At 71.0% G+C, this 455,107-nt stretch carries 426 protein-coding genes, 1 tRNA gene, 16 pseudogenes and 1 riboswitch (2 of these 444 running past the window's edge); of the genes and pseudogenes, 239 read left to right on the top strand and 204 right to left on the bottom strand.

Annotation, left to right across the window (positions count from 1 at the left end):
* The 6 genes from ACPPVO_RS45035 to ACPPVO_RS45010 form a co-directional block, all read right to left on the bottom strand.
* Positions 1–212, bottom strand: the beginning of a protein-coding gene (locus tag ACPPVO_RS45035) for a thiamine pyrophosphate-binding protein (protein ID WP_426504753.1). It extends 1,387 nt beyond the left edge of the window; the window shows 212 of its 1,599 coding nt (coding positions 1–212); the start codon lies at positions 210–212; its stop codon lies beyond the left edge, outside the window.
* A 1-nt stretch (position 213) separates the two neighbouring features.
* Complete coding sequence (locus ACPPVO_RS45030; RefSeq protein ID WP_426504752.1) at positions 214–975, bottom strand: cyclase family protein; 762 nt, start codon at positions 973–975, stop codon at positions 214–216.
* Between the two features lie 58 nt (positions 976–1,033).
* The gene (locus tag ACPPVO_RS45025; protein WP_426504751.1) at positions 1,034–2,059 is read right to left on the bottom strand and encodes an arabinan endo-1,5-alpha-L-arabinosidase; all 1,026 of its coding nucleotides are present in this window, start codon (positions 2,057–2,059) and stop codon (positions 1,034–1,036) included.
* Between the two features lie 74 nt (positions 2,060–2,133).
* Positions 2,134–3,018 (bottom strand): AIM24 family protein, encoded by an 885-nt coding sequence (locus ACPPVO_RS45020; protein WP_426504749.1) that lies wholly within the window; start codon positions 3,016–3,018, stop codon positions 2,134–2,136.
* 7 nt (positions 3,019–3,025) lie between these two features.
* A complete protein-coding gene (locus tag ACPPVO_RS45015) occupies positions 3,026–3,823 on the bottom strand; it encodes an AIM24 family protein (protein ID WP_360380850.1) in 798 nt (265 codons plus the stop codon).
* Positions 3,824–3,859: 36 nt separating this feature from the next.
* Positions 3,860–4,558: a hypothetical protein gene (locus tag ACPPVO_RS45010; protein ID WP_426504747.1), complete on the bottom strand. Its 699-nt coding sequence runs from the start codon at positions 4,556–4,558 to the stop codon at positions 3,860–3,862.
* A 156-nt stretch (positions 4,559–4,714) separates the two neighbouring features.
* Between ACPPVO_RS45010 and ACPPVO_RS45005 the strand changes: the two genes are divergently transcribed.
* Positions 4,715–6,277: a hypothetical protein gene (locus ACPPVO_RS45005; protein WP_426504745.1), complete on the top strand. Its 1,563-nt coding sequence runs from the start codon at positions 4,715–4,717 to the stop codon at positions 6,275–6,277.
* A gap of 47 nt (positions 6,278–6,324) precedes the next feature.
* Positions 6,325–6,489, top strand: a complete 165-nt coding sequence (locus ACPPVO_RS45000) for an RICIN domain-containing protein (protein ID WP_426504744.1) — start codon at positions 6,325–6,327, stop codon at positions 6,487–6,489.
* 35 nt (positions 6,490–6,524) lie between these two features.
* Here the strand turns inward: ACPPVO_RS45000 and ACPPVO_RS44995 are convergent, their stop codons facing one another.
* Complete coding sequence (locus ACPPVO_RS44995) at positions 6,525–7,190, bottom strand: M50 family metallopeptidase (RefSeq protein WP_426504743.1); 666 nt, start codon at positions 7,188–7,190, stop codon at positions 6,525–6,527.
* Between the two features lie 54 nt (positions 7,191–7,244).
* Positions 7,245–8,306, bottom strand: coding sequence for a glycosyltransferase (locus tag ACPPVO_RS44990; protein ID WP_426504741.1), 1,062 nt, complete (start codon positions 8,304–8,306; stop codon positions 7,245–7,247).
* A gap of 383 nt (positions 8,307–8,689) precedes the next feature.
* On the opposite strand from ACPPVO_RS44990, the gene ACPPVO_RS44985 reads away from it, so the two are divergent.
* Positions 8,690–12,346, top strand: a complete 3,657-nt coding sequence (locus ACPPVO_RS44985; protein WP_426504739.1) for an AAA domain-containing protein — start codon at positions 8,690–8,692, stop codon at positions 12,344–12,346.
* Complete coding sequence (locus ACPPVO_RS44980; protein ID WP_426504737.1) at positions 12,343–14,142, top strand: hypothetical protein; 1,800 nt, start codon at positions 12,343–12,345, stop codon at positions 14,140–14,142. Before ACPPVO_RS44985 ends, ACPPVO_RS44980 begins: the two co-directional genes overlap by 4 nt.
* Before the next feature lie 12 nt (positions 14,143–14,154).
* Here ACPPVO_RS44980 and ACPPVO_RS44975 read toward each other — a convergent pair whose 3' ends face one another.
* Complete coding sequence (locus ACPPVO_RS44975) at positions 14,155–15,504, bottom strand: class I adenylate-forming enzyme family protein (RefSeq protein WP_426504736.1); 1,350 nt, start codon at positions 15,502–15,504, stop codon at positions 14,155–14,157.
* Positions 15,494–17,023, bottom strand: coding sequence for an NAD(P)-binding domain-containing protein (locus ACPPVO_RS44970; protein WP_426504734.1), 1,530 nt, complete (start codon positions 17,021–17,023; stop codon positions 15,494–15,496). The genes ACPPVO_RS44975 and ACPPVO_RS44970 overlap by 11 nt, the downstream gene beginning before the upstream one ends.
* A gap of 63 nt (positions 17,024–17,086) precedes the next feature.
* Between ACPPVO_RS44970 and ACPPVO_RS44965 the strand changes: the two genes are divergently transcribed.
* Genes ACPPVO_RS44965 through ACPPVO_RS44930 form a run of 8 tightly spaced genes read left to right on the top strand, consistent with a single transcriptional unit; the run spans position 17,087 to position 26,474 of the window.
* Positions 17,087–18,565, top strand: coding sequence for an HAL/PAL/TAL family ammonia-lyase (locus ACPPVO_RS44965; protein WP_426504732.1), 1,479 nt, complete (start codon positions 17,087–17,089; stop codon positions 18,563–18,565).
* A 5-nt stretch (positions 18,566–18,570) separates the two neighbouring features.
* On the top strand, positions 18,571–20,106 hold the full coding sequence (locus ACPPVO_RS44960; RefSeq protein WP_426504730.1) for an NAD(P)-binding domain-containing protein: 1,536 nt from the start codon (positions 18,571–18,573) through the stop codon (positions 20,104–20,106).
* Entirely contained in the window at positions 20,096–21,121 is a 1,026-nt protein-coding gene (locus ACPPVO_RS44955) for an alpha-hydroxy acid oxidase (protein ID WP_426504728.1), read from the top strand. Before ACPPVO_RS44960 ends, ACPPVO_RS44955 begins: the two co-directional genes overlap by 11 nt.
* A complete protein-coding gene (locus ACPPVO_RS44950) occupies positions 21,118–22,446 on the top strand; it encodes a cytochrome P450 (RefSeq protein WP_426504726.1) in 1,329 nt (442 codons plus the stop codon). Before ACPPVO_RS44955 ends, ACPPVO_RS44950 begins: the two co-directional genes overlap by 4 nt.
* The gene (locus ACPPVO_RS44945) at positions 22,443–23,714 is read left to right on the top strand and encodes a cation:proton antiporter (RefSeq protein WP_426504724.1); all 1,272 of its coding nucleotides are present in this window, start codon (positions 22,443–22,445) and stop codon (positions 23,712–23,714) included. The genes ACPPVO_RS44950 and ACPPVO_RS44945 overlap by 4 nt, the downstream gene beginning before the upstream one ends.
* 17 nt (positions 23,715–23,731) lie before the next feature.
* Complete coding sequence (locus ACPPVO_RS44940; protein WP_426504722.1) at positions 23,732–24,403, top strand: response regulator transcription factor; 672 nt, start codon at positions 23,732–23,734, stop codon at positions 24,401–24,403.
* The gene (locus tag ACPPVO_RS44935) at positions 24,400–25,758 is read left to right on the top strand and encodes a sensor histidine kinase (RefSeq protein ID WP_426504720.1); all 1,359 of its coding nucleotides are present in this window, start codon (positions 24,400–24,402) and stop codon (positions 25,756–25,758) included. The genes ACPPVO_RS44940 and ACPPVO_RS44935 overlap by 4 nt, the downstream gene beginning before the upstream one ends.
* Before the next feature lie 32 nt (positions 25,759–25,790).
* Positions 25,791–26,474: a GOLPH3/VPS74 family protein gene (locus tag ACPPVO_RS44930; protein ID WP_426504719.1), complete on the top strand. Its 684-nt coding sequence runs from the start codon at positions 25,791–25,793 to the stop codon at positions 26,472–26,474.
* Positions 26,475–26,507: 33 nt separating this feature from the next.
* Here the strand turns inward: ACPPVO_RS44930 and ACPPVO_RS44925 are convergent, their stop codons facing one another.
* Both ACPPVO_RS44925 and ACPPVO_RS44920 read right to left on the bottom strand, forming a co-directional pair.
* Positions 26,508–26,858 carry a hypothetical protein gene (locus ACPPVO_RS44925; protein ID WP_426504717.1) on the bottom strand — a complete coding sequence of 117 codons (351 nt, stop codon included), beginning with the start codon at positions 26,856–26,858 and terminating at the stop codon, positions 26,508–26,510.
* Positions 26,859–26,937: 79 nt separating this feature from the next.
* Entirely contained in the window at positions 26,938–28,641 is a 1,704-nt protein-coding gene (locus ACPPVO_RS44920) for a S8 family serine peptidase (protein WP_426504715.1), read from the bottom strand.
* Positions 28,642–28,779: 138 nt separating this feature from the next.
* On the opposite strand from ACPPVO_RS44920, the gene ACPPVO_RS44915 reads away from it, so the two are divergent.
* Positions 28,780–29,850 (top strand): DUF3616 domain-containing protein, encoded by a 1,071-nt coding sequence (locus ACPPVO_RS44915; protein ID WP_426504713.1) that lies wholly within the window; start codon positions 28,780–28,782, stop codon positions 29,848–29,850.
* A 12-nt stretch (positions 29,851–29,862) separates the two neighbouring features.
* On the opposite strand, the gene ACPPVO_RS44910 is transcribed toward ACPPVO_RS44915, so the two are convergent.
* Positions 29,863–32,457, bottom strand: a complete 2,595-nt coding sequence (locus tag ACPPVO_RS44910) for a transglycosylase domain-containing protein (RefSeq protein WP_426504712.1) — start codon at positions 32,455–32,457, stop codon at positions 29,863–29,865.
* A gap of 127 nt (positions 32,458–32,584) precedes the next feature.
* Between ACPPVO_RS44910 and ACPPVO_RS44905 the strand changes: the two genes are divergently transcribed.
* Genes ACPPVO_RS44905 through ACPPVO_RS44895 form a run of 3 tightly spaced genes read left to right on the top strand, consistent with a single transcriptional unit; the run spans position 32,585 to position 33,685 of the window.
* On the top strand, positions 32,585–32,902 hold the full coding sequence (locus ACPPVO_RS44905; protein WP_360380909.1) for an ArsR/SmtB family transcription factor: 318 nt from the start codon (positions 32,585–32,587) through the stop codon (positions 32,900–32,902).
* Positions 32,899–33,336 carry an SRPBCC family protein gene (locus ACPPVO_RS44900; RefSeq protein WP_426504708.1) on the top strand — a complete coding sequence of 146 codons (438 nt, stop codon included), beginning with the start codon at positions 32,899–32,901 and terminating at the stop codon, positions 33,334–33,336. Before ACPPVO_RS44905 ends, ACPPVO_RS44900 begins: the two co-directional genes overlap by 4 nt.
* Before the next feature lie 22 nt (positions 33,337–33,358).
* On the top strand, positions 33,359–33,685 hold the full coding sequence (locus ACPPVO_RS44895; RefSeq protein ID WP_426504706.1) for a YciI family protein: 327 nt from the start codon (positions 33,359–33,361) through the stop codon (positions 33,683–33,685).
* 4 nt (positions 33,686–33,689) lie between these two features.
* Here the strand turns inward: ACPPVO_RS44895 and ACPPVO_RS44890 are convergent, their stop codons facing one another.
* The 4 genes from ACPPVO_RS44890 to ACPPVO_RS44875 all read right to left on the bottom strand — a co-directional run bounded on the left by ACPPVO_RS44890 (position 33,690) and on the right by ACPPVO_RS44875 (position 37,889).
* Positions 33,690–35,444 (bottom strand): hypothetical protein, encoded by a 1,755-nt coding sequence (locus ACPPVO_RS44890; protein ID WP_426504704.1) that lies wholly within the window; start codon positions 35,442–35,444, stop codon positions 33,690–33,692.
* Positions 35,445–35,550: 106 nt separating this feature from the next.
* Positions 35,551–36,144, bottom strand: coding sequence for a S26 family signal peptidase (locus ACPPVO_RS44885; protein WP_426504702.1), 594 nt, complete (start codon positions 36,142–36,144; stop codon positions 35,551–35,553).
* Positions 36,137–36,679: a TlpA family protein disulfide reductase gene (locus ACPPVO_RS44880; protein ID WP_426504700.1), complete on the bottom strand. Its 543-nt coding sequence runs from the start codon at positions 36,677–36,679 to the stop codon at positions 36,137–36,139. The genes ACPPVO_RS44885 and ACPPVO_RS44880 overlap by 8 nt, the downstream gene beginning before the upstream one ends.
* Positions 36,680–36,719: 40 nt before the next feature.
* Positions 36,720–37,889, bottom strand: a complete 1,170-nt coding sequence (locus ACPPVO_RS44875; protein ID WP_426504698.1) for a hypothetical protein — start codon at positions 37,887–37,889, stop codon at positions 36,720–36,722.
* A 16-nt stretch (positions 37,890–37,905) separates the two neighbouring features.
* Between ACPPVO_RS44875 and ACPPVO_RS44870 the strand changes: the two genes are divergently transcribed.
* Entirely contained in the window at positions 37,906–38,925 is a 1,020-nt protein-coding gene (locus ACPPVO_RS44870) for a hypothetical protein (RefSeq protein ID WP_426504697.1), read from the top strand.
* On the opposite strand, the gene ACPPVO_RS44865 is transcribed toward ACPPVO_RS44870, so the two are convergent.
* Complete coding sequence (locus ACPPVO_RS44865) at positions 38,864–39,925, bottom strand: hypothetical protein (protein ID WP_426504695.1); 1,062 nt, start codon at positions 39,923–39,925, stop codon at positions 38,864–38,866. The genes ACPPVO_RS44870 and ACPPVO_RS44865 overlap by 62 nt on opposite strands.
* Before the next feature lie 42 nt (positions 39,926–39,967).
* Between ACPPVO_RS44865 and ACPPVO_RS44860 the strand changes: the two genes are divergently transcribed.
* Both ACPPVO_RS44860 and ACPPVO_RS44855 read left to right on the top strand, forming a co-directional pair.
* Positions 39,968–40,489 (top strand): hypothetical protein, encoded by a 522-nt coding sequence (locus ACPPVO_RS44860; protein WP_426504693.1) that lies wholly within the window; start codon positions 39,968–39,970, stop codon positions 40,487–40,489.
* Positions 40,490–40,570: 81 nt separating this feature from the next.
* Entirely contained in the window at positions 40,571–41,683 is a 1,113-nt protein-coding gene (locus ACPPVO_RS44855) for a UDP-galactopyranose mutase (protein ID WP_426504691.1), read from the top strand.
* Here ACPPVO_RS44855 and ACPPVO_RS44850 read toward each other — a convergent pair.
* The gene (locus ACPPVO_RS44850) at positions 41,646–42,302 is read right to left on the bottom strand and encodes a hypothetical protein (RefSeq protein WP_426504689.1); all 657 of its coding nucleotides are present in this window, start codon (positions 42,300–42,302) and stop codon (positions 41,646–41,648) included. The genes ACPPVO_RS44855 and ACPPVO_RS44850 overlap by 38 nt on opposite strands.
* On the bottom strand, positions 42,299–44,083 hold the full coding sequence (locus tag ACPPVO_RS44845) for a carbamoyltransferase family protein (protein WP_426504688.1): 1,785 nt from the start codon (positions 44,081–44,083) through the stop codon (positions 42,299–42,301). Before ACPPVO_RS44845 ends, ACPPVO_RS44850 begins: the two co-directional genes overlap by 4 nt.
* Before the next feature lie 145 nt (positions 44,084–44,228).
* Between ACPPVO_RS44845 and ACPPVO_RS44840 the strand changes: the two genes are divergently transcribed.
* Entirely contained in the window at positions 44,229–45,167 is a 939-nt protein-coding gene (locus ACPPVO_RS44840; protein WP_426504687.1) for a glycosyltransferase family 2 protein, read from the top strand.
* Positions 45,164–46,354, top strand: a complete 1,191-nt coding sequence (locus tag ACPPVO_RS44835) for an ATP-grasp domain-containing protein (RefSeq protein ID WP_426504685.1) — start codon at positions 45,164–45,166, stop codon at positions 46,352–46,354. The genes ACPPVO_RS44840 and ACPPVO_RS44835 overlap by 4 nt, the downstream gene beginning before the upstream one ends.
* Before the next feature lie 158 nt (positions 46,355–46,512).
* Here the strand turns inward: ACPPVO_RS44835 and ACPPVO_RS44830 are convergent, their stop codons facing one another.
* Positions 46,513–47,916, bottom strand: coding sequence for a M1 family metallopeptidase (locus ACPPVO_RS44830; protein WP_426504683.1), 1,404 nt, complete (start codon positions 47,914–47,916; stop codon positions 46,513–46,515).
* A gap of 73 nt (positions 47,917–47,989) precedes the next feature.
* Between ACPPVO_RS44830 and ACPPVO_RS44825 the strand changes: the two genes are divergently transcribed.
* Genes ACPPVO_RS44825 through ACPPVO_RS44810 form a run of 4 tightly spaced genes read left to right on the top strand, consistent with a single transcriptional unit; the run spans position 47,990 to position 52,851 of the window.
* Positions 47,990–49,723 (top strand): FAD-dependent oxidoreductase, encoded by a 1,734-nt coding sequence (locus tag ACPPVO_RS44825; RefSeq protein ID WP_426504682.1) that lies wholly within the window; start codon positions 47,990–47,992, stop codon positions 49,721–49,723.
* Entirely contained in the window at positions 49,720–50,538 is an 819-nt protein-coding gene (locus ACPPVO_RS44820; protein WP_426504680.1) for a fatty acid desaturase, read from the top strand. The genes ACPPVO_RS44825 and ACPPVO_RS44820 overlap by 4 nt, the downstream gene beginning before the upstream one ends.
* Positions 50,539–50,556: 18 nt before the next feature.
* Positions 50,557–51,198 carry a TetR family transcriptional regulator gene (locus ACPPVO_RS44815; protein ID WP_426504678.1) on the top strand — a complete coding sequence of 214 codons (642 nt, stop codon included), beginning with the start codon at positions 50,557–50,559 and terminating at the stop codon, positions 51,196–51,198.
* 60 nt (positions 51,199–51,258) lie between these two features.
* Positions 51,259–52,851 (top strand): alkaline phosphatase D family protein, encoded by a 1,593-nt coding sequence (locus ACPPVO_RS44810; RefSeq protein WP_426504677.1) that lies wholly within the window; start codon positions 51,259–51,261, stop codon positions 52,849–52,851.
* A 47-nt stretch (positions 52,852–52,898) separates the two neighbouring features.
* Here ACPPVO_RS44810 and ACPPVO_RS44805 read toward each other — a convergent pair whose 3' ends face one another.
* The gene (locus ACPPVO_RS44805) at positions 52,899–55,901 is read right to left on the bottom strand and encodes a TIM-barrel domain-containing protein (RefSeq protein ID WP_426504675.1); all 3,003 of its coding nucleotides are present in this window, start codon (positions 55,899–55,901) and stop codon (positions 52,899–52,901) included.
* Positions 55,902–56,097: 196 nt separating this feature from the next.
* Between ACPPVO_RS44805 and ACPPVO_RS44800 the strand changes: the two genes are divergently transcribed.
* Both ACPPVO_RS44800 and rph read left to right on the top strand, forming a co-directional pair.
* On the top strand, positions 56,098–57,093 hold the full coding sequence (locus tag ACPPVO_RS44800) for a LacI family DNA-binding transcriptional regulator (RefSeq protein ID WP_426504673.1): 996 nt from the start codon (positions 56,098–56,100) through the stop codon (positions 57,091–57,093).
* Between the two features lie 161 nt (positions 57,094–57,254).
* Positions 57,255–59,840 carry a rifamycin-inactivating phosphotransferase gene (gene rph, locus ACPPVO_RS44795; protein WP_426504671.1) on the top strand — a complete coding sequence of 862 codons (2,586 nt, stop codon included), beginning with the start codon at positions 57,255–57,257 and terminating at the stop codon, positions 59,838–59,840.
* Between the two features lie 15 nt (positions 59,841–59,855).
* On the opposite strand, the gene ACPPVO_RS44790 is transcribed toward rph, so the two are convergent.
* Both ACPPVO_RS44790 and ACPPVO_RS44785 read right to left on the bottom strand, forming a co-directional pair.
* Positions 59,856–60,650 carry a hypothetical protein gene (locus tag ACPPVO_RS44790; RefSeq protein WP_426504670.1) on the bottom strand — a complete coding sequence of 265 codons (795 nt, stop codon included), beginning with the start codon at positions 60,648–60,650 and terminating at the stop codon, positions 59,856–59,858.
* A gap of 249 nt (positions 60,651–60,899) precedes the next feature.
* Positions 60,900–61,088 carry a hypothetical protein gene (locus tag ACPPVO_RS44785; RefSeq protein WP_426504668.1) on the bottom strand — a complete coding sequence of 63 codons (189 nt, stop codon included), beginning with the start codon at positions 61,086–61,088 and terminating at the stop codon, positions 60,900–60,902.
* A 126-nt stretch (positions 61,089–61,214) separates the two neighbouring features.
* Here ACPPVO_RS44785 and ACPPVO_RS44780 point away from each other — a divergent pair, with 126 nt between their 5' ends.
* Entirely contained in the window at positions 61,215–61,523 is a 309-nt protein-coding gene (locus tag ACPPVO_RS44780) for a hypothetical protein (protein WP_426504666.1), read from the top strand.
* Between the two features lie 4 nt (positions 61,524–61,527).
* Here ACPPVO_RS44780 and ACPPVO_RS44775 read toward each other — a convergent pair whose 3' ends face one another.
* Both ACPPVO_RS44775 and ACPPVO_RS44770 read right to left on the bottom strand, forming a co-directional pair.
* Positions 61,528–63,387 (bottom strand): hypothetical protein, encoded by a 1,860-nt coding sequence (locus tag ACPPVO_RS44775; RefSeq protein WP_426504664.1) that lies wholly within the window; start codon positions 63,385–63,387, stop codon positions 61,528–61,530.
* A gap of 320 nt (positions 63,388–63,707) precedes the next feature.
* Positions 63,708–64,331 (bottom strand): TetR/AcrR family transcriptional regulator, encoded by a 624-nt coding sequence (locus ACPPVO_RS44770; protein ID WP_426504662.1) that lies wholly within the window; start codon positions 64,329–64,331, stop codon positions 63,708–63,710.
* Positions 64,332–64,465: 134 nt separating this feature from the next.
* Between ACPPVO_RS44770 and ACPPVO_RS44765 the strand changes: the two genes are divergently transcribed.
* The 3 genes from ACPPVO_RS44765 to ACPPVO_RS44755 all read left to right on the top strand — a co-directional run bounded on the left by ACPPVO_RS44765 (position 64,466) and on the right by ACPPVO_RS44755 (position 68,860).
* Positions 64,466–67,633, top strand: a complete 3,168-nt coding sequence (locus tag ACPPVO_RS44765) for a glycoside hydrolase family 3 N-terminal domain-containing protein (protein ID WP_426504660.1) — start codon at positions 64,466–64,468, stop codon at positions 67,631–67,633.
* A 101-nt stretch (positions 67,634–67,734) separates the two neighbouring features.
* A complete protein-coding gene (locus ACPPVO_RS44760) occupies positions 67,735–68,547 on the top strand; it encodes an MHYT domain-containing protein (protein WP_426504658.1) in 813 nt (270 codons plus the stop codon).
* Between the two features lie 73 nt (positions 68,548–68,620).
* The gene (locus ACPPVO_RS44755; RefSeq protein WP_426504656.1) at positions 68,621–68,860 is read left to right on the top strand and encodes a DUF6289 family protein; all 240 of its coding nucleotides are present in this window, start codon (positions 68,621–68,623) and stop codon (positions 68,858–68,860) included.
* 25 nt (positions 68,861–68,885) lie between these two features.
* Here ACPPVO_RS44755 and ACPPVO_RS44750 read toward each other — a convergent pair whose 3' ends face one another.
* Both ACPPVO_RS44750 and ACPPVO_RS44745 read right to left on the bottom strand, forming a co-directional pair.
* Positions 68,886–69,458: a hypothetical protein gene (locus ACPPVO_RS44750; RefSeq protein ID WP_426504655.1), complete on the bottom strand. Its 573-nt coding sequence runs from the start codon at positions 69,456–69,458 to the stop codon at positions 68,886–68,888.
* 70 nt (positions 69,459–69,528) lie between these two features.
* On the bottom strand, positions 69,529–70,515 hold the full coding sequence (locus ACPPVO_RS44745; RefSeq protein ID WP_426514813.1) for a LacI family DNA-binding transcriptional regulator: 987 nt from the start codon (positions 70,513–70,515) through the stop codon (positions 69,529–69,531).
* Between the two features lie 287 nt (positions 70,516–70,802).
* Between ACPPVO_RS44745 and ACPPVO_RS44740 the strand changes: the two genes are divergently transcribed.
* The 3 genes from ACPPVO_RS44740 to ACPPVO_RS44730 all read left to right on the top strand — a co-directional run bounded on the left by ACPPVO_RS44740 (position 70,803) and on the right by ACPPVO_RS44730 (position 78,897).
* Positions 70,803–76,325 (top strand): GH92 family glycosyl hydrolase, encoded by a 5,523-nt coding sequence (locus ACPPVO_RS44740; RefSeq protein ID WP_426504653.1) that lies wholly within the window; start codon positions 70,803–70,805, stop codon positions 76,323–76,325.
* Between the two features lie 110 nt (positions 76,326–76,435).
* Positions 76,436–77,326 (top strand): ABC transporter ATP-binding protein, encoded by an 891-nt coding sequence (locus ACPPVO_RS44735; RefSeq protein WP_426504651.1) that lies wholly within the window; start codon positions 76,436–76,438, stop codon positions 77,324–77,326.
* The gene (locus tag ACPPVO_RS44730) at positions 77,323–78,897 is read left to right on the top strand and encodes a hypothetical protein (RefSeq protein WP_426504650.1); all 1,575 of its coding nucleotides are present in this window, start codon (positions 77,323–77,325) and stop codon (positions 78,895–78,897) included. Before ACPPVO_RS44735 ends, ACPPVO_RS44730 begins: the two co-directional genes overlap by 4 nt.
* A gap of 16 nt (positions 78,898–78,913) precedes the next feature.
* Here ACPPVO_RS44730 and ACPPVO_RS44725 read toward each other — a convergent pair whose 3' ends face one another.
* The 3 genes from ACPPVO_RS44725 to ACPPVO_RS44715 form a co-directional block, all read right to left on the bottom strand.
* The gene (locus ACPPVO_RS44725; RefSeq protein ID WP_426504648.1) at positions 78,914–80,392 is read right to left on the bottom strand and encodes a cation:proton antiporter; all 1,479 of its coding nucleotides are present in this window, start codon (positions 80,390–80,392) and stop codon (positions 78,914–78,916) included.
* Between the two features lie 154 nt (positions 80,393–80,546).
* On the bottom strand, positions 80,547–82,115 hold the full coding sequence (locus ACPPVO_RS44720; RefSeq protein ID WP_426504646.1) for an ABC transporter permease: 1,569 nt from the start codon (positions 82,113–82,115) through the stop codon (positions 80,547–80,549).
* Entirely contained in the window at positions 82,112–82,771 is a 660-nt protein-coding gene (locus ACPPVO_RS44715) for a hypothetical protein (protein ID WP_426504644.1), read from the bottom strand. Before ACPPVO_RS44715 ends, ACPPVO_RS44720 begins: the two co-directional genes overlap by 4 nt.
* Before the next feature lies 1 nt (position 82,772).
* Here ACPPVO_RS44715 and ACPPVO_RS44710 point away from each other — a divergent pair, with 1 nt between their 5' ends.
* On the top strand, positions 82,773–82,937 hold the full coding sequence (locus ACPPVO_RS44710; protein ID WP_426504642.1) for a hypothetical protein: 165 nt from the start codon (positions 82,773–82,775) through the stop codon (positions 82,935–82,937).
* 160 nt (positions 82,938–83,097) lie between these two features.
* On the opposite strand, the gene ACPPVO_RS44705 is transcribed toward ACPPVO_RS44710, so the two are convergent.
* Entirely contained in the window at positions 83,098–83,370 is a 273-nt protein-coding gene (locus tag ACPPVO_RS44705) for a hypothetical protein (protein ID WP_426504640.1), read from the bottom strand.
* Positions 83,371–83,426: 56 nt separating this feature from the next.
* On the opposite strand from ACPPVO_RS44705, the gene ACPPVO_RS44700 reads away from it, so the two are divergent.
* Both ACPPVO_RS44700 and ACPPVO_RS44695 read left to right on the top strand, forming a co-directional pair.
* Positions 83,427–83,777 (top strand): DUF952 domain-containing protein, encoded by a 351-nt coding sequence (locus ACPPVO_RS44700; RefSeq protein ID WP_426504639.1) that lies wholly within the window; start codon positions 83,427–83,429, stop codon positions 83,775–83,777.
* Between the two features lie 307 nt (positions 83,778–84,084).
* On the top strand, positions 84,085–85,113 hold the full coding sequence (locus ACPPVO_RS44695; RefSeq protein ID WP_426504637.1) for a glycosyl hydrolase 53 family protein: 1,029 nt from the start codon (positions 84,085–84,087) through the stop codon (positions 85,111–85,113).
* A 21-nt stretch (positions 85,114–85,134) separates the two neighbouring features.
* Here the strand turns inward: ACPPVO_RS44695 and ACPPVO_RS44690 are convergent, their stop codons facing one another.
* Entirely contained in the window at positions 85,135–87,372 is a 2,238-nt protein-coding gene (locus ACPPVO_RS44690; RefSeq protein WP_426504635.1) for a hypothetical protein, read from the bottom strand.
* Between the two features lie 157 nt (positions 87,373–87,529).
* Positions 87,530–88,888 (bottom strand): cytochrome P450, encoded by a 1,359-nt coding sequence (locus tag ACPPVO_RS44685; protein ID WP_426504633.1) that lies wholly within the window; start codon positions 88,886–88,888, stop codon positions 87,530–87,532.
* Positions 88,889–89,227: 339 nt separating this feature from the next.
* Positions 89,228–89,375: riboswitch (cyclic di-AMP (ydaO/yuaA leader) on the top strand.
* Between the two features lie 3 nt (positions 89,376–89,378).
* Between ACPPVO_RS44685 and ACPPVO_RS44680 the strand changes: the two genes are divergently transcribed.
* Complete coding sequence (locus ACPPVO_RS44680) at positions 89,379–90,107, top strand: C39 family peptidase (RefSeq protein ID WP_426504632.1); 729 nt, start codon at positions 89,379–89,381, stop codon at positions 90,105–90,107.
* Positions 90,108–90,248: 141 nt separating this feature from the next.
* Here the strand turns inward: ACPPVO_RS44680 and ACPPVO_RS44675 are convergent, their stop codons facing one another.
* Both ACPPVO_RS44675 and ACPPVO_RS44670 read right to left on the bottom strand, forming a co-directional pair.
* Positions 90,249–92,078, bottom strand: coding sequence for a CASTOR/POLLUX-related putative ion channel (locus ACPPVO_RS44675; protein WP_426504630.1), 1,830 nt, complete (start codon positions 92,076–92,078; stop codon positions 90,249–90,251).
* Between the two features lie 294 nt (positions 92,079–92,372).
* A complete protein-coding gene (locus tag ACPPVO_RS44670; protein ID WP_426504628.1) occupies positions 92,373–94,286 on the bottom strand; it encodes a hypothetical protein in 1,914 nt (637 codons plus the stop codon).
* A gap of 366 nt (positions 94,287–94,652) precedes the next feature.
* Between ACPPVO_RS44670 and ACPPVO_RS44665 the strand changes: the two genes are divergently transcribed.
* Positions 94,653–96,173: an ArnT family glycosyltransferase gene (locus tag ACPPVO_RS44665; protein ID WP_426504626.1), complete on the top strand. Its 1,521-nt coding sequence runs from the start codon at positions 94,653–94,655 to the stop codon at positions 96,171–96,173.
* Positions 96,174–96,323: 150 nt separating this feature from the next.
* On the opposite strand, the gene ACPPVO_RS44660 is transcribed toward ACPPVO_RS44665, so the two are convergent.
* A complete protein-coding gene (locus ACPPVO_RS44660; RefSeq protein ID WP_426504624.1) occupies positions 96,324–96,764 on the bottom strand; it encodes a hypothetical protein in 441 nt (146 codons plus the stop codon).
* Between the two features lie 225 nt (positions 96,765–96,989).
* On the opposite strand from ACPPVO_RS44660, the gene ACPPVO_RS44655 reads away from it, so the two are divergent.
* The gene (locus tag ACPPVO_RS44655) at positions 96,990–97,340 is read left to right on the top strand and encodes an LppU/SCO3897 family protein (RefSeq protein ID WP_426504622.1); all 351 of its coding nucleotides are present in this window, start codon (positions 96,990–96,992) and stop codon (positions 97,338–97,340) included.
* A gap of 24 nt (positions 97,341–97,364) precedes the next feature.
* Here ACPPVO_RS44655 and ACPPVO_RS44650 read toward each other — a convergent pair whose 3' ends face one another.
* The 4 genes and pseudogenes from ACPPVO_RS44650 to ACPPVO_RS44635 form a co-directional block, all read right to left on the bottom strand.
* On the bottom strand, positions 97,365–97,967 hold the full coding sequence (locus ACPPVO_RS44650) for an alpha/beta fold hydrolase (RefSeq protein WP_426504620.1): 603 nt from the start codon (positions 97,965–97,967) through the stop codon (positions 97,365–97,367).
* Positions 97,964–98,794 carry an alpha/beta fold hydrolase gene (locus ACPPVO_RS44645; RefSeq protein WP_426514812.1) on the bottom strand — a complete coding sequence of 277 codons (831 nt, stop codon included), beginning with the start codon at positions 98,792–98,794 and terminating at the stop codon, positions 97,964–97,966. The genes ACPPVO_RS44650 and ACPPVO_RS44645 overlap by 4 nt, the downstream gene beginning before the upstream one ends.
* Before the next feature lie 183 nt (positions 98,795–98,977).
* Positions 98,978–99,616: pseudogene (locus ACPPVO_RS44640) on the bottom strand (alpha/beta fold hydrolase); the annotation flags it as partial.
* A gap of 120 nt (positions 99,617–99,736) precedes the next feature.
* Entirely contained in the window at positions 99,737–100,429 is a 693-nt protein-coding gene (locus tag ACPPVO_RS44635) for an MBL fold metallo-hydrolase (RefSeq protein ID WP_426504619.1), read from the bottom strand.
* On the opposite strand from ACPPVO_RS44635, the gene ACPPVO_RS44630 reads away from it, so the two are divergent.
* On the top strand, positions 100,416–100,760 hold the full coding sequence (locus ACPPVO_RS44630) for a helix-turn-helix domain-containing protein (protein WP_426504617.1): 345 nt from the start codon (positions 100,416–100,418) through the stop codon (positions 100,758–100,760). The two genes, ACPPVO_RS44635 and ACPPVO_RS44630, sit on opposite strands and share 14 nt — an antisense overlap.
* 85 nt (positions 100,761–100,845) lie before the next feature.
* On the opposite strand, the gene ACPPVO_RS44625 is transcribed toward ACPPVO_RS44630, so the two are convergent.
* On the bottom strand, positions 100,846–102,261 hold the full coding sequence (locus tag ACPPVO_RS44625; protein WP_426504615.1) for a DHA2 family efflux MFS transporter permease subunit: 1,416 nt from the start codon (positions 102,259–102,261) through the stop codon (positions 100,846–100,848).
* Positions 102,262–102,369: 108 nt separating this feature from the next.
* On the opposite strand from ACPPVO_RS44625, the gene ACPPVO_RS44620 reads away from it, so the two are divergent.
* On the top strand, positions 102,370–102,834 hold the full coding sequence (locus ACPPVO_RS44620) for a MarR family winged helix-turn-helix transcriptional regulator (protein ID WP_426504613.1): 465 nt from the start codon (positions 102,370–102,372) through the stop codon (positions 102,832–102,834).
* Between the two features lie 112 nt (positions 102,835–102,946).
* Here ACPPVO_RS44620 and ACPPVO_RS44615 read toward each other — a convergent pair whose 3' ends face one another.
* The gene (locus ACPPVO_RS44615) at positions 102,947–103,447 is read right to left on the bottom strand and encodes an RICIN domain-containing protein (RefSeq protein WP_426504611.1); all 501 of its coding nucleotides are present in this window, start codon (positions 103,445–103,447) and stop codon (positions 102,947–102,949) included.
* A 134-nt stretch (positions 103,448–103,581) separates the two neighbouring features.
* On the opposite strand from ACPPVO_RS44615, the gene ACPPVO_RS44610 reads away from it, so the two are divergent.
* On the top strand, positions 103,582–106,290 hold the full coding sequence (locus ACPPVO_RS44610; protein WP_426504610.1) for an ATP-binding protein: 2,709 nt from the start codon (positions 103,582–103,584) through the stop codon (positions 106,288–106,290).
* A 5-nt stretch (positions 106,291–106,295) separates the two neighbouring features.
* Here ACPPVO_RS44610 and ACPPVO_RS44605 read toward each other — a convergent pair whose 3' ends face one another.
* Entirely contained in the window at positions 106,296–106,748 is a 453-nt protein-coding gene (locus ACPPVO_RS44605) for an RICIN domain-containing protein (protein ID WP_426504608.1), read from the bottom strand.
* 304 nt (positions 106,749–107,052) lie between these two features.
* On the opposite strand from ACPPVO_RS44605, the gene ACPPVO_RS44600 reads away from it, so the two are divergent.
* Positions 107,053–107,979, top strand: a complete 927-nt coding sequence (locus tag ACPPVO_RS44600) for a glycoside hydrolase family 71/99-like protein (RefSeq protein WP_426504606.1) — start codon at positions 107,053–107,055, stop codon at positions 107,977–107,979.
* Entirely contained in the window at positions 107,904–108,407 is a 504-nt protein-coding gene (locus ACPPVO_RS44595; RefSeq protein WP_426504604.1) for a hypothetical protein, read from the top strand. Before ACPPVO_RS44600 ends, ACPPVO_RS44595 begins: the two co-directional genes overlap by 76 nt.
* Positions 108,408–108,619: 212 nt before the next feature.
* On the opposite strand, the gene ACPPVO_RS44590 is transcribed toward ACPPVO_RS44595, so the two are convergent.
* Positions 108,620–109,192: a TetR/AcrR family transcriptional regulator gene (locus ACPPVO_RS44590; RefSeq protein WP_426504602.1), complete on the bottom strand. Its 573-nt coding sequence runs from the start codon at positions 109,190–109,192 to the stop codon at positions 108,620–108,622.
* 109 nt (positions 109,193–109,301) lie between these two features.
* Here ACPPVO_RS44590 and ACPPVO_RS44585 point away from each other — a divergent pair, with 109 nt between their 5' ends.
* Positions 109,302–110,825, top strand: coding sequence for an MFS transporter (locus tag ACPPVO_RS44585; RefSeq protein ID WP_426504601.1), 1,524 nt, complete (start codon positions 109,302–109,304; stop codon positions 110,823–110,825).
* Positions 110,826–110,889: 64 nt separating this feature from the next.
* Here ACPPVO_RS44585 and ACPPVO_RS44580 read toward each other — a convergent pair whose 3' ends face one another.
* From ACPPVO_RS44580 to ACPPVO_RS44540, 9 genes are read right to left on the bottom strand one after another with little or no spacing between them, the layout of a single operon-like run.
* Positions 110,890–112,125: an ABC transporter substrate-binding protein gene (locus ACPPVO_RS44580; RefSeq protein ID WP_426504599.1), complete on the bottom strand. Its 1,236-nt coding sequence runs from the start codon at positions 112,123–112,125 to the stop codon at positions 110,890–110,892.
* Positions 112,016–113,164, bottom strand: a complete 1,149-nt coding sequence (locus ACPPVO_RS44575) for a branched-chain amino acid ABC transporter permease (protein ID WP_426504597.1) — start codon at positions 113,162–113,164, stop codon at positions 112,016–112,018. The genes ACPPVO_RS44580 and ACPPVO_RS44575 overlap by 110 nt, the downstream gene beginning before the upstream one ends.
* A complete protein-coding gene (locus tag ACPPVO_RS44570; RefSeq protein ID WP_426504596.1) occupies positions 113,157–114,047 on the bottom strand; it encodes a branched-chain amino acid ABC transporter permease in 891 nt (296 codons plus the stop codon). Before ACPPVO_RS44570 ends, ACPPVO_RS44575 begins: the two co-directional genes overlap by 8 nt.
* Positions 114,044–115,597: an ATP-binding cassette domain-containing protein gene (locus tag ACPPVO_RS44565; protein WP_426504595.1), complete on the bottom strand. Its 1,554-nt coding sequence runs from the start codon at positions 115,595–115,597 to the stop codon at positions 114,044–114,046. Before ACPPVO_RS44565 ends, ACPPVO_RS44570 begins: the two co-directional genes overlap by 4 nt.
* Before the next feature lie 9 nt (positions 115,598–115,606).
* On the bottom strand, positions 115,607–116,056 hold the full coding sequence (locus tag ACPPVO_RS44560; protein ID WP_426504593.1) for a DUF3237 domain-containing protein: 450 nt from the start codon (positions 116,054–116,056) through the stop codon (positions 115,607–115,609).
* A gap of 13 nt (positions 116,057–116,069) precedes the next feature.
* Positions 116,070–116,951 carry an amidohydrolase family protein gene (locus ACPPVO_RS44555; RefSeq protein ID WP_426504591.1) on the bottom strand — a complete coding sequence of 294 codons (882 nt, stop codon included), beginning with the start codon at positions 116,949–116,951 and terminating at the stop codon, positions 116,070–116,072.
* Between the two features lie 10 nt (positions 116,952–116,961).
* On the bottom strand, positions 116,962–117,909 hold the full coding sequence (locus tag ACPPVO_RS44550; protein WP_426504589.1) for a 3-hydroxyacyl-CoA dehydrogenase NAD-binding domain-containing protein: 948 nt from the start codon (positions 117,907–117,909) through the stop codon (positions 116,962–116,964).
* Positions 117,906–119,879 (bottom strand): acetoacetate--CoA ligase, encoded by a 1,974-nt coding sequence (locus tag ACPPVO_RS44545; RefSeq protein ID WP_426504587.1) that lies wholly within the window; start codon positions 119,877–119,879, stop codon positions 117,906–117,908. The genes ACPPVO_RS44550 and ACPPVO_RS44545 overlap by 4 nt, the downstream gene beginning before the upstream one ends.
* Positions 119,876–120,664, bottom strand: a complete 789-nt coding sequence (locus ACPPVO_RS44540) for a crotonase/enoyl-CoA hydratase family protein (RefSeq protein WP_426504585.1) — start codon at positions 120,662–120,664, stop codon at positions 119,876–119,878. The genes ACPPVO_RS44545 and ACPPVO_RS44540 overlap by 4 nt, the downstream gene beginning before the upstream one ends.
* A gap of 75 nt (positions 120,665–120,739) precedes the next feature.
* On the opposite strand from ACPPVO_RS44540, the gene ACPPVO_RS44535 reads away from it, so the two are divergent.
* Complete coding sequence (locus ACPPVO_RS44535; protein WP_426504584.1) at positions 120,740–121,618, top strand: PaaX family transcriptional regulator; 879 nt, start codon at positions 120,740–120,742, stop codon at positions 121,616–121,618.
* A gap of 67 nt (positions 121,619–121,685) precedes the next feature.
* Here the strand turns inward: ACPPVO_RS44535 and ACPPVO_RS44530 are convergent, their stop codons facing one another.
* From ACPPVO_RS44530 to ACPPVO_RS44515, 4 genes are all read right to left on the bottom strand, one after another.
* On the bottom strand, positions 121,686–122,576 hold the full coding sequence (locus ACPPVO_RS44530; RefSeq protein WP_426504583.1) for a carbohydrate ABC transporter permease: 891 nt from the start codon (positions 122,574–122,576) through the stop codon (positions 121,686–121,688).
* Between the two features lies 1 nt (position 122,577).
* Positions 122,578–123,525: a carbohydrate ABC transporter permease gene (locus tag ACPPVO_RS44525; RefSeq protein WP_426504582.1), complete on the bottom strand. Its 948-nt coding sequence runs from the start codon at positions 123,523–123,525 to the stop codon at positions 122,578–122,580.
* A 64-nt stretch (positions 123,526–123,589) separates the two neighbouring features.
* Complete coding sequence (locus ACPPVO_RS44520; RefSeq protein WP_426504581.1) at positions 123,590–124,891, bottom strand: extracellular solute-binding protein; 1,302 nt, start codon at positions 124,889–124,891, stop codon at positions 123,590–123,592.
* A gap of 89 nt (positions 124,892–124,980) precedes the next feature.
* Positions 124,981–126,018 (bottom strand): LacI family DNA-binding transcriptional regulator, encoded by a 1,038-nt coding sequence (locus ACPPVO_RS44515; protein ID WP_426504580.1) that lies wholly within the window; start codon positions 126,016–126,018, stop codon positions 124,981–124,983.
* Positions 126,019–126,283: 265 nt separating this feature from the next.
* Here ACPPVO_RS44515 and ACPPVO_RS44510 point away from each other — a divergent pair, with 265 nt between their 5' ends.
* The 11 genes from ACPPVO_RS44510 to ACPPVO_RS44460 all read left to right on the top strand — a co-directional run bounded on the left by ACPPVO_RS44510 (position 126,284) and on the right by ACPPVO_RS44460 (position 139,939).
* Positions 126,284–127,582 (top strand): extracellular solute-binding protein, encoded by a 1,299-nt coding sequence (locus ACPPVO_RS44510; protein WP_426504579.1) that lies wholly within the window; start codon positions 126,284–126,286, stop codon positions 127,580–127,582.
* A 44-nt stretch (positions 127,583–127,626) separates the two neighbouring features.
* Positions 127,627–128,505, top strand: a complete 879-nt coding sequence (locus ACPPVO_RS44505; RefSeq protein WP_426504578.1) for a carbohydrate ABC transporter permease — start codon at positions 127,627–127,629, stop codon at positions 128,503–128,505.
* Positions 128,505–129,317, top strand: a complete 813-nt coding sequence (locus ACPPVO_RS44500; RefSeq protein WP_426504577.1) for a carbohydrate ABC transporter permease — start codon at positions 128,505–128,507, stop codon at positions 129,315–129,317. Before ACPPVO_RS44505 ends, ACPPVO_RS44500 begins: the two co-directional genes overlap by 1 nt.
* Positions 129,318–129,357: 40 nt before the next feature.
* Positions 129,358–130,482: a glycoside hydrolase family 172 protein gene (locus tag ACPPVO_RS44495; protein WP_426504576.1), complete on the top strand. Its 1,125-nt coding sequence runs from the start codon at positions 129,358–129,360 to the stop codon at positions 130,480–130,482.
* Positions 130,483–130,531: 49 nt separating this feature from the next.
* Complete coding sequence (locus ACPPVO_RS44490; protein ID WP_426504575.1) at positions 130,532–131,554, top strand: LacI family DNA-binding transcriptional regulator; 1,023 nt, start codon at positions 130,532–130,534, stop codon at positions 131,552–131,554.
* Between the two features lie 38 nt (positions 131,555–131,592).
* The gene (locus tag ACPPVO_RS44485; RefSeq protein ID WP_426504574.1) at positions 131,593–132,549 is read left to right on the top strand and encodes a glycosyl hydrolase family 32; all 957 of its coding nucleotides are present in this window, start codon (positions 131,593–131,595) and stop codon (positions 132,547–132,549) included.
* The gene (locus ACPPVO_RS44480; protein ID WP_426504573.1) at positions 132,546–133,451 is read left to right on the top strand and encodes a carbohydrate kinase family protein; all 906 of its coding nucleotides are present in this window, start codon (positions 132,546–132,548) and stop codon (positions 133,449–133,451) included. Before ACPPVO_RS44485 ends, ACPPVO_RS44480 begins: the two co-directional genes overlap by 4 nt.
* 147 nt (positions 133,452–133,598) lie before the next feature.
* Positions 133,599–134,633, top strand: coding sequence for a LacI family DNA-binding transcriptional regulator (locus tag ACPPVO_RS44475; protein ID WP_426504572.1), 1,035 nt, complete (start codon positions 133,599–133,601; stop codon positions 134,631–134,633).
* A gap of 427 nt (positions 134,634–135,060) precedes the next feature.
* On the top strand, positions 135,061–135,258 hold the full coding sequence (locus tag ACPPVO_RS44470) for a hypothetical protein (protein WP_426504571.1): 198 nt from the start codon (positions 135,061–135,063) through the stop codon (positions 135,256–135,258).
* 61 nt (positions 135,259–135,319) lie between these two features.
* The gene (locus ACPPVO_RS44465) at positions 135,320–136,516 is read left to right on the top strand and encodes a NosD domain-containing protein (protein WP_426504570.1); all 1,197 of its coding nucleotides are present in this window, start codon (positions 135,320–135,322) and stop codon (positions 136,514–136,516) included.
* A 180-nt stretch (positions 136,517–136,696) separates the two neighbouring features.
* Entirely contained in the window at positions 136,697–139,939 is a 3,243-nt protein-coding gene (locus tag ACPPVO_RS44460) for a GH32 C-terminal domain-containing protein (RefSeq protein WP_426504569.1), read from the top strand.
* Between the two features lie 197 nt (positions 139,940–140,136).
* Here the strand turns inward: ACPPVO_RS44460 and ACPPVO_RS44455 are convergent, their stop codons facing one another.
* Positions 140,137–140,457 carry a hypothetical protein gene (locus ACPPVO_RS44455; RefSeq protein ID WP_426504568.1) on the bottom strand — a complete coding sequence of 107 codons (321 nt, stop codon included), beginning with the start codon at positions 140,455–140,457 and terminating at the stop codon, positions 140,137–140,139.
* Between the two features lie 380 nt (positions 140,458–140,837).
* Between ACPPVO_RS44455 and ACPPVO_RS44450 the strand changes: the two genes are divergently transcribed.
* Together ACPPVO_RS44450 and ACPPVO_RS44445 are read left to right on the top strand one after the other, a co-directional pair.
* On the top strand, positions 140,838–141,035 hold the full coding sequence (locus ACPPVO_RS44450; protein WP_426504567.1) for a hypothetical protein: 198 nt from the start codon (positions 140,838–140,840) through the stop codon (positions 141,033–141,035).
* A gap of 16 nt (positions 141,036–141,051) precedes the next feature.
* Positions 141,052–142,455 (top strand): lysyl oxidase family protein, encoded by a 1,404-nt coding sequence (locus tag ACPPVO_RS44445; RefSeq protein ID WP_426504566.1) that lies wholly within the window; start codon positions 141,052–141,054, stop codon positions 142,453–142,455.
* 65 nt (positions 142,456–142,520) lie between these two features.
* Here the strand turns inward: ACPPVO_RS44445 and ACPPVO_RS44440 are convergent, their stop codons facing one another.
* The gene (locus tag ACPPVO_RS44440) at positions 142,521–143,876 is read right to left on the bottom strand and encodes an MFS transporter (RefSeq protein WP_426504565.1); all 1,356 of its coding nucleotides are present in this window, start codon (positions 143,874–143,876) and stop codon (positions 142,521–142,523) included.
* Between the two features lie 126 nt (positions 143,877–144,002).
* Here ACPPVO_RS44440 and ACPPVO_RS44435 point away from each other — a divergent pair, with 126 nt between their 5' ends.
* Positions 144,003–144,803 (top strand): MFS transporter, encoded by an 801-nt coding sequence (locus ACPPVO_RS44435; RefSeq protein ID WP_426504564.1) that lies wholly within the window; start codon positions 144,003–144,005, stop codon positions 144,801–144,803.
* A 129-nt stretch (positions 144,804–144,932) separates the two neighbouring features.
* Here ACPPVO_RS44435 and ACPPVO_RS44430 read toward each other — a convergent pair whose 3' ends face one another.
* Both ACPPVO_RS44430 and ACPPVO_RS44425 read right to left on the bottom strand, forming a co-directional pair.
* Entirely contained in the window at positions 144,933–146,309 is a 1,377-nt protein-coding gene (locus ACPPVO_RS44430) for a hypothetical protein (RefSeq protein WP_426504563.1), read from the bottom strand.
* A complete protein-coding gene (locus ACPPVO_RS44425) occupies positions 146,240–147,706 on the bottom strand; it encodes a protein kinase domain-containing protein (RefSeq protein WP_426504562.1) in 1,467 nt (488 codons plus the stop codon). Before ACPPVO_RS44425 ends, ACPPVO_RS44430 begins: the two co-directional genes overlap by 70 nt.
* 214 nt (positions 147,707–147,920) lie before the next feature.
* Here ACPPVO_RS44425 and ACPPVO_RS44420 point away from each other — a divergent pair, with 214 nt between their 5' ends.
* On the top strand, positions 147,921–149,801 hold the full coding sequence (locus ACPPVO_RS44420) for an Hsp70 family protein (protein ID WP_426504561.1): 1,881 nt from the start codon (positions 147,921–147,923) through the stop codon (positions 149,799–149,801).
* Between the two features lie 60 nt (positions 149,802–149,861).
* Here ACPPVO_RS44420 and ACPPVO_RS44415 read toward each other — a convergent pair whose 3' ends face one another.
* The 3 genes from ACPPVO_RS44415 to ACPPVO_RS44405 form a co-directional block, all read right to left on the bottom strand.
* On the bottom strand, positions 149,862–150,674 hold the full coding sequence (locus ACPPVO_RS44415; RefSeq protein ID WP_426504560.1) for a heavy metal-binding domain-containing protein: 813 nt from the start codon (positions 150,672–150,674) through the stop codon (positions 149,862–149,864).
* Complete coding sequence (locus ACPPVO_RS44410) at positions 150,671–151,504, bottom strand: hypothetical protein (RefSeq protein ID WP_426504559.1); 834 nt, start codon at positions 151,502–151,504, stop codon at positions 150,671–150,673. The genes ACPPVO_RS44415 and ACPPVO_RS44410 overlap by 4 nt, the downstream gene beginning before the upstream one ends.
* A 148-nt stretch (positions 151,505–151,652) precedes the next feature.
* Entirely contained in the window at positions 151,653–152,366 is a 714-nt protein-coding gene (locus tag ACPPVO_RS44405; protein WP_426504558.1) for an alpha/beta fold hydrolase, read from the bottom strand.
* 121 nt (positions 152,367–152,487) lie between these two features.
* On the opposite strand from ACPPVO_RS44405, the gene ACPPVO_RS44400 reads away from it, so the two are divergent.
* Both ACPPVO_RS44400 and ACPPVO_RS44395 read left to right on the top strand, forming a co-directional pair.
* The gene (locus ACPPVO_RS44400) at positions 152,488–152,877 is read left to right on the top strand and encodes a winged helix-turn-helix transcriptional regulator (RefSeq protein WP_426504557.1); all 390 of its coding nucleotides are present in this window, start codon (positions 152,488–152,490) and stop codon (positions 152,875–152,877) included.
* Between the two features lie 145 nt (positions 152,878–153,022).
* Positions 153,023–153,169 (top strand): hypothetical protein, encoded by a 147-nt coding sequence (locus ACPPVO_RS44395; RefSeq protein WP_426504556.1) that lies wholly within the window; start codon positions 153,023–153,025, stop codon positions 153,167–153,169.
* Between the two features lie 124 nt (positions 153,170–153,293).
* Here ACPPVO_RS44395 and ACPPVO_RS44390 read toward each other — a convergent pair whose 3' ends face one another.
* A complete protein-coding gene (locus ACPPVO_RS44390) occupies positions 153,294–153,428 on the bottom strand; it encodes a hypothetical protein (RefSeq protein WP_426504555.1) in 135 nt (44 codons plus the stop codon).
* 211 nt (positions 153,429–153,639) lie between these two features.
* Between ACPPVO_RS44390 and ACPPVO_RS44385 the strand changes: the two genes are divergently transcribed.
* From ACPPVO_RS44385 to ACPPVO_RS44360, 6 genes are all read left to right on the top strand, one after another.
* On the top strand, positions 153,640–154,374 hold the full coding sequence (locus tag ACPPVO_RS44385; protein ID WP_426504554.1) for an alpha/beta fold hydrolase: 735 nt from the start codon (positions 153,640–153,642) through the stop codon (positions 154,372–154,374).
* 66 nt (positions 154,375–154,440) lie between these two features.
* The gene (locus tag ACPPVO_RS44380) at positions 154,441–154,701 is read left to right on the top strand and encodes a hypothetical protein (RefSeq protein WP_426504553.1); all 261 of its coding nucleotides are present in this window, start codon (positions 154,441–154,443) and stop codon (positions 154,699–154,701) included.
* 24 nt (positions 154,702–154,725) lie between these two features.
* Positions 154,726–154,893, top strand: a complete 168-nt coding sequence (locus ACPPVO_RS44375; RefSeq protein WP_426504552.1) for an alpha/beta fold hydrolase — start codon at positions 154,726–154,728, stop codon at positions 154,891–154,893.
* Positions 154,894–154,910: 17 nt separating this feature from the next.
* Positions 154,911–155,384 (top strand): cupin domain-containing protein, encoded by a 474-nt coding sequence (locus ACPPVO_RS44370; protein WP_426504551.1) that lies wholly within the window; start codon positions 154,911–154,913, stop codon positions 155,382–155,384.
* A gap of 10 nt (positions 155,385–155,394) precedes the next feature.
* The gene (locus ACPPVO_RS44365; protein ID WP_426504550.1) at positions 155,395–156,192 is read left to right on the top strand and encodes an alpha/beta hydrolase; all 798 of its coding nucleotides are present in this window, start codon (positions 155,395–155,397) and stop codon (positions 156,190–156,192) included.
* A gap of 181 nt (positions 156,193–156,373) precedes the next feature.
* Positions 156,374–157,162: an SDR family NAD(P)-dependent oxidoreductase gene (locus ACPPVO_RS44360; protein ID WP_426504549.1), complete on the top strand. Its 789-nt coding sequence runs from the start codon at positions 156,374–156,376 to the stop codon at positions 157,160–157,162.
* A gap of 11 nt (positions 157,163–157,173) precedes the next feature.
* On the opposite strand, the gene ACPPVO_RS44355 is transcribed toward ACPPVO_RS44360, so the two are convergent.
* The gene (locus ACPPVO_RS44355; RefSeq protein WP_426504548.1) at positions 157,174–159,969 is read right to left on the bottom strand and encodes an AfsR/SARP family transcriptional regulator; all 2,796 of its coding nucleotides are present in this window, start codon (positions 159,967–159,969) and stop codon (positions 157,174–157,176) included.
* A gap of 235 nt (positions 159,970–160,204) precedes the next feature.
* On the opposite strand from ACPPVO_RS44355, the gene ACPPVO_RS44350 reads away from it, so the two are divergent.
* On the top strand, positions 160,205–160,363 hold the full coding sequence (locus tag ACPPVO_RS44350; protein WP_426504547.1) for a hypothetical protein: 159 nt from the start codon (positions 160,205–160,207) through the stop codon (positions 160,361–160,363).
* A gap of 43 nt (positions 160,364–160,406) precedes the next feature.
* Here ACPPVO_RS44350 and ACPPVO_RS44345 read toward each other — a convergent pair whose 3' ends face one another.
* From ACPPVO_RS44345 to ACPPVO_RS44335, 3 genes are all read right to left on the bottom strand, one after another.
* A complete protein-coding gene (locus tag ACPPVO_RS44345) occupies positions 160,407–160,727 on the bottom strand; it encodes a hypothetical protein (RefSeq protein WP_426504546.1) in 321 nt (106 codons plus the stop codon).
* A gap of 326 nt (positions 160,728–161,053) precedes the next feature.
* Positions 161,054–161,464 (bottom strand): DUF7144 family membrane protein, encoded by a 411-nt coding sequence (locus ACPPVO_RS44340; protein ID WP_426504545.1) that lies wholly within the window; start codon positions 161,462–161,464, stop codon positions 161,054–161,056.
* 216 nt (positions 161,465–161,680) lie between these two features.
* On the bottom strand, positions 161,681–163,075 hold the full coding sequence (locus ACPPVO_RS44335) for an MFS transporter (protein ID WP_426504544.1): 1,395 nt from the start codon (positions 163,073–163,075) through the stop codon (positions 161,681–161,683).
* A 78-nt stretch (positions 163,076–163,153) separates the two neighbouring features.
* Here ACPPVO_RS44335 and ACPPVO_RS44330 point away from each other — a divergent pair.
* The 9 genes and pseudogenes from ACPPVO_RS44330 to ACPPVO_RS44290 all read left to right on the top strand — a co-directional run.
* Positions 163,154–163,297: pseudogene (locus ACPPVO_RS44330) on the top strand (hypothetical protein); the annotation flags it as partial.
* Positions 163,298–163,424: 127 nt separating this feature from the next.
* A pseudogene (locus tag ACPPVO_RS44325) lies at positions 163,425–163,667 on the top strand (enolase C-terminal domain-like protein); the annotation flags it as partial.
* Positions 163,668–163,720: 53 nt separating this feature from the next.
* Positions 163,721–163,933 (top strand): hypothetical protein, encoded by a 213-nt coding sequence (locus ACPPVO_RS44320; protein WP_426514946.1) that lies wholly within the window; start codon positions 163,721–163,723, stop codon positions 163,931–163,933.
* Positions 163,934–164,211: 278 nt separating this feature from the next.
* Positions 164,212–165,240, top strand: a complete 1,029-nt coding sequence (locus ACPPVO_RS44315; RefSeq protein ID WP_426504543.1) for a LacI family DNA-binding transcriptional regulator — start codon at positions 164,212–164,214, stop codon at positions 165,238–165,240.
* 13 nt (positions 165,241–165,253) lie between these two features.
* Positions 165,254–166,540, top strand: coding sequence for an ABC transporter substrate-binding protein (locus ACPPVO_RS44310; RefSeq protein ID WP_426504542.1), 1,287 nt, complete (start codon positions 165,254–165,256; stop codon positions 166,538–166,540).
* A gap of 92 nt (positions 166,541–166,632) precedes the next feature.
* Complete coding sequence (locus tag ACPPVO_RS44305; protein ID WP_426504541.1) at positions 166,633–167,475, top strand: carbohydrate ABC transporter permease; 843 nt, start codon at positions 166,633–166,635, stop codon at positions 167,473–167,475.
* A 2-nt stretch (positions 167,476–167,477) separates the two neighbouring features.
* Positions 167,478–168,308, top strand: a complete 831-nt coding sequence (locus ACPPVO_RS44300; RefSeq protein ID WP_426504540.1) for a carbohydrate ABC transporter permease — start codon at positions 167,478–167,480, stop codon at positions 168,306–168,308.
* 1 nt (position 168,309) lies between these two features.
* Positions 168,310–169,449: a glycoside hydrolase family 130 protein gene (locus ACPPVO_RS44295; protein ID WP_426504539.1), complete on the top strand. Its 1,140-nt coding sequence runs from the start codon at positions 168,310–168,312 to the stop codon at positions 169,447–169,449.
* Positions 169,376–171,379 carry a hypothetical protein gene (locus tag ACPPVO_RS44290; protein ID WP_426504538.1) on the top strand — a complete coding sequence of 668 codons (2,004 nt, stop codon included), beginning with the start codon at positions 169,376–169,378 and terminating at the stop codon, positions 171,377–171,379. Before ACPPVO_RS44295 ends, ACPPVO_RS44290 begins: the two co-directional genes overlap by 74 nt.
* 179 nt (positions 171,380–171,558) lie before the next feature.
* Here ACPPVO_RS44290 and ACPPVO_RS44285 read toward each other — a convergent pair whose 3' ends face one another.
* The 3 genes and pseudogenes from ACPPVO_RS44285 to ACPPVO_RS44275 form a co-directional block, all read right to left on the bottom strand.
* Positions 171,559–172,371 carry a Cof-type HAD-IIB family hydrolase gene (locus ACPPVO_RS44285; RefSeq protein WP_426504537.1) on the bottom strand — a complete coding sequence of 271 codons (813 nt, stop codon included), beginning with the start codon at positions 172,369–172,371 and terminating at the stop codon, positions 171,559–171,561.
* A pseudogene (locus ACPPVO_RS44280) lies at positions 172,368–174,765 on the bottom strand (phosphoketolase family protein). The gene ACPPVO_RS44285 and the pseudogene ACPPVO_RS44280 overlap by 4 nt, the downstream one beginning before the upstream one ends.
* A gap of 324 nt (positions 174,766–175,089) precedes the next feature.
* A complete protein-coding gene (locus ACPPVO_RS44275; protein WP_426504536.1) occupies positions 175,090–175,353 on the bottom strand; it encodes an alpha/beta-hydrolase family protein in 264 nt (87 codons plus the stop codon).
* Positions 175,354–175,572: 219 nt separating this feature from the next.
* On the opposite strand from ACPPVO_RS44275, the gene ACPPVO_RS44270 reads away from it, so the two are divergent.
* From ACPPVO_RS44270 to ACPPVO_RS44260, 3 genes are all read left to right on the top strand, one after another.
* Entirely contained in the window at positions 175,573–176,079 is a 507-nt protein-coding gene (locus ACPPVO_RS44270; protein ID WP_426504535.1) for an HdeD family acid-resistance protein, read from the top strand.
* 282 nt (positions 176,080–176,361) lie between these two features.
* Positions 176,362–177,474, top strand: coding sequence for a diacylglycerol/lipid kinase family protein (locus ACPPVO_RS44265; RefSeq protein WP_426504534.1), 1,113 nt, complete (start codon positions 176,362–176,364; stop codon positions 177,472–177,474).
* Positions 177,475–177,509: 35 nt separating this feature from the next.
* Positions 177,510–178,277, top strand: a complete 768-nt coding sequence (locus ACPPVO_RS44260) for a metallophosphoesterase family protein (RefSeq protein WP_426504533.1) — start codon at positions 177,510–177,512, stop codon at positions 178,275–178,277.
* A gap of 158 nt (positions 178,278–178,435) precedes the next feature.
* On the opposite strand, the gene ACPPVO_RS44255 is transcribed toward ACPPVO_RS44260, so the two are convergent.
* Both ACPPVO_RS44255 and ACPPVO_RS44250 read right to left on the bottom strand, forming a co-directional pair.
* The gene (locus ACPPVO_RS44255; RefSeq protein WP_426504532.1) at positions 178,436–181,183 is read right to left on the bottom strand and encodes a cation-translocating P-type ATPase; all 2,748 of its coding nucleotides are present in this window, start codon (positions 181,181–181,183) and stop codon (positions 178,436–178,438) included.
* A 692-nt stretch (positions 181,184–181,875) separates the two neighbouring features.
* Positions 181,876–182,025, bottom strand: coding sequence for a hypothetical protein (locus tag ACPPVO_RS44250; RefSeq protein ID WP_426504531.1), 150 nt, complete (start codon positions 182,023–182,025; stop codon positions 181,876–181,878).
* Between the two features lie 78 nt (positions 182,026–182,103).
* Between ACPPVO_RS44250 and ACPPVO_RS44245 the strand changes: the two genes are divergently transcribed.
* Positions 182,104–182,586, top strand: a complete 483-nt coding sequence (locus tag ACPPVO_RS44245; protein WP_426504530.1) for a hypothetical protein — start codon at positions 182,104–182,106, stop codon at positions 182,584–182,586.
* A 56-nt stretch (positions 182,587–182,642) separates the two neighbouring features.
* Here ACPPVO_RS44245 and ACPPVO_RS44240 read toward each other — a convergent pair whose 3' ends face one another.
* Complete coding sequence (locus ACPPVO_RS44240; protein WP_426504529.1) at positions 182,643–182,846, bottom strand: cold-shock protein; 204 nt, start codon at positions 182,844–182,846, stop codon at positions 182,643–182,645.
* Between the two features lie 155 nt (positions 182,847–183,001).
* Here ACPPVO_RS44240 and ACPPVO_RS44235 point away from each other — a divergent pair, with 155 nt between their 5' ends.
* The gene (locus tag ACPPVO_RS44235; RefSeq protein ID WP_426514811.1) at positions 183,002–183,685 is read left to right on the top strand and encodes a class I SAM-dependent methyltransferase; all 684 of its coding nucleotides are present in this window, start codon (positions 183,002–183,004) and stop codon (positions 183,683–183,685) included.
* A gap of 148 nt (positions 183,686–183,833) precedes the next feature.
* Here the strand turns inward: ACPPVO_RS44235 and ACPPVO_RS44230 are convergent, their stop codons facing one another.
* Positions 183,834–184,058: a hypothetical protein gene (locus ACPPVO_RS44230; RefSeq protein ID WP_426504528.1), complete on the bottom strand. Its 225-nt coding sequence runs from the start codon at positions 184,056–184,058 to the stop codon at positions 183,834–183,836.
* Positions 184,059–184,272: 214 nt separating this feature from the next.
* On the opposite strand from ACPPVO_RS44230, the gene ACPPVO_RS44225 reads away from it, so the two are divergent.
* The gene (locus ACPPVO_RS44225) at positions 184,273–184,908 is read left to right on the top strand and encodes a superoxide dismutase family protein (protein ID WP_426504527.1); all 636 of its coding nucleotides are present in this window, start codon (positions 184,273–184,275) and stop codon (positions 184,906–184,908) included.
* A 54-nt stretch (positions 184,909–184,962) separates the two neighbouring features.
* Entirely contained in the window at positions 184,963–185,820 is an 858-nt protein-coding gene (locus ACPPVO_RS44220; protein ID WP_426504526.1) for a metallophosphoesterase, read from the top strand.
* A 102-nt stretch (positions 185,821–185,922) separates the two neighbouring features.
* Here the strand turns inward: ACPPVO_RS44220 and ACPPVO_RS44215 are convergent, their stop codons facing one another.
* Positions 185,923–189,084, bottom strand: a complete 3,162-nt coding sequence (locus ACPPVO_RS44215) for a PQQ-dependent sugar dehydrogenase (protein ID WP_426504525.1) — start codon at positions 189,082–189,084, stop codon at positions 185,923–185,925.
* 346 nt (positions 189,085–189,430) lie between these two features.
* Positions 189,431–189,592, bottom strand: a complete 162-nt coding sequence (locus ACPPVO_RS44210) for a hypothetical protein (RefSeq protein ID WP_426504524.1) — start codon at positions 189,590–189,592, stop codon at positions 189,431–189,433.
* Positions 189,593–190,074: 482 nt separating this feature from the next.
* Between ACPPVO_RS44210 and ACPPVO_RS44205 the strand changes: the two genes are divergently transcribed.
* The gene (locus ACPPVO_RS44205) at positions 190,075–191,655 is read left to right on the top strand and encodes an Hsp70 family protein (protein ID WP_426504523.1); all 1,581 of its coding nucleotides are present in this window, start codon (positions 190,075–190,077) and stop codon (positions 191,653–191,655) included.
* A 163-nt stretch (positions 191,656–191,818) separates the two neighbouring features.
* On the opposite strand, the gene ACPPVO_RS44200 is transcribed toward ACPPVO_RS44205, so the two are convergent.
* The 4 genes from ACPPVO_RS44200 to ACPPVO_RS44185 form a co-directional block, all read right to left on the bottom strand.
* The gene (locus ACPPVO_RS44200; protein ID WP_426504522.1) at positions 191,819–192,910 is read right to left on the bottom strand and encodes an IS630 family transposase; all 1,092 of its coding nucleotides are present in this window, start codon (positions 192,908–192,910) and stop codon (positions 191,819–191,821) included.
* A gap of 54 nt (positions 192,911–192,964) precedes the next feature.
* Entirely contained in the window at positions 192,965–193,546 is a 582-nt protein-coding gene (locus ACPPVO_RS44195) for a TetR/AcrR family transcriptional regulator (RefSeq protein ID WP_426504521.1), read from the bottom strand.
* 23 nt (positions 193,547–193,569) lie between these two features.
* On the bottom strand, positions 193,570–193,758 hold the full coding sequence (locus ACPPVO_RS44190) for a hypothetical protein (RefSeq protein ID WP_426504520.1): 189 nt from the start codon (positions 193,756–193,758) through the stop codon (positions 193,570–193,572).
* 94 nt (positions 193,759–193,852) lie between these two features.
* Positions 193,853–194,578, bottom strand: a complete 726-nt coding sequence (locus ACPPVO_RS44185) for an SDR family NAD(P)-dependent oxidoreductase (protein ID WP_426504519.1) — start codon at positions 194,576–194,578, stop codon at positions 193,853–193,855.
* 339 nt (positions 194,579–194,917) lie between these two features.
* Between ACPPVO_RS44185 and ACPPVO_RS44180 the strand changes: the two genes are divergently transcribed.
* Together ACPPVO_RS44180 and ACPPVO_RS44175 are read left to right on the top strand one after the other, a co-directional pair.
* Positions 194,918–195,046 carry a hypothetical protein gene (locus ACPPVO_RS44180; protein ID WP_426504518.1) on the top strand — a complete coding sequence of 43 codons (129 nt, stop codon included), beginning with the start codon at positions 194,918–194,920 and terminating at the stop codon, positions 195,044–195,046.
* 176 nt (positions 195,047–195,222) lie between these two features.
* A complete protein-coding gene (locus ACPPVO_RS44175; protein ID WP_426504517.1) occupies positions 195,223–196,680 on the top strand; it encodes an arabinofuranosidase catalytic domain-containing protein in 1,458 nt (485 codons plus the stop codon).
* 219 nt (positions 196,681–196,899) lie between these two features.
* Here the strand turns inward: ACPPVO_RS44175 and ACPPVO_RS44170 are convergent, their stop codons facing one another.
* On the bottom strand, positions 196,900–198,186 hold the full coding sequence (locus ACPPVO_RS44170) for a cellulose binding domain-containing protein (protein WP_426504516.1): 1,287 nt from the start codon (positions 198,184–198,186) through the stop codon (positions 196,900–196,902).
* 264 nt (positions 198,187–198,450) lie between these two features.
* Between ACPPVO_RS44170 and ACPPVO_RS44165 the strand changes: the two genes are divergently transcribed.
* Positions 198,451–201,786, top strand: a complete 3,336-nt coding sequence (locus ACPPVO_RS44165) for a cellulose binding domain-containing protein (protein ID WP_426504515.1) — start codon at positions 198,451–198,453, stop codon at positions 201,784–201,786.
* A 31-nt stretch (positions 201,787–201,817) separates the two neighbouring features.
* On the opposite strand, the gene ACPPVO_RS44160 is transcribed toward ACPPVO_RS44165, so the two are convergent.
* A complete protein-coding gene (locus ACPPVO_RS44160; protein WP_426504514.1) occupies positions 201,818–202,054 on the bottom strand; it encodes a hypothetical protein in 237 nt (78 codons plus the stop codon).
* A 114-nt stretch (positions 202,055–202,168) separates the two neighbouring features.
* On the opposite strand from ACPPVO_RS44160, the gene ACPPVO_RS44155 reads away from it, so the two are divergent.
* The 3 genes from ACPPVO_RS44155 to ACPPVO_RS44145 are packed head-to-tail and all read left to right on the top strand — an operon-like array spanning position 202,169 to position 204,746.
* Positions 202,169–202,483: a bifunctional 3-phenylpropionate/cinnamic acid dioxygenase ferredoxin subunit gene (locus tag ACPPVO_RS44155; RefSeq protein WP_426504513.1), complete on the top strand. Its 315-nt coding sequence runs from the start codon at positions 202,169–202,171 to the stop codon at positions 202,481–202,483.
* Entirely contained in the window at positions 202,480–203,613 is a 1,134-nt protein-coding gene (locus tag ACPPVO_RS44150) for an NAD(P)/FAD-dependent oxidoreductase (protein ID WP_426504512.1), read from the top strand. Before ACPPVO_RS44155 ends, ACPPVO_RS44150 begins: the two co-directional genes overlap by 4 nt.
* On the top strand, positions 203,610–204,746 hold the full coding sequence (locus ACPPVO_RS44145; RefSeq protein ID WP_426504511.1) for an aromatic ring-hydroxylating oxygenase subunit alpha: 1,137 nt from the start codon (positions 203,610–203,612) through the stop codon (positions 204,744–204,746). The genes ACPPVO_RS44150 and ACPPVO_RS44145 overlap by 4 nt, the downstream gene beginning before the upstream one ends.
* Here the strand turns inward: ACPPVO_RS44145 and ACPPVO_RS44140 are convergent.
* Positions 204,718–205,491, bottom strand: coding sequence for an IclR family transcriptional regulator (locus ACPPVO_RS44140; protein ID WP_426504510.1), 774 nt, complete (start codon positions 205,489–205,491; stop codon positions 204,718–204,720). The genes ACPPVO_RS44145 and ACPPVO_RS44140 overlap by 29 nt on opposite strands.
* A 21-nt stretch (positions 205,492–205,512) precedes the next feature.
* Between ACPPVO_RS44140 and betA the strand changes: the two genes are divergently transcribed.
* From betA to ACPPVO_RS44065, 15 genes are all read left to right on the top strand, one after another.
* Positions 205,513–207,186: a choline dehydrogenase gene (gene betA, locus ACPPVO_RS44135; protein ID WP_426504509.1), complete on the top strand. Its 1,674-nt coding sequence runs from the start codon at positions 205,513–205,515 to the stop codon at positions 207,184–207,186.
* Between the two features lie 137 nt (positions 207,187–207,323).
* The gene (locus ACPPVO_RS44130; RefSeq protein WP_426504508.1) at positions 207,324–209,609 is read left to right on the top strand and encodes a sensor histidine kinase; all 2,286 of its coding nucleotides are present in this window, start codon (positions 207,324–207,326) and stop codon (positions 209,607–209,609) included.
* Positions 209,606–210,031, top strand: a complete 426-nt coding sequence (locus ACPPVO_RS44125; RefSeq protein WP_426504507.1) for a roadblock/LC7 domain-containing protein — start codon at positions 209,606–209,608, stop codon at positions 210,029–210,031. The genes ACPPVO_RS44130 and ACPPVO_RS44125 overlap by 4 nt, the downstream gene beginning before the upstream one ends.
* Positions 210,028–210,483, top strand: coding sequence for a DUF742 domain-containing protein (locus ACPPVO_RS44120; RefSeq protein ID WP_426504506.1), 456 nt, complete (start codon positions 210,028–210,030; stop codon positions 210,481–210,483). The genes ACPPVO_RS44125 and ACPPVO_RS44120 overlap by 4 nt, the downstream gene beginning before the upstream one ends.
* Positions 210,467–211,054 carry a GTP-binding protein gene (locus ACPPVO_RS44115; protein WP_426504505.1) on the top strand — a complete coding sequence of 196 codons (588 nt, stop codon included), beginning with the start codon at positions 210,467–210,469 and terminating at the stop codon, positions 211,052–211,054. Before ACPPVO_RS44120 ends, ACPPVO_RS44115 begins: the two co-directional genes overlap by 17 nt.
* 179 nt (positions 211,055–211,233) lie before the next feature.
* Positions 211,234–212,706, top strand: coding sequence for an aldehyde dehydrogenase family protein (locus ACPPVO_RS44110; protein WP_426504504.1), 1,473 nt, complete (start codon positions 211,234–211,236; stop codon positions 212,704–212,706).
* Between the two features lie 18 nt (positions 212,707–212,724).
* On the top strand, positions 212,725–213,798 hold the full coding sequence (locus ACPPVO_RS44105; protein WP_426504503.1) for a quaternary amine ABC transporter ATP-binding protein: 1,074 nt from the start codon (positions 212,725–212,727) through the stop codon (positions 213,796–213,798).
* Positions 213,795–215,792: an ABC transporter permease gene (locus ACPPVO_RS44100; protein WP_426504502.1), complete on the top strand. Its 1,998-nt coding sequence runs from the start codon at positions 213,795–213,797 to the stop codon at positions 215,790–215,792. The genes ACPPVO_RS44105 and ACPPVO_RS44100 overlap by 4 nt, the downstream gene beginning before the upstream one ends.
* A 28-nt stretch (positions 215,793–215,820) precedes the next feature.
* Positions 215,821–216,804: an ABC transporter substrate-binding protein gene (locus ACPPVO_RS44095; RefSeq protein ID WP_426514810.1), complete on the top strand. Its 984-nt coding sequence runs from the start codon at positions 215,821–215,823 to the stop codon at positions 216,802–216,804.
* A 155-nt stretch (positions 216,805–216,959) separates the two neighbouring features.
* Complete coding sequence (locus ACPPVO_RS44090) at positions 216,960–219,359, top strand: GcvT family protein (RefSeq protein ID WP_426504501.1); 2,400 nt, start codon at positions 216,960–216,962, stop codon at positions 219,357–219,359.
* Position 219,360: 1 nt separating this feature from the next.
* The gene (locus ACPPVO_RS44085) at positions 219,361–220,575 is read left to right on the top strand and encodes a sarcosine oxidase subunit beta family protein (RefSeq protein WP_426504500.1); all 1,215 of its coding nucleotides are present in this window, start codon (positions 219,361–219,363) and stop codon (positions 220,573–220,575) included.
* On the top strand, positions 220,575–220,826 hold the full coding sequence (locus ACPPVO_RS44080; protein ID WP_426504499.1) for a sarcosine oxidase subunit delta: 252 nt from the start codon (positions 220,575–220,577) through the stop codon (positions 220,824–220,826). Before ACPPVO_RS44085 ends, ACPPVO_RS44080 begins: the two co-directional genes overlap by 1 nt.
* The gene (locus tag ACPPVO_RS44075; protein WP_426504498.1) at positions 220,823–223,453 is read left to right on the top strand and encodes a 2Fe-2S iron-sulfur cluster-binding protein; all 2,631 of its coding nucleotides are present in this window, start codon (positions 220,823–220,825) and stop codon (positions 223,451–223,453) included. Before ACPPVO_RS44080 ends, ACPPVO_RS44075 begins: the two co-directional genes overlap by 4 nt.
* Positions 223,443–223,874: a sarcosine oxidase subunit gamma gene (locus tag ACPPVO_RS44070; RefSeq protein WP_426504497.1), complete on the top strand. Its 432-nt coding sequence runs from the start codon at positions 223,443–223,445 to the stop codon at positions 223,872–223,874. The genes ACPPVO_RS44075 and ACPPVO_RS44070 overlap by 11 nt, the downstream gene beginning before the upstream one ends.
* Before the next feature lie 146 nt (positions 223,875–224,020).
* Positions 224,021–224,242: a hypothetical protein gene (locus tag ACPPVO_RS44065; protein WP_426504496.1), complete on the top strand. Its 222-nt coding sequence runs from the start codon at positions 224,021–224,023 to the stop codon at positions 224,240–224,242.
* On the opposite strand, the gene ACPPVO_RS44060 is transcribed toward ACPPVO_RS44065, so the two are convergent.
* Positions 224,227–224,880 carry a response regulator gene (locus tag ACPPVO_RS44060; RefSeq protein WP_426504495.1) on the bottom strand — a complete coding sequence of 218 codons (654 nt, stop codon included), beginning with the start codon at positions 224,878–224,880 and terminating at the stop codon, positions 224,227–224,229. The two genes, ACPPVO_RS44065 and ACPPVO_RS44060, sit on opposite strands and share 16 nt — an antisense overlap.
* Positions 224,877–225,989 carry a sensor histidine kinase gene (locus tag ACPPVO_RS44055; protein ID WP_426504494.1) on the bottom strand — a complete coding sequence of 371 codons (1,113 nt, stop codon included), beginning with the start codon at positions 225,987–225,989 and terminating at the stop codon, positions 224,877–224,879. The genes ACPPVO_RS44060 and ACPPVO_RS44055 overlap by 4 nt, the downstream gene beginning before the upstream one ends.
* Positions 225,990–226,150: 161 nt before the next feature.
* Here ACPPVO_RS44055 and ACPPVO_RS44050 point away from each other — a divergent pair, with 161 nt between their 5' ends.
* The gene (locus ACPPVO_RS44050) at positions 226,151–226,834 is read left to right on the top strand and encodes a hypothetical protein (protein ID WP_426504493.1); all 684 of its coding nucleotides are present in this window, start codon (positions 226,151–226,153) and stop codon (positions 226,832–226,834) included.
* 572 nt (positions 226,835–227,406) lie between these two features.
* On the opposite strand, the gene ACPPVO_RS44045 is transcribed toward ACPPVO_RS44050, so the two are convergent.
* The gene (locus ACPPVO_RS44045) at positions 227,407–229,362 is read right to left on the bottom strand and encodes a heavy metal translocating P-type ATPase (RefSeq protein ID WP_426504492.1); all 1,956 of its coding nucleotides are present in this window, start codon (positions 229,360–229,362) and stop codon (positions 227,407–227,409) included.
* Positions 229,363–229,380: 18 nt separating this feature from the next.
* Between ACPPVO_RS44045 and ACPPVO_RS44040 the strand changes: the two genes are divergently transcribed.
* On the top strand, positions 229,381–229,674 hold the full coding sequence (locus ACPPVO_RS44040; RefSeq protein WP_426504491.1) for a hypothetical protein: 294 nt from the start codon (positions 229,381–229,383) through the stop codon (positions 229,672–229,674).
* Between the two features lie 14 nt (positions 229,675–229,688).
* On the opposite strand, the gene ACPPVO_RS44035 is transcribed toward ACPPVO_RS44040, so the two are convergent.
* The 4 genes from ACPPVO_RS44035 to ACPPVO_RS44020 form a co-directional block, all read right to left on the bottom strand.
* Entirely contained in the window at positions 229,689–231,980 is a 2,292-nt protein-coding gene (locus ACPPVO_RS44035; protein ID WP_426504490.1) for a heavy metal translocating P-type ATPase, read from the bottom strand.
* A 7-nt stretch (positions 231,981–231,987) separates the two neighbouring features.
* The gene (locus tag ACPPVO_RS44030; protein ID WP_426504489.1) at positions 231,988–232,965 is read right to left on the bottom strand and encodes a hypothetical protein; all 978 of its coding nucleotides are present in this window, start codon (positions 232,963–232,965) and stop codon (positions 231,988–231,990) included.
* 2 nt (positions 232,966–232,967) lie between these two features.
* On the bottom strand, positions 232,968–233,174 hold the full coding sequence (locus ACPPVO_RS44025; RefSeq protein ID WP_426504488.1) for a heavy-metal-associated domain-containing protein: 207 nt from the start codon (positions 233,172–233,174) through the stop codon (positions 232,968–232,970).
* A 130-nt stretch (positions 233,175–233,304) separates the two neighbouring features.
* The gene (locus ACPPVO_RS44020; protein WP_426504487.1) at positions 233,305–234,738 is read right to left on the bottom strand and encodes an MFS transporter; all 1,434 of its coding nucleotides are present in this window, start codon (positions 234,736–234,738) and stop codon (positions 233,305–233,307) included.
* A gap of 621 nt (positions 234,739–235,359) precedes the next feature.
* On the opposite strand from ACPPVO_RS44020, the gene ACPPVO_RS44015 reads away from it, so the two are divergent.
* Positions 235,360–235,650, top strand: coding sequence for a metal-sensitive transcriptional regulator (locus tag ACPPVO_RS44015; protein ID WP_426504486.1), 291 nt, complete (start codon positions 235,360–235,362; stop codon positions 235,648–235,650).
* A gap of 157 nt (positions 235,651–235,807) precedes the next feature.
* Here the strand turns inward: ACPPVO_RS44015 and ACPPVO_RS44010 are convergent, their stop codons facing one another.
* Positions 235,808–236,308 (bottom strand): hypothetical protein, encoded by a 501-nt coding sequence (locus tag ACPPVO_RS44010; RefSeq protein ID WP_426514945.1) that lies wholly within the window; start codon positions 236,306–236,308, stop codon positions 235,808–235,810.
* Between the two features lie 6 nt (positions 236,309–236,314).
* Between ACPPVO_RS44010 and ACPPVO_RS44005 the strand changes: the two genes are divergently transcribed.
* Together ACPPVO_RS44005 and ACPPVO_RS44000 are read left to right on the top strand one after the other, a co-directional pair.
* Entirely contained in the window at positions 236,315–236,740 is a 426-nt protein-coding gene (locus ACPPVO_RS44005; protein WP_426514944.1) for a coiled-coil domain-containing protein, read from the top strand.
* A gap of 126 nt (positions 236,741–236,866) precedes the next feature.
* On the top strand, positions 236,867–236,980 hold the full coding sequence (locus ACPPVO_RS44000; protein ID WP_426514809.1) for a hypothetical protein: 114 nt from the start codon (positions 236,867–236,869) through the stop codon (positions 236,978–236,980).
* A 513-nt stretch (positions 236,981–237,493) separates the two neighbouring features.
* Here ACPPVO_RS44000 and ACPPVO_RS43995 read toward each other — a convergent pair.
* A pseudogene (locus ACPPVO_RS43995) lies at positions 237,494–237,676 on the bottom strand (alpha/beta fold hydrolase); the annotation flags it as partial.
* 16 nt (positions 237,677–237,692) lie between these two features.
* On the opposite strand from ACPPVO_RS43995, the gene ACPPVO_RS43990 reads away from it, so the two are divergent.
* Positions 237,693–238,313: a permease gene (locus ACPPVO_RS43990; protein ID WP_426504485.1), complete on the top strand. Its 621-nt coding sequence runs from the start codon at positions 237,693–237,695 to the stop codon at positions 238,311–238,313.
* A 54-nt stretch (positions 238,314–238,367) separates the two neighbouring features.
* Here ACPPVO_RS43990 and ACPPVO_RS43985 read toward each other — a convergent pair whose 3' ends face one another.
* From ACPPVO_RS43985 to ACPPVO_RS43965, 5 genes are all read right to left on the bottom strand, one after another.
* Positions 238,368–239,144 (bottom strand): sulfite exporter TauE/SafE family protein, encoded by a 777-nt coding sequence (locus tag ACPPVO_RS43985; RefSeq protein WP_426504484.1) that lies wholly within the window; start codon positions 239,142–239,144, stop codon positions 238,368–238,370.
* 66 nt (positions 239,145–239,210) lie between these two features.
* Entirely contained in the window at positions 239,211–239,798 is a 588-nt protein-coding gene (locus tag ACPPVO_RS43980) for a rhodanese-like domain-containing protein (protein ID WP_426504483.1), read from the bottom strand.
* 19 nt (positions 239,799–239,817) lie between these two features.
* Positions 239,818–241,212: an MBL fold metallo-hydrolase gene (locus tag ACPPVO_RS43975; protein WP_426504482.1), complete on the bottom strand. Its 1,395-nt coding sequence runs from the start codon at positions 241,210–241,212 to the stop codon at positions 239,818–239,820.
* A gap of 32 nt (positions 241,213–241,244) precedes the next feature.
* Positions 241,245–241,526 (bottom strand): rhodanese-like domain-containing protein, encoded by a 282-nt coding sequence (locus tag ACPPVO_RS43970; protein ID WP_426504481.1) that lies wholly within the window; start codon positions 241,524–241,526, stop codon positions 241,245–241,247.
* A 104-nt stretch (positions 241,527–241,630) separates the two neighbouring features.
* Positions 241,631–241,900, bottom strand: a complete 270-nt coding sequence (locus ACPPVO_RS43965) for a metal-sensitive transcriptional regulator (protein WP_426504480.1) — start codon at positions 241,898–241,900, stop codon at positions 241,631–241,633.
* 1,200 nt (positions 241,901–243,100) lie between these two features.
* Here ACPPVO_RS43965 and ACPPVO_RS43960 point away from each other — a divergent pair.
* The 3 genes from ACPPVO_RS43960 (at position 243,101) to ACPPVO_RS43950 (ending at position 246,552) form a co-directional block, all read left to right on the top strand.
* Positions 243,101–244,846, top strand: a complete 1,746-nt coding sequence (locus tag ACPPVO_RS43960) for an RICIN domain-containing protein (RefSeq protein ID WP_426504479.1) — start codon at positions 243,101–243,103, stop codon at positions 244,844–244,846.
* 12 nt (positions 244,847–244,858) lie between these two features.
* Complete coding sequence (locus tag ACPPVO_RS43955) at positions 244,859–245,986, top strand: NucA/NucB deoxyribonuclease domain-containing protein (protein ID WP_426504478.1); 1,128 nt, start codon at positions 244,859–244,861, stop codon at positions 245,984–245,986.
* A 71-nt stretch (positions 245,987–246,057) separates the two neighbouring features.
* Positions 246,058–246,552: a hypothetical protein gene (locus ACPPVO_RS43950; RefSeq protein ID WP_426504477.1), complete on the top strand. Its 495-nt coding sequence runs from the start codon at positions 246,058–246,060 to the stop codon at positions 246,550–246,552.
* Here the strand turns inward: ACPPVO_RS43950 and ACPPVO_RS43945 are convergent.
* A complete protein-coding gene (locus tag ACPPVO_RS43945) occupies positions 246,514–246,987 on the bottom strand; it encodes a hypothetical protein (RefSeq protein WP_426504476.1) in 474 nt (157 codons plus the stop codon). The two genes, ACPPVO_RS43950 and ACPPVO_RS43945, sit on opposite strands and share 39 nt — an antisense overlap.
* Before the next feature lie 579 nt (positions 246,988–247,566).
* On the opposite strand from ACPPVO_RS43945, the gene ACPPVO_RS43940 reads away from it, so the two are divergent.
* Together ACPPVO_RS43940 and ACPPVO_RS43935 are read left to right on the top strand one after the other, a co-directional pair.
* Positions 247,567–247,998, top strand: coding sequence for a DUF1003 domain-containing protein (locus tag ACPPVO_RS43940; protein ID WP_426504475.1), 432 nt, complete (start codon positions 247,567–247,569; stop codon positions 247,996–247,998).
* 128 nt (positions 247,999–248,126) lie between these two features.
* Positions 248,127–248,288 carry a hypothetical protein gene (locus ACPPVO_RS43935; protein ID WP_426504474.1) on the top strand — a complete coding sequence of 54 codons (162 nt, stop codon included), beginning with the start codon at positions 248,127–248,129 and terminating at the stop codon, positions 248,286–248,288.
* A 61-nt stretch (positions 248,289–248,349) separates the two neighbouring features.
* On the opposite strand, the gene glnII is transcribed toward ACPPVO_RS43935, so the two are convergent.
* A complete protein-coding gene (gene glnII, locus ACPPVO_RS43930) occupies positions 248,350–249,351 on the bottom strand; it encodes a glutamine synthetase (protein WP_426504473.1) in 1,002 nt (333 codons plus the stop codon).
* A 70-nt stretch (positions 249,352–249,421) separates the two neighbouring features.
* Positions 249,422–249,736, bottom strand: a pseudogene (locus tag ACPPVO_RS43925) (DDE-type integrase/transposase/recombinase); the annotation flags it as partial.
* Between the two features lie 120 nt (positions 249,737–249,856).
* Here ACPPVO_RS43925 and ACPPVO_RS43920 point away from each other — a divergent pair.
* A complete protein-coding gene (locus tag ACPPVO_RS43920) occupies positions 249,857–251,035 on the top strand; it encodes a HEAT repeat domain-containing protein (protein WP_426504472.1) in 1,179 nt (392 codons plus the stop codon).
* A 559-nt stretch (positions 251,036–251,594) separates the two neighbouring features.
* Here ACPPVO_RS43920 and ACPPVO_RS43915 read toward each other — a convergent pair.
* Positions 251,595–252,116 (bottom strand): RICIN domain-containing protein, encoded by a 522-nt coding sequence (locus tag ACPPVO_RS43915; protein ID WP_426502423.1) that lies wholly within the window; start codon positions 252,114–252,116, stop codon positions 251,595–251,597.
* Positions 252,117–252,408: 292 nt separating this feature from the next.
* Here ACPPVO_RS43915 and ACPPVO_RS43910 point away from each other — a divergent pair, with 292 nt between their 5' ends.
* Entirely contained in the window at positions 252,409–252,771 is a 363-nt protein-coding gene (locus tag ACPPVO_RS43910) for a hypothetical protein (RefSeq protein ID WP_426504471.1), read from the top strand.
* 285 nt (positions 252,772–253,056) lie between these two features.
* Here ACPPVO_RS43910 and ACPPVO_RS43905 read toward each other — a convergent pair whose 3' ends face one another.
* The 3 genes and pseudogenes from ACPPVO_RS43905 to ACPPVO_RS43895 all read right to left on the bottom strand — a co-directional run bounded on the left by ACPPVO_RS43905 (position 253,057) and on the right by ACPPVO_RS43895 (position 256,827).
* Positions 253,057–253,887 carry a class I SAM-dependent methyltransferase gene (locus ACPPVO_RS43905; protein WP_426504470.1) on the bottom strand — a complete coding sequence of 277 codons (831 nt, stop codon included), beginning with the start codon at positions 253,885–253,887 and terminating at the stop codon, positions 253,057–253,059.
* 220 nt (positions 253,888–254,107) lie between these two features.
* Positions 254,108–254,641, bottom strand: a pseudogene (locus tag ACPPVO_RS43900) (IS6 family transposase); the annotation flags it as partial.
* A 17-nt stretch (positions 254,642–254,658) separates the two neighbouring features.
* On the bottom strand, positions 254,659–256,827 hold the full coding sequence (locus ACPPVO_RS43895) for an MMPL family transporter (RefSeq protein WP_426504469.1): 2,169 nt from the start codon (positions 256,825–256,827) through the stop codon (positions 254,659–254,661).
* Positions 256,828–256,933: 106 nt separating this feature from the next.
* On the opposite strand from ACPPVO_RS43895, the gene ACPPVO_RS43890 reads away from it, so the two are divergent.
* A complete protein-coding gene (locus tag ACPPVO_RS43890; protein ID WP_426504468.1) occupies positions 256,934–257,596 on the top strand; it encodes a hypothetical protein in 663 nt (220 codons plus the stop codon).
* Here the strand turns inward: ACPPVO_RS43890 and ACPPVO_RS43885 are convergent.
* The gene (locus ACPPVO_RS43885; RefSeq protein ID WP_426504467.1) at positions 257,556–258,173 is read right to left on the bottom strand and encodes a TetR/AcrR family transcriptional regulator; all 618 of its coding nucleotides are present in this window, start codon (positions 258,171–258,173) and stop codon (positions 257,556–257,558) included. The genes ACPPVO_RS43890 and ACPPVO_RS43885 overlap by 41 nt on opposite strands.
* Positions 258,174–258,237: 64 nt before the next feature.
* Here ACPPVO_RS43885 and ACPPVO_RS43880 point away from each other — a divergent pair.
* Positions 258,238–258,474, top strand: a pseudogene (locus tag ACPPVO_RS43880) (nitroreductase/quinone reductase family protein); the annotation flags it as partial.
* A 417-nt stretch (positions 258,475–258,891) separates the two neighbouring features.
* Here ACPPVO_RS43880 and ACPPVO_RS43875 read toward each other — a convergent pair.
* The 3 genes from ACPPVO_RS43875 to ACPPVO_RS43865 all read right to left on the bottom strand — a co-directional run bounded on the left by ACPPVO_RS43875 (position 258,892) and on the right by ACPPVO_RS43865 (position 261,038).
* Positions 258,892–259,275 (bottom strand): hypothetical protein, encoded by a 384-nt coding sequence (locus tag ACPPVO_RS43875; protein ID WP_426514943.1) that lies wholly within the window; start codon positions 259,273–259,275, stop codon positions 258,892–258,894.
* Positions 259,276–259,287: 12 nt separating this feature from the next.
* A complete protein-coding gene (locus ACPPVO_RS43870; RefSeq protein ID WP_426514942.1) occupies positions 259,288–259,536 on the bottom strand; it encodes a hypothetical protein in 249 nt (82 codons plus the stop codon).
* Positions 259,537–260,186: 650 nt separating this feature from the next.
* Complete coding sequence (locus ACPPVO_RS43865; RefSeq protein ID WP_426504466.1) at positions 260,187–261,038, bottom strand: LysR family transcriptional regulator; 852 nt, start codon at positions 261,036–261,038, stop codon at positions 260,187–260,189.
* Between the two features lie 98 nt (positions 261,039–261,136).
* Between ACPPVO_RS43865 and ACPPVO_RS43860 the strand changes: the two genes are divergently transcribed.
* The 9 genes from ACPPVO_RS43860 (at position 261,137) to ACPPVO_RS43820 (ending at position 268,678) form a co-directional block, all read left to right on the top strand.
* Positions 261,137–262,042, top strand: a complete 906-nt coding sequence (locus tag ACPPVO_RS43860) for a zinc-binding dehydrogenase (RefSeq protein WP_426504465.1) — start codon at positions 261,137–261,139, stop codon at positions 262,040–262,042.
* A 305-nt stretch (positions 262,043–262,347) separates the two neighbouring features.
* Positions 262,348–262,632: a hypothetical protein gene (locus tag ACPPVO_RS43855; protein ID WP_426504464.1), complete on the top strand. Its 285-nt coding sequence runs from the start codon at positions 262,348–262,350 to the stop codon at positions 262,630–262,632.
* A gap of 305 nt (positions 262,633–262,937) precedes the next feature.
* Positions 262,938–264,044, top strand: coding sequence for a DHA2 family efflux MFS transporter permease subunit (locus ACPPVO_RS43850; RefSeq protein ID WP_426504463.1), 1,107 nt, complete (start codon positions 262,938–262,940; stop codon positions 264,042–264,044).
* Positions 264,045–264,094: 50 nt separating this feature from the next.
* Complete coding sequence (locus ACPPVO_RS43845; RefSeq protein WP_426504462.1) at positions 264,095–264,304, top strand: hypothetical protein; 210 nt, start codon at positions 264,095–264,097, stop codon at positions 264,302–264,304.
* A gap of 57 nt (positions 264,305–264,361) precedes the next feature.
* Positions 264,362–265,114, top strand: a complete 753-nt coding sequence (locus ACPPVO_RS43840; protein ID WP_426504461.1) for an SDR family oxidoreductase — start codon at positions 264,362–264,364, stop codon at positions 265,112–265,114.
* A 151-nt stretch (positions 265,115–265,265) separates the two neighbouring features.
* Entirely contained in the window at positions 265,266–266,243 is a 978-nt protein-coding gene (locus ACPPVO_RS43835; protein WP_426504460.1) for a sigma-70 family RNA polymerase sigma factor, read from the top strand.
* Positions 266,244–266,253: 10 nt separating this feature from the next.
* Complete coding sequence (locus tag ACPPVO_RS43830) at positions 266,254–266,913, top strand: maleylpyruvate isomerase family mycothiol-dependent enzyme (protein ID WP_426514808.1); 660 nt, start codon at positions 266,254–266,256, stop codon at positions 266,911–266,913.
* 291 nt (positions 266,914–267,204) lie between these two features.
* Positions 267,205–267,864, top strand: a complete 660-nt coding sequence (locus ACPPVO_RS43825) for a DUF5134 domain-containing protein (protein ID WP_426504459.1) — start codon at positions 267,205–267,207, stop codon at positions 267,862–267,864.
* Between the two features lie 109 nt (positions 267,865–267,973).
* Complete coding sequence (locus tag ACPPVO_RS43820; RefSeq protein WP_426504458.1) at positions 267,974–268,678, top strand: DUF899 domain-containing protein; 705 nt, start codon at positions 267,974–267,976, stop codon at positions 268,676–268,678.
* Between the two features lie 619 nt (positions 268,679–269,297).
* Here the strand turns inward: ACPPVO_RS43820 and ACPPVO_RS43815 are convergent.
* Complete coding sequence (locus ACPPVO_RS43815; RefSeq protein ID WP_426504457.1) at positions 269,298–271,100, bottom strand: PHP domain-containing protein; 1,803 nt, start codon at positions 271,098–271,100, stop codon at positions 269,298–269,300.
* Between the two features lie 102 nt (positions 271,101–271,202).
* Here ACPPVO_RS43815 and ACPPVO_RS43810 point away from each other — a divergent pair, with 102 nt between their 5' ends.
* On the top strand, positions 271,203–271,346 hold the full coding sequence (locus tag ACPPVO_RS43810; protein WP_426504456.1) for a hypothetical protein: 144 nt from the start codon (positions 271,203–271,205) through the stop codon (positions 271,344–271,346).
* 50 nt (positions 271,347–271,396) lie between these two features.
* Here ACPPVO_RS43810 and ACPPVO_RS43805 read toward each other — a convergent pair whose 3' ends face one another.
* On the bottom strand, positions 271,397–271,648 hold the full coding sequence (locus tag ACPPVO_RS43805; protein WP_426504455.1) for a hypothetical protein: 252 nt from the start codon (positions 271,646–271,648) through the stop codon (positions 271,397–271,399).
* A 133-nt stretch (positions 271,649–271,781) separates the two neighbouring features.
* Between ACPPVO_RS43805 and ACPPVO_RS43800 the strand changes: the two genes are divergently transcribed.
* Positions 271,782–272,036 carry a hypothetical protein gene (locus ACPPVO_RS43800; protein WP_426504454.1) on the top strand — a complete coding sequence of 85 codons (255 nt, stop codon included), beginning with the start codon at positions 271,782–271,784 and terminating at the stop codon, positions 272,034–272,036.
* Positions 272,037–272,140: 104 nt separating this feature from the next.
* Here ACPPVO_RS43800 and ACPPVO_RS43795 read toward each other — a convergent pair whose 3' ends face one another.
* From ACPPVO_RS43795 to ACPPVO_RS43780, 4 genes are all read right to left on the bottom strand, one after another.
* Positions 272,141–272,335, bottom strand: coding sequence for a hypothetical protein (locus ACPPVO_RS43795; protein WP_426504453.1), 195 nt, complete (start codon positions 272,333–272,335; stop codon positions 272,141–272,143).
* A gap of 223 nt (positions 272,336–272,558) precedes the next feature.
* Complete coding sequence (locus ACPPVO_RS43790; protein WP_426504452.1) at positions 272,559–272,981, bottom strand: hypothetical protein; 423 nt, start codon at positions 272,979–272,981, stop codon at positions 272,559–272,561.
* Positions 272,982–273,237: 256 nt separating this feature from the next.
* Positions 273,238–273,930 carry a response regulator gene (locus tag ACPPVO_RS43785; RefSeq protein ID WP_426504451.1) on the bottom strand — a complete coding sequence of 231 codons (693 nt, stop codon included), beginning with the start codon at positions 273,928–273,930 and terminating at the stop codon, positions 273,238–273,240.
* Positions 273,931–274,020: 90 nt separating this feature from the next.
* On the bottom strand, positions 274,021–275,130 hold the full coding sequence (locus ACPPVO_RS43780; protein ID WP_426504450.1) for a sensor histidine kinase: 1,110 nt from the start codon (positions 275,128–275,130) through the stop codon (positions 274,021–274,023).
* A gap of 289 nt (positions 275,131–275,419) precedes the next feature.
* Between ACPPVO_RS43780 and ACPPVO_RS43775 the strand changes: the two genes are divergently transcribed.
* From ACPPVO_RS43775 to ACPPVO_RS43765, 3 genes are all read left to right on the top strand, one after another.
* Entirely contained in the window at positions 275,420–275,848 is a 429-nt protein-coding gene (locus ACPPVO_RS43775; RefSeq protein WP_426504449.1) for a DUF6220 domain-containing protein, read from the top strand.
* A 116-nt stretch (positions 275,849–275,964) separates the two neighbouring features.
* On the top strand, positions 275,965–277,830 hold the full coding sequence (locus tag ACPPVO_RS43770; protein ID WP_426504448.1) for a multicopper oxidase domain-containing protein: 1,866 nt from the start codon (positions 275,965–275,967) through the stop codon (positions 277,828–277,830).
* 1 nt (position 277,831) lies between these two features.
* Positions 277,832–280,021 carry an MMPL family transporter gene (locus ACPPVO_RS43765; RefSeq protein WP_426504447.1) on the top strand — a complete coding sequence of 730 codons (2,190 nt, stop codon included), beginning with the start codon at positions 277,832–277,834 and terminating at the stop codon, positions 280,019–280,021.
* Positions 280,022–280,102: 81 nt separating this feature from the next.
* On the opposite strand, the gene ACPPVO_RS43760 is transcribed toward ACPPVO_RS43765, so the two are convergent.
* The 5 genes from ACPPVO_RS43760 to ACPPVO_RS43740 all read right to left on the bottom strand — a co-directional run bounded on the left by ACPPVO_RS43760 (position 280,103) and on the right by ACPPVO_RS43740 (position 283,970).
* On the bottom strand, positions 280,103–280,495 hold the full coding sequence (locus ACPPVO_RS43760; protein WP_426504446.1) for a glutamate ligase domain-containing protein: 393 nt from the start codon (positions 280,493–280,495) through the stop codon (positions 280,103–280,105).
* 113 nt (positions 280,496–280,608) lie between these two features.
* Positions 280,609–282,117: a DUF4238 domain-containing protein gene (locus ACPPVO_RS43755; RefSeq protein WP_426504445.1), complete on the bottom strand. Its 1,509-nt coding sequence runs from the start codon at positions 282,115–282,117 to the stop codon at positions 280,609–280,611.
* Between the two features lie 52 nt (positions 282,118–282,169).
* The gene (locus ACPPVO_RS43750; protein ID WP_426504444.1) at positions 282,170–282,619 is read right to left on the bottom strand and encodes an NUDIX domain-containing protein; all 450 of its coding nucleotides are present in this window, start codon (positions 282,617–282,619) and stop codon (positions 282,170–282,172) included.
* On the bottom strand, positions 282,619–282,909 hold the full coding sequence (locus tag ACPPVO_RS43745) for a hypothetical protein (protein ID WP_426504443.1): 291 nt from the start codon (positions 282,907–282,909) through the stop codon (positions 282,619–282,621). Before ACPPVO_RS43745 ends, ACPPVO_RS43750 begins: the two co-directional genes overlap by 1 nt.
* 320 nt (positions 282,910–283,229) lie before the next feature.
* Positions 283,230–283,970: an SDR family NAD(P)-dependent oxidoreductase gene (locus ACPPVO_RS43740; RefSeq protein WP_426504442.1), complete on the bottom strand. Its 741-nt coding sequence runs from the start codon at positions 283,968–283,970 to the stop codon at positions 283,230–283,232.
* Positions 283,971–284,351: 381 nt separating this feature from the next.
* Here ACPPVO_RS43740 and ACPPVO_RS43735 point away from each other — a divergent pair, with 381 nt between their 5' ends.
* A complete protein-coding gene (locus ACPPVO_RS43735) occupies positions 284,352–284,717 on the top strand; it encodes a YciI family protein (protein ID WP_426504441.1) in 366 nt (121 codons plus the stop codon).
* 11 nt (positions 284,718–284,728) lie between these two features.
* Positions 284,729–285,973: an RNA polymerase sigma factor gene (locus tag ACPPVO_RS43730; protein ID WP_426504440.1), complete on the top strand. Its 1,245-nt coding sequence runs from the start codon at positions 284,729–284,731 to the stop codon at positions 285,971–285,973.
* Here the strand turns inward: ACPPVO_RS43730 and ACPPVO_RS43725 are convergent.
* A complete protein-coding gene (locus ACPPVO_RS43725; RefSeq protein ID WP_426504439.1) occupies positions 285,970–286,572 on the bottom strand; it encodes a dihydrofolate reductase family protein in 603 nt (200 codons plus the stop codon). The genes ACPPVO_RS43730 and ACPPVO_RS43725 overlap by 4 nt on opposite strands.
* A 152-nt stretch (positions 286,573–286,724) precedes the next feature.
* Between ACPPVO_RS43725 and ACPPVO_RS43720 the strand changes: the two genes are divergently transcribed.
* From ACPPVO_RS43720 to ACPPVO_RS43705, 4 genes and pseudogenes are all read left to right on the top strand, one after another.
* Positions 286,725–287,618, top strand: a complete 894-nt coding sequence (locus tag ACPPVO_RS43720) for an SDR family oxidoreductase (RefSeq protein ID WP_426504438.1) — start codon at positions 286,725–286,727, stop codon at positions 287,616–287,618.
* Positions 287,619–287,734: 116 nt separating this feature from the next.
* Positions 287,735–288,543: pseudogene (locus ACPPVO_RS43715) on the top strand (RNA polymerase sigma factor); the annotation flags it as partial.
* A gap of 200 nt (positions 288,544–288,743) precedes the next feature.
* On the top strand, positions 288,744–290,174 hold the full coding sequence (locus tag ACPPVO_RS43710) for an MFS transporter (RefSeq protein WP_426504437.1): 1,431 nt from the start codon (positions 288,744–288,746) through the stop codon (positions 290,172–290,174).
* A gap of 29 nt (positions 290,175–290,203) precedes the next feature.
* The gene (locus tag ACPPVO_RS43705) at positions 290,204–291,130 is read left to right on the top strand and encodes an alpha/beta fold hydrolase (RefSeq protein WP_426504436.1); all 927 of its coding nucleotides are present in this window, start codon (positions 290,204–290,206) and stop codon (positions 291,128–291,130) included.
* A gap of 622 nt (positions 291,131–291,752) precedes the next feature.
* Here the strand turns inward: ACPPVO_RS43705 and ACPPVO_RS43700 are convergent.
* Positions 291,753–292,154, bottom strand: a complete 402-nt coding sequence (locus ACPPVO_RS43700; protein ID WP_426504435.1) for a DUF4328 domain-containing protein — start codon at positions 292,152–292,154, stop codon at positions 291,753–291,755.
* 34 nt (positions 292,155–292,188) lie between these two features.
* Positions 292,189–293,307: an SPFH domain-containing protein gene (locus tag ACPPVO_RS43695; RefSeq protein WP_426504434.1), complete on the bottom strand. Its 1,119-nt coding sequence runs from the start codon at positions 293,305–293,307 to the stop codon at positions 292,189–292,191.
* Between the two features lie 460 nt (positions 293,308–293,767).
* On the opposite strand from ACPPVO_RS43695, the gene ACPPVO_RS43690 reads away from it, so the two are divergent.
* Positions 293,768–294,715 carry a hypothetical protein gene (locus ACPPVO_RS43690; RefSeq protein WP_426504433.1) on the top strand — a complete coding sequence of 316 codons (948 nt, stop codon included), beginning with the start codon at positions 293,768–293,770 and terminating at the stop codon, positions 294,713–294,715.
* Between the two features lie 151 nt (positions 294,716–294,866).
* On the opposite strand, the gene ACPPVO_RS43685 is transcribed toward ACPPVO_RS43690, so the two are convergent.
* Positions 294,867–295,172 carry a response regulator transcription factor gene (locus ACPPVO_RS43685; RefSeq protein ID WP_426504432.1) on the bottom strand — a complete coding sequence of 102 codons (306 nt, stop codon included), beginning with the start codon at positions 295,170–295,172 and terminating at the stop codon, positions 294,867–294,869.
* On the opposite strand from ACPPVO_RS43685, the pseudogene ACPPVO_RS43680 reads away from it, so the two are divergent.
* Together ACPPVO_RS43680 and ACPPVO_RS43675 are read left to right on the top strand one after the other, a co-directional pair.
* Positions 295,163–295,216, top strand: a pseudogene (locus ACPPVO_RS43680) (hypothetical protein); the annotation flags it as partial. The gene ACPPVO_RS43685 and the pseudogene ACPPVO_RS43680 overlap by 10 nt on opposite strands.
* Before the next feature lie 6 nt (positions 295,217–295,222).
* Positions 295,223–295,840, top strand: a complete 618-nt coding sequence (locus tag ACPPVO_RS43675) for an integrase core domain-containing protein (RefSeq protein WP_426504431.1) — start codon at positions 295,223–295,225, stop codon at positions 295,838–295,840.
* A 127-nt stretch (positions 295,841–295,967) separates the two neighbouring features.
* Here the strand turns inward: ACPPVO_RS43675 and ACPPVO_RS43670 are convergent, their stop codons facing one another.
* Both ACPPVO_RS43670 and ACPPVO_RS43665 read right to left on the bottom strand, forming a co-directional pair.
* Positions 295,968–296,870: a haloalkane dehalogenase gene (locus tag ACPPVO_RS43670; protein WP_426504430.1), complete on the bottom strand. Its 903-nt coding sequence runs from the start codon at positions 296,868–296,870 to the stop codon at positions 295,968–295,970.
* Positions 296,871–297,034: 164 nt separating this feature from the next.
* The gene (locus ACPPVO_RS43665) at positions 297,035–297,508 is read right to left on the bottom strand and encodes a redoxin domain-containing protein (RefSeq protein ID WP_426504429.1); all 474 of its coding nucleotides are present in this window, start codon (positions 297,506–297,508) and stop codon (positions 297,035–297,037) included.
* Between the two features lie 43 nt (positions 297,509–297,551).
* On the opposite strand from ACPPVO_RS43665, the gene ACPPVO_RS43660 reads away from it, so the two are divergent.
* The 4 genes from ACPPVO_RS43660 to ACPPVO_RS43645 all read left to right on the top strand — a co-directional run bounded on the left by ACPPVO_RS43660 (position 297,552) and on the right by ACPPVO_RS43645 (position 301,791).
* Entirely contained in the window at positions 297,552–298,169 is a 618-nt protein-coding gene (locus ACPPVO_RS43660; RefSeq protein WP_426504428.1) for a sigma-70 family RNA polymerase sigma factor, read from the top strand.
* Positions 298,166–298,384, top strand: coding sequence for a hypothetical protein (locus ACPPVO_RS43655; RefSeq protein WP_426504427.1), 219 nt, complete (start codon positions 298,166–298,168; stop codon positions 298,382–298,384). The genes ACPPVO_RS43660 and ACPPVO_RS43655 overlap by 4 nt, the downstream gene beginning before the upstream one ends.
* A 57-nt stretch (positions 298,385–298,441) precedes the next feature.
* Positions 298,442–299,572 carry a lactonase family protein gene (locus tag ACPPVO_RS43650; RefSeq protein WP_426504426.1) on the top strand — a complete coding sequence of 377 codons (1,131 nt, stop codon included), beginning with the start codon at positions 298,442–298,444 and terminating at the stop codon, positions 299,570–299,572.
* Between the two features lie 938 nt (positions 299,573–300,510).
* Positions 300,511–301,791, top strand: a complete 1,281-nt coding sequence (locus ACPPVO_RS43645) for an IS701 family transposase (protein WP_426514763.1) — start codon at positions 300,511–300,513, stop codon at positions 301,789–301,791.
* Positions 301,792–301,829: 38 nt separating this feature from the next.
* On the opposite strand, the gene ACPPVO_RS43640 is transcribed toward ACPPVO_RS43645, so the two are convergent.
* The gene (locus ACPPVO_RS43640) at positions 301,830–302,123 is read right to left on the bottom strand and encodes a hypothetical protein (RefSeq protein WP_426504425.1); all 294 of its coding nucleotides are present in this window, start codon (positions 302,121–302,123) and stop codon (positions 301,830–301,832) included.
* Between ACPPVO_RS43640 and ACPPVO_RS43635 the strand changes: the two genes are divergently transcribed.
* From ACPPVO_RS43635 to ACPPVO_RS43625, 3 genes are all read left to right on the top strand, one after another.
* The gene (locus ACPPVO_RS43635; protein ID WP_426504424.1) at positions 302,122–302,643 is read left to right on the top strand and encodes a DUF6221 family protein; all 522 of its coding nucleotides are present in this window, start codon (positions 302,122–302,124) and stop codon (positions 302,641–302,643) included. The two genes, ACPPVO_RS43640 and ACPPVO_RS43635, sit on opposite strands and share 2 nt — an antisense overlap.
* A 210-nt stretch (positions 302,644–302,853) precedes the next feature.
* Positions 302,854–303,168: a hypothetical protein gene (locus ACPPVO_RS43630; protein WP_426504423.1), complete on the top strand. Its 315-nt coding sequence runs from the start codon at positions 302,854–302,856 to the stop codon at positions 303,166–303,168.
* 40 nt (positions 303,169–303,208) lie between these two features.
* Positions 303,209–304,126: a hypothetical protein gene (locus ACPPVO_RS43625; protein ID WP_426504422.1), complete on the top strand. Its 918-nt coding sequence runs from the start codon at positions 303,209–303,211 to the stop codon at positions 304,124–304,126.
* A gap of 25 nt (positions 304,127–304,151) precedes the next feature.
* Here the strand turns inward: ACPPVO_RS43625 and ACPPVO_RS43620 are convergent, their stop codons facing one another.
* Together ACPPVO_RS43620 and ACPPVO_RS43615 are read right to left on the bottom strand one after the other, a co-directional pair.
* Positions 304,152–304,424, bottom strand: a complete 273-nt coding sequence (locus ACPPVO_RS43620) for a hypothetical protein (RefSeq protein ID WP_426504421.1) — start codon at positions 304,422–304,424, stop codon at positions 304,152–304,154.
* A gap of 24 nt (positions 304,425–304,448) precedes the next feature.
* The gene (locus tag ACPPVO_RS43615) at positions 304,449–304,589 is read right to left on the bottom strand and encodes a hypothetical protein (RefSeq protein WP_426504420.1); all 141 of its coding nucleotides are present in this window, start codon (positions 304,587–304,589) and stop codon (positions 304,449–304,451) included.
* A gap of 121 nt (positions 304,590–304,710) precedes the next feature.
* Between ACPPVO_RS43615 and ACPPVO_RS43610 the strand changes: the two genes are divergently transcribed.
* The 3 genes from ACPPVO_RS43610 (at position 304,711) to ACPPVO_RS43600 (ending at position 305,853) form a co-directional block, all read left to right on the top strand.
* A complete protein-coding gene (locus tag ACPPVO_RS43610) occupies positions 304,711–305,178 on the top strand; it encodes a hypothetical protein (protein WP_426504419.1) in 468 nt (155 codons plus the stop codon).
* A gap of 14 nt (positions 305,179–305,192) precedes the next feature.
* A complete protein-coding gene (locus tag ACPPVO_RS43605; RefSeq protein ID WP_426504418.1) occupies positions 305,193–305,390 on the top strand; it encodes a hypothetical protein in 198 nt (65 codons plus the stop codon).
* A 118-nt stretch (positions 305,391–305,508) separates the two neighbouring features.
* Positions 305,509–305,853 (top strand): transposase, encoded by a 345-nt coding sequence (locus tag ACPPVO_RS43600; RefSeq protein WP_426514807.1) that lies wholly within the window; start codon positions 305,509–305,511, stop codon positions 305,851–305,853.
* Positions 305,854–305,903: 50 nt separating this feature from the next.
* On the opposite strand, the gene ACPPVO_RS43595 is transcribed toward ACPPVO_RS43600, so the two are convergent.
* The 10 genes from ACPPVO_RS43595 to ACPPVO_RS43550 all read right to left on the bottom strand — a co-directional run bounded on the left by ACPPVO_RS43595 (position 305,904) and on the right by ACPPVO_RS43550 (position 309,517).
* A complete protein-coding gene (locus tag ACPPVO_RS43595; protein ID WP_426504417.1) occupies positions 305,904–306,101 on the bottom strand; it encodes a hypothetical protein in 198 nt (65 codons plus the stop codon).
* Between the two features lie 14 nt (positions 306,102–306,115).
* Positions 306,116–306,646: a dCTP deaminase gene (gene dcd, locus ACPPVO_RS43590; protein WP_426504416.1), complete on the bottom strand. Its 531-nt coding sequence runs from the start codon at positions 306,644–306,646 to the stop codon at positions 306,116–306,118.
* Positions 306,646–307,089, bottom strand: a complete 444-nt coding sequence (locus ACPPVO_RS43585) for a hypothetical protein (protein WP_426504415.1) — start codon at positions 307,087–307,089, stop codon at positions 306,646–306,648. The genes dcd and ACPPVO_RS43585 overlap by 1 nt, the downstream gene beginning before the upstream one ends.
* A gap of 92 nt (positions 307,090–307,181) precedes the next feature.
* Positions 307,182–307,445 carry a hypothetical protein gene (locus tag ACPPVO_RS43580; RefSeq protein ID WP_426504414.1) on the bottom strand — a complete coding sequence of 88 codons (264 nt, stop codon included), beginning with the start codon at positions 307,443–307,445 and terminating at the stop codon, positions 307,182–307,184.
* Complete coding sequence (locus tag ACPPVO_RS43575) at positions 307,381–307,707, bottom strand: hypothetical protein (protein WP_426504413.1); 327 nt, start codon at positions 307,705–307,707, stop codon at positions 307,381–307,383. The genes ACPPVO_RS43580 and ACPPVO_RS43575 overlap by 65 nt, the downstream gene beginning before the upstream one ends.
* A gap of 48 nt (positions 307,708–307,755) precedes the next feature.
* Complete coding sequence (locus ACPPVO_RS43570) at positions 307,756–308,502, bottom strand: SHOCT domain-containing protein (protein ID WP_426504412.1); 747 nt, start codon at positions 308,500–308,502, stop codon at positions 307,756–307,758.
* Between the two features lie 143 nt (positions 308,503–308,645).
* On the bottom strand, positions 308,646–308,948 hold the full coding sequence (locus ACPPVO_RS43565; protein WP_426504411.1) for a hypothetical protein: 303 nt from the start codon (positions 308,946–308,948) through the stop codon (positions 308,646–308,648).
* Positions 308,949–309,037: 89 nt separating this feature from the next.
* Entirely contained in the window at positions 309,038–309,241 is a 204-nt protein-coding gene (locus ACPPVO_RS43560; RefSeq protein WP_426504410.1) for a hypothetical protein, read from the bottom strand.
* On the bottom strand, positions 309,238–309,381 hold the full coding sequence (locus ACPPVO_RS43555) for a hypothetical protein (RefSeq protein ID WP_426504409.1): 144 nt from the start codon (positions 309,379–309,381) through the stop codon (positions 309,238–309,240). Before ACPPVO_RS43555 ends, ACPPVO_RS43560 begins: the two co-directional genes overlap by 4 nt.
* 4 nt (positions 309,382–309,385) lie before the next feature.
* Positions 309,386–309,517, bottom strand: a complete 132-nt coding sequence (locus ACPPVO_RS43550) for a hypothetical protein (RefSeq protein WP_426504408.1) — start codon at positions 309,515–309,517, stop codon at positions 309,386–309,388.
* A gap of 285 nt (positions 309,518–309,802) precedes the next feature.
* On the opposite strand from ACPPVO_RS43550, the gene ACPPVO_RS43545 reads away from it, so the two are divergent.
* Positions 309,803–310,027, top strand: a complete 225-nt coding sequence (locus tag ACPPVO_RS43545) for a hypothetical protein (RefSeq protein ID WP_426504407.1) — start codon at positions 309,803–309,805, stop codon at positions 310,025–310,027.
* A 365-nt stretch (positions 310,028–310,392) separates the two neighbouring features.
* Here ACPPVO_RS43545 and ACPPVO_RS43540 read toward each other — a convergent pair whose 3' ends face one another.
* Entirely contained in the window at positions 310,393–310,938 is a 546-nt protein-coding gene (locus tag ACPPVO_RS43540) for a hypothetical protein (protein ID WP_426504406.1), read from the bottom strand.
* Positions 310,939–311,057: 119 nt separating this feature from the next.
* The gene (locus ACPPVO_RS43535; RefSeq protein ID WP_426504405.1) at positions 311,058–311,588 is read right to left on the bottom strand and encodes a hypothetical protein; all 531 of its coding nucleotides are present in this window, start codon (positions 311,586–311,588) and stop codon (positions 311,058–311,060) included.
* Between the two features lie 116 nt (positions 311,589–311,704).
* Here ACPPVO_RS43535 and ACPPVO_RS43530 point away from each other — a divergent pair, with 116 nt between their 5' ends.
* Positions 311,705–312,082, top strand: coding sequence for a hypothetical protein (locus tag ACPPVO_RS43530; RefSeq protein WP_426504404.1), 378 nt, complete (start codon positions 311,705–311,707; stop codon positions 312,080–312,082).
* Positions 312,083–312,261: 179 nt separating this feature from the next.
* Here ACPPVO_RS43530 and ACPPVO_RS43525 read toward each other — a convergent pair whose 3' ends face one another.
* Positions 312,262–312,471 (bottom strand): hypothetical protein, encoded by a 210-nt coding sequence (locus tag ACPPVO_RS43525; RefSeq protein WP_426504403.1) that lies wholly within the window; start codon positions 312,469–312,471, stop codon positions 312,262–312,264.
* A complete protein-coding gene (locus ACPPVO_RS43520; protein ID WP_426504402.1) occupies positions 312,468–313,544 on the bottom strand; it encodes an FAD-dependent monooxygenase in 1,077 nt (358 codons plus the stop codon). The genes ACPPVO_RS43525 and ACPPVO_RS43520 overlap by 4 nt, the downstream gene beginning before the upstream one ends.
* Positions 313,545–314,040: 496 nt before the next feature.
* Between ACPPVO_RS43520 and ACPPVO_RS43515 the strand changes: the two genes are divergently transcribed.
* The 3 genes from ACPPVO_RS43515 (at position 314,041) to ACPPVO_RS43505 (ending at position 316,044) form a co-directional block, all read left to right on the top strand.
* The gene (locus ACPPVO_RS43515; RefSeq protein ID WP_426504401.1) at positions 314,041–314,250 is read left to right on the top strand and encodes a PCC domain-containing protein; all 210 of its coding nucleotides are present in this window, start codon (positions 314,041–314,043) and stop codon (positions 314,248–314,250) included.
* Positions 314,251–314,619: 369 nt separating this feature from the next.
* On the top strand, positions 314,620–315,231 hold the full coding sequence (locus tag ACPPVO_RS43510) for a hypothetical protein (protein ID WP_426504400.1): 612 nt from the start codon (positions 314,620–314,622) through the stop codon (positions 315,229–315,231).
* A gap of 441 nt (positions 315,232–315,672) precedes the next feature.
* Positions 315,673–316,044 (top strand): ArsR/SmtB family transcription factor, encoded by a 372-nt coding sequence (locus tag ACPPVO_RS43505; protein WP_426504399.1) that lies wholly within the window; start codon positions 315,673–315,675, stop codon positions 316,042–316,044.
* A gap of 450 nt (positions 316,045–316,494) precedes the next feature.
* On the opposite strand, the gene ACPPVO_RS43500 is transcribed toward ACPPVO_RS43505, so the two are convergent.
* Complete coding sequence (locus ACPPVO_RS43500) at positions 316,495–316,950, bottom strand: WD40 repeat domain-containing protein (protein WP_426504398.1); 456 nt, start codon at positions 316,948–316,950, stop codon at positions 316,495–316,497.
* 364 nt (positions 316,951–317,314) lie between these two features.
* Here ACPPVO_RS43500 and ACPPVO_RS43495 point away from each other — a divergent pair, with 364 nt between their 5' ends.
* The 3 genes from ACPPVO_RS43495 (at position 317,315) to ACPPVO_RS43485 (ending at position 322,537) form a co-directional block, all read left to right on the top strand.
* Complete coding sequence (locus ACPPVO_RS43495; RefSeq protein ID WP_426504397.1) at positions 317,315–317,599, top strand: HesB/IscA family protein; 285 nt, start codon at positions 317,315–317,317, stop codon at positions 317,597–317,599.
* A gap of 1,114 nt (positions 317,600–318,713) precedes the next feature.
* A complete protein-coding gene (locus ACPPVO_RS43490) occupies positions 318,714–321,581 on the top strand; it encodes a LuxR C-terminal-related transcriptional regulator (protein WP_426504396.1) in 2,868 nt (955 codons plus the stop codon).
* A gap of 149 nt (positions 321,582–321,730) precedes the next feature.
* A complete protein-coding gene (locus tag ACPPVO_RS43485; RefSeq protein ID WP_426504395.1) occupies positions 321,731–322,537 on the top strand; it encodes a hypothetical protein in 807 nt (268 codons plus the stop codon).
* A gap of 869 nt (positions 322,538–323,406) precedes the next feature.
* On the opposite strand, the gene ACPPVO_RS43480 is transcribed toward ACPPVO_RS43485, so the two are convergent.
* The 5 genes from ACPPVO_RS43480 to ACPPVO_RS43460 form a co-directional block, all read right to left on the bottom strand.
* Positions 323,407–324,120, bottom strand: a complete 714-nt coding sequence (locus ACPPVO_RS43480; RefSeq protein ID WP_426504394.1) for an SDR family NAD(P)-dependent oxidoreductase — start codon at positions 324,118–324,120, stop codon at positions 323,407–323,409.
* Positions 324,121–324,300: 180 nt separating this feature from the next.
* Entirely contained in the window at positions 324,301–325,200 is a 900-nt protein-coding gene (locus ACPPVO_RS43475; protein ID WP_426504393.1) for a LysR substrate-binding domain-containing protein, read from the bottom strand.
* A 150-nt stretch (positions 325,201–325,350) separates the two neighbouring features.
* The gene (locus ACPPVO_RS43470; RefSeq protein WP_426504392.1) at positions 325,351–326,253 is read right to left on the bottom strand and encodes a hypothetical protein; all 903 of its coding nucleotides are present in this window, start codon (positions 326,251–326,253) and stop codon (positions 325,351–325,353) included.
* A gap of 300 nt (positions 326,254–326,553) precedes the next feature.
* The gene (locus tag ACPPVO_RS43465) at positions 326,554–326,760 is read right to left on the bottom strand and encodes a hypothetical protein (RefSeq protein ID WP_426504391.1); all 207 of its coding nucleotides are present in this window, start codon (positions 326,758–326,760) and stop codon (positions 326,554–326,556) included.
* 262 nt (positions 326,761–327,022) lie between these two features.
* Positions 327,023–327,580 carry a hypothetical protein gene (locus tag ACPPVO_RS43460; protein WP_426504390.1) on the bottom strand — a complete coding sequence of 186 codons (558 nt, stop codon included), beginning with the start codon at positions 327,578–327,580 and terminating at the stop codon, positions 327,023–327,025.
* Positions 327,581–328,216: 636 nt separating this feature from the next.
* On the opposite strand from ACPPVO_RS43460, the gene ACPPVO_RS43455 reads away from it, so the two are divergent.
* The 4 genes from ACPPVO_RS43455 (at position 328,217) to ACPPVO_RS43440 (ending at position 336,901) form a co-directional block, all read left to right on the top strand.
* The gene (locus ACPPVO_RS43455) at positions 328,217–334,561 is read left to right on the top strand and encodes an RHS repeat-associated core domain-containing protein (RefSeq protein ID WP_426504389.1); all 6,345 of its coding nucleotides are present in this window, start codon (positions 328,217–328,219) and stop codon (positions 334,559–334,561) included.
* A gap of 47 nt (positions 334,562–334,608) precedes the next feature.
* The gene (locus tag ACPPVO_RS43450; protein ID WP_426504388.1) at positions 334,609–335,640 is read left to right on the top strand and encodes a hypothetical protein; all 1,032 of its coding nucleotides are present in this window, start codon (positions 334,609–334,611) and stop codon (positions 335,638–335,640) included.
* 205 nt (positions 335,641–335,845) lie between these two features.
* Positions 335,846–336,541, top strand: a complete 696-nt coding sequence (locus tag ACPPVO_RS43445) for an IS6 family transposase (RefSeq protein WP_426514806.1) — start codon at positions 335,846–335,848, stop codon at positions 336,539–336,541.
* 33 nt (positions 336,542–336,574) lie between these two features.
* The gene (locus tag ACPPVO_RS43440; RefSeq protein ID WP_426504387.1) at positions 336,575–336,901 is read left to right on the top strand and encodes a hypothetical protein; all 327 of its coding nucleotides are present in this window, start codon (positions 336,575–336,577) and stop codon (positions 336,899–336,901) included.
* Positions 336,902–336,922: 21 nt separating this feature from the next.
* Here the strand turns inward: ACPPVO_RS43440 and ACPPVO_RS43435 are convergent, their stop codons facing one another.
* A complete protein-coding gene (locus ACPPVO_RS43435) occupies positions 336,923–337,534 on the bottom strand; it encodes a hypothetical protein (protein ID WP_426504386.1) in 612 nt (203 codons plus the stop codon).
* Between the two features lie 257 nt (positions 337,535–337,791).
* On the opposite strand from ACPPVO_RS43435, the gene ACPPVO_RS43430 reads away from it, so the two are divergent.
* The 4 genes from ACPPVO_RS43430 (at position 337,792) to ACPPVO_RS43415 (ending at position 343,037) form a co-directional block, all read left to right on the top strand.
* The gene (locus ACPPVO_RS43430) at positions 337,792–338,553 is read left to right on the top strand and encodes an ABC transporter ATP-binding protein (RefSeq protein ID WP_426504385.1); all 762 of its coding nucleotides are present in this window, start codon (positions 337,792–337,794) and stop codon (positions 338,551–338,553) included.
* 17 nt (positions 338,554–338,570) lie between these two features.
* Positions 338,571–341,075 (top strand): ABC transporter permease, encoded by a 2,505-nt coding sequence (locus tag ACPPVO_RS43425; RefSeq protein WP_426504384.1) that lies wholly within the window; start codon positions 338,571–338,573, stop codon positions 341,073–341,075.
* A 94-nt stretch (positions 341,076–341,169) separates the two neighbouring features.
* Positions 341,170–342,345, top strand: coding sequence for a sensor histidine kinase (locus ACPPVO_RS43420; RefSeq protein WP_426504383.1), 1,176 nt, complete (start codon positions 341,170–341,172; stop codon positions 342,343–342,345).
* Positions 342,346–342,356: 11 nt separating this feature from the next.
* Positions 342,357–343,037, top strand: a complete 681-nt coding sequence (locus ACPPVO_RS43415; protein ID WP_426504382.1) for a response regulator — start codon at positions 342,357–342,359, stop codon at positions 343,035–343,037.
* A gap of 553 nt (positions 343,038–343,590) precedes the next feature.
* Here the strand turns inward: ACPPVO_RS43415 and ACPPVO_RS43410 are convergent.
* Positions 343,591–344,178, bottom strand: coding sequence for a hypothetical protein (locus ACPPVO_RS43410; RefSeq protein WP_426504381.1), 588 nt, complete (start codon positions 344,176–344,178; stop codon positions 343,591–343,593).
* A 231-nt stretch (positions 344,179–344,409) separates the two neighbouring features.
* Complete coding sequence (locus tag ACPPVO_RS43405) at positions 344,410–344,790, bottom strand: transposase (protein WP_426514805.1); 381 nt, start codon at positions 344,788–344,790, stop codon at positions 344,410–344,412.
* Here ACPPVO_RS43405 and ACPPVO_RS43400 point away from each other — a divergent pair.
* Positions 344,747–345,184: a hypothetical protein gene (locus tag ACPPVO_RS43400; RefSeq protein ID WP_426514941.1), complete on the top strand. Its 438-nt coding sequence runs from the start codon at positions 344,747–344,749 to the stop codon at positions 345,182–345,184. The genes ACPPVO_RS43405 and ACPPVO_RS43400 overlap by 44 nt on opposite strands.
* Positions 345,185–345,425: 241 nt before the next feature.
* On the opposite strand, the gene ACPPVO_RS43395 is transcribed toward ACPPVO_RS43400, so the two are convergent.
* Entirely contained in the window at positions 345,426–346,223 is a 798-nt protein-coding gene (locus ACPPVO_RS43395) for an alpha/beta hydrolase (protein ID WP_426504380.1), read from the bottom strand.
* Between the two features lie 300 nt (positions 346,224–346,523).
* Here ACPPVO_RS43395 and ACPPVO_RS43390 point away from each other — a divergent pair, with 300 nt between their 5' ends.
* The 9 genes and pseudogenes from ACPPVO_RS43390 to ACPPVO_RS43350 all read left to right on the top strand — a co-directional run bounded on the left by ACPPVO_RS43390 (position 346,524) and on the right by ACPPVO_RS43350 (position 355,608).
* Positions 346,524–349,691 (top strand): ATP-binding protein, encoded by a 3,168-nt coding sequence (locus ACPPVO_RS43390; RefSeq protein ID WP_426504379.1) that lies wholly within the window; start codon positions 346,524–346,526, stop codon positions 349,689–349,691.
* 157 nt (positions 349,692–349,848) lie between these two features.
* Entirely contained in the window at positions 349,849–350,568 is a 720-nt protein-coding gene (locus ACPPVO_RS43385; protein WP_426504378.1) for an alpha/beta fold hydrolase, read from the top strand.
* Positions 350,569–350,586: 18 nt separating this feature from the next.
* Positions 350,587–351,450, top strand: coding sequence for an alpha/beta fold hydrolase (locus ACPPVO_RS43380; protein WP_426504377.1), 864 nt, complete (start codon positions 350,587–350,589; stop codon positions 351,448–351,450).
* Positions 351,451–351,517: 67 nt separating this feature from the next.
* Positions 351,518–352,138, top strand: a complete 621-nt coding sequence (locus tag ACPPVO_RS43375) for a pyridoxamine 5'-phosphate oxidase family protein (RefSeq protein WP_426504376.1) — start codon at positions 351,518–351,520, stop codon at positions 352,136–352,138.
* The gene (locus ACPPVO_RS43370) at positions 352,135–352,377 is read left to right on the top strand and encodes a DUF2630 family protein (protein WP_426504375.1); all 243 of its coding nucleotides are present in this window, start codon (positions 352,135–352,137) and stop codon (positions 352,375–352,377) included. Before ACPPVO_RS43375 ends, ACPPVO_RS43370 begins: the two co-directional genes overlap by 4 nt.
* A 360-nt stretch (positions 352,378–352,737) precedes the next feature.
* Positions 352,738–353,438 (top strand): annotated as a pseudogene (locus tag ACPPVO_RS43365) (ISL3 family transposase); the annotation flags it as partial.
* A gap of 684 nt (positions 353,439–354,122) precedes the next feature.
* Positions 354,123–354,626 (top strand): hypothetical protein, encoded by a 504-nt coding sequence (locus ACPPVO_RS43360; RefSeq protein WP_426504374.1) that lies wholly within the window; start codon positions 354,123–354,125, stop codon positions 354,624–354,626.
* A gap of 314 nt (positions 354,627–354,940) precedes the next feature.
* Positions 354,941–355,318 (top strand): Wadjet anti-phage system protein JetD domain-containing protein, encoded by a 378-nt coding sequence (locus ACPPVO_RS43355; protein ID WP_426514804.1) that lies wholly within the window; start codon positions 354,941–354,943, stop codon positions 355,316–355,318.
* Between the two features lie 47 nt (positions 355,319–355,365).
* Positions 355,366–355,608 carry a hypothetical protein gene (locus ACPPVO_RS43350; protein ID WP_426504373.1) on the top strand — a complete coding sequence of 81 codons (243 nt, stop codon included), beginning with the start codon at positions 355,366–355,368 and terminating at the stop codon, positions 355,606–355,608.
* Between the two features lie 119 nt (positions 355,609–355,727).
* Here the strand turns inward: ACPPVO_RS43350 and ACPPVO_RS43345 are convergent, their stop codons facing one another.
* Positions 355,728–356,483, bottom strand: a complete 756-nt coding sequence (locus ACPPVO_RS43345) for an adenylate kinase (RefSeq protein ID WP_426504372.1) — start codon at positions 356,481–356,483, stop codon at positions 355,728–355,730.
* A 373-nt stretch (positions 356,484–356,856) separates the two neighbouring features.
* On the opposite strand from ACPPVO_RS43345, the gene ACPPVO_RS43340 reads away from it, so the two are divergent.
* On the top strand, positions 356,857–357,243 hold the full coding sequence (locus ACPPVO_RS43340) for a hypothetical protein (RefSeq protein ID WP_426504371.1): 387 nt from the start codon (positions 356,857–356,859) through the stop codon (positions 357,241–357,243).
* Here the strand turns inward: ACPPVO_RS43340 and ACPPVO_RS43335 are convergent.
* Positions 357,240–360,200: an AAA family ATPase gene (locus tag ACPPVO_RS43335; RefSeq protein WP_426504370.1), complete on the bottom strand. Its 2,961-nt coding sequence runs from the start codon at positions 360,198–360,200 to the stop codon at positions 357,240–357,242. The genes ACPPVO_RS43340 and ACPPVO_RS43335 overlap by 4 nt on opposite strands.
* Positions 360,201–360,532: 332 nt before the next feature.
* Here ACPPVO_RS43335 and ACPPVO_RS43330 point away from each other — a divergent pair, with 332 nt between their 5' ends.
* The 5 genes and pseudogenes from ACPPVO_RS43330 to ACPPVO_RS43310 all read left to right on the top strand — a co-directional run bounded on the left by ACPPVO_RS43330 (position 360,533) and on the right by ACPPVO_RS43310 (position 362,849).
* On the top strand, positions 360,533–361,561 hold the full coding sequence (locus ACPPVO_RS43330; protein WP_426504369.1) for a VOC family protein: 1,029 nt from the start codon (positions 360,533–360,535) through the stop codon (positions 361,559–361,561).
* Complete coding sequence (locus ACPPVO_RS43325) at positions 361,558–361,755, top strand: hypothetical protein (protein ID WP_426504368.1); 198 nt, start codon at positions 361,558–361,560, stop codon at positions 361,753–361,755. Before ACPPVO_RS43330 ends, ACPPVO_RS43325 begins: the two co-directional genes overlap by 4 nt.
* Before the next feature lie 26 nt (positions 361,756–361,781).
* Positions 361,782–362,069, top strand: a pseudogene (locus ACPPVO_RS43320) (fumarylacetoacetate hydrolase family protein); the annotation flags it as partial.
* Positions 362,057–362,248, top strand: a pseudogene (locus tag ACPPVO_RS43315) (FAD-dependent monooxygenase); the annotation flags it as partial. The pseudogenes ACPPVO_RS43320 and ACPPVO_RS43315, both read left to right, overlap by 13 nt.
* 76 nt (positions 362,249–362,324) lie before the next feature.
* Positions 362,325–362,849 (top strand): hypothetical protein, encoded by a 525-nt coding sequence (locus ACPPVO_RS43310; RefSeq protein WP_426514940.1) that lies wholly within the window; start codon positions 362,325–362,327, stop codon positions 362,847–362,849.
* Between the two features lie 149 nt (positions 362,850–362,998).
* Here the strand turns inward: ACPPVO_RS43310 and ACPPVO_RS43305 are convergent, their stop codons facing one another.
* Positions 362,999–363,430 (bottom strand): NAD(P)/FAD-dependent oxidoreductase, encoded by a 432-nt coding sequence (locus tag ACPPVO_RS43305; RefSeq protein ID WP_426514803.1) that lies wholly within the window; start codon positions 363,428–363,430, stop codon positions 362,999–363,001.
* Between the two features lie 254 nt (positions 363,431–363,684).
* Between ACPPVO_RS43305 and ACPPVO_RS43300 the strand changes: the two genes are divergently transcribed.
* The gene (locus ACPPVO_RS43300; protein ID WP_426503679.1) at positions 363,685–365,082 is read left to right on the top strand and encodes an IS1380 family transposase; all 1,398 of its coding nucleotides are present in this window, start codon (positions 363,685–363,687) and stop codon (positions 365,080–365,082) included.
* 146 nt (positions 365,083–365,228) lie between these two features.
* On the opposite strand, the gene ACPPVO_RS43295 is transcribed toward ACPPVO_RS43300, so the two are convergent.
* The 5 genes from ACPPVO_RS43295 to ACPPVO_RS43275 form a co-directional block, all read right to left on the bottom strand.
* Complete coding sequence (locus tag ACPPVO_RS43295) at positions 365,229–365,537, bottom strand: hypothetical protein (protein ID WP_426504367.1); 309 nt, start codon at positions 365,535–365,537, stop codon at positions 365,229–365,231.
* Positions 365,534–366,253: a hypothetical protein gene (locus ACPPVO_RS43290; protein ID WP_426504366.1), complete on the bottom strand. Its 720-nt coding sequence runs from the start codon at positions 366,251–366,253 to the stop codon at positions 365,534–365,536. The genes ACPPVO_RS43295 and ACPPVO_RS43290 overlap by 4 nt, the downstream gene beginning before the upstream one ends.
* A gap of 177 nt (positions 366,254–366,430) precedes the next feature.
* On the bottom strand, positions 366,431–367,654 hold the full coding sequence (locus tag ACPPVO_RS43285) for a cytochrome P450 (RefSeq protein ID WP_426504365.1): 1,224 nt from the start codon (positions 367,652–367,654) through the stop codon (positions 366,431–366,433).
* 21 nt (positions 367,655–367,675) lie between these two features.
* Positions 367,676–369,049 carry an NAD(P)/FAD-dependent oxidoreductase gene (locus tag ACPPVO_RS43280; RefSeq protein ID WP_426504364.1) on the bottom strand — a complete coding sequence of 458 codons (1,374 nt, stop codon included), beginning with the start codon at positions 369,047–369,049 and terminating at the stop codon, positions 367,676–367,678.
* A 23-nt stretch (positions 369,050–369,072) separates the two neighbouring features.
* Positions 369,073–369,291, bottom strand: coding sequence for a ferredoxin (locus ACPPVO_RS43275; RefSeq protein ID WP_426504363.1), 219 nt, complete (start codon positions 369,289–369,291; stop codon positions 369,073–369,075).
* Positions 369,292–369,722: 431 nt separating this feature from the next.
* Here ACPPVO_RS43275 and ACPPVO_RS43270 point away from each other — a divergent pair, with 431 nt between their 5' ends.
* Positions 369,723–370,157 carry a hypothetical protein gene (locus ACPPVO_RS43270; protein WP_426504362.1) on the top strand — a complete coding sequence of 145 codons (435 nt, stop codon included), beginning with the start codon at positions 369,723–369,725 and terminating at the stop codon, positions 370,155–370,157.
* A gap of 333 nt (positions 370,158–370,490) precedes the next feature.
* Positions 370,491–370,664, top strand: coding sequence for a DoxX family protein (locus ACPPVO_RS43265; protein ID WP_426504361.1), 174 nt, complete (start codon positions 370,491–370,493; stop codon positions 370,662–370,664).
* Here the strand turns inward: ACPPVO_RS43265 and ACPPVO_RS43260 are convergent.
* Positions 370,646–372,328 (bottom strand): GAF domain-containing protein, encoded by a 1,683-nt coding sequence (locus tag ACPPVO_RS43260; protein ID WP_426504360.1) that lies wholly within the window; start codon positions 372,326–372,328, stop codon positions 370,646–370,648. The two genes, ACPPVO_RS43265 and ACPPVO_RS43260, sit on opposite strands and share 19 nt — an antisense overlap.
* 520 nt (positions 372,329–372,848) lie before the next feature.
* Here ACPPVO_RS43260 and ACPPVO_RS43255 point away from each other — a divergent pair.
* Positions 372,849–373,028 (top strand): annotated as a pseudogene (locus tag ACPPVO_RS43255) (AI-2E family transporter); the annotation flags it as partial.
* Positions 372,973–373,569: an AI-2E family transporter gene (locus ACPPVO_RS43250; protein ID WP_426504359.1), complete on the top strand. Its 597-nt coding sequence runs from the start codon at positions 372,973–372,975 to the stop codon at positions 373,567–373,569. The pseudogene ACPPVO_RS43255 and the gene ACPPVO_RS43250, both read left to right, overlap by 56 nt.
* A 277-nt stretch (positions 373,570–373,846) precedes the next feature.
* Here ACPPVO_RS43250 and ACPPVO_RS43245 read toward each other — a convergent pair whose 3' ends face one another.
* Positions 373,847–375,400 (bottom strand): GAF domain-containing sensor histidine kinase, encoded by a 1,554-nt coding sequence (locus ACPPVO_RS43245; protein WP_426504358.1) that lies wholly within the window; start codon positions 375,398–375,400, stop codon positions 373,847–373,849.
* A 264-nt stretch (positions 375,401–375,664) separates the two neighbouring features.
* Here ACPPVO_RS43245 and ACPPVO_RS43240 point away from each other — a divergent pair, with 264 nt between their 5' ends.
* From ACPPVO_RS43240 to ACPPVO_RS43230, 3 genes are all read left to right on the top strand, one after another.
* Positions 375,665–375,928: a hypothetical protein gene (locus ACPPVO_RS43240; protein WP_426504357.1), complete on the top strand. Its 264-nt coding sequence runs from the start codon at positions 375,665–375,667 to the stop codon at positions 375,926–375,928.
* 67 nt (positions 375,929–375,995) lie between these two features.
* Complete coding sequence (locus tag ACPPVO_RS43235; protein WP_426504356.1) at positions 375,996–376,142, top strand: hypothetical protein; 147 nt, start codon at positions 375,996–375,998, stop codon at positions 376,140–376,142.
* A 38-nt stretch (positions 376,143–376,180) separates the two neighbouring features.
* Complete coding sequence (locus ACPPVO_RS43230) at positions 376,181–376,744, top strand: Uma2 family endonuclease (RefSeq protein ID WP_426504355.1); 564 nt, start codon at positions 376,181–376,183, stop codon at positions 376,742–376,744.
* A gap of 51 nt (positions 376,745–376,795) precedes the next feature.
* Here the strand turns inward: ACPPVO_RS43230 and ACPPVO_RS43225 are convergent, their stop codons facing one another.
* The 5 genes from ACPPVO_RS43225 to ACPPVO_RS43205 all read right to left on the bottom strand — a co-directional run bounded on the left by ACPPVO_RS43225 (position 376,796) and on the right by ACPPVO_RS43205 (position 381,276).
* The gene (locus tag ACPPVO_RS43225; RefSeq protein ID WP_426504354.1) at positions 376,796–378,103 is read right to left on the bottom strand and encodes a hypothetical protein; all 1,308 of its coding nucleotides are present in this window, start codon (positions 378,101–378,103) and stop codon (positions 376,796–376,798) included.
* The gene (locus ACPPVO_RS43220; protein WP_426504353.1) at positions 378,096–379,241 is read right to left on the bottom strand and encodes a hypothetical protein; all 1,146 of its coding nucleotides are present in this window, start codon (positions 379,239–379,241) and stop codon (positions 378,096–378,098) included. The genes ACPPVO_RS43225 and ACPPVO_RS43220 overlap by 8 nt, the downstream gene beginning before the upstream one ends.
* A 4-nt stretch (positions 379,242–379,245) precedes the next feature.
* Positions 379,246–379,557, bottom strand: coding sequence for a hypothetical protein (locus ACPPVO_RS43215; protein ID WP_426504352.1), 312 nt, complete (start codon positions 379,555–379,557; stop codon positions 379,246–379,248).
* Between the two features lie 315 nt (positions 379,558–379,872).
* Entirely contained in the window at positions 379,873–380,820 is a 948-nt protein-coding gene (locus ACPPVO_RS43210) for a tyrosine-type recombinase/integrase (protein WP_426504351.1), read from the bottom strand.
* A 6-nt stretch (positions 380,821–380,826) separates the two neighbouring features.
* Positions 380,827–381,276, bottom strand: coding sequence for a hypothetical protein (locus ACPPVO_RS43205; RefSeq protein ID WP_426504350.1), 450 nt, complete (start codon positions 381,274–381,276; stop codon positions 380,827–380,829).
* A gap of 367 nt (positions 381,277–381,643) precedes the next feature.
* On the opposite strand from ACPPVO_RS43205, the gene ACPPVO_RS43200 reads away from it, so the two are divergent.
* Positions 381,644–382,552: an IS5 family transposase gene (locus tag ACPPVO_RS43200; RefSeq protein ID WP_426504349.1), complete on the top strand. Its 909-nt coding sequence runs from the start codon at positions 381,644–381,646 to the stop codon at positions 382,550–382,552.
* A gap of 45 nt (positions 382,553–382,597) precedes the next feature.
* Here the strand turns inward: ACPPVO_RS43200 and ACPPVO_RS43195 are convergent, their stop codons facing one another.
* On the bottom strand, positions 382,598–383,920 hold the full coding sequence (locus tag ACPPVO_RS43195; RefSeq protein ID WP_426504348.1) for an IS110 family transposase: 1,323 nt from the start codon (positions 383,918–383,920) through the stop codon (positions 382,598–382,600).
* 523 nt (positions 383,921–384,443) lie between these two features.
* Between ACPPVO_RS43195 and ACPPVO_RS43190 the strand changes: the two genes are divergently transcribed.
* From ACPPVO_RS43190 to ACPPVO_RS43175, 4 genes are all read left to right on the top strand, one after another.
* Entirely contained in the window at positions 384,444–384,668 is a 225-nt protein-coding gene (locus ACPPVO_RS43190; protein ID WP_426504347.1) for a hypothetical protein, read from the top strand.
* A gap of 36 nt (positions 384,669–384,704) precedes the next feature.
* Positions 384,705–384,962: a hypothetical protein gene (locus ACPPVO_RS43185; protein WP_426504346.1), complete on the top strand. Its 258-nt coding sequence runs from the start codon at positions 384,705–384,707 to the stop codon at positions 384,960–384,962.
* A 156-nt stretch (positions 384,963–385,118) separates the two neighbouring features.
* Positions 385,119–385,706 (top strand): hypothetical protein, encoded by a 588-nt coding sequence (locus ACPPVO_RS43180; RefSeq protein WP_426504345.1) that lies wholly within the window; start codon positions 385,119–385,121, stop codon positions 385,704–385,706.
* Positions 385,707–386,052: 346 nt separating this feature from the next.
* On the top strand, positions 386,053–386,649 hold the full coding sequence (locus ACPPVO_RS43175) for a DUF4240 domain-containing protein (RefSeq protein WP_426504344.1): 597 nt from the start codon (positions 386,053–386,055) through the stop codon (positions 386,647–386,649).
* Positions 386,650–386,718: 69 nt separating this feature from the next.
* Here ACPPVO_RS43175 and ACPPVO_RS43170 read toward each other — a convergent pair whose 3' ends face one another.
* Positions 386,719–386,862 (bottom strand): hypothetical protein, encoded by a 144-nt coding sequence (locus tag ACPPVO_RS43170; RefSeq protein WP_426504343.1) that lies wholly within the window; start codon positions 386,860–386,862, stop codon positions 386,719–386,721.
* Positions 386,863–386,919: 57 nt separating this feature from the next.
* Positions 386,920–387,171 carry a hypothetical protein gene (locus ACPPVO_RS43165; RefSeq protein WP_426504342.1) on the bottom strand — a complete coding sequence of 84 codons (252 nt, stop codon included), beginning with the start codon at positions 387,169–387,171 and terminating at the stop codon, positions 386,920–386,922.
* Between the two features lie 275 nt (positions 387,172–387,446).
* Here ACPPVO_RS43165 and ACPPVO_RS43160 point away from each other — a divergent pair, with 275 nt between their 5' ends.
* A complete protein-coding gene (locus ACPPVO_RS43160; protein WP_426504341.1) occupies positions 387,447–387,845 on the top strand; it encodes a hypothetical protein in 399 nt (132 codons plus the stop codon).
* A gap of 329 nt (positions 387,846–388,174) precedes the next feature.
* On the opposite strand, the gene ACPPVO_RS43155 is transcribed toward ACPPVO_RS43160, so the two are convergent.
* Positions 388,175–388,927: a hypothetical protein gene (locus ACPPVO_RS43155; protein ID WP_426504340.1), complete on the bottom strand. Its 753-nt coding sequence runs from the start codon at positions 388,925–388,927 to the stop codon at positions 388,175–388,177.
* A 282-nt stretch (positions 388,928–389,209) separates the two neighbouring features.
* Here ACPPVO_RS43155 and ACPPVO_RS43150 point away from each other — a divergent pair, with 282 nt between their 5' ends.
* The 4 genes from ACPPVO_RS43150 to ACPPVO_RS43135 all read left to right on the top strand — a co-directional run bounded on the left by ACPPVO_RS43150 (position 389,210) and on the right by ACPPVO_RS43135 (position 393,143).
* On the top strand, positions 389,210–389,563 hold the full coding sequence (locus tag ACPPVO_RS43150; protein ID WP_426504339.1) for a hypothetical protein: 354 nt from the start codon (positions 389,210–389,212) through the stop codon (positions 389,561–389,563).
* A 480-nt stretch (positions 389,564–390,043) separates the two neighbouring features.
* Positions 390,044–391,642 carry a hypothetical protein gene (locus ACPPVO_RS43145; RefSeq protein WP_426504338.1) on the top strand — a complete coding sequence of 533 codons (1,599 nt, stop codon included), beginning with the start codon at positions 390,044–390,046 and terminating at the stop codon, positions 391,640–391,642.
* A 280-nt stretch (positions 391,643–391,922) separates the two neighbouring features.
* Positions 391,923–392,075, top strand: a complete 153-nt coding sequence (locus ACPPVO_RS43140) for a hypothetical protein (protein ID WP_426504337.1) — start codon at positions 391,923–391,925, stop codon at positions 392,073–392,075.
* A 267-nt stretch (positions 392,076–392,342) separates the two neighbouring features.
* Positions 392,343–393,143, top strand: a complete 801-nt coding sequence (locus ACPPVO_RS43135; RefSeq protein WP_426504336.1) for a phosphotransferase enzyme family protein — start codon at positions 392,343–392,345, stop codon at positions 393,141–393,143.
* A gap of 182 nt (positions 393,144–393,325) precedes the next feature.
* Here the strand turns inward: ACPPVO_RS43135 and ACPPVO_RS43130 are convergent, their stop codons facing one another.
* Entirely contained in the window at positions 393,326–394,450 is a 1,125-nt protein-coding gene (locus ACPPVO_RS43130) for an IS630 family transposase (protein WP_426504335.1), read from the bottom strand.
* A gap of 616 nt (positions 394,451–395,066) precedes the next feature.
* Here ACPPVO_RS43130 and ACPPVO_RS43125 point away from each other — a divergent pair.
* The 3 genes from ACPPVO_RS43125 (at position 395,067) to ACPPVO_RS43115 (ending at position 397,085) form a co-directional block, all read left to right on the top strand.
* Positions 395,067–395,222 carry a hypothetical protein gene (locus ACPPVO_RS43125; protein ID WP_426504334.1) on the top strand — a complete coding sequence of 52 codons (156 nt, stop codon included), beginning with the start codon at positions 395,067–395,069 and terminating at the stop codon, positions 395,220–395,222.
* 905 nt (positions 395,223–396,127) lie between these two features.
* Complete coding sequence (locus ACPPVO_RS43120) at positions 396,128–396,409, top strand: GlsB/YeaQ/YmgE family stress response membrane protein (RefSeq protein WP_426504333.1); 282 nt, start codon at positions 396,128–396,130, stop codon at positions 396,407–396,409.
* Positions 396,410–396,674: 265 nt separating this feature from the next.
* Positions 396,675–397,085 (top strand): ATP-binding protein, encoded by a 411-nt coding sequence (locus ACPPVO_RS43115; RefSeq protein ID WP_426504332.1) that lies wholly within the window; start codon positions 396,675–396,677, stop codon positions 397,083–397,085.
* Positions 397,086–397,279: 194 nt separating this feature from the next.
* On the opposite strand, the gene ACPPVO_RS43110 is transcribed toward ACPPVO_RS43115, so the two are convergent.
* The 5 genes from ACPPVO_RS43110 to fxlM form a co-directional block, all read right to left on the bottom strand.
* Positions 397,280–398,065 carry a thiopeptide-type bacteriocin biosynthesis protein gene (locus ACPPVO_RS43110; protein WP_426504331.1) on the bottom strand — a complete coding sequence of 262 codons (786 nt, stop codon included), beginning with the start codon at positions 398,063–398,065 and terminating at the stop codon, positions 397,280–397,282.
* Between the two features lie 13 nt (positions 398,066–398,078).
* A complete protein-coding gene (locus ACPPVO_RS43105) occupies positions 398,079–399,155 on the bottom strand; it encodes a lanthionine synthetase C family protein (protein WP_426504330.1) in 1,077 nt (358 codons plus the stop codon).
* On the bottom strand, positions 399,152–401,893 hold the full coding sequence (locus tag ACPPVO_RS43100; protein ID WP_426504329.1) for a lantibiotic dehydratase: 2,742 nt from the start codon (positions 401,891–401,893) through the stop codon (positions 399,152–399,154). Before ACPPVO_RS43100 ends, ACPPVO_RS43105 begins: the two co-directional genes overlap by 4 nt.
* A gap of 73 nt (positions 401,894–401,966) precedes the next feature.
* On the bottom strand, positions 401,967–402,122 hold the full coding sequence (fxlA, locus tag ACPPVO_RS43095) for an FxLD family lanthipeptide (protein WP_426504328.1): 156 nt from the start codon (positions 402,120–402,122) through the stop codon (positions 401,967–401,969).
* A 13-nt stretch (positions 402,123–402,135) separates the two neighbouring features.
* A complete protein-coding gene (fxlM, locus tag ACPPVO_RS43090) occupies positions 402,136–403,377 on the bottom strand; it encodes a methyltransferase, FxLD system (RefSeq protein WP_426514802.1) in 1,242 nt (413 codons plus the stop codon).
* 439 nt (positions 403,378–403,816) lie between these two features.
* Here fxlM and ACPPVO_RS43085 point away from each other — a divergent pair, with 439 nt between their 5' ends.
* A complete protein-coding gene (locus ACPPVO_RS43085) occupies positions 403,817–404,680 on the top strand; it encodes an alpha/beta hydrolase (protein WP_426504327.1) in 864 nt (287 codons plus the stop codon).
* On the opposite strand, the gene ACPPVO_RS43080 is transcribed toward ACPPVO_RS43085, so the two are convergent.
* A complete protein-coding gene (locus ACPPVO_RS43080) occupies positions 404,609–405,967 on the bottom strand; it encodes a hypothetical protein (RefSeq protein WP_426504326.1) in 1,359 nt (452 codons plus the stop codon). The two genes, ACPPVO_RS43085 and ACPPVO_RS43080, sit on opposite strands and share 72 nt — an antisense overlap.
* Before the next feature lie 153 nt (positions 405,968–406,120).
* On the bottom strand, positions 406,121–406,756 hold the full coding sequence (locus tag ACPPVO_RS43075) for a creatininase family protein (RefSeq protein WP_426504325.1): 636 nt from the start codon (positions 406,754–406,756) through the stop codon (positions 406,121–406,123).
* A gap of 583 nt (positions 406,757–407,339) precedes the next feature.
* Here ACPPVO_RS43075 and ACPPVO_RS43070 point away from each other — a divergent pair.
* The 3 genes from ACPPVO_RS43070 (at position 407,340) to ACPPVO_RS43060 (ending at position 409,812) form a co-directional block, all read left to right on the top strand.
* Positions 407,340–407,768, top strand: coding sequence for an STAS domain-containing protein (locus tag ACPPVO_RS43070; protein ID WP_426514801.1), 429 nt, complete (start codon positions 407,340–407,342; stop codon positions 407,766–407,768).
* Positions 407,769–408,247: 479 nt separating this feature from the next.
* Positions 408,248–408,988, top strand: coding sequence for a GAF and ANTAR domain-containing protein (locus ACPPVO_RS43065; RefSeq protein ID WP_426504324.1), 741 nt, complete (start codon positions 408,248–408,250; stop codon positions 408,986–408,988).
* 95 nt (positions 408,989–409,083) lie between these two features.
* Positions 409,084–409,812 (top strand): GAF and ANTAR domain-containing protein, encoded by a 729-nt coding sequence (locus ACPPVO_RS43060; RefSeq protein WP_426504323.1) that lies wholly within the window; start codon positions 409,084–409,086, stop codon positions 409,810–409,812.
* Between the two features lie 559 nt (positions 409,813–410,371).
* On the opposite strand, the gene ACPPVO_RS43055 is transcribed toward ACPPVO_RS43060, so the two are convergent.
* The 4 genes from ACPPVO_RS43055 to ACPPVO_RS43040 all read right to left on the bottom strand — a co-directional run bounded on the left by ACPPVO_RS43055 (position 410,372) and on the right by ACPPVO_RS43040 (position 414,774).
* On the bottom strand, positions 410,372–410,866 hold the full coding sequence (locus ACPPVO_RS43055) for a DUF1003 domain-containing protein (RefSeq protein WP_426504322.1): 495 nt from the start codon (positions 410,864–410,866) through the stop codon (positions 410,372–410,374).
* Between the two features lie 13 nt (positions 410,867–410,879).
* On the bottom strand, positions 410,880–411,881 hold the full coding sequence (locus ACPPVO_RS43050) for an Acg family FMN-binding oxidoreductase (protein ID WP_426504321.1): 1,002 nt from the start codon (positions 411,879–411,881) through the stop codon (positions 410,880–410,882).
* 11 nt (positions 411,882–411,892) lie between these two features.
* Complete coding sequence (locus tag ACPPVO_RS43045; protein WP_426504320.1) at positions 411,893–414,253, bottom strand: phosphoketolase family protein; 2,361 nt, start codon at positions 414,251–414,253, stop codon at positions 411,893–411,895.
* Positions 414,254–414,336: 83 nt separating this feature from the next.
* Positions 414,337–414,774 (bottom strand): LapA family protein, encoded by a 438-nt coding sequence (locus tag ACPPVO_RS43040; protein ID WP_426514800.1) that lies wholly within the window; start codon positions 414,772–414,774, stop codon positions 414,337–414,339.
* 911 nt (positions 414,775–415,685) lie between these two features.
* Between ACPPVO_RS43040 and ACPPVO_RS43035 the strand changes: the two genes are divergently transcribed.
* The 7 genes from ACPPVO_RS43035 to ACPPVO_RS43005 all read left to right on the top strand — a co-directional run bounded on the left by ACPPVO_RS43035 (position 415,686) and on the right by ACPPVO_RS43005 (position 424,198).
* Positions 415,686–416,201: a hypothetical protein gene (locus ACPPVO_RS43035; RefSeq protein ID WP_426514799.1), complete on the top strand. Its 516-nt coding sequence runs from the start codon at positions 415,686–415,688 to the stop codon at positions 416,199–416,201.
* 110 nt (positions 416,202–416,311) lie between these two features.
* Positions 416,312–416,506 (top strand): universal stress protein, encoded by a 195-nt coding sequence (locus tag ACPPVO_RS43030; RefSeq protein WP_426504319.1) that lies wholly within the window; start codon positions 416,312–416,314, stop codon positions 416,504–416,506.
* Positions 416,507–416,543: 37 nt separating this feature from the next.
* A complete protein-coding gene (locus ACPPVO_RS43025; RefSeq protein WP_426504318.1) occupies positions 416,544–419,387 on the top strand; it encodes a cation-translocating P-type ATPase in 2,844 nt (947 codons plus the stop codon).
* Between the two features lie 186 nt (positions 419,388–419,573).
* Positions 419,574–420,518, top strand: a complete 945-nt coding sequence (locus tag ACPPVO_RS43020; protein WP_426504317.1) for a SigB/SigF/SigG family RNA polymerase sigma factor — start codon at positions 419,574–419,576, stop codon at positions 420,516–420,518.
* Between the two features lie 458 nt (positions 420,519–420,976).
* Positions 420,977–422,704, top strand: coding sequence for a molybdopterin-dependent oxidoreductase (locus tag ACPPVO_RS43015; RefSeq protein ID WP_426504316.1), 1,728 nt, complete (start codon positions 420,977–420,979; stop codon positions 422,702–422,704).
* Positions 422,705–422,730: 26 nt separating this feature from the next.
* The gene (locus tag ACPPVO_RS43010; protein WP_426504315.1) at positions 422,731–423,054 is read left to right on the top strand and encodes a cupin domain-containing protein; all 324 of its coding nucleotides are present in this window, start codon (positions 422,731–422,733) and stop codon (positions 423,052–423,054) included.
* A gap of 433 nt (positions 423,055–423,487) precedes the next feature.
* Positions 423,488–424,198, top strand: a complete 711-nt coding sequence (locus tag ACPPVO_RS43005; RefSeq protein ID WP_426504314.1) for a creatininase family protein — start codon at positions 423,488–423,490, stop codon at positions 424,196–424,198.
* Positions 424,199–424,224: 26 nt separating this feature from the next.
* Here the strand turns inward: ACPPVO_RS43005 and ACPPVO_RS43000 are convergent, their stop codons facing one another.
* Positions 424,225–424,812 carry a DUF6262 family protein gene (locus ACPPVO_RS43000; RefSeq protein WP_426504313.1) on the bottom strand — a complete coding sequence of 196 codons (588 nt, stop codon included), beginning with the start codon at positions 424,810–424,812 and terminating at the stop codon, positions 424,225–424,227.
* A gap of 77 nt (positions 424,813–424,889) precedes the next feature.
* On the opposite strand from ACPPVO_RS43000, the gene ACPPVO_RS42995 reads away from it, so the two are divergent.
* Positions 424,890–425,087, top strand: a complete 198-nt coding sequence (locus ACPPVO_RS42995; protein ID WP_426504312.1) for a hypothetical protein — start codon at positions 424,890–424,892, stop codon at positions 425,085–425,087.
* 41 nt (positions 425,088–425,128) lie between these two features.
* On the opposite strand, the pseudogene ACPPVO_RS42990 reads toward ACPPVO_RS42995, so the two are convergent.
* A pseudogene (locus tag ACPPVO_RS42990) lies at positions 425,129–425,398 on the bottom strand (ATP-binding protein); the annotation flags it as partial.
* Positions 425,399–425,560: 162 nt separating this feature from the next.
* Here ACPPVO_RS42990 and ACPPVO_RS42985 point away from each other — a divergent pair.
* From ACPPVO_RS42985 to ACPPVO_RS42960, 6 genes and pseudogenes are all read left to right on the top strand, one after another.
* Positions 425,561–426,766 carry a tyrosine-type recombinase/integrase gene (locus ACPPVO_RS42985; RefSeq protein ID WP_426504311.1) on the top strand — a complete coding sequence of 402 codons (1,206 nt, stop codon included), beginning with the start codon at positions 425,561–425,563 and terminating at the stop codon, positions 426,764–426,766.
* Positions 426,763–427,692 carry a tyrosine-type recombinase/integrase gene (locus ACPPVO_RS42980; protein ID WP_426504310.1) on the top strand — a complete coding sequence of 310 codons (930 nt, stop codon included), beginning with the start codon at positions 426,763–426,765 and terminating at the stop codon, positions 427,690–427,692. Before ACPPVO_RS42985 ends, ACPPVO_RS42980 begins: the two co-directional genes overlap by 4 nt.
* Positions 427,689–428,678, top strand: coding sequence for a tyrosine-type recombinase/integrase (locus ACPPVO_RS42975; RefSeq protein ID WP_426504309.1), 990 nt, complete (start codon positions 427,689–427,691; stop codon positions 428,676–428,678). Before ACPPVO_RS42980 ends, ACPPVO_RS42975 begins: the two co-directional genes overlap by 4 nt.
* A 71-nt stretch (positions 428,679–428,749) precedes the next feature.
* Positions 428,750–429,226, top strand: coding sequence for a DUF4279 domain-containing protein (locus ACPPVO_RS42970; protein ID WP_426504308.1), 477 nt, complete (start codon positions 428,750–428,752; stop codon positions 429,224–429,226).
* Between the two features lie 92 nt (positions 429,227–429,318).
* A pseudogene (locus ACPPVO_RS42965) lies at positions 429,319–429,582 on the top strand (ATP-binding protein); the annotation flags it as partial.
* A 618-nt stretch (positions 429,583–430,200) separates the two neighbouring features.
* A complete protein-coding gene (locus ACPPVO_RS42960; RefSeq protein WP_426504307.1) occupies positions 430,201–430,362 on the top strand; it encodes a hypothetical protein in 162 nt (53 codons plus the stop codon).
* A 439-nt stretch (positions 430,363–430,801) separates the two neighbouring features.
* Here the strand turns inward: ACPPVO_RS42960 and ACPPVO_RS42955 are convergent, their stop codons facing one another.
* Complete coding sequence (locus ACPPVO_RS42955; protein ID WP_426504306.1) at positions 430,802–431,314, bottom strand: hypothetical protein; 513 nt, start codon at positions 431,312–431,314, stop codon at positions 430,802–430,804.
* A 227-nt stretch (positions 431,315–431,541) separates the two neighbouring features.
* Between ACPPVO_RS42955 and ACPPVO_RS42950 the strand changes: the two genes are divergently transcribed.
* Positions 431,542–432,207, top strand: a complete 666-nt coding sequence (locus ACPPVO_RS42950; protein WP_426504305.1) for a zinc ribbon domain-containing protein — start codon at positions 431,542–431,544, stop codon at positions 432,205–432,207.
* Here ACPPVO_RS42950 and ACPPVO_RS42945 read toward each other — a convergent pair.
* Both ACPPVO_RS42945 and ACPPVO_RS42940 read right to left on the bottom strand, forming a co-directional pair.
* Positions 432,172–432,256 (bottom strand) — tRNA-Leu (locus ACPPVO_RS42945). The two genes, ACPPVO_RS42950 and ACPPVO_RS42945, sit on opposite strands and share 36 nt — an antisense overlap.
* A gap of 183 nt (positions 432,257–432,439) precedes the next feature.
* Positions 432,440–433,024, bottom strand: a complete 585-nt coding sequence (locus tag ACPPVO_RS42940) for a hemerythrin domain-containing protein (RefSeq protein ID WP_426504304.1) — start codon at positions 433,022–433,024, stop codon at positions 432,440–432,442.
* 91 nt (positions 433,025–433,115) lie between these two features.
* Between ACPPVO_RS42940 and ACPPVO_RS42935 the strand changes: the two genes are divergently transcribed.
* The 5 genes from ACPPVO_RS42935 (at position 433,116) to ACPPVO_RS42915 (ending at position 437,171) form a co-directional block, all read left to right on the top strand.
* Positions 433,116–433,961 carry an SGNH/GDSL hydrolase family protein gene (locus tag ACPPVO_RS42935; protein WP_426504303.1) on the top strand — a complete coding sequence of 282 codons (846 nt, stop codon included), beginning with the start codon at positions 433,116–433,118 and terminating at the stop codon, positions 433,959–433,961.
* Positions 433,962–434,046: 85 nt separating this feature from the next.
* Positions 434,047–435,348 carry a M20/M25/M40 family metallo-hydrolase gene (locus ACPPVO_RS42930; protein WP_426504302.1) on the top strand — a complete coding sequence of 434 codons (1,302 nt, stop codon included), beginning with the start codon at positions 434,047–434,049 and terminating at the stop codon, positions 435,346–435,348.
* 31 nt (positions 435,349–435,379) lie between these two features.
* The gene (locus ACPPVO_RS42925) at positions 435,380–436,069 is read left to right on the top strand and encodes a hypothetical protein (RefSeq protein WP_426504301.1); all 690 of its coding nucleotides are present in this window, start codon (positions 435,380–435,382) and stop codon (positions 436,067–436,069) included.
* Positions 436,070–436,794: 725 nt separating this feature from the next.
* Positions 436,795–436,944 (top strand): hypothetical protein, encoded by a 150-nt coding sequence (locus ACPPVO_RS42920; RefSeq protein WP_426504300.1) that lies wholly within the window; start codon positions 436,795–436,797, stop codon positions 436,942–436,944.
* A 20-nt stretch (positions 436,945–436,964) separates the two neighbouring features.
* A complete protein-coding gene (locus tag ACPPVO_RS42915; protein ID WP_426504299.1) occupies positions 436,965–437,171 on the top strand; it encodes a DUF2945 domain-containing protein in 207 nt (68 codons plus the stop codon).
* A 65-nt stretch (positions 437,172–437,236) separates the two neighbouring features.
* Here ACPPVO_RS42915 and ACPPVO_RS42910 read toward each other — a convergent pair whose 3' ends face one another.
* The 6 genes from ACPPVO_RS42910 to ACPPVO_RS42885 form a co-directional block, all read right to left on the bottom strand.
* Positions 437,237–438,376, bottom strand: a complete 1,140-nt coding sequence (locus ACPPVO_RS42910; protein ID WP_426504298.1) for a cellulose binding domain-containing protein — start codon at positions 438,374–438,376, stop codon at positions 437,237–437,239.
* Positions 438,377–438,543: 167 nt separating this feature from the next.
* Complete coding sequence (locus ACPPVO_RS42905; RefSeq protein ID WP_426504297.1) at positions 438,544–440,469, bottom strand: EAL domain-containing protein; 1,926 nt, start codon at positions 440,467–440,469, stop codon at positions 438,544–438,546.
* On the bottom strand, positions 440,466–441,038 hold the full coding sequence (locus tag ACPPVO_RS42900; protein WP_426504296.1) for a hypothetical protein: 573 nt from the start codon (positions 441,036–441,038) through the stop codon (positions 440,466–440,468). The genes ACPPVO_RS42905 and ACPPVO_RS42900 overlap by 4 nt, the downstream gene beginning before the upstream one ends.
* 102 nt (positions 441,039–441,140) lie before the next feature.
* Positions 441,141–441,332, bottom strand: coding sequence for a DUF5703 family protein (locus ACPPVO_RS42895; protein ID WP_426504295.1), 192 nt, complete (start codon positions 441,330–441,332; stop codon positions 441,141–441,143).
* Positions 441,333–441,344: 12 nt separating this feature from the next.
* A complete protein-coding gene (locus ACPPVO_RS42890; RefSeq protein WP_426504294.1) occupies positions 441,345–442,292 on the bottom strand; it encodes a YncE family protein in 948 nt (315 codons plus the stop codon).
* An 11-nt stretch (positions 442,293–442,303) separates the two neighbouring features.
* Positions 442,304–443,275, bottom strand: a complete 972-nt coding sequence (locus ACPPVO_RS42885) for an aldo/keto reductase (RefSeq protein ID WP_360382296.1) — start codon at positions 443,273–443,275, stop codon at positions 442,304–442,306.
* A gap of 116 nt (positions 443,276–443,391) precedes the next feature.
* Between ACPPVO_RS42885 and ACPPVO_RS42880 the strand changes: the two genes are divergently transcribed.
* The 4 genes from ACPPVO_RS42880 to ACPPVO_RS42865 all read left to right on the top strand — a co-directional run bounded on the left by ACPPVO_RS42880 (position 443,392) and on the right by ACPPVO_RS42865 (position 446,759).
* Positions 443,392–444,438 (top strand): LLM class F420-dependent oxidoreductase, encoded by a 1,047-nt coding sequence (locus tag ACPPVO_RS42880; RefSeq protein ID WP_426504293.1) that lies wholly within the window; start codon positions 443,392–443,394, stop codon positions 444,436–444,438.
* A gap of 82 nt (positions 444,439–444,520) precedes the next feature.
* Positions 444,521–445,225: an MSMEG_4193 family putative phosphomutase gene (locus tag ACPPVO_RS42875; RefSeq protein ID WP_426504292.1), complete on the top strand. Its 705-nt coding sequence runs from the start codon at positions 444,521–444,523 to the stop codon at positions 445,223–445,225.
* 160 nt (positions 445,226–445,385) lie between these two features.
* On the top strand, positions 445,386–445,949 hold the full coding sequence (locus ACPPVO_RS42870) for a DUF3090 domain-containing protein (RefSeq protein ID WP_426504291.1): 564 nt from the start codon (positions 445,386–445,388) through the stop codon (positions 445,947–445,949).
* Positions 445,950–446,027: 78 nt separating this feature from the next.
* Complete coding sequence (locus ACPPVO_RS42865; protein WP_426514798.1) at positions 446,028–446,759, top strand: SCO1664 family protein; 732 nt, start codon at positions 446,028–446,030, stop codon at positions 446,757–446,759.
* 297 nt (positions 446,760–447,056) lie between these two features.
* Here the strand turns inward: ACPPVO_RS42865 and ACPPVO_RS42860 are convergent, their stop codons facing one another.
* On the bottom strand, positions 447,057–447,419 hold the full coding sequence (locus ACPPVO_RS42860) for a VOC family protein (RefSeq protein ID WP_360382304.1): 363 nt from the start codon (positions 447,417–447,419) through the stop codon (positions 447,057–447,059).
* 122 nt (positions 447,420–447,541) lie between these two features.
* Complete coding sequence (locus ACPPVO_RS42855; protein ID WP_426504290.1) at positions 447,542–448,345, bottom strand: MerR family transcriptional regulator; 804 nt, start codon at positions 448,343–448,345, stop codon at positions 447,542–447,544.
* A gap of 98 nt (positions 448,346–448,443) precedes the next feature.
* Between ACPPVO_RS42855 and mshC the strand changes: the two genes are divergently transcribed.
* Positions 448,444–449,694 (top strand): cysteine--1-D-myo-inosityl 2-amino-2-deoxy-alpha-D-glucopyranoside ligase, encoded by a 1,251-nt coding sequence (gene mshC, locus ACPPVO_RS42850; protein WP_426504289.1) that lies wholly within the window; start codon positions 448,444–448,446, stop codon positions 449,692–449,694.
* Positions 449,695–449,707: 13 nt separating this feature from the next.
* Here the strand turns inward: mshC and ACPPVO_RS42845 are convergent, their stop codons facing one another.
* From ACPPVO_RS42845 to ACPPVO_RS42825, 5 genes are all read right to left on the bottom strand, one after another.
* Positions 449,708–450,832, bottom strand: coding sequence for a DUF6999 family protein (locus ACPPVO_RS42845; protein ID WP_426504288.1), 1,125 nt, complete (start codon positions 450,830–450,832; stop codon positions 449,708–449,710).
* Positions 450,829–452,523 carry a 3-oxoacyl-[acyl-carrier-protein] synthase III C-terminal domain-containing protein gene (locus ACPPVO_RS42840; protein ID WP_426504287.1) on the bottom strand — a complete coding sequence of 565 codons (1,695 nt, stop codon included), beginning with the start codon at positions 452,521–452,523 and terminating at the stop codon, positions 450,829–450,831. The genes ACPPVO_RS42845 and ACPPVO_RS42840 overlap by 4 nt, the downstream gene beginning before the upstream one ends.
* A gap of 138 nt (positions 452,524–452,661) precedes the next feature.
* Positions 452,662–453,984, bottom strand: a complete 1,323-nt coding sequence (locus tag ACPPVO_RS42835) for a radical SAM protein (protein WP_426504286.1) — start codon at positions 453,982–453,984, stop codon at positions 452,662–452,664.
* A 33-nt stretch (positions 453,985–454,017) separates the two neighbouring features.
* Positions 454,018–454,320: a hypothetical protein gene (locus ACPPVO_RS42830; protein ID WP_426504285.1), complete on the bottom strand. Its 303-nt coding sequence runs from the start codon at positions 454,318–454,320 to the stop codon at positions 454,018–454,020.
* Between the two features lie 130 nt (positions 454,321–454,450).
* Positions 454,451–455,107 carry the 3' portion of a LysR family transcriptional regulator gene (locus tag ACPPVO_RS42825; RefSeq protein WP_426504284.1) on the bottom strand. It continues 213 nt past the right edge of the window, so 657 of the gene's 870 nt are visible here — the last part of the coding sequence; its start codon lies off the right edge, out of view — the gene reads right to left on this strand; it ends in the stop codon at positions 454,451–454,453.

Raw genomic sequence — 455,107 nt, 5'->3', positions numbered from 1 at the left:
CCGGGGCCCTGGTGCAGGGTCAGCACGCCGAGCCGGCCGGAGGTGCGGGCGTACGCGTCGGCCATCACCGCGGCCCCGCCCTCGTGCCGGGCCGCCACGAACCTCGCGCCGGCCGCCACGAGGGCGTTGGTCAGGTGGAAGTTGCCGCTGCCGACCACCCCGAAGACGAACTGCGGGGCCAGGGCCCGGCCGATGGCCTCGGCGACGAGCACGTCAGCGCTCGACCAGGGCGAGCACGCGCGCCGGGCTGCCCGAGCCGCGCACGATCGGCAGCGGGCCGGCGACCACGACCGCGCCCCTCGCCGGCAGCCGGTCCAGGTTGCGCAGCTGGGTCAGCCCGTACTTGCCGGCGCCGAGCAGGAACGAGTGGCACGGGAACGGCGGGTCGAACGAGTGCGCGGCGCCCGCGTCGGTGCCGACGGTCTCCACGCCCATGCCGATGATCGGCGTCTGCTCGGCCAGCCACCGCGCGCAGGCCGGGGAGACGCCGGGGGTGTTGCCGGCGTTGAGGTACGCGGCGTCGTCGTCGCCGCGGGCGTCCCAGCCGGTGCGGTACAGCAGCCAGCCGCCGTCGGGCAGCGGCCCGTGCTCGGCCGTCCAGGCCTGGACGTCCTCGATCTCGAGCAGGTAGCCGGGGTCGGCGGCGGCCCGGTCGGCCTTGTCGATGACCACGGCCGGCGCGCACAGCTTCTGCGCCGGCACCTGGGCGACGTCCTCGCCGTCGCGGCCCGTCACCCAGTGGATCGGCGCGTCGAAGTGGGTGCCGGTGTGCTCGCCGGAGCGGAAGTTGTTCCAGTACCAGGCCGGCCCGCGCTCGTCGTACCGGCTGATCTCCTCGGACTCGAAGCGCCAGGTGTTGCCGAAGGGCTCGGGCAGCTGCAGGATCGGCGTGTCCCCGCTCAGCGGCGCGGTCAGATCGACGACCTCGATCGAACCGGACGAGACGGCCTGCACCAGATCGTTCAGGAGCGACATGCCGCGACCGTAGGTCCGGCCCGAGCCCTTCGCAAGAGCCCCGAGCCCTTCGCAAGAGTCAGTACACGAACGGCCACCCCGCGGAGTCGTAGCCGACGAGGTTGATGCCCAGGTAGGACGCGCCGCTGTTGGCGTAGTAGTGGTAGAACAGCACCTCGCCGTCGTTGTCGGCGAGCACCGCCTGGTGGCCCGGGCCGTGGATGCTGCCGTGGGTCGCCAGCACCTGGGTGCCGCCGCCGGAGGTCATCGCGGTGCCGTTGCGGTCGGTGTACGGCCCGGTGATGCTGGTGGATCGGCCGACCATGATCCGGTAGGTGCTCGACGCGCCGCGGCAGCACAGGTCGAACGACACCCACAGGTAGTAGTAGCTGCCGTGGCGGAAGATGTACGGCGCCTCGATCGCCGTCGACGAGCCGGTCCGCTGGGCGATCGGCCGTACCGTCGAGTCCGCCCGCAGCCCGGTCGACGGGTTGATCTTGACCAGCTTGATGCCGGTCCAGAACGAGCCGAGCGACAGCCACCAGCCGCCGGACGCGTCGATGACCAGGTTCGGGTCGATCGCGTTGTAGTTGCTCGACGTGGTCGTCTCGATGACCAGGCCCTTGTTGCTCCACGAGCCCGACGCGCCGGTGCTGCTGGTGGCCAGGAAGATCGCCGAGTGGTTCGAGCCGAAGGTGGAGGCGGCGTAGTACATGTAGTAGGTGCCGTTGTGGTACGAGATGTCGGGCGCCCACAGCTGGTTGCTGCCGCCGGTGTACGGCAGGGTCCACGACGCCCCGCTCGGGAACGCGGCCCCGGCGTTGCGCCAGGCGGTGCGGTCCGACGAGGTCTTGAGCTGGATGTTGGCTCCGGTGTACGCCACGATGTAGCCGCCCGCGGGCGTCTTCACCGCCGAGGGGTCGTGCGTGCCGGTGTTGCCGGTGACGGTGCCCGGGTTCGGGTACGACGCCGGGGGACTGGTGGGGGCGGCGGCGAGCGGGGTGGTGGTGGCGGCGTCGACGTCGGCGGCGCCGGCGGCGCTCGCGATCAGGGTGGCCGCGATGGCAGTCGCGAGCCACAGGCGCCGGGACTTCAGCAGGGACATGGCGGTATCTCCTCGAATGTTAGCGCTCACATATTCGAGCCCTGACATCGAAGGTTGTCAAGTTGTTCTGAAACTTACCAGCGCTGCACGGTGGCGGCGGAGTTGCGCGTGATGCTCTCCGAGCTGGTGTGGTGGAACACCGAGGACACCGCGACCCGGCCGGGGCCGATGAGCCGCAGCCAGATGTTGCGCTGGCTGAACGACGAGCGCCACGAGATGCGCTGGGTGCCGCGCGGGTACTCCAGGTGCAGGTGGGCCTGGACCGAGACGTCGCGGTACAGCAGCGCGCCCGGCTGCACCAGGATCGTCTCGCCCGGGGCCAGGTCGCGCAGGAACGTGTTGCCCGGCGAGTGCAGCAGGAGCAGCCCCGGGCCCTGCTGGGCGGAGAACAGGTCGCCGTACTGCCCCAGCGGGTAGTGGGTCTCGCGGTCGTCGCCGGTGCCGGTGTCGTACCAGACGCCGGTCGGCTGCCAGGTGTACGTGACGTTCCCGGTGGCGGTGAGGAACCGGTGCTCGCGGGTCCACACGTGCCGGCCCGGGGCCAGCGGCAGCGCGATGAGCTCGCCCGGGCGGTCGCCGGACAGCGCCACCCGGCCCGGCCCGCGGGCCTCGATCATGATCAGCGGCAGCCCGGCCAGCATCCGGTTCCAGCCGCCGGCGAGCGAGCTGTTGCCCAGCCGCACCCCGGGCTCGGTCCACAGCAGCGCGTGATGGGCGAAGTAGATCCACTCCTGGCCGGACAGGGTGAAGTCGGCGACCGGGACGTACCGGCCCTCGAGCTGCACCCGCGACTGCCCGAACTGGATGCGCGCCATGTCCTTGACCGGCGGCTGCTCGATCCAGCCCGAGCGGGACACGACCTGCCGCACGTCCAGCGCCGCCCCGCAGCTCGGGCAGGACGGGCCGCCGGGCGGGTGCGGCATGCGGCAGTACCGGCAGACGACGTACCCCTCGGTCATCGCGCCCTCATTCCGAGTGGTGGTGCACGTACATCGACTGGATCCCGACACGGCCGGGGCCGGTCATCTCGGCCAGGTACATCCCGCGGCGCATCAGCCCCGTCTTGACCGGCATCTGCACCGCCTGCATGCCGACGGCGGCGTCCTTGTAGAGGAACCCGCCCGGCTCGACCAGGATCTTCTCGCCCGGGCGCAGGTAGCGCTCGAACACGTTGCCGTAGCCGTGCAGCACCAGCAGCCCGGGGGCGGCGGTGGTGACGAAGCGGTCGAGGTACATCCCGTTGCCGCCGTGCAGCACGTTGGCCAGGCCCTGGATGCGGATGAAGTCGTAGCCGATCGTGTGCGTGGCGAGCAGGAACGCGTGGCCGCGCACGTCGAGCTCCATGCCCGGGTGCAGCGGCAGCACCACGAGCTCGCCGGGGGAGTCGCGGGAGAAGGCGACCCGGCCGGGACCGTGGGCGAGGGTCAGCACGAACGGCATGCCGCCGAACACGCGGCGCATCCCGCCGCCGGTCGGCATGGCGGTGACCGGGGTCTGCTCGTCCTTCCAGAGCAGGACGTGATGCTCGAAGTACACCGCGTCACCGGGGGCGAGCGCCATGTCGATGACGGGGACGAGCTCGCCCTCGACCTGGGCCACCGAGTTCGAGAACCGGAACTCGGTCATGTCCCGCAGCCGGGGCGCCTCGCGCCAGCCCGAGTCGCTCACCACGTTGGCGACGTCGAGCGGCGCACCGCACGTCAGGCAGGAGGTGGAGCCGGGCGCGTTCTGCACCCGGCACCACTGGCATTCGATCCGCTCCACGCGGGGGACGCTAGCGGCCGAAGCTGAGAAAACGCTTTATTCGGCGAGTTGCTCGTCGTGCTCGTCCTCGTGCGCGCCGCGCTGGGCCGGCAGCAGCTCGCCCGCGACGGCCGACCCGTCCTGGATCTCCTGCGGCGTGGCCACCTGCGGCTGCCCGACCCACAGGGCGCGCATCTGCTGCTGCATGAAGCCGGTGAGGCGGGAGCGGTACTCCTGGTCGAAGCGCTCCAGCGCCTCGATCTGCCCCTGCAGCGCCTGCCGCTTCGAGGTCAGGCCGCCGACGACGTCCTCGTAGATCTGCTCGGCGCGCTGCTTGATGTCGTACGCGTTGTCCTGCGCCTCGCGCACGATGTCCTCGGCCCGGGCCTGGGCGTCGGCCAGCACCTCGCCGGCGTTGCGCTCCGTGTCCGCCGCGTAGGCCTCGGCCTCGCGGGCGATCTTCTCGGCGGCGCTGCGGGCCCGGCCCAGGATCTTCTCGGCCTCCTCGCGCAGCGCGCCCGCCTGGGCCTGCGCGTCGGAGATGATCTGGTTGGCGTTGGCGTGCGCCTCGCCCCGGATCTGCTCGGCCTCGCTGATCGCGGTGTTGATGTGCTCCTCGGCGGTGCGCTGGGCCATGGTGAGCACGGCGAGCGCCTTGGCCTGGTCGCCGCCCATGCCCGGCACCTCGCCCGGCTGCTGCATGACGCCCGGGCCAGCCATGCGGTCGTCGTACTGTCGCATCCCGTTCTGCGTCATGGTCCCTCGTCCTCTCGCCGAATGCCTCGCGCACACTACCCGAGATGCGCAAGCCCGCGGTACCGCCGAATCGTCCTTTAGCAGGACCGAAGCTCGCCGCTTCCGGGGTTCTTCGTCGATGGCGATCTCTCGATGTGATCCGGATCATCGTTGCCCATGGTGCAGGTGATCCCGGTGGGGTTCCGCGGCGCGCGGACCGCCGCCGGTCCGCTCACGCTCGGTCAGCTCAACGTCGCGAAGTGGCTCGCCGACGCCCCGGACGCGCCCGCGGCCCGGCTCGAGCAGCGCCTGCCGGTCCCGCCGGGCACGACCCTGGCGGCGGTGGTCGCGGCCCTCGGCGCGCTGGTGAGCCGGCACGAGGGGCTGCGCAGCCGGTACACCCTCGGCGACCCCGGTTCGCAGCAGGTCCTGGACTCGGGCAGCGTCCCTTTGGCGGTGTATGCGGAGCTTCCGGCGGATCTCGGCCCCGTCTCGGCCTCCGAGCCGGTGCGGTTCGCGGTTGCATTGGCGCAAGGCGCGCTGACGGCCGTCTACTCGCACATCGCCGTCGACTTCCAGGCGCTCATGGTGCTCGAGGGGGAGTTCGACACCCTCATCCGCGGCCGGGAGCTCGCCGACGTCGTCCTGCAGCCGCTCGACCGCGCCGAGGCCGAGCGCGCCCCGGCCCGGCGCCGGCGGCAGGAGCAGGCGCTGCGGCACTGGTTCCGGCACGTGGAGGCCGCGCCCGCGCACCTCTACGCGCGCCCGCGGATCGACCCGGCCGCCGGCTCGGGCGCGTGCGGCATGTCGTCGGAGGCGGCGGCCCGGGCCCTGGACCGGATCGCCGCCCGCACCCGCACGAGCCGCCCGACGATCGTGCTGGCCGCGTGGTGCGCGCTGCTGGCGCGCCGGACCGGGTACGACATCTGCCGTTTCGTGATGCTCTCGGCCAACCGCTTCGAGTCCGGGCTGAGCGAGTTCGTCGGCACCCTGGCGCAGTCGACCTTCGTGGCCGTGGACACGGCCGGCGCCGCCTTCGACGAGCTGATCCGCCGCACGTTCGGCGCGGTCCTGCAGGCCGGCGTGAACGGGGCCTACCACGTGTACCGCCAGGACGAGGGAACCTTGTCCCGGATGACCGAACGCGGCCTGGCGCCGAGCTTCGAGCCCCTGTTCAACAGCGTCATCGTCGACACGCGCGGGTTCGACGCCCCGGTGGCGGACTCCGACCCGGCCCCGACCGACCTGCTGTGGGTCGACATGCCACCGACGAACATCCTGCTGCGCTTCGACCTCGGCCGCGCCGACGACGTGCTGGTGGCCCGCGTGTGGACGGGCGACACCGGGCGCGTTTCGCCGGCGGAGGCGCGGGAGCTGCTGCTGGCCCTGGAGCGGTTGCTGGTTGCGGCGGCCCTGAACGACCTGGAGCCCGGCGCCGTGATGGAAGCGCTGGCCGTGGGAGTGATCGAGCGGCCGGCGGGGTGGCACCTCGTCGACGGCTGCTGGGTGGACCTGGCCGAGGTGCAGCGCTTGCTGGACGACGCGCTGGGCGCGGGGGTGGCGCGGCTCGCGGACGGGCCGGAACTGACGGCCGCCTTGCTCGACGCGTCACTGAGCCCAGCGGAGGCACGGCGGCGCTGCCTGTCCCTCCTGCCCGGCCGCCACGCGGCGATGGTTCCGCGGGCCTTCGTCCTGGGAGGCGACCCAGCTGGAACGCGCTGGAACGCCGAAGGGGCATGACGAGCCGACCGAGCCCACCGGGCACGTCGAGTGGGCCCGCGCGCAGCATGATCTGGTTCATCGGCGACGGCGACTTCCCGGACGCCAAGACGCTCTTCAACGTCAACAGCGAGCTGTGCCTGGACGTCGCGTGGGGCTCGTCGGACGACGGGGCGCAGATCCAGCAGTTTCACTGCGCGAGCGACAACACGGCGCAGAACTTCCGGCAGTAGCGCAACGGCGGGGCCCGGCACGCACCGGGCCCCGCTCACGGCCCCGCGTGGTAGAGCCGCAGCAGGACCGCGCCCCCGAACAGCAGCGCGCACACGCTCACCAGCCAGAAGAAGCCGGAGAACAGCGAGGCCGGCAGGAACGTCATGCGGCGCAGCAGGAGGGCGTCGGAGCCGGGGTCGCCCTCGGCGCGGATGCGCTGCAGCACCAGGACGTGCCCGAAGCCGCCCAGGAGCAGGAACCAGATCCAGGTGTACGTGAAGAAGACCTGCCGCCCCGCCGAGCCCTTGCGTATCAGGAGCACGGCGAGCGCCCCGACCACGAGGACGGTGAACCGGGCGACGTACGTGCCCGACGCGAACAGCGCCGCCAGCAGGAACAGCACGCTCAGCCACAGCACCAGCCGCACCTGGTCGTGCGCGAGCAGCAGCGCCCCGCCGACCCCGAACGCGGACGGCCCGGTGTACCCCGCGATGCCCATCAGGAACCCGCCGAACGGCCCGAGCCCGCTGGCCTTGGTCTCGCCGCCGCGGCCCCGGTTCATGTTCAGGTAGTCGACGGTGCCGCCCATCATCGATGCCGCCAGCGCATGGCCGCCCTCGTGCGCGAGCGTGATCGCGTACCCCACGACCGGCCACAGGATCACCGAGACCGCGAGCGCGAGCAGGCCGGAGCCGACCACGACGAGCTGCGAGGCGTGCACGCCCCGGACGCTAGCCAAGCCGGGGCCGGAATCCCCTCGGATGATTCGACTGATTTACACGTATAGATCGATTGCGCGCAGTACCCGGGCGGCGCCGTCCTCCGGCGCCAGCCGCGCGGCGAGGGCCTCGGCCCGGTGGCGGTACACGGGATCGCCGGCCGCCGCGCTCAGCGCCGCGGCCAGCCGGTCCACGGTCAACCGGCGCCGCGGCACGGGCCCGGGCGTCACGCCGAGGGCGGTCAGGCGCTGCGCCCAGAACGGCTGATCGGCACGGAAGGGCACCGGCACCGCCGGCACACCGGCGCGCAGCCCGGCCGCCGTCGTCCCCGCGCCGCCGTGGTGCACGACCGCGGCCGTCTGCGGGAACAGCCACTCGTGCGGCACGTCCCCGATGGCGAGCACGTCGTCGCCGCCGGCCCCTTCGGGCACGAGCGCGCGCACCTTGGCCTTGCGCACGGCCCTGACGAGGAGGTCGGACCGGTCGCCGAGGCCGACGTACACCGGCGGCGGCCCGGCGGCGAGGAAGTCCAGCAGCGCGGGGTCGGGCGTGAACCCGGGATCGCTCGGCGGCCACCAGAACCCGACGGCGCGGTACCACGGCGGCCAGTCCCCGGGCGGCGGGACGACGATCGGACTGTAGCCGAAACAGATCGGCCGGCGCCGCGCCTCGAACGCGCGGGCGGTGACCGGCGGCAGCCCGAGCCCGGCGCGCAGCCGGTCGACGGCGGCGCGGTACGGCCGCCCCCTGACCGCCGACGAGGGCGTCACCGGCCGCCGGTACACGCCGAGGCTCGGCCGGCCCAGCCCCTCGGCGATGTGCACGCCGAACGAGGTCAACGACGTCAGGAGCAGCAGATCGGCCGCCCGCGCGGCGTCGAGCATCGCGGCGGCGAGCCGGTCCCAGTCCGGCGCCGGACGCCCCGGGAACGGCGTCGCGGCGACCGCCTCGAGCGGCAGCCGGTGAAACCCGAGCCCGTGCCCGCGCAGGTACCCCTCGAACCGCCCGTCGGCGGCGACGCTGACCCGATGCCCGCCCTGCTGGAGCCGCACCCCGAGCCCGGCGTACGGCGCAAGGTCCCCCCAGCGGCTGACAGCCATGATCGCGACACGCACCATGGTGCGAGCATCACCGACACGCCTGTGATCAACCTGAGGAGCGCGTGCGCCCCGGCCCCGGGGCACCACCGACGTCTGCTCCCAGTTCTCGGCGACGAAGCTGACGGCCGCATTGCGGCGTCCCCCTCTTCGCCGACCGGCCATGATCGCGACTCCCGCCTGTGATCCACCTGAGGACGCCAGCGACTGCGGTTCCGGAGTGGTTCGTTCCTTCGGCCGGCCGCTCACTCCGCGGGTACCTGGCGCTGTACCCACGCGGCCACGGCATCCGAGCCGCCGGCCGCGCGTGACGCACCGTTGCCCGATGCATGCGGCCTTTGCTGCTGGGAGCATCGGATTGACCGACCCTATCTACAGGGGTGCACATGAGTCTTTCGCCTGGCATGACATTGCTCAACGGTCGCTACAAGCTGGTCGGTGATCAGATATTGCAGGCCGGCGGCGGCGAGCTCTGGGGGGTTCTGGATCAGGAAGAGATCTCAAAACCCTTGCTGCTGAAGGCGTGGCCGTTCACGGACGACCGGCCGGACGACGTGCAGCGGGCCTTGTGGGACACGGAACTGCGCACGTTGTACCGGGTGCGCAGCACGCCGGGCTCTGAGGAGTCGTTGCTGCAGTTGCGTGATGTCGGCATCGACCACGGCGCCCGTAGCTTCGTCATGGTCTTCCAGACGCTAGGACTGGAAAGCCTCGCGACCTTCCTGGGCGCGAAGCGCGCGGACTTCCCTTGGCTCAGCGGACGACCTGAGGACCGCGTGGCCATGTGGCAGATGCTCGGCCGCTTCACCGACGGGCTCGGGCTGCTGCACGACCAGCAGGTCGTGCACCGCAACGTTGTGCCGAACTCGGTGTTCCTGGACCCCGCGGAGGGGCCTGAATCGGCGCGGCTGGGCGGATTCGAATGGAGCATTCGGCTGGGCCGGCCGGCGGCCAGGTCTGCGCCGGTCGGCTGGGAGACCGTCCCGGAGGCGTTTGCCGGCCGAACCGCATTCGGTCCGGATGCCGACTGGTTCGCCTTCGGCATGCTCGCGGCCCGGTGCATCTTCAACATCGAGCACTTCAACACGGGCGCGGTCACCCCGAAGGAGCGCTACCGCAGCGTCCAGCAACTGCTGGCCAAGCCGCGCGGCCGAGCCAGTAGCCTCGAGGTCGACTTCATCGGCCGCCTGATCGCCGAGGATCCGGCCACTCGGCTGCGGCACCAGTCCGACATCTCGGCCACGATCCGAGAGATCATCGGCGCGCTGCAGGAGCCCGGGCACGGTGACGACCCTGCCCGGCGGCACGTCGTCATGATCGATCCTGGGAACTCCCGGCTGATCGCCGGGTGTGAGGATCGGGGCCTCGCCGAGATCCTGCCGCTGGAGGAGGGTGACACTTTCGATCCCAAGCGCGCCGACCACCGAAACGCGCTGCATCGATTCCTCCACAGCGACTTCGCCCAGGGCGCCACACTCACCCCGATTCCGAATCGGGGCCAGTACGTGCTCTCGGGCCAGCGGATCCATCTGAAGATCGGCCCGTCGGTGAGCGATGTCGACGGCAAAGCCACCTGGCAGAACGCGTTCTGCACCGGCATCGTCGAGCATTTCACCTCGGATGTGGGCAGCCAGGTCAACGTCCCCGCGGGCCGGCTCGAGTTCTTCAGTACGCGGGAGCGGCGCTCACTCGGCCAGCATCTCGCCGGTTCGGCCAGGTGGGAGGCGCTGCTGCCCCGGATCGACAAAGCGCGGGAGCGGCGCGAGGAGCACGAACGCTTCAGCGACTTCGTGCGCATCACGAACCAGGTCGACATCCTGATTCGCGACGCCGAGCTATTCCGCTGCGAGATCGTCGACGTCGAGGTGGAGGACGGCAGCTGCACGAGAGTCGAGGTGCGCGAGATCCCCCGCGAGCACCGTCCGTCGAGCATGTTCGCGATCAAGGGCGGCATGACCGAGTTCCTGCTGCGGGAGATGCACAGCGGCAAGCCCAAATGCGACGTGGTCCAGCTGTGCTCACCGGACTCTGAGAGCATCGAGGAGCGCCCGGTCGCGCCGGAGTGGCTGGTGCAGAGCGTCGACATACCCGGCGGCACCGTCATGCTGACGCCGCACCAGGATCTTCCGAAGCTGCCACAGATCGGCGACATCCATGTGTTGCGGACCAAGGGCTTGGCCGGCCAGGTCCGCCAGATCGAGCGGCGCAAGGAGGCGATCGCCAAGCTCGTCAAGCATACGTATCTGCTGGAGAGTCTCACGTCGCCGGGACGCGTGCTCATGGACAACGGTCCGGCCCCGCTGCCCGTGCCCCTGGACACGGGCACGGTCGATGAAAGCAAGCTCAAGCAGATCGAGACCATCCTCGGCGTCCGTCCCATTTACACGGTGCAGGGGCCGCCCGGCACCGGTAAGACGCACATGGTCGCGTGGCTGCTGCGGGAGATCATGCAGGAGGACCCAGTTGCGCAGGTGCTCATCACGGCCCAGGCGCACCAAGCCGTCGACGTGCTCAGGGCGAAGGTCGAGCAGGACGCATTCGAAGGCGTGCCGGAGGACCGCCGGCCGCTGACGATCCGGCTCCGCCGCGTCACGCAGGACCAGCCCGGCCTAGCTGTCGAGGAGCAGGGCTCCGAGCAGCAGGTGACCCGGGAACTGCTGGAACAGACCATTGCCAGGATTGAGGGCAGACCGAGCGCGGACGAGCTCGCCCTCGTGCAGGCCGAATGGCTGGCCGCCTGCCAGGAGATGCTGGCTGGGCTGGCCACTCGCGACGCCTCGACGGCGAAGGAGTTCCGCGAGCTGGTCAAGCGGAGCGCCAGCATTACGTTCAGCACTACGGGTGACGGCGATCTGGCGGCGCTCGCGGGCGAGGTCTCCTACGACTGGGCGGTCGTGGAGGAGGCCGGCAAGGTTCACGGATTCGAGCTGGCCCTGCCGCTGTTCCTCGGACACCGATGGCTGCTCATCGGGGACCCGAAGCAGCTGCCGCCATACCGGATCGAGGACTACGAGAAAGCGGTGGCCGCGCTCGACACGACCGTGGCCGCCCTCGATGCCCTGCCCGGGCCGACTCGGAACGTGGACCGCGAGGTCCTGCTCGGCTGGCGCGATCGCACGCCCGAACGTCGAACCAAGTTCCAGGAATACTGCACGCGGTGGCTGCGGACGTTCGAGAAGCTCCACAAGCTGTGTGCGGTGCACGAGCCGGCGGACGGCATGCTGACCGGTCAGCACCGGATGCATCCGGACATCGGCGCCCTGGTGTCCGAGGTGTACTACGAAGGAAAGCTGTCCCACCACACTCGAGATCCGCAGACCCAGCGACCCAAACCGGGGATACTGCATAACCTGTCGGCGCCGGAGGGCGTCGACGGGCGGGCCATCGTCTGGCTCGACCTTCCGATGGCATCAGCGACGGACCGGCGCGCGGAGGAGAACGACACGCCGAGGTACCGCAACCCGGCCGAGGCTTATGCGCTCGACCGGTTTCTGCGCACTCTGCGTTCGGACAACGAACCGCCGCTCGATCTCGCGATCCTCTCGCCGTATGCGCAACAGGTCGGGTATCTGCGGCAGGAACTGGACCGGCCCGAATTCCGGGCGATGCTCGGCGGGGCGGGCCTGAGGCTGGCGCCGAATCCGCAGCGCTCGCAGGCCGGCGACGGCGCCCGGACGCGGGACGGATTCTTCACGGTCGACTCGTTCCAGGGGAATCAGGCCGAGATCATCGCGATCAGCCTGGTTCGCAACAACACCATGCGCAGCGGCGAAGGCCTGGGGTTCCTCGTCGAGGACAGGCGCATGAACGTGCTGATCTCCCGCGCGGAGCGCCTGCTGGTGCTGGTCGGGTCCTGGGATTTCTTCCACGCGCAGGTCCAGCACGTGCAGGACCAGGAGCAATGGACGAAGATCCAGCACCTGGCGGCCATGGTCGAACGCCTCGAGACCTGGTTCGAGCAAGGGCGCGCGGTCCGCATCGCGGCCGATCTGGTCGGCTACGAGCCGCCCGCCCACTGGGCGCGACGTCAGACCACGAACGTGAGGACGGTGACGGCGTGAGCATGATTCGCACCCTGGTGCCCCTGAATATGTACCGCGTCACGTACGAGCTGGCGCACGGCCGCCCGTACAGCAAGTTCGAGGAGCTGCTGCTCAAGGCGATCAAGGAATCCACGGACACCGGCGGCCGGACATTCCGGCAGCTCGCCGAGACCTTCATGATCCACGTGCGGCTCCTGACCGAGGGCCTGGTCACCCTGATCCAGGAGGGTTGGGTCGCGATGGAGCAGCGCGGCTCGGAGCTCTACTACCTCGCGACCGAGCAGGGGCAGGCCACGGTCGAGGCGGGCCGCCGGCCGAGCAACCTGCGGGTCCGCATGACGCACACCAACGTTGTGCGCGAGCGATTGACCGGCCAGCTCGCGCGCGCCTCCGAGCTGTCACTGATCACGGCGAACGTGCTGCGCCGGGCCGCGAACCGCGCGGTCTACAAGGAGGCGCTGCGGCCGCGGATCATCCGTACGAAGATCAATGGCGGAGAGGCGGAGCGGCTGCTTCCCCGCTCCGCGGGTCGCCAGGAGTGGGTGCGATGGATCGACTCCGCGGTCCGGGTCAGTCAGGATCTGCACTATCTGGCGGTGCGGGTGGACCTCGACCAGGACAAGGTTTTCGGCTTGCCGTACCAGTGGCAGCACCTCGGCCCGATGATCGTGGAGGAGACCCGTGAGCGACGCCTGGAGTTCGAGGCCGAGGCGGCTTTTCAGGCCGCGCTGCAGCGGCTCATGCCGAGTTCGGGCGACTCGTCCTTCGACGCCGCACCGGCGGTAGAGCGCCGGGCGGAGCCGTACGCGACCGCGTCCGTGTCCTGCAACGACCTCACGCTGCGTGGGTTCGCGGGTCGCGAGTTGGCCGGCGAGCTCTTCGCGCGGGCCGTCGGCAGTCTGCTGATCGTAGCGGGCAACCTGGACCTGCCGGCAGCCACGGCGGTCAAGGAGGCGGCGATCGTGCTGCGCCGCCGTGGCGTGCACTGCGACGTGCTGTGGTCCTGTGCCGACGAGGCGGCCGTCGACCCGATCCAGCGCCAAATCACGGCGATCAGGGCCGATGATTCGGCTCCGGGCCGGGCGCAGTTCAATCGGGCACCCGCCGGAGACGTCGCAGACATGATCATCACGGAGACACCGGACGGCCCGGTCGCTGCGGTCGGAGCGGGCCTGTTCGGCGGTGTGGGGCAAGACGACGAGCTGCGGCCGACGCTGCGGCTGACCGATCCGGCGGTGGTCGCCGCGGTGGCCCGCCTTTGCGCCGGTTGGTGGGAGGATCTCCCGGCCGGCGAGGGTGCGTTGCCGGCGCATCGTTGGAAGCATCTGGCCGAGAAGTGGACTGGCGAGGCGGCCAATCGGCCGCCGGAAGAGCCGGGTTTCGCGCCCGGATGCCCTGGTGGCCCGGCCTCGGAGTGCGCCGGTCGCGCGACCGTCCTGGTCGGTCCCCAGCAGGCGGCGTTCGCGGCAAGCCTGGCCGCCGAGCCCGCTCAACGGTATCTGTGTACCGAGCCTGACCAGGACGTGGATCGGCTCGTCGCCGACGCGGGCCACCTGCCGGGCACGGTCGGCCGTCGCTACCGTGTCGTGGGTGGTGTGGACGGCTGGCGGGCGCTGCGTCGCGAGGGCACTTCGTGGTCGGTCGACGTCCTGCCCGGCCCCTCCCCGACACCATCGCAGCGGCTGCTCGCCGTCGGCGCACGTTGGCTGGTCGCCTGCGGTGGCCCGGGCCGGTCCAGCATTTCCTTCTGCGTCGAGGGACACGTCGGTCAACGTGCCTGGTTGCGTACAATGAGCGACTTCGACATAACCTGATGGCGCTGCCCTCTACAGCGCGAATTTGTCGGGCTTGCCGCTCGGGGCCAGCGGCACCTCCGAGATGATGCGCACACTCACGGGCACGGCGGCGGGACCGAGCGACGCGGCGACCGAAGCGCGCAGACGCTCGAGGTCCGGGGTGCGCCCGCTCGCCGGGACGATGAAGGCGTGCACCGCCTCGCCCGTCTCGAACGACGGGCGCGCCACCACGTACGCCTCCGCCACCGACGGGTCCGACGCCAGCACGCGCTCGATCGGCCCCGCGTACACCAGCTCCGCGTTCACGATCACCACGTCCCGCGCGCGGCCCGACAGGTGTAGGTAGCCGCGTTCGTCCAGCGACGCCAGGTCCCGGGTGCGCACCCAGCCGTCGCGGAACACGTCCGCGGTCTCCGCCGGATCGTCCCAGTAGAAGGACCCTTGTGCGGGTGTGCGCACGTACAACTCGCCGTCGAGGATCTTCAAGGAGTGGGCCGCCGGGGGGCGGCCGACCGAAGCCAGCACCGCAGGGTCCGCGAGCATCTCGGTCGGGGTGGCCATGGCGATCATGCCTGTCTCGGTCTGGCCGTACCCGTGGAAGACGACCGGCCCGAGGACCGACAGGGCCTCCGCCAGCCGGGCCGGCTCCAGCGGCGACCCCGAGACCATCAGCGCGCGCAGGGTGCCGAGGTCGTCGGGGCGGGCCCGCACCAGCTGGTGCAGCTTGCCGACGGTGATGACGCTCGCGGTGGCGCGGTGGCGGGCGAAGGCCGGCAGGCCCGGCGGGCGGGCCGCGACCAGGGTGCCGCCGGCGGCCAGGGTCAGGATGCCGTACTCCAGCATGACCTGGCTGGCCAGCGAGCCGAACACGAGGTAGCGCTGCAGCCGCGCGGCCAGCTCGGCGATCGCCGGCGGCCAGCGCGAGGGGTACGGCGCCCAGGCCGCGCTCATCGCCGCGTACGTCTGCGCGCAGCCCTTGGGCCGGCCCGTGCTGCCGCTGGTCCAGATCAGCCGGGCGACGTCGGCCGGGCGGCCCGCGGCGCGCAGCGGGCGTCCGTCGTCCGCGAAAGCCGACAGGGACCGGAGCCGGGCCTCGTCGACGATGAGCTCGCCGTCGGTGAACGGCCGGGCCGATACCGTGGCGCCGACGGTGAAGGCGGCCAGGGTGGCGGCGAACGCAAATGGTGAAACGCCGAGTGAGAGCACCACCGGGGTGCCCGGTCCCGCGCCGAGGGCCCGGAGCCCGGCCGCGATCCGCCGGACGAGCGCCGCCATCGCGGCCGCGGTCACGACCAGCGGGCCGTCCTCGAAGACGGGCCGGTCGTCGCCGGTGGCCAGCAGATCGAGGACGGGCTGGGGCCAGACGCCCTCATCCGGCATCGGCGAGGACTTCCTTGATGAACGACGACAGAGGCTGCTGGTGTACCTCGGGCAGGTCCCAGTCGTTCTCGAGGTTCTCGGCGAGGTGGTGTTCGGCGACGACGGCGGCGCCGCGGTACACCCGCACCACGGGGTGCAGGTAGCTGGCGTCGTGCGCGGCGGCCGCGTCGTTCTCGGCGATGCGCGGCACCGTGATGTCGAACGGGTCGACGGTGTCGTGGTCCGGGCCGTACTCGAGCGTCGTCACGAACGCGAGCGGCACCTCGCCGAGGCCGCCGTCGCGCAGGAAGGCGACGGGTACCTCCTCCAGGTACGTGCCGTCGGCGAGGACCACGTCGGCGAGGACGCCGAACTGCTGCCACAGCGCCGAGGTGCGGTTGACGCGCGCGATGATGGCGTCGGCGATGGCGTCGGGCGCGGCGTCGACCACTGTGGACGGCCACGGGGTGTCGTGGTGGCGCACGCCCAGGATGCGGTGCAGGGCGCGCACGCCGTACCGGAAGCCGTGGATGAACCCGTTCGTCGCCTTCTTGAAGTCGCGCTGCTGGGTGAGGGTGCCGGCGAAGTAGAGCCCCGGCACGTTCACCGACTCGAACGCGGAGGTCTGCGCCGGGAAGCGGTCGTCGATGACGAGCTCGGGCCGGGCCGATTCGTCGAAGATCGAGGCGTCGAAGCGGAACCCGGTGGCGAGGATGATCCGGTCGTACTCCAGCCGGCGCAGCTTCTCCACGGTGCGTGCGTAGCGGAAGTCGATGCTCAGCCCGCCGCCGGCGCGGCGCTCGATGCGCTCGACGGTGCCGTCCAGCACCGCGTTCTGGCTCTTGAGCTGGTACGTGTCGAGGAAGTTGTTGTTCACCGCCCGCAGGTGCCCGACGTAGTGGGTCTGCCAGGCGAGCTTCACCGGGTGCGGGCCGGCGACGTGGATGACGGCGGCCGTCTCGACCAGCGCGTCGGCGGTCTCGAAGGCCGAGTTGCCCTTGCCGATGACCAGGACCCGCTGGTTGGTGAAGTCGTCCGGGTTCACGCTGACGGTGTCGTAGCGCTCCGCCAGCTCCGCCCCCGGGATCGGCGGCACGTACAGCCGCGAGACGCCGGTGGCGACGACGACCCGGCGGGCGGTGAGGTCGCCGGCGACGAACACGCCATCGTGGAAGGCGATGCGTGAGACCCGGGTGTCGTAGCGCACCTTCAGGGCCAGGCGCCCGGCGAAGTCGGCCAGGTAGCGCACGAAGTCGTCGGCCGGTGGGAAGTACCGCCGGCTGTAGTTTCTGAACAACAACGACGGGTCGTCGCTCAGCAGTGAGTTCCAGTCGGCCCGGAGGTTGAACTCCGGGTCCTGCGAGCCGGTCCAGATCTTGTTGATCGAGATCAGCGTCCGGTGCCGCGGATAGGTGGCGAAGAACGTGCCCGGCGCCGGGCCGGCCTCGAGCACCAGGTAGTCGCGGCCGTCGCGCTCCAGCAGAGCGGCCAGCTGCAGCCCGGCCGGGCCGGCTCCGATGATGAGGTAGTCCAGCGTCATGCGGCGCACCGTAACGAGCCGATTTCAGAACGTTCTGAGATTCGGTCTCTAGCGTCGCCTCCCATGACGCCAGAGGTTGACCTCGCGGCGCCGCTGCGGATCGCGGACCTGCTCGCCGCCCGCGACCCGATCCGGGTCACGGCCGGGGCGGCGGTCCGCGACCGGGTCGGGGCGGCGCGCGCCTTCCTGTCCAAGGTGCTCGGCGACGACCGCGCGGTGTACGGCAGCACCACCGGCTTCGGCGCCCTCGTCGGCTACGCGGGCCGCGCCGACCTGCGCGACCAGGCCGACAACACCCTCGCCCACCTGGGCGCCGGGCACGGCCCCGACATCGACCCGCACGTCGCGCGGGCCACGCTGCTGGTGCGGGCGTGGTCCCTCGCCCGCGGCGCGTCCGGGGTCTCGCCGCACGTCATCGACGCCCTCGTGGCCATGCTCGGCACGACGTTCGTCCCGGCGATGCCCCGCTACGGCTCGGTCGGGGCCAGCGGCGACCTGATCCCGCTCGGAGCGGCCGCCCAGGCCCTGCGCGGCCGCGGCCACGCCTACGTTCTCGGCGAGCGGATGCCGGCGGCCGAGGCGCTGCGCAGCGCCGGCCTGGAGCCGCTGCCGCTCGACGGCCGCGACGCGCTCGCCCTCGTCAACGGCACCTCGCTCACCACGGCCGCCGCGGCCCTCGCGCTGGCGTGCACCCGGGCCGCGCACCGGGCCGTCCAGCGGCTCACCGGCCTGCTCGCCGACCTGCTCGGCAGCGACCCGCAGTTCCTCGACGAGCGGCTGCTGCGGGCCTTCGGCCACCCGGGCGCGATCGCCGTCGGCGCCGCGATGCGCGGGTTCACCGCGGGCCTGACCCCGTCGGGCCAGCGCCCGCTGCAGGAGCCTTACAGCCTGCGGTGCTCGCCGCAGCTGCTCGGCGCGGCCGAGGACGCGCTGCGCTACGCCGACGGGGTCGTCGCGGCCGACCTCGGCGGGGTCAGCGACAACCCGCTGTTCTTCCCCGGCGACGACGCCGTCGTGCACGGCGGGAACTTCTTCGGCCAGCCGGCCGCGTTCGCCGCCGACGTGCTGTCGATGGTCGTCGCCCAGGTCGGCAACCTCGCCGAGCGCCAGCTCGACCTGCTCGTCGACCCGCACCGCAACAACGGCCTGCCGCCGATGCTCGCGGCCGGGCCCGGGCAGCAGCACGGCCTGCAGGGCGTGCAGCTCGCCGCGACCGCGCTCATCGCCGAGATCCGCCGCGACGCCATGCCGGCCAGCATGCAGAGCCTGCCCACGAACCTGCACAACCAGGACGTCATCCCGCTGGGCAACCAGGCCGCGCTGCGCGCCCTGGACCAGGCGCGGCTGCTGCGCCTCATCGTCGGCTCGCTCGCGGTGGGGCTGCGGCAGGCCGTGTACGTGGGGGCCCGCCCCCCGACCGCGCCCGGCAGCCGCGAGGTGCTCGACGCCCTCACGGCCGCGGTGCCCCCGATCGACCCCGACCGGCCGTTGGAGGACGACGTGCGGCGCGCCGCCGACGCCGTCGAAGAGCTCGAAAGGTGACCGACGTGACGCTGGACTACCTGATCATCGGGGCCGGCCCGGCCGGGCTGCAGCTCGCCGCGCTGCTGCAGGCCGAGGGCCGCCGCGACTACCTCGTGCTGGAGGGGGCCGAGCGGCCGGGCGCGTTCTTCGCCCGCTTCCCGCGGCACCGGCAGCTGATCTCGATCAACAAGCCGCGCACCGGCACCGACGACCCGGAGCTGAACCTGCGCGTCGACTGGAACTCGCTGCTGAGCGACGATCCGGAGCTGCTCTTCACGCGCTACACGCCGCGGTACTTCCCCCAGGCCGACGACTACCTGCGCTACCTGGCCGACTTCGCCGAGCGCCTCCGGCTGAAGGTCCGGTACAACACCCGGGTCGAGCGCATCGCCTTCGCCGACGGCGTGTTCACAGTGGACGGTCACACCGCCCGCCGGGTCGTCGTCGCCACCGGCGTGTCCAGGGCCTACGAGCCGCCGATCCCGGGCTTCGAGCTCGCCGAGCACTACGCGGACATGTCCGTCGACCCGAACGACTACCTGGACCAGCGGGTGCTCGTCATCGGCAAGGGCAACTCCGGGTTCGAGACCGCCGACGCGCTCATGGAGACGACCACCGTCATCCACCTGGCCGGGCCGAGCTCGGTGCACATGGCCTGGCGCACCCACTACGTCGGGCACCTGCGCGCGGTGAACAACAACTTCCTGGACACGTACCAGCTGAAGTCCTCCAACGCGGTCCTCGACGGCCAGGTGCGCCGCATCGAGCGCGACGGCGACGGCTTCAAGGTCACGTTCAGCTTCTCCCGGGCCGACGAGGTGGAGAAGGAGCTGCGCTACGACCGGGTCCTCGCGTGCACGGGCTTCCGCTTCGACGCCTCCATCTTCGACGACTCGGCCCGCCCGGAGCTCGCCATCTTGGACCGGTTCCCGGCGCAGACCTCGGCGTTCGAGTCGGTGAACGTGCCCGGCCTGTACTTCGCCGGCACCCTCACCCAGCAGCGCGACTTCAAGAAGTCCACGAACGGCTTCATCCACGGCTTCCGCTACGGCGTGCGGGCCCTGCACCGCATCCTCGAGTCGCGCCACCACGACACCCCGTGGCCGGCGACGCCGCTGAAGGCCACCCCGGAGGCGATCACCGACGCGATCGTCGCGCGGATCAACCGCACCTCCGCGCTGTGGCAGCAGTTCGGGTTCCTGGCCGACGTCGTGACGGTCGAGGACGGGCTGGTGTCGTACCTCGAGGAGGTCCCCGTCGCCTACCTCCGCGACGGCGGCGTCGGGCCGGTGCCGCTGGCCTTCGTCACCACGCTGGAGTACGGCCCCGACCACGACAAGGTCGACCCGTTCGACATCACCGTCGGCCGCATCGCCCAGGACACCGTCGGGCGGGCGCACGACGCCGCCTACCTGCACCCGGTCGTGCGCGTGCACCGCGGCGGCGAGGTCGTCGCCGAGCACCACCTCGCCGAGAACCTCGAGAACCGGTGGGACCGGCCCGAGGTACACGTGCGGCCCCTCGCGGAGTTCGTCGCCCGGCAGCTCGATGCTCGCTGAGCTGCGGGCCCGGGCGCGGGACCGGCTCGAGCCCGCGCACTGGGACTTCTTCGAGGGCGGCGCCGGCGACGAGCGGACCCTGCGCGGCAACGAGGCCGCGTTCGAGCGCATCCGGCTCGTCCCGCGGGTGCTGCGCGCGACCGGGCCCCGGGACCTGCGCACCACGCTGCTCGGCACCGGGCTGGCCGCGCCCGTCCTCGTCGCCCCGACCGCGTTCCACCGCCTCGCCCACCCCGACGGCGAGCTCGCCACGGCCCGCGGGGCGGCCGAGGCCGGCACGGTGCTCGTCGTCAGCATGGCCGCCACCGCGCCCGTCGAGGCGATCGCGGCCGCCGGGGGGCCGTGGTGGTTCCAGTTGTACCTCCAGCCCGACCGCGAGTTCACCGCCGCGCTCGTGCGCCGGGTCGAGGCCGCCGGTTGCCGGGTCCTCGTGGTGAGCGCGGACTCGCCGGTGTTCGGCCGGCGCGACCGCGACCACCGGCACGGCTTTCACGACCTGCCGCCCGGCCTGGCCTGCGAGAACCTGCGCGACGCGACCGGCGCGGTGCGCAGCATCGCGATGGACGCCACGCTCGGCTGGGACGACATCGCCTGGCTGCGCGGCATCACCGGGCTGCCCATCGTGCTCAAGGGCGTGCTGCACCCGGCCGACGCCGGGCTCGCCGTCGAGCACGGCGTCGCCGGGCTGGTGGTGTCCAACCACGGCGGCCGCCAGCTCGACGGGGCGATCGCGAGCATCGAGGCGCTGCCCGCGGTCGTGAAGGCGGTCGGGGGCCGGCTGCCGGTGCTCGTGGACGGCGGGGTCCGGCGCGGGGCCGACGTGGTGGCCGCCCTCGCGCTCGGCGCCGACGCCGTGCTCGTCGGGCGGCCGGTGCTGTGGGGGCTCGCGGCCGGCGGGGCCCAGGGGGTACAGACGCTGCTGTCGCATCTGTTCGAGGACCTCGACCGGGTGCTCGCGCTCGTGGGCGCCCGGACGCCGGGCGAACTCACGCCCGATCTGGTGGCCGCCCGATGATCTGGGCGCTGCTCGGGCTCGCCGCCGGTCTGCTGTGGACGGTGCCGCGGTGGCTGCCCGCCGTCGTCGTCGGCGTGCGCGAGTGGATCTTCCGGCGGGTCAACGGCGAGGAGGGCATCCCGGTGCCGGGCCCGCTGGTCGGGGCCGAGCAGTTCGAGCGCGTCTACGCCGATGCGGCGGCCGACGGGCGCAGCCGCGGCGCCGGGCTCTCCGACGTGTTCTGGTACTGGCTCGCCCCCGGGCCGCAGATGCACCAGGAGCACCTCGAGCCGGGGGAGCGGTACCGCCAGGTCGCCCGGGCCACCCGCCAGGTCCTCGCCGTGCCGCACGCCCGCTCCGACGAGCTGGCCACGGCGGCCACACGGCGCCGGCTCGACGCGCTGCCGCCCGGCCGCACCGCCCACGTGCGGCTGCGCGACCTCATGATGCCGATCTGGGCCGAGGTGTACTACGAGCTGGTCTTCGCCGAGCCCTGCCCGCCCGCGGCCCGCGAGCTCATCGTGGCCAACGCCGACGACGTGGTGACCGCGCTCAAGGGCACCTCGCTGCGGCACATGGACCGCCGCGACCGGCTCACCCGCTACCTGCTCGCGCGCATCGAGGACGGCACCTGCCCGGTGGTGCTGCCGGCCGGGTTCAGCGCGCGGGAGACGGCCTGGTACGTGCAGGGCGCGTTCTTCAACACCGCCGTCGTGCAGATGTCCGAGGCGATGGCGCACGTGCTGCTCAGCATCGCCCAGCACCCGCACCGCCCCGACGTCGACGACGACGACGAGCTGGACCGGTCGATCGACGAGACGCTGCGCGTGCACCCGCTGTTCGGCGTCGCGCACCGCATCACCTCGGCCCCGATCGTCGTCGACGAGCGGGTGACCCTGCCGGCCGGCTCCGTGCTGCTGTTCAACTACCTCGCGTACCAGCGCACCGGCCCGGCCGCCGACGACGCCTTCGACCCCGACCGGTGGCTGCGCGTGCCGAGGCGGGACGCGCACTACATCCCGTACGGCGTCGTGGCCAACCGTGCCTGCCCGGCCCGCGGCGCCGCCCCGGTCATGCTGCGCGCGGCCACGCGGGAGGTGCTGCGACGGTACTCCCTGAGCTCGGGCGCCGCCCACACCCGCTCGCTGCCGAGCCGCGGCCCGGCCTACCTCACGCCCGCCGGGGCCCGTGCGCCCGGCCGGATCCGGCTCGCGGCGCACGCGTCGCGCGACCGCTGGGCCGGCGCCGGGCGCTCGCTCACCCAGCTGGTCTGTGGAACGTACATGGTTTTCGACGCCCGCCGGCAGCGGCTGTGCGCCAACTACTTCCAGGAGGTCCGGCCGTGAAGCCCACCGAGCTCGCCCCCGCGTTCTTCGTCGCCGTCGCCGTGATCCTGCTCTTCTGCAAGGGCGTGGCCTGGCTGCTGGGCAAGGCCGGGCAGCCGGCCGTGGTCAGCGAGATGCTGGCCGGGGTCCTGCTGGGCCCGTCGCTGCTGGGCCTGCTGCTGCCGGGCGTGGAGCACTGGCTCTTCCCGGCGCCGTTGCTGCCGGTGCTGTACGTCGTGGGCCAGATCGGCCTCGTGCTGTTCATGTTCCAGGCCGGGTACGCCTTCGCCGGCCACCGCACCACCCGCATCGCCGGGACGGCCGGCGCGGTCTCGGTCGCCGGCGTCGCCGTGCCGCTGGCGCTGGGCGTGCTGCTCGTCGTGTTCACCGACGGGCTCGCCCCGGTGCAGAAGGAGGGCACGCCGCTCGGCGTCACCGCGGCCTTCGTCGGCGTGGCCCTGGCGATCACCGCGTTCCCGATGCTGGCCCGGATCATCACCGAGCGCGGGATCGAGGGCACCCGGTACGGCTCCCTGTCGATGGCCAGCGGCGCCCTCGACGACATGGCCGCGTGGATCATGCTCGCGGTCGTGCTCGCCGTCGCCTCCGGCGAGGCCCTGCCGGCGATCGTCACCGCCGGGGGCGCGGTCGTCTTCGCCGTGGTGCTGTGGTTCGGCGGGCGGCGCGCGGCCGGCGCGCTCATGGCCAGCGACCGCGTCGGCGACCGGGGCCGGCTGCTCGGCACCGTGGCGCTGCTGTTCGCGGTGGCCTGGTACACCGACAAGATCGGGCTGTACGCGGTGTTCGGCGCCTTCGCGGCCGGCGTCGTGATGCCCCGCACGCCGAACACCGACAAGGTCGTCGACACGCTCACCCCGGTCGCCGCGATCGTCTTCCTGCCGCTGTTCTTCACCTTCTCCGGCCTGCGCACCGAGTTCGGCCTGCTCAGCAACCCGGCGGTGCTGCTGTTCGCGATCGCCTGCGTGGTGCTGTCCGTCGCCGGCAAGTTCGGCGCGTGCTGGGCCGCGGCCCGCCTGCGCGGCGAGCCCAACGCCGTGGCGCTGCGCGTCGGCGCGCTCATGAACGCCCGCGGCCTCATGCAGCTCATCGCGCTCAACGTGGGCCTGGAGGCCGGCATCGTCGGCCCGGCGCTGTTCACCGTGCTGGTGCTCGTCGCGCTCGTCACCACGATCATGACCACCCCGGTGCTGGCCTGGCTCGACCGCCGCGCCGCCGTTTCCGCAAGCCTTCCGGAAAGAGACGTCCATCACTTCCCGGTTGCCCGTTGAGGGTGCATTGTCATGGTGTGCGTGCTGCGGAGCCCCCGCGGCTCCTCGTCGTCGAGGACGACGAGGAGCTCAGTGAGATGGTGAGCGAGACGCTGGTCGACGAGGGCTACGTCGTCGACCGGGCGCATGACGGCCAGCGCGGGCTCCACTTAGGCCTGACCCGGCCCTACGACGTCATGGTCATCGACCGGCTGCTGCCCGCCCTCGACGGGCTCGACCTGGTCGCCCGGCTGCGGTCCCGCTCGGTGCCGGCCCGCGCGCTCATGCTCACCGCGCTCGGCACCGTCGGCGACCGCATCGCCGGGCTCGACGCCGGCGCCGACGACTACCTCGTCAAGCCGTTCGACCTCGACGAGCTCAGCGCCCGCATCCGCGCCCTGGTCCGGCGCACCCCGGCGCCGGCCGAGTCGCTGCGCCTGGGCGGCGGCCGGCTCGACCTCGTGGCCCGCGACGCCCTGCTGCCCGACGGCACGCGAGTCGCCCTGTCCACGCGCGAGTTCGAGCTGCTGCGGGTGCTGGCGGCGCGGCCGCGCGCCGTGCACTCCCGCTCGGAGCTGCGCCGGCGGGTCTTCGACGAGGCGGCGGCCGCGTCGATCGTGGACACCTACGTCTACTACCTGCGCCGCAAGCTGGGCCGCCCCGTCGTGCGCACCGTGCACGGCCTCGGCTACCGCCTCGGCGCACTGTGATCCCCGTCGAAGAGGTGCTCGTCCGCCGGGCCCGGCTGCGCCTCGGCCTCGGGGTGGGCCTGGCCATCACCGCGCTGCTGGCCCTGGCCGGCGGGATCTCCTACGCGGTGCTGGTCCGCGGCCAGGAGGCCCAGATCCGGCGCGAGCTCGCCTGGGGCGCCGCCAACGGCACCGTCCCCGGCCCGCCCGCGTGCAGCTGGGTCTTCTGGTACGAGCGCGGCGCCTTCCTCGGCGCCAACACCCCGCCCCCGCCCGGCCTGCCCGTGGTCGCCGACGCCGAGCTGGTCGCCGCCACCGGCCGGCCGCACGACTCCCGCCTGACCCGCGACGGCACCCGGTACTACGTGCACACCGAACGCCGCGGCGACCGCGTCGTGCAGGTGGTCTTCGACGCCCGCTTCCAGCTCTCCGACCGCCGCCACCTGCTGTTCGCGTTCGCCCTGGCCGCGCTGGCCGGCCTGCTGGCCGCGGTCCTCACCGGCGTGCTCGTGGGCCGGCACGCGGTGGCCCCGCTGGTGGACGCGCTGGCCCGGCAGCGCCGCTTCGTCGCCGACGCCAGCCACGAGCTGCGCACCCCGATCGCGCAGGTGCACACCCGCGCCCAGCTCCTGGCGCGCCGCGCCGCCGGTGCCTCGGCCGACGGCTTCTCGTGGGCCTCCGAGAAGGACCCGGACCCGGGGATCGACGAGCGCGACCTCGTCCGGCTGGTCGCCTCGACCCGCCGGCTCGGCGAGATCGTGGAGGAGCTGCTGCTCTCGGCCCGCCTCGCCGCCTCGCCCGACGACCTGCCCGCCGCCGTACCCGTCGACCTCGCCGTCCTGGCCGCCGACGCCGTCGCGGCCGAGTCGGACCTCGCCGCCGAGCGCGGCCGGACCATCACCGTCGCCACCCCCGGCGGCCCGGTGCTCGTCGCCGGCATCGAGTCGGCCCTGCGCCGGGTCCTGAGCGAGCTGCTCGCCAACGCCCTGGCCCACCTCCCGCCCGGCGGCCGCATCGCCGTGACCGTCCGGCGCACCGACCACGCCGAGGTGACCGTCCAGGACACCGGCGCCGGCTTCGACCCGGCCGACGCCGAGCGGATCTTCGACCGCTTCCACCGCGGCGCCGGGGCGGGGGAGCGCCGCCACGGCCTCGGCCTGGCCCTCCTGCGCGAGGTCGTGACCGGCCACGGCGGCGCCATCACCGCGCACGGCCACCCGGGCCGGGGCGCGAGGTTCACGGTACGTCTGCCGCTGCTCACGCTCGGTCGCCCGCCCCGCGCCCGGCGGGTGGCCCGGCCGCGCTGGCACCGCCGCGGCGATCCGGCCTCCGCGGGCCGCGCGCCGGGACCGGACCCGCGGCCCTGGGGGGCTTGACCCCTGGCCGGTACGCGCTAACGTCCCGGGTCATGGGTTCAGTTGCGTTGGCCGAGGAATTACTCCTGCTCGCCTACGATGACGAGTCGGGCCGGGCGACCGGCTCGCACATCGGCCTCGACCTCGGCATGGCCGCCGCCGTGCTGGTCGAGCTGGCACTGGCGGGCCGGATCGCGTACGTCGGCGGCACCCTGGCGGTGACCAACTCCGCCCCGACGGGCGAGCCGATCGCCGACGAGGTGCTGTCCCGCGTCGTCGCCGACACGCCGCACTCGCCGTCCTCCTGGCTCCAGCGCCTCCGCCACGGCCTGCGCGACCGCGTCCTGGCCGACCTGTGTGCCAAGAACATCATCTGCGACGTCGACGAGACGACCGCGGACGGTTACATCCACCTCCACCGGTACCCGACGATCGACCCCTCGGTCGAGGCCGACGTCCGCGACCGCCTGAGCCGCGCCCTGATCGGCGACGACCAGCCCGACGAGCGCACCGCCGCCCTGGCCACCCTGATCGGCGCCGTGCGCATGGAGCCGACCCTGGGCCTGACCGGCGCCGACGTGCGGGCCGCGCACGAGCAGCTGGAGAAGATCTCCGACCACGCCGGCTTCACCGGCACCGTGAGCATGGAGGAGTCCTCGATCCGCCCGTCGGTCGCCCTGGTCGTCGCGGTCCTGGTCAAGGCCATCCAGACGGCCCTGGGCACCGCCAAGGCCTGACTCCCGCGGCGGCCCACCCCGCAACCGCGTTCGTCAGTCGGGCACGGGCTCGGACGCGGTCTCGGGCTCGGACGCGGTCTTGGACGCGGTCTCGGGTTCGTCGAGCGCCGTGCCCATGACGAACGTGACGTCGGGCTCGGAGACCGGGTTGACCCAGCAGCGCATGCTCAGCAGCGGGGAGAAGTGCTCCACGTCCTCGCCGAAGGCCCGCTGGGCCTGGACGAAGTCGGGGTTGGCGATGCCGAGCGACAGGCCCGGCCACGTCTGCACGGTGGTCGAGTTGTCGGCGAGGTAGTGACCCCAGGACTTTCCGCAGCGGCAGTACCGCTTGTCGGGAAAGAGCCGGACGATGTCGCCGCAGTGGGCGCAGTACAACAGCTTCACGATCCAGGAGCGTGCCACGCCGGCCGCGGCCGCGCGAGTGAGCCGGGGCCGCCCCGGAAGGCGGCCCCGGCTCCTGGGCTCAGCGGTGCTCCCACCAGGCGTGCGCGGTGACCGCGGCGTAGGCGTCGACGATGCCGTGGCCGTAGAAACCGTTGAAGTGCGTGCCGCCCTCGCAGAGCGCGTCGAACTCGGGGGTGCGACCCACGTTGACGTACGACACCAGCGGCGGGTTCGGGCACGCGTGCTCCGAGGCCGTGGCGTAGAGCAGGTACTCGACCTTCCAGGGCTCCAGGCCGAAGCCGTTGCGCCCCTGCTTGCTGCCGTGCGCGCTGACGATCAGCGCCGCGACGCCGGTGGCGTGCGGCGAGGCCATCGAGGTGCCCTGCAGGTACGTGTAGTACCCGCACTGCCCGACCGCGTTGCACTGTTTGAAGACCGAGTCGGCGAACTCGGGCACGACATTGCCCGCCTCGTCGACCGAGCCCTCCTCCTGCAGCACCTTCTTCGGGTACGTGGACAGGATCTCGTTGCCCACGGTCCGATAGGTGTCGGTGCCCAAGCCGTCCCGGAAGTAGCCGCCGGGCGCCGAGACGCCGACGCGCTCCAGGCCGTAGTCCGAGTAGTCGGACTTGTTCAGCGACGGGCCGAGCGCGGACACGCCGATGACGAAGGGGCCCTCCGTCGGCAGGTCCCAGCACGTGCTGTTGTCGACCGGCCGGTCGTAGGCCGTGTCCACCGGGTAGTCCGGGCTGGAGATGTCCGTGCGCGGCTTGCCCTTGTCCTCATGGTTGTTGCCCAGCGCGCTGACGAGGGTCACGCCCTTGCTGTGCGCGTAGGTGAGGGCACGGAACATCGCCTTGATGATCGTGCGCTGCTCCGCCTGGTCGGCCGCGGAGTCGGCCGGGTTGGCGACGCAGTTGTACAGCCACGGGTCGACGTAGAAGGACATGTTCACCACGTCGATGCCGTTGTTCGCCGCGTGCACGAGCGCGTTGACGGTGGGCTCCAGGAAGAAGTACCCGGAGTCCTGGCCGCCCTTGAGCTCGACCAGCGACACGTTCGGCGCGACACCGGAGACGCCCAGGCCGTTGGCCGCCGCGCCGATCGTGCCGGCGACGTGCGTGCCGTGGCCGCCATCGTCGGTACCGACCGGGTCGAGGCAGCTCGCAACCTCACACGGACCGTCGATGTCCACCATGTCCGGCGCGAAGTTCTTCGACAGCGCCCAGTTGAAGTTCGGGGCGATGTCGGGGTTCGACGCGTCCACGCCGGTGTCGAGGATGCCGACGGTCACCCGCTTGTCGCCGGCGTTGACCTTGCGCGCCTTGTCCGACTTGACCGTCGTGAGGCCCCACAGCTTGTCGTCCAGCGGGTCCATGCCGGCCGTGGCCGGCTTGTTGCCGCCCTTCTTGGCGGCCGCGGCCGCCTGCTGCGCCTCGCGCTCGACATTGCCGGGCTGCTCCTTCTTCGGAGCCCGGCCGATCGAGGCCTTGTGCGTCGCACCGACGAGACCGGCCGTGTTCGCGGCCTTCTCGACGAAGCCCTTCTGCGGCGCGACCACCGTGTACATCCCCACGTCGGTGTTGCCCGCCACCACCTTGCCGCCGGCCTTGGCGATGGCGGTGGCGGCGTCGGCCGTGGACACGTTGTCCGCGGCCACGACCGTGTACTCGGTCGTCGCCCCGGCCTCGGCGTTGGCGGGGGCCGACACGAGCCCGGCCGCCGTCAGCGTCAGCGTCGCGGTCAGTACCGCGGCGCCCGTGAGCCTCTTCTGGTATCCCACATAACCTCCCTGGTCGAGGGAATGGGGACATGAGACAGGAGGCACCAGGCCGGCGGAACCCTCGACGGCGCGGAACGGAAACTCAAGGGTCGCCCCTAAGTGATCATCCCTATGTCGCGATGATGTCACGATGGGTGGGTGACAGTCGACCAAACCGTGCGGTTGTACCTGGGCGAACGCTCGCGCGCCGCGACCACCCACACGAACCTGTCGGCCGTGCGCGCCGACGGGCCGGTGCTCTGGGTGGCCGGCGACGAGACCGCGACCGTCGAGCGGCTCGTCGCCGACGATCCGGGCGATCCCCGGCGCTACGACGGCGAGACCAGCTTCCGCCTCGCCGACCTGGTGCCGCTGCCCGGCGTGGACGCCGACGAGGAGGCCGACATCGAGGGCCTGGCGCGCACCGGGCCGTTCCTGTGGGCGATCGGCTCGCACAGCCTGCGCCGCAAGCAGATCAAGTCCCACCACGACGGCCCGAAGCCGCTCAAGCGGCTGGCCCGGGTCGAGGGCCAGGCCAACCGCCAGGTGCTGATCCGGCTGCCGATCGCCGACGTCGCCGGTCTTCCTGCGCCGGTACCGTACGTCGAGACCGACGGCGGCCCGCAGCACGCGGCGATCCTCAGCGGCGAGGACAACCTCCGCAACCTGCTGAGCGACGACCCGCACCTCGCGCCGTTCCTGCCCATCCCCGGCAAGGACAACGGCCTGGACATCGAGGGCATCGCGGTGCACGGCGAGCGGGTCTACCTGGGCCTGCGCGGCCCCGTGCTGCGCGGCTGGGCGGTGGTGCTGGAGCTGCGGCCCTACGCCGACCCCGACGACCCGCGGCGCCTGCGCCTGCGCCCGTTCGAGGACGGCCGGCGGTACCGTAAGCACGTGCTCGCCCTCGGCGGCCTCGGCATCCGCGACATGTGCCCCGACGGCGGCGACCTGCTCCTGCTCACTGGCCCCTCGATGGACCTGGACGGCCCGGTGCGCCTGTACCGCTGGCACCACGCCGCCGTCGCCGCCGCCCCACAGGTGGTCCGCGGCGACGCCGTGCGCCTCGAGCTCGACCTGCCCTACGGCGAGGGCGACGACCACGCCGAGGGCATCACGCTGGTCGGGCCGCCCGAGCACCGCCGGCTGCTGGTCGTGTACGACAGCCCGGCCCCAGGCCGCCTGGCCGGCGACGGCGCCGTGCTCGCCGACCTCGTCAAGCTGCCCTGAGCGTGCTCCGGCTCAGCGGCGCCGGGTCGGGCCCGGGTTCGCCTGCGTCGGGTTCTGGCCCGGGCCGCCCGGGAAGCCCGGGAAGTTCGGGTCCCCGGGGATGGCCGGCGTCGGCGAGATACCGTCGCCCTCCTTGTCGCCGGTCATCGGCGCCTTCGGGAACTTGAGCTTCGGCATGTTCATCTTGGCCAGCGCCGCGCTCATGAAGTCGTTCCAGATCGGGCCGGGCAGCTTGCCGCCGATGATGTTGTTGCCCTTGTAGTCCTTGATCGGCTGCTCGTCCTTGACGTTGCCGACCCAGACCGCGGCGGCCAGGCCGGTCGCCTTCTTGCCCGGGTCGTACGGCGCGAAGCCGCCCATCCAGGCGTGCGCGTTCGAGGTGGTGTTGCCCAGCTGCCAGGTGCCGGTCTTGCCGGCGAGCGTGTAGGGGGACTTGAGGCCGTAGTGCACCGGCACGCCCGTGAGCACCTTGGCCATGTCGTCGGCCATCTGCTCGGTGAAGCCCGGGATGCGGGTGCCCTTGAGGATCTCGCCGTAGGTCTTCGTGCCGCCGGTCCACACCTCCTTGAGGAAGTGCGTCTTGAAGGCCGTGCCGCGGGCGGCGATGGTCGCCAGGCCGCCCGCATGGTCGAGGACGGTGATCGGGTACTGCCCGAAGCCCACCTCCTCCTGGAAGTACTTCGGGGCGACGTCCGAGCCCTTCAGCTTCGTGAGGTCCATGCGCTGCGGCTGGTTCTGGCCCTGCACCGTCGCCCACATGTCGCGGATGCCCGCCGCGCGCGCCGTGTCGATCACCCGGGCCGGCGTCAGCTTGAGCGTGATCGCGTAGAACGGCACGTTGAGCGACTGGACCGTGATCTCCTCGAGCGTGCACCAGTGCCCGGAGCCCGAGTGGCACTCCGGCTCGACGCCCTCGGTCGCGTTCTTGACCTGGTTCTTCTTCGCCGCGGTGCGGCCCGGGAAGTCCCGCGGCACGCCGTCCCACATCGAGTCGATGGAGTACCCGGCCATCAGCGCGGTCGCGAGCGTGTACACCTTGAAGGTCGAGCCCGGCGGGTGCCCGCCGCCGCAGCTCTCCTGGCCGGTGCCGAGCACCGGGTCGACGTAGTAGCTCGCGTAGTCGCAGCCGCTGCCGCTGTCGCCGCCGTAGTACGCCTTCACGCCGCCGTTGCCCGGCTCGACCGCGACCAGCGCGGCCTGCAGGTTCGGCGGCTGCTTGTCCATGTTGGACTCTTTGTTGCGGCTGGCCTCGCGCACCGCGATCGGCTGGATGTCCTTGTCGATCGTGGTGACGATCTTCAGGCCGCCGTTGCGGATCTTGTCGAAGTTCTTCTTGTCCTCGGGGTCGGTGTCCTCGTAGAGCAGCTGCCCGGTGCGCGGGTCCTTGAGCTGCGAGACCTCGCCGAGCACGTGGTGGATGATCAGGCCCTCGGGCCGGTTCAGGTTCTGCGCCTGCACCGCCCGGTCCCGCGCCTGCGCCGGGGTGATGACGTTGTCCGGGAACTTCATCCGGGTGTCGGCCTCGGCCTCCTTGACGAAGTCCAGCTGGACCATCTGGTCGCGGATGTACTTGAACCGCTTCTGCGACTCCACCTTGTCGATGTTGGGGTCGAACGGTGAGCCCCTGCCGCTGCCCTCGGGGTTCTTGACCAGCCCGGCCAGCAGCATGGCCTCGTTCGTCTTGAGGTCCTTGGCGGGCTTGGCGAAGTAGGCCTGGGCGGCGGCCTCGACGCCGTAGGCGCCGCGGCCGAAGTAGACGATGTTGAGGTACATCGTCATGATCTCGTCCTTGGAGTACTGCTGGTTGAGCTTCAGCGCGATGACCGCCTCGCGGACCTTACGGGCGTAGGTGACGCCCTCGAGGTCGGCCCAGCGCCGCGCGTACTGCTGGCTGATCGTCGAGGCACCCTGCCGGTCGCCGCCGCTGACGTTGTTCCACGCCGCCCGCACGACGCCCTTGTAGTCCACGCCGTCGTTCGTGTAGAAGCTGTTGTCCTCGGCCGCGACCACCGCGTGCTGCATGTCGACCGGGATGTCCTTGAACGCCAGCACCGTGCGGTTCTCGCCGATGATGCCCATCCGGGTCACGCCGTCGGAGTAGTAGATCGTCGTCGACTGGTCCAGGGAGATGTCGTCGGGCAGCGCGACCTGGTCGAAGTAGTACGTGCCGGCGACCATGCCGATGCCGGCGATCATGATGAACGCGGCGATCGAGGCGATGGTGATGTTGCGGCGGCGCCGGCGCTTGGCGCGCTTGCCGATCGAGCTCTTGCCCTCGCCGTCCCCGGTTTCGGGGACACCGCCGGACGAGCTGATGACGGACACGGAGGCGCTGCCGACCGTGGCGCGGCCGCCGAAGACGGGCGCGCCGCCGACGGAGGCGCGGCCGCTCGGGACCGACGCGCTGCCCACGGTGGCGCGGCCGCTCGGGACCGATGCGCTGCCGGTCACGGGAGAGCCGGCCCGCCCCACGGAGGCGCGCCCAGCGGGTGGACCGGCTGGTCGATAGCCCGGCCGGTCGTGGTCTGCGCCGGGCGTGGAGAGCGCGCCGGGAATGCGCGCCCGCCCGGAGATCGGTCCGCCCGTACTGTTGGCGTCCTTGTCCACGCGGCCGAGGGTACGGGCTTGCATCGATCCGGGCGACCCCCTTCACTCATCGGCACGCGTCAAATCAACGCACGGTTACTGAAGCGATCACTTGACCATTGGGCCCCGCCCGGCCTATGGTGGAGTCGTGATCGAGGACGGCGAACGGTCACTCGACCAGGTCTTCCACGCCCTGGCCGACCCCACCCGGCGGCGCATCGTCGCCGAGCTCGTGCGCGGCCCGGCGTCGGTCAGCCGTCTCGCCGGTCCGCTCGACATGACCCTGTCCGCGGTGCTGCAGCACCTGCAGGTGCTGATCGACAGCGGCCTGGTGACGTCGGCCAAGGCCGGCCGGGTCCGCACCTGTGCCGTCGACCCCGCCGCGCTGCGACGGGCCGAGGCCTGGCTGGGCGGGCAGCGCACCGCCTGGGAGCGCCGCCTCGACCGGCTGGAGGAGGAGCTGTGACGGACCGTACCGTGCTGCACGCCGCGCACACGCTGGAGCGCACCTACCCGCGCCCGCCGGCCCGGGTGTTCGCGGCGTGGTCCGACCCGGCCAGCAAGGCCCGCTGGTTCGGCGGCGACCGCCACGAGCTCGACTTCCGGGCCGGCGGCCACGAGACCGTGCACGGGCGCGACACCGAGGGCCGGGCGCTGCGGCACGAGGCCCGGTACGAGGAGATCGTCCCGAATGAGCGGATCGTGTACACCTCGACGCTGTCGTCCGACGGCGTCCCGGTCACCATCTCCGTGACCACGGTCCAGTTCCGGCCCGCCGGGGAGGGCACCGCGCTGGTGCTCACCGAGCAGGCCGCGTACCTCGACGACCGCGAGCAGCCGGCCTGGCGCGAGCGGGGCACCGGGGACTGGCTCGACGCCCTCGGGCGGGAACTGGCCTGACGCTCTCGAAAGGAGCCCCACCATGGCGAAGTTCATGACCATCGGCTACGGCGACCAGCAGGGCTACGACCGGACCGACCCGGCCGTGCGCGACCGCGCCCACGCGCACGACGCCCGGCTCCGCGCGTCCGGCGTCGAGGCGGCCATCGCCGGCTCGCCGGTCCAGGTCCGCAACCACGCCGAGTCCGGCCCCACCGTCCAGGACGGCCCGTTCATGACCGCGGCGCTGCCGGTCGCGGGCTTCGCGGTCATCGAGGCCGACACGCTCGACGAGGCCGTCGCGCTCGCCGCCGCGACGCCGTGCGCGGTCGCGTACGGCGTCGTCGAGGTCTGGCCCCTGCGGGACTGACGCGCTACTTGCGCGCGGACCGCCGGTCCCGGGGCCGGGGAATCGCCACCGCGAGCTCCTCGACCGGCACGTCCTCGGCCGGCTCCGCCTGCTCGTGCTCATCGAGCCGGCGGGCGGCGTACCAGAGGAAGCCCAGCACCGCCGCCCAGCTCAGCACGGCGAGCACGAGGTAGCTCCAGTGGTTGTGGTGGCGGATCCACACGCCCACGAACCACAGCAGGCTCGTCCAGGCCACGTTGGCCGCCACGAACAGGTTGGTGACCAGGCGGGGCAGCACCGTGAGCATCGCGCCGAGGACGATGAACAGCAGGGCCATCATGGCGTACGAGCCCTGGTAGATGGTCGGGTCGGTGCCCGGGTGGCCCGGCCCGAACAGCACCAGCGGCCAGATGACGAGGTTGATCCCGGCGACGATCGCCATGATCTTGAGGCGGGCGACGTCGAGGACCGCCGCCAGCCGGCGCCGCAGCGCGGGGACGGCCGGCACGACCAGCGCGAGCGTGAACAGCCCGAGGCCGAAGAGGACGAAGGACATCTCCTCCCCGCGCAGAATGCCCATCGGCCCGGGGCCGGCCAGGTAGGGGGCGGTGATCCGGCGGCCGAACAGCGTCTCGAAGTTCGTCAGCTTGTTGTGCACGATCTGCCAGAAGGTCAGGTCGCCGTAGTTCTCCAGGAACAGCTCGGTGAGCGTGCGCTGGTCCGTGCCGAACGCCGGCTGCCACTGGCCCGCGATGTGCCACTTGAGCAGCTGGTCGCCGGGCGGGTCGACGAGCTTCTGGTACGCCGTCCACGGCGCCTGCATCAGCAGCCCGGCGGCCGCGATGAGCCCGACGTGCGACCACGAGGGGCGGTACCGGCGCCACAGCAGGAGTATGCCCATCGGCAGCAGCGTGAACGCCACGCCCGCGTGCGCCACCATCGCGGCCCCGGCCGCGAAGCCCGCCAGCAGCCACATGGAGCGGGCCGGCCGGCCGAAGAACAGCAGCGCGAACGCGGTGAGCGTCAGGCTCGCGGCCAGCAGCTTGGGCCAGACGAAGACGCTGTTGTACACGAAGAAGCCGGTGAAGAGGAACATCGTGAGCACCACGACGAGCCGGTAGCCGTTCAGGCGCAGGCAGCGCAGCAGCGCCCACACCGAGGGCACCACCAGCACCTGCAGCAGGACGGTGAGCGTGTGGTAGCCGAGGTTGCGCAGCAGGTCGGTGCCGGTGATCGGGTTCTGCAGGAGGACCGCGCCGGACTGCAGCGGCGGCCGGGCGCTGCCCTGCCAGTCCCAGACGGGGGTGCGGGGCTTGCGGTCCAGGATGTGGTCGGCGAAGAACTGGGGCAGCACGTTGTCGCCGGTCAGGCCGGAGAGGTGGCACGCCTCGTTGAGCTCGTGCAGCTCGGGCCGCAGCGTGCAGCCGAAGGTCGCGGTGACGAGGAAGAGCGTCAGCAGGTACAACAGGATCAGCGGCGCCGCGACGTCGACGTCACGCAGCAGGAGCCGGTCCTCGGGCCGGGCCAGGAGCCGTGCGACGGCGGCGGCCGCGAGGGCCGCGGTGAGGTAGCTGTAGACCGTCCCGGCGGTGACGTCGGCGAGGTAGATCCAGACGGCCGCGTAGCTGAACACCGCCCCGACGACGCCGGCCACGGGCACCACCAGCCACCGGGCGATCAGCTCCCGCCGCACCAGCTCCAGCCCCAGCACGAGCCCGGGCGCGAGCAGCCAGGCGGCCTGCACCAGCAGCAGGACCGGCGACAGCAGTCCGTTGGGCATCGCGCGCACCTCCCCCGAACGCCCCCACGCGCGCGCGTGGCCGGCGCACGCACTGTACGGCACCGGGCCGGGTGAGCGGGACACCCGCTCCGCTCACCCGGGGTGCTCAGGTGGTGACCGCGAAGCGGCGCAGGGCCACGCCGACGACGTTCGCGGCCGGGAGGTAGCCGTAGGCCCGCGAGTCGTGGCTGACGGCCGGGTTGTCGCCGAGGACCACGACCATCCCGGGCGGCACCGTCGCGTGGCCCAGTGCGGCCAGCGACGGCACACGGTCCACCGGGGCCGGGTCGCCCGGGACCGCGGCCACGCGCTTGATGAGGAGGCGGTCGTCGGGCAGCACGGCGCGCACGGGCGCGTCGGAGAACGCCGCGACCGTCTCCATCTCGGGCGTGTCCGGGCTGCGGAAGATGACGATGCTGCCCGTGCGCAAGCGCTCCAGGCCCGCGCGGCGCACGAGGAGGCGGTCGCCGCCGCGGTACGACGGGAGCACGCCGAGCCCGGCCGGCGCGGCGACGAGCCCGAGCACCGCCCCGGTGCCGGTCAGCCGGTCGAGCAGCAGCTTGGTCAGCCACGCCATGGTCACCGGGGTGACGGCCTCGGCGACGGTGACGGCGAGCTGGGCCGCGGTGAGCCGGCGGGCCGAGCGCCACACCAGCCGGGCCAGGTGGGCCGCCGTGGCGCGCGCGGCGGGTTCAGCCACGGGCGGCGAGGGCCCGGCCGCGGGGCAGGTCCTGCAGGCTCATGCCGCTCGCGGTGACCGTGCCGCCGGCGCCGAGCACGGCCAGGGCCGGGAAGCCCGTCACCGTGAAGGCGGCGGCCATGGCCCCGCCCGGCTCCTCCACCACGACGCGGGCGACGGGCTCGAGCACCGCGAGGTCCGCGTCCTCGACGACGACCGCGATCACGCGGTCGCGCCCGCCCGCGAACCGGCGCGCGTGGTCGGCGAACCGCGGCAGCAGCGCCTTGCACGGCTGGCACGACGGGCTGAAGAACCCGACAAGCGTCTCGCCGGCGAGCGCGGTGTCCGCGACGGTGTCGCCGTCGCGGGTCGTCGCGGAGAAGGCCGGCACGGGACTGCCCGGGGCCACGACGGCGACCTCCGGCATGACCGACCGCGCCATCTCGGTGAAGCGCCCGGTGTGGTCGCGCAGGCGCCGGATGACGCCCACCATCAGCAGGAGGTTCAGCAGCGTCAGCACCGTCAGGACGACGACGGCCGCGGTGAGGTACAACATCTGGGTCCTCTTCCGTGCTCGGGGCTGTCAGGCCGCGCTATCACCGCCCTAAGCGCTCGCTAACCCGCAGTAGCGGCCCGCGTACCGCGAGCCCGGCGACCAGTGCCAGTACCGCCCCCGTGGCGCCGCCGGCCGCGACCAGCCACCAGCCGGCCAGCGCGGTGACGGCGAGCGCCGCCGCGCCGCTGAGGGTCGAGCGGGCGCGGGCGCGGTCGTCGCCGCTCTCCACCACGAACCCGGCCCAGGTGATCGCGGTGTAGACGGCGATCTCGGCGGCGACGGCCGCGGCCAGCAGCGGGCCGCTCGGGCCCCACGCGGCGAGCGCGGCGATCCCGGCGGCGGTGACGGCGACCGCGGCGGCGGACGCGGCCCGGGCCAGCCGGCGCACCGCCGGGGCGGCGCGATCCGGGTGGGCGCGCAGCCACGCCGAGAGCCGCGGCTGCCACAGGCGCAGGAGGTAGCCCCAGAGCATGCCGGCGGCGCCCGAGACGAGCATCGCCAGGTAGAACGCGCTGACCTGGGTGGCGGCGGCCCGCCCGGCCAGCTCGGCGTACAGGATCGGGACGCCGGCCAGGGCGACGGCCTCGCCGGTGGAGAGCAGGGCGACGGCCCGCAGTGCACCGGCGACCTCGGCCCGCGACAAGGCCGGGTGCGAAACACCGGTGCGCCTCAGCGCGGCGAGCAGCACGGCGCTGACCAGCCCGGCGGTCGCGGCGAGGGTCCCGAGGACGGTGGCGACGCCGGCCCCGCCGAGCAGGGCCAGGGCGACCGCGACCCCGTAGCCGGCGGCGATCGCGGTGAACGCGGCGGCGTCGGCGTGCGCCGCCCCGCGCAGGCGCAGCAGGCCGACGAGGACGGTGGCGGTACCCGTGCCGGTGTACAGCGCGGCCGCCGCCGCGTACGTGACCGCCCCGGGGGCGAGGAGCGCCAGGAGCGGCCCGCCCAGCAGCGCCGCCGCGAAGGGGGCCGCGGCGAACCACGCGAACAGCGGCTCCAGCCGGCGCCCGCCCGGGCCGCCGACGAGCACGAGCGCGGCCCGCTCGGTGCCCCCGGACAGCGCGAACAGCCAGCTCATCACGCCCGAGGCGGCGGCGTACCCGGCGAAGGCGACCGGGCCCCAGGCGGCCAGCAGGGCGATGCCGGCCGCGTACTGCGCGACCCTTGCCACACCCCGCCCGGCCACGAGGACCGCCACCGTCCGCGCTCGCATCCCTATATTTAAGAACATGGAACTCACTGTCGAGTTCGCCGACGCCGGCCGGCCCGAGCCGCCGCCGGGCTGGGAGGACTTCGCCGGCACGGGCGCGGTGCACCCGGTGTGGCGCTGGTCCGTCGTGCACGCGGCGGCCGGCCCGCGCCACGGCCGCGCGCTGGCGGCGGTGCTGCGCGACGGCGGGGAGGTGGCCGGCCTGGTTTACGCCCGGCTGGCCGGCCCGGCCCGCACGCTCGCCGACGTGTGCTGCCCGGGCTCGTCCTCGATGCCGGGCCTGGTGCTGCGCGGCGGCCTGCCGTCGGTGCTCGACCCGGCGGGCTCGGCGGGGGAGGACGGCGGCCGGCTGCTCGCCGCGGCGCTGGCCGCGTTCGAGGCGGCGCTGCGCCGGGAGCACCGGCGGGTGCGCGCGGTGGCGTACCGGTCCGTCTTCGCCGGCGAGCTGCCGATCGTGGCCGGCCGGCTGAGCCTGGTCGGCCGGGGGCTGCCGGTCACCGTGTTCACCAACCGGTTCGCCGACTACGACCGCTACCTGGCCGGGCTGAGCCAGTCGCGGCGGGCCAGCCAGCGCCGCCAGGTGAAGCTCGTCGCGCGCGAACCCGGGCTGGAGGCGTCGTTCGGCCCGCTGGCCGGGCCGGTCGACATCGCCCGGTTCAACGCCCTGGCCGATGCGACGAGCGGCCGCCACGAGGCCCGGCGGTGGCCCCCGCCGCGGCGGCTGTCGCACCCGCTGCGGGCCGCGCTGGCCGCGGTGCCGGGCGTGCTGGCCGCCCGCTACGAGCGCGCCGGGGAGCTCGTCGGGCTGGGGATCAACTTCGACCATCCATCGGTACCCCTGGCCGGCCCGTGGGGGGCCCTGGACCCGCACGCGGGCGGGCCGCACGGGCTCTGGTTCGACCAGCACGCGCGCATCCTGCGGTGGGCGATCGAGTCCGGGCGGGCCGGCGTGATCGGCGGCAAGGGGCTCGTGGAGCTCAAGTGCGAGCTCGGCTACGAGGTGGTGCCCCAGTGGCTCGTCCTGCGCCGGCTGCGCTGAGCCGCCGCAGCACCGTGAACTGCGGCACCGCCTCGAACCCGAGCTCGGCCTTCTGGGCCATCAGGCCCTTGCCGGCGATGTACCCGCCGCGGCCGGACTCGATCGCCCAGCGCAGCGAGCGCGCGAAGTGCTCGTACCAGATGCCCGACCGGCCCCCCTCGTGCGGGTCCAGCGCCGCCCACGGGCCGGCCAGCGGGGCCGCCGGGTGGTCGAAGGTGATGGTGGCCCCCACGAGCCGCCCGTCCGCGGCGGTGTAGCGCAGCAGCCGCGCCCCGGGCACGGCCGCCTGGGCGGCGTGGAACTCCAGCGACCACCGCCGCCGCGGCGGGAACCGGCGGCGGTGGTTGCGCCGGTCGGTCTGCTCGGCGAGCTCGTGGAACGCGGCGGCGTCGAAGCGCTCCGGCGGCGGTCCGAAGTGGACTGTCACGCCCGCGTCGCCGTCGGTCTGGCGCACCAGCCGGCCCTGGTCGCGCCGGCGCTTGTTCGGCAGCGTCGCGAGGTACTCCGCGTAGCTGCCGAACCGGTTGCGCAGCACGGCCACGTCGTCGCCGCGGCGCACCAGCGCGACGCCCCGGGCCAGCGCCGGCAGGGCCGCGGCGTAGACCTGCCGGTACGACACGGCCCGGACGCGCCGCCGCCGGCCCAGCGCCGCCTCGAACGCCGCCGCCACCGCGTCCAGCCGCGCGTGCGGGCCGGGCGCCAGGCCGGGGGGCAGGTCGCCGGGCAGCGCCACGCCGGGCAGGGACATCGAGCCGGGGCACTCCACGTCGGCCACCGTCCCGCCCGGCCCGATGAGCCGCGCGTGCACCAGCGCGACCACCTCGTCGCCGTCGCGCACCACGGCCGCGACCGCCGCCCCGTTGCGCGCGGCCGCCACGGCCCGCACCAGCGACCAGTCCCACACCGGGTGCAGGGGCGCGGCGCGGACCAGCTCGGCCCAGCCCGCCGGCGGGTCCGGGGCGGTGGGGTCGGCGAACTCCACGGCGAGCTCCGCGGTCATGGACAACAGTTTACGGCCATCGATACCCCGTATGCTGCTCCCGTGACCGTACTGCTGTTCGGGGCCAACCCCGGCCTCACCCTCCGCGACACGCTCGGCGACGGCGAGCGGACCGTCGCGTTCGCCTCCGCGTGGCGGGTCGACTGGTCGGTGCGGGGCGCCGGGACCGCGCTCGTGGTCTGGCACGACGGGCGGCCGCGGGTCCTCACCGAGGCGCCGGAGCTGGGCCGCTGGCTCGCCGAGGCGTTCGTGCGCCACTTCCCGGAGGTCGCCGGCCTGCCCTGGCCGGAGCCGGCGGTGACCGTCGCGCCGGTGCGCCTCGAGCTCGACCCCGCGACCGGGCTCCGCGCGGCCGCCGGCGACGTCGAGCTGGAGATCACCGGGGCCGGGCGGCCGCGCGCGATCGGGGTGCCGGCGTTCCCGGGCAACGGCCTGCGGCTGTCCAATGTGTACATCCCCTGCGAAACCGGCCGCCTGCGGCTCGGCGGCACCGAGGTCGCGGCGGCGTCGGCGAACGCGTTCCTGGCGGACGCCGAGGTCTGGTCCGAACCCGTCACCGACTGACGTCATTGTGTCACGGAACGCGACTTTCATCGATCAACGTGGTTGAATGCACGGCAACCACAAGGTCGTGGAGGTTGACCAATGTCGATCACAGCGGCGCATCCGGTGCGCATCGTCGGCGCCGGGCTGGCCGGGGCGACCGTCGCCCACGAGTTACGGCGGGCCGGGCGGCCCGTCGAGGTCATCGAGGCCGACGCCGACTGGGGCGGGCAGCTGCGCACCGCCGCCGCGGCCGGCATCCTCTACGAGCCGACCGGCGCGCACATCTTCCACACCGCCGACGAGGAGGTGTGGCGGCTGGTCAACGCGCTGGTGCCGATGCGGCCGTACCGCCACCGCGTGCGCACCGAGGTCTTCGGCCGCATCATGAGCTGGCCGCCGCAGCTGCCCGAGCTGCGCGAGCTGCCGCAGTGGCCGGCCATCGAGCGGGAGCTGGCCGCGCGCCCGGACGCGCCCGGCGGTGACAACCTCGAGGCGTGGTGCATCGAGCTCATGGGCGAGACGCTGTACCGCGAGTACATCGAGGGGTACACCCGCAAGCAGTGGGGCTGCGAGCCGAGCGAGCTCGCCGCGGTCTGGGCGCCGCGCCGCATCGAGCTGCGCGAGGACGGCCGGCTGGACCTGTTCCGCGACCCGCACCAGGGCTGGCCCGAGGGCGGCTACCGGCGCCTCGTCGACGGGCTGCTGCGCGGCGTGCCGGTGACCCTGGGCACCCCGGTCACCGTCGCCGACTGGGACGAGCTGTGCGCGGGCGCCTCGGCCGTCGTGCTCACCTGCGCCCTGGACGAGTTCTTCGCCGACGCGCTGGGCCCGCTGGCCTGGCGCGGCGTCCGCTTCGTGCACCGCTGGTTCCCCGACGCCGAGCACGTGCTGCCGGCCGGGGTGCTCAACACGCCGGGGCTGCAGCACCCGCACACCCGCGCGATCGAGACGAAGTGGATGAGCGGCCAGAGCGGGCCCGGGACGATGGTCAGCTACGAGTACCCCAACGCGCCCGAGCGCCACTACCCGGTCGACGACGTGCAGGGGACCAACCGCGACCTGCACCGCAAGTACGAGAAGCTGCTCGCGCAGCTGCCCGGGCCGCCGCGGGTCCTGGCGGGACGGCTGGCCACCTACACGTACATCGACATGGACCAGGCGATGCGCCAGGGCATCAACGTGGCACGGCGTCTGCTGAGCGCGGTCGGCTGACCGTCCGGGCGCGCAGCCACGGCAGGGCGAGGACGAGGCCGGCCAGCACCAGGTGTACCGCGCAGAAGCCGATCGCCACCGCGGGGGAGGCCGGCGAGGCGGTGAAGACGGTGATGTGCGACGCCCACGTGAAGCGCTCCGGGCGGCCCTCCGGCCAGCCGTACAGGTAGTAGAACGTGATGTCGTTGAGCCCGGAGACGAGCACCAGGGTGGCGGCGAAGCCCAGGCGCAGGACCCGGCCCGTCGGCGCGCCCCCGAGCCGGTAGCCCAGCAGTACCGCCAGGATCGTGAACGCGTTGACGAAGATCGCCATCTGGTAGAAGGACGGGAACGCCGCGGCCTGGTCGCTCGCGTCGGCCAGGTCCAGCACCCGCAGCACGTAGAGCGTGTCGAGCACGCCCATGTACCCGAGCACGACCAGGGCCAGCAGGGCCAGGCCGGGCCCCGGCCGCTGCGGGAACCCGCCGATGGCGAGCACCGCGCACACGACGGGGGCGATGCGCAGCAGGAACTCCGCCGGGTTGTCGATGGTCCGGTCGGGCGGCAGCACCACCATGAGGAGCAGGGTCAGCGTGCCGCCGGCCACGCCCGCCAGCAGCCAGCCCCAGCGTCGGATCACTGCTTCTCCGTCCAGAAGGGGCCGAGCGCGAGGGCGTCCATGCCGGTCTTGAGGTAGCAGCGGACGGCGTCGGCCGGGGTGCAGACGATCGGCTCCTCATTGTCGTTGAACGACGTGTTGACCACCATCGGTACCCCGGTCAGCGCGTGGAACTCGCTGATCATCTCGTGGTACAGCGCGTTGTCCTCCCGCGCGACGGTCTGCACCCGCGCGGTGCCGTCCTCGTGGGTGATCGCCGGCACCACCGTGCGCTGGTGCTCGAGCACGTCGAAGACCAGCAGCATCACCGGGCTCGGGTAGCCGCTGGCGAAGTACTCGCCCGCGTGCTCGGCCAGGCACGACGGCGCGAACGGCCGGAACGGCTCGCGGTGCTTCACCTTCTCGTTGAGCCGGTCCTTGGTGTCGAAGCCGCGCGGGTCGGCGACGATCGAGCGGTTGCCCAGCGCCCGCGGCCCCGCCTCGATGCGGCCCTGGAACCAGCCGACGATCCGTCCGTCCGCGACCGCCTCGGCGGTGCTGCGGGCTATGCGCTCGGGCCGGGTGTAGGCCAGGCCGGCCTCGGTGAGCGCCTTCTCCATGTCGGCCTCGGGGAACTCGGGCCCGAGGAAGATGTAGTTGCCGCGGTGCCGGGGCGCGCCCCGCTCGCTGCTCACGATCATCGCGGCGCCCAGCGCGGAGCCGTCGTCGGCCGAGGCGGGCTGGGCGAAGAACTCCTCGAACGGCGTCTCCAGCAGGATCTTGCCGTTCATGACGCTGTTGAGCGCGACCCCGCCGGCCGTGCACAGCCGCGTGCGGCCGGTGTGCGCCTGCAGCCAGCGGGCCACGTGGAGCCCGGCCTCCTCGAGCGTGTTCTGTAAGGCGTAGGCCACGTCGGCGTAGTGCTGGGGCACCGCGTCGCGGGTCTTCGGGCGCGGCTCGCCGAAGCGGTCGACGAACTTCTGCGAGACCCGGTGCTTGCCTGTCGCGTGGTGGCGGAACCAGCTCAGGTCCAGCGCGTACCGGCCCTCGTCCTCCAGCCGGACGAGCTCGCGGAATGGCTCGACGAAGGCCGGCCCGCCGTACGCGGCCAGCCCCATGATCTTGCCCTCGTCCTTGGCCGGGTGGAAGCCGAGCCAGCCGGTGACGCACGCGTACATCGCGCCGAGCGAGTGCGGGAACTTCACGCGGCGCACGTCGGCGATCCGGTCGCCGTCGGCCACGGCCAGCAGCGTGGAGGTGCCGTCGCTGCCGATGCCGTCCCAGGTGATCACGGCCGCGTCGGTCCACGGCGACAGGTGTAGCGCGCTGGCCGCGTGCGCGTGGTGGTGGTCGACGAGGTGCACCTTGAAGTGCGTCTTTCCGGTGTACCCGACCGCCTCGCGCAGGATCCGCCCGAGCGTGAGCGACCGGCGCAGGTGCAGCAGCAGCGCCCCGCCGACGTGGTAGTCGTCCGAGTGCGTCTGGGCCCCGCCGCGAGTCAGCGTCGCGCGCAGGCTCTGGGCCCGGTCCGCGTAGTCGCCGCCGTCGTTGCGGAACACCGCGAGGGTCGCGGGCAGGTGCCGCAGGAAGTGGGTGCCGGCGTGCAGGACCTCGCGCGGGGCCTGCCAGAAGTACGCCACGTGGTCGACGTCGCCGAGCGTGATGCCGGCGTGGGCCAGGCACCATTTCGCGGCCTGTGCCGGAAACGCCCCGTCATGTTTGATCCGCGTGAATCGCTCCTCCTCGCTGAACGCGACGATCTGTCCGTCGAGCAGCAGGGCGGCGGCCGAGTCGTGGTGTTGGCTCAAACCCAGTACATACATGTCATTGATCATAGTCGCTGTGAACGACCGTTTGGGTCGGAAGCCTGACGGTGGTATTGATATTGACAACAGTCACCACTGTTATGTCCGAACGCCCCCCGTGACGATGGAAGGCCTACAGGTGCGTCCATTTACGCTGACGGTTGTGGTCCCGTGCCTCGACGAGGCGGAGAACATCGGCCCGGTCTACGAAGAAATCGTGGCTGAGCTGGCCGGATACGACGATCTGGAGATCCTTTTCGTCGACGACGGCAGCACCGACGCCACGCTCGAGCACATCCGTTCCCTGGCCGCGCGCGACGACCGCGTGTCCTATTTGTCCTTCACTCGCAACTTTGGGGTGGAACCCGCATTTTCGGCCGGATATCGATATGCGCGCAACGACTGGATCCTGCACCTCGATGCCGACCTTCAATTTCCCCCGGCCGAGGGGCGGCGCCTCATCGAAACGGCGCGCACCGGTTACGACGCGGTGTTCGGGATTCGCGTCGACCGCAAGGACCGCTGGTCGCGCCGCGTCTCCTCGGCGGTGCACGACCTCATCGCCCGCAAGCTGCTCGGCATCGAGTTACCGCCCGGCTCGACCACGTTCCGCCTCGTGCGGGCCTCGCTGGCGCGCCGGATCGTCGACCTGCGCCTGGGCACCCCCTACTTCCTGGCCACCGTGCCGCGCCTGACCTCCGCGTGGACGACGGTGCCGACCGCGCACCGGCCGCGCTTGCGCGGCGAGCCCAAGGTCAGCTGGCGCGGCCTGGCCCGCCACTCGGTCGAGCTGTTCGTGTCGTACTCCGACCGGACCATCGCCGCCGCCGTCACCGCCTGCCTGCTGGCCGCCCTAGCCGCGTTCGGCGGCTTCGCGGCGGCCCTCGCCGGCGTCTCCGCCGGGCCCCTGCTGTACCTGGCCGCCGGCATCGCCCTGGTCGCGCTGGCCGTGATGGGCCGCTACCTGGTGCACATCGGCCGCGGCCAGCCCCGCCCGCCGCAGTTCCTGGTGCGCGAGGCGAACGTCCCCGTCGCCGCGGCCGACCTGCTCGAGCCCGGCCGCGGCCCGTCCCGCCCGGCCCGGCTGGCGGCCGCCTCGTGACGACCCTGCTCGTGCTGGGCGGCGCCGACGGCGCGCTCGGCGCCCTCCGCACGGCCCGGCGCCTCGGCGTGCACACCATCTGCGCCGACGCGCGCGCCGACGCCCCCGGCGCCGCCGAGGCCGACGAGCTGCTCAACGTCAGCACCCTCGCCGTGCCCGCGCTCGCCGCCGCCCTGCGCGGCCGCCCGGTCGACGGCGTCGTCTCGCCGGCCAGCGACGTGAACCTGCCCTCGCAGTACGCCCTCGCCACGAGGCTGGGCCTGCCGTGCGGGCTGTCGGCGGAGGCGGTGCGCGCCTCGGTCGACAAGGGCTACTTCCGCGCCGTCTGCGACGGCCTCGGCCTGCCCGGCCCGCGCTGGTGGCAGGGCCCCCGCCGGCAGGCGCGAGCGGGCGTGCGCGAGTCCGGCGTGCCCTACCCGCTGATGGTCAAGCCCACCGACTCCAGCGGCAGCCGCGGCATCGGCCGGGTCGACACCCCGGCCGGCCTCGGACCCGCGCTGGCCGTGGCCGCCGCCCACTCCCGCCGCGACGTCGTCATCGTGGAGGAGTACCTGAACGGCCGGCACTTCACCGCCGAGGCCGTGATCACCGGCGGCCGCGTCGCCGCCACCGGGGTCACCGAGCGGCGGCTCACCGACCCGCCGTACTTCGTCACCACCGAGCACTGGATGCCGGCCGGCGACCTCGCCGAACGCGCCCGCCCGGTGCTCGACGCGCTGTGCTCGGCGCTGGGGTACCGCTGGGGCGCCCTCAACGTCGACCTGCTCCTCACCCCCGACGACCGCCTCGTCGTGGGCGAGTGGGGCGCGCGCACCGGCGGCAACGGCGTCGCCGAGCTGCTCGGCCTGGCCTACGGCGTCGACGCCACGGAGGCGTACCTGCGCATGGCCCTGGGCGAGCGCATCGACGTCGAGCCCGGCCCGCCCGGCCACGCCGCGTTCCGGGTGCTCGGCGCGCCGGTCGAGGGCAAGCTCGTCGGCGTGGACGGCGTGGCCGCGGCGCGCGCGGTGCCGGGCATCGCCGACGTGGTCGTGGCGGCGTCGCTCGGCGACACCGTGGTCCCGTACACCCGCGCGGGCGCGAAGCTCGGCTACCTGCTGGCCGCGGGCCCCGACCGCCCGGCCGTGGCCGCGTCCCTGGCCGCCGCGGAGTCCGCCCTGCGCTTCGACATCGAGGCGGGCCCCTGAGCCGCGGCGCCGTGCCGGCCCGGGCGGCGGCCGCGGGCCTGACCATCCTCGTGAGCGCGGCGCGCTATCCGGCCGGGGAGCTCGAACGTGCCCGCCGCGGCCTGGAACGCGCCGGGTGTGGCCGCCCGGCCGACCCGTCCCAGGACCGCCGGCGGCCGTTACGCCGGGAGCGGGTCGGGGTTGGGCGGCTTCGCGGCGCCCGTGAGCCAGTCCAGCAGGAACGGGCGCAGGTCCTGGCCGGCCCGGCGGCTCGCGAGGGCGATGAACTGCTCGGTCGAGCCGTTGCCGTACCGGTGCCCGTCCGCCCAGGCGCGCAGGATCGCGAAGAACGTGGCGTCGCCGGTCCGCAGGCGCAGCGCGTGCAGGGTCATCGCGCCGCGGGAGTAGCTCGAGACGGTCATCGCCGCGCCGCCCTCCGGCCGGTACGGCGCCGGGGTCCAGAACGCCGAGGTCTCGGGCAGGCCGTAGTACCGGTTGAACAGCTCGCGGACCGTCGTGCCGCCGTCGTGTTCGGACCACAGCCACTCGGCGTAGGTGGCGAAGCCCTCGTTGAGCCAGAAGTCGTACCAGTAGTCGAGCGAGACGCTGTCGCCGAACCACTGGTGTGCCGTCTCGTGGGCCACGGTGCCGACGGCGTTGCGGGCGTCGGGGCCGTCGACGAACGTGCTCGGGTAGATCGGGCGGGTCTGCGTCTCCAGCGCGAACTGCAGGCCGTCGTCGCGCTCGACGATGGCGCCGGCGGTGTCGAACGGGTACGGGCCGAACAGTCCCTCGAAGTAGTCGATGATCTCGTCGGTGCGCGCGACCGCCGTGCCCGCGCTCGCCGGGAGGGCGGCGTCGACGGCGAGGATCGTGGTCCGGCCGCGGTGTACGTGCTCGTCGACGCGCCAGCGACCGATCGCGATCGTGGACGCGTACGTCACCATCGGCCGCGCGCTCGCCCAGCGCCACGTCGTCCAGCCGGCGTGCGTCGTGTGGCCCAGCGGGCGCCCGTTGCCGATCGCGGTCAGGCCGTCGGGCACGGCGACCTGCACCGAGTAGGTGGCCTTGTCGCCGGGGTGGTCGTTCGCCGGGTACCACGTCGTCGCCGACTCGGGCTCGCCGATCGCGATCGCGCCGTCGTCGGTCGCGACGAAGCCGTACTTCAGGTCCGGGAACTGCCCGGTCTCGTCGGGGATGACCCACTGCCGCGGCACGCCGTGGTAGTGCACGTCGACGGTGAAGGGCCGGTGCTCCGGCAGCCCGCGCGGCGGCGTGACCACGAGCTCCCAGCCGTCGCGGGTCCAGGTCGCGGGCCGGCCGTCGACCTGCACCGCGTCCACGGTCAGCCCGATGAGGTCGAGGTCGAAGCGGGAGAGGTTCTGGGTCGCGGTGGCGCGGATGGTCGCGTGGCCGGTCAGCTCGTCGGTGTCCGGCCGGTAGCGCACATCGAGGTCGTAGTGGGCGACGTCGTAGCCGCCGTTGCCGTACGCGGGGAAGTCGGGGTCGCCGGCCCCGGCCGTTCCGGGCGTGAAGACCGGGGTGAGCAGCGCCGCGCCGGCCAGCATCGTCAACCATCCCATGCCGGACAGACCATTGATCCGCGCGGATGGTTGCGGTCTTGCCCCGGCGCGCTCGCCGGCGTAGCTTGAACATATGTTCAGAACGGGCGTTCAGAACACCGTGTTTGACGTCGCCGTCGTGGGCGGCGGCCTCGCGGGGCTGGCCACGGCCCTGCGGCTGCAGGCGGAGGGCCGGTCCACCGTCGTGCTCGAGGCGCACGGCCACGCCGGCGGGTGCGCCGGGTACTACCGGCGGCGCGGGTTCTCCTTCGACGTCGGCGCGACCACCCTCGTCGACTTCGAGCCCGGCGGGGTCGGCGCCGAGCTGTTCGACGCGGCCGGCCTGGCCGCGCCGCCGACCGAGCCGCTGCCCGGCTACGTGGCCTGGCTGCCCGACCGCACCGTCGTGCTGCACCGCGACCAGCGGGCGTGGCACGCCGAGCGGCTGCGGATGCTCGGCGACAGCCCCGCGCACCGCGCGTTCTGGCATCGCCTGGACCGCCTCGCGGACGCGTTCTGGCGGGCCAGCCGCGCCGGGGTGCGGATGCCGATGCGCGGCCTGGCCGACGTCGTCCACAATGGACGGCGGGTGCGCGCCCGCGACCTCCCGCTGGCCCGGCACCTGGGCGACACGCTCGGCGGGACGCTGCGCCGGCACGGGCTGCGCGGCGACGACCCGCTCGTCGGGCTGCTGTCCATGCTCGTCGAGGACACCGTGCACAGCACCGTCGACCGGGCGCCGCTCATCAACGCCGCGCTCGGGATCACGATCCGGGGGGCCGGGCTCAGCCGCGCCACCGGGGGCATGCGCGGCTTCTGGCAGACGGTCGTCGGGCATTACAAGCTCCAGGGCGGCCGGCTGTACTGCGGGTGGCGCGCGACGGCCGTCGAGGGGCGCGACGGCGACTTCCGCGTCCGCGGCCCCCGCGGCACCGTGCGTGCCCGGCAGGTCGTCAGCGCGCTGCCGGTCGCCACCACCGCCGCGCTCGCCGGGGTGCCCGGGGTGCGCCCGGCGCTGGAGCCGTTCGTGCGCCGCGACGCCGCCGAGCAGGGCGGGGCCGTCGTCGTCTTCCTCGGCGTGCCCGAGGACGAGGTCGCCGGGCCGGCCTTCACCCATCACCAGCTGCTGCGCTCGTACGGCGAGCCGCTGGGCGACGGCAACAACATGTTCGTCTCCGTCTCGTCGCCGGGCGACACGGCCAGCGCGCCGGCCGGACACCGGGCGGTGATGCTGTCGACCCACACCGAGCTCGCCGGGTGGGAGGACCTCGACGACGCCGGGCACGCCGAGCGGCGCGAGAAGACGGCCGACGTCATGATCGAGGAGGCGCGCCGGGTGTACCCGCGGCTGGCCGAACGGCCCGTCGTCCGCGAGACGGGCACCCCGCGGGCCTACGCGCGGTACACCTTCCGCCCGCGCGGCGCGGTCGGCGGGGTCCGGCAGAGCCCGGCCAACGCCAACCAGCACGCCGTGCCGCACGACATCGGGGTGCCCGGCTTCTGGGTCGTCGGCGACTCGACATGGCCCGGCCTCGGCACCGTCGCCTGCGTGCTCGGCAGCCGCATCGTCGCCGGCCTGGCCCTGCGGCACGGGCGGAAGGCGGCGGGCCGCTCAGCCGCCGGCCGGGCGGCGCGGCCGGAGCAGAAGGCCGGACCGCCGCCGCGGCCGGAGCAGGCGGCGCGGCCGGAGCAGAAGGCCGGACCGCCGCCGCGGCCGGAGCAGGCGGCGCAGCCGGAGCGGCCGGCCGGGAAGCATTCCGCCGCCGGACCGGCGCCGCGGCCGGAGCAGGCGGCCGGACGCGTGGCGCGCCCGGGGAGGGTCGCATGAAGACCGTGAACGTCAACCGGCCGGCGCTCGCCGACCTCGGCCCCGACCTGCTCGCCACCGGCCCCGGGCGCCGGGCCCTGGCCCTGGCCCGCCCCGCGGCCGGGATCGCCCTCTACGCCGCCGTCGCCTGGGCCGCCCCGAGCCGGCCCGCGCTGTGGCTGCTCGCGCCGGTCGTCGTCTTCGGGATCTTCGTCGCGGTCGTCACCGTGACGCACGACGTCGTGCACCGGGCGATCGGGCTGGGCTCCCGCGGTACCGAATGGGCGCTCTTCCTCTGTGGACTGGCGCTCTTCGAGAGCGGGCACGCCTACCGGGCGACCCACCTGCAGCACCACCGGCGCTTCCCCGGCGACGACGACCCCGAGGGCCACCCGGCGCGGCTGAGCGCGCTCGGGGCGGTGCTCTACGGGCCGGTGTTCCTGTTCCGGCTGTGGTGGTGGGCGCTGCGCCGGACCCGGTCCGAGCGCGGGTGGCTGCTCGCCGAGGCCGCGGCGCTGCCGGTGGCGGCGACGGCCGGGGTCCTGCTGTGGCCGCACACGCCGGCCGTGCTGCTCTACGTGGTGCTCGCCGTCGCCGGCAGCTGGGTGTACCCGCTGCTCACCGTCCACCTGCCGCACGACCGGCACGGCGACTCGCCGCTCACCCAGACCGGCACCCTGCGCGGCCGGATCGTGCCCGCGGTGTTCCTCGAGCTGACCTACCACCTCGAGCACCACCTGTACCCGCAGGTGCCCAGCCACCACCTCGCCGAGCTCAGCCGCCGGCTCGACCCGTTCCTGGCCGCCAACGGGGTCCGCCCGCGCCGGGTACCGTGACGGTTACGCTCGACCCCGATGAACCGCAAAGCCGAGGCCCGCGACCGCATCCTGCGCGCCGCCGTCGACACGCTCGCCACCCAGGGGTTCGCGGCCGCGACGGCGCGCGCGATCGCGGTCACCGGCGGCTTCGCGCCCGGCGTCATCTACTACCACTTCGAGGACCTCGAGGACGTGTTCCTCGCGGCGATGCGCTACACGAGCGACCGGCGCATGGAGCGGTACGTCGAGCGCACCGCCCCGGCCGCCGACCCGCCCGCGATGCTGCAGGCGCTGCGGGAGCTCTACGCCGAGGACGTGGCGACCGGGCACATCGCCGCCGTGCAGGAGCTGACCGTCGGCGCGAGGTCCTCCGAGCGCCTCGCCGCGGGCGTGCGGGCGGAGATCGAGCGGTGGGAGGAGTACGCGGAGACCCTGCTGCGCCGCCTCACCGCCGGCACGCCGCTGGCGGAGCTCATCCCGGCCCGCGCCGCCGCGACCGCCGTGATGGCGTTCTACCTGGGCCTGGAGATGCTGACCCACCTGGACGGCGACCGCGCGCGGGGGGAGGCCCTGTTCGCCGCGGCCGAACCCCTGGCCGCACTGCTGGGAGCGTTGCTGCCGGGCCCGGGCGCGCCGGGGCTTCCGGGTTCCGGCCCGGGCCCGGGCGAGCCGGCATAGAACATCCCGCGTTCGGACGCCGGCCAGCGTGTGTTCGGCTGCGACCGGCAGGGTGATCCCATGCTGACCCGACGGCAAGTCCTCACCGGAGCGGTGGTGACGACCGGCGCCGTGCTGCTGCCGGCCACGGCGGCCTCCGCGCACAACGATCACGATCACAACCACGGCAACCCGGCCACGCCGTTCGCGCTCGGCGTGGCCAGCGGCGACCCGTTACCCGACAGCGTCATCCTGTGGACCCGGCTGCTGCGCGCGAACCTGCCGGACCGCCCGGTCGAGGTCGAGTGGCAGGTCGCCCTCGACGAGCGGTTCCGCAAGGTGGTCCGCGCCGGCTCGGTCGGCGCGCGGCCCGAGCTGGCGCACTCGGTGCACGTCGACGTCCGCGGCCTGCAGCCCGGCCGCGAGTACTTCTACCGCTTCCGCGCCCTCGGCGTGCTCAGCCCGACCGGCCGCACCAAGACCGCGCCGGCGCCGTGGCAGGACGGCGACCGGCTGCGCTTCGCCATCGTCAACTGCCAGGACTTCCAGAACGGCTACTGGCCGGCCTACACCGGCGTGGCCGCCGAGGATCTCGACGTCGTGCTGCACCTCGGCGACTACATCTACGAGTACGACCCGCACAGCCGCTTCGCCGACCGCAACCACACGACCCCGGCGACGCCCGGCCTCGACCAGCTTGTCACGCTGGCCGACTACCGGGCGCGGCACGCGCAGTACAAGGGCGATCCGGCGCTGCAGGCCGCGCACGCCGCGTTCCCGTGGATCGTCACCTGGGACGACCACGAGACCGAGAACAACTACGCGTCGCTTGTCGACGAGGTCGACGACACCGGCGCGCAGCACCAGTCGCCGGCCGACTTCGCCCGCCAGCGCGCCGCCGCCTACCAGGCGTACTACGAGCACATGCCGATCCGCGCGAACCTGAAGCCGGGCCGCCCTGACCTGCGCATCTTCCGGCGCTTCGACTTCGGCCGGCTGGCCCGCCTCAACGTGCTCGACACCCGCCAGTACCGCACCGACCAGCCCGGCGGCTTCCCCGGCGACTTCGGCCTGCCGCAGGCCGGCACCGCCAACACCACCGGCACCCTGACCGGGGCGGACCAGGAGCGCTGGCTCGCCGAGGGCCTCGACCGCTCGCCGGCCCGCTGGAACGTCATCGCCCAGCAGGTGATGATGAGCCGCATCAAGCTGCCGAACCCGACCGGCGGCGTGCCGGCGATCCTGGCCAACCTCGACCAGTGGGACGGCTACGCGCCGCAGCGGACCCGCCTGCTGCAGCACCTGACCGACGCCAAGGTGCGCAACCCGGTCGTGCTGGCGGGCGACATCCACTCGACGTGGCTGAGCGAGCTGCGCGTCGACTTCGACCGGCCGGAGCAGGCCCCGGTGGCCGTCGAGTTCACCGCCACGTCGATCAGCTCCGACTTCCCGATCGCGTTCGACGGCCCGCTGAAGGCGCTCAACCCGACCCTGAACCCCCACGTCCGGTACTTCGACGGCTCCCGCCGCGGCTACCTGCGCTGCGTCGTCGACCGCCACGAGTGGCGCACGGACGCCCGGACGGTGGACACGATCGAGGTGCGCCAGGCCCCGGTGACCACGACCGCGTCCTACGTCGTCGAGGCCGGCGCCTCGACCCTGCACACCGCCTAGCGAAGTGCGGAGTGGTCGATGGCCGGCCACTCCGCATCCGCTCGGCCTCAGGTGACGGTCAGGCTGTCGATGTTCGCGCCGTTGGTGCCGGTGGTCGTCGCCCGGATCGCGAGCTGGCTCCCGGCCGGCAGGGACGTGGTGAACGACGTCGTGCCCCAGGTGTCCCAGGAGCCGGTCGGGTTGAACGGCAGGGCGCCGTTGACGGTGGCGCCGTTGACCGCGATCGCCAGCGGGCGGTTGGCGGTGGTGCCGTTGGCGTACCGGAACGTCAGCGTCCTGGTCCCCGCGGCCGGCACGCTGACCGTCCACTGCACGTAGGCGCCGCCGGCCGAGCCGTCGGCGAAGTCGACGAAGCCCGTTCCGGTGTAGTCCGGGTGGCGCGTGTCGATGGCGGCGCCGCTGAGCGCGGCCCGCTCGGCCGGGTACACGGTGCCGCCCGTGGCGGCCGGGAAGGCCGATCCGCTCGGCTCCACCGTGGCGGCCATGCCGCCGCCGGTCACGACGGCGATGGACGGGGTCACGACGGTCAGGACGTGCTTGGCGGCGTCCCATACGGTGCCGCCGCCGCTGGTGACGGCGGTCGCCTCGCTGTTGTAGGACGGCAGCGTGGCGCCGCCGTTGACCCGCATGCCGACCGGGGCGGTGAGCCCGTGGATGCGCACGACGTACCGGCGCGTGGCGGGGGCGCCGTCGTAGGTGCCCTGCGGGTGGCGGATCGTGGTCCGGGTCGCGGCGTCGGTGTACGCCAGCGTGGTGACGCTCTTGGCCCCGGTGACGCGGTAGGACTCGGTGACGCCGTCGTCCTCCACCACGTCGAAGGTGCCGTCGGCGCCGGCGTAGACCTCCATCTCCAGTTGGCGCTTGTTCAGGAAGGCCGTGCTCTGCGCGTACTGGTACTTCGGCAGGATCGCGCCGGCCTTGACGAACAGGATGATCTCGCCGGTGTAGGTGACGTACGGCAGGTCGGTGGCGTCCGTGCCGGCGTGCTTGATGTCGGCCCAGAGGTTGTACCAGGTGGCGCCGGCCGGCAGCCAGACGTTCTGGGTCGCCCCGCCGTCCGACGTGACCGGCGCGACGAGCACGGACGGGCCCCACATGTACTGCAGGTCGTGCGAGTACGCGTTGGGCCGGCTCTGGTAGTCGATGACCATCGCCCGGGCCATCGGCATGCCCGTGGCGGCGGCCTGGTGGGCGATGCTGTAGATGTACGGCAGGAGGGTGTACCGCAGCTCGCCGTACCTGCGGAAGTCGGCCTGGACGGCGGCGCTCTGGTCGAGCGGCCAGCGGGAGGCGGCCGGGCCCTGGTCGGTGGTGCTGGCCCCGCTGTGCGGCCGCCAGATCGGCGACAGGCTCGACCACGCGGCCGTCCAGTTGCGGTAGAACGGCTCCGGGATCAGGCCGCCGGCCCCGCCCTGGAAGCCGCCGCCGTCGATGTTGGAGTACGGGAAGCCGCCCAGCCCGCCGACGAGCATGCCCCTGATCTGCTGGCGCATCTCGTCGTAGGTGGACGCGATGTCGCCGGTCCAGTAGTGGCCGTAGCGCTGCTGCCCGGCCGACGCGCCGCGGCTCCAGGTCCACGGGCGCCGGGCCGTGCCGATGTGGCCGGCCGCCTGCGGGTCCCAGCCCTCCTCGCCGACGCCCTTGTGCAGGTAGAAGAAGTAGCCGTTGCGCAGCTCCGACCACTTCTTGCCGCCCGCGCTGTCGGCGTTGAACGGGATCGGGCCCAGCTCGTCGGGCTCGTCGATCCACAGCCCGTCGCCGGGGTAGTGCAGCGCCGGGTTCAGGGCCTTGGCCCAGAAGACGCTCCACACCCAGGCCCGCGTGGCCGGGTTGCTCCAGTCGGGTACCGAACCGTTGTCCGCCACCGCGGTCAGGTCGGCCGCCTTGAAGCTGTAGCCGGGCGGCGGGCCCCCGACCCAGCCGGCCATGAGGTTGGAGTTGTTGCGGTTGTAGTCCAGGGTCATCGTCACGCCGTTGTCCGCGGCCCACGCCTGGTACCCGGCCGGGTCGGGCCACCGCACGGAGCTGAACTCGAACCACGACCCGCCCCACGCGCCGGTGCCGGCCCGCCAGCGGTTGTCGTTGACGTGGTGGTCGAACGGGAAGCCGGCGTTGCGATGCTGGGTGATCTTCGTCCGCCACCAGTTCTGGTCGCTGACGTCGGGGAAGTTCTTGTCGGTCATGTGCAGGCCGAAGATGGCCAGCCGGGGCAGGCGCGGGCGGCCGGTCAGCTGGGTGTACCGGTCGAGGAGCTTCGCGAACTCCGGGCCGTTGATGAGGAAGTAGTCCATCTGCGGCCGGGCGCCGGCGGTGGCGTGGTCGTCCGCGGAGAACGCGTAGTCCTTGGCGGTGCCGCTGGCGAAGGAGTAGGTGACGTCGAACGTCGTGTTGAAGAAGACGCCGTAGCCCTTGGTGGACAGGTAGAGCGGCACGATCGCGGGCGCCTGGTCGCCGCGGACGGAGCCGTAGTTGTGCGCCACGACGTCGCCGGTCCGGTCGACCCGGGGCGAGCGCCCGTAGAACCCGTGCCCCGCCTTGACGAAGTGCTCGTCGGCGGGCGGCGGGACGAAGGCCTCGGTGACGACGCTGTTGTCGGTACCGCCCCAGGTGATGCCGCGGGTCGCGTCCTCCTTCGCCAGCAGCGCCCCGGTACCGCGGTGGTAGAACTCCAGCCGCAGCGGGTTCTTCTGCAGCACGATCCGGACGCCGTCGGCGGCGCCGGTGACGATCGTCAGCGCGGTGCCGGAGTCGGTGACGCTCAGGCTGCCGCCCATGCCCGCGTGGTTGGCGGGCACCACCATCTCGTACCGCGAGTCGGCGAAGAACGTCTCCCCGCCCCGGATCGCGCGGACCCGGACGATCTGGTTGCCGTACGCGGTGATCTTCAGCCGCTGGCCGGTGGCGCTGGTGACGGTGATGCTGCGGGCGTCGGTCGCGTGCGACGCGTAGTTGCCGAGCTGTTCTCCGGTGGCGGCCTCGGCCCGGCCCGGCGCGGCGACCGCGCCGATCGACAGTCCGGCGGCCAGTCCGAGCACGTTTCTTCGCTTCATCGCATCGACTCCTCGTAAGGTGCGGCGATTCGGTCTCCGGGCAGGGTTGGCGGACGCTGCGCGGCGGAAACGGTTCCCACACTGATCCCGCCGAGTCGGCTTGTCAACACCCATAATGCATCGACGCACATCGTGCTATCGTCGGCCTGCTGACAAGATCTGGAACCGTTTCCGGAGCCGGCGTCAGGAGGCGGGCATGGCCGCGACCATCAAGGACGTCGCTCGGCTGGCCGGCGTCTCGCAGTCGTCGGTGTCCCGCGCGCTCGCCGCCCCGGACCAGGTGCGCCCCAAGACGCGGGAGCGGGTCGAGCGGGCCGTCGCCCGGCTCGGGTACCACCCGAACCGGATCGCCCGCGGCCTCAGCACCGGACGCACCGGCGCCATCGGGCTCGTGGTGCCCGACATCGCCAACCCGTTCTTCCCGGGCATCGTCAAGGCCGCGCAGCGCCGGGCCCGGGACTTCGGGCTCGCGGTGCTGCTGGCCGACTCCGACGAGGACCCCGCCACCGAGACGGACCTCATCCGGACGCTGACCAAACAGGTCGACGGCTTCGTGCTGTGCGCGCCCCGCGCCGGCGACGACGAGCTGCGCTCCGTCTGCGGTGACGTCCCGGTCGTCCTGCTCAACCGCCGGGTCGGCCAGCTGCCGTCCATCATCTTCGACAACGCCGACGGCATCCGCCAGGCGCTGGCCCACCTCGCCGCGCTCGGCCACCGGCGCCTCGCCTACGTCGCCGGCCCCCGTGCCTCCTGGGTCAACCGGGAACGGGCCCGCGCCGTGCGGACCGTCGCGGCCGGCCTGGACCTCGAGGTGGTCGAGGCGGGCCACGTGTCGCCCGACTTCGAGGGCGGCGTGGCCGTCGCCGACCTGGTCCTGGCGGCCGGCGTCACCTCGGTGATCGCCTACAACGACATGATCGGGCTGGGCCTCATGAGCCGGTTCGGCGCCCGCGGGGTCAGGGTGCCCGACGACGTGAGCATCGTCGGCTTCGACGACATCCCGGCCTCGGCCCTCGTCAGCCCGGCGCTGACGACCGTGAGCCAGCCGAAGGACCAGTGCGGCCGGGCGGGCGTCGACCTGCTCGTCGACCTGCTCAACGAGCGCCCGCGGCCGGGCGGCGCCCGCGCCTCGCTGCCGACCCGGCTGATCGTGCGCGCGTCCACCGGCCCGGCGCCGCAACCGCGCCGATGACCGGGGCCGGCGCCCTCACCCGGTCGATGACAAAGCAGAGGCAGGGAGATCGCACTCCCTGCCACTTCTAACGTATAACGCACCGGGGGGCTTGCGGCAAGGCCCGGGTCGAGCCGCAGAATCGACGGCCGGACCGAAAACGGACTGGTCGGAGGTAGTGCGTGAGCGAGCGGTACGCGGTGGGGCTGCACGAGATCGACGAGGCGGGGGTCGCGCTCGCCGGGGGCAAGGGCGCGCACCTGGGCGGGCTGACACGGATCGAGGGCATCCACGTGCCGGCCGGCTTCTGCGTGACGACGGACGCCTTCCGGCGGGTCATGGCGCAGGCGCCGTCGATCGACGAGGCGTTCGACCGGCTGTCGCGCCTCGGCCCGGACGACCGCGAGGCGACCCGCGCGATCAGCGCGCAGCTCCGCCGGACCATCGAGGAGACCGCCGTCCCGGGCGAGATCGCGGCGGCGATCACCGGCGCCGTGGGGCGGCTCGGCGAGCGGGTCGCCTGCGCGGTCCGGTCCAGTGCGACGGCGGAGGACCTGCCGACCGCCTCCTTCGCCGGCCAGCAGGACACCTACCTGAACGTCGCGGGCCCGGAGTCGATCCTGCGGCACGTCAGCCGGTGCTGGGCCTCGCTGTTCACCGAGCGCGCGGTGACGTACCGCCGGCGCAACGGCATCGACCACCGCACGGTCCACATGGCCGTGGTCGTGCAGCGGATGGTCTTCCCGGAGGCGGCCGGCATCCTGTTCACGGCCGACCCGGTCACCGGCAACCGCCGGGTCACCACCGTGGAGGCCGGCTTCGGCCTCGGCGAGGCCCTGGTCTCCGGCCTGGTGAACCCGGACGTCTACCAGGTGCGCGACGGCGAGGTCGTGGCCCGGGCGGTCGGCACCAAGCGGCTCGCCATCCACGCCGACCCGGCGGGCGGGACGCGCGAGGAGGCGATCGACCCGGAGCGGCAGGACCGGCCGGCGCTGACGGACGCCCAGGTCCTGCGGCTGGCGCACCTCGGCCGCCGGATCGAGGCGCACTTCGGCCGCCCCCAGGACATCGAATGGTGCCTGGCCGGCGACGACTTCCAGATCGTGCAGAGCCGGCCGATCACCACGCTGTTCCCCGTCCCCGAGTCCGCCGACGGCGAGAACCACGTGTACCTCTCCGTCGGCCACCAGCAGATGATGACCGACGCCATGAAGCCCCTCGGCCTCTCCTTCTGGCAGATGACGACCCCCGCGCCCATGGCCGAGGCCGGCGGCCGCCTGTTCGTCGACGTCACCCAGCGGCTGGCCGCGCCGGCCACCCGCGAGGCCCTCCTGGAGCTCATGGCGAGGTCCGACCCGCTGACCACGGACGCGGTGCGCAGCATCCTCGAGCGCGACGGCTACATCCGGCCCCTCCCGGACGCGGCGCCCCCCGCGCCGCTGCCGCGCGCCGCCCCGGACCCGATCGAGCCCGACCCGGCCGTCGTCACCGAGCTGATCCGGCTCGGCGAGGAGTCCGTCGCCGCCGCGGAGCGCGACATCCGCACGAAGTCCGGGCCGGCGCTGCTCGACTTCATCGAGGCGGACCTGCAGGAGCTGCGGCGGGTCCTGTTCGACCGGCGGAGCCATCAGGTGTTCATGTCGGCCATGGAGGCCGCGTGGTGGCTCAACGACAAGCTGCTGGAGTGGCTGGGCGAGAAGAACGTGGCGGACACGCTCACGCAGTCGGTTCCCAACAACGTCACGTCGGAGATGGGGCTGGCGCTGCTGGACGTCGCGGACGCGATCCGCCCCCACCCGGACGTGGTGGCGTTCCTGCACGACGTCGCGGACGAGGACTTTCTCGACGAGCTGCCGAAGCTCCCGGGCGGCCCGGAGGCGCGGGACGCCATCGAGGCGTGGCTGGAGCGGTACGGCATGCGCTGCACCGGCGAGATCGACATCACCCGGCCGCGCTGGAGGGAGCGCCCGTCCACGCTCGTGCCCGTGATCCTCGGCAACATCCGCAACTTCGAGCCGGGCGCCGGCGCGCGGCGCTTCGAGCAGGGGCGGCTGGAGGCGGAGGCGAAGGAGCGCGACGTGCTGGAGCGCCTGCGCGCGTTGCCCGACGGGGAGCGCCGGGCCGAGGAGACCAAGCGCATGATCGACCTGGCGCGGACGTTCATCGGCTACCGGGAGTACCCGAAGTACGGCATGATCAGCCGCTACTTCGTGTACAAGCGGGCCCTGCTCGAGGAGGCCGGGCGCCTAGCGTTGCGCGAGAGGGAGGACATCTTCTACCTCACGTTCCCGGAGCTGCGCGAGGTCGTGCGCACGAACCGGGTGGACGACGCGCTCATCGCCCGGCGCAGGGAGGCGTTCCGGTCTCACCAGGCGCTCACCCCGCCGCGGGTGCTCACCTCGGACGGCGAGGCCCTCATGGGGGAGTACCGGCGCGACGACGTGCCGGCGGGGGCCCTGGCCGGCCTGCCGGTCTCGGCCGGGTTCGTCGAGGGACGGGCCCGCGTCGTGCTGGACCTGGCGCAGGCCGCCCTCGAACCGGGCGACATCCTGGTCACGGCCTACACGGACCCCAGCTGGACGCCGCTGTTCGTGGCGATCGCGGGCCTGGTCACGGAGGTGGGGGGCCTCATGACCCACGGCGCGGTGATCGCCCGGGAGTACGGCCTGCCGGCCGTCGTCGGCGTGGTCGGCGCCACCCGGCTGATCGCCGACGGGCAGCGGATCAGGGTGCACGGAACCGACGGGTACGTCGAGATCCTGCCCTGATCCGCCGCCTCACGGTCAGGCCAGGGTGCACGCGGCGAGGGACTCGGCGAGGCCCTCCGGGCGGGCCGCGTTGCGCCCGATGGCGGTGGCGATGCGGTTGATTGTCGCGGCCCGCTTGTCCTTGAGCGGCCCGAGGATCGCGTTGTCGACGAAGTTCGGGCCGCCCTGGCCCCGGCTCGTGGCGAGCCGCTGGTCGGCCTCGGCGATCTGGGTGTCCAGGAGGGCCAGGTTGCGGTCGACCTCGGCCTGCGCCCGGGCCGGGATCGCGGGCAGCTTGTCGGCCACCGACGGGCAGACGATGGCGGAGCCGTTGCCGGTGTTCACCGGCGCGGTCGTGGTCTTCGCCGGGGCCGCGGTCGTCCGCGCCGGCGCCGGGGCCGCGGTCGTCCGCGTCGCGCCGGCGGCCGGCACCACGGCGGTCGCGGGCGGCCGGCCCTGCACCACGCGGCAGGCCGCCAGCGCGTCCAGGCCGGTCGGGCGGGCCGCGTGGCGCCCGATCGCGATGGCGATGCGGTCGATGGTCGCGGCCCGTTTGTCCTTGAGCGGGCCCAGGATAGCGTTGCCGACGAAGTTCGGGCCGCCCTGGCCCCGGCTGGTGGCGAGCCGCTGGTCGGCCTCGGCGATCTGGGTGTTGAGCAGGGCCAGGTTGCGGTCGACCTCGGCCTGGGCCTCCGCCGGTACCGCCGGCAGCTCGTCGGCCACCGACGGGCAGACGATGCTGCCCGGCGCGCCGCTGTCGTTTGTCTGCGCCGCGGCGACGCCGAGCCCGAGCCCGACGCTGAGCAGCGCGAGCACTCCGGTGCCGAGCAACAGCCATTTCCGCCGGGCTCTGGGATGAATGTCTACAGTGGACACGCGACGCCGACCCTTCGACGGTGGAGGGAACTCGTCGCGTGGTACGGCGACCCCGTACCGAGGGTTCAACCGATTCTGCGGGGCCCGGGTGCCCGTGCGGATCGGCCTGAAAATTTCAGGCGGTGCGCCGCAGGTGGACGATCGTCGTCGTGAGGGGGGCCGGGGGCGGGCCCGGCAGGCCGATGCCGGCCAGGGCCGCGCCGCTCAGCGGGCCCGGCGGCGGCTCGTAGGCCGGGCGCGGGCCCGGGTCGAGGCGGGCGACCGTGTAGCGGCCCGCGTCTGCGCGCGGACGGCGGGCCGGCCCGCGGTCGCGCCCGAGCCGCCCTCGATGACGTCGCGGTTGTGGTCCCACTTCACGCAGTCGATGTCGTGCTTCGACAGCACCTCCGTCATCTGCCCGAGCACGTGCACGAAGGCGCCGGGCCCGGCTCAGGTCCAGGATGTGCTGGTTGCGCTCCTCGGGCGGGACCCGGCCGCGAGGACCTGGAACGGCACGCCGGCACCGGCTTCGACGCGATCGTGGCCGCCCGCGACGCCGGCGACCGGGCCGCGACGGCCCTGCTCGACGCCGCGGCCCGCGCGCTCGGCCACACGGTGGCGACGTTCGCCGGCGCCCTGCAGACCACCCGGATCGTGCTGGCCGGCGAGAACGTCACGGCCATCGCCGAGTCCCCGGCGATGGCGGCGACGATCGCGGACCGCCTGCGCCCCGGCCCGGGAGAGGCCCAGAACTGCCACCTGGAGATCACCACCGCCCCGCTGACGTTCACCGACTGGGCCCGCGGCGCGGCGGTGGTCGGCATCCAGAACGTCCTCGGCGCGATCTGAGGCCTTACCAGGGGCCGGGCTCCGTGGTGGGGGGAGGGGCGTCGGGGAAGTACCGGCCGCGGTTGCGGCGGGCGGCGCGGACGAACCCGGCGATGCAGGCGATGGCGCCGCCGACCAGCAGGATGACGCCGACCGCGGTGCTGGCGATTGAGGTGCCGGTCAGGGCCGCCGTGGTGTCGGGGGCCTTCAGCCGCATCGCGTCGACGGCCGGGTCCGGCGGGTCGGCGTTGCCGGCCGGCGGGTCTTCGCTCGCCGGCGGGTCGGACGTCGTCGCGTTGTCGGCCGGCTGGGTCGTCCCGGTGGCGGCCGGCTCTGTCGTCCCGGTGGCGGCCGGCGCGGCGGCCTGGCCGGTCTGCGCCGGGTGGGTCGGCTGGGGCGGCCGGGTGGTCTGGACCACGGTCTGCGGCGGCCGGGTCGTCTGCACCACCGTCTGCGGCGGCCGGGTCGTCTCGACCACCGTCTGCGGGGGCGCCGAGGTCGTCGTGTGCGTCGGCTGTGTGCTGTGCGTCGGCTGTGTGCTGTGCTCCGGCGGCCGGGTGGCCGGCGTCGTGGCCGGGGTGGACGGCCGGGGCGGAAGGGCGAAGCGGGCGCTGACGACCACGCCCTTCTTGTCGGTGGTCACCGTGACCGGGTTCTTCGTGCGCAGCAGCCGCGGGCAGCCGAGCTCGTCGTAGGCGCCGCTGAAGCGCTCGGCCAGGAACGTGAACAGGCTGTTCGCCGCCTCCGGGTCCGGCGAGGGGGCGCGGACGGTCAGGCTGCGGTCGAGCTCGATGCGGTCGGCGCCGACCTGGAGCAGGCCGGTGCAGTAGGCCTTGGGCGTCTCGGCCGCGGCGTCGATGGCGGGCTGGCCGACGCCGGCGCGGTACAGGTCGGTCTTCGCGACGCTCGTCTTGTCGCCCAGCTTCGTCATCGGGTCCGAGGTCGGCACCAGCGCCACCGGGGCGGCCTGGTGCGCGGCGGCCTGCAGCTCGTTGAGGGCGAGCGACGTGGCCGGGGCGCCGCCGTCGGCGAGGTCCGGCGCGCGGAACGGCGTGCAGCCCAGCGCCGGGAAGACGTGCGCGTCGAGCAGGGCGTTGTCGCTGCCGTTGACCGCGACGCGGGCGCCGCGCCGGCCGAGCGTGGTGCGGTTCGCCTTCGTGTTCTGGGCGGTCGTGCCGTCGGCGAGCACCAGGTAGGTGGTGGTGACGTTGTCGCTCTGGTCCATGTCGACCAGGCCGAAGTCGCGCGTCGTCGGGCACGGGCGGCCGTCGGCGGCGGTGCCGAGGCCCGGCACGGTGAGCTTGCCGGCCGCGATCGCGGTGTTGGCCGCGCTGAACAGGGCGGGGGCGTTGCAGTACGCGAACTGGCCGAAGATCGACTTGTCCTGGCCGTTGACGCATTTGCCGGCCGCGAGGCTGCCGTGGTCGCCGGCGAGGCGCAGGTTGTCGCCGTTGAAGCCGAACCACAGCCCCACGACCGCGCCGGCGGGCAGCTTCGGCGGGGCGGGCGGCGCGGCCGGGCGCATGCCGGCGTCGACGACCAGCGGGTTGTACACCGACACGGCGCCGGTCGCCGGGTCCACGATCGTGGCCTGCACGAAGGCGGCCGAGCCGGCGTCGGCCTCGTGGCAGGGCGCCTCGAGGCGGTACGCCGTGGCCAGGCCCTTCGCGCTCAACGGGTCGGCGGGCACGGTGAGCGTGCACGTGACCTCGGGCGCGTCCTGGCCGGCGAGGGCGACCTGCGACGTGAGCACGATGCCGCCGAGCGCCGCGACCAGCACGGGCACGCCCAGCGTCAACAATGGCCGGCCCAGCCCCCGGCGACCGGTGGACTCGCGCTCCGAGCTGCGATGACCCAGCTTCCACGCCGGGCGTTTGTCGAACACGCCGCGCTCCTTGCCATGGCGGCACACGGCTCCCGGCGTGGCCGGGGGCTGTGCGGCAACCTGAAGGCTACGGCCCGACCGTACTGCCGCGGAAAAGGCCGGGAGGGGCGGCGAAGGAAGGCATAACGCTAATTTGAACCGGACCACAAGTAGCCCCGCGTGCCCATGACGTCACGACGGCACCACCGGCAGCGCCCTCCGGCGACTGGCGGCGAGCTGAGCGTCAGCGCGGGCGGAGCGTCGTCGCCTCCAGACCGCGATGACCGTGTCGGCCATGGCCTCGGCGCACTGGCCGCCGGGGCGTCGACGACCTCCGGCCGTCAGGACGCCGGCTGCTGGTCGCCCAGGTACTGCCGCAGGATCCCGACGAAGCGCCGGAAACTGCCGGCCATGTCCAACTGCCGGTCCAGCAGCCACTGGATCTGCAGCCCGTCCATCATCGCGATCACCATCGCCGCGATCGTCTCGGCGTCCGCGTCGGACCGGAAGGCGCCGGTCTCCTGGCCGTGGCGCACCGCGTGCGCGATGCGGTGGCGGATGTGCTCGTAGCGCTCGACGAAGAACCCGTGGGCCGGGTGCTCGGCGGCGACCGCCTCGCCGACCAGCACGGTGAACAGCTGGACGAGCTCCGGCGTGTCGGCGTTGTGCTCGACCAGGTCCTCCAGGGCGTGCAGGGCGGCGACTCCGCCTTCCCGCAGGGCCTCGCGCATGGCCTCCCGCGACTCGCGGTCGCGCTCCTCCAGCACCGCCATCAGGAGATGTTCCTTCGACGGGAAGTGGTGCAGCACCCCGGGTTGGGTCATCTGGGCGGCGACGGCGACGGCGGCCAGCGGCGCGCCCCGGTAGCCGTTCTGGACGAACAGCGGCACCGCGGCGCGCAGGATCTCGGCGCGGGTGCGCGCACCCCTCTGGGTGCCGGACGCCCGAGGGACTCGTGTCGGCATCCCGTGAGTGTAGTCACGACCTGCGTGTTTCCCGGCCGTTACCGACTTGTTACTACCGAGTGGTCGGTAGGTCTTCCCCGGAAATTGGCCGACCAATATGTTGTGGGCGACACCAAACACCCGGGAGGAACCCAATGAAGCGCCTCCGAAAACGAGCTTCAGCGGCGGCGGCCGGCCTGGCGCTCGCGCTCATCACTCCCTCGGCCGGCCCCGCTCAGGCCGCCACCACCGACCCCAACCCCAGCCAGCTCGAGCTGGCCAACGCCGCGCTGTCCAGGAAGGCCGCCACCGAGGGCATGGTGCTGCTGGACAACCGGGGCCGGGCCCTGCCCATGGCCCGCTCCGGCAACGTCGCGCTCTTCGGCGTCGGCGCGTACAAGACGGTGAAGGGCGGCACCGGCTCGGGTGACGTCAACAACCGCTACACCGTCAACGCCCGGCAGGGCCTGGAGAACGCCGGCTACCACGTGACGACCAGTGACGCGTACTGGTCGGCGATGACGAGCGCGTACGACACGAAGTACCCGCCGCCCGCGCCCGGCACCATCTTCGGCCCGGCGGTCGACTACGCCTCGGTCGAGCAGGTGCTCACCGCCGCGAGCGTCCAGCCCAAGGCGCCGACGGACACGGCACTGTTCGTCGTCGCGCGCAACTCCGGCGAGGGCAGCGACCGCTCGTCCGGCCCCGGCGACTACCAGCTCACCGACACCGAGAAGGCCGACCTGGCCCTGATCGGGCAGACGTACACCCACGTCACGGTGGTGCTCAACGTCGGCGGCGTGGTGGACACGTCCTTCTACCCGGCCGTCAACGCCGCCGCGAAGGACCCGCACGGCGGCTCCGCGCTCGACGCGCTGCTGCTCATGAGCCAGGCCGGCCAGGAGGCCGGCAACGCGCTCGTCGACGTGCTCAACGGCACCGTCGACCCGTCGGGCCGGCTCACCGACACCTGGGCCTCGAAGTACTCCTACTACCCGGCGTCGGCGACCTTCGCGAACAACGACGGCGACGCCACGAGCGAGCAGTACAGCGAGGGCATCTACGTCGGGTACCGGTACTTCGACTCGTTCTTCAGGTCGCTGAACCCCGCCGACCCGGCGAGCGTGGTCAACTACCCGTTCGGATTCGGCCTGTCGTACACGAGCTTCCGGATCGAGCCGCGGAAGGTCGAGGCGGACGCCGGGACCACCAAGGTCAAGGTGACGGTCACCAACACCGGCAACCGCAGCGGCCGGCAGGTCGTGCAGGTGTACTTCTCCGCGCCGCAGACCGGCCTCGACAAGCCGTACCAGGAGCTCGCCGGCTACGCCAAGACCGACGAGCTGCCGCCCGGCGCGTCGCAGGACCTGACCATCGCCTACGACACCACGCAGATGTCCTCCTACGACGAGGCCCGCGCGGCGTACGTCATGGACGCCGGCGACTACGTCGTGCGCGTCGGCTCGTCCTCCCGCGACACGCACGTCGCGGCGAAGCTCAGCCTGTCCGCGACAGTGGTGACCGAGCGGGTCGCGAACGAGGCCGCCGACCAGAAGCCGGCGACCGAGCTCACCAGCTCGCCGGCGAACTTCTTCGGGTACGCGGGCGAGCCGGCCGAGCTGGCCCGGGCGCCCCGGATCGGGCTCAAGGCGAGCTCGTTCCACCCGAGCGACAGCCGCTCGCCGTACGAGCAGTCGGTGCCCGTCCCGACCGACTCGCCGTACTACGCCATCGACGGCAGCCCCATCGGCGCCACCACCGCCTACGTCGACCCGCGGCAGAGCAACTGGGAGGGTACCGGCGCGCCGTACTCGCCGAAGACCGGCGAGCGGGTCCGGGCCGTGCGCCCGGCGACGAACGCGACGCTGTACGACGTGGCCAAGGGCCGCGTCAGCATGGAGCAGTTCGTCGCCGGCCTCGACGTCACGCAGCTGGCGAACATCGTGGAGGGCGCGAGCGCGGCGGGCACCACGCCGACGGCGGTCGGCGCGGCCGGGTACACCACGGCCAAGTACGAGAACCTCGGCATCCCGGGGATGACGGCCTCCGACGGGCCGGCCGGGCTGCGCATCACCCAGCAGATCCCGACCACGCCGGCGACGTACCAGTGGGCCACCGCGTGGCCGATCGGCACCATGCTCGCCCAGACCTGGGACCGGGACCTGGTGCAGCGGGTCGCCACGGCCGTGGGCCAGGAGATGGTGACCTACGGCGCCACGCTGTGGCTCGCGCCGGGCATGAACATCCACCGCGACCCGCTCAACGGCCGCAACTTCGAGTACTACTCCGAGGACCCGCTCATCGCCGGGCTCACCGCGGCCGCGACGACGAAGGGCGTGCAGAGCCACCCGGGCGTCGGGGTGACGCTGAAGCACTACGCCGAGAACAGCCAGGAGACCCTGCGCAACTCCTCCAACGCCGTCGTCGGTGAACGCGCGCTGCGCGAGATCGAGCTCAAGGGCTTCGAGTACGCCGTCCGGTCGGCGCAGCCGATGGCCGTCATGACGTCCTACAACAAGATCAACGGCACCTGGGCGTCGCGCAACTACGACCTGGTCACCGACATCCTGCACGGGGAGTGGGACTTCAAGGGCCTCGTCATGACCGACTGGGGCGGCAACCACGGCGCCACCGGCACGATGTACGCCGGCAACGACCTCATCATGCCCGGGAACAACCCGAACGAGGTCATCAACGCCAGCCGCAAGGTCACCCCGACCATCGACGTCGGCGGCCTGCCCGTCTACAACAAGACCATCCGGGTACGCAACGGCACGACCACCACCACGTACTCGTGGTCGCTGGGCAACCTGTCCCTGACCGCCACCGGCGGCCAGAGCGTCAGCACCACTGTCGACGAGCACACCGACCTGACCCGGGTGCCGCTGTCCGGCACCACCGCCCCGAACGCGGCGGGGCAGACGGTGTTCACGCCGAACGCGCCCTTCGCCTCCGTCCAGGACGCGTACGCGGCGGTGCAGGCGCTGCTCGACCCGGCGAGCACCGCGCTCACCGCCGACCAGAAGGCGGCCATCACGGTGACCGGCGTCGTGCATCAGAACCCGGCCGACGCCACCAGCCCGGTGACGGCCTACACCCTGGTGCTCAAGGGCAACTACCCGGCGAGCTACGACATGCGCCTGGGTGACCTGCAACGCAGCGCGACGCGCATCCTGAACGTCGCGATGCAGAGCCTGCCCTTCCAGCAGCTGGCCGGCCTGCAGCACGTCCGCGGCATCACCGTCGGGCCGTACACCAGCCAGTTCCGCCACCTGCCGTCCTACGTCACGGTCGACAAGGACCGCGTGCAGCGGCACGGCTGACGAACGCCGGGCCCCCGTACGGGTGAACGGCCCCTCACCAGGCCCGGCCGACGCACACCGTGTGCGTCGGCCGGGCCGCCGGTGGTCACTAGATGGCGCGTGTGACCACGGTGGACATGTTCTCGCACGGTGCGCTGAACCCCGCGTTCGCGTTCGGCCTGGCCTTCCTGGGCTGCGGCCTGGCGCTGAGCTGCGCCGCCCGGGGACGGACGGCCGGCTCGGCGCACCGCAAGCGCTGGCTGACGCTGGCCTCCGTGACCCTCGGGGGCGGCATCTGGCTCATGCACTTCATGGCGATGCTGGGCTTCGACGTTCCCGCTTCGCCGCTGCGGTACGACCTGGGCCTGACCGCGGTGAGCGCGGTGCTCGCCGGCGCGGTGGTGTTCGTCGGCCTGTTCGTCGCCGGCACCGGCCGCCCGAGCCCGGTGCGGATCGTCTTCGGCGGCGTGTTCACCGGCGTCGGCGTGTCGGCCATGCACTACACCGGCATGGCCGCGGTACGTGTGGCCGGCTCGCTCACGTACGAGGCCAACCTGGTGCTGGCCTCCGTCCTGGTCGCGATCGTCGCGGCGATCGTGGCCCTGTGGCTGTCCGTGGTCGTCCGCGGCCGCGGCCAGGTGCTCATCGCGGGCGGCGTGATGGCCCTCACGGTCTGCGCGATGCACTACACCGCGATGACCGCCGTCCGGGTGCACCTCGACGCCGGCTGGCACGGGCCGGTGCGGGGCGTCACGCCGATCAGCCTCGAGCTGCCGATCACGCTGCTGGCGTCGGCCGCCGTCGTCGTGCTGGCGTTCCTGGCGCTGCACACGGTGTCCACGGAGGACCGGGACGCCCCGGTGGCCCGCCCGGCGCCCCGGCCGCCGGGACCGCGGCGCGACCGGCCGCTGCCGAGGCACGCCGGCGTCGGCTGACGACGCCGATTGTCTCCCCGGCCGGCAGCGGCGACAATGGCCGATACATCGGCCGTTGTCGAAGGGATGCCCCATGGTTCGCCGTACCCTGCTCGCTGTGCTGGTCGCCGGCGCCGTCATCGCCGGCGCCGTGACCCCGGCGGGCGCGATCCCGCCACCGCCGCCCGGCGGAGACCTGCTCATCGTCTTCGCCTACTACGCCGACTCGGCCAAGACCCAGGTCATCGGGCAGTCGTGGACCGGCTGCGGTCAACCCGCCGGCAGCTGGGGCGTGACGTCGGGTATCCGGCAGGTGTTCTTCACGCCCTGCTGAGGCGGGGTCGGTCGCCGCGGGCCGGTCAGCCGTTCGACGTCAGGGCCAGCACGAAGATCAGGACGATCAGGACCAGCGGGATGGCCAGGCCGATGATCGCCATCGGGCGGGCCAGCAGCGGCGGGCCCGGGTCCATCGGCGGGCGGCTGCCGCCGGTGGGGGACGGCTGCGGCGCGGGCAGGCTCGCCACCTTGTCGCGCTTGACGAGGTTGATGAGGACCGTGATCGGCGTGATCACGAACGACGCGTAACCCCACCAGCCCTGCACGAGCGTCCGCGCCGTCATCTTGCGGAAGGTGGCCAGGCCGCAGTCGCGGCAGAACGGGCCGTCGAGGGACAGGAACCGCATGAGCAGGATCATGCCCTGGTGCCCGCGGAACTTGACGTGGGCGGCCGGGACGCTGCCGCAGAAGCGGCACTGCACCAGCGGGAGGCCCTGCGGCTGCGGCGCCGCAAAAGGCTGCTGGGACTGCGGAGGCGGGGCGTACTGCGGGGGCGGGGCGTACTGCGGGGGCGGGGCGTACTGCGGGGGCGGGGCGTACTGCGGCTGCGAGGGGTACTGCGGCTGCGAGGGGTACTGCTGCTGCGTCATCTTCACCTCATGGAGCTCCAGGGACGCGTCATCGTACTGCCGCCCGCCGATCCGCGTTGTCCCCTGACGAGACCGTTCAGAGGCGCAGTCCCCGCTCGACCAGCTCGGTCGGCAGCACCACCGTGCGCGGCCAGGACCGGTCCCCGTCGATGCGCCGGAAGAGCAGCTCGGTCGCGGTGCGGGCCAGCACGCGGGTGTCGTAGGCGATCACCGTCAGCGGGTACGGCACCAGCCGGGCCAGCTCGAAGTCGTCGAAGGCGAGCAGGGCGGCGTCGCTGCCCCGCCGGTGGAGCTCCTCGATCACGCCCAGGGTGATCCGGTTGTTGAGGCTGAAGAAGGCCGTCGGCGGGTCCGGCCGCTCGAGCAGGTCCGCGACGACCCGCCCGGCCGCCGCCGGGTCGCGGACGCCGTCGCGCACGAGCCGGTCGTCGTACGGGGCGCCGGCCTCCACCAGCGCGTCCTGCGCGCCGTCGAGGCGCTCGCGCATCGTGTAGACGCCGATCGAGTCGAGCAGGACGGCGATGCGGCGGTGGCCGGCCTCGATCAGGCGGCGTACCCCTTCGCGGGCGCCCCCGCGGTTGTCCAGCAGCACCGTGTCGGCGCGCAGGTTCCCGGCCGGCCGGTCCAGGAAGACCACCGACGTGCCCAGCTCGACCTCAGAACGAAGGAACGAGTGATCAGAGCCCGTCGGACTTCCGGCCGGCACGACCAGCAGCCCGTCGACCCGCCGGGCGCACAGGTCCCGCAGCAGCTGCTGCTCGCGGGCCGGGTCCTCCTCGGAGCTGGCGATGATGAGCATGGTGTCGCGCTGCCGGGCGATCTCGGCGGCCGCGCCCGCGATCGTCGCGTAGAACGGGTTCGCGATCTCCTCGATGAGCAGCCCGATGGTGGCCGTCGCCTGCCCGGAGCGCAGCGAGCTGGCCAGGTGGTTGCGCCGGAAGCCGAGCTCGGCCACGGCGGCGAGCACCCGCTCGGCGAGCTCGGGCTGGACGTAGGGCGCGTCGTTCACGACCCGCGACACGGTCTTCAGGCTCACCCCGGCCCGGGCGGCCACGTCCGCCATGGTGGGCCGCCTGCTGCGGCCCAGCTCACCTGTCACGCGACAGACGATAGCCGCCGCCGGCCGACTGCGTCTCGACCGATGAGGCCTGTGTCGCCTGAACAGCGGCACATCGTCCGTCATTGACAACGTTGCCAGAAATCCGTGATTACACACATGGATCTTGACAACGTTGTCAGGCCGGGCCAGGCTGACGCTCGCCACCGGGCGTGCCCCTGCGCCCGTGATCACCCCTGGAGTTCTGCATGAAAGTGCCCAGGACCAGCCGGCGGACAGCCGGGGCAGTTGCGTTGCTGCTGCCTCTCGGGCTGCTCGTCGCCGCCACCACCGCGAGCGCGGCCGCGCCCCCCGGCGACTTCGGCTCCTCCTTCGAGTCCACCGACCCCCAGCCGGCCGCGACCACCGTCGAGCTCGACCAGAGCGGCCGGCCGATCCAGGGCAACCTCTCCGGATCGAGCCCCAGCGGGCTGCCCGGCAGCCTGCTCGCCCAGGTCGCCGCGGTGACCGCCAGCGCCGAGAACCCGCCGAACGAGATCGCGGCCCGGCTCGCCGACGGCAACCCGTCGACGAAGTGGCTGGCCTTCAACCCGACCGGCTGGGCCGTGTACCAGCTCAAGGCCCCCGCCGCGGTCGTGCAGTACTCGCTGACGTCCGCCAACGACGCGCCGAGCCGTGACCCCCGGGACTTCACGGTGCAGGGCTCCACCGACGGCAGCCAGTGGGTCGACCTGGACCGGCGCACGGGCCAGACCTTCAGCGGCCGGTTCGCCACCAACACCTACAGCTTCACGAACACGACCGCCTACGGCTTCTACCGGCTGAACGTCACCGCCAACTCGGGTGACTCGCTGATCCAGCTGGCCGACTGGGACGTCAGCGACGGCACGAACACCCGCCCGCCGGCCACGCCGATGGTCAGCGTCGCCGGGGCCGGGCCCGTCAGCGGGTACAACATGAAGCCCAACGCCGGGTTCACGGGCCTGGCGTCGCTGCGGTACTCCGGCGGCGCCGAGGCCGACGGCCGCTCGTACGCGACGAACAAGCTGTTCGACGTGAACATCCCGGTCGGGCCGAAGACCCGGCTGGCCTACAAGATCTTCCCGGAGTACACCGGGCAGGACGCGCAGTACCCGTCCACCTACGCGGCCGTCGACCTGCACTTCACCGACGGCACGTACCTCAGCGCCCGCTCGCCCGTCGACCAGCACGGGTACGCGCTGACCGGGGCCGGCCAGGGCGCCTCCAAGGTGCTCTACGCCGACCAGTGGAACGCGGTGCAGTCCGACGTCGGCACCGTCGCGGCCGGCAAGACCATCGACCGGATCCTGCTGGCCTACGACGACCCGCAGGCCACCGCGGCGACCCGGTTCCAGGGCTGGATCGACGACGTCACCGTGACCGGCACGCCGGCGGCGATCGACGGCGCCAGCCTCACCAACTACGTCGACACCCGGCGGGGCACCAACGCCTCGGGCTCGTTCTCGCGCGGCAACAACCTGCCGATCTCCGCGGTACCGAACGGCTTCAACTTCTTCACGCCGGTCACGAACGCCACCTCGGACTCGTGGGAGTACGAGTACCAGCGGGCCAACAACGGCGCCAACCTGCCCACGCTGCAGGGCCTCGCGATCTCGCACGAGCCCAGCCCGTGGATGGGCGACCGCAACCAGATGTCGGTCATGCCGGTGGCGGCCGGCGGCAACCTCACCGGGGCGCCGAGCAGCCGGGCCCTGTCGTTCAGCCACGCCGACGAGATCGCGCGGCCGGACTTCTACCAGGTCAAGACCGGCAACGGCCTGACCGCGCAGCTGTCGCCGACCGACCACGGCGGCATCATGCAGTTCACCTTCCCCGCGGGGCAGGCCACCGGCAGCCTCGTGTTCTACAACGGCACGTTCACCATCGGCGCGGACGGCACCTTCACCGGCTGGGTCGACAACGGCAGCGGCCTGTCGGCCGGGCGCAGCCGGATGTTCGTGTCCGGCACCTTCGACCGGGCGCCGGCCGCGACCGCGGCGGCGTCGGCCACCTTCGACACCTCGGCCAACCCGCAGGTGACGCTGCGCATCGCGACGTCGTTCATCTCGCTCGACCAGGCCGGTAGGAACCTCGGCCTCGAGGTCGCCGGGCGCAGCTTCGAGCAGGTCCACGCGGCCGCGACCGCGGCGTGGAACGACCGGCTCGGCCGGGTCGAGGTCCGCGGCGCGAGCGAGACGCAGCTGGTGACGCTGTACTCCACCCTGTACCGGCTGAACCTGTACCCGAACTCGCAGTCGGAGAACACCGGCACCGCCGCCGCGCCGCACTGGCAGTACGCCAGCCCGGTCTCGGCGCCGACCGGCTCCTCGACCCCGACCAACACCGGCGCGAAGCTCGTCGACGGGCTGATCTACGTCAACAACGGCTTCTGGGACACCTACCGCACCGTGTGGCCGGCCTACACGCTGCTGTACCCGGACGTCGCGGCGAAGATCGCGGACGGGTTCGTCCAGCAGTACCGCGACGGCGGCTGGATCGCCCGCTGGTCCTCGCCCGGCTACGCCGACCTGATGACCGGCACGAGCGCGGACGTGGCGCTGGCCGAGGCGTACCTCAACGGGGTGGCGCTGCCCGACCCGATGAGCGCGTACCAGGCGGCGGTCCGGGACGCGACGGTCGTGTCCGCGCAGAGCGGCGTCGGCCGCAAGGGCATCGAGTCGTCGCAGTTCCTGGGCTACACGCCGACCTCCACCGGCGAGTCGGTGTCGTGGGCCCTGGAGGGCTACATCAACGACTACGGCATCGGCAACATGGCCGCCGCGCTGGCCAAGGACCCGGCCACGCCGAAGGCCGACCGGGACCGGCTGAAGGAGGAGTCGCAGTACTTCCTGCAGCGCGCCCGCAACTACGTCAACCTGTTCGACCCGAGCAGCAAGTTCTTCCAGGGCCGGGACGCGGCCGGCAACTTCCTGGGCGGCGACCCGCTGGACTGGGGCGGCGTCTACACCGAGACCGACGGCTGGAACTTCGCCTTCACCGCCCAGCAGGACGGGCAGGGACTGGCCAACTTGTACGGCGGGCAGGACGCCCTGCGCCAGAAGCTCGACGAGTTCTTCGCCACGCCCGAGAAGGCCGACCACCCGGGCGGCTACGGCGGCACGATCCACGAGATGCTCGAGGCACGCGCGGTCCGCCTGGGCCAGCTCGGCATGAGCAACCAGCCCTCGCACCACATCCCCTACATGTACGACTACGCCGGCGCGCCGGCCAAGACCCAGGCGATCGTGCGGGAGATCCTGCAGCGGCTCTACGTCGGCAGCGAGATCGGCCAGGGCTACCTGGGCGACGAGGACAACGGCGAGCTCTCGTCGTGGTACGTGCTGAGCTCGCTCGGCCTCTACCCGCTGCAGGCCGGCTCGTCCAACTGGGCGATCGGCTCGCCGCAGTTCACCAAGATGACCGTGCACCGCGAGAGCGGCGACATCGTCGTCAACGCGCCCAGCAACAGCACGAAGAACGTGTACGTGCAGGGCGTCAAGGTCAACGGCAAGAAGCTCAAGGACGTCTCCATCGACTCGTCCGTCCTTGCCCGCGGCGGCACCATCGACTTCGACATGGGGTCGAAGCCGTCGGCGTGGGGCACCGGCAAGAACGACGTACCGCCGTCGCTGACCAAGGGCGACGACGTACCCCAGCCGCTGCAGGACACCACCGGCCCGGGCCTCGGCACCGCGACCGCGACCGGCGGGCAGGACGCGTCGAAGCTGTTCGACGACACCTCGGCCACGCAGATGACGTTCGCCACCGGCACGCCGCAGATCGGCTGGGCCTACCGCAGCGGCAAGCAGAAGCCGACGTACTACACCATCACCTCGGGCGCCAACCCCGGCGACCCCGCCGACTGGAAGCTGCAGGGCTCCCGGGACGGGGTCAGCTGGACCACGGTCGACTCCCGCAAGGACGAGGTGTTCACCTATCGCAACCAGACCCGGCCGTTCCAGGTCGGCCACCCGGGGAAGTTCACCCAGTTCCGCCTGGTCGTCACGAAGACGGTCGGGGGAGCGCAGACCAACCTGGCCGAGATCGAGCTGCTGCGCGGCGGCGACGTCGAACTCGGCGGCGGCGACGTCACCGTGACCCCGGTGGGCTCCGTGCCCGCGACATCCGGGGCGGCGGTTTCGGTACCCCTGGCCACGGTCACGGGCGGCACCGCGACCGGCTACCAGGCGACCGTGGACTGGGGTGACGGCTCGCCGGTGACCACCGGCACCATCACCCTGAGCTCGCGGGCGGTGTACAACGTCGGCGGCTCGCACACCTACGCGCAGCCGGGCTACTACCAGGCCGCCGTCACGGTGACCGACGGCACCAGCCAGGACTCCGCGACGGTCGGCATCGACGTGGCCTACACGCCGGCGTCGGCCCTGCCGGCCGCCTTCGACACCGTCTGCATCGGCGACGAAGGCGTCCTCGCGGCCAACTGCGACGCCAAGAACTGGGCGTACTCCCGGGCCGCGCTCGCGGCCGGCGGCGTGACCCAGGGCCAGGCGCACGACGTGCCCGGCACCGCGCTGCACTTCACGCTGCCGGCCACCCCGGCCGGTCAGCCGGACAACGCCACCGGCAACGGCCGGACGATCGCGCTCAACCTGCCCGCCGACGCCAAGAGCATCTCGTTCGTCGGCGCCGGCACGCAGGGCAACCAGAGCACGACCGCCACGGCGACGTTCAGCGACGGCACCACGGCGAGCATCCCGATCCAGCTCAGCGACTGGACGCTGGGCGGCAACCCCAACGGCACGCCGTCCTACGGCAACGTCGTAGTCGCCAGGACCGCATACCGGTTGCTCGGCACGAGCCGGGACGGCGCCCAGCCGTTCCTGTTCGCCACCGCGCCGTACCAGATCCCGGCGGGCAAGACGCTCGTCTCGGTGACACTGCCCACGCAGACCGGCGACCCCGGCTCCGCGGGCCGGATCCACGTGTTCGCCATCGCCGACGACGGCACCCCGCCGCCGGCGCTGGCCACCACGGCCCCGGACAACCAGACGGCCAACGCCGGCCAGGCGTTCACCGCCGCGCTCGGCACGGTCACCGGCGGTGTCCCCGACGCCACCGGCTACCACGCCCGCGTCCAGTGGGGCGACGGCACGACCCCGCAGGACGCCACGATCGGGGCCGGCGGCGCGATCGGCGCGCAGCACACGTACGCGCTGAAGGGCACCTACACCGCCCACGTCACCGTGTGGGACAGCCGGTCCAGTGCCACGCTGACGTTCACCGTGACGGTGGCGGGCGGCGGCAAGCAGCCCACGATCACCGCCGCGCGGACGTCGTCGTCGGCGGTGGCCGTCGACGGCACCGGCTTCACCGCGGGGGAGCAGGTGAGCGTCAAGCTGGGCACGGACGACGTGACGGTCAAGGCCACGCCGGCCGGCACCGTGCACACGTCGCTCGCGGTACCGGAGCCGGGCTTCTACGCGGTGACCGCCGAGGGCGCGTCCTCGCAGGCCCCGGCCACGGCCACCATCGAGCTGGCCGCCCCGGCCACGGCGTCGGGGCCCCAGCCGCAGATCACCCTGTCGGCCACCGAGGGCCCGCGCGGCACGGCGCTGACCCTCGACGCCTCCGGCTTCGCGCGGAACGAAGCGGTCACGATCACCTTCGGCGACGGCCTCGCCGCGCTGACCGTCCACGCGAACGCCGACGGCATGGTCTCCGCCGCGTCGTTCAGCGTGCCGGGGAACGCAGTGGTCCCGAGCGCCACCAGCATCCAGCTGGCCGGCGCCGATTCGAAGATCCGGGTCGAGGTGCCCTTCACGGTCACCTACTGATCCGATTCGCCTGAAGCCGCCGGTGGGTTCGCCCGCCGGCGGCTTCTCGCATCCGGCCGTCGACCGGGGGTAGTACCGTGACGGGCCGGCGAGCCCATCGAGGTGACACCGTGTCCGCACCGGCCATCCGCACCACCGCGCTGACGAAGCGCTACGGCCGCCTGCTCGCGGTCGACCGCCTGGACCTGAGCGTCGCCGCGGGGGAGGCGTTCGGCTTCCTCGGCCCGAACGGGGCCGGCAAGTCCACCACGATCCGGCTGCTGCTCGGCCTGGCCCGGCCCAGCGCCGGCCGGGCCCGGGTGTTCGGCGTCGACGCGCTCGACGTCGCCGCCGCGCACCGGCTGCTCGCCCACGTACCCGCCGACGTGGTGCTGTGGCCGCGGCTGACCGGCGCCGAGATCCTCGACCTCCTGGGCGCGATCGGCGCCGGGGCCGACCACCGCTACCGCGACGAGCTCGTGGAGCGCTTCGAGCTCGACCCGTCCCGCCCGGCGCGGACGTACTCCACCGGCAACCGGCAGAAGGTGGCGCTCGTGGCGGCGTTCGCCTCGCGGGCGCCGCTGCTGGTCCTCGACGAGCCGACCAGCGGCCTGGATCCGTTGATGGAGCGGCAGTTCCGGCTGGCGGTGACCGAGGCGCGCGAGCGGGGACAGGCGGTGTTCCTGAGCTCGCACCGGCTGGGCGAGGTCGAGGCGGTCTGCGACCGCGTCGGCATCCTGCGCGCCGGGCGGCTGGTCGAGGTCGCGGAGATCGCGCGGCTGCGCCGGTTGCACCGCACCGAGATCGAGGCCACGTTCACCGGCGCGGTCCCCGACCTGGCCGGTGTCGCCGGCGTCGCCGCGGTCGAACGGGTCGGCCCGCACCGGGTGCGGTGCGCCCTGTCCGGGCCGCCCGGCCCGCTGCTGAGGGCGCTCGGCGCCGCGGACGCGGCGACGGTCGGGGTCCGCGAGCCTTCGCTGGAAGAGATTTTCCTGGCGTACTACGGGAAGCCCGGACAATGACCACGACGCCCGTGCGTGCCTTGCACCGCCTGGCGTGGCGCGACGTGCGCCGGGGCGGCCTCGCCGTCGCCGTGGTCGCGGGCGGGGTCACCGGCCTCGTGGCCGCCACGTACGAGCAGACCGTGCGCCGCATCGTCGACCCGGCCGCGCTCGCCGCGCTGGCCGCCAACCCGGCCGTCCGCACGCTCTTCGGCCCGCCGGTGCTTGACGATCCGGGCGGGTTCACCGTCTGGCGCACCGGCCCGCCCCTCGGCGTGCTGCTCGGGGTCTGGGCGATCCTGACCGTGACCCGCATCGGCCGCGGCGCGGAGGAGGCCGGCCGCTGGACGCTGCTCCTCGCCGGGCGCGTCCCGCTCGCGACCGTGGTGGCCGGCCAGCTGGCCGTCGTCGCCACCGTGGCCGTGCTCGCCGGCGCGGCCGCGGCCGGCGCGCTGGTCCTCGCCGGGACCGCCCTGTCCGGTGCGGTACTGCACGGCGCCGGGCTGGCGCTGACCGGGATCTGCTTCGCCGCGACCGCCACCGTGGCCGCCCAGGTGCTGCCGACCCGGTCCGCGGCCACCGGCGCCGCCGTGGCGCTGCTCGCCGCGGCCGTGCTGGCGCGCATGGCCGGCGACGGCGTCCCGGGACTGGCCGGGCTGCGCTGGATCACGCCGTTCGGCCTGGCCGCGCTCGCCCGGCCGTACCGCACCGGCACGGCGCTGCCGCTGCTCGTGCTCGCGGCGGCGGTGGCGGTCCTCGCGGTCGCCGGGCCGCTCCTCGCCGCCCGGCGCGACGCCGGCGGCTCGCTGCTGCGGCCGCGGGGGAGCCGTCCGCCGCGGCGCCGGACCGTGCGGTCGTTGCCCGGGTTCGCGGTACGGCGGCTGCTGCCTCCGCTCGCCGGCTGGGCCGCCGGGCTCGTCCCGTTCTCCCTCCTGGTCGGCCTGCTCGCCGGCTCGATGACCCGGTTCCTGGCCGGCAACACCGCCATCGCGGAGCTGGCCGGGCAGGCCGGCTTCGGCGGGCTGGCCCGGGTCACCGGCTACACCGCGGTGCTCTACGCGTTGCTGGCCAACCCGATCGGGGCCTTCTGCGTCGTCCGGCTGACCGCGGTCGCGGCCGACGAGACCGCCGGGCGCCTCACCCTGCTCCTCGCCGCGCCGGTGACCCGGGTCCGGTACGTCGCCGTCGAGACCGCGGCCACCGCCGCCGGCGCGACCGGGCTGGCGGCGGCGGCCGGAGTCGCGGCCGGGGCCGGGGCCGGCCTCCCGCCGGGGCAAGCGCTGGCCGGCGCGCTCAACGCGTTGCCCGTCGCGCTGCTGTCGCTCGGGGCGGCCGTGTTCGCCCTCGGCTGGGCGCCAGGCTGGGTTGCCGGGCTCGGGCTGCTGCCCACCGCGGGCGGGTTCCTGCTGCTGACCCTCGCCCGCAGCGCCGGCGCACCGCCGTGGGTCGTCGGCCTGTCGCCGTTCGCCCACCTGGCCCCGGTACCCGACACCGGCCCCGACATCCCGGCGACCGCGATCATGCTGACGGCGGCCGCCGCGCTGATCGCGGTGGGCGCGGCCGGCTACCGCCGCCGCGACCTGCGCCGGTGAGCCGCCGTGGCCGGCCTCAGGGCGGTGGCGGGCCGGACGCGTCGAAGACCGTTCGTGGCGCCAGCGGGGCGGCGGGGTCGACCATGACGAGGATCTGGTCGCCCGCGCGCAGCAGGGTGGCGCCGCTGACCGGGATGAGCTCGCCGTCGCGGGTGACGTTGCTGATCCAGGTGTCCTCGCCGAGGTCGAGGTGCTTGATCGCGGTACCGTCGGCGGGCGAGCCGGCCGCGACGACGTGCTGGCGCAGGCCGGTGGGCTCCTCGCGCAGTCGCAGGCTCAGCGTCCAGGGCTCGGGCTCGACGGTGCGCATCGGCACGCCGCACCACCGCGCGACCGCGGGGACGAGGCCGCCCTGCACGATGACGGAGAACGTGACGACGACAACGACGATCTGGTACAGCCGCTGGGCGCCCGGAACCTCGGCCGAGAGCAGGTAGGTCCCCAGCAGGATCGGCACGGCGCCCTTGAGGCCGCTCCACATGACGAACAGTTTCTCGCCGCCGGACAGCCGCATCGGCAGCAGCAGGCCGCCCACGAGCAGCGGGCGGATCACGAGGGTCAGCAGGGCGGCGATGCCGAGACCGACGAGCCAGGCGTTGCCCTCGGCGAGCGACGCGATCGACACGGTGAGGCCGAGGGCGGTGAAGGCCACGATCTCGGCCAGGCTGGCCAGCGCGGAGTGGAAGCGTTCGATCTCGGCCTTGTACGGGGCCCGGATGTCGCCCACGACGATGCCGGCGACGAAGACGGCGAGGAAGCCGGAGCCGTGCGCGACGGTGGCGACGCCGTAGATCACTCCGGCGGCGAGCAGCGTGCGCAGCGGGTAGAGCGATCCGCTGGGCAGGGCGAGGCGGCGCATCGCGACGGCCAGGGCCTTGCCGCCGAGGAGGCCGACGGCGCCGCCGATGCCCATCTGCAGAGCGAACTCGCCGGCGCCGTGTCCGAACGCCGACCAGCCGCCGTGCCCGGCGGCGCCCAGCACGGCGGCCATGGCGGCGATGCCGACCGGGTCGTTGGCGCCGGACTCGCCCTCCAGGATGGTGCCCGAGCGGCCGCTGATCTCGCGCCGGCCGAGGACCGAGAAGACCACGGCCGGGTCGGTCGGCGCGAGCGCCACCCCGAGCAGCAGGGCCGACTGCCCGTCGAGGCCGAACACGAGATGCGCGGCCAGCGCGACGCCGGCGGTGGTCAGCAGGGTGCCGGCCACGCCGGTCCACAGCACGGGGCCGGCGGCGCCGCGGAACCGGCGCCAGCCGATGTGCATCCCGCCGTCGAACAGCAGCAGGATCAGCATGACGGTGACGAGCCGCTGGACGTCGACGGTCGGGAAGTGGCCGAGCCGCGTGATCACGTCGGAGGCGACCGCGGCGGCGATCAGGAAGACGGCCGGCGCCGGTACGCGGATCCGTTCGCTGAGCCGGTTGGAGACCACGGCGAGCAGGCCGGCGACGCTGATCACGCCGACGATGACGCCGAAGCCGAGGACGTCGTTCACGTCACGAACCCGACGGGGCAGCGATGTGCTGGGTGGCGATCAGGCATCGGGGCTCCTCGGCGCAGGCGGCAGGGCAACGCCGACCAGACTTCCCGGCACACCGATGAGCCACGATACCCGGTCCGGGGCCGTGAGTGATCATCGTGGACGGGAGCTACGCCCGCGGGACGTCCCGGCGGCGGAGGGCCACGAACCCGAGCAGCAGGAGCGCGCCGCCCACGGCGCCGAGCGCGGCCAGGCGGCCCGGATCGGCCGCCCCGGCCGGAGGATTCCCGACGTGCGTTGCCGGGCTGAGGTCGAGCACCCACCGCGCGAGCCTCAGGCCGGGGCCGAGCAGCGCGATGAACGTCGCCGCGGCGTAGGCGGCCCAGGCGAGACCGAAGCCGCGCGGCCACAGGCCGAACAGGGCCAGCGCGACGCCGGCGAACACCAGCTCCGCCGGCAGGTAGGCCAGGCCGGCGGACATGATGGCCCCGAACTCGTCCGCGTCGCCGACCGACCAGGTCGTCGTCGCGGCCAGGACCAGCGACGAGACGACGACCACCAGGGCCAGCCCGGCCAGGACGGCGGCGCAGTGCGCGGCCAGCCAGCGGGTGCGGGAGAGCGTGCCGGCCACGCGGGTCTCGAGGCGGCCGCCGGCCTCCTCGGACCGCAGCGTGCCGATCGCCTGGACGGCACAGCCGGCCCCGATGACCGCCAGGTAGAGCTGGGCCGCGGCGACGAACCCGTCGAGGGGCCGGGCGCCGGCGATGCCCATGGTCTCGGCGAGCGCGGGGTTGCCGGCCATCGCGTCGAGGAACGGCCGGGCCAGCGCGCCCATCATCGCGTTCAGCAGGACCCCGCCGGCCAGCCAGCCCAGGACCGCCGGGCGGTGGATCCAGGCGGCGACGCCGAGCGCCGACCGTCGCAGCCGGGTCGCCCGAGCCGGTCCGGTACCGCCGCGCAGGAGCGAGCTGCCGACGTCGCGGCGGGCGGCGATCCAGGTTGCCGCGCCGCCCGCGACGACTCCGGCCGAGACCGGGAGGGCGAGTACCCACCACCGCTGGGCTCCGAACGGAGCGGCCTTCTCCGCCCACCCGAGCGGGGACAGCCACGCCAGCCGGGTGCCGGTGGCGTCGCCGACGCCGCGCAGCACGTACGCCACGGCCAGTCCGGTCAGGCTGCAGGTGTACACCCCGCGGGCGTGCGGCACCACCTGCGCGAGGAGCGCGGCGAGCCCGGCGAACACGAACGCCAGGGAGCCGAGTGCCGCGGCGTAGAGGGTCGCCCCGGCCACCGGTACCCCGGCCGGCGTCAGCCCGATCGCGAACAGCGCGGCCGTGGCGAGGATCGCGGCGGCGGCGACGATCAGGGCGGCGAGGGTGGGCTGGTGCCGGGCGATCCGGCCACCGACGACCGTCTCGAGGCGGCCCGACTCCTCCTCGCGCCGCGTCGCGGCGGTGACGAGGGCGATGCCGAGCAGCGGCAGCAGGAACGCGGCCACGAACCCGAACTCGTCCTGGATCACCTCGCCCAGGGTGTCGATGCCCTCGACGCGGCCGTTGATCGCGGCCAGGGCCCGGCCGGACGTGACCGCCTCGGCGTAGGTGTGCGCCTTGGCCGGCGTGTCGTAGAGCGCGGCGACCGCCGCGGCCGTGCCGACCAGGCCCGCGGCGAGAGCGAACACCCACACGACGATGCCGCGGCGGTGCGTGCGCCAGGCGATGGCGACCATGGCGCTCATCGGACGGCCTCCTCGTAGGAGCGCAGGAACAGCGCGTCGAGGCTGGGCGGGGTGACGGTCAGGGTCAGCAGCCGTGCCGCGTGCAGCCGGCCGATCGTCGCGTCGAGGTGGTCCGCGTCGATGGTGAACCGGACGTCGAAGGTCCCGTCCTGCCCGGCGCGGGTGCAGTCCGCGACCCCCTCGGCGCGGTCGAGGCCGTCGGGCGGCCGGGCGGTGACGGCGTGTACCGACGTCCGGGTGTGCCGGCGCAGCTCGGAGAGGCTTCCGGTGGTGACGGTGCGGCCGCGGCGGATGATGCTGACCCGGTCCGCGAGGGCCTCGACCTCGCCGAGGATGTGGCTGGACAGCAGGACCGTGGCCCCGTCGTCGCGCCGCTCCCGCACGCACTGCTGGAAGGCCTGTTCCATCAGCGGGTCGAGCCCGGACGTGGGCTCGTCGCCCTGGCGACCGCCATGGACGCGGCCGAGCGTTCGCGGGCCGCGATGCTCATCGCGCGGCGGCTCGGGCACCGGCGCAACGAGGCGGCCGCGGTGGCCAACCTCGCCGAGGAGCTCGCGTTCGCCGGGCTCGCCGACGACGCCCTGCGGTTGCTGCAGTCGTGGGAGATCGACGTCCGGCGGGACTCGAGCCACCGTCGCGGCCGGCCTGCAGGTCACGGTGAGCATCGGCGTCGCGTCCGGCCCGGACCTGCTCGCGCTCGCGGACCTGCGCCTGTACCAGGCCAAGAACGCCGGCCGCAACCGCGTGGTCGGGCCGGACCGCCGGCCGGTGCTCCAGGGTCTCAGCCCCCGGCCGCCCGGCGGCCGGCCGGAGCGCGAATGAGGCCGGCGGCGACCACGGCGTGGCCCCGGGCGTCGATGTGCAGCAGGTCGGCCCCGAGGACGCCGGTGCGCCGCGCAGGTGATCGGCGTACGGACGACCGCTACGGGGAGGAGGTGGATGCGTTCCCGACGACGGTGACCGGCGCGGCGGCGCGGCCGGCTCAGACGCTGCCGTAGGTGGCGTTCGGGCCCCAGTGCGGCATGGTCTTCGCGGTGTCGATCCGGTCGTGCTGGTCGTACTGACCGTCGTCGTTGTTATCCCGGTCCATCGAGTCGAGCCGGCCGTCGTTGTTGGTGTCGGTCTGGCGCAGCTCGGGGTGGCCGTCGTGGTCGGCGTCGAGGCGGACCTCGTCGATGCGGCCGTCCTCGTTGTGGACGTACTCCTTCTGGTCGATGGAACCGTCGTGGTTGGTGTCGTACCCCGTCATGTCCATCTTGCCGTCGTGCCGTATCGACGACGGGCGTGAACCGGCCCGTAGGCTGTCGAAACATGATCTACCACATCGCGTTTGCGTCCGATTGGGAGAAGGCCGGGGAGCGGGGCGAGTACCGGCTGTCGACGAAGGGGCGCACCCTCGAAGAGCAGGGGTTCATTCACGGCGGTACGGCCGCGCAGGTCGCCCCGGTGGCCAACATGATCTACGGGTCGGACGAGGGGCTGGTCGTGCTCGCCATCGACGAGGAGCGGCTGTCCGCGCCGCTGCTGTACGACGACGCGCCCGGCTGGGACGAGCCGTTCCCGCACATCTACGGGCCGCTGAACACGGACGCGGTCGTCGCGGTGCTTGCGCTGACGAGGGGCGCGGACGGGAAGTACGAGTTCACGCCGCCCGAGGGGTAGGCCGGCCCCGGCTCGGCGCCGAGCTCGCCGGTCGGGCGCCACGGGCTCGCCATCGCCCGGCGGCGCCGCATGCACCGCACGACGTCCGTGCTGCTGTGCGAGCTGGGGCGCGCGCATCGGCGCAAGGGCCACCCAGTCGTCGCCCCCGCGCCTCGCGCCGTCCGGGGCGGCGCGACCGGCGACCCGCGCCGCGCCGCGCCCGCGATCGCCTGGCCCAGGAGTGCCCACGGCCGCGTCGCCGCCGCGGCCGGGATGAAAGCTCATGAAAACATTGACGGCAATGGATTTAAGTCCTGAGGTGAGGAGCATGAGACCATCGCACCGGCTGCGCCGCCGCACCGTGCTGCTCGGCGCGGCCGCCGGGACGGGCGCGCTCGCCCTGGGCGTGTCGTCGGGGACCGGGCCGGCCGAGGCCGCCACGACGTTCGTCAAGGGCGCCGACATCAGCTGGATGGCGCAGATGGAGGCGCACGGGTACGTGTGGCGCGACAAGAACGGGGTCCAGACGGACCTGTTCACGATTCTCAAGCAGTACGGGATCGGCGCCGTGTCGTTGCGGACGTGGGTGAACCCGTCCAGCGACCCCGCCAACGGCCACTGCTCCCTCGACGAGACCGCCGCGCTGGCCGTGCGGTGCAGGAACGCGGGCCTGCAGGTGCTCCTGGGCTTCCACTTCGGCGACACCTGGAACTCCGTGGGCGTGCAGAACCCCCCGGCGGCGTGGGCCGCGATGAGCTACAGCGCCATGCTGCAGGCGATGTACGACTACGTGTACCACGCCATGAACGTCTTCAAGTACAACAATGTCACCCCGGCCTGGGTGAAGATCGGCAACGAGACGAACTCGGGCATCTGCAAGCCGACCGGCAGCATCAGCAAGCCGGCGCAGATGACCGGCCTGCTGATGGCCGCGCACGACATGGTCAAGCAGGTGTTCCCGGCGACGCCGACACTGGTGCACCTGGCCCAGCCGCAGAACCTGGCGAGCGTGCAGAACTTCCTCAACGCGTACAAGGCCAACGGCGGCCAGTGGGACATCACGGGCCTGTCGTCTTACGCCCAGGGCGGCAACGTCCCGGGGGTGCTGGCCAACATGCAGACCATCCAGTCGCAGTACGGCAAGCCGGTCATGCAGGTCGAGTACGGCGGCCCGCTGAACAAGCCGGCGCAGGTCCGCGACTCGCTGAAGGCCTTCATCACGGGCCTCAAAGGCTTCGGCGGCCTCGGTACCTTCTATTGGGAACCGGAAGGCTACGCGCCCTTCACCACCTACGGCAGCAGCGCCTGGGACCCCGCCACGAAGCGCCCGACCGCCGCGCTCGACGGCTTCTTGTAACGGACGCGACTTCCGCTCCGCTCAGCGGATCTTGACGCTGCTGCCCTTGGCCATCGACCCCGATGCCCGGTACAGCGGCGCGGCGACGAGCGGGTCGGAGCCGGTCGGGAACACCGTGAGGGCGAGAGTGTCGTCGGTGCTCGGGGCGAGCCGGTCGCCGTCGATCGCCTCGACCGTGAACGGGTGCACCGTCGTCGTCCCGTCGACGGTCACCGTCGCGGTGCCGGTGAACCTGGCCCGGGAGCTGCCGGGGCCGTCGACCACGAGCCAGGCGAAGCCGTCGGCGTTCAGGGTGAACGTGTGGCACCCCTGCGCATTCGGGGTGCCGCAGTGGGTACCGGTGCGGTATGTGAAGGCGAAGTCGTTGCGGGGGTCGAGCGTGCCCTGCTTGTGCTGGACCGTGAAGCCGTAGTCGGCGGCGTCGGTCTGGCCGGCACTGCCGAGGCCGGGCAGCACGTCGCCGCCGGCGAGGCTGGGCACGAGGTCCTTCTTGTTCTTGCCGGTGGCCGTCAGGCCCGACGCCGGGTCGTACAGGACGAGCATGGTCGTCGTCGTGGTGCTCCAGTTGCCGGCCGCATCGCGGGCACGCACGCCGACGGTGTGGACGCCGACACCGAGGCCGGCCCCGACCGAGGCGGACAGAAGGCCGCCGCCGTACGCCATCGGCGTGCCGTGGCCGGGTCCGGGGTCCGTGCCGATGAAGTACTCACCGCCGGCCACGCCGGACAGCGCGTCGTCGGCGGTCGCGGTGAGGATGGCGCTGCCGCCGACGACCTGCGGGTTCGCCGACCAAGCGGCGGCGCCGGTCGACGGCGCGGTCCGGTCGATGCTGATCGTCACGCCACCCGGGGCGCAGTTGCCGGACGGGTCACAGCTCGGCTGGCTGGTGTAGACGACCGCCGCGCCCTCGGTCGACGCCGTCGTCGGCGGCGGCAGCGTCGCGCTGCCGCTGTCGTCGGTCGCGGTCCAGGTGACTGTCACGTCGCCGGTGTACCAACCGCCGGGGCCCGGCTCCCGGTCGGGGGTTCCGGTGACGACGGGCGGCCGGTTGTCGCGGGCCGGGACGTCGAGCTCGGCGAGGTGGATCTGGCTGAGGCCGCCACCCCGGAAGGAGGTGTACAGCAGTACGCCGGCGTCCGCACTGAGCTGCAGGCGCTCGCCGTACTGGGTCGGGGCGACCAGTTGCGTGGTCTCGCCGGTGGACAGGTCGGCGATCCAGGCCGCGCCGCTGTGGCGGACGTCGGGCGTGCTGGTGAAGTAGGTGAGGTACCGGCCGTTCGCGCCGAACGACAGGCTGCCCGGGCCGAGCTGCAGCTGGGGGCCGTCGACGACCACGGTGCGTTCGCCGGTCGTCAGGTCCAGCACGTCGAGCTCGGTCGGGCTCGGGTAATAGGCGAGCTTGGTGTCGTCGGGGCTGAGCACCCCGGAGTCGCCCATCGGCTGGGACAGCAGGCGGTCGGTCCGGTCGGCGACGGTGTCGTAGCGGTACAGCCCGGTGCTCGAGTTGTAGATGACGTAGTGGCCGTCCTGGCTGACGGTCGGGAAGCTCACGGACGACGACGCCGGCGGCGACAGCTGCACGGTCCGGCCCGTCGCGCGGTTGAGGACGTACGCGGTCTGCGTCGGGTAGCTGCCCTGCGTGGGAAGGCTTACCAGGCCGCTGTACGCGATGATGTTGCCGTCGTCGCTGATGCCGACCCGCACGTAGGCGACGGCGCTGTACAGGCTGGGCAGGGTGACAAGCGTCGTCGTGCCGGTCTGCCGGTCGCGCAGGAAGAGGTCGCGGAAGCCGCAGCTGCAGGTGCTGACGACGACGGGCCGGCCGGGGACGAGGTTGGTCGAGGCGGAGTCGAACAGCACGAAGCGAGCGTCCGCCGACAGGCCGATCAGGAACCCGCCCTGGTTGGCCGGCGCGCCGTCGCTCGCGCGGCTCACGACGTCGACCGTGTGCTGCTGCCGGTCGGCGAGGTAGACCTGCGCGTAGAGGGTGTTCCCGTTGCCGGGGTCGCTCGGCAGCGGGAGGTCGGGCCGCAGGTTCGTCGCCCAGGAGGTGAACGCGACGTACCGCGCGTCGGGCGTCATGACGGCCTGGATGCTCTCCGCGTCGGCCGGGTCGCCGGCCGCCGTCGCGCTCACGGTCGTCGTGCCGGTGACGCTGACGCCGGTGCCGGTGCCGGCCCAGGCATACAGGGCGGGCACAGGTAACGTCTGCGCTGCGGCGATCGTGAGGGCCGCCGCCATCGTGGCCAGTCTTCGCATGACGCCTCCTGCCGACGCGTACGACCGATTCTCCGACGGCGCCCGGGTCCGCGGCTCGGTTGAACGGCTCGCGTGGCGCCCGACTCGGGCCACCCGTTCCGTGAAGGCGGAACCGCCCGGCAGCGCCGCGACGGTTCGGAACCGGCGTGCGGTTTGCCTAGTTCCGGAACAGGGCGATGGGCTGCCCGTCCTTGGGGAACGGCAGCGAGTGGTGGTCCAGCGGCGCGACGTAGCCGGGGTCGACGCTCCAGTGGTATCCGCGCAGCAGCCGGTGCATGATCGCCTTGACCTCCAGGCCGGCGAAGTACAGGCCGATGCACTTGTGCACGCCGCCGCCGAAGGGCTCCCACGCGAAGCGGTGCGCGCGGTCCTCGCGGCGCTCGGGCGCGAAGCGCTCCGGGTCGAACGCCGCCGGGTTGCTCCAGTAGTCGTCCATCAGGTGGGTGAACTGGAGGCCGAGCATGCAGAGTGTGCGCGCCGGGATGCGGACGCCCTGCACGACGGTGTCCTTGACGGTGTAGCGGACCAGGACCGGCACCGGTGCGCGCAGGCGCAGGGCCTCGCGCATGACCAGGTCGATCGAGACGAGCGACTCCAGCTCGGCCATCTCCGGCGCCGGTCCGAGGGCCAGCGCCTCGGCCCGGCAGCGCTCCTGCCACTCGGGGTGCTGCCCGAGGTACTGCAGCATCGTGGAGATGGTGATTGTCGACGTGTCGTGGGCCGCCATCATCAGGAAGATCATGTGGTTGACGACGTCGTCGTCGGAGAAGCGGTCGCCGTCCTCCGTCTCGATGTGACAGAGCACCGAGAAGATGTCGTCGGTCGCCTCGGCCCGCTTGACGGGCAGGTACCCCCGCAGGAACTGCTCGAGCACCTTCCGGCCGCGGTACGCCCGGCCCCAGCGCGTGAACGGCACGTCGGCCCGGACGATCCCGGCGGCGGCCTGCACGCAGGCGATGAACGCCCGGTTGACCCGCTCCATCTCGGCCGGGCCGGTGTCGCGGGCCCCGCCCATGAACAGATCGGCGGCGATGTCGAGGGTCAGTTGCTTGAGGCGGCGGTACGCCCGGAACTCCCGCCCGGCCTCCCAGTTCGCCATGCCACGCTCGATGGCGGGGTGCAGCCGGCGGGTGTAGCCGACCAGCCGCGGCCGGGTGAACGCCTCCTGCATGATCCGCCGATGCCCGCGGTGCTCGTCGAAGTCGATGAGCATCAGGCCACGGTGGAAGAACGGACCCACCAGCTGCGACCAGGCCGGCTCGTTGGCGAACGCCTTGTCCCGGTTCTGCAGCGCCTCGCCGCAGGCGTCGGGGCCGAGCAGCATCACCGTGTCCTGGCCGAGCAGGTACGACGGCGCGACCGGGCCGTAGTGCTCCCAGTGGCGCCGGTAGAGCCGGATCGGGTCGCGCTGGTAGTCGAAGATCTGGCCGAGCCAGGGCAGGCCGCGGTCCTCGCGGCGCAGCTGCGCCAGCGGACGGGGGCCGGCGGTGCGGGGTTCCGTAGGCCGGGCCGTCATGGCTCACCTCGCGATGGCATCCTCGTTCCACCCAGCCTGGTTCCGGGCGGCCATCGTGTCAACCACCATGTCCCGCCCGCGGGCCCCTCGACTACCGTCGATCCGTGGGCTCCGACGGCGGCCGTGCTGGAGATCGCGGGCCTGGACGTCGGGCTGTCCATGGTGTTCGCCGTCGACCCCGCGCGCAGCGCGGTAGTGGGCCGGCGGGAAGGTGACGAGCACGCGAGGGCCTGCATTTGTAGGAGGGGTGGGGTGGGGCGGACGGGGTGGGCCGGTGGATGTACCGCCCAGTAATGTCCACGTGTCTGAGCTGGTCGTTTGCCATCGCCAGATGGCGCCGGCCCGGACCCGTCGAGTCGCATTGTTGCGAACCGGGGACCCAAGCAGTCCCGGGGTGAATCCGTCGGCCTCCTCGCGTAGGTCGTGGTAGGGCGTGCTTCCCGCCCGAATCCGTCAGCTAACCCGGTAGACGGCATCGGAAGGAGCCTCGATGCACCAACGCTTCACCGCGCTGCTTCGCCGCCCGATCCCCGCACTGCTCGGGACCGCCTCGCTGATGGTGGTCTCCGTGGCGACCGCGGCGCTGCTCAACGGGGGCGCCGCGCCGGCCGATGCGCACCCCGTCGGGACCGCGGCGCTGAGCACCGCGACGCCCGCACAGCCGAAGGCGACCACGCCGCCGGCCCCCGACCTGCTGGACACCGCGCCGGCCGAGAACACGGTCAACTTCGACTTCCAGTTCCAGCCCAACTTCTACTACTGCGGGCCGGCCTCGACCCGCATCGCGCTGACGTCGGTGGGCGCCGACCTGTCGCAGAACGACGTCGCCGCTCGCCTCGGCACCACGGTGAACGGCACCAACTCGGTCGCCGACGTGACCAGGGCAATGAACGGCGTTCTGGGCAAGGAGGTGTACCAGGCCCGCTTCATCGCCGGCCAGCGCGCCTCGGCCGGCGAGGCGCGCGAGCTGCAGTACGACGCCGTCCGTGCGCTGAGCACCGGCCGGGCCCTGGTCGCCAACATCGTGGGCGGCGCCACCGACCAGGCCGGCACCTACCACGAGTTCCCCGGCGGACACTACATCTCCCTGGTCGGCTACCGCGACCACGGCCGCGCCGTGCTCATCGCCGACCCGTCGGGCATGTTCGGCCCGCGCACGTACTGGATGTCCACGGACACCCTGGCCAACTGGGCCGCGGCGCGCGGCTACGTGGCCTGAACCACCTCCGTGGGCGGCGGCAACGGGCCGGGGAGCATTGTTGCCGCCGCTCACGGTCAGGCCAGGTCGGCGGGGCAGGTTGCTGGTTCCCGCCCGGACCAGGGCGATGACCGGCCCGACGGTGTACAGGGTTCTCGGCGTTCAGTCCTTGGCCAGGACGATCACCCGGTCGTCCGGGGCGAACGTCACGCTCGCCGCCTTGTCCGGGTTGAGCACGATCCCGTACGCGGGCGCGGCCTGCGCGTTCGCGGCCAGCCGGTAGCCGACCGCCGACTCGCCGCGCAAGCGGGCCGCCTCCAGCACCGTCTGGAAGTTGAGCGGGTGGCCGGCGCGGACGTACAGCTCGGCGGGCTTCAGGTAGATCTCGCTGCCCCCGGCGTCGAACAGCCGGCCGAACACGTCGGCGAGGTGCGGGTTCTCCGAGACCTGGGTCGTCATCAGGCTCAGCAGCTTGTCGCTGACGATGAAGTCGTCGGCCTGGGTGACCTGGGCCAGCTGGCGGTTGCGGTCGTCGCCCATCTCGCTGACAATCGAGAACTTCCCGTCGAGCTTCTGCTCCATGTCGCGCAGGTGCAGCAGCGTCACGAGGGTCCGCGAGTCGGCGACCTGCCGGTCGACGTCGTCGTAGCACAGCGCGATGACGTGGTCGAAGTCGTCGATGCCGAGCGACTCGAGCACGGCCCGGTCGGCGCTGTCGTCCTCGGTGAGGCTCAGCGACAGGTTCCGCACCTCGGCCGCGAGCCGCTTCAGGCTCAGCGACACGTCGTGGTGGCGCGCCACGACGACGACCTCCGAGCCGGCCGTCAGGTACTGGTCGAGCTGCTGGACGACCCCGACGGCCCGCTGGTTCCAGCCGAGGATGAGGGCCCGCTTCGGCGCCGGCACGGGATCGGGGCCGGCCACGATCAGCTCATGGTGGATCGGCGCGGGCGGCGCCATCACGACGGTGTCGTCGTCGGCGGAGATGGCGAGCAGGTGGTCGCCGTCGGCGATGCGGTAGTCGCCCGGCGGGTTCAGCAGCACGGTCCCGTTGCCCTGGCGCACGCCGAAGATCGCCGAGGTGCGGTACGAGTGCAGCGCGGTGGAGTACGGCTGCCCGGCCAGGCTCGGCTCGTGCCGCACGTAGATCTCGTCGCCGCCGAAGTCCAGCAGGTCGGTGTAGACGACGGACAGCCCCGACTGCAGGCACGTCTGCACGATCAGGCGGGCGGCGACGCTGGTGGCGTCGATGAGGTACGCGGCCGGACCGCCGGCCAGGCGCGCGGCCGGCATGTTCGACTGCTCGGCGACGCTGCCGACGATCGTGCACCGGTTCTCGGCCTTCGTGACGGACAGCAGCATCTTGACGAGGTGCGCGTCGCGGTCGTGCCCCGAGCCGGTGAGGATGATGACGGACCGCGCCTCGGCGATGTTCACCAGCGCGATGTCGTCCGGGTCGAGCGGGTCGCCGGTGCGGCACACGACGCTCGTGCTGCGCAGGTCGCCGACCTTGGCCCGGATCTCGTCCTCCATCTCGACCTTGTCCTTGTCGGCGAGTACGGCCACACAGGCTCGTCGCTTGTTGCCGTTGGCCTCGACGAGCTCGCCGATGACCGTGAACACCTGGTCGGACCAGCCGAGGATCACCGTGTGACCGGTCTCGAGCACGATCGAGCGGCCCTTGCGCAGCTCCTGCAGCTTGGCGTCGAGGCCGGTGGTCAGCACGCCGATGAACGCCGTGACGATGAAGATGCCGCCGATGGTGATGAGGAACGCGACGGCCACGAACTCCCAGTGCCCGCCGGTGTCCCCGGCGACGTCGCCGGGGTCGAGCGCGTGCAGGACGGCCTGCCACACCGACGCGAAGAACCCGCGGGGCTCGCCGTCCGCCGGGTTGGGGTCGACCAGCCACACCAGGAGCCCGCCGGCGAGCACCACCGCCACGGAGGCCAGCCCCAGCCAAGCGACGAGGGCCGACGTCCCCTTCGACATCGTCCGGTCGAACCAGTATCTGAAACGGCGACGCAGCGTAGCGGCGGCCATGGGCACCTCGGCGGGCTGGAAATCGGGCAGATCGGCGCACAATATAGCCCTTGGTAACGGCCGCGCTGTCACCTGCTTGTCGCCTGTTGCCGCAACTTTCAAGGCGCCGCCGTCGGCATCGACCGATCTCCATGGCTGAGCCGGCCTTTCGTCCACGATGCGGCTGGACAACGGCCTGCGCTGAGCGCTCCCGCGCCGGGCCGCCGCCATGGGGCGACGGTCCGGCGCGGGTACGTCGGGCGGTTACGGCTTGATCAGGCTGATCCGGGTGCCCCAGTTCGCCAGGGCGGTGCGGGTGCCGTTGCAGCTGCCGAACGGCGTCGCCTCGTACTGGGCCAGGGTGCAGGTCTGGCCGATGTACTCGCTGGCGATCCAGATGTTGCTGCCGTCGACGGCGGTGGCACCGTAGTCACCCCACCGCGGCCGCGGCGGATCGCCCACCAGGGCCTTGTAGCCGGTGAAGCCGTCCTGCGGGCCGAGGCCGGCCTTGGCCAGGTAGATCGTGCCGGCGCCGGTGCGGCCGTCGAACGCGGCGTAGGCCGCCGACGGGAAGTAGCCGTCGCCGACGAGGGTGAAGGCCATGACGCCCCGGCCGGCGGCGTTGACGCCGATCGCCGGGTACGTCAGATTGTTGCCGGCCAGGCCGAGCTGCCCCTGTGCCGTCAGGTCGGCCCGCACGGAGTCGCCGCGCAGACCGGGCCGCACGATGTACCAGCCGATGCCGGCCTTCGTGGCCCCGCCGACGCTCACCGCCGTGTCCAGCGCCCCGTAAAGCCTGCCGCCGGTGTAGGTGACCTGCTGCATGCGGGTGTCGTTGCTGTCCAGCGCGGCCAGGACCTCGGGCTTGAACGGGTCCGGGGCGCCGAGCAGGAACGTGGCGCACGGGTCGTCGTTGAGGCACTCCAGCAGTGGCGCGGGACCGGGCTTCTGGTTCGCCGCCGGCGGCAGCGAGTACTGCCGCACCCCGACCCTGGTGTTGCTCAGGCCGAGCCGCGGCGACGCGCTGTCCAGGGACCTGGTGCCGGTCAGCGCCCACGTCACGATGCTGTCGGAGACGTAGTCGCCGGTGCCGGTGGCCTCCTCGGCGGCGTTGGAGGACAGGAAGTACTCCGTGCCGCCCGCCGCGCGTTCGTAGTCGGACGTGACCGGCGACTGCGCCGGCCAGACGGTGAAGCCGTTGCGGCCACGGTCGGCGCCGGTGGTGTCGAGCTGGGTGACGAGGACGTCGGCGTCGCCGCGGGCCAGGGCCCGCTTCGAGAAGGCGTAGATCTGCGCACTGTTGTACTCGGTGCCGAAGAACGCGTACTCGTTGGTGGTGATGTAGAAGCCGTTGGCGTCCACGCCGATGTGCGGGTAGTCGCCGATGCACGGGCAGTTCGGGTGGACCGGGGTGCCGCTGGTGCCGTCGTCGGTGACGTCGAGACGGTAGATGTTCCAGGTCCCGGTCGGATCGGCGGCCACCGCGATGTCGAGGTGGTTCGCACCGGTCAGATCGCCGTCCCGGGTCGACTCGAGGGTGAGCACGACCAGGAAGAACTGATGGGTGGCCGGGTCGAACAGGCACGTCGGGTCGGTCAGCTCCGGGCCGTAGATCCCGGTCGTGCGGTCCAGCACCGGCGGGTAGCCGTAGAAGGTGTTGAGGTCGACCACGCCGGTCTGGCCGGTGCCGTCGGCGTTGAACACCCGGAACGCATCGTTGACCGCCTCCACGACGTGGCCGTTGCCGACGCACAGCGCCTGGTCGGGCGGTTCGATGGTGAACTGGTTGCCGTTGTTGGCGGTGCGCTGGTCGCGCTGGTTGAGCCCGTCGAAGCTGTGCAGCAGCTGCGGGCCGTTGCGGATCACCCCGCCGGAGGTGGCCGGTCCGGCCGGCCCGGCGCTCCGGGCCCCGGCGAGGCTGCGGTGCGCGCCGGCCGGCCGGCGCGCGGTCGAGCGGGTCAGCTCGTTGGCCTCCGGGCCGGCGTCGCGGGGTAGTTCGGTGTTGATCGAGGCGGGTTCGCCGGTGCCGGTGCCGGTCACCTTGTACGAGCCGGTCCCGACCTTCTGCACGTGCCTGGTGCTGGGCGCCGGGGTCGCTGATGCGCTGCCCGGCAGGGTGAGCGAGCCGAGGACGGTGGCTAACGCCGCCGCCGCGACCACACCGCGTCGTGTGGACATGGGTCTCCGTTCGTCAGCGGAATGGAGGATGCCGACGACCCAACGCGCCGCAGCGTCCCGGTCGGGTATCAACGTTCCACGATGGGCCATCGCCCAGTCTTGACCCGAAACCATCGACGGGAAAGCCGGGCGGCGAAACTTGTCGCTTTGATTGGCGTAAATGCGATATGCGCAAATCAATAAACCGTACGGCGGTACGTAATGGTGTACAGCCGGCTGCGGCGCCGCATGGCGGTACGGCTCGCTCCGGGGCCGGCTCGTGCGCGAGGATGACCCGCCTCCTCCGATTGGTGTACCCCGGTCTGCGACCATGAAATCGGCCGTGCGGCGCATGCGTGACCCGGTGACCGCTGACAGCCTGGAGCGGTGGATGTCCTGAGAACCACCGAGGCGCCCCCGCCGGTCGGCGTCGCCGCGTTCGACCGGCGGGTGCTCGCGGTCGGCGGCGTCGTCTTCGCCGTGCTGATGGCCCTGTCGACCCGGTACGGGTTCCAGCGCGACGAGCTGTACTTCCTCGACTGCGCCCGGCACCTGCAGGCCGGCTACGTCGACCAGCCGATGCTGGCCCCGCTGCTGGCCCGGGTGTCGCTGGAGCTGTTCGGCGAATGGCTTCCCGGGCTGCGGCTGTGGCCGGCGCTGGCGGCGGGGGCGACCGTGGTGATCGGCGGGCTGACCGCCCGCGAGTTCGGTGGTGCGCGCCGCGTGCAACTGTTCGCGGCGGTCGCCACCGCCACCATGCCCGCGCTGTGGGCCGCCGCGCACGTTGCCAACACGACGCCGTACGCCGTGCTGGCACTGGCCGCGCTCGCGTTCGTCGTCGCGCGGATCGGGCGTACCGGCGAACCGCGGTGGTGGCTGCTCGCCGGCCTGGTCGCGGGTCTGGGGCTGGCGAACAATCACCAGGCCGCCTTCTTCGCGTTCGCCGTCGTCGCCGGCGCCCTGCTCAGCGGCGGGCGGCGGCTGCTGTTCAACGGCTGGTTCGCCGGCGGGGTCGCGATCGCCGCCGCGTTCGCCGGGCCCGAGATCTGGTGGCAGGCCCAGCACGGCTGGGCGACGATCGAGATGACCCGGAAGCTGAACCAGGAGAACGGCGGTCTGCCCAACGCCCCGGTGTGGGTCGTCGGCCAGCTGCTCATGGCGAGCCTGGCCCTCGTCTGGGTGTGGGCCGCCGGCCTGCGTCACCTGTGGCGCACCGGGCGCCCCCTGTGGCGGGCGCTGGTCTGGGCCTACGGGCTGCTGTTCGTGCTGTACGCCGTCACGACGGGCGTGAAGGTGTACTACCTCATGGGCGCCTACGTGTACCTGCTCGCGGCCGGCGCGGTGGCCGTCGACGGCTGGCTGTACGCACGGCGGCGGCGGATCCGGATTCTCGCCGTCGCGACCGCGCTCGGCACGGCCGTCTTCGCCGCGCTCCTGCTGCCCGTCCTGCCGCCCACCGGTATCGGCCCCCGGCACGCCATGGACGCGACCCTCACCGACACGATCGGCTGGCCCGAGCTCGTCGACACCGTCGGTACCGTCTGGACGTCCCTGCCGCCGCCGCAGCGGGCCGCCGCCGTCATCTTCACCGAGAACTACAGCGAGGCGGCCGCCGTCAACGAGCTCGGCCGCGGCCGGGGACTGCCGACCGCGGTGAGCGGGCACAACAGTCAATGGTGGTGGGGACCGGGCAACCCGGGCGCCACGACCGTCATCGCCGTGGCGCCCGGCACCGCCTCGGGGTACACCGGCTATCTGGGTCGCTTCTTCACCGACGTCCGTGAGGTGGCCACCGTCACCAACCCCTACGGCGTCCGCAACATCGAGTCCGGGGGCCACGTCTACCTGTGCACCGGCCTCCGCGAGCCGTGGTCCCAGCTGTGGCCCCGGCTGCGGCACTACGACTGAACGACGTCGGGGGAGGGCCCGCCCGCGCGGGCGGACCCTCCGCCGGCTCAGGTCTGCCGGATCGTCACGTTGTCGACGCCGTCCTCGATGCCGTCGATCGACGCCCCGCTGGCGGCGATCCGGTTGCGCTGCTCGAGCGTGGTGACCGCGTCAGTTCACGTTGTACGTCAGGTTGTAGGTGGCGTCGCCGTCGCTGAACCGCAGTGTCTGACCGTTGCCCAACGAGCAGGACACCTGGTTCGAGTCGATCACCACGTTGGCGGTCGGCCAGGTCCGGTCGAGGACCACCTGGAGCGTCACGGGTCCGGTGCCCCGCTGCAGCAGCTCGTTCGCGTTGCCGAACGCGCCGGAGGTCTGGCTGGTGCCTTGGTAGAACGGGACGGACTTGTTGTTGCCCGGGAAGTAATAGCCGTCCATGACGAACCAGATCCAGTCCTTGCCGCCGTCGTGCCACAGGTTGGCCGCGGTCAGCGAGACGAGTTCGATCAGGCAATACGACTCCGCGGTGTCGGCGCGGGCGGGGTCCACCCCGGCGCCGACGGTGAGCAGCGCGGCCGCGGCGGTCAGCAGTACCTTGCGCACCCTGTTCATATGCGTCTCCTTCAACGGAGCGGTCATGCGGTCGGCACCAGGGTGGGCTCACCCCACCGGCGCCACCAGGCCGTTTTACGCACCGGCGATCCCGAACGTGCCCGCGCTGTGACAGCCCGTGCAAGGAGATCAACGTTACGGAGAAGGATGCGGACAAACCCTCGACGAACCGGTGCTGACCCGGTACGCCTACCCGGTACTTATTCAACGGGAGGCAACAACACCATGACCACATCCCAGCAGCAGCCGGCCAAAAAGGGCATCAAGATCCCGCGACTGGTGATCTCGCTTGTCGTCCTGGTCGTGCTGGGCGGCGTCGGCTGGTACCTCAGCCGCGACGATGCCCTGAACGCCAAGGTCGGCGACTGCCTGCACAGGAAGGGCGGCAACGACCTCGCGATCGTCAAGTGCGACAGCGCCGACGCGAACTTCACCGTGCTCGGCCGCGTCGAGAGCAAGACCGAGAGCGAGGCCAGCGCGGAGGGCGTGTGCGACCAGTGGGCCGACGCGACGAACACGTACTGGGAGGGCAAGTCGGGCCAGAAGGGCACGCTGCTCTGCCTGAAGGACAAGTAGAACCCCCACGGGCGCCGCGGGCCGTCAGCCGGCCCCGACCCTGAAGGAACCCCGAGGCGCCGCTGGTACCCCGGTACCAGCGGCGCTGCCCAAGTGTCGCCTCCGGTGCCACGTCCGGCCGCTTTCCCGGCTCGTAGCGTCATTCTCGTAGGCCGCCAGCGAGTCCTCCTCCGACAGGGTGTTCGAGAACGCGTAGTGGAACTGCGCCGGGGTGAATCCGGCCGCCTGGTGCCGCTTGGCCGGATTGTTGAGGATCGGGAACAGCGACCTGATCTGCGACGGCGGGGTGACCCGGATGCCTTCCGGCGGGGCCGAGTCGATGACGACGCCGGCGGCGCCGTGGCCGCGGTCGAGCAGCAGCTGGGTGAGCGTGCCGCCGAACGAGTGGCCGATGATGATCGGCTTCTCGGGCTGGTCGGTGATGATCTTCTCCAGGTGCGCCACGGTCTCCGGGACGGTGACGGTGGCGATCGGGGTGGGGTCGGCCCGCAGCGCCCCGACCTCGACGTCGAAGCCGGGATAGGCGGGGGTGAGCACGGTGTGCCCCTTGGCCTCGTAGTACGGCACCCAGCGTTCCCAGCTGCGCGGGGTGACCCACAGGCCGTGGACCAGAATGATGGTGCTCATGCCTCGTGCTCCTTCAGGAACGCGAGCAGGTCCTGGCCGAGCTGCTCCTTGTGGGTGTCGGTGATGCCGTGCGGGGCGCCGGGGTACACGATCAGCTCGGCGTTCTTGATGAGTGCGGCCGAGGCCATGCCGCCGGCCTCGAACGGCACGACCTGGTCGTCGTCGCCGTGGATGACCAGGGTCGGCACATCGAAGCCGGCGAGGTCGCCGCGGAAGTCGGTGGCCGAGAACGCGGCGATGCATTCGTAGACGTTGCGGTGCCCGGACGCCATCGACTGCAGCCAGAACGCGTCGCGGATGCCCCGCGAGACGTTCGCGCCCGGCCGGTTGTGGCCGAAGAACGGCCCGTCGGCGAGGTCCTGGTACGTCTGGGACCGGTCCGCGAGCGAACCGGCGCGGATGGCGTCGAACACCGCGATCGGTACGCCGCCGGGGTTGTCGGCGGTCTGCAGCATCAACGGTGGTACCGCGGAGACGAGCACCGCCTGCGCGACCCGGGCGGCGCCGTGCCGGCCGATGTAGCGGGCCACCTCGCCGCCGCCGGTGGAGAACCCGACAAGGGTCGCCGCGCGCAGGTCGAGGGCGTCGACGACGGCGGCGAGGTCGTCGGCGTAGGTGTCCATCTCGTTGCCGTGCCAGGTCTGCGTCGACCGCCCGTGCCCGCGCCGGTCGTGCGCGATCACCCGGTAGCCGTTCGAGGCGAGGAACATTGCCTGCGCCTCCCAGCTGTCGGAGTTGAGCGGCCAGCCGTGTGACAGCACGACGGGGCGGCCACTGCCCCAGTCCTTGTAGAAGATGGAGGCGCCGTCGGTGGTGGTGACGTACATCGTCGCTCCTTTCAGCGGGCGGCGGTCTTGATGAGGTCGGTGGTGAGGCGGGGCTGGGAGAGCATCGCGACGTGGGACGCGTTGACCTCGGTGGTGTGCGCGCCGGCCCGCTGGGCCATGAACCGCTGCGCGGCGGGCGGGATGAGGTTGTCGTTGCGGGCCACCAGGTACCACGACGGAATGGTCTTCCAGGCCGGCGCGCCGGACGGCTCGAGCAGCGTGTGGACGTCGCCGGGGCGCTGGGTCGCGGCCATGACGTCGGTGGTGGCGCTGGGCAGGTCGCCGGCGAAGACGTCGCGGAAGGCGTCGGTCTTGACGTAACCGTCGACGCTGCCGGCTCCGTCCGGGGTGGGGTACGGCCGGAAGTCCAGCGCCGTCTCGCCGAGCTTGCTTCCGGGGTACTTCAGTTGCAGCCCCTGCAGCGTCTCGCCCCTGGTCCGGGGCGAACGCGGCCACGTAGACCAGGGCCTTGACGCCGGGGTTGCCGGTGGCGGCGTTGGTGATGACCATCCCGCCGTACGAGTGCGCGACAAGCACCAGCGGACCGGGGAGGGTGGCCAGGATGCTGGCCAGATAGGTGGAGTCGGCCGAGACGCCGCGCAGCGGGTTGGGCGGCGCGATGACCCTGTAGCCGTCGCACTGCAGGTTGCGGGCGACGTCGTTCCAGCCGGAGGCGTCGGCGAACGCGCCGTGCACGAGCACGACGGTCGGCTTGGCCGCGGCCGGCGGGCGGGTCTGGGCGGACGCCGCGGGCGCTCCGAGGAGGGCGCCGGTGGCGACCGCCGCGGATCCGGTGATCAGCGTTCGGCGGGTGGTCGGCATGGCTGTCGTTCCCTTCAACGTCGATCGGTGTGTGCCACCACGCTGCGGGAGCCGGGCCGCCGCGGGTATCCGCAGGTTGACGGTCGGACGGCGGTTGCGTACGGCGCCGGCGCGGGTCGATCAGCGGCCCGCGGGCGGCAGCGGCAGCCAGTGCAGGCGTTCGCCGAGCATGTCGGGAGCGGCCGCGAACGCCTGCTCGACCGCCTCGCGGCCCTGGGTGAAGTGCGACCAGCCCTCGCAGTGCACCGGGATGATGGTGCGCGGCTGGACCAGCGTGCACAGCTCGACGGCCTCGGCGGCGGTCAGGCTGTAGTGCAGCCGGCCGGTGAGCGGGAACCGGACCGCGCCCAGGTGCAGCAGCACCGTGTCGACCGTCATGCGGCGCGGTACCCGCCGCAGGCCGCGGAACAGGACGGTGTCGCCGGTGACCCAGAAGACCCCGTGCTCCTGGCCGGCCCAGCGCAGCGCGAACCCGGCCACCGGTCCGGCGACGGGGCGGCTCAGCGGCGGGCCGTGCCGGCACGGTGTGGCGGTGACGGTGATCGGCGGCCGGTCGGCCGCGGTGAGCTCGGTGTGTTCCACGGCCGCAGGCCGCGGGCCCGGCCGCCGAGCCGCCGGGCCCCGGCGTGGGTGGTGATGACGGCCGGGACGCCGGCCAGCAGGGCGCGGCCCCGCTCGTCGAGGTTGTCGGCGTGGTGCTCGTGCGTGAGCAGGACGGCGTCGACCGGTCCGATGTCGCGGGGGTCGAGGGCGGGGCCGGTGCGCTTGCGGGAGCTGGTGCCCCAGCCTCTTCTTCCGGATGACCGCCTTCATCCGCAGCCACCAGCGCGACCGCGACCTGAGCGCGGCACGCCTCGCCGCCGCGCACACCGTCTCGGTACGAGCCGTGTACGCCGCCTTAGCCGCGCACGGCGAGCAACTCGCCGAGTGGGTCATGCGGGGCCGCCTCGACGGCGCCCGCTCCGACCTCGCCCGGATGCCGGCCGGCGCCGGCTCCGTCAGCCGGACCGCCCACGCATCGGGCTTCAAGGACGCCAGGCACTTCGCCCGCCGCTTCCGCGACGCCTATGACGTGAGCCCGACCGAGTGGCAGCAGACCAACGCCGCGCGAGGCGACCACGAACCCCGGGCGGCGAAGGGCTAGGTTCCGCCGGCCGGTCGGGCGTCGAGCGGCCGGGACCCGGCGGCGCGGGAACGCCGCGCCGCCGGCCGGACCGGAAGGCCTCGGATCAGTGGGCCGGTCGGCGCCGGAGCACTCGCGTGAGTACCGCCGCCGGCAGCAACGCCAGCACGGTGGCCGCGAACAGGAACCACAGGCCCGCGTGGAAGGCGGTCACCGGCGCGTGGTGTGCGGACAGCCCCCGGCTGACCACGACGACGCAGAGCGCGGTGCCGATCGAACCGCCGACGCGCTGCACGGCGTTGAGCTGCGGTGTCGCGTCGGCCAGCTGGTCGGGTGAGATCGCGCCGTAGGCGGCGGCGGCCGCGGGCATGAGGCTGAAGCCCAGGCCGACTCCGAGCAGGACGGTCACGGCCTCGACCGCGACCAGGCTGGTGTGGGCGCCCATCAGCGCCAGCGGCACGATGCTGATCGCGGTGATCGACAGCCCGGCCATGCTGACGATGCCGCCGCCGAACCGGTCGGTCAGGCGGCCGGCCAACGGCATCGTGATGGCCGCGCCGACGCCCTGGCCGATCATGAGCAGGCCGGTTGCCACCGTGCTCTGGCCCCGCTGGATCTCGAAGTACAGCGGCATCAGCACCAGCACGCCGAACAGCGCGCCTCCGCCGAAGAAGCCGACCGCCAGCGCGGCGCTGAAGCCCCGGTTGCGCCACAGGTGCAGGTTGAGCAGCGGGGCCGGGATCCGCAGCGCCCGCACCGCGAACACGGTCAGTGCCAGTGCCCCGCCGGCCAGACCGCCGATCGCACCGGCCGAGTCCAGGCCGCCCCGCTGGCCGGCGACGATGACGCCGTAGGTGAACAGGGACAGACCGGCGCCGGACAGCACCACGCCGATCAGATCCAGCCGGCCGGTGCCGACCGGCGGCTGGCGCGGGATCCGGCGCAGCCCGGCGATCAGGCCGACCGCTCCGATCGGCAGGTTGATCGCGAACAGCCAGCGCCAGGACAGGTTGATGAGCAGCCCGCCCAGCACCGGCCCGATCACCGGGGCGAGCACCACGGCGATGCCGACCGTGCTCATCACCCGCCCCATCCGCGCCGGGCCGGCGGCGCGCGCGAGGATGATCTGCCCGGCCGGCACCAGCATGCCGCCCGCCACGCCCTGCAGGACCCGCAGCACGATCAGCTCGCTCATGTTGCCCGCGAGCACGCAGGCGCCGGAGATCAGGGTGAAGCTCGCCAGCGCCGCCAGCCACACCGGCCGGGCGCCGATCCGCCGGGTCAGCCAGCCGGTCACCGGCATGGCCGCGGCGAGCGCCAGCAGGTAGCCGCTGGCCACCCACTGCGTCGTGGCGAGCGGGGTATCCAGGCTGTGCGCCATCCGATCCAGCCCGACGTTGACCACCGAGGTGTCCAGAGTGGACATGAAGGCGCCGAACACGATCACAACGGCCAGCCGCCAGACGGCGGCCGGGATTGGGGGCGGTGTGGTGACGGCCGCAGGGGTCTCGACCTGTGACATCAGTCCTCCGGGTATCGAGCGCGAACCGCAGGCGTTCATTGCGGGCAGCGCCAATAGTAGGAGTCACCAATGATTAAATCAACCCGCGGTTTCGACTATCGTGGTGGGATGCCCATGGAGCCCAGGTCGATCGACGAGGTCCCGGCGCGGCTGCGGCAATGGCCGACGTGGCTGCTCGGCCGGGTGCACGGCGACGCCAAGCGGATGATCGCCCCCCGGCTCGCCGAGCGGGGGCTGAACCTGCACCAGTACGCCGCGCTGGCGTGCATCGCGGAGTTCGCGCCACTGTCGCAGCAGCAGGTCTGCGAACGGCTCGGCGTGGATCGCGCGGACATGGTGACGGTCGTCGACCATCTCCAGGCGCAGGAGCTGGTCTCGCGCACCCGCGACGCCACCGACCGGCGTCGTTACATCCTGGCCGTCACGCCGCGGGGCCGGGAGGAGCTGGCCGGGGCGGACGAGATCGTGGCCGAGGTGACGGCCGAGTTCTTCGCCCCGCTGACCGCGGACGAGGTGGCGACGCTGACCAGCCTGGCCCACCGGGTGCTGGCCGGCGGTCCCGGTCTCGAGTGAGCCGCCCGCGCCGTACGTCGCCGGTGCGGACCGGCCCACCCGGTGCCGGTTGCCTATCGCCTGACTTCCGTGAGCCGATCCACGCCGCGGGCCGGCTACGGCTGCGCCGCCGTCAGGAGGTCGTGCGCCAGAACCATCTCTGGCTGGCCAGCCCGTCGCTGCACGCGTTCAGCCCGACCAGCGTGCGCGCATCGTAGGAGCGCAGGTCCAGGCACATCCGGCCGTTGCTGCCCGCGCTGACAATCTTGTTGGCGCTGATGGTCCAGCGCTGGCTGGCCAGGGACGAGTTGCAGTAGTTCAGGATGACGTACGAGCCGGTGGCGTAGGAGCGCAGGTCCCAGCACTGGCTGTAGCCGCTGGAGGGTGAGCTGACCAGGCACATCGAGTTCGGCTGCGAGCAGTTCCACCACCATTCCTGGCTGAGGGCGGCTCGATTGCAGCCGAACAGGCCGACAGGAGTTCCGGGCGCGTTCGAGCCGATGTCGAGGCACTCCGCCCAGAGTGTCGCCACCGGGGTCATGTTGGTGTTGCCCGCGGCCGCCCGGGCCGGCGCGGCCGCGAACGTCAGTGACGCCGCCACCGCGATGAGCGCGACCCCGGCGCGGATGAGCATTCGTGACATTCGTCGAGGTCGAGTGGACATGCCCCGGGACTGTAGGACGGCGGACTTTCATGATCCTGTCACGCGTCTGTCAAGCCCGTACGCATCGACACAGTGCGTAACGCCGGCGTCTATGCTTGACCACCGTGCGGTTCAGGGTGCTCGGCCCGTGGGAGGCCGGCGACGTGCTCGTGCCGCCGGGGCGGCTGCGCATCCTGCTGGTCGCGCTGCTGCTCTCCGCCGGACGGCCGGTGACGATCGAGGCGCTCGCCGAGCGGCTGTGGCCCGAGGGCGAGCCTGACAGCGTGCGTGGCACCGTGCACACCTACGTCACCCGGCTGCGACGGCTTCTCGGCCGCGACCTGATCCAGACCGCCGCCGCGCGCGGCGGCTACCGGCTCGATGTCCCGCTCGACGACCTCGACCTGCACCGGTTCCGCGAGCTGCTGCGCCGGTCCCGCGACGGCGCCGGACATGACGAGGAGCTCCGGCTGCTGCGTGCGGCCCTGGCGCTGTGGCGGGGCCGGCCGTTCACCGGCGTCGAGTCGGTCTGGCTGGATCGCGAGATCATTCCCCGCCTCGACGAGGAGTGGTTCGCCGCCACCGAGCGCCGCATCGACCTCGAGCTCGACGCCGGACCCCCCGACCGGCTGGTCGCCGAGCTGCGCGGCCTCGCCGACGGCCACCCGACCCGCGAGTCGCTGTGGCACCGGCTCATCGTCGCCCTGCACCGGTCGGGCCGGCGGGCCGAGGCCCTGGACGCGTACACCCGGATTCGCACGACACTGCGGGAGGGGTTCGGCATCGATCCGTGCGCGGAGCTGCAGCACCTGCACCGCTCGATCTTGCAGGAGCCGGCCGCGACACCGGCGGCTAAGGGCCCGCGGCCCCGGCAGCTTCCGCACGGCATCGCCCGCTTCAGCGGGCGGAAAGCCGAGTTGGCCGAGCTGGACCGGTTGTGCGGGACCGACCAGAGCCCCACCGCCATCGTCGCTCTCGACGGCGCGCCCGGCACCGGCAAGACGACCCTGGCCGTGCACTGGGCGCACCGCATCGCCGGGCGGTACCCCGACGCGCAGCTCTACCTCAACCTCAACGGCTACGGCCCCGGCCAGCCGGTCACTCCGGCGGCCGCGCTGGCCACGCTGCTGCGAGGGCTGTGGGTGGCCGGCGACCTCATCCCGCCCGGGGTCGAGGAGCGGGCCGCCCTGCTGCGCACGACCCTGGCCGACCGGCGGGTCCTGCTCGTGCTGGACAACGCCCGCGACGCCGATCAGGTGCGCGCGCTGCTGCCCGGCTCCGGCGGCCTTGTGATAGTCACCAGCCGCAGCCAGCTGCGCGGGCTGTCCATCCGGGACGGGGCGCACCGCGTGACCCTGCACCGGCTCTCGGCCGGCGAGTCGGCCGGGCTGCTCTCGGCCGCGATCCCGGCCGACCGGCTGGCCGCCGAGCCCGGCGCCGCCGCCCGTCTCATCGAGCTGTGTGCCGGGCTGCCACTGGCACTGGCCATCGTCGCCGAACGCGCGCACCGGGCCGGCAGTCTCGCCGAGGTGGTACACGCCCTGCAGGACGAGAAGGCCCGGTTGGACAACTTCGGGGCCGGCGAGGGCGACCCGCACACCGACCTGCGGGCCGCGCTGTCGTGGTCGTACCAGGCGCTCGGCCCGGACGCGGCGGCGATGCTCGACCGGCTCGGCCGGCACCCGGCCGGCACCATCGGGCTGGAGTCCGCCGCGGCCCTGGCCGACCGGCCGCCGGCCGAGGCCAAGCGCGCCCTCGACCAGCTCGTGGCGGCGCACATGGTGCAGCAGCCGCGACCTGACCGCTACGAGCTGCACGACCTGATCCGCCTGTACGCCGCCGAACGGCCCGGCGACGAAGCGGCGACGACCCGGCTGCTGGAGTGGTACCTGCACACCGCGGTCAGCGCGGACACGACCCTGATGCCCAACCGCCTGCGCGACTTCCTCGTCCCCTACACGCCCCGTACGGCGCCGCGGACCTTCGCTGATCAGGCCGCGGCGATGGCGTGGTTCGAGGAGGAGTACGACGGACTGCGGGCCGTCGTGGCGTGGGCGGCGGCGCACGGCCGGCCCGGGTACGCCTGGCGCATCGCGATCGCGATGACGACGTTCCTCGACCGGCGGATTCCGTGGCGCGACGGCGTCGAGTTCCTCGAGGCGGCGGTGCGGGCCGCCGAGCTCGCGGAGGAGCGGGCCGGGGTGGGGTACACCCGGAACTCCCTCGGCTGCATTCTGCTGGACCGCCGGGACTTCGCACGGGCCGAGGACTGCTTCGCCCGGGCGCTGGTCCGCTTCCGCTCGATGGGCAACCGTTACGGCGAGGCGATGGCGCTGGGCAACCTGGGCCTGGCGCGCATCAGCGTCGGCGACCCGGCGTACGGGCGCGAGCTGTGCCGGGCCGCGCAGGAGATGTGCGAGCGGGACGGGTACCGCCGGGGGGTGGCACTGAACCTCGACAACCTCGGCATGGCCAACGTCGCCCTCGGCGAGCACGACCGGGCCGTCGAGTGCCACCGCCGGGCCGCCGAGCTGTTCCACGAGCTGGGCGAGACCGAGATCGGCGCCTGGAACGAGCAGAACCTCGGCCGGGCCTACGCCGCCGCCGGCCGCTACGCCGAGTCGGTCCGCTCGCTGCGGCTGGCCGCGGCCACGCTGCGCCGGCTCGGCCACCGCCGGCAGGAGGCCAACCTGCTCGTCGACCTGGGCGACACGCTGCTCGCCGCGGGCCATCCGAAGATGGCCCGCGGCTGCTGGCGAACCGCCCTGGAGGCGATGCGCGAGCTATCTGACCCGCGGGTGCCGGCGCTGGAGGCGGCGATCGCGGGGGTCTGAGCCCGTCACCACACCTTCCACTGCTGGTACGTCATCCCGTTGCACCCGATGTCCCGCACGCCGTACTCGCTGACGTCCAGGCAATGGTGGGTGTACTGGTTCAGCAGCTCGTACCAGCCGTTGCCCCAGCCGTTGACCTTCCATTTCTGGTAGGCCAGGTCGTTGCAGCCCCACCCGCGCACGCCGTACTCGCTGTCGTCGAGGCACATGGTGGTGTACTCGTTCATGAACCGGACGGTGCCGTCGGCGTAGTACCGCATGTGCCAGCGCTGGCGGGCGTCCATCGGGTTGCAGTCCCGTTCGACGTACACCACCCGAGCCGTGCCCGACGCCAGGCACCCGGTGTTCCAGCGGGTCTCCCACTGCTGCACCGTGTCGGCGTGCGCCGCCGGCGCGAACACCGTCACGCTCACCATGACCGCCGCGGCGACCATCGCCGCTATTCTTCCCAATCGCACGCTGTGCTTCCTCCCGTGTACCGGTGGATCGGATCACTGCTGGGAGGGACGTTGCCAAATCCGACTTTCAGGACGCTTTCACCGCCCTGACACGGTCACTCCGAATCCGCATCCCACCTCCCTCGAAGCTCAGATCCGATCAATAAGGCCGACCGGTAACCTTAGAAGGTCGTTATTTCTTGATTCGGTACCGAATCATCGGATGAAAAAAGTTGACAAGACGCATCGACGTCGGTGAGATTCGGGGGCAATCGACCCAGCAGGTGCGATCGGCGCGCTCCTGTACCGCGCCGAAAGGAACCTCATGAGTCTCACTCGACGTCAGGTGCTCGCGTCCGGGCTCGCCGCCACGGGCCTGGGCGCGGCCGGCTACCTCTCCATGGGCACCGCCGAAGCGGCGAGCGCCCCCGGTGACGTGGTCGGCAAGATCGCCGTCGGCTACCAGGGCTGGTTCGCCTGCCCGGGCGACGGTGCGCCGATCAACCAGTGGTGGCACTGGAGCCGCAACGGCGGCCAGGCCCCGTCGGCGGGCAACACGACAATCGTGTCGTGGCCGGACATGCGGGAGTTCACCAAGGGGTACCCGACGGCGTACGCCAACCTGGGCAACGGCCAGCCGGCCCGGCTGTTCTCCTCCTACGACCAGCAGACGGTCGACACGCATTTCAAGTGGATGCAGCAGTACGGCGTCGACACCGCCGCGCTGCAGCGGTTCAACCCGTTCGGGGGCGAGGGCCCGACCCGCGACGCGATGACCGTGAAGGTCCGCCAGGCGGCCGAGGCGACCGGGCGGAAGTTCTACATCATGTACGACGTCAGCGGCTGGACGAACATGCAGTCGGAGCTCAAGACCGACTGGTCGGCGAAGATGTCGGCCTACACGTCCTCGCCCGCCTACGCCCGCCAGAACGGCAAGCCGGTGGTGTGCATCTGGGGCTTCGGCTTCAGCGACGACGGCCGCCCGTTCACCCCGGGGCCGTGCCTCGACGTCATCAACTGGTTCAAGGCGCAGGGCTGCTACGTCATCGGCGGCGTGCCGACGTGGTGGCGCCCATGTTCGACGAGTTCAACGAGGGCAACCAGATCGCCAAGACGGCCGAGAACGCCTCGCTGCAGCCGGCCGACTTCGGCCACCCGGCCCTCGACGCCGACGGCGTGGCCTGCTCCTCGGACTACTACCTGCGCATCACCGCCGACGGCGGCCGCATGTTCAAGGGCCAGGCCCCGCTGACCGCGGTGCGTCCGACCCAGCCGGTGGTGGCGGCCCCGACCGGTGTGGTCTCGCTGCGCGCCCGGGCGAACAACCTCTTCGTCTCGGCCCGCGACGCCGGCGCCTCCTCCCTGCAGGCCAACGCGGCCACGGCCCAGTCGTGGGAGCAGTTCGACCGCATCGACCTCGGCGGCGGCAGCATCGCGCTGCGGGCCCGGATCAACGGCCGGTACGTGTGCGCGGAGAACGCGGGCGCGGCCGCGCTCGTCGCCAGCCGCACCGCGGTCGGACCGTGGGAGACGTTCAAGGTGATCCAGAACGCCAACGGCACCGTCAGCCTCCAGGCCGCCGCCAACGGCCGGTACGTGTGCGCGGAGAACGCGGGCGCCGCCCCGCTCATCGCCAACCGCACGGCGATCGGCCAGTGGGAGCAGTTCGACCTCCTGTGACCCGGCCGGATCGTGGCCTACGCCGTCGTCGGCTACGGCCTGCTGCGCGAGCTCGAACGGTCGGCGTGTAACCGACCCGAGCCCCCCGCGGATCTGCGCGACTGACGCGATGGCGGACCCCAGCCCGGCGGCGCACCGGCACAGCGTGCTCGGCGAGGTCGACGCGACCGCAGCGATCGTCGCCGCGCTGGAGCGGCGGGGGTGCGCCTTCTTCAGAGCTCGATGAGCGGACCGTCCTGCCGGCTGAGGGCGAGGAGCAGCTGCCGGGACTGTTCCATCTCCTCCGGGTCGGTGCCGCCCTCGGACAGTCCGGCGATTGACGCGCCGTCGGCCGCCCGGACGATCAGCAGGACGCGCTGCGGGTGCAGGCCGTCGGCTTCGAAGGCCTCGACCCACTGCTGGGTGTCTCGGCGCAGTACCTGGGCGACGCCGGGTGCGGTGGCGAGCGTGGCGACGAGGACGGCGTGCTCGGAGGCGGCGGAGCCGTCGAGCAGGTCGTCGAAGGTGGCGTTGACGTAGCCGCGCACCAGTCGGCCGGGTGCGTTGTCGCGGGGGTCGACGGCGGCGTGCACCGCGGCCCGGAACTGCTCGGCGAGGTCCTCGGCCAGGGCGAGCAGCAGCTGCTCGCGCGACTTGAAGTGGTGCAGGAGCCCGCCCTTGGAGACCCCGGCGGCCTGGGCGATCGCGTCGACGCTGGCCCCGGAGCCGCGCTTGCCGACGACTTCCGTGGCGGCGTCGAGGACGACCCTGCGCGTCCTGGCAGTGTCCCGCTCCCGACCCTGCACCCGTACCCCCCGATGGCATCGTCCGACGGCTGTTGCGCGTCCGAGCTCACAGTGTACGAACTGACCATATGGTTTGCACTGCCGACCATATGGTCGGTAACGTCGAGGCATGACGACGTGCATGCCCGCTCCGGTCGAGGTACCGGTGATCGCGGAGGCCGGGGCCCGGGAGTGGGCGGCCCTGGCCGCACTCGCCCTGGCGGTGACGCTGCTGGCGGTGGACGCGACCGTGCTGGCGTTGGCGCTGCCCGCGCTCACCGCCGAGCTGGCCCCCAGTTCGACGCAGGTGTTGTGGATCGGCGACGCCTACTCCTTCGCGCTGGCCGGCCTGCTCATCAGCATGGGCACGCTGGCCGACCGGATCGGGCGCAAGCGCCTGCTGCTCATCGGCACCGCCGTCTTCGGTGCCGCCTCGCTGCTGGCCGCTCTGGCGCCGACCGCGGGCTGGCTGATCGCCGCCCGGGCGCTGCTCGGGGTGGCCGGAGCCACCGTCATGCCGTCGACGCTGTCGATCGTGCGCAACATCTTCACCGATCCGAAGCAGCGCACCCGTGCGGTCGCGGTGTGGTCGGCCGGCGCCTCCGGCGGCGCGGCGCTGGGCCCGCTGGTCGGCGGCGTCCTGCTCGAGCACTTCTGGTGGGGGTCGGTCTTCGTCATCAACCTGCCGATCATGCTGCTGGTCCTCGCCGGCGTCGCGCTGGTGGTGCCCGAGTCCCGCAACCCGAACCCGGGACGGTTCGACCTGGCCAGCGCGGCGCTGTCGGTCGCCGCGATCGTGCCGCTGGTGTGGGCGGTCAAACAGGCGGCCAGTACCGGCATCGACGCCGCCGGCCTGCTCGCCGCCGCCGGCAGCATCGTCGCCGCGGTGGTCTTCGTGCGCCGGCAGCGCACCCTGCGGACGCCGCTGGTCGACGTCACGCTCTTCGCCAGCCGGGCCTTCACCGGTACGGTGCTCGCGTCGATGGTCGCCGTGTTCGCCTTCAGCGGCCTGCTGTTCTTCTTCTCGCAGTACCTGCAGCTCGTCCGCGGCTACTCGCCTTTGCAGGCCGGGTTCCGGGAACTTCCGGGCACCGTCGCGTCGATCGCGGTGGTCGTCGTGGCCGTGCGCGTCATCACCCGCCTCGGTGTCGGCAACGCCCTGGGTGCGTCGTTGCTGTTCACCGCGGCCGGTTTCGGCCTGCTCGCCGTGGCCGAAGGGTCTCGGGGGTACCTCGGCCTGGCGCTGGCCCTGGTGGTGATCGGCCTCGGCGTCGGTATCGCGTACACCGCCGCCACCGACGCCATCCTCGGCGCCGTGCCCGGCGAACGGGCCGGGGCCGCCTCGGCGATCTCCGAAATGTCCTACGAACTCGGTGTGGCGCTGGGTATCGCGCTGCTCGGCACCCTGCACACCGTCTTCTACCGCGACCGCCTGCCGGACCTGAGCGGCCTGCCGGACCCGGGCCGCCGGGCCGTCACCGAGTCACTGGCGGCCGGCACGCAGGCCCTGACCGGAGCCGGGCCGCAGGCCCAGATTCTCGCCGGCGCCCGGGACGCTTTCGCGCACAGCATGCAGCTCACGTCGATCATCGCCGCGGTGCTGCTGCTCGTCTCGGCCGTCATCGCCTGGAAGGTCGTACCGTCCAACCGGTGACGCCATCCCGGCCTGAGCGGCCGCGCTCCACCGTCCGTGCCGGCGGTGGAGCGCGGCTCAGCCGTTACGTGGCGTCGGCCCCTCGGTACGGGCCCTTCTCCAGGGTCAGGCCGCCCGGGGCGTCGCCGGCCTTCATGAGGTACGACTCGTACGTCGGCGGCGCGCCCGCGGTGCTGTAGTCCAGCACCGGGGCCAGCCCGCCGGTGTCGACCTTCGCCAGCGACTGCCGGGCCTTCACCAGCCCCGGCCGGGTCAGGTCGTGCGCCGCGCACGCGCGCTCCAGCAGCTGCCGCATGACGTCGGCGCGCGCCCATCCGTACGAGATCTGCAGTGTCGGGTTGGTGCCGGTGAACTTCTTGAGGTACTTGTCCAGGATCGCCTTCGAGGCCGCCTGGTCGAACGGCGAGACCGGCTGGGCGCCGAGGAAGTGGGCCTTCAGGTAGGCGCCGCCGGGCGTCTTCAACGTGCCGGGGGCGAACGTCTGCGTGTTGCCCAGCAACGGGACCTGCATGCCCTGGGCGGACGCCACGGCGGCCGCGGAGGCGAGCGGCCCGCTGCTGGTGGACATGACGATGGCCTTGACGCCCTGGGCCTTCATCGTGGTGATATGGGCGGTCATGTCGGTGTCGGTGGGCTTGATCTTCGCCTCGACCAGCTTGAGGTTGTGCGCGGCGGCGACCTTCTTGGAGCCGATGAGGCCGCTCTCGCCGAGCTCGCCCTCGAAGTAGATGTGGCCGATCGCGTCGCCGGCGGTGAGCTGCTTCTGGTCGAGCAGGTAGTCGAGCAGGTTCACCACCTCGAGGTCGGTGGTCGCGCCGACGACCGTCATGAGCGGGTTCTTCAGCAGGACCGGCGCCCAGCTGGCCGGCAGGGTGACGACGCCGTCCTTCTGGATGTCGGCCGAGAGCGCCGCGTTCATGGGCGAGCCGAGGATCTGTTCGAAGGCCAGGTTCTTGGTCTTCATGCTCGCGTAGAGCGTGACCGAGTTCTGCACGTTGTATCCGTGGTCGCGGACGTCGAGGTCGACCTGGTAGCGGCCGTCGCAGACTCCGCCCGCGGCGTTGCGCTCCTCCCAGTACAACTTCTCGGCATTGGTCAGTTCCGTGGCCAGCGGCGCGAACTGCCCGGTCAGGTCGGTGAGCACGCCGAGGCTGATCCGGTTGCCGGTGACGCCGATGTCGGTCTTGAGGTCACCGGTCGAGCCGGAGCTCGCCTGGTTGGCCTTCCCGCTGCACGCGCTCAGGGCCAGGCTGAGCGTCGCCGCCAGGGCGACCGCCAGCAGGCGGCTGGTGCTGTTCATGAGGACTCCTGGGGGGTGTCTGACGGAAGCGGAGGCGCTTGGTTCCGGTCGCGCGGACGAGCACCACCGCGATGACGGCGATGCCGAACGTGTACCGGGCGGCGTGGCCGGCGGTGATGCCACCGCTGCCCGGCTGGGCGAGGAAGGGCAGGTCGGACGCGTACTCCTGGAGCAGGACGGGCAGTGCGGTGACCACGGCGGCACCGAAGACCGCGCCACCGATGGAGCCGAGCCCGCCGATCACGACCATCACGAGGTACAGCACCGAGACGTCCAGGGCGAAGGACTGGGGCGCGATGCTGCCGATCGCGACGGCGTTGAGGACACCGGCGAGGCCGGCGTACATGGACGAGATCACGAACGCGAGGGCCTTGTAGGACTGGACGTGGATGCCGACCGCCGCGGCCGCCGGCTCGCTGTCGCGCACGAGCACGAGCGCCCGCCCGACCCGACCGGCGACGAGGTTGCGTGCGTACACCGCGGCCAGTACGAGAGTGACGCCGCCGACGTACCAGAGCTTCTCGTACTTGCCGAACGGCACGTCGGCGACGACGATGACGGTGTCGCCGACGAGATCGGGGGTGAGCCGTCCGTTGAACCCGCCCGTGAGCGGCTCCGCGACGTTGAGGACGTGCTCACCGAGGAACACCAGCGCGATGCTGGCGATACCGAGGTAGATGTGGCGCAGCCGGGCGGCGATCGGGGAGAACGCGAGCCCGGCCAGGCCGGCCAGCACCACCCCGGCCAGTGCGGCGACCGGTGCGGGCAGGCCGAGGCCGGCCAGGTCGCCGCCGGCGGGCGCGGCGAGGACGCAGTACGTGACCGCGCCGACGCCGAGGAAGAATCCGTGCGCGAGCGACAGCTGACCGGCCGTGCCGGTGAGCAGCGTCAGCCCGATGGCGCCGACGCCGGCCGCCGCCACCGTGACCCCCAGCTGCAGCCAGAACTCGTCCAGGTAGTACGGCCCGACGAGGACCGCGAGCCCGATGGCCGACCACGCGGCGACGGCGCGGCCGGCGTGCGCGCCCGGCCTAGACACGGGACGCCGCCCGGGTGCCGAAGAGCCCCGCCGGCCGGACCAGCAGGACCACGATCATCACCAGGTACGGCACCACCTGGTCGAAGCCCCGTCCGAGCACGGCCAGCTCGTCCTGGTAGCCGGCCGCGAGCGACTCCGTGACGCCGACGACGAGGCCGCCGACGAGCGCGCCGGTGGTCGAGTCGAGCCCGCCGAGGATGGCGGCGGGGAGCGCCCGCAACGCGATGACGCCGACGGCCGGCGTCAGCCCGGGGGTCGGGGACCCGGCCAGGAAGATCCCGGCGACGGCGGCCAGGGCTCCGGCGAGCAGCCAGCTCACCGTGACGACGCGCCGCAGCCGGACGCCGACCAGTGCCGCGGCTTCCTGGTCCTCGGCCGCCGCCCGCATCGCCGCGCCCCAGTCGGTCAGGCGGAACGCGAGCAGGAACAGCGTGATGATGACGGCGGCGACGCCGAGGGCGATGATGCGGTTGGCCGGTACCGCGACGTCGCCGATCCGAACGGCCGAGCCGCCCCACGGATGGCCGAGCACGATGATGTCCGGCCCCATCCGCCGGTTCAGCTCGGTGGCGAGGAGGATGTCCACCCCGATGGTCATGATGGCGAGCTCGACCGGTGCGGCGTCGCGCATCGGATGGGCGAGCAGCCGCTGTACCAGCAGGGCCCCGGCGGCCGCGGCGAGCACGCCGAGGCCGGCGGCGATCGGGAACCCGAGCGGCTCCCAGGTTCGCGCGGTCACGTAGGCGCCGAGGAGCAGCAGCGAACCGTGCGCGAAGTTCACCACCCCGGCGGCCTTGTACAGCAGCACCAGGCCCAGCGCGACGAGCGCGTAGATCGCGCCGGTGGACAGCCCGGTGACGAGCATCGACAGCAGCTGGGTCATGCCGGGACCCCCAGGTACGCGCGCAGCACGCCGGGGTCGTCCTGGATCTCCGCCGGGGTACCGTCGGCGATGCATCGGCCGAAGTCCAGGACGGTGATCCGGTCGGCCAGGCGCATCACCATCGGCATGTCGTGCTCGACGAGGACGACCGTGACGCCGGCCTCGTCGCGCACCCGGCGGATCAGCTCGGCGACGGTCCCGGTCTCGGTCGCGTTGAGCCCGGCGACCGGCTCGTCGATGAGCATCAGCCGCGGCTCGGCGCACATGGCCCGGGCCAGGTCGACCCGCTTCCGGTCGCCGTAGGACAGGTGCGCCACCGGTCGCGCGAGCAGGCCGGCAAGGCCGAAGCGCTCGGCCACGGCCTCGGCCCGCGCCCGCTCGCGCCGCTCCTCCCGGCGCGCGCCGGGCAGCCGCAACCCGGTGCGCACCGGACCGGCGGTCATGCGTTGATGGCAGCCGAGCAGCAGGCTCTGCAGGACAGTCTGCCGGCTGGACAGAGCCACGTTCTGGAACGACCGGGCGATGCCGAGGCGGGCGATGGCGTGCGGCGGCATGCTGGTCAGGTCGTGACCGTCGAACCGGATGTCGCCCGCCGCCGGCCGGTACAGCCCGGACAGCACGTTGAGCATCGTCGACTTGCCGGCGCCGTTGGGTCCGATGACGGCGTGGATGGTCCCCGCCGCAACGCTCATCCCGACCTCGGCCAGCGCGGCGACCGCGCCGAACCGGACCGTCACGTTCCGGACCACCAGCTGCGGTGCGGACGCCGGCGGCGGTGTCGCCGGCGGCGATGCCGGCGCGGGACCCGGGTCGGCCGCGGTGGTCGCCGCGGAGCCGCCGAGGTAGAGCCGGCGTACCTCGGGGTTCTCGCGGAGCCGTTCGCCCGGGCCGTCGAGCGACACCCGCCCGAGCTCCAGCACGTATGCGTGCTGCGCGATCGTCAGGGCGATGGCCGCGTTCTGCTCGACGAGCAGCACCGCGACCCCGCCGGCGTTGAGCTGTCGTACGGCGGCCATGACGCGCGCGGCGGCCTGCGGGGACAGCCCGAGCGTCGGCTCGTCGAGCAGGAGCAGCCGCGGTACCGCGGCCACGGCCCGTCCGATCGCGAGCATCTGCTGCTCGCCACCGGACAGCAGCAGGCCGCGCTGCCGGCGGCGGTCCGCGAGCTCGGGAAAGGTGTCGTACACGTGCTGGAGGACGCCCCGGTCCCGGCGGCCGCCCGCGGCGGCGGCGGCCAGGCGCAGGTTCTCCTCGACCGTCAGCGTGCCGAAGATCCGCCGGCCCTCCGGGACCTGGACGATGCCGAGCCGGAACGGGCCTTCGGGGCCGCGGCCGGGCAACGGCTTGCCGTCGAAGCGGATGTGCCCGCCGGTGATCCGGCCCTGGTGCCGTCGCAGGTTCTGGCTCACCGCGCGCAGCAGTGTGGTCTTGCCGGCGCCGTTGCTGCCGACGAGCGCGACGATGCCGCGCTCCGGCACGGTCAGGCTGACGCCCCGCAGGGCGGCGATGGTGCCCTGGTACGCGATGCTCAGGTCGCGGATGTCCAGCATGGCAGCCTTTCAGGTCAGCGTGTAGGCGTCGTAGACGACGGCGGAGGGTTCGCGCCGGGCGGTGGCGACGGCGATCGTGCGGGCGAGCCAGGCGTACACCGGGGCGGCCGTCTCGAAGCGCAGGGAGAGCCGGAAGTAGTAGGCGGCCGGGTCGACGGGTTCGCCGGCCGCGAGGCGCTGGAGGATCTCGGGCGGGCCGTGCCGGAAGCCGCGAGTCTGGATGTAGACGAGGGCGCCGTCGCCGGTGCGCAGCATGTACCGCGTGTCGATGACGGCGGTGCCGTCGGGCTGGACGAGCTGCCAGTCGGCGCCTCCGGGCAGGACGGTGCCGGCGAACGCCCGGCCGGTGAACGAGCCGCCGGCGATCGGGAACACCCGCCGCCGGCCCCCGGGCGTCGGGCCGACGTCGAGCCCGGGTGCGAGCTCGACGCGGACGGTGGCCAGCGGTTCGAGATGCACGTCGCCGCCCCTCTCAGGTGCCCAGGACGCGTAGCGCGTTGTGTTTCAGGATCAGGGGACGGACGTCGTCCTTGATGGGCAGCGCGGCGAACTCGGTCAGCCAGCGGTCCGGGCTGATCAGCGGGTAGTCGGTGCCGAAGAGCATCTTGTGCCGCAGGGGGCCGTTGGCGTACGTGACGAGCTGCGGCGGGAAGTACTTGGGGGCCCAGCCGGACAGGTCGATGTACACATTGGCCTTGTGCGTCGCCACCGCGAGGGCCTCGTCCTGCCAGGGGAAGGACGGATGCGCGAGCACGATGGTCAGCTCCGGGAAGTCGGCGGCGACGGCGTCGAGCAGCATCGGGTTGGAGTATCCGAGGCGAATCCCGGCCCCGCCGGGCATCCCGGCGCCGATCCCCGTCTGTCCACTGTGGAACAGTGCCGGTACGCCGAGCTCCGCGATCGTCTCGTACAGCGGGTACGCCATCCGGTCGTCGGGGGTGAACCCCTGCAGGCTCGGATGGAACTTGAACCCGCGGACCCCGTGCTCGGCCACCAGCCGGCGGGCCTGCTCCGGCGCGTCCGCGCCGCGGTGCGGGTCGATGCTGGCGAAGGGTATGAACACGTCCGGATGCCGCGCGGCGGCCGCGGCCACGTGCTCGTTGGGTATGGGCGGGTGCCCGGTCACCGACTCCGAGTCGACGGTGAACAGCACCGCGGCCAGCCGCCGCGAGCGGTACAGTGCGGCGATCTCGTCGATCGCCGGTGCCCGGCCGCCCTCCGTCTTGAAGTACTTCGCCGACGCCGCCATGTGGGCCGGTGGCAGGCTCTGGTGCCCGTCGTCGGCCCGCTCGGCGTGGACGTGGAAGTCGATGGCGTCCACAGTGGCGGGATCGGGGCCGCGGTACCCGTTCATGCGTGGCTCCTCACAGCGTTTCTTCGTGGGACTTCGCGATGAGGAGCCGGACGATCAGCCGGTCCCGGGCCGCCGCGAGATCCGCGTCGGTGCGGTCACCGAGCTCGGCCCGGACGCCGTCGACCAGGGTCGCGGCGAGTTCGGTGGTCAACGCCGGCGTGCCGAGGTCGTCCCACCACCGCACCATCGGCGGCCCGAGGTGTTCGAGGGTGTGGGCCAGTCCGCCGGCGCCGCCGGACAGGTGCTGGTTGACGAACGGCCCGAGCACCGACCAGCGCAGCCCGGGACCGTTCGCGATCGCGGCGTCGATGTCGGCGACGGTGGCGGTGCCCCGTTCGACGAGGGAGTACGCCTCGCGCCACAGCGCCGCCTGCAGACGGTTCGCGACGTGTCCGGCAACCTCGTGCCGCACGTGGATCGGGCGCTTCCCGAGCCACGTGTAGACCTCCAGTGCCCGTGCGACGGCCTCCGGTGCGGTCCGGCGCCCGCCGACCACCTCGACCAGCGGGATGACGTGGACCGGGTGGAACGGGTGGCCGACCAGGACGCGCTCCGGGTGGTGCGTGCATCCGGCCTGCACCGCCGACGGCGGCAGCCCGGACGAGCTGCTGGCGATGATCGCGGCGGCCGGCGCCGCGGCGTCGAGGACGGCGACCAGATCGCGCTTGACCGCCTCGTCCTCCGGGCCGTTCTCCTGCACCAGGTCGGCGTCGCGGACCGCCGTCACCGGGTCGTCCGTCACCCGCAGCAGCTCCAGGTCGGGTTCGTCGCCGGCCCCGAGCAGCCGCATGGTGGGCCAGTTCGCCCGGACCGCGGCACGGAGCCGTTCGGCGCTGCCCGGGGCCGGGTCGTACGCGGTGACCGCAACCCGCCTCGCCAGCAGGGTGGTGACCCAGCCGGTGCCGATGACGCCGGTGCCGATCACCGCCGCCCGGCGCAGCGCTCCGGGGTCCGTCACGGCGCGGCGCTCCCGCGCAGCGACCAGCCCGTGAACTGGTCCAGCGAGGCGGGGTCGAGCAGCGCGCCCCGGCTCGCCACGGCGTCGGGCGCCATGCCGAGCAGGATCCGTTTGACGGGTACCTCGAGCTTCTTCCCGGTCCGGCTGCGCGGTATCGACGTCACGGCGTGGATGGCGTCGGGCACGTGCCGCGGCGACAGGTTCGTGCGCAGTGCCCGGACCAGCCGGTCGCGCAGGGCGTCGCCGACGGTCACACCGTCGTCCGCCACGATGAACAGCAGCAGCTCGCCCGGGCCGCCGTCGGGATCCTCCAGGTGTACCACGAGGCTGTCCACCACCTCGGCGAACTCCTCGACCACGCGGTAGAACTCGGCGGTCCCCAGGCGCACGCCTCCGCGGTTGAGGGTCGCGTCGGAGCGGCCGGTGATCACACAGCTGCCCCGCTCCGTGTACCGGATCCAGTCGCCGTGGCACCACACGCCCGGGTACCGCTCGAAGTACGCGGCCCGGTACAGCGCGTCGCCGGGGTCGTTCCAGAAACCCACCGGCATCGACGGCATGGGCCGGGTGATGACGAGCTCGCCGAGCTCACCGACGATCGTGTTACCGGCCGCGTCGAAGGCCCGGGCGTCGACGCCGAGCAGGTTGCCGGTCATCTCGCCGGCCCACACGGGCTGCATCGGGCTCCCCGCGACGATCCCGGTGCAGAGATCGGTGCCGCCGCTGCCGACGTTGAGCAGCACATCGGGGCCGAGCCGCTCGGTCACCCAGACGAAGCCCTCCAGCGGCAGCGGCGAGCCGGCGACCCCGAGCTGGCGCAGCGCGGAGAGGTCGAACCGCCGCGCCGGCTCGATGCCGTGCTTGCGGCAGGCCATGAGGTAGCCCGGGCTCGCCCCGACCAGCGTCGCCCGGGTCTGCGCGGCGAGCCGCCACTGCTCCTCGAGGTCCGGGTAGAGCGGGTTGCCGTCGATGAGCACGGTGCCGGCGCCCACCAGCAGGCCGGAGACCAGGACGTTCCAGAGCATCCAGGCGGTGGTGGTGAACCACAGCAGACGGTCGCCGGGGCGCAGGTCCCAGCTCAGGCTGAGATTCTTGAGGTGCTCGACGAGGATGCCGCCGTGGCCGTGCACGATGGCCTTGGGCCGGCCGGTGGTGCCGGAGGAGAACAGGACGTACAGCGGGTGGTCGAACGGCACCGGCTCGAAGACGAGCGGTTCGGCGGTGCCGAGGAGCTCGGCCCAGCCGATAGTGCCGGGCAGCGACCCGTTGCCGTACGGGACGTCGACCACGTGGCGCAGGGTCGGCAGCGCGGCCCGGATCGCGGCGACGTCGTCGCGCCGGTCCACCTCGCGGTCGCCGTACCGGTAGGCGGCGACCGCGAGCAGCACGGTCGGCCGGAGTTGCGCGAAGCGGTCCACGACGCTGCGGACGCCGAACTCCGGGGCGCAGCCGGCCCATATCGCGCCGAGGCTCGCCGTGGCCAGCATCGCCACGACCGTCTCGGGAATGTTCGGCAGGTAGGCCACGACCCGGTCGCCGCGGCCGACGCCGAGCCGGCGCAGCCCGGCCCGGGCCCGGCCGACCTGCTCGGCCAGGTCGCCGAAGGTCAGCTCGATCGGGTCGCGGGTCTGCGAGTACGCCAGGATCGCCACCTGGCGGGCGTCGCGCGGCCGGCCCACCGCGTGCTCGGCGTAGTTCAGGGTGGCGCCGGGAAACCAGCGGGCGCCGGGCATCCGGTCGTCCTCCAGCACCGCACGGTACGGCGAATGGGTACGCACGTCGAAGAAGTCCCAGACGGAGCCCCAGAACCCGGACAGGTCCGTCACCGACCAGCGCCACAGCTCGCCGGCGTCGGCGAAGTCGAGGCCGCGCCGGTCGTGCAGCCAGTCCAGGTACCGTCCCAGCTCACTCGTCCGCCGGGCGTCGGGCGGGGCCGCGCGGAGGAGCCGGCCCTCGGCGACCGCGCTCATGCCGCGCCGCCGGCCTTGGGACCGCGGCCGCCGAGGAACGCCTGCATCCGGGTCTTGGCCTCGTCGCTTCCCTGCGCGATCGCGCTCATCAACGCCTCCAGCAGCAGTCCGGCGGCCGGTCCGGCCTCGGCGATGCGCGGCAGTGCCTGCAGCACCGCGAACGTCGTGAGCGGCGCCGCCCCGGCGATCCGCCCGGCCAGGTCGAGCGCGGTGGCGAGCCCCTTGTCGCCCGGTACGAGGTACTGCGTGAGCCCGGCGCGGTGACCCTCCTCCGCGTCGTACACGCGGCCGGTCAGCATGAGGTCCACCATGCGCGCGGTGCCGATGAGCCGCGGCAGGCGGACCGAACCCCCGCCGCCGACGAAGATGCCCCGCTGGCCCTCGGGCAGCGCATAGAAGGCCGACGACTCGGCGACCCGGATGTGGGTGGCGCAGGCCAGCTCGAGCCCGCCGCCGATCACCGCGCCGCGCAGCACCGAGATCACCGGCACCGGCCCGGACTCGATCGCGGCCATCACCCGGTGCCACATCCGCGAGTGCGCGATGCCGGCCACGATATCGGTCCCGGTGAGCTCGGCCAGGTCGAGGCCGGCGCTGAAATGCTCGCCGCTGCCGGTCAGCACGACGGCTCGCACGCCGGCGGGCGGGGCGGTGAAGAACCGCTCGAGCCCCAGCAGCGTGTCGTCGTCTATGGCGTTGCGCTTGTGCGGGCGGGAAAGCGTGAGGACGGCGGTGGCTCCGTCGCATTGCAGGGCGAGGCTCGGCGGTAGGTCCTGAGCGGACATGAGAAAAATGCTAGACACAAACGTCAACTCCAGTCAACAGACTGTCGAAGGTTGGAGATCGCGTAGCCTGTCGGCGTGACCGTCAACGAGCTTGCCGCCGTCACGACCGATCCGGCGGTGGCGCAGGTGACCGCCGCGGTCGTGCTGCGCCCGCAGTCGGTGCTGCTGACCTTCTTCGGCGACTACGCACTCGACGGCGACGTCCTCGTCGCGGCCGGCAGCGTCCTGGACGTCCTCGGTCGCGTGGGCATCGGCGAGCACGCGGCGCGGGCGACGCTGACGCGGATGGTGCGCCGCGATCTGCTGCGCCGCGAGGTTCGGGGCCGGCGCGCATACTTCGGCCCGACCGAACATGGGCGGCGCATCATGCTCGACGGGCGCAGCCGGGTGCAGGACGGCGACATCGTGACCCGGCACTGGGACGGCACCTGGACCGTCGTCGGGTTCTCGATGCCCGAATCCTGGCAGCGCGAACGGCACGACCTGCGCTCGCGTCTGCAGTGGGCGGGCTTCGGCATGGTCCAGGCCGGGCTCTGGGTGGCGCCGCGCCGGGTCGATCTTGCGGTGGTGCTGGAGGACTCGGAGCTGGGCGAGTACGTGCGCGCGTTCGAGGCGGCGCCGGTCGGGCCGACGGAACCGGCGCGGCTGATTGCCGAGGCCTACGACCTGCCGGCGCTCGCGGCCAGGTACACCGACTTCGCCGCGCGCTGGACGCCGTTCGACAGTGACGGCGCGCCGCCGGCGGACCCGGTCAGCCGGCGCGTCGTGCTGACGACGGACTGGCTGCAGACGGTGCGGGACGATCCGCGGCTGCCGCGGGAGTTCCTGCCGGGCGATTGGCCGGCGATCCACGCCGAGATGCTGTTCCGGCGGGTCAACAGCCGGCTGCGGCGGCCGTCCGAACGTGAGATGGGCCGGCGCCTCGACGTGATCCCGGGGCAGGACGCCGGTTGAGCAGGGCCGCACCGCATGGTCCCGGCAGTTCGCCGGGGGCGCTGCTGCCCGCTCTGCGGACGACGGCTCAACCCTTCACGCCGGTTGCGGCGATGCTGTTGATGAACGAGCGCTGGAAGGCGAGGAACAAGGCCAGGACCGGGACGGTGATCATGGTGGAGTAGGCCATGATCTCGCCCCAGGCGACCTTGAGCTGGAAGAAGTACTGGACGCCGACCATCACCGGTCGTAGGTCCTCGCTCTGGACGACCATGAGCGGCCAGAGGTAGGAGTTCCAGGCGGGCAGGAACGTCAGGATCGTGACGGTGGCGATGGCGGGCCCCGACAGCGGCAGCACGACCCGCCGGTAGATGGTGAAGAAGCCGGCGCCGTCGATCCGGGCCGCCTCGTCGAGCTGGATCGGGATGCTCGAGAAGTACTGGTGGAAGAGGTAGATCGAGAAGGCGTTGGCCACGAACGGCAGGATCTGTACCCGGTAGGTGTCCAGCCATCCTTCGGTGAGCGCGAGATGGAACCCGTTGAGCTCCAGCCACGGCAGCTTGTTGACCCACCACACCAGCGGCAGCGCGAGCGTCTCGAAGGGCACGATGAGGGTGGCGATGACGGCCGACAGGACGATGCGCCGGCCCCGCCATCGCATCCGGCACAGCGCGAACGCGGCGAGGCTGTTGACGAGCAGGCCGGCGGCGACCGTGATGGTCGACACGACGATCGAGTTCAGCAGGAACTGTGCCGCCGGCACCCGGTCGAAGACCCCGCGGTAGTTGTTCAGGGACACGTCGCCGACGGGAAGGAAGGCCCGGAACGAGTCGAGATCGGCGAAGATCTGCGCGTCCGGCTTCAGCGAGGACACGATCATGAAGATGATCGGGAGGGCGAAGACGACGAGCAACGCCACGCGGAGGGCGTGGGCGGCCAGCCGTCCGGGACGCCGCGGGGCGGGGTTGGCGAGGGTCATGTCAGGGCTTCTCCCGGGTGAGGAACCGTTGGACCGCGGAGACCGCGAGGACGAGCACGAAGAAGACCAGCGAGATCGCGGAGGCGTATCCGGTGGCGTGCTGTTCGTATCCGGTGCGGACGGCCATGAAGACGACCGTGGTGGTCGCGTCGAGCGGGCCGCCGCCGGTCATCACGCTGATCTGGGTGAAGAGGCTGAAGGTGGCGATCGTGATGGTCACGAGGATGAAGGTGCGGGTCCAGCGCAGCCCGGGCCAGGTGACGTAGCGGAATCGCTGCCATCCGGTCGCGCCGTCGATCGCCGCGGCCTCGTAGAGCTCGTCCGGGATCGTCTGCAGGCCGGCGAGCCAGATGACCATGTGGAATCCGACCGCCTGCCAGACCGACATGAAGATGATGGCCGGTAGCGCGGTTCTCGGGTTGTTGAGCCAGTCGGTGCCGTGCCAGTGTCCGAGGCTCGCGGCGGAGACGGCCTGGTTGACGAGGCCGTTGGGCTGGTACATGAAGCGCCACAGGAGCGACACGACGACCATCGACATGACCACGGGCAGGAAGTAGACGGTGCGGAAGAAGTTGCGGCCGCGGACCTTCACGTTGATCAGGAGCGCCAGCACGAGCGCGGCGCCGGCCTGAACCGGGACGACCACAACGCCGAAGTACACGGTGTTGCGCAGGGAGGCCCAGAAGACGGCATCGCCGAAGAGCCGGGTGAAGTTGTCCAGTCCGACGTAGCGGGCCGGGCGGGGCGAGATCAGCTGCGCGTTGGTGAACGCCAGCCCGAACGCCAGCGCCATCGGCACGGCGAAGAACACGATGAGCAGTACGACGGCCGGGCTGACCATGGCGGCGCCGGCCAGGCTCTCGAGTCGTCTGGCCGGCTGGCCCCCGGCGGACGGCCCGCTGCCGGCGGGGGTGGTCGTGCCGGCGGGTGCGGTGAGGGAAACGGTCATGGTGCCTCCACAGGGTCGCCGCCGGGCTGGGTCCGGGGACCGGCCCGGCGGCGCCGACGAGCGATCAGGAGCGGTAGTTGTCGTTCTGCTTGATGTTGCCGTCGATGTCGCTGACGGCCTTGTCGAGGGTCTTCTGCGGGTCGGCGCCGTTGAGGATGTCCTGCGCGGCCTTGGCGAACACCGACGAGATGAACGGGTAGGCGGGGGTCACCGGACGCACGAGCGCGTATCTGCTCGCCAGGTCCAGGAACACCCGGTACTTGCCGCCCGGGGCGAAGTTCGGCACCTGCGCGGCCGCGTCCTGGGTCGCGGGGATGAGGCCCAGGGTCTTGGCGAACTCGACGAAGTACTTCGTCTGGTGCGAGAACTGCAGGTAGGCCTGGGCGCCGTCCTTGGCTGTGCAGCTGGAGGAGATGGCCCACTGCCAGGACGCGCCGCCGATCTTCGGGCCGTTGCCGAAGTCCGGGGGCGGAAGGAACAGGGCGTCGTCGAACTTGGCCGTCACCTGGTCGGCCGCCCAGCTGCCGTTCCAGTTGATCGCGGTCTTGCCGTTGATGAAGTCCACCGCCGGGTCGTCGCCCGACTTCTTCGCCACCAGGCCGTCGGTGGCGAGGCCCTGGAACCACTTCGCCCACGCCAGAGCCTGGGCGCCGTCGAGCGCGCCGTGTGCGCTGGTGTACGTCGATCGGTTGATCAGGTCGCCGCCGAAGCTCTGCAGCAGCGGTGAGTAGCCGTACGGCCACCATTCGCCGGTCCCGCCGGTGCCGAGGTCGAGCGGGTACGCGTACTTGCCGGTTGCCTTGAGCTTGGCGAGGCCGGCGGCGAATTCGGCGGCGGTCCACGGCTGGTCCAGCGTCGGGATGCGGATGCCGTTGTCGACCAGGATGGACTTCCGCGTGATCATCGAGACGGCGACGTCGTAGAAGCCGAAGCCGTAGAGCTTGCCGTCGTACTTGCCCACCGTGCTCGGCAGCTGGCCGGCGAAGGCGCTCTCCGGCTGGTCGAGCGGTTCGAGGTACTTCGCCCAGGCCCAGTTCGGCACGTTCGGCCCGTCGACGTCGAGCACGCAGGGCAGCTTCCTGGCCGATGCCGCCGCCACGACCGCGTCGTTGTACGCGCCCTGCGGGAATGCCTGGTACTCGACCTTGTACTTGGTCTGGCCGGCGTTGAAGTCGGCGATCACCTGCTTGACCACGCCGAGCTCCTTGTCGTTGCCGGCGTTGTGGGTCCACAGGACCAGCGTCGTGGTCCCGCCGGACGTCGACGCGCCGGACTCTGACGAGCCTGAGCACGCCGTCAGCACGCCGGCGGCGACGGCGGCCGCTACACAGGCGGATACGAGACGCCGGGATCTGGGTGGATACACTGAGGTCCTCCAACTCATTGGACACCGGCTGCGGGCCGGTGGTTGAGCGGTCGCGGTGAACGACCTTCTGACGAAGCCACCGCCCCGGATTACGGCCGGGGCGGTGGCGCCACTGAGGACCGCCGCACGAGCGGTCCTTCGAGGGTTCGGTGCTGCACCGGCGGCTCGGTGCCCGCCGGTGTGTTGATCCGGTCGTACAGCCGGTCCGCGGCCCAGACGCCCATCTCGTAGTGGGGCAGGGCGATCGTGGTCAGGCCGGGGTGGAGCCCTTCCGAGATCAGCTGCAGGTCGTCGAAGCCGACCACGGACAGGTCGGCCGGGATGCGCAGGCCGAGCTCGGCCGCGGCCTGGTAGACGCCCATGGCGATGGCGTCGTTGAAGGCGAAGATGCCCGTGGGACGCTCGCGCACGCGCAGCAGCGCCAGAGCGGCCTCACGACCGGTCGGCGCCGACGGCACGACGTGGACGACCGGACAGGACGACGCTTCGATGCCCGCCTCGCCGAGCCGGTCGAGAAACCCCTGCAGTCGTCCGTGGCGCGCGGGGATGTCGTCGCTGTCATTGATGAAGGCGATCCGCCGGTGCCCGGCGGCCAGCAACTCGCCGGTCGCCGCCCGGCCGCCGGCGACCTCGTCCGGCACGACCCAGGACTGCTCCGGGTCGTCACACAGCGCGTCGAGCAGCACGAGCGGTACGCCGTGCAACGCGGCCGGCACGCGTACGCGGCGGTGGTACATCGCGGCGTAGAGTACGCCGTCGACCTGATGGCGCAGCAGCAGCCGGGCGGCGCGGTCCTCCAGTGCCGGGGCTCCGCCGGTGTCCATGACCATGAGCATTCCGCCGTGCCGCTCGACGGCCTCCTGCGCGCCGAGGATGATCTTGCCGGCGTGTGGTGTGGTGGCGATCTGGTCGCTGATCAGCCCGATGGTGCCGGAGCGTTGCGTGCGCAGCCCGCGGGCCAGCCTGTTCGGTGCATAGCCGAGCCGCTGCGCGGCCTCGTGGACCCGGGTTCTCGTCTCGGCGCTGATCCGCTTTTCGGCGAGGTTGTTGAGGGCATGGGACACCGTGGTGACGGAGACGCCCGCGGCCTCGGCCACGTCCCGGATGCCGATCCTGGTCCGCCGCATGCTCCCTGCCCAAACGTTTTGGCATCGATGGTGTGTCGACTTTCATCGCCGCCGCTGACGAAGTCAAGTGGTTGTTGCGTGGTTGTTACCGCGCTACGCAACGTGAGATCCCTGTAACACGATCGACCCTTGACCGTCACTCCGGGGCGGTCCTACGCTCACGTCCACGTCGTTGACAAAAGCTTTTGGCAAATCATTTTGGCAGTCATCTGCCTGCACCAACGCAACTCCGCACTAGCGATCCCCCAACGTGAACGGAGTGGAGATGGCACACGACATGAATCGTCGGCGGTTCCTCGGCCTGGGCGCCGGTGCCGGCGCGGCGCTGCTGGCCGCGGCCTGCGGCGCCGGTGGCTCCGGCGGAGGCGGCTCCGCAGACGCCAAGACGCTGAACCTGCTCTGCGAGGGCGGTGGCAAAGCCGAGTTACAGCCGATCGCCGAGGCCTACCAGAAGTCCGCCGGCGTCACGGTGAACCTCGTCGAGCTGCCCTACGACGGGCTGTTCAACCGGCTCACGAGCGAGCTGGCCGGCGGCCATCCGAGCTTCGACATCTGCGCCGTGGACGCGGTCTGGCTGCCGCTGTTCGCCACCAAACTGGCCGCGATCGACCAGCTGTTCACCGAGCAGGTGAAGGCCGACCTGTTCCCGGCGCTGGTCAAGGAGGCCGGCACCGGCGGGAAGTTCATCGGGATGCCGGTGTGGACCAACGCCGAGGTGCTGCTCTACCGCAAGGACCTGTTCGAGAACCCGGGCGAGCAGTCGGCGTTCCAGGCCAGGTTCGGCTACCCGCTGGCCGCGCCGAAGGACTGGAAGCAGTTCACCGACGTCGCGCAGTTCTTCACCCGGCCCGACCAGAAGCTGTACGGCACCGACGTCAAGGGCGCGGTGGAGACCGAGTGGCTCGCGCACGTCCTGCAGGCCGGCTCGCCGGGTGTGGTCCTCGACGACAGCGGCCGGGTCATCATCGACAACGCCCAGCACCTCGAGGCGCTCACGTTCTACGCCGACCTCGCCAACAAGTACAAGGTCAACCCGGCCGGGCCGCAGCAGACCGACTGGACCGCGGCGCAGAACCTGTTCAACGCCGGCGGCACCGCCATGACGCGGTTCTGGGCCCATGCCTACCGGCAGATCCCGAAGGACGCCGCGGTGGCGGGCAAGGTCGGCGTCGCCCCGATGATCGGCGGGTCGGCCGGCGTCGCGGCGATCCCCGGCCCGTGGTACCTCAGCGTCCCGCAGGCCGGCGCCAAGAAGGACGCCGCGGTCGCGTTCATCAAGGCCTGTTACGACACCAACGCGCTGAGCCTGCAGTCCTCGCTCGGCCTGGCCGCCCGCAAGTCGGCCTACCAGCAGTACGCGCAGCAGTCCGGCTACGAGTCGTTCGGCCCGCTGCTGACCACGCTGGACGCCGCCGCGACCCGCACCCGGCCGGCCACGCCGCACTGGCAGAAGATCGTCGACGGTGCGCTCATCCCGATGCTGCAGAAGTCGCTCACCCCCGGCGCGGACTACGCCGGACTGCTCAAAAGCGCGAGGACCCAGATTGAGGGCATCATCAAGTGAACCAGGCAACGTTGCCGGCAGCGGCGGGCGCACGGCGTGCGCGGATGTCCGACGCGCGTTACGCGCTGCTGCTCGTCGCGCCGGCAGCGGCCGTCCTGCTCGGGCTGGTCGGCTGGCCGCTGGTCCGGCTGCTCATCGACAGCTTCCACACGGGCTCCGGCCTCGGCGACGGGCGCCGGTTCGCCGGCTTCGACAACTACGTCACCGCGCTGACCGATCCGGCGATCCGCGCGGCGACCGGCCGCACCCTGGTCTACTCGGTCATCGTCGTCACCGCTGAGCTGTTCATCGGGCTGGGCATGGCACTGCTGCTGCGAGCGCTGGGCCCGAGGTCCAGGCCGCTGCAGACGCTGTTCCTCTATCCGCTGATGATCGCCCCCGTGGTGGCCGGGCTGCTCTGGCGATTCCTGATGATCGACAACTTCGGCATCTTCAACGAGCTGCTCTTCCGCGCCGGCATCATCGACTCGCCCAGCGCGGTGTCGTGGCTGAGCGATCCGGACATCGTGCTGTACTCGGTCGCGCTGCCGGACATCTGGCTGACGACGTCGTTCATGTCGCTGGTGCTCTACGCCGGGCTGCAGTCGATCCCGCCCGACCTGTACGAAGCGGCCCGGCTCGACGGCGCGAGCGGCCTGCGGATGCTCTGGAACATCACGCTGCCGCTGCTGCGCCCGGTGATCGCGGTCGCACTCATCATCCGCGGCGTCGACGCGGCCCGTGCCTTCGACGTCATCCTCGTGCAGACCGACGGCGGGCCGCAGTCGGCCTCGGAGACGCTGAGCCTGACCGTGTACAAGACGATGGTCACGTTCAACGACCCGGGCACCGCCGCCGCCGTCAGCACCCTGTTCATGCTCGTCATGATGGCCGTGGCGCTGATCGCGGTGTTCACCGTCTGGCGACCGGCCCGGGAGTCGTGATGAAACGCGCCCTGCTGTGGGCGACCGCCGTGCTGGTCGTCCTGATCTACGCCTTCCCGTTCCTGTATCTGGTGTTCACCTCGTTCAAGCCGCCGACGGACGCCATCGCGGTGCCACCGAGCGTGCTGCCGCACCGGTTCTCGCTCGACAACTACGTCGAGGCCCTGCATCGCGAGGGCGTCGCGGCATCGTTCGTCAACAGCGTCACGACGGCCGTCATCACCACCGTGCTGTCGATGGCGCTGGCGATTCCGGCCGCCTGGGGGATCACCCGGTACCGGACCCGCGCCGGGCGGGCGCTGCTGGTCGGCTCGTTGCTGGTGCGCATGGTCCCGGCCGTCGCCGTCGGGGTGCCGCTCGTCGGCATCATGGGCGGCCTGCGCCTCAACGACACCCCGGTCGGCCTCGCCCTGGCGCAGACCACCGTGGCCATGCCGCTGGCGATCTGGTTGCTGGCCAGCTTCTTCGAGGCGGTACCGCGGGAGATCGAGGAGGCCGCACTGGTCGACGGCTGCTCCCGGCCCCGTGCGCTGCGCAGCGTCATCTTGCCGGTCGTGTCCGGGGGAGCCGCGGTCGCCGCCATCTTCGCGTTTCTCGCCTCGTGGAACGAGTTCCTGTTCGCGCTGCTGCTCACCTCGCTGCGCGCCCAGACCACCCCGCTGGCCATCGCCAACCTGCAGACCCAGTTCGGCCTCGACTGGGGCCCGATGACCGCGCTGGCGACGTTGTACTCCCTGCCCGCCGTCGTGCTCACCCTGCTGCTGCAGCGGCGCATCGTCGCCGGGCTCAGCCTCGGCGCCGTCAAGGGCTGAACCCGGCCCGCATCACCACCGCACCTCGAAAGGGAAGAACATGACCTTCTGGCAGCCGACCAGCCCACTCGCCGGGTTGCCGCGCATCAAGGCCGGCCGCTCCCGCCGCGAGAGCAGCTGGGACCGCACCGGCGGCAACCGCGACTTCAAAACCGTCCCGGCGGGGGAGACCCACGTCCTGGCCGATATCGAGGGCGCCGGCGTCATCGAGCACATGTGGATCACGACCCGCTGCTACTCGCCGATGTACCTGCGCAAGCTGGTCCTGGAGATCTTCTGGGACGGCGAGGACCACCCCAGCGTGCGGACCCCGCTCGGCGACTTCTTCGGCGTCGGGCACGCCGTCTCGGCGCATTTCGTGTCCCTGCCGATCAGCATGGTGACCGGGCCCCGGCGCGGACCGAAGGGCCCGTTCGCCGCCGCCATGAACAGCTACTTCCCGATGCCGTTCGGCAGCCACGCCCGGGTGCAGATCCGCAACGAGTCCGACCTGCCGATCGAGAACCTCTTCTACTACGTCGACTACGAGCTCACGCAGGAGCCCACGCCGTCGGACGTGGGCCGCTTCCACGCCCAGTACCGGCAGGAGAAGCCCTGTCAGAAGGTCGTTCCCCCGGCCATCGGCGACGGCAAGCCCGCCCCGTGGGACCTGCCCGGTATCAACCTCACCGGCGACGACAACTACGTCATCCTCGACGCCGAGGGCACCGGGCACTACGTCGGATGCGTGCTGAACATCGACAATTTCGATGCGTCCAACCAGGTGTACTCCTGGCCGGGCGAAGGCGACGACATGATTTTCATCGACGGTGAACAGTGGCCGCCGTCGCTGCACGGTACCGGCACCGAGGACTACTTCGGCGCGGCCTGGGGCTTCCCCAGCGGGGCGTACGCCGGCCCGTACCACGGCATCACGCTGGCCAGCAGCATCCAGGAGCACTTCGGGCTGTGGAGCATGTACCGCTTCCACATCGAGGACCCCGTCCGGTTCAGCGAGTCCATCCGCGTCACCATCGAACACGGCCACGCCAACGACCAGGGCAACGACTACTCCAGCGTCGCGTACTGGTACCAGGCCCATCCGCACCGCCCGCAGCCGGACCTGCCCCCGGTCGCCGAACGCCTGCCGCGCCGCTGGCCCGAACACGGCCTCTGGGACGAGTGACCGGTTCGGGACGGTGGTCGGCTACGGCATCGAGTTGGGCGGTTGAGACATGGCGCGCAGGGTGACCATCAAGGACGTGGCGGCGGCCGCCGGCGTCTCCGTCACCACCGTGTCGCACGTCCTGAACCAGTTCTCCGGGGCGCGGGTGAGCGACGAGACGCGGGAGCGGGTCGAAGCGGCCGCACGCCGGCTCGGCTACGCCGCCAACGGGCTCGCCCGCGGCCTGCGGCTGCAACGTTCGCACACGCTCGCGCTGCTCAGCGACGAGATCGCCACGACGCCGCATGCCGGCCGCATCATCCTGGGCGCCCAGGAGACCGCCTCGGCGCGCGGCTGGCTGCTCATGCTGCTGACCACCGGCAACGACCCGAAGGTCGAGCAGCGCGAGCTGCGTGCCCTGGCCCGCCATCGCGTCGACGGCGTGCTGTACGCCACCATGTACCACCGGGTCGTGACCGTACCCGCGCAGCTCGGCAGCGTGCCGGTCGTGCTTCTCGACGCCACGAGCCACGACCCGGCGATCCCCTCGGTCGTACCGGACGAGTTCGGCGGCGCGCGGGCCGCGACCGGCCACCTGATCGCCCACGGCCACCGCTCGATCGGGTTCGTGACGAACGTCGACGACATTCCAGCCACCCACCTGCGGCTGGACGGCTACCGCACCGCGCTCGCCGAGAGTGGAGCCGACGTGCGGCCAGAGCTGGTGGTGGCCGAGGTCACCGACGCCCGCGGCGGCTACCGGGCCGCGACCGCACTGCTGCGCCGCCCGGACCCGCCGACGGCCCTGTTCTGCTTCAACGACCGGATGGCGATGGGCGCCTACCGGGCGGCCCACGAGCGGGGACTGCGCATCCCGGCCGACCTGTCCATCGTCGGCTTCGACAACCAGGAACTCATCGCCGACGGGCTGCACCCCGCGCTGACCACCGTGGCGTTGCCGCACTACGACATGGGCGCCTGGGCGGTACGAACCACGATCCGGCTCGTCGAGGGCGGCGGCGTCCCCGCGACGCCGCAGGCCGTCATGCCGTGTCCGCTGATCGAGCGCGGCTCCGTCACCGCCCCCGCATAGACCTGCTCCGTACCATTTTCCGTTTGTAAGGGACCTTCATGCTTCGACTTCCGGACGCCTGGGTGTGGGACTTCTGGCTCGCGCAGGACGGCGACACCTACCACCTGTTCTTCCTGCGCGCCTCTCGAGCCCTCGGCGAGCCGGACCGCCGGCACATGCGCGCCAGCGTCGGCCATGCCGTCTCCACCGACCTCACCACCTGGACCCAGGTCGCCGACGCGCTCGTCCCGGCCGACCGGCCGGCGTTCGACGACATCGCCACCTGGACCGGATCGGTGGTCCGCGGCCCGGACCGACGCTGGCACATGTACTACACCGGCGCCGGCAGTGCCGGCGACGGCCTCGTGCAGCGAATCGGCCATGCCGTCTCCGACGACCTGTACACGTGGCAGCGGGACCCGTCCGGGCCGCTGCTGGAGGCCGACCCGCGCTGGTACGAGACCCTCGGTACCAGCGCGTGGGGCGACCAGGCGTGGCGCGACCCGTGGGTCTTCGCCGACCCCGGCGGCGACGGCTGGCACATGCTCATCACCGCCCGGGCCACCGACGGACCCGTCGACGATCGCGGCGTCATCGGCCACGCCCAGTCCCCGGACCTCGTGACCTGGACCGTCCGGCCACCGCTGACGAAGCCGGGCGCCGGGTTCGGCCAGCTGGAGGTGCCGCAGGTCGAGCTGGTCGACGGCCGCAGCGTGCTGCTCTTCTCCTGCCTGCGGGCCGAGCTCGCCGCCAGCCGCCGGGCGACCGGCGCCCCCGGCGGGGTCTGGGCCGTCGCCGGCGACGGGCCGCTCGGCCCGTTCGACCCCGGCGCCGCCCATCCGGTGACGGACAGCACCCTCTACAGCGGACGGATCGTCCGCGACCCGCGGGGGCGGTGGGTAATGCTCGCGTTCCGCAACATGGCCGGCGACGGTGTATTCGTCGGCGAGCTCACCGACCCTATGCCGGTCGGGCTCACCGCGGACGGCCGGCTCGAGATCGTGACGACGGCATGAGGTTCGCCGTGCTCGGCGAGGCCGTCATCGACCTGGTCGAGCGCCCCGACGGGGCGTTCGCCGCCCACCCCGGCGGCAGTCCGCTCAATGTCGCCGTCGCGCTGAGCCGGTTGCGCCGGCCGGTCGAGCTGCTCGCCCGGTTCTCGACCGGCTTGTTCGGCCGGCGGCTGCGCGCGCACGCCGAAGGCAACGGCGTCGGCCTGCGCCACGCGGTCACGGCGCGCGAGCCGGCCACCCTGGCCGCGGTGGCCATCGATCCGAGCGGGTCGGCGGCCTACGACTTCTACGTCGACGGTACCGCCGACTGGCAATGGACGGCCGAGGACCTGGCCGCCCTGCCCGCCTTCGACGTGCTGCACACCGGTTCGCTGGCCTGTGCACGGCCGCCCGGCGGCGAACGCATCCTCACCCTCCTGCGCCGGCTCCGCGCCGAAGGCGGAACGCTGGTCAGCTACGACCCGAACGTCCGGCCGGGCCTGACCGATGATCTGTGCGCCCTCCGCCGCCGCGTCGAAGCCTTCGCCGCGGTCGCCGACGTGGTGAAGTCGAGCGACGAGGATCTGGCGCTGCTGTATCCGGGCCGTGCGGCCGAGGATGTGGTGGCCGAATGGCGCTCTCTCGGCGCCGGGCTCGTGGTGGTGACCCGCGGCGCCGACGGCGCGTTCGCCACGACCGCGGACGGCGTCTACGACAGCCCCGGAGAGCGGGTCCCGGTCGTCGACACCATCGGCGCCGGCGACGCGTTCATGGCCGCGCTGCTCGCCGCCCACGGCACGATGCCCATACCGGAGGCGCTGCGTCTGGCCGGCCGCGTCGCGGCGCTCACCTGCACCCGGCCGGGCGCCGACCCGCCAACCCTCGCCGAGGTGGAAGCCGCCTATCCCGCACCGTCACCCAGCTGAACCCTGCTGTCCGCCGCGATACCGCCGGAGCACCGGACTCCCTCGGGAGGGCCGGCGCGTTCGGCTACGGTATTGCTGGCAACAAGCCCGCGCCGGGACCCACCCGACGTCCGGCGGCAACAGCATGGGTGGACGATGAAGCGGACCGTGAGCATCCGGGATGTGGCGACCGAGGCGGGAGTCTCGATCACCACCGTCTCGCATGCGCTGAACAACACCTCCGGCGCGCGGATCAACGATGCGACCCGCGAACGGATCGTCGCCGCGGCCGCACGGCTCGGATACGCGCCCAACAAGCTCGCCCAGGGCCTGCGGTTGCAGCGCACACAGGTGCTCGCCCTCCTCAGCGACGAAATCGCCACCACGCCGCACGCCGGGCGCATCATTCTCGGCGCGCAGGAGGCGGCCTCGGCGCACGGCTGGGTGGTGCTGCTGCTCAACACCGGCGGTGACCCCGCGCTGGAGGACCGCGCCATCAACGCCATCTTCCAGTACCAGATCGACGGCGTGCTCTACGCCACCATGTACCACCGGCAGGTCACCGTGCCGGACCAGCTCTCCGGGCTGCCGGTGGTGCTGCTGGACGCCAGCTCCGCCGACCCCGCATACCCCTCGGTCGTGCCCGACGAGGTGGGCGGCGGCCGCGACGCCGTGCACGAACTCATCGCCGCCGGGCACCGGCGTATCGGCTTCGCCACCAACATCGACGACATTCCCGCGACCCACGGCCGGCACACCGGATACCGGCAGGCCCTCGCCGACGCCGGCATCACGGCACAGCCGGACCTGATCGTCGTCGAGGAGTCCGACACGCCCGGCGGCTACCGGGCCGCCCTCGAGCTGCTGCGCCGGCCCGACCGGCCAACCGGCATCTTCTGCTTCAACGACCGCATGGCGATGGGCGCCTACCGGGCCGCCCACGAACTCGGCCTGCGCATTCCGGACGACCTTTCCGTCGTCGGCTTCGACAACCAGGAACTCATCGCCGAAGGACTGTTCCCCGGCCTGACCACGGTCGCCCTCCCGCACTACGAGATGGGCGCCTGGGCCGTACAGACCATGATCCAGATGCTGAACGACCCCGGCCCGTCGAAGCCGCCGCGCGACCGGGCCGCCCAGGCCACAATGCCGTGCCCCGTCGTTCGCCGCGACTCCGTCGCCCCGCCCCCACCGGCTGGGTGACGATTTCCGCTTAGGGGCTGTATCGAAGTGGGGGTCGGAGCGAGGCGAGGCTCAGGCGGCGTCTGAGTCCGCCGCAGCCCGGCCATCCACTTCGATACAGCCCCTAGGTGCAGGCCGTTCGACAAAACGATTTGGCGGCATGCTAGCGCCCGGCGACGCCGGAGGTCAACGGGGTCGTGCGGTACGGCGTTCCAGCGGACGCAGGCGGGTCGGGCGGCGAGGAACCGCGACGAGGGCGTAACACAATCGACCCTTGACCGTCACTGTGGGGTAGTCATACGCTCACGGCAAAGCGTGACAAAACCTTTTGGCAAACGCATTGCAACGGCTCGTATGCAAGACGCCCCGGCCGCCGCGAACCCAACTGGATTCCGTCAGGGACTTCACGCTGCCCGCAACCCGCCGCTGCCCGAGCAAGGAGTGGCTCATGCCCGTGCCCACCAATCCGATCGGTCGCCGCCAGGTCCTCAAGGCGCTGGCCGCGATCCCCGTACTCGCCGGTCCGCTCAGCGTGCCCGGGCGGCCGGAGCGGCCCGCCTCGGCGGACGCGACGGACCCGGCGGTGGCCGACGCCGGCCACCGCCCGCCGCCCCGCCACCGTCAGGCGCTCATCGGCGTCCTGTAGCACAGCTCCCCAACACCAACCCCCGCAACGCTTCCACGAAAGGCGCTGGACCGTGTCCACTGTGTACGACGTAACCGCCTGGACCATCCCCGGCCACCCGAACGTGACCGCGTACACCGACATCGGCGCGGTGATGAACAGCATCATCGCCGACGTCAAGGCCAAGCAGCCGAGCCAGGCGTCCAAGCCCGGGGCGGTCATCTACATCCCGCCCGGCGACTACTCGCTCAAGACCCGCGTCGTCATCGACGTCAGCTACCTGCAGATCAAGGGATCCGGCCACGGCTTCGCCTCGCTGAGCATCCGGTACAACACGGCCGACACCTCCGGCTGGCACGAGATCTGGCCCGGCGCCAGCCACATCAAGCTGGAGAACACCGACGGCAACCACGAGGCATTCCTCGTCAGCCGCGCCGGCGCCCCGCGCCTGAGCTCGATCGAGTTCCGCGACTTCTGCATCGACGGGCTGGGCTTCACGCCCACCCAGAACTCGTACACCAACGGCAAGGTCGGCATCCGCATCGCCTCGGACAACGACTCGTTCAAGGTTGCCGGCATGGGCTTCGTCTACCTCGAGCACGCCCTCGTCAACAACGGCGCCGACGCGTTCGACGTGACCGACAACTTCATCGCCGAGTGCGGCAGCTGCGTCGAGCTCACCGGTGCCTCGCAGGCGGTCAAGGTGAGCAACAACCTGATCGGCGCGGGCTTCGTCGGCTTCTCCATCTTCGCCGAGAACGCCGAGGGCCTGCTGGTGCAGGGCAACAACATCTTCCCGCGCGGGCGCAGCGTGGTCCACCTCAAGACCAGCAACCGGTGTTCGATCACCGCCAACCGGTTCCAGGGCTTCTACCCCGGCATGATCGACTTCGAGGGCGTCAACAAGGAGAACCTCATCGCGAGCAACCACTTCCGGCGCGTGCCGGAGGGTTTCCCGCCGCTGCAGGGCTCCAACAACGGCAAGGACGACCTCTACGGCGTGATCCATCTGCTGGGCGACAACAACATGGTCTCGACCAACATCTTCACCTTCGACGTGCCGTCCGCGGCCATCACGCCGTCCGGTGCCACGCCGACGATCATCCTGGTCGCCGGCGGCGACGGGAATTTCATCAGCAACAACCACTTCGTGACGAACGTCGCGACGAAGCACGTGGTGCTCGACGGCAGCACCACGAACACGAAGGTGCTCGACAGCGGTACCGCCGACCAGGTTCAGGCGTTCACCACCAACTACGCGTTCCGGCCGACCCCCTGACCCGACCCCCGCTCGCGATCGAGGATCGCCGATCGACCCGACCGGGCCGATCGGCGATTTTCTTTCCGGGTCGCCAAACTTTTTGGCAGGAAATGGACGGGTTCAAGGCCTTGATTAAACGTTTTGGCAACGGCACGCTCACCTGACCGACACATTCCTTCTGGGAGAGGAGCAGGTCTGATGAGACGGTTCGCTGTCGCCGTCCTCGCGGTCCTCCTGCTATTCGCACCGGCCGTGGCGCCGTCGCCGGCCCGAGCAGCCGTACCGACCGACATCGTCAACGCCGACTTCGAGACCGGCGACCTGAGCGGCTGGGCCGTTACCGGTACCACCTTCGGCAACGCAGTGACGACGGAGACCGGCTGGGGCTGGGGCTGCTGCTTCGGCCAGCACGGCACCCACCACGTGTGGGGCTTCCGCTCCGGCGGGGACGCCGCCACCGGCACGCTGACCTCCAGCCAGTTCCAGCTGAGCGGTACGGGTCAGGTCAGCTTCCTCATCGGCGGCGGCAACGACGCCGACAACCTCTATGTGGCCCTGGTCCGGGCCGGCGACGGGGCGGTCCTGTTCCGCGCGACGGGCCGCAACGACGAGTCGTACCAGCGCGTCAACTGGGACGCCTCGGCCTACCTGGGTCAGACCCTGTACGTGCGCGCCGTCGACAGTGCCACCGGCGGCTGGGGCCACCTCAACCTCGACGACGTGCGGGTCTTCGACACGCAGGCCGTGGCCGGTCTGGTCAACCCGGACTTCGAGACGGGCGACCTGAGCGGCTGGACCGTCACCGGTACCACCTTCAGCAACGCGGTGACGACGGCGACCGGCTGGGGCTGGGGCTGCTGCTTCGGCCAGCACGGCACCCACCACGTGTGGGGCTTCGGCCCCGGTGGCGACGCGGCCACCGGCACGCTGACCTCCAGCCAGTTCCGGCTCAGCGGCACCGGTCAGGTCAGCTTCCTCATCGGCGGCGGCAACGACGCCGGCAACCTCTATGTCGCCCTGGTCCGGGCCGGCGACGGGGCGATCCTGTTCCGCGCCACCGGCCGCAACGACGAGTCGTACCAGCGCGTCAACTGGGACGCGTCGGCCTACCTCGGTCAGACCCTGTACGTGCGCGCCGTCGACAGTGCCACCGGCGGGTGGGGCCACCTCAACCTCGACGACGTCCGGCTCGACGAGCCCGCGCCGAGCGACCTCCTCGCCCACTGGTCCTTCGACGAAACCACCGGCTCCACCGCCCGCGACAGCGCCTCCGGCCGCGACGACCCGATCAACTACGTGTTCAACAACGCCGTCTACAAGCCGTCGACCCCGCCCATGCGCCGGCCCGGCGTCGCATCCAACGCCCTGCTGTTCGACGGATACTCGACCTGGATCTCCCGCTCCGGCTTCGCCACTCCCACCCAGGCGCTGACCCTCGAGGCGTGGGTCGCACCCCGCGCATTCGAGTGGGGCGACGAGCACAAGCTCTCGGCCGTCATCGACCAGCACGACGAGGGCGCACGGCAAGGCTTCATCCTCGGCATCGGGCGGCACGGTACCTGGTCGTTCCAGGCCGGCATCGCCGGCACCTGGCAGGCGCTCTGGGCCGACCCGGCCAAACCACTGGCTCGCAACCAGTGGCACCACATCGTGGCCACCTTCGACGCCGCGTCACAGAGCATGCGGGTGTACCTCAACGGCTCACTCGCCGGCAGCCTGAGCACACCCGCCGGCGGCATCACGCCCTATACGGGCAACCTGCAGATCGGCCGGCACAACCAGGGCGTCGTCATCAACGGCACCTTCACCGTCAACATGTTCGCCGGGCTCCTCGACGAGGTGGAACTGCGCAGCCGAGCCCTGACCGCCGCCGAGGTCAGCGCCGCCTACCGTGCCGTGGCCGCCGTACCCACACCGGACCTCGCGATGCAGCGCAGCCGCTACGCCGGCGACGCCTACCGCCCCCAGTACCACTTCATGGCCCCCGAGCACTGGATGAACGAACCCCACGCCCCCATGTACGCCAACGGCCAGTACCACCTCTTCTACCAGCACAACCAGCAGGGGCCCTACTGGCACAACATCGGCTGGGGCCACGGCATCAGCCCCGACCTGGTGCACTGGCGCGACGCCCCCGAAGCCCTCGTCCCGACCGCCGGCACGGCCGCGCCCGACGGCGTCTGGAGCGGCAGCGCCGCCGTCGACGCCTCCGGGCAACCGCTGCTGTTCATCACCGCCGGCGACGACTCCGTGTCGCCCAACCAGCGCACCGGCATCGCCCGTGATCCCGGCTGGCGTACCGACAACGACCTCAACACCTGGACCATCGACCAGGCACCAGTCACCGTGCAGTCGCCCGGTCTCGACGTCGGCCCCGGCCGCAAGGTCCGCTACGGCGAGTTCCGCGACCCGTACGTCTGGCGCGACGGCAACACCTGGTACCAGCTCGTCGGATCCGGCGTCCAGACCACGTCCGGGGCGGATGTCGGCGGCACCGCCCTGCTGTACACCTCGACCGACGCCACCAACTGGACCTACTCCGGCCCGCTCATGGTCGGCGACGCGCAGACGTACCCCAAGACCGGGCAGGTCTGGGAACTACCCGTCTTCCTGCCCCTCGGCGGCGGCAAGTACATCCTGCTCACCAACCCGATGTGGACGTACGGCACCGACAACAACGTCAAGTACGTCTGGTACTGGATCGGCTCCTGGAACCCGGCCAGCCGTACCTTCACGCCCGACACCACCGTCCCGCGGCTGTGGGACTACGGCGAGCACTTCACCGGCCCCAGCGGCTTCGTCGACCAGCAGGGCCGATCCGTCGTGTTCTCCATCGCGCAGGACAAGCGCACCGAACAAGCCCACTACGACTCCGGCTGGGCCCACAACGCCGGCCTGCCGATCGTGCTGTCCCAAGGCGCCGACGGCGACGTCGCCGTCAAACCCCTGCCCGAACTCACCACCCTGCACAGGACCACAACCCCGGACGTCTCCATCACCACCGACACGACCGTCCAAGCGGCGAACCAGCAGCTGTCCGCCGTCCGCGGCGACATGCTCCACATCACCCTGGAAATGACCGGCACCGGGCGCTACGGCATCAAACTGCGCCGCAGCCCCGACGGCGGTGAGGAGACCACGCTGTACTACGACGCCGGGACCGGAACCCTGTCCATCGACCGCACCAAGTCCGGCAGCAACTCCAGCCTCTACGCCAACCTCGGCGTCCAGGGCGGCCCGCTGAACCTGGCCGGACAGAACCTCAAGCTGGACATCTACCTCGACAAATCCATGATCGAAGCCTATGCCGACGACCGCCGCGCCATCACGAGCCGCGTCTATCCGGCCCGGACCGACTCCCTCGGCATCCAGGTGTGGACCGACGGCAACGCGACCGTGAAGAACCTCAACGTGTGGCAGATGAACCCCGCCTACAACTGACGGACACAACCGGCCGCCGCGGATTGCACGGCGCCCAGGCCGCCGCGGATTGCACGGCGCCCAGGCCGCCGCGGCGCGTCTCGTCGGACGCGTCGCGGCTTGGCATTGAGCACTTGAGCGCCGAAATGCGCACCTTGCTGCACTACCGCGGTGCACGGTCACACGCCACCGGGCCGCGCGCCTCGACCGTCGCGGGGTCAGTAGGACCGCCGTCCGCTCCCGCCGCACATGGCGCACTTGAGGCGGCCGGACCCGCCGCACAGGTGATGGTTTCGGGGCTGGCCGTTGACGTACTCGTAGCCGCTGCAGCAGTACGTGGTGCCGCTGCCGCCGCACGACCCGCACGGCCCGTCCTTCGGCGCCGTCGGCTGCCAGGTCCCTGCGGCGCCGGAGTTCGCGGTGCCCCCGGAGGTGCCGCCGTTGCGCCCGCGGATCACGGCGAACACGATGAGTACCACGATCGGACAGACGCAGAGCCCCACGCAACCGAGGACTTCGCCGAAGTCGTACGCAGACATGGTCCCTCCCGGGCCGGCGCCGCAACGGGCGCGTGCGCTGATGATCGCCGAGCGGCGGCCGGCGGGACATCAGCCGCGCGGCGGAGCCCGATTCGAGCGGCGCGGCTCGCCCGGCGTCCACCGGCCAGGGACCGGCCCGCCCGTCAGGTGCGGTAGTGCGCGACCCTCCTCCTGCATTACCCGGGAGCAGGCTCTGCGCGGTGCTGTTGAGTAGATCGGCTCACTTGCAACGAGTAGTCGTGGGGCCGCGACGGGGCGGGCGGCACTGCCATACTTCGTTCACTCGACCGTCTCTGCGCCGGATTCCCGGGGGGATCAGGATGACAGCTCGTCGAACCACTCCGCCTCGCGCCCAGCGTCTACCGGCGCTGTGTGTCGCGGTGGCGCTGCTGGCCGCCGCTACGATCATGCCGGCCCAGGCCGTCGCCACCGCGGGGGAGGCGTCCATCTGGCTGGACGGCCCGCAGCTCTCGCCCGCACCGGCCGGGCTGCAGCCGGTCCAGCCCGACAGTCACAAGCCGATGTGGCTGCCGGCCCAGCCGGACAGCCACAAGCCGATGTGGATCGCTTCTGCGTAACGCCCTGCCGGGCTGGGTGCTGGTGGTCTCGGTGCTGCTGTCGGCCGGGTGCACGCCGGGCCGTACCGCCTCGCCGGGCGGGCCGCGTCTCGCGCTGGTCGCCGCCTCGGCCGCCGTGACCCTGCAGCGCCAGGGCGCGTCCGGCGTCGACCTCGACCTTGACGTGCACCTGGTGGCCGATGGTGCGCCGCTGGTGATCCGCGCGGCCCGCCGCTCCTACGCCGAGCCGGTTGCCGCCTTCCGCCGGGACGGCGGCCGGGACCGGGCGCTGCCGGACGGGCTGGTGAGGAACTTCGCCGGGCTGCCCGGGTTCGTGCGGGTGACGATCGCCGACGGCGGCGGCGCCACCGTGCGCACGCTCGAGCCGACGTTCTGCCCGGGCCACCGCCCCGTGCGGCGGCGGCCGTCGGCGCCCGGCTCGTCGCCGTACCCGGTGCGGTGCTCCACCAACCCGTTCGCGCTCGGCGCGGTGTGGGGCATTCAGGCCGGCTGGTCGGCCTCCGTCCACGACCCGGTGGGCGCGCCGGTCGACCTGCCGCCGGGCGCGTACCGGGCCCGGATCGAGATCGCGCAGCGCTACCGCGACCTCTTCGGCATCCCGGCCGACAAGGCGAGCGCCGGTGTCGCGCTCACCGTCGCCGACGGGCCGGCAGCGGCGCCGGCCGACGGATCCGGGCCGGCCGCAGTGTCCCCGCTGCGGGCGAACCCGGCGCGGCCCTCCGGCCCGGCCGTGGTCCCCGCCGCGGACCGGCCCGACCTGCGTGCGCTGCCGGCCGGGGGCATGAGCGTCACGCACGACGCCGGCGGCGACCACCTGACGTTCTTCGCCACCGTGTGGAACGCCGGGCCGGCTCCGCTGGTCATCGACGGATTCCGGTGGGAGGAGGCCGGTGCCATGGACGCGTACCAGTTCTTCCTGGACGACCGCGGGCACACCACCGGATGGGCCCCGGCCGGGGTCCTGCAGTGGGATGAGCGCGACGGCCACCGGCACTGGCACCTCGCGGACTTCGCGGCCTATCGGCTGCTCGACGTGCAGTACCGTCCCGTCGCCGACAGCGGCAAGACCGGCTTCTGCCTGTCCTCGACCGACCCGATCGACCTGACCGTGCCGGGCGCGAACTGGCAGCCGGCCAGCACCGACCTGCGGGTCGGTTGTGGCGGGCGTACGGTCGCGTCGCTGCGGGAGGTCCTCGACGCGGGCTCGGGCGACACCTACCGTCAGGACCTGCCCGGCCAGTCCTTCGACATCACCGCCGTGCCCAACGGCGACTACTGGGTCGAAGTGGCCGCCAACCCGGCGCACCGCCTGGTCGAGACGGACCTGAGCAACAACGTGTCCCGGCGCCCGGTCGTCCTCGGCGGCAAACCGGGCGCCCGGACGGTGCTCGTGCCGCCCTACGAACTCGTGGACTCCTGACGGCGGCGTCTCGCCCAGCCGCTTCTGCGTCGTCGGCGTCCTGCCGCTCACGTCCGGCCGTTCGTTCAGTGGGTGTCGCCTTCTGCCGGCGTCCTCGGCAACCGGAAGGCGGCGGCGACACCCGCCATCGCAACCAGGGTCATGAGCGCGAAGAAGACGCTGAACGAGACGGTCGGCGATGCCCGCCAGCCGGCGAGGAGCGCGCCGGTCACCGCGACACCGGTGACGGCCGCGACCTGCCGGATCGTGTTGAACATGCCGGACGCCGCGCCCGCGGCGGTCGCGTCCACCGATGCCATGGCGGCGACCGACAACGGCGACCAGGCCACCGCATTCGCGATCCCCAGCGCGGCGGCTCCCGGCACGATCCACCACGGGTTGACGCCCAGCACGACCACGACCTCGATGAGCAGCAGGCTCGCGGTGAGCAGCGCCATCCCCAGGATCGCCGGCCGGCGTGGACCCGCGCGGTCGACCCACCGGCCGGCCGCCGGCGACAGCAGCGCCGCGATCACAGCGTCCGGCGTCATCACCAGCGCGGCCGCCAGCGGTCCCAGGCCCCGCACCTCCTGCAGGTACAGCATCGTCGGCAGTGCCATCGCGATGACCACCGTCCCCAGCGAGGCCACCGCGACGCTGGCCGCGCGGAATCCGGCCGATCGGAAGACCGTCGGCGGGGCCAGCGCCAGCGGCCCGATCCGCTGCTCCCGGACCACGAACCCGGCCAGCAGCACCGCAGCCAGCACGCAGGCGGCAACGATGACTGGCGCTGGAAGATCCCGCCATGCCAGCAGCGCCCAGACGAGCAGACCGAGACCCGCGGTGCTGAGCAGCGCCCCGGGCATGTCGAGGCTCGTGGCGTGACCCCGGCGGCCGGGAATCCAGCGCAACCCCGACAGCAACGCGGCACAGCACAGCGGGACGTTGACCAGGAAGACCCATCGCCAGTCGAGGGCCGCGGTCAGCAGGCCCCCGAGCAGCGGACCCAGCAGCGCCCCGGCCGATGCGACGGTGCCCCACAGGCCGAGGGCACGCCCGCGTTCGTCGGCGCCGAACAGCCGGCGGATCAGCGTGAGCGGCTGGGGCGCCATCGCGGCCGCCGCCAGCCCCTGGACGACACGGAACAGCACCAGCCAGCCGACCGACGGCGCCAGGCCGCACAGCGCCGAAGCCACCGCGAAACCCGTCATCCCGGCCAGGAACACACGCTTCGGGTCGTAGCGATCGCCCAGCCGCCCGGCGACGAGCAGCGGCACCGAGAACGCCAGCAGGTACCCGGCCGTCACCCAGAACAACCCTGAAGTACCGGCCTGCAGGTCTTCCTGAATGCGCGGGCTCGCGACCGCCACGATCGTCGTATCGAGCAGAATGACGAAAAACCCCGCCAGCAACGCGGCCAGGGCCGCCCACCTGTTCGTCACCGGCTCCCCGGTTGCACGGAGGCCGACTCCAGCGTCACTCACCCAGCAGTTCCTTCCGCCTTCGACCGTCCGCACTGCCGCCCCATCTGACCACGGGCGTCGCCGAGTTTTCTGTACGGTCGTCCAATGCGTGCGGTGACAAACGATCCGGATCAATCCGCGGCGCCGAACACGCCCGCGTTGTGGACCGCAAGCTTCCGGCTGTTCTTCGCCGCGCGGCTCGTCTCGTTGCTCGGCGATGCCATGCTCGTCGTCGCGATACCGGTTGTCGTTCTGCAGAGCGGATACGGCGTCAGCGTCGTCGGCTACGTGTTCGGCGGCTGGATGGCCGCGGTGGCCGTCTGCACGGTCTTCGGCGGCGCCCTGTCCGACCGGCTCGGCCCGCGAACGACAATGGTCGGCGCGGACGTGGCCCGCTTCGTCGTGCAGGCGGTCATGGCGGTACCGGTCATCGGGGGCACCGTCCCACTGTGGTCCCTCGTCCTCCTGCAGGTGCTCGGCGGGGCGGCGTCGGCGCTGTTCGCGCCCGGCTCGGGCAGCATCGTGCCGCGACTGACCACGCGCCTGCGGGAGGCGAACGCCTCCGTGAAGGTGGCGGAGGCACTCACGGCCGTCATCGGGCCCGGGATCGCCGGCGTGCTCATCTCGATGATCGGCGGTGGCTCCGTCATGTGGGTGACCGCCCTGCAGACCCACGTACCGCAGTCGGTGCAGGGCCGCGTGTTCGCGTACGACATCGCGGGGTCGCTGATCGTGCTGTCCGCGGGCCGTATCTTGGCCGGTCCGGCGGCGTGGTGGCTCGGCGACCGGGGGTTGATGGCGCTGGGGGGAGTGGTCGCCGTAGCGTGTTGCGCCGTGCTGCTGGCCATCCCGGCGGTGCGCCGGTTGCCGGCGATCAGCGCCACGACGCCGGCTACAGACGCTTGAGCGGCAGTGCGCGGTTCCGATCCGCCAGGTGCGTCGGCGGCCGGCCTGCCTGCCGGTTGCGCCGGGTCCAGACGAAGACGCCGAGCGCGGCCCGGCCCGGCGGTCGCTCACCGCCGGGCCGGGCTCACGTCAGCAGGGCGTGCTGCGAGGATTCGTCGGCGTGGCCGCGTCCTCGATGCTGACCTTGGCCGCGGCCGCGCCCTTCACCGGGACGTGTGCGGTCACCGCGATCGCCCAGTCCACCGTCACCTCCCGGTACTTGCCGGTCGGGAAGCCGGGGAAGCCGAACTGCACGGAGACCTGGGTGTTGCCCACCAGGCACGCCCGGCTCGCCGGGGCCGGCGAGTTGTAGAGCGTCTGGGCGGCGCCGGCGTTGAAGTGCGCCAGCACGGTGCCGTCCTCGAGCAGGACCGGCTGCATGGTCAGGCCGCCGGCCGGCTTCCAGGTGAGCGCGTTGTAGAACACGCCGTTCACGCCGACGAAGCCCGGAATCCCCGCCAGGAACGAACCGCCGCCGGTGGACACCGTCAGCACGTCGTCGGTGCCGAGGGCCTTGCTGTCGGTCACCCGCTGGCCCCAGGCGACGTACCGGGCCGGCAGGGTCGTCGGGTCGGCGACCAGTTCGGGCGGCGGGGGGAGGGTGCCGTCCTCATTGATCTTGGGCTTGGGGACGTTGGCGGCGACCTTCGACTCGATCAGCTCCGACATCATCCAGGGCTGGTCGGCCGAGGTGCGGGTGAACCGGGCGTAGATGTAGACGGTGGTGCCGTCGGCGAGCTTCAGCTGCGCGGTGGCGAGGAAGTACGCCGGGTACTTGGTCTGCCCGGGCGGTACGCCGATCTCGACCTGGCTGAGCTCGCCGCTCGCCGCGCCCGGGATGCCGAGCAGGGTCAACAGCGCCGGGCGCGCATCGGTGACGATGTGCGTGTCGGTGCCGCCGCGGGCCTCGCCCCAGGTGGAGGCGAGGATGACCCGGGCCGACTCCTGCGTGATCACCTCCTGCGACGCGGCGGCGGGCGTCGACGGCGTCACCGCGAGGACGATGCCGACCAGGACGGCGGTGGCCGCGCCGACCAGCGGCAGGGCCCCGCCGGCCGAGCCGCTCGACACCGAGGTGACGGTCGTCGTCGTGGTCGCGACGGTGGTCCCGGTGCTCGCCGCGGTGAGGCCGGCGGCGCCGGTGGCCACCGGTGCTGTCGCGACGCCCACCTCGGCGACGCCGAGCGCGGTGATCCCGGTGCCCGCGGTGGCGGCGCCCGCGCCGAGCGCGCCGGCCGCCGCGATCGCCCCGCCGGGGGCCAGGATCGCGCCGGTGGCCGCGCCGAGCGTCATCCAGTCCGTCCCGTAGGCGGCGGAGGCCGTCTCGCCCAGCTCGGCCAGGAACTCCTCGGCGCTCTGCGGGCGCCCTGCCGGGTCGAGCGACAGGGCCCGCTCGATCAGGGTCGCCAGCTGCGGGTGCAGCCCGTCCGGGGCGGCGGGCGGCGCGTCCGGGGCGACCACCGGCACCTGCCGGTCAGCAGCTCGACCAGAACGGCGCCGAGGGTGAACAGGTCCGAGCGGGCGTCGAGCGGCTCGCCACGGCGCTGCTCGGGGCTGAGGTAATCCGCCGCCCCCTCGGCCGCCAGCACCGTCTCGGCGCCGGGGCGGGCGTTGCCGAAGCTCGCCAGGACCGAGCGCCCGGACCGGTCGAGGTAGATGTTGTCGGGCCGCACGTCGCGGTGGACCAGCTCGAGGCGGTGCAGGGCGATCAGCCCGGCCGCCGCCCCGGCAACCACGGTGAGGGCCTGCTCCGGGGTGAGCCGGGGGCCCGTGTCGAGCACCTGGCGCAGCGGGGCGCCGTCGATGTCCTCCGTGACCACGACGGGCGGCACGGCAGCCCCGTGCAGCCGCAGGCAGTTGTCGTCGTCGAGGATGAGGCGCATGACCTCGGCGTCGCGGGCCAGCGCCGCCAGCACGGCCGGATCGCCGGCGAACTGCGGCCGGGGCGCCTTCAGCAGTACCCGTGTGACGCCGTCCGGCTCGAGCGCCCGGTAGACGGCGACGGTCTCGCTCTGCGTGAAGAGCGACTCGGCGGTACGCCCGCCGAGGTCCACGTGCGTCGGCGGGGTGAACGCCTCCGGTCCGGCGGCGGCCGGCCGCGGCCGGCGGCGGGTGAGCGGCAGCAGCAGCGCCAGCACCACGCCGACGAGGGGCCCGAGCCAGATGAGCCCGCTCGACGGGCTCAGCACGCCGGACTCGTGCAGCACCAGCCCCTCGCCGGCGCCGGCCAGCAGGCCCAGCGGCGCGGCCAGCAGCGCGCGCCGGGCCCAGCCGCCGACGGGGCGCCGGGCGATCAGCACGGTGAAGAAGCCGCCGGCCAGCGCCAGCAGCAGCCCGGCCACGCTGGCGACGGTGGTGAACGCGCTCCGGTCGCTGGTCAGGACCAGCGTGGTGTGGCAGCCGGGGCCGGTCACGGTGAGCTCGACGGTGCGGGTGAAGCTGCCGAACAGCGGCGGCTGGGACTGGTTGACGTACCGGCCCTTGGCCGCGCCCGGGGCGGCGGGCAGGCCGAGCCGCAGCCCGAACGCGGCGACCGTCGCCGTGGCCGGGGCCGACCCGGTCGTCGAGTCGACGACCAGGACCGGCCGGCCGCCCGGCACCGGCCAGCCGGCCTGTCCGTCCAGCCGGGTGCCGGCCAGCTCGTGGGCCGGCTGGGTGGGCAGCTGCTTGCGCAGCCGATCGGCGTCGGCCGCGGAGCCGGCCACGACGCCGGTGATGGCGCAGCCCGCCGCCGGCTGGGCGGGGGCGGCGGTGGCCGGCTCGGGCGGCGCGGCGAGCAGCGCCGCACCGGTGAGGATGGCGGACAAAGCGACGGCGAACAGCCCGGCCGTCGCGGCAGGCCTGGCTCGCTGGAGGAGACGCATCGGGGTCGAACCTTTCTTCCGGCTAACGCTGACGCAGCCGGCATCCGGAGCGCTTCGAGCCGTACCCGAAGCGGCGCATCGACGACGGCACGCTGCTGCTCGGCGAGCGTGAGGTCGGCGTCGTCGAGCTGTTCGCCGCCGTGCTGTCGAGGGTCGCCGCCGAGGCCGAGCGCGTCGCCGGGGGGACACCCGAACGGGGACCGTGACGTGCCCGGTGAGCTGGGGCCGGATCCGGCGGGAGCTCCTCGTCCGGGCGGCGGTCGAGGCGGGCCTGCCGCGCCCCGCCGTGGTCGACGAGCCGGTCGCGGCGCCGGCGTACTTCGTCACGGTGCTGGGCGCCGCGCTGCCCGTCGGCGCCCATCTCGTCGTGTACGACCTGGGCGCCGGCACGTTCGACGCGACGGTGGTCGCCCGCACCGCCGCCGGGTTCGCGGTGCTGGCCAGCACCGGCCTGGCCGACCGCGGCGGGCTCGACATCGACGCCGCCGTCGTGGAGCACCTGCGCGGTGTGTACGCCGACCAGGCCGGCGCCTGGCAGCAGCTGGCCGAGCCCGCCCACCGCGACGCCTGGCTGGACCTGTCGGAGCACGTGCGGGACGGCAAGGAGATGCTCTCCCGCAGCGCGTCGACGTTCGTGCGGCTGCCGCTGCTCGACGTGGACGCGCCGCTCGGCCGCGAGGAGCTCGACGGCCTGGCCGGCCCGGTGCTCGACGAGACCGTCGCCGCGGTGGCCACGGCGCTGCGCGACCTGCCCGGCCCACCCGCGGCGGTCTTCCTGGTCGGCGGGGCGAGCCGAATGCCGCTGGTCTCCACGGTCGTGCACCGCAGCACCGGCGTCGCCCCGGTCGTCATCGAGCAGCCGGAGCTGATCGTCGCCGAGGGCGCCCTGCACGCCGCCGACGAGCCGGCCCCGGCGGTGAGCCCGGCGGCGACGGGAAGTCCTGTCCCGGTGAGCCGGGCGGCGACACCGGCAACCGTGCCGGCGCCCCGGCCGCCGCGCACCCGTCGGGCGAAGCCCAGGGACTATCTGCGGCCGGTCCTGGTCCTACTGGCGATGGTGCTCGTGGTCGTCGTCATCCCGCTGATCGCCACCGCCTCCGGCGCCGAGGCGCTGGGCACCGGACTGCGCGCGCCCCTCGGGCCGGTCGGCTTCCTGGCCGGGCTCGCGTTCGTGGCGTTGCTGGCGGCCGGCGGCGCCGCGCTCGGCCCGGGGGCGGGCCCGTTCGCCCTGCCCGTCCGGGCCGCGCCGCCGCCGGCGGGGCGGCTGCTCGGCCTGGCCGCCGCCGCGAGCGCCGCGCTGCTCGCGGTCCTCACCGGCGCCGCCGTGGTCAACAGCGGGGCGGCCGGCGAGGCCGGGCACGGTGCCTTCCGCCATGTCCTGACCGGCGTCGACCGGTGGCTGCCGCTGGTCGCGGTCGCGGCCGGCCTCGCCGTCGTAGTCGCGGGCCTGCGCGGGCTCGCCACCCGGCGCCCCGTCGACGTGCTCGGATCGGGCGGCCCGGACGGGTACGCGACGGCGGTCGCCGCGGGCACCATCCTCGGCTGCGCCGCACTGACCCACTGGTACGCCCGGCCCGGCAGCGACCCGCCGGCCGGGCCGTCGGGCATCGAAGTCGAGGTGGCCCGCCCGGCCGACGACCCGATGCTGTACCTGGCCCACCGGGTCCTCGGAGCCGGCGGCTGGACGGCCGCGACGCTGTGGCTGGCGGTCGCGCTGGGCGTGGCGGTGCTGCTGACCGGCCTGGTGTTCGCCGGCGCGGGACTACGGGAGGCGGTGGCGATGTGCCCGCCGCGCGGGCGGCAGTACCTCTCCGGCGCGGCGTACGGCCTGTGCCTGACCGCCGGCGGGTACCTCGCCTACCACGCGGTTGCCGAGGTCCGGTACTGGGCGGGCTGGCGGGTCGCCGACGGGCGCTGGACGGCACCGCCGCCGCCCGCCGACATCGCCGTGGCGGTCGGCGACGGCGTCTGGCGGTTCGGCTGGTGGCCCGCGGTCGGGCTGATCGCGGTCGCGGCGGTGGCCGGGTTCGCCCGGTCGGCGGCCGGGCCGCGGCTGCGCCCGATCGGCCGGGCGCGCGGCGCCCGGAAGCGCTGACCGGAGACGCCGACCGGAAACGCCGGAGCGGGTTGGGTGGCCGCGTCGCCGGTCGGGGCTTCAGTCGAGGCCGAGGACGAGCTGAGGGACGGCGATGGTGTGCTCGTCGCGCAGCGGTCGCACGGCGGTGCCGATGGCGAAGAACTCGGTGGTGTGTGAGCCCCACGAGTGGTTGCGCTGGTTCAGGTCGACGCCGACGATGCCCTCTGCGTCGAGCTGCTCGGCCTCGTGCTGCATGCGGGCCATCGCCAGCTCGCGGGCCTCGTACAGCGCCTGCGTGTACTGCGGGAGCTCGGCGTTGCGCCCGACGGTTGCGAGCATGTTGGCGAAGGTGCGGTGCGCGACGTGGTAGACGCAGACGCCCATCACCATGCCGAGCGGGGCGTAGCCGGCCTGCAGCAGGGTCCAGAAGTCCTGCCCGGACAGCGCCGAGGTGAATGGGCGGCCGGTCTTGGGCTTCCAGTGCTTGCCGTGGTCGGCCTTCACGGCGGTGCCGACGGCGAGGAACTCGGCGGTGTCGCTGCCCCACTCCTTGAAGTCGACCTCCAGCCGCACCGCCACGATGCCGTCGGCGCCCAGCACCGCCGCCTCGGCCTGCATCCGGGTCATGGCCAGCTCGCGGGCGTGGTACATGGCCTGGCTCAACACGTCGAGCTCGGCGTTTTGCGCCCAGCGGCTGAACTGGAAGCCGCAGTGGTACACCGACGTGCCCAGCACCAGCCCGAGCGGCGTGAAGCCGGCCTGCTTCACGAGCAGGAACTCGTTGACGGTGAGGTCGGAGGTGAAGATCCGCCCGGACCGGTCGGGCTTGAGCTCGGCGAGCCGGTCGATCGCGTCCTGCGGAACGCCCACCTCGGCCGGGTCCAGGGTCATGGCTCGTTCCTCCAGTTCGTGGCGGGGCGTCGGCCGCGGTCCAGCCGCATGATCGACAGGGGGCGACCGGCCGGGGCGCCGATCGGGCGGTGTAGCTGGACGATCGCGGTGCCCGTCATGTCGGCCCGGGCGATGCGGTCCTCCGCCTCGATCTCCACGCCGTCGCGGTCCACGGCGCCGCGGCCCGTCTCGCAGGGCTGCTCGCAGACCTTGAGGCCGGTGTCGCCGAGGAGCACCGAGCGCGCGCCGGCCCGCGCCGCCCCGGCGGCCAGGGCGGCCCGCGCCGCGGCCCGGGCCGCCTTGACGAGCAGGGTCGAGGTGCTCAGCTCGACGTTGTCCATCGAGGAGCGCTGCAGACTGCCCGAGGTGTCGTGCACGGCCCGCACGGCGACGCCGAAGATCAGCGCTACGGGCATCCACCCGGCCCGCAACAGCTTCGCCAGCCCGGCCGCATCCACGCCGGCCGTGAACGGCCGCGCCCCCCGCCGCGGCGGCGAGCCGCCGGCGCGGACCGCGGTGCCTGCGATGACGTACTCCAGGCTGTCCTGCAGGAACGGGCGGACCGCCAGGGTGGCGCCGACGACGCCGTGGCCACCGGCGGCGACGCACGCGCGCCGCATCCGTTCCAGCGCCAGCTCGCGGACGTCGCGCTCGTACTGCTCGGCCACCTCGTCCACGACCGGGTTGCGCCGGGGGCCGTTCCAGCACATGTCGTAGCCCAGCGGCGGGCTGAACACGGCGGCGCCGGTCACCGGGGCGAGGGGCTCGAAGCCGACGGTGCGCAAGGCGGCGAAGCCCCCTACGTCCGCGCCGTCACCCGTGCGTGTCACCGGCCCATTGGAGCAGATTCCGGCGCGAACCACCCGTCCGGCATGTTCGCCGTCCCGAGGGAGCCGGTAGCGCCCCGCTGCTGCACCGGGCCGTGCCGGACCGCGCCGGGCCGTGACGGGCTGGCCGTGGCCGGGCTGGTTTCGCCGGTCAGTCGAGCTTGAGCAGCAGGTCGGTCAGCTCGGCCGGCATGGTGATCATGCAGTCGTGGCCGGTCGGCAGTTCCCACACCCGCTGGCCCGCGGGGACCGGACGGCGGGTGATCCCCTCCGGCTGGTGCGCGACGCAGTGGATGTGCGTGCGCGGGATCGCGCCGGCCGCCGGGTTGTCGAGCCGGACCGGTTGCTGCAGGCAGCGCACGGATTCGTCGGTGAGCAGGCCGCGCAGCCAGGCGACGTCCGCCGGGTCGGTCACGCCGAACAGCCCCAGCGGCGGTGCCTGTTCCGGCAGCGGCGGGATGCGCCAGGCCGGGCCGGACGCCGCGGCCTGGTCGATCAGGAACTGGGTCACGGGCATGACGTCGACGGCGCTCTCGCCGTCCCGTGGGACCATCGCGTCGAGGTAGACCAGGTGTGCGATCCGGTCCGGGACCCGGTTGGCCGCGCCGGAGATGACGAGCCCGGCGTAGCTGTGCCCGACGAGGACGACGTCGGTGAGGTCCTCCTGGAGGATCAGGCCGACGATGTCGTCGACGTGCGTGTCCAGCCCGACCTCGGGGCCGAGCAGGTGTGCCTTGTCGCCGTGCCCGGTCAGCGACGGCGTGAACACCCGGTGGCCGGCCGTGGCCAGCCGCGGGACGACCCGCTCCCAGCAGCGGCCGTCGTGCCAGGCGCCGTGGACCAGAAGGTATGTCGGTGTGGTCATGAGATGCGGTTCCCATCTGTGCCTCGGTACTCTTTTGTGACCGTGACAATGCTGGTGTGACCACCACGCCTTGCGCAATCAGGCACATTTCGGTGCCCCGGTTCTCTGGAGGTAACCACTGATGAGCACCACGGACGAGCCGGCCGTGTCGGCCGGGGGGTGCCGGCCCCGGGAGGTCCTCGACATCGTCGGGGACAAGTGGTCGCTGCTGGTCGTGCGGCACCTCCGGGACGGCCCGCGCCGCTTCACCGAGCTCAAGCGGGGCATCGACGGCATCAGCCAGCGCATGCTCACCGTCACGCTGCGCAGCCTGGAACGCGACGGCATCCTGACCCGGACCGTGCACAACGTCATGCCGCCCAACGTCAGCTACGAACTCACCCCGATGGGGGCGACCCTGCGCGAGGCCACCGCCCACCTGCTGCGGTGGAGCAGCGAGCACCTGGCCCTGATCGACGCCGCGCGCGCCGAGTACGACGCCCGCACCGCTCAGCCGGGGCAGCTGTCGTGACGGACGGACCGCGGCGCCGGTCCGGGCGCCGCAGTCCACGGCCGCGTCAGAGGCTGGACCACGCGGTTGCCGAGGTCCGGTACTGGGCGGGCTGGCGGGTCGCCGACGGGCGCTGGACGGCGCCGCCGCCCCCGCCGACATCGCCGTGGCGGTCGGCGACGGCGTCTGGCGGTTCGGTTGGCGGCCGGCGGTCGGGCTGATCGCGGTCGCGGCGGTGGCCGGGTTCGCCCGGTCGGCGGCCGGGCCGCGGCTGCGCCCGATCGGCCGGGCGCGCGGCGCCCGGAAGCGCTGACCGGAAGCGCTGACCGGAAGCGCTGACCGGAAGCGCTGACCGGAAGCGCTGACCGGAAGCGCTGACCGGAGACGCTGACCGGAACGCCGGAGCGGGTTGGGTGGCCGCGTCGCCGGTCGTTGCTTCAGTCGAGGCCGAGGACCAGCTGAGGGACGGCGATGGTGTGCTCGTCGCGCAGCGGTCGCACGGCGGCGCCGATGGCGAAGAATTCCACGGAAGCCATCGCCTCCTGCTGCGCCATCGCCTCCTGCTGCGCCATCGCCGGTCTGCGGCTCGCCGATGCGTGGCCGTTCACCGGGGCGCCGGACGTCTGGGTCCGCGTACCGCCGCGCGACTACTGGGCACCGAACGGCTGACCAGCGGGTTTCTCGCTTCGCCGCTGCTCGCGGCGTCGTCACTCTTTTGTCACTGATCTTGCATCGGTGCCGGCCTACGGTCGGTCGACGTCGATGTTGGAGGTGGGAGAAAAGATGACTGAGTCTGAGCGTACCGAGGACGGCCTGACGGTTGTCCTGGTACACGGCGCGTTCGCGGATGCGTCGAGTTGGTCGGCCGTCGTCGCGCAGTTGCAGGCGGCGGGCCTGGACGTGCGGGCGGTGGCGAACCCGCTGCGGGGGCCGGCCGCGGACGCCCGTTATGTGGCGGACCTGGCCGCTGAGTTGCCGGGCCGGGTGCTGCTGGTGGGGCACAGCTACGGCGGCGTGGTGATCTCCAGCGCCGCGGGTGAGCTCGCGAATGCGGCCGGCCTGGTGTTCGTCACCGCGTTCGCCCCGGAGCAGGGCGAAAGCCTCACCGGGATCGTCGAGCAGTTCCCGGACACGCTCATGGGGCCGGCGCTGCGGCAGACCGTGGTGCGGGCCGAGCACGGTGACAAGGTGGTCGAGCTGAGCATCGACCGGTCGCAGTTCCCGGCGGTGTTCGCCGCCGACGTGCCCGCGCCGGCCGCCGCGGTCATGGCGGCCAGCCAGCGGCCGATCGCGCTGGCCGGTTTCACCGAGGCGGCCGGGGAGCCGGCGTGGCGGGTGCTGCCGTCCTGGTACCTGGTGGCCGCCGACGACCAGGCCATCCACGTGGATGCGCAGCGGTTCATGGCGCAGCGCGCCGGATCGCACATCGCCGAGACGGCCGGTTCCCACGCCGTGATGGTGTCCCAGCCCATCGCCGTCGCAGACGTGATCCTCACGGCCGCGCGCACGCTGCGTTGAAGGGAATGACCATGAACACCGCCCGTACTTCCCGCCGGACCGTCGAACCCGAACGTCAAGGCGCTGGTGTACATCGCCGCGTTCGCGCCCGACGAGGGCGAGTCCGCTTTCGCGCTCAGCGCCGGGGGCGCGCTCGACGACGCCGTCGCAGGCGTCCCGGTCCCGATCCAGGCCGGCGGGACCGACGTGGAGCTCTCGATCCGGCCGGAGGAGTTCCGGCGGGTGTTCATCAGCGAGGTCGGATCGGCCACGGCGCTGGCGATGGCGGCAACGCAGCGCCCGATCACGCTGACCGCGCTCGGCTCCCCGTCCGGCCCGCCCGCATGACGGTCCATCCCGTCGTGGTACGCGGTGTCCGGTGCGGACCAGGCGATCCCGCCGGCCTCGCAGCGGACGATGGCCGGCCGGGCCGGCTCGCGCACCGTCGAGATCGCCGGCGCCTCGCACGCGTACTTCGTCACGCACCCGAATGTCGTCGTCGACCTCGTCCGGGCCGCGTCCCGCGCGACGACCAGTTGAATCAAGGAGCGCCCATCATGACCGATTCGCCGTTCCCACCTCCCGGCGTGGGGGAACCGTTCTGGTTTCTCGGCGGCCAGGCCCGCATCGTCGTGCCTGGCGCCGCCACCAACCGGGCGGTGAGCGTACTCGAGTTCGACGACCCGAAGGGTCAGGCTCCACCGTTGCACGTGCACGACGCGGAGGACGAGGTGTGGGTCGTGCTCGACGGCGAGATCAGCTTCTTCGTCGGCGACGCCCGCTACGACCTGCAGGGCGGACAGGTCGCGTACGGCCCGCGCGGCGTGCCGCACAGCTACCTGGTCCGCTCGCCGCGGTCCCGGATGGCGGTCGTGTACGCCCCGGCGGGCATCGACGAGTGGTTCCGCGCGAACGGCACGCCCGTCGCGCACGTGGACGACGCACCGGCGTCGTTCGACATCGGCGCGATCATCGCGTCCGCCGAAGCGTTCAGCCTGCGGGTCGTCGGCCCGCCACCCCAGCAGACCTGAGGAGTCCAGCATGAGTACCCCGACACCGGTCATCTTCATCCACGGGCTGTGGCTGCACGCCGCCTCCTGGGCGCCGTGGATCGACCTGTTCCGCAATGCGGGCTACGAACCGAGCGCGCCGGGCTGGCCCGGCGACGCGGACACGGTCGAGGCGACCCGCGCCAACCCGGACGGCGTCGCCGACCACGGCATCGACGACGTCGTCGAGCACTACGCGAGGATCATCGACGGGCTCGACACCAGGCCGATCCTGATTGGGCACTCCTTCGGCGGCATGATCGCCCAGAAGCTGCTCGGCCGGGACCAGGCGGCGGCCGCGATCGCGATCGACGCGGCGCAGATCAAGGGCGTGCTGCCGTTGCCGCTGTCGGCGTTGCGGGCCACGCTGCCGGTGTTCAAGAACCCGGGCAACCGGCACCGGGCCGTCTCGCTGACCGCGGAGCAGTTCCGGTTCGCGTTCGGCAACGCCGTCTCCGAGGCCGAGTCCGACGAGCTGTACGAGCGGTGGACGATCCCGGCACCGGGCAGGCCACTGTTCGAGGCGGCCGGCGCCAACTTCGACCCGCACTCACCGGCCAAGGTGGATACGGCCAACGAGTCCCGCGGCCCGCTGCTGCTGATCATGGGCGGCAAGGACCACACCGTGCCGGAAGCGGTCACCCGCGCCACCCTCAAGCAGTACCGGCACTCCAGCGCGGTCACCGACATCCTCGAGTTCCCGGACCGGGCGCACTCGCTGACCATCGACAGCGGCTGGCGCGACGTCGCCGACGCCAGCCTGGCCTGGCTGAAGGAGCACGGGGTATGAGGGCCCGCTCGGTGAAGCCCCGCCACCTCGGGATGCTGGCCGCGACCGCGGTGCTCTCGCTCCTCGCACACCCGGCCGAGCTCACCCATCGCCTGCTCACCTTCGCGGCCTGAGCACGACCGCCGGCCCCGGCGTACCGATTCCGCGCCGGGGCCGGGCCGACCCACGAGAGGATGTTGTCATGGACCTGCACCTGACCGGCAAGGCCGCGGTCGTCACCGGCGCCAGCAAGGGCATCGGGCTGGCCGTCTCGCGGGCCCTGGCCGGCGAGGGCGCCCGCGTCGCGGCGGGCGCCCGCCACATCACCGCCGAACTGGCCGAGCTCGCCGCGGGCGGCCGGGTGCATCCGGTGGAGGCGGACCTGGCCACGCCGGACGGCCCGGCCGAGCTGATCCGGGCCGCGGCGTCCGCGTTCGGCGGCCTGGACATCCTGGTCAACAACGTCGGCGCGGTCCAGCCGCGCACCGGCGGGTTCCTGTCGGTCACCGACGACGACTGGACCTCGGCCCTGACGATCAACTTCCTGGCCGCGGTCCGCACCACCCGCGCGGCCCTGCCGCTGCTGCTCGACCGGGGCGCCGGCACGATCGTGACCGTCGTCTCGGTGAACTCGTGGCTGCCCGACCCGCTGGTCATCGACTACAGCGCCGCCAAGGCGGCGCTGCTGAGCTTCTCCAAGGCGCTGTCCAAGGAGGTCGGCCCGCACGGTATCCGGGTGAACACCGTCAGCCCGGGCCCGGTCAGCACGCCGCTGTGGCTCGGGGACGGCGGCGTCGCGGCGACCGTGGCCCGAGCCACCGGCCTCGACCCGGGTGCGGTGGCGAAACAGGCCGCCGGCGACTCGGTCACCGGCCGGTTCACACGGCCGGACGAGGTCGCCGACCTGGTCCTGCTACTGGCCAGCGATCGAGCCGGAAACGTGACCGGCACCGACGTCATCATCGACGGCGGCCTGATCACCAGCCTGTGATCACACCACCGTCACGACGATGACTCGGCCGCGGCGAGTTTGGCCCGGAGGCCATCCAGGTCGGGGTGGCCGAGGTCGACGAGGATCGCCTCGGCCGCCGTCCAGTGCTCTCTGGCGGCGGTGCCGTCGGCGGCGGCCTGGCACGCGTCGCCGAGGTTGGTCAGCGTCTCGGCCTCGCCGTGCCGGTCACCGACCTCCTGGCACAGCTGCAGCGCCCGGGTGAAGAAGCCGATGGCGGTGCGGTGATCGCCGAGGCGGTGGTGGGCGTAGCCGATGCTGTGCAGCGTGGCCGCTTGACCGTGACGGTCACCCAGCCGCTCGAAGAGGACCAGCGCCGCCGTGCAGTTCGTCAACGCTTGGCCGTAGTCGCCGGCGTAGGCATAGCCGAGCCCGGCCTCGTTGAGCGCCTTCGCGTATCCGTTGTCGTTGCCGTCGGCCCGGTACAGGTCACCGGCAAGCTCACAATGGAGCACCATCTCCGTATACCGGCCCTCACGCATGTACGTGCGGGCGAGGCCACGCTGCACGTGGCCCTGCTCGGTGAAGTTGTCCGTGCCCACGAAGCCGGCGTGGGCGAGCGTGTACTGCACGCGCGCCTCGTCGAGCCGCCCCACCTGCCACAGCGCGTGTCCGAGGTCCCGGTGGGCGCGGGCCTGTGCGGCCCGATCCGCGCCGCGTTCGGTCACGGTCAGGGCATGGCGGCGGGCGGTAACCCAGTCGTGCCAGTGACCCTGGCGATGCAGGAACGTGTTGAGGCTCCACGCGAGGTACTCGGTCTCGACGTCCCGTCCGTCCCGCGCGGTCCGTTCGATCAGCGCGGTCAGGACTGCCCGCTCGGCGGTGAACCAGGCGAGCGCGGCGCGGTGGTCCTCGAACGGTTCGGCGATGACGTCGTCGGCGGCCGGCCCCAGGTCGAGCTGTTGAGGCACGCGCTGCGGCTGGAGCAGGCGATCCGCGCGGCCCGCCGTGCGCAGGTAGTACTCGACGCTCCGGCGCTGTGCGAGGTCCAGCTCGCTTGCCGTGTCGACCGTCCCGGCCAGCTCGGCGGCGTAGGCCCCCAGCAGCTCATGGAACCCGTACCGGCCGGGCGAGGGCTGCATGAGCATGTGCGCGGTGGTCAGTTCGGCCAGCAGCGGCCGCACCTGCCGGATCGGGGCGCCGAGCAGGCTCGCGGCGGCGGGGACGCCGACATCGGGGCCCGGGTGCGTGCCCAGCAGCCGGAACAGCCGGGCGGCGGCGGGGCTGAGCGTCCGGTACGACCAGGAGAACGTCGCCCGCACGTTGATGCCCGCGTCGGTGCCGCTGAACGCCTCGAGGCTGCCGTGCGCCTCACGCAGCTCGTTCGCGATGGCGCCGAGCGGGAACGCCGGCTTCGTGGCGGCGCGGGCCGCCACGATGGCCAGCGCCAGTGGCAGCCCGGCGCACAGGCTGACGATCTGATCCACCGCCGCCGGCTCGGCCGCGACCCGCCCGGCGCCGAGCCGGCGGCCGAGGAAATCACCGGCCTGCTCGGCAGACCACACGTCCAACGTCAGCGACTGGGCGCCTTCGACCGCGACCAGACCGGCCATCGTGTTGCGGCTGGTGACGATCGCCAGGCAGCCGCCGGCGCCCGGCAACAGCGGCCGCACCTGCTCGACGTCGCGGGCGTTGTCCAGCAGGACCAGCATACGGCGCCCGCTCAGCAGGCTGCGGTACAGCGCCGCCTGCGCGTCGAGCCCGGTCGGGACGCTCTGCGGCGCAACGCCGAGCGCGTCCAGGAAGCCGTGCAGCGCCTGCTCGGGGCGCATCACGTCCGCTTCGGGCGAGAAGCCACGCAGGTTGACGTACAGCTGCCCGTCGCTGAACTGGTCGACGACCTGATGCGCCCAATGGACGGCCAGGGTGGTCTTCCCGACCCCCGCCATGCCCCCGATCGCGCTGATCACCACCGTCGCCGCCGCCACGTCGCCGGCGTGCAGCGCCAGCGCGCGGGCCAGTTCGCTCCGCCGACCGACGAACGTGGGCGGGGCTGCTGGTAACTGTGCCGGCCGGGGTCGTTGCACCGGCTCCGCCGGCCCGGCCGCGGCCCCGGATCGGGCCGGGTACCGGCGCAGCACGGCCGCGTGCGCCGCCACCAGCTCGGCGCCGGGATCGATGCCGAGATCGTCGGCCAGCCGCTCGCGGACCCGCTGGTACACGGCGAGGGCCTGGGCCTGCTGACCGGCCGCGGCCAGGGCCAGCACCAGCCCGGCCTGCACCGGTTCGTCGAGCGGGGCGCGCACCGCCGCCTCCTGCAGCGCCGGTAGCAGGCGATCCACCTGTCCGGCCAACACCCCGGCCGCGGCCGCGTCCCGGGCCGCGGCCAGGAACTCGCGCTCCACGGCCGCGAAGACCGGATGCGCCCGGGCGTCGGCGTCGATGCCGGCCGCGCACACGCCGTGCCACAGCTCCAGCGCTTCGGCGAACAGCGCGGCCGCGCTCCCCGCATCGGTCTCGACCGCCTGGCGGGCCTGCCGGCTCAGCGCGCGGAACCGCAGCACGTCGACGGCGTCGACGCCGGCGTCGAGCCGGTACCCGCCCGCCGACCGCACCAGCCACTGCCCCGCCGACCGCACCGGCAGATCCGGCTCCAGCAGCCGCCGCAGCACACCGACATGGCGGTGCACCACGTTCACCGCGGTATTCGGCGGATCTGTCCCCCACAGCACATCCAAAACCTCGCCGAGGCCGACCGGTTCCCCCGCCCGCACCAGCAGCAGCGCAAGCAGCGCCCGCTGCTGCGGCGCCCCCAGGTCGACCTCCGCGGCGCCACGCCACGCACGCACGGGCCCCAGTACCGCGAACCGCAGGCCACCACCCGACAACAACCTCACCACCTTGCGCATCGACCGGGCCGGTGACGACGGGGGCCACCAGCGCCCATTGTCGGTCCGTCCCGTGGAATTCGAGGGTCCCGACGCGGGAATGGGGTCGCACTCACAGTGTCGCTGATCCAGCCTTGCCTCCCCCAAACCTCCATCAGCCACCCGGCGTCGCCGAGCCCGGGCATACCGTGCGCCGATGAGCTTCTTCGGTGGAAGCTTCGGCCCGGAACAGGAGTGGGACCGCACGGCGATCGAGCTCGAGGCCGACATCTGGGCCGCGAGGCCCCGCCCGGACGCCTGCACACAAGACGAACGACTCCTGGCTCACCACCTCGCGCATCGACCGGGCCGGTGACGACGGGCGCCACCAGCCGGCCGGCCATCGCCGCCGGGAGCGTTCAGTCCAGCGTCGTGAGGAAGGCAGCGACCGCGAATCCCAGCGCCGTCAGCAGTGCGATCCGGCGACCGCCGCGGCTGAAGGCCTCGGGCATCATCGGGTCGGCGAGCATGGTCAACACAGAGCCGCCGGCGAGCGCCTGCACGTAGCGTCCATCCACATTGGAAAGATGCGACGCGAGGGCGTAGCCGAGGGCGGCGGCCAGTGCGGAGCAGACGACGATGGCCGCCCAGAGTCCACAGATCCAGGCAGCGGAATGACTCCTGCGCAGGTCAGCGGTCGCCGAGAGACTCTCGGGCACGTTCGATACGAGCACGGCCACGAGGAAGCCAATGCTGACGCGGTCCCGCCGACGGCCACGCCGACACCGAGGACAATGGACTCCGGGATACCGTCGAGCAGTGCTCCGAGGGCGATCGACAGGCCCGCGCCGGCCCGGCCCCGGTCGCCGATCGACGTTCCAACACGCTGTCCAGACCGTAGAAAACCAGGGCGCCGATGCCGAAGCTGACCCAGATCAGCCAGTCGGCGACGCGGCCAGTGGGTATGTCGGTGTCCTTCGCGGGTGAGTACCACACCCATGACGCTGCGCCCGGTCCCGCGCCGTCTGACACCGCGTGAATCGATGCCCGGCACCGGGGCCGGCCATCACGCTTTGACCTTCCAGCCGTGCACGGCCAGTGCCCAGATCACGAGAACATCCAGCGCGATGATCAGCAGCGACCACACCGGGTAGTAGGGGAGGAACAGGAAGTTCGCGATGGCGCTCAGTCCGGCTAGAACGATGCCCAGGGCCAGGGCCCACAGCCGTCCGGAGAACACCGCGAAGCCGGCCAGGAGTACCACGAGGCCCACGATGAGGTGAATCCATCCCCAGCCGGTCACGTCGAACGCGTACAAGTAGTCCCCCGTGACCACCAAGAACTTGTTCTCGACGATCGCGGCCAGGCCCGCGGCCATGTGGAACAGGCCGGCGATGATCATCATTATCCCGGCGAAGACGGTGAAGCCGCGGGCCCACCCGCCCCCCGTCTCCTGCTGTGCTCTCTGCTCAGCCATGCTCGGCACCCCTTCACTCAGCGGGTGCCGTTCAACAGGTCACGCCGCGCGTAGCCCTGGTCAGCGTCCACAACGCCGGATGCGGGACGCCACCCGGGAAGGATGGCACCTGGCATACCCCCGCAGAGCGCGGACAACCCTTCTGGACCGGCCCTTCCCCAACGACCTCCAGCCCGGTTGGACGGGACCGCGCGGTACGCGGGCCGGAAGTCGTCGTCAGTCGGCGGCCGGGGCGCACTCCGTGGCGCCGGCTCGGTGGGCCGCCTCCTTGTCCGTCAGGTAGGTGTGCCGCGCCGACAGCATGATCAGCCCGTTGGCCAGCAGTGGAACGAGCATGATCAAGAAGGTGTCGCGCACGCCGGCCGTCCGGCTCGTCGCGCCCCGTCCGGCCAGCGCGTCCGCGACGAGGCCGAAGCACACGGGACCAAGCGCCTGCGCGGTGAGGCTCAGGACCGTCCGTGCGCTCTCCGCGCGGCCCCACAGCCAGGGCGTGACGATGTCGAGCCGGGCCGCGTCCAACGGCGGGTTCGCCGCACCCAGCATCGCCACGCCCGGGATGAGGAACGGCAGGGCGAACGCCACCGACGCGCTCGCCAGGCCCGGCGCGAACAGCAGCGCCGTCCCCATGTACGCCACGGCCGGAACCACGATCCTGGCGTTCGGGTGGCGGCCGTGCAGCAGCCGGTCGGCCAGCCGCCCGCCGAGCACCGTGCCGGCGAGTGCGCCCGCACCCACCGCCACGACGAAACCGGTCAACTCGCGCATGTTGACGCCGTACCAGCTCTGCAGAAAGACGACGCTGAAGGTGCGCAGGCCGGCGAAGAAGAAGTACCCGATCGACGATGCGAGGATGAGGATCCGGATCGTCGGGATGCGCAGGATGTAGGCGAATGCCCGGCCGAGCGACGGCCAGGCCTGCCGCAGGACGTCGGCGCCCCCGGTGCCATGTGGTGTTGCCAGGGGGTTGCCGCGCATCCGGACCGGGGCAGCCAGCGGGATCTCGTGCACGCCGGGAGGCAGCCGGCTCGCTCCGCCGCGGGCGGGTTCGGGCAGCCACCGGTGGACGGCGACGGCCAGCCCGAGACCGAGGAGGCCGAGCAGCCAGAATCCGTACCGCCAGGACACCGCGGCGCCGATGTTGCCACCGATGATCAGCCCGATGCCCGCGCCGATCATCTCGCCGGACAGGATCCAGCCGTACACCTTCGCCCGTTCGTCGGTCGGAATGAGATCACCGGTCAGGGAAGCGAGCAGTGGCCCGGTCGCCGCGATCGCACCGCCCAACGCGAGCCGGGAGAGCAGCAGCCACAGGTACGACTGGGCCGCCCCGCCGGCGAGCAGGGCGGTGCTCCAGAGGACGATCGTGTAGATCATCAGCCGTACCCGGATGACCTGGTCGGCGAGCACCCCCATCGGGATCGTGGCCAGCGCGCCGACCCCGGACGACATGGTCGCCAGCAGGCCGAGCTGCGTGTGGCTGATTCGGAAGGAGCCCTCGAGCTCCCGGGCCAGCGCGCCGAGCATGCCGAGATCCGCGGAGCCCATGGCGAACACGCCGGCGAACAACAGGATGACCCGGGTCCGCGCCGGCCCGCCGAAGAGTGCTTCCAATCGTCCGAACGGCATTGATCGAACGGCTACCCGCCCCGATGGGTATCTAACGGAGCGGGGACGGGCCGACAGCCGGGCGTGACGCTGGGGCGATGGGGTAGGTGGGCGCCGGGCGTGCCCGGCAGAGTGCCGCCGTTGACCGAACTCGGCGAGTACCTCATCGAGGCCGACCCACTGCGCATCGAGGATCACTGGCAGGTACTCACCAAGGGCGGCTTCTATCGCGGCGGCCCCGTCCTGTCCAGCGCTGTCGCCGGCATCGACCAGGCGCTGTGGGAGCATCGCCGGCAAGGCCTACAACCGGCCGGTGTACGCCCTGCTCGGCGGTCCCGTCCGCCCACGTGTCCGGATGTACGCCTGGATCGGCGGCGACCGCCCGGCCGACCTGGCCGACCAGGCCCGCGCCCAGGTCGGGGCCGGCTTCACCGCGGTCAAGATGAACGGGTCCGGGGCCCGCGGCCCCATCGAGACGCCGTCCAACACTCTGCAGGTGGCCGAGCGGGTCGCCGCCGTCCGCGAAGCGATCGGCCCGGATCACGACGTGGTCGTCGACCTGCACGGGCGGGCATCGACGGCGATGGCCCGCCGCTTGCTGCCGTTGCTGGAACCCTACTTTCCGCTCTTCGTCGAAGAGCCCGTGCGAGCGTGGGCATCCACTACAACCAGGACGGGGAGCTGCTCGACTACCTCGTCGACCCGGCACCGTTCAAGTTCGCGGGAGGCCACGCGCAGCGCACCCAGCGGCCGGGTCCCGGGATCGAAATCGACGAAGCGGCGGTCGAACGAATGGCCGCGCTGGGGCACCGTTGGCGCAACCCGCTGTGGCGCCGAGACGACGGCTCCTTCACGGAATGGTGAACCGTCCCGTGTGCCCGGCCACGCCCGTGATGCGTACTCCGCTGCTGATCTGAGGGCCGGCCAGACCTCGCGGCTACCCGGCCGCTAGTCGATCTCCGACTTCGTGACCGTCCAGCCACATGGGCGTTCCAAAGCGTTCCATGCGTAAATATGGACGCACTTTGACATTTTGTCATTTATGTGGATGTTTCGTCGAGTTCGCCGCTCGAAATGCGGGGCTCTTCAAACCGGTTTAGGGTCCGATCAAACCGGTTTAGTGAACTCGGGGCGGGAGCGAGATGGCCAAGTTCGGACGGCCCACGATCCGTGATGTCGCGGCCGCTGCCGGTGTCTCCAAGGGCACGGTGTCCTTCACGCTGAACGGGCGGCCGGGCGTTTCGCAGGAGACTCGGCTGCGCGTCCTCGAGGCGGCCGAGGCGCTCGGCTGGACGCCCAGCCACCAGGCTCGCGCGCTGTCGGCCTCGCGGGCGTTCGCGGTCGGGCTGGTGCTCGCCCGTGAGCCCGAACTGCTCGGCGCCGACCCGTTCTTCCCCGCCTTCATCGCCGGCGTCGAGCGGACACTCTCCGACGTGGGCCAGGCCCTCGTGCTCCAGGTGGTGCCGGACACCCAGGAGGAGGCCGGCTACCGGCGGCTGGCCGGCGACGGGCGGGTGGACGGGGTGTTCCTCCTCGACCTGCGCGTCGGGGAGCCCCGGATCGCGTTGCTGCGGGAGCTGGGGATGCCGGCCGTCACGATCGCGCGGCCGGACGTGCCCAGCGGCTACCCGGCGGTGCTGGTCGACGACCGGCCGGGCATCGCCGCCGCCGTGCGGCACCTGGTCGAGCTCGGGCATCGCCGTATTGCGCACATCGCCGGCCCGGCCCACTTCCTGCACGGCTCGACCCGCCGGGTGGCGTTCGAGCAGGCCCTCGCCGGCGCCGGCCTGACCGCCACCGCCGTGGTGGAGGCCGACTTCTCGGCGGCCGGCGGCGCCCGGGCGACCCGAGAACTGCTGGACCTGGCCGACCGGCCCACGGCCATCGTCTGCGCCAACGACCTGATGGCCATCGCCGGGCTGTCCGTCGCGCTGGAGTACGGCATTGCCGTGCCGTCCCAGCTGTCGTTCACCGGCTTCGACAACACCGAACTGTCCGGATACATCGCTCCGCCACTCACCACCGTCAGCACGGACCCGTACCTGTGGGGCCGGCTGGCGGCCGACACCCTGCTGAGTCTCATCGCCGGTGACCCGGTCGACGACGTGGCTGTTCCCCCGGCCGCGCTCATCGTCCGGGGCTCGACCGCGCCGGCACCTTCCGCACGTTGAACGGAGTCGCACAGTGAAACGCATTCTCCCCGCCGTCGTCGTACCACTCGCGCTCGTCCTCGCCGCCGGCTGCGACGGCCAGGGCGGCGGCGACACCTCCAAGGCCAACGCCGCCACCGGCGAGATCACCATCTGGCTCTCCAACAACCCGGAGGAGCTGGCCTGGGGCAAGGCCATGGTCGAGCAGTGGAACGGCGCCCACGCCGACCAGAAGATCACCGCGCAGGAGATTCCGGCCGGCAAGACCTCCGAAGAGGTCATCGGTGCCGCGATCACGGCCGGCAACGCGCCGTGCCTGATCTTCAACACTTCGCCCGCCGCGGTGCCGGGATTCCAGAAACAGGCCGGTCTGGTACCGCTGGACAGCTTCGACGGGGCCGCGAAGTACATCAGCGATCGCACCGGTGCCACGGCGGACCAGTACAAGTCGCCCGACGGCAAGTTCTATCAGCTGCCGTGGAAGTCCAACCCGGTCATGATCTTCTACAACAAGGACCTCTTCGCCAAGGCCGGCCTCGACCCGGAGAAGCCCGCGCTGTCCACCTACGACGACTTCCTCACGGCCGCCCGGAAGATCAAGTCCAGCGGCGTCGCCCCGGCCGCCATCTACCCCGCACCGTCCAGCGAGTTCTTCCAGCCGTGGTTCGACTTCTACCCGCTGTTCGCCGCCGAGACCGGTGGCAAGCAGCTTGTGCAGAACGGCAAGGCCCAGTTCAACAGCCCGGAGGGGCAGAAGGTCGCCTCGTTCTGGAAGACCCTCTACGACGAGGGCCTGGCGCCGAAGGAGACCTACAACGGGGACTCGTTCGCCGATCAGAAGGCGGCCATGGCGATCGTCGGCCCGTGGGCAATCTCGGTCTACGGCAACAAGGTGAAATGGGGCGCGGTGCCGGTGCCCACCTCCACCGGCAAGCCGGCCGACCAGATCAAGACCTTCAGCGACGCCAAGAACGTCGCGATGTACAGCGCGTGCAAGAACCGGGCCACCGCGTGGGAGGTCATGAAGTTCGCCACCAGCAAGGAGCAGGACGGCGCGCTGCTGAACAAGACCGGCCAGATGCCGCTGCGCACGGACCTGCAGGCCGCGTACCCGGACTACTTCACCAAGAACCCCACTTACACCCAGTTCGCCGCACAGGCCGGCCGCACCGTCGAGGTGCCGAACGTGCCGAACTCCGTCGCGATCTGGCAGACGTTCCGCGACGCCTACTCCCAGTCGGTGATCTTCGGCAAGCAGCCGGTGAACGACGCGCTCTCCGGCGCCGAGTCCAAGGTCAACCAGCTCGCCAGCGGATCATGACGACCGCCGCCCGCGCCGATGGTGTCGCGGGCGGCAAGGTTCGTGGCTCACGCAATCGGGTGGCGACCGTTCTCGGCCGTCACCCGGTGGGCATGATCCTGGCCGCACCGTACGCCGTCTACATCGCTGTCATCTTCGCCTACCCGCTCGGGTTCGCGATCTGGATGAGCTTCCACGACTACTTCTTCGCCGCCCCGGGCGCCGTCGTCGACACCCCGTTCGTCGGCCTCGCGAACTACAAGGCCGTGCTGAGCGATCCGGGGGTACACAAGGCATTCTGGAACATCCTGGTCTTCCTGGTCATCAACGTGCCGCTCACCACCGCGCTCGCGCTGGTGCTGGCCAACGCGCTGAACCGGGTCGTGCACGCCCGCACGTTCCTGCGGATCGCGTTCTACGTGCCGTACGTGACGGCGAGCGTCGCCGTCGTCGGCGTGTGGCTGTTCCTGTTCAACTCCGGCGGCCTGGTCAACAAGGTGCTCGGCCCGCTGGCCCCGGACCCGTCGTGGCTGGTCAACGAGCACCTGGCGATGCCGGTCATCGCCGTGTTCGTGACCTGGAAGCAGCTCGGGTTCTTCATCCTGCTCTACCTGGCCGCGCTGCAGAACGTGCCGAAGGAGCTCTACGAGGCGGCCTCGGTCGACGGCGCCTCGGCGTGGCAGCGGTTCTGGTCGGTGACCGTGCCGGCGGTCCGCCCGGCGACGGCCCTCGTGGTGATCCTGGCCCTCATCACCGGTGGCAACCTCTTCACCGAGCCGTACCTGCTCACCGGAGGCGGCGGCCCGGACGGCGCGTCGGCGTCGCCGGTCCTGGTGATGTACCAGCGCGGACTCCAGCAAGGTGAACCGGACTTCGCCGCCGCCCTGGGCGTGCTGCTGGTCATCGGCGTGCTGCTGGTCTCCTACATCAGCCGCCGATTCATCGAGAGGGGCTGACCATGACCCGGACAACTGCCTTGGTCCGCTACGGCATTCTGCTGCTCGGCGCGCTGGTGTTCCTGTTCCCGTTCTACTACATGCTTATCGGTTCGCTGCAGTCCGAGCCGGACACCTCGGTGGCCGGCGCGATCCCGTCCTCCGGGCTGACGCTGCACAACTACGCCGATATCAACTCCCGGGTCGACCTGCTGCGTTCGCTGCTCAACTCCGGCATCTTCACCGGCGGCGTGCTGCTCGGCACGGTCGTGTTCGGCGTGCTCGCCGGCTACGCGCTGGCCCGCCTGCAGTTCCGCGGCCGCGGGGCGCTGTTCGGCCTCGTGCTGCTGATCCAGGTGATCCCGTTCCAGCTGCTGCTGATCCCGCTCTACGTGCTGATCGTGCGGGGCTACGGGCTGGCCGACTCCTACCTGGGCATGATCCTGCCCTTCGCCATCAACACCACCGCGGTGTTCATCTTCCGCCAGTTCTTCCTCCAGCTGCCCGACGACCTGTTCGCGGCGGCCCGCCTCGACGGCGCCGGCGAGCTGCGGATCCTCTGGTCGGTCGCCCTGCCCCTGGTGCGGCCGGCCCTGCTGACCGCGGTCCTGCTGACGTTCATCGGGCCGTGGAACGAGTTCCTCTGGCCGTTCCTGATCACGAAGGACGCGAGCATGCAGCCGCTGGCGGTCTCGCTGGCCAACTACATCAGCAACGTGTCGGCGCGGGCGGCGAACCCGTACGGCGCGATCCTCGCCGGCGCCTGTGTGCTGGCCGCCCCGGCGGTCGGCCTGTTCATCGCCTTCCAGCGGCAGTTCGTGTCCACAGACATCGGTTCCGGGGTGAAAGGTTGACATGGTTCTGTACACAATGACCCGGCTCGGCTTGGTGATGGCGCCCGAGCCCGGTGATCCGCTCGAGGCCGAAGGCGTGCTGAACCCGGCCAGTGGGCGTACACCGGACGGGCGGCTGTATCTCCTGCCGCGTATGGTCGCGACCGGCAACGTGTCGCGGGTCGGCCTGGCCGAGGTCGAGCTCCGCGACGGTGTCCCGGTAGGGGTGCGCCGGCAGGGCGTCGTCCTGGCCCCGGACGAGGGCTGGGAGCGCGGCCTGAACAACGCCGGCATCGAGGATCCGCGCACGACCTGGGTGCCGAGCCTGGGCCGGCATCTGATGACGTACGTCGCCTACGGCCCGCTCGGCCCGCGCCTGGCTCTGGCGGTCTCGGCCGACCTGCGGACGTGGCAGCGGCTCGGGCCGGTCCAGTTCGCCTACCAGCCGGGCCTCGACACCGACCTGAACCTGTTCCCCAACAAGGACGCGGTCTTCTTTCCCGAGCCGGTGCCGGGACCGGACGGGCGGCCGAGCTACGCGATGCTGCACCGTCCGATGTGGGATCTCGGCTGGTTCCGCCCGGGTGAGGGAGTACACCTGCCGGCTGGAATTTCTGACGAGCGGCCCGGCATCTGGATCTCCTATGTCCCGGCCGATGAGGCCGAGGCCGACCTCGGCGCGCTGGCCCGCCCCCGGGGGCACCGCTGCGTGGCCCTGCCGCAGTTCGACTACGAGTCCCTCAAGATCGGCGCCGGCCCCCCACCGGTGCGGGTGCCGGAGGGCTGGCTGCTGATCCACCATGGGGTCACCGGATACATCCCGCCCGGCTTCGATCCCGCCGGGCAGCGGGCCACCTACGCCGCCGGGGCGATGCTGCTCGACCCGGAGGACCCCGGGCGCGTCCTCGACCGGACCCCCGAACCGATCTTCGTCCCGGAGACCGAGGACGAGCGGCACGGCACGGTATCCAACGTTGTCTTCCCCACCGCCATCGAGGAGGTCGACGGCGTCCGCTATGTCTTCTACGGCATGGCGGATGCCCGGATCGGCGTCGCTCGGCTGGACCGTGTCACCGAAGGAGTGAGCCATGAAGCGCCGTTCCGTCTTGCTCGGCAGCGGTCTAGCTCTGACCGCCCCGCTGCTGACCTCAGCGCCGGCTGAGGCCCGCCCGGCCCGGCTGACCAACCTCGCCCACCTGGACTTCCTGCGCGACGCCGTGACCGTGCATGCGCTGGACAGCCACACCACCTACCGGCTCGACCGTTCGCCGGACCTCGGCGTGCTCTGGACCTACGCCGAGCCGAACCCGGACGGGACGTACCGGCGTATCGGGGGCGGGGCCTACGATCCGGCCACCGACACCTACGGCCAGGGTGCCTTCAACTCCGACGACATCGCCCGGGCGACGGTCGTGTACCTGCGGCACTGGCGGCAGACCGGGGCCGCGAGCAGCAAGGCGGCGTCCTGCGCACTGCTGCGCGGCCTGGCCTACTTCCAGACGGCGACCGGGCCGAACGCCGGCAACGTGATCCTGTGGATGCAGCGCGACGGCACCCTCAACCCGAGCGCCGACCCGCCGGATGCTCCGGACCCGTCCGACAGCGGCCCGTCGTACTGGCTGGCCCGCACGGTGTGGGCCCTCGGCGAGGGCTACGCCGCCTGGCGCACCGCCGACAGGGAGTTCGCGCAGTTCCTGCGGCAGCGCCTCGACCTGGCCGTCGCCGCCCTGGACCGGCAGGTGCTGCGCCGGTACGGGTCCTGGCAGACCGTCGACGGGCGGCGCACGCCGGCCTGGCTCATCGTCGACGGCGCGGACGCCACCGCCGAAGCGGTCCTGGGCCTGGCCGCCTACGTCGAGGCCGGCGGGGGCGACCTGGCCCGCCGGGCGCTGCGGCAGTTCGCGGAGGGCATCGCGGCGCTGTCGGACGGCGGCTCCCGCAGCTGGCCGTTCGGTGCCGTCCGGCCGTGGGCGCTGTCGCTGTCGGACTGGCACGCCTGGGCCTCGCAGATGCCGGCCGCCCTGGCCCGGGCGAGCAAGGTCCTCGGCGACCCCCGCCTGGCCGGCCCGGCGGTGACCGACGCGGCCACCTTCACACCGTGGCTGCTCACCTCCGGCGGCCCGGACAACGGACGCCTGCCGGCCCGCATCGACCGCAGCCAGATCGCCTACGGCGTCGACTCGCGGCTGCAGTCACTGCTCGCCGTGGCCGCCACGACCGGGCGCGACGGATTCCAACGCCTCGCCGGGATCATGGCCGCCTGGTACTTCGGGGCCAACGCGGCCGGCGTCGCGGCGTACGACCCCGCGACGGGGCGGACCGTCGACGGCATCGGCGGGGACGGCACCGTGAACCGCAACGCGGGCGCGGAGTCGACCATCCACGGGCTGCTGAGCATGCTGGCCCTGGACGCCGACCCGCAGGTGGCCGCGCTGGCCCGGCGAGGCCGGATCGTGGAGCGGGTGGGTTCGACGACCGTGGAGGCCGAGCAGGGCACGCTGGCCGGCGGCGCCACCGTGGTCACGCCGCCGTCGGCGTGGACCGGTGAGTCGCAGTACAGCAACGGCAGTTACGTCCAGCTCCCCACCGGCTCGTCGGCGCGGTTCCGGCTACCGGCGGTGAACCAGCCGCAGCTGGTGCTGCCGATCGTCGACCTGCGGCCCGGCAGCCCCGCGGTCACCCGCTGGTCGAGCGCGAACCAGATGCTGGGGACGGTTCAGCACGGCCGGATCGGCCCGCAGGGCACGTCACCCGCGCCCGGCGCGCTGTTGCCGGTCACGCTGGACGGTGAGCTGCCGGTCGGGCACACCGACCTCGTCGCCACCGCATCCGGCGGCGACGCGGTGCTCGACGCGGTGGTGCTCGAACCGCTGGTGTCCCGGTACGTCATCGACGGCGCCGGCCACACGACCGTACTGCTGCGCAGCGCGGCCCGGACGGCGCAGACGGTGACCGTTGCGGTGGCCGGATCGGGCTCCGCCGTGGTCGAGACCTACGACGACACGGGCGTGCAATGCCGGCGCGGTACCGCATCGGGGAGCAGCGTGCGCGCGGTGGTGCTCCCGGGTGGCTTCACCGTCGTCGAGCGGTAGGCCGTGGATGAGCGCCGGTGCTCGCTACGCCCGGACGGCGGGTTGCCCAGCCGAGCACCGGCGCCACGGACTCGCCACCCGACCTCAGTCGTCCGCGGCGGAGAGGACGTACGAGAAGCGCCGATCGTCGGCGCCCACGCCTGGAAGTGCGTCAGGTCCGGTCCTCGCCTTCGCGCCGTTCATGCGGCGGCCGGCAGGACGTATCGCTCGACCGCTTTCGCGAAGCCTTCGTCCTGGTGGGAGGCCGTGATGTGGGTGGCGTGGCGGCGGACGTCGTCCGGTGCGTTACCCATGGCGATACTCATGCCGCTGTGCAGGAACATGGGTACGTCGTTGGCCTGGTCGCCGATGGTGGCGATCTGCTGTGCCGCGATGCCGGCGTAGCGGGAAAGGCGTTGAACGACGACGCCCTTGGTTGCTGACGGGTGGGTGACATCAAGGTAGTAGGGCTGTGAGCGGATTGCGTTGACGTGACTGCCGAACTGTGCATGGACGGCGGCCTCACACCGTTGGACGAGGGCGGCGTCGTCGCTGACCCCGACGATCTTGACTGCCCGGTCGAGGACGTGGGTGAAGTCGGACACCACTTGAGGCGCACAGCGCACCGTCCGGGCCTCGCGTTCGGCGTGGGGGGCGCGACTGTCGGTCAGGTACCAGGCTGTCGCGTCGAAGACCCAGGCGTCCAGGCCGTGGCGGCGGATGGTGTCGATGATCGCGGGGGCGTGTGCTGCCGGGATCCGGGCTTCGTCGGCGACGCGCATGTCAGGCATCACGATGGCGCCGCCGTTGAAGGCTGCCATCGGTACGGTCATGCCCAGCGGCTCGACGAGTTGCGTGAGGCCGCCGGGTGGGCGGCCGCTGGTCACCGCGAACAGCACCCCTCGGTGCTGCAGTGCGTGGACGGCTGCTACGGCGCGGTCGGTGAGGACCTTGTCCTTGGTGACGAGGGTGCCGTCGACGTCGGCCAGCAGCGCTGCGATCGCTGCGCTCATGACAGCTGGTCCGTCCAGGTCCAGTCCCGGATGCCCGGCTCGTCTTCGAGGTGTTCGTAGGCGTGCCGGGTGGCGCGGGCGATCCGGGCCTCGCAGTCGGCGATGAGTTCCGGGGCCCGGTCGCGCAGCCGCGGTACCCGGCGGACGGCCTCGGCGGCGAGGTCGAAGCGGCTCATCTGGTTCATCACGACCATCTGGAACGGTGTCGTCGTGGTGCCCTGCTCGCGGAAGCCGCGCACATGGATGCGGTCGACGTCCGGATGGCCGTGGACGAGTTCGTGGACCGCGCGCTGGTAGCCGTGGAACGCGAACACAACCGGTTTGTCGGCGGTGAACAGGTCGACGAACTCGGCTTCCGTCATGCCGTGCGGGTGGTGCCGAGCGGGGAAGAGCCGCATGAGGTCGACCACATTGACGACGCGTACCCGCAGGTCCGGTACAAGGCGACGCAGGTGCCACGCGGCCGCGACGGTCTCCAGCGTCGGGATGTCACCGGCGGCGGCGAGGACCACCTCAGGGTCGCGTCCGCTGTCGACGCTGGCCTTCTCCCAGATGGAGGCGCCGCGCCGGCAGTGCTCGATCGCTGTGGGCATGTCGAGGAACTGCAGCTGCGGCTGCTTGTCGATGACGATGAGATTGACGTAGTCGCGGCTGCGTAGGCAGTGGTCGGCGACCGACAGGAGGCAGTTGGCGTCGGGCGGCAGGTAGATCCGCGCCACCGAGCCGTGTTTGGACAGCACGACGTCGATCAGGCCGGGACCCTGGTGGCTGAATCCGTTGTGGTCGTTGCGCCAGCAGGTGGAGGTGAGCAGGATGTTGAGCGACGCGACCGGGGCGCGCCACGGCAGGTTCACCGCCTCCTGCAGCCACTTCGTGTGTTGCGCGGTCATCGACGCCGACACCATCGCGAATGCTTCGTACGTGGCGAAGATCCCGTGCCGGCCGGTGAGGGTGTAGCCCTCCATCCAGCCCTGGCACAGGTGCTCGCTGAGCACCTCCATGACGCGGCCGTCCGCGGACAGGTGCTCGTCGAGGTCCAGCGTGGGGCCGACGAAGCAGCGGTCCTCGGTCTCGAACACCGCACCGAGGCGGTTGGAGTTCGTCTCGTCGGGGCAGAACAGCCGGAAGTTGGCCGGGCCGGCGTTGCGGGCGTAGACGTCGCGCAACATCTCCCCGAGGCGGCGGGTCGACTCGCTGCTCGCGACCGCGGGGTGGGGCACGTCGACGGCGTAATCGCGGAAGTCCGGCAGGTCCAGGTCGACCAGGAGCCGGCCCCCGTTGGCGTGTGGGTTGGCGCTCATCCGTCGCTCGCCCTCGGGCGCGATGGCGGCCAGGTCCCGTTGGAGCGCGCCAGCGTCGTCGAACAGCTGTTCCGGCTCGTAGGAGCGCAGCCATGCCTCCAACGCCGCCAGGTGCTGGGCGTTGCCGCGGACGTCGGCCAGCGGCACCTGATGGGCGCGGAAGGTGCCCTCGGCCGGCCGGCCGGCCGTCGACGTCCTTCGGGCCGGTCCAGCCTTTCGGCGTGCGCAGGACGATGGCCGGCCAACGAGGCCGGGTCGGCGTGCCGACGGTCCGAGCCTCGAACTGGATCGTCCGGATGCGGTCATAGCAGCGTTCAAGGGTGTCCGCGAACACGCTGTGTACGAGCCGGGGGTCGTCGCCCTCCACGAAGTACGCCTCGTAACCGTTGCCGCGCAGGAACGCAGCGAGGTCCTCGTCGCTATCCCGGGCCATGATCGCCGGACCGCTGATCTTGTACCCGTTGAGGTGCAGAATCGGCAGGACGGCGCCGTCGCGGACGGGGTTGAGAAACGCCGTGCCCCGCCATGCGGCGGCCAGCGGACCGGTCTCCGCCTCGCCGTCGCCGACCACCGCGGCGACGATGAGGTCGGGGTTGTCGAACGCCGCACCGAAGGCGTGCGTGAGCACATAGCCGAGCTCGCCGCCCTCATGGATCGAGCCCGGTGTCTGCACACTGACGTGGCTCGGTACACCGCCCGGGGTGGAGAAGCGCCGGCACAGCCGGCGGAGCCCGGTCAGGTCGGCGGGTACCTGCGGGTACACCTCGGAGTAGGTGCCTTCCAGGTACGCCTGGGCGACGAGTGCGGGTCCGCCGTGGCCTGGTCCAGCGAGGTAGATGACGTCCGCGTCGTGCCGTCTGATCAGCCGGTTCAGGTGGGTGTAGACCAGGTTGAGCCCGGGCGAGGTGCCCCAGTGCCCGAGCAGCCGCGGTTTGACGTGCTCCGGCCGCAGCGGTTCGCGCAGCAGCGGGTTGTCCTGCAGGTAGATCTGCGCGACGGTCAGGTAGTTCGCGGCGCACCAGTACCGGTGCAACCGGTCGAAATCGTCGCTGGCGACGACGACGCTGGAGACGGTCGGCTCGAACCGGTACATGGACGTGCGCTCCTGTCAATGATTGCTGTCAGCGCTGGGTGCGTTCGGTGGTTGACGTGCCGCAGGTCGTCCCAGTGGGCGGTGAAGGCGTACAGGAGGACGGTGTCCGGGGTCAGCATGAGGACCGATCACAGCGGGGGCGCGCCGATCCGCAGCACCTGCACCGCTACGTGCACGGCCACGTTGGAGATCGCCGTCACGCGGGCCCAGGTCCAACGCTCGCCGCGGCGCTGCGCGACCGCTTCGCCTGCAGGGAGTGACGCTGTGCATCAGCCCTCGGTTCGGCGTCAGCCTCCGTGTCAGGGTCCGGGTCAGTTCGGCCGATCACTCCGCGGTCCACCCCGTTGGCGGCGCGATGGCTGCCCGCGCCGCCGCAGGTGCCGTGCCGTAGCTGTGGCCGTGCCCGTCCGACACTCCGGTCGAGAACGCCATGTCGGCTGTGACCTGCCAGAACGTTACGAACGGCAGCCACCGCATGCTGGGCAGTACGTCACTGCCGCGCCGCTCGGCAAGCCAGTCGGGGCGGCTGAGCATCAGCTTCGGTGTCCACCACACGATGGGGTCGGACGGGTGCTGCAGGTACACCACCTTCGGGGACTCCCACGTCGCCGGCGGGCGGGTGAGGTTGGATGACGGTGAGGGCGCCGCGCCGGCGCCTCACCCGGATCGGAGGAGCACGCCCGGGCCGCGTCGCGTGAGTGTGGTAGCCGAGGCCGGTCGTACCTGGGGGTGGCCATGACAACGGTTCCTGATCGTCACCATGGTGTACGCCGTGCGGCCGGCCGTCCAACGGTGTCGTCGCGCCATATGCTCGCCCTCGGATCGATCACCCTGGTGTTCGGCGTCGCGGTGCTGGCGTGGCCGGCCGCGACGTTACGGCTGCTCGGCGTGCTGCTCGGCGGTTGGCTGATCGCGACCGGAGTGTTGCGCATCATCCGGGCGTTCGGCGGCACGCAGGGCGCTCAGCAGCTGTTCGATCGGGTATTGTCCGGCGGGCTCGGCATCGTGCTCGTCGTCGGCGGCGTGGCGTGCATCAGTAGCGCTGCGACCGGCGTGGTGGCGCTGGCCGTGATCCTCGGCCTGGCATGGCTGCTCAGCGGGGTCGCCGAGCTCCTGTTCGGCCTGTTCTCCCGCGGCAGTGGACGCGTCTGGCTGATCGCCCTGGGGGTGGCGTCGATCGGTGTCGGTCTGCTGTTCGTCGCTTGGCCGGACATCTCGCCTCGCACCCTGGTGCTGTTGACCGGGATCACGGCATTGATCCTCGGTGCAGGCGAGGTCACCGTCGCGTGGCAGCAGCGCGACCGGCCGGCGTGAGCGGCGGTCTCGGCGGTGCCGGTCGGCAGGTACGACCCCTCGGTGAGCGCCGTTGCACGACGTGGCGTATCGGAGCACAGCGATCGCGCTCCACGGCGGCTGGCCCGTGTGGCGTTCGTGCTGGCCTTGGCAGCGATCGGGCTGCTGGTCGGTGTCGGGGGGCCTCGGGGTGTCGTCCTGGCCGCGGTCGCGGTGGCCGGTGTGGGTGCCGGTCTGGCCGGCGTGTGGGGAGTTCTTGCCCATCGTGGCGCGCGACGCATGGTGGCGGGCACGGTTGCGGTCGTGGCTGCGGGGATGGTCGTGCTGCTGTACGCCCGGGCCGGGCTGTTGCTGCTGGCGCTGGTGTGCGTCGGCCTGTGGGTGGCGGCGGTGGCGGTGGCCGGTGCGGCGCTGCGCCGTACGGAGCCTGCGGCGCCGGACGTCGCCGCCCCGCGCGCCGTGCACCCTTTCCTCGTGATGAACCCCCGCTCGGGAGGCGGGAAGGTGGTCGAGCACGACCTCGCCGGCAGGGCCCGTGCGCTCGGGGCGGAGGTCGTGCTGCTGGACGGCGGCCGTCACGTCGACGTGGCCGCGCTGGCCCGGCAGGCTGTGCGGTCGGGATCGGACCTGCTCGGCGTGGCTGGCGGCGACGGTACCCAGGCGGCAGTTGCCCGGGTCGCCGTGGAACAGGACGTGCCGTTCATGGTGGTCGCCGCCGGTACACGGAACCACTTCGCCATGGATCTCGGCCTTGACCGGTCCCACCCGGCGGAGGGCTTGGCGGCGCTCACAGGCGGTGTCGAGGTTCGTGTCGATGTCGGCTGGGCCGGCGAGCGGATGTTTGTCAACAACGCCTCGTTCGGTGCGTACGCCGCGGTCGTGCAGAGCCCCGGCTACCGCGACGACAAGACCGCGACGGCGTTGAATGTGCTGCCGGACCTCCTGACCGGTCAGCGCGGGCCGGGTCTGCGGCTGCGCTCCGCCGGCGCCGACGTGGCCGGTGCCCAGGCGATCCTGGTGAGCAACAATCCCTACGCAACCACGGACGTCGCCGGGCTCGGTCGGCGGGAGCGGCTCGACGGCGGCGTGCTCGGCGTGCTGGCGGTCACCGTCAGCAGCGCTGCGGACGCTGCCCGGCTCGTGCGGGGCAGCCGGTCCGGGCGGCTTACCCGGGCCACGGCCGACGAGGTGGTCATCGAGGCGGAGGAGGCGTCGATCCCGGCCGGGATCGACGGTGAATCGGTCCGGCTGCCCACGCCGGTACGCTGCCGCGTGCAGCCCGGTGCTCTGCGGGTTCGGGTGCCGCGGCTCGGGCCCGCCCGCCGGCCACGGCCACCTCTGGACTGGCGGCGCCTCTGGCGGCTCGCGTTCGCTTCGGACCGCAACCTGCGACCACGCTCGGCGGCCCGGGAATGACGGAACCGGCCAGCGGCGCCGCGCATCGTGAGTTGGTGATCGCGCACCTGTCGGACCTGCACTTCGGCCGGCACGATCCGCCGGCGGCCGCGACACTCGCCGACGACGTGGCGGCCGCCGGCCCGGATGTCGTCGTGGTGACCGGCGACAGCACGACGCGCGCCCGGAACGCCGAGTTCGCGCAGGCCCGGGCGTTCCTTGACGGTCTGGTCGCTCCGCTGCTCGTCGTGTGCGGCAACCATGACGTCCCGCTGTTCGGGGTTGGCCGTCTGGTGGCGCCGTACGACCGCTACCGGGCCTGGCTCGATGTGGACCTCGAGCCGCGGCTGGACCTGCCCGGTATCCGGGCCCTGGGCCTGCAGTCGATGCCCCGATGGCGCTGGAAGAACGGGCGGGTGTCGGCGCGCCAATCGGCGCTGGTCGGCACATACCTCGGTGCCGCGCCGACCGGTGCGGTCCGGCTGCTGGCGCTGCACCATCCGCCGTTCGTACGCGGCCCGGCCCGCATCGCCGGCCGGGGTGCGCTGCTACGGGCCGTCGCCGCGGCTGGTGTCGACCTGGTCCTCGCCGGGCACACGCACGTGCCGGCCAGCCGCCGACTCGACCTGGCACCCGGTCACAGGCTGGTCGAGGTGGTGGCCGGCACGGCGACGAGCCTGCGGCTACGCGGCGCGCCTCGCTCGTGGACCGTCATCCGGGTCGACGCCGGGCACATCCACGTCGAGGCCCGCGTCGAGGTCGACGGCTGCTGGCGCGGTGGCCCGGCGGTCAGCCATCCGCGAGCCGCGCCTGGTACTCATTGAGCATGCTCACCCCGTACCCGAGCAACTCGGCACGGTCCTGCTCAACGGCGAGCGGGCCGGTGTACCCGAGGGCTGTGGGCGTGGCAGGCGAAGCCTGGTGCCCGACCCGCCCCGCAGCGGTGCGATGAGCTCGGCGATCCGCTTTGCCGCATGATCGGTCATGGCGTGCGCTCCGCAGTCGGGGTGATCCCGGTCGGCGCCACCCGTCGCCGCAGCAGCAGCTTGCGCAGTTCGGTGACGACGATGACCGTCGCACCGGCGGCCAGGCACACGGACCACTGGGTCAGGCTGAGGCTGACGGTGTGCAGCATGCGTTGCAGCAGGCCGAGCTCGGTGGCGATGACGATCGCGATCACAGACATGCCGCTGGTGATGAGGAACCGGCGGTCGTCGAACGTCTCCAGGGTGAACATCGACCGGGTGTCACTGCGCACGGTGAACGACAGGAACAGGTTGAGGATCGAGAAGGTCGTCAGGCCCATGGTGCGGGCCACGTCCATGCCGTACGCGCGACCGGCCCAGGCGATCACGGCCAGCGTCACCGCACCCAGGACCAGGCCGACGGCGGCGAGCCAGAGCAGGGCACGGGTGGACAGCAGCGGTTCGTCGGCGCGGCGCGGCGGGCGTCGCATGATGTCGGCGTCCTGTTTGCCGGAGCCGAGGCCGACGGCCTGGAACACCTGCGTGGTGAAGTTGACCCAGAGCGTCTGCAGCGGCAGGAACGGCACCCCGGAGGCGATGTTGAGCAGGCTGGCGCCCAGGAACGTGGCGATGAACCCGACGAGGGCGCCCATCTGGAAGAACACGTACCGCTTCAGGTTGTCGTACAGGGCCCGGCCGATCTCCACGGCCTTGACGATGGTCGCGAAGTCGTCGTCGGTGAGGATCATCGCGGCGGCCTCCTTGGAGACCTCCGTGCCGGTGATACCCATCGCGATGCCGATGTCAGCGCGTTTCAGGGCTGGCGCGTCGTTGACGCCGTCGCCGGTCATCGCCACGATGTGGCCCTTGCGCTGTAGGATCTCCACGAGCCGGACCTTGTGCTCGGGGGTCACGCGGGCGATGACACCGACCTCGTCGATCTCGCGGCTGAGCTGGTCGTCGTCCATCGCGGCGAACTCGGCGCCGGTGATGGCCCGCCCGTCGATACCCAGCTGGGAGGCGATGGCCGCCGCGGTGACCGCGTGATCGCCGGTGATCATGCGGACCCGCATGCCGGCGGTCTTCGCGGTGGCGATCGCAGCCTTCGCCTGCGGCCGCGGCGGGTCGACGATCCCGACCATGGCGAGCAGGGTCAGCCCGTCGAGGGTCTCCAGCAGCGCGGCCTGCCGGTCGAACGTCGCCGGCGCGAAGTCCTTGCGAGCAGTGGCCATGACCCGCAGGCCCTGCGCGGCGAGCCGCTCGTTCTCCGCCAGGTACCGGCCGCGGAGCTCGTCGTCGAGTGGGGTGGGGTCCAGCCCTGGGTACAGAAACGTCGAGGCCCGGGCCAGCAACTGGTCCGGGGCGCCCTTGACATAAGCACGGACGACGTCGTTGCCGACCTCGTCGGTCATCCGGTGGAACGTCGCCATCAGCTTGTACGCGGCGTCGAACGGCACCTCGGCCAGCCGCGGGTACCGCTCCCGGGTCGAGACCACGTCGACGTGGCCCTTTTCGGCCAGGACGACTAGCGCGCCCTCGGTGGGGTCGCCGATCAGCTCCCCATCGCGGACGACCGCGTCGCCGGCGAGGGCCATCGGCAGCAGGAACGGCTCCAGCGGCACGTCGGGCTGGCCGGCGGAGTGCCGGATGTCACCATCGGTCCGGTAACCGCTGCCCGACACGATGTACCGGCGGCCGGGGATGGCCAGTTCGACCGCGGTCATCTGGTTCAGTGTCAGCGTGCCGGTCTTGTCGGAGTTGACGGCGGATGTCGACCCGAGCGTCTCGGTCGAGCGCAGCCGCTTGACGATGGCGTTGGACCGGGCGAGCAGTTGGGTGCCCATCGACAGGATCGTCGTGACGACCGCGGGTAGGCCGGTGGGGATGGCGGAGACCGCGAACGCGATCGCGGCCAGGAACACCACGTCGAACGCGTTACCACGGGCAAGGTTCAGCCCGATCGACAGCGCCAGCGCGACACCGGCGATGACGAGGATCTGGTTGGTCAGCCGGGACAGCTGCCGGGTCAGTGGCGTCTGCGCGTCCTGCTGGGTCTGGAGCATCCCGGAGATGTGGCCGACCTCGGTCGCCATGCCGGTGGCAGTGACGACAAGTTCGCCGGTGCCGCGGGTGACGTTCGTGTTCATGTACACCATGTCGATCCGGTCACCGAGTGCCGCGTTCCGGCCGGCGACGGTGTCCGCGTCCTTGGCGACCGGGACGCTCTCGCCGGTCAGCGCGGACTCGTCGATCTCGAGGCCGGTGGACCGGACGAGACGCCCGTCGGCGGGAACAAGATCACCAGCCTCGACCAGCACCACGTCGCCCGGCACCAGATCCTCGGCGGTAAGCTCGGCCAGGTGCCCGTCGCGGCGCACCCGCGCCTTGACGATCATCATCTGCTGCAGCGCGCTCACAGCGGCCGCAGCCTTGCCCTCCTGATGCAGCCCGAGCGCAGCGTTGAACAACGTCAGCAACAGCAGCAGCACACCGGTGCCGTACTGCTGCAGCGGGTACAGGCTGCCGAGCCCGGCGCACAGCAGCACGAGCTGCATCGGGTCCTTGTACTGGCGGATGAACGCCCGCCACCACGCCTCCTTGCGCGTCTCGACGAGGCGGTTCGGCCCGTACGCTTCGCGGCGCGCGGACACCTCGCCGGCCGACAGGCCCGCCTGGGGCTCGACGTGCTCCACGGCGAGCGTGTCCTTGACCGACAGTGCGTGAAACGGCGGGGCCTCCGGCTCCGCGGCCGACAGGGTGACCATGAGCGGTATCGCCTCCTGGATCGGACGGGGGGAGTCGGCTGGATACCCGATCGGCGGGCATTGACGCCAACAGCGCGGCTGTCCTTCGGCCGGGGCGGGATTGGCGGAACCGCAGCGCCGCGCTGCTGATCGGCACGCGGAGCAGATCCGGACGCAGCGGCAGCCTGCCACGCGGTACAACGCGGCCCGTCGCGGAGCAGATGGAACAGCACACAGGCCGAGGCGAGCACCCCACCATGAACTGCGCCAACGCGATGGCGGCGTTGCTCAGCGCCGCACCGACCCCCTGGAGGGCGGTGCGCCACTGGTCTACGGAGATTACCGGTGGTGGATCCTCGCCGGCCGTCCGGCCCGGGCGAGCCAGGCCCGCGTGCTCACGCCGAAATCACGTCTGGGCTGGCCTTGCCGGCGGTCGTGGTGTGCGGCGAACCCGTCGAGGTGCACGGTCCTGGAGGCCGCTGTCGGTGCACTGCGGCTACCGGACGGGCTCGGCAGGCACGGTCTCGCCGCTGGTGCGGCGTGGATGTCGGACCTCGCTCAAGGCTGGGGTGGTGCCGACAGATGACGGGTCAGGCGCTCGACACTGGTCAGATCGGCAGCCCGGACGTGCATCCGATACCCAGCCCTTCCGCCGACGAGGTGAGCAGCCTGCAGCGCGGCGACGCCGGCGATATCGATCGCGGAAACGCCTGTCAGGTCAACGACACCAGTGTCGGGTGGCAGTGCAGTGCCGTCGCCAGCGCCTGGTGGAGTATCCGCACGGCGGGACGGTCCAGCGTGCCGGACAGCTCGATGCATGCTCGTCCGCCCGGTCCGAGCCGCACGTCGTACGTCAGAGTCACAAGCCCCCCTCGACACCGCCCCTGGCACAGGCTCATGTGACCAATGCCCCGGTACCAGTGGCCGTATCGCTCAACGCTGTGAGCCGCGACACGCACGTGCATGTGGCGGTTCTTGCCGACGGCGCAGCCGGTTCGTTACCGCGGGAACACCGCGTGCGGCCGGTCGAGGACGGACACAAGCTCGACCGGCCAGCGGGACCGACGGCAGGCTCGGCCGCCCGTGCGAAGGTTGCCGGCCTCATCGCGGCGCGGCGGCCGATGAGCACGCTGAGCCCGTTCGCGGCCCAGTGCAGTCCGGCGGGGGCGAGCAGGCTACCGCTGCGCCGCCGCAGTCCGCACAGCGCACCCGGCGAGGGCGGTGAACAGCACCGCATCGTGTGCGGCGGCCCGAGGCGCCCGCACGCGGCGACCACCGGCAGAACCCCGATCGTCGCCGGCACCGCCCATTTCCGGCCTTCCGGAACCGCACGCCTCTCCGTGATGGTCATCGGGCCGCGCCGGGTGCCGGGCCGCGATCGCCTCGGACGCGGCCCAAGGAGCGTCGCGGTCCACGGCGACTGATGGCTCGATGCAACAGTGCCTGCGCGGCTCGGCAGACTCCGGCGCTTGGCGAGGGGTCAAACGGCTCGAACGTTCTCCGCTTGGGGGCCCTTCTGACCCTGTGTCACATCGAACTCGACCTTCTGGCCCTCGTTCAGCTCACGGTAGCCACCGCTCGCGATGGCCGAGTAGTGCACGAAGACGTCAGGGCCTCCGCTGTCCTGCTGGATGAAGCCGAAGCCCTTTTCCGAGTTGAACCATTTCACGGTACCGCTTGTCACGCGTTCCTCCTGGACAGTGGGTAGGCCCTACCCAACGTTGGTGCGGGTAAGGCCTACCCGATTGGCGACGACAGAAACCCGCTGGGTGAGTTGGCTGGTCAACAATGGGCAGATGACCGGGATTCGCCCCGTTCATCCGTCATGCTTGATCGATGATGAGTCGGGTTGGGCAGGCGCTGACCGAGCTTCGCCATGAGGTGACGACGCCAGGCGCCGGCCTGGACCGGCTTCGCCTCGTCGAGGTGCCACTGGTACCCGAGGTGTGGCTCTATCTGGCTGAGGACGCCATCGTGTGGTGGGCCAGGATGGAAGCGCAGGCCGGGGTGAAGCTGCCGCCGCCGTTCTGGTCTTCCGCGTGGGCCGGGGGCAAGGCGATCGCCCGATATGTCCTGGACCATCCGGCGGCCGTGGCGGGTCGGCGGGTCCTGGATCTGGCTGCCGGTTCGGGGTTGGTCGCCATCGCGGCAGGAAAGGCCGGCGCGGCCGCGGTGACGGCCAATGACGTAGACCCGTACGCGGTCGCCGCGATCACACTCAATGCGGACGTCAACGCCGTGCGCGTCGCCGAATGTTTCGCGGACCTGCTCGACGGGGACGGCGGTGACGCCGACACGGTCCTGGCTGGTGACATCTTCTACACCGGGCCCATGGCGCAGCGCGTGCTGGCCTTCCTGGAACGCGCTGCGGCGCGCGGCGCCCAGGTGCTCGTCGGTGATCCCGGCCGCGAACATCTGCCCTACGACCGCATGCAGACCGTCGCTACCTACCAGCTGCCGCTCGCGGACGCCTTCGCAGACGCCCAACTGACCCAGATCAACGTGCTGCAGCTGCGCCAATAGCCCCGCACTCGCCGCGTCGGGCAGCAGGTCCGCCGTCCACGCGAAGCGGGTGCGGCCGTCGTCGGCGGCGGTACGCGTCCAAACTACGTCGTTCGTCCGCACGGCTGCGAGCCGCTGTCTGCTGGCGGGGTGGCTCGACGACGTCCAGCTACAGGACTGCGCCGCGAGGTGCCAGTTCCAGGGTCGCCACGCCGCGTCCGTACAGGACCAGCAACCGGTCGCCGTGGCGGGCACGGATCATGCCAGAGTCAGCGGCGAGGGCAGCGATCGCGTGCTCAGCCACCGCGTCGACGTCGGAGGCGTTGGTGTCCTCGTATGCGACGTCCAGGCTGTCGCCGGTGATCAGCCGGACACGCAGCACAACCTTCGTCATAAGGTCAGCCTACGCGCACCGTACGCGACTGCCGGCGCACCAAGATCCCTTCGAGAACCTCTCCGCGACGCTCCAGGTGGTGACACCTCGGGTGATCGGCGAGGTGGCCCGGTATCTGGCCGTACCCGTAACGGCCAGGCTGGGGTACGTACCGGTCCTGGTCGTCAGCCCCCACGCCGATCCCGGTGCCCACCCAACAACGAGGGGAGTATCGATGAAACGTGGAGTTTCCGCAGCGCTGGTCCTGCTCGGCCCGGCGCTGTTCGCCGGCGGCTGCCAGGGCGCGGACGCATCGCCGAAGCGGCCGATGGGGACGGCGTCGGCGCTGCCCGGGCCGTCGAGCGCCGAGCCCAGCACGGTGACGGCGAAGGGAACGTTCCGCCCCGCAGCCACGCCACAGCCGGGAACCACCGCATTCCTGTACGACAGCTCCGCGGCGACCGCGTCCGCCGCCGCGGACCTCACCCTGCACAGCGCCGGCGAGCACACCAAGGTCACGCTCGCGGTGACCGGGTTCAAACCGAACCGCACCTACGGCGCGCATTTGCACGTCAACCCGTGCGGCAAGGACCCGAAGGCCGCCGGCGGCCACTTCCAGCACCACCCGGAACCGACGGCAACCTCCTCGCCGTCCAACAACCCGACGTATGCCAACCCGCAGAACGAGGTGTGGCTGGACTTCACCACCGACGCCGAGGGCAACGCCAAGGCCAGCGCCGACCAGGCGTGGGCGCTGACCCCGCAGCACCGGCCGTACTCGTTGGTGATCCACGCGGACAAGACCATGACCGAGCCCGGCCGGGCGGGCGTCGCCGGTGCCCGGGTGGCCTGCCTGACCATCACGTACTGAGGCACGTACCGGGCCACGGTGGACTGCGGGTGTCCGGTCTGCCATGGTGGGCTGATGCCACGCGTGGTGACCTTGCCGTCGACGGGCAGCCTGCTCGCGGTCACCGACCTGCACGGCAACGTCGCGGACTTCCATGCGATCGTGGCCCGGTTCAGGTCCATCATGGACGCTCAGGGTCCGCGGCCGCACCTGCTGTTCTGTGGCGACCTTGTGCACGGTCCGGCCATCGCCCCGCAGGCGTGGCCCGAGCATCTCGGCGACTTCTATCTCGACCAGACGCCGCGGCTGCTCGCCGAGGCTCAGCAGCTCCAGGCGGCCTATCCGCAACAGGTCCATTTCCTGCTGGGCAACCATGAGCACGCCCACCTGGGCGGCCCGCGACTGGCCAAGTTCCATGCCGACGAGGCGGCCCACCTGGAGCGGCAGTACGCCTCGGACGGTTTCACCCCGCTCCGGCGGTGGCTGGCGGGTTGGCCGCTCGCGGCCGTCGCGCCGGCCGCGGGCATCGCCTTTACCCACGCCGCGCCGCACGCGCAGATCTCCGGCCCTGGTGACCTTGATGACCTGGCGCTGACCGGGTACGAATCGGTGCCCCTGGCCGACATGGCATCGACCGGACCGCTCGGGGCGCTGCTGTGGGCTCGTACCACCCCCGCGGAGCGCGGTTTTGCGTTTCTCCGCGCCCTGCACCATGGGTGCAAGGTCGCCGTCTTCGGCCATGACATCGTGCGGGAGGGGCACCTGGTCGAGCATGAGCCGCTGTTGTGCATCTCCAGCAGCTTCGGCTGCTACGACGGCGACAAGGTGTACCTGGAGTGGGATCTGGCTCGGCCGGCGGGCAGCGCCGCTGAGGTTGCCCGCGACGGCCTGCGGCGGCTGCACCCCGACGCCCGGCCGGTGTACCGCATCTGAACCCAGCCGCGCTCGGCGCGATCGCGGCTGGGTCGGTTGACCCACCCGAGTGACGGGTGGGTCAACCGATTCACCCGGCGGTGCGGGCAGGACTGGCCGTTTCTACCACTGAAGGCTGTCGAACTCCTCCCAGGGACCGATCGCGGTGCGGTTGGCGATCAGCGGTGCCGTGCCGGCGTTCTCGGCGGTGACGTAGTGGCCGTTGGCGCCGGCCTTGAGCGAGATGCTGCCGTCGGTGTTGTGGATGATCTGGAACTTCTCCCACGGTCCGACGGCGCCGCGGTTGGCGATGAGTGGGCTGTTGCCGGCGTTCTCGGCGGTGACGTACTGGTTGTTGGCGTGGGCGCGCAGGGCCACGGTGCCGTCGCCGAGGTCGGCGACGTCGAACTGCTCCCACGTACCGACCGCGGACCGGTTGGCGATCAGTGGGCTCTTACCGCCGTTCTCCGCGGTGACGAACTCGTTGTTCGCGTGGGCGCGCAGGCTGATCACCTGGGTGACCAGGTCGAACTCCTCCCAGGAACCGATCGCGGTGCGGTTGGCGATCAGCGGTGCCGTGCCGCCGTTCTCGGCGGTGACGTAGTGGCCGTTGGCGCCGGCCTTGAGCGAGATGCTGCCGTCGGCGTTGTGGATGATCTGGAACTTCTCCCACGGTCCGACGGCGCCGCGGTTGGCGATGAGTGGGCTGTTGCCGGCGTTCTCGGCGGTGACGTACTGGTTGTTGGCGTGGGCGCGCAGGGCCACGGTGCCGTCGCCCTGGTCGGCGACGTCGAACTGCTCCCACGTACCGACGGCCGACCGGTTGGCGATGAGTGGGCTGGTGCCGCCGTTCTCCGCGGTGACGACTTGGCCGTTCGCGTGGGCGCGCAGGCTGATCACCGAGGTGCCGGGGCTGAGGAAGTCCATCCACTGGACGTTGAACAGGTAGCCGGGCGCGTTCGCCGGGTTGCGCGCGACGAAGTACAGCTTGCCGCTGCCCGCCGGAGGGTTGGACAGGGTGACAGGAACGTCGGTGTAGGTCTGCCAGCCGCCCGTGGCCGGAATGACGGCCGAGCCCAGCAGCGTGCCGGTCGGGGAGTTCCAGCGGACCTCCGCGATGCCGCCGGCGGTCGCCGACGACGCGTGCAGCCGGATCTGGCTGATTGTGGCCAGCGACGCGGGCGCGACGTTCCACCAGTCGCCGTCCTGAATGAAGCCGATGTCGTTGGTGGCGGGCTCGGCAATGACGCCAGGGGCGTCGTTGCCCTTGCCGGTCGCGGTGCGGCCGGTGGCGGTGAAGAACTCGGCGTTCTTGTGCTTCGGCTGCAGCAGCACCTGGCTGCGCGTGGTGAGCGGGGCCGCGCCGCCGGCGCCGCCCTTGTCCGTGTAGGAGGCCTCGAGGACGTAGAAGGTGTTGTCGCCTTCCGAGTGGCCGCCCGACAAGGTCGTGGTGACCGTGCCGCTGCAGCCCGTGTGCGCGTCGAGGGGGTGGCCGTGCGTGTCGTGGCCGAGGATCGCCTGCAGGTGGACGTCCGCGCAGTTGATGCTCGTGTCCTCCGGGTCGGTCACGGTCACGGAGTACTTGACCTGGTCGCCCCATTGGAAGAACGCGCCGTCGGCCGGTGCGGTGATGGTGACGGTCGGGGCGGTGTTGCCGACCGTGATCGCGACGCTCGCCGAGCTGGTGTGGTTGGCGGCGTCCCGGACCGTGAGCACCGCCGTGTAGTTGCCGTTGGCGGTGTAGGTGTGGCTGGGGTTCGGCGCGGTCGAGGTACCGCCGTCGCCGAACGTCCAGCTGTAGGCGGTCCCGGACGAGCCGGCGCTGGAGAAGGCGACGGTCAGCGGTGCGTGGCCGCTCGTGTGGTCGGCGGACGCCTGCGCGACGGGAGACGCGGCGCCGCCCACGTGGTCGATGCGGTAGATGCCGGAGTCGGTGTTGTCGCCGCCGAAGCCGGAGCCCCACTCGATCAGGTACAGCGCGCCGTCCGGGCCGAACTTGAAGTCCATCGGCTTGAGGAAGCTCATCGAGCTCAGCAGCGGGTCGATCGACGCCACGCCCTTGCCGTCGGCGGTGAGCCCGAAGGTGTACATCTTGCTCGCGCCCCAGTCGGCGAACAGCGCGCGGCCGTCGAAGTACTGCGGCCATTTGCGGTCGGAGTTGAGGTTCGGGTCGTAGCGGTAGACCGGGCCGGCCATCGGCGCGCCGCCGGACAGCTGCGGGAAGTGCGCCGGGTCGGCGGCGTAGTGGTAATAGACGGTGGCCGGGGTCGCGGGCGGGAGCTTCGTCAGGCCGGTGTTGTTCGGCGAGGAGTTCGTCGGGCCGCCGGCGCAGTTGAACGGGGCACCTGAGGTACCACTGGCAAAGTCATATGCGACATAGGGCTGGTTGGCGCCGATGCAGAACGGCCAGCCGCCATTGCGCGGAGTGCTCAGGATGTCCCACTCGACCGTGTTCTCGGGGCCGCGCGCCGGATCGGCGGCGTCGGCGTCGGGGCCGTAGTTGGCGACCATGGCGTAGCCGGTTTTCGGGTCGAGGCCCATCCGGAAGGGGTTGCGCTCACCCATCATGTAGATCTCGGGGCGCGTTTTCGCGGTGCCGGGCGGGAACAGATTGCCGACCGGAATCGTGTAGGTGCCGTTGGCCTCCGGGTGGATGCGCAACACCTTGCCCGACAGGCTGTTCGTGTTGCCGGCCGTGCGCTCGGCGTCGAAATTGGCTTGGCCGGGACGTTGGTCGATCGGGGCGTACCCGTCGGAGCCGAACGGACTCGTATTGTCCCCTGTGGACAACCAGAGGTTGCCGTTGTTCTTGTCGATGGCCAGGCCCGCGCCGTGGTGGCAGCAGTCGGTCCGCTGGACGGGCACGTCGAGGACGACCTTCTCGCTACCCAGGTCGACGGAGTCGCCGGTGACCGTGAAACGGCTGAGCCGGTCGACACTCGCGGCGTTGGGGGAGTAGTAGAGGTACAGCCAATGATTTGTGGCGAAGCCGGGGTCGAGCGCGATGCTCAGCAGGCCGCTCTCGTTGTCGGTGAACACGCCCAGATGCGCCGAAAGCACGGTGCCGCCGCCGGCGTGGATGACCCGCACGTCGCCGAGACGGTCGACGTAGAACACCCGGCCGTCCGGGGCAATGTCGAGCATCATCGGGTTGGAGGTGTTGGTGTCCAGCGGTACCTTCTGGAACTCGCTGTCCGGCGGCGCAGTCGCCGCAGTAGCCGACCGGGCGTAGACAATCACCGACAGGATGAGCGCGCTGATGACGATCAGCGCAGCACGACGCAACAACAGATGCTCCCGAACCCGCAGCCGAGGCCAGGCTCTTTGCGCGAGCTCTGACCATGGATGGGCGGGACGGGCGCCCGGGTCCACGATGAGCGGGCGGGTTTACGGCTGTACGCGCAACCGTCGTCATCTCACACACCGGTTCACTCGGGTGAGATGAACTTGTGGGCGATTGGCAACGACTGCCGCGCCGACCCGGTACGCGAGCAGCCAATTGCGCCCACCGATGGCCATCACGGTCGAGGTGCGTGGGAGAAGTACCCGCATGATCGTGGATCATCGATCGACGCGGCCGCCGGCGCAGGCCCTCCGACACGAAGGCCGGACGTCCGGTGGGCGTACTCGTTCAGCCGTGCACGTTCACGCCGCGGGCCCGCAGCCCGGCGATGACGGCGGTCCGCCGCTGGTCGCCCTGGGGCAGGGCGAAGTTGCAGATCTCGAGCTCCTCCAGGGCGGGCAACAAGGCGAGGACGTCGAGGTCGCGATGGTCGTCGATCGCGTTGACCACCAGGCGGGTCAGGGGCGGGGCTGCCGGTCGCGGTGATGGTCGCCGCCGCGCTGAACCTCATCACCGGGTCTGCGTGGGGCCCGCTGCGGCGACCGGGTCGGCAACGCCGGTTGGATCGGCGCCATCGACACCCTTCAGGAGCCCGGCCCCACCTCCACCAGTTCGCACCACGGCCCGGGCGGCGGGGCTGCCGGACGTCGGCATCGGTTCCAGATGAGGGATCACGGCCTCAGCTACGTCGCCGGGCAGGCCGACGACGCTCGAGTTCGCCGGCTCGCGGTCACGAGGCGAGCAGGTCGAACTGGAACCGGCGGCTTCATGATCCGGTACGCACTCATGCCGTTGCGACTCCAAAACGCCACGATCGAGTATCCGGCCACGGCTGCGACCCGCCCGGCGCATCCGCTGCACACCGTTCGGCCCCAGACGCACGAGCCGAGCGTGCGATATTGGTCGGGCCCCCGCTTCCGTACGGTGTGGCGATGGCAGGAGTGCAGTACCGCCTCGGCATCGACTTCGGCACCTCGAACACGGTCGCCGTGATGTACGAGGAGAGCGGCCGGACACGGCCGGTCCTCTTCGACGGCGTGCCGCTGCTGCCGTCCTCGGTCTGTGCCGCGCCCGAGGGGATGCTGGTCGGGCGGGAGGCGCTGCACGCCGCGCGCGTCCACCCGGCGCTGTTCGAGCCGCATCCGAAGCGCCGCATCGACGACGGCGACGTGCTGCTCGGCGACACCGAGTACCCGGTCGCCGCGCTGATTGCCGCCGTCCTGTCCCGCGTCGTCGCCGAGGCGCGGCAGGCCATGGGCGCCCCGCCGACCGCGGTCACGCTGACCCATCCCGCGGCGTGGGCGGCCCGGCGGCGCAACGTGCTGGTCAACGCGGCCGAACTGGCCGGGCTCGGCGTTCCGGACCTGGTGGCCGAGCCGGTCGCCGCGGCCTCGTACTTCACCGCAGTCCGCGACCTCGATGCGCCCATCGGGGCGCACGTGCTGGTGTACGACTTCGGCGCCGGCACGTTCGACGCCTCCGTCGTCCGGCGTACCGCGGAGGGCTGGGAGATCACGGCCTCGGAGGGCCTGCCGGACACGGGCGGCCTCGACATCGACGCGGCCGTCGTCGGCTACCTCGGCGCGACGTTCGGCCAGTCGCACCCGGACGAGATCCGGCGGCTCGAGCAGCCGGCGACCCCCGGAGACCTGCGGGCCCACCGGCTGCTGTGGGAGGACGTGCGCAGCGCGAAGGAGGTGCTGTCGCGGGCCTCGTCGACGTACCTCCACCTCCCCCTGCTGGAGCAGGACGCGCCGCTGGGCCGGGAACAACTCGAACGGCTCGCCCGGCCCGTGCTGGAGCGGACCGTGGCGCTGACCCGCAACTTGCTCGCGGGCGCCGTGCCGGACGGGTCGTCGGTGCACGCCGTGCTGCTCGTCGGCGGGTCGAGCCGGATACCGCTGGTCGCGACCCTGCTGCACCGCACGCTCAAAGTGGCGCCCACCGCGATCGAACAGCCCGAGGTGGTCGTGGCGGAGGGCAGTGTCCGCCCCACGCCGGCGGCGACGCCGGCGTCGTCGGTACTCCCACCACGGCCCGCCGCGGTACTTTCGCCTTCGACCGCGGTCCCCCCGCCGTCCGCCACTGTGCCCCCACCACCGGCTCAGGTCCCCCCGCCGTCTGCCACGGCGCTCCGGCCACCGGCCGCGATCGAACCGCCGGAGGTCGGACGGCCGCGGCCCGCCGAGCGGCCGAAGCCCGCGAGCCGCCCGGCCGCGACGGCCGGACGGCGGGTCGGCACCGTGGCGCTGCAACTCGGGGCGCTCGCCATCCTTGTGACTCCGCTGCTGATCCTCCTCAAATGGGAGGACGGCATCGTGCCGCTCTATCCCGGACTCTGGATCACCGGCGTGGCCGGCCTGCTAGCCATCATCGTCGGCGTGGTCGCACGCAGCGCCAAGCCCGGCGTCGAGACAGTGAGCGGGTGGTTTGTCACCGCCGGAACCTGGCTCGGCGTGATCGCCCTCGGGGCCGACGTCGTCGGCCTGTTCCTCCCGGGAACGGGCGGCTAGTAGTACACCAGCGGATCGTTGTATTTGGCGAGCCGTCGCCGGTAGTGGCTGAGGCGGGCATGGTGTCGCAGGTCAACCGGACCGCCATGCCGTGGCGGGGAAAAGACGATCACCCAGAAGCGTCACGGTGGATCAGATCAGAGCCCCCACCACCTACGGTCTCCTAGTGCCCTGCGCCCGAAATCCGTTGGCAAAATCGGGCGAGGGACTCGAGGATCTCTTCGGCGGTTTTCGTCCAGATGAACGGGCGTGGGTTGCGGTTCCAGTCTGCGATCCACGCCCGGATGTCGGCTTCCAGGGACTGCACGCTCTTGTGGGCGCCGCGGCGGATGCGCTGGTCGGTGAGGAACCCGAACCAGCGTTCGACCTGGTTGATCCAGGACGAGCCGGTGGGAGTGAAGTGCAGGTGGAAGCGGGGGTGGCGGGCCAGCCAGGCCCGTACCGCCGGGGTCTTGTGGGTGCCGTAGTTGTCGCAGATCAGGTGGACGTCCAGTTCGGCCGGCACTGTCTTGTCGATCGTGGCCAGGAATTTCTTGAACTCGATCGCGCGGTGCTGGCGGTGTAGTTCGCTGATCACGGTGCCGTCAGCGATGTTGAACGCGGCGAACAGGCTGGTGATGCCGTTGCGGACATAGTCGTGGGTGCGTCGTTCGGGCATGCCGGGCATCATCGGCAGGACCGGCTGGGACCGGTCCAGGGCCTGCACCTGGCTTTTCTCGTCCACGCACAGGACCACGGCCCGTTCCGGTGGGTTGTGGTACAGCCCAACGACGTCGACGACCTTCTCCACGAACAACGGATCGGTGGAGAGCTTGAACGTCTCCGCCCGGTGTGGTTTGAGCCCGAAGTCGCGCCAGATCCGCCCGATCGTGGACTTCGACAGCCCGGACTTCTCGGCCATGGACGTGCGTGACCAGTGGGTGGCGTTGCGCGGGGTCTGCTCCAGGGTCGCCACGACCACGTCCTCCACGCGGTCCAGGGTGATCGAGGGCGGCCGGCCGGGCCGCTCCTCGTCGAGCAACCCTTCGAGGCGGTCACGCAGGAACCGGGACCGCCACTTGCCGACCGTCATTCGGTTCACCGCGACCTGCTCAGCAACCTCTACATTGGACAGACCATCGGCACAGGCCAGAATGATCCGGCACCGCACCGCGAGGGCCTGCGCCGACTTGGCCCGCCGGGACCATCGCTCCAACGTCGTGCGTTCGACGTCACTGAGGACCAACTCGACGCGGGGCCGGCCACGACCCGACATGGCCACAGCCTACATTTAGATTAGGAACTTCCGGCGCAGGACACTAGCAGTTCGTCAGCTATGGGGTGCTGCCTGAAGCAGCATGTCGGCTGCGGTTCGGGCGGCCTGGGCCGCCTGCTGGTTGCCGTCCATCGCGGCGGCGATGTTCGAGCCGTCGTAGAGCAGCACCAGTTGCGTGGAGATCAAGCCCGGGTTGCTGTAGCCGGCGTCGCTGACGAGAGCTTCGAAAAGCCCGTGCAGCCACGTCCGGAAGTCTTTGGCCGCGAGGTCTTCGGCGCTGCCGGGCGGCGCTTCGGCTCCGGCGTTGATGAAGGCGCAGCCGCGGAAGCCCGGTTCGGTGAAGAGTTCGCCCAGGGCGTCGAAGACCGCGAGGACCTGCTCCCCGGGGGTTCCGGCCGCCTCGATCCGCTCGTCGATCCGGGCGGCCCACTTGGCATGCCGGTTCTGCAGGTACGTGCGGACGAGGTCGTCCTTGCCGCCGAAGTTGTAGTAGAGCGAACCCTTGGCGACGCCGGCCTCGTCGAGGACCCGGTCGATGCCGACGGTGTGGATGCCTTCGTTGTAGAAGAGCCGGTCGGCGGCTTCGAGCAGACGCTCGCGTGCGGAGCGTCTGCCTGGAGCCGGCGTGGAGGTCACGGCGTCAACTGTACGGCCCGTGTTCAGCCTTCGAGGAGGTCGAACTCGTTGCCGCCGGGATCGGCCAGGGTGACCCAGTGAACGCGGTTCTTGACCGTCTTACCCTCCGGCACCCGGTGGAAGGCAAGCCGGGGCCCGGGGGTGGCGATGTCCGCCGGTTCGATCGCCGCGTTGTCGCGGTCGGCTCCGCCGGCCACTGTGCGGTCCAGCACGGCGGCTCAGAACGTTGCCGCGGGTCGGGCGTCGAAGGCGTCGTAGCTGATGCCGTACACGGTGGCGGTCATGGGTTTTCTCCTTGTGAAGGTGTCAGACCGCGGTGCGGCCGCCGTCGACGGCGATGGTGGCGCCGGTGACGTAACCGGCTCGTGGCGTGGAAAGGAACGCGATGACCTCGGCAATCTCCTCGGGCTTGGCGCCGCGCCCGAGCAGCGTCGTGGCGGCCAGGCTGTCGATCGTCGCGGTGTTGGCTCCGTCGGAGTAGACCGGGCCGGGGGCAACGGCGTTGACGCGTACGCCGGAAGGGCTGAACTCGGCGGCCCACGCGCGGGTGAGCGCGGCGATCGAGGCCTTCGTGGCGCTGTAGGCGGCGCCGCCGGCGAGGCCGACGGAGCCGGCCATGCTGTCGAGGCTGACGATGCTCCCCTCGCCGCGGGCGGCCATTGCCGGGGCGACCGCGGCGGTCAACAGGTAGGTGGAGCGCACGTTGCCGTCGAAGAGCTTGTCGTAGGTGTCGACGTCGAGGTCGGCGGTGGGGCCGAACCAGGACGAGCCCGCGTTGTTGACCAAGATGTCGATCTCGCCGGCCTCCTGGGCCAGGCGGGTGATCTCGGCGGGTTCCCGGAGATCGGCGGCGAGGAACCGGGCACGGCCGCCGGCCGCTTCGACCTCCTTGACGGCCTGGGCGCCACGCTGGGCGTCGCGGCCGTGCACGATGACGGTGGCGCCCAGAGCGCCAAGAGCGACCGCGGTGGCCTTGCCGATGCCCGATGTGGCGCCGGTGACCAGGGCGGTCCGGCCGGTGAGCTCACTCATTTTCTTCCTCCGTTTGGACTGGTCTGTCTAAAACGATTGTTATACAGGTCTGTCTAAAAGAACAGAGTGTCAGCGATCACCGCGGCCGGCCGGAACATCGGGATCTCCCGGCCCGCATGCTCCTGGTACTCGGGGAAGTGCGGCCAGAACGACTCGGCGACGACCCACCAGCGGTCCTTCCCGGCCCGTGAATCTCACGGGCCCGGACGGCGTGATGCTAGGACGGGTCCATTGGGGCTCGGTGCGTAGTGGCTCATCGGGATAAGGCAACCATCGGGCGGCGCACGGCGAACCACCTGCAATGATGAGATCGACCGGCGCGAAGTGCCACGGCGCCGGATGCTGCTGGAAGGTGCGGCCGGCAACCCGTTCCTGGCGATCGAACTGCTGACCGGCGCCGGGCTCTGCCGAGGTGACGCGACGGTTCTGGCCTCGGCCCGCAAAACTGTTACGGATCCGCTGTGGTAGAGGTCGGCGCCTATTTTCACGGCCCTGACGACCGGCCGATCCGACCGTTGAAGTGCAGCTTGTGCGGTGTCCGACAAAGCTGGCATCCGCGACTCTTGAGCTCGGTGCGCTGTCGGTGGCAACGTTCGCGCGAGATTTGTTAGCGCTAACACGCTTCTGTCTTCGTGAGGAGCCTCATGCAGAAGAACAAGATCGGCGCGATCGCCGCGGCGACCCTCGTGCTCGGCGGGGCCGGGGTGGCGGCGGCGCACACGGCCTCCGCGGCGACGGCCGGGTGCCGTGCCACGTACACGATCACCAGTCAGTGGCCGGGCGGCTTCGGCGCGAACGTCGACATCACCAACCTCGGCGATCCCGTGAACGGCTGGCGGTTGACGTGGACGTTCCCGGGGAGCCAGACCGTCACACAGGCGTGGAACGCCACCGTCACCCAGTCCGGCGCCGCGGCCACCGCCACGAACGTGGCCTACAACGCGGCGATCGGGACGGGCGCCACGACGTCGTTCGGCTTCAACGGCGCGTGGTCGGGCAGCAATGCCGTACCGGCGTCGTTCGCCCTCAACGGCACCACCTGCACCGGTACGACGACGTCGCCGAGCGCGTCGACCTCGGCATCGGCATCAGTCTCGCCCAGCGTAAGCGTCTCCCCGTCCGGCTCGACGCCGGTACCGCCGGGCAACCGGGTCTGTGACCTCTACGCCGCCGGAGGCACGCCGTGCATCGGCGCGCACAGCACGACGCGGGCGCTGTACGCCGCGTACAACGGGCCGCTGTACCAGGTGCAGCGCAGCTCCGATCGGCAGTACCTCGACGTGCGGCTGCTGTCGGCGGGCGGCGTGGCCAACGCGGCGGCGCAGGACACGTTCTGCGCGAACACGTCCTGCACGATCACGAAGATCTACGACCAGAGCAGCAACCACAACGACCTGCCGATCTCGTGGGGCGGCTTCTGGAAGGGCCCCGGGCCCAACGGCGCCGACGTCGGCGCGGACGCGAAGGCCCTGCCGGTCACGCTGGGCGGGCACAAGGTGTACGGCGTGAAGGTGACTCAGGGCGTCGGCTACCGGATCGACCACGCGAAGAACGCGCCGACCGGGGCGCAGCCCGAGGGCATCTACATGGTGACGTCGTCGAACTACGTCAACCAGTGGTGCTGCTTCGACTACGGCAGCGGCGAGAACTCCCACACCGACACCGGCAACGCCACGATGAACGCCATCGAGTGGGGCACCGCCTGCTGGTTCGGCAACTGCGTCGGCAGCGGACCCTGGGTCGAGGCCGACCTCGAGAACGGCATGTACCACACCAACACCGGCTCCAACAAGGACCCGAACAACTCCGGCGTGCACTTCCCGTTCGTCTCGGCCTGGGAGAAGAACAACGGCACCAGCAACTTCACCCTCAAGTACGGCAACGCCACCACCGGCGGGCTGACGACCACGTTCTCCGGGCCGCTGCCCAACGGCTACTCACCGATGAAGACCGACAGCTCCCTGCTGCTGGGCACCGGCGGCGACAACAGCAACACCGGCGTCGGCGAGTTCTTCGAGGGCGCCATCACCGCCGGCTACCCGTCCGACGCCACCGAGAACGCGGTCCAGAGCGACGTCGCCTCCGCCGCCTACCATTCCTGATCCCCGCCGGACTCGGCGCCGTCGCCCAGCCTTGATGGTCCACCTGGGACACGTTGGCATCGGCCCAGGCTGACCATGGACGCAGCCCTTGATCGCTCATTCCTCGCGTCTCGGAGGAATGACCCGATCAAGGGCTGCGCATGGCCATCACGCACCGCGAGGTCGTGGTGGTGCTGCGGGTCGATGCTCTCCGGTCACTACGAGGGTGGCCCGACGTGACTACGGGCTCGTGCAGGACAGGGCCGGTGCCGACGGCGCACCGGAGCCGAGGAACCCGAACGTCGTCGACGCGGACGCGGCCAGCGAGGCGTTGTACGACACGTTGCGCACCGAAACGGTGGAGCCGCTGGTGCTCAGCGTGCCGTTCCAGAGCTGGTTCACGGCCTGGCCGCCGCTCAGCGTCCACCGGACGGTCCATCCGTTGACCGGCCGGTTGCCCGCCGTCACGGTGACCTCGCCCTGGAAGCCGCCCGACCACTGGCCGACGGTGCGGTAGGTCGCGACGCAGGCGGCGCCGGACGAGGGAGAAGACGCGGGCGGGCTCGACGGTGAGTTCGAGGTGCCCGACGACGACGGCGACGCGGAGCCCGTCGGACCGCCGGGCGGCACCAGCGGGCACTTGGCGCTGTACCGGGAGACACCGGTCGTGTCCGGGGTTGTCGGGCACATGAACTGCGTGTAGCGCGTGTCGCCGTCGAGGAACAGCTTCAGCCAAGGGATGAGCCGGCGGATCTCGACGTTGTTGGCCCTGGTGAAGAAGAGATGGTCGGCGCCGCTGAGCTGCACGTAAGCGCTCTGGGTGGAGGCGGGCAGGGTCGCGTACAGGTTGTCCAGATAGGACGGTGTGACGGTGGGATCGTTCTGGCCGCCCACGAACAGGGTCGGCACCAGGTCGGTGGACAGGCTCGAGAGCCCGGTGGGCGACCCGGGTGCCAGGCCGACGACGGCCCTCAGCGACGGACGTCGCATCGCCGCGAGGAGGGCGCCGGCGCCGCCGGCCGAGTGACCCATCACGGACAGCCGGTCGGGGTCGACCCGGTCGCGGACGGGACTTCGCTGGGTCAGGTAGTCCAGCGCGGCGAGCAGCTCCGTGGCGCGCGCGTCGGCGCCATCCGTCCGGGTGTTCGTCTCGATGCCGATCACTACGAACCCGAACGAGGCCAGCCGGGGCCCCATCCAGGCCTCCTCGTTGGCGAACAGGGCCGAGTAGCCGGGCACGATCGCCACGGCCCCCCACGTCCCGAGGCCGGTGTCCGTCGGGTAGTAGATGTATCCGCCGTTGAAGCCGTTGCCGGCCGGCACGGTGAGCTGGGCGGTGGCGAACGGCCCGTAGGTCGCGGCGACGCTGGCGACGCTCGGATCCGGGCCCCGCTGGTCCGGGTTGCCGGCCGCCGCCGCGGGGTGGGTCGCGATCGCGGCGGCCATCCCCAGAACGCCGAACGCGACCGCCAGTGCGGCCAACCTTCGCCGGGCCTGGGCCGCGCGCCCGGTGTCGCGTGGTCGCATCGAGTCACCTCCTTCGATGTGATCGGCGGCGCGTGGGCCGCCCATTAGTAGATGGATGTCGATGCAAGACATCTTACGTCAGGGTCGGCGCGGCGGTCCCTCGGCGATGAAAGATACACGCGCAGATCCGGACAAAACCCGCCGTATTCCGCAGGTGGTCGGCCGGTTCTGGACGCCCGTCGGCGCGGCGCACTACAAACATCTGACGTTATCGATTGGAACGCCGTGCCGCCGGTGAGGCGGCCGCGCGCTGGAGGAGGCATCGTGTCCCTTCGTTGGAAGCTGTCACGGCTGGGCGCGGCGGCGGCCGGCATCGCACTGGCCGCGGCGTCGGCGGTGGCGTTCGGCCCGAGCACGCCGGCGGGAGCGGCCACCGTGACGACCGCCTGGCACAACGGCGCGTTCTCGACGAACGTCAGCGGCATCGTCTCGCGCTCCAATGTGGTGCTGGGCCGGCCCAACACGTCGGCGACGCAGTTCCTGCCGCTGGGCAACGGCGCGCTGGGCGTGGCGGCCTGGGCCGCCGGCGGCTTCACGGCGCAGCTCAACCGAAACGACACCATGCCGAACCGGCTCTCACCCGGCCAGCTGAACATCCCCGGCCTGGCCACGATGACGTCGGCCTCGAACTTCGTGGGGTACCTCGACCTGTACAACGGCGTCCTGCACGAGTCCGGCGGGGGCATGACCATGCAGGCCTGGGTGCCGGCCGGCAAGGACGAACTGGTCGTCGACGTGACCGGAGCGAACCCGGGCACCCGGTTGACCGCCTCCGTCAACCTGTGGAGCGGCCGCTCGGCGACGGCCTCGGCCTCGGGCGCCGTCGCGGCCCTCGCCCAGACCTGGTCGGACAACTCACAGACCGGTCACTCCAACCAGACGTTCGGCACGATGGCGGCGATCACCGCGGGCGGGCAGAGCGTCACCGCCTCGGTCGTCAACTCCACTCAGGTGCAGGTCGCCTTCAACCCGAACAGCAACGGCTCGTACCGGATCGTCGTCGCCTCGCCCTCGTGGACCGGCGGCAACGCCGTCTCCACCGCCTCGGCGCTGATCGGCGCCGACACCACCGCGAGCACGACGAGCCTCCTCGCGACGCAGTCGGGCTGGTGGAACCAGTACTGGGCCAACACGGGCCTGATCGAGGCCAGCTCCTCGGACGGCACCGCCCAGTACATGGAGAACCTCAACACCCTGTACCTGTACTTCGAGGCCGGCATCATGCACACCGGCCAGTACCCGGGCAGCCAGGCCGGTCTCGCCGACCTGTACAACTTCAACCGGGACCACCAGGCGTGGTACCCGGCCGGGTACTGGCTGTGGAACCTGCGGGGCCAGATCAACGCGAACCTGGCCTCCGGCAACTTCGCGCTGAACGTGCCGATCTTCGACATGTACCTCAACGACCTGCCGGCGATCCAGGCCTGGACCAGCGCCAACATGAACGGTAAGGCCGGTGCCTGCGTGCCGGAGACGATGCGGTTCAACGGCAACGGCTACTACAACGGCGGCGGCGTCAACTCCAACGCCTCGTGCGCCGTGGCCTCCAGCCCGAGCTTCAACGCCGAGACCATCACCAGCGGTGCCGAGATCGCGCTGTGGATCTGGCAGCAGTACCAGGACACCGGCAGCCTCGCCTTCCTGCAGCGGTACTACCCGGTGCTGCAGCAGACCGCGACGTTCCTGCTGGCATGGCAGACGGTCGGCTCCGACGGATACCTGCACTCGGTGGACAACGCCCACGAGACGCAGTGGGCGGTGCAGGACCCGACCACCGACATCGCCGCCGACCAGGCGCTGTTCTCCGCCACCGCGAAGGCGGCCACGCTGCTCAACACCGACGCCTCGCTCGTGTCGCGGCTGCGGACGGCGCTCGGGCAGATCCGGCCCTACGCCCGCACCGACCAGGCCACGCACACCCAACTGCTCGGCCCGTCCGCCGACGCGTCCGGCACCGACGTCATCGCCAACTCCTACCAGCCGACCGCCGCCACGCACAACGTGGAGAACCTCGGGCTGGAGCCGGTGTGGCCGTTCGGCGTGATCGGCGACAACACCGTGGTCAACGGGGACAACCTCACCGCGCTGGCGCAACGTACGTACAGCCACCGGCAGTACGTCAACAACCCCGACTGGACCTACGACTCGGTGCAGGCGGCTCGGCTCGGCCTGGCCTCCGAGGTCGCCAGCACGCTGACGAACAGCACGAAGACCTATCAGGTGTACCCGTCCGGGCTCGCCGCCTGGAATCCTGGTTCCCTGGACGAGCCGTACATCGAGCACGTCTCCAACGTCGCCACCACCCTCGACGAGGCGCTGGCCACCGACTACGACGGCACCCTGCGCTTCGCCCCGGCCTGGCCCGCGGGCTGGGACGTCTCCGGCACCGTGTACATCCAGGGCGGCTCGAAGGTCGACGTGCAGGTCGAGGGCGGCACCCTGGCCACCGCGGCGATCGAGGCGGGTTCCACGCAGACGATGACGGTGCGCAATCCGTGGCCGGGGCAGCCGGCCGAGGTGGTCAACGGCGCCACCGGCGCAACGGTCGTCGCCGCGACCACCGCCGCGACGCTCACCGTCCCCGTGACCGCCGGCCAGACCTATCTGGTCCAGCGGCCCTCGGCACCGACCATGTCGCTGCCCTTCGCCCCGGTCAGCGGGGCGGCGGCCCGCACGAACAGGTCGCTGGGCAGCGTCACGATCGGCCTGAGCGGCAACAGCCTGCCGGCGGGCAACACCGTGACCGTGACCAACCCGGGCAGCCAGACCGGCACCGTGGGTACCGCGATCGGCGGCCTGCAGCTGCAGGCCACGGACTCGGCCGCCGGACAGACCCTCACCTACACGGCCGGCGGCCTGCCGGCCGGCCTGTCCATCAGCTCGTCGGGGCTCATCTCCGGCACCCCGTCGGCTGCCGGGTCGTTCACGGTCACCGTCACCGCCACGGACACCACCGGCGCGGCCGGGTCGACGACGTTCACCTGGACGATCGCCGGCAACGGCCCGGGCAACACGGTGACGGTCACCAATCCCGGCGACCAGGCCGGCACGGTCGGCACGCCGGTGAGCGGTGTGCAGGTGCACGCCGCCGACTCCGCGGCCGGGCAGATGCTGACCTACTCGGCCACCGGCCTGCCGACCGGTCTGTCGATCGCCCCCTCGACCGGCCTGGTCTCCGGCACGCCGACCACGGCCGGGTCGTTCACCGTCACCGTCACCGCCACGGACACCACCGGCTCCTCCGGCTCGGCCGCCTTCACGTGGACGATCACCGGGTCCACGCCGACCGGCACGTGTCACGTGACGTACGCGGTCAACGAATGGCCGGGCGGGTTCACCGCCAACCTGACGATCACCAACACCGGCACGAGCGGCGTCAACGGCTGGACCCTGAAGTTCTCGTTCCCCGGCGACCAGAAGGTGACCAACGGCTGGAGCGCCACGGTCACCCAGTCCGGCACCGCGGTGACCGCGACCAACGTCAGCTACAACGGCAGCATCCCGCCGGGTGCGAACACCACGTTCGGGTTCCAGGGCACGTGGACGTCCAACGACACCTCGCCCAGCGCGTTCACGCTCAACGGGACCGCCTGCAACTGAACCCCCGAGACGGGCCCGCGACCGACCCCGGTCACGGGCCCGTCCTCATGTCGCGGCGACCGCCGCCGCGGAATCGTGAACCGGGTCGTGTGGCCGCCGATCGCCGGGCCGTGCGTGGCGGGTACATCTCCGCCTCGACCCGCATGCCGTAGTCGAGCCGGGCCATCTCGCGCACGGCCCCGCCGTTGACCCTGGTGCGCACCCAGTGGTGCAGCGCCAGTTCGTCGGGGTGCAGGCCCTCGAACAGCGCCGCCGAGTCGGTGACCATGTCCGGAAGGCACCCGCCGGGTCAAGACGAACCTTGACACACCGCCGACACCGGTCCGATCCTGTTGCGTAACGCGCTACCCGTTTTATAGAGCGCAACGACTGGGGGGTTGCCGTGCTCGCTGCCTGTCCGCTTGGTGCCCTGGCGCCCGGAGCGGCGCTGCGCCTCGACCTTCCCGAGCTCAACGAGCCGATCGCCCTGTTCCGCACCGAGGACGGGGAGGTGTACGCGATCGACGACACCTGCACCCACCAGGAGGCCTCGCTCAGCGACGGCTGGCTGGAGGGCTGCGAGGTGGAGTGCCCGGTGCACAGCTCGCGGTTCGACCTGCGCACCGGCGCGGTCGACGCGCCACCGGCCAAGACCCCGGTGCGCACGCACAAGGTGGAGGTCCGCGACGGCACGATATTCGTGGATCCGGCGCCGTGACCGTCGGCAGTGTCGTGGTGGTGGGGGCCGGGCTCGCCGGGCTGTCCGCGGCCCGGGCACTGCGTCGCGAGGGCTTCGCCGGCCCGCTCACGGTCGTGGGCGCCGAGCCGCACCGGCCGTACGACCGGCCGCCGCTGTCCAAGGAGTACCTCACCGGCGCGATGGGCGAGTCCGACCTGGCCCTCGAGCGCGAGGACGACGACCTCGGCGCGACCTGGATCCTCGACGACCCGGCGGTGCGGCTGGAGCGCCGCCGGGTTGGGTTGCGCAGCGGGCGGACGCTGGCCGCGGACGGGTTCGTCCTGGCCACCGGCGCGTCGGCCCGGCCGTTACCGGGCGCGACGACGCTGCGCTCGCTGGACGACGCGCGGCGGCTGCGGCACCGGCTGCGGGCGGCGAACAGCGTCGTCGTCGTGGGCGCCGGGTTCATCGGCGCCGAGGTCGCCTCGGCCGCCCGGGCGCTCGGCCGGGACGTGACCGTGGTCGAGGCGGCCCCGGCCCCGCTGGCCGGGTCGCTCGGCGTCGCGATGGGCGCCGCCGTCGCCGGCCTGCACGAGGCCCACGGCGTGCGGCTGATCTGCGGCGTCGGCGTCGACCGCGTGCAGGACGGCGCCGCGCACCTGGCCGACGGGCGGGTCCTGGCCGCCGACGTGGTGGTCGCCGGGATCGGTGTGCGGCCGGAGACCGCCTGGCTGGCCGGGTCCGACCTCACCGATCGAGGCGACGGCATCGAATGCGGGCCGGACGGCAGCACCGGGGTGCCGGGCGTCGTCGCGGTCGGCGACTGCGCCGCCTGGTTCGAGCCGCGGCTCGGCCGGCACCTGCGGGTCGAGCACTGGACCGCGGCCGGCGAGCGGGCCGCGATCGCCGCCCGCACCCTGCTCGGGCGCGCGCCCAGAACCGCGCGGCAGCCGTACTTCTGGTCCGACCAGTACGGACGGCGCATCCAGTTCGCCGGGCACACCGTCGACGGCGACGAGGTGACCGTCGAGGAGGGCTCGCCGGGCGAGCACCGGTTCCTGGCGGTGTACCGGCGGGCCGGCGCCGAGGTCGCGGTGCTCGCCGTCGACATGGTCGGGGCGTTCTCCCGCCGGCGGCGACTGTTGGAAACGAAGGGGAGTTCGACATGACGTTGTCCCTGCCGCAGAGCCTCGTCGCGACCCTGCCCGGCGCGAGCTACACCGACCCCGAGCGGTTCCGCCTCGAGCAGGAGCGCATCTTCGAGACGATGTGGTACTGCGCGGCCCGGGCCGATGACCTCGAGGCGCCGGGCGCGTTTCGCACGGTGACCGTCGGGCGGGAGAGCGTGCTGGTCAGCCGCGCGCGCGACGGTTCGATCAAGGCGTTTCTCAACGTGTGCCGGCACCGGGGGGCCCGGCTGTGCACGGAGGAGTCCGGCAACACCGGGCGGGCGTTCCGCTGCGTCTACCACGCCTGGACCTACGACCTCGACGGCCGGCTGATCGCCGCGCCCAACCTGGTGAGGATGCCCGACGTCGATCGCCGCGAGTTCGGCCTCGTCGCCGTGCACGCGCGCGTCTGGCTCGGCTACGTCTGGGTCTGCCTCGCCGACGAACCGCCGCCGTTCGACGACGACGTCGTCGGCTCGGCGACGCAGCGGCTGGGCGACGCCGAGGCGATCGAGCACTACGGCATCGACCGGCTGCAGGTCGGCCACCGGGTGGTCTACGACGTGGCCGCCAACTGGAAGCTCATCGTCGAGAACTTCATGGAGTGCTACCACTGCGCGACGATCCACCCCGAACTGGTCGAGGTGCTGCCCGAGTTCGTCGGCGGCTACGCGGCCCAGTCGTACGTGGGACACGGCGCCGCGTTCGGTGAGCAGATCCAGGGCTTCACCGTCGACGGCTCGCCCGGCGTCGAGCGCATCCCGACCATCACCGAGGGCCAGGACCGCCGGTACTTCGCGATCACCGTGCGGCCCCAGGTCTTCATCAACCTGGTGCCGGACCACGTGATCCTGCACCGGATGTACCCGCTGGCGGTCGACCGGACCGTCGTCGAGTGCGACTGGCTGTTCGTGCCGTCGGTGGTGGCCGGCAACCAGGACGTCGGGCGGTCGGTCGAGCTGTTCCACCGGGTCAACGAGCAGGACTTCGCCGCCTGCGAGCGGTGCCAGCCGGCGATGTCGTCGCGCGCCTACGCCAAGGGCGGGGTGCTGGTGCCCAGCGAGCACCACATCGGCGAGTTCCACCGGTGGGTCGAGGCGAAGCTCAGCGGTAGTACCCCAGCCGATGGCTGATCTCGTCCGACCCGGCGACGAGCGTCGGTGCCAGCTGCTCCATCCGGTGCGGGGTGAACCGGAACGCCGGGCCGGAGATGCTGACCGCGGCGATCACCTCGCCGTGGTGCGAGCGGATCGGCGCGGCGATCGCGTTGAGCCCCTCCTCGTACTCCTCGACCGTGGTGGCGTAGCCCAGCGTGACGGCGGAGGTCAGCTGCCGGTCGAGCTCGGCCTCGCCGGTGACGGTGTTCGGGGTGAACCGGTCCCGGCCGGCCTTCGCGAACACGTCGGCCCGCCGTGCCGGGTCGAGGTGGGCGAGCAGCACCTTGCCGCTGGAGGTCGCGTGCAGCGGGGTGAGCGTGCCGACCCAGTTCTGCGCGGTGATCGCGAACGCGCCCGGCACCTGGTCGATGTTCACCGCGTACTGCGCCCGGGCCACCGCCAGGTTCACCGTCTCGCCGCTGTCGCGGGCCAGCCGCTCGCACACCGGCCGGGCGGTCCTGGTGAGGTCCATCCGGGCGGTGACGGCGCCGGCCAGCCGCACGATGCCGAAGCCCAGCCGGTAGCGGCCGCGGGCCTGATCCTGCTCGACCAGCCCGCGGTCCTCCAGGGCGCTCAGCAGCCGGAACGCGGTCGACTTGTGCACCGACAGCTCGGCGGCCACGTCGGTCACCCGGGCCTCGCCCGTCCGCGCGAGGATCTCCAGAACGGTGATGGCTCGATCGACCGACTGCACCCCTGAGTCCGCGGCGTTGTTGCTCACCACGCAACTATAGGAGGGGAGTTGCCAACCGTGCGGTACGACTTCGTCATCATCGGCGGCGGCTCGGCCGGCTCGGTCCTGGCCAACCGGCTCTCGGCCGACCCGTCGGTGCGGGTGCTGGTCCTGGAGGCCGGGCGGCCGGACCACCGTTTCGACGCGTTCATCCACATGCCCGCGGCGCTGACGTTCCCGATCGGCAGCCGGTTCTACGACTGGCGGTACGAGTCCGAGCCGGAGCCGCACCTGAACGGCCGGCGCATCTACCACGCCCGCGGCAAGGTGCTCGGCGGGTCGAGCAGCATCAACGGCATGATCTTCCAGCGCGGCAACCCGATGGACTACGAGCGCTGGGCGGCCGAGCCCGGGCTGTCCGCCTGGGACTACGCGCACTGCCTGCCGTACTTCAAGCGGATGGAGAACTGCCTGGCGGCCGCGCCGGACGACGAGTTCCGCGGTCACGGCGGCCCGCTCGTGCTGGAGCGCGGTCCGGCCACGAACCCGCTGTTCGCGGCATTTTTCGCGTCGGTACAGCAGGCCGGTTACCCCCTCACCGAGGACGTCAACGGCTACCGGCAGGAGGGGTTCGCACCCTTCGACCGCAACATCCACCGTGGCCGCCGGCTGTCGGCCGCCCGCGCCTACCTGCACCCGGTCCTGCGCCGGCCCAACCTGACCGTCCGCACGCGGGCCCTGGTCGGCCGGGTCCGCTTCGCCGGCGGCGGGTCGCCGCGCGCGACAGGCGTCGAGGTCTCCCTGCGGGGTGGGGCGGTGCAGTACATCGAGGCCGGCGAGGTCATCCTCTGCGGCGGCGCCATCAACACGCCGCAGCTGCTGCAGCTGTCCGGCGTCGGCCCGGCGGACGACCTGCGCGCGCTCGGCATCGAGCCGGTCGCCGACCTCCCGGGCGTCGGGGCGAACCTGCAGGACCACCTCGAGGTCTACATCCAGTACGCCGCCACGCAGCCCGTCTCGATGCAGCCGTACCTGTCGAAACTGCGCTGGCCCGACGTCGGCGCCCGCTGGCTCTTCGGCCGCACCGGTCCCGGCGCGACGAACCACTTCGAGGGCGGCGGCTTCGTGCGGGGCAACGACGACGTCGCCTACCCCAACCTGATGTTCCATTTCCTGCCCGTCGCGGTGCGCTACGACGGCTCGGCGCCGGCCGGCGGGCACGGTTATCAGGTGCATGTCGGGCCGATGTACTCCGACGCGCGCGGCTCGGTCCGGATCACGAGCACCGATCCGCGCCGGCATCCGCAGCTGCGGTTCAACTACCTCTCCACGGCGCAGGACCGTCGCGAGTGGGTCGAGGCGGTCCGGGTCGCGCGGCGCCTGCTCAACCAGCCCGCCATGGCGCCGTTCAACGGCGGCGAGCTGTCGCCGGGCCCGCAGGTGGAGTCCGACGAGGAGATTCTCGCCTGGGTCGCCCGCGACGCCGAGACCGCCCTGCACCCGTCCTGCACGGCACGGATGGGGCTCGGCCCGCAGGCCGTCGTCGACCCGCAGACCATGGCGGTGCACGGCGTTGCGGGCCTGCGCGTGGTCGACGCGTCGGTATTTCCATACGTCACAAACGGCAACATTTACGCCCCCGTGATCATGGTCGCGGAAAAGGCTTCCGATCAGATCATCGGAAACTCGGGATTGCCCGCGGAATCGGTCGAGTACTACCGTCACGGGGGTTCGCACACGTAGGCCGGGTTCGTCGGCCGGTTGGCCCTGCATGGGTCGGTAACGCTGATTCGGAAACGAACAACAAACGTTCCTGAAATGTTGATCACCAATGCTGTTGCGGCGCAACGACCGGTTGATGGGAGGTGCTCACCGCAACCATGGTGAGACATCGGCAGGCCACCGCGGCGGCCACGCGAACTCGCACGACCCGCACCGGCACGATCCGCGGGCGGCTGGCCCGAATCCTGGCGCTGCCCATGGTGGCGGTGCTGGTGCTGCTGGCCGTGGTCGTCTCCGCCGACTACGCCGACTACCGTGCCGCCCGGCAGATCACCGACCAGGTGCCCCTGGTCCTCGAGGTTCAGACGCTGGCGCAGCAGCTGCAGGAGGAGCGCGGCCTCACCACCGGCCTGCTCGGCGGCAACGTCAGCTTCAAGCCGGAGATGGCGCCGGTGCGCAAGAAGGTCGACGACAGTCGTGCCGTCCTGCAGCGCCTCGCGGCGGGCGCCGACGCCGGCGCGTTCCCGGGCGCCGCGGCGGTGCTCGCCGAGCTGGGCAAGCTCGACGCGTTGGCCGCGACCCGGTCCCAGGTGGACGCGGGCAACGCGCCGCGGGCCGGCACGTTCGACTTCTTCACGTCGCACATCACCGCGCTCAACGGCATCGACTTCGCGCTCGACCGCTCGACCGACCGGACGCTGCGCCGGGCGGTCGACGCGCTGAGCGCGTTGGCGGGGGCCAAGGAGTACCTGACCCAGGAGCGGGCGTTCCTCAACGGCGTCTTCTCGGCCGGCGGCTTCCGCAAGGGGGAGTACAACCAGTTCGCCGCCATGTACGCGGCCGCGCACGAGGCGGAGAACCAGTTCGCCCGGGTGGCCACCGCGGCGCAGCTGGCCCGCTCGGCCGGGGTGCGCGCGACCGGTGCCTACGGCGAGGCGCTGGAGTTCGAGAACCGCGCGCTCGCCTCGGCCGATGACCGGCCGCTGCTGATCAACCCCCAGTCCTGGTGGTCGGCGCTGACCACCGTGCTCGACGACATCCGGGCGCTCGAGGAGTCGATCGGCGCCGACATCCGCGAGCGCGCCGCGGCCGTGCGCGCCGGCGCGACCGAGCGCCTCGCGATCCTCGGCGGCCTGGTGCTGCTCTGCCTGGTCGGCGCGGTCGCGCTGGTCGCCGCCGCGGTCCGCTCGATCACCCGGCCGCTGGCGATGTTGGCCCGCGAGGCCGAGGCGGTCGCGACCCAGCGGCTGCCCGAGGCCGTCTTCCACGCCCAGCAGGGCCGCGATGAGCAGGCGCCCGACCCGCCGCCGGCGGTGGTGGTGCCGCGCCGGGCCAGCGCCGAGGTGCACTCGGTGGCGGCCGCACTCGACCGGGTGCAGACCACCGCCTGGACGCTGGCCACCGAGCAGGCGCTGCTGCGGCGCAACACCACCGAGTCGCTGGCCAACCTGGGCCGGCGCAACCAGAGCCTGGTGCGACGCCAGCTCGGCTTCATCAGCCGGCTGGAGAGCGAGGAGAACGACCCGGCGGGCCTGGCCAACCTGTTCGAGCTCGACCATCTGGCCACCCGCATGCGGCGCAACGCGGAGAGCCTGCTCGTGCTGGTCGGCGAGGACAGCCCGCGGCCGTGGTCCTCGGCGATGGCGATCTCCGACGTGATCCGCGCCGCGATCTCCGAGGTCGAGGACTACCGGCGGGTCACCCTGCGCCGCATCGACGAGGGCTACGTCGCCGGCGCCTTCGTCACCGGCGTCGCCCACATGGTCGCCGAGCTCGTGGAGAACGGGCTGACCTTCTCGCCACCCGACGTCGACGTGGAGATCCAGGGGCGCAACTTCGGCGACCGCTACCTCATCGCGATCATCGACCAGGGCGTCGGCATGCCGCCCGAGGAGCTCGAGACGGCCAACGGCCGCCTGCGAGGCTCCGACACGTTCCTCATGGCGCCGGCCCGGTTCCTCGGCCATTATGTGGTCGGCCAGCTGGCCGGGCAGCTCGGCGTCGACGTGGAGCTGAGCAACTCGCCCGTCACCGGCGTCACGGCCCGGGTGATGCTGCCGGCCCGGCTGCTGACCACCCCGCCGCCGATCGAGGGCCCGCGCGAGCCGCCGGGCCGGCTGCGGCCGCCGGCATCCGTCTCGGCCCAGCTGGTGCTGGGTACGCGGCCGGTGCCGGTCGTCGAGTACGTGAGCGTGCCCGGCGCCACGGTGTCCGGCACGGTGGTGGCCGAGGACGACCGCACGCGCAACGGCCTGCGCAAGCGTCCGGCCCGGCGGCCGGCCGGCGCCGCGGTCATCCCGGCGCCGGCGAGCGACCCGGATCCGGTCCGGTCGCCGGCGGTCGACGACTCGCCGGCGCACGTCCGCGACCGCTTGCTGTCCCTGCGGGACGGTTTCCAACGCAACGAGCGCGACCGTGGAGAGCGGGGAGAGGACGCACGATGAGCGTTGACGTACGAGCCGGTGCCAACCAGTTCAACTGGCTGCTGGCCAACTTCAAGCGCAATACCCACGGAGTGCGCGACGCCGTGGCGGTCTCCTCGGACGGGCTGCTGATCGCCACGTCCGATGGGCTGGACCGCAACGGCGCCGACCACCTGGCCGCGATCGTCTCGAGCCTGGCCAGCCTGGCCCGCAGCGCGGCCAGGCGGTACGAGCTGGACGGGCTGAAGCTGATGATGATCGAGATGCGCCGCGGGTTCCTGCTGGTGTCGGCGATCAGCGGCGGCAGCTGCCTCGGCGTGCTGGCCGAGGGCGACTGTGACCTCGGCGTCATCGGCTACGAGATCGCGGCGCTGGCCGATCGCTTCGGCACGCTGCTCACCCCGGCGCTCATCACCGAGTCGCGGCGGTACCTGCCGCAGTGAGCGACCCCGGCCGGCACCGGCTGCCTGACCCGCGGATGATCCCGCGCTGGCAGGCCGAGCCGCCGCGACCACCGGACCCGCAGGACCGGCCGCCGGGCGCGGCGGGGGGCGACGAGCCCGGGCCGCCGGCCGATGCGGCGCTGGTGCGGCCGTTCCTGATGACCGGCGGTCGCACCCGGCCGCTCACCGACGGGCTGCGTCCGGAGACGGTCGTCAGCGCGATACCGGCGGCGTTGCACGCGCCGCTGCGCTTCGAGTCGCGCCGGATCGTCGAGCTCTGCCAGCGCCCGCGGACCGTCGTGGACATCGCGGTCGGGCTCGGCCTGCCGCTCGGCGTCACCCGCGTCCTGGTGGCCGACCTCGTCAGCGACGGCCACGCGAGCGCCGACGGCCCGGCCGAGCTGCCCATCGACATCATCGAGAGGATCAGGGACCGTGTTCGGTCGCTCTAAGCCGGCGGCCGCGCCGCTCGCGGTCAAGATCGTGATCGGCGGCGGCTTCGGCGTCGGCAAGACCACGTTCGTCGGGGCGATCTCCGAGATCGAGCCGCTGGTGACCGAGGCCGCCATGACGGAGAGGTCGGTCGGGGTGGACGATCTGACCGGCATTGCCGGCAAGACGACCACCACGGTGGCGCTGGACTTCGGCCGGATCACGCTCGACGAGTCGCTGTGGCTGTACCTGTTCGGCACGCCGGGGCAGGACCGCTTCGCCTTCCTCTGGGACGACCTGGTCGACGGGGCGCTGGGCGCGATCGTGCTGGTCGACACCCGGCGGATCGAGGACTGTTTCCAGGCCGTCGACTACTTCGAGGAGCGGGGCACGCCGCTGCTCATCGCCGTCAACCAGTTCGAGCGCAGCGTGCGCTTCGACCTGGAGGAGGTGCGCGAGGCGCTCGGGGTCGGCCCGCAGGTCCCGATCGTCGAATGCGACGCCCGCTCCCGGGAGTCCGTCAAGGCCGTGCTGGTGGCGTTGATCGAGCGGGTGCTCATCACGCGGATCGCGCGCCTGGCGCCGGCCTGAGCAACGTCCGGGACACCGGTCCGTAACGACCCCGAAAAGGCGCTCGTCGATCACGTTGCGGTTCGGCACACAGGCTTGACGGGCCAATAGGCGAGGGACATCCTGTTTCTCACTAAGCCGCTGTTTTTCGTAATACGCAACACCGTGAACCGAACTTCTGAAGGACGGTGGTCCGGACGGTGGCCAGCCTCTACGTCGACGGTGTGTGGTGCGACCCGGCCGAGGGCGGTCAGCGGGAGATTCGTTGCCCGGCCGACGGCCGTGCGGTGGCGACCGTGGGCGAGGCGAGCGCCGCCGACACCGAGCGGGCCATCGGGGCCGCCCGCCGGGCCTTCGACGAGGGGTCCTGGCCGCGCACCCCGGCCGGCGAGCGGGGCGCGCTGCTGCTGCGTGTCGCCGACCTGCTCGCCCGCGACGCGAAGGACGTCGCGGTGGCCGAGGCGCTCGACACCGGCAAGCGGCTGGTCGAGGCGGAGTACGACGTGCAGGACGTCATCCGCACCTTCCGCTACTTCGGCGGGATCGCCGACACCGAGGCCGGGCGGGTCGTCGACACCGGCCGCGAGGACGCGATCAGCCGGATCGTCTACGAGCCGGTCGGCGTCTGCGGCCTCATCACCCCGTGGAACTACCCCCTGCTGCAGGCCGCCTGGAAGGTCGCCCCGGCCCTGGCCGCCGGCAACACGTTCGTGCTCAAGCCCAGCGAGCTGACCCCGTCGACGGCGATCCTGCTGATGCGGCTGCTGACCGAGGCGGGGCTGCCCGCCGGCGTGGGCAACCTGGTGCTGGGCGCGGGGCCGGCCGCCGGCGCGCCGCTGGCCGAGCACCCGGCGGTCGACCTGGTCTCGTTCACCGGCGGGCTGGTCACCGGCCGGCGGGTGATGGCCGCCGCGGCCGGCACCGTGAAGCGCGTCGCGCTCGAGCTGGGCGGCAAGAACCCCAACGTGGTGTTCGCCGACGCCGACGCCGAGGCCGCGATCGACTTCGCGCTGACCGCGGTCTTCCTGCACTCCGGGCAGGTGTGCTCGGCCGGCGCCCGGCTCATCGTCGAGGACGGCCTGCACGACGAGTTCGTCGACGAGGTGGTGCGCCGGGCCGAGCGCATCCGCCTCGGCGGGCCGTTCGACCCGCGGGCCGAGACCGGACCGCTCATCTCGGCCGCGCATCGCGAGCGGGTCGAGCGCTACGTCGCGGCCGGGCTCGCCGAGGGCGCCGTGCTGCGCTGCGGCGGCCGGCGGCCGGACGATCCCGGCCTGTCCGGCGGGTTCTACTACCGTCCGACGGTGCTCGACGAGTGCCGCTCCGGCATGTCCGTGCTGGCCGAGGAGGCGTTCGGGCCGGTGCTCACCGTCGAGCGGTTCAGCGGCGAGGACGAGGCGGTCCGGCTCGCCAACGACACCGTCTACGGGCTGGCCGGCGCCGTGTGGACCCAGGACGCCGGCCGGGCGCAGCGGGTCGCGCGGGCACTGCGGCACGGCACCATCTGGATCAACGACTACCACCCCTACGTGCCGCAGGCCGAGTGGGGTGGCTTCAAGCAGTCCGGCATCGGCCGGGAGCTGGGGCGGGCGGGACTCGACGAGTACCGCGAGATCAAGCACGTCTGGCACAACATCCGGCCGCGCCCGCAGTACTGGTTCGGCGCGTCGTGAACGACCGAGGAGGTTCCCATGACGCTGACGCAGTCCTCGACCCACCCCGCGCTCGCCGTCGACGGCCTGTGGAAGGTGTTCGGCCCGCGCGCCGACAAGGTCGTCGGCACCGAGCTGGCCGACCTGTCGCGGGCCGAGCTGCGCGACCGCACCGGTTGCCTGGTCGCGGTGCGGGACGTCTCGTTCGAGGTCGCGGCCAACGAGGTGTTCGTCGTCATGGGCCTGTCCGGCTCGGGCAAGTCGACGCTGGTGCGCTGCCTGACCCGGCTGATCGAGCCGACCGCGGGCGCGGTGCGCTACGACGGTGACGACATCATGCAGGCCGACGCCCGCCGCCTGCGCCGGCTGCGCCGGCACCGCTTCGGCATGGTGTTCCAGCACTTCGGCCTGCTGCCGCACCGACGGGTCCTGGACAACATCGCCTACGGGCTGGAGATCCGCGGGGTCCGCAAGGCCGAGCGCGAGCAGCGGGCGGGGGAGGTGCTCGACCTGGTCGGGCTCACCGGCTACGCCGACCACTTCCCCGACCAGCTCTCCGGCGGCATGCAGCAGCGCGTCGGGCTGGGCCGCGCGCTGGCCGTCGACCCGCAGATCCTGTTCTTCGACGAGCCGTTCTCCGCGCTCGACCCGCTGATCCGCCGCGATATGCAGAACGAGGTGGTGCGCCTGCACCACGAGGTCGGCAAGACGATGGTGTTCATCACCCACGACCTGCACGAGGCGCTGCGCCTGGGCGACCGGATCCTCATCATGCGCGACGGCGCGATCGTGCAGATCGGCCGGCCCGACGAGGTGGTCGGCGCGCCGGCCGACGACTACGTGCGGGACTTCGTGGCCGACGTGCCCAAGTCGCACGTGCTCACCATCCGGTGGGTGATGCGGCCGGTGACCCCCGACGACCCGCTCGACGGCCCCGAGGTCGGCCCCGACCTGATCGTCCGCGACGCCGCCCGGATCGTGCTGGCGGCCACGGCTCCGGTCCGGGTCGTCCACGATGGACAGTTGCTCGGCCTGGTCGACGACGACGCGATCCTGCGGGTCATCGTGGCCGAGGACGAGCGCCGGCCCGCGGAAGCGGCGGTCGCGCCGTGACCACCGTCGAGTCGGCCAGCCGGACGCAGGCCCGGGCCGCCGCCCGCCGCCCGCCGCCGCGGGCCTGGCTGATCGCGGGCATCCTGGCGGCGTGGGTGCTGCTGTGGGTCCCGCTGCGCGGCAGGCACACCCTCGCCCTGGACAACTCCCAGCTCACCGGCGCGCAGCAGCAGCTCAACGAGCTGCGCGACAAGGTCGTCGTCGCCCGGGGCAGCAACCCCTTCTTCACCGACTTCGTCAACGTCATCCGCACCGGCATCGACCGGCTCACGGAGCTCATCCAGTCGCTGATCAGCCAGCCCGCCTACGACCGGCCGGTGCCGGTGATCGGCTGGCTCGGCGTGGTGGCCCTCGCGGCGCTCGGCGCCTACGCGTTCGGCAACTGGCGGGCCGCGGGCGTGGCCGGGCTGGGCTTCACCTCGTTCGGCCTGCTCGGCTACTGGCAGCAGAGCATGGACACGCTGGCCCTGACCATCGCGGCGGTGCTGATCAGCCTGGCGATCGGCATCCCGGCCGGCGTCTGGATGGGGCTGTCCAGGCCGGTCGAGCGCGCCCTCACCCCGGTGCTGGACTTCATGCAGGCGGTGCCGACCTTCGTCTACCTGGCCCCGCTCACGCTGTTCTTCCTGATCGGCCCCGCCTCGGCGGTCATCGCCACGCTCATCTACGCGATGCCGCCGGTCATGCGGCTGACCGCGTTCGGCATCCGCGAGGTGCAGGAGTCCGCCCTGGAGGCCAGTCGCTCGCTCGGCGCCACCCGCTGGCAGCTGCTGCGCAAGGTGCAGCTGCCGCTGGCCAAGCGCACGATCGTCGTGGGGATCAACCAGACCACGATGTGCGCGCTGTCGATGGTCACCATCGCGGCGCTCATCGACGCGCCGGGGCTGGGCCGCGTGGTGCTGCGGGCCCTGCAGATCCTCGACGTCGGCACCGCGTTCCGGGCCGGCCTGGCCATTGTCATCATGGCCATCGTGCTCGACCGGGTCACGACCGCGGCGAGCGTGCGGGCCGACGTGACCGCCCGCGGGGGCGCGGCCGGCTCGCGGCAGCGCCGGTGGGTGCTCGGGGCGCTCGGCGCGCTGACGCTCGTCGCGCTGTACCTGGCGTACACCTTCGTCTGGGCGGCGATCTTCCCCGGCTCCGACACCGGCGGCCTGCTCGGCGCCCGGCTGGCCCGGGCGGTCGAGGGCATCTCCGACTGGGTGCAGGCCAACCTCGCCGGCATCACCGAGGCGACCCGCAACGGCTTCAGCTACGGCCTGCTCAACCCGCTGCAGGACCTGATCGCGGGCTCGCCGTGGTACCTGGTCTGCGCGGTCGTGCTGGCCCTGGCCGCGGTGCTGGGCGGCTGGCGGGTGCTGCCGGTCGTGACGGTCTGCCTCGGCCTGCTGCTGGCCAGCGGGCTCTGGCAGGACTCGATGGTGACGCTGACGGCCACGCTGATCGCCACCTGCGTCGTCATGCTCCTGGGCGTCGTGTTCGGGGTGTGGATGGGCCGCAGCGACCGCGCCGACCGGGTGCTCCGCCCGGTCCTCGACGCGGCCCAGGTCATGCCCGCGTTCGTCTACCTGGTCCCGTTTCTCGGCCTGTTCGGCCCCAGCCGGTTCACCGCCATCGTCGCCGCGGTCGTGTTCGGCATGCCGGTGGCCACGAAGATCGTCGCCGACGGCATCCGGGCCGTGCCGCCCACCGTGCTGGAGGCGGCGGCCGCGTCGGGGTCCACGTCCTGGCAGGTGATCACCAAGGTCCAGCTGCCGCTGGCCCGGCGGGCGCTGGCGTTGGCGACCAACCAGGGCCTCATCTACGTCCTGTCGATGACGGTCGTCGGTGGTCTGGTCGGCGGCGGCGCGCTGGGCTACCTGGTCGTCGCCGGGTTCTCGCAATACAGCCTGTACGGCAAGGGCCTGGCCGCCGGCGTGGCCATCGCCCTGCTGTGCATCCTGCTCGACCGGATCACCCAGGCCGCCGCCCGGCGGGCCGGGGCCCGGTCGTGAGCGGCGCACATCCAGCACTAGGGGAGGAATACGCTTCGTGATCACTACAGCGACGAGGGTGCGCGCCGTGGCGCTGCTGAGTGCGGGCCTGCTCGCACTCACCGGCTGCGGCTCGAAGATCAAGCCGAACGCCGAACCGGCGGCCTCGGCCAGCCACAAGCCCTGCGGCACCGTGAACCTGGCGGTGAACCCGTGGGTCGGCTACGAGGCCGACGCCGCGGTGATCAGCTACATCGCCAAGGAGAAGCTCGGCTGCACCGTGGTGTCGAAGAACATCACCGAGCAGGTGTCGTGGGAGGGCTTCGCCACCGGCGCCGTCGACGTGATCCTGGAGAACTGGGGCCACGACGACCTCAAGAAGACCTACATCGACCAGCAGAAGGTCGCCCAGGAGGCCGGCGAGACCGGGAACAAGGGCACCATCGGGTGGTACATCCCGCCGTGGCTGGCCAAGGAGCACCCGGACATCCTGGACTGGCACAACCTCAACAAGTACGCCGCGCAGTTCAAGACCTCCGAGTCCGGCAACCAGGGCGCCTTCCTCGACGGCGACCCGTCCTACGTCACCAACGACGTGGCGCTGGTGAAGAACCTGAACCTGAACTTCAAGGTGATCTTCACCGGCAGCGAGGACGCGCTGATCCAGGCGTTCAAGACCGCCGAGGCCCAGAAGAAGTGGGTCATCGGGTACTTCTACGAGCCGCAGTGGTTCCTGTCCGAGGTCAAGCTCGTGCACATCCCGCTGCCGCCCTACACGCCCGGCTGCGACGCCGACGCGCAGAAGGTCGCCTGCGACTACCAGCCGTACGACCTCGACAAGATCGTGAGCACGAAGTTTGCCGGCTCGGGCAGCCCGGCCATGACGCTGGTGAAGAACTTCAAGTGGACCAACGACCACCAGAACGACGTCGCGCGCGACATCGCCGAGAACAAGCTCTCCGACGAGGCGGCCGCCAAGAAGTGGGTCGACGCCCACCCGGACGTCTGGCAGTCGTGGCTGCAGGGCACGTGATCCGAGCGGTGATCTGATCCGTGAACGGGCCGGCCCACCTGTGGGGCCGGCCCGTTCCGCGCTACGGCGGGCTCTTGACACGCGCGATGCCGGGCGCGAATCTGTTGCGAAGGGCGCACCGTGTTGCTCAAGACGCACCGAATAGGGGGGTCGGCATGACCGGTCCGAAGGTCGTCGTGATCGGGGCCGGCGTCGTCGGCGCGGCCGTCGCGGACGAGCTGGCGTTGCGGGGCTGGGACGACATCACGGTCGTCGACCAGGGGCCGCTGCCGGCCACCGGTGGGTCGTCGTCGCACGCGCCGGGCCTGGTCTTCCAGACCAACGCCAACCGGACCATGACGCGCCTCGCGCAGTACACCATCGACAAGCTCGGACGGCTGGACTGCTTCCTGCCGGTCGGCAGCCTCGAGGTGGCCACCAGCGCCGCCCGGCTCGCCGAGCTGCACCGCCGACACGGCTGGCTGGCCGCGTGGGGCGGCCGGGGCAGCGTCCTCGACCCGGACGAGTGCGTGCGGCTGCACCCGCTGCTCGACCGGGGCGGCGTCCTCGGCGGCCTGCACGTCCCGGCCGACGGGCTCGCCCGGGCGGTCCGGGCGGTGCAGGTCCAGCTCGACCGGGCGGCCGGGCGCGGCGCGCGGCTGCTGGAGCGCCACGAGGTCCTCGACATCCGCACCAGCGGGGGCCGGGTCGCCGGCGTCGTCACGGACCGGGGCGAGCTGCCGGCGGACATCGTGGTCTGCGCGGCCGGCATCTGGGGACCGCGGATCGCCCGGATGGTGGGCCTGAGGCTGCCGCTCACCCCGCTGGCGCACCAGCTCGCCTGGACGGGCCCGGTGCCGGCGCTGCACGGCCTGACCGCCGAGGCGACCCACCCGATCCTGCGCCACCAGGACGCCGACCTGTACGTGCGGGACCGCGGCGACCGCCTGGGCGTGGGCTACTACGGCCACCGGCCGCTGCCGATCAGCGCCGACGACATCGTGCCGGTCTCGCAGGCGGAGATCATGCCCTCGATGCTGCCGTTCACCGCCGACGACTTCGAGCCCGCCTGGACGGCGACCCGCGAGCTGCTTCCGGCGGCGCGGGAGGCGAAGATCGACGACGCGTTCAACGGCCTCTTCTCGTTCACCACCGACAACCTGCCGCTGCTCGGCGAGTCGCCCGACGTTGCCGGGTTCTGGGTCGCCGAGGCGGTCTGGGTGACGCACTCGGCCGGGGTCGGGCGGGCGGTCGCGGAGTGGATCGTCGACGGCGTCAGCACGTTCGACCTCAGCGGCTGCGACCTCAACCGCTTCGAGGCGCACCAACTGGCCCCCGACTACGTGCTGGCCCGCGACTGCCAGAACTACGTCGAGGTCTACGACATCATCCACCCGCTGCAGCCGATGGAGGCGCCGCGGCCGCTGCGCACGACGCCGTTCTACCCGCGCCAGCAGGAGCTGGACGCCGCGTTCCTGGAGTACGCCGGGTGGGAGCGCCCGCAGTGGTACGGGGCCAACGCACCGCTGGTCGCGGGCCGGCGCCTGCCGGAGCCGGACGGCTGGGCGGCCCGGTTCTGGTCGCCGATCGTCGGCGCGGAGGCGCAGGCCACCCGCGAGGCCGTCGCGCTGTACGACATGAGCACCCTCAAGCGCGCCGAGGTCGCCGGGCCCGGGGCGGCCGACTTCCTGCACTGGATCTCCACCGGCGACATCCACAAGTCGGTGGGCTCGGTGACGTACTGCCTGCTGCTCAACGCCGACGGGGGCATCCGCAGCGACGTGACGATCGCCCGGCTCGGCGAGGAGCGCTTCCAGGTGGGCCTCAACGGCCAGCGCGACGTCGACTGGCTGCGCCGGCACGCGCCCGCCGGGGTCGCGATCACCGACCTGACGGCGGGGACCTGCTGCATCGGCCTGTGGGGCCCGCGCGCCCGCGACGTGCTGCAGCCGCTCACCGACGCCGACCTGTCCAACACCGGGCTGCGGTACTTCCGCGCCGTGCGGACCTACGTCGGGATGGTCCCGGTCACCGCCCTGCGCCTGTCCTACGTCGGCGAACTGGGCTGGGAGCTCTACACCACCGCGGATCTCGGCCTCAAGCTGTGGGACACGCTGTGGGCGGCGGGCCGCGAGCACGGCCTGCTCGCCGCCGGCCGGGGCGCGTTCACCAGCCTGCGCCTGGAGAAGGGGTACCGCTCGTTCGGCACCGACATGACCCACGAGCACGACCCCTTCGAGGCCGGCCTGGACTTCGCCGTCAAGCTGGGCAAGGGCGACTTCTTCGGCCGGGACGGCCTGCTGCGCCGGCCGCACGACCGGCGGCTGGCCTGCCTGACCCTCGACGGCGTGGTGCTGGGCGCGGAGCCGGTGTACAGCGGGGACACGGCCGTCGGATACGTCACCAGCGCGGCCTACGGCTACACGGTCGGCACCGGGATCGCCTACGCCTGGCTCCCCGCCGAGCTGGCCGAGCCCGGCCGGACCGTCCACATCGGATACTTCGACCGGCGGATCCCGGCCACCGTCGCCGCCGAGCCGCTGTTCGACCCGGCGATGACGAGGCTGAAGGGCTGACATGGAGGACCTTCCCGAGCACCCGGACTTCCTCTGGCGCAACCCGGAGCCCCGGCGGCACTACGACGTCGTGGTGGTCGGCGGCGGCGGGCACGGCCTGGCCACCGCCTACTACCTGGCCCGCAACCACGGCATCACGAACGTGGCGGTGCTGGAGCGCGGCTGGCTGGCCGGCGGGAACATGGCCCGCAACACGACCATCATCCGGTCGAACTACCTGTGGGAGCAGAGCGCGGGCATCTACGAGCACGCGCTGCGGCTGTGGGAGACGCTGGAGGAGGACCTCGGCTATCCGCTGCTGTTCAGCCAGCGCGGCGTGCTCAACCTCGCGCACAGCCTGCAGGACGTGCGCGAGGGCGTGCGCCGGGTGCACGCCAACCGGCTCAGCGGCGTCGACGCCGAATGGCTCGAGCCCGAGCAGGTCCGGGAGGTCTGCCCGATCATCTCGGTCTCGCCCGACGTGCGGTACCCCGTGCTCGGCGCCACGTACCAGCCGCGGGCGGGCATCGCCAAGCACGACTACGTCGCGTGGGGCTTCGCCCGGGCCGCGGACGCGCTCGGCGTCGACCTGATCCAGCACTGCGAGGTCACCGGCATCGACGTGGCCGGCGGCCGGGTCGTCGGGCTGCAGACGACCCGGGGACCGATCGGTGCCGGCCGGGTCGCGCTCTGCGCCGCCGGGCACACCTCGGTGCTGGCCGCGATGGTCGGGCTGGCCCTGCCGCTGTCCAGCCACCCACTGCAGGCCCTGGTCTCCGAGCTGCTGGAGCCGGTCCATCCCACCGTCGTGATGTCCAACGCGGTGCACGTCTACGTCAGCCAGGCGCACAAGGGGGAGCTGGTGATGGGGGCCGGGATCGACGCCTACAACGCCTACACGCAACGCGGGGCGCTGCACGTCATCGAGCGGCAGATGTCCGCCGCGCTGGAGCTGTTCCCGGTGTTCGCCCGCGCCCGCGTCCTGCGCACGTGGGGCGGCATCGTCGACGTGACCCCGGACGCCTCGGCGATCGTCGGGCCGACCCCGGTCGAGGGCCTGTTCGTCAACTGCGGCTGGGGCACCGGCGGGTTCAAGGCCACCCCCGGCGTGGGCTGGTGCTACGCCCACACGGTCGCCACCGGCGAGCCGCACGAGCTCAACGCGCCGTTCCGGCTCGACCGGTTCACCACCGGGTCGCTCATCGACGAGCACGGCGCGGCGGCGGTGGCGCACTGATGCTGCTCATCGACTGCCCCTGGTGCGGGCCGCGCAACGAGGACGAGTTCCACTACGGCGGCCAGGCGCACGTGGCCTACCCCGCCGAGCCGGCGGCGCTCACCGACGAGGAGTGGGGCCGGTACCTCTTCGTCCGCGACAACCCGAAGGGCCCCTTCGCCGAGCGGTGGTGCCACAGCTCGGGCTGCCGGCGCTGGTTCAACGCGGTGCGCGACACCCGCACCAACGAGGTGCTGCGGGTGTACCGGTGAACGTCGTGCGCTTTACGTTCAACGGGATCGAGTACACCGGCCGCCCCGGCGACACGCTGGCGGCAGCCCTGCTGGCCAACGGCGTGCGGCGGGTCGCTACCAGCGTCCGGCTGGGCCGGCCGCGCGGCATCATGTCCGCCGGCAGCGAGGAGCCGACGGGCATCGTGCAGGTCGAGACCCCGTTCCCCGACCCGCTGCGCCCGGCAACCATGGTCGAGCTCTTCGACGGGCTGGCCGCCGTCGGCCTGGCGGGCCGGGGCCGGCTCGCCGACCGCCCCGACCCGGCCCGCTATGACGCGGTGTTCGCGCACTGCGACGTGCTCGTCGTCGGCGCCGGGCCGGCCGGACTTGCGGCGGCCGAGTTCGCGGCGGCGGCCGGTGTGCGGGTGCTGCTGTGCGACGAGCACCCCCGTGACCCGGCGCTGGTGCCCGGCGCCACGGTGCTGGGCCGCACGACCGCGTTCGGCTACTACGACGACAACTACGTGGTCGCGGTCGAGCGGCGCACCGATCATCTCGGCTTCGCCGCGCCGCCGGACATGGCGCGCGAGCGGATCTGGCGCATCCGCGCCAAGCGGGTGATCCTGGCGACCGGCGCGCACGAGCGGTTGATCGCGTTCCCCGGCAACGACCGGCCCGGGGTGATGCTCGCCGGCGCGGCCCGCACCTACCTGCACCGCTTCGGCGTGCCGGCCGGTCGTCGCGCGGTCGTCTTCACCGCCAACCGGTCCGGCCACGAGGCCGCCGCGGACCTGGCCGCCGCCGGCGTGGAGATCGCCGCCGTCGCCGACGCCCGCGAAGGGCGGCTGGTGACCGGCACCGAGGGCGGCTCGGAGCTCGCCGCGGTCTTCGTCGACGGCCGGCGCGTCGAGGCCGACCTGCTGCTGGTCTCCGGCGGCTGGAGCCCGGTGCTGCACCTCTACAGCCAGGCCGGCGGCGGGCTGCGCTACGACGAGGACCTCGGGGCGTACCTGGCCGACGGCTGCCGGCAGGCGGTGGAGCCCGCCGGGGCCGCCGCCGGCCGGTACGAGCACGACGCGTGTGCCGCCGACGGCGCCGCCGCCGCCGCGCGGGCGCTGATCGCGCTCGGCGTGCCGGCGGAGTCCCCGCCGCCGGTGCCCGCCGGGCGGCCCGACCCGCCGGGCTCGTACCTGTGGCACGCCGGCGTCGCCGCCGCCCCGCACGAGGCGTTCGTCGACCTGCAGCGCGACGTCACCGTGGCCGACGTCCGCCGGGCGACCGGGGCCGGGCTGCGCTCGGTCGAGCACGTCAAGCGGTACACCACCGCCGGCACCGCGCACGACCAGGGCAAGACGTCCGGCCTGCTGACCAGCGCAACGATCGGCGACGCGCTCGGAGCGCGGATCGCGGAGCTGGGCGTGACGACGTTCCGCCCGCCGTACACCTCGGTCAGCTTCGCGGCCCTGGCCGGCCGCGACCGGGGCGAGCGGTTCGACCCGATCCGGATCACCGCGATCCACGACCGGCACGTGGCCGGCAGCGCGCGGTTCGAGAACGTCGGACAGTGGAAGCGACCCTGGTACTACCCGCGGGCCGGGGAGGACCTCGGCGCCGCGGTGCATCGCGAGTGCGTCGCGGCGCGGACCGGCGTGGCGATGATGGACGCCTCCACCCTCGGCAAGATCGACGTGCACGGCCCGGACGCCGCCGAGTTCCTCGACCGCATGTACACCAACGTGATGAGCAGCCTGGCCGTCGGCGCCGTGCGCTACGGCGTGATGTGCCGGCTGGACGGCATGGTGTTCGACGACGGCACCGTGGCCCGGCTGGCCGAGGACCGGTTCCTGGTCACCACAACGACCGGCAACGCCGCCGCCGTGCTCGACTGGTTCGAGGAGTGGCGGCAGACCGAGTGGCCCGGCCTCGAGGTCTGGTGCACGTCGGTCACCGAGCAATGGTCCACCGTCGCCGTGGTCGGCCCGCACTCCCGCGCGGTGCTGGGCACGGTCGGCGGCGACCTGGCCGACCTGCCGTTCATGCGCTGGCGCGACGCCCGCGTGGCCGGGCTGGCCGCCCGGGTGTTCCGGATCAGCTTCTCCGGCGAGCTGGCCTTCGAGGTCAACGTGCCCTGGTGGCAGGGGCCCGAGCTGTGGGAGGCGGTCCTGGCGGCGGGCCGGCCGTGGGGGATCACGCCGTACGGCACCGAGACGATGCACGTCCTGCGCGCGGAGAAGGGCTACCCGATCATCGGGCAGGACACCGACGGCACCGTCACGCCGCACGACCTCGGGCTGGGGTGGGCGGTGTCGAAGAAGAAGGCCGACTTCATCGGCAAGCGCTCCTTCGAGCGGCCCGACACCGCGCGGCCGGACCGTAAGCACCTCGTCGGCGTGCTGCCGGAGGATCCCGCGCTCCGCCTGCCCGAGGGCGCCCACCTGGTCGCCGACCGGGAGCTGCCCCCGCCCCCGGTACCGCTGCTGGGGCACGTGACGTCGAGCTACCACAGCGCGGCGCTGGGCCGCACGTTCGCGCTGGCGCTCGTGCGATCGGGTCGCGACCGGCTGGGTGAGCGGCTGTGGGTGCCCCTCGGCGACGGCGCGGTGGTGCCGGTCACCGTGACGGCGCCGGTGTTCTACGACCCGGAAGGGACCCGCCGTGACGGTTGAGCGCCTGCCCGCCGTGCCGAAGCTGAACGTTCGCAGCCGTACGGTCCCGGCGGGCTACCCTGCGACGCCCAACACGTTCGTGACCGAGGGCGAGCGCCGGGTGCTGTGGCTGGGCCCGGACGAGTGGCTGGTGCTGCATCCCCGCGGTACCGAGGACGGATCCACCCTCGACGTGAGCGACACGCGGGTCGGGTTCGCGGTGCGTGGCCCGCAGGCCCGCTCGGTCCTCGCCCACGGCTGCGCGCTGGACCTGCACCCCGCCGCGTTCCCGGTCGGCTCGTGCGCGCAGACCATGCTGGCGCGGGCCGCGGTGGTGCTCATGCTGGTCGCCGACGAGCCGGTGTTCTGGCTGCTGGTCCGCTCCTCCTTCGCCCGCTACGTCGCCGAGTGGCTCGACGACGCCGCGGTCGAGTACCGCTGAGCGAGCAGTTCGAGCAGGCGGGCCGCGAACGCCTTCGGCCGAGTGGCCGCCCTCGAACTCGGCGGCCTCGCGGCCGAGCAACCGGGCCAGGGACAGCGCCGGCGTCCGGCGTGGCCAAGAGTTAAGACATCGAGATCGGTAAGGCCGTGCTGGATGGCGAACTCAGCGGTGTCCGGCGCCGGGTCGTGGCCACGGTCACCGACGGCGGTCCCGGCCCGGCGTACCCGTTCGCCGGGCTGCTGCCGGTCGGCGGCGACGACGCGCCGGCCGGGTTCGGGCTGTGGATCGCGCACCAAACCTGCGATCGCGCGAGCCTGTACCGGTCGGCGGACGGCGTCACCGTCCGGCTCACTCAGCGCGCCCCGTGACGCAGGCCGGCCTCGTGCGCCACGACGATCGCCTGGGCCCGGTCCCGGACGTCGAGCTTTGCCAGGATGTGCCGGACGTGCGTCTTCACGGTGGCCATGCTGATGACCAGCTCCGCGGCGATCTCGGCGTTCGACAGGCCGGCACCGATGCGGGTCAGGACCTCCAGCTCCCGCTCGCTGAGGTCGGCGACACCGGCGGGCGGCGCCGGCGGCCGCGGCGGCCGCGCTGCGAAATGGTCCATGAGCCGGGCCAGCACACTCGGCGCCATGACCGGCTCGCCGTCGACCGCACGGCGGACCGCGTCGGCGAGGCCCTCCGACGTCACGTCCTTGAGCAGGAAACCGGCCGCCCCGGCCCGCAGGGCGCTGACGACGTGCTCGTCGGCGTTGAACGTGGTGAGCGCGATGACCGGGGTGCGGCCATCACAGCCGGCGACGATGCGCCGGGTCGCCTCGACGCCGTCCAGCACCGGCATGTGCAGGTCCATGAGCACGACGTCGGGCCGCTGCTCACCGACGGCCGCGATCGCGGCGGCGCCGTCGCCCGCCTCTGTCACCTCGAACCCGGCCAGTTCGAGAATCAGCCGCAGGCCCTGCCGTACCAGGGCCTGGTCGTCGACGACCAGAACGCGGATCATCGCGCCCCCGCGGCGGGCAGCTTCACCTGTACCTCGAACGAGCCGTCGCGGACCGCGGCGGTGAACGTGCCGCCGAGCAGCTCGGCCCGGTGCCGCATGCCGGCCAGGCCTCGCCCCGGCACCGGCTGCGCACGACCGTCCACCGGGTTGGCCGCGGTGACGGTGACGGTGTCCAGCGCCCAGTGCACGCCGACCGCGATGGCCCGGCCGGGCGCGTGCCGGCCGGCATTGGTCAGGCACTCACGGACGATGCGGTGCACCGCCAGCCAGACCGGTGTCTCGCCCGGCCACGGCACGCCGGTGAGCGCGAGGGAGTTGGCCACCCCGGCCGCGTCCGCCCGCCGCGCGAGATCGGCCAGCCCCTCGGCGGTCGCGTCGGTCGGGTCGGTCGGCGGCGCCACGACGTCGAGCGCCGAGCGGATCTGGCGCAGGGTCCGGTGCGAGGTCTCGCGGATCGCCTCGACGGGTGCGGCGGCCCGCTCCGGGGCCAGCCGCAGCGCCGCGGACGCCGCCTCGGCCTGCACGGCGATGAGGGTCAGCTCGTGGCCGAGGACGTCGTGCAGCTCCTGGGCGATCCGGGCCCGCTCCTCGCTGACCGCCGCCTCGCGCACCTTGCGCTTCTCGGCCTCCAGCTCGGCGGCCAGCTGCAGCAGCGCCCGGTGCTGCAGGCGCTGGTGGGCGACGAGCTGCCCGGCCGCCACCGGCGCCACGACGGACAGCACCGCGCCGATCACGGCCACTGGCAGCTCGGGGCCGAGCAGCGTGCCGACGGTCCCGGTGACGCAGCCCCACGCGGTGACCGCCCACACGGCGGCGCGCGGCGCGCCGTAGGCGCCAGCGGCGAAGAACTGCAGGACGACGGCGACGTATCCGAGCAGGGGGTAGCCGTCGAGCGGGATGAACCAGAACGCGCTCGACACGGCCGCGGACTCCAGCGGATACCGCCGGCGCCAGGCCAGCGGCAGCATCGACCCGAGCACGTAGAGCTCGCCGATGCCCCGATGGGCGATCGGGAACACGAGCGTCTGGGCGAGCGCAATCACGGTCAGCACCGCCGTCAGGACGGCGTCGGACCGTGCCACCCGCAGCCGGGCCACCCACGCGTTCACGACCGCGAGCGTAGGACATCGCCGTTGCGCGCCGCCTCATCCCACGGGCTGATCGGCGCTGCACCGAGAGGCTGAGCTGCGAAGCCGCCCGCGGGTCGATGCCGGCAGAGTGCCCGCCTCCGTACGTTGCTCACACCCAACCACCGTTGAAAGGAACATCGATGACTTCGCCTGTGACCTTGCCGGCCGCCACCGTCACCGCCGGCCCCGTCCGGACCAGCACCCGCTTCGGTCTGGCATTCACCGTCTGCCAGCTGCTCGCGATGATCGCGATGGCGGTCTTCGTCCTGCCGCACGGCGGCTCGCCGTCCGACCCCGCCCTGGAACGCGGGCAGAGCGTGCAGGAGGCGGCCGACCTGTACCGCATCGGCAACTTCGTCTTCATGGCCGCCGGGTCGCTCCTGCTGGGCTTCCTCGGCGCCGTCTGGGCGCGGCTACGCCGGGCCGACAGCAGCGGCGTCCTCGCCACCGTCGCGGTCGGGTCCGGCATCCTCCTCGCGCTGATCTGGCCGATGGCCGGCATGCTGCACGACGTCGCCCTGGAGACCGCGGCCGACGGCGCCGACCTGCGCATCCTCGCCGGCTGGGACGCCGTGGCGCCGTTCGGCCTGGCGTTCTCGGTGTTCGCCCGGGTGTTCTTCATCGGCGCAATCGCGCTGGGCCTGCGCGCCACCGGCAAGGCCCCGTGGCTGGTCCGCTCGGCCGGCGTCATCGCCCTGCTCAGCCTGGTCGGCAGCGCGACCCTCGTGTCGGGCGCGCTGTTCCCGCTGCTGGCGCTGAGCACGCTCGGCTACGAGCTGTGGGTCGGCGCGCTGGCCTGGCACTGGCTGCGGGACGGCCGGTGAGCGCCGGGGCCTGGGCCGGACCGACCTGACCGAGGTTCAGCGGAGGCCAAAACACCAGCGTCGCCGGCCACCACCAGGATGGTCATGTCGGGCGGCCGCCGTAGGAGGCGGCCAAAGCCTGCACGACCGCTGCCGCGTCGGCGACCTCGGCCGGGATAGCGCTCCGGGCGGTCCGCAAGCTGAGCAAGCGGCCGCATCCCGGGAGGGCGGCGGACGTTCGGACACCGTGCATGCTCTCGTGGACTAGACGCAGCTGGGTGCCATCGTGTCCTGCAAGCCCGCGGGCAAGAAAGTACATACTCTTGTACGACGCCGAGCCTCCAGGCAGCCCACCGTGGGTACGAGTGCCAGGATCTGCAGTCGGCACCCGCTTGGTTGACCTCATCTTCGGACACTGACGGAAGCCTACGTCGATGCCAAACAGGTGAGTGACGACCGATTCGATGATTTGACGGTGATCACTATCGATGGTCGACGGGACGTCCACGACGCCGGTGCGGCCGGGCAGTGACTGTCGTTGGACGAGGGCGGACGTCCGCGGCGGTGGAGAAGACCGCCGCGGACGTCGTCGGCTATGCCGGGTCGGGTGCGAGCCGGACCCGGCGCAGGAGTTGGGCGTTGACGGCGACCACGATGGTGGACGTGGACATGAGGATGGCGCCGATGGCGGGGCTGAGGGTGATGCCGGCCCAGGCCAGGACGCCGGCGGCGAGCGGGATGGCGATGACGTTGTAGCCGGCGGCCCAGGCCAGGTTCTGGATCATCTTGCGGTAGGAGGCCCGGGAGAGCCGGATGACACCGGTGACGCCGCGGGGGTCGGATGAGGCGAGGACGACGCCGGCGGACTCGATGGCGACGTCGGTGCCGGCGCCGATGGCGATGCCGACGTCGGCGCGGGCCAGGGCGGGTGCGTCGTTGACGCCGTCGCCGACCATCGCCACGGTCAGGCCGCGGGCCTGCAGCTGGGCGACGGCCTGGTCCTTGTCGGCCGGGAGGACCTCGGCGAACACCTCGTCGAGACCGAGGTCGGCGGCGACCGCCTCGGCGACCGGCCGGGCATCCCCGGTGATCATGACGATCTTCCGGATGCCCTGTGCGCGCAGCTCGGCGATGGCCTGCCGGGCCTCCGGGCGTACCTCGTCCTCCAGTGCGAGGGCGCCGAGCACTTCGGCGCCGCCGTCGGTGCGGCGCAGCAGGTGCAGCACCGCGGCGCCGCGCCGGGACCACTCGGCGGTCCGTTGCGTGAGGTCGGCGGGTTCGGCTGCGCCGAGTTCGCGCAGCAGCGCCGGGCCGCCGATGGCGTAGCGGGTGCCGTCGACGGAGGCCTGCACGCCGCGGCCGGTCAGCGACCGGAATTCGCTGGCCTTTGCGGCCCGGCCGGCCGCGGCGGCGACGATCGCCTTGGCCAAGGGGTGCTCGCTGTCGGCTTCGACCGCGCCGGCCAGCCGGAGCACCTCGTCGTCGCCGGTGTCGCCGGCGCCGGCCACGGCGGTGACGACGTGGGCGCCGCGGGTGAGGGTGCCGGTCTTGTCGAACAGCACCGCGTCGACGGCCCGCATCCGCTCCAGGGCCAGGCGGTCCTTGACGAGGATGCCGGCCCGGGCGGACACCGCGGTGGACAGGGCGATCACCAGGGGGATGGCCAGGCCGAGCGCGTGCGGGCAGGCGATCACCAGCACCGTGACGGTGCGGACCACGGACTGGTCCAGGTTTCCCAGCGCCCACCAGACCACGAACGTGACCGCGGCTGCGGCGGTCGCGACGTAGAACAGCACGGCCGCGAACCGGTCGGCGAGGACCTGCGCCCTTCCGCTGGACTCCTGGGCGTGGGCGACGAGCCGGCCGATCCCGGCCAGGGCGGTGTCCTCACCGACGGCGTCGACCCGCACCCGCAGCGCCGAGTCGGTGGCCACCGTGCCGGCCACCACCCGGTCGCCGACAGCGCGGCGGACGGGCCGCGACTCGCCGGTGATCATCGACTCGTCCAGTTCGGCCTCGCCGTCGACGACCCGGCCGTCGGCGGGCACCCGGGCCCCGGAACGCACCAGGACCACGTCGCCGACGCCCAGGTCCGTGACCCGCACCGCGGCGACGGACCCGTCCTCGCCGACCCGTTCGGCTTCGTCGGGCAGCAGCGCGGCCAGGGCGGCCAGGGCGCCCTGGGCCTGGCCGATCGCCTTCATCTCCTGCCAGTGTCCGAGCAGCATGATGGTGACCAGCGCGGCCAGTTCCCACCAGAAGTCCAGGTCGAACTGCCCGGTGCTGGTGGCCAGCGACGCGACGTAGGCGACGGTGATGGCCATGGAGATGAGCAGCATCATGCCGGGCGCCCGGTCGCGGACCTCCCGCACGCCACCGGCCAGGAACGGCCAGCCGCCGTAGAGGAACACCACCGACCCGAGGACTGGGCCGACCCACGTCACGCCGGGGAAGTCGAGCCGGTACCCGAACCAGTCCATGACCATCTCGCTGGTCGCGACCACCGGCATGGTCAGCGCGAGACTCAGCCAGAACTTGCGCCGGAACATCTCCGGATCGTGCCCAGCGTGCTTGTCGTGCCCGCCGTGGCCGTGGTGTCCGGAGTCGCCAGCGTGCGAACCGGCCGTCACTTCGTGTCGCGCGTGGGGATGCGCGAGCGGCTGTTGCCCGTCGGTGCCGACGTGCTGATGCGCATGGTGGTGCTGGGCGTTCACACCCGCCGCGCTCGATGCCTCGGACATGACACTCTCCCTTCAACACCGCGGCAATACCCCCAGGGGGTATTGGGCGGCAACGGCGAGCTTGGTAGTGCGGGTGATGTCGAGCCAGCCGTCCCGCCCGGTGCGGTGCCGGTGCGATGAGACAGACGTCCGGGTCAGGCAGCGGCCTGTCCGGCGCCGGCGTGGCCGACTGGGTGGGCGGGCTCAAACCGGCGCAGGCGCAGGCTGTTGGTCACGACGAACACCGATGACAGCGCCATCGCGGCCCCGGCGAGCATCGGGTTGAGCAGGCCGGCGGCGGCGAGGGGCAGTGCGGCGACGTTGTAGGCGAAGGCCCAGAACAGGTTGGTCTTGATTGTGCGCAGGGTGCGGCGGGACAGCCGGATCGCGTCGACGGCAGCGGTGAGGTCGCCGCGGACGAGGGTGAGGTCGGCGGCCTCGATGGCAACGTCGGTGCCGGTGCCCATGGCGAGGCCGAGGTCGGCCTGGGCGAGGGCGGCGGCGTCATTGACGCCGTCGCCGACCATGGCGACGACCTTGCCGTCGGCCTGCAGGCGTTTCACGACGTCGACCTTGTCGGCGGGCAGAACCTCGGCGATGACGTCGGCGATGCCGACCTGTTCGGCGACCGTGCTGGCAGCGGTGGTGTTGTCGCCGGTGAGCAGGATCGGGGTCAGCCCGAGCCGGCGCAGCGCGGCGACCGCCTCTCGGCTGGACGCTTTCACTGCGTCGCCGACGGTGAGCAGACCGCGGGCCTGCCCGTCCCAGCCGGCCAGGATCGCCGTGCGGCCCTGCTGCTCCGCTGCCGTCTTCGCGTCGCGCAACTCGGCGGGGATCGTCAGGCCCTCGGCGAGCAGGAGCTGGGCCCGGCCCACGATGACGGCGCGCCCGTTCACGGTGCCGCGCACGCCGAGCCCCTCGACATTGGCGAAGCCGTCGACGGCAGGGAGGGTCCCGTGCCGATCCGTCGCGGCGGTGGTGACGGCACGGGCGATCGGATGCTCGGAGGCGGCCTCGAGCGCCCCAGCCGTGCGCAGCACCTCGGCGGCGTCGGTGCCCGGGGCGGGGATGACGTCGTGCAGGGTCATCTGGCCGGTGGTGACGGTGCCGGTCTTGTCCAGCACCACGGTGTCGACACGCTTGGTGGATTCGAGGACTTCCGGGCCTTTGATGAGGATGCCGAGCTGGGCGCCGCGGCCGGTGCCGACGAGCAGCGCGGTCGGGGTAGCCAGGCCCAAGGCGCATGGGCAGGCGATGACGAGCACGGCGACGGCGGCGGTGAACGCGGCGGTGAGGCCGGTGCCGGTGCCGATCCAATAGCCGAGGGTCGCCACGGCGAGGGCGATGACGATCGGGACGAACACGCCGGAGATGCGGTCGGCGAGGCGCTGGACGGCGGCTTTGCCGGTCTGGGCCTGTTCGACGAGCTTCGCCATCTGGGCGAGCTGGGTGTCGGCGCCGATGCGGGTGGCGCGCACGATGAGCCGTCCGCCGGCGTTGACGGTGGCGCCGGTGACGGTGCTGCCGGGGGCGACCTCGACGGGGACGGATTCGCCGGTGAGCATGGCCTCGTCGACGGCGGAGGTGCCATCTTCGACGACGCCGTCGGTGGCGATCTTCTCGCCGGGCCGCACGACGAACCGGTCCCCCACGGTCAGCTGCTCGACCGGGATGCGGTGTTCGGCGCCGTCGCGCAAGACGGCGACGTCCTTGGCACCGAGTTCGAGCAGGGCCCGCAGGGCGGCCCCGGCGCGGCGCTTGGCGCGGGCCTCGAAGTAGCGGCCGGCGAGGAGGAACAGCGTGACGCCGGCCGCGGCCTCGAGGTAGATGTCGCCCGCGCCGTCGCCGCGTTCGATGGTGAGCTCGAACGGGTGGGTCATGCCGGGGGTGCCGGCGGTCCCGAGAAACAGCGCCCACACCGACCAACCGGACGCCGCCAGGGTGCCCAGCGACACGAGGGTGTCCATGGTGGCCGCGCCGTGGCGCAGGTTGGTCCAGGCGGCCTTGTGGAACGGCAGCCCGCCGTAGACGACGACCGGCGCGGCGAGGGTCAGCGACGCCCACTGCCAGAAGTCGAACTGCCAAGCCGGCACCATGGCGAGCAGGATCACCGGGACGGTTAGGACTAGCGACACCCACAATCGGGTCCGCAGCGGACGCAGCTCGTCGGCGGGCTCGGTCGTCGGCTTCGCGCCCGCGGCCGGCGGCGGGGCCGGCAGGGCGGCGGTGTAGCCCGTCTGCTCGACGGTGGTGATGAGCTGCGCCGGGGTGACGTCGCCGGTGACGGTGACGGTGGCCTTCTCCGTGGCGTAGTTGACGGTGGCGGTGACGCCGTCCATGCGGTTGAGCTTCTTCTCGATCCGCGCGGCGCAGGAGGCGCAGGTCATGCCACCGATGGCCAGTTCAAGCTGCGTCGGTACCGTGATCAGCGGCTGGATGGGTGCCATGACGTCCTCAGCTGTGCGTGTGGCCGGGCTCGCCGTGCCCGGTCGCGGTCGGGGCCGGGCTCGGCGCGGTGGTGGGTGCCGCCGCTGCGGCCGGTGTGCTGCCGGCGACGGCGGTGAACTCGGCGGTGCGGACAGTGCCGTTGTGCTGGAAGTCCAGGTATAGCCGGTAGGTCCCGGCGGCCGGAACTTCGGCGGAGAAGGTGATCGTCGGCCCGGCGGTGGTGTGGCCGTCGCCGGGGGCGCCGTCGGGGTGGACGTGCAGGTAGGCGAGGTCGCCGTCGCGCAGGGCGACGAGGTGGCCGTACGCGCCGAGATAGGGCTGCAGATCGGTCACCGGGGCGCCGTCGCGGCTGACGGTCAGGGTCAGCTTCGACGCGGTGCCGGGGATGAGGTCGCCGTCGATGGTGACGGTGTAGCCGTCCACGGTGCTGACGCGATGCGCGGCCGGCAGTGGCCGGGGCTGGTAGTCGCCGGGGGCGGGGATGTCCGCGCCGAGGGTGAGCCCGCGGTCGTGGTCGGCGGGCTGGAAGTCGGCGAAGACCCGGTACTGCCCGGCGTCGCTGACCGCCAGGGGGACGATCCAGGTGCCGTCGGCGTCACGGTTGGGGTGCACGTGCTGGAAGCCGGTGAGGTCGCGGCGCACGACGATGAGGTGGAGTTCCTTGTCGTGGCTGGTCGCGTACCGGGTGACGGGTCGCTGGTCGGGGCCGAGGATCCGGAACCGGAACGGGGCCGCCGCAGCGGTGCTGAGCGTGGTGGTGAGCGGCTGGAGCCGGTAGCCGTCCTCGGTGATCTGCAGGCCACCGGGCAGCGGTGCCGCGGTGCTGGCGGCGTGCTGGTCATGGCCGGCGGCCGGGTTGTGGCCGGTGTCGGTGTGGGCGGCCGGGGCCGGGGCGGGACCGGCCAGGTGACCGATCCCTGCCGCGGCGATGAACACGGCCGCCAGGCCGAGCGCGTAGGCGCTGAGCGTGAGCGGTGTGCGCATGACTACCTCGCTACTTCGTAGCCGGCTTCGTCGACGGCGGCGCGCACGGCGTCGGCGTCGAGGGGCTGTTCGCTGGTGACGGTGACGGCGCCGGTGGCCAGGTCGACCTGGACGTTGCTGACGCCGCCGAGCTTGCTGATCTCGCCGGTGACGGAGTCGACGCAGTGGCCGCAGGTCATGCCGGTCACGGTGTAAGTGGTCGTCGTCATGGTGGTGCTCCTGATCTGTCTGGACGGGCGACGCCAGTGCTGCGTTTCCGGCTACTCTTCGTTCACGTTACCCGTACCCCCCAGGGGTATCAACCGTGCGGACCGATCTCCTGCACTCGTGCGGGAAGAGTCACATCCGGACGGCGGGTTGCTGCTCGGGCTCGGCCGCGGCGGCCGGTGCTGAGCGGGCTGGGCGGAGGGTGAGGGCGGCGATGACCGCCCCGGCGAGGGCGATGATTGCGGCGCCGGTGAACGCGGCGGAGTAGCCGTCGGTGAGGGCGGGCAGGTTGCCGAGTTGGTCGGCGCCGCCGGTGGCGGCGACGGCGGTCATCGCGGCCAGGCCGAGCGCGGAGCCGACCTGGTAGCTGGTGTTGACGATGCCGGCGGCGAGGCCGCCCTCCTCCGGGCGGGCGGCGCCGATCGCGGTGCCCAGCGACGGGATGAAGGCCAGGGACATGCCGAGTGCCGCGACGAGGGAGGCGGGCAGCACGTCGGCGGCGAAGGTGCCGGTCGGGCGGACGAACGCCAGCCAGCCGAGGCCGGCGGCGAGCACGGTCAGGCCGGTGACGAGCGTGGTCTTGGGGCCGAACCGGCCGATCGCCCGCGGGGCGAGGAGGATCATGCCGAGCATGATGAGGACGGTCATCGGCAGCAGCGCGGCGCCGCTGGGGAAGGCGCTGTAGCCGAGGACCTGCTGCAGGTACAGGTTGAGGTAGAACCACATCGGGATCCACGCCGCACCGAGCAGCAGCTGCGCGACGTTCGCGGCGGCGAGGTTCGGCGCGCGGAGGATGGACAGCCGCATCAGCGGCTCGCGGCGGGCGGCCTGGATCGCCACGAACGCCGCCAGGGCGAGCACGGCGGCGCCGAGCACCAGCCACGTCTGCGCCGACGACCAGCCGGCCTGCGGGGCGCGGACGATCGCGTACACCGCGGCGGCCAGCCCGGCCGTGACGGTGAGCGCGCCGAGCAGGTCGAGGGAGCCGCGTCGGGCGCCGCCGGCCGGCATGACTGCCGGGGTGACGGCGAGGACGAGCACGGCGATCGGGATGTTGATGTAGAACACCCAGGGCCAGCTGATGTACTCGGTGATGACGCCGCCGAGGAACACCCCGGCCGTGCCACCGGCCGGTGCGGCCGCGCCGTACAGCGCCAGGGCCTTGGTCAGCTCCTTCGGTTCGCCGCCGAAGAGCATCATGAGCAGCGTCAGCGCCGACGGGGCGATGAGCGCCGCGCCGGCGCCCTGCACCGCACGGGCGGTCAGCTCGACCGCGACACCGTCGGCGAGACCGGCGCCGAGCGAACCAGCGAGCAGGACCGCCCAGCCGGCGGCGAAGACGCGCCGCGCGCCGAACAGGTCCGACAGCCGGCCACCGAGCAGCAGCAGACCGCCGAACGCGACGACGTAGGCGTTGAAGACCCACGAGAGGTTGCCCGGGGCGAAGCCGAGATCGTCGCGCATGCGCGGCAGGGCGACGCCGATGATCGAGGTGTCCATGATGACCATGAACTGAGCCAGGGCGATGAGCCCGAGGGCCCACCATCGCCGGGATGCGGTTGCCATCTCTATCACTCCTTAGTACCCCTGGGGGGTATCAGTGCGGAGTCATAATTACCCCCTGGGGGTATGTTCGTCAAGCCCGCCGTCGGCGCAGCCTCACCACAGCGGAACCTCTTCAGAAAGACCCGTGGGGGATTGCACGGCATGGCATCAACCGTGAGCGCCACTGTCCGCGTCGCCGGGCAGCGAGGTCTCTTCCGTTGTCGCGACCCACGCCACGACGCGAGCTCGGCCTCCGCCTGGCTGGTGTCGCGTGGCCAGGGCGGCGCTTCGGCGCGGCAAGCCGCGGCCATCACCGGCTTCGGCGCAAACCGCTGCTCGTGCTGGCCGCCGGCACCGGGCATGATGCCGCCGAGTCGCTCGCGCCTTACCGCCTCGCCACGCTGCCCGAGAGCAGGGCGCACCGGACCGTCACCGGGGCCACCCAAGGGTCGCTGGCCCGGAGATGAGCAGGACCCAGGTGGCACCACTCAGGCGATCGTCGACGTCATCGCCACAGTTCGGCAGCCCACGCGACTGGCCAGGTAGACGCGAGTCTCCGCAACGCACCCCGTGTCGCCTCGACCGCGAATGAGGCGGCACCAGAGCTGGACGATACCCCTAGGGGGTACGTACAGTGGTGGCATGAGCACGACGACACGGGGCTACACCGCGACCAAGGACCAGCTGCAGGGCCGCCTGAGGCGCATCGAAGGCCAGGTGCGTGGGGTCGAGAAGATGGTCGACGAGGACCGTTACTGCATCGACGTCCTCACCCAGATCAGCGCGATTCAGGCCGCCCTGGACAAGGTCGCGCTGGGCTTGCTCGACGACCACGCCCGGCATTGCATGCAGCACGGCGCCGAGGACGGCAAGGGCGAGGAGATGGCCACCGAGATGATGTCCGCTGTCGGACGGCTCCTGCGCCGCGGCTGACAGCAGCGGCGGCCTGGGATACACCCGTACCGCAGGCCGTCATCATTGACGCCGTGCGCCCGGCCGGGCGGGACGGTGTGCCCGGCCGGGCGGTACAGATCGGCGTGGTCGCCCGGCGGTCATCGATCGCCGGCCGGACGCCGGCGGGGGTTCGGCGTCAGGCCCACAGGACGAAGGTGATGACCTTCTGGCCGTTGCTCAGGTCGCGCTGGTAGGTCGCGGCGCCCTGACGGTCGGCGCCGCTGACGCGGGCGCCCCACGCGCCGGCATTGTCGGCGCTGTCGGTGCCGGCCAGGCTGGGGCCGGACGGCGCCAGGGTGGTGTTGGTGCTGTCGAGGTGGCTGTGGATGGTCTGCAGTTGCGCGTAGTCGTGGCTGTTGGGGTGTTCGTTGCTGGGCGGTCCGGCCGGGTTGCGGGTGTAGTCCATGCAGGTGCCGAGGTTCGGGTTGGTCTGGTTGGTGTCCTGGTGGTCCAGGCCGAAGGTGTGCCCGACCTCCTGGCACATCACGAGGTGCTTGTACGGCACGGTGTTGTACTGCGCCTGCGTGAAGTACGAGTCGTTGATCTTCACGTAGGCGCTGGTGATGTGCACGCCGCCGGTGACGGAGATCGAGGCGATGCCGAGCCAGCCGGTGCTGCCGTAGGCGGCGTTGCACACCTCGACGTGACTGCTGGCCGGGTCACCACCATGCAGGTCCTCCTCGGCGGCGGCACCCCGACCGACACCCTCGACCAGCTCACGGTCGTCAACGCCATCGCCCGAAACGAGCGGGCCCAGATCCAGAACGTGGCCACCGCCCGGGACAAGCTCGCCGGGGACAAGAAGACCCTGGACGACCTCATTGCCCAGCAGACCGCCCAGGACAAGGACCTCGCCGAGAAGAAGACCCAGATCGAGGGCAAGCTCGGCGAGCTGCAGAAGCTGCGCCAGCAGGTGTACGGCAGCAGCGGCGCCACCGGCGTCCTGAAACCCGTCGCCTGCCCGGTCGAGTATCTGGGCGGCGCCGGCGGCACGGCGGCGAAGAAGGCGTGCGAGCTCATCGGCAAGCCCTACATCTGGGGTGCCGCCGGTCCGAAAGGCTACGCCTGACGCTGGCCGGGTGGGCGGCCGCCGGGTTGACGCTGCGGTACTACACCAAGTGGCAGTGGGAGGACGCGAAACCGGTCGCGAAGGCCGACCTGCGCCCCGGCGACCTTCTACAGCGACCTGCACCACATGGGCATGTACGTCGGCGGCGGCTGGATGGTCCACGCTCCCACCACCGGCGACCAGGTCCGCATGGCCAAACTCGACGGCCGGCCCATTACGGGCTACCGCCGCCCGGCCTGATCGGCCGCCGCGCTCACGAGGGTGTAGTGGCGGCCAGGAGCAGGCCGGCGACGGCCGCCGGATCGTCGGGCATCGGCGCGTGCCCGCACCGGGCAGCAGCACATGCCGTGCGGTCGGCAAGGCGGCCCGGGCGCGTGCCGCCTGCCCGCCGATGAGCAGCCGGTCCCGTGCGCCCCGGACGACGGTGACGTCGACTGCAGCATCCAAGGCGGCGCCGAACCGGTACCGGCGCGTGTGGGGCAGCGTGCGGGGCAGCGCAGGCGGGTGCCGAAACGCGGCGACCGCGGCGCGGGCCTCGGCGACGGGAACACGGCCCGGACGGCCGTAAAACTGCGCCAGCAGCACCGCCCGGCCCGCTCGCGTGTCCAGCAGCGCCGGCAGGAGCGGACGCAGCAGCCACGCGGTAGCCCTGGAGGCGCGCAGCGATGCCATGACGTAGGCGATCTCGAGGCCGCTCCAGAATCCGATCGGCGCAAGGGCCACCGCACTGCCGGCCGCACCTCGCGCGGCGAGTTCCAGCGCGATCGCCCCGCCGGGGGAGTTGCCGGCCACCCGCGGGCGAGACAGCCGCAGTGCGTCGATGAGTTGCTCCACCGCCGCCGCATAGGCCGCCACCGTGTACGGCGTGCCGGCGGGCAGCCCTGGGGTGCGGCCATGGCCGGGCCGGTCGACGGCGATGACATCGTGGTGGGGCATCTTCCTGCGCCGGCGCATGGTCGTCGACGCCCTCGCTCAGGCGAACAACGGCGTGGCCGGGTCGATGGAGGGCTACGCCGCGATGGACATGTCCGTCGCCGGCCCCGGCTCGTTCCGGCGCCGGCTCACCTCCGCCCGGGGATTCACGGCCGTGTCGCACATCTTCGTCATGGAGTGGGCGGCGATCTGGCGCGACATCGCCGCCGGCCTGCTCATCACCGGCGCCCTCGCGGCGTGGGTGCCGGAGCAGTTCTGGAAGGCGTTCTTCCTTACTGACCATCCGGTCTGGTCGGCGCTGTGGGGACCCTTGGTCGGGCCGGTCGTCGCGGTGGTCAGCTTCGTGTGCTCGATCGGTAATGTGCCGCTGGCCGCGGTGCTGTGGAACGGCGGCATCCGCTTCGGCGGCGTGGTCTCGTTCCTCTTCGCCGACCTGATCATCCTGCCGATCCTCAACATCTACCTAGTACTACGGCTGGAGGGCGGCCGGCTTCATCGCGCTCACCTTCTACGCCACCATGGTCCTCGCCGGCTACGCAGTCGGCCACGGACAGCGGTTCCCCCTGTTGCTGGCTGGGGTGTGGTGTTGCCGCGCGCCTGCAGGCGGCATCTTTCTGAACGGACGGCCGTGGGGGTCTGAGGTGCTGGGTGTGGTGTGCGCCGCCGTTGCGGGGAGCGTCGGTGAAAGGGCTGGTCAGGCCGTGGCGGGGTTGACGATCACCCGGGTGGCGACGAACGCGGCGATGGCGAAGACGAGCCAGGCGAAGGCGCGTTGCAGCCGCTTGGTGGGCAGCCGGGTGGCGATCCGGCCGGCGGCCAAGGAGCCGGTGATGGCGGCGAGGGTGAACGCCGCGGCGATGCCGTAGTCGACGGTCGCGTCGCCGGCGTGCGCGGCGAACCCGGCGGCGGAGTTGACGACGATGATCACCAGCGAGGTGGCGACGGCGGCGGGCATGGTCAGGCCGAGCAGCAGGACGAGGGCGGGGATGATGAGAAAGCCGCCGCCGACGCCGAACAGGCCGGTGAGGAAGCCGACGCCGAGGCCTGCGGCGATGGATTTGGGCAGGCAGCCGCGCCAGTTGATACCTCCGCCGGGCAGGGCGCAGTCGCCGCCGGGGTCGTCGGTGCCGCCCAGCATCCGCAGCCCGGCGACGATCATCAGCACTGCGAACCCGATCAGGACGAGGCGGGGGTCGAGCAGGCGGTTGACGGCGGCGCCGGCAAAGGCCGCGGCGGCGCCGGTGCCGCCGACGATCCCGGCGATGCGCCATTGCACCAGCCGGGCCCGCAGCCGCGGGAGTAGGGCTGTGGCCGAGGAGATGCCGACCACGAGCAGGGAGGTGGGTACGGCGGCGGCGAGAGTGAGGCCGGCGCCGTAGACGAGGGCAGGGACGGCGAGGATGGAGCCGCCGCCGCCGAGCAGGCCAAGCAGGATCCCGATGAGCGCGCCGAGCCCGATCGCGGCGATCATGACCGGTCCCGGGCCGGCCGGCCCATGCGGGCGGGTCGGAGGCGGGTGCGCAGGCACTGCATGCAGCTACCGCCCCTCCGTGTTCAGGGCGGCGACGACCTGGTCGAGGTCGGTGCGCGGACCGCGGTTATACGGCAACTTCGCCAGCATCATGCCCATCGCGCAGGTGTTGGTCAGCGCGGCGAACGCCAGTCCGGCGCCGATCAGCGCGGCGACCCACTTCACCGGTTCGACCACTGTGCTGGCGAGCACGGCGGTCAGGACGATACTGCCGGCGACGAGGCGGACCTGCCGTTCCAGGCCCCAGCGTGGGGTGCCGGCGGTGACCGGTGATTGGGCGGCCTGCCAGGCGGTGATCCCGCCGGTGAGCACGCGCAGGTTCGGCAGCCCGGCCGTGGCGAGTGCGTGTTCGGCCTGGGTGGCGCGCTGCCCGGAGCGGCAGACGAGCACGACTTGCTCGTCGAGGTGGTTGAGTAGTTCGTCGCGGTGTTCGCGCAGCAGATCCAGGGGCACGTTGTAGGAGCCAGGGATGTGCGCGGTCTCGAACTCGGCCGGGGTGCGTACATCGATCAGCCGCGGTGCCTGGCCGGTGGCGAGCAGGTGGTGCAGGGCGGAGACGTCGAGAGTGGCTGGGGTGCCGGTGGGCGTGGTCATGTGGTGCGGGTGCTCCTGTTCAGTTTCCGGGGACGATGGGTAGCCCGGCGGCGGCCGCGTTCGGGTAGGCGTCGTCGATGTGCACGACTTGGCGGCCGGCGCGTTGCAGCAGGCTGGTGGCGGCCGCGGCTCGGTAGCCGGAGCCGCAGTGCACCCAGACGGTTCCGGCGGGCACGGCGGCGAGGCGATTCGCTAGGTCTGGCAGTGGGATGTGGGTCGCGCCGTCGATGTGGTCGGTGCGCCACTCGTTGCTCATCCGCACGTCGAGCAGCACGTCGACTGCGCGTAGCCCGTGCGGTGGGGTGCCGGTGCGGGCGGCGGCCAGGTCGGTGAAGGTGGCGGCGGTGAGCTGGGCGAGGCGGTTGTCGTCGCCGCCAGCCCACTGCTCGGGGCTGCCGGTGGCCGCGGCCGCGGGCCGGTCGATGCCGATGCGGGCCAGTTCGCGCTGGGCGTCGGCGACGTGCTGGGCGCTGTCGCCGAGCAGGGTGATCGGCGCACCCCAGGGGGCCATCCAGCCCAGCCAGGTAGACATCGGTCCGTCGAGGCCGAAGCTCAGCGTGCCGGTGAGGTGCCGGTGTGCGAACGCCTTGCGGTTGCGCAGGTCGACGACCCACTCCCCGGCGGCGATCCGGGCCGCGAGTTCGGCCGGATCGGCGGCGGCGACCGGGGTCAGATCGATCAGGTCGGCGCCGGCGGTATTGCGGGCGCCCATATGCGCGTAGAAGGCAGGGTAGGCGTCCAGGCCGGCGAGAGTCTGCTCGACGAAGTCGTCGGTCTCCAGGCGCAGCGCGGGGTTGGCGGTGCGTTCCCGGCCGATGGTCGACTCCGGGGCGTCCGACTGCGTCGCCGAGCAGAAACTGCCGAAGCCGTGGGTGGGCCACACCTGAGCGCCGTCGGGCAGCAGGTCCGCCAACCGTCGAGCCGAGGCGTGCTGATGTTCGGCGAGAATGTGGGCGTGCTGCTTGCCGAGCAGGTCGGTGCGGCCGGTGGTGCCGAACAGCAGCGACCCGCCGGTGAACACTCCGATCGGTCCGGTGTCGCCGTCGAGGACGTAGGACAGATGGTGGAATGTGTGCCCGGGTGTCGCCACGACCCGGAGGCGGATGACCGTCGACACCGTGATCTCGTCGCCCTCGGTGACCGGGTGCCGGTCGAAGCCGACCTCGTCGTCGGCGGCGACGAGATAGGCGGCGCCGGTCAGCTTTGCCAGCGCGAGGCCGCCGGAGACGTAGTCGTTGTGCAGATGGGTCTCGGCAACGTGGGTGATGCTCACCCCGAGCCGCCCGGCCAAGGCCAGGATCCGGTCGATGTCGCGCTGCGGGTCGACCACGATCGCGACCCGCCCGTCGTGGGCCAGGTAGCTGCGGTCACCCAACGATGAGGTCTGCACGACCTCCACACTCAGCTCGGTCACTACTCTGTCTCCTCGTGTCGGATTCGGTTGCTTCAGCGGCTGGGCTCGGCGTGCCGCCACGCCTCGGTGCCACCGGCCAGCGACTGCACCCGAGCACCGGCAGCGGCCAACAGGCGGGCCGCCAGGCTGCGGCCGCCCGAATGGCATACCGTCACCACATCCGTGCCGGCGACCGCGTCCAACTCGACGAGCGGCACGTTCACCGCGCCCGGCACATGGCCGTCGGTGTACTCGCTTGGGCTGCGCACATCGAGCACTGCGACCGTGCTGTCGGCGTGCCGGAACTGGTCAACCCAAATCTCGCTTCCAGTCACCCTTACACTCCTCATAGCGAATACCCTGGGGGGTATATGACGGACATGGTCCGGCCATGAAGCACCGAGACCCCACCCCCCGCCAGGAGGTGGTGGACTCGGGTTCAGGACAGTGACATGAACAGCTTCTCGAGCTCTTCCTCGCTCATCGGGGGCTCCTCGCCCCGTCCGCGCGCGGTCTGGCATTCCCGCATGCCCGTCGCGATGATCTTGAAGCCCGCCCGGTCGACGGCGCTGGACACCGCGGCCAGCTGGGTGAGCACCCGCTTGCAGTCCTCGCCGTTCTCGATCATCGCGATTACCGCGCCGAGTTGTCCCTGCGCGCGCTTCAAGCGAGTCAGCGCATCCTTAAGCAGGACCGGACTCATCTCCATGAGCACCACCTCCAATAAATACCCCAGGGGGTACATGGCATCGCCGCGGCTTCATCATGAACCGCGGAGCCGTCGTCACTATCCCCGGGGCAAGGATCTGCACTCGGGGACGATTTCCGTCAACGCGGCCGCTGATAACGCGCCGGCGGGAGCGAGCACCTCCCGGACTGTAGGGAAGCTCATCACCGCCTGCATCCAATATACCCCCGGGGGTATGCCGAAAGTCTAGGGTGACCCACATCGCACCTCCTGCAGGCCTGGAGAGGCGCGATCAGGCTCGGGGTCGGAATTGTCGTTGTCGACGATGCCAAGGCGCTGCGCCATGCGCGGTAAACAGGCCGGCCTCACCCTCGCCCAGCTGCATGACCTGCTCGCCGCACCTGACCACGACACCAGAACCCACGTGCTGGGTCGAGCAGGACGCCAGCCTCGCCGAACGCATCGCCGCCAGCGCCGATCGTTGAGCGGACCTTCGCGATGTTCCTTGCCTGGTCCGCGTCGGGGTCGATGAGGCTGGTGGCGTGCCCGTCGGGGTCCGGCCGGGCCGCGAGCGAGGCCTGCCACTGTGATCCGGGACGCAGCGCCGCGTCGGAGTAGCCGTTGCGTACCGACTGGGTCGCCGCCCAGCCCGTCGAGCAGCGCTGCCACGTCTACAGCTCAGGGACCTCCACCACGATGGAGCCGGTCTCGGTCTCGAATCGTATCAATTCGGTCAACTTGCCACCCCGGCGTCGGCGCGGGCGCGAACCGTGAACATACAAACGCCGGTGAGCGCGGCGCCATCGACGGACGGCCCATGTCGGTCGACATTGACGAGGGTCGGTCGGTGGATCCTTTACGCGATGTCCGGTAATGTGTCGCGGTGTCGACGTCGGCGAATGTATGCCACGGTGGCAAACGGGGGAGGAACAGTGCTGCGGCAATCACGGGTAATGCCGACGTTCGCGCGGGCCGTCTGGCGTGCCGCGCCGTTACCGAGTCGGGTAGTGCCACTCCACGTATAGTTTCGCGGCCCGGTGAGTCCGGGGCCGCGCTTCGCCGTCCGCTGCCCGGGGCCGGACGGAAACGCATCGCCGGAATTCGCGCCGGAAATTGCGGCGCGAATGGCGTCGTGCTGTCCGCGCGACGTTTCCGGCAATTCTCGAGAATGGGAGTCGGATGAATCGTCTGCGACGTCGATGTGCGATCGCATTGGCCGCCGTGCTGGCCGGTGCCGGCGCGGCGGTGGCGGGTGGTGGGCCGGCCGAAGCGGCGGTGCCGCCGGCCGATCCGGTGGCCATCGGGCAGTCCACGACCGGCGACCGGCAGGTGCTCGCGACCGACTCCGACGCGGTCGGCAGCACGGTCAAGGTCCGCACCCACACGGTCGGCCTGCCCGAGAACGTCAAGGCCCAGCGGTGGACGTTCGAGGTGGTCAGCCCGGGCGCGAACCCGATCTACCGGGTCCGGCAGGCCTCGTCGGGGCGGTGCCTGCAGGCCGCGGCCACGAGCAACGGCGCGGCCGTCATCATCGTGGACTGCGGTACCGCATCCCAGCAGTTCTGGACCCTCACGCGGGCCCAGACCTGGCCGAGCGTCGGCTTCGCCCTGCGCAACCAGCGCGACGGCCGCTGCCTGGACGTGCTGTCCAGCACCGACGGGCAGCCGGCGGTCATGTGGGCCTGCTCGTCGAGCTACACCACCCAGCTGTGGCGGCCGCGGATCGGCGGCGCCGACTGCCCGGAGCGGGACTTCGTCGGCCTCTGCGCGGGCGAGGACTCGCCCGTGTCGGGCGTCATGGTCAGCTTCCGGCAGCAGCCGGTGAGCTTCAACGGGCCGCCGGCGGACCCGCAGACCGGGGGGTACAACAGCTTCAGCAACCAGGTCAACTGGGACCCGCTCGACGGATCGGGCGGCAACGCCGGTTACGACTACGAGGAGATGGGCTGGCAGGCGGCGTACGCGTCGGCCACCGGCACGACCTCGCATACCGCGTACTGGCTGGAGGACGGCGAGGCCACCGAGGAGTACTGGTCGATCGACCAGCCGGGCTCGAAGGTCGCCGACGGCCTGCTGCACACGTGGATGAGCCTCGGCAACGGCGCGGGGCAGTGGGACATGCTGTACGACTTCAACCCGGTCGGCACCACCCACCTCGCGACCGGCGGTCGGACGAGGGCGCTGCAGACGGGCCTGATGTCGTACTACCCGCAGTACACGGCCCTCGCCACGCCGTTCGAGAACCGGGTGCAGGTGCAGGACAACGGGGCGTGGCGCCGGCCGCGGCTGGTGAACGTCTCCGGCTTCCCGGCGAACGTCTGCGGGCGGCCCGACCCGCGGTCGATCCTGTTCGGCGAGCCCAGCGCGCCGCCGTACTGCTACACGATGCAGGCCGCCGCGCGCGCCTCGAATCTGCCCAGCTCGCCGACCGAGCTGGACCGGCTCGTCCTGGGCAAGCCGGCCGCCGGATCGCTCGCCCTCGGCCTGGCCGCGCCGCAGCGGACCGCGAGCCGGGACGAGTACAACGGCGTCGACCAGCGGAAGCTGGCCGCCTGCCTGGCCGACGACGCGGGCCGGTGCCTGGAGACGGTGCCGGGCCTGGCCGCGTGCGTCGCCGCGCGCAAGGTCTGCAACGTCACCACCGGCGCCGCGGTGGCCTCGGTCGCACCGGCCCGGCCGGTCACCGCCGACGCCGCGCGGCACGACGCCGGGCGGCGGCTGCGCACCGCCGGCGACGCGCGCACCGCGACGGTGACGGTCGCGGAGTTCCGCAGCCGCGCGGGTGTCGCGCTCGCGGCGGCCGACGGCACGGCCCGGGTGCACGTCGTTACCGGCGGCGGCACCGTGCCCGGCCTCGGCCGCGACCGGGGCCGGATCTACCGCGGCTACACGATGGTGTACGCCGCGGCGACCGGTGACCTGCTCTACGGATGCCTCGGGCGGGACTGCGCCCGAGGCGGATTCTAGGGAGTGACGACCATGTGGAGAACTGTCGCCGCGGCCGCCCTGGGTCTGACGCTGGCCCTTACCCTGAGCCCGGTCGGTGCGCTCGCCGCGCCGGCCCGGCCGGGGAACACCACGCGGCTGCTGGACGAGGCCGCCGACCTCAAACAGGACTGCGAGGCGCATCCCGACCAGGCCGGCTCCCGGTACGGCTGGGCCCGCACCCGCTTCGAGCAGTGCCATCACTACCCGCTGCACGTCGTGCTGCGCCGGCAGAGCGGCGAGGAGCTCGGCTTCGTCGACTTCGACCTGTGGATCCTGGCGTTCGCCTACGACGGCAGCCGCCGCGTCGACTACGTGACGTCGGTCGAGAACATGCACCAGACCTCGTCGATGCGCGACGACCTGACGTTCCTGACCGTGATGTACGACGGGTGCGCCGGACGCGGCGACGTCACGTGCCCCGCGACCCTCCGGCAGGAGCGCACGGCGCTGGGCTGGTACCAGCAGCCGGCGATGGACGTCGTCTCGATCACGTCGCCGGACACCGCCGGGCTGCTGCCGTACTACACCGCCGAGTTCGTCGCCCAGGTGAGCTACCTCGTCGAGTACCGCGACGGCCTGACCGAACCCGCCCTGCGGATCGTCGCGAGCAACGCGGTCCGGTTCGACAGCGCCGGAGCGGCCCTCGGCGGCGGGAAGTACAAGGGCACCGTGTTCGTCGACAACGTGCCGGAGTTCGTCCTGCCGATGTCCGGCGTCGGCATCGACGCCGAGGCCAAGCACGTCAACGACGCGCTGCACCACCCCGAGCGGACGTTCCCGAGCTTCGTGGGCAAGAACCCGCCGTCGCAGCTGCACCGCCTGATGGACGCGAGCGAGATCGACGCCAACCACCGGGCGTCGGTGGGGATCTGCAAGGATGTGTGGGGCGACGACTACGCGGCTGGCGGGCTGGACTGCGACGAGTATCCGTTCAAATCCACGGAGGAGGGTTCGGCGTACTCCACCGCCGGCAAACCCCGCGGCGCGCAGGAGTGGCACGGGTCGGCCCGCCCGATCAACGCCCAGCAGAACCAGCTCGGCGGGTCCAAGCTGAACGCCTTCTACGGCGCCAACCGGCTCCTCGACGGCGATGGGTTCACCGTCACGACGGCTCCCTGACCGAACGCCGTGGTGCCCCGGTCCGTCCGGGGCACCACGGCGCAGCTGACTGAAAGGCGGTACGGCGGACGATGGACCTGCGGCTGACCCCGGACTACCGGTTGCTCACCCTGCGCGACGTCGAGGCGGACGCCGCCGAGGGGATGGACGCGGCCGTCGTCGCCGCGTCGGCCGGCGTCACCGGCTCAACCGGTTACGTCCTCGTCATCAGCGTCGCCCAGGACCTGATCCCGGTGGACGTCCGCCTCCGCGTGCTCGGCGCCGAAGCACCACCGGCCGCCCCGCGGCACGAACACGAGATCGACTTCCCCTCCGGGCGCGTCCGGCTCGGCGACATGGGCGTCAGCGGGATCACCGGCGAGCTGGCCGAGGGCCCCGGGGTGTACCGCATCCGCGTCACCGCCACCGGACGCGGCGAGGCCGCCGACGCCGCGCACCGGTTCCTACGCGACCATCCGGACCTGCCCACCGCCCAGTGGGGCGACGCGCTGGCCGCATACGCGGGGCTCGAGCACTACCTGCTCGAGCTATGGCGCCTCGGGGACTCGCCGGAGGACGACGAATAGCAGCCCGGCCGCCGCCGCGGCGAGCAGCACGACGCCGAGCGCGTCGACCGGGACGGGGATCATCGCCCACAGCTCGCCGAGCACCGACCGGCGCAGGCCGGCCGTCGGGGGCTGCGAGTCGTCCCAGAGGGCCTGGTACCCGGGCGGCGGCTCGGGCGCGGTCACGTACGCGGCGACGGCCCGCGCGACGAACGCGACCCACAGCAGCCGGCACCACCACGGCGCCCGGCGTAGCGCCACGGCGACGGCGATCAGCGCGGCGAACGCGACGAGGAAGGCCAGGCGGTGCAGCAGACGCGCGGCGTCCAGCGCGGCGAACAGCTCGCCGGTTGTCGTGGCGTCCTGGGCGGCGCTGCGATACGCGGCGACGAGGGCCAGATCCGCGATCCCCGCCACGAGCAGCGCGATCACCGCCCCGGCAGATATCGACCGCATTCGACCACTATAGGCGGTTCCGGTGGCGGGCGATGACCCGCAGGGCGAAGGCGACGACGGCGAGCAGGAGCAGCGCCAGGAATAGGGGCATCCAGAATCGGTACCGCACCTCGCCCGTCTCGATGGCGGTCCGTGCCGGGGCCCTGGGCCTGCGCGACGCTCCCCGGCCTCGCCGAGGCGACGATCCGGTCAGGGCGCTACGCGGGCAGAATCGTACACAATCACCTCGGCCTGTACTTCCTGACTCGACGCGTGAGCAACGGGCTGCGACGGCAGGTGACCCCCAGAAGCGAATGAGCACCATGCGCCACCAGCGATCGTCGCACCAGCCGCGCAAGTCGATGCGAGCCGCCTGCCGATTACCCCACCACCATGTGGACCCTCGCAACAATGCGCGGGCGAGATTCGGCCGCGGCGGTGATCGCCGATCGGAGTTCTGGCCCCTGGCGGTCGGCCCGGGCTCGGAAAGAACAAGAACACGGAATCGCACACCTGGTCCAAAATGAGCCGAGGGGGCACCGTCCTCAGGAATCGCTTGTAGGATGCGCGTCACTCGATAGCCGTCTTTCGGAGTGAGTTGTGGCCGACGCAATCTCCCGCCCCCGCCATCCGGTCAACGTCGCGCATGAGGCGAAGATGGCCGCGAGCCTCCAGCTGCGTGTCGCTGACGGGGTGACCGCCTTCGCGGGCTCCATGCCGTTTGTGTACGTCCACGCCGTGCTCTTTGCCGTCTGGATGCTGTGGCTGGAGCGCAGCCCCTGGCCGACGCTCACGCTGGTGGTGTCCCTCGAGGCGATCTTCCTCTCTACGTTCGTGATGATCGGCCAGAACCGCCAGGCGGTGTTCCAGCAGGCGAAGGCCGATCACGACTTCAACGAGCAGGAGCTGGAGCTCAAGACCAACACTGAGCTGACCCGCCAGATCCATGTGCTGACCACCGAGCTGCACCGCCGCCTGCTCGCCGAGGCGTCGCCGGAGGGCGGCGAGGCCACGACGGTTGCCCAGGCCTGATACAGGTGCGGGAGACGGGCTGGGCGGTGCTTGGTGACGAGCTCGTTGACGGCATCGTTGAGGTTGTGGACCAGATGCCAGTTCCGCCCATCCGGCCTGCTCGACTTGAGCGGCCATGCAAGTGTCGGGTGCCGGCCGGTCAGGGGCTGAGCGGGTCCGGGCTGGCCATCGCCAACGCCCCCGAGCCGGTGATCAGCGAGGTGGCTGAGCTGTTGCCGTGGCTGGCCGCGCTGCTCGACCAGGGCGACGCCGGCTGGTCGCTGTGGGCGGTGCCGGCGGAGCGAGGCTGACCGCCGCGACCGGTGGAAGGGGTGCACGCCACTCGCGCAGCACCCCTCCGTTGGCGGTACGTCAGCCGGCCAGCGCGCCGCAGCAGGTCTCGATGATGAGGCGGGTGGTCACGTACGGGTCGCAGTTCGCGTTCGGACGGCGGTCCTCGATGTACCCCTTGCCATCCACCTTGACCTGCCAGGGGATGCGGACCGAGGCGCCCCGGTCGGAGACACCGTAGCTGTAGACGTTCCACGGGGCGGTCTCGTGCATGCCGGTCAGGCGGTGCTCGATCTCAGCGCCGTAGCCGGCGATGTGCTCCGAGACGCGCTTGCCGAGCGCCTCGCAGGCGATGATGATCGCGTCGTAGTTGTCGCGCATCGCGTTGGTGGAGAAGTTGGTGTGCGCGCCGGCGCCGTTCCAGTCGCCCTTGACCGGCTTCGGGTCGAGGGTGGCGGCGACACCGAAGTCCTCGGCGATGCGGTACAGCAGCCAGCGGGCGATCCACAGCTCGTCGGCGACCCGCGGCACGCCGACCGGGCCGATCTGGAACTCCCACTGGCCGGGCATGACCTCGGCGTTGATGCCGGACAGGTGCAGGCCGGCGGCCAGGCACAGGTCCATGTGCTTCTCGACGATCTCGCGGCCGTGGACCTCGTCCGCGCCGACGCCGCAGTAGTACCCGCCCTGCGGAGCGGGGAAGCCAATGGGCGGGAAGCCGTACGGCCGGCCGTCCTTGAAGAACGTGTACTCCTGCTCGATGCCGAAGATCGCCTCCTGGTCGGCGTACATCGCCGCGATCTCGGCGCAGGCGGCCCGGGTGTTCGTCGGGTGCGGCGCCATGTCGATGGTGAGCACCTCGCACAGGACCAGCACGTCGTCCCCGCCACGGATGGGGTCCGGACAGGTGAACACCGCCTTCAGCACACAGTCGGACTTGTCGCCGGGCGCCTGGTTGGTGCTCGACCCGTCGAAGCTCCACAGCGGAAGCTCGGCGCCGTCGGCGACGATCTTCGTCTTGGAACGAAGCTTCGCGGTCGGATGGGTGCCGTCGATCCAGATGTACTCGGCCTTGAACGCCATGTCTGGTACCTCCCTCGGGGACTCGTGAACTGGGTGCGGCGACGCGGCTGCACACCGACGAAACCGCCGACACGCTCAGCCGGTCGGTGCGGAGTCCGCGCATCGCTCTGAGCCGGTGCATCAGGCGGCTTTCGGCGGCTTCGATCCGGTTGTTGGCATGGCGTTCGACTTGGTGCCACGCCGACGGGACCAACTCGTCGAGGACGGCCGGGTACACCGATGCTGCGTCAGTGATCACCTAGGTGGGCCTCACCTTCAACGTCGCCAACGTCCGGCGGAAGAACCGCCGTGCTGTGGCGGCGTCGCGGTGGGCCGAGACGAGCACGTCGATGACCTGGCCGTTCTGGTCCACGGCCCGGTACCGGCACCGCCGGACACCGCTCACTGTTCAAGCCTGCCTCGATCATGCCGAACGGCGTATGCAACAGAGCCGCTTGGTGTCCCTGGCTATCCTGCGCAAGCAGGGGCAGCCGTATCGCCGTCCGGCTGCGGGATGGGAAGAACGATGCGGTGGAAACACGACGAATGGGCGCAGCGCGGGAACGCCGAGCGCTTGATCGTCGGGGTCGAGGAGGTCCTGCGCTGGTGGGACCAGGACCCGGCGCGGACAGCCGGAAGGCTCAGCGGCCTGCTGCGCGTGGCCACCCCGCGTGCCGTCGTCGTCCTTGAGGGCGCGTACCGCGGCCATCGCCGCTCGCTCGCTGCGATCCTCGGAACCGACGTCGGCGCGCTGACCGAGGGCTACGGCCGGCATGCCGCCGCGGTCGCGGCGCTGCTGACCTTCGACCGGTCCGGATACCTGCGTGAGGCCGGTATCCGGTGGCTGGCCAGCAGCGACGAGCTGTTCACCCTGCCGTTCCTGCTGCTGCGCCTCAACGATCCGGTCGACCCCGTCCGTCAACAGGCCACCACCGCGGTGCAGGCCCGGCTCACGGTTGGCCACGCCGCCCTGCTCGTGCAGCTCCTCCCGCTGATCGAGGGCCTCGGCGCGCGGCGCCGCGCCGGCCCGATCGTGCGCACCATCGGCGAGTTGCTCATCGACGGTGATCCGGCCGGCCGAGCCGCCCTATGGGCCGGCGCCCGCGGCGATGACCCCTCGGTCGCCGCGAGCTGCCTGCGCATGCTCGCCACCATCGAGCCGGCCGCCTCCGTCGAGCAGGCCGTCGCCACCGGCGACCCGGCCCTGCGGCATTGGGCCACCGGGGTGGCCACCGCACGCAGCCTTGACCCGGCCGTCCAACGCCGGCTGCTGCCGCTGCTCGAATCCGACCCCAACCCCCGTATCCGGTGGAAGGCGCTGCGGGCCTGCACCCACCACCCCGACAGCGAACCGCACCTCCGCCGCGCCCTACTCGACCCCGACGCACGGGTGCGCTACCTGGCCCGCGCCAGCCTGCGCGCCCTCGGCCACACCGGCTCCGCCGCGCTCTACCGCACGACGCTCGCCAACGCCGTTGCCACCCGAGACGCAATCATCGGTGCACTCGCCGGCCTTGCCGACATGGGCACGCGCGACGATGCCACCCGGCTCCTCGCCTTCCTCGACCATCCGAACGTGCGAATCCGCGGCGAGGCATGGCGCGCCCTCGCCACCCTCGACCCGGACATGTTCACCGCACGTGCTGGCCAGCTCTGCGCCGACCCCAGCGGTAAGGTCCGCCGCCACCTTCTCACCGGACGGTGAGGCCGCAACGCCGGGCGTCAACGCCGACGGCTACCAGAGCGGCGGTTCCCACGAAAACCATAGGTCCACGTGGGTTCGGCGACCGGCCCCGGTCATCCCCGCGCCCGACCTGCTGGGCACCGGCGACTGGCGAACCTACAAGGAGATCTCGTTCAACGTCGGCAACTTGCCGGCGGGGACCAGATCCATCACCGCCGTGATGAAGGCGGACGACACCGCAGACGTGCTCGACCTCGACATCGACGTGGCGGCCTGCCCTACCGGTAGCGCCGCGCTTGGCCCGCTCCACCGCGGCGGGTTCGCCGTGTAGCTGGACATGACCCCTGGGGCACCCACTCCCGCCGGCCCTCAGACATGCCGGCGCGGCCGACCTGCAGCACCTCGCCGCCGTCCGCACACCCGGCGACCCGGATACCGTGCGGTCCCCGGCTCCGCCCGTTGCGCATCTGAGCCGTCGCCGGGGGGTGAGCTGCTGGTCTTCGGCCTGTTCGGCTGTCGTTGACGACGGTGACGGGATCGCGGAGGTCCCCGGTGGCCTCCGCGGTCCCGTCCGGTCTGATCAGGCCGGAGTGGCCTGGAAGTACTGGTTGTTGCCGCCGGTCCACCCGTAGGTGTCGAGTTTCGCGCCGTCGCCGCGTGCGTCCTGGTACACGTCCAGGTAGAGGCCGCTGGAGACGTTCTGGATGGTCCGGCCGATGTAGTCGGTCGTCAGGCCGGTGCGCCACAGCTCGTACTGGTTGCCGTCGCAGGGAACCTGGAGCACCTGGTGACCGGATACGCCGTCGCTCCACAGGCACTTGCCGCTGTTCAGATTCTGGATCAGGTAGTAGCCGCTGGCCTGCTGCCAGAAGACCCACTTCTGGTTGTTGCCGCCCGTCCAGTGGTAGAGGATCACTGGTGCCAGCGTGCTGGTCGAGGCGCTTTGCACGTCCGCGAAGATGTACGGGTTGGATGCGGGCGACAGCCATGCGGTGAAGTTGCCGGAGGCGTGTGCCGTCCCGGGGCTGATGGCGACCGCGCCGGCCACCGCCGCGACCGTGGCGGCGGCGCTGACGGCGAGCTTCTTGAGTTTCCGGTTCATCGGGTGCTCCGTGTCGTGTTGCTGTGATCGATGCGGGTGAGTGTTTCGCCAGGGAAGACCGTCGAGTACGGACGGTCGATACGTCAGGAATCCGTCGCTTCGGCGGGACACCTCCGGGTTGCGGCCCGCTCCTGGCCGCGTCGCACCCTGCAGCCGCTGTCCGGCTCGGTGCCGCAGTGGCGTCGGCACGACAAGAAGTCGGCAAGGTGGCGGTCCCACGATGGGCGCGCACGTGACGCCGGGCGATCCCGCTCGGCGCCGCCACGACATCGAGAACCGGGATTCATGGTGCTTGCACGGCCGACGAAGCGGCGCGCGCGGTGAGCGACGAACGCCGGCTGGTCACCGTCGTGGGGTCGCGGAGCCGGGTGAACCTGTCCCGGGCGCGAGCCTGAGCGACGCCGGCATCATCGACGGCAGCGAGCTGTATCTGCGGGACGCGGCCGCGGGCGAGCTGGACGACCCGGTCGTCACCGACGTCGGTGAGCTGGTCGAGACCGCGGTCGACGCGCGGGGGCGGTGGAGCCCGCTGGTCGCCGCCCGGTCGGCGCTCGCGCTCGGCGCGGCGGTCGTGGTCGTGGGTTCGCCGTGCTCGCCTGTGTGCCGGGCGTGCCGGCGTGGGTCGCAGCGGGCGCGGTGGCGGCCGGCGTGTTGATGTTCGTGCTGGCCCGGCGGGCGCGCGGGTGTCCAGGCGTATGGCCTCGAGCTCGCTGGCGGCGATCTCGTCGAGCGGGCGACCGGCCAAGCCTTGGCCATGCGGCGCCAGTAGGTGCCGTAGGCCCGGCGCGCTCCCGGCCCGGCGGCGGCGACGACCTGGGGCAGGTAGGCGTCGAAGGCCGGCCTTCGGGGCCGGGCGTCGCGTTGCAGGTCGGCGAGGGTCACTCCGAGCGCGGCGAGGGCGGCCCAGGCTGCGGCGAGCCGTGCTGCGGCCACCAGGCCGTTAGGTCGTCGCGACGGCCAGCCGTTCGATCGGAAAAACCGTGAGGTTACGGCGCAGCGGCTCGAGGTAGCGCTGCTGGTATTCGTCCGCGCCGAGGTCGGCGGACAGGCTCAGGCCGTACGCCGACAGCTCAGCCTTCAACCCGTCCGGCGGGAAGCCGGTCGTCCAGCCGCGTCGGCGCGCCTGTCGGGCGTCCACGAACGCCGCCGGGGTGAGGTAGGTGAAGGCGAGCGTGCTGCCCGGTGCGAGGGTGCCGGCGAACTGCAGGACCGCGTCGACCGCCGGGCGGCACAGGTACTGGCTGACCGCCTCCCACACCACGAGAGCCCGACGGTTACGGTCGAAACCGTTGCGGTACAAGAGGTTCCCGGCGGTACCGGCGGCGAGGTCGACGGGGAGGTACCGCACGTTGTCCGGCAGCGCGCCGAGGGTACGGGCCACGGCCGCCTTCTTTGCGTCTTGGACTGCGGGCAGGTCCAGCTCCCACACCTCGGCGTGGCGCACCGGCTCCATCCGGTACGGGCGGGTGTCGAGCCCGGCGCCGAGGATCACCACCTGCCGGGTACCGGACGCGAGCGCCTCCGAGCTGGCGTCGTCGATCGCTCGGGTACGACACACGACGCCGCCGAAGAAGCCGGGCGCGAGGCGTTCCATCATGGCCCGGAACGCCGCCCGTACCGCCGCCCGGTGCGCGATCAACGCGGGCGCTCCGGTCAGCAGGCGTCCCACGAGACGGTCGTCGAACAGTCGCATGTCGGCCGGGGTGGACCCTTCGATTGCCCGCATCGTCGCCGCCCCGAAGGCGGTCTGCGCCACCTGCCTGCGCGCCATGGCATTCTCCCTCGCGTCGCCCTGGACGGTAACGCGACATGTCGCGATAGTCAACGCGTCAGAGCAGGTGGAGGTCAGACACCAGACTTACTTCGAGCACTGAGAGGTAGGTGAAGGGTCTGAGCCAGGTAGAGATCGGCAACGCTGATGCGAGGGCGCCTAGGGGGCGCCGTTGCGTTAATTGATCGGGTGACGCGTTGAGCCCGGTTCCCTGGCTGGCTCAGATGGCGGTGGCGAGTTCGGTGAACGCCGCTGCGACGCGGAGCCCGCGCTGGGCGTCGCGGCCGAGTTCGTGGTGGCCGCGGCGGAGGTTCTGGATGAAGGCATGTCCGGCGATGATGGTCTGTGCGGTCCGGTCGGTGCGCAGCCCTCGCGTCGGTCTGAGTCGCTGTTTGAGTTGGCTGTGGTCGGCTTCGATCCGGTTGTTGGCATGGCGTTCGGCGTGGTGCCACGCCGGCGGGACGAGCTCGTCGAGGACGGTCGGGTACACCGGTGCCGCGTCGGTGACGACCTCGCTCGGCGTGACCTTCAGCGTGGCCGGCGCCCGGCGGAGGAACCGGCGGGCTGCGGCGGCGTCCCGGCGAGTGGAGACGAGCATGTCGATGACCTGGCCGTGCTGGTCCACGGCGCGGTACACGTACCGCCAGACACCACTGACCTTGACGTAGGTCTCGTCGACGAACCATCTGTCACCGGGTGCATGCGGGCAGAACCGGGCGGCGTCGGCGAGCAGCGGACACCCACTGTTCGACCAGTGCGTACCAACGCTCGTCATGCCTCACGCCGGTCGATGGTAGAGACCATCGGCGAGACTCCGCCGGCCTCGGGCGGCGTCGCCGGTGCGAGCCGCAGCAGGCGTGCGGCCCAGCCGGGCAGCCACCAGTTCCAGCGGCCGAACAGCGACACGGTGGCCGGGACCAGGAGGCTGCGCACCACCGTGGCGTCGAGCAGGATGCCGGCGCCGAGGCCGGTGGCCAGGATCTTGATGTCGGTGCTCGGGGCGGTGGCCAGGGACACAAACGCGAGGCAGAGGATCAGGGCGGCGCTGGTGACCAGGCGGCCGGTGCGGGTGAGGCCCTCCACGATCGCGGTGCGGGTGTCGGCCGAGGCGTCGTACTCCTCGCGCATGCGGGCGAGGATGAAGACCTCGTAGTCCATGGACAGGCCGTAGAGGAACGCGAAGCCCATGAGCGGCACCCAGAAGGTGATCGCGCCGGTGGCGGGCACGTTCCAGATGGTCTCGGAGCCGTGGCCGCGCTGCCACACGAGGACCAGGACGCCGTAGGTGGCGACGAGGGACAGCAGGTTGAGCACGACCGCCTTGAGCGCCAGGAGCACCGACCGGAACGCCCGGGTCAGCAGCACGAAGGTGACCAGGCCGATCAGCGCGAGCAGCCACGGGAACGGGTCGTACAAGGCGTGTTCGGCGTCGTACTGCAGCACTCCGAGGCCGCCGGCCTGCGCATCGGGCCGGGCGGCGAGCGCCGCTCGGATGCGCACGATGGTGTCCTTGCCGGCGCTGCTGCCGGCCTCGTCGCGGGGCAGCACGACGAGCAGCCGGGCCGGGCCGCGCCGCCCCGCCGGGTCGGCTCTGTCGGCCGGGGTGAGCATCGCGTAGACGCCCGGGTCGGTGTCCACGGTGGACGGTGGCGGCGCGTCGCCGGTGACGAGGACCTCGACGGGGGTGAGCACGCCGCTGGGGATGCCGGCACGGGCGAGGTCGCGCAGGCCGGCCGCCGGGGCGGGGCGGGCGGAGCGGGCCAGGGCGGTGCTGTCGGCGTCGCCGAGCTTGATGCCGGTCGCCGCCGCGGCGAGCGCGCCGAGGATCGCCAGGGCGGCCGCGGCGGCGAGCCACCGGGCGCGGACGACGCCGCCGGCCCAGGCGCGCCAGGCCCGGCCGGTCGGCGGCCGGCGGCGGGTGTGGGGCCATTCCAGGCGCGGCCCGGCGGTGGCCAGCAGCACCGGCAGCAGGGTGAGCGTCACGAGCACGCTGACCAGGGGCACGAGCATGCCGCCGGAGCCGACGCTGCGCAGGAACGGCACGGGGAGCACCACCAGGGCGATCAGCCCGACGGCCACGGTGACGCCGCTGAGCAGGACCGCCCGGCCGGCGCCGGCCATCGCCCGGTGCACCGCCTCGTCGCCGTCGTGGCCGGCCGCCCGCTCCTCGCGCCATCGGGTGACGAGCAGCAGCGAGTAGTCGATGGCCACGCCGAGCCCGATGAGCGCGACGAGGAACTGGGTGATGAAGCTGACGTCGGAGACGGTGGTCAGCAGCAGCACGACGAGGAAGGTGGTGAGGATCGACACGGCGGCCACGAGCAGCGGCGCCAGGGCCAGCAGCGAGCCGAAGACGAAGGCCAGCACCAGCAGCGCGCCGAGCGCACCGACGAGGGTCTCGGTGAGTACGCTCGCGCCCGAGCCGGAGTCGTCCACTGTGGAGAGCGCGTCGAGGCCGGTGACGTGCACGGTGGCGCCCGGCGGCAGGGCCTGCGCCATCGCGGCGGTGATCCGCGGGGCGTAGTCGGGCGCGGGCCCGCCGCGGGTCGGCGGCGTGAAGACGAGCCCGAAGACGGTGCGACCGTCCCGGCCGATGAGCCGGCGGTCGCCCGTGGACGGATACGACACGACGCGCAACGACGGGTCGACGGCCGCGGCGGCGAAGGCGCGCGCGACGGCGGGGTCGTCGGCCGGGTCACCGGTGCCGGTCGGGGCGGGCAGGACGACCACGGGCACCAGCGGGTACGTGGTCGCGCCGTTGCCGTAGGCGGCCAGGATCGCGTGGTTGGCCCGGTCGGCGGCGGTGCCGGGGAACGCGAAGTCGTGCGAGAGGCGGTCCGACAGTTGTGCGGCCGCGGCGCCGCCGGCGACCAGCAGCACCAGCCAGGCCAGCACGATCGCCGTCCGGTGCCGCAGCACGAACCGTGAGAAGCGCCTCATCGAACCTCCACCGCCGGAACTTGAACTTGGATGTTTGAGTAGCGAGACTACTCTAACCCGAACATCACTGTTTGAATTACTCGGTCACCCCGCAATGGAGGCAACGATGAATGGCCCATACCTGCGGCACGTCGCGCGGGCGACGGCGATCCCCGGCGCGCTGCTCTTCCTGCTCGCCGTCCTGGTCCATCCCAAGCGCGACGGCCCGCACATCGCCGAGGTCGGCCAGCTCTACGGCGTCACCCACGGCCTCGAGGCGGTCGGCCTGCTCCTGCAGGCGCTCGGCCTCGTCGCCCTCGCCTGGCTCGGCACCGACCGGCTGCGCCCCCGCGACCTGACCGCCGTCTTCGCCGCCCTGCTGGGCACGATCTGGTACTTCGGGCTGATCGTCGTGGACGGCACGCGGAACCCGGTCACCGCGAAATACGCCCCCGAACTCGTCCACACCTCGGGCGACCTCGACTCGGGCACGGCCATCATCGTGCTGCCGGCCCTGGTGCTCTTCCCGCTCGGCTACGTCCTGCTCGGCCTGCTGCAGGCCCGCCACGGCGCCCGGTCCACCGGCCTGCTGCTCGGCGCCGGCGCGGTCGTCTACACCGTCGGCGGGCTGGCGATCTTCGGCCTCGGCCCGGCCTCGCCGGCCATCGAGGTCCTCGAGATCGTCGGCGTGGTGCCGTACACCATCGGCTTCGTCTTGATGACCCGGTCCTGGAGCGCCGCCGCGGCGATCAGCGGCGTACGGCCGGCACCGGCGCGCCGGGAGCCGTGAGCGCGGCCAGCACGATGGCCGAGATGAACAGCGGGGCGTCGTGGGGCGCGAGCCGGCCCGCGGCGCTCTCCTCGGCGGCGGCGTGCATGAGGCCCACCGTGGCGGCGGTGAGCCATTTCGCGGTCACGTCGGTGCGGAACACCCCGGCCCGCCGGCCCCGCTCGATGATCGTCTGGAGGCGCCGGCGCACCCGGTCGTGGCTGTCGTGGAATCGCTCCGGCGGCAGCTCACGCCCGGCGGCCCGGTACACCGAACGGAAGCGGTGCACGATCTGCCACGACGCCTCGACCAGGCGGGTCAGCGCCGCGGCCGGTTCGCCGGCCGTGTCGACCGCGTCGAGCACCGCGTCGGCCTCGGCCATGGTCCGGATCAGCACCGCGTCGAGGAGCTCGGCCCGGCTTTTGAAGTGGCCATACAGCGTGACCCGGCCGACCCCGGCCGCCTGGGCGATGTCGGCGAGGCTCGCGTCGGGATGCTCGGTGAGGCACAGCACCGCGGCGTCGAGGATCGCCGCGACGTTGCGCCGCGCGTCGGCCCGCTGCTGCCTGACCGGCTCGGCACCCGTGGTCCCACCCACGCCCCGCCTCCGTCCCGAAACCACAACCCGAACAGTGTAGTTCACGAACGGAAAGGACCCGACCATGGACCGCCGCACCCTCACGCTCCGGCATCGCATCCGCAACCGGCTCGTCGTCCTGCTGCACCGCGCCGGCCTGCCGGTCGGCCCGATGCACCTGCTGACCGTCCCGGGCCGGCGCAGCGGGATACCCCGGACCACGCCCGTCGCCCCGATCGTCGTGGACGGGGTGCAATACCTCGTGCAGGCCTACCCGGATGCCGACTGGGTCAAGAACGCGCGGGCCGGCGGGCGGGGCCTGCTGCGCCGGGGCCGCCGGACGGTTGCGGTGCGGCTCGTCGAGGTGCCGCAGGCGCGGCGCGGCGCGGCGCGCTCCTGCGGCAGTTCCCGGTGCAGCACCGCCGCGGGGTCGCCGCGTTCGTGCGCAACGGCCTGGTCGACTCGCCCAGCCCCGACGGCTTCGCGGCGGCCGCGGCGCGCTGCCCGGTGTTCCGGGTCGAGCCGGATTAGGCGGTGCCCGGGACGCGAACGCGAGGCGGGCGGCGATCCGGTCCACGGCACACATGGCGCCGAAGGCGAGCAGGCGTGCGAGGTCGGCGCCGTTGGTGCGCGCCGTGCGCCATCCGGTGAAGTTGGCGTCGCGGTCTCGGACCAGAGACCGAGACGATGCCGCCCGTTCACCGGGGTCGACGATCAGGTTGCGGGCCTGCTGGGTGGTTCAGTCGCCGGTCGAGTTGGCGGTGACGCCGGGGATGTGCACCCGGCGGGTGACCACCTCCGTCACGATCGGGACGTAGCTGCGCCGCAGCGCGATGGTGTCCAGGTGGAAGGAGTCGGTGGCCAGCAGCCCGTGCGTTTGGGTGCGCAGAAGGCGTCGGCAGGTGGTGTCCACGCCGCGAGGTGCTGGACCTGTCCGCGCGCGGGCCAGGATCCTCCGGATTGTGCCGGCGCCGGCTCGGTACCCGAGACCGGCCAGCTCACCTTGGGTACGGTGGTGGCCCCAGTTCGGGTTCTCCCGCGCCAGCCGCAGGACCAGGTCGCGTATCGCGGCACTGATCGGCGGCCGGCCGGGTCGGTTCGGGTAGATCCAGTGGCGTTGCACCAGTCGGCGGTGTCAGGCCGGCAGCGTGGCGGGGGTGACCGGACGATGTCGGCGCAGCCGACCGGGCAGCAGCCGCGTCGACGCGGACGACACCGCCCGATCCGGCCAGGACGGTCGAGGGCGGCCGATCTGACGACGCAGGATCGCGACTTCGTGCCGCAGGACCAGGAGCTCCGCGGTCTTGGCAGCGTCGCTGCGCGACAGACACGCAAGCCAGCCGACCACCTGGGCCACAGTCAGGTACAGCAGCCGGAACGCCACGACCCAATCGTGCACCGCCCGACCAAACCGCAGCTCACAACCGGTGCGACGAGTTGTGGCACGGCACACGGCTCACCCCGGCCCGCGTCCGGCGCGGGTTCCGGAACATCCGCCCGAAGACGCACCGCCCCGCCAGGGCACCAAACCCACCACACCAGGCCCCGGACGCCCACCAGGGTCAAAGAACACCACCGTCGCCACCCGCCACGACGTCGGCAAGACCACCAAGCGCGACAAGACCCTCAAGGACCGACGGCAGCCTACAGGTTAAAGATCAAGCTAAGGCTGAGCGCGCTCATCGACTTCCCTGAGCTGGGCTGTCGAACTTGCGGCAACGTTCGTAGCGAGCTGATCGCGGCATGTCAGCGCGGCGAACGTCGTGCGTGGAGTGCTCCAAAGTGCCCTCATTGACCATTGCAGGGTGATCTGTACTCGTCAAGCGGCGAGTTACGAGGGTTGTGCTACACCACCTTGCGGCTCATTCGGTACTCCAGCGTCAGGAACGGCAGCCCGAAGACCGAGAAGGCGTGGTCGGCGCGCAGCCGCCCGGCCTGACCCTCGACCCCGAACCGCCTAACCCTGACCCTTCAACCTCTGTAGCAGCGCAGTGCGGATCAGCCATGCGGGGGAACCTCAGTGCCGTTCGCCGGTCAGTGCTCAGTCGCCGCGCAGGCGTCGAGGAGGCGGCGCAGGGGCGCCGTGGGCGGGCCGGGCGGTACGGCGAGGGAGGTGATCGCCCGGGGCGCGGTCAGTGGTCGGAGTGCGACCCGCCGGACCGGGACCGTCTCGGCGGCTGCGGCGTACAGGACGGTCCAGGTGGGTTCGCCGGTGCCGATCTCGGCGAGGGTGTCCTGCACGTTGGTGAAGGGCACCGACAGCGTGAGGCGGGCCCCGGCTTGCGTGATCAGGTCGTGGAACGGCGGGTTGTCCTGGCGGGGCACGAGCCGGAGCGGTAGGTCGGCCAGCTGCTGCAGGCTCAGCGCGGGGTGGGCGGCGAGCGGGTGCGCCGCCGGTAGTGCGACCATGAGCGGGTCGGTCCAGACCGGGATGAGTTCCAGCTGCGGTGCCGCGGTCAGGATGCGAACGAAGGCGGCGTCCAGGTCGCCGCGGCGGATGGCGGCGAGGCGGTCGGCGAGGCTCAGGGCGTGCAGCCGCACCGGTATCGGCAGTGCTTCGAGGACCTGGTTGAGGCGGTCGCCGAGTCCTTGGCTGGTGCCGATGCGCAGGGTGGCGTCGGCGCCGGCGGCGATCCCGCCGGCCACCCTGCCGACCCGGTCTGCGGCGGCGAGCGCGGCTCGTGCCTCGGGCAGCAGGCGCTCACCGGCCGGGGTCAGCCTGACGTGCCGGGTGGACCGTTCGAACAGCCGGACACCGAGTTCCCGTTCCAGTCGCTGGACCTGCTGGCTGACGGCGGGCTGGACGACGTGCAGCCGCTCGGCCGCCCTGCCGAAGCCCTGTTCCTCGGCTACCGTCACGAAGTACCGCAGTTGTCGTAGCTCCACGCTGTGCCTCGTCGTCCCGGATTCATCACCGGCCGTGATCTGTGTACGGTACAACTGCCCATTGGTCTACGGCTGTTCCCGGGGGTCGACTTGGACCTATGAGAGCTGTGTTCAACATGCCGCAAGGCCCGGTCGTCCGTGATGTGGCGGAGCCGGTGAGGGCGGACAATGAGGCCCTGGTCGCGGTCCGGGCGTTCTCGGTGAACCGGGGTGAGCTGGCCTTGCTGGCGTCCCGGACGGGGGACTGGCGTCCCGGACAGGACGTGGCGGGTGTCGTGGTGGAGGCGGCGGCGGACGGGTCCGGGCCGGTGCCTGGTACCCGAGTGGCCGCTCAGGTCGAGCAGGCCGGGTGGGCGGAGTTGGTGCCGGTGCCTGCCGATCGGTTGGCCGTGCTGCCCGACGCGGTGAGCGTGGAGCAGGGTGCGGCGTTGCCGCTGGCGGGACTGACCGCGCTGCGGGTGCTGCGGCTCGGCGGTGACCTGCTCGGCCGGCGGGTCCTGATCACCGGGGCGAACGGGGGGCTCGGCAGGTTCCAGACCGAACTGGCGTCCCTGGGCGGCGCGCGGGTGACCGCGGTCGCCGACCCCAGGCACGAGAAGGAGTTGACCGCGCTCGGCGCCGCCGCCGTTGTCGCCGCTACGGCCGATGCCGACAGCGGCCAGCATCTGATCTCCGAGTCCGTCGGCGGGGAGTCTCTCGCCGCCGCGCTGACCAAGGTCGTGCCCGGCGGGACCATCGTCGTCTGCGGTACGACCAGCGGCATCAAGACACCGATCGACGTCTACGATTTCATCGGCCACGAAGGCGCCTGCCTGGTCAGTTACCTCTCCTACGCCCACCCGCAGCCGCCAGCACCGGACCTGCAGGTGCTGGTGGACCTGGTCGCGACGGACCGGCTGCACCCCACCCTCGGACTCGTCGCCGACTGGTCCCAGCTCAGCGACGTGCTGGGCGCACTGAAGGAGCGCCGCCTGTCGGGTAAAGCCGTGCTAACCATCGGCTGAGTAGATCACGAATGCGGCGGCTGGCAGTACCTTCGGTGAGCTGCCAGCCGCCGCACCATCGCGGTCGTGCAGGTGGCTAAGCGTTGCGAAACACCCATTTGTGTAGTGCATCGTGTAGCCCGCGAGTGAACCGCGCCTTGACGCGTGCTGCGGGCGGCCGCCCTGGACGTGACGCTGTCCGGCGCTTTCTACGGTGGACGCTCGCCGCAGCGTTTGCATTCCATCTTCAGCGCGACCCGTCCACCGCGTCTTCGTGCTCGTAGGTGACCGAAGGGCCGTCGGGGGCCGCCCGGCGGTGACCCCATGTGGCGAACGCGACGATGACCGGCTGGCTGCCCAGCTGTCCGCCATGTGCGCCCGCGCCGCAAGACCGCGACCCGCGCCGTGGTGACCTGATCTGCACCTCCGCCGGACCATCCTGCTCAACCCACGACCTGACCCCCGCGCGCCACCACGACGTGATCGACGCCGCCGCCCGCGCCGAGGTCGAACTCCTCGCCGACAAGGGCTACCAAGGCGCCGGCGGCACGCTGCGCAGTCCGCACAAAGGTCGCAAGGTGACCAACAGCAACGCGCCGACAATTGCATGATCAACAGCATCCGTGGCCCCGGCGAGCGTGGCTTCGCCCGACGCTGGCCTCCACGGGTGAGGCCGGCCAGCCTGGTTCGACTCTGGGTGGCCGATGTGACCTCCTCGGCCGGTGTTCGGATTCTGTCGGCGAGGGTCGATGGCGGTCAGGTGAGCCGTGCGACAAGGAAGCGGGTGTGGCGATGAATTGTCGGCCGCGGTCAAGTCTTTATCAGGGTGACTGCTACACCGATTGACGAGAAATCCCGGGGAGCCGGAGCCTCGGGTCCGGACTCCCCACGAGTTGCTTCCCGGAAGGGCTGGACCTTGGCGCTAGCCGCGTTCGGCGCCTTCTTGACTTCCCTTGACGTCGTCGTCGTTGCGACCGCGCTGCCTACTCTGCGATCGGAGCTGGACGCGAGCCTCTCCGACCTGGAATGGACCCTCAACGCCTACAACCTGGTATTCGCCTGCTTGTTGCTCACGGGCGCGTCGCTGGGTGACCGTTTCGGGCGGCGCCGTGTCTACATCGTCGGTCTGCTCGTGTTTACGGCCGGCTCGGCGACCGCGGCGCTGTCATCGAACGCGGGCGAACTGATCGCCTCTCGAGCACTGCAAGGAATTGGCGCGGCAGTGCTGATGCCGCTCACGCTGACGTTGATCAGCAATGCCTTTCCGGTCGAGAAGCGGGGCGCCGCGATCGGGGTCTGGGGTGGCGTGTCGGGCCTCGGCGTTGCGGCCGGTCCGGTGCTCGGCGGCGCGATCGTCGACGGGATCTCGTGGCAGTGGATCTTTTGGATCAACGTGCCGGTCGGACTGGCCGTTGCTGCGCTGCCGACCCGGATGCTGCAGGAGAGCCACGGTCCGCGGCAGCAGTTGGATCTTCTAGGCCTCGTGCTGGCCGGTGCGGCCTTGTTCGGACTGACGTGGGCGCCGGTGCGGGCGCCAGTCGCCGGTTGGGGGAGCATTGAGGTGATCGGATCGCTGGGGGCCGGCGCGGTGTTGCTGGCGGCGTTCCTGGTGTGGGAATCGCGCAGTCGGACGCCGATGCTGCCGCTGGGATATTTCAGGCGGCGTGGCTTCACGGCCGCGAACGGGGTGACGTTCTTCCAGTTCATTTCGCTTCTGGGATCGTTGTTCATGATCAGCCAGCTGTTCCAGGTCGGACTCGGTTACTCGCCGCTTGAAGCCGGCTTGCGGATCCTGGTCTGGATGGCGATGCCGATGTTGGTGGCGCCAATCGCCGGTGGGCTTGCGGACCGGCTTGGCAACAGGCCGTTCATGCTGGCGGGTCTCCTGCTCCAGGGGGGTGGGGCTGCGTGGTTGGGCCTCGTGGTGGAGCCCGGGGTCGGCTATGCGAACTTGATCGGCCCTTTGATCGTCTCGGGTGTCGGCATCGCGATGTGTTTCCGACGGTGGCGAATGCCGTCGTGAGCTCCGTGCCTGCCGCTGACTCGGGCGTGGCCGCGGGTACCAACAGCGCCTTGCGCGAACTGGGCGGGGTTTTCGGGATAGCCATCCTGGCCGCCGTCTTTGCCGCCAAGGGTGGCTACGGCTCAGCGGCCGACTTCATCGACGGGTTCAAACCCGCGATCGCGGTAGCGGCCGCGGTACCACTGGTTGGAGCGGGGTTCGCCGTACTGGCGCCCTCGCGTGCACAGGAGCGACTCAACGAGCCTGAGCAGACCCACTGATTCCCTGTCGGCAGAGCCGGTTAGTTCGTTCATCCGAGACGTAGGGAAGGCATCTTCATGTCGACGCTTGATCTGACCGGAGCCACCGCGATCGTGACGGGGGCGGGCCGAGGGTTCGGCCGTGGCATTGCGGCAGCACTGCGGGCGACAGGCGCAACTGTCATCGGAGTTGCCCGGACTGCGGCGGGTTTGGAGGAGCTTCAGTCGCAGCTCGGAGGCGGTTTCGTCCCTGTCGAGGCGGATGCAGCGGACGCGGCCGTGGCGACGGAGCTCCTCGAGCGGTACCGACCTCGCACGCTGGTGCTCAACGCCGGTGCGGTTCCACCGATGGGACCGTTGCGGGAGCAGACGTGGCAGGGCTTCAGCCGCAACTGGGAGGTTGATACGCAGCAGGCCTTCCACTGGTCCCAGGCGGCGCTCCGCGTCCCGCTGCCAACCGACAGCACGGTCATCACAATGTCCAGCGGGGCCGCGTTGCGTGGTTCGCCGCTGAGCGGTGGGTATGCCGGAGCAAAGGCGGCGGTTCGCTTCATCACCGCGTACGCCGGGCAGGAGTCGCAGGAGGCCGGGCTCCGCATTCGTTTCGTCGCCGTACTGCCGCAGCTGACGCCGGAGACGATGCTCGGACAAGTTGGTGTGCAGGCATACGCGAAGCAGCAGGGCGTCGGCGTAGCTGACTTCGTCAAAGCTCTGCAGCCCGTGCTGACGCCTGAACAGGTAGGCGAGGCTGTTGTCCGGCTCAGCACCTCGGCTGCCGATCCGGAGCCTGCCTACCTGCTGACCGGCAACGGCTTGCAACCGCTGCCGTAGAAAGCAGGTGCCGTACAGGTAGCGCTGTGCCGTCAGGCTGCCGGTCGGGAGCGGCACAGCGTTCAGACCTACCTTCTGCCAAGGCGATGATTTTCCGCCTTTGACCTGGTCTGTATCAGCACGAAGATGAAAGCAGAGGTGCGCAGTGCAGATGGTGAAGGCCGAGGACGAGTTCGTGCGTCTGACCGACCCGTTTCGTCAGGAGCTGCTGGCGCATTGCTATCGGATGATGGGCTCATTCGAGGACGCCGAAGACCTGGTCCAGGAGACGTACGTGCGGGCTTGGCGTTCGTACGACGATTTTGAGAGGCGCTCGTCGCTGCGTGTATGGCTGTACCGGATCGCGACCAACGTCTGCCTGACCGCTCTGGAGCACCACAGCCGGCGCTTGCTGCCGTCGGGTCTGGGTGCACCGAGCGACGATCCGGACCACCCGTTGTCCGTGCTGGAGACAGGCGCCTGGCTGCAGCCGCTGCCCGGTTTGCCGGGCGACGCGGCCGATCCTGCTGCGATCGTCACCTCTCGGGACAGCGTCCGTCTGGCGCTCATCGCCGCCCTGCAGCACCTGCCGGCCAAGCAGCGGGCCGCGCTGATTCTGCGTGACGTCCTGGCCTGGCGGGCGATTGAGGTTGCGGAGTTGCTCGGTACGACGAGCGCTGCGGTGAACAGCTTGCTGCAGCGTGCACGAGCTCAGTTGCAGCGCGTTTCTCCGACGGAGGACGAACAGACCGACCTCTCGGAGCCGGGCCTGCGCGCCCTGCTCGATCAGTACATCGCCGCGTTCGAGAACGCGGACGTCAAAGCACTTGTGGGTGTACTCCGTGATGATGTCGCACTGGAGATGCCACCGAACGTCGAGTGGTTCTCCGGCCGCGTGGCAGTCGGCCGGTTCCTCGAGAGGAACGTCCTCGCCGGCCCTGGACTGACCCGCATGCTCCCGATCACGGCGAATGGTCAGCCGGCCGTTGCGGCGTACTGGCGTGAGAACGATGGGTCCTACCGGCCACACGCGCTGCAGGTGCTCACCATCACTCGGACAGGAGTTTCGCGCATCGTCTCGTTCAACGACCCGGGGCTGTTCCCCGCCTTCGGACTTGCCGGCGTCTTGGCGCCAGAGACACCGAGGTAACGCCGTGCCGATGTTCAGTGGTCAGGTTCGGCTACTCCAGCACGCGATCTGCTATGCCTCGGAGAGTGTCGACGCTGTGGTGCAGGGCACCGAATCTCTTCCGACTCCGTGCGAAGGCTGGGATTTGCAGGCCTTGCTGCTGCACCTCAACCGTTCGATCGATGAGCTGCACCAGAGCATCGCCCTTGAACCCGCGGATCGGGACGCTGAGGACGATGACTGCCGCTCTTCGACGACGCATCTGGCCGCGACATTCCGATCGCGTGCGGGGCTGCTGCTGCAGAGCTGTGTCAAGACTGAACGAGCCGGTCGCAGGATTGCGGTGGGCGATCTGTCGTTGACGAGCGGGTGGGTGGTCGTCGTAGGAGCGGCGGAGATCGCCGTGCACGGGTGGGACATCTCCGTGGCATGTGGCTTCCAGCGATCGATTCCGGCGCCGCTAGCTCTTGGCCTGCTGAGCCTGTTGCAGTTGGTAGTCGACGATGCGTGGCGACAGTCGCTGTTCGGCCCCGCGATCGCTGTTTCACCACTGGCGAGCCCGAGTGATCAGCTCGTGGCATTTCTGGGCCGCCGCCCGTTCTCCTCTTTCGCCGACGGCCGAGATGTGAGCAGCCGAGGCCAAGCGAAGAGTTTTTGTGCACCCATGGGTCTTCGTACCCGAAGGGCCTGACAGTTGACGACGGATCCGGACCGGGCGCGATCTGATCGCCCGCCGACTCTTTCGCTGACGATCAAGGCAACCTCGAATGGTGTCATCTCAGCCCGTTACGAATCATCTCCGCGGGGATAGAGCCCATCCCAGCAGCGGAAATTCATCGCTCCTGCAAACGGCCCGGTGACGCTCGTGCATCGTCACCGATAGGTTGCGGCTGCCCTCCGGGTCTAAATGGGGGTGGGCGGTTGACCGCCACCTTTCTGATCAACACCCGCCGACCCGTTTCAGTCACCATTCGGAGATCCCATGATCGACTCGGTCTACGTCAGCGGGACGCTGACGCTCATTTTCGGTGCCGCAGGCCTGTTGTTCCTGGTGGGGCGAGGCGCTGGCCCTCCGACGACTGTTTCTGACCGGGTGTCGGGCGGTATCCACGTCGCGGCCAGCGCGGCCATGATCCCGATGGCCTGGTCATGGGGATCGAAGCTGCCTGTGTGGCCTCAGGTGGTCGCCTTCACACTGGCCGCGGGTTGGTTCGTTGCTCGGGTCGTCCGTGGGCGGCTCGAGCGGACGCGGCCGGGTGGCGCATGGTGGCATGACCTGCACCATGCGGCCACGGCCGGCACTCTCGCCTGGTCGATCGCCGCAATGTCGGGGCTGCGCTCCATGGGCAGTGGCGGCGATCCGCATGCCCGGGACGACATGATGCCGACGTCTCATCACCACGAGATGCCGTCCTCCGTGCCTGCATCTGCGGCGCATCCGGGCAACGCGGTCGTGGTCGCCATGGTCGTACTCACGGCGTACTTCGTCGTCGCAGCGTGGCCGTGGTTGTCCACGGCGGTCCGAGCCGCTCGGAGATCGGGTGGCACGACCGAGCCGCAAGGCCGCCGACATGCTGTCGAGGCCGCAAGTCACGCCGTGATGAGCATCGGCATGGCCGCCATGTTCGTTGCCATGGCCTGACCGTGGTCCCGGATTCGTCCGCCAGCAGATCGGATCGTGCCGGCCGATGAGAATCGGCCTCCCGCGAGGTCTGTATGGACAAGCAGAAACCAACAACCAAGGAATGCCAATGAATCTGCCCCAGGTCGTATCCCCGGACGAGTGGCTGACGGCTCGCAAGGAGCTTCTCGAAGCCGAGAAGGAGGTCCTGCTCGCGAAGGACGCGGTGAGCGCGCGACGTCGGGAGCTGCCGATGGTCAAGATCGACAAGGACTACACTTTCGAAGGCCCGGACGGCAAGCTTCGTCTTCTCGACATGTTCGAGGGGCGTACCCAGCTGATCATCTATCACTTCATGTTCGGCCCGGACCAGGACGAAGGCCACAACAGCTGCTCGTTCATGGTGGACAACATCAGCCACCCGTCGCACCTGCACGCCAACAACACCACCATCGCGCTCATCTCCCGAGCGCCGATGGCGAAGCTCACGCCGTTCAAGGAACGGATGGGGTGGACCATCCCCTGGTACTCGTCCTTCGGCAGCGACTTCAACTACGACTTCCACGTCACGACCGATGAGTCGGTCGCCCCGGTCGAATACAACTACAAGGACAAGGCCACGCTCATCGCGAAGGGCACCCCTTATTACATCAGCGGAGAGTGGCACGGACTGAGCGTCTTCCTGCGTGACGGCGACGACGTCTATCACACCTACTCCGCCTACGAGCGCGGCGTCGAGCAGATGCTCAACACCTACAACTACCTCGACCTGACCCCACTCGGCCGGCAGGCTCACGTCACGCAGTTCGCGCTGCACGACACCTACGACGCATAACAAGGACCGGGGAGCGCCGGCAGCCGCTCGGCGCTCCCCGCTCGACAGCCGGGGGTCGACCCGGGTTACTTCAGGCGCCGGGGGATGGTCGGAGTCCCGGCCGGCAGGTCCTCGACCCTGAGCCCGCCGCCATATGCCGAAGGACAGCGCGCTTCATCGCATGGCCGGGCACTCCGTAGTCAAATGACGTGAGGGTGCCCGACGATCAGCGCCGTACGCAGGAATTCCCGGCCGGCCCGGTTCCCGGTCCGGACTGGTCGGCGCCGCCGATGCTCGGCAAGAGCTCGCTCACATCTGCGCGGTTGGTTGATGCTGGTCTGGACCCAGCGGACCTTGCATCGACGCGCATTTCTGCTATCGCCGCGGGCTGCTGGACGCCCAATCGGCTTGCCGCCCTGCGAGGAGGGGCATGCCCGCAAGATCCGTTTGTCCCACGAGGCGATGGCCCGACGCGACCAGATCCTAGATGCTGCCCTCGGGATCTTCGGACACTGTCATGGCCATCAATAGATACTGATGAATGTGATGGACCGCGCCACGCGTATCGCGGCCGGCGCTGTACTTGGACTTCACTGGCAAAGGACGTGTAGCACGATGGCGGAGCGTCTGCTCGACCAGTTCACGGCGCAGCGGAGGACGCAGGCGGCCGACCCAGCACGCCCCTGGCCGACCGCCGTCGTGCTCCCGGCGCACGATGCGGACGCTTCCCTGACCAGGACTGCCCGGTGCCCCGGGCAGCCCTTCCTTGTCGAACTGCGACATCGCCAGGTGCTCGCCGGCGCTGGGCACCACCGGGGTGCGGTCCATGAGGGTGCGGTCGGACAGCAGCACCCCGCAGGGGTGCATGGCCATCGAATGAGGGGGCGTCCAGGGCCTCGACGAGGTCCCACAGCCTGGTGCAGCGGGCGTAATGGGCGGCAACGGTGCGCGATTCGGGCAGTTCGGCGAGGGCGCTGCGGGCGTCCCGGGCGCGGATGCGGGGGAATGCCTTCGCCAGGCGGTCCGTTTCGGCCGGGTCGAGGCCGAGCGCGGCGGCGGTGTCGCGGATGGCGTGGCGGACGCGGTAGGTCTCGGGCATGGAGACGGTGGCCACCCGGTCGGGGCCGAAGCGGTCGAAGATGGCGCGGTAGACCTCCAGGCGGCGGGTGGACTCCACGTCGATGTCGATGTCGGGCAGGGTGGTGCGGCGCGGGGAGAGGAAGCGCTCCATGAGCAGGTCGTGCCGGACGGGGTTGGCGGTGGCGATGCCCAGGAGGTGGACGACCAGGGAGCCGGTGGCGGAACCGCGGGCGGCGACCCGGATGCCCAGGCGCCGGGTGTCGTCCACGATCTGGGCGACGGTCAGGAAGTAGGCGGGGTAGCCGAGGTGGTCGATGACCGCGAGCTCCTCTTCCAGGCGCTGCAGCATGGCCGGGTCGTGGTCGTAGCCGCGGGCGGTCATGGCCGCCCGGCAGCGAGTCGCCAGCAGACCGGCGGCGGTGGCCGGGCTCGCGCCGACCAGCTGGGGTTCGGGGAAGTGAACCCGGCCGAGGCCCAGGTCGCCCTCGGGGTCCAAGCGCAGCCGGTCGGCGCAGCGGGCGGTGGCGGCCAGCAGGTATGAGGCGTCCTGGCCGGCGGCGCTGGCGATGTGCTCGGCGATGGCGGCCATAGCGGAGGGTGGTTTGAGCCAGCGCTCGCCGCGGTCGGTGTGCTGGGGGTCGATGCGGGTCAGGCGGCGGGCTGAGTCCAGGACGTCGGCGACGGGGGCCTGGTCGGGATCGGCGTAGCGGACGGCGCCGGCCAGGACCGCCTCGATGCCCTCGGCGGCGGCCAGGTTGAGGGTGCGGGCGGCAAGCGGCAGTGAGCCGGGCCCGCTGCCCCGCGGGTCGTAGTAGGCCGCCTCGAGGCGCAGGCGGGGGCCGAAGATCTCACGCCACGGTGCCAGCAGGGCCACCGCCCGGTCGGGGTGGCCGGCGCCGAGTGCCCGGACGGGTTCGGAGGCACGGCCGAGGAGGGCGGTCAGGCCGCTGGCGTGGCGCTCGAGGTCGGCCCAGGCCAGCCGGGGCGGGCTGTCGGGGTGGGCGTGGGCGGCGCTGATCAGGTGGCACAGCGCGGCCCAGGCGGCGCGGTCTTCGGCGAGCAGGACCACGCGGGGGGCGCCGTCGGCGGCGATCGCCCGCTCGCGTGCCGTGTGCCAGGTTACTGGCTGGTGGTGTGGCCCGGCGCAGGGGGCGTGGGCGAGATCGGCGCCGAAGAGCGGGCGCACTCCGGCGGCGGCGCAGGCCTTGGCGAAGCGGACGCTGCCGGCCACGGTGTCCCGGTCGGTCAGCGCCAGCGCGGTGATACCGCGCTCGGCGGCACGCTCCGCCAGACGCGCAGGGAGAGCGGCGCCGTAGCGCAGCGAGTACCCCGAGACGACGTGCAGGTGCTCGAAAGCGGGCACCGCATCCTCCTAGCGAGAGCCCTGCTACCAGCCTCTCAGCCCGCAGCCGGGAAGAAACGGGGATCGGAACGGCCGTCACCGGGCGGCCGTTACGCCTCCCTGGTGACGCACGAGAAGGAGACCGTCGAGCCGATCGACCTGTGCCCGCCGATCGGGCAGCTCAACCCCGCGGCGGTCGGCTGGACCCGCCGGCCGCCGCACCGGGCGAACCTGCGCGGCTGGGGGAGGACCAAGCGCTGGGAGTAGGGGGATCGTCACGCCCACCCACATGTCGGCCTCGTGGCGTCGTCGCTGGACTACGCCGGCGTTGTCCACGACTGGGTGCCGTCGACGAACGCGCTGTCGTCAGTGCAACGGTGCCGGGTGACTCCGACCGCCAGACAGCAAAGGAGGCGGGTGACGTCGGGGAAGTAGGGGCTGAGGTTGCGCATCTGCCGGGATTGGAGCAGGACCCGGTCGTCGAGCACCCAGGCGAGAGCACGGAACCCGTCCCACGTCGGCTCGTACAGCAGGCCAGCGGGAAGGTTCCGGACGGCGACAGCGCGCATCGGCACTACCGGTGGCCGCATGGCGCACCCCGTGAGCAGCGGCGACACCCAAACGTACCGCCGCCCGGAGCATCTCCACCCGCCTCCCCGAACCTCGGAGGCGGCCGTCTGATTGCCATGGCAGCATCCGCTCGTGCTTGTAGCCCCCAACGCCAGGCACCGACAGATCCTCGAGCTCCTGTTTCAGCGCAAGACCACCATCACCCACTACTGCGGCAACGTGTCCAGCTACCCGGACTGGGTGATGAACGCGTCGCGGATGTTGCGGAACCAGATACTCCGCAGCGACAGCGACGGCCTCTTTCTGCTCGTGTCATTGGCCCCGAGCCGGAGCCTCCGCTGCCGAGAGGAGGAGAAGGCTGCCCGGCGGCAGGGAAATCAGCGGTGATTCTGACGGTCATCAGTGGGTCGTCAGAATCAAATCAGCGGCGGCAGGCCGCGCCGGCCGGTGACGAGCCACGCTGATTCACCGCGCCGTCAACGATCGGACCCCTACCGCCGGGCGGTGCACGCCGTTGCGTGCTCGGTGAGCCACGCCAGCGCCTGCGCCCACGACTGTGCATCTTCGTCGAGATCGCATCCGGTGCACCGCTTGGTGAGGTACCCGGCGAGGTTTGTCTCGATCCACGCCTCTGCTCCGCCGGTGGTCGCAAGGATGTCGGACACGATTTCCCGGTACTCGTCCATGCCGGCCATCGTGCAGTCGACTGCAGGCTTCTGCTGCGCCGGAACCCCGCGAAACATCCGTGCAGTGCGGCATAACCACTCCTGTAGCCCTCGCCTGCACGACCATAGCCACCGTGCACCGCGCCAGCCGCATCGACGAGCTCGGAACCGAGCGGTCAGCATTGACCAGCTACATCTCGGGCATCCGCTAACGAGCCGGCCCGCTGGCGCGTGGAGCGAGCCCTCAACGCCTGCTCCGGGTTCGATCCCGTTGCGGTGGAGGATTTCCCAAACCGTGGAGCGGCGACCTTGATGCCGAGGCTGGCCAGTTCGCCGTGGACTCGCCGGTAGCCCCAGCTCGGGTTCTCGCGGGCCAGGCGCAGGACGAGGCTCTGGATGCTGCGGATGGTGGCTGGCCGTCCTGGCTGTTTCGGCCGGGATTGTTGGCGTGGTGACGTCGGAGCAGGTCGCGGTGCCAGCGCAGGACGGTGTCGGGGGAGACGATCAGGTGCAACTGACGCAGCTTCGGCCCGGGTAGCCGGTGGAGGAGGGCGGCGAGGAACGCCCGGTCGGGCGGGGTGAGGCGGGGCTTGTCGATCTGGCGCTGCAGGATGGCGAGCTGGTGGCGCAGCGTCAGAATCTCGACGTTCTTGTCCGAATCGGTCATGGTATGAGCCGTATGAGGGTGAACACGCTCGTGAGCGCCAGGTAGGGCAGTCGCAGCAGCACGATGGACCGCCTTGGCCTACCCCGTCTCGCAGACTTCAGCCATGTCCGAGAACCGGCAGGTCACAACCCATGGATGGGGTTTTCGGCACCCACAGCGCCCAGCCCGCCGGGGCGGTCACCGGCTGCGCCACCGGGACCCGGCAGACCGCGGCCGTGCTGGCCCAGATGGCCGGCACGATGCAGCACATCGGTGGTCATGGAGCGCGCGGCGACGTCGGTCCAGGGGGGTCGACCAGGCGGTACCGGTAAGCCAGCGCGACGAGTTGTGCGCGGTCGCGGGCACCGAGTTTCGACATGGCGTGGCTGATGTGGGTTTTCGCGGTGGCCCGGCTGATGGACAGGGCCTCGGCGATTTCCTCGTTGCTCATTCCGTGTGCGGCCAGCCCCGCGACCTCTCGCTCCCGTTCGGTCAGCTGGGCCAGGGCCTTGGCGTTGACCTGGCGATTGGGGGAGCGGTCGACGAGCCGCGCAACCAGTCGGCGGGTCAGGCCGGGCGACAGCAGCGCTTCGCCGCCTGCCACGACCCGGATGCCGTGCAGCAGTTGGCCGGGATCCGTGTTCTTGATCAGGAAACCGCCGGCGCCTGCATCCAATGCTTCGATGACGTATTCGTCGTGGTCGAACGTGGTGAGGATCAGCACGTGGACATGTGCGAGGTCGGGGTCCCCGGCGATGCGGCGGGTGGCGTCCAGCCCGTCGACATTCGGCATGCGGATGTCCATGAGGACGACATCCGGTCGAGTTTGTCGTGCCAGGTCTACAGCTGTCGCGCCGTCGGCGGCCTCGCCCACCACGACCATGCCCGGCTCGTTGTCGATGAGGACCCGGAACCCGGCGCGGACCAGCGACTCGTCGTCGGCGATGAGGACCCGCAGCGGCTCGGTCACGCCTCACCGCCGGCTGGTGCCGGTAGTTGTCGGTCACTGACCATCCCAGCCGGGCGGGGGCGGCATGTCATCGGCGAGTGCACGTCGTCATCATGACTCGTCCGGGGTGGGTAACGCGCACCGCACCTGGAAGCCGCCCTGCGGGTGCGGACCGGCGCTGAACTGCCCGGACAGCGCCAGAACCCGCTCGCGCATGCCGATGATGCCGTGACCGTTGGTGGTGATATCGCCAGCACCGGCCGCACGCCCATCGTCACGAACCTGGATCACCACCTGCGCGGGTTCGTAGCGCAGGTCGAGCTGGACGGTGCTGGCGCGTCCGTGGCGCAGCACGTTGGTCAGCGCCTCCTGGATGATCCGATAGGCGGCAAGATCAATCGCTGCGGGCAATGACCGGGCGCTGCCGTGGACATTGAGCCTGGGATCGACCCCCGCCACCCGGACCGGGTCGAGCAGGGCGTTGAGCTGGTCGAGGCCGCCGCGCGGGGTTCGGGGTTCGTCCGGCTCGTCGTCGGAGCGTAGGACACCGAGCATGGTTTTGACGTCGGTCAGTCCCTGGTCGCTGATGCGTTTGATGGTGCTCAGCGCTTCAGCCGCTTGTGCGGGTCGGGTGGCCAGCAGGTGCATGCCGACGCCGGCCTGCACGCTGACGCTGGCCATGGTGTGGCCGAGTATGTCGTGGAGTTCGCGGGCGATGCGCAACCGCTCCTCGACCAGGTGGCGGCGGGCTTGCTCCTCGTGGGTCTGGGCCTCGCGGGCAAGTTGAGCGCGGGTGGCCACCAGCAACGCCCGGTAGTAGCCGACCGCGGTGCCGGCCGCGCCGGCAGTGGCGATCATCCACACGGCGATGCCTGAGAGTCCGGCCGGCACGCGGGCGCCGAAGGCCAGGTGGATCGCCACCAGCGCGCCCAGCGCGCTCAGCACGGAGCCGGCCAGTGCCCACCGCCACCCACGCAGAGCTGCGAGCGTGTAGCAGGCGATCACCGATGTCAGCGGGATCAGCACGCCGGGAAAGTGGGCGGCCGACCAGAGCAGCGCGACCGAGTTGAGGACCACCAGCACCGATACCGGGTAGCAGCGGCGCAGCGCCACTGTGAGCGCCACGACCCCGATCAGCACGACCGCGCCGGCCTCGAGCGGGTGCGGGTCGATGACCCACGGCGGTCCGACGCCGATCCAGCTGGCGAACAACAACAGCACCGCTACCCCGACGCCCACCCCGGCATCGGGGAGGGTCGGTGCCGCCCTGCGCACGGCACTCAGCCTCTGTGGTGTCTGCATCCCTCGACATCCTGCCCGCATCCGCCGGTTCTGCGCATCGGCCGTGAGGTGTACCCCAACTACCGCACGCGGCGCACCGCACTACCGCCCACGGATGACGGTACGGCTGCGGGGTGAGTCGTGAAACGCGACCGCCGGCCGACGCGCGTTGCGCGCAGTCGCCGCCACGATCAGCGAAACGAGCGCCCAACCTCAAGGAGTTCCTTCGATGCGTAAGGCTTTTGCCGGGCTGGCGGCACTGTTCCTCCTGGCCGTCGTCATCCAGTTCTTCCTCGCCGCCAGCGGCGCGTTCAACACCGCGCCCAGCGAGGAGTCGTTCCGAGCGCACAGGGCGTTGGGGTACGTGATCTTCCTCCTCGCGGTCGTGCTGGTCATCGTCGCGGCGGTGGCGCGGATGTCGGGTCGGCTCATCGGCATGGCTGGGATGGTCACCGGCCTGGTCGTCCTGCAGGTTCTGATCGCGGTGCTGGCCAGGGTGCTCGACACGGGCGACATGACGACGACGGTTGGGCAGCTCGTGTTCGGACTGCACGGGGTCAACGGCCTGGCCATCGTCGCGCTGAGCGTGAGGATCCTCCGGCAGGCGCAAGCTCTGGCGTCCGGACCTGGTGTGGGACCGGCTCCGACGGCGTCATGACAACGGAGCAGTGGATCATCTCGGATGACGCGGTCGCACTGCTGAGCGTCGCGGCCTGGTTCGCGGCCGGCGTCACGGCGGCCGTCGGGCGCGCCCAGGCGGCGCTCGGCCTGTTGGTGGCGGCGGCGCTGGTGAGCCTCGCCCGGATCGCCACGGTGGCGATGCTGGCCGGTCGAGGCTGGTGGTTTGTGCAGGACAAGGTCCTGTTGGGGCTGCCGATGCTCGCCGCCGGAGGGTTGGCCGCCGTGCTCATCGCCGGACCGACGCTGTGGCTGGCGAGGCGCACGCCGGGCAACGGGCCGCCGGCGCGTAGCGTCGTCGCGCTGTTGAGCGCCGCCTACGCGGCGACGGCCGGTTTCGTGGTGACCTTGCTGATCGGGTTCCCCCTCACGTGGGGCACCGCGCTGATCACGGTCTCGCTCGTGTGCGTCGGCGCGCTGCTCACCGCACGCGTGCTCGCCGCGAAGGCCGGGGTGGCCGCCGCCGCCGACGCCCCCGGCAACCGTCGGGTCTCGCGTCGCCGGTTCATCCGGGTTGCCGGCGTCGCGGTCGTCGTCGGTGCAGGCGCCGCCGGTGTCGGCCTGTCGCTCGTGCCGGTCGAGTCCGTCACCACCGGAGGCGGTCGCGCACGCTCGTCCGGCTCACGACCGCAGCGGTCGGTGGCCGACCTGCGCGGTGCCGGCGCACCGGCTGCCGGCGGCACGCGGCGGCAGTACGTCCTCACCGCCCGGACGGCCAGGGTGCGGCTGCCGTCGGGGCGGGAAGTCGACGCATGGGCCTACAACGGGCAGACACCCGGTCCGCCGATCACGGTCGCTGAGGGTGACCTGATCGAGGTGACGCTGCGCAACGCCGATATCCAGGACGGCGTGACCGTGCACTGGCACGGCTACGACGTCGCCTGCGGCGAGGACGGCGTGCCGGGCCTGACGCAGAACGTCGTCGCGCCGGGGGAGGAGTTCGTCTACCGATTCCCCGCCGACCAGGTGGGAACCTACTGGTACCACACCCACCAGGTGTCGGACCGCGGTGTGCGCAAGGGGCTGTACGGCACCCTCGTCGTGACGCCACGCGTCGAGCCGCCGGCGGACGCGGCAGCCGCGCAGGTAGACCTGACCCTGCCCGTGCACACCTTCGACGACACCGTCGTCATCGGGGGTTCCGACCAGCGCAACGAACACGACGTACCCGCCGGCGCTCCGGTGCGCCTGCGGTTGATCAACACCGACTCGCAGCCGCACCATTTCGCGCTGGCCGGCACGCCGTTTCGGGTGGCGGCCGTGGACGGACGGGATCTCCACCGGCCGGGCGACGTCAGCGACGTCTGGCTGCGGCTGGCCGCGGGCGGGCGGTACGACCTGGTGTTCACGATGCCCGACACGTCCGTGGTGCTGGTGTGCGACGACGATCGCGACGGCGGATTGCGGCTGCATGCCGAGAACGGCCCCGGCGGTGCCGGGCCGGACGTCGAGGACACCTCGGGCTGGCCGGAGCTCGACCTTCTCCACTACGGAAGCGCGGCCGCCGTGCCGTTCGACGTCGGCGCACCCGACCGGCACTTCACGATGGTCCTTGACCGTGGTGTCGCCATGGTCGATGGCGCTCCGGCGTACGCACAGACCGTCAACGGTCGAGGCCACCCGTCGATCCCGGACCAACTCGTCGCCGAGGGCGACATCGTGCGATTCACGGTGGTCAACCGAAGCCTGGAGACGCACCCCTGGCATCTTCACGGACATCCCGTGCTGATCCTCTCCAGAAACGGGACACCTTCCTCCGGAAGTCCATTGTGGATGGACACGTTCGACGTCCGTCCAGGGGAGGTATGGGAGGTCGCATTCAAGGCCGAGAACCCCGGCATCTGGATGAACCACTGCCACAACCTGCCGCACGCGGATCAGGGAATGATGCTGCGGCTCCGCTACGACGGTGTGACGACGCCGTTCGAACACTCGCCGGCCGCCCAGGCCCACCATGGCTGACATGCCCGAGGAGAAGACCATGACGAATGAGACCGCACCTGCGGACGGGACTCTGGCGCGACTGGCCCGTTTCTGCTACCGGCGCCGCCGCCTGGTCCTGCTGACGTGGATCGTCGGCGTGATCGCCATGGCGCTGGGCGGCTTCGGGTACGCCGCCGCCCCCGACAACGACGTCTCCGGCGGAAACTCCGATTCCGCCAACGCGCAAGCGCTGATCGAAAAGCATTTCCCCGAGCAGCAGGGGGACACGCTGACGCTCGCGATCAAGGCCGACAAGGGGATCGACGACCCCGCCGCCCGGCAAAAGATCGAGAAGGTCATCGCCGATCTCGAAGCGTCACCGATCACCGGACCGGTGACCTCGCCCTATCAAGACAACAGCCTGGTGACGCAGGATCGTCGTATCGCCCGTACCACCATCCCGCTGACCGACAAGGATGTGGACAAGAGCCAGGTCAAGCTTCTGGTCGACACCGTCAAGGGCGCCTCCGGCAACGGCGTGACGCTGGGCCTGGCCGGGGTACAGGCGGAGAAGGCCGAGACGCCCCCGGGCGGTTCGACCGAGAGCGTGGGCGTACTGGCAGCGGCGGTGATCCTGTTCATCGCCTTCGGGTCACTGGTGGCGATGGGTCTGCCGATCGTGACCGGACTGCTGGCGGTCCTCGGCGGCATCGCCCTGATGAAGCTCGCCGGGCACCTCGTCCCCTCGCCGGATTTCACGGTGCTCGTCACCGCGATGATCGGACTCGGTGTCGGCATCGACTATGCACTGTTCATCCTGACCCGCTACAAGGAGAGCCTGCAGGACGGTGACGAGCCCGAGACCGCCACGGTCAAGGCGATCACCAGCGCGGGTCGCGCCGTGCTGTTCGCCGGCACGACCGTCATTATCGCGCTGCTCGGCCTGATCGCCATGGGGCAGAAGCTGATGACGGGTGTTGCCGTCGGCGCGTCGGCGGGCGTACTGGTCACGATGGTCGCCGCGGTGACGCTGCTGCCAGCGTTCCTGGGCTTCACCGGCCGCAGGATCGACTCGCTGCGCCTGCCCCGCCGCACGTCCCGCCGGCGCGGGGCAGCCGGTGCCCCGCCCGGCCGGACCCTCGCCGAGCGCTGGGCCGGCCTGGTGCAGCGCAGGCCGCTGGTCGCCGCGGCGCTGTCCGGCGCGGGCCTGCTGGTACTGGCCGCGCCCGCGCTGTCGATGCGGCTGAGCCTGCCCGATGCCAGTGTCCAGCCCCACGACCGCAGTAGTTACACCTCGTACACGATCCTCTCCGAGGGCTTCGGTCCCGGCTACGACGCGCCGCTGGTCTTCGCCGCCGAAGTCGATGCGAAGAACCCCGATCTGACAGGCGCCGTGGACGCGGTCAAGCACACCGACGGCATCGCCTACGTCACGCAGCCTCGGGTCAGCAAGGACGGGCAGGCCGCCACCTTCATGGCCTTCCCCACGACCGGGTATCAGGCCGCGGCGACCGCAGACCTGGTGCACAAGCTGCGCGACGACGTGCTGCCCGACGCATCCCGCGGCGAGCGGATCTACCTCGGCGGCCCGAACGCCGGCGCGATCGACTTCTCCGAGGACACCGGCTCGCATCTGCCGCTGATGATCACGGTCGTGATCGTACTGTCGCTGGTGCTGTTGGTCGTGCTGGTCCGGTCGGTCACGATCGCGCTGCAGGCCGCCGTGATGAACCTGCTGTCGATCGGCGCTGCCTACGGCGTGCTGGTCGCGATCGTGCAGTGGGGATGGCTCGGCGCGGCCTTCGGTTTTCCCACCACCATGCCGATCACGACCTGGGTACCGATGATGATGTTCCCGCTCCTGTTCGGCCTGTCGATGGACTACGAGGTCTTCCTGATCTCCCGAATCCGTGAGGAGTACGAGCGCACCGGCGACACCCGCAGCGCCGTCGCTCGCGGGCTGGCCCGGACCGCCAAGGTCATTACGGCCGCGGCGGCCATCATGGTCGCCATCTTCACGACCGGCACGCTCGGCCCCGACGTCTCGGTCAAGCAGATCGGTCTGGGCATGGCCGTCGCCGTCCTCGTCGACGCCACCGTCATCCGGATGGTCCTCGTCCCTGCGGTGATGGAATTGTGCGGCAAGGCCAATTGGTGGATGCCCGGACGCCGGGCATCGAAGGCAGCCTCGGGCATACCGACCAGGATCGGCGAGGAGGCCGGGGTATGACCCTCGTCGGCGACGCCGAACAACGCGGACGCCCGTCGGGCGGCGGCCGGAAAGTCGTCGCGGTGTCAGAGCGGCGCCGAACTATGTGAGCGCGGCGGCCACCTCGTCGAGGTGGGCGCCGCAGGAGGCCTTGACCAGCACCACGTCGCCGGCGGCGAGGTGGTTGCGCAGCCAGTCGACGGCCGCGCCGTTGGAGGGCAGCGCCACCGCGCGCTCGCCGGCGCCGGCCGCGAGCGGTCCGGCGGCCGCCCCGATCGCGAGCACGACATCGGCCCGGGCGGCGGCGTAGCCGTCGGTGGCGCGGTGCTCGGCGTCGCTGGCGGCGCCGAGCTCGAGCATCTCGCCGAGGACGGCGATGCGGCGCTTGGCCTCCATGGCCGCCAGCGCGTCCAGGGCGGCGCGGGTCGAGTCCGGGTTGGCGTTGAACGAGTCGTTGAGCAGCGTCGCGCCGCCGGCGAGGCCGCGCAGCTCCATGCGCCACTTCGACAGCGCCGCCGTGGCCAGCGCCGCCGTGGTCGCTTCGAGACGTGGCTTCTCTGAACTTGACCATGGTGCCCGGCTGCTCAGGCACGCGGCGGGAATCGTCGCTACCGGAGTCCGATGTGGTTGTCAGCCGTTCCACCACCGGCTGACTGGCCAGTCCGGTGCATCAGGCCCGGCCCAGCGCGTCGGCGTGAAGGCCCGGATGATTGCCGGCCATCGGCCTCGAGTTCCTGGAACGCTGCGGGGTCCGGCGCTGGCGGCACTGAGACCGGCTGCGTGAAGTGTCGTGTGGGCCGCTCGAACGCCCATCGCGCGGATGCCCCGAGGATCTCCCGATTCAGTTCTGCAGTCTCCGCGTGCGCGAGCTCCCACGGCGGGGCGGGGCGGCGGTCATCCCGGAACATCGCAAGGACGGCGTTGGGTGCTAGCGGGAACACGATGACACCAACCGATGCGAACCCGCCACGTTCGCCGCGACGGTGGTCGGGCCCACCGATCAGCACGACCGGTTCATCGCACGTGATAAGGATCGGTGGCGCCGTGTAGATCTGCCAATGGCGGTTGAGAAACTGCTGGCCGACGTCGTAGGCGGACATCGCGGACCGGGCAGCCATGGCCGCCTGCTGTTCGGTCACCCGGGCTGTGCCCGCGTTGAGCTCGTCGATGAACTGCCGGGCGGCGGCGACCCCGGCGTCATCGGCGGGCCGGCCTCGCTTGCCGAGGATCTGTCGGAGGCCCTCGTCGGTGAGCTGGCCGAACTGGAGGCGGAACAGTTCGTTCGCCAGATGTGCCTGGGTCTGCCGGTACGCGTGCCCGCGGGTGGCCTGAAACCCGGGGAACCATGCGAACATGGCGGTCTGTTCGGGGTCGAGACGGGCCGACCGGGATTCGAGCATGTGGTCGATCGTCGTCTTCGCCGCGCCCTCGACGTCGCCGAGCATGACCTCCATCAGCAGCGGCGGCACCTCGTTGGGGTCGACGTCGGGGGATTCCAGGCGGTAGAAGTCGGTCTCCCTCGCGGCCTTGCCTGGCGACGTCGTGTAGCTGTGCTGGTCGTCGACCCTGGTCACGCGGATACTGCCGCGCTCGGCCCACCTGCTCAGATAGGAGTTGGGGACCAGGGGAGTGGAGTTCTGCGCGGCTCGCCGAGCCCGGTCGAGCAGCGCCTGGTACTCGGGCGGCAAGGGCTGCGGCGCCCGACGTCGAGACATGACGAAACGGTAGCAACCGGGATGGCCGAGCCGCTCCACACTTTTCGCCTGCCCGCCGGCCGTGCGACGCGACGGGAGATGCGGGACGTCAGCGGGGAGGTGCATGCCGCCGCCGAGGGGGAGCATCAGGTGGTTGCCGCCGATCACGACCCAGATGCCGAGTTCCCCGGCGACCTCGGCCACGGCGTGGATCTCGTCGCGGACCGGTGCCCAGTCGACGGTCCAGCCGTCGAAGTACGGATTGTCCTGGCCGGCGTGGCCGGTCAGGGCGCCCTCGCACAGGTGGGCGAGCCGGGCGCCGCCGTCAGCGGCCTGTCGTAGCGCGTGGCGTACCGCGCGCCCGTTGACGGCCGGGTCGGTGGTGATCTCGGTCTGCGGCGCGGCGACGCGGATCCGGTCCATCAGTCACTCTCTCCAACGTGCCCGCGGCCCCGCTCGTGCACCATGCTGCCGGTCACGCTGGTCGCCGGGAGCCGGCCAGTCGACGGCGGCGAAGCGGCGCCCGGTCCGGAACAAGGTCGACGCCGATCTGCGTATACCGCAGCAGCGGCTGGGGCAGGTCTTCGATCGGCGCCCATAGCTGCCGCACGCATTTGTGCGGCTCCCGCCGCGTCGGGAGGCCGTGCCGGGTGGGGTCGGCGGTGCAGTGGAAGGACATGCCGATCCGCGCGGTGCGGTCCGGCGGATGCCAGTGCGTCACGGCGACGAGATCCAACTCGTCCGGGTCCAGTCGCAGCCCGGTCTCCTCGAATGCCTCCCGCGCCATCCCGGCCTCCAGGGTTTCGCCGGGCATGAGCTTGCCGCTGGGCGTATCCCATTGTCCGGGCCGCGAACCCTCCCTGCCGCAACCCCACGAGCAGCTCGACCCCGTGCGCCCCGGCGCGGGTGTAGAGCAGCAGCACATCAACCGGCACCAAGAACCAGGCCGGACGCCACGACCCCGACCGCCGATCCGGGACGTTCCTCAGGCCGCAGGTCGTCATCAGCCGTCATGGGCCGGCCCTGTCGGTCGATGCGGGTGTTGAGCTTGGCCAGGGCGCGGGCCATCTGCGGGTCAGTCTGTTCGATCGGCCATGCGGCCACCTCGGCGCGGGGGAACCAGCCGTAGCCGGTGAACTCGACCGGGTCTGGGGCCAGACGAGCGTCGCGGCCCAGGTCGAGCAGGAACCACAGGGTTGTCGCGGCATTCTCCACGTGTCCGAGTTCTACAGCTAATGCTCGACAGAGGATGCGCTGTTCCACTTGCGTCTGTAAATGGCTTGGTAGTCGGCGGGTCAGCTCCCGGCGGATTCCGCCGATCCGCCCCCCCGTGAAGGTGGCGTTGACCCGCCAGTAGGCGACACGTCGTACCGACGCCAACAGCTGAGCATCACAACGCTGTGCTCGGGTGCGGCACCCAACCTCCCAACGCCGATACGAGACCGCGGCCGGTGCCGGCCGACTCGGCGGCGGTCCGGTCGTCCGGGGGCGGCGCTGGATGATCGCCGTCCACCCCCGGACGGTAGTGGGCCGGGTCAGGCGGCGAAGCCGCCGTCGACGGTCAGTGCGGTGCCGGTGACGTATCTCGCGCCGTCGCCGCACAGATACGAGACCATGGCGGCGACGTCGTCCGGCTCGCCGTAGCGGGCCAGCGCCGGCACCGACGAGAAGAACGACGAGGCCGGGCCGTCCGCCGGGTTCATGTCGGTGTCGATCAGGCCCGCGTGGACCAGCGTGGCGGTGATACCGCGCGACCCGAGGTCGCGGGCCAGGCCGCGGGTCAGGCCGACGAGGGCGGACTTCGCCATGGCGTACACCGTCATGCCTTCGGCCGGCACCCGGTCGGACAAGGCGCTGCCGATCGTGACGATGCGTCCGCCCTCCGTCATGTGTTCGGCCGCGGCCTGCGAGGCGAGGAACACGGCCCGGACGTTGACGGCGAGGATGCGGTCCACGTCGGCCGGAGGAACGGTGCCGAGCGGGCCGCCGAGGTAGATCCCGGCGTTGTTGACCAGGATGTCGAGCCGGCCGAACGTGTCGGCGACGGTCTCGACCGCGGCCACCGGGTCGGAGGGGCTCTCGTGGTCGGCCCGCAGGACCAGGACGTGACCGCCCTCGGCGCGGATCTTCTCGGCCACCGCCTCGGCCTTGTCGGCGTTCGCGGCGTAGGTGAGGGCGACGGCGGCGCCGTCGTTGGCGAGACGGCGGGCGACCGCGGCGCCGATGCCGCGGCTGCCGCCGGTGACGAGGGCCACCCGGCCGGCGAGGCGGCTCATCGCAGTACCTCCGGACGGTCGGGGCGGGCGGCGGACGTGTCGGCGACGGGGTCGATCATGCGTGATGAGTTCATCGGTGCTCCTTTCACGCAACCGTCGCGAGCACCGGGCCGCTTTGGACATCCGCGCCGGGGCCGATTCGGTTCGGGGGCCCGTCACAGCTGAAGGTCGGCGGCCACCTCGTAGTGGGTGACGTGTTCGTCCCATCGGGTGAGAACCCGCTGGGCGGCCTCCTCGTCCGGGATGACGTCTACCGTACTTATGGCACCATCGCGTCCCCGTCCAAGGGGTACCAGACGACAGGGGACTCCGCAGTGTCCAAACCGGGCGGCCGGCGGCGACAGGTAGGGGGCGGATGCGCCGCGACGAGAGGACGACGAGATGACGCAGTATGCGCTGCTGCTGTACCGGTCGGCAGACGACACCGAGGACCGGACTGCCGACCTGCCCCGGTGGCGGCACCTGACCGAGAAGCTCCGCGAGGCCGGTGTCCTGATGTCCAACGCGCGGCTCGCCGACGTCGACACGGCGACCACGGTCCGGGTCCGTGGCGCTCAGGTGGAGCTCACCGACGGACCGTTCGCGACGACCAAGGAGACCTTGGTAGGCGTCTACCTGCTGGACTGTGACAACCTCGACGACGCGGTGCGCAGGGCCGCGGCCCTGCCGATCGCGGAGTACGGGTCCGTCGAAGTCCGGCCGCTCGGTGGGCCGCCCCGCACCGGGGGCGAGTCCGCCGACGCGTGAGGGGCACCGAGATGACGTCCGACGCCGAAACCGTCGCGGCCCTCGAAGCGTCGTTCCGCCGCGATCGTCCGGCGGTCCTGGCCACGCTGATCCGGCTGGCCGGCTCCTTCGACGTGGCCGAGGAGGCCCTGCAGGACGCGGTTGCCGCCGCCATGGAGGCCTGGCCGAGCCACGGCGTGCCGGCCAACCCCGCCGGCTGGCTGACGGTGACCGCCCGCCGGCGGGCGATCGACCGCCTCCGCCGGGACCGGGCCCAGGCCGATCGGGCCGCCAATCTCGCGGTCCTCTCCCGCTTCGAGACGGCGGAGGACGATATGGGGCTCGACCCCGACACCATCGTCGACGACCAGTTGCGGCTGATCTTCACCTGTTGCCATCCGGCCCTGGACCTGCCCGCCCGGGTGGCGTTGACGCTGCGGACCGTCGGCGGCCTGCGGACCGGGGAGATAGCCCGCGCGTTCCTGGTCGCCGAGCCGACGTTGGGCAAGCGCATCGTCCGGGCGAAACGGAAGATCGCGGAGGCGAACATCCCGTATGTCGTGCCGCCCGCCGACGAGCTTCCACAGCGGCTGGCGGCCGTGCTCAGCGTCATCTACCTGATCTTCAACGAGGGCTATGCCGCCAGCGACGGCGACAGCCTGAGCCGGCCGGACCTGGCACTGGAGGCCATCCGCCTGGCCCGGCTGGTCTGTGCGCTGCTCGAGGACGAGCCGGAGGCGTGGGCGTTGCTGAGTCTGTTGCTGCTGACCGATGCCCGGCGCGCCGCCCGGACCGACGCCGACGGGGCGTTCGTGGCGTTGGAGGACCAGGACCGGTCCCGGTGGAACCACGGCCTGATCGCGGAGGGACTGGCGGCGCTGGACCGCGCGATCCGCCCGGGTCGGCGCGGACCGTACCTCGTGCAGGCCGCGATCGCGGCGCTGCAGAGTACGCCGGACGGGCCGGTACCCTGGCCGGAGGTCGTGGAGCTGTACGACGTCCTGTACGAGCTGAACCCGTCGCCGGTCGTCGCGTTGAACCGCTGCGCCGCCGTCGGGTTCGCCCACGGCCCACAGCAGGCGCTCGAGCTGATGCGCCCGCTGCTGCAGGAGCCCGCACTGGCCGACTATCAGCCCCTGCACGCGGTGCGGGCCGACCTTCTGTGGCGATCGGGTGACCGGCGCGGCGCCGAGGCCGCATTCGGCCGGGCGATCGAGCTCTCCGGCAACGCGGTGGAGCGGCGCGAGCTCCAGCGGCGGCTGGCGGCCCTGCGCTAGGGGCGGTCCTGCGGCCGGACGCCGACCGGCCGATCGGAGCCGGAGCGCGCGGTGTAGTCGAGCACGACGACGCCCGATGCTCGAGCCCGCACCGCCTGTAACGCGAACGCCTCGAGGGGCAGACCGGCGTCGGCTGGCGGGCCACCGGCGAGCACCGGGTGGACATTGAATCGGACCCGGTCGACCAGTCCGTGCGTGAGGAGGGTGCGGGTGAGCCGGCCGAGCCCGTACACGGCCAGCCCACCGGCCGACCGCTGCTTCAGCGCGGCCACCGCCCCGGCGGCGTCACCGCTGAGCAGGTGCGAGTTCGACCACTGGGTGCGGTCGAGGGTGGCCGAGACGACGTACTTGGGCAGGGCGTTGATCCGGTCGGCGAACGCGCCGGACGCGCCCGACCAGGCCCCGGCGAACGCGTCATACGTGCGGCGGCCGAACAGCACGCCGACGCAGTCGTCGAGGATCTGCGCGGCCTCGTCCTGCGCATCGGCGTCGAAGTACGGCCCGGCGAAGCGCATCGGCTCGTCGACCTGCCCGTCCAGCGAGGTCAGCACGGTGGCGACGAGGTACGGGCGCGCCGGCCCCGACGGACGTGCACTCATGGTTGGCTCCTGCTCGCTGCGATTGGATCGGACGGGGTGTACCTCTCTGACGCCGCTCGACCCGGAAATCGGACCGCAGCGGTGTGTCCAAAACCGTGGTGGGGCGGCGGTCAACAGTGCAGCAATGCACCTGACACTGCGAAGGAGTTGCCGTGCTACTGGTCACTGGAGCCAACGGCCGGCCGGGGTCGGCCGTCGTCCGGGAGTTCGTCCGGCGCGGCGAGCCGGTCCGCGCCATGGTCCGCGGGGCGGACAAGGCGTCGGCCATCGCTGCGCCCGGCGTCGAGATCGTCACGGGCGACATGCTGGAACCCGAGACCCTCGGCGCCGCGTTGGCCGGTGTGGACCGGGTGCTGATGATCTCGGGGGCCGGCCCGCTGCTGCTGGAGACCCAGTGCACCTTCATCGATGCGGCGAAGAACGCCGGGGTCCGGCACGTGGTCAAGTTCTCCGGCCAGGACTCGGTGGACGGGTTCGACCCGGAGCGGTTCCGCTCCACCCGCAGCCACGAGCAGGTCCAGCGATACCTGCTCGCTTCGGGTCTGGCCTGGACGATCCTGCGGCCGAGCCAGTTCATGCAGGTGTACCTGGAGGAGGCGGCCGACATCGCCGGCGCCGGCGAGCTGCGGCTGCCGCTGGGCGCGACGACCCTGGCGCCGGTCGACATCGCCGACATCGCCGCCGTCGCCTACCGGGTCCTCACCACGCCGGGCCACGAGGGCGCGACCTACCGGATGACCGGCCCGGAGGCGCTCACCATGGACGAGGTCGCGGACCGGATCGCCGCCGCCATCGGCCGGCCCGTGCGGTACGTGGACGTGCCGGTCGAGGACCGCTATCAGCAGTGGCTGGCCGCGGGCTACCCGCCCCCGCGAGCCGCCGCGTTCGCGCAGCTGTTCGCCGAGCGGCGCCGGCTCGGCCGCTCATCGGTCCACCTGGACACCCATCGCGCGTTCGGGGTACGGCCGACGACCTTCGCCGAGTTCGCCGTCTGCCACGCGGCCACGCTGCGCGGCGAGGCGGCCGCCGCCGCCACACCGGTCTGAGGCCGGCCAGGAGACGCTCAGGACTCGTCCGGTGGCAGCGCAGAGGATCTGCGGGGTGGCAACGCGCCGCTCGTGCGGCTCAACGGACTTGCACATCAGGCGCTGTTGCATTGAGCCTGGTGCAGGGGACCACCATGGAGCAGCGGATCACCCGCGCGAAGGCCAAGATCAAGGCGGCCCGCATCCCGTATCGGATGCCGTCCGCGGACGATCTGCCGGCTCGTGTCTCCGGCGTACTCGCCGTCCTGTTCCTCGTGTTCAACGAGGGCTACCCGGCCAGCGGCCCGACACCGACCCGGTGCGACACGACCTGACCACCGAGGCGATCCGGCTCACCCGCCTGATCCGCGCGCTCCTGCCGGACGACGGTGAGGTGGCCGGCCTGCTGGCGCTGATGCTGCTCATCGAGGCCCGCCGCCCCGCCCGGGTCTCGGCCAGCGGCGAACTGGTCGCCCTCGACGAGCAGGTCCGTGGGGTCTGGGACACGGACCTGATCTCCGAAGGTCACCGGCTGGTGCGCGAGCGCCTCGCCGCTGCCGCCGCCGGGGTGGCCCCGGGTCGCTACCAAGTCCTCGCCGCGATCAACGCCGTGCACACCTCCGCCCGCGACATGCGCGACACCGACTGGTCACAGGTCCTCGCCCTCTACGACCAACTCGTCCGCCTCGACCCCTCGCCGATCATCGCCCTCAACCGGGCCATCGCCGTGGCCGAGTTCGACGGGCCGGAGGTGGCGCTGGCCATCGTCGACCGCCTCGCCGAGGCGTTGGCCGGATATCACGCCTACCACCCCACTCGCGCCGACCTGCTGCGCCGGCTGGGCCGCAGTCAGCAGTCGCGCGCGGCCTACGACAAGACCGTCGACCTGGCGGGCAACACCGGCGAGACCGCCTACCTGACCCGCCGACGCGACCAACTGCGGTAGCGCCCACGGGTCCCGATCGAAACTCCGCGCAGCGGCGACCGGCCCCGGGGCGCCCCGCCGCTGCATCCCGCAACCGGCGAGGGGCGCGCCTGACGTTCTGGAAAAGATCTCGAAGGCGGTGTCGGATCGGGCCCGGGGTGTTCGTAGTGGGGGTGAGGCCGCCCAGGAGGGCGCCCGGGGGTAAGGGAAGGACGTTCCTCATGACCACCTTGACGGAGCCGAGCACAGTCACCACACGCCGCTCCAGTCGCCGGATGTGGGCGATCCTGGGGCTGGTGCTGCTTGCCGACGCCATCGACGTGATCGATGGCACCATCACGAACATCGCGGCCCCCACCATCGCCCGCGAGCTCAACGGCGGTGAGAGTCTGATCAAGTGGTTGGGACCGGCGTACATGCTGGCCATGGGTGTCCTGCTCCTGATCGGCGGACGGCTGGGTGACAAGTTCGGCCAACGCAGGCTCTTCCTGATCGGCATGGGCGGGTTCACGCTGGCCTCAGCGGCCGTCGGGTTCTCACCTGATCCGGCCCTGCTCATCGCCGCCCGGGTTGCTCAGGGAGCGTTCGGGGCTCTGCTCATCCCGCAAGGCATGGCGATCATGACGAAAGCGTTCAGCCGCGACATGCTCGCCAAGGCGTTCGGGCTGTTCGGCCCGGTTCTCGGTATCTCCAGTGTCGGCGGCCCGGTCCTGGCCGGATTCATCATCGACGCCGACCTGTTCGGCCTGTCGTGGCGCCCGATCTTTCTCGCGAACGTCGTCCTTGGCGCTGTCGGGCTGGTCATAGCCGTCAAGATCCTGCCGCGTGACGACGACGGCGACCGGTCCACCGTCGTCGACGGTTGGGGCTCCGGCCTGCTTGCGGTCACCATGCTCGGTCTGCTGTACGGCCTGATCGAGGGCTCGACCAACGGCTGGAGCGCCGTCGCTGTCGCCTCGATCGCCGTCGGCGTCCTGTTCTTCGCCGCCTTCGCCTACCGTCAGCGCACCGCAACCCACCCGCTCATCAAGCCCTCGCTGTTGAAGAACCGAGGCTTCACCTCCGCAATGATCGTGGGCCTGGCCGTCTTCGCCGCCGGCACCGGCCTGTTCTTCGTGCTGTCGCTGTTCCTGCAGGAGGGACTGCACGCCAGCCCGCGGGACGCCTCGCTCGGCCTGGTGCCGCTCACCCTGGGGCTCATCACCGCCAGTTTCGCCGCCATGGGCGGCCTGGTCGCCAAGCTCGGTCGCAGGCTCGTCTTCATCGGCCTGGTCGTCACCCTCGTCGGCTGTGGTTGGGTCCTGGCCCTCGTCGATCACTCCGGGACGAACGTCAGCCTCTGGGCGCTGGCCCCGGCGTTCGTCGTCATCGGCCTCGGTACCGGCCTCTGCTTCGCCACGATCCCCACCGTTGCCCTCGGCGACGCGCAGCCAGACGAAGCCGGCAGCGCTAGTGGCTCGCTCGGCTCGATCCAGCAACTCGCTTCAGCGATCGGCTCGGCCGCGGTCACGTCGGTCTTCTTCCAGGCCGCGACCTCCGGACTGGCCCATGCGATGAACGTTGCCCTCATCGTCGTTCTGGCCGTCACCGCCCTCAGCCTGCCGATCGTCGCCCTGATGCCCCGCAAGGCGCTGCAGGAACCCGGCCATTGAGTGATTCCGGTCGCGCGTTCGTTCGGCCGGTGGGTTTCGATCAGGCCGATGAGTTTCCGGGCGCTGGTAAGTACCAACTGATGAATCGGAAGGAGCTGAACATGCAGATCAAGGTCAACGGTGTCGAGTTGTGCGTGGAAGCCTTCGGGGACCCGGCGGATCCGCCGGTGCTGCTGGTCGGCATCACCGTGCTGAGCTGGCCGCAGGAGCTGTGCACGGCGCTGGCCGGGCGGTACGTGGTGCGCTACGACCTGCGCGACGCGGGCATGTCGACGTTTGTCGACCCGGACGCGCCCACCTACGACCTGCGCGATCTGGTGACCGACGCGTCCGAGCTGGTGGTGGCGCTGGGTCTGGGGCGTACGCACGTGGTCGGGATGGGGGTCGGCGGTTTGATCGCGCAGCTGCTCGCGCTCGACCATCCCGACCGGCTCGCGTCGCTGACGCTGGTCTCCACCCGTCCGGTCGCGCCCGGGCTGGTCGATCCTGACCTGCCCGACCACGCGCCGGAGGTGATGGCGCAGGTGTTCGGGCGTACTGGGCCGGACTGGACCGATCGCGACAGCGTGATCGGGTACATGACCGGTTCCGCGCGGCTAATGTCCGGGTCGCGGGGATTCGACGAGCAGGACGTACGGGCGGCGGTCGGGTCAGTCTTCGACCGAGCGCGACGCACGGCGAAAGCCCAGCGTGCGAGCCATCTTGGCAGCATGTTCGCGGCCATCGACTGCCGACCGCGGTGGCGCGAGCGGCTCGACGAGATCACCGCGCCGACCCTGGTGGTGCACGGGGACGAGGACCCGTTCTTCCCGCACGGCAACGGGGTCGCGCTGGCCGCGGAGATCCCGGGCGCCACGCTGCTCACTCTGCCCGGCATCGGTCAGGGCGTGCCGCGCGTGACGTGGCCGGCCGTCGTGGAAGCCCTGTTGCGCCACACCTCCCGACGGCCGCTGTGACCTTCGGCCTGGTCCTGGTGATCGGGTTCGGGTAGATGTGCTTCGAGATGCCGTGGGGCTCCGCCCTGCCGCGCATGGTGGGCCGCGGCGCGCTGCTCGCCGCGCACAGCCGCCTGGAAAGCACTCGTTCGGCCACCTCGATCGCTGGGCCCGGCATCGGCGGGTTGCTGGTCCGCTCAATCGGGGCCGGACCCGCGCTCGTCGTCGATGCGCTCAGCGGTGCTCGAGTGCGCCGGAGCCGGCTGACGTCCGCGGTCTGGTGCTCAGCGTGCGGGGCTGCCGTCGGGTTGTGGTGACACTTCCCGTTCCGCGGGGCGACGGAACGGCCCTGGCTAAGCAGGAACCCGCGCCCTGCGACGTACGCCCGCGACGGCCGACGCCGGCGAGCCAGCACACCGGGTCGAGCATGATCGTCAGCGACGGGGTACCCAGAACTCGGCCTCGGTGCCCCGCCCGGACGGCTGAAGATGTCGACCGCACACAACCCGCTGAGGCCGCAGCGAACCGCTGGAAGACCGGTCGGCGTTCACCTTGATCGGCAGATCGATCCTGCAGGCCCGTGAACGTTCGAGGGACCGCGCGCAACCACTCGCCAGGAGCCGCGCGCGGTCGGGTCGTACGCTCACGCCGCCGGCGTGGCGTCCTGCCAGGTCGTGACGCGACGGACGATGACGGCCACGAGGATCGCGGCGAGAATGCCCGCGCCGCCGGTGACTGCCGCCACCGATGTGGGGGTATGCACCTGCGTCACGCCGCCGGAGCTTGTAGCGGTCTCGGTGTAGGTGAAGAAGCTGACCAGCAGCGCGATCCACCAGGCGTTGACGAGGCGGTCCGAGGTCCAGGTGCGGTCGGGCGAACTGCGGACGTAGATCTCCCTGACGACCCGGTTCGGGATGACGATGTTGGCCACAGGGATGAGCCAGCCGCCGATCATCCAGCCCTTGCGCCAGTTGACGTTGTTGTCGGCGCGCCGGTCGAAGTTGTCGCGGGCCAGGTAGAGCCAGACGATGAAGACCACCAGCACCAGTAGTCGAGCTGCGCTGATGGTCGTGGATGGCTCAGCCCTGCGGGGGCAACGGCGGCGGGACGGAGGCGAACAAACCGCTGAGCTCGGGCACCTGCCCGGCCGCGGTCCACTGCGGCATGCCGTTCTTCCACACCTGCGTGGTGCGGGTGACGGCGCCGCTGTGCGCCTGCGCGGCGAGCGCGGCCAGGTCGAACGGGCCGGCCTGCTGGCCGTTGACGCCGGCGTACCACTGGTCCTGCCGGGGCAGCGGCGGCGGCCCTGCGGGCGGCGGGCTCATCGGCGGCGCCGCGGCGGGCGGCTGGTTTATCGCGTTGGCCATCCTCTGGCCGGCGGCCATGCCCAGGCCCAGGCCGAAGCCCTCTCCGGCGCCGCCGGAGTTGTTCGCGGCGTCCTGCATCGCGTTGGCGGCCTGGAACTTCGAGTACTGGTCGAGGTTGCCCAGCACGCCCATGGATGTGCGCTTGTCGAGGGCCTCCTCGACCTCCGGCGGCAGCGAGATGTTCTCGATGATGAACTTCGGGATGTGCACGCCGTAGCCGGTCAGCTCCTCGCTCAGCACCCCGGCGAGCTTCTGCCCGATGACCAGCTGCTGGGCGACGAGGTCGAGCACCGGCACCTGCGCAGCGGCCAGGGCCGGGCCCAGGTGGCCGACGATGAGCTGGCGCAGGAACTCCTGCACCTCCTCGGTACGGAACTGCGGGTCGGTGCCGACCAGCTCGCGCAGCAGCTTCTCCGGGTCCACGACCCGCATCGAGAACGCGCCGAACGCGCGCAGCCGCACCATGCCGAACTCGGCGTCGCGCATCATGACCGGGTTCTGCGTGCCCCACTTGAAGTCGGTGAACTGCCGCGTGTTGACGTAGTAGACCTCGGCCTTCCACGGCGAGTCGAAGCCGTACTTCCAGCCTTTCAGCGTGGACAGGATCGGCAGGTTCTGCGTCTGCAGCGTGTACGTCCCCGGGACGAACACGTCGGCGATCTGACCCTCGTTGACGAAGACCGCGACCTGCGACTCCCGCACGACGAGCTTGGCACCCATCTTGATCTCGTTCTGGTACCGGGGGAACCGCCACACGATCGTGTCCCGGCTGTCGTCGAGCCACTCGATGATATCGATGAACTCGCCCTTGACCTTGTCCCAGAGTCCCACGTCCCCCCCTTGTCTCCGATGATCTTTTGCGCGACGGCGACCTCAGCGGTCAGCGTCAGTTGCCCGCCCGTCGCGTCGGGAAGCCCAGTTGCGAATAGGCCGGCGGCGCGCTGACGCCCGGCATGGAGGATCGTCCATCGGGCCGGCCCGCCGGGATCGGGCGGGAATGCGCTCAAGGTAGAATCAGGCCCGGATCCCGGTCAACAGTGCCAGCACGTATTCCCCTGATACGTCGGGTGCCCGACGATGCTGCCTGCGGGGAAGGGCTGCGGTTGTCAACGGCCGCAGCGGCGAGCACCGTTCTCGGCGATGCGCAGGCCCAGCCGTGGAAGCCAACCGCTTTCTGGCGACCCGACTGTTGCACGGCGTATTCCGACGTGGACGTCACTGATCGCCATCACTCGCCCGGTCACGGCGCGCAGCGCCCCGCGTACTTGCGCGGTGATGGTCGAATTGGCCGGTGAACGACAGCATCGAGGAGCGACTGGCCGCCGCGACAGCGGCCCTGCACAAGTTTCGCTCGACCACCCGCCTCGCAGAGCAGCTCCGTGCCCGCATGGACGCGGCCGGCGACGAGCTCGCCCTCCTGCGCAACCGGCTCGACGACGAACAGGCGGACGTCGACGCGCTCGAGAGGCCGTCGCTGACCCGGCTGCTCTCGTCGGTCCGCGGCGGCCGGGCAGACGCCCTGGCTCGGGAGCGTGCCGAGATGGAGGCGGTCCGCTACCAGGTCGGCGAGGCCAAGGCGCGCTTCGACACGGTGCGCGCCGAGCATCTCGCCGCCCGCGACAAGCTGGCGAGGCTCGCGACCGCCCCCGCCGAGCACGCCGCGGCGCTGGAGGCCAAGGAGCGCTACCTCGCCGAGTCCGGCCACCCGCGCGGCGCCGCGCTCGTGGCCAACGCGGAGCTTCGCGGCCGGCTCGGCGGCGAGCTGCGCGAGGTGCGGCAGGCATTGAGCGCCGCCGGCAACGCCAACAACTACCTCGACGAGCTTCGCGACCGGATCACCAAGGCCCAGTTCGCCTCGCGCTGGGACGCACGGACTCCCGGCAGCGCCTACCACTCGATCTCGCAGACGGTCATCGATCAACTCGACAAGGTCGCCGAGGGCGGGGTGTACGCAGCCGAGTGGCTGGCGTTGCTCCGCGACGAGCTGGCCGACATCGACGAATCCATGCCGGAGCTGCCGGACGTGTCGGTACGGCTACCGCGCTTCCCCGAAATCCAATTCGGGCAGCGGCGACTTCACTACAGCGTCACCCAGGCGATCATGACCGCCGGCACCAACGCCCGCGAGGCGATGGCCATCATCGACAAGCTCCGCACCAGGCTCGAAGCCCGAGCCGAGCTGCTGGCCCGGCTCGCCGCCGCCGAACACGACCGTGAGACGCTACACGCAATGGGATAGCGCGGTGACCGCCGGCTACCGGTAGGCCCGGATGCGGTTGTCGACCACGAGTTCGGGAACCTGCGCCACGTCGACATTCACAACAGCCTCAACTGTGTGCCCGGCGGTGGCCCGCAGCGTTGGTTGACGACGCACAAACCCGGTGGATCCGTCAGCGGAGGCCGCTTTCGAAGCCAAGCACGACGAGTTGAATGCGGTCGCGGGCGCCGAGCTTGGTGATGAGTCGAGAGACGTGGGTCTTGACCGTGGCCTCACCGAGGAACAGCTCCGCGGCGATCTTCGCGTTGGACCGGCCCGCGGTCACCAGCCGCCAGACCTCAACCTCGCGCGGCGTCAGGGTGTCGGCGCCGGGTACCGCGGTGCCGGCCTGGGGCTGGCGTACGTAGGCCTCGATGGACCTACCCCAACCGCCGCGGCCGACCTCGCACGAACGGCGAACTCGCCGATCTGATCGCACGACTCGCGGCCGAGAACCCTTCCTGGGGCTACATCCGGATCCAGGGCGAGTTGCGTAAGCTCGGGCACCACGTCAGCCGCGCCACGATCCAGCGACTACTGCGCGGACGACGCATCCCACCCGCGCCGCAGCGCTCGCAGGCCACATGGCGGCAGTTCCTGCGCGCCCAAGCCGGGACGATGCTTGCCTGCGACTTCATGCACGTCGACTGCGCGGTCACCCTGAAGCGGGTGTACGTGTTCTTCGTGGTCGAGGTCGGCACCCGCTACGTGCACGTCCTCGGTACAACCAGCAATCCCGACGGGGCCTGGACCGCGCTGGCGGCCCGCAACTTCATGATGCACCTCGGTGAGCGTACCGAGCGGTTGAGGTTCCTCATCCGCGCTCGCGGCGGCCAGTTCACCAGCATGTTCGACGCGGTCTTCGCTGACGCCGGCATCGAAGTGATCCCAACGCCACCCCGCTGCCCGCGGGCGAACGCCTATGCCGAGCGATGGGTAAGAACACTACGAAGCGAGCTCACCGACCGGATACTCATATTCGGCCAACGCCACCTGCGCCACGTCCTGGCCGAGTACGTCAGGCACTACAACGAGAGCCGACCGCACCGGGCCCTGAACCTGACACCGCCACGCCCACCAGCCACCGTCATCGACCTGAACGAGTAGCGCCAGATACGCCGAAAGCCAATCCTGAACGGCCTGATCAACGAGTACGAGCGAGCCGCGTAGCGCCTGCACGAAGCAGCAGGGTCACCATAGTTGTCGGAGTTTTGATCCCCTACAGGGATGCCGGTTACCTGTCGTGCCGGCGGATGAAGTCGACGATCGCGCTGGCGAGGTGCTCACCGGCGTCCTCCTGGAGAAAATGTCCGGCGCCCCCGATCACCGGATGATCGATGCCGGCGGCGCCGGGCATCGCCTGACGCAGGACAGGGGCCATCGCCGCGGTGATCGGGTCGCCGTCGCTGAACGCCACCAGGAGCGGGATGTCCAGAGTGGACAGCCGTTCCCAGGCGGCGATGTTAGCGGCGCTGGCCGGGTCGTCCAACGTGGTAGGGACGAGGCCGGGCATCGCGCGGGCAGCGGCCTTGAAGCGCTCATCCGGGAACGGTGCCTCGTATGCGGCGAGTACTTCAGCGGGCAGGTCCGTCCGGCAGCCGGCGCGCACGAGCCGCGCAATGTCGAGGGTGGGCGCGGCACGCACTGTGTCGCGGAAGCGCAGCCACACCTCCGGCATCTGCTGCGCACCGGTCGGCAGGCCGGTGTTCGCTGCCACGACCCGCGCGAAACGCTGCGGATGTTCGGCCACCAGCCGCAGTCCGATGAGCCCGCCCCAGTCCTGCCCGACCAGCGTGACGCCGGTCAGGTCGAGCGCGTCGAACGCGAACCGGCGTACCCACTCCACGTGCCGGGCGTAGGTGTGATCCGCGATGTCGGCAGGCTTGTCCGAGCGGCCGAAGCCAATCAGGTCCGGGGCGAGCGCACGCAACCCGGCGGCGGCCAGCACCGGCATCACTTTCCGGTACAGAAACGACCAACTCGGCTCGCCATGCAGCAGCAGCACCGGCTCGCCGTCAGCCGGGCCGTCCTCGACGTACGCCATCCGCAGATCATCGCCGACGCTCACAAACCGCGGGTGATAGGGAAAGCCGGGCAGGTCGTCGAACCGTTCATCAGGGGTCCGCAGCACACGCATACAAGCAGCCTGGCACATCGCGGTATGCGGCTGAATGCCCTGTGCCGTTCGGTTTCCTACCGTTCGCCGGCGCGGTCAATGGGCGTCCACGGTGACCCTGTCGCGTGCCACAGGTGCCGGGTCGCTGATCAACAGAATAGGGGCAAGGACCGGACCTCCGCCGGTTATTGGTGCACCCTCAGATACCGGATCATGCCGACGACGTCGTCGGGGACAAGCCGGCCGATCGCGCCGCTGGAGTAGACGCTGACCAGGACCTTGCCGTTGGGGTCGAGTACGAAGCCGGTGGACTGCAGGTAGATCGGGTCGGGGTTGACGAAGGCGCCCGTTGCCTCGGCGACGGCGGCGGCGTCCGCCGCGTACCCGATGGGGAATTCGATGGTGTGCTGTTCGATGAAGTCCTTCGTGGTGGCCTCGTCGTCGACCCAGACCGCGGCGACCCTGGCGCCGACCGAGGCGAGTTTCGGCAGCGCGCGCTGGAAGGCTCGCAGCTGTGCGGTGCAGTACGGGCACCAGGCACCCCGGTTGAACAGCACAACGCCGAAGTCGCCGTCGAAGGCGCTGGGCAGGGTCAGTTCACCGTCGGTGGTGGTGAGTGTGAGAGCGGGGAATACGTCCCCGGGCGACAGCAGCGTCATGCCCCATTAGTGGCGGGCGGTCGCGCGGTCTTACGCTCACATGGTGGCTTTCGACGACGTATCCGCACAGTGGCTGGCGGAGCTCGGCGCTACCGGGGCGGTCCGCGAGGCCGGCGAGCGGCGGTTGCACGAGTTGTTGGTGCGGGCCGCGCGGAGCGAGGTGAGCCGCCGCTCGGGGCAGTTGCGGGTAAGCGGTGCAGAGCTCGACGACCTGGCCCATCAGGCGGCCGCCGACGCTATGGTTACGGTTCTGGCCAAGCTGGCCACGTTTCGTGGCGAGAGCAGGTTCACGACCTGGGCGTACAAGTTCGTGATGTTCGAGGTCTCGGCGAAGATCGGCCGGCATTTCTGGCAGCGGCCGAGCATACCGATGGATACCGAGGACTGGGAGCGACTGCCGGACGTGCTCGGCGTCGACCCCGCCGAGCGGTCGCAGTGGCGTGAGCTGCTCGAGGCGCTCCGACACGCCGTCAACCATGATCTGACCGACCGGCAGCGCAGGGTGTTCGTGGCGATCGTGCTCAACGGGGTACCGCTGGACGCGCTGGTGATCGCGTTGCGCACCAACCGCAACGCGATCTACAAGACGTTGTTCGACGCTCGGGGTAAGTTGCGTGCCGCGCTCGTCGCTAAGGGTTATCTGGAGGAGGGACGCGCATGAACGAGCTGGACGTCTTCCTGTGCACGGACCCCCGCGATGTCGGCTGCGATCAGGTGATGGAGGTCCTGCACGTGTACGCGGAGCTCGTCGCCGGTGACCCGACCACGGCCGAAGAACGCTATCCCGGGGTGGCCGCGCACCTGCGGGCATGTGACCCGTGCGGCACGGACCTCGACGGGCTGCTGGAGTTGTTACGAACCGCGGACACGCCGTAAGGCCGTCGGGTCGGCGGACACGAACCCTGTGTCATCACCGCCAACCTGAGGAGCACCATGAAGTCCATCGTCATCGCCGGCGCCGCCTTGGTCTCGACGTTCGCGTTCGCCGGGCCGGCCGCAGCGTCAGAGTCACCGTCCAGTTCAGGGTCCGATGCACCGTTTGGATCTCGGTCCGGGTTCTTCGTCCAGACCAACGCGCCCGACGGCAACGCGATCCTCGCGTACGACTCGGCGCTCCGGCCGACCGGTACCTATGCCACTGGCGGCGACGGCGGCGCGCTGAGCGGCGCGGTGGTTGACCGGCTCGCGTCGCAGGGCGCGCTCACCCTGGACCGCGCGCAGGGCCTGCTGTACGCCGTGAACGCGGGCAGCGACACGATCACCGTGTTCGGCGTGTCCGGCACCAGGCTCACCAGACTGCAGGTGATCGGCAGCGGCGGCGAGTTCCCGGTCAGCGTCGCGATCCACGGCGACCTCGTCTACGTGCTCAACGCCCGCGACGGCGGCTCCGTGCAGGGCTTCCAGCGCCTCGGTTCCCGGCTGATGCGTATACCGTCGTGGCACCGGGCTCTCGGCCTCGATCCCGCCGCCACGCCGGAGTTCACGCACACCCCGGGGCAGGTCGCGTTCAGCCCCGACGGCTCGCAACTGCTCGTGACCACGAAAGCCGGCACGAATGCCGTCGACGTGTTCGCGGTGAACCGCTTCGGCGGCCTGTCGAGCACTCCGGTGGTGAACGTCGAGGCCGGAGGGGTACCGTTCGCTGCCGCCTTCGACCGCGGCGGACGCCTCGCGGTCGCCGAGGCCGGCCCGAACGCCGTGGCGACGTTCGACCTGCACCACGACGGCACGATCAGCGCGCTAGACAACGCGGCGACCGGCCAGGCCGCCACCTGCTGGATCGTCTTCGCCAACGGCACCTTCTATCTCTCCAACGCCGGCAGCGGCACGGTCTCGGCCTACCGCACCGGCACGGACGGCACCCTTACCGCACTCGGCACAACCCCGACCGACCCCGGCACCGTCGACGCGACGGCCAGCTCCGACGGCCGGCACCTCTACGTCCAGACCGGCGCCAACGGCACCGTCGACGCCTACCAGATCAACGCCGACGGCTCGCTGACCGCCGCCGGATCGGTCACCGTGCCCCACTCCGCCGGCGGCGAAGGTATCGCCGCCAACTGACCGCCGGCGCCCGCCTACCAAACTGACGCGCCCAGCCTACGAACGTCAGGGGTACGAGTCCCTTCGGACCCACAGCTTTGCGAGGCGCCTGGCCTGCGGGAACGCGGGTCGGGCGCCTCTGGCTGTGTGTCCGAGGCGACCGCACATCGGACGTTGGCCTTACGAAGCCAGGGTCATTGCGTCGCCGCTGAGCGGCCGGGGTGTTCCGCAGCGGCAGCCACTTGACGTAGCAACGGAGGATGACGTTCTGAGCGACGAGAACCGGGCTGGCTGGCAGCGCCCCGAAGGCGGCGAACAGGTCGGTGGACAACTGGAGGATCCAGCGGCCAGACGGTGTTCGTACGCAGCCGAGGTACGGGGTGTTCGGCGCCGGGATCTGCGGCCGGGACTCGCAGGTGCTGTGCGCTGCTGACCTGTGCAAACACCTTGGGGGATGCTGCGAGCAGCAATGGCCACGGGCACCACAGCGGCGTCGGCCAGATCGCCCAATTTCCTTCAGCAGCCCCCAATTTCACCCTCGCACCACCCGTTCGGGTGAGGGTCTTATAGCCGTCTATCCGATCCGCCGGTGAAGTACAGATAGGGGGCCACCTCGGTGACGCCCGGCGCGCTCGTCACGATGCCCCACGACCAGCCGCACTCGAACAGCTGGTTCCGGCTGTCGAGCGGCGCCGCCTGTACGCCGTGGTCCAGCGTTGACCACGCAGCTGAAGTTCTCCATCGCGCCGTGGCCAACCACCAGTACTAGCGCTCGACGATCGCCTAGTACTCCAGCCCCGGTTCGAGACGTAGATGGCTGGCGATGAGCTGGACGGGTGCAGTGCTGATCGGCGCGTCAGCGGGCATGATGACGGCCGCCGCGTGATGATCACTGGTTTGTGAAGACAAATGAAGAACGCGCGACGGCCGCTGGGCACAGCGTAGACGTCGCTGGGTGGATCGAGGAGTTCGACTCGGGGTTCGCGTGTATCGCGGGCCGGTTCGGCCGGGTCGAACCACGCAGACAGGCCCGGACGTTTCTGCTCGGGTTGCTGTCCGATGTGGACTCCCGGGACTGCTGGTCTCTGGCTGAGCAGGCCGGAGACGTTTCACCGCAACGGATGCAGCGGCTGCTGGGTGAGGCAGTGTGGGATGCGGGGAAGGTCCGCGACGACGTGCGCGGGTATGTGGCGGCGACGTTGGGCGACCCGCGCGGCGTCCTGGTCCTGGACGACACCGGTGACCTGAAGAAGGGCGTTCACACGGTCGGGGTCCAGCGGCAGTACACCGGAACCGCCGGGCGGATCGAGAATGCGCAGGTCGCGGTATTCCTGGCCTACGCCACCCTGGCGGGGCGGGCGCTGATCGACCGGGAGCTCTACCTCCCGCGCAGCTGGACCGACGACCCCGCCCGGTGCGCCGCAGCCGGTGTCCCGGACGACGTCGGATTCGCCACCAAGACGGTCCTCGGCCGGCGGATGCTCGCCCGCGCATTCGACGCCGGGATCCCGGCCGCGTGGGTCACCGCGGACGAGGCATACGGCGGTGACCAGGCACTCCGCAAAGATCTGCAGCACCGCGGGATCGGGTACGTCCTGGCAGTGGCCAAGAGCCACCACATCGTGATCGCCACCGCCGGGGACGTCCGCGCCGACACCGTGATCGCGGATCTTCTCCCGTCCAGGGCCTGGCAGCGGCTCTCAGCAGGCGCCGGCGCGAAAGGCGAACGGGACTACGACTGGGCCTGGATCTCCATCATCGCCCCGGCCGCGGAACAGCCCGGGCAGCACGCCCTGCTGGTCCGCCGCCGAATCAGCGACGGGGAGCTGGCCTACTACCGTTGCTTCTCCCCGGAGCCGGTCGCCCTCGCTGCCCTGGTCCGGGTCGCCGGGATCCGGTGGATGGTCGAGGAATGCTTCCAGGCGGGGAAAGGCGAGACCGGCCTGGACCAGCACCAGGTCCGACGCTGGAAGTCCTGGCACCGCTACACGACCCTGGTCATGCTCGCCCACGCGATCCTGACCGCGATCGCCGTCACCGCGCACGCCGTCCACGACTCAGCCGACGACCTGATCCCGTTGACCGTCAACGAGATCCGGCACCTTTTCGCCAAACTTTTCCTCACGCCCGCCCGGACCGCCGCCTACTGGCTGACCTGGTCAGACTGGCGCCGCCGCCACCAAGCCCGCGCCAAACTCAGCCACTACCGACGCCGCCAAACCATCGATGTCCTTGCCTAAATAACGAACCCGGGCTGGAGTACTAGGGGCAGAAGAACTCAGAAACGTGCGGTGCCTGAAGCCGTAGAGGCACGGCCCGTCCGGGCGATGAGCCCGGGGTGCCGGTCGGACATCCCGTTGTGCACGCCGCGGCTCTCGTCGTAGCCGGGATCACCCGGTGTGATGAGCGCACCGCGCAGGGCCGCCCGAAGGGCATCGAGCCGGTCATCCGTGACGGCCGTTTCGCCACCGCCGAGCGTGCGAAGCCGCACTGTCATCGCTGGGACATCACCCGCAATCGAGACCTCAAACGACCGGGCCGGGTGACCGATCCTGGGCAGAATCGAGGACATGAGCAACGACCTGGTGGCGTTCATCGAGGCACGGCTCGCCGAGGACGAGTCGCTCGCCAGCACCATCTCGGGCGGCGGCTACACAGTGCAGGTGTGGCACGTCAAACCGGACCAGCCGGGCGGCTGGCGAGAGATCCGAGCGTTCGACCGCGCCTATGTCACGGACCCCGTACCGGCCTACGAGGGCGGTGAGCTGGTCGCGGTCGTGCCGGGCGCTCGCAACCAGCACCTGCACATCGCCAATCACGATCCGGCCCGGGTGCTGCGCGAGGTGGCGGCCAAGCGGCAGCGCCTGGAGCGGCACCGGCCGGGCTATGTCAGCGGCCGGGCCGAGTACGGCCAGCACCACGAGGTCTACCGGCGCGACGACGGCAAGACGATCGAGGTGCTGGTGCAGGACGAGGAGCCGCGCCCGCCGAACTGGTGCCGCACCTGCGCCGAGCCCGCTCCGTGCCGGGAGCTGCGCAACGACGCCTCTGTCTGGTCCGCCCATCCCGACTACCCCGAATGGGCCATCTGAGCCGGCCCCGTCGCGAGGCGGTGCGATCACCGCTGCGCTACGGCCCTGCCGGGTGCAGTCCACGGGCGCGCGAGCCGCTGGCCGGGGACCCTCGACCCCCGCTCAACGTAGAAGATCACCGTAGAACACTGGCTGAGGATGAAGTTGCGGCGAGTGCAATTCAACTCGGACAACCGGGCGGCGGTGCCTGCGAGCAAGGTGACCGGCAGGATGAGGCAGTCCGAGCGCGCCCGAATCTCCGTACATGCGTGCCCACGTGCAGGTCGTGGGCACGTTGAGCGCGTCTGGAACTCGAAGGCCCAGCGGTACGCCTGGCACGAGGTCTACCCGACGCACTGCAGCAAGGGCCACGAGCTCGGACCCGGCGTCCGGCACCTAACGTGGCGCGGCTGCCTCTGCACACCCGGCCAGCACGGGCACACCGTCGTGATCTGCCTGTTCAAACTCTCCGAAGACCCGCAGACTCGCCAGGCCAAGTACTGCAACGACGTCCAGTACCAGACACCCTGCAAGTTCGCCGCATAGACCGATCCCAGCGGTGCATGGACATACCACGATGACGGGCATGCCCGACGACGAACAGCCGCCCGCCGCTCCACTTCGCGCCGATGTCCGTGCCGATGACGGCGAAGCGTCCGTCGGTGAGCTCGAAGATGTCGGGGCAGTTGAACTCTTCCCGAGAGCTTCGCTGGTTGGGGGTCGTGCCGAGGCGGCCGAGCGTCCGCGGTACCGGCAGCTGACCAGCTGGGAACGAACCGGCGCCGTGGCGGCCGGTCTTGCGGTCGGCGCTGTCGGTTTCGTCGCCATGTTCGTCACCAAAAACGAGGCCGGCGTCGCCGTCGCCATCCTGCTCGCCGGCGTGCTCCTCGTCATCGGCATCCAGGGCACCCAGATCGGCAAGCTCGGCAAAGACGGCGCCGGCTTCATGGCCCGCGAGGAGGACCGGCGGGAGATCGCCCAGGCCGCGAGAGAGGTCGCTGTGGACGACCCGGCCAAGGCGGAGGCCATGCTGGAGGGCTATCAGGTCGCCGACCCGGCCTCGCGTAGCTCACCCGACGTGGCAGATGCGAGCGACTTCGTCCACGAGCGGAGGATCATACGGGCCCTTGAGTTGAACGCCGAAGAACTCGGTGTGACCTCGATAGACCGGGGTCGTCGCAAGAGGGGCAGCGTAGATGCACGGCTGGAATTCGGTGACGCTTTTCCGGTTGGGATTGTCATTGACAGGAGAACAAAATGGGAGAGGCCAACGCCGGAGTCATGGAACTTCGACGTCCTCACCCAACGGGCGGACCTTGCTGAGGTGCGAGCTGTAGTCTCCGTCAGCGATCGAGGAAGCGGACGACGTTGGGCATTCGACCACAAGGGCGTAATTATCCTGGTCGTGACGTGGACCGGAGCGGAGGGCGATACGGCCCTCATCGATGCCATCAAGAGCGCCCGCCGTCGTCTGCGGGACAAGGCCACCACTTCCGAGCCGTGATCGCGTACAGCCTGGATCAGCCTGCTCACCCGTCCCACGCTTCGCGGAATGTCACGGCGTCGGCAATCTCTTCGGCGGTCGGCAGCCGCCACTCGAAGACGATCACGCCGTCGGCGAAGTGGGCGGGGATGTACCGCGGGAGGCCGGGCCACGCGTCGGCGATCGCCCACGTCGAGTTCTCGCCGTCCGGCATGCAGTGGTGCGGGCCGACGAACGTCCTCGGCTGCTCGCCGGGCTGGCCGTCCCTCGGGCCGCCGGTGAACAGGATCTCCCGCATGTTGGGGTCGGCCATCTTCATGGCCTCTCGGTCATCCAGGTCGGATCAATCCGGCGCGGCGCCCGCAGCCGTGGTTTCGGGCCGGTGTTCCGGTTCCGGCGCAGCCACGGCCATGCCCGCGTTGCGCAGCCCTTCACCGATCCGCTCAGCGAGGGTCGCGTGATCCTCAACCACCTGCACCGGCATGCCGACCATTGTGCGCCGCAGCAGATGACAGCCGTCCAACATGGCGTGTAGCGCTCGTGTCACCGTCGTGCGAATAGACCTGACGGTCATGAGAATCGGACTGCTCACGATTGCGAGCGGAATGAGAACTGGACTGCTCACTGCCGCGGTGTTCACCGCCGTGGCGTTGAGCGCATGCAGCTCCGGCGGCAAGTCGCCGAGCCTGCCGAGCCTCGGCGGGGCCGGCCATTCGGCGTCACCGGGCTCCGGTGGCTGCGTGAGCGCCGGTGCCGGGCAGGGCAAGGGCAGCGGCAAGGGGTCCGGCGGTGACCTCGGTTACCAGCCGACCTGTGCCGGGGCGACCAGCGACGCGCGCAAGAACGCGTTGCACGCCGCGGCCGAGTGCATCCGCCAGCACGGCGTCCCGACCTACAAGGACCCGGTGCTGACCGCGGACGGCCACGTGTACACCGACTCACACAGTCTGGACGAAGCCGACGAGAACACCGTCCAGGCGGTGGAGCAGGCGTGCAATGACCTGATCCTCAACGCGCAGCTCGTGCCCGACGGGCAGGCGCCTGCGCCGCCGAAGCTGGTCCAGGCCGGGTGAAGGTGGCGCAGTGCATGCGCGCCAACGGCCTGCCCAACTACCACGATCCGACCGCCAACAGCCGCTTCACGCCCGGCCACGGGTTCGGCCTGCAGCCCGGGGATCTGCCCGGAGACAAGAACGATCCGACGGTGCAGCACGCGGCGCAGGCGTGCCGGTCGATCATCGACGAAGAGGCTCGTGCCTCCAGCCTGGGGAGTCTTGCGGAATGAATCGACGAACGCTCGTGGGGCCGGTCAGCGGCCGGCCTTATCCGCCATAGCCTTGCCAAAGCCCTGGAGGTCATGGGGAGTTGCCCCCTGATCTTGGACACTTGAACCTGGGATCGTGATGTTCCCGGGAGATCAGGAGTCCTGGAACACGATGGTGAACAAGCACTACCCGCCCGAGTTCAAGGCGGATGCGGTGGCGTTGTACCGGTCGAGGCCGGGCGCGACGATCGCGCAGATCGCCGATGACCTGGGCGTCAACCGCGAGACGCTGCGCAGCTGGGTCCGGCTGGACGACCAGCGGCGAGGCGAGGCCGGCCGTCCAGCGGCCACGGCGAAGCTTCAGCCTGCCGGCACGGTCGAGGAGGAGAACGCCGAGCTGCGTCGCCGGGTCCGTGAGTTGGAGGAGGAGCGCGACATCCTGCGCAAGGCCGCCCGGTATTTCGCCGGGGAGACGCGCTGGTGAACCGGTCGGAAGCCGGGCAACTCCCCATGACCTCCAGGGCTTTGGCAAGGCTATGGCGGATAAGTGCCGGCCGCTGACCGGCCCCACGAGCGTTCGTCGATTCGGATCTCGAACGGGCCCTTCGCCTCGGCGACGCAGTCGCCCGGCTCCCGCGTCGACGGGAACCACCGCATCGCCTTGGTGGTCATCGGATTGCCGCACACCGCGCCGCCGGCAGTGAGGTCGAAGCGGCGCTCGTTGACGGCCATCCGGTCGCGGAGGGTCATCGGGGCGCGGCCGCCATCCGTGACGGCGTCGGCCCGAGCTGCAGCTGATAGTGGGAGCCGAGCCCGGGTGAGCCGTATGGCCGGTCGGCGGGCTGATCGAGCCGGAAGAACGCAATCTGGCAGATCGGCATCTCCGGCCATAGCTGGATCGGCTTGCGGGATACGTTGTGGAGCTCCAGCGTGATCTCGCCAAGGAACCCCGGGTCGACGAAACCGGCCTGCTCGACGGTGAGGCCGTGCCGGGCGAGGCTCGACTTGCCCGCGACCCACCCGGCGAGGTCGGCGGGAAGCGTGACGAGTTCCAGCGTCGACGCGAGCCGGAAGTCGCCGGGCTCGATCGTCCACAGGTCGTAGGTCCGCCAGTTGACGCGCCGCCACGCGCGCCGCCGCCACGGCAGGTCGGGCCAGGCGATCTTCCCGAGGAGCAGGTCGACGGTCGCGGGCTGGATCTGCTGGTCGAGCGGGTGCGGCTCGATGAGCGGGTCCTCGGCGGCGAGAAGCTTGCGGATTGAGACGTCGGACAGCATCAGGCACCGCCGAGGAGGTGCCGGTACTGCTCCCAGCCGGCGAAGTTGCCGCGGCGGACGAGCCACGGCTGCAACGGTGTCGCCTGGTGTTCCATCGGCGACCAGTGCGGCGGGTCAGACTCGGCCAGCTTCGCGAACCGGGCGAGGTCGGCGTCGACGTCGGCGCGGCCGTGGGTCAGGTACGACACCTGCGCGCACCGGCCGGCGGACACCTGCCGCTGCTGGGCGGGCGTGAGCTGGACGCGTTCGGCGTCGGTGATGCACGGCAGGTGCCACGCGCCGAAGCCGACGTGCAGCGGGGTGCTCACGTCGTACGCGGCGCGCATCGCGTTCGCCGTCGCTTCCATGTGGTCCTCGGCCAGCGGCGAGCAGCGCTGCCGCCAGAAGCCGTCCCAGCTGGTGCCGGAGATAATCGCTGTGGGCCACGCGAACGGCTCCAGCACCCGGTTCGGCATCGTCTTGTGGAGGCCGATTCGAGGAGCGCCTCGGCATGCCGGACGGCGCTGTCTCGGGCGGCGAGCCAATGCTCAGTTGCCTAGTAGGCCGCCGTGCCGGTGAGGATCTCGCCGCCCTGCATGCCCGCCTGGGCGGCCCGCCAGCGGATCGGCACGAACGGGTCGGTCTTGACCTGCTCGAGCATCTTCCGGACGGGGACGGCGCGGCTGGAGGCGCTGTTGCGGGAGAAGACGCGGTGGGTGTTGACCTCGGCGAGGATGCATCGGGGGAAGGTGACCTCAAGCGTGGTCAGCCGGTCGCCGGCGGGCGAGACGGAGTCGGCGACGACGGTTGCGCGGATCATGCGCTCTGTCGTAGCGCGGGCCTACGACACTGGGCCGGTCACGCGGCGCGGCGATCCGGACGATCCGCTTGAACTTCTGCTGCACGTCGCGGCTGATCCGCTCGGCGAGGTGCTGCACTGCCTCGGGCGTGGGGTTGCCGTTCTCGTCGACGTCGACCTTGGTGACGATCACGTCGAACGGGTGGCCGCTGGTCGGAGGCGGCATCGCCGCGGTCGTGGCCGGCGCGGCGCTGGTCGTCCTCGCCCGCCGCCGGCGGATCATCCTGCGCAGCCGACCGCCGGGACGACTCGCGGCCGGGCGGCGCGTGCGTCAGCCGACCGCTTCGCTGAGCATGATGGTCTGCTTCTTGGCTTCGAACTCCTCCGCGCTCAGGATCCCCGATGCCTTCAGCCCGGCCAGTTGCTGGATCAGGGCGAGCCGGTCCCGGGACGGTTCTTGGCGGTCGTCGGCGAGCGGCCCGGCCTGGTCGCGCTTGAGCTGATCGAACTCGGCCCGAGTGAGCGCCCCGCTGCTGCGTAGCCGGTTCAGCTGCTTCATCCGTGCCCTGCGGTCGCTCACGCCGCTGGTCGGGCCGGCGTCGGCCTTCGGCGATGCCGTTTCCGTTCCCGGTGCCGTTGCCGTTGCCGGCCCGGCGCGCCACGCCCGCCGGAGCCGGAGCAACGTGGGGATCCAGATGGCGATGCCCATTGGAATGAAGATCCCGGCCATGAGGTAGATGGCGAGGTACGAATCCGCGCTAAGTGTGGGATTCGTCCATCCCTTGATCAGCAGGGCAATACCGCCTCCCGTGAATCCGACCGTCCAGACCACCCGTCCGGCGCCCGGCTTGGTGATATTCGCCTTGCTCACGAACGGGCCGATCAGCCACATGAAGAAGCCGACCATCAAGAGGACGCCCCAGACACCGGAGCCTTTCGGGCACTCGCGAGCGATCACGTGCGGGCCGCCCGACCCGCAGGTACCGGTATCGAGCAATTTGCTCACGCCGATTCCCAACAAGGCAACGCCGCTAAGCCCGATCACCAGGCTCAACGTCTCCCGCACAGAAATCTTCATGCCGCCCTCCAGGGCCGGACGAGGACGATCGTCAAGTTGCCGCACAGCGTCGCACCAACGCCGGCACGGTCCTGTCCGGAAACCGACGGCTCGAGCATGCGACTGCCGAGGATCCGTACGCCGCGCTGGTCGACTTCGGAGATTCAGCCCTGGCCTGCCGAGGAGGCATGCGCCACCTCCCGCGCGCCGCGGACGCCGAGCTGGGTCAGGCAGGCCCGGCCGTCCGCGCTGCTGTGGTCGCCGTGGTCGCGGCACACGGAGATGTGCGCGCCCTCGGCGGCAGGCCACGTCCACCCGCCACCGCTGGCGAGGTCAACGAACGCGGTCCGGGGGACCTCCGGATACGAGGCGATCCCGGCCAGGACGACGACGCCGGCGGCGCCCTCGTAGTCGCCGTCGCCGGCGACGTGCCGGTACGAGTCGGAGACCGGCACCTCCACGACCACGAACGCACCGACGAGCTCGTCGAGGTCGGCGTGGGTCCAGTCGCTGGTGGTCTCGGGCGGGTAGTGGTCGCTTATCGGGGATGTCCCTCTCAGTTGCGGACGACGGACAGGTGGCGGCGCTTCGGCGGGTCGACTTCGGGCGCTTCGGGTTTGCCGGCGATCGCGTTGGGGGTGTGGAGCAGGCAGCGGGGGCCGATGATGTACATCCGCACCCCGTCCCAGCTGTCGCAGCGGCGTTGCTCGGCGCCGTCCCAGTGCTGGCACGGGTCCGGCGACGGCCGGATCGCGGTCACGGGCGAGGCGGGCCGGCGCCGCGCATCGCCCACGACAGGCCCTCGCGGAGCGTGGCGGGCGGGTTGATGTGGCAGACGCGGTCGGCGGCGTAAACGAAGGGCCAGAGCGCGACGACGAACAGCATCCGGGCGGCGGTCATCAGGTCACACCGCCTCGGCGAGCCGGGCCGCTTCGACAGCGATGTACTGCTGGAAGTGGCTGTTGAACAGGGCGTGCGGCGACCGGCGGGTGCGGATGAGCGCGATCGCCTCGTCGGGGCCGTACCCGAGACGCATCAGCGTGAACGCGGCGACGAGCGACGACCGGTTGATCCCGGCCTGGCAGTTGTGGGTCGCGACCCCGTTGAGGAGTTACGAGTGGTCCTCGTCGACTTCCATGTTGAACACCGGGCCGCTGTACTGGCGCTGCTCGATGCTGTAGATCGGCAGCAGGTACTGGCCGTCGCGCCAGTAGGTTGTGGGCGCGCGACTCTAGGCCGAGCTCGGCGGTCGCGGCTCGCAGCCGGTTGACGTCGTCCTTCGGTCCCATCGCGAAGTTGATGCCGTTCTCGCGACAAGCGGGTGTGGGCGGGGCTGACCGCCGCACGCGACGAACGCGTCGACGCGTGGGCCCTCACCGCGGCGAAGAGCCTGCTGTGCGATCCGATCCAGCCCACCCGCGGCGACGACGGCCACGGCTTCTACGTCAACGGCCGACACCGCAGCCAGGCCATGCTCGACGCTGGGGTGCGCTGGACCCTGGTCGCCTACTGGGACTGGCCCGCCGAGACCGGGGACGACAGGTGAGCTCGGGCGGCGCCGAGGGCTGCCTCGACACGGACCGGGCGGCGGCGGGTCCGGCAGCTGGTCGCCTGCGTCGGTGAGGTGCGCCTTCGCGACGGCCTGATCATCGACTCGCTGGTCACATTCGACACCGCAGGCTTCCGCCCCGCGTCCTGACCTCGCCGGTGCGCAACGGGCGCCGCGATCCACGGTGGGACCGCGCCGGTCTCCGGACCGGCTATGCCGTCCCGCCGAGATGAATGCCGGATCGCAGGCACTCGGCCGTCAACACGTAGCTCGGCGCGTCCTCACGGCACCAAGCCAGCGCAGGTGCGGCCGGTCTCGGCTGGACTCTCCGACGCCGGCCGACGCGTACGCCTGATGGCGCCTCAGGCCGCCGGGGCGGTCTCGTAGGTCATGAAGGTCTGTGTGTCGGCTGCCTCGCAGCGGACCCGGCCGTCGGAGATGCGCCGCAGCCAGGTGTCGATCGCGCGGTCGAGCCGGTAGGTGTCGATGTTGTGGCGGCAGATGTCGAGGGAGATGACGCCCTGCTGTTCCTCGGCGTGGCGGTACATCGCCTCGATGAGCTTCACGAAGACGCCCTGTTCGTGGCCGGGCACCGCGACGAAGCCGCAGTACCAGATCCGGTTGTCGGCGTACTGAGCCGGCCAGCGGCGGGCGAAGTACTCGGGCGAGATGAGGGGCCAGGCACTGAGCTGGTTCGAGTACGTGGCGAGGCCGAGTAGGACGCCGTCGTCGGAGTACGCGAGCCACTTCTCGATGCGATGGTCGGTCATGACGTCGTTGAACTCGGCGCGGTACATGAGATGCCGCTGGACGGTGAGCGCATTGAGATGACGGAAGGCGGTCTCGTACAGCCGCCACGCCTGTTCTAGCTGCTCTCCGACGAGATCGTTACGAATGTCGATCTTCATCCAGGCCCCCGACTCACGTTCGGTGTGACTGCGTGCACTGAATGTACGAACGGATCGACAAGCTGGACAATCGCCAGAATCTTCACCATAAGGGAGGCCATGATCCCGCGCGCAGGACGTCAAGTCCTGAACTCCGGCTGGCGGCGCCGCCAGCGGTCAGCGGGAGGGCGGCCATCGACGGCCAGTGCACGGCGGCGGCGCCGGATCTGTTGTCGCCCGACGACCAGCAGGGCTCGACGGGTCGGTCGGGGGCTGTGTGGCCGGACCATGAGCCACAGCGTCGGCCCTGCGCCGGTCATGCCGGCGAAGGCCATGATCGCCACCGCGCCCGCGCCGAGCACGCCGGTCAGCGGCGCGGCGAACGCGCCCGCGCCCGCGCCGTGGTGCTCGCAACGTCGTCCGCCTGCCTCGCTCATCCCGCTGACTACCGTAGCGAAGGATGTAGATCTGATCGACGGAGACTCCAGGTTGGCCGTGAGGTTGTGGTTGTCGCGGCGGAGTCGGGCGTTGTCCTGGCGTAAGTGTGTGACCGTGGCGCTGTTGAGTTCGGACGGCCCCGCTGGTGCGGTGCGGCCGAGTGCAACTTCAGCGCAGATGGCCGGGAACCGGCGGCGCACGCTGGTGTTGGGCATGCCGAGGCGTTGTGCCACTGCGAGAACGCTGGGGCGGCGTCCTGTGGCGTCGGCCTCGCGGTGCAATGCTTCGAGGGCGGCGCGGACGTCGGCTTCGGTGACGGGCGGCTGCGTCCTGGTTCCTCGGCGGGTTCGTGGCGGGTCAGGAACGTGGTGATCTTGTCACGCCGGTCGATGAGCCGGTGGATGAGCATTGGCGGCAGGGATGGTCGCTGGTCGAGTTGGACGCTGATCTGGTCGGCTTCGGCGCGCAGTGCGGTGCGGTTGGCCGTGGTGAGGGCGGTGTTGCGGCAGTCGAGCGGCTGACATGCGGCTTGGGCGGGCCGGTTGGTGCCGCTGCTGTCGGGCCGGGGCTGACACATGGCTTTGGCAGGGTCGAATACGCACGTGCTGTAGGTGCCGGGGTAGACGTGTGGGTCGCGGCGTTGCATGAGCCGTTTCAGGCGGGCGGCATCGGTGATGACGATCCCGGTGAAGCCGGCGCTGGCAGCGGAATACGGGGGCGACGGTAAGCCGGTTGGGGCGGTGTGGGCTGCGGCGGTGAAGGTGGTGATGCGGCGGCGGGCTTCGTCGGTGGCGGGGCCGGTCAGGTCGGCGTGGTGGTGGCTGGTGGTCATCGTAAGGAGATGTTCGCCGCGGGCGAGGGCTTGTTCGGCTTCGACTTCGGCGCGGAACCCGGATTCGGAGGTGCCTAATGGCGACGTCGGATATTGGAACTGTCCGAATGGGTGCCGGATCTGCCAGCGATCAGCGGTTGGACTTCGTCAGGATCCGGCAACTGGTCATCGGGCTCGGCGGTGGCCGTGCCGAGCGAGCGCATCGCAGATCCGGACACCTGGGCGGCGCACAGGATCTCCTCTGGTGTGTATTTGTCGGCGACTGCACAGGTGCCACTGCTCATGGTCCGGCGGTACGGTTCGGCCGGCCGGTTGGCAGCAGCCTGGCTGCCGCGTTACGGGCGAGGATGCCGGCCCGGGTCTTCGGGATCAGCATCGCGGCCACGAGACCCGCGCCGCGCCCCCGGGCAGCGGTGCGGCGTCGGTGCTCGGCTTCGTACCGTCGGAATGCGGCGAGGTGGTCACCTTCGGCGAGCGTGGTGGCCAGGGTGCGGGCGCCGGCAATAGCCAGGCTCGAACCGTCGCCGAACAGCGACACCGAGGCCGCCGCGTCGCCCAACAGCACCACCCGGCCGGCCGACCAGGACGGCAGCGTCACTTTGCTGACCGCGTCGAAGTAGAGGTCGTCCACCTGTAGCGCACGTGTGAGCAGTTCGGGCACCTGCCAGCCGTGTTCCCCGGCATACGCCTCTGCGAGGATCCGGCGATGCTGGGCGAGGTCACGGTGGTCGAAATCGGCGACGGCCCGGTACCGGAAGATGAACGCGACGCCTACCTCGCCGCGGACTGGATGCATCGCGACGAGCCGGCCCGGAGTGTTGTGAAGCAGCACGTCATGTGGCTGCTCGGGCGGCTCACCGAGCGGTGTGGTGGCCACATAGATGCCGAGGTGGCGGACGAAGTCGCGGTCGGGACCGAAGGCGAGACGGCGTGTCGTCGAGTGCAGTCCGTCGGCCCCGACTACCAGGTCGAACCGACGGGCCGGGCCGCGTTCGAAGCAGACATCCACCCCGCCTCGGTCCTGGTCGAGGCGGGTGATGGTGTCGTCGTAGATGAAGTCCGCGTCGTCGCGGGCCACCGCACAGAGGATGCGGGCTAGGTCGGCGCGGGGTACCTCGATCTCGCGGGTGCCGGCCGCGCTGCGGCTGGTCGGCATCGAGATCCGACGGCTCAGCCGGCCGGCCGAGTCGACGAAACGGATGCCCGTGGCGTGGGTTGCCGTCGCACGCAGGTCGTCGACCACGCCCATCTGTTCGACCACTGGCAGGGCCAGGCCGCGGACGTCGACCGGGCTGCCGCTGGAGCGCTGGCCGTCCGCGCGCTCGACGACCGTCGGGCGGAACCCCGCACGGGCCAACCAGTACGCGAGGGTCGGGCCGGCTACGCCAGCACCACAGATGAGTACTGTCCGCATGATTGCGAGCGTAGATCCACGACGCCACCGACCGACGCGCCCTGAAACATACCGCCAGACGCCGAGGCCGGAGAGGCTCTCGGCATCACCGTCAACGTCGGCGATCGGAGGCCGTCGCCTGACCGACGCTATTCCTAGCCGGTACGCACGGTTCTCGGCACCCAAATGCGACCGGCGAACGGTGCGCGTGCGGCATCTTCTGCCGCTGTGCTCCGCACCGAGGCGTCGACTGCGGCGAGGCCGTTCATCGAGCCGGCGTGTCCGTCACGGACGTTCACCACCCGCACCATGCCGCCCGGACGGCAGCCCACCTTCGCGACGGCTCGAAATGCCGTGGACGACGCCCGGGCTGGCCGTTGACACCCGGCATCTGGCCTCTCGCAAATCTCGCCGCCAGTACCATTCGCCGGACCTGCCCGCATCGGCCTCGGGAGCAATCGTGTTCATCGTCCGTGTCGGCCACGGTGAGGAAGTGCTGGAAACGATCATGCGGCAGGTCGCGGCGCGGGATGTCACCGACGCGGCGGTCACGCTGATCGGCGCGGTACAGGAGTGCACAGTCGGCTGTCGCCTCCACGAGATGGCTCAGCGACCGGGGGCCGTGCAGCACGAAGTCATGGAGGTCAGCTGGCCAACGGCACCGAAATAGCGCTGGCCTTAGCCGTATTCCAAGGGTTTGGACATCCCGCGTTGCCGGCAGACGTCCGCCGGCTCCTCCGCACACTGCCACCCGGCTGCGTCCTCGACGGGGATCTCGTCATCTGGGACGCCGACCGCGGCCGGACCGGCTTCACCGCCCTGCAGGGCCGGATCACCGCCGGCCGTCGGCTGCCACGTGAGGCCCGGGAGCGGCCCGCGCACTACGTCGCCTTCGACCTGTTGCAGGACCCCAGCGGCGAGCTCATCGCCCTGCCGCTGGTCGAGCGCCCGTACCCGCCTCAAAACCCTCCTCGCCGACAGCCCGCCGCAGCTGCAGCTGTGCCCGCAGACCGCGGATCCGGGCGAGGCTCGCACGTGGATGGCCGACTGGCAGCACGCGGGCGTCGAGGGCGTTGTGGCGAAGGATCCGGCCGGCCGGTACGAGGCTGGCCGGCCAGGCTGGGTGAAGGTGAAAACCCGGTCAACAGTCGAAGCGATCGTCGGCGGCGTCACCGGCAGCCTCGCCCAGCCCGGCGCGCTGCTGCTCGGCCGGTACAACGAACGCGGCCTGTTCCGCTACCTGGGCATGACCCACCCCGTCGGCGCCGCCGGCGTCGACCTCGGGTTCGCGCTCGAGCGGTACACCGCCCAGCAGCGTGGGGGAGCGGTCCCGCATCCATGGCCGATCCCGCTCCCCGCCGCCTGGGCTGGGCAGTTCGACAACCCGCGGCCCGTCGTCTACGTCCCGGTCCGACCCACCGTGGTCGTGGAGGTCGAGGTGGACGTCGCCTACGACGAGCCCGTCGGCAGGTGGCGGCACCGGGCCAGGTTCGTGCGGGCCCGGGCCGACCTCAGCGTGTACGACGTGCGGCGGGCCGCCGGGTTCTGGGAGCTACTCGCAGCCGCGCCCGGATCGGTGAGCCGTGACTGCTCGACGAGGACCAGGTCGCCGACGTCGAGGCCGTGCCGGTGTAGCAGCTCCTGCAGCTGACTGGTGGTGCACCAGTGCTCGGCGCCCCACGGTTCCACAGCGCGATACCAGGCGCGTTCGCCGCTGCCGTGCCGTCGACCCGCAGGTCAAGGCAGGCTGATGAAGATCACGCTAACTACAGGTTTGTCATTCAGCAAGACGGGGCGTACGCCGGTCACATAGCCGACGATTCTGGCGGCGCTGCCGTTGCCGTGTGCCGCGGATTGCGGCGGTGACACTGCCGGCAACTGCGCCAACTCGCCCGTTAGCACCCCGGTCCGCGAAGTGACGTTGACACGCGCGTGTCAACGCGGTCCCAGCGTCCATGACGCCTTGAGGATGCGCAGCGGCTGCTCGTTACCTCGCAGCCCCGGCCCCCAGCATCCCTCGCACCCGGCCTCGCGGTCGCCATCGGGGTACTGGTCGCGGTTCCACCGGCCTATCGACGGCGTTGGTGGAACGATGGAAGGCGTGGGAACTGCGAAAACTGCTATGCCTGCTATCTCGCCGCTTGCTGGCGAGCCGATCAAGCGTGCCGATGCGGAGCGGCTCGCGGGAGTGCTGAAGGCATTCGCCGACCCGGCCCGGCTGCGACTGCTCAGTCTGATCCAGTCCGCGCCGGAGGGCGAGGCGTCCGTGAGTGACCTCACCGCGCCGCTTGGTCTCACCCAGCCGACCGTGAGTCATCACCTTCGGATCCTCACCGAGGCCGGCCTGCTCGAGCGCGAGAAGCGCGGCGTCTGGGCGTACTACCGCCTGGTGCCGTCCGCGATCGCGGCGATCGCCGACCTGTTGACGCCGCCCCGCAAGCGGGCGACGAAGAGGGCCCGCTGAGCGGCACTGCCGAAGGCTGGCGCCGGCGCCGGGGTCCCCAACCCGGTGAGTCGGCAGACCCGCCCAGGGCGGCGCACCTATCCACCGCACTCCGGGCATGTTCAAGAATCCCGCGGTAGCGGACGGGGCGGCGGCGCGGGCCACATTGGCCCGCTCGCGCGCGCCGCTGCCCCAAATCGAAGGCCGTCGGATGGAGCTGCGCAACTCGCCATACCAGTGCCTGGATCTGCTGGCCATCATCGACGACGTGGTCAGCGGCCTCACCACGACCGGGCGCGGGGAGGGCGAGGCATTCGCGTGCCGATCACCGCGGCGGGCGTCACTCCTTAAACGACTGCCCTTGCCGCAGGTCTCCGCCGGGGACCGCCGCCGCGACACTGGCAACGGCCGCCGCGAGACCCGCACCGCCAAGGCCGTCACCCTGCGCACTCCCGGCGGCATCGCCTTCCCTCATGCCCAGCAAGCGGAACCGGCATCGTCGACGTCGGCGGTGTCGATGATGGTGGCGGTCTGGGCGACGACACCGGGGGTAGCCCTGTGCCGGCGGAGGTCGGCCGCCGGGTCGGCATGCTGCAGCGCATCACCGCTTCCGCGGCCTGTTCGCCCGATCGTGACCGTCGGCAGCGCACCCGGTGGTCCAGGAGTCGTATTGCGCCATCCGGCGGAAGATGATCCGCGGGCCGGCTTGGACAGCCAAAGGCGCACGGTGCCGTCCTCACCGGCGGCGGCCAGCGTCGCGTCGGCGCCGAACGCCACCGTGTGCACCGCGGTGTCGTCGGCGTCGAGGGTGTGCGGGTGGGCGAGGGGCGCCAATTTGGTGACACGTTTGGTCATGCGCGGCGACGCGGTGGATGAAACATGGAGTGAACGCACGTCGGCAGCGAGCCCCGGTCGGCCTGACGCCACCGCGCACCCCGCGGTAGGCGCATACGACAGTGCATCCCCGACGCGGGCGGCATTTGTGGGGCGTATGTCCTGGCGGGTGGGCAGCCCGACCGCCGGGCGTAGGGCTAGATGCGCGGACCGTCACCGCCGAGCGGGCCTGCCGCGGCTCGACTTGACGGACCGGACCACGCGAGTAAGCGTGGAGGCAGGACGGCCGACCAACTGCATCGTGTCGGAAAGGAATCGGCCGCAGCGGGAACGTCCAGCCGCAACGTGGGCGTCGACGCGCGTCTGACGGCTGTAACTACGCCGACCGGGCGTCAGGCACGTCCGCGCACCGCGCGAGGCGCCCCACCCTGCACCGCAACGTTTCAGGAGGTTAACCATGGTCATTTTGACCGAACGTGCCGCAGCCGCCATCCACGACCTCACCGAGCAGCCGGACGCTCCCGACGGCGCCGGCTTGCGTATCGCCACGGACGTCACCCGCGGCTCGTTGAACCTGAGCCTGGCGGCGACACCGTCGGCCGGCGACGCCGTCGTTGAGGCGGCCGGCGCTCGGTTGTTCCTGGACCCGGACGCGGCGTTGGTACTCAACGACAAGGCGCTCGACGTCGGGACAGGCGCCGACGGTCAGATGACGTTCACGGTCGCCGAGCAGTCCGGCTAGCGCTACGTCAACCGGACCGTGGCTGATGCCACGGTCCGGTTGATACCGACCCGCGCCCGATTGATACCGGCCGGCCGCACGACGGTCTCGGGCGCAGCCGTCGAAGGGCGGATCTTGGATTTGCGTAGGGCTACGGCACCCCGCACAGGCCATGTCGTTCGTGATGGGCCACCGTCCGCCGGCGGGTCACGCCGCGACCCCTCGATCGTCTTCCGCCGGTCGGCCTGCGACGCCATCTCCTCCGCGACCACCGCCCGCACAGCCGGGTCCTTCAGGTCATGCCCCAGGCGGGCCATCGCCCGCTCAACCCCGGCCGCCATCAACGCAACCACCTGCTCTGGCGCCCGCACCTCCGCTCCGCCGGGCCGGCGGCGACCCATCTTCGCCGCGAACGTCGCGCACCGATCCCGCTCCGTGATTGACGCGGCGACTTCTCCCGGCCGGTGCTCGAGCGGCCACAGCCCGGCGCGGTGCAGTGGGTAATGTTGCCGCGCCATTCCACCGTCACGACCGGCATATCGCTCGCATTGTTGCGCCGCCGATGCTCGACCAACGGGCACACCCAGAAGCGTAACCGGGCGTTGCCGAGCGCCTCAGCCAGCTCTTCGAGGCTCATGCTCCACCGCCGAGGTCTAGCTGCCCGGCGTCCTCGGCCAGCCGCCGGCGCCGCTCCGCCATCCGCGGCCGGATCAGCTCGGTCGCCGACATCCAGCTACGGCTTGCCGGCCTGGCATGGTCGTATCGCCAGTCAACACGTAGCCGAGGTGAGCGTCATCGGGACCCTGTGGGGCGCGGTGGTCGCCGCATATCCGCCGTCACGGCTTTGTAAGGCAGCTACGCGCCCCTCCTGCTACAGAGAGTGCAACGCTTCTACAGGAGACATACCGCTCGCCCCGCGAACTCGACAGAGTTACGGGTGGGGTGCGGCAGGCGCGGGCAGATACAGAGTTAGCTGCTCAGAGTCGCTACGGTCGCAGAATATGGAGATCCTCACGTGGTGATCGCTACAGACGCTTCCCGGTCGACCTATCCGGGTCTTTCCGACAAACATCAGCAAGATAGGCATCCAGCGGAATTACGGCCTGTAGTCGACTTGGTGGGGCGTACGAACGAGATGGAGCTCATCGAGGCGTTGCTTACGGGGCGCAGCCGCCTCGGGCGTAGCCTGCTGCTCCGCGGCGACCCGGGAGTTGGCAAGACCGCGCTGCTGGACGCCGCAACGGCGCAGGCCGAGGCGGCCGGCATGCGGGTGCTGCGCGCCTCCGGTGTGGAGCCCGAGGCCGAGATCAGCTTCTCGGCACTGCACCAGCTGCTCTACCCGCTGCGCGTGCGGGCCGGTCGGCTCACCACCGGCCATCGTGCGGCCCTCGACCAGATCTTCGGCCTGGCGTCGGCAGCGTTGCTGGATCCATTGGCCATCTCGACGGCGGTGTTGGCCCTGTTGGGCGAGGTCGCCGCCGAACGTCCACTGCTAGTGATCGTCGACGACATGCCGTGGCTCGACCGCGCTAGCGCGGCGGTGCTTGGGTTCGTCGCCCGCCGCATCGGCGACGACCCGATCGTGTTCCTGGCCGCCGCACGCACCGGCGTGGACAGCGTCTTCGAGCAGGTCAGGCTGCCCGAACGGAAGTTTGGGCCGCTCAGCGAGCAGCTGGCGGCCACCCTGCTGGACATCCTGCACCCGAACCTGGCACCACCTGTGCGGCGGCGGCTGCTGGCCGAGGCCTCCGGAAACCCGCTCGCGCTGCGGGACCTGCCCTCGTCGCTGACCGAGCGGCAGCAATGCGGCATGGATCCGCTGCCGGCGTTCCTGCCGCTTTCCGGGCGGCTGGAGGCGACTTTCGCCGCCGGGGTCCGGTCGTTGCCCGCACCGACCCGGCAGATGCTATTGCTGGCCGCGCTGGACTCCGACGCCTGCCTAGCCACCATCCGGTCGGCCGCCGAGACGGCCACACAGCGCCGCGCGGACATCGACGACCTCGCCCCGGCGCAGCAGGCGAACCTGGTCCGCGTCGATGCGGTCGCCGGGCACGTGCCGTTTCGCCATCCGCTCATCCGTTCGGCGATCGTGCAGGCAGCATCGCCGGACGAGCGCCGGTCGGCGCACCAGGCCCTCGCCGCCGCCCTGGCCGGTGACCCGGAGCCCAGGGCGTGGCATCTGGCCGAAGCCGCGACCGGACCGGACGAGGCGGTAGCCCGGGCGCTGGACGAGGCGGCCCTGTCCGCTTGGCGGCGCGGCGGCCCGCCGGCCGCCGCGGCCCGGGCGTTGGACGAGGCGCCCGCCTGTAACCGGCGGCGTGGCGGCGCATCCGCCGCGGTGACCGCCCTGGTACGCGCCGGCCAACTCAGCCCGCACCCAACCGACCGGTCCCGCCGGCTCGTCGAGGCCGCCTACCTTGCCACCACCGCCGGCCAACTCGACCAGGTACCCCGGCTGTTGGCCGACGCCGGACAGGCATCGGACACGCCGACCGGGCTGGTCTTCGGCGCCACGGCCTACCTCCTCACGCATGGTGAGGGCGATATCGATGCCGCCCACCGGCTGCTGGCCAGGGCGCTCGACGACGTCGCCGCCACCGCCAAGACCACCAACAACTGGGACTACCACGGGATCCTGTACGCGCTGCTGGTTGTCGGCATCTATTCCGGCCGACCAGAGCCGTGGGAGCTTCTCAAGTCCGCGCTGGTCCGGTTCGACCAGGAGGCTGTGACCCCATTTCTGCTGTGCTATGACGCGTACGTCGACCCCACCCACACCTCCGACACGGTACGGGAAGGCCTCGCCCACGCCTTCGCGGCACTGCCCGCCGACGCGGCACCCTGGCAACTGCTGCCCCTGGCCTGGGCGGCCGTCGCGGTGGACGCGCTGTCCGACTACCGGTACCTGGTCCAGCGGGCGATCGAACGGGCACGCGACGGCGGTGCGATCGGCATGGTCATTGCCGGGTTGCTGATGCTTTGCATCGACTCCTGTCGACGCGGGCAGTGGGACGAGGCAGAGAACATGGCACGCGAGGGGCTGGACCTGACAGCGGTCTACGGCTACCAGCTTCTTGAGGGGCAGCTTCGGTGCTATCTGGCATACATCGCGGCCGCCCGCGGCAAGGTGGACGTCGCCCAGGCCCTGACCAACGAGATCACGACCTGGGCGGCGCCCCGCGGCATCGGGGTTACACAGGCGTACGCCCGGTCGGCTCGCACCACCATCGCCCTGGCCCGGGGCGACTACGAGGATGCCTACGTCCAGGCGGCACAACTCAACCCGCCAGGCGCCCCCAGCCTCGGCGTCCCGGGCCGGTGGTTGGTCCTCGACCTGGTCGAGGCGGCCGTCCGCACCGGACGCACCGACCAGGCCCGCGCCCACCTCGCCGCCGCCCAACAGGCCGGCATCCACCGCATCTCCACCCGCACGGCCTTCATCGTTGCCGGCGCCAGCGCCTTGGTCGCCGCCGACGACCAGGCCGGCCCACTGTTCGAGGCCGCGCTGTCGCTGCCCGAAGCCGCCCGGTGGCCGTGGGAACAGGCGCGCATCCAGCTCGCCTACGGACAATGGCTGCGCCGCGTCCGCGATACCACCCGGGCCCGTCTGTATCTACGCGCCGCCATCGAAACGTTCGAACGGCTCGGCGCCGAAACGATGGCGCAGCGGGCCCACAACGAGCTACGCGCTACCGGGATCGCCGCCACCACCCGGCCGGACCCACCGACCGTCGCGCTGACAACGCAGGAACGGCAGATCGCCGAGCTGGCGGCCACCGGCCTGACCAACAAGCAGATCGCCCAACAACTGTTTCTTTCCCACCGCACGATCGGCGCGCACCTGCACCGGCTGTACCCCAAGCTTGGCATCACCTCACGCGCGGCCCTCCGCGACGCGCTGGAGACGATCCCACCCGACGACAACGACGAGCACGCCTCACGGCCACCCTTCCGATCCGAAGATCAACGCGGCCCGCGATCACGTTTGGCAACGCACGGCTGAATCGCCATAGCTTCGTGCTCAACGTACTGAACATCGGCACTCTCGTGCCCTCGCCGATACGGACAGCACCCGCCCGGGACGTGCACGGGGAACGCCACAGCGACCGCGTTGTGTTCCGATTGCCGCGGGGACACCCGGAAGGATGACTGGTGGAGAGCCTGCGGATAGCGTCCACCGAGGTACTTGCGGCCGACCTGCAGTTGAATTGGGCCGCCGTACTCACGGCCACCGCGGGCGCCGTCGCGGCCGTGTACCTGCCGCACGTCCTCGCCGTCGGCGGCGCGGTCCTCGGCCATCTGCCCGGCTACCTGAACGACGAGGGTTACGCCAACGGCGCCCGCTTCGCGCTGCTGTCCTGGCTCCTGCCCGGCGCGTCGGCGGCACCGGTCGCCGTCGCGCTCCTCGCCGGGGTAGCCCTGCAGGCGGCCCGGACCGCTGATCCCGACCGGCCATGGCATGCGGCGGCCACGGTGACCGGCGGTGCGCTGCTCGTCGCTGCGCCCGCCTATCCGTGGTACGCGCTGCTGCTCATCGTGCTCGTTGCCCTCGGCGCCCGACGGCGTCGCTCGCGGTGGCCGCCGCCGGATACCTCGCCCAGTGGCGGCGTCGAGCTGGGCCTGGATGGCGTCGCGGTCGGCGGCGAGGCGCGGGTCCTGGGGGAGGCGTTCGTCGATCTCGGCGATGCGGCGCCGGTACGCGGCGATGGCCTGCCGGTCGAGCAGGTCGCCCGTGTCGGGCTGGATCACTGTGGCCAGGCCGGCGCTGGCGAGGTCCAGGGCGCTGATGTCGGTGCCCGGGTAGGACAGCAGGCCGCCCTGGGTGGCGACTCGATCGGAGACTCCACACAGCCCGGTTCCGCGTGCTGGTTGGCCGCCGCCGATACCGTTGTCGCGGACCGTCAGGACGAGTCGGTCATCGAAAACGCGGGTCCGTATCTCGATGTCGGTCGCGCCTGAGTGCTTCACCGCTTTGGTCAACGCTTCGGAAGGCGACCAAGTACGCTGCGGCCTCGATATCGGTCGGGAAGCGGCCTGGTCCAACGTGGACGGTGGCGGGCAACCGGGTCCGGCGGGCCAGCTCGTGCAGAGCTACGTCGGGCCGTCGTCGAGGTAGGCCGGACGTACGCCCTGCGCCAGGTCTCGAAGCTCAGCGATGGCGATCGTCAGCTTCTCGGCGGCGCCGTAGATGGCCCGGGCCGTCGCCGAGTCGCAGAGCGCGAACTGGGTGTGGCATAGCGCCAGCCCGACGCTGCTTCTCAGGGAAAGTGAACCAGTCTCAAGGCTGATGACGACAAGACTCCTGAATCATCGATCCTGTGACTTCCGGCTGCAGTCATAGTCGGCACGGGGGCAGAGCCCGGTCAGCGATTCATTTCCAATATCAACGTCGTTGAGAGCGGCCGTCACCGACGAATACCGGGGGATGCCGCCGGCGTGTCACCGACCCGGTGAACCGTGCCGGTGAGGGTGAGCAGGACCTCGCGGGCGAGGCCGGAGGCGAGGAGCACCGCCGGGCGAGCCGGGCGAGCCGGGCGAGTGAAGGCGGCAGAAAGACGATGCGCATGTCGGCGTCGCCGTGCGCGCGGTGGTGGTGCGTGGACCGGGCTGGGATCCAGGCGACCCAGTTGGCCGGAACGATCGAGGTGCCGCGCTCGCTGTACGGACAGGACGCCGGTGGCCGCGTGGGGCAGGGCCCGCGGGCGGGCAGGTGCAGGGCGAGGCGCCGGGCTCGCCGGGCCTGCCGGGCTATCCACCAAAGATCGCTAGGCCGCCGCGGCGGCCCGCTCCACCTGGGAAGCCAGCGGGCCGCCGCGATGGCGCCGGGGCTAGACGGCGACGCGTCCACCGTCGACAGGAAGGACCGCGCCGTGGACGAAGCTCGACCGGTCGGTGGCCAGGAAGGCGATCGCATCGGCGATCTCGTCGGCCGAGCCGGGGCGGCCGGCCGGTGCCGCAGCGGCCAGTTGCTCGAGGTCCTCACCCATCGGGGCGCTGCCTTCGGTACGGGTGGGGCCAGGACTTACCGCGTTGACACGGACCCCGTGCGGGCCGTACTCGGCGGCCCAAGCTTTGGTGAGCAGCACGAGGGCGGCCTTGCTGGACCCGTACAGGCTCATCCCGGCCATGCCGAATTCGGCCACCATGGTGGTCACGTTGATGATCACGCCGTAGCCGCGCTTGGCCATGTCCGGTGCGAGGTCGGCGACCAGGAAGTACGGTGTCTTGACGTTGACCGAGAACACCTGGTCGAAGTCCTGCTCGGTCGTCTCGTGGGTGGGACCGAACGGGTAGATGCCGGCGTTGTTGACCAGGATGTCCACCTGCCCGGCCAGTGACCTGGTCCGCGCGGCCAGCGACCGGGCGGACGCCTCGTCGCGCAGGTCGGCGCCCAGGAAATCGGCCTTGCCACCGGCCGTGCGGATCTGGTCGACCACCTGGTTTCCCCGGGCCTCGTCGCGGCCGGAGATCACCACCCGTGCGCCGAGTTTGGCTAGTGCCAGCGCGGTCGCCCGGCCGATGCCGCTGGTGCCACCGGTCACCAACGCCACCTTTCCCTGCAGTTCTGACATTGTTGTACCCACATCTCGTAGTCTGCGAAGCGGCAGCTTCGGGCCGGGGCTGTCCCGACCAGTGGATGTAAGCCGCCGGAGCGCTCCAGGTTTCCCACCCAGCTGGTCTCTCCGCTTATGGCCGCTATAAGCGGAGAGCGGCGCGCCAAATCAGCAAACGGCGCGGTCCTCCATCGCGGCGATGAGATGACCGAGGTCGCGCCGGCGCGAATGTGCCGGCCACACCGCCCAGGTACGGCGCACCAGCGGATGGCCCACCAGCGGCGACCAGGTGATGGAGTCCGGCAGCGGCTGGGACCAGTTCGGCGGCGCCAGCGCGAAGGCCCCGCCGGCGGTCACGGCGGCGAGCTTCACCTCGGCGATGAGCTCCTGCCCGGCCGGCGCGGCCGGACCCAGTTGCAGTCCGTGGCTTCGCAGGATCGCGGCGACTTCGTCGTACCACGCGGGGCTGCCGCTGCGCGGGAAGCCCAACCAGTCCAGGCCGACCAGCGCGTCCAGACGGACACCGTCGGGCCCGGCGAGCTTCGCGGCCTGCTCGGTGGCCAACAGCACGCCGAGTCGCTCCTCGACGACCAGGACCGCATCCAGCTCATGCCCGATCGGGTGCTCACGCACCAGCCCCACATCGAGGTCCCCGGCCCGCAGGGCAGCGAGTTGCGCCGCGGTTGACATGTGAAACGCCTGGACCCTGGCGGTGGGGTACGCCGCGGCGAGGTCGGCCAGCGGCCGGGTGAGCAGGTCGGTCGGCAACTCCAGCGGGATCCCGAGACGGAGCACGTTACCGCCCACCGGTGCGTGCCGCCCGACCGTGGCCAGCGCTTGATCGAAGCGCGCCAGCACCCCGCGCGCCTCGGCCAGCAATGTCATGCCCGCCTCGGTGGCCTGCACACCGGTACTGCCGCGGCTGAGCAGTTGCACACCCAGTTCGCGCTCCAGCCCGGTCATGGTCTGCGACAAAGCGGGCTGGCTGAGGTGCAATCGCCGTGCGGCGGCGGACAGGCTTCCTTCCTCGACGACCGCGACGAACGCGCGCATCTCCCGCAGTTCCACCCGCTCATCACATCACGGACGGTGAAGCTACAGGCCACACCGCCCGAGGTTGGCGATCGCGGGCGCCAGCGCCTCACCGTACGCCGCCTCGTCCTCAGGCAGCATGAAGGTGCTGATCTGCTTGGAACGCGACCTTGGCCGATGCCAACGCTAGCCACCCTGGTGTCGTGCCTCGTGTGCGACGAGAAGGATTTTGAGTAGTGCGCGTGCGGCGTTTGGCGTGATTGTGGGCGACTCGTTTGGGGGAGCGACGAGGAGACCCGATGGATGCGCTGCCGACCCACCTGCACGAGTGCCGGACTGCGGGTGGGGTTTGGTTGTGTCGTCGTCGGCGGGTGCCGTTTTGTGAGCGGGGGGCGGCCGACTCACGTGGACAACCTGGGCACAGCCAGGGTGCCAGACCTGGATTTCTGGAACACGGCGATGTCGTCGTGCTGGATAAGGCTGATCGGAACGTTCTTGCGGCGGCTGGCTCGGGCCACGTGCAGTTGAAAGAATGAGTGGGTGGGCGACGAGGCGGCCGTCGCGGACCGCGGCGTGCACCGCGCGGCGGCAGCCGACGAGCTGCAGGCCGGCGGCCTGCCCGGCCTGGATGGTCTGGCCGGGCAGGTCGACCAGGAAGTGGTCGCGCCGCCACGGCCGGGACACCACGGCGATGATCCCGCCAGGTTTGAGCAGCGGGACACAGCCAGCTAGGACCGCGGTGATGCCGTCCAGCAGGCCGGCGCGTCCACGGTGCGCCAGATTGGCCGGTTCGGCCGCCGACGGGCCAGCGGCCTGGATCTCGGCGGTGGCATGTGGCGGGTGCTGGCTGTAGGTGTTGTGGAATCGGGTCAGCGGCCCTCGGCGGTGTTCGACCCGCCCGTGCATGGTCTTGCCGTACGGCGGTGAGGTGAGCACCAGGCTGATCTGGCCGTGCAGCTCCAGCGGGATTCCGTGGGGGAGTGTGGTGGCGTCGCCGCGCACGACCCGGTCGTGCCCGGTGCCGCCCTGGCGGCGGGCGAGCTCGATGTTGGCGCGGGCCAGGGCGGCCCAGCCGGGTTCGTATTCCATGCCGAGGGCGTCGCGGCCGGCGTGGATGGCCTCGACCAGCGTGGTGCCGGTCCCGGCGAGGGGTCGAAGACGAGGTCGCCGGGCTGGGTGTAGTCGCGGATCAGGGCGGCGGCGAGGTCCGGTGCCATCCGGGCCGGATGCGCCCCGGACCCGGCGACGAACCGGCCGTGGCGCTGCCGAGCCAGGCTGCGCTGCCCGACGAGGATCACCGACAACAACGGCGCCCGTGGTGTGTCGCCGCGACCCTGCGACACGCCGGCACCGGTCACGGTCGGGCCGGCGACATGCGGATCGGTGTGCTCAGCCACGGCGGCCGAGTACGACGAATACAAACAGGTCCAGGTGGACCGTGAGGTGGGCGGCGGCACGCAGCATCCCGGGGTCGGCCGGCCGGGCCCGCCAGGTGATCTGCTGCCCGACGATCGGCGCGGTGATCGCGACGATGTGCTGCAGCCAGCCCAGACCGGCGTGCTGCGCCGCCGGGATCAACGCGCTGCTGTGCTGCACGAACGTCTGGTTCGGCCAGGGCGACGATGGTCCAGCCACCCGGTCCCATGAGCCGCCGGCAGACACCGAACATCGCGATCAGCCTGTCGTGGTGCATCCCGTCCGGCTGGTCGGCCGGGGGCCAGGGCAGCACGATCAACGCGACGGTGCCGGCGGCGGGCTCGAGGTCGGCGAGCCGGTCCGGGCCCTGACCGGCGGCATCGCCTGACGCCCACCACCACCTCCACCGTTGCTGCGGTCGCAGGCGCGGCGGGGCGACGACTCAACGCCGGGTCGTCGCCCCGCCGTGTGTGGTGTTTCCGGTCCCGGTAGCGCGCGCCTGTGCGCCCTGCGGGCGTTGCAGCCCCTGGGCGGCCGTCGCCAGCCGGAGCCGGGCCAGCGCCGGGTTCGCCGCCGCGGCCGCGTCGTGCACGACGAGGACCTCGCTGAGGCCACCCTGCACGGTCGCGGTCACCTGCAGGTCGACGCCGGGCAGTACCCCCGGATACGTGGCGGTGTCACCGTCGAGCCGGGGCCGGGGCAGCCGCATCGGCATCGACACGGCCAGCTTGTGCCCGGCACCGTCGTCGAGGACGGCGAGCGGCCCGGTGCCGCCGCCGGACAGGGTCAGGCCGGACACCGAAGCGACCGGCGCCACCGTACCGTCGGCGTTCGCCCGCAGCTTCGCATCGGGCGTCGCCCACCCCTGCCCCTTGCGCGCGCGTTGCGGCTGCAGCGTCGAGGAGAAGGCGTACGAGCCATCGGGATTGGCGACCGTCTCGCTGTACGCGGTCCGGGAGGACTCGACGGGCACGGCCGCGCCGGTCGACTTCGCCTGCACGGAGGCGGCGGCTTCGGACCCGGTGGCGGCGCGGCGGGTGCCGCGTGGGCGGGCGCGGCAAATGCCAGCGCAGCGATGGGTAACGCCAGCGCGACGGCGAGCGCCCCCGCGAGCCGCGGACGTCCGCGGCGGTGCCTGGTGTGCATCGTGCTGCCTCCTGGTGTGCGGTCGGCGAATCAGGGCCGGCCGCGACCCCAGACCGCCGCAATGCCAGGGCGACCACCGCGCAGCGTCGCGAGCCGGCCCCCGCTCCAGGTCGCGGAAACGGCGCAACGATAAACCGGCGGTCATGGATCTGGCTAGAAACAACCATCCAGTGGCACTGACCGCTTTATCGTCCCAAGTGGACAGTTTTCGCCGGGCCCGTGCATATATGCAGCCAGCGATCGATGTATTGCAGTGCGTGACTTTCATCACCCGCAATGGGACGGTGGGTCCGCCGTTGATCGGTTTACGGTCTCCCCGGGCATCGACTTCCGTCGCAGCCCGCCGTGATTGCAGGCATCGGCGTCTATCCGAGTGGCGGGGGTTGCGGTGGACGGTTCCGCGCGCACGTTGCAGTTGTCGATTGTGTCCGGGCGGCACCGCAGTTCGCTGCGGCGCGCGGTCACGCTCGCGTCGAGCATGATTCTGGGCGTGCAACTCGCCCTCGTCGCCAACGCGGTCGCCGCACCGCCGGACAAGGGCGGTACCTGGGTGCCGCCGAACACACCCCGGCAGACCACGGCGGGCGTGCCCCGCGATGCCCGCGCCGGCACCGCCGGCGGTGCCGCACCCGCGCCGATGGCGCAGTACCGGCCACCGCGGCTCGCCGACCCGGTGGCGGGCGCGCAGACGCTGTCGCTGGCCGCGGCGACCGGGGCCCTGACGCGCAGCGCCGACCAGCAGGAGCGGCAGCATCGCGGCGGCGTGGCCGCCGTCGACGGCGCACCCGTGTGGGTCGGCGGAAACTCCGACGCGCCGGGCCTGGTCCGGGTGGAGGTCGCCCAGCAGCAGCAGGCCGCGCAGGCCCGCGTCGACTCGGGCCTGCTGTTCTCGGTAGCCCGGGCCGACGGGGCCACGGGCGCGGCGCCGGTGCGGGTGCAGGTCGCGCCCGGGGCGTTCGAGGGCAAGTTCGGCGGCAACTACGCGCAGCGGCTGCGGCTGGTGCAGCTGCCGGCGTGCGCGCTTAGCACGCCGGAGCGGGCCGAGTGCGAGACCCGCACCCCGGTGACGACGAGCGTCGAGACGGGCTCGGGCCGGCTGACGGCGACGGTGACGATGCCCTCGGCCGTCACGCAGCAGGGCACCGGCCTGGCCGTACTCGCGGTCGACAGCGCACCGGACGGCTCGGCCGGCACCTACGCGGCGACCAACCTGCAGCAGTCCGACGCCTGGTCCACGGCCGCCACCGGCGGTTTCAACTACTCGTACCCGATCACGACACCGCCGGCGCTGGGCGGCAACGCGCCGACGATCTCGCTCGCCTACTCCTCGTCCTCCGTGGACGGGATGACCGCGTCGACGAACGCGCAGTCGGACTGGATCGGCTCCGGCTGGTCCTACAACCCCGGTTACATCGAGCGCTCCTACATCCCGTGCTCCGACGACGGCATCGCGATCTCGGGCGACAGCTGCTGGGGCTGGGGCGGGCAGGAGGTGTCGATCGACGTCGCCGGCATGTCCGGCGGGCTGGTCTACGACGACACCGCGCACACGTGGCACGTATCGGCCGACAACGGCGCGTCGATCGAGCTGAAGTCCGGCGGCAACAACGGCGCCTACAACGGCGAGTACTGGGTCGTGACGCTGCAGGACGGCACCCGGCTGTACTTCGGCGCCGGCCACCTCCCCGCGGCCGAGGGCGGCACCGGCGTCGACCCGGCCTCCAGCGGCGCCTGGACGCAGCCGGTCTACTGCCCGAAGTCCGGGGACCCGTGCTACAACTCCGGCACCGGGACGAACAGCTTCACGCCGAACATGGCCTACCGCTGGAACCTCGACTACGCCGTCGACCCGCACGGCAATACCACGACGTACACGTACCAGACGGAGAAGAACTACTACGCCCGCGGCAGCGCGCACACGAGCACCGAATACGTGCGCGGCGGCAACCTCAAGCAGATCAACTACGGCTGGCGCGCCTCGGACGTCGCCGCCCAGGCGAGCCCGGCCCCGGCCGCGCAGGTCGTGTTCTCCACCGCCCAGCGCTGCAAGGGCACGGTGAGCGTGTGCTCGACGTACACGAATCTGACGAAGACGACGGCGCCGGACTGGCCCGACACGCCCTTCGACCAGATCTGCCAATCGTCCGGTACGTGCACCAACGGCGGCATCTCGTTCTTCTCCACCGTCGAGCTGTCGCAGATCCAGACCCTGGTCAACAAGGGCGGCACCTACAAGGCGGTCGACACCTACGCCCTGGCGCACTCGTTCCCGGACCCCAACGACGGCTCCAGCCCGTCGCTCTGGCTGGACTCGATCACGCACACCGGCAACAACGCCACCACCCCCGTCTCCTTGCCGCCGGTCGTCTTCACCGGCACCCAGACGATGGCCAACCGGGTACCCGGGTCGGGGACCTGGCCGGCGTACAACCACCAGCGCATCGACAAGATCACTACCGAGACCGGTCAGCAGATCACCGTCACCTACGCCAACAGCACGGCCACCATCCAGTCGTGTGACCAGACGCCGGGGGCGTCGCGGCTGCCGTCGACCACGAACAACACGATGCTGTGCTACCAGCAGTACTGGCAGGGTCAGGGGCAGAGCTCGCCGGTGTCGGACTGGTTCCAGAAATGGGTGGTGACCAAGGTCGTGCTACACGACCCGGTCACCGCCGGCGCCCGGGACCAGGAGAACAACTTCACCTACGTCGGCGACGCGGCCTGGCACCGTGACGACTCGGTGAGCCGCAAGAACGCCCAGCGCAGCTGGAACCAGTTCCGCGGCTTCGGCCAGGTCATCAAGACGACCGGGGCCGCGCCCGACCCGGTCACCCAGACGTCGACGACCTACCTGCGCGGCATGAACGGCGACTACAACAGCCAGACCGGCGGCACGCAGAAGAGCGTCACGGTGACCGCCAGCACCGGCGACGCCGTCGTCGACGCGAACCAGTACGCCGACACGGTGCTGGAGACCGCCACGTACACGCAGGCCGGCGGCACGGTCACGGCCAAGACGATCAGCCTGCCGTGGTCGGCCCAGACCGCGTCGCACGCCGAGACCGCGCAGCCCGGCCTGCCGGCCAGGCTCGCCTACTTCACCAACGTCGGCACCAGCAAGAGCCTGACGCTGCTGAGCACGGGGGCCTGGCGTACCACGAAGAAGGTCGACACCTACTCGTCGAGCACCGGCCTGCTGCAGCAGAGCGACGACCAGGGCGACATCGCCCTGCTCGGCACCGCCGACTCGCAGGAGGTCTGCACCACCACCACCTACGCGACGCCGCCGACCGGCGTCAACGCCGGCCTGGTCAACCACGTCAAGCGGACGCTCACCGTGGCCGGGGACTGCGCGACGGCCCCGGGCGCCACGACCACCATTGCGGACAAGCTGCTGTACTACGACGGCAACACCGCACCGGGCGTCATCACCATTGACGGCGACGCGACCCGCACCGACGAGGTCGACTCCTACACCGGCTCGACGCCGGCCTACACCACGACGACCGCGGATGCGGCCTTCGACCCGTACGGCCGCCCGACCTCCAGCACGAACTCGCGCGGCCTGGTCACCACCACCGCCTACAACCCGGTGACCGGGCAGCTGCCGACGAGCATCACCAGCACCGTCGTCACCTTCAACCAGGTCAGCGTCACCACGGTGGACCAGGCCCGGCAGACGCCGACGAAGAACGTCGACGTGAACACCAACGCCACCTCCCAGACCTATGACGGCCTCGGCCGGCTCATCGGCGTCTGGCTCCCGGGCCGGGCCACCACCCAGACGGCCAGCATGGTGTACGTCTACAACGTCAACGGCAGCACGGCGCCGTCCTACGTCCAGACCAAAACGCTGCGCGACGACTCCACGTACGCCCAGACCTACACCATCTACGACGGCCTCGCCCGGGAGCGGCAGAGCCAGACCGTCTCGCTCGACGGCAGCAACGGCTCCCTGGTCACCGACACCTTCTACGACAGCCACGGCTGGACGGTGAAGAAGACCCGGCCGTTCTACGTGACCGCGTTCCCCAGTGCCACCCTGTACCCGGCCGCCGACGCGACCGTGCCGGGCGAGACCGTCACCACCTACGACGGGCAGGGCCGCACCACCGGGGTCACCCAGTACAGCCTCGGCCAGCCCCAGTGGACGACCACGACCGCCTTCCCGGGCGGCGAGCGCACCGACGTCACGCCGCCCGCCGGTGGCACCGCGACGAGCACGTTCACCGACGCCCGCGGGCAGGTCAGCGCGCTGTGGAACTACACCACCGCGACCCCGGACGGCAACGCCGCCCACGCCTCGATCCTCTCCTACGGCTACTTCCCGGACGGCAAGCAGTCCAAGGTGACCGGCCCGGGCGGGCGGGTCTGGACCTACACGTACGACCTGCACGGCAACCCGGTCACCGCCACCGATCCGGACAGCGGTACCGTCACGACCCAGTACAGCCCGGTCGGTGACCTGCTGAGCCGGACCGACGCCCGGCCCAAGACCGTCACCTGGACGTACGACGAGCTCGGGCGCAAGAAGACCGAGAAGGACGGCAGCACCCTGCTGGCGAAGTGGGACTACGACACCGCGCCGGGCGGCCTGGGCAAGCTCACCACGTCCACCATGTACACCGCGGGCGCGACCGGCCCGGCATACACCAAGACGATCACCGGCTACAGCAACCGCGGTGCCGTCACCGGGGCCTCGGTGACGATCCCGTCGACCGGGCCCGCCGACGAGGCCAAGCTCGCCGGCACCTACACCATGTCCACGTCGTACAAGCCGATCTCCGGCCTGCAGTCGGCGGTCACCTACAACGCCGACGGCGGGCTGCCGGCCGAGACGGTGACCACGCAGTACAACCAGAACGGCATCCCGACCGTGGTAGCCGGCGCCGCCGACTTCCTCACGTCCGACATCATCGACCCGTTCGGCAACCGGACCACGGCCACGTTCGGCGACATGCCCAACCAGGTGGTGCAGACCACGCACTACGACCAGGCGACCGGGCGGATCACCGAGCAGTTCATCGACAAGCAGTCGGCGTCGACCCACGTCGACGACGTCGTCAACCTGTTCAGCCCGGCCGGCGGCATCACCGCCGTCAAGGACGCGCAGGCCGGGGGCGCCGCGACCGACCTGCAGTGCTTCTCCTACGACCGGCTCGGCCGGCTGACCGAGGCCTGGAGCGACTCCGGCGGCACCCACACCGCGGCGTCCCCGTCGGTGCCGAACGTCGGCGGCTGTGACCACACCACCGGCAGTGCGGCGAACCTCGGCGGCCCGGCGAAGTACTGGCAGTCGTTCGGTTACAACGCGGCGAGCAACCGGGAGACCATGACCGACCACGCGCTGGACGGCAACACTGCCCACGACGTGACGCGCACCAGCACCTACACCGCCGACAAGGTCCAGTCGATCCTCAACGACGGACCGACGGACACCACCGACAGCTACGGCTACGACCCGGCCGGCAACACCACCACCCGCACCATCGGCGGCGGCGCCAACCAGACGATCACCTACACACCGCAGAACCGCACCGCGTCGGTCACCGACGCCGTCTCCGGCAACAAGGGCACCTACCGCTACGACGCCGAGGGCATCCTCCTGCTGCAGCGGGACAAGGCCGGCTCGTCGACCAAGGTGACCCTGTACCTCGGTGACGAGCAGCTCACCCTGGACGTCGGCACCAACACGGTCAGCGGCCTGCGCTACTACCACCTGGCCGACGGGACGGACATGGTGCGCTCCTCGACCGGCGCGCTGAAGTACGAGTTCGGCAACTCCCAGGGCACCCACACCCTGACGATCGATGTCAGCACCGCCCAGACCGAGACGCGGCGGTACTTCACCCCCTACGGCGGCACCCGCGGCACGGCCCCCGGCTCCTGGGCCGACAACCGGACCTTCGTCAACAAGCCCGCCGACCCGGCCACGAACCTCAACCTGCTCGGCGCCCGCAACTACGACCCGCTCACCGGCCGCTTCCTGCAGCGCGACCCGATCTTCGAGCGCCAGGACTTCAACCAGCTCGGCGGCTACGCCTACGCCAGCAACAACCCGGTCACCGGCAGCGATCCGGACGGCCTCAAAACGTGCGAAGGGCCGGGAGACTGCGACGAGACCGACACGTGCCACGGCAATCCGGCCTGCTACAAGGGCCCGGCGCCGACGGAGGACGATCCGCAGCTGACCCCCGAGGAGAAGCGGCTCCGCGACAAGGTTCGCCAGATCCGTAAGACGCACAACGACAAGACCGCCGGCTACTGCGGGCCGGGAGCGACGGAAAAGACGTGCGCAAGAGCGGAAACCGACCAGACGAAGGATGGTTTCGTCGGTCCGGATGAGGTCGCGGTGTGCAACTACCTGTGGTACCTCGCATGCAAGGGTGTCAACGACGCGCAGCAGGAAGCCAAGACCCTGGCCAAGAACCTCCGGGAGAAGCTGGGCTGGGACTACCGGCAGCAGAACGCATTCCAGCACGCCTACTGGAATGCCCTGATGAAGCTCGATGTGGGCCTGTCCGATGAGGACATCCTGCTCGTCGGCACCGCACACGAGATGGATCACACGGTCGATCTCAGCAAGCACACAGGGGCACCGTACGGCGGCCGCGAATCGCGGCTCGACACGCACAACAATCAGATCGGCATCAACGTCGCGAACCGGCACAACCCCGGCCGCGGCCCGACGATCTTCTCGTTCTGCCTGTGCCCGGATTCAGGCCGGAAAGCGAAGGCCAAGACCGAAACGCGGGACACGCTGATCAACATGGTGAGCAACAAGGCCGGCAACAACGGCGACTACCTGGACTTCGGCAGCGATATCCCGTAAGAGCCTGATGGATCCGCCGTCCACTGCCGAAGAGCGAGGCTAGTAACATGAACCGGTTGCGCGTCCGATGGGTCGTACTCTTTGTCGCGGGGCTGTGTCTCGTCCTGGCGGCCGGCGCCGGGGTGGTGATCTGGCAGATCGCCTCGTCGCAGGCCGAGCAGCTGGACGCACCCGGCGGCCTGTACGAGGACCCGGTGTGGGCGGCGGACGGCTTCGTCTACTTCCTCCGCCAGTCGCAGTACTCGGAGGGCGACACCAACGAGGTCTGGCGGACCCGCGCAGGCGGGCACGCCGAACGGGTCACGCTCGCCGGGGCCGCGTGCCCCGGCGAGCGACTGACCGCGCTGCACGCCCGCAATGACGGCCGCCTCGGCCTGCTGCGCGGCTGCGCCGACCGGGCCGCGCTCATCGCGCTGGACCCGGCCACCGGATCTAGCGAGGCGGTCATGGACCTGGCGGGCGTGCCCGCGGACCAGCTCAGCCTCGTGCACCAGGTGGTCTGGCCCGCGGCGGCGACATCGGCCCCGATCGTCGCCAGCAGCCGCTACCAGTGCGCGGGGCTCGGCGAGCTCACCACGTCCGGGGTGCGGATCGGCGCTCCGGTCGCCGTCGACGGCCGTTCGTGGGCGCTGGCCGGCAGCTACACCCGGCCCCCGCGCGACTGCACCGACCTCGGCGCGGCCGGCTTCCCCGTGCCCTACGCCGACGGCTTCCTGTTCATGGCCGCCCCGACCACGCTCGGACGGCCCGCCGGCGATCGCGACGGGGAAGCCTGGAACGTCTACCAGCGGGCCGGGGCCGACGGGGCCGTGGTGGGCCGGGGCGGGGGCTATCGCCGCCCGTGGGACATGGCCCGGACGCCGTCCTGCTCCGTCGTGATCTCCGCGGCCCGCGACGGCAAGGACGGCCTGTACCTGGACCGGCTGGGAGGACAGGCCCCGCAGCGGCTGGCGGCCGCTCAGTTCAGGGACGTCGCCGTCGCCCCGGACGGCAGCGCCGCCGTGGCCGTCGAGGAGCGTGACAACGCCGACGACCTGCGAATCGTCCAGCTTCCCAAGGCGCCGGCGACCGGCTGCTGACCGGAGCCTCGCACCCCGGCCGAGCGTGTCGTAGATGCGCACGATCTGTGCGGTGACGTTGCCGCCGGAGTCCGGCGACTGGGTCCGTACCGGCACCCCAGATGCGCCGTCGTGCACGGGTCGCACCGTCGGCACCGGGCTCTGTTGCATTCGCCGTTCGTGAAGATCAAGGCAGGCTTGAGTGGTGAAGTCTCGAAGCCGCCAGGTGTCGTGGCCGCCGCGGTCGGCGTTCGCCGGGTTCCGGTTCCCGCCGGACGTGATCGTGGTCGCTGTCCGCTTGTATCTGCGGTACAACCTGTCGTACCGCGACGTCGAGGAGTTGCTGCTCGAGCGGGGTGTCGAGACCGACCACGTCACCGTCTTCCGCTGGGTGCACCGCTTCGCGCCGCTGCTCGTCGACGCCGCCCGATTCTGCAGGCATGCACCTGGTTACAGGTGGCATGTGGACGAGACGTACGTGAAGGTCAGCGGTGTCTGGCGGTACGTGTACCGGGCCGTGGACCAGCATGGCCAGGTCATCGATGTGCTCGTGTCCGCCCGCCGCGACGCTGTGGCAGCGCGCCGGTTCTTCCGCCGGGCACTCACCACCTTGAAGGTGCGACCCACCGAGGTCGTCACCGACGCGGCGCCGGTGTACCCGGCAGTCCTCGATGAACTGATCCCGTCGGCGTGGCACCACGTTGAACGCCACGCAAACAACCGGATCGAGGCAGACCACAGCCAACTCAAGCACCGGCTCAGACCGATGCGCGGGCTACGGACTGGCCGGACAGCACAGACGATTACCGCCGGGCACGCGTTCATGCAGAATCTGCGCCGCGGCCACTACGAACTCGGCATCGACGCCCGACGCGGGCTTCGCGTTGCTGCGGCGTTCACCGAGCTCGCCACCGCCATCTGAAGGCCGACCGCGCTTGCCCAAACACGCCCTCCGATGGGCGAACGCAACAGCGCCGCCGTCGCCGTTCGCCAATTGGTGATGACGAGCGCGGAACACGTGGCCTCGATGTTTCTGGCGTTGTTCCGCACGATGCGAGGCAGGCCCGACTTTCGCGTCGAAGTGGTGAACTACAACAGCCAACCCGCCATGGCCATCCACCTCGGCGAGCTCGGGCAGTCCGCCTGTCTGCTCGAAATCTCCAACGGAAAGATCACTCACGGCTTCTCCATCCGCAACCCCGAAAAGCTGGCTGCCCTCGGTATCGCCCGCACCATCGCCCGCAGCGATACCGGATTGCCTCGGGAACCTTGGAGTCCATGAAGACCCGCCGAACCGAAGAAGCTACGTTACCGGCCGCTGCACACCGCCGGACGGTGGCTCCGCAGGAGCCACCGTCCTGGTCGCGGTCGACTCCCCGGCCGCTCGGATGCGGCCCCACGGTTTGAACACCGCCAGCACCAACGCCAGGATCAGGGCGATCGGCGAGACAATCGGCGGGTACAGCATGCCGTGCAGGGCCGCGTCCACCTGGTTGCCGGCGGCCAGCTCCCGGCCCACTCGGCTCAGCTCGTTCAAGCCCGGCCGCAGCGCGACCAGTACCAGCCCGGTGAGCATCAGATTCAGTACCAGCTTGGCGACGATCCACCAGTACCGCACGAGCCCGTACCGGCTGCCGAGCCCGAGCACGATACCGGTGGCCAGGCAAGTGAGGCCGGCCACGAACAGGGGCCATACGGCGATGAGCCCGAGCACCTGATAGCACAGCGCGACGGTCGCGGTGTCGTTGCGCACGAGCGAGGTGAAGACCAGCACACCCATGACGACGTCGATGCCGAGCCATGAACCGGCCGACGCGATGTGCAGGACGAGTACCGATTTGCGGGTGAGCGGCCGCAGTCTCGGGAATCGGCCGACCCGCGGGACAACGGACTCCACCGCACGTTCTGGCGTCATTGTCGGGTACCTTCCTCGATTCTGCGTCTGACCAGGCCAGTATCGCGGTGCGGCCGGGCAGACGTGTACGACTCAAGATGGCGATCGCGGTACTCCGCCGGTCACGCACCGCCGCCAGTTCGCGGTGCTCGGTACTCCCGCGGGAGTACCGCCGATTGTCTCCTCCGGCGCGACGCGGGCGGACGGGTGACGAGGTGTGCTGGTACCGGCGCCGGACGGACCGCGCCCCGTACCTCGTCGGGAGATCTTCGATGTCAATGACCAGACCCTCTGGCCGCGTGGCGACCGTGTCCGCCGACGTTGCCGCGCGGACCGAGGCGGCCAGCAAGGTGTACGGCCGGGGCAGCTCCGCGGTGACCGCCCTCGACGACGTCACCGTCGACTTTCCCGCGGGAGCCTTCACCGCGGTCATGGGGCCGTCCGGCTCCGGCAAGTCGACGCTGATGCACTGCCTGGCCGGGCTGGACCGGACCACGGCCGGGAAGGTGTACCTCGGCGACGTCGACCTCGGTACCCTCGACGAACGGCGCCTCACTGGGCTGCGCCGTACTCGGATCGGTTTCGTGTTCCAGTCTTTCAACCTGCTGCCGACACTCAGCGCGGCGGAGAACATCACACTGCCAGCCGACCTGGCGGGGATCCGGCTGGACGCCGCGCAGGTCGAACGGGTGATCGACGCGGTCGGACTGCGGGGCCGCACCGCGCACCGGCCGAGTCAGCTCTCCGGCGGGCAGCAGCAGCGCGTGGCCGTCGCGCGGGCGCTGGTGACCGACCCCGACCTGATCGTCGCCGACGAGCCCACCGGCAACCTGGACTCCCAGACGGGTGCCGACGTGCTCGGTCTGCTGCGGTCGGCGGTCACGGACTTCGGCCGTACCGTCGTCATGGTCACCCACGATCCCGGCGCGGCCGGGTACGCCGATCGGGTCGTCTTCCTCGCCGACGGCCGGATCGCGGACGTCATGACGGAGCCCACCGCGGACCGGGTGCTCGACGCGATGAAGGGCCTGGCCCGATGAGGGCCCCTATGATGCGGGTGACCCTGCGCGGTCTGTGGTTTCGCCGCCGTCGCCTCGTCGGTCTGCTCGTCGCCGTGTTCCTGGGCGTCGCGTTCCTGGCCGGCATTCTGGGCCTGTCCGCGACCATGACGGATGCGATCAACACGACATATCAGACGGCGAACCGGGGCGTCGACGCGATCGTACGCAGCGCAACCGAGGTCGCCAGCGGCGCGGACGAGATCCGGGGGCCGATTCCGGTGTCCGTCCTCGACACGGTCCGGTCCGCCCCGGGCGTTGCCGATGCCCAGGCCGAGGCCAAGGGAGCGGCGACGATCACCGGCGCGGACGGCAACCTGGTCGCCGGCCTCGGCCCCCGCGACGCCGGCACGTGGATCGCCGACGCCGCGTTGAATCCGTGGCGGATCGTGGCCGGGTCGGCTCCGCGCGGGCCGGCCGACATCGTCATCGACAAGGCATCGGCGACGGCGGGCCACCTGACGCCGGGCAGCACGACGACCGTGTACGCCCCCGATCCGGTGCGGGTGACCGTCACCGGCATCGCCACGTACGGCGGCCAGGACGCCAACGGCGGCAGCTCCTACGTGGCGTTCACCCTCGCCGGTGCGCAGCGCAACCTGCTCGACGACCCGGGCGCGGTGTCCGACATTGTGGTGCGTGCGGACACCGGCGTCGCCGAGGCGTCGCTCGTCGCGGCGATCCGGGCCGCGCTGCCGCACGGCGTCGAGGTGATCGGTGGCCGGCAGGCGACCCGCGACCAGGTCGCCGCGGTCGAAGACGGCTTCCTCCGGTTCTTCAAGGCGTTCCTCGACATCTTCGCCGGCATCGCCCTGCTGGTCGCGGCGCTCAGCATCCACAACACGTTCAGCATCGTCGCCGCAGGTCGGGCCCGTGAGCTGGCGTTGTTGCGGGTGCTCGGCGCGCGGCGGAGCCAGGCGCTGCGCGGGCTGGTTCTCGAGGCTGCCGTGCTCGGGCTGGTCGGCTCGGTCGCCGGCGTCACGGCCGGCTACGGCATGGCCGCCGGGCTCAAGGGCGCGTTCGCCGGCCTCGGGCTCCCGCTGCCGCTGCACGGTGTCGTGTTCACCCTCGCGGATGCGCTCATCGGCGTCGGGGTCGGCGTCGTGGTCACCATCGTCGCGACGCTCTCGACCGCGGTTCGGGTCTCCCGTACGCCGCCGCTGGCCGCGTTGACGGCCGTCGCGGTGGACACGTCCGCGGCCTCGCGTGCCCGGTCGGTCGCCGGGCTCGCCGTCACCGCCGTCGGTGCTGCCGGTACGGCCTTCGGCGCGGCCGGCTCCTCCGACGTCGTGACCGGCGTGGCCGCGGTCGCCACGCTCGCCGGCCTGATCATCCTGGGTCCGGCGACGTGCGCGTGGGCGGCGCGGGTGGCCGGCCGGTTCCTGCGCGGCGCGAACCTGGTCAACGCTCGCATCGCGCAGCGCAACGTGCTGCGGTCGCCGGCCCGGGTGGCGTCCGCCGGGGCGGCGCTGATGGTCGGTGTCGCGCTCGTGGCGATGTTCGCGGTCATCGGGGCGTCCATCTCTGCGTCGACGACCGGCACGCTGGGCGCCATGTTCACCGGGGACCTTGTCGTCTCGGGTGGCGGCAGCGAGTACGGCAACAGCGGTTTCAGCCCCCAGGTCGCCACGCGCGTCGCCGCGGTACCCGGGGTCGGTACGGCCGCTGGGGTCGGCACCGGCCAGGCGCGCATCGCCGGTGCCGCGCAGACGGTCACGGTCGCCGACCCGGTCGCGCTCGCCCGCGCGTTCACGGTCGCGGCCGGGGCCGGGCGGCTGGCTGTGTCGCGGACGGTCGCCGAGAAGCACGGCTGGCACACCGGTTCACGGGTGGACGTCACCTTCATCGACGGCCGTACCGAGACGTTGCCGATCGGCGCGCTGTACCGGCCGACCGCGCCGCTGGGCGACTACATCGTTCCGGCGGATGTCTGGTCCGCGCACAATCCCCGGCAACTCGTCTCCGCGGTCTACGTGGTGACCGCCCCCGGCGCCGATACCGGCGCGGTACGCGCGGCGGTGACGTCGATTGCGCGAGGGTACGGCGGCCTCGCCGTCGCCGGCCGCGAGAGGTTCGTCGCCGACACCGTCGCCGGGGCGAGCACGCTGCTCAACGTCGTGTACGTGATGCTCGCCCTCGCCGTCGTGATCGCGATCCTCGGCATCGCCAACACGCTGGCCTTGGCGGTGGCGGAGCGGTACCGCGAGATCGGGCTGCTGCGCGCGGTGGGCGCGGGCCGGACGCAGGTACGGCGGATCATCCGGTGGGAGGCGCTGCTCACCGCCGCCCTCGGTACCGTCTCAGGCGCCGTGCTCGGGGTCTTCTTCGGCTGGGCGCTTTCGTCGACGACTTCGAATTCCGGCGGCGGCGAGGTATTCGCCGTACCGTGGGTGCGGATCGTGCTGATCGTGCTGATCGGCGTGCTGGCCGGACTGGTCGCGGGATCCCGACCGGCGCGCCGGGCGGCCCGGCTCGACCCACTGGTCGCGATCGCGTCGCAGTGATCGCCGCCGGCGAGCGTGCAGCCGTGGGAGGAGCCGGGTGAACATAGCTCGACTGGCCGTCCGTGACGGGGTGCTGGCTGCGACCGTGACAGCAGTGACGGTCGCAGGCAGCATCGGCGCCAACGGGTGGCACGAGGGCCGCCCCGACCTGGCAGCCCGGTCGCTGGATGCCGGCGGCGTCGCCCTGCTGCTGCTCGCCGGGGGCGTGCTGGCCTGGTGGCGCCGCGCCCCGACGGTGACCATGTTGGTCACGTTCTTCGCGGTGACCGGCTACAACCTGGCCGGGTACCCTCCAGGCCCGGCGTACCTGCCGGCGATCGTCGGTACCTTCGCCGCCATCCTGTGGGGCCGTCGCTGGGTTGCGTACGCTGCCCTCGCGTGCGGGTACCTGCTGGCGGTTCGGCCACTCGTCGGCGACTCGGCCGCCGGTACGCAGTTCGGTCTCGCTGCCTGGCTGCTCGTGCTCGCCGGCGCGGCCGAGATAGTCCGGATCCGTACCCGGGCCCGGCGCGCCGAGACGGACCGGCGCGCCCAGGCGGCGCGGGCCGAGGCGGACGCGGCCCGCAGCCGGGCCAGCGAGCAACGGCTACGGGTGGCGCGGGAACTGCACGACACGCTCGGCCATCAGCTCGCACTGATCACCGTCCAGGCCAACGCCGGTCTCGGGATCGTCACGCGGGATCCGAGCCGAACGGCGGACGCGCTGCGCGCCATCAAGGATGCGGGCAACGCCGCGCTCGCCGACCTGCAGTTCGCGCTGGACACGCTGCGCGCCAGCGACGAAGGGACGGGGTATCCGGGCCCCGACGACGACGAAACACGGCACCCGGCGCCGCTGCTGTCGTCCCCGGTCGACCTCGCCCGGCTGCTGGACGGCGCGCACGCGGCCGGGATGTGCGCGACGCTGGACGCGGTTGGGCCGCGGCGGGTGATTCCCTTCGCCGTCGACCGTGCCGCGTACCGGATCGTCCAGGAGGCCGTGACCAACGCGATCCGGTACACCGGGGCGGGTGCGAACCTGTCGGTACGGATCGCGTACGAGGACAGCAGCCTGTCGGTAGTCGTGACCAACGACGGCGGCGGCCCGCGGCAACCCGCCGACGCGGCGGCGTTTGCGGCCGGCGCCCCGGCGGCGCGCCGGTCCGGCGGCATCGGGCTGGTGGGCATGCGGGAACGGGTGAGCGCGCTGGGCGGCCGGTTCGACGCCGGGCCGGATCCGCGGGGCGGCTTCACGGTGCAGGCGACGCTGCCGATCGGACCCAACTCATGAGGGAGGCCCCGGTGACTTCCGTGGTGCTCGTCGACGACCAGGCGCTCGTGCGGATCGGCATCGCGACGCTGCTCGGCTTGGAGGACGACATCGAGGTGGTCGGCCAGGCCGACGGCGGCGAGGAGGCGCTGGAGCTCATCACGCGGCTGCGGCCCGACGTCGTACTCATGGACATCCGCATGCCGGGTCTCGACGGCCTCGCCGCGCTCGCCAGGATCGTCGCCGACCCCGGTCTGTCCGGTGTGCACGTGGTCATGCTCACGACGTTCGCGATCGACGAGTACATCTTCGAGGCGGTCCGGGCCGGTGCCGCCGGGTATCTGGTCAAGAACAGCGAACCCGAGGAGCTGATCCGGGGCGTGCGCGCGGCGGCCAACGGCGATGCCCTCCTGTCGCCGGCGGTGACAAGGCGGTTGATGTCCGAGTACGCGACGCGGGCCAAGCTCGCCCCCGCGACACTGCGCCAGCTGGGCCAACTCTCCGCCCGGGAGCGCGAGGTGCTGGTGCTGGTCGCCGCGGGCCTGTCGAACACCGAGCTGGCCGAGCGGCTGTTCGTCAGCCCCTTGACCGCGAAGACTCACGTCTCCCGCATCATGACCAAGCTGGACGCGCGGGACCGTGCGCAGCTGGTCGTCGCCGCGTACGAGTCGGGGCTGGTGAGTCCCGGCTGGTCGGACAGCCCGCGACGCTGACCGGGCCGGACGCCCTCGACGAGCGCCGAAGGCTGCAGAGGTCGTCCACGGACACGCCGAGCCGCGCAGCAGCAGCCAGGCCGCCTCCAACGCCACGCTCATCCGCGATGACCACGACCAGGCCGGCGTAGGTCTGGATGTACAACCGGGTATCAGAGGTCCAGCGGCGCGCGTCGGTCCCTGCGCCCGTGCCCGGGTCCGCACAGGCGCAGGCCGCTGGCGGCCGACCTCCAGGGCGCAGTGCGCCAGGTGGAACAGCTCGCGGGCGTCCTCGTGCCCGGCTGAGCGGTGCGTTCGCCGGCCGGCTGCGGCCACCCCGCACGCACCCCGGCGAACCCGCCCCGGCGGCGAGCGACCGTTCCGGGGCGAATGTCGCGCGGCAGGCCTGGAACCGCCGTGCGCGGGCACAGTGTCGACACGGATGCCCGCCGCACACCATCTGGAGGATCAGATGCACCAGCTCGAACGCTGAGAGCGGCGACCGTCGACCAGTTCCCCCGCTGATAGACCAGGTGCCCGTCTGGGACGAGCACCCGGTCTTGCCGTGCGGATCTTATAGGTGACCCTCATAACAGACATCGACGTACCAGACCGGCGTCCAGTTGTACGAGGACCGGCTGTCATACGCGAAGCTCTGCACGAGGACGCTGAGGTTGGAATTAATCAGGTATGCGGGCGTCCCCTGCGTCTGGTTGTTCACCCACGAGCCCGTTCCGCCCCACGGCATGCCGTACCGGCCGCAGTTGTACCACTGCAACTCGTCACCCTGGAAGTTGGCAGAGCGATAGGCGCAGAACCAGCCGTTATAGGCGTACTGACCCTGGCCGAGGCAATGATCGCTGGGCGGGTTGGCTGCCATCGCCTTGACCGACAGGTCGCGCACGCTCAGCTCACCAGGCACCGTGGCGGTGTACACGCCACCGGGAAATTCGACCTTGTTTGCGGCCACCTGGCGGCCTCCATGAGCCGCAAGATAGTCGTTGATCTTTTGCTGCAAACCATCGGCCTGAACACGGCTCACGCCCGCGGACAGGGCCTGGCTCGTGTAGCGATTTGCTGGCGCGGCCATGGCGGGGGTGGGCACCGCAAGTGCGACGAGCAGGGCAGCCGCTGCCGCGAGAGGATATACAAGCGTTCTCATGCGGAAATGTTTCAACACGTACTCCAGGCACTCGTAACGGACAGGAACGTGTTGTGCTTGTTGACATCCCGCTGGCCAGCACTGGCAGGCTTTTAAGTCTGCCAATATGTGATGTCCGACGCATGGTAGCGCCAGTCACCGCTCCGCGCTGCCCGCCGAGGGGCGAATGTCGACGCCGCCTGAAAACTGGCTCTGGCACAAGTTCCCTGATGCTGTTGGTGATCTTGGATGTCAGTCGTCGGTCATAGCGTGGAACAGCTGTTGTAAACCGCTTCGTGGTCGTCGCCGTTGGTCGGTCCGGTGTTGAGCGAGTCGGACAATGTTGGTGCCGGCGGCGGTGAGGACGTGTCGGACGTGAGTCTTCGCGAGCCCACGGTATCGGCAGTGGCGTAAACCGTGTGCATGGACGGTTTCTGAGACGGTGGCCTCGCATCCGGCGCGCAGGCCGTAACGCCGTTTCCACTCGGGAGTCTGCTGTTGCGCTCGAGCGCGAGTCTGGAGTTCATGCAGCGGCTCGGGCAGCAGAAGCAGGTGCCGGCCTTTGCCATCAACGTTTCCCGTGCACTGCTTGCGGACGGTGCAGGCGCGGCAGTCCGCCCGCCGGAACAACACTGACAGTCGCGCCTTGCCATCCGCCACCGTCGGCTTCCAAGCCAAGGGCGACAGGCAACCCGGCGAATGGATCCCTCCCTACGCAGGTGCCCTGTGCCGGTATATCGAGGAGTGGGTTGCCGTCAAAACGCGGTGGGCGTTGAGCATCGACCCGGATGAGAAGACGGCGCTGGAGCAGTACGCCGAAGGCTGCACGGACACGCCCATCACCGTGACGCTGGCCAACCCCACCACGACCGACCAGCCCGCCGCAGCTGGGCAGCAGACCCCGTTCGACCGACCAGATTCAGATAACGGGTCGCCCGTGCCGTTGTACACGGAAGAAGTTGACGGGCTCGAGGTACGGAGAAGCCGCGGGTCACCGGACGTGCTCATCCTCGAGTACGGCCCGTGAGCAGGCTCAGCTCACCGTGAAGTCGCCCGCATCCCGCGTGTAGACGACCCGGTCCGGCTCGTTCATGGTGGCGTCGCGGACGAAGTCGATCGCCGCCGACCGACAAGGAACAGGTCGTAGCGGCGGTCCTTCGGCCTGAACAACACCTGTCCTTCGTGGACCTGCTCACGTTCGCCGTACGTCGCCAGGCAGGTCGAACTGCTCCGCGGTCAGCCCGGCCCCGGGGAGCCGCCGGCCACCGTCATGGCCTCAGAGCGTGACCGTCGAGCCACGCGAGCGTGTCGTCCGCGAGCTCGCGCCAGCCGTGGTCGAACGGTGCACTGTGACCGCGGTCCTCGTAGGTCCGGAGGTCGGCGGGCGAGCCTCCGCGGGCGTAGAGCCTGTGTGCCCCTCGCACCACGACGGCCGGCACGGTGTGGTCCTTCCCGTTGGCGATCAGCAGCAGCGGTCCCCGTTCGCTGCGCTGGGTGTCGACGGCGGTCGGCGAGCTCCTGCGCAGGTTGGCGGTGGACGCTTCGAACAGCGGGCGTCCTGGGGAGGGGATCGTGAGATCGCGGTGCAGCTCGGTGGACTCCTCTGGAGAGATCGCGTTGCCGAAGGAGTAGGCGAACTGACGCGCCGTCAGGGCCACAGCCTTGCTCCTGTTGGCAGGGTTCTTCAGCACCGGGAAGCTCGAGCGCAGCAGGCTGAACGGCACGGCGCGGATGCCCTTGATCGGCGCGGGCGAGATGCACACGGCCGCCGCGGCCAGGCCATGGTCCAGCAGCTTCTGCGCGATCAGGCCCCCGAACGAGTGGCCGACCACGATCGGCGCCTCGTCGAGGACCCCGACGACCTGGGTGTAGAAGGCAGTGACCTCCTGGACACCGAGCCCGGCGACCCGCTCGGGGTGGGACCTGGTGTCCGCGACGGTCTCTCCGTCACCTGGCCAGCCGGGCGCAAAGGTGCGGTAGCCGTGCCTTTCGAAGAGCTCCTGCCACGGGTTCCAGGACACGGAGTGTATCCACAAGCCGTGGATGAAGACGACGGAGGTAGTCATGGGCTCGACCTCGCTGGCTACGATCGGGGGGCGCGACTCGGAACCGAATGCGCTCAGACCAGGAACCTAGGAACCCGCACTGGACGACAAGTGGAGAGATCGTGGATGCCCCTCGCCGAGGATGGCCCTACGCTTGGCTTTCCGCGGGCCGTGCCGCTCGATGGATCGCGGTGACGACGTCCTGGTGCTTGAAGATCCTGGGGGTAGGCGGCCGTGAATACACGACAGCGGTTCGCGGCCGCGTCGGTCGAGCACCGGTCGCAGGACGCAGCCGCTATCCGCCTGCACATCCTGGGACCGATGCGGATCTGGCGCGACGGTGTCGAGCTGAGCGCCGGCCCGCGCCAACAGGCATATCTGCTCGCCCTGCTCCTCGCCCGGGAGGGGCGACCCATCAGCATTGACGAGCTGGTCGGCCTGATTTGGGGGGAGGATGCACCCGCCAGTGCCCTCAACGCCACCCACAAGTACGTCGGGGCCCTCCGGCGTCTGCTCGAGCCCGCCCTCCTCCATCGCAAGTCGGGTTCGTACATCCTGAGACGCGGAAGTGGGTATCTGTGTGCAGCTGGGCCTGGCGCACTGGACCTGGTCGACTTTCGGAGCCTGGTGGCATCGGCCCGGGTCCAGCTGGAGGAGCGCCGTGGCGACGTGGCCCTGGAGCTCTACCTCGAGGCTCTGGGGCTGTGGGAGGGCCCCGCTGGCGACGGCATGGTCCATGGTCCTGCGGCAACCGCGATCTTCGCGGTACTGAACGACGAGTTCTTCGAGGCGTGTGTTGCGGCAGCAGAGCTGGCGGTGACGCTGGGAGAGCCCGAACGAGTGCTGCCGCCGCTCCAGCTGGCGGCCGGGATGGCACCGTTTCACGAACCCGTTCAAGCGAGTCTCGTCACCGCCCTGGGTGCCGCTGGTCAGCAGGCGGCCGCTCTGGCGGTCTTCACCGAGGTGCGAACTCGGCTCGCGGAAGAGCTCGGCATCGACCCCGGCCACGCACTGGACTCAGCTCATCGGCGGGTCCTCAGGCAGAACCTGACGCGGGCGGACACGCGGGTTGCCTCCGACGACACCTCCGGTGACGGGCCCGGCCGAGCTGCCCCGCCCGCCGAAGCCTCAGCACCGACGCCCCGCAACATGGTGGGCCGTGTCGACGAGCTCGCCGTTCTGCGGGCGGCGTTCGCGGACGCAGCTGCCGGTGACACCGGGCTCGTCCTCGTCGAGGGTGAGCCCGGCGCGGGCAAGACACGGCTCCTGGAGGAGACCGCGACCGAGGCCGCCGAGCGCAACGCAATCGTGGTCTGGGGCTCCTGCCTGGAGGGCGACGGCGCTCCGTCGATGTGGCCGTGGATCCAGGTCGTGGACACAGTGCTCGGTCGTCTCACGCCCGCAGACCGGGACGATTGGCTCGCCGGTGAGCTCGGTCGTCTCATGACACCCCGCGACGACGCGGCCCCGGCGAAGACGGATCTGGAGAGCAGCGCACAGTTCCGGCTCTTCGAGCAGGTGCTGACTCTCCTCGATAACGCCTCCGCGCTGCGGCCTGTAGTGCTGGTCATCGATGACCTCCAGTGGGCCGAGCCGGTCTCGCTGCAGCTGCTGGGGCACCTGGCGTCACGGCAGCCCAGGCGCACTCTGGTCCTCGGCGCCCTCAGGGACCGCGCGCCCGTGCCGAGTGCCGAGCTGGCGAAAATGCTCGCCGCGATGAGCCGACTGCCCCACCACCGGCGCATCCTGCTCGGCCCGCTCGTCCTGAGCGAGGTCGTCGAGCTGGTACGCCGCGAGACCGGCCACCGGCCCTCCGACGCCGCTGCTCGCAGCGTGCTGAACCGGACCGCCGGCAACCCGCTCTTCATCCAAGAGCTGTCCCGCTTCCTGTCCGACGGCGGCGAGCTCACCGAAGCAGCGGCAGCCCAGCCAGGAGTCCCCGCGACTGTGCGAGACATCGTCCTCGACCTCGTGTCGAGCCTGGACGAGCACGCCAAGGAGCTGCTCCAGCTCGCTGCGCTCATCGGTCGGGACGTAGACCTCGGGCTGCTCGCCCGCGCCGCCGATCTCGACATCCACACGTGCCTGGGCCGGCTGGAAGCGGTGGAAGGACTCGGTCTGCTCGGGCCGGCACCGGGTGATCCCTTCTCGCTGCGCTTCGCCCACGACCTGGTCAGGGAGTCCGTCTCCGCCGCCATCGCGCCACAACGGGCCGCCGCCAACCATCTGCGTATCGCTGACACGCTGGACGGCGGCCTGGTGGACGACTCCGTCGTCGAGCGGCTCGCCTTCCACCTGTGGGCGGCAGGCCCGCTCGGGGAACCGGCGCGAACGGTGGCCGCACTGATGCGAGCGGGTCGGCGTGCAGCGGTCAAGACGGCCCTCGGGACTGCCGAACGGCAGCTCCGATCTGCCATCCAGGTTGCGCGGACGGCCGGCCTGGCAGAGCTGGAGCTCGCCGCGCTCTCGGAGCTCATCTCGGTCGTGCAGATGAGCTCGCCCACCAGCAGCGCCGTGATCGAGCTCCAAGAACGTGCCGAGGGCCTGGCCTTCAGCATGGGACGCCAGGAGGAGGCCACCGTTCTCCTGTACTCGCGGTGGATGGCGTTCGCCTTCGGGACCCAGTACGCGCGCGCGGGGAGCCTGGCCAGGCGGCTGCTCGACGAGGGCAGCACCTCCTCCATCCCCGTCGTCCGGGCACTCGGCCTGCAGGCGTGGGGGCTCCAGGAGGTGAGCGCCGGTCGCGTCGGAGAAGGCCTCCGCTACCTGACCGAAGCCAACCCCGGCCAGCTCATCGTTCCGGCCAAGCGCGCCGACGACCTCGTTTGGTACAACCAGCAGCTGTCCGCACTCGGGATGCTCGCCGAGACGACCGCAGCGTACGGCGACGTCGTGGGGGCCCGGGCCCTGCTCGACAAGCTGGAGTCCATGGCTGGTGAGGACCCCTACAAGATCACTATCTGGGCCGGGCACTCGGCAAGGACCGCATCGGTCGTCGGGGACCCGGACTGGGTCGTGGCCGTGACCCGCAAGGGCATCGCCGCGGATCCGGATCTCTCCTTCGGGTTCTTCGGCGTGTACCAGCGCCTGGCCCGCCTCTGGGCCTTGGGCATGACCGGTCACGACCCCGGTGGCGCCGCCACCGAGCTGGAGGAGCTCATTCGCCGCCACCTCATCGACCCCCCACGCATGAGCATCGCCACGTGGTACGGCCTCCTCGCAGAGCTGCGGTTGGCCGAGGGAGCGGTGGAGCAGGCTGCGGCCAGCCTGGGGCTGGCCGAGCAGGCCATCGATGCTGTCGGCCAGCGATACGCCGAGGGCCTGATCCTGCTCATCCGGGCACGACTTCTCCAGGCCCAGGGACAGCCGGGCGCGGTGGTCAAGGCCGCCGCCGAGGCAGCCAGAGACCTGGCGACCTCCCGTGAGGCGCACCTGTTCGCGCGTCGCGCCGAGGAGTTCATGGCCGATGTAGGTGCGGGTCCGGCGTGACTGGCATGGACGTGGTCCCTGTCGTCGCGACTTGATTTCTGCGACTGCACCGCGTGAACACATTGGTCACTTATTCTCCACAGCCCCTCCTTAGCGTCGGCGGCGATGAAACCCATCCCGTCCACGGCCGCTGACGGCGGCCACCCAAGGAGAAGCCATGTCTGACACACCCACCGTGGTCCTAGTCCACGGGGCCTTTGCCGACGCCTCCAGCTTCGGCCGCGTCATCCCGGACCTGCTCACGGAGAACATCCCGGTGCTGGCCCCGGCCGTACCGAACCGCGGCCTGGCCAGTGACGCCGCGTACATCGCCTCCGTCGTACGCCAGATCGACGGCCCCGTCCTCCTCGTCGGACACTCCTACGGCGGCGCGGTGATCACCGTGGCCGGTATCGAGGAGAACGTCGTCGGACTGGTCTACCTCGCCGGGTACGTCCTGGACGAGGGAGAGAGCCTCGGCGAGCTGCAGGCCCGCTTCCCCGCTTCGCCCCTGGCCGAGGCACTCGTCTACACCCCGTTCCCGGTCGAGGGGTCCGACGAGCCCGGCATCGACGTCTCCGTGGACGTCGCCCGCTTCCCCGAGATCTTCGCCGCCGACGTGGACCCCGCCCTGACCCGGGTCCTGGCCGTCTCACAACGACCTCTCGCCGGCGCCGCTTTCGCCGAGCCGGCCAGCGCAGCCGCGTGGAAGACCAAGCCCGCCTGGGGAGTCGTCGCCTCCGCCGATCTCGCCATCAACCCCGACGTCGAGCGGTTCGGCTACGAGCGCGCCCAGATGAAGGTCACCGAGGTCGACTCCTCCCACCTGGTCATGCACGCCCACCCGGGTGAGGTCGTCGGAGTCATTCGAGAAGCCCTCGCGTCCCCCGCAGTCTGACAGGTCCAAGGAGCAGACATGAAGATCTTCCCATCACGGCACCTGCGCAGGGTCGCGTTGCCGGCACTCGTCGGCATGCTGGTCATCACCAGCGTCCTCGCCACCCAGTTGATCAGCAGCGCGGACACTCGCGCGTCCGCCACGTCGGCATCGGCCTCGAGCAAGCCCAAGCCCACGATCGTTCTCGTCCACGGCGCCTGGGCGGACTCCTCGGGATGGTCCAAGGTCATCCGTGGACTGCAGGACCGGGGCTACCAGGTCCTCGCGCCCTCGACCCCCCTGCGCGGACTGCGCGAGGACTCGGAGTACCTCGCCGCGTTCCTGCGTGACCGGACCACCGGACCAGTGCTCCTGGTCGGTCATTCGTACGGCGGAGCGGTCATCACGAACGCCGCCAGGTCGAACGACGATGTGGAGGCGCTCGTATACGTCAACGCGTTCGTTCCCGACGAGGGGGACAGCATCCTCGGTCTGCTCGACTCTGAGCATCAGCTCGACCCCGCTGACCTCTTCGACTTCGTCCGCTACCCGGGCGCCGCGGAGGGCGACGTGGACCTCTACCTCAAGCAGGACGTCTTCCCGAGTGCGATCGCCAATGGAATCCCGGTGGGCGATGCGAAGGCGATGGCCGCGGCTCAGCGGCCCGTCACCCTCAGCGCGCTCACGGCCGCGTCCGGGGCCCCGGCGTGGAAGTCACTGCCGAGCTACTACCTGCTCGGGACCGAGGACCATATCGTCCCGGTCGCCTTGCAGCGCTCGATGGCCGAGCACGCGGGCGCAGCGATCACCGAGGTCAAGTCCGGGCACCTCCCCATGGTCACCAGTCCCAAAGCCGTCGAAGCCCTGATCGTCAAGGCCGACCGGTCAACCCCGACCGGATAGGCGAAGCACACCACGAGCCATCGGGCCGCCGGCGCTGATCGCGCCGGCGGCCTGAGGAGGGGCAACAATGAGCCGCAGCTATCACAAGATCGCCTTCACGGAGCCCGTGTTGGACGCCCAGGTCGAGTACGGAAGCCGTACTGCCATCGAGCGACTGAACCATGGACCTGGCCCGTTCCACGACCCGCTGGGCAGCGCCGAACGCGAATTCGTCGCCGAGCGGGACGGGTTCTACCTGGCGACGGTCTCCGAGAGCGGCTGGCCCTACGTCCAGTTCCGTGGGGGCCCACCCGGATTCGTGAGCTCCCCCGATGAGCACACCCTTGCTTGGGCCGACTACCGAGGCAATCGTCAGTACATCAGCACAGGCAACCTGGGGCACGACCCTCGGGTGTCCATGATCTTCATGGACTACGCCCGGCAACAGCGCCTGAAGGTCTATGGCGTCGCAAGGATCAGCGACGTGCGCCAGGCAGGACCGTACCCAGGTCCGCTGGCGGTCCCGGGCTACCGGGCGATCGTCGAGCGCGAGGTGCGCGTCGAGGTGACGGCGTTCGACTGGAACTGCCCTGCGCACATCACTCCGCGGTACTCGGCGGAGGAGCTCGGGCCTGTCCTGGAGCCGCTGCGGCGCCGCGTCGAGAACCTCGCGACGAAGAACCGTCTCAACCCGAGTGAGGACCAGTGAACGACGACACCATCCTGGGCAGGATCGCCGCCTTGGTCGAACGTGAGCACGAGCTCCGAGGTCACCGAGTCGCGTCTGTGCACGAACGACCCGAACACGACGAGCTGCAAGCTGTCGAGATCGAGCTCGACCAGTGCTGGGACTTGCTCCGCCAGCGTCGCGCGAAGCGCGAGTTCGGGGGCGACGCAGAAGAGGCCCTACCCCGGTCTGCGTCCGTGGTCGAGCGCTACTGGCAGTAGAACGTGACGGGAAGGTGCATGCGTCACGGGAGTCGATCAGGTCGCTGCCATGCTCTTTGGTCGCGGTGTTGACCACCGACCGGATCCGCCATCCCTCGACCGCCAGCGTGGTCACCAACGACGCCTGGACGTCGGCCTCGGTGTGCCACTCCCCCCGTCAACTCCGCTGGCTTCTCTTCGACGCGGTCACCCGGCGCCGCGGGCCGAGCCTGCCTCGCCCGCGGGTAGGAGGCGCTCCGCGCCGCGCACTACCCCGCGCAGCGCAAGCCGCTGGACCCGACCGCGTTCATCGACCAGCTCCGCGAGGAGATGCGGACCGAACTGGCCGCCATGGACACGGCGCTGCCCAGACTGGCCTGGCTCGAGCCCGACCGCGCTGTCCTCTTGTGCCGCGTCCTTGAGCCCGATCAGTGGTGCCGGCGCTGTGGCTGCGAAGGCGCACCGCGCGACACGGTGATCCGCCGTCTCGCGCACGAACCGCTCGGCTGGCGACCGATGATGCTGGAGGTCGTCGTTCGCCGCTACCGATGCAGCGACTGTGGTCACGTGTGGCGACAAGACACGTCGAAGGCGGCCGAACCGCGGGCGAAGTTGTCGCGTCACGGGCTGCGATGGGCGCTGGAAGCGATCGTGGTCCAACACCTGAGCGTCGCCCGGATCGCCGAAGGCCTCGACGACGCCTGGGACACCGCCAACAACGCAGTGTTGGCCGAAGGCCGACGCGTCCTGATCGATGACGAGCACCGCTTCGACGGCGTCAAGGTGGTCGAGGTCGACGAGCACGTGTGGCGCCACACCGGGCGCGGCGACAAGTACGTCACCGTGATCATATCGACCTGACCGGCATCCGTGACGGCACCGGACCCGCGCGGCTGCTGGACATGGTCGAGGGCCGCTCCAAGCAGGCTTTCAAGACCTGGCTCGCCGACCAGGACGACACCTGGCGTGAGGGTGTGGAGGTCGTCGCGATGGACGGGTTCACCGGCTTCAAGTCCGCAACTGCCGAAGAACTCCCCGACGCGGTCGCGAACGTAGGTGTCTTCCGACGGTCCCGTGCGGCTTGGTGCAGGTCGGCAGGGGAGACGCCGAGGCGGTCAAGCAGCAGCAGGGCGGCGTCGATGTCGGCACGTGCGGCAGTCATGTGCCGTCACCGCCCAGCACAGCGCGGTGCCGATCGGCGACCATCACGTCGATGGCGGCCGGCGGATGGATCACCAGGCGCCGCTCAGCCGGCTCCGCGGCGATAAGCAACCGATCGGCTGGCGAGATCGCGCAACGGCGCCGGACGACGGCTGGAATGTACAGGTGACCCTGCCGGGTGACCGTGAAGACGCCTCGAGGGTTGGCGTCGACGAGCAGCAGGCCACCGTGCTCTGGATGGTGTACCGAGTGCCGGGCTTCCAGCCATCACCCGGACGATGGCCTGATCGGCGAGCCTGCCGTTGCAGTCGATCGTCGGCAGCGCGTAGACCGTCTGACGGGTCCGCCGGTCGGCGAAGGTCGGTAGCGGCAGCGGTCCGCGAACGGCGCCTCTCGTCGCTACCGGACCGGTCGCCGCGCTGACCGAGGGCTACGGCCGGCATGCCGCCGCGGTCGCGGCGCTGCTGACCTTCGACCGGTCCGGATACCTGCGTGAGGCCGGTATCCGGTGGCTGGCCAGCAGCGACGAGCTGTTCGCCCTGCCGTTCCTGCTGCTGCGCCTCAACGATCCGGTCGACCCCGTCCGTCAACAGGCCACCACCGCGGTGCAGGCCCGGCTCACGGTTGGCCACGCCGCCCTGCTCGTGCAGCTCCTCCCGCTGATCGAGGGCCTCGGCGCGCGGCGCCGCGCCGGCCCGATCGTGCGCACCATCGGCGAGTTGCTCATCGACGGTGATCCGGCCGGCCGAGCGCCCTCGCCACCCTCGACCCGGACATGTTCACCGCACGTGCTGGCCAGCTCTGCGCCGACCCCAGCGGTAAGGTCCGCCGCCACCTTCTCACCGGACGGTGAGGCCGCAACGCCGGGCGTCAACGCCGACGGCTACCAGAGCGGCGGTTCCCACGAAAACCATAGGTCCACGTGGGTTCGGCGACCGGCCCCGGTCATCCCCGCGCCCGACCTGCTGGGCACCGGCGACTGGCGAACCTACAAGGAGATCTCGTTCAACGTCGGCAACTTGCCGGCGGGGACCAGATCCATCACCGCCGTGATGAACGCGGACGACACCGCAGACGTGCTCGACCTCGACTGGTTCAGGTTCGTCTGAGCAGTCGTTGCCGGCCCCGGTGAGCGTCAGGTCCGGATCACGACGTTCGCCGGGTGCGCTTGCCGAGAATGCCATCCGGCCTGGTGAGGAGCCTGCTCGCTGAGGATCCCGCGATCTTGGGTCTGACGGCCATGGCGGATGGGACAGCGGCGGTCGCTAGCGATGATCGTCGGTCGTGCTGCTGCGATTGGCGTATATCGGGGTGACGAACATGTTCGCGATGCTCCGGCTGCTGCCGACGAGCGACCGGGCCAAGGACATCGAGATCCTCGCCCTGCGACACCAGATCATGGTGCTGCAGCGCCAGCGTCGTCATCTTCGGCGGCGGCTACGCCCTGTCAACGCTGCAGCCGCTCCGCTGGCTCACCGAACAACTGATCTACTGGGGCGACATCGACACCCACGGCTTCGCCATCCTCAGCCGCCTCCGCCAACTGTTTCCCGCGACCCGGTCCATGCTCATGGACCGGGCCACCCTCCTGGCGCACCAAACCCAATGGGTACGCGAGCCGGCGCCCGCCTCCGCGCACCTTCCCGCACTCGACGACCCCGAAGCGGACCTGTACCGCGAACTCGTGGAGGACGTCCTCGGCCCCTCCATACGCCTGGAGCAGGAACGGATCCGCTTCTCCACCGTCCGCGCGGCGATGAACAACGGCCTTCCACCCGCGGCTGGCACGCCCACCGGCTGAGGTCTTTCGGCCCTGCCGATTTATACCCCCGTGGGTATGGTCGGTGCGTGGTTCCCGCCGGGTTGCCCGTGCTGCCGAGCCGAGTCGCTCCGGGCAAAGTCACCGAACCGGCCGGAACCCAGAACCGGCTGCTGTTCACAGTGGGCCTGCTGGCGGCACCTGCCCGCTATGTGGCTCCGCTCTCACCAAATGTGCCGTCGGCGGTGCGCTGGCTGAACACCTACGGCGTGAATTTCGGCATCCGTGACCGCGGCATGCGCAGCGCCGGAACGACGTCCGGTGGTCGATGATGAGATGTACGTTGCACGTGGGCCGGGACCGCTTCGGCAAGTCCTTGATGCCACACCGCAGTGCTGCGACTCAACTGTCAACGCTCCGAAAAAATTTCGACCCCGCGCGCTCCCGCAGGTCACGTCGAGACTCTGACCGCGTCGCGTGACGCCGCCACGCGCATCGAGGCACGGACCAGCCGCGGCGTCGTCCGGGGCCTGCTGGGCAGCGCTGCCATCCCGATGAGTCCGGCGGGGTCGAACTGCATCGCCTCGTCCTCGGTGTCCACCGGCTCCGCCAGGACGCGGTCGATGCTCGGCGTTGCCTCGACGACCTCGAGTGCATCGAGGACTGTTGTGGTGACCTCGTCGGGGGTGCGCATCCCGTCGACGCAGAGCAGGATGCCGTGCTGGGCGTATCGGTCCAGGACCGGGCTCGTCACCTGGTGGTAGAGCGCCAGCCGCCGGCGGATCACGGGTTCGGTGTCGTCCTGGCGGTGCTCGGTCACGGCTCGGGCGAGCAGCCGCCGTACCACCTCATCGTCGTCGGCCCGCAGGTGCAGCGCGACGTCGGGGGCCATCCCGAGCTCCGCCGCCATCCGGGACAACGTCTCCGCCTGCGCGGACGTCCTCGGGTAACCATCGAGGACGTAGCCGACACCGGCGGCCTTCGCCGCGATGAACTCCTCCCGGACCATCTCCAGCACGATCTCGTCCGGTACCAGGGACCCGCAGTCCAGGTAGCGCTTCACGGCGCGGCCGAGGTCGGTGCCTCGGGCGACGTGGCTGCGAAACAGGTCGCCGATGGCGATGTGTGGAATACCGAAGTGGGCAGCGATGCGGGAACCCTGGGTTCCCTTCCCGGCTCCGGGTGGGGCGATCAGCAGCAGCCGCATGGGGTCGTCTCCTCGCAGTCGTTCGTCGCGGACCGGTTCGGTGCGCGATCTGAATGCTGCTTGGCGCGACCGGGGCACGGCATGGGTCACATGACCACACCCCCGGGGGTCATCCGGGACGGACGTCTAGCGGATGATCCGGAGCTGCCGGCAATGCTGCTGCCGATGCAGTCACGTGACACATGCGCCGGGGCCGATGCCCGGTCACACCATGCACCTATGGCCACAGACCGGCGACGATTATCGAGGTCAACCGCCCCGACCGCGCGGCACGGCGCCGCCACGGCAAGACCGACACCGTCGACGCCGTGGCGGCCGCGGTGGCGGTGCTGTCCGGGCGGCCGACACCACAGCCAAGACCAGCGATGGCCCGGTGGATATGCTGCACATGTTCCGACTGGCCAGAGCCTCCGCGGTCAAGTCCCGCACCCAGGCGATCAACCAGCTCAAGGCCGTCATCGTCACCGCCGAGGCGGCGCTACACGAGACCCTGACCAGCCTGTCCAACACGGCGTTGATCCGCCACTGCGCCGCCCCGCCCACCACCACGCCAACCGATGTCGCCGCCGTCTACACGCTGCGCCACCTGGGTCAACGTATCCAGGCCCTCAACACAGAAGAGCGGGAGCTGCAGCGCCAGTTCACCGCCCTGCTACGCACACACGCACCGCGTCGGCCACGCTCCCGGGCCTGGACGAGCAATTCCGAAGCCCGGTCACTGGTCGTCGGCAGTTCGGGCAAACCATTCCGCGGTGTTTAGCGGTGCCTTGCCGAACTGGATCGTTGGCCGTCGTGATCCTCGGCGTGGGACCCGGGCTGTGGGGCCCGGCCGTTCTCGTCGGGTGTGATCGTCGCCAGCGCGTCGCGCAGGGCCGAGCGTGAGGTGATGCCCAACTTGGGAAACAGCCGGTGCAGGTGGGCGCCCACGGTGCGGTGGGACAGGAACAGCCGTTGGGCGATCTGCTTGTTGGTCAGGCCGGTGGCGGCCAGTTCAGCGATCTGCCGTTCCTGTGCGGTCAGGCTGACCGTCTGCGTGTCGGGCCGGGTCGTGTCGGCCAGCCCGGTGGCACGGAGCTCGTGTCGGGCCCGCCGCAACCATGGTTGGGCGCCGAGCCCGTCTAAGGTGTCGAGGGCGGCGCGCAGGTACAGGCGGGCGCGGGCGGTGTCGCGGTTGCGGCGCAGCCGTTCTCCATAGGCGAGTTGAATGCGGGCCTGCACGAACGGGCAGCGGGCGGCCGCGGGCAGGGCAAGGGCTGCATCGAACAGTGCACCGGCTTCGTCGTCGTCGGCGGCCAAGGCCGCGGCCCCGGCGGTGATCAGGGCGGTGTTGGGGGAGATGCGCGCGTTGCCGACCTGCTGGGCGGCGGCGACGTGAGCACGGGCCTCGTGGGCGCGCCCACTACGCACGGCCGCCTCGACCAGGTCAAGCACAGCCCATCGGCCGGGAACGCCGGGAGTCATGGCGCCGGGCGGGTCGATCTGGGCCGCCTGGATATACGCTTCCTCGTAGTCGCCCTGGGCCAAGGCGTTGATCGCGCGCAGGTGCCGGATGCACGCATTCGTTATCCCGATGCCGCGGGGTGCCGCCCAGGTGGAGATCTCATCGATCAGGGTCTGCGCGAGTTCCAAGTTGCCGCGGTGGGCCGCGATACGTGCCAGTTCGAACCGAAGCTGACCACAAAGAAGTCTGTAGCCGTGGGCCGCTGCCAGGTCCAGCCCCTCACGTGCCAGTTCCTCGGCCTCGTCCCAGTGTCCGCGGACGTAGGCGTCGACACAGAGCATCAGCAACCCGACAACGACCGTGATGATCACACCGTCGGCGCGTTCCCGGTCGATCATCTCGCGGAACAGGTGCCGGTAGTCGGACACGGCGTCAACGGCAGCGGCCGCGAAGGCCAAAGGGACAACCTGCCAGGGCGGCGCGTGGGCGGGCAGGCTCGCGAAGGCGCGCGCGAGGCCGTCCCGCACAGCGTCGGACGTGCGGGCGGGGTCGGTGAACGCGTCGAGGCACAGCCGAAACGGCGTCACCGCCTCCGGGTCGAACCTGTCCAGTGCGGACTTCAACAGCTCCCACGGCTCTGGCCGGGCGGCATAGATGCCCACAACCATCAGCGCGTACAGGATCGCGTTGGCTTCCTGGTCGGTAGCCTCCGCGGTATCGGTGACTTCGTCGAACGCCCGGACCAGCAGCCGGTGGGCGGAGTCGAGATCGCCCTCGCTATTGCTGAGGAGGTAGGCCGTTACGGCGAAGACCACCCCGCTTCGCGTGTCCGATGCCTGTCCGGCATCGGCCAACAACCGGGGCACCTGGTCCAGTTGACCGGTGATGTTGGCGAACACGGCGGCGTCGACCAGTCGGCGGGACCGGACAGCCGGGTGCGGGCTGAGTTCAGCGGCCCGCATCAGCGCTGCCACCACGGCGGACGTGCCCCTGCGCCGCCGCGCGGAGATGGCCCCCTCCTGACCCCCCCGGGCCTCGGCGTGCGGCGGGTTGCGACGCCACCAGGCGGACAGGGCCGCCTCCTCCAGCGCCCGGGCCACCGCCTCGTCCGGTCCGGTCGCGGCCCCGGCCAGGTGCCACGCGCGCAGCGTCGGCTCGTGAGCCAAAGCGTCCGCGAGGGCCTGGTGCGCGGCTCGGCGTTCGCCCGGCGAGGAGTTCTGCACGATCGCCGAGCGGATCAGCGGATGGCTAAACGATACGCCGCCCGTGACCGCGTCCACGCGCATCAGCTCCACCTCCTGAGCTGGGGCGAGATCGTCAATGTCCGCATGGCCCTGCGCCGCAGTCCGAAGGACGGCCAGGCTAGCGTCCGGCTCCAGCGCGGCAAGCAGCAGCAGCCGGCGGGTCGACGGGGGCAATGGCTGCATCTCGCTGGCAAGTCTCGCCTGCAGCCGCCTGTTCAGGGGCAGAAGCGTGGGTAGCGGCTCCTGCCCGCGGCGCTGCCGCTCGGTCAGCGCTGCGGGCAACTCCCGCAGTACCAACGGATTGCCGGCAGCCTCGGCCAGCACTCGCCGTCGTACCGCTGGGGCCAGCCCGGGCCATGCGGCATCCAGCAGCATCGTAGCCGGCTCCTCGGCCAGCGGCCGGAGTTCCCATTCCGGCAGCCGAACCTGAGCGACGAAGCCACCGGCACCGGCGCGCGCGGCGGCCAGGAAGGAGACCCGGTCGTCGCCAAAGCGGCGGGCGGCGAACCCCAGCACCGTCGCGCTGGCGCGGTCGATCCACTCCACGTCGTCGGCAATCATCAACACGGGACACTCGGCGGCGACCTCGCGAAGCAGCGCCAGTACGGCCGTGATGACCAGCGGGTCCGGCGACGATCCCGGCGCGAGGTCGAAGACCCGCTGGAGGGCGTCGCGATGGTGGCCGGCGAGCCGATCGGCGTGCTCGCGCAGCGGGTCGAGGAGCTGGTGCAGCGCCGAGAACTCGATCTCGGCCTCGAACTCCGCCCCGGAGACGCGCAGCACTCGCATCCCGACCGCCTCGGCCCGCACCGCCGCCGCGTCCAGCAGCGCGGTCTTGCCCACACCCGGATCGCCGCGTAGCAGCAGGCTCCGGCCGATTCGACTCTGGCCGCCAAGCAGCGAGTCGATCAGCTCCAGCTCGTCCGTGCGCCCGACCAGAGCGACAACAGACCGTGACTCCACCGGCTGCCCGGCCTGATCACGTCTGCGAAGACTCTGATGTTCTGGCCACGAAGAGTCTCCAACGGTCACCGTGCGAGGATCTCCAGGTTCTGCGGCCGCGGCCTCAGCGACACTATCTGCCCGCCTACGTACCAAAGCGTAGCCGGGTCTTTATCAAGCCGGCCAGGTCAGCGGTGCATCATGAAGCCCCCTTGCATCCTGCCTGGAAGGCCGTAAGCCGCCGCACACGGCCGTGATCTCCTGCCGGGGCATGCCGGTCGGTCGATGAGTTCGGCCGGGTCGACGTCTTCGCTGACGACGACGTAGGCGACGGGGACTGCGCCGGCATGGATCCGCATAGTTCGTTGCACAGCGAGACAGGGCCCTTGCCCGGGGAGCACCCCGGGCGGTCGGCGAACCCCGTGGTCAAGGTTGCTGGCCTGGCCTGGTTGGAGTTCGAGAAGCCGAACCTGGCACAGGCGGAGCGGTTCCTGCTCGACTTCGGGTTCACGGCTGCCGACCGCACGGCGGCGGCACTGCTGCTGCGCGGCCGGTGGGCCGGTACGCCGGGTCTGGTGGTGCGTCGCGGCACCGGCTCCCGCTTCATCGGGCCCAGGTTTGCCACCGACGCCCGGGCGGACCTCGACCGGCTGGCCCGCGTCACGGGCAGCACGGTCACCGCGCACGGGGGAGGGTATGCGGTCGAGTTGACCGACCCGAGCGGGTTCCCGGTCCGGGTGGTGCACGGCGTCGCTGAGCTGCCCGCCCTGCCGGAACGGGAACCGCTGGCGCTCAATTTCGGTCCCCGTCCGGTTCGCGCCAACAGCACCCAGCGCCCCGCCCGGCAGCCGGCCGCGATCGAGCGGCTGGGTCACGTGGTGCTCGCGACCACCCGGTTCCGGGCGGCGCTGGACTGGTACCTGGAGACGCTGGGGATGATCGTCAGCGACTTCCTGCACCTGGACGGGCAGCGCGAGCGGGGGCCGGTGATGGCATTCATCCGGTGCGACCAGGGCGGCGTCCCGTGCGACCACCACATCCTGGCGATGGCGTTGCAGCCATTCACCGGCTACCTGCACTCGGCCTACCAGTTGGCGGATCTGGACGAGGTGGCGGCCGGCGGGGAGTTCCTGCGCGATCGCGGGTACCGGCAGGCGTGGGGGATCGGCCGGCACATCCAGGGCAGCCAGATTTTCGATTACTGGCGTGACCCCGACCGGTTGATGTTCGAGCACTACACCGACGGGGACGTCTTCGACTGCACGCTGGAGCCGGGCTGGGCACCGCTGTCGGTCAGCGGACTGTCCCAGTGGGGGCCCAGGGCGACGGCGAAGTTCACCGGTACCAACAACCCGGCCGTGGTCCTCGACGCGGTGAAGGCGCTGACGGACAAGGGGAACGACGTGAACCTGGGTACGCTGCGCGGCCTGATCAAGGCGATGTCGTCATGAGCACGAATATCGGGCGTACCGCGGACGGCTGGTGGCTGCTGACGCCCGCCGGCCTGGTCCGGCTCGACCTGGCCGCCACCACCACGGGGCAGTTGCTGGCCGACCGGGCGGCCCTGGACGCGGCCATCGCCGCCGCCGATGCCGCGCCCCACCGGGCGGTACCGGCGGATCGCTGGATCTGCTCAGTCCCGTGACCGCGCCGGCGCGGGTCGTCGCGCAGATGGTGAACTACCGCTCGCACGCCAGGGACTCTGGCCTGGACCCCGATCGGGTACCGCCGACGTTCTTCCGCAAGTCCTCCCACTCCATCACCGGCCCGACTGGGGACATCCTCCGCCCGGACGGCGTCGGTTTCCTGGACTACGAGGTCGAGCTGGGCCTGGTCATCGGCCGCGACCTGCCGGTGGGCACCGTGGTCACCGAGGCGGACCTGCCGCGGTACGTGGCCGGCCTGGTGGTGACCAATGATGTCAGCACCTCGCCGGCCTCGACATCGTGCGCAGCACCACCTACACCTTCCGCGCCCGCCTGGCGACCCGACTCCAGGTCGGGCGGGTGTCCCTGCTCGGCGACGCAGCCCACCTCACCCCGCCCTTCATCGGCCAGGGCCTGGGCGCCGGGCTGCGCGACGCCGACAACCTCGCCTGGAAGATCGCGCACGTGCTCACTGGGCGGGCCGATCCGGATCTGCTGGCCACCTACCAGACCGAGCGCGGCCCACACGTCAAGGCCTTGATACGCAGGGCCGTCCTGGTCGGCTGCGATGACCGGAGGGCAGGACCGAGCCGCGGCTATCCGCAAACTCGCGCTCGGCGCCGTCATGCGCAGCACCCGGGTCCAGGAACTGGTCGGCTCCACTGTGACGCCACGGCTGCGCACTGGTGCCCTGCAACGCACTTCTGCTCTGTCGCGGGTACCCGGGCGGCTGCGCCCCGGCGGCCTGATCCCGAACCCGACGTGCGCCATGGGCAGCAGCCAGGCCAGGTTGGACGACGCCCTAGGTGGACAGACTGCGGTGGTCACCGGACGGTGCCCCGAGCCGCACCTGCTCGACGCGTGCCGCGCCCAGGGCATCCTCCCGATACGAGTCGTCGGCGACGCATCCGCCGACGCCGCCACGCCGACGGACACGGGCTGGCTCACCGTCCACCTCAACGGCCCCGGTGGCGGCCTGCGGGCCCTGGTCGACGATCCGACACTGACCGTCGTCGTGCGCCCCGACCGGGTCATCGCCGCTGTGACCACCCGGTCCGAGGTACTCCGCCTGCCCTGGACCGTCGGCGTATGACCCGTGAGCCGCCGGCGCAGGGTGGCGTTGATGTCGCGCGGCCGTCTGGACGATCTCGATCGACGCTCCGTGGAGATCCGGCCGAGATCACGGCCTGACCGGTCGCGGGCGGCTCTGACTGATCGATCGTTTCGTGCGTGGCGGGACGGTCAACGGGGCGGGTCTCCGGGAACGATGGCAAGGTACTGGTGGGCCAACTGGACGGCGGCCGCACCTTCGCCGACGGCCGCGGCGGCGCGTTTGGTGGCTCCGGGGCGGATGTCGCCGGCAGCGAAGACGCCCGGGATGCTGGTCTCCATAGGGAGCGGGCGGCGGGTCGGCGACTGGTCGGCTCGTGGTTGCAGGTCTGGTTTGAGGTCGGTGCCGGTGAGCAGGTAACCGGCCGCGTCGCGGGCGAGGGCGGTGGGTAGCCAGTCGGTGTCCGGCCGGGCGCCGATGAGGATGAACAGCGCCGCCGCGGCGATCTCTTCGGTACGCCGGGTTGCGGCGTTGCGTAGGGTGAGCTGCTGCAGTTGCCCGCCTCCGGCCGCCCGGACGACCTCGGAGTCGGTGCGCACGATGATGTTGGGCCGGGTGGCGATCTGTCGGATCAGGTACTTCTACATGGTGGCCTCCAGCGAGCCTCCGCGGGCCACGAGGGCGACCTGGTCGGCGAACTGGGCGAAGTGGACGGCGGCCTGGCCGGCGGAGTTGCCGGCGCCGACGACGGCTAGCCTGGCGCGTTCATTAAGGGATGGCCGCGAGGTGGTGCTGGGAACGCGAAAGTGCCCTCTGATCTGGGAAGATAGGACTTGTCTAGGGTCTTATCCATCCCGCTGCAGGGGGCACTCTCAAGGTGAAGGTTACCGGGTTACGTCCCAAGATCGTGGTCAGTGCCGACGGTCGGGGTGTCGTCGGGCATGCCGGTGCCCGGTTGCTGGCCGATCTGGCCGATGCGACCGGGTTGACCACCGGATTCAGTGATGCGCTTGCCTCGTTGCGGGTGCGGGAGTCCGGGCATGACCCGGGCCGGGTCGCGGTCGACCTCGCAGTGCTCCTCGCCGACGGCGGCGCGACGATCGCCGATCTTGCGGTGCTGCGCAACGAGCCGGCCCTGTTCGGGGCTGTGGCGTCGGATCCGACCGCGTGGCGGGTGCTGTCCGATGTGGACGAGGCGGCGTTGGCTCGGCTGCGCGAGGCCAGGGCCGGGGCGCGGGAACTGGCCTGGGCGCAGGCATCCGAGACCCGCACGGGGCTACCGGCCTCCACGGCCGCGGGACAGCCGGTGCCTGGTCTGATCCTCGACGTGGACGCCACGATCGTGATCTGCCACTCGGAGAAGGAATCCGCGACCCGGACGTGGAAGAAGACGTTCGGGTTCCATCCCTTGCTGTGCTTTCTGGACGGGACCCGGGAGGCGCTGTCGGGCCTGTTGCGGGAAGGCCGGGCCGGGTCGAACACCACCGCCGATCACATCGTCGTTCTGGACCGGGCCCTGCAGCAGATCCCGGACGCGCACCGGCACGGCACCCCGATCCTGATCCGGTCGGACTCAGCCGGCTGCACCCAGGGCTTCCTGACCCACATCCGCGCCCTGCGCCAGCACGGGATCGACACCCGGTTCTCCGTCGGCGTGGCGATCACCGAACCGATCCGGGCCGCGATCCGCCAGGCAACCGCCTGGGTCCCCGCGATCGACACCGACGGCGACCTGCGTGAAGGCGCCGAGATCTGCGAGCTCACCGGCCTGGTCCCCGCCGATGGCTACCCGGCCGGGACCCGGTTCATCGTGCGCCGGGAACGGCCGCACCCCGGCGCCCAGTTGTCGCTGTTCGACACCATCGAAGGCCTCCGCCACCAGGCCATGGCCACCGACACCCCCGCCGGCGACGGCAGCATCCAGTTCCTGGAAGCCCGCCACCGCGCCCACGCCCGCGTCGAGGACCGCATCCGCACCGGCAAGGACACCGGCTTCGGCCGGTTCCCATCCCGCGTCTTCGCAATCAACCAGGTCTGGCTCGAACTCGCCCTCACCGGCATCGACCTGCTCGCCTGGACCCAGCACCTCCTCCTGCACGGCGAACTCGCCACCGCGGAACCCAAGAAACTGCGCTACCGACTCCTGCACACCGCCGCCCGGCTCACCCGCACCGCCCGGCAGACCCGACTCCGGATCGCCGAAACCTGGCCCTGGGCAACAGATCTGGCCACCGCGTTCACCCGTCTCACCGCGCTACCCCGCCCGATCGGCTGACACCGGCACCACAACCCGCCCAACACCGCACGGAGGAACCCGGCCAACGCGCCGGGCCGCCACCATACCCATCCGCCCGACCGGCCCGCACAACGATCAACAAACGCTCTCAACCACCATGATCGACTGGTGGCGAAAGACCGAGGCTAGCGGTTGGCCCCTGACGGCTTCTGCCTCGCACAGGGCGGCGCGGTAGAAGACGCCGGCGCCGAGCAGGCCTTCGACGCCGGGGGCGTCCAGCCGGCGCTACCGCACGCCGATGCTGAGTACGACGGCGTACCTGGTGTCTCATTGCCGTGGGCCAGCCGGACGAGGTGCTGTGTGTCGTGGGTACGCAGTCCGGTGGCGCGGTCGAAGACCAGTTCGGCGCCGAAGAGCAGGGCTTGGCCGCGGGCCAGCGTGGTGAGGGTTCGGCCGCTGATGCCGAGGGGGAAGCCGAGGTAGTTGCGGATCATTGAGGTGGTGCCGGCCTGGCCGCCGACGGTGTGCGGCTCGATGAGCAGGGTGCGCAGGCCTTCGGAGGCGCTGGACAGGGCGGCGGACAGGCCGGCGGACAGGCCGGCGGACAGGCCGGCGGACAGGCCGGCGGGCCGGCTCCGATGATGGTCATGTCGTAGTGGCCGGCTTCGGGCCGGTGATGGAACCCGAGCGCTTCGGCGATCTGCGGGATGGACGGGTCGGTCTGGATGCGGCCGTCGAAGTACACGCAGACCGGCAGCCGGTGCGCCTCGGGGCCGGCGGACGCGAGCAGCCGCCGGCCTTGCGGCGAGTCGGGCGGGAACGATCGGAACGGCACGAGGTTGCGGTGCAGCAGGTCGCGAAGTTGGTGGGTCCGGGGTGTGCCGGGTTCGGCGACGATCTGCATCGCGGTGACGCCGGGCGGTTCGAACGTCTGGACCCAGTCGTCGAGCAGCAGGCCGATGCGGGGGTACAGCCAGTGCTCGGCGGGGTCCCACGGCGTGACGAGGATCATGTCGACCCGGTCGAGCGCCATTCCGCGGAAGATCGCCTGTTCCGCTGGGCGGTCGAACATCGGGGCCAATAGCGCCCGCCGGGCGAACGGGTGCAGCTCGTGCGCTCGGGCCAGGAACGCCTCACCGGTCATGTCCGGCGGCCGCAGCTGCGCGATGACGACCGCGACCTGCTCGCCGCGGTCGCGCAGCGCTGCCAAGCGTCGACAGGGCCGGGCCGGCGGCGAGTTCGGTGCGGATCCGGTAGTCGGCGCCGAACCGCCGATCCAACGCCTGCCGCAGCCGGTCGAGCGTCTGCTGGTCCTGGGCGACCAGGAGCATGACCGGCCGTCGTACCTCGTGCATCACGGTCGCCGCCTTCCGCTGGTCACAACGCTTCAGTCGCGGATCCCGTCGATGTCGAGCAGGAGGTGGCGAGGGCCGCGGAAGATCTGGTTGCGGCGGTACAGCGGCGGGTCGGCGACCAGCCGCGGGTTGTCGACGCGGCGGACGAACTCGCTGAGCGCGATCTGCACCTCCAGCCGGGCGAGCGGGGCGCCGAAGCAGTAGTGGATGCTCTGGCTGAAGCCGAGGTGTTGGTTGTCGGGGCGTTCGAGGTCCGGCTCGTCGGGGTTGTGGAACCGGTCCGGGTCGCGGTTCGCCGAGCCGTATACCAGGTAGATCGGCGCACCGGCGGGGATGGTGGTGCCGGCGATGTCGATGTCGCCGAGCGCGGCCCGGGTGTGCCAGATCTGGACCGAGGACTCCAGGCGCAGGAACTCCTCGACGCCGGGCACGACGAGCTCGGGTCGGCGGCGAAGCTGCTCGAGCACGTGGGGGTGCCGCAGCATGGTAAGCACACTGTGGGCGATCAGGTTGACCGAGGTCTCGTGCCCGGCGAACAGCATCAGCATCGCGTTGGTGGTGAGCAGCTCCTTGGACATGCGCCCGTCGGGGCCGTCGTCGTGGACCATCGCGGAGAACATGCCGGGACCGGGCTGCTCGGCGTACCGGTCGAGCAGGTCGGCCAGGAACTGCCGCAACGCGGCCACCTCGCCGGTGCTGCGCTGCGCCCGGTGCTGCTGCTGCGGGTCGCCGGCCTCCGGGCCGAAGTCGATGCCGTCCAGGGCGTTCTCGATCCAGCCGTGGAAGTCCGGGATGGCCTCCAGCGGCACGCCGAGCACCTCGCAGATCATGGTCGCGGGCAGCGGGAAGGCGAACTCGTCGACCAGGTCGACCCGGGTCTTGCCACGCATCGTGTCCAGCAGCTCGGCGGTGATGCGGCGGATCTCGGGCTCCCGGTCGGCGATCATGTGGGGGCACGCGGGTGGTCCGAAGTGCCGTGTCATCCGGCGTCGGTCGGCGTCGTGCTCGGGCGGGTCGACGGAGATGATCGAGCCCTCGAACGGGTTGACGAACCGATACCGCTCGGGCCGTTTCCGCGGGTCGGAGGTGACCAGCGGGTGGTGCAGCAGCTGCACGATCTCGCGGTAGGTGCTCACGACGTAACTGCCGTCCGGCTGCCGCGCCACCGGGGTCTTGCGCAGCTGCTCGTAGAACGGGTAGGGATTAGCGCGGTTGGCGTAGCGCAGCGCCTGCTGCCAGGGCGTTTCCTCGTCCATGGCTCTCTTCCTCCTGGCCGCTCAGTGCCGAGACCGGAACTCGGCCCGGCGCTCGGCCGGGTCGTGGCCGGTCAGCACGACGTCGGGGATCGCCGTCAACGCACCCGGCGGCGGAAACTCGGCCGCCCTGGGCCGCATGTCGTCGGGCCGGTCCCAGCCGGCCGGCGGCGGTGGGAACGGGCTCGACTGCTCGATCATTTGCCCGTAGTGCTCCAGCCACCGGCCGTGGTTGAACGTGACGGCCGCGACGATACGCCCGCGGCGGCCGTAGGCGGCGGCGAACCGGCGGTCCCGCACCGAACCCTGAGTGCAGACGACCTGGTCGCCGAACGACGGCACACCGACCGATTTGATGGTGACGCCGAACTGGCTCGACCAGAAGCTGGGCAGCAGCAGATGCGGACGGTAGTCCGGCTCCAGGTTCACCATGTTGTGCGCCGCCGCCTGGGCGCCGAGGACGGCGTTGTCCCAATGCTCCATGGCCAGGAACTGGTACTCGTACAGCACGTGCGGCGCCCGCGCCACGTCGCCGGCCACGTAGACGGTGTCGGTCACCACGCCGTTGATGTCGAACGCGCGACCGCCGGCGTCGCACGCGACCCCCCACACGCCCGCCGCCAGCCCCGAACCCTCCAGCCACTCCACGTTGCGCAGCGACCCCATCGCCGCCACCACCAGGTCCGCCTCCACGGTGCTGCCGTCCGACAGCCGGGCCCGCCGCACGTGCCCGTTCGCGTCGCCCTCCAGCGCCGCCACGCCCACCCCGCAGCGCAGATCCACGCCGTGCTCGCGCTGCAGCTGCGCGGCGACCGCGCCGATCACCCCGCCGAGCGCACCCACCAGCGGCGCCGCACCCCGCTCGGTCACCGTGACCGGGATGCCGAGTTCCCGGCAGACCGAGGCCATCTCCGAGCCGATGAACCCGGCGCCGATGATCAGGACCCGGGCCGGCCGGGCGGCCAGCGCCTGTTGCAGCCGGGTCGCATCATCCCGTGAGCGCAGCGTGTGCACCCCGGCAAGAGCGGCTTCGGCCGGGTCGGGCCATAGTCGCGCGCGGGTCCCGGTGGCGATCAGCAACCGGTCGTAGGGCACCTGCCCGCCGTCGGCCAGCCGCACCCTCCTGGCCGAGCGGTCCAAGCCGGTGGCGGCGACGCCGAGCCGCCAATCCGCATCCACGACCCGCATGCGGGGCAGCGCGGTGTGCTCCGCCGGCACCCAGCCCTTCAGCACCTGCTTGGACAGCGGCGGACGGTCGTAGGGCTCGTACGGCTCGTCGCCGATGATGGTCAACGATCCGTCGAAGCCCTCGGCGCGCAACGCCTCGGCGGCCCGAAGCCCGGCCAGGGACGCACCGACGATGACGATCCGGCCGTTGGCCCTGAAGTCGCGTACCACCGCTGCAACCGCTGCCGGCACCGTCACGAGGGCACACTCCGCTCCGCCTCGTCGAGGCGGTCGACCACGATCGCCTGGACCGGGCACGCCGCGGCCGCCCGCTGCACCCGCAGGCGCTGTGCGTCATCGGGGTTGGGCTCGTAGGTCAGCGTCTCCACGCCACTGAGGCGGAAGACCTCGTGGGCCAGGAACACGCACTGCGCGTATCCCTGGCACCGGTTCAGGTCCACGACGATCCGCATGGACAGACCCCTTCCGTCGTCGCCCGTTCCCGCGCATCGGCCATCAGCGCGGCCGTTGCCCGGCCCGGCTGTTCGACCTCCGTGCGTTCGGCGTTCCCGGCTGCAGCCTGTGCTGCGCCGGCCGGCCGGGTCACCGTTGCTCCGGCCGCCCGGCGCAGCCTCCGCTCAGCCGGGCTGCTCTTCCCCGGTCTGCGTGACTCAACCGCGCTGCGGGCGGCCGTCGTGATCGAGCCGGCGGGCGCCGTCACCCCTCGACGTCACCCACACCGGCATGTCATGCAGCGCAGGGGAGGGCGATTCACCCGCGGCCCCGCGAGATTCGGCCCGTTGTCCGGCGAATGCCTGGAGGCCCGGCGGCCGGCGACCTTGGACGGCGTGGTTGTCCAGCAGGATCGGCGCAGATCGCCGGTCATCTGAACCGAGGAGGAACAGTGAACTTCTCCGAGCGACTCGAAACGCTGCAGGAGCACGTCGTGGCGACCAAGACGGCCGTCGAGCATGCCGCGGAAGAGTCCCGTGACCAGATCAAGCAGCGGGTCGACGAGGCCCAGACCAACATCGAGAGGGTCGTGGAGCGGACCCAGCAGCAGGCTGACCAGAGCGCTGAGGACGCCCGCAGCAAGTGGGCACAGGTGAAGGCCGACGCCGCAGCGAAGCGCGAGGACGTCAAAGCCAAGATCAGTGAGCGGACCCGACGGATGGACGCCAGGATGGCCGCCGGCGATGCGGACTGGACCGAAGCCGACGCCGACGAAGCCCTCAGTTTCGCGGTGTGGGCGGTCGACAATGCGCAGCTGGCCATGCTGAACGCGATCGACGCCCGCACTCGCGCGGACGAGCTGGCCCAGGCGGCCGCCTCCTCCTGACGAAGGTTCATGAACTTGTCCGGATGGTGAGGGCCGGCTGCCGTGAGGGAGGACCACTACAGCCGGTTGTTGCGTCGACCGTCCCGCCCCATCCCCACCCGTGCGGTCCGAGCGGTATCAGGGCTGACACCGGCGGCGGACGGCCGAGATGTGACGGGGTGATGTACCCGGGTGACGCTGCTCGGCGTGAGTGCGCCTACCAGCCGTCGACGTCGGGCAGCGGCCGTGCGGCGATCCGCGTGGCCTCGGGTGCCGGTATGCCGAGCATCCACTTCGGGATCGCCTGGCGCCACTACCGGCTCGTCGGCCTGGCCGAACTGGCCGCCGCGGCCGGTGGTCCTGATCGGGCTGTTCTGGCGTCCCCTCGGCCTCCTGACCGCCGCCGGCATGCTCCTGCTCCTGCTCGGCGCCGTCCTGGCGCACCGCCGGGCACGGGACAGTGTCCGCGAATCGCTGCCCGCCGTCGTCGCGCTCGCCGTCACCGCCGCCTACCTGGTCGTCGCCTGACCGGGCGGGGTCGTGCCGGGAGCAGCGGACGGACCGGGCCCCTGCGGGAGCTCCGCCCACAGTCTGGTGCCGGCCCCCGGCGGACTGTCCAGGAAGAGCCGGCCGCCGAGCGCCTCCACCCGATCCTTGAGACCGGGCAGACCCGTGCCGTGGGCGAAGGTCGCACCGCCGACACCGTCGTCGCGGACCGAGACGCGCAGGACCTCGCCGACGGTCTCGACGGTGACCGCGGCGACGGAGGCGTGCGCGTGCTTCGCCACGTTCGTCAATGCCTCGGCGACGATGTAATAGGCGGTGACCTCCGCCGGCTCCGGGAGCCGGGCCGGCGTGCGCACGTCCAGCTCCACCGGCACGGACGAGCGGCGAGCGAGGGACCTGAGCGCGGGTCCGAGACCACCCTCGGCGAGGGTGGCCGGGTGGATGCCGCGGGCGATCTCGCGCAGGTCGTCCAGCGCGCCCGTCAGACCGGTGGCGATGTTCTCCAGCTCCGCACTGAACTCGGCCTGGGCCTGACGCAACTGCAGCGCCAGGGAGACCAGCCGCTGCTGGGCTCCGTCGTGCAGATCCCGCTCGATCCGCCGACGGGTCTCGTCGGCGACGGCGACCAGACGCGCGCGGGACTCCGCCAGTTGGCTGCGGGCCTCGGCGTTCGCGATCGCCTCAGCGACGAGGTCGGTGTATTCGAGCAGACGTTGCTCGGTGTCCGAGGCAAGCCGTTCGCCTCGCGACGCGACGCCGATCGCGCCCCAGACACGACCCTCGACCGTGATCGGCACGTCGACCGTGGAGCGGACCCGCTCCGCGCGGACGGCCTCGGGCAGGCTCTCCCACGCCGCATCCGTAGCGTCGAATCGCGCCGCGCGGCCGGTCTCCCGGACGGGCCCCTGTGCGAAGCGGCGGTCCAGCGTCGCGCGGACACCGGGTTGCACGTACACGAACCCGTGGCCCCCCATCACCGTTGCATCCCCGTCCGGCTCGAACCGCACGATGACGGTGACGTCGGAGTCGAAGAGCGCGCCAACCTCCTCGGCCACCGTGGCGAACACCAGATTCGGCCCTATCCCGCGGGCGACCAGTGTCGCCACCCGCCGCAGCGCCTCCTGCTCCTCGGCGACCCGGCAAAGCTTGTCCCGTGTCGCGGCATTCGCGACCGCGACCGCGGTCAGCTCGGCGAAAGCCGCCAGGCATTCCTGCACACTCGCAGGGATTGCCGCTGCGCGGGGTGACCACACCTCCAGCACTCCCCAGCGGCACCCGTCCACGGTGATCGGCACGCCGACCACCGACCGGGCCCCGCGTCCGGGCGTTATGGCGGGCGCGGCTGCGGAACGGTCGGCTGGCTCGTCGCCGGCCCGCGCCGGCCGGCCCGTCTCGTACACCCGTGTCGTCACGTCCCGGCCGTCCGGCGGGACCGTGCCGCCCCCAGCGGCGGTGCCGTGCTCGCGGTCCCACGAAGCAACCGGCACCGCGCCGCCTGGGTCGTACCGGGCCACCATCGTGGACCCGGCGGTCAGCAGCCGGCCCACCTCCTCGGCGACGGCCGCGAACACCGCCGCCGGCGACGATTCCTGCGCGACGAGCGTCGCGACCCGCCGCAGCGACCCCTGCTCGTCGGCGAGCCACCGCGGCGTGTCCGGGCTCGCCCCAGGCCCGGCCTCCGTCATGGCCGAACCAGTCCCTGGGAGCGCGACAGGGCACCGCGCACACTCCCGACCGCGAGACCCGCAAGAACGCTCATCGGCCCGACCCTTCGGTGCGATGTCCGAGTGGCCTTCCCGGGCGCCGGGCCGGCAAACCCACCTCGTCGACCGCGCCGGCCCCGCAGGCGGCACCGACGCGCGGAGGTCACCCGCACCACCGGCCTGATGCGCCGGACGGCGGGTACCTGCGCTGCCGGCACCGACGGGCGTGCTGCTGCGGCAACGGTCGGTCACCCGCGCCGTCTGCGGGCCTGTGCCCGGACCGGCTGCAACGAGGCCGATCCGGCCTTGCCGCACATCGGTTCCCCCTGCCCGAACAGGAAGGTGCACGGTGGCCGACAACGCTCAGGACGAGAGCGAGAAGCCGGAGCCCAGGCCACACTCCGGCGCCACGACAGTGTCAGGACGGACCCTCTTCTCCTGGGCCCTGGTAGGCGCCGCCGGCGTCGCGACGGTCGCTGTCGCGGGCCTGGCGGTGTATGCCATGCGGACCCTCCTGGTCCAGGCGCTCATCGCGGTGTTCCTCGCACTCACCCTCGACCCGCCGGTTCGGTGGATCATGCGTCTCGGGGCGCGCCGGATACCCGCCGTAGCCATGATCTTTCTCAGTGCGCTCCTGCTGCCCAGCCTGTTGCTGTGGTTGTTCCTTCCTCCGCTGGTACGCGAGGCGACCAGCCTCTTCTCAGACTTCCCCGGCTACCTCGACCATCTCCGCCGCAGGGTCGACCACCCTGACGCACCTCGAGCACCGGTACCACCTCCAGCAGCGCCTCAACCGGTGGATCGAGGGCCTACCCGGTCATGCGGGCGGCGAAGCCCTGGCCTTCAGCCGGCGGTTCCTGGGCGCGGTCACCTCCACAATGCTGGTGGTGGTCCTGACCGTGTACTTCATGCTCGACCTGCCGCGCCTACTTGATGCGGTGGTCACCCTGGCCCCCCGGCACCGTCGCGACCGGGTCGCGAACGCGCTCGTCGTCGTCAGCGACAAGGTCGGCTCATACATGCTCGGCAACATCGCCATCTCGGCGATCGCCGGGACGGCAGCGTTCATCGTCATGGCGATCCTCGGCATACCCTTCGCGCTGCCGCTCGCCGTCTTCGTCGCGTTGACCGACCTGATACCGATGATCGGCGCCACCATCGGCGCCACCATCGGCGCCACCATCGGCGCCACCGTATGCGTCGACCACGGCGAGCATGTCTAGTACCGCCAGCACAGATTTTCTGGATGGTTCACCGGTACCTCGCGAATGGCCGCACCTGCCTGGTGTGGGGCGGTCGTCGGTGTCACGTCCCGGCGACGGACACGGCCGCGTCGCGGCTGCGGACGCGCGGACGAAGGCACGTTGGCCGTCGCCACCCCTGCGCCTACCGCTGGCCACCAGTCCGAGTCAATTCGGCGCACAGCTTACGGGCGCTTGGCCTGCGGAAACGCGGGTCGGCCGCTTCTTGCTGTCGGTCCGTGTGGACGGTGGGTGCCACTCAGGCGTCATCACCGTGCGTGACACCTTGTCGGTCGGCTGCCGTCGAACCTGCGGCGTCTTCTGCTCGCGCAGCGCCGAACCGCCCGGAGTCGATGTCAGTCGGGAACCTGATGCACAGTGACGTTGCGCGATCTGCCGGATGTGAGATCTGCAGGCGTCCGCCGTGTGCCTCCACCCAGTCGGTGAGGCCTGCGAGGTCGGTGCCGAGGGTCGAGCTGGCTCCTCCGACATCATTGTCGCGGACCGAGACCACGAGGAGCTCGCGCTCGGTCGCGTGGTCGATGGTGACGTCGATATTGATCGACAAATCGTGTGTGTCCTTGGCCGCGTTCGCGAGCACCTTGCACACGGCGTCATACGCGGCCACCTCGACGCTGCAGGGCAGCCGACGCTCGGGACCCGGGCTGATCGTGACCGGGACGGCCGAGCGTCGCGCGAGCGCCTTGAGCGCTGGCATGAGCCCGGCCTGGCTGAGGATGGCCGGGTGGATGGCGCGTGTGATCTCTTGCAGGACCGTGAAGACGTCTGTCAGTCCTTCGATCGTGCGGCGGAGCCGCGCCTTGAGCTCGTCGAGTTCGTCCGGCACCAATGCCTCCGCCGCACGAAGCTCCAGGCCGAGTGATACCAGACGCTGCTGGACGACGTCGTGCACCTGATGTTCGAAGCGGCGGCGGCTCTCCTCGACGCCACGGACGATCCGGGCGCGTGCCGCGCCGCTCTCGATGTTCGCCATCGCGGTGGCCACGCCGTCGGCGAACTGCGCCAGCCGCTCCTCGGCGCCGGGTGGCGGCGGCTCCCAGCGGGACCACAGCACCACGAGCGAGCCCCACAGGCGGCCACCCACCGTGATCGGCGCGGCGACCGATGAGTTGAAGCCTTCGCTGCGCACCAGGTCGGCGAGGACACCGGGACGATCGTCATATCGGTCCACCCTGGCCGGGCGGGAGGTTCGCAGCACCAGTTCTGTGACGTCGCCTTCGACGTGGAATCGCCGGCCCAGCCAGGTTTCGGTGTCGGGTTTGCCGTATCCGGCGAGGACGGTGGCGGTGCCAGCGGTGTCATAGCGCATCAGCCTGGTGGCATCCGCGTCCAGCAGCGCGGCGGTCTCGGCAACGACCCCGGCGACCACATCCGCCGGCGGCGCACCTGACGCGACGAGCACCGCCACCCGCCGCAGACCCGCCTGTTCCGTCGTGAGGTCGGACAGTTCGCCGCGGCTCGTCCGCAGGGACTCGGCCATCGCCTTGTAGTCGGTCGCGACTGCCAACAGCGTCTCAACCTGGGGCACCACGCGTTCGCGGAGGCGCCGCAGGGTCGGCTCGGGCAGGTCGGCGGGGACAAGGAGCGTTCCGGGCTGCGAGCGGTACCGCAACGGGAACGCAACCCGGCGCTCGTCGCCTGGGACGCTGTCGAACTCGATCGCAGCGAACGGCAACCGCAACACCCGTGCCAGACGGCGCGAAACCTCCGGCAGCACCGATCGCACATCGTCCGCACCCAGCATGAGACGGCTCAGCTCGGCAAGGACGTCCGCCTCCTGGTGTGCCTCCATCAGCGGCCCCTTCGCTGACCAAACGTATCAGCGCTCACGCTATGCCGGTCGCCCGTGACCATCGGGTGAGGCACCGGGTGACCAACCGACCGGTCAACCGCCCGACCCATCGACGCTTCGGGGAAGGCTCGTCGTAACGACAAAAGCGGACAAACAAGAAAGAACAAGAGGAAAGGGAGGAAAGGAAGGAAGCACAACGCAAGGGTGACGCCGAGCTCGGCCAGGTATGCCCGGGCGGCCGCGAGGCGGTCCGAGTCAGCGGCCATGGCCGTCTGCGATCAGCCGGACGTGCAGGTCAGCGAGGAGCCGCGCCACAGTGTCCGCAGGATGGACGACGAGCGGACCGCGAACGAGGTCAGCGGCGAGGACGACGAGGTCGCCAGTCTCGAGGGCGCACATCTGCCGGACCGCGGCCGGCAGGGCAAGGTCGCCGCGGGCGCCGACCAGCGCGGCACCTGCGTCATCCGGCCAGATCAGGACAACGCGATCGGCGACATCGATGCGCAGCCGCTGGCTGTGACGCGGTGAAGGCTTCGACGCTCCGGCCCTGGATACGCTGTTCCTTGCCGCGCCGATTTCCTTCGACGGTCTCCTCGTGCAGTGCGCCGGCCGGGTCATCCGGTCCGCTCCGGGGAAGGACACCGCCGAAGTGCACGACTACCACGACCCGGCCGTGCCGATCCTCGCCGTGTCACTGCAGCGCCGGATGTCGGGCTACCGCGCGCTCGGCTTCCGCCCTTGAGCGGCTCGGCAACTGGGTCACCCCGTAGACTCTTCTGCATGAGCGCAGATGCTGTCGGCCGGCACATGCCGGCCATCGCCACGCTCGATGACCTCGCGGCGATGATGGCCGCGGACCCGCACGGGCACCGCTACGAGCTGAGCCCGGAGGGGGTTCTGTCGATCATGCCGCCGGCCGACGGTGAGCACGCACTCATTGCGACGCGGATCATGGCCTGGCTTCTTGCGGCCGGGTGGCCCGTCGACCAGATCGCGCAGGCGGTCGGCCTGGCCATCCCCGGCGCCGAGGGAGTCTCCGGTGGGCGCATTCCGGATCTTGTCGTCTGGGGGGAGCCACCGGCGAATCCCCGGCAGGTGTGGCTGCCGGTGGCGAACGTGCTGCTCGTGGTCGAGATCGTGTCGCGTGGCTCGGAAGCGGTCGACAAGGCGGCCAAGCCGCTGGAGTACGCCGGCGCGGGTATCCCGCAGTACTGGACGGTCGACCGGGATGCCGGCCAGACGGTCACGATGTACCGGCTGGTCGGCGATCGGTACGAGATGCGGGCGGCCACCCCGTTGGCGTGGGTGCTCAACACCTCGGTCACTGACCACCTGAGCACCTGACGCTGCCTGCAAGCATCACCCAACCTGGCGTGCTCCTGGTCGTGGTGCGAGTCAGCCTGCGGGGGAGGTGAGGGTGTGGCCGAGCGCCCGCAGCGCCTTTCGGAACTGCGACTCGTTTTCGACCGGCACCGCGAGGTGGCGATCGCCCACGAGGGTGCACAGGGCGCCCAGTTTCCGGTCGTGGGCGATGAGGGTGGCCAGCGGCGGGTCGGCGCATTCGATGAGGCGGACGACGCCTCGATCCCGGATGCTGACGGCGCGGGCGGTCACGTCCTCGACCAGCGTGATCAAGGCCGCCGGCAGGACGTGTGTGGCTCGGTCGGTGAGGAAGCCGGCAAACTGGTCGAGGGTGCGACCGGCTTCTATCGCCGCGAGCAGTGTGTCGGCGCGGACGGTCCAGACACGGTCGTTGGTGTGTTCGGCGTGGGCGTCAAGGATGAGCCGGTCGGCGGCGGTGGGGTCACCGACGGCGACGATGTCCAGGTTGGGCAGGACCTTGAGGGTCCGCTGCGGCGCCACGGTGTCGACCATCGGTTGGTAGTCGCTGGCGAGGCCGAGGGCATACCTGCCGAGGGGGTTGAGGCGGATGGCGAGCAGGCCGTCGTAGCGGCTGAGGCGGTCGAGGTCGTCGGCGCCCCAGTTGTGGTCGTAGTCGGTGCGCGCACCGTCCGGATCGGTGTACTCGACGTCGATGAGGCCGAGGGGCGCGGCGTACTCGAACAGCACAGCGAGGGTGTAGCGGCCTTCGAGGATCGGCCAGTCGGCGAATCCGCTGTAGCCGAGGCTGCCGTACTGGGGGTCGATGAGGTACAGCTTCCACAGGGCACGTTCGCTGCGGGCGACGATCGGGGAGGTCTCCCGGCGGCGGCGCATGGTGGTGAACAGTTCGTCGATGGTGACCCACTCGTCGGGTGGGCACGCGGCCAGGGCGGTGGCGACGGCCTTGCGGCGGGTTTTGACCGAGGTGAGGACGTTCGCAGCGCGCTGGCCTTTGATGTCCTCGACGCGGTTGAACTCGTCGAGCAGGGTGGTGGTGAGCCAGGACCGCCAGAGCTGCCGGATCGTGGTCGCGGCCGGCTTGGCCAGGGCGCCGCGTCCACGGTCGGTGAGCTGCAGCCGGCCGCCGGCGAGTTCGGCGAGTCCGCCGGCCTGGATGAGCAGCGGCCAGGCGAACGCCGCGATGGGCTCGTTCGGGTAGAAGTCTCCGCCGTCGAGGACCTCGGCGACCGCAGCGACGGTCGCTCCGGCCGGGCGGCGGGTGGTCTCGCTGCACCGCAGCCGCCCGGCTGCGACGAGCTGCAGCACGGCGTGGAGGTTGGCCTGGGCTTGTGCCGCGGTGGGCCGGATGGTGTCAGCCATCGAGTCCGGCCAGTTCCAGGCGTTCAAGCAGGCTGGGCTTACGGGCGTGGGTCGCCCGGAGTTCGGTCAGGCGCCGGTGGAACGGGGCGGGGTCGCCGTCGCGTTCGGCGACGTCGCGGAGGTCGACGAGCAGTTGCACGGCGGTGTCGTACTCGCGTGGCTTCTTTGTGGCGATGAGGGCGTCGACCTGCTGCCAGGCGCCTACCTGATCGGCGGCGAGCGCGTCGAGGCCGCGTTGCCGTTCGGCCGCCGCGGACCGTTCGCGCCGAACCCGGTCGCGTTCCTGGCGCTCGGCGAGCTGGCGTTCATGGTGGGCGCGCCGGTCGGCGGCGGCGTTGAGCAGCTGCCCGGCGGTGCGTGCGGCGGTCGGCGGGTGCGGCGGATGCTCGCTGCGGTACCGGTGCAGCAGTTGCCCGCGGAGGCGTGCGTCCGTGCCGGTGATGAGTGCGGCGAGGATTGCGTCTTTGTCTCCCGCGGGGAGTCCGGTGACCCATCGTCGCAGTTGCGCGTTGGTCGGCTGGCTGGCGCTGTTCGCGGCTGAGCCGTCGGCCGCGGCGGCGAGGAGGTCGGGGTCGATACAGAGGAACTCGGCGGCGGCGGTCAGCGCGGCGCTCAGCGTGCCAAGCCCGACCGGGACCGGCGGTTCCGGCTCGTCGTCGTCGAGTTCCAGCGATTGGACGCAGCGCAACCAGCCCAGGTAGAGCAGGCGGAAGTCACCGCCGGCGAGGTCGGCCCGGACGGGGATGATCGAGCCGAGCAGGCCATGCCCGTCGATGTCCCATTCGTCGGTACCGTCCTCGTCCTCCCGGTTGAGGCAGACGATGACGTGCTTGCCGCCGGTCCAGGCGGACGCGCTGTCTCCGGCGCAGTATTCGGCGGCGGTCGCCGGGTCGAGGACGGCCTTCGGCAGCCGCAGCATGAGCCGGCGGGTACCCCAGTTCGCCAGGTAGAGGTGGGCGTCGAAGTACCGCTCCATCATCGTGCGTGGGTCGCCCTTGAAGTCGCCCCACTCGTAGGTGTTGATGAAGCTCGTGGCGGTGATGTCCGCCCTGGTGGATAGCGACCGCAGCTCGCTTCGCTGCCGGGCCGTCAGGGCTTCGTCGATCGCGGTGAACTCGTAGTACTGGTACTCGCTCACGGCGCTACCGCCCGGCCCAGTACCGGTAGGCGTCGATCCACACCGCACCGTGCGGCGGCGGGCTGGGCAGCGGCAGGTCGAGCAGGTCGATGCGTTGCCGTTCGCGGCCCCGCGAGCAGATCGCCACGATCGTGTCGGCGGCCAGGTCAAGCTTGCGCACGGTCACCTCCACGCCGAGGACGGTGGTGGTGAACGGCACGGCCAGATGGTCCTCGAGCATGGTGAACAGGCCGGTGAGCTCTTCGTCCTCGCCGTACGCGTCGACGGTCGCCTCTTCGATCATCGCTTCGAGCGTCGCGTTGCGCTTCGATGCCATCGGCGGAGGATAACTGAACCGCCCAAGCGGATCGCTTCCGGTACACGGTGTTAGTTTCGCCAGCTCATCGGCTCGCCGCCGACCTACGCCGACCCTGGGAAACGACCTGCACCACGCGAACGACTCACACCCACCTGTGGGGTGCCAATACTCAGCCAACCCCGCGACCTGGGCACTGTCCGAAGCCTGCCCGGCGACGACGTTCTGAAGATGAACGAGTTCAAGTTACCATGCACGGTTCCCGAACGTGTTCAGATCGATCACGTCGTTTGATCGAGATGGGAAACGGAGTGCCAGATCACGGGCACGGCCGAGTTATTTCGGCACCCGCAAGGTCGCGGTGACGCTGGCGTCGCCGCCGACGTGGCCGGCGTATGCCTGCGCGACTGCGTAGCCGAATTGTCGTTCGACCCATGTCAGGGTTGTGTGCCGCAGCCAATGGGTGCTGATCTGTTGTGTGGTCACCCAGGGGAGTGCGCGTCCGACGCGGTCCCAGAGGTGGTCGTATCGGCGCCGGGTGATTGGCCGTCCGTCGCGGTAGCGGAGAACGGGCGTGCCTGGTGACGCCTGGCGTTCCTCGATGTGTCGCTGCAGGTGGCGCATCAGGGTAGGGGAGACCGGCTGCCAGCGGACTGTCTCCCCTTTCTCCTTCAACAGGATGAGGCACTGCTCCGGGTCGAGATCCGACGGCAGCATGGCAAGCGCGCCGCCTCGGCGGCACGCGGTCTCGGTGTGCAGGCGCATCAGCAGGGTGTCCAGGTCCGGATCATCTCCCGTGGTGCCCGCGACCTGGTTGATCTCTGCCAGCCGTGCGTCGGCGATCGCTCGCCGAGTGCTGGGCAGTCGGCGAGGTTTCTCCACTTTCTGGGCAGGGTCATCCGCGGCGGTCAGGTACCCGTCCGCGACGGCTCGCTTGTAGAGGCAGCGCAACGCGGCGATGGACAACTCCGCGGCGCTGCGCCCGCCGCGCGCGTTGCGCCGTGACACGACGTTCGCCTTGATCTGCTGAACAAGGCGTTCGATCTCGGATGGGGTCACCTCGTCCAGCCGCCGGTCTCCCCAGATCTCCACCAGCCGCTTCCAGTAGGAGCTGGATGCACGACGGCTGCCGTTCCCCACGGCGTCTGCTACCACCGGGACGTACTCGGCGAACGTGGGTATCTGCCGACGGTCGCGGGCGGCCTGGTGCAGGTCGGCGGGGGAGACGCCGAGACGATCCAGCAACAGCAGGGCAGCGTCGATGTCCGCACGCGCGGCGGTCATGTGGCCTCACCGCCCAGCACACTGCGGTAACGATCGGCGACCATGGCGTCGATGGCGGTCGGCGGATGAATCACCAGCCGCCGCTCGGCTGGCTCTGCAGCGACGAGCAGCCGGCGAGATCGCGCAGCGGCGCCGGACGACGGCCGGAATGTACAGGTGACCCTGCCGGGTGACCGCGAACACGCCCCGAGGGTTGGCGTCGACGAGCAGCAGCCCGCCGTGCTCCTGGATGGCGTACCGGGTGCCGGGCTCCCAGCCCATCACCCGGACGATGGCCTGATCGGCAAGCCTGCCGTTGCAATCGATCGCCGGCAGCGCGTAGACCGTCCGGCGGGTCCGCCGATCGGTGAAGGTCGCCAGCGGCAGCGGACCACGGAGGGCCCGTTTCGCCGTTCCCTGACGACTCGCCACGTTCTCGGCAGAGGTCGGTACGACTGCGGGCACAGTGCTGGTCATGGACGGCACCACCGTCCGCCTGAACCCAGCACAGATGCTTTGGGGGAGTGTTCGAACGCGCTCGAACACTGGTGCGTCATACAACGCAGGGATGCTATGAGTTGGTGTCGAAGGTCCGAGCGCGACCAAACCCCCACGCTCGTCGGCCCATCGACAACGATACGACTTACGTAGGTCGCCGGACGGCGCATCCAGACCACGCTGTTCGGAGGTTACCGTAGTCGGGCTGTCGCACGAAGCACCGGACAGGTAGTGCGGCTGCCCATGCCCCCGGTCGATCGGATCCATGCCCGGCCGTTCCTATAGAGCCTGTGTTTGAACCTGCTGCCGGGGATGTGGTAGCCGGGTTTCGGCGTGGCTGACGGGTATGGGTGCGGGCTCTTGGTATGGGAAGGGTTCCTACACCAACTGCCCCCAAGAGCCCGCGATGTCATTGAACCCTGTCCGTGGCCGGCTGGCGATGTCGCCACCGGATGTGTCGTGCGAGTGTGGTTGTTCCAGCCGTCCGCGCCGGTATCCGTCCGATACCAGCGACGCGCAGTGGGCGGTCCTGGAACCGCTGCTGCCGACGCCCGCCTGCCGGCGCCGTAGCGGCGGCCGGCCGGAACGCCATCATCGCCGCGCGATCATCGATGCGATCTTCTACCTGGTCGACAACGGCGTGAAATGGCGGGCCCTGCCCGCGGACTTCCCGCCCTGGCGGACCGTCTACGGCTTCCTCGCCCGCTGGTCGGACGACCTCACCACCATCGAGCTGGCCGACCAGCTACGCGCCGGGTTACGCGTGGCGCACGGCCGCAACCCCCACCCGACCGCCGGCTGTATCGACGCCCAGTCCGTCCACGAGACCGCCGAGGCCACCGTGCCCCGCGCCGGCAGCGGCTACGACCCGCACAAACGCGTTTACGGCCGGAAACGCCACATCAGCGTCGACACCCTCGGCCTGCTCGTCTGCGTCGTGGTCACCGCCGCGAACATCCAGGACCGCGACGCCGCACGCGCCCTCGTCGACGATGCCACCCTGCGCGGCATCGCCCATCTCTGGGCCGACTTCGGCTACCACGGCGACCTCATCGCCTGGGCCCTCACGCTCGGCATCACGATCACCATCGTCAACCGCGAACCCGGCAGGAAAGGCTTCCAAGTCCTGCCACGCCGATGGGTCGTGGAACGCACCTTCGACTGGATCACCCGACGACGCCGCTGCGCCCGCGACTACGAACGCACCACCGACCACCACGAACCATCGTCTACTGGGCCGCCATCATCCAAATGACCCGCCGCCGAGCCCGCATGCCCTAACACATCCCCGGCAGCAGGTTCAAACACAGGCTCTATAGCCACGCAACAACGATAGGCCACTCGTCGTCCCAGCCTCCGCTGGTATGAGGCCCGCTGCCGCCTCAGGCCGCACGACGATCGCCACGAGCGCTTGATCAGCTGCTCGTACATGGCGCCCCTCTAGGTCAAGGGGTTGGAGTGGGGAATGTTCTAGGCTGATCGGAGGCGGGTTCAGCGTGTGACTTGTCCGAAGAGCCGGCTGTCGGGATTGGGCCGGTCGCCTGGATTGCAGAGTCGTTCCCGGTTGTCCTGCTGGACCCGCCGCCTCGCTCGTCCGGGCCTGTTGGTTGTCGTGGAGCATGCGTTTGTAGACGACGTCGGACAGGTGGCGTTTGAGGGCGCGGATGGCTTCCATGGTGGTCTTGCCTTCGGCGAGGCGGCGCCGGTAGTAGGCCCGGCCGGGGGTGTCGTGGCGGAGCTGGACGATGGCCATGATGTGCAGGACCCGGTTGATGCGCCGGTTGCCAGCTCTGGACAGCCGGTGGCGTTTCTGGTCGCCGGAGGAGGCGTCGAGTGGGGCGGTGCCGTTCCATGACGCGAAGTGTCCTGGGGTGCGGAATCGGTCGATGTCGCCGATGTCGCCGAGGAGGCGGGCTGCGCCGGACGGGCCGATGTCGTTGAGTCCGGTCAGGGTGCTGCCGGCTGCGGCGACCAGGTCACGTAGTTGTTTGTCGGCAGCTCGGATCTTGTCGTCGATGGTGGTGAGTTCGTCGATGAGCTCGCGGGCCAGCCGGTGGCGGGTCTCGGCCACGATGCCGACCGGTTGCGGTGCGGTGCGCAGCAGGTAGCTGGCCTGGCCGCGGGTGAGGAACTTCTTCGCCCCGCCCGGCACGATCTCGAGTAGTAACTGGTGGATGCGGCTGACCGTCTCGGTGCGGGCGTGGCCGAGTTCGTCGCGGCGGTCGACCAGCAGCCGCAGCGCGACGGTGGCGTCGTCGAGCCGGACCTGGCGCAGGCCGGGGCTGCGCAGGCCGGCCACGGCCACGCTGTGCGCGTCGACCGGGTCGGTCTTGCGGCCCTGGCCGGTGTCGAACACCCGCACCCGCGATGACAGCTTCGGCGGCACGTCCAGCACCGTTTCACCGTCGGCGACGAGGCGTTGGGCGATGTGCCGGCCGATCCCGGCGCAGCCCTCGACGGCCCACGTCCGGTCAGGAAACCGGCGACCAGCTGCCAGCATCTGCGCGTAGCCGTCGGTGTCGGTGCCGTACCGGCCCTGCGCCAGGACGTTCTCGTGCTGATCGATGACTTCGATCGTGGCTGACCGCTTGTGGGGGTCCATCCCGATCACCACACGGCTCATCCGCTACCTCTCCTCGTTCGTACACCGTGGACTCCTCGTTCGTACACCGTGGACGATTGGCGAGGAGGGCAGCGCTACTTTGAGCTGGGCAGTCCCCTCTTGAGCCACTCCAGGCCACGGTGATCGGCGGGCGCAAGCCATGTGAGAGTCACACCCAGGTGCAGTGGACAGCCGCTTGTGAGAGCCACCCGCCGATCACCTCGACCCAGCCTGGCCGGGCACAGGTCGTAGATCAAATTAGATAAGTAGCCGCGATGCGGATCGGTGCCGGCCGTTCAGTCGCGCCCCGGAGATGTCGACCGGATGCCAAGCGATGCACGCTCATGGCCGATGAGCAGGCATCCGATTTTGCACTGAATCCTTAGCGGTGCGCCGCCGCTACCTGCCGCCGAGCAGTGGTCGATCGCCAGGTCGGGTTGCATGCAATGCGAGAAGTACTCACAATACTCGCGACACCGACTCTCGCGCACTGTCGGCGAATGATCTCGATGGGCCACTGGACTGCGTGTCGCACACTTCGGGCATGTCCGACCGGCAGTTCTCCGACGCGCAGATCGCGCTCTTAGATCATCTTTACCAGGAAAATGTGAAGATCGCGGCAGCTTTCTGGGACTGGCGCCACAAGCTGATGGCCTTCACGTTTACCATCGTCTCGGCGTTGGCCGCGGTCGGGACGTGGGCCACAACTCGACAAGTCAGCCCTTTCGCTGTTGCCGGAGCATTCTTGATCGCTTCGGTTCTACCATAATCCACTGCACTCCTGAACCGGCGAACTGGTGAGATCGTGGACAAGACGTACGCGGCAGGTGCGGCGCTGGAAGCGACAATCAAGGAGCAACTCGCGGGCGAACTGGGAGACGCGCAGCTTATGTTCACTCTCATGAAAGTCGACAGGGCATCGGTTGGGCCTGCAGGCAAGATGCCCGCCAGAGCACTCGCGAAGTTGCGAAACCCGAGGTTCGGATGGGTCTTGAGTGCGGCTTATGCCTTCCTATCGGCCGCCTTCTTGTTGACGGCTGTTGCCGTAGTGGTCCTAGACTGACGCCGCGCGGCTGCTGAAATGCGGACGCGCACCTGAGATTTCCCGAGTGCCGCTCGGTACACCGTCGGGCAATGATGCTCCCAAACCGCTGGAACCGCATTAGTGCAGAAATCGTAACTGGCGACGAGGACTTCCAAGTGTCGGAGGGGAACTAAGGTGACGCAGATCTACACGATTATTGCAGTGGCCGTGGGCGCCCTGCTGTCGTACCTGGCCAGCATTCACCAAGGACGACTCCTCTTCAGGAGAGACACGATGTACCGCTGGAGCCAGCGAACCTTTGATGCCTGCGTAGAATATATGCTGGCGGTTGAAGATATGGCGGGAGGGATTAGGGATCTCACCCTTGGCAACCTCGACCACGCCTCCCAACAGTCCGCAGAACGAAGAATGCACGAGGGCGATCATCTCCGCTCGAAGGCTACCGAAGTCGTTCGGCTGATCGGAAGTCCAGCGCTGGTTCAGGCGGCTTTTGTTCTGAACCGATCGCTTGAAAGGCTTCGCGACTTTGTCGGCGAACGGTGGGTGGACGACCAATGGGAGGCGGCGTATCTTCTCTTTGTGGACGCATTTGCAAATTTTCAAGTTGCTGTCCGCCAGGAGCTACGGGTTCCAGGAGTCGTTCCAGTGCCTCCTCGCCCTCCTCGATACCACTTCGAGCGGCGACCGGGAAACTCAGAGCCTCTCGATGCCGGGCATATTGAGACGTCACCAAGCGGCGGTCCAGACATTGTTTGCCAATAGTCGGGCGGCTCACTGAGCTCGGCCCGGTGCCCGTCATAGAGGTTGTCTGGGGTCCGGCACTGCTCCTCGGTTTCGTAACGATCTTGGCATCCGCTCATGCCGCCGTTGGTGCGCGGTGGCGGCTCGACCTAGTCACCAGCTGTGACCAGCCTCGGCGAGGCCGAGACGTTCTGTCGTGCCGAATACAGTGCACCCGATCTTGCCGATGGGCGGATTTTCCAGGCACGGTGGACGTGCGGCACCGGCCCGCGAACTGCGCGGACCTGGTGGCTGTGGATCGGGGGCACCAGCGATCCGATGATCGGGTAAGGGTTGTGGCCACGCGTTGCATCGGTAGGGTCTAGTGATGGCTCTGGGGCCGATGGACGCCGAACGGTTCTGGGAGCTGATCGAGTTGGCTCGGGCCGAAGCCGGCCCGATCGGGGACGACATCGACGACCGGCTCGCGGACTCGCTGATCGAGCTGCTGGCCCGTCTGCCGCTCGACGACATCGTTGCCTTTGAGCTGCGGTTCAGCGAGCTGCAGGGACGCTTCTTCGACCGCGAGGACGTCTACGCCGCCGCGTTCCTCGTGCAGCACGGCTGCGGCGACGACTCGTTCAGTGACTTCCGGGCGGCCATGGTCGGCCTGGGTCGGCACTGGTACAAGCGGGTGCTCGCCGATCCGGACCACCTCGCCCTGCACCCTGCGGTCCAGGGCATCGCCGCCGGTACGATCGACGAGAGTGCGCTCTTCATGGAGCGGTTCCAGTACGCGGCGACGCATGCATACAAACGCGTCACCGGTGACGACTCCGGGATGTACCACGCCCTGGCTTCCGCAGAACAGGACGAGCTGGAAGACGAGGCGGACGATGTGGACAACGAGCCACGCCTGCTGCCTCGCCTGGCCGAGCTTTTCCCGGCCGCGCAAGCGTCGTATGCCCGCTTCTACCTGGACTAGGGGCCAGACCGCAGCCGAGCGCGCGTGATTGGCTATCCGCTTCTGCCGCGACCCGCGCGGCGGTCATCGTCACTTGCTGCCGCCGTGCACGATCACCGCGGCCGCTACCAACGGGTACGCACCGTCGCCGAGCTGATCACCGTTGATCATCAGCGGCGCTCCCGGTGCCGATGCCGGCTGAAACGCTGGATGGACGCGCCGCGCGCCGAGCATTCGGCCATCGAACCCCGTCGCCGACAGGCCGCCTGGGACCGTCGCGGCCGCAACCCGTCACGTCTCCCGCCAGACGGTGCCAGCGGCCGCGAGGAGTCCCGCGCCCAGTACTGCCAGGACGAGTGCCCGCCGACCCGCTGGTCCGGCCGCGTCAGCGCGGTACCCAAACACGGCGAACACCGCCGCCGGTACAAACAGAACCGCGGGAAGAGTCAGCACCACCCAGTCCAGCGCCGATCGATCCGAGCTGCGCCACGCCGCGACGGCCGCCACCACCAACCCCACCACGTACACCGCGATGAACTGCATCGCCACCACGCAGGCCAACCGCCGCACCTGCGATCTCGGATCCACGCCCACCCCCGGGACTCGTCAATCGGACGGTCCGCACCCGCGGCGAACCACGGGTCATCGTTGTCGATGAGGTCGCCGCACGCCACCAGGCGTGCATCATCTGCACGGCCGACAGGACGAAGCGTCGATCGCTGTAATGCTGCCGCCGCCGGGCGACGCAGCGGAGGGCTTGGCGGCCTGGGAACTGCATGTTGGACAGTGGGTCACGCCGACTGCCGCGCTGCATCGTGGTGGAGGAGACGCTGTATGGGACCACACCCCAGCGCGTGCTCATCGACTGGCCATGGTGGGAGCCTGACCCCGAGTCAACCAACTCATGGGACGGGACCGTGGGCTTCCCTCGTGACCCTCATGCTTACGGCTGGCACAACACACCCTGGCGACTGGAGCCCGACGCCTCCGAGCTCCAAGCCGGTGACCCTTGTTTCGTGGGCATCCCACCGACGAAGGTTCGGGTTACCTCCATCGAGAGATTCGATCTTCCCGCCGACTTCGGATTCCTACCCCGGCCGGACTACGTCCTTGGGGTAGTTCCTATCGACGCAATCGAGGACCAAGAAGCGGGCTACGCCCTCTACCTCAACAGCCAAGAACCGATCCACATCGAAGTTCTTACGAACACCGACTAGCCAAGGCAAGCAGAACCGCTACCCTTCTACAGAAGATCGTCTAGCCGGACGTGTCACCCACGTCCCGAGACTGATCTGTCACCCATGTCCTGAGACCCGACACACGAGAGTTGCCACGAGAGTGGCCCATAACGGATCAAGTTGAGCTCGACACGCGTAAGCTCCCCCACGTGACCAGGCATGCAGCCTGAGCCTGGGGGCAGCACCGTCGGCTTCGGCAGAGCGGCACGTGCGGCTCATCCTGGCCGCAGTGTGATCGACTTGTCCCGACCGCTGGCTCTACTCGGGCACCGTTTCGCCTACTGAGGGCTCCCGGTGCGGCGGCAAGCTCAAGAATCGGCCGCGAGTTGCTCGACCTGCAAAACGAACGCCCACAACGCCCCCGCTCCAAGGCTCATTTGCTGCGCCGCCTTCGACAGGCGCTCGGCGTTTTCTACAGAGGGCTCGAACTCGAATGCATTTAGACACTGCGCCATTGTCGAGGCGCGCTCCGGATGCCGCATTACAATCAGTTCATCCATCAAGCGTCCTGCTTCCGCTGGGTGCAGCCGCAGTTCGAGGGCGAAATCCCATACCGAGGTCCAGCAACGTACGATGTAATTCCAATCGGCATTCACCTGCGTACTGGATACGTAGTACTTACCTGTTTCCACACCCATGGCGCCCCGGGCTGCCGCCCGGAACTTTCGATAATGACCCTCCGGATCTCCGACGATCGGTACTGGAAAGGCAAGGTCGTCCAGATTCACGTCAGGGGTGCTAAACGTGTTCCGTTGGAACCGCGAGAGCTCGGACAGCAAATGGGCGACGGCAGCGTCCATGCGCGTACGAACGTCGCGTGCCCTAACCATCGTAGTCACCGACTGAAATGCCATCACCGCGATGGGCGTGCCGAAGGCGGCGGTAGCACAGGCCGACATCAGGTTGAGTAGAAACGGTTGATTCGTCCACCAGCCGCGGCGGTCGCCTACCAAGCCAATCTGAACCAACGTCGCGGCAGCGAGCCAGAGGCCCATGGCGGCTACCCGCATCCACTTTGGATAGGAGCGCCACCACTTGGTGAGCGCATCGTAGTAACCCATGCGCCGATTGTGCGGGAGGCGTGCACGTGAAGGCAGTCGTCGTATCAGTCAGTGTTTTTGTACCCAAATGCGTCTTATGGCTAGGCTGCCCGGCTCGCCTTGCTACCGCACCCGCCTGGCTCACGATCATCGTCGCAGTGTGGATCATCGCCGCCTTCGGGATGCGGCTGTAGATCGGGCGCCAATACAACGACTGCACTTCGGCTCACAGTCGCACGGTTGATCCCTTCCGACTCGCTAGTGGGGCGGGGCGGGATTCTGTCGCCACGCCACCATCGCCTGGTGCCAGATGTCGCCGGCCAGCAGCTAAACCTCGCCTTGCCGTCGTGGGATGCGGGCGTTGTCCAGTCGTCAGCGGGCAGCTTCTCGATATTGCTGTCCAAACAGGGGTTGCCAATTCGGGTCGACGACTGCCCACTTGATGGTCAGTCCGGGGCGACCTGCGCGGACGAGACGCTCGAATCCTGTCTGTATGTCACTACTGACGACGAGTCGTCGAGCGGCCTTCGCCGCGCCGTGCTTTCTGATCATCGCCTGCCACACGGTCGGGTGATACGGCGGCGAAAGTCGGCGGGATGCATCGATCATCTTTCTTGCCAGGCAGCCTCGAACTCGTCCTCCAGTGACATATGGTGATTGTCGGGGCACAACTCTCGCGGAACAAATTGGCGGGCGCTCGACCGAGTCCGGCTACGCATCGCTTCCGCCGACCCTGGGTCTCGTTCGGCGCCTGGACCAATGACCTCTCTGACGCCAATTGGCCGTTGACGGTGAACGTGGTTGGCTTCGGGTTGCTGCCGGTGTAGCAGCCGCTGAAGCCGATCTGGACCGATTGAGGAGAGCTGGTGGCAGACCGGCCAGGGCCGGGAAGCGCTGGTCGAGCGGCTACTGCGGGCGTTCACCGACCCCAGCGCGGGCCGCACTCGGGACAAGACGCGACGGCGTGGTCTGGGCAAGCTGCTGGATTGGCTTCAGCGCCAGCCCGGGGATACCTGGCAGGACCGGTGGCTGACCAGCGGAGCCGACGCCGCGGGCTTCGACTGGGCCGATCTGCCGCTGCGCGAGCGTGTCCCGGTCCGGCGTCACCATCGCGACGAGCTGTCCTGCGGACTGGCGTTGCTGGTGGCCGGGCAGGTCATCCGGCCGGGCTATCCGTGGCTGCTGCGGCAACGCCACACCCTGATGCTCGCCGAGGCCCGGACGGCCATCGACCCCGAGGGCTTCGGCAACATCGAGCTGCACACCCAGGACGCAGCCGGATGGGCCAGGTCTGACGCCCTGAACAAGCTCACCCGGATCCTGATCCGCAAGGGCGGCCTCGTCGCCGACATCACCGTCGGCGACTGCATCGAGCTGACCAGAGCTTTGCAGGAGCACCACTTCCGGGGCAGCGCCGGCAGGCCGCTGTTTTACGCGGCGTTGAAGAAGGCCGGCGTGCTGCCTGCGGCGGCCCCTGAGCGGTTGCGGGTGCTGCGGCTGGACGGGCGCCGCAGCATCGAGCAGATCGTTGACGCCTACGCCATCCAGTGCCGGCCGGTCCGCGACCTGCTGGTCGAGTATCTCAGCGAACGGGCACCCGACCTCGACCACACCTCGCTGCGCTCGCTCGCCCGCAATCTGTGCCGCCTGTTCTGGGGCGACCTGGAACTGCACCACCCCGGCATCGACTCGCTGCGGCTGGAACCGACAGTCGCTCGCGACTGGAAGGAACGGCTGGCCTACATCCGCGACGCCAACGGCCAACCGGTACGTCCCCGCGTGAACTACCGCAGCGAACTGGTGTTCGTGCGGGCCTTCTACGGAGACATCGCGCGTTGGGCCGCGGACGACCCGGCCCAGTGGGCGCCATGGGTTGCGCCGTGTCCGATCAAAGCGTCCGAGGTGACCCGCAAGAAAACGCAGGCGCGGGTCAAAGCCCGGATGGACCAGCGGACCCGGGCTCAGCTGCCGCTGCTACCGGTGTTGCTGCGAGCCGTCGAGCAGCAGCGCAAGGACGCCGAAGAGCGCATCAACGCTGCCGAGGAAACGCCCGTCGGAGGCCGGTTCACGTTGGCCGGCCAGCAGTTCCAGCGTTGCCGAGTGGGCCAATCCGGCCGGGTCTTCGCCACCGATCTGGCCACCGGCAAGCGGCGGGATCTCACCCATGAGGATGAGGCGGCGTTCTGGTCGTGGGCGACAGTGGAAGTGTTGCGGCACAGCGGGATCCGCATCGAGGAGATGCTGGAACTCACCCACCACAGCTTCGTCGCCTACACGCTGCCCGCCACCGGCGAGGTCGTGCCGATGCTGCAGGTCGCCCCCTCGAAGACAGACGCAGAGCGGCTGCTGCTGGTCTCGCCCGAGCTCGCCGAGGTGCTCAGCGCAATCATCTTCCGGGTCCGCGCCGGTCAAGCGGCCCTGCCGCTGGTGTCCGCCTACGACGTGTTCGAGCAGACGTGGAGCCCGCCGATGCCGTTTCTTTTCCAGCGACGCCTCGGCACCGAAGACCGGCCACTCACCGCAGCTACATCAGGGAGTGCCTCGTCGCCATGTCACACACCGCCCAGATCATCGCCGCCGGCCAGCCCCTTCAGTGGCGCCCCCACGACTTTCGGAGGATCTTCGTCAACGACGCCATCCGCTCCGGACTGCCCCCGCACATCGCGGCCAATGTCTGCGGCCACACGACGGTCGACACCACGATGGGGTACGCCGCGATCTACCCCGAGGACGTGATCGCGCATCACCGGGCCTTCATCGCCCGCCGCCGCGCCGAGCGACCCAGCGAGGAATACCGTGAGCTCACCGCCGCGGAATGGGATCAGTTCCTCGCCCACTTCGAGTTGCGGAAGGTCGCTCTCGGAACCTGCGGTCGGGACCACGGAACGCCTTGCCAGCACGAAATGCGTGTGTCAGATGCCCGCTCCTTCGGGTTGACCGAGCTCAGCTGCCGCGGCTGGAGGAAATCCATGCCAATTTCGCCGACCGGCTCCAAGAGGCCAAACAGCAGGGCTGGATGGGCGAGGTCGCCGCGATCGAGACGACCATGGCGGCTGCAGCCCAAAAGCTCGAGGCCGTGCGCACTGCCCGCGAGACGCCCGTCCACCTCGGCATGCCCGACGTCCACCTCTCCGCTGGCCGATCGAACTCGCGCGAGAGGTGGCGATGAAAGACCCCAGCCGTCCAGGCGTCGATCCTCGCATCTCCCGGCAGTCATTCACTTTTCGCCGTCGTCTGAGGTGCTGCAGCCCGCCGGTGCGTGGCCGCAATCGCTGTAGGCACGGGCTGGTCATGCAGGTCTACGGCCACTCGAGCCGATACTCGCAAAAGACGTCGACCGGCAGGACTGACTCGGCTGCGGTACCGTCCTGGTTCGATGTGGAGCGAAGCATCCCCGCCGACGACGACTCAGGTCCGCGACGCCTTCGGTGTTGAGGTGGGCGAGTTGCGGCCGCATCCGGGCGGGTTCGAAGCGGATGCGTTCACCGACGGGCGCTGGTTCGTGAAACTCTGGCGCCAGCAGCCCGACAGCGACGCCGCGCTGGCGCTGACCGCTGAGCTGGCGGCTCGGGGCTTCCCCGTTCCTGCGGCGCAGCAAGCGCTCGACGGCTCGTACACCTCCGAGCACCATGGCCGGCGCTACGCGCTGTTCCCGTTCGTCGACGGCCGCCGGGCAACGTGGAACGACGCCGACGCGATCGCGCGGGCGATGCGCGCGGTGCACGAAATCGCCGACCTCGTCCTACCCCGCACCGATATGGACGAGTGGTGCATCGAGGTGCTGCGCGACCGGCACGACCACCCGTGGATCGTCGACCGCCGCGACGAAGTCATGGCCAACGTCGACCGGCTCGAAGCGGTGATCGAACGGGCCCGCGCGATCGACGTGCCCCACATCGTGTGCCACCACGACCTGTTCCCTCACAACGTCCTCGTCGACCGCGACGGTCGCGTCGCGACGCTGCTCGACTGGGGTCAGACGATGCTGGCGCCGCGCGAGCACGACCTGTTCGCCGCCTTGTGCGGACCCGACCCTGTGCGCTTCCTGCACGCCTACGGCGCGCAGCGACTCGACCTCACCCACCTCGAGTACGCCCGGCTCGCCCGCTCGCTGCATGACCTCGCAGCTCGCATCTACAACGAGGTCGACCTGGACGGCGTCAACACGTGGGGTTTCGACTTGTTGCGCCGAGTGGACGCCGACCTAGCGCTCGCCCGACCATTTTGCGACTGCTGAGGCCGCCCGATGCGCCGATCGACGAGGTTGCGGCGCGACCGACGCCGGAGCACGTCGATCCGCGCTGCAGCGTCGGGACAAACTCCATCGCCTCGGCCAGCCGACAACCAAGCTTGCTTGCGGGGAGGGGTGTGGTCGACGACGCATGCTAGTGCTCTGACCGGAAACGTTGGCCGGGTTGGTTAGGCCGCTGCTCTGGTGGTGGCCTGGCCCCAGCGGCGTTGACGTTCGGAGCGGATGCGGGCGCGTTCGCGGCGTTGGGCGGCGAGGACGTCTGGGTGGCGGGCGTTGGCGTTGCGCCAGCGCAGGTAGTTGTGCAACGCCTGGGTCGCGACCGGGTGGTTGGGGTAGTTGGACCCGGCCACGACGAACATGCGTAGCGGTCCGAAGTGCGCCTCGATCGGGTTCGCCCATGACGAGTAGGTCGGGGTGAAGCACAGTTCGACGCGGTTGCGGGCGGCCCAGGCCCGGATCTGTTTGCCTTTGTGGGCGGAGAGGTTGTCAAGGATGACGTAGATCGGTGCGCCGTCCGGCCGCGCCTTGCGGATCGACTGCAGCGCGGCGAGGGTGTTGGCGGCGGACTTGCGCCGGCGGACGACACCCCACATGGTGTCATCGCCGACGCTGTAGCAGGCGTGGAACTGCCGGACGCCGTGCAGCTTGTGGTAGTTGCCGGGCAGCCGGTCCGGGTGCCCGGCCGCGGTCCAGGTCGCGCCGGCATGCGGCCGAATCGTGAGCGGCCCGAACTCGTCGAACGCGAAGACCCGGTCCGGGAACGCCGTGGTCACTGCCTCGATCCGGGCGAGTTTGGCCTCGGCGTTCGGGGCGTTGGTCTCTTTCCAGGTCTTGGTCCGCTGGAAGGTGATGTCGTGCTGGTGCAGCAACCCGCGGAGCCGTTCCCGGCCCACGATCACGCGGCGCGGGCCGCGGTTGTGGGCCAGGTAGTCGGCGAGTTTGCGCAGGCTCCACCGGGTGAACGGCTGGCCGAGCGCCTGCGGTCGGGTGGTGGCCGTCGCGACGATGAACGCTTCGTCGTCTTCACTGATCCGGCGGGGACGGCCACCCGCCCACCGAGGGTCCAGGCAGGCCAGACCCATCTCGTTGAACCGGTGGATCACCTCACGGACCGCGTCGTCATCGCCCTGGACCAGCCGAGCGATCGCCGGGACCGTGTTCCCGCTGGCCGAGGCCATGATGATCATCGCTCGTCGCAGTCTGATCGGTGAGCCGGTCCCACGCCGCACGATCTGCTGTAATCGCCGACCCTCATCATCAGTGAGCCGCCGGGCCCGGACAGGTTCCGCCACCCCGACAGCCTGAACCCCACCCAATGCCAAACCGGGAACGTCGACCGGCGTGTCACCGGACCCGGCCAACGTTTCCGGTCAGAGCACTAGCCCCGGTCGAACTCGAGCGGACTTTGGAGATCAGCCAGACCGCACGGGAGTTCCTCACCTTGGCCAAGGTTGCATGCGTTGCGGGGCCAGCGGGGGTCGCCAGCGCGGGTCCGCTGCGACTGCCTGGCGAAAGCGCGCTACCCGGACGGCGGATGCGTGGGAGGCGGATGGCGCTGGCCCCTGGAACCATGTACCGCAGTGCTACCGATCCGTATCAAAGGTGCATTTCGCTCCGGACGGAAATGATGATCCTATTAACATCTATGCTGATAGATCTAACTCGGGACGCGTATCGTGATCGTTGAATATCAAAGAATTCCGGGTCTGAGGGCTCGAAAAACGAAACGCTCGCTGCATACCTCCAAAGCTCATAGTGCTCATAATGGATCTTCTCTGCCGCGGCATGTATTTGATCGCTGCCATGGGTTGTAGCTAGCCGGAAGATCTCGCGTGACGTATCTGTCGCAGCATCCGAGAAGGTGCTCCAAAGCCCCGTTAGCCCCCTTGTGTCGCCTACCTTGATCGTGTGAATTTGCTCCAAGACCTCACTCAGATACAGCCTGAAGTCGATGCAGCGACCGATGATGTCGAGGTACGTATCGCGCCGAGCGGAACGTCCCTCGCGATCGAGTTCAACTTGTCGATCCTCTACGCGGCGACGGTCCTCGAGCTTCGCATGTGATCGTTCACGCCACCATTGGACGAGCTGACCTACTCCAGCGCCGATGGCGGCGCCAGAGCCTCCCGCTAGGGCAATGACTACCGAGGTGTCAGGCATGCTAACAGGCTACGCATAGGCCGATTTCGGTGGAATCCGACTCTTAGCCGAATTTGCATCTGACCCGGAGCCTGTTGTCGCGCATCGACCCTGGACGGGGGATGATCCAGATAGCACTCACTCCCGAAGACTTTGGTATCCGGATGTTCGCATCAACGCGTCCGTGAGCGAGAGTATCCGTGGGCGCACCACCGTAGGGCCCGCGACCCTGTCCGGCCTTCCCGTTCCTCGCGGCGTCGTCGGAGGTCGTAGGCGGTTCCTGATCTGGCTCTGTCGTGCTAAAGCAACTGTTGGGTGCCTGGTGCTGGCCGATCGGAGGACCCCGTCCGCTCGTGCGGGATGCGTCAGCTTCGCCGAGTTCTGCGACGGCGAGTTCGCCATCCACGCGGTTATCGGCGACCAGTTCAAGCACCTGCGGCTGTGCTGCGGCAGCAAGGACACCGACGACAACGTGCACCAGGACGTCCCGTACAGCGAGGACGTCAACAACTACCTGTACCGCGTCGACGGCAGCTCGATCTACTGCGGTCTGGCCTCGGCCGGCAACCCGGACCCGGTGCGCTGCCAGAACAGCTTCGAGGTGACCCGGCGAACCAACGCGTCAGCGTCGATGGCCTCACCCGTCCCGCCGCCGCAATTCCCGCAGCGTTTTGGTCGCCGTTCCTCTCGGCCCTCCGCCCCCAACGGCCGCCCGGCTGCCGTGATTAATGCCCGGTGGTCGCGGCGCTGCGGGCGTGGCGTTTGTCGCAACGACGGTCCGGGCACCAGCGGTACATCAATGCCGCGGACTGGAACTTCAGGAGGCAGCAGTGACCGTCACCGGCATCATCACCGCACTCATCGTCGGCCTGATCATCGGCGCGCTCGGGCGCCTCGTTGTCCCCGGCCGACAGAACGTTCCGATCTGGCTGACCATGGTCATCGGCGTCGTCGCTGCTCTCATCGGCACCGTGATCGCCAATGCCATCGGCGTCTCCACTGACACCCCCGGCGTCGACTGGGGCGAGCTGCTCGTCCAGGTCCTCGTCGCCGCCGTTGGCGTGGCCATCACCGTCGCCGTGATGGGCCGCGGCCGCCGCAGCGCCCTGTAGGCAGCCGCGCTCGCACGCTCCCCGGTCCCCGGTCCCCGGTCCCCGGTCCCCGGTCCCCGGTCCCCGGTCTCAGGCCGGGGGCCGCTTCGTGTTTGCCGCCATCCCGATACCTCGGCGTCCGCTTCGCCACGCCCGCGCCGGGTACCACCAACCTGAGCGCACCACCGTCAGGATGCGCACCGTCCATGAACGACCCCGAGCCGGCCGAGCTGGCCAACCCGCCAAGCCGTGCTAAGTCTGCCGGTCCGACCGCTGTATCCCCGCGTTGGGCCCCGCCGACGGTGGAGACGTTACCGTCGTCGCCCGCACCTGGGCGTGGCTGCGCCGCTCACTGCGATCGCTGATCGGGCAGCGGCCTCGCCGCGACCTGCACGACGACACCGAACTGCTGCTGTGCGAGCTGGTCACCAACGCCGTGCTGCTGGGCAGCGTCATCACCGTGCTGCTGCGGGCTGTGGATAACGTCCTACGCCTCACGGTCTGCGACACGTCACCGCCGGCCCCGGTACGGGTCGGTCTCGACGGATGGGATGCGGCCGCCGAGCACGGCCGGGGAGTTGTGCTCATCGAGGCCGTCGCCGTCCGCTGGGGCGTTCACCGTCCTGAGGCCGCACCGGAAAGTGCGTGTGGCTGGAGCTGTCCACCACCGCCCCCGATCGCCGCCGAGCCGGCCTGACAGCCCGCTCGGTTCGCTGGCGACGCGTGGCGAATACGGGCCGCTCAATCGCCCCCTGACCGGCGCGGGCCGATGCACAGTGAGGCGCACGATCGCTCCTGGTGGCGTGTGGCGGTTGCCGGCGTGCCGTCGAATGCAGAACGAGCGTCCCAGTGGGTCCGTACAGTCTTGCGGTTGTTTTTGTAGCAGTTGCTCTATGGCGCTGATGCGCGGTATGAAGGCGGCGCTTCGCCGAAGACGGCGTCTCGCGCTGCTCGGGCCTGTGTCGCCTGGGCACGGGCGTCGAGTCCGAGCCGGTTCCAGTGGAAGATCACGTGCAGGGCGATGATCGCCCGGATTCCTCGGGTGAGGCGGCCGGTTTCGCGGAGGTCCCGCAGGGTTGTGCCGGCGTCGGTGAACGCGGTGTGCCAGGCGTTGCGGGTGCGTGGGGCGCCGAGCAGCAGGCTGCGGGTGTCGCTGGTGAACTGTGCCCAGATGGTGGGGTCGACGGTGGCGGGTTGGTCGCCGTATTCCGCCCGGTGTTCGAGGACCTTGGCCCAGACGTCGCCTTGTTCGTTGATGTCGAGTCCGGCGGCGCGCATGAGTTGGGTGCACAGGATGAGGGAGCGTTCGCGCCGGTCTATCGATGGTAGGGCGAGGTAGTCGAGGAGTTGACGGCTGTCGCGGTGGAACAGCAGATGTGCGGCGGCCATGGATTCGTCGCCGCCGAACGCGTGGGCTTCGGGTTCGTAGATGTCGCGGTTCCAGGCGACGTCATCGGTGAGCAGTCGTTCGGCGAGGTCCGGGCCGGTGCCGTGGCCGGCGGGCAGGTAGCGGACGCGCCACGCGTCTTTGCGGATATACGACCAGGTGGTGATCAGGCCGGCAGCCTCGGCGGCGGGCAGCACGCGGCCGAGGTGGGCGATCGCGTGCTGTTCGCGTTCCGCGGCAGTAGAACCGGGATAGCGGATGTTGAGCTGCCGCCATGCTGGGTCGTTCACGGGCATCCTTTCGTCAGGCGAGCAGCAGGCAGGTGTCCCACGCGGTGGTGTTCGTCTCGGCGGTGGCGAGGTCGGCGCCGGCGGTGCCGTCGAGGAGTCCGGGCGGTTCGTCGGGCGTGGCACGGGCGCGGCGGTGGAGACGCTCGACGGGAGCGATGGCGATCGGTGCGCCGGCGTCGGCGTTGATGCGTCGGGCAGTGGCGAGGAGTCCGGCGGTGCCGTGGCAGAGGCTGCGGTCGGTGATGCGGCGCAGCTGTGTCCGGTCGGCGATGCAGCTGGCGAAGACGGTTTCGGCGAGATGCTGGCGGGCTGCGTCGTCCAGCGCTTGGCCGGCGAGCTGTTGGGCGCGGGCGATGCCGGGGGTGCCATAGCACCAGGAGGGCCGCAGCGGAGTCTGCTGGCGGGTCGTGCCGTGGTGCAGTTCGTTGCGCGTGAGGGTTGGCGGCCACCAGGTGCCGGTGTTGGTGTCTTGTTGCCAGGCGTCGAGCCAACGGCAGATGCGGTGGAGTGCTTGGCGGTGGCCGTCGACGGTGATGTGGTCGCGGTATGCGACGGCGAGGAGGGCGAGGGGGCCGGTGATGCCGTGCGCCATGCCGAAGTTGGCATGGCCGCCGTCGGGGATCGGCAGGCTGCGTTCGGGTCCGTTCCAGCACCACCAGCCGGGCAGGTCGTAAACGGGGTCGGTCAGTCGGACCAGGTAGGCCAGTACGTCGCGGAGCAGGTCGTGGTCGCCGAGCCGGCGTAGGACAACGCCGAGGCCGGTCAGTCCGCTGATGAGGTCGTACTCGCCGTAGTGCGGCTGCGCGCGGTCGTCGATGCGGCGGTGCGCGGCGTCGAGGCGGCGGCGGGTTACGGCGGCGGTTCCGTCCGCTGCAACGGCTCGGGCGTGGACGAGCCCTGGGTGGTTGATGGCGGTGAGGACGAACGCGAGTGCTGGGGCGCCGTAGAAGAGGCTGGCTCCCTCGCCGATGGTGACGTCGTCGACGGTGGCGTCGCGCAGTGCCGCGGCCGCGGCCGGCCAGTTGCGGGTTTCGAGGTGCAGCAGGGCGATGCCGAGCGCGCCGCCTTCGAGGGATTGCCCGGTCGTCATCGTGGCCGTCGGACAGCGGCGTGGGCGATCGCGCGGGCCAGGCGGAGGCAGTGTCGTTCGGAGGTGAGGTCGACGCCGATCATGCGGGCGTGGTGCAGGTGCAGCAGGTCGGCCAGTACCTGGTCGGGGTCGAGTTGGTCGTGGTCGGTGCGGGCACGGTACGCGGCGAGGGCCTCGGCGAGCGGTTCGTTGTGGATGGGGATGCGGGCGCGGTCGAGCTGGGCGGGGTCCAGGCGCGGGCCGGTTTGGTGGGGCGTGTGCGTGGCGAGCCACGGCAGGCCGTCGCCGGTGAAGCCGTCGGCGATGGCGATCATGCCGGCGGCAGTGGCGGCCTGCCGGTCACCGGTGAGCCGGGTCAGGGCAGCGCGGGAGTCGGCGGCGAAGACCGCTTCGGCGGCGGCGAGGGTCGCGCCGGTACCGTGCCGGGTCTCGGGCCGATAGGTGTGCAGGCTGTACTCGGCGAGCAAACCCAACTCGCTGAGGTCGTCGGCCCAGCTCGCAAGGCGGCTGGCTGTCTCGGTGAAGCGGCTGGTGTCGGCGGTCGGGATGCGCAGCCGAAGCTGGGATCCGGGATCCGGGTAGCGCAGATACCACCAGCCGGCCGGCAGATGCTCGGCGACCCTGGCCGCGAGGTCGAGGACGATGTCATCGACGCGCCCGTGCAGGTGCGCCTCGAGCCACCGCGACCGGCCAGGGCGATGCTCGACAGCGCTCGTGGTCCGGGCCGGCCGGGATGGCGCCGTGGCCAGTGCAGGCCGGATCAAGGTGAGCGTGACTTCAGCCGGCCGGTTGCCGATCCAGCCGGCCGGGCCGGGTGCCTCGGTGATGAGGGTGCCGGCACGGCGGTCCAGGTGGCTGCGCAGGACGGCCAAGTGGGCGTTGTCCTCGAGGTCGAGGCGCAGCTGAACATCGTCTTCGCCCGCCAGGACGTGCTGCGGCAGATGGTGGCGCTGGCGGTACTGCTGCCAGGCGTCGCGCCACCGCGGCCACGCGGCGCCGCGGTCGGGCAGCGCGGTCCGGTCGACGACCCACCGCGCGGGGCTGAGGATGGTACGTCCGCGGCGTAGCCGGGGCAGGAACGGCAGGCTCCCGGCGTGGCCCCAGTCGAACCGGCTGCACGGCTTGGTCCACGCCGACCAGATCTCGGTCAGGAACCGCAGCAGCGGCTGCTGCAGATCGGCCAAGAGGACGCTGTTGAGCACCAGCGGCTCGACGGGCCGGCCGGTCGTCTGCGACACCAGCCAGAGCCGCTGACCGTCGCCGGCGACCGCCAGGTCGTCCACCGTCCACTGCGGCTGCGGGTGGAACTCGCCAAGCGGCAGAACCGGCAGGAGTTCGGGCGCCCGGGCGACGGCGACGAGATGGGCGTCCAGCGGCGGGCCGGACAGCTGCATGAGGGCCGCGCCGGGCAGCACGGTCGGCAGCTGCCGGTAGACGCGCTGGAACGACGCGAGCTCGGCGCGGGTGAGCAGGTGCAGGAACCGGGCGGCGCTGGCGCCGGCGTGGCGGGCACCGCTGGTCACCGTCAGTGTGAACGCCCCGCGGTCAAGATCGCGCACAGCGGCGGCGGCGAGCGTGAATCGCAGTTCGGTGTGCGGGGCTGCGGGCCGGTCGTCGTCGCCGCGGAGCTCGTCGATGAGCGCATCGTCAAGGATGATCTCGGCGGCGCCGTCGAACGCAGAACGCTGCGCGAGCTGGCCGAGGAGCCGGTCGCGTCCGGTGAACGTGGCCGGGAGGCGGCGGGTCGAGCCGCGGTAGCCGGCCGGGAACCCGAGCACGGCGAGGACATCGCGGACCGGAACGGCCGCGCCCGGCCCCCACCGCTCAATAAACGCACGGTGGTAGTCGGTCCACGCCGGCGTCGGCGCGGCGACCGACGCGAGCATTGACGCGGCCCGGCCGGCCTCATCTAGGACTGGCGGCGGCAGCGTCACCGTGGCGTCAACCCGCAGATCAACCGCGACGCGACTGCCGACATCCAGCCAACGGCCTGACCTCGCTGCGTGGGCGCCCGGATCGGTAACCGTCATCGGCGGACGCAGCGATGACAGCAGCACGCCCGCGCGCACCAGATCGGCGATCAGCTGCTCGGCCCGGCCCAGGTGGGCACCGCCAGCGATCTTCCCAGTGAGGTCCGCGAATCGTGTAGGTGCGTGGGCCGCCGAGATCGCGGCGTGGATCCGGCCGGTCAGCCGGATCGTCTTGTCGAAGCGGCGATCGTCGGCGGCGTGTGCGCACGGCAGGACCCAGGTTCCGCCGCGCCGGTATCCGAGCTGATTCGTCACAATGGCCGCAGTCCGGAGGACGGCGAGATCCTGTTCGGCACGCGCGGTGTGCTCGGCAATGCACTCACCGTCCGGCCGGGCGACCGCGCGGTGCGCGTCGCCGAGCTGGACGGCGGCCCGGTCACCGAACCGGATCGGTGCGATGCCGGCGAACGTGCCGAACGGGGTCGCCCGCGTGGTCCACCGCAGCAAATACCGGAACACGGACGCGGCCATCCGGCGAATCCTCGGCAGGGCCATCGGCTGGCCGGCGACGGCCCGCTCGACCCGTTCGGCCAACTGGGGTGCGGCAACCTTCACGGTGGCCGCGAACTCTGGCAGCTGCCATACCTCGACGAGCCAGGCCCGCAACTGCTCGGGTTCGCCGCCGACGAGGTCGGGCGGGTCCGGTACGACCAGGTCGCGCGGGTATGCGGCGAGGCGGATCAGGGCGGCTCCAGGCGCGGGCATCATGCGGTACCACCCGAATCGAGCGGGTCCGGCGCGTTGCGGCGCCGGGCCCGACTGTGACGATGTGTTGGGCAGGTCAGCTGTTGGCGTCAGCCTTGGTCGTGCAGGCGTTGGAGCCGGTGTTGCCGGAGCCGCAGCCGTCGCCGGTGCCGGTGGCGTAGCCGCTCGAAGTGCGACCGGCGTCGACGAGCGTGACGTCGAGGCGGAACTCCTGGTTCTCCGCGTCGTCCACGTGCGTGTCCTTCCTATGCGGGGATGGATGCGAAGGTGAGGACGATGCGGTTGTGCCGCTTGTCCAGCACCGTCCCGGCCGGCAGGTCACCGTCGGGAGTCGCGGCGGGCACGATGCGCAGCACCGGCGCCGGGCAGCCCGCGTCGACCCACGCGCGCATGTGCTCAACCATCCGCGCGGCGGTCGCTGCGGACGCTGGACCATGCGCGCAGACGCCCAGGTCGAACAGGCTGTCGGTCCAGCGCAGGGCGGACCGGTAACAGAACGCGTCGTCACGCAGGACCGCGGGCGTGCCGAAGCGCCAGGCGGGCGCGACGATCCCCGCGTCGACCGCCTCCTGCTGCGCGGTGAGCAGCACGAACACATCCACCGGATCGGCGAGATGAGCCGCCAGCCACGGGTCCAGGTCAGCCAGCACGGTCCGGCCGGGCAGGCTCACCCCGGCCCACGCCTGCTCCCGGGGCTGCGCCAGCAGCGGGCCGACAATGCTGGGATCGACCTGCTGGCCCTCGTCGAGGCGCAGGTGAACCCCGTCGGCGATGTCGACGTAACGCATCCCGAACGCCCCGGCACCACGCATAGACACGAACCCGCACAACCGCTGGCTTGAGCTGATCAGCCGGTCGCCGTTGCGTCGCAGCGCCCAGGAGCGGGTCATCCCGAACGTGCGCAGCGGCACGACCAGCACCCCGCCCTCGGCGAGCTGGGCGAACCAGGCCGGCGGGATGTCCCAGGCCCCGACCGTGACGATAATCAGGTCGAAGGCACCGTCCGGGCCGATCGGCTGTTCAGCGTCCACGCACAGCACCGTGACATCGGTGTAACCCGCCGCCGCCAGACAGGCCGACGCCCGGTCCGTGACGTCGGGATCGATGTCAACCGTCGTCACGGCACCTGACGGCCCGACCAGCTCACGCAGCAGCGCGGCGTTGTACCCGCCGGAACCCACCTCCAACACGCGCCGCCCGTGCAGGTCGCCGAGCGCGTCGGCCGCCTGACCGAGCATCTCCGCGATCAACCATGCCGCCGACACCGAGCTGACGGGCTCGTCGCCGTCATACTTCGTGACCACGGGGTCGTTGGCGTTGTACGCCTCCTCCAGCGGCACACCGGGCGTGAAGCGGTCGCGGGGAACCGCTCGCAGTGCCGCTTCGACCTCCGGTCGCATCGTGAGGCCCTTCGCCTCATGGTCAGCGAGCAGCGCATCCACCATCGCCGCGTGCAGGCCATCGCGGGTCACCGTGTCGACACCCATCGGGGGTCCAATCCCCTGTCCTTCAGAGCCGCCCGACCGGACGGACCGTCTGTCACTGACATCTGGCTCAACCTGACCGCGGACGGTGAGACACGCTCGCGAACGTTGCGTGCAGCTCGTGTGGCCGTGCATCCAAGCCGATCGCTAGCCCTTCCAGGATTTCCCAACGGGGCGGCGGCTGGGAATACCGACTTGGTGTCCGACTTGGCGTACCGACTTAGTGTCCGACGTGGTCCTGAACAGCGAAAACAGTCCCGGCAGCGAAAGGAGGATCGGAGGAAATCCTTCACCGGTGGTATCCGTGTACGGTCGGTGGTGTATGGCCTTCGCGGCGGCTTGCGGTCGGCAGGGGCCAGATGTCCGCGTTCGGTTGGCCGACTCCGAGCCATGGGGAGGCTGTGATCGACACCCATCGGCTTCGCTCTGGAGGTCACGTTCGATGGAAGTTGAGTTCCACAGTCTTGATGGGCTGCTGCTGAGGGGCAGTCTGCTCGAGGCGGCGCGTGAGCCTTTCGGGGTGGTTGTTCTTGTGCATGGCGGCGGAGCCAATCGCGACGAAGGCGGGTTCTTCGTTCGCCTGGCGCAAGGTCTCCGCGACGCGCGGCTCGCGTCCCTACGGTTCGACATTCGTGGCCACGGGGCGAGCGAGGGCCGCCAGGAGAACCTCACGATTGCGGCTGTCGCCAACGACATTCGGGCAGCGGTCGAGTACGCACAGCACACGACGGGTAATCTGCCGGTCAGCCTGATCGGAACCAGCTTCGGCGGCGGCATCTGCGCGTTTTTCGCCGCCCGTCACCCCGGCGCGCTACGACGGCTCGTGCTGTTGAACCCGCTGATGAACTACAAGAAGCGGTTCGTCGAAGACAAGCCGTACTGGACAGAGGAGCACATCAACCCCGAGGCGGGAAGGACGTTAGCCGCCGAGGGGACCCTCGTCCATTCGCCGACGTTCAACCTGGGCCGTCCGCTACTCAACGAGGTGTTCTACCTGCGTCCGGAGCAGGAACTCGGCGCCATCGACGTTCCAACGCTGTTCGTACACGGAACGAAAGACACGTTCGTGCCAATCGACAGTTCGCGACGCTACATTCGGTACATCGGCGCAGAGACTCGCCTCGTTGAGGTGAATGGCGCTCAGCACGGGTTCGCAGTCGACAATGACCCGTCCTATGCAGACCCGCAGTCGATCGCTTGGCAAACTTCGGTCATTAAGACGGCGGCCGAATGGCTAGCACAGTCCCCGCCGATCGATCTCAGCGCGCAAGCCGCCGACGAATACCTGCACCGCCGGACGCGCTGACCAAGGCTCCATCCGACTGGCCAAGCGGCGGAGTTCACGCAAGGTCCGAACCGAATCGGTGACGGAGGCAACCTGTAGTGCCACGGAGCCGTCGATCGCAGCGCCGTCGGGATCACCTGTCACGGCCAACGCTTCGGCCTTGAGCGCGAGAAAGTACCCGTAGTCGCGACGGGAAAAAACATCAGGGCTGAGCCAGCGCACATACAACTCGACAGCCTGATCAAGCTGACCGGCCTCGCGGTAGCACATCGCCGTCTGCACACCAAGCAATGCCTGATCGTAATGTTCGGCCAGTCCGTCGGCGCCGGATGAACGCGCTTGTTCGTGTTCGACCATGAGGTCACGTGCTTGCTTCAGCTTGTCATCAACCAGGTTCGTGCTGCCGGAGATCATCGCGTGGCCGCGTGCCTCCTGCTGCAGGGCCTCGGCTCTGACGCGCATTGGCAGTAGCAACTTCGGGCCGTTCTGCACCATCGTGACGAGCTCGAGCATGCGCCTGGCGTCCCGGTCGTCCCACGCCGACTGGCTCTTCTTCAGCGAGATGTAGCCGCGCATGGTTTCGTCGCCCACTGCCGACGACCAGTCCGCAGCCTGATCGCGCCAATAGTTGGCCAGCTCGGGCTGGCCGAGATCACGATAGAGCCAGCCTGCGAACTCGGCACTGCTTGCGCCGACGGCAAGCAACTTCGCGCGTACTGCCGGCTTGACCTGCCGGCCGAATTGCTCGACGACCCCGAGCATGCCCAGCACCGTAGGCAGGGTCCGGCTTGCGCCGCGCGTGCCATCGTCAGCGATGCAGTCATCAAGCCGTCTATGTAGATGGTCAACGATCTCATGATCCAGGTAGCGGTGCGCGTCCTGCACTGCGGCCACGACGTGCGCCAAGTCGGCCAGTGTCAGCACGGCCGTCACGTGCGCTGCCGCACCGGCCAGACTCGTATGAAGAAAAGTCCGCCGATCGATGCCCTCAGTCTCCAACTCCCCGTCCGACGGAGCACCGGTCCATCGGGAGATGTAGAGGCCGAGTTCGCCGTCGGTGGCGGTGCCGAGGGCGTGGCGGAGAGCGGCGCGGCGTTCTTCGCTGGGCCAGTGGTGTTCGCCGCGTTCGAGTTTGCCGATCCAGCGGGCCTCGACGTAGTGGGCGGTGAGGTCGCGGCCGGGGTGCAGGTGGTCGAGGGCGGTGTTGACGGCGTCGGCGAGCTCGGCCCGGGACATGCTCTGCCCGGTGCGCCAAGGCGACGGCGTGCGCTCGCGGAGTTCGCGCAGCTTGAGATTCGGCGTGGTCACGGTGTCAGGATGACGAGGCATCGACCTGGTCCCTCCTGGCGATCCGTCGCGGGCGGCACACCGCAGCCCCGCCTCGGGGTTTGAGTAGTTACGTCAGCCTATCGGTTGCCGGGGCTGCGTGTGCACCCCCCGCGACGACGCGCATCCGATCAGTTATCGGCCGGTGAGGACGGCGAGGTGCTGCTGGAACGACTGGGCGAGACTGGCAAGCAATTGCTGGCCCTTCTCGGCGGTACCGGCGGAGGGCTTGCCGATCACGCCGGACTCGGTGTACGTGCGCATGCCGCCGACGAGCAGCATGGGGCGCTCGTCGGCGACATGGTCTGTGTCGTGGTAGCCGGGTCGGACGAGGTGGGGTTGCACGTGCAGGAGGATGGAGACTTCCAGTTCGCCGGCGTGCATGTCGCGGTGTGCGTCGGTGTCGAGCTTCGCGGCGGCACGGGCGGTGTCCCAGTCGGTTCGGGTCGGGAACAGGCTCATGGACTGCGGCGAGGCCGCGTTGGCGGTCTGGACGACGTTGCTTTTACCGACCGCCGGGAGGTCTAAGACGGCTCTGACCTGCGTCTTCGCGTAGTGTACATGCCCGCGACGTTCGGGCAGTGGGTGATGCGCTTGTTGAGCGACGTCGGTGTGAGGCGTGCGCGTCGTTCGTTGGGGGCGAGCCGTTGACACCTTTGGCGATCCGATGCGGGCGATCGGCGGCACGATGAAGGTGCCCGCAAGTTCGCACGCGATCCGGTGCCGGTCCGGCACTTGACGATGCAGACCGGACAACACCTGCCCGAGCACTGGTCGAACAACTCGGCGAACGCACCCGGCCATCGTCGGCGGTCCGGCGGATCAGCCACCGCGGTCGCTCCGAGGCCGCCGGGCCGGGTGACGCAGATCCATGTAATCGGGCGGCCCGACGGCAAGGATCGTGAGGTTCCAATGCTGGCACCGGGACTCCCCGGGGCGACGTGAAGAGACGTGCGCCGCCGGGGGCGGGAGCGACAGTCGCGATTTGGGCTTGCGCTACCCGAACGCTTCGACCTAACCGACGTGCACGGTAGGGGCACCACGGACGAGTGACGAGCTGGCCGCCTTTCGCTCCGCTGAACATCCGGCAGGCCATCACCGCCTGGCCGCGGACCAGGCAGATCAGTCGCCGCGAACGCCGTCACAGGGTCGGAATGCCGCTGTCCATGGCGGCGTCGTGCGAGTAGCGTCTCGGTAGCTACATGGACCGACCTGCGCACTTCGTCGAGCCTGCAACATCCCCTGACTGTTCGGATTGTTGCGTCCCCGTTCCCGGGTCCAGACCCTGCCCGCCCATCAAGCATGCTCTGCAAGCGATTGGGCTGGAGGAACCATGTCCACCACATTGTCGGCGGTGACCCGGATGGCGGGGGTCCGGATCGACGCGAGCTGCCCGTCGCCGGGCACCGTCCGGGTCGCCGTGGTCGGAGAGATCGACCTGGCAACCGCGCCCGTGCTGCACGACGCGCTGTTGAACGCGTTGTCCGCGCAGGAGCCCGAACTCCTCGACGTTGACCTTGCCAGGGTCGCCTTCATGGACTGTATCGGCGTCACCGTGTTCATCGCCGTGCGCAGAACCGCCGCCGGATCCGGATGTCGGCTGCAGGTCACGAACCCGCAACCGACCGTCCGCCACGTCTTGGAACTGACCGGGCAGGTCGACGTCCTCACCGCCCGGATCGACCGGTCGCTGCCCGCTCCGACCACATCCGCACCGGCGTCCCGGACCGACCCGCCCCCACCTGCGGCGACGCAGCCGCACGCCTTCCTGGGCGCCGCCTGATCGAAGCCCCACCCGGTCGCCGGGCCCGGTCCATGCCGGTGAGCCTGGGGTGGATACCCGCACGGTCGGTGACCAGGCAGGTCGCGGTGGGGCCGCTCACCCTGCCTGTCCTCAACGGCGTAGCGTTTTACCGCGCCCAGCGGCGTTGATGCGCCGATCGGTCCGCCGACGTTCGCGCCGGCATTCCGCTCCCCGCCGGGACCCCGCGGGCGACGGCCAGCGACTCTCGGTGTCCCGGCAGGAGCGGCGTCCCGGCCAGTGGCCGCGCCGTGGCGCCGGCGGAGCCCGCGCCCGGTTGACGGCGGTTGCTTGTGGGGCGTGGGTATAGGGTGGAGCCGGCCAGCCGTTGAGGAGTCAGTCGCGTTCGATCCGGTCTCTTGTCTTGCGCTGCCCGCCCGTCGCGGCCGCACGAACCTTTGGGTATCGGAGGCGGCGCTCATGATCTCGTTGTTGGTGCTTGGACGTCCGGATCAGGCAATGTGGTGAGCGTCGACCGCAGGATGCGGCTGTGGAGCCTCGCCGCAGCATTTGCGGGAGGTGAGTCGGTCACGGTGGAGCATGTGTGCGTTGCGGCAGCCTCTGCCACCGGGACGGACGGTGCTGCCATCGCCGTCGCGCTGCGCGCCACCCCCCGTGAAACGATCTGCAGCAGCAATCGGGTCGCCTCGGAGGCGGAGGAGCTGAGCCTCACCCTCGGTGAGGGTCCATGTGTGGAGGCGCTTGCCGGCGGTCTGGCGCTGGTTGCCGATATCAGCACCACGCACTGCCTGGCGCGGTGGCCGGTCTTCGCGCCGGCGGTCGTGGCAGCGGGTGTACGGGCGATCTTCGCGCTGCCGCTACAGGTGGGCGCGATCCGGCTCGGTGTCCTGGACCTTTACCGCGCCGAACCAGGCGAGCTGGACCAGGAGCAGTTGCTTGACGCGCTGATGCTGGCGGACACGGCATGCGCGCTGCTCCTTGACGGCACGGGGCATGACGCGCCGCGATTGCCGGGTCGTGTCGTCGAACCGGCTGGCCTGCAATACCCCGAGGTGCACCAGGCGACCGGGATGATCAGTGTGCAGCTGGGACTGTCGGCGGCCCTTGCCCTGGTCCGGCTTCGTGCCTACGCATATGTCAACGACCGGCGGCTGCGCGACGTGGCCGGCGACGTGGTCGCCCGCAGGCTACGATTTGACCCCGAGGACACCGGTGGCGGCGGTCGATCCGATGGTGACTGAGGCAATGCCGACCAGGCTGCAGGGGCTGCGCGGTCGGTCCAACGCTGTTAGCGGCCAGCAGGCTGGCGGCATTATGCTTGTCGAGGGTGCTTGAGATGGCCGGGACCACGCTAGCCGATGTGCTCGTCGAGATGGCAGACACGCTCGTCGACGATTTCGATGTGATTGATTTCCTGCACGTGCTGACCGAGCGATGTGTGCAGCTGTTGGGCGTCTCGGCCGCCGGGATCCTGCTCACCGATCAGCGGGAAACGCTGCAGTTCGTGGCGGCCTCCTCGGAGCGGACCCGGCTGCTGGAGCTGTTCCAGTTGCAGACCGATCAGGGACCCTGCCTGGACTGCTTCAACACCGGGCAGCCGGTCTCGGTTGCCGACCTTCGTTCCGCAGGCCGCTGGCCCCGGTTCACGGCCGCTGCCGCCGAGGTCGGCTTCACCTCGGTCCACGCGCTGCCCATGCGCCTGCGCACTGAGGTTATCGGCGCGTTGAACCTCTTCGGCGTCGAACCAGGCGCGCTGGACGACGACCGGCTCCGCGCCGGCAAGGCGCTCGCCGACGTAGCCACTATCGGGTTGCTGCAGCAACGCGCCATCCGTAGTGGCAACATCCTCACCGAACAGCTGCAGACCGCGCTGAACAGCAGGGTCCTGATCGAGCAGGCCAAAGGTGTGCTGGCCGAACGCCTGCGTGTGGATCTGGACCAGGCATTCGCCCTGCTGCGTCACGCTGCCCGCAATCGCAACCGTCGTCTGTCCGAGCTCGCACAGGCCGTCGTCGACGGCACCGAGGCCATCCTGGGCACTCCTGGGGCGAAATCCAGGCACTGACCGGACGCTGGCTGCCGCATCCATGATTCGAGGCGGGCTCTGGGCGGGTTCCCGCCAGGGAGTTCATCTACCCCCTCGAAGCAAGCCTCAACCCTTTGGCTGTCAACGTCCTTGACAAGTGCAGCGCCTGCCGCCCGGCGGAGCAGATGTGGAGCCGACGGGTGTCGAGCGGGGTCCCCGGGACTGGCGGGTGTGGTGGAGTCGTCGATGTCGCCGGAGACCGTCACGCGTGACACCTTCGATCGGCCGCGGCGGGTGACGGTGGTGATCGCTACTTGGGCTCACCGGGTCAGCTGAGGTTCGGTTGGCTGTCGGTGATGGCGCGGGAATGTGCGGTGGTCGAGCCGGATGCCGGCGTAGCCGAGGGTGGCGGCCGCCCCGACGATGAGCAGGTCGGCGATCTGGAGTGGTGGGCCGCTGGGGCAGGATGTTGCCGCCGTCGCGGGCCAGCCGGGTCGTGGCCTCCCGTGACGACAGTCCGGGGTGCAGTGCTTTCGGCGGTGCGAGGTCGCTGGTCACGTTGTCTCCTCGTAGGTGCTGATCCGGGGAGGAGAGGGGGTCACAGTTTGTGGGCGAGCGTGGCGAGCATGTCTTCGACGACGGGTGCGGTGTCCTGGACGCAGTGGCAGTCGTCGCCGTGGGTGCTGCGGTGCCAGGCGATGAGGTACTGCAGGGCGAGCTGGTTGACCTGGTAGTCGTGTTCGGCCTTGACCCGGTCGGTGTCGGCCTGGCGGTTCTGGCTGAGCAGGATCAGCGGCGCGGCGTAGGCAGCCTGGGTGGAGAACAGCAGGTTGAGCAGGATGAACGGGTACGGATCCCAGCGCAGCGCGACGGCGACGATGTTCGTGGCGATCCAGGCGATGACGATGGCGGTCTGCACGATGATGAACCGCCAGGAGCCGAACACGCCGGTGACGGCGTCGGCGAGGCGCTGTCCGGCGGTGCGGTGGTCGTGGCGGTACCGGTTGGCCGGATGCAGGGAGCGGCGCCGCCCGCCGTGTTCGCCGTTCGCCGGGACGGCGGGGTGCGGTGGTGCAGAGGTTGTCGCAGGCATGGCGTCTGGTGGGCTACGACTGTTCGATGATCTGGTCGGCGGGTAGGCGTGGGGCGTGCGGCGGTCCGGCGTCGGCCGGGTCGATCGTGCCGAGGCGCAGCATCAGGTAGGGGTAGCCGGTGCTGGCGAGGATGGCCCGCATGGCCTGGCGGGTGCTGATGACCTCGATCGGGGCGCTGTGCGGCAAGACGGACACGCCGTGTTCGACGGCGGTGAGCCACCCTGCTGACAGGGCCTCCCCGGCGCGGAGCCAGTCGCGGGGCTCGTCGGTGTGGCCGTGGAGCAGGGCGAAGACGGCTGCCTTGTCGTGTGCGGCGCTGATCGGCAGGTCGCCGTGGTGGCCGAAGTCGCGGCCGGGCACGGTGGTGCGGGTGGCCCGGTCGGGGATGGCGGCGTCGGGGATGCCGGTGCCGGCGGCCCGGGTGCCGCCGGTCCAGTAGGCGAGCTCGTCCCGCCAGGCGAACTCCTGGGCCTCGGTGCGCTGGGCGTGGTCGGCTGCGCTGGCCAGTTGCAGGACCTGGTCCGGGCGCAGGGTGTGCAGCCAGGTGTTCTCGGCCTCGATGGCGGCGGTGATGGCCTGCAACTGCTGGGGTCCGACCGGCTCGCCGGTGACGGGACGCCGGTCGGTGTGGCGTAGAGGGATGGTCCGCAGGTGCAGGGCGGACGGCTGGTCGGCGGGTGCGCGGCCTTCGATGTGCAGCTGCGCGAGGTGGTTGGCGTCGGTCACGTCTGGCTGCCGGACCACGGTGGCGCGCCAGCCCTGCGCTGCCAGTGCCATGCGGGCGTGGTGCAGGGCTGCGCCGCAGCTCAGTGTCGCGAGCCGGGCGTCCGGGTCGGTCACGGTCAGGACGCGGTGGCGTTCGAGGTGCAGGTCGAGGACGTTGCCGATGAGCCGCCACCGCCAGGGTTGGGTGTTGTGGATCGATGGTGCGTATCTGGCAGTGGTGGCCGCCTCGAGCAGTGCGTGGGTAGCGGCCTGGGCGCCGGTCGGGTGGGTCAGGGCGTCGTTCGACATGACGGGGCTCCTCATGTGCTCGGCCAGGTCCAGTCGCGGATCTCCGGCAGGTCTTCCCCGGTGGTGCGGACGTAGGCGCGGTGCTCGGCGCGTTTGTCGACCATCTGCTGGCGCAGGACGGCGGCGCGGCGGGCGAGGCCGGGGGTGCGGTCGATGACGTCGATGACGAGGTGGAAGCGGTCCATGTCGTTGAGCACGAGCATGTCGAACGGTGTGGTGGTGGTGCCGTTCTCCTTGAAGCCGCGCACGTGGAGGTTGGGGTGTCCGGTGCGGCGGTAGGTGAGGCGGTGGATGAGCCACGGGTAGCCGTGGTAGGCGAAGATGACCGGCCGGTCGGTGGTGAAGATGGTGTCGAACTCGGCGTCGGGCAGCCCGTGCGGGTGTTCGGCGACGGGCTGCAGCCGCATCAGGTCGACGACGTTGACGACCCGGACCTTCAGGTCGGGCAGGTGCCGGCGCAGCAGGTCGGTGGCGGCGAGGATCTCGCACGTGGGCACGTCGCCGGCGGCGGCGAGTACTACGTCGGGGTCGCCGTCGTCGTTGCCGGCCCAGTCCCAGATGCCGAGGCCGCGGGCGCAGTGCAGGGCGGCGTCGTCCATGTCCAGCCAGGTCGGGGCGGGTTGCTTCCCGGCGACGATGACGTTGACGTAGTTGCGGCTGCGCAGGCAGTGATCGGCCACGGACAGCAGCGTGTTGGCGTCCGGCGGGAGGTACACCCGGACCACCTCGGCCTTCTTGTTCATGACGTGGTCGATGAAGCCGGGGTCCTGGTGCGAGGCGCCGTTGTGGTCTTGGCGCCACACGTGTGAGGTGAGTAGGTAGTTCAGCGACGGGACCGGTTTGCGCCAGTCCAGGTGCCGGATCGTCCGCAGCCACTTGGCGTGCTGGTTGACCATCGAGTCGACGATGTGCACGAACGCCTCGTAGCAGGAGAACAGTCCGTGCCGCCCGGTCAGCAGGTAGCCCTCCAGCCAGCCCTGGCAGGTGTGCTCGGACAGGATCTCCATCACCCGGCCGTGCGGACCCAGGTGTTGATCCGCGGGTGCGATCGTGGCCTGCCACGCCTTGTCGGTGACGTGCAGGACGGCGCCGAGCCGGTTGGATTCGGTCTCGTCCGGTCCGACGACACGGAAGTTGCGGTGCGCGTCGTTGGCGGTCATCACGTCGCGGAGCCAGCCGCCCAGCACCCGGGTCGCTTCGGCCGTTTCGCCGGCCTTGACGCCGTAGCCGCGGAAGTCGGGCAGTTCCAGCTCATGCGGGGACCGGCCGCCGTTGGTGTGCGGGTTCGCGGACATCCGTAGCTCGCCGCGGGGCAGCCAGTCCACAATGGACACGGCCGGAGCGCCGTTGCTGTCGAAGAGCTCCTCCGGCCGGTACGACCGCATCCACCGCTCCAGCAGAGCCAGGTGCCCGGCGTCGTCGCGGGCGGCGGACAGCGGCACCTGGTGGGCGCGCCAGGTGCCCTCGACCGGGAGGCCGTCGACTTCCTTCGGGCCGGTCCAGCCCTTCGGCGTCCGCAGCACGATCATCGGCCACCGCGGGCGGTCGGTGTTCCCGCCGAGCCGGGCGGCGTACTGGATGGCGGCGATCTCGTCGAAGACCACGTCCATGGTCGCGGCGAGCAGTTGGTGGACTTCGGTCGGATCGTCGCCCTGCACGAGGTACGGCTTGTGTCCGTAGCCGGTCAGCAGCGCCGAGAGTTCGTCGTCGCCGATGCGGGCCAGTACCGTCGGGTTGGCGATCTTGTACCCGTTGAGGTGCAGGATCGGCAGGACCGCACCGTCACCGACCGGGTCGAGGAACTTGTTCGAATGCCACGACGCCGCGAGGGGCCCGGTCTCGGCCTCGCCGTCGCCGATCACGCAGGCGACGACCAGGCCCGGGTTGTCCAGCGCGGCGCCGTAGGCGTGCGACAGGGAGTAGCCGAGCTCGCCGCCCTCGTGGATCGAGCCGGGGGTCTCCGGCGCGACGTGGCTGGGGATACCGCCGGGGAACGAGAACTGGGTGAACAGCCGCCCCATGCCGGTCTCGTCCGCGGAGATCCGCGGATACGTCTCGGAGTAGGTGCCCTCCAACCAGGCGTTCGCGACCAGCCCGGGACCGCCGTGCCCCGGACCGGTGACATAGATCAGGTCCTGGCCGCGGGCCGCGACGATCCGCGACAGGTGGGCGTAGAGCAGATTGAGGCCCGGAGTGGTGCCCCAATGCCCGAGCAGGCGCGGCTTGACCTGCTCCGGCAGGAGCGGTTCGCGCAGCAGGGGGTTGCCCATGAGATAGATCTGTCCGACGGAGAGGTAGTTCGCGGCCCGCCAGTAGGCGTCAATCCGATTCGCCTCTGCGGCGCCCAAGGGTTGTGCGTCAACCACATGCACAGATGATCCTCTCTCGATGTACGCGGATGTGCATCGCGGTTATGCCGCATTGCCGTGGCCGTCGTCGGGCCTGCGGCCACTGGTCATCGAAACCGGTTGACCGGTTCCTCGGACGACTCGTGGGTCGGCTGCCCGGACGGCTCCCCGGCTGGGGACTGCGGCGCGGGGCTGGGCCCGGGGACGGTGTGGCGCCGGCTGAGCAGCCGCAGCTGCACGATGCGCGCGGTGCCCGGCAACGCCACGAGCAGGATGCCGAAGACTGCCGCGAGCAACAGCGCCACCCCCATCGGCAGTTGTCCGTGCGCGCCGAAGAACGACACCTTGGCGGGTTGACCGTTCTGCAACAGGAAGATCAACAATAAGAGCAGGATCAGAGCGAAGAGCACGGCGGCCACCCACACCTCACCCACTCGCGAATGTGGGGTTCTCGTGCGGCGCGGCGTCGATGCGGTCAGGTCGGCGCGGCTGTCGTATCCGTTGGTCGGCTGAGGAATGTCCTGCGGGTGCTGCGGTGCGGTCATCACGACCGCCGCCTTCCAGATCAGTACTGCGGGTGCTCCAGCCGGCGGTGCCACCGGCCCGGTGTGCCTGCCGAGACACGGCCAGCCGGGACCTTGCCGGCGAGGCGAAGGCATCACGTGTCGACGTTGCCGTGGCGGGAACGGCGGCGTCTGGTGTGGGAACCGTCTTGCATCGGACCTCGACAGTGGGTGCGTCCGTCAGTGACGTTGCGGATCGGCCACCGGGGTCCTGAGCGACAATGCCGATCCTACGCTCTCGTCACCCGAACGGGCTCATTCGCCGGTCCCGGACGCGAGGTAGGACGCACCGACCCGCTAGGCCACCGATGAGCATGGATCAGTTGTCGTTGATGTCCGGGGGTTGCACCGGACAGTGCGGTGCGCCGTGGCGCATGAGACGGTTGGCCGGCTGCTCGCGACGCTTTGCGCAGCGATGAGGCGTAGGGTGATGGTGTCGCTCCGGTCCCCGGTGGCCGTCGAGCATTGCCGTCTCCCTTGCGGACTTCGACGTCCCGACCTGCTGCATCCTGTCTTTCAGTCGCGTGCTGGCCGGGCCTGCAGGTGATCAGCAGCGGTCGAGTCCGCCGGAACATGGCGGCCCGCATCGGCCACCCTCGCCGTCCTGGTATGCCATGGTCCCCGGTCCCGCTCGATGTGCCTCGGTCCGACCGAGGCGACCCCACATTCCGCCCGTGAGCACTCGTGCTGCGGGACACGATCCACAAGCAATGCGAAGGAACGTGAGCGCGATGGTTGACATCGCCAACGGACACAGCACCGCATCCCGCAACGCCATCGGCACCACCACCAATCCGCTCGTGCCGGAGCGGGAGGTCACCGGATACCGGCCCGCCGACCACGGCGGTGCAACCCGGACCGCCAACCCCGGCGCCCGTGATACGTCCGCATCGATGGCGGCGGCCCAGACAAGCACACGTTCGGCGACCGCCACCCGGTACATGTTGGCCGGAATCCGGCTGGCGCTCGGCTGGATCTTCCTGTGGGCGTTCCTGGACAAGACCTTCGGACTCGGCCACGAGACCGCAGCGGCGAAGTCGTGGCTCAATGGCGGCAGCCCCACCAAGGGCTTCCTCGGCTCCGCGGCGAAGGGCCCGTTCGCCGGGTTCTACCACTCCATCGCCGGGGCCGGTGTCACCGACGTGCTGTTCATGGCCGCGCTCTTCGGTGTCGGCGTCGCGCTGATCCTCGGCGTCGGCATGCGGCTCGCCGCCGGCGCCGGCGCGCTGCTCACCGTCATGATGTGGACTGCGGTGCTACCCCCGGCCAGCAACCCGTTCATGGACGACCATCTCGTCTACGCCGCTGTCCTGATCGTCCTGGCACTGCTCGGCGCGGGGAACACTCTCGGACTGGGCCGTATCTGGGCCTCCTTGCCGCTGGTGCGACGCGCCCCGTGGCTGCGGTAGCCGCACTGTCCCTCGGCTGGAGTTGCGTACGTCGGCCGATCTCGTCAGGTTCGACCGCTTCGGCGGCAGGACCCTGGCGGGGTCGGGGCAACAACCTCGGGAAGGTCGCTATGAACGATCACCGCGAAACGCAGGCCCAGGTCCTGCTGGAGGCGGCCGGCGGCGCGCGGACGCCGGTCCTCGGCGGCCGTGGGCACGGCACGTTCGCCGGGATCCTGCTCGGATCGATCAGCCAGCGCTGCGTCCAGCGCGCACCGTGGCCCGTCGTTGTCGTGCCGCAGAACCCCGCCCCGTCCGAGCAGTAGCCGCAGCCGTCGTCCGGCAGCCAGCGAGGAGCACCGCATGGTCGTATCCCCTCATGTCGTGGACGCCGCACCCCGGGTCGACGTCGATCAGCCCGGCCCGGAGGGTATGGCCGACAACGGTGAAACAGCCGATGAACGCCGGCCGCTCGTCGATCTGTTCCGGGACCTGCGCACGTCACGGTCCGGGCTGTCGGTACGGGAGGCCGCGCGGCGGCAGGTCGTCTACGGTCCGAACACGTTGTCCCGCCGCACCGCTCGGCGCTGGCCCCGGGAACTGCTCGGCCAGTTCACCCAGCCCCTCGCGATCCTGCTCGCGCTCGCGGCGGTCCTGGCCTGGTTCGGCAGTTCCCCGGCCCTCGCCGTCGCGGTCGTCGCCGTCATCCTGCTCAACGCCGGGTTCGCGTTCGTCCAGGAGATGCAGGCCGAACGCGCGGTCGAAGCCCTTGCCGCGTTCCTCCCGGCGACCACCCGGGTGCTCCGCGACGGCGTCCGGACCGAGATCGCCGCCCGGGATCTGGTTCCCGGCGACATCTTGATCATCGCCGAGGGTGACCGGGTCTGCGCCGACGCGAGGATCATCGACGGTTCGCTCGTGCTGGACCTGTCCGCCTTGACCGGCGAGTCGCTGCCGGCCACCAGATCGGCCGGGCCCGCCGATGCGGGCACCTCGCTGCTGGAGGCCACCGATCTGGTGTTCAGCGGGACTACCTGCACTGGTGGTGAGGCGAGCACCGTGGTCACCCGCACCGGCATGCACACCGAACTCGGTCGCATCGCCGCCCTGTCCCAGCGGACGTCCACCGAACGCAGCCCCCTTGAACGGCAGGTGCGACGCGCGACCTGGATCATCGCGCTCGTCGCGGTTGTCGTCGGAGTGCTGTTCCTGCCCGTCGGGTTGTTGGCCGGGCTGGGCTGGGCCGCGGCGATCAGCTTCTCCATCGGTCTGATCGTGGCCAACGTGCCAGAGGGTCTGCTGCCGACCATCACCCTGGCGCTCGCCGCCGGCGTGCGGGACCTCGCCCGCCGCGGTGCGGTGGTCAAGCGGCTCTCCGCGGTCGAGACGCTCGGCTCGACGACGGTGATCTGCACCGACAAGACCGGCACCCTCACCGAGAACCGGATGCAGGTCACCCAGCTGTGGCTGCCCGGCGCGGAGTACGACACCACGACCACCGCTGCGGTCGACGACAGCGGGGCCAGGACGCTCGCCGCCGCGGCGGCGGCGTGCACCACCGCGCAGGCGCCGACCGGGACGCAACCCGCCGGATCCGGTGACCCGACCGAACTCGCGTTGCTGCGTCTCGCCGCGGAACTGAACGTCGCCGTCACGCCATCCGGTCGTGACACCGCCCGCCGCGCCGTCTTCCACTTCGACGCCCACCTCAAACGCATGTCGACCGTGGACGAGGATGCCGGGACACTGGTCATCCGCACCAAAGGCGCCCTGGAGACCGTGCTGCCCTGCTGCGGCCAGGTGCTGGACCGGCAGGGGCGCCCCCAGCCGCTGGACGACGGCATCCGCCTGGAGCTGCAGCGCACCCTGGACCGGTACGCCGCCCGTGGTCTGCGGGTCCTCGCCGTCGCGACCCGCGCCTTGAACCACGACCAGCCCGTCCCTATCGATCGGCAGCAGGCCGAGTCCGGGCTCACCCTGCTCGGGCTGGTCGCGATGGTCGACCCGCCCCGTGCGGGGGTCGCCGCCGCGGTCGTCGCCGCGCACCGGGCCGGCATCCGCATCCACGTCATCACCGGCGACTACGGGCCCACCGCCGCGGAGATCGCCCGGCAGGTCGGCCTCGGCCACCAGGGCCGGCGGATCGTCGCCGGCGACGAACTCGACCGGCTCAGCGACACCGACCTCGACACGATCCTCGCCGGCACCGATGAGATCGTCTTCGCGCGCGTGTCCCCGGAGGCGAAGCTGCGCATCTGCGAGGCGCTGCGCGCCCAGGGCGAGACGGTGGCGATGACCGGCGACGGCGTCAACGACGCCCCGGCATTGCGCCACGCCGACATCGGCGTGGCCATGGGCCGCTCCGGCACCGACGTCGCCCGCGAAGCCGCCACCATGGTCCTCACCGACGACAACTTCGCCACCATCGTCACCGCTGTCGACGCCGGGCGCCGGGTCTTCGACAACGTCCGCAAGTTCGTGCTGTACATCTTCGCCCACGCCGTCCCCGAGGTCGTCCCGTTCCTGATCTTCGCCCTGTCCGGCGGTGCGATCCCGTTGCCCTTGACCGTGCTGCAGATCCTCGCCATCGACCTGGGCACCGAGACGCTGCCCGCCCTCGCCCTCGGCCGTGAACCCGCTGAACCTGGTCTGATGGACCGCCCACCGCGCCCCCGTGCCGCGGGCGTCATCGACCGGACCCTGTTGGTCCGCGCCTGGCTGCTGCTCGGCGGAGTGTCCGCTGTACTGGTCATGGGCGGCTACCTCTTCACGCTGTGGCGGGCCGGCTGGCACCCCGGCGACCCGACCGGCGCCGGGACGCCACTGCACCACGCCTACCTGCAGGCCACCACGATCACGTTCGCGGGAATCGTCGCCTGCCAGATCGGCACCGCGTTCGCCGCTCGTACCGACCGCGCCTCGCTGTTCACGATCGGCGTGTTCGCCAACCGGTTCCTGCTCTGGGGGATCGCGTTCGAGCTGCTCTTCACCGCCGCGGTCATCTACACCCCACCGCTGCAGGGCGTCTTCGGCACCGCCCCGCTCAGCCCCGCGCAACTGGCGATCATCGCCCCGTTCCCCATCATCGTGTGGGGCGTGGACGAACTGGTCCGCTGGGCCCGCCGGCGCCGTGGCCGGCCCTTTCGCGGGGACCGGGCTCAGCGAGATCATCCCGACCTGGCGGCCGGTCCGGAGAAAGTAATTTGATCGAGGACGGCGGATCGGTGTGATCCGGGTCGGTAGGGCATATGCTGATCGTGCTGCTCCGGTCCCTGGTGGCGGAGTCCTGTAGGTGCTACGGACTCGCCGGCCACCTGAGAGGTCAACATGACCGGAACTATGCCTTCGTTGATCGTCAACTGTCAGGCCGGTCGTGCCCCGGCGGGTGTCACGATGACCACTGCCACCACGTTGCGGCGCATGGATCCGGCGACGCCGTTAGGGGACCTTCCGCGACGCTGGACGCCGCGTCCGCGTGCGGCGGCGACCTTGTCCACATCGGACGTCCAGGTGCCGGTCACGAGCGGGGCATACCCCGATGTGTTGTTGGCCCGGCTGTACGAGATCCCACCGGGCGATGCGGGCAGGGTCGCGGTCCGTGCCGGGGCGATCGAATGGTATCTGCCGATGTCGGTGTACCTGGCCCGCAGGTTCGGTGGTCGTGGTGAGCCCGTCGCGGACCTGGCGCAGGTCGCCGCGATCGGGTTGATCAAGGCGGTGGACCGGTACGACCCGACCCGGGGGGTATCGTTCGCCAGCTACGCGATCCCGACCATTGTCGGGGAGATCAAGCGGTACTTTCGCGACGCGGCGTGGACGGTACGGGTGCCGCGCCGGTTACAGGAACTCGGCCCGCAACTCGTCGTGGCGGTCGAGGAGCTGGAGCAGGCACTGCACCGGTCGCCCACGACAGCGGAGCTGGCCGCCCGGTTGGGTGTCAGCCGTGAGGAGATACGAGAAGCCCGGCGGTGCGCGGACGCGTATCGGCCGCGGTCCTTCGGGCAGCCAGGGCCGGATGGCGAGGTTTCGGGGCTGATCGACAGGCTGGGTGGTCCGGACGTCGGGATCGAGGCGGTAGAGCGGCGTGAGACGTTGCGGCTGGGGCTTGCCGGGTTGTCGGTACGGCAGCGGCGAGTCATCGCACTGCGGTTCGTCGTCGACCTGACCCAGCAGCAGATCGCCACGCGGATCGGGGTGTCCCAGATGCAGGTCTCGCGGCTGCTGGTCCGTGCCCTGGCTCAGCTGCGCGACGGCATGCGCGACGACGTCGACAGCGCCCCGCGCCGGGCGGACGCCATGTGCCAGGTCATTGGTTCAGGTCCCGCGAGTGGTTGTTGAGCGCTCGGCCGGCCGTGCAGCTTCATCGAGTCGTTGCCGGGGGTGGGGGCAGGTGGTGCCCCGGGCGGGAGTCCGTCCGGGGCGCCGGCTGACCGTGCCCGCGAGCCACACCGTGTCGACCGTCTGGTGACGCGCCGAGCCCGGGCGGGCGTAGCGGCGTAGAGTCGGCCATGTCGCTCAAGACCCCGGTGGCGAACCCAGCATCCCGTTGGCGCACCCGGCACCCTACCGCTTGGCGGCAGACCATGAGCGAGTCAGCGACTGCCTCCGCAGTCCCGGAGCACAGCCACGACATCCGAACCGCAGGCGGCGGCCACGACAGCAACGCCGAGCGCCGGCCGGACGACCCGCCCGGTGAAGGCGGCAGCAGCGCGCCGAACGGCCCTTCGGCAGCCATCGCGGACCGCCCCGTGGACGCATCGCCGGCATCGGTGCACCCGCCCGCAGCGGGCGCGAGAGTGACGGACAGTTTCCGGACGCAGCTGACCCGCGGCGAGGAGGTCATCGACCCCGCCACCTGGTCCGGTTCGGTCCCGGTCGCGCACGGCATCGCGCCGCGGCTACGGATCGGGCGCAGCCGCTGGTTCAACCTGCTGTGGCTGCTGCCGATCGGGTTCGTCGTCCTCCTCGTGGCGGTCGCCGCCGCGAAGGGCCTGCGCGGAATGCCGGCGGTGCAGCAATTCATCACCCGGTACCCCGGCACGATCCGGCCGACCGGTCGGGCGCCGGTCACCGGTACCCCGCTGTGGGTCGGTGTGCAGCACTTCCTCAACCTGTTCCTGCTGCTGTTCATCATGCGGTCCGGGCTGCAGATCCTCTCCGATCACCCGCGCCTGTACTGGACCCGGCACAGCACCCCGGGCCGGGACTGGTTTCGCATCCAGCAGCCGGTCCCCGCCGACCCGCTGTGGACCGCGAAGCAGGACTCGATCAGCCTGCCCGGCCAGGTCGGGCTGCCGGGCCTGCGGCACTCGATCGGGCTGGCCCGCTGGTGGCATCTCGGTGTGAACACCCTGTGGCTGGCCAATGGGCTGCTGTTCTACATCCTGCTGTTCGCCACCGGGCAGTGGCAGCGGCTCGTGCCGACGAGTTGGGCTGCGTTCCCGCATGCCCTGTCGGTGCTGATCCAGTACCTGTCGTTGGACTGGCCGACGGAGAACGGCTGGACGGCCTACAACAGCCTGCAACAGTTCGCGTACGGCAGCACCGTGTTCGTCGCCGCGCCCCTCGCGGTGGTCACCGGGCTGGGCATGTCACCGGCCTTGTCGACCCGGTTCAAGCGGATCAGCACCGTCCTGAGCATCCAGACGGCCCGGTCGCTGCACTTCCTGGTGCTGATCTGGTTCCTGGTCTTCATCGTCATGCACATCGCGCTGGTCGCGACCACCGGCGCGCTGCGCAACCTCAACCACATCTACACCGGCCGTGACGGTACCGGCTGGGCCGGATTCTTGATCTTCGCCATCTCCATGGTGATCGTGATCGTGGGCTGGGTCGCCGCGACCCCGCTGACCCTGCGCCACCCTCGTCCGGTGCAGCAGGTCTGCGCCGCGCTCATCGGCCCGGTCCAGCGGCTGTTCGAACACGTCGACGCCACCCCGGGCCAGTACACCGAGAAGGACATCTCCCCGTACTTCTGGCACAACGGCAGGTACCCCGACTCCGTCGAGTACGCGACGCTGCGCGCCGGTGACTTCGCCGGCTACCGGCTGCGGATCAACGGCCTGGTCAAGTACCCCGTCGAGCTTGATCTGGCGCAGCTGCGAGCACTGGAACGCCATGAGCAGATCACCCAGCACTTCTGCATCCAGGGCTGGTCGGGCATCGCCAAGTGGGGCGGCGTGTCGATGCAGACCCTCATGGACCTGGTCGACCCGCTGCCGGAGGCCAAGTGGGTGGTCTTCTACTCCCTCGGCGACGGATCGGACGGCGGCGTCTACTACGACGTGCACCCGATCGAGCAGCTGCGCTACCACCTGACGATGCTGGCCTATGACATGAACGACGAGCCGCTCCCGTTCGGCCACGGCGCCCCGCTCCGGCTGCGCAACGAGGTCCAGCTCGGTTTCAAGCAGGTCAAGTGGGTCAAAGGTGTGGAGTTCGTCGCCCACTACGCCGAGATCGGCAGCGGCCACGGCGGCTACAACCAGGACCACGAATTCTTCGGCTACCGCCAGTCCATCTGACCTGAACGGACACCAGCATGCAGAAAATGTCTTTGACCTCCCTGGCATGTCAGCAGCTCGAACTCGCACACGCCGCCGCCAACGGTCGCAGCAGTACCACCGTCTACGGCGGCCACGAGCACCAACTCCGCCAGACCGTCATCGCGCTTGCCGCCGGCCAGACCCTCAACGAACACGAAAATCCCGGCGAGGCCACCGTCCACGTCCTGCACGGACGGGTCCGTCTCGCAACAGGTGACACCACGTGGGACGGCATCGCCGGAGACCTGCTGATCGTCCCCGACGCCCGGCACAGCCTCGAAGCCCTCGAAGACGCCACGGTGCTGCTCACCGTGGCCAAACACGCATGAACCGAACTGCACCACACACCCGCGGGAATCCGGCATGCCACGGCGAACAGGGGCCCCGAGCCTGCAGCGACTACATCGTCGCGCGTCGCGCGCCGAGCAGTCCGACCGACGTTCCCGTGGCCACGAACCTGGATCTGCGCCTTCGGCGGGTGCGTAGCCGACGGTGGTGAGCGCTGCACCGGCCGCCCGGCATCGGGCGGCCCGTCGCCGAGGGACGTATGGTGCTGTTCTGTCCCGGCGTCCGCCATTCCCGTGGCTCCGCGGCCGGCTGCCTGAGCGTTGCCGCACCGACCGGATCGGCAGGAATCAGCGGCTACACGTCCGGTCAGGCGACTGCCACGCCATCGCGGTCAGCGACACGTGGCCGGCGGCTGCCACAGGCGGGCCGTGCGGCTCGGGCCGCAACCAGCTTCGCTCGTGGCACGCTAGCCGGGTGACATTTCTGCTGCCGATTGCCACGTCGGCTGACGAGCGTGTCCGTGCTGCCCGGACCGCGGTGTTGCCGGTGGGCAGCTTCGAGCAGCACGGCGAGTTCCTGCCCCTGATCACGGACACGGTTGTCGCGTGTCTGGTTGCCGGGCGTGTCGCTGAGGACTATCCGTTGTTGTTGCTGCCGCCGATCACGATCTCGTGTTCGCACGAGCACGCCGGGTTCGCTGGGACGGTGAGTATCAGTGCCCGCACATTGCTCGCGGTGATCGAGGACGTTGACGAGTCCCTGCGAGCGTCGGGTGTGGAGAATTTGGTGATCGTCAACGGCCACGGCGGGAACTATTGTCTTCGCAACGCTGTTCAGCAGTCCACGACCGTCCGGCCGCGGATGGCGCTGTTCCCTGCCACGGAGGACTGGAACACCGCCCGGGTCGACGCGGGCTGTGAGACCACCTCCCACGAGGACATGCACGGCGGTGAGCTTGAGGTCTCCCTGCTGCTGCACGGGGCGCCGCACCTACTGCGGGAGGGATACCAGACCGCCGACCATGTCGCGAACGACCGGCCTGATCTGCTCACGGTGGGGATGCACGAGTACACGGCTTCCGGAATCATCGGGCGGCCGTCGTTGGGCAGCGCGGAGAAAGGCGCGGCAGTGTTGGACAGCCTGTCCCGGTCGTTCGCCCGCGTACATCACCTGCTGGATCCGTGAAAGCCGTCGTCGATGCGTCGCCCCCGTCACGGCGGCGTGGCTGCCTCAGCGATCCGGCTTTCGAGGTCGGCGAGACGCCGGTCCTGGAAGCGCAGGGTCGACCGGGCCGCGGCGAGTCGTTCCTCAAAGGTCCGATTGTCGGCGGTCAACTGCCGGACCCGCTGCTTGAGACTGGTGTTCTCGATGGTGATCCGCGCGATGCTCTCCTCGTCCCACTCGGCTTGCAGGTCGCGGATCTGGCCGAGGAGTTCACCAATGCGGGTCCGTTGACGGATGATCTCGGTGTGGGCGCTGGTGAGCGCGTCTTCGGCGTTGAGCGCTCGTTCCCGCCACACGGACTGCTGGGCGGCGTCGGGCGCACCGCGAAGCTGCGCGTGTTGCTGGTCAGCGTCGGCCAGCGCGTCAGCAACCGCGGCCCGAGCCCGCGGATTGTCGTAGATGAAGGTCCGCGAAACGTTGGCGCGTCGAGCGACCGCAGCGACAGTGACGCGGGCGTTCTCCCGCCGCAGGACGGCGAGGGTGTCCCGAACCCGCTGTACCGCGGCTTGGCCGCGCGCTCGCCGTGCGGCGACCGCCGCGACCGTGCGACTACCTGACGAGGCAGCGGCGCTCACTCGGCCTCCTGTCCATCGTCGGTGTCTTCGCCGGCAGCGGCCAGGTCGTTGGCGCGAAAGGCCATGGCCCACACACGGTGGAAGTAGTCCTGCGGCTTGCGGAGATCGAGTGTGAGGGCGTCCTGGAGCAGGCCGAGGCCCGCGAGGGCCTTCTCCAGGCCGTCGATGGCCCGGGCGGTGGGTTCGAAGTGCTGGTGCAGGTAGGTGGCGGTCGCGTCGTCGGCGGCGCCTTCGGCCAGCAGCCTCCATTGCTGTCGCCGATTTTTGAATTTTGACCCCTTTTGGGTTCGGGAATTTTGACCCCTCCCCGGGTTGGTCAGTTGTGGTTGGCGCGGTTGTCTTTGAGGAGTTCGCGGCGTTGGCGGGTGCGGTAGGAGTCGCCGGTGAGGGTGAGGACTTCGGCGTGGTGGACGAGGCGGTCGATCATGGCTGCGGCGACGACGTCGTCGGAGAAGGTCTCGCCCCAGCGTCCGAAGGGCAGGTTTGAGGTGACCATGACGGAGCCTTGTTCGTAGCGGGATGCGATGAGTTGGAAGAACAGGTTCGCGGCGTCGTGGTCGAAGGGGATGTAGCCGACTTCATCAACCTATGGCGATGTCGTCATAGGTTGATCTATGCCGAGACCGCGACTATGCCGAAGGATGTCCCTCGATTGGGTGAAAGAGGGCGTGATGGCATCGGCATAGTTCTATGACTGGGAACAGCCTTGATCGGAGGGGAGCACGCGCTCTCCGCGAGAGGGGTGACGATGGTGGGGACTCCGCGCAGGAAGGCCGGCGCTCTGGCCGGGCAGGTCGAGGGCTATCGGGAATGGCTGGCGCAGCGTGGCTATACGCCCCTGACGGTCAGGAACATGCTCAAGGATCTCGGTCTGGTCGGGCTGTGGCTGCGCCGGGAGGGGCTTGATGTCGGCGATCTGAGCGAGGATCGGCTGACTGCGTTCCTGGTGGACCAGCGGCAACGGGCCTGTCGTCGACGGCTGGCCGGGGCGAGGGGCTGGTTACCGCTGTTGACGTTTCTGCGCGAGGTGGGCGTAGTGCCCGAGGCGCAGGCCGCGGTGACGCCGCTGGATGTCTTGTTGGGTCGGTATCGCCGCTGGATGCGCCAAGAGCGCGGTCTCTCGGCGTCCACAATGGTGCGTTATGAGAACACGGCCCGCCGGTTCCTTACCGAGCAGGCGTTGACCGGAGGCCGGGTCACGCCGGAGCGGTTGACCGGCGCGGATCTGAACGTGTTTCTGCTGCGTGAGTGCGGGCGGGTCTCGTCGGGTTCCGCGAAGGGCCGGGTGGCCGAGCTTCGGTCCCTGATGCGGTTCCTTCACCTGAGGGGTGCCATCTCGATGCGGCTGGGGGCGGCGGTGCCTCCGGTCGGTGGCTGGCGGCTGGCCTCGCTGCCGCCGATGATGGCGGCGTCCGACGTTCAACTGTTGCTGGATCGTTGCCCACACGACAGCGCGGTCGAGGTACGCGACTACGCGATCCTGATGCTGGTCGCGCGGCTGGGGCTGCGCTCGATCGAAGTGGCCCGGTTGCTGCTCGACGATGTCGACTGGCGCAGTGGTGAGGTCGTCATCCGGAGCAAGGGGCGGCGTGAGGACCAGCTTCCGCTGCCGGTCGAGGTCGGCGAGGCCGTAGTCGCCTACCTGTCCGGCGCCCGACCCCGGCTCGACGATCGCCATCTGTTCCTGACCGGTCGAGCTCCCCGCGCACCGATCCGGGCGGATCTGGTCAGCGACGTCGTCAAGCGGGCCTGTCTTCGGGCAGGGCTGGCCCGGGTGGGGCCGCATCGGCTGCGGCATGCCCTGGCCGAGCAGATGCTGCGTCACGGCGCCGGGCTGACCGCGATCGGTCAGGTGCTGCGGCACCAGGACCTGGCCACGACCGCGCTCTATGCGAAAGTCGACCTCGCCGCGCTGCGGCAGGTCGCCCAACCTTGGCCCGGGGCCGCAGCATGACCGGGCTACGCGAGCGTCTCGAGGACTATCTGCGCCTTCGCCGTTCTCTGGGACACCAGATGGCCGAGGCGGCCTGGCTGCTGCCGGACTTCGTCGCGTTCATGGACGAGCGCGGTCAGTCGACGGTGACGATCCAGGCCGCGCTGGCCTGGGTTCGCCGGCGCGAGGACGAAGTGGTCACGACTGTCAGCCCGCGACGGGTCACCGCGGTCCGTGGCTTTGCCCGCTATCTGAGCGGCATCGACGCGGATACCGAGATCCCCCCGATGGGCCTGGTGCCCTACCGGCTGCGCTGGCGTCCGCCGTTCCTTTACTCCGACGCCGACATCGCCGCGCTGCTCGCGGCGGCCGAGGCGATCGGGCCGCCGTTTCGGGCGGCGACCTACCGCACCCTGCTCGGCCTGTTAGCCGCCTCCGGACTGCGCATCGGCGAGGCGCTCAGCCTGGACGGCGACGACATCGACTGGGCGCAAGGCGTGTTACTGGTCCGCGAATCCAAGTTCGGCAAGTCCCGGCTGGTCCCGCTGCACGACAGCGTCATGCGCGTGCTTCGTGAGTACGACGTGTTGCGCCGCGAGACGACTCCACGACCCATCGACCCCGCGTTCTTCATCTCCCGGACCAGCCGGCGGGTGATCTATGCCGTCGTCAGCTCCACGTTCCGGCAGCTGGTCGCCGCCGCCGGCATCGGGGCCGGCGCATCGCATCCGCCACGGCTGCACGACTTGAGGCACAGCTTTGCCGTCCGGACCCTGCTGCACTGGTATCGCACCGAGGACAACGTCCAGGCCAAGATCCCGTCGCTGTCGACCTATCTGGGACACCGCGAACCGGCCCACACCTACTGGTACTTGTCCGCGGCGCCCGAACTGCTCGCGCTGGCCGCGGCCCGCCGGGAAGGCATCGGGAAGGCGGCCCACTCATGACGTTGATCGCGGCCACACTCCAGGCGTTCTTCACCGACCGGCTCGCCCGGCAGCGCCAGGCCAGCCCGCGCACTATCGCCGCCTACCGCGACGCCCTGCGCCTGCTGCTCATCTTCGTCCAGCAGCGCACCCGCACCGCTCCCGCCGATCTGGACTGGACCGACCTGGACGCGGACACCGTGTCGGCGTTCCTGAACCATCTGGAGGACGAACGCGGCAACAGCACCAGAACCCGCAACGTTCGCCTGACCGCGATCCGGTCGCTGTTCTCCTACGCGGCGCTCCAACACCCTGAGCACGCTCTGCTCATCCAGCGTGTCCTGGACATCCCGCCCAAGCGGTTCGACAAGCGGATCATCACCTTCCTGACCGACGCCGAGGTCGACGCCCTGCTCGCGGCACCCGACCCGAAACGGTGGGAAGGACGGCGGGACAAGGCGATGCTGGCCCTGGCCATCCAAACCGGGCTGCGCGTCTCCGAACTCACCAGCCTCAACTGCGCCGACGTCAGCCTGGGCGCCGGCGCAGCCGTCCGCTGCGAAGGCAAAGGACGCAAACAGCGCATCGTCCCCATCGGCGGCCCGGTCCACGCCCTACTGCAATCCTGGCTGACCGAACGCGCCGGACGCCCCACCGACCCGTTGTTTCCCACCCGCACCGGCCGCCGCCTCAGCCGCGACGCCGTCGCGCAACGCCTGAACACCCACACCAAAACCGCCGCGACGAGTTGCCCATCGCTACGCGACAAGGACATCCATCCACACGTCCTGCGCCACAGCTGCGCGATGTCACTGCTGCAGGCCGGCGTCGACACCACCGTCATCGCACTCTGGCTCGGCCACGCCAACGTCCGCTCCACCGACGCCTACGTCCACGCCGACATGACCACCAAAGAGAAAGCCCTGGCCCTAACCACACCCATCACCGCACGGCCCGGCCGCTACCGACCCACCGACAAGACCCTCGCCTTCCTCGACCGCCTATAACCGCGACCGGGCACTCCAAGCCTGGTCGAAATGCCGCACCCGCGGACCAGAGCGACTCCTATCCTTCACCGGTGCAGGTCAACCAGTACGCCTACTTCGCGCTGTTCAGCCGCAGCATCCCGGCGAGCGAGATGGCAGCCGTCCTCGGGCTCGAACCCGACGAAACCACCGTCCGCGGCAGCCGCCGCACCAAGCCCAAGGCCATCCCGGTCCGTCACTGCTGGAAGATCGTATGCCGCGAACCAGGGCTACGCGTTGACGAGCAGATAGCCCGCATCATCGAACGACTCGCGCCACACACGGCGACGATCGCCGCACTGGCAAGCCGCTTGGACACCGAGGACGAGGGATCCGGCGCCGTCCTGGAAGTCGTGCGCTACTTCAACGACCAGGAGGCCGAGCAGCACGATCACAGCGATGCCGCCATTGAGACCCCGAACCTCTTCGGTTGGCATCTCGGCCGTGAGGTCCTCGGCTTCCTCCAGGCCACCGGAGCGGTCTTGGACGTCGACGAGTACGACATGACACCGGACTATGCCGAGGACTGAGCATCAAACCGCCATCGGGCCAACCAACTCATGGAAACCCGCGGCATAGTCGCGGTCTCGGCATAGATCAACCTATGGCGATGTCGTCATAGGTTGATGAGGTCGGATACATCCCGTTCGACACCGACGCTGCGAACCTGTTCTTCCAGCTGGTCGCATCCCGATATGAACAAGCCTCGATCCTGGTCACGTCGAACCTGCCGTTCGGCCGCTGGGGCGAGGTCTTCGGCGACGAAGTCGTCGCCGCCGCGATGATCGACCGGCTCGTCCACCACGCCGAAGTCCTCACCCTCGCCGGCGACTCGTTCCGCACCCGCGCCCGCTGCGAACTCCTCGCCAAGCACCGGGACAAATAGACCAAGCCGACCCGACGGGGGGTCAATCCCAAACCGTCCAGGAGGGGTCAGTTCTAATCCGCCGTTGACAACAGCTCCCTTGGAGTTGCATTCATTGAGGCAGCGGAATGTCGACGTCGCACGGCTGGATGCGTTTGGTCACAGGGCCCCTCGAAGCCGCCCTTGATTGAGGTGGGCAGCCCACTCGAGGCTGGGACGCCGGCGTTGTGTCGCAGCTCCCATCGAAGCCCCCTTCATTGAGGCGCGTCGGGGATACCGTGCTGCCAGCGCTCGGACCGGGTCGCAGCTCCTCTCGGAGCCTGCCCTTCATCGAGGCTGCCACCACATCCAGGCCACCCCGGTGGTAGCCCCCGTCGCAGCTCCTATCGGAGTTGCCCTTCATCGAGGCTGGTACGGCACCGTCTTCCCAGACTTCAACGTGTCCGGTCGCAGCCCCCGCCGGGGCTGCCCTTCATTGAGGCATGCAAATGGAGGTCGAGGACGACTCCATCTTCAGGTCGCATTTCCCTTGGAGTTGCCTTCATTGGGGCAGCGGAATGTCGACTCGTGCGGCTGGACGTGCTTGGGCTTGGTCGCAACTCCCGTCGGAGCTGCCTTCATTGAGGCTTGGACGTCGGCATGACGGTGAAGCAGGTTGCTTCGTCGCAGCTTCCGTCGGGGCTGCCCTTCATTGGAGGCGGCGACATCGCCGCCCTCGTCCGCATCAACGTCGAACGCGGGTCGCAGCTCCTGTCGGAGCTGCCCTTCATCGAGGCGCGTAGCCGCCCATCGGCTTCATGATCTCGGAGCCGTCGCAGCCTCCGGGTCTGGGCCGAAAAGATCCGCGAACCTGGCGGTGTCGAACAGCACGGAGTTGCCGGCCTGCGCGGCCTTGATGCCCAGGCCGATCGCGAGGCACGCTCGCCCGGTCCTCGGATCCGTCGCGAAGCATCGTTGCCTCAGCGGCGAAACCTCGCTGCTCAAGCACTCCCAAATCTCCATGCATATCTTCTGGTACTCCGACCAGGCTGGCTTGCCCGGAGTTGGCCGGCGATCCAAAGAGCGGCAGCGATAGGTGCGAGATGGTCCGCCTGGGATAGCCGGTACTCAACCGCTTTTCGGTTCCGTCGAGCATCGATTGGTCATGCTAGATCAGCTCGACGGGCGACCGGACCCATGGCTACTGGAGCAGCCTGGCGTCGCCGACCGCCCGCGTGTGTGGCTGCGGGCCGCCGTCATATCACGCCACCCTGCCTCCAATGAGCCCTACGATGGCGCCGAAGCCCATCTTGTACGTCGTGGAACATGCTTCAGCCGCAGCCGTCACCTGCTCGGAGTCGCCCCCGAGCGCTGCTAGCAGGACGCTCAAGATCAATGCTAGGACCGTCAATGCAGTCACCGTGGAGAAGATCAGTTTGAAGCGGGACGTCAGGTCGGACCTATTGTCGGTGGCCTGAGTGTCCGTTTGTTCCGACTTGTCCATCTCTGCCCGATCTCGACTAGCCTTGTGGTTCTTCACGCCCTTGTATACTGCCCGGATGGGACATTGGTCCGAGAGTCTTGTTGAGGAGACTGCTCGGCGGATGGGCGGTAACCCTGACCGCGAGCGCTGAGGGAAGTCCTCGCCCGTGTCGGCCACGAACTGGAGGTCCTGTCTGGCCGCACCTTCGATCCGGCGCACCGGGAAACGGTGGTCTTCGAGCCGAACGCCCTTGGACTCCGGATCCCGTCGCGGCGCCAGCCGGATGCCCACCCCCAGCGTCCCCGCGAACGACGTCGCCTCCACCGTCAGTCGCCCGGTCAGGTACAGCAGCCGAACTGCCCAGCCGATCGCGGTGACGACAGCGGCGGGCGTGCCGGTCGGCAGGGTGAACCCCTCAGGGAGGCCTGGCTGGTCGCCGCTGCGCCCAGGAACTGCTCACCCGCCGCCGCACTGCCAAAGGCACCGCCCACCGCCAACACCGCACCCGTCACCCATACGTGTTCCGCGGCGTCTGCCAACGCCGCATGCAGGGCCAGTATTCCAACGGCGTCGCCTACTACCGATGCCGCTACCCGCAGGAATACGCCCTGGCCAACAAGATCGACCACCCCCGCAACGTCTACCTCCGCGAGGACGTCCTCGTCGAACCCGTAGACGCCTGGCTGGCCCACCTCTTCGACCCAGCACAACGCGACCACACCATCGAGATGCTCACCCAAACAGCCACCGGGTCGACCGGACCCGACCCGACCCGCGAGGCCGCAAATCTGACCATCGCCGAATGCGACACCAAACTCCAGCGGTACCGAGCCGCCCTCGAGGCCGGCGCCGACCCCACCGTGGTCACCACCTGGATCGCCCAAGTCGAACAGGAGCGGACCAACGCCGAAGCCCTGATGGCCGCCGCGGAGCCGGCCACCGGGACGCGCCGACGTCGGATGAGTCACGACGAGATCTCCGACCTCGTCACCGGGCTGGCGGACGCGATCGCCATCCTCCGCCGCGCCGACCCAGCCGACAAAGCCGAGGTGTACCGACAGTTCGGGATGCGGCTCACCTATGACCCAGAAACGCAAACAGTGGGCGTCCAGACCAATGTCGGACGCCCACCGTGGGGCAATGATACGTGTCGAAGGGGGGACTTGAACCCCCACGCCCGATAAAGGGCACTAGCACCTCAAGCTAGCGCGTCTGCCATTCCGCCACTTCGACCGGCTGAACCATTGTACTCGGCGTCTCTCGACCCCGTGCCAACGGCCACGCGACACATTACACGGTCACCGGCGATCTTGACGAATCGGGGGGTCGACGCGCGGGGGCGGCCGGAGGGGGAGCCGGTCGCCCCGCGTCTTGTCCCGGGTTACCCCCAGGGTCGTGATCGATAAACCTCAGTTTTCAAAGATCTTCTTCCCAGGTGGTACGGCGGGTCAGGGCGTCGCGCACTTTGTCCATCACGCCCAGGGCCGGGTCCACGAGCTTGTTCAGCGGGGGTGTGGACGGCGTCCCTGGGTGGGGGCGGGTCGGGGCGGCCGAGCGGGCGATCTCGACGCGGTTGCCCAGGCGTACCAGCTCGTTCGGGGTGCACCGCGAGCGCAGGGCCGGGAACAGCTCGGCGGCGGTGCGGTGGTTGTGCGAGCGCACGTGTTCGGTGACGGTGCGCAGGGCGGCGCGGTCCGCGTTCGTGTGCAGGCGGCGGAGAGCCACCAGGAGCTCCGCGTCGGCGGCCAGTTCGCGGGTGGCGATGTCGGGGCCTTCCGGGAGTACCGCCGAAACCGCAGGCAGCAAATATTGCTCCTCAGCCGACAGGTGCCGGGCCAGGGTGGCCACGAGCACGTCGGACGCGGCCGGCTCCGTCGCGGCCCGCGTGCAGAGGCGGTCGAGTTGCTCGTGCTCCTCGTCCAACAGGTCGATCATGCTGCGGCCGGTGGCGTCGTGCTCGTCGGGCGCGCCCGGGAGGGGCGGCAGGGGGAGTCCGCTCACGGGCTGGCGGTTACCCGGGCGGCTGAGCCTTGAAACGGCAGGTTACCCGCCAGTACCATCGCATGCACACATTTCAATAGAAGGGGCCGCCATGTCACTGACCTGGCGGGGGTCCGCCACCCTCGCCGCCCTCACCGCCGCCGTGATCACCGCCGCGCAGCTGGGCACCGCCGCCCCGGCCGCCGCGGCCCCGGGCCCGCCGCCCGGCTCCATCGCCTCGATGGGCGACTCGATCAGCCGGGGCTTCAATGCCTGCGGGTGGTACGTCGACTGCCCGAGCCGATCCTTCAGTACCGGCACCGACTCCGCCGTCAACAGCCACTACCTGCGCATCAAGGCCGTCAACCCAGCGATCAACGGCCACAACCTCAACGACGCGAAGTCCGGTGCGAAGGTCGCCGACATGCCCGGGCAGGCCGCCACCGCGGTGAGTCAGGGCGCGGCGTACGTCACCATCCTGATCGGCGCCAACGACGCCTGTACCAGCTCGGAGTCGTCGATGACGAGTGTGACGGCGTTCCGCGCGTCCCTCGACTCGGCGCTGGGCACCCTCAAGAGCGGGCTGTCGAACGCGAAGGTCCTGCTCATCAGCATCCCCGACATCAAGCGCCTGTGGCAGGTCGGCAGCGCCAGCTCCTCGGCGCGTACCGTCTGGTCGCTCTTCGGCGTCTGCCAGTCGATGCTGGCCAACCCCGCCTCGACCTCGGCCGCCGACAGCGCCCGGCGGGACCGGGTGCGCCAGCGCGTGGTCGACTTCAACGCGCAGCTCGCCGCCGCCTGCGCAGCTTATGGCGCGAACTGCAAGTACGACGGCGGGGCCGTCTTCGGCTACCAGTTCACCCTTTCCCAGGTCTCGACCTGGGATTACTTCCATCCCAACACGTCGGGACAGGCGGTGCTCGCCTCGCTCAGCTACGCGGCCGGCTACGGCTGGTGAATCTCAGGGTGATCCGGCGGCGACACTGTGTAGTCGTCGCCGGACCACTCGAAGAAATGTCACAGCGGCCTGATAAGACTTCCTCATGGACGCCACCGACGAGGTCATCGAAATCTGCCGCGACCTGCTGCGCATCGACACCACCAACACCGGCGACCTCGCCACGAGCGTCGGGGAACGGGTCGCCGCCGAGTACGTTGCGGAGAAACTCGCCGAGGTCGGCCTCCAGTCCGAGATCTTCGAGAGCGAGCCGGGCCGGGCCAGCGTCGTGGCGCGTTTCGAGGGCGAGGACCCGTCGCGCGACGCCCTGCTGATCCACGGCCACCTCGACGTGGTGCCGGCCGACGCCTCGGAGTGGACGGTCGACCCGTTCGGCGGCGAGATCAAGGACGGCTACCTGTGGGGGCGGGGCGCCGTCGACATGAAGGACTTCGACGCGATGGTGCTGGCGTTGGTCCGGCAGATGAAGCGCGAAGGCCGCAAACCGCCCCGCGATGTCGTGCTGGCGTTCGTCGCCGACGAGGAGGCCGGGAGCACCTACGGCGCGCAGTACCTGGTCGACCACCACGCCGGGCATTTCGAGGGCGTCACCGAGGCGATCGGCGAGGTCGGCGGGTTCTCGGTCAGCGTCGGCGGGGACCAGCGGCTGTACCTCATCGAGACCGCCCAGAAGGGCATCGACTGGCTCCGCCTGCACGCCAAGGGCCGGCCCGGCCACGGCTCGATGATCAACGACGACAACGCGGTCACGGCCCTCGCCGAGGCCGTCGCCCGGGTCGGCACGCACCGCTTCCCGGTCGTGCTCACCCCGACCGTCCGCGCGTTCCTGGAGCAGGTCTCGCAGATCCTGGGCATCGAGCTCGACCTCGACGACCCCGAGCAGGCCGTCGGCAAGATCGGGCCGATCGCGATGATCATCGGCGCGACGCTGCGCAACACGGCGAACCCGACCCGCCTCGCCGCGGGGTACAAGGACAACGTCATCCCCGGCCGGGCCTCGGCCACGATCGACTGCCGCACGCTGCCCGGGCAGTCGGAGCTGTTCGAGGACGAGCTGCGGCGCATCGTCGGGCCCGACATCGAGCTGGAGTACATCCACCGCCAGCCGGCGCTGGAGACCACGTTCGACGGGCCGCTGGTCGCGGCGATGTCCTCGGCGCTGCGGGCGGAGGACCCGGGGGCGATCGCGGTGCCGTACATGCTCAGCGGGGGTACCGACGCCAAGCAGTTCGCCAAGCTGGGCATTCGCTGCTTCGGCTTCTCGCCGGTGCGCCTGCCCGCGGACCTGAACTTCGGCGCGTTGTTCCACGGCATTGACGAGCGCGTACCCGTCGAGGGACTACAGTTCGGCGTGCGAGTGCTCGACCGGTTCCTGCAGCAGTCCTAAACTTTCATCTTTTTCTCAGGGGGATCCCATCATGACCGACCGGCACGCGGAGCTTGACGCCGCGCTGGAGCGGGTGGTCGCGGCGGCGCGCGAGCATCTCGCCGCGGTCAAGGCCGCCAACGGGCGGGCCGACGACGACGAGGTGTGGCGCGCCTACGTGGAGCTCAACAACGCCTCGAACAGCTATGACGAGCTGCTGCTCGACGAGTTCGGCGAGGTCACCCCGTGGGACGTCGAGGCGATCGACCCGGAGGAGGCCGACCGGCAGTTCGGCGTCGGCATCGTGGACGGCGCCGAGGCCGAGGACCCGCACCCGCGGGTGATCTCGGTCCGCCAGCGCCGTGACTACCGCATCCCGAGCGTCGGCGCCCTGCTGGCCGTGGCCGAGGCGGCCCGCCGCGCCAACCCGGGCGACGGCGACGGCGCCGCGGTGGAGACCGTGGGCGAGGCCGTCCTGGAGCTCATGCAGGCCGGCGACGGCTCGCTGGGCGCGCTGGACATTCCGGAGCTCGAGTCCCTCGACGGGGTGGTCATCGTCGCCGAGGTCGAGACCCCGCTCGACCCGGAGACGTACGAGGACAACGACGGCGTCGGCCCGTTCGCCCTGGCCGCGGGCGACCGCGTGGTCGACCGGCTCGACGAGCACGCGTTCGCCGACCTCGAGGAGGACCTCACCGAGGAAGAGGACGAGGAGCCCTCGGAGAAGACCCCGGCCGAGTAGCGCATCGACGTCCGAAGGCCCCGCGGTGCCCCGTGCACCGCGGGGCCTTCGTGTCTCGCGGTGCAGTCGTGACGGGTCGTGTTTGCAATCGCGCGGAGAGTGATCGGACGGGTGCGGTTGCGGCACCTGACCCGCGTGTCCGAGGAGGCGGCGAGGGTGCCGTCGGGGCGCTGCGACCGCGGTTCGGAGAGCGGCTCCTCGTGCCGGGCGACGACGGATACGCCCCGGCCCGGCCGGTCTGGAACGCGGCCGACGCCAAGCGGCCGGCCGTGATCGCCCGGTGCCGGGACACGGAGGAGGTGGCGCTCGCCGTTCGGGTCGCCGGGGAGGCCGGGCTGCCGCTGTCCGTCCGGGGGCGGTGGGCACGACTGGGGCGGTGGGCACGACTGGGGCGGTGGGCACGACTGGGGCGGGCGTTGGTCGAGGGTGGGCTCGTCGTCGACCTCACCGGCCTGCGGGGCGTGAACGTCGACGTCGGGGCCGGGACGGCGACGGGTGCAGGGGGCCACGGGCCGGGGATGTGCTTGCCGCCGCGGCGCCGTTCGCGTTTGCGGCCGTGGCCGGTGTGGAGCATGCGGTCGGGATGGTCGGGTTCACCGCCGGCGGCGGGTACGGGCGGTGCGGGCTCGGCGCGGGCAGCCTGCCCGGCGCCGAGGTGGTGCTCGCGGACGGGAGCGTCGCGAACGCGGGCCCGGCGCGGAGCGTGATGCACGGTCGCGGCGGGGATGTTCGAGGCCGATCTGATCGGGATCGCGGCCGGCCCGGTGGAGGACGAGTGCACCCGCGTGTCCTTCGGCGTGAATCTCGACCGCTGGTACGACCCGGGCAACCGGTTCGCCTCCGCCATCCCGGGCCTGGTGGGTGTGCCGGTGTGAGCTGCGGGTACTCGAAGGTCATGACGCTACGAAAAGGCGAGCACGTGACCTGGCGCAGCCACGGGACGACAGTGCACGGCACCGTTGAGGAGAAGATCACCGAGCGGACCGAGGAGGCCGGTCGCACGGTCGCGGCCTCGGAGGAGGAGCCGCAGTACAAGGTGCGCAGTGACAAGACCGGACGCAGCGCCGTGCACAAGGAGGCGGCGGTCGGGCCTGACGACTGAGCGCCACCTGGCCCCGCGTCCGTCCGGAGACGTGCGCGAGGCCCGGTGGCGGACGCTCGTGAGCGTCAGCTGTAGTCGAGCGTGAAGTTGTTGCAGACGAAGTTCGACTGCCCGGCGGTACCGCTCAATTCAAATCCGAACTGGACCTGCCCGACGGTGACGTCGCCCCACCAGTTGTTGGTGCGCAGCCAGTTCATCACGGCCAGCACGTCGACCGAGCCGGAGTTCGTGTTCCCGGTCCGCACGAACGAGAACACGGCATTGGAGCCGTTCGATCCGCGGTACACATTCCAGGTGTGCCCGCCCACGCTCACGTTGCGGGCGTCGGGCACCGCGCCGTTGGAGTCGTAGGACCCCGCGATCGGGCCGACCGCGCCGTGCTGGTTGGCCCAGATCATGACCTCGTAGGCGTTGTTGTTCGCCCAGATGTCGTAGGCGCTCTCCCAGTCGCCGTCGGCCGGCACGGACACGTTGAACGTGCTCTTCACCGACGCCAGCGAGCTGAGGGTGCGGTTGAGGGTCTTGCCGGTGTGCGGGTACGACTTCACCCCGCTGGTGCGCGGGTGGTTGGCGACGACGCCCCAGTTCATGCCGGTGCGCGCCCAGATCGTCTGCGGCCCGGCCCCGCCGCCCCAGACGTCATTGATCACGGTGTACCCGTTGTTCGTCCACTGGTCCCAGGCGCCCGTCGCGACCCAGGCCGCGTCGGAGGGCACGCCGCCGGGAGTGCCCGAGGTCGGCGTCGGCGTCGGGGAGCCCGTGGTGCGCGACGGCGTCGGCGTCGGGGAGTTGGTGACGGTACCGGTGCAGGCCGTGCCGTTCAGCGTGAAGCTCGTCGGCACCGGGTTGCTGCCCGTCCACGAGCCGTTGAAGCCGAACGACGCGTTCGCGCCGGTGGCGATCGAGCCGTTGTACCCGGCGTTCTTCGCCGTCACCGTCGAGCCGCTCTGGGTGACGGTGGCGTTCCAGGCCTGGGTGACCGTCTGCCCGGCCGAGTACGACCAGACGACCGTCCAGTTCGAGATCGGGTCCCCGAGGTTCGTGACCGTGACGTTGGCCCCGAACCCGCCGGGCCACTGACTGCTGATCTGGTACCCGACCCGGCACCCGGCGGCGGCGGAGGCGGGCAGGGCGATGGCCACGGCACCGGCCGCGCCGACGGCGACCACGGCACCGAGGGAGAGCGCAAGAGTGCGACTTCGCATGGCGGTACGACTCCTAACTGACCGTTGTCGATGCGCTTCGACAGCCGCGAAGCTAGCCCCGGCACCGAAGCCGGTCAATGTGTGCCGTCACAGACCCGTCGAACCCGACGCAAACGCGTGAAAATTACCGGCCGGACCAAGGTCCCTGACCGCGGCCGTGACCTGAGCTAGTGGGCGGTGCGCTGGCTGTCCAGGTACGCCTCGAGGCGCTCCGGCACCGCTGACGCGCAGAACAACGCGCCCTGGGCCAGGCGGCAGCCCGCCGCCGTGATGGTGGTCAGCTCCGCGTCCTCCTCGACGCCGTCCACGGCGACGTCCACCCCCAGCTGCCGCGCCAGGTTCACCACCGCCGCGACCACCGCCGTCTCCGCCCCCGCGAACGTGCGCCGGTCGACGCGGACGAGATCGAGCGGCAGGCGCCGCAGCAGGCTCAGCGACGTCGCCTGGACGCCGAAGCCGTCCAGGGCCGTCCGCGCGCCCAGGGTGCGTACGGCGGTCAGGCGGTCCACGAGGTCCGGCGGCGGCGGCGGCACGGTGAACTGCACGATCAGGCGCGACGGCGGGAAGCCCGTCGCGGCCACCAGGTCCACGAAGCCGTCCGAGGCCAGCAGGGCGGGGGAGACGGTCACGGCCAGCCAGAGCGGCGGGGTTCCGCCCCAATGGGCGAGCTGGCGGCCGGCCGCGGCCAGCAGCCAGGCGCCCAGCTCGTGGTGCAGGCTCAGCTGGTCGGCCACGGGCAGGAACTCGGTGTCGGCCACGGCGCCCAGGCCCGCCCGGCGCCAGCGGGGGCGGGCCTCCACGCCGGCCACGCGGCCCGACGGGAGCTCGACGACGGGCTGGAAGAGCAGGTCGAGCTCGCCGCGCAGGAGGGCGCCCGGCAGGTCCTGCTCGATGGTGAGGCGGCGGCGCAGCAGGGTGGCGGTCGCCTCGTCGTACCACTGCGGCGGCTGGGCCGGGCCGAGCCGGCGGGCGCGCTGGAGGGCGAGCTCGGCGCGGCTCAGGCCGCTGCCGCCGGTGTGCTCGGCCAGGCCGGCCGACGCGGACAGGTGGGAGGCGACGCCCAGCACCGGGTACGGGTCGGACAGCAGCGTCAGCAGGCGGCTCGCGGTCATCTGGGCGTGCACAGCGCCGCCGGAGGTGAGGACCGCGAACTGGTCGCCGGTCAGGCGGGCGGCGACGTCGCCGGGGGCCAGGGCGGCGCGCAGGCGGCGGGCGGCCTCGACGAGTACCGCATCGCCGACCTCGTGCCCGCGCAACTGGTTGACGCTCGTGAGCCCGTCCAGGCCGAGCACGACGAGCACGCCCGGCGCGGTGCGCTCCTCCAGCCGGCGCCGCAGCTCGGTGCGGTTGGCCAGGCCGGTGAGGTGGTCGCTGCGCGCGGCCTGGTGCAGGGCGTGCTCGAGCTGGCGGCGCCGGCTGATGTCGCGTACGTACACGACGACGGCCCGCACGGACGGGTCGGCGCGCTGGTCGCTGACGCTCCACTCGGTCTCGCGCCACACGCCGAAGCCGTCGCCGAAGCGAGCCTCGACGAGCGTGGCGCCCGACTCCAGGGCCGCGGCGACGGCGTCGGTCTCGTCCGGGTGGACGCGGTCGAGCAGGGGGCGGCCGACGACGTCGGCGTCGGCGAGGCCGAGGTGGCGCGCGGCGGCCGGGGACTGCCAGCGCACGACGAGGGTCTCGTCGAGCATCATTGTCACGTCGGCGGAGCCGGCGACGAGGGCGCGGAAGCGGGCCTCGCGCTCGGCGAGGCGGCGCGCGTACTGCCGCACGTCGGCGACGGCGAGCGCCTCCCGCACCGCGACGATGACGACGCCGACGATGGCCAGGACCGCGGTCACCGGGTCGAAGCGGCCGGCGACGACGAGGTGGTAGGCGGCGGCGATGAGGGCGCCGGCGAGGGGGAGGGCCAGCAGCGGGTACCGCGCGAAACTGCCGTCGGTGCCGGGCGCCGCGGGCTCGGCCGGGCCGCTCGGCACGCGGCCGCCGGTGAGCAGCGGGCCGGCGACGAGGGGGACGCCGGCGAGCAGCAGCCAGCCGGGCTCCGCGTGGTAGTCGAGCAGCATGATCACCGCCGTCTGGGCGACGATCATGAGCAGGATACCGAGGCCGGGCCGGGCCGGGCGGCGCCGCGCTGGACGGTGGCGGCGCGCATGGTGCCCACGACGGTGGCGCCGACGGCGACGCCGGCCACGAGCACGGCGGTGAGGGCGGCGCCCTTGAGCCCGGCGGCCTCGAAGACGACGAGCCAGGCGATGAAGAACAGGAGGACGCCGATGCCGACGCCGTCGAGGAGCCGGCGGACCCGCCCGATGTAGGTGGCGGCCTGGCCGGGCAGGTGGAACAGGCCGGCGAGCAGCGTGCCGGCGACGAAGAACAGGCCGATGAGCGGCAGCTCGGCGGCGAGCGGTACGTCGGTGAGCCGGGCATCGGGGGCCACGACGGAGGCGATGCCGGCGGCGGCGGTCGACACGCCGCAGAAACCGAGACCGGCGCTGACCGGGCGGTGCCAGGCGGCGGACCCGTCGGCGGGCCGGAGCAGGGTCGCGGCGCGCGCGGCGGCGACGAGCCCCGCGACGGCGAGGGCAAGCCCGGCGGGCATCAGCCCGGCGAGGGCCGCGACCAGTGCGGCGACGCTGAGCGTGACCGGGACCAGCAGCACGAGGCCGAGTCTGGCGCACCTCGAACAATGCGGCAAGCATTGACGAAGTTACGTTCCGTTGTGGCGATCTGGAACGTCCGGGTTCAATATCCGTGCCGCCGGCTACGTGCTGAGCCCGGGCAGAGTGCCGTTCGTGACCCGGCGGCGGAGCACCACCTGGCGGGTGCCGTCCGGATACAACCGGACCCGCGCCAGCTCCCAGCCGCCGTACTCGGCCTGGATCGTCAGCTGTGCGTTAGCGGTCATCCGGTCGACATTCGACGGCAACCGCAGCGGCACGTATTCGTAGTCCATGCACCGATAGTGCTACGCCACAATGCGCTGCACCAGCCCTTGTGTCCCGGTACCGCCCGACCCGGCGACGGCCAGCGCTCCGGTCGCAGGATCAACCGCAACAGCCAGCGGCAGCTGTACCGTCGGGTGCCGGCCGGCCTCGCGCGGCGCCCCGCCGCCCAGGTCGAAGCCCACCACCTCATTGCGCTGCGTGAGCGTCACCCACAACACGCCCCGCCCCGCGTCGTACGCGGCCGCCCACGCCCCGCCCGGCACCGGATGGCGCTGGCGCAGGATCAGCGGCCCCGTGTCGAAGACGAGCAGCTCGCCGTCGCGCGCGTCGATCACCGCGAACCGGCCCCCGCCGGCCGCGGCGACGGTCACGGCGCCGTCGCCGGCCCGCAGGGCCTCCTGGCGCGCGCCGGTGGCCGCGTCGAAGACGGTGATCGAGGACTCGGACGCGTCCACGACCGCGATGCGGGACTTGTCGGCGGCCAGGGCGCTCGGCCGGCCGCCGGTGTGGATGGTCCGCAGCGTCGCGCCCGTAGGGGAGAGGATGATCACGTCGCCGCGGGCGGGCAGGGCGACGGCGGTCCAGTCGGCGTCGCGGGGCACGGCGATCGCGCCGCCCTCGGCCGGCAGCGTCCAGGCCGGGCCGCCCGGGAGGTTCTGCACCGCGGACCCGGCCACGACCCGGAACCCGCCGGCGACGGCCACGATGCTGCGCGGCGCTCCCTCGATCGGGGATCGGGCGAGCTCAGGGAGTACAAATGCGGATTTGTCGGAAATAATGGCCGTGGTGGCACCGATTGCGACCCCGATCGGGCGTTCCGGCACCGGCGTCGTCGTGCCGGCCGGTGCGACGGAGGGCGCGGGGGCCCAGGTCGGGGTGGGCATCGTGGCGTCGGGGTGGCTGACGGGCGCGCCGGCGTCACACGCGGTGAGCGCTAGCATGCCGGCCAGGAAGAGCAGTCGGCGCATGTGGCCCAAGATTACGTTTGCCGCTCCGGGTAGCCGGACGTGGGCGCCGACACGTCGTCGAGCGCGGACCGGATCTCCCGCGGCAGCACGATCTCCTCGGTCTGCAGCGCCCCGAGCAGCTGCCCGACGGTGCGGGCGCCGAGCACCGGCGCGACCACGCCGGGCCGGTCGCGGACCCAGGCCAGGGCCACCTCCAGCGGCGACACGCCCAGGCCGCCCGCCGCGGTCGCGACCGCCTCGACGATCCCGGCGCAGCGGTCGTCGAGGTACGGCGCCACGAACCGCTCGAAGTGCGGCGACGCGGCCCGGGAGTCGGCCGGCACGCCTGTGCGGTACTTGCCGGTCAGCACCCCGCGGCCCAGCGGCGACCAGGGCAGGATGCCGATGCCCAGGGCCGCGCAGGCCGGCACGACCTCGCGCTCGATGCCGCGCTCCAGCAGCGAGTACTCGACCTGCGTGGAGACCAGCGGGGCCCGGCCCGGCCAGGCCGCCTGCCAGGTGGCGGCGCGGGCGGTCTGCCAGCCGGAGAAGTTCGACACACCGGCGTAGCGGGCGCGGCCGGTGCTCACCGCGGTGTCGATCGCCGAGAGGGTCTCCTCCGGCGGCGAATCGGGGTCGTACCCGTGCACCTGCCACAGGTCCACGTGGTCGGTCCCGAGCCGCTGCAGGGACGTGTCCAGGGCGGACAGGAGGTGGCCGCGGGAGCCGTCGCGCCGGCGGGCCATCCCCGGGCGCAGGCCGGCCTTGGTCGCGATGACCAGCTCCTCGCGCGGTACCAGCCGGCCGACCAGCGCGCCGATGACCGACTCGGCCTCGCCGTCGGCGTAGACGTCCGCGGTGTCCAGCAGCGTCCCACCGGCGTCGCGGAACGTCTTGAGCTGGGCGGCCGCGTCGTCGGCGTCGGTGTCACGGCCCCACGTCATCGTGCCGAGGGCCAGCCGGGATACCGCCAGCCCGCTACGGCCGAGCGGTCGCTGCTGCATGCATGGAACGATACGGCCGGATGGCGCCTTCGTACGGTAGGCATGGCCTGTCAGCGGCGCAGGCTACCCTGGTGCCGCACCGTGCAGGGTCGCACGGGGGACCCTGGGAGGCAGTTGTGCGGCTTGCGTTGAACCTCGGTTACCTGTCGTCATGGAACGACGAGGCCGGCCACCTGGCGATCGCCCAGGAGGCGGACCGGCTCGGTTTCTCCTGCGTATGGGTGGCGGAGGCGTACGGCTCCGACGCGCCGAGCATGCTGGCCTGGATCGCCGGGCAGACCGAGCGGATCGAGCTGGGCTCCGCGGTCTTCCAGATCCCGGCCCGCACCCCCGCCATGACCGCGATGACCGCCGCCACCATCGACAAGCTCTCCGGCGGCCGGTTCCGCCTCGGCCTCGGCGTGTCGGGCCCGCAGGTCTCCGAGGGCTGGCACGGCGTGCGGTTCGCCAAGCCGCTCAAGCGCACCCGCGAGTACATCGACATCGTCAACCTCGCGCTGACCCGCAAGGTCGTCGAGTACGACGGCGAGTTCTACACGCTGCCGCTGCCCGACGGCCCCGGCAAGCCGCTCAAGCTGACCCTGCACCCGATCCGCGACCACGTGCCGGTCTACCTCGCCGCCGTCGGCCCGAAGAACCTCGAGCTGGCCGGCGAGGTCGCCGACGGCTGGCTGGCCATCTTCTTCTCCCCGGAGTTCGCGCACGAGTCCCTGGGCTCGATCGCCGCGGGCCGGGCGAAGGCCGGCAAGACGATGGACGGCTTCGAGGTGGCGGCGTCGGTACCCGTGGTGTTCGGCGACGACGTCGCGATGTGCGCGGAGCTCGTGCGGCCGTACGCGGCCCTCTACGTCGGCGGCATGGGCTCGCGGGAGCAGAACTTCTACAACGCCCTCGCCACCCGCATGGGCTACGGCGACGCGGCCAAGGAGGTTCAGGACCTCTACCTCGCCAAGCGCCACCGCGACGCCGCGGCCGCCGTACCGTTGGAGTTCATCGACCGCACCTCGCTGCTCGGCCCGGTCGAGCGGGTGGCGGAGCGGCTGAAGGCGTACCAGGAGGCGGGCGTGACGGAGATCTCCACCATTGTGTTCGGCGACGCCGACTACTCGATCGGCGTGATCCGGCAGCTCGCCGACGCGTGGGAGAAGGCAGGTCTCGCGTGAACGGTCCGGAGCGCAGCGGAGGGGCCGGTCACCAGGTGGCTCAGTTTTGGCACGCGGCTGACGAGCGTAGCGAGGAGGCCGCGTGACCACAGTATTGCTGCTGCGGCACGGGCGGACCACGACCAACGCCACCGGGGTTCTCGCGGGTCATCAGCCCGTCGGCCTCGACGAGGTCGGGCGTGGGCAGGCCGTCGCGGTCGGCGAGCGGCTGGCCGCGGCCAAGCTGCCCCTGGCCGCGGTCGTCAGCAGCCCCCTGCCCCGCTGCCGGGAGACCCTGTCGCTGGCCATGCCCGACGTCACCGACGTCGTCGAGGACGCCGGCATCATCGAGTGCCGCTACGGCGACTGGACCGGCCGCCCGCTCAAGGACCTGGCCAAGGACCCGCTGTGGGCGACGGTGCAGGCCCACCCGTCCGCGGCCCGCTTCCCGGGCGAGGACGCCGAGTCGATGGCCGAGATGTCGGCGCGCGCGATCGCGTCGGTCCGCGGCTGGGACGCGCGCCTCGCCGCCTCCCACGGCCCCGAGGCGGTCTGGCTGGCGTGCAGCCACGGCGACATCATCAAGGCGATCGTGGCCGACGCGCTCGGCATGCACCTGGACCTGTTCCAGCGCATCGCGGTCGAACCGGCGTCGGTGACCGTCATCCGGTACACCCCGCTGCGGTCCTTCGTTCTTCGCCTCAACGACACCGGTGGCGATCTGTCCGGGTTCCTGCCCCCGGAGAAGACGGAGGGCGAACCATCCTCGGACGCCGCCGTCGGGGGCGGTTCGGGCGGCTCGGTGTGATGTGCCCACCTGCGGCTTTCGCGGCCGCTTCGGGCGGTTCGGTGTGATCTTGTGCCCGCTTGCGGCGGATGCCGTCGCGACTGGATAGAGTTTCTGACATGAGCGGTTCGGAGCGTAGCTTCGGCTCATGCCGGCGCCCGCGCGAAGCGGAGGTGACAGCATGAGCCACCACGTGCATGCATTCGAGCCGCCCGAGCGGTTCGTTGCCGGCACCGTGGGTTCGCCGGGGGAGCGAACCTTCTTCCTGCAGGCCCGCGGCGGCGGCCGGCTGGTCAGCGTGGCCCTGGAGAAGGTCCAGGTCTCGCTGCTGGCCGAGAAGCTCGAGGAGCTGCTCCAGGAGGCCCACCGCCGCTTCGGCGTCGACCTCGCCGCCGAGACGGTCGTCGAGACCGCCGACAACGAGCCCCTGGACACGCCCCTCGACGAGGAGTTCCGCGTCGGCACGCTCGGCCTGCAGTTCGACGTCGACACCGCCACGGTCATCATCGAGGCGATCGCGGTCGGCGACGAGGAGGCCGAGGAGCCGGAAGAGGACGAGGACGACGAACTGGCCACCGCCGACCGGGACCGCCTGCGGGTCCGGCTCACCCCGGCGGCCACGAAGGCGTTCATCGAGCGGGCCAAGCGGGTCGTCGCCTCCGGCCGCCCGCCGTGCCCGCTGTGCGGCCAGCCCCTCGACGCGCGCGGGCACCTCTGCCCGCGGCACAACGGCTACCGCCGGTAGCCCGGAGTGCCGGCCCTGCCCGAGGACGAGGCCCTGGAACTGCTGCGCCACGGCGAGCTGGAGCTCGAGGGCCGGCTCATGGACGCCTCCAACGCCACCCTGCGCTGCGTCGTCACCCTGGGCGACACCGTGGCCCGGTGCGTGTACAAGCCGGTGAGCGGCGAGCGCCCGCTGTGGGACTTCCCGGACGGCACCCTCGCCGGCCGCGAGTACTCCGCGTGGCTGCTCTCCAAGGCGACCGGCTGGGACATCGTCCCGCCGACCCTCCTGCGCGACGGCCCGCTCGGCCCCGGCATGTGCCAGCTGTGGATCGACGACGACCAGCAGACCGACGACCTGCTCCTCGGGTTCGTCCCGGCCAACAAGGTCCCGAAGGCCTGGCGGCGCATCATGTCGGCCCGCGACGAGCACGGCCGCCCCTTCGCCCTCGCCCACGCCGACGACCCGCGGCTGGCGCGGATAGCCCTCTTCGACGCCGTGGCGAACAACGCCGACCGCAAGGGCGGCCACGTGATCGACACCGTGGACGGCAAGGTCCACGGCGTCGACCACGGCATCTGCTTCCACACCGAGGACAAGCTGCGCACCATCCTCTGGGGCTGGGCCGGCGAGCCGATCCCGGACGAGGGCGTGGAGGTTCTGGAGAAGCTGCGCGCGCAGTACTCCGCGGGCCTGGCCGAGACGTTCTCGGAGCACCTGACCCCGGCCGAGGTGGCCATGATCTGGGTGCGCATCGACGCCCTGCTGCAGACGCGCTGCTACCCCGAGCCGGACGAGGACCGCCACGCGGTCCCGTGGCCGCCCATCTGACGCGCTGCGCCGCGACTTCACCACTGTGAGCCCGATAAGTCGGGCGCTCCGCGCCGCGACTTATCGGATTTGTCGCCTGGCCGGGCATAAATCCGATTCCGCAGGAATCGGATCACGGCTCGGCTGAATTCGCTCCTCTGCGGAGAACAGCGGAAAAGGGGTAGTTCGGTCCCGGCTCAGCTGAATGCGATCCGCCGCGGGCGCCGGTTCAGTCCTGCGGTTAACAGCTGCCCGATAAGTCGGGCGCTCCGCGCCGCGACTTATCGGATATTTACCCCGCCAGGCGTTATATCGCATTCAGGCGGACGGGTGGCCGATGTCGAACAGGTTGCCCTCGGGGTCGGCGAGGGTGGTCCAGGTCGCCCCGTACTCGTCGAAGTCGCCGACGTGCTTGGCCCCCAGGCCGGTCGCGCGCTCGACCGCGGCCGCGATGTCGTTCGTGTGCAGGTCGAGGTGGACGCTGTTCTTGCCGGGCGTACGGTCGGGCACCCGGATGAACATGAGCACCGGGGTGAGCCCGGCCGAGCGGCCCGCGGTGGCGAAGTACTCCGACGCCCCCGGATCGACCTCGCGCCCCAGCAGTGCCGCGTAGAACCCGGCGAGCTCGGTGGCGTTCCCGCTGCAGTCGACCGTCACATTGGCAAGCATGATTTCCGACATTTCCTGCTCCTTCTCGTTGTGAAGTGATATGTCGGGCGCTGCGCGCCGCGACATATCTGACTTATCGCCGGTCGGGGTATAAGTCCGAAAAGTTCGATCACGAAGTGTCGGACTTTTCGTCGTCAACCGGCGACCGGCCAGCAGACCTCCGTGCGGAACCGCTCCTCGTCGTCCGTGTGCTGCGGCCCGACCAGGTACTGCTCCACGATCGGCTCCGCCAGCGCCGTGTCGTGCTCGGCCACGTGCGCGCCCAGTGCCCCGTACGTGAGGTCGCAATCCGCGAACGGCCCCGCATGCACCGCCACCGCGTAACGGCGGCCCGGCAGCGCCGAGAGCCTCGGGTCACCGGCGAACGCGCCGGGCAGGACGGGTACGAACGCCACCACCTCGCCGGCGTCCTGCTCGAAGAACTCGGCCGAGTAGGTGCAGCCCGCCACCCCGGCCGGGTCGGCGCCCGCCTGCGCGAGCGCCCCGAACAGCTCCCCGAACGCCGTCCCGCACCACGCGGCCACGTCCGGGCGGGCGACCCTCGCCCCGACGCGCAGGACGGAGGCGGGGGCGTGGGTGCGGTACAGCACCGTGACCGGCGGCGCCGCGTCCAGCAGCCGGCGCAGCGAGGCGACGACGTCCCGGGTCCGGGCCAGCTCCGCCTCCATGCGGTCCAGGTGCCGGGCGAGCGCCTCGGCGCGGGGCTCCTCGCCGGGCGCCGCGAGCACGGTGCGGATCTCGGCCAGGGGCATGTCCAGGCCGCGCAGGCGCCGGATGAGATGCGCGTCGCCGACCTGCCCGGGGTGGTACCGCCGATGCCCGGTCTCCCCATCGACGTCGGCGGGCACGAGCAGGCCGATGTCGTGGTAGTACCGCAGCGTCTTCGCGGACAGGTGGCACAGCCGCGAGAACTCCCCGATGGTCACGCCCGATGTCATGCCGACCAGTCAAACCCTTCCAGTAGCGGGAAGTACAAGCGCAAGGGCAAGTTTCGTCACATCCCGCGCCCGGCCCGCGCTTGGATACGCTGTTGGTCATGGACTCCTGGACCGCACCGGCGCTGCCCACGCTGCCCCGCCCCGCCGGCGACGCCGCGCCGCTCGCCCTGTTCGACTCGGCGCGCCGGGAGATCGCCCCCGTCGACCTCGCCGGCCGGCCGGCGACCATGTACGTGTGCGGCATCACCCCGTACGACGCGACGCACCTCGGGCACGCGGCCACCATGATCGCGTTCGACCTGGCCAACCGGGTGTGGCGCGACGCCGGGCACGAGGTCGACTACGTCCAGAACGTCACCGACGTCGACGACCCGCTGCTCGAGCGGGCCGAGCGCGACGGCGAGGACTGGGTCGTCCTCGCGATGCGGGAGACCGCGCTGTTCCGCGAGGACATGGAGGCGCTGCGGATCGTGCCGCCGAAGCGGTACGTCGGGGCGGTCGAGTCCATCCCGCAGATCGCACGCAAGGTCGCCGCGCTCATCACCTCCGGCCACGCGTACACCCTCGACGACGGAACCGGCGACGTGTACTTCTCCGTGGCCACGGCGCCGGCGTTCGGTACCGAATCCAATCTTTCCCGCACCGAGATGCTCCGCCTCGCCGCCGAGCGGGGCGGCGACCCGCAGCGGCCCGGCAAGCGCGACCCGCTCGACCCGCTGCTGTGGCGCGGCGCCCGCGACGGCGAGCCGGCGTGGAACGGCGGCGAGCTCGGCCCCGGCCGCCCCGGCTGGCACATCGAGTGCACGGTCATCGCCCAGAGCCTGCTCGGCGACACCATCGACGTGCAGGGCGGCGGCAACGACCTGCTCTTCCCGCACCACGAGTGCTCGGCCGCGCACGCCGAGGCCCTGTCGGGCAAGGCCCCGTTCGCCTCGCACTACGTGCACGCCGGCATGATCGGCCTCGAGGGCGAGAAGATGTCCAAGAGCAAGGGCAACCTCGTCTTCGTCTCCCGTATGCGCGGCGACGGCGTGGACCCGATGGCGGTACGTCTGGCCCTGCTCGCCGACCACTACCGCAACGATCGCATGTGGACCGACGACGTACTCAAGACCGGCCAGCAGCGCCTCTCGCGCTGGCGCGAGGCGGCCCGCGCGGGCATCGGCCCGTCGGGCGCGGAGCTCGTCGCCCAGCTCCGCGAACGCCTCGCCGACGACCTCGACGCGCCGGGCGCCCTGGCCGCCGTCGACGCCTGGGTCGACGCGACGCTGGCCGACGCCGGCGACGACCGCGAGGCCCCGGCGATCATGGCCACCGCGGTCGACGCGCTGCTCGGCATCAAGCTCTGACCCGCTCCCTCGGTCACACCAGCGCAGGCTCTTCGCGGCCGGCCACCAGTCGGACGGTGGCCGGCTCCGGAGCCCCCTGCCGCAGGCGTTCGTGGGCGTACTCGCAGATGACCGCATGCTCATAGACCGCCCGCGGCACCTCGAGCCGGCTGTCGACCCGCACGGGCACGCCGGCCGGCGCCCAGGTCCGGAACACGGGATCGCCGGTGATGTCGGCGAGCACGGCCATCAGGTGCGTGTCGAGGCGCAGTGAGTGCACGGCCCGGCGGTACTCGGCCGCGCTCAGGCACAGCGCGAACGGAACGTTCATCAGGCACAGCGCCGACTGGATGTCCAGGCGCATGAATCTGCGCGTCCGGGGCTCGGCGTCGATCGCTTCGACGGCGAGCATGCTCGTATCGAGTCCAGGTGCACACATTCCGCCGGTGGGCATGCGCGTTTCGCGCGCTGGGGTGCTCGTTTCGCGCGCCGGCATGTGCGTCTCGCGCGCCGGCATGTGCGTCTCGCGCGCCGGGGTGCGCGTCTCGTGCAGCGACGTGCTCGTTTCGCGCGGCAGTGGAGGCGTCTCGCGCGGCGGGGTGCGCGTTTCGTGTGGCAGGGTGCGCGTTTCGAGTGGCGGTGTGCGCGTTTCGCCCGGCGACGTGCTCGTTTCGCGCGGCAGTGGAGGCGTCTCGCGCGGCGGGGTGCTCGATTCGCGCGCCGACGTGCGCGTTCGAACGGCCTTCAGCACCTCGTAGACGTTCACATCGTGCTCGATCACCGCGCGGTTCTTGAGCGCCGTGAGCGCCTGCGGCCGCAACGACACCTCCTCGCGCATCCCGGTGTTGCGCGCGACGAACACGAGCAGGTTCGTCTCGACGATGAAGTGCCGCACGAGCAGCTCACCCGCGGCCGGGCTCACACAGCGGCGCAGGAACCACACGCACAACGCGTCCATGACCCCGTGCGCGGTGAGCCGCCCGGGCACGATCCGCCGCAGCATCACGACCACGACGACGAGCGCGTTGCAGACGGGGCGCAGCAACGGGTACACCCATCGCCGCGACCACGACCGCTGGTCCTCGATGACGAGCCGCAGCGTGCGCGCATCGATCGGCTCGCGCGCGGCGAGCTCGTCCCAGATCTCGTCGCCGCTCATCGGATCTCTTCCAGCTGCAGCGCGTACAGCCGCGCGGTGATCCGGGCGGTGTGCACGATTGCGGCGCAGGCGACAGGATCGGACATGAGCGGGCCGAGCAGACGGTGCATTTCGCTCACATGCTCACCGTCGTTCTCGCCGTGGTACCGCAGGAAGCTCACCTGACCGTCGGCCAGCCCGAGCTGGTCCTGCAGCATCCGCGCCCATCCGAGCGCCTTGGCCGTGCCGAGCCCCTCGATGACGAACATCGCCCCGAGCAGATCGACCGGATCGGGCCGCGACGCCTGCTGCAGAATGAACGCGGACAGCGCCTCCGAGCCCGGGTTCTTGGCCCCGCCCCGGATCTCCCCGAGATCCCCGCCGACGGCCACGAAGTCCCGCTCCAGCAACAGAAAGTCGCGATGCTCCTCGGCCGCGTGCCGGATGGCGGCGCTGCGCAGCTCGAACCGCTCGGCCGAGAAGTTGGAGGCGGCCCGGGAGATCCAGCGTCCGCCCTCGACCACCTGCTGGCGGAGGTTGACGAGCAGCGCGCGGTAGTCGTCGATGGTGGCGGTCGAGTCCTCGATGCGCCGCACGATCGGCACGGTGGCGAGTCGCTGTTCGAGCTCTGTCCAAACGTGCGCGAGATCGTCGACGAGTTGAGCGGGACTGACACAGGTGAGCAGTGCGAACGAGATGGTGAACCGCCCGGACTCGGGCACGGCGAGCAGGATGCGATCACCCGCCTTGAACCGCCCGGTACGCCAGGCCTCCTCCAGCATCACGAAGATGCTGGCCGCCCCGGTGTTCCCGCACGTCTCGAGATTGCTGAAGCTGATTCCGGCGATTTCCGGAAGTTCGGCAAATATCCGATCCCGGAACGTGTTCGCCGACCAGTGCACGAGCGCATGGTCAATCGTTCGGATGTCAACGAGCGCGCGCACGCGCTCGACCCCGAGCCGGAACAGCGAGGGCAGCGCCGACACGTCCTGCCGCAGCCGGAACAGCCCCGCCGCCTCCGCCGAGGCCGCACTCGGGGCGTCGAGCCACCCTTCCCCGGCGCGCATGCAGGCCGGGTACTCATGCGCGTACGACACGCTGCGCACCCACTCGACCCGCAGGCTCTCCCGATCCGGGCGCGGCCGCGACGACACCACGACGGCGCCGGCCCCGTCGGAAAGCGTCCACCGCAGGAACTCGGCGTCGGACGTCGACCGCCCCCCGGCCGTGAACCGCGGCTCGGCGAGCACCCGGCTGACGAGCTCCGACCCGACCACCACGGCCGCGTCATGCTCCCCGAGCGCCACCGCCCCGGCGGCGGCCTTGAGCGCGGCCATCCCGGACGCGCACACCCCGCCGGCGCTGAGCAGCTCCATCGGGCCGCCCCCGACGCGGCCGTGCACCATGGCCGCGAACCCGGGCACGAGCTGGTCGCCCATGGTCGTGCCGGTGGCGAGCATCCCGACCTCGCCCATGGCCAGGCCGGCGTCCTTCACCGCGAACTCGACCGCCGCGGCGGCCAGCTCCTCGTTGCTTGAGCCGGTCGCGTAATGACGCTGCCGGATGCCGTTCGCCGCGAGCACCCGTGCGCGCCGCCGGGCCGTGGCCGGGTCGGTCCCGCCGAGCCGCGAAGCGATCTCGTCGTTGCCGACCGGCGCGCCCGGCAGGTGCGCGCCGCACCCCGTGATGTACACCGCTGACGTCTGTCCCATGTGGAACATTGCAGTCGAAGCGGGGAGGCGATCGGATCCGCCGGACGACTCAGTCGGGCTGAGTCGGGGTACCTAAGCGGTCGCGAAGATCGAACCCTGCGGCGAGACCACCGCCTACCGAGGTCGGCCCGACGCGGACTAACGGGTCTCCATCTCGCGAGCAAGCCGGGTCACGGGTGTCAGGTGCATGACACCGCGGCGCTCCGCATAGTCCACGAAGGCGTCGACCTGGTCGTGGTAGGTGTGCCGGAACGTGCCGCACCGGTTCTCGTACCGGCGCTCGTCGAAGGCGTGGTGCGCGCACCCGCCCATGCACACGGGCAACGCGATGCAGGTGCGGCATTCATCGTTGCTGAACGGGTCGTACTGCAGCCACTTCGCCAGACGCCCGTTCGGGTTGGCGTAGTCGCTGATGTGCCCGACTACCTCGCGGTGCTCGCCGACGGTGTCCCAGCACTTGTACAACTCACCGCGACTGCCGACGACCAGTTCGTTGGCACGCACCGCGGTGCACGGGGCACCCGTCGGGCGCGGCAAGTTCGGCGCGGCCAGGCCGTACCTCTCGGCAAGCGCGAAGAACTGCCGCTCGGCGCCCGCAAACTCGGGATTGGAGAGGCAATTGCCGTAGCTCGCCGAAGGAGACAGGAGGTTCTCCGCGACGCCGACGATTTGGCCGGGATACACGCTGAGCTTCCCGGCGAGGCCCTCAGCCGCGAGGATCGCAAACAGTTCCTCGACGCGGTCGACGTTCGCCTGGTCCAGGTTGACCCGCACCCGAATCGACAGGTGCTCGACAGCGTGCCGCAGGTTGCTGAGAATGGTGTCGAAGCTGCCTTTGCCACTCGCGAGCGGGCGCATTCTGTTGTGTACGTCCGGCGGCCCGTCGAGGCCGACCTGGGCGGTGTCGACGCGCCGAGCGCGAAGCTGGGCACACGTCACCTCGTCCAGCAGGTACCCGTTGGTCACGATGGTGGCCGAGTAGGCGACTCCCTGGGCGTCGCACCGAGCGATGAACGTGTCGGACAGCTCGAGCAAGGGGCGCTTGCCAACCAGCGGCTCGCCGCCGAACCAGGTCACGTGGAACGTGCGGATTCGCGGGAGCTGGTCGTCGAGTACGCGAAAGATCATATCCTGGACGTCGCTGTCCACAATGGACGGATGCTTCGCCTCGAAGCAGTATGGACAGTCGAAATTGCAGCCGAGGCTGGTCACCACGGTGAGGGCGAAATGCGAGCGATCGTCACGGCTGGACCGGTATCGCGCCGCCAGGCCGGCCACCTCATCGGCCTCGTCCGTGACGAGCATGCGGCCGGCGACCAAGTTGCCGAGCACGCCGGGTGGGCAGTCCGCGGTGTCGTCACCGTCCATGAGACGGCGGTACTCCCGGTACTGCTCGATCGGTATCCCCAGCAGGCATCCGCTGGCCGCATTGAAAACATACGCAGTCTCGCCCCGCGTCACCCAGACGTTGTACCGCGACTCCCGCACGGCGGTTCACTCCACCGTTTGGATCACGGGCTGGTAGGTGCCGCACGTGCCCAGCGATCCGCACCCCTGACCGCCCGCGTCGTAGACGCCGCACGACGTCAGATTCGGGCACGGGTCCTTGATGCAGGAGATGCCCTCTTCGCTGAACTCGTCGCCCGACGCGAGCAGCTTCATGAGCAGCTCCGTCACCTCAGGGGTCAAGCGCTTCGCGCCGATGACGCTGTTGAGATTCAAGCTCAGTCCGTCGGGAAGCTTCGGCGGTAGCAACCAGCGCGTGCCCGGCGTTGCGTTTTCCGGATTGTCTGCCATATGTCGACCTCCGTGGCGTCGGCGGCTGCGCCGCCGTTCGGAAATGACATGCTGTGCAACGACTCACGCAGCGTAGCAGCGGCCCTACAATAAGGTCAACGGCTCTGGGTAGGCGTGGCAGACCGGTGAGCTAGGCGCCCTCGGTGGACAGCGTCAGGTACTCCAGCAGCCGTGCCGTCGCCGGTGGGTCCGGCGGTACACCGTACGCCGCCGCGCTCACCCGCCGCTCGCCCCCGCGCAACGCGACCGCCGACACCGCCGGTGACCGGTGGGCCCGCAACGCCAGCGCCGGCAGGATCGTCACGCCCAGGCCCGCCGCGACGAGCGACTGCACCGCCACGTAGTCGTCGGTCGTGAACGCGATGTCCGGCACGAACCCGGCCGCCGCGCACCGGCGCACCAGGCTCTCCCGGCACCGGGTGCACCCGGCGATCCACCGCGACCGCGCATGGTCCTTCAGGTCCTGCGAGGCGCCGGGCCGGGTCACGAGGTGCAGCTCCTCGGTGAACAGCGGTGTCAGCCGTACCGCGTCAGGGAAGGCCGGCGAGCCGTAGTCGAACACCAGCGCGAGGTCGACCTCCCCGGTGCGCAGCAGGCGCAGGGCCTCGGGCGGCGACGCCTCCACGAACTCGAGCGACACGTCCGGGTGCGCCTGCGTGAACCGGGCCGCCGCCGGCGGTACGAACGAGCCCAGCGCCGACGGGAACGCGGCCAGCCGAACCCGGCCGGCACGCAGCCCGCTGTGCTCGGCGAGCTCGGCCTCGGCGGCGTCGAGGCGGCCCAGGAT

The organism is Dactylosporangium sp. McL0621, assembly GCF_049995355.1.
Lineage (GTDB): Bacteria > Actinomycetota > Actinomycetes > Mycobacteriales > Micromonosporaceae > Dactylosporangium.
The sequence above is the reverse complement of the archived record's forward strand: the minus strand, read 5'-3'. Positions and strand labels throughout refer to the sequence as shown.

Bases quoted from the DNA above. Each gene is read 5' to 3' on its own strand.
- ACPPVO_RS45030 (WP_426504752.1), bottom strand. From the start codon at position 975: ATGTCGCTCCTGAACGATCTGGTGCAGGCCGTCTCGTCCGGTTCGATC.
- ACPPVO_RS45025 (WP_426504751.1), bottom strand. From the start codon at position 2,059: ATGTCCCTGCTGAAGTCCCGGCGCCTGTGGCTCGCGACTGCCATCGCG.
- ACPPVO_RS45020 (WP_426504749.1), bottom strand. From the start codon at position 3,018: ATGACCGAGGGGTACGTCGTCTGCCGGTACTGCCGCATGCCGCACCCG.
- ACPPVO_RS45010 (WP_426504747.1), bottom strand. From the start codon at position 4,558: ATGACGCAGAACGGGATGCGACAGTACGACGACCGCATGGCTGGCCCG.
- ACPPVO_RS45005 (WP_426504745.1), top strand. From the start codon at position 4,715: ATGGTGCAGGTGATCCCGGTGGGGTTCCGCGGCGCGCGGACCGCCGCC.
- ACPPVO_RS45000 (WP_426504744.1), top strand. From the start codon at position 6,325: ATGATCTGGTTCATCGGCGACGGCGACTTCCCGGACGCCAAGACGCTC.
- ACPPVO_RS44990 (WP_426504741.1), bottom strand. From the start codon at position 8,306: ATGGTGCGTGTCGCGATCATGGCTGTCAGCCGCTGGGGGGACCTTGCG.
- ACPPVO_RS44985 (WP_426504739.1), top strand. From the start codon at position 8,690: ATGACATTGCTCAACGGTCGCTACAAGCTGGTCGGTGATCAGATATTG.
- ACPPVO_RS44975 (WP_426504736.1), bottom strand. From the start codon at position 15,504: ATGCCGGATGAGGGCGTCTGGCCCCAGCCCGTCCTCGATCTGCTGGCC.
- ACPPVO_RS44970 (WP_426504734.1), bottom strand. From the start codon at position 17,023: ATGACGCTGGACTACCTCATCATCGGAGCCGGCCCGGCCGGGCTGCAG.
- ACPPVO_RS44965 (WP_426504732.1), top strand. From the start codon at position 17,087: ATGACGCCAGAGGTTGACCTCGCGGCGCCGCTGCGGATCGCGGACCTG.
- ACPPVO_RS44955 (WP_426504728.1), top strand. From the start codon at position 20,096: ATGCTCGCTGAGCTGCGGGCCCGGGCGCGGGACCGGCTCGAGCCCGCG.
- ACPPVO_RS44950 (WP_426504726.1), top strand. From the start codon at position 21,118: ATGATCTGGGCGCTGCTCGGGCTCGCCGCCGGTCTGCTGTGGACGGTG.
- ACPPVO_RS44930 (WP_426504719.1), top strand. From the start codon at position 25,791: ATGGGTTCAGTTGCGTTGGCCGAGGAATTACTCCTGCTCGCCTACGAT.
- ACPPVO_RS44895 (WP_426504706.1), top strand. From the start codon at position 33,359: ATGGCGAAGTTCATGACCATCGGCTACGGCGACCAGCAGGGCTACGAC.
- ACPPVO_RS44890 (WP_426504704.1), bottom strand. From the start codon at position 35,444: ATGCCCAACGGACTGCTGTCGCCGGTCCTGCTGCTGGTGCAGGCCGCC.
- ACPPVO_RS44880 (WP_426504700.1), bottom strand. From the start codon at position 36,679: ATGTTGTACCTCACCGCGGCCGTCGTCGTCCTGACGGTGCTGACGCTG.
- ACPPVO_RS44875 (WP_426504698.1), bottom strand. From the start codon at position 37,889: ATGCGAGCGCGGACGGTGGCGGTCCTCGTGGCCGGGCGGGGTGTGGCA.
- ACPPVO_RS44870 (WP_426504697.1), top strand. From the start codon at position 37,906: ATGGAACTCACTGTCGAGTTCGCCGACGCCGGCCGGCCCGAGCCGCCG.
- ACPPVO_RS44865 (WP_426504695.1), bottom strand. From the start codon at position 39,925: ATGACCGCGGAGCTCGCCGTGGAGTTCGCCGACCCCACCGCCCCGGAC.
- ACPPVO_RS44855 (WP_426504691.1), top strand. From the start codon at position 40,571: ATGTCGATCACAGCGGCGCATCCGGTGCGCATCGTCGGCGCCGGGCTG.
- ACPPVO_RS44845 (WP_426504688.1), bottom strand. From the start codon at position 44,083: ATGTATGTACTGGGTTTGAGCCAACACCACGACTCGGCCGCCGCCCTG.
- ACPPVO_RS44830 (WP_426504683.1), bottom strand. From the start codon at position 47,916: ATGGGATGGTTGACGATGCTGGCCGGCGCGGCGCTGCTCACCCCGGTC.
- ACPPVO_RS44825 (WP_426504682.1), top strand. From the start codon at position 47,990: ATGTTCAGAACGGGCGTTCAGAACACCGTGTTTGACGTCGCCGTCGTG.
- ACPPVO_RS44820 (WP_426504680.1), top strand. From the start codon at position 49,720: ATGAAGACCGTGAACGTCAACCGGCCGGCGCTCGCCGACCTCGGCCCC.
- ACPPVO_RS44815 (WP_426504678.1), top strand. From the start codon at position 50,557: ATGAACCGCAAAGCCGAGGCCCGCGACCGCATCCTGCGCGCCGCCGTC.
- ACPPVO_RS44810 (WP_426504677.1), top strand. From the start codon at position 51,259: ATGCTGACCCGACGGCAAGTCCTCACCGGAGCGGTGGTGACGACCGGC.
- ACPPVO_RS44805 (WP_426504675.1), bottom strand. From the start codon at position 55,901: ATGAAGCGAAGAAACGTGCTCGGACTGGCCGCCGGACTGTCGATCGGC.
- ACPPVO_RS44800 (WP_426504673.1), top strand. From the start codon at position 56,098: ATGGCCGCGACCATCAAGGACGTCGCTCGGCTGGCCGGCGTCTCGCAG.
- ACPPVO_RS44785 (WP_426504668.1), bottom strand. From the start codon at position 61,088: ATGACGGAGGTGCTGTCGAAGCACGACATCGACTGCGTGAAGTGGGAC.
- ACPPVO_RS44770 (WP_426504662.1), bottom strand. From the start codon at position 64,331: ATGCCGACACGAGTCCCTCGGGCGTCCGGCACCCAGAGGGGTGCGCGC.
- ACPPVO_RS44765 (WP_426504660.1), top strand. From the start codon at position 64,466: ATGAAGCGCCTCCGAAAACGAGCTTCAGCGGCGGCGGCCGGCCTGGCG.
- ACPPVO_RS44755 (WP_426504656.1), top strand. From the start codon at position 68,621: ATGGTTCGCCGTACCCTGCTCGCTGTGCTGGTCGCCGGCGCCGTCATC.
- ACPPVO_RS44745 (WP_426514813.1), bottom strand. From the start codon at position 70,515: ATGGCGGACGTGGCCGCCCGGGCCGGGGTGAGCCTGAAGACCGTGTCG.
- ACPPVO_RS44730 (WP_426504650.1), top strand. From the start codon at position 77,323: ATGACCACGACGCCCGTGCGTGCCTTGCACCGCCTGGCGTGGCGCGAC.
- ACPPVO_RS44720 (WP_426504646.1), bottom strand. From the start codon at position 82,115: ATGAGCGCCATGGTCGCCATCGCCTGGCGCACGCACCGCCGCGGCATC.
- ACPPVO_RS44705 (WP_426504640.1), bottom strand. From the start codon at position 83,370: ATGGACATGACGGGGTACGACACCAACCACGACGGTTCCATCGACCAG.
- ACPPVO_RS44700 (WP_426504639.1), top strand. From the start codon at position 83,427: ATGATCTACCACATCGCGTTTGCGTCCGATTGGGAGAAGGCCGGGGAG.
- ACPPVO_RS44695 (WP_426504637.1), top strand. From the start codon at position 84,085: ATGAGACCATCGCACCGGCTGCGCCGCCGCACCGTGCTGCTCGGCGCG.
- ACPPVO_RS44690 (WP_426504635.1), bottom strand. From the start codon at position 87,372: ATGCGAAGACTGGCCACGATGGCGGCGGCCCTCACGATCGCCGCAGCG.
- ACPPVO_RS44685 (WP_426504633.1), bottom strand. From the start codon at position 88,888: ATGACGGCCCGGCCTACGGAACCCCGCACCGCCGGCCCCCGTCCGCTG.
- ACPPVO_RS44680 (WP_426504632.1), top strand. From the start codon at position 89,379: ATGCACCAACGCTTCACCGCGCTGCTTCGCCGCCCGATCCCCGCACTG.
- ACPPVO_RS44675 (WP_426504630.1), bottom strand. From the start codon at position 92,078: ATGTCGAAGGGGACGTCGGCCCTCGTCGCTTGGCTGGGGCTGGCCTCC.
- ACPPVO_RS44670 (WP_426504628.1), bottom strand. From the start codon at position 94,286: ATGTCCACACGACGCGGTGTGGTCGCGGCGGCGGCGTTAGCCACCGTC.
- ACPPVO_RS44660 (WP_426504624.1), bottom strand. From the start codon at position 96,764: ATGAACAGGGTGCGCAAGGTACTGCTGACCGCCGCGGCCGCGCTGCTC.
- ACPPVO_RS44655 (WP_426504622.1), top strand. From the start codon at position 96,990: ATGACCACATCCCAGCAGCAGCCGGCCAAAAAGGGCATCAAGATCCCG.
- ACPPVO_RS44650 (WP_426504620.1), bottom strand. From the start codon at position 97,967: ATGAGCACCATCATTCTGGTCCACGGCCTGTGGGTCACCCCGCGCAGC.
- ACPPVO_RS44645 (WP_426514812.1), bottom strand. From the start codon at position 98,794: ATGTACGTCACCACCACCGACGGCGCCTCCATCTTCTACAAGGACTGG.
- ACPPVO_RS44630 (WP_426504617.1), top strand. From the start codon at position 100,416: ATGACCGCCTTCATCCGCAGCCACCAGCGCGACCGCGACCTGAGCGCG.
- ACPPVO_RS44635 (WP_426504619.1), bottom strand. From the start codon at position 100,429: ATGAAGGCGGTCATCCGGAAGAAGAGGCTGGGGCACCAGCTCCCGCAA.
- ACPPVO_RS44625 (WP_426504615.1), bottom strand. From the start codon at position 102,261: ATGTCACAGGTCGAGACCCCTGCGGCCGTCACCACACCGCCCCCAATC.
- ACPPVO_RS44620 (WP_426504613.1), top strand. From the start codon at position 102,370: ATGCCCATGGAGCCCAGGTCGATCGACGAGGTCCCGGCGCGGCTGCGG.
- ACPPVO_RS44615 (WP_426504611.1), bottom strand. From the start codon at position 103,447: ATGCTCATCCGCGCCGGGGTCGCGCTCATCGCGGTGGCGGCGTCACTG.
- ACPPVO_RS44600 (WP_426504606.1), top strand. From the start codon at position 107,053: ATGAGTCTCACTCGACGTCAGGTGCTCGCGTCCGGGCTCGCCGCCACG.
- ACPPVO_RS44585 (WP_426504601.1), top strand. From the start codon at position 109,302: ATGACGACGTGCATGCCCGCTCCGGTCGAGGTACCGGTGATCGCGGAG.
- ACPPVO_RS44580 (WP_426504599.1), bottom strand. From the start codon at position 112,125: ATGAACAGCACCAGCCGCCTGCTGGCGGTCGCCCTGGCGGCGACGCTC.
- ACPPVO_RS44570 (WP_426504596.1), bottom strand. From the start codon at position 114,047: ATGACCCAGCTGCTGTCGATGCTCGTCACCGGGCTGTCCACCGGCGCG.
- ACPPVO_RS44565 (WP_426504595.1), bottom strand. From the start codon at position 115,597: ATGCTGGACATCCGCGACCTGAGCATCGCGTACCAGGGCACCATCGCC.
- ACPPVO_RS44555 (WP_426504591.1), bottom strand. From the start codon at position 116,951: ATGAACGGGTACCGCGGCCCCGATCCCGCCACTGTGGACGCCATCGAC.
- ACPPVO_RS44545 (WP_426504587.1), bottom strand. From the start codon at position 119,879: ATGAGCGCGGTCGCCGAGGGCCGGCTCCTCCGCGCGGCCCCGCCCGAC.
- ACPPVO_RS44540 (WP_426504585.1), bottom strand. From the start codon at position 120,664: ATGTCCGCTCAGGACCTACCGCCGAGCCTCGCCCTGCAATGCGACGGA.
- ACPPVO_RS44530 (WP_426504583.1), bottom strand. From the start codon at position 122,576: ATGACCCTCGCCAACCCCGCCCCGCGGCGTCCCGGACGGCTGGCCGCC.
- ACPPVO_RS44525 (WP_426504582.1), bottom strand. From the start codon at position 123,525: ATGACCGTTTCCCTCACCGCACCCGCCGGCACGACCACCCCCGCCGGC.
- ACPPVO_RS44515 (WP_426504580.1), bottom strand. From the start codon at position 126,018: ATGCGGCGGACCAGGATCGGCATCCGGGACGTGGCCGAGGCCGCGGGC.
- ACPPVO_RS44510 (WP_426504579.1), top strand. From the start codon at position 126,284: ATGGCACACGACATGAATCGTCGGCGGTTCCTCGGCCTGGGCGCCGGT.
- ACPPVO_RS44505 (WP_426504578.1), top strand. From the start codon at position 127,627: ATGTCCGACGCGCGTTACGCGCTGCTGCTCGTCGCGCCGGCAGCGGCC.
- ACPPVO_RS44500 (WP_426504577.1), top strand. From the start codon at position 128,505: ATGAAACGCGCCCTGCTGTGGGCGACCGCCGTGCTGGTCGTCCTGATC.
- ACPPVO_RS44495 (WP_426504576.1), top strand. From the start codon at position 129,358: ATGACCTTCTGGCAGCCGACCAGCCCACTCGCCGGGTTGCCGCGCATC.
- ACPPVO_RS44490 (WP_426504575.1), top strand. From the start codon at position 130,532: ATGGCGCGCAGGGTGACCATCAAGGACGTGGCGGCGGCCGCCGGCGTC.
- ACPPVO_RS44485 (WP_426504574.1), top strand. From the start codon at position 131,593: ATGCTTCGACTTCCGGACGCCTGGGTGTGGGACTTCTGGCTCGCGCAG.
- ACPPVO_RS44480 (WP_426504573.1), top strand. From the start codon at position 132,546: ATGAGGTTCGCCGTGCTCGGCGAGGCCGTCATCGACCTGGTCGAGCGC.
- ACPPVO_RS44470 (WP_426504571.1), top strand. From the start codon at position 135,061: ATGCCCGTGCCCACCAATCCGATCGGTCGCCGCCAGGTCCTCAAGGCG.
- ACPPVO_RS44460 (WP_426504569.1), top strand. From the start codon at position 136,697: ATGAGACGGTTCGCTGTCGCCGTCCTCGCGGTCCTCCTGCTATTCGCA.
- ACPPVO_RS44455 (WP_426504568.1), bottom strand. From the start codon at position 140,457: ATGTCTGCGTACGACTTCGGCGAAGTCCTCGGTTGCGTGGGGCTCTGC.
- ACPPVO_RS44435 (WP_426504564.1), top strand. From the start codon at position 144,003: ATGCGTGCGGTGACAAACGATCCGGATCAATCCGCGGCGCCGAACACG.
- ACPPVO_RS44425 (WP_426504562.1), bottom strand. From the start codon at position 147,706: ATGCGTCTCCTCCAGCGAGCCAGGCCTGCCGCGACGGCCGGGCTGTTC.
- ACPPVO_RS44415 (WP_426504560.1), bottom strand. From the start codon at position 150,674: ATGACCCTGGACCCGGCCGAGGTGGGCGTTCCGCAGGACGCGATCGAC.
- ACPPVO_RS44405 (WP_426504558.1), bottom strand. From the start codon at position 152,366: ATGACCACACCGACATACCTTCTGGTCCACGGCGCCTGGCACGACGGC.
- ACPPVO_RS44400 (WP_426504557.1), top strand. From the start codon at position 152,488: ATGAGCACCACGGACGAGCCGGCCGTGTCGGCCGGGGGGTGCCGGCCC.
- ACPPVO_RS44390 (WP_426504555.1), bottom strand. From the start codon at position 153,428: ATGGCGCAGCAGGAGGCGATGGCGCAGCAGGAGGCGATGGCTTCCGTG.
- ACPPVO_RS44385 (WP_426504554.1), top strand. From the start codon at position 153,640: ATGACTGAGTCTGAGCGTACCGAGGACGGCCTGACGGTTGTCCTGGTA.
- ACPPVO_RS44370 (WP_426504551.1), top strand. From the start codon at position 154,911: ATGACCGATTCGCCGTTCCCACCTCCCGGCGTGGGGGAACCGTTCTGG.
- ACPPVO_RS44365 (WP_426504550.1), top strand. From the start codon at position 155,395: ATGAGTACCCCGACACCGGTCATCTTCATCCACGGGCTGTGGCTGCAC.
- ACPPVO_RS44360 (WP_426504549.1), top strand. From the start codon at position 156,374: ATGGACCTGCACCTGACCGGCAAGGCCGCGGTCGTCACCGGCGCCAGC.
- ACPPVO_RS44350 (WP_426504547.1), top strand. From the start codon at position 160,205: ATGAGCTTCTTCGGTGGAAGCTTCGGCCCGGAACAGGAGTGGGACCGC.
- ACPPVO_RS44340 (WP_426504545.1), bottom strand. From the start codon at position 161,464: ATGGCTGAGCAGAGAGCACAGCAGGAGACGGGGGGCGGGTGGGCCCGC.
- ACPPVO_RS44315 (WP_426504543.1), top strand. From the start codon at position 164,212: ATGGCCAAGTTCGGACGGCCCACGATCCGTGATGTCGCGGCCGCTGCC.
- ACPPVO_RS44305 (WP_426504541.1), top strand. From the start codon at position 166,633: ATGATCCTGGCCGCACCGTACGCCGTCTACATCGCTGTCATCTTCGCC.
- ACPPVO_RS44300 (WP_426504540.1), top strand. From the start codon at position 167,478: ATGACCCGGACAACTGCCTTGGTCCGCTACGGCATTCTGCTGCTCGGC.
- ACPPVO_RS44295 (WP_426504539.1), top strand. From the start codon at position 168,310: ATGGTTCTGTACACAATGACCCGGCTCGGCTTGGTGATGGCGCCCGAG.
- ACPPVO_RS44290 (WP_426504538.1), top strand. From the start codon at position 169,376: ATGAAGCGCCGTTCCGTCTTGCTCGGCAGCGGTCTAGCTCTGACCGCC.
- ACPPVO_RS44285 (WP_426504537.1), bottom strand. From the start codon at position 172,371: ATGAGCGCAGCGATCGCAGCGCTGCTGGCCGACGTCGACGGCACCCTC.
- ACPPVO_RS44270 (WP_426504535.1), top strand. From the start codon at position 175,573: ATGCTCGCCCTCGGATCGATCACCCTGGTGTTCGGCGTCGCGGTGCTG.
- ACPPVO_RS44255 (WP_426504532.1), bottom strand. From the start codon at position 181,183: ATGGTCACCCTGTCGGCCGCGGAGCCGGAGGCCCCGCCGTTTCACGCA.
- ACPPVO_RS44235 (WP_426514811.1), top strand. From the start codon at position 183,002: ATGAGTCGGGTTGGGCAGGCGCTGACCGAGCTTCGCCATGAGGTGACG.
- ACPPVO_RS44230 (WP_426504528.1), bottom strand. From the start codon at position 184,058: ATGACGAAGGTTGTGCTGCGTGTCCGGCTGATCACCGGCGACAGCCTG.
- ACPPVO_RS44225 (WP_426504527.1), top strand. From the start codon at position 184,273: ATGAAACGTGGAGTTTCCGCAGCGCTGGTCCTGCTCGGCCCGGCGCTG.
- ACPPVO_RS44220 (WP_426504526.1), top strand. From the start codon at position 184,963: ATGCCACGCGTGGTGACCTTGCCGTCGACGGGCAGCCTGCTCGCGGTC.
- ACPPVO_RS44205 (WP_426504523.1), top strand. From the start codon at position 190,075: ATGGCAGGAGTGCAGTACCGCCTCGGCATCGACTTCGGCACCTCGAAC.
- ACPPVO_RS44200 (WP_426504522.1), bottom strand. From the start codon at position 192,910: ATGTCGGGTCGTGGCCGGCCCCGCGTCGAGTTGGTCCTCAGTGACGTC.
- ACPPVO_RS44185 (WP_426504519.1), bottom strand. From the start codon at position 194,578: ATGAGTGAGCTCACCGGCCGGACCGCCCTGGTCACCGGCGCCACATCG.
- ACPPVO_RS44180 (WP_426504518.1), top strand. From the start codon at position 194,918: ATGCTGCTGGAAGGTGCGGCCGGCAACCCGTTCCTGGCGATCGAACTG.
- ACPPVO_RS44175 (WP_426504517.1), top strand. From the start codon at position 195,223: ATGCAGAAGAACAAGATCGGCGCGATCGCCGCGGCGACCCTCGTGCTC.
- ACPPVO_RS44170 (WP_426504516.1), bottom strand. From the start codon at position 198,186: ATGCGACCACGCGACACCGGGCGCGCGGCCCAGGCCCGGCGAAGGTTG.
- ACPPVO_RS44160 (WP_426504514.1), bottom strand. From the start codon at position 202,054: ATGGTCACCGACTCGGCGGCGCTGTTCGAGGGCCTGCACCCCGACGAA.
- ACPPVO_RS44145 (WP_426504511.1), top strand. From the start codon at position 203,610: ATGACGTTGTCCCTGCCGCAGAGCCTCGTCGCGACCCTGCCCGGCGCG.
- ACPPVO_RS44130 (WP_426504508.1), top strand. From the start codon at position 207,324: ATGGTGAGACATCGGCAGGCCACCGCGGCGGCCACGCGAACTCGCACG.
- ACPPVO_RS44125 (WP_426504507.1), top strand. From the start codon at position 209,606: ATGAGCGTTGACGTACGAGCCGGTGCCAACCAGTTCAACTGGCTGCTG.
- ACPPVO_RS44105 (WP_426504503.1), top strand. From the start codon at position 212,725: ATGACGCTGACGCAGTCCTCGACCCACCCCGCGCTCGCCGTCGACGGC.
- ACPPVO_RS44090 (WP_426504501.1), top strand. From the start codon at position 216,960: ATGACCGGTCCGAAGGTCGTCGTGATCGGGGCCGGCGTCGTCGGCGCG.
- ACPPVO_RS44085 (WP_426504500.1), top strand. From the start codon at position 219,361: ATGGAGGACCTTCCCGAGCACCCGGACTTCCTCTGGCGCAACCCGGAG.
- ACPPVO_RS44080 (WP_426504499.1), top strand. From the start codon at position 220,575: ATGCTGCTCATCGACTGCCCCTGGTGCGGGCCGCGCAACGAGGACGAG.
- ACPPVO_RS44060 (WP_426504495.1), bottom strand. From the start codon at position 224,880: ATGATCCGCGTTCTGGTCGTCGACGACCAGGCCCTGGTACGGCAGGGC.
- ACPPVO_RS44050 (WP_426504493.1), top strand. From the start codon at position 226,151: ATGACTTCGCCTGTGACCTTGCCGGCCGCCACCGTCACCGCCGGCCCC.
- ACPPVO_RS44045 (WP_426504492.1), bottom strand. From the start codon at position 229,362: ATGTTCCGGCGCAAGTTCTGGCTGAGTCTCGCGCTGACCATGCCGGTG.
- ACPPVO_RS44035 (WP_426504490.1), bottom strand. From the start codon at position 231,980: ATGGCACCCATCCAGCCGCTGATCACGGTACCGACGCAGCTTGAACTG.
- ACPPVO_RS44030 (WP_426504489.1), bottom strand. From the start codon at position 232,965: ATGCGCACACCGCTCACGCTCAGCGCCTACGCGCTCGGCCTGGCGGCC.
- ACPPVO_RS44025 (WP_426504488.1), bottom strand. From the start codon at position 233,174: ATGACGACGACCACTTACACCGTGACCGGCATGACCTGCGGCCACTGC.
- ACPPVO_RS44020 (WP_426504487.1), bottom strand. From the start codon at position 234,738: ATGGCAACCGCATCCCGGCGATGGTGGGCCCTCGGGCTCATCGCCCTG.
- ACPPVO_RS44015 (WP_426504486.1), top strand. From the start codon at position 235,360: ATGAGCACGACGACACGGGGCTACACCGCGACCAAGGACCAGCTGCAG.
- ACPPVO_RS44000 (WP_426514809.1), top strand. From the start codon at position 236,867: ATGGGCATGTACGTCGGCGGCGGCTGGATGGTCCACGCTCCCACCACC.
- ACPPVO_RS43990 (WP_426504485.1), top strand. From the start codon at position 237,693: ATGGTCGTCGACGCCCTCGCTCAGGCGAACAACGGCGTGGCCGGGTCG.
- ACPPVO_RS43985 (WP_426504484.1), bottom strand. From the start codon at position 239,144: ATGATCGCCGCGATCGGGCTCGGCGCGCTCATCGGGATCCTGCTTGGC.
- ACPPVO_RS43980 (WP_426504483.1), bottom strand. From the start codon at position 239,798: ATGACCACGCCCACCGGCACCCCAGCCACTCTCGACGTCTCCGCCCTG.
- ACPPVO_RS43965 (WP_426504480.1), bottom strand. From the start codon at position 241,900: ATGGAGATGAGTCCGGTCCTGCTTAAGGATGCGCTGACTCGCTTGAAG.
- ACPPVO_RS43955 (WP_426504478.1), top strand. From the start codon at position 244,859: ATGTGGAGAACTGTCGCCGCGGCCGCCCTGGGTCTGACGCTGGCCCTT.
- ACPPVO_RS43950 (WP_426504477.1), top strand. From the start codon at position 246,058: ATGGACCTGCGGCTGACCCCGGACTACCGGTTGCTCACCCTGCGCGAC.
- ACPPVO_RS43945 (WP_426504476.1), bottom strand. From the start codon at position 246,987: ATGCGGTCGATATCTGCCGGGGCGGTGATCGCGCTGCTCGTGGCGGGG.
- glnII (WP_426504473.1), bottom strand. From the start codon at position 249,351: ATGGCGTTCAAGGCCGAGTACATCTGGATCGACGGCACCCATCCGACC.
- ACPPVO_RS43920 (WP_426504472.1), top strand. From the start codon at position 249,857: ATGCGGTGGAAACACGACGAATGGGCGCAGCGCGGGAACGCCGAGCGC.
- ACPPVO_RS43915 (WP_426502423.1), bottom strand. From the start codon at position 252,116: ATGAACCGGAAACTCAAGAAGCTCGCCGTCAGCGCCGCCGCCACGGTC.
- ACPPVO_RS43905 (WP_426504470.1), bottom strand. From the start codon at position 253,887: ATGGCGCGCAGGCAGGTGGCGCAGACCGCCTTCGGGGCGGCGACGATG.
- ACPPVO_RS43895 (WP_426504469.1), bottom strand. From the start codon at position 256,827: ATGAGGCGCTTCTCACGGTTCGTGCTGCGGCACCGGACGGCGATCGTG.
- ACPPVO_RS43890 (WP_426504468.1), top strand. From the start codon at position 256,934: ATGAATGGCCCATACCTGCGGCACGTCGCGCGGGCGACGGCGATCCCC.
- ACPPVO_RS43860 (WP_426504465.1), top strand. From the start codon at position 261,137: ATGAGAGCTGTGTTCAACATGCCGCAAGGCCCGGTCGTCCGTGATGTG.
- ACPPVO_RS43840 (WP_426504461.1), top strand. From the start codon at position 264,362: ATGTCGACGCTTGATCTGACCGGAGCCACCGCGATCGTGACGGGGGCG.
- ACPPVO_RS43835 (WP_426504460.1), top strand. From the start codon at position 265,266: ATGGTGAAGGCCGAGGACGAGTTCGTGCGTCTGACCGACCCGTTTCGT.
- ACPPVO_RS43830 (WP_426514808.1), top strand. From the start codon at position 266,254: ATGTTCAGTGGTCAGGTTCGGCTACTCCAGCACGCGATCTGCTATGCC.
- ACPPVO_RS43825 (WP_426504459.1), top strand. From the start codon at position 267,205: ATGATCGACTCGGTCTACGTCAGCGGGACGCTGACGCTCATTTTCGGT.
- ACPPVO_RS43820 (WP_426504458.1), top strand. From the start codon at position 267,974: ATGAATCTGCCCCAGGTCGTATCCCCGGACGAGTGGCTGACGGCTCGC.
- ACPPVO_RS43805 (WP_426504455.1), bottom strand. From the start codon at position 271,648: ATGCGCGCTGTCGCCGTCCGGAACCTTCCCGCTGGCCTGCTGTACGAG.
- ACPPVO_RS43795 (WP_426504453.1), bottom strand. From the start codon at position 272,335: ATGGACGAGTACCGGGAAATCGTGTCCGACATCCTTGCGACCACCGGC.
- ACPPVO_RS43790 (WP_426504452.1), bottom strand. From the start codon at position 272,981: ATGACCGATTCGGACAAGAACGTCGAGATTCTGACGCTGCGCCACCAG.
- ACPPVO_RS43775 (WP_426504449.1), top strand. From the start codon at position 275,420: ATGCGTAAGGCTTTTGCCGGGCTGGCGGCACTGTTCCTCCTGGCCGTC.
- ACPPVO_RS43765 (WP_426504447.1), top strand. From the start codon at position 277,832: ATGCCCGAGGAGAAGACCATGACGAATGAGACCGCACCTGCGGACGGG.
- ACPPVO_RS43760 (WP_426504446.1), bottom strand. From the start codon at position 280,495: ATGGAGCTGCGCGGCCTCGCCGGCGGCGCGACGCTGCTCAACGACTCG.
- ACPPVO_RS43755 (WP_426504445.1), bottom strand. From the start codon at position 282,117: ATGGACCGGATCCGCGTCGCCGCGCCGCAGACCGAGATCACCACCGAC.
- ACPPVO_RS43750 (WP_426504444.1), bottom strand. From the start codon at position 282,619: ATGTGCTGCTGCTCTACACCCGCGCCGGGGCGCACGGGGTCGAGCTGC.
- ACPPVO_RS43740 (WP_426504442.1), bottom strand. From the start codon at position 283,970: ATGAGCCGCCTCGCCGGCCGGGTGGCCCTCGTCACCGGCGGCAGCCGC.
- ACPPVO_RS43735 (WP_426504441.1), top strand. From the start codon at position 284,352: ATGACGCAGTATGCGCTGCTGCTGTACCGGTCGGCAGACGACACCGAG.
- ACPPVO_RS43730 (WP_426504440.1), top strand. From the start codon at position 284,729: ATGACGTCCGACGCCGAAACCGTCGCGGCCCTCGAAGCGTCGTTCCGC.
- ACPPVO_RS43725 (WP_426504439.1), bottom strand. From the start codon at position 286,572: ATGAGTGCACGTCCGTCGGGGCCGGCGCGCCCGTACCTCGTCGCCACC.
- ACPPVO_RS43710 (WP_426504437.1), top strand. From the start codon at position 288,744: ATGACCACCTTGACGGAGCCGAGCACAGTCACCACACGCCGCTCCAGT.
- ACPPVO_RS43670 (WP_426504430.1), bottom strand. From the start codon at position 296,870: ATGCGTGTGCTGCGGACCCCTGATGAACGGTTCGACGACCTGCCCGGC.
- ACPPVO_RS43665 (WP_426504429.1), bottom strand. From the start codon at position 297,508: ATGACGCTGCTGTCGCCCGGGGACGTATTCCCCGCTCTCACACTCACC.
- ACPPVO_RS43655 (WP_426504427.1), top strand. From the start codon at position 298,166: ATGAACGAGCTGGACGTCTTCCTGTGCACGGACCCCCGCGATGTCGGC.
- ACPPVO_RS43650 (WP_426504426.1), top strand. From the start codon at position 298,442: ATGAAGTCCATCGTCATCGCCGGCGCCGCCTTGGTCTCGACGTTCGCG.
- ACPPVO_RS43635 (WP_426504424.1), top strand. From the start codon at position 302,122: ATGAGCAACGACCTGGTGGCGTTCATCGAGGCACGGCTCGCCGAGGAC.
- ACPPVO_RS43640 (WP_426504425.1), bottom strand. From the start codon at position 302,123: ATGTCCTCGATTCTGCCCAGGATCGGTCACCCGGCCCGGTCGTTTGAG.
- ACPPVO_RS43630 (WP_426504423.1), top strand. From the start codon at position 302,854: ATGAGGCAGTCCGAGCGCGCCCGAATCTCCGTACATGCGTGCCCACGT.
- ACPPVO_RS43625 (WP_426504422.1), top strand. From the start codon at position 303,209: ATGCCCGACGACGAACAGCCGCCCGCCGCTCCACTTCGCGCCGATGTC.
- ACPPVO_RS43620 (WP_426504421.1), bottom strand. From the start codon at position 304,424: ATGAAGATGGCCGACCCCAACATGCGGGAGATCCTGTTCACCGGCGGC.
- ACPPVO_RS43615 (WP_426504420.1), bottom strand. From the start codon at position 304,589: ATGCCGGTGCAGGTGGTTGAGGATCACGCGACCCTCGCTGAGCGGATC.
- ACPPVO_RS43610 (WP_426504419.1), top strand. From the start codon at position 304,711: ATGAGAACTGGACTGCTCACTGCCGCGGTGTTCACCGCCGTGGCGTTG.
- ACPPVO_RS43605 (WP_426504418.1), top strand. From the start codon at position 305,193: ATGCGCGCCAACGGCCTGCCCAACTACCACGATCCGACCGCCAACAGC.
- ACPPVO_RS43600 (WP_426514807.1), top strand. From the start codon at position 305,509: ATGTTCCCGGGAGATCAGGAGTCCTGGAACACGATGGTGAACAAGCAC.
- ACPPVO_RS43595 (WP_426504417.1), bottom strand. From the start codon at position 306,101: ATGGCCGTCAACGAGCGCCGCTTCGACCTCACTGCCGGCGGCGCGGTG.
- dcd (WP_426504416.1), bottom strand. From the start codon at position 306,646: ATGCTGTCCGACGTCTCAATCCGCAAGCTTCTCGCCGCCGAGGACCCG.
- ACPPVO_RS43580 (WP_426504414.1), bottom strand. From the start codon at position 307,445: ATGATCCGCGCAACCGTCGTCGCCGACTCCGTCTCGCCCGCCGGCGAC.
- ACPPVO_RS43575 (WP_426504413.1), bottom strand. From the start codon at position 307,707: ATGATCCGCCGGCGGCGGGCGAGGACGACCAGCGCCGCGCCGGCCACG.
- ACPPVO_RS43570 (WP_426504412.1), bottom strand. From the start codon at position 308,502: ATGAAGATTTCTGTGCGGGAGACGTTGAGCCTGGTGATCGGGCTTAGC.
- ACPPVO_RS43555 (WP_426504409.1), bottom strand. From the start codon at position 309,381: ATGACCGCCGCCCGGATGCTGTTCGTCGTCGCGCTCTGGCCCTTCGTT.
- ACPPVO_RS43550 (WP_426504408.1), bottom strand. From the start codon at position 309,517: ATGCGTCTCGGGTACGGCCCCGACGAGGCGATCGCGCTCATCCGCACC.
- ACPPVO_RS43540 (WP_426504406.1), bottom strand. From the start codon at position 310,938: ATGAAGATCGACATTCGTAACGATCTCGTCGGAGAGCAGCTAGAACAG.
- ACPPVO_RS43525 (WP_426504403.1), bottom strand. From the start codon at position 312,471: ATGAGCAGTGGCACCTGTGCAGTCGCCGACAAATACACACCAGAGGAG.
- ACPPVO_RS43510 (WP_426504400.1), top strand. From the start codon at position 314,620: ATGGCCGACTGGCAGCACGCGGGCGTCGAGGGCGTTGTGGCGAAGGAT.
- ACPPVO_RS43505 (WP_426504399.1), top strand. From the start codon at position 315,673: ATGGAAGGCGTGGGAACTGCGAAAACTGCTATGCCTGCTATCTCGCCG.
- ACPPVO_RS43495 (WP_426504397.1), top strand. From the start codon at position 317,315: ATGGTCATTTTGACCGAACGTGCCGCAGCCGCCATCCACGACCTCACC.
- ACPPVO_RS43490 (WP_426504396.1), top strand. From the start codon at position 318,714: ATGGAGCTCATCGAGGCGTTGCTTACGGGGCGCAGCCGCCTCGGGCGT.
- ACPPVO_RS43470 (WP_426504392.1), bottom strand. From the start codon at position 326,253: ATGGAATACGAACCCGGCTGGGCCGCCCTGGCCCGCGCCAACATCGAG.
- ACPPVO_RS43450 (WP_426504388.1), top strand. From the start codon at position 334,609: ATGAACCGGTTGCGCGTCCGATGGGTCGTACTCTTTGTCGCGGGGCTG.
- ACPPVO_RS43440 (WP_426504387.1), top strand. From the start codon at position 336,575: ATGGGCGAACGCAACAGCGCCGCCGTCGCCGTTCGCCAATTGGTGATG.
- ACPPVO_RS43435 (WP_426504386.1), bottom strand. From the start codon at position 337,534: ATGACGCCAGAACGTGCGGTGGAGTCCGTTGTCCCGCGGGTCGGCCGA.
- ACPPVO_RS43430 (WP_426504385.1), top strand. From the start codon at position 337,792: ATGACCAGACCCTCTGGCCGCGTGGCGACCGTGTCCGCCGACGTTGCC.
- ACPPVO_RS43410 (WP_426504381.1), bottom strand. From the start codon at position 344,178: ATGAGAACGCTTGTATATCCTCTCGCGGCAGCGGCTGCCCTGCTCGTC.
- ACPPVO_RS43395 (WP_426504380.1), bottom strand. From the start codon at position 346,223: ATGACTACCTCCGTCGTCTTCATCCACGGCTTGTGGATACACTCCGTG.
- ACPPVO_RS43390 (WP_426504379.1), top strand. From the start codon at position 346,524: ATGCGGATCTGGCGCGACGGTGTCGAGCTGAGCGCCGGCCCGCGCCAA.
- ACPPVO_RS43385 (WP_426504378.1), top strand. From the start codon at position 349,849: ATGTCTGACACACCCACCGTGGTCCTAGTCCACGGGGCCTTTGCCGAC.
- ACPPVO_RS43380 (WP_426504377.1), top strand. From the start codon at position 350,587: ATGAAGATCTTCCCATCACGGCACCTGCGCAGGGTCGCGTTGCCGGCA.
- ACPPVO_RS43375 (WP_426504376.1), top strand. From the start codon at position 351,518: ATGAGCCGCAGCTATCACAAGATCGCCTTCACGGAGCCCGTGTTGGAC.
- ACPPVO_RS43345 (WP_426504372.1), bottom strand. From the start codon at position 356,483: ATGCGGCTGCTGCTGATCGCCCCACCCGGAGCCGGGAAGGGAACCCAG.
- ACPPVO_RS43325 (WP_426504368.1), top strand. From the start codon at position 361,558: ATGAGCACGAATATCGGGCGTACCGCGGACGGCTGGTGGCTGCTGACG.
- ACPPVO_RS43310 (WP_426514940.1), top strand. From the start codon at position 362,325: ATGACCGGAGGGCAGGACCGAGCCGCGGCTATCCGCAAACTCGCGCTC.
- ACPPVO_RS43295 (WP_426504367.1), bottom strand. From the start codon at position 365,537: ATGATCCGCAACTACCTCGGCTTCCCCCTCGGCATCAGCGGCCGAACC.
- ACPPVO_RS43285 (WP_426504365.1), bottom strand. From the start codon at position 367,654: ATGGACGAGGAAACGCCCTGGCAGCAGGCGCTGCGCTACGCCAACCGC.
- ACPPVO_RS43275 (WP_426504363.1), bottom strand. From the start codon at position 369,291: ATGCGGATCGTCGTGGACCTGAACCGGTGCCAGGGATACGCGCAGTGC.
- ACPPVO_RS43260 (WP_426504360.1), bottom strand. From the start codon at position 372,328: ATGACGGAGGCCGGGCCTGGGGCGAGCCCGGACACGCCGCGGTGGCTC.
- ACPPVO_RS43245 (WP_426504358.1), bottom strand. From the start codon at position 375,400: ATGGAGGCACACCAGGAGGCGGACGTCCTTGCCGAGCTGAGCCGTCTC.
- ACPPVO_RS43240 (WP_426504357.1), top strand. From the start codon at position 375,665: ATGGCCGTCTGCGATCAGCCGGACGTGCAGGTCAGCGAGGAGCCGCGC.
- ACPPVO_RS43230 (WP_426504355.1), top strand. From the start codon at position 376,181: ATGAGCGCAGATGCTGTCGGCCGGCACATGCCGGCCATCGCCACGCTC.
- ACPPVO_RS43225 (WP_426504354.1), bottom strand. From the start codon at position 378,103: ATGGCTGACACCATCCGGCCCACCGCGGCACAAGCCCAGGCCAACCTC.
- ACPPVO_RS43215 (WP_426504352.1), bottom strand. From the start codon at position 379,557: ATGGCATCGAAGCGCAACGCGACGCTCGAAGCGATGATCGAAGAGGCG.
- ACPPVO_RS43210 (WP_426504351.1), bottom strand. From the start codon at position 380,820: ATGACCGCCGCGCGTGCGGACATCGACGCTGCCCTGCTGTTGCTGGAT.
- ACPPVO_RS43205 (WP_426504350.1), bottom strand. From the start codon at position 381,276: ATGACCAGCACTGTGCCCGCAGTCGTACCGACCTCTGCCGAGAACGTG.
- ACPPVO_RS43200 (WP_426504349.1), top strand. From the start codon at position 381,644: ATGGGTGCGGGCTCTTGGTATGGGAAGGGTTCCTACACCAACTGCCCC.
- ACPPVO_RS43195 (WP_426504348.1), bottom strand. From the start codon at position 383,920: ATGAGCCGTGTGGTGATCGGGATGGACCCCCACAAGCGGTCAGCCACG.
- ACPPVO_RS43190 (WP_426504347.1), top strand. From the start codon at position 384,444: ATGTCCGACCGGCAGTTCTCCGACGCGCAGATCGCGCTCTTAGATCAT.
- ACPPVO_RS43175 (WP_426504344.1), top strand. From the start codon at position 386,053: ATGGCTCTGGGGCCGATGGACGCCGAACGGTTCTGGGAGCTGATCGAG.
- ACPPVO_RS43170 (WP_426504343.1), bottom strand. From the start codon at position 386,862: ATGCTCGGCGCGCGGCGCGTCCATCCAGCGTTTCAGCCGGCATCGGCA.
- ACPPVO_RS43165 (WP_426504342.1), bottom strand. From the start codon at position 387,171: ATGCAGTTCATCGCGGTGTACGTGGTGGGGTTGGTGGTGGCGGCCGTC.
- ACPPVO_RS43155 (WP_426504340.1), bottom strand. From the start codon at position 388,927: ATGGGTTACTACGATGCGCTCACCAAGTGGTGGCGCTCCTATCCAAAG.
- ACPPVO_RS43140 (WP_426504337.1), top strand. From the start codon at position 391,923: ATGGGCGAGGTCGCCGCGATCGAGACGACCATGGCGGCTGCAGCCCAA.
- ACPPVO_RS43105 (WP_426504330.1), bottom strand. From the start codon at position 399,155: ATGACGACCGGGCAATCCCTCGAAGGCGGCGCGCTCGGCATCGCCCTG.
- ACPPVO_RS43100 (WP_426504329.1), bottom strand. From the start codon at position 401,893: ATGATGCCCGCGCCTGGAGCCGCCCTGATCCGCCTCGCCGCATACCCG.
- fxlM (WP_426514802.1), bottom strand. From the start codon at position 403,377: ATGGGTGTCGACACGGTGACCCGCGATGGCCTGCACGCGGCGATGGTG.
- ACPPVO_RS43085 (WP_426504327.1), top strand. From the start codon at position 403,817: ATGGAAGTTGAGTTCCACAGTCTTGATGGGCTGCTGCTGAGGGGCAGT.
- ACPPVO_RS43060 (WP_426504323.1), top strand. From the start codon at position 409,084: ATGGCCGGGACCACGCTAGCCGATGTGCTCGTCGAGATGGCAGACACG.
- ACPPVO_RS43055 (WP_426504322.1), bottom strand. From the start codon at position 410,866: ATGCCTGCGACAACCTCTGCACCACCGCACCCCGCCGTCCCGGCGAAC.
- ACPPVO_RS43050 (WP_426504321.1), bottom strand. From the start codon at position 411,881: ATGTCGAACGACGCCCTGACCCACCCGACCGGCGCCCAGGCCGCTACC.
- ACPPVO_RS43040 (WP_426514800.1), bottom strand. From the start codon at position 414,774: ATGACCGCACCGCAGCACCCGCAGGACATTCCTCAGCCGACCAACGGA.
- ACPPVO_RS43035 (WP_426514799.1), top strand. From the start codon at position 415,686: ATGGCGGCGGCCCAGACAAGCACACGTTCGGCGACCGCCACCCGGTAC.
- ACPPVO_RS43030 (WP_426504319.1), top strand. From the start codon at position 416,312: ATGAACGATCACCGCGAAACGCAGGCCCAGGTCCTGCTGGAGGCGGCC.
- ACPPVO_RS43025 (WP_426504318.1), top strand. From the start codon at position 416,544: ATGGTCGTATCCCCTCATGTCGTGGACGCCGCACCCCGGGTCGACGTC.
- ACPPVO_RS43020 (WP_426504317.1), top strand. From the start codon at position 419,574: ATGACCACTGCCACCACGTTGCGGCGCATGGATCCGGCGACGCCGTTA.
- ACPPVO_RS43010 (WP_426504315.1), top strand. From the start codon at position 422,731: ATGTCTTTGACCTCCCTGGCATGTCAGCAGCTCGAACTCGCACACGCC.
- ACPPVO_RS42985 (WP_426504311.1), top strand. From the start codon at position 425,561: ATGGTGGGGACTCCGCGCAGGAAGGCCGGCGCTCTGGCCGGGCAGGTC.
- ACPPVO_RS42980 (WP_426504310.1), top strand. From the start codon at position 426,763: ATGACCGGGCTACGCGAGCGTCTCGAGGACTATCTGCGCCTTCGCCGT.
- ACPPVO_RS42975 (WP_426504309.1), top strand. From the start codon at position 427,689: ATGACGTTGATCGCGGCCACACTCCAGGCGTTCTTCACCGACCGGCTC.
- ACPPVO_RS42960 (WP_426504307.1), top strand. From the start codon at position 430,201: ATGACGGTGAAGCAGGTTGCTTCGTCGCAGCTTCCGTCGGGGCTGCCC.
- ACPPVO_RS42935 (WP_426504303.1), top strand. From the start codon at position 433,116: ATGTCACTGACCTGGCGGGGGTCCGCCACCCTCGCCGCCCTCACCGCC.
- ACPPVO_RS42930 (WP_426504302.1), top strand. From the start codon at position 434,047: ATGGACGCCACCGACGAGGTCATCGAAATCTGCCGCGACCTGCTGCGC.
- ACPPVO_RS42925 (WP_426504301.1), top strand. From the start codon at position 435,380: ATGACCGACCGGCACGCGGAGCTTGACGCCGCGCTGGAGCGGGTGGTC.
- ACPPVO_RS42920 (WP_426504300.1), top strand. From the start codon at position 436,795: ATGTTCGAGGCCGATCTGATCGGGATCGCGGCCGGCCCGGTGGAGGAC.
- ACPPVO_RS42915 (WP_426504299.1), top strand. From the start codon at position 436,965: ATGACGCTACGAAAAGGCGAGCACGTGACCTGGCGCAGCCACGGGACG.
- ACPPVO_RS42910 (WP_426504298.1), bottom strand. From the start codon at position 438,376: ATGCGAAGTCGCACTCTTGCGCTCTCCCTCGGTGCCGTGGTCGCCGTC.
- ACPPVO_RS42905 (WP_426504297.1), bottom strand. From the start codon at position 440,469: ATGATCGTCGCCCAGACGGCGGTGATCATGCTGCTCGACTACCACGCG.
- ACPPVO_RS42895 (WP_426504295.1), bottom strand. From the start codon at position 441,332: ATGGACTACGAATACGTGCCGCTGCGGTTGCCGTCGAATGTCGACCGG.
- ACPPVO_RS42890 (WP_426504294.1), bottom strand. From the start codon at position 442,292: ATGCGCCGACTGCTCTTCCTGGCCGGCATGCTAGCGCTCACCGCGTGT.
- ACPPVO_RS42885 (WP_360382296.1), bottom strand. From the start codon at position 443,275: ATGCAGCAGCGACCGCTCGGCCGTAGCGGGCTGGCGGTATCCCGGCTG.
- ACPPVO_RS42870 (WP_426504291.1), top strand. From the start codon at position 445,386: ATGAGCCACCACGTGCATGCATTCGAGCCGCCCGAGCGGTTCGTTGCC.
- ACPPVO_RS42865 (WP_426514798.1), top strand. From the start codon at position 446,028: ATGGACGCCTCCAACGCCACCCTGCGCTGCGTCGTCACCCTGGGCGAC.
- ACPPVO_RS42860 (WP_360382304.1), bottom strand. From the start codon at position 447,419: ATGTCGGAAATCATGCTTGCCAATGTGACGGTCGACTGCAGCGGGAAC.
- ACPPVO_RS42855 (WP_426504290.1), bottom strand. From the start codon at position 448,345: ATGACATCGGGCGTGACCATCGGGGAGTTCTCGCGGCTGTGCCACCTG.
- mshC (WP_426504289.1), top strand. From the start codon at position 448,444: ATGGACTCCTGGACCGCACCGGCGCTGCCCACGCTGCCCCGCCCCGCC.
- ACPPVO_RS42845 (WP_426504288.1), bottom strand. From the start codon at position 450,832: ATGAGCGGCGACGAGATCTGGGACGAGCTCGCCGCGCGCGAGCCGATC.
- ACPPVO_RS42840 (WP_426504287.1), bottom strand. From the start codon at position 452,523: ATGGGACAGACGTCAGCGGTGTACATCACGGGGTGCGGCGCGCACCTG.
- ACPPVO_RS42830 (WP_426504285.1), bottom strand. From the start codon at position 454,320: ATGGCAGACAATCCGGAAAACGCAACGCCGGGCACGCGCTGGTTGCTA.